This window comes from Paracoccus seriniphilus (assembly GCF_028553745.1).
Lineage (GTDB): Bacteria > Pseudomonadota > Alphaproteobacteria > Rhodobacterales > Rhodobacteraceae > Paracoccus > Paracoccus seriniphilus.
In genome coordinates this window covers 2,167,159-2,615,559 of record NZ_CP067129.1, presented here as the reverse complement: position 1 = coordinate 2,615,559, position 448,401 = coordinate 2,167,159, and the positions used below count along the sequence as shown (strand labels likewise).

Here is a 448,401-nt window from a genome sequence, read left to right as displayed (position 1 = left end):
TTCGTGCCAAAGCCCGCAAAGCCGAAAGGTATCGGTTTCAGGGGCGCGATACGTATCTGGCGGCTGTCGGTATCGAACCAGGGAAAGCCGATTCCGGGAAGGATGGCGGGCTCGCCCGTATGGGGGCGCATTTGCCATTCCCATTCAACCCGCGCCACCGGCCCGTCTTCGGTCAGCACCGTCTCGCGTATTTCGGGCTTGGTATAGCTGATCATCCAGGGCTGGCGGATATCGGGGCGGGGCGGCAGGTAATGTGCCAGCGTTCCAAGCGCCTCGATGGTGACGCGACGGGTCAGAACCTCGTCCTTCTTCAGCGCGCCGGGCCGGGCAGAGAGTTCATCCGTCAAGGTCAGATCACGCGCCGACAGCGCGGGGTGATCGGCCGGAAATGGCTGCACGTTCAGGGTGATTTCTGGGGCCGTGACGGTGGTGTTCTCGCGCCCGCCTCCGGCGGTGACATAGGTCAGATCGTGGCTCAGCGGGCCGACGGTAACCGGACCTGGCTGGCGGGGAAAGACAGCCACCTGACGTTCGAAAATCTGCAACAGGCGTCCGTTCACGCGTTCCTTGTGCCAGTCATCGCGGGCAATCTGGATCCAGTCATAAGCAGACGAATTCGGGAACTGCATGTCCTCCAGCGATATCGTCAGATCATATTCGCCACGGATCCGCAGCCGGACCATTTCGGATTGCACCGGGTTGCCGTGGTCATGCAGGATCATCAGGCGCGCCTCTTGCGACATGGCAGGCGCGGGCATCAGCAACGCCAGACATATCAGCAGCAGTCTTACCATGGGTCGCTCTCGGCGGGGCGGATCAGGCCCAGCCGCGCGCGCCGGTCATATTCGGCGCGCAGCCGCAGCCGCAGGAATTCGCCCGGATCGTCGCTGATGGTTTCCAGCCATGAGTCGCTGGCGGCAATGCCCTTGCTGTCCAGCTTGCGTTCCCATTCCGGCCCCGAGGCATTGGCCAGCAGGTCGGCAATCACCGGCTTGTCCGACTCGATTCCGCCACCCCCCGCGATACGCCCCGGCACGACGGTCTGGCCGCGCACGGGCGGATACATGGTGGCGACGATCTCGCGGTTGTGGCGGGCCTGTTCGTCAGCGGGATCGGCAAAGAGCATGGCGTCGAAATAGGCTACCGACAGCGGGTAGTCGCCCATGGCCGCAAGACTGAGGCCGCGATTATAGGTCTGCGAGCGTCCGGCCATGGCGAAACCGGCGTCGGCGTCGGCATATTGGCCCTGCCGGTATTGCGCAACGCCACGTGCCGCGGGATCACTCAGCAAAGCTGCCGCGGCGCCATTCCATTCTGCGCGCAACGCCAAACGACCAAGGGCATCCGGTCCGGCAAGCCCCAGCAGCATCAGCGCGGCTGTCGCGATCAGCAGCGGGAACCTCATGCGCGCCTCCGCAACATGACCATCAACGGCAGCAGGGCCAGTGCGGCGAGAAAAGGCCCCAGATCGCGATATTGCAGCGTGGTGAGATCAGGGTCGCGCCGCGACGAATGTCCGCGCGACAGCATGTCGGCCAGTTCGGGGGCCTTGTCAGCAGGCATGATCGCGCCCTTGTTGCGCAGCAGCTTGCCCAGTTCCTCTGGCGCAGCAGGCGTGGCATCGGGGGCGGGATTGTCGAGTGTCAGGGCCGACAGCCGCGCTGCCTGGGCGGCCAGTCTGTCGGCAGCGGCCAGCGTGGTGGCATCGATGCCGCCGCCATCGCTGATCAGGATGACATCGCCATGGGGCACATCGGCCAGCAGCGTGGCCGCCATTCCCAACGCGGCTGATGGCTGGCTGCCACGGCCCGGCATGGTGTCGGCCTCCAGCACCGCGACCAGAGTTTCCAGCGTGGCGGGGTCGGCGGTGGGGGCGGCGGCAAGATAGGCCTCACCCGCGTAAAGGATCAGCCCGACCGGACGGCCGGCCAGCCCCTGCAGCAGCCCGGCGGCGGCCAGTTGCGCCTGTTGCAGATCCGGCCCGGTAGCGACAGAGCGCGACATGTCGATGGCAATGATCGCCGCATCGTCCTGCGCCAGAACCGGCGTGTCGGCGCGTGGAATGGCGGGACCGGACATGCCGCACAGCAGCGCCAGCAGGGCCAGCGGCGCAAGGGATCGCTGCCAGCCGGTTTCGCGCCCGCTCAGCACACCCAGGGTGGTCATGGTGCGTAACATGTCGCGGGACATGACGCGTTCCCAGCCCCCTGCATCAGCTTGCCGACGATGCTGCCAGAAGGCGATCATGGCCAATGGCACCAGCCCCAACAGCCACATCGGGCGCAACAGGATCAACCCGTCCATGCGCGCCTCCTGACGGCGAGAAGGGTCAGGCAGACCAGTGCCAGCGTGGCGGGCCAGACCCAATAGGAACGCCAGTAACGCATCGGTGGGCGGGCCGAGGGGTTCGGCTCCAGACGGTCCAGCGCCGTGGCGACCTGCCGCAAGTCACCGGTGCTGCGGACGCGAAAGCTGTCTCCATCGGCTTCGCGAGCAATCGCGCGCAGCGTTGCCACATCGACGGCATCGCGCGAGCGTGGCTGATTTTCCAGATCCTCGGGGCCAAGGGCAATGGTATGGACACGGATGCCATGGGTCGCGGCCAGCCGCGCGGCCTCGACAGCGGGAACATTGCCCGAAGTGTCCACGCCATCGGACAGCAGGATGATCACTCGCGTCGGCGCGTTGCTGTCGCCGAGACGTCTCATGGCCAGCCCCAGCCCGTCCGAAATCGCCGTGCCACGCCCGGAAATGCCGATCTGGGCTTCGTCGATCGCGCGTGCCACGGCATCCACATCAAAGGTCAGCGGCGAGGCGAAATAGGCGCGTTCCCCGAAAATGACCAACCCGATCCGGTCGCCCTTGCGCGAGGTCACAAAGGCCGAAGCGGTCTGCTTGACGGCCTCCAGCCGCGTGACCGGCAGACCGTTCAACTGGAAGTCTTCCTTCATCATGCTGCCCGACAGATCCAGTGCCAGCACGATGTCGCGACCCGAGGCAGGAATCATGTCGGTGACAGTCTCGGTTCGCGGACCGGCCAGCGCCACCAGCAGGGCCACCCATGCCAACCCGGCCAGCCATCTGCCCCCGCCCGCGCCGCTGTTTTCGATGCTGATGGCACCCCGCCAAAGGTGGTCGGGCAGGCGCAGGGCCGGTGGCGAAATGGCGCTGGCGGGCAGCCATTTGCGCAGCAAAAGCGGCAAGGGCAGCAAGATCAACAGCCATGGGGCGGCGAAACTCATCTGGGCTTGCGCGATGTCTTGATGATCCGTTCGATCTGATCATCAGGTGGAACAGGTTCTGCGCCATAGGCGGCGGGGCGCAGGCGGGCAGGCAGATAGCCCAGAATCCTTGCAATCGCCAATAACCGTTCTTGCGGGGCCAGACCTCGGGTGGCGCGGATCCGGCCAAGGCGAGAGGGACGCGGGCGAAGGAAGGGCAGGGCAATGAGATGGGCCATTACCGCCAGCAACATGCCAAGGGCGATCAGGGCGACAATCTCGTGCCAGTCCGGCGATGCCATTGTTGCCGGAAGCCGTGCGGGTTTCAGCGCAGCCAGCATCTCTTCATGTGTCACGGCAACACCTCCTGCACCCGGACACCCAGTGCGGTCAGTCGCGCGCTTTCTGCCGACAGCTCTGGCGGGGTCAGCCGGGCGAAATGGCTGGTCGTACCATTGCTGATGGCGAAGACCCCCTTGGGCGGGGCGGTTTCGGATTCATCCAGGATCAGCGCGACCGTCACCCTGCGCTTTCTTGCCAGCCGCGCAAGCCCGGCCTCGGCGCTGCGCCAGCCGCCCGGACAGGTGGCCAGAGTCACCCGCCCGCCCGCAGGCACCAGCCGCGCGGCAAGTGCCAGTGCCTCGCCCAGATCGGGCATCGCGCTTTCGGTCAGTGCCCGATCATGCTGATGCGCCAGCAATTCTGCAATATCGGCCATCTGCCGATCGCCCGTTGCCGGTGCAAGATGGGCCACACCGGCGGCGGAGACGGTGACAGCGGAAGTGCTGCCGCCGCGTCTGGCGGCCTGCCAGCCCGCGCGGGCCAGAAACCGTGCGGCCCGGACCGAGCGCAGATCCGTCGCGGTGCCCCAGATCATTGCGGCCCGGTAATCGGCCAGCAACAGGGTGATGTCGTCGCGATCCTCATGCAGGCTGCGGATATGGGGATGACCGGTGCGCGCGGTGGCGGCCGGGTCCAGACGGCGGGGATCATCGCCGGGCACATAGGCGCGGATCTCGCGCAGGTCCATGCCGCTGCCCTGATTGCGCCCTGCCACTGCGCCGGGTCTGCGTGTCGCCGGACGCATGCGCCCGCCTGTGTCGGGATCGTCGCGCAAGGCCAGCAGTTCCGCGCGGCTGATCCGGATTCCGGGTCCATCGGGCAGGCTGGCCAATGTCACCAAGGACGCACCTCGCGCAGGATCTGATCGACCAGGGCGCGAGAATCGCGGCCCTCGGTCTCGGCCTGCCATGCGGGAACCAGTCGGTGCGACAGCGCATCAGCGGCCAGGGCCTCGGCATCTTCCGGCAGGCCGTGATCGCGTCCATGCAGCCAGGCCCGCGCCCGCACCCCCGCCGCCAGTGCCAAGGTGCCGCGCGGCGAGACCGGATGTTCAACCCATTGCGCCACCGCGCCGCCGCTGCGGGTCGCCATGACAAGACGGACGATGAAATCCTTGAGTGCGGGGGACAGGAATACCTTGGCTGCCTCGGCGCGGGCCTGTTTCAACTGATCGGGTGTGACGGCCGTGCTGGCGGGCGGCGGGGTGGTGCCTTCGGCCTCGATCAGGTCCAGAATGGCGCGCTCATTCGTCGCGTCAGGCAGTTCCAGACGCAGATGCAGCAGGAAGCGGTCAAGCTGGGCCTCGGGCAGGGGGAATGTACCCTCATGCTCTATGGGGTTCTGTGTGGCCACCACCATGAACGGGTCGGGCAGGGGACGTGTGACGCCGCCGGTGGTGACCTGCCGTTCGGCCATCGCTTCCAGCAAGGCGGATTGAACCTTGGGCGGTGCGCGGTTGATCTCGTCCACCAGAACAAGGCTGTGAAAGATCGGTCCGGCGATAAAGTCGAACTGGCCGGTTTCGGGGCGATATACCTGTGTCCCGGTCAGATCCGAAGGCAGAAGATCGGGCGTGCATTGAATCCGCGCATCGCTGCCGGGCAGATGCGCGGCCAGCTGGTTCACCGCGCGGGTCTTGGCAATTCCCGGCGGCCCTTCGATCAGGACATGCCCCCCCGCCAACAGGGCGATCAGCAAGCGTTCGACCAGAACTTCATGGCCGATCAGGGCGGCGCCGACCTCGGCCCCCAGTCGGGCCACGGCATGGCTGCTTGTCGTCATGTCGTTCATTGCTTCCTCCCGTCGCGACGGGCGAAGCTGTGGCACCCGTCACCGGATCAGATTACGCGACTGAACGAAAAAAGCGCCTCCGACTTTGGTTTGGAATTTCACGATGCGCATATTTGCGAAAACGGCTGTTGTCGGGGGCCGCTTTCAAATGAAAACGCGGCCCCGCAAAGGGGGCCGCGCTGGATTTTCTGGCCAAGATTCGGGCTTATTCTGCCGGAACCGCGCTGCTTTCCTCGACCGGCATGATCGGATGGCTGAGATTGGGCAGCATTTCCTTGGGGCAGACCTGCAGGAAATTGGCTTTTTCCTCATCCCAATCCTGAAGGATCTGTTCGGCCTTGCGGGACATGGTTTCCTTGTAATGCCGCTCGATCAGGGATTTCAGCTCGTTTTCCCAATGCTCTTGCGTGACCGGGCAGAGGACCAGGGTTTCGGCGTTGATGTAATCGCGCGCCAGACCCTTGGGGTCATACAGATAGGCCATGCCCCCGGTCATGCCGGCCCCGAAGTTCGCCCCGATGGAGCCAAGGATGACGGCTGTCCCTCCGGTCATGTATTCGCAACCATTGGTGCCGCAGCCCTCGATGACGACCTTGGCACCACTGTTGCGCACGCCGAAACGTTCGCCCGCGCGGCCCGCCGCGAAGAGATAGCCATCCGTGGCACCATAAAGCACCGTGTTGCCGATGATGGTGTTGTCGGCAGCGGTCAGGGGGCTGGCCATGGGCGGGCGCACGACGATGGTGCCGCCCGACAGGCCCTTGCCGACATAGTCATTGGCGTCGCCGGAAACCTCAAGCTTCAGACCCGGCGCTGCAAATGCCCCCAGCGACTGTCCGGCGCTGCCGGTCAGACGGACGGTCAGGTGATCGGGCTGCAGGGTGTTGCGCATCCCGAAGCGCTGCACGATCATGCTGGAGGTGCGGGTGCCGATGGTGCGCAGGGTGTTGCGCACGGCATAGGACAGTTGCATCTTCTCGCCATCGGCAAAGAAGCGTTCAGCGTCGCGGATGATCTCTGCGTCCAGCGTATCGGGCACCGCGTTGCGCGGCTTGGTGCGGTCATAGACGATCTTGTCCCAGCCATCGACGGTGATCAGCAGCGGGTTCAGGTCCAGATCGTCCAGATGCGCGGCGCCACGGCTGACCTGCGTCAGCAGATCAGCGCGACCGATGACCTCATCAAGGCTGCGGGCCCCGATGCTGGCCAGGATCTCGCGCACTTCCTGCGCATAGAAGGTGATCAGGTTGACGACCTTGTCGGCGCTGCCGGTGAACATGGCGCGCAGCTTTTCATCCTGCGTGCAGACCCCGACGGGGCAGGTGTTCGACTGGCACTGACGCACCATGATGCAGCCCATCGCGATCAGCGCGGCGGTGCCGATGCCATATTCCTCGGCCCCCATCATGGCCGCCATGACGATGTCGCGGCCTGTGCGCAGACCGCCATCGGTGCGCAGGGTGACGCGTTCGCGCAGCCGGTTCATGGCCAGAACCTGATGCGCCTCGGTCAGACCCATTTCCCACGGCAGGCCGGCGAATTTGACGCTGGTCGCGGGCGATGCGCCGGTGCCGCCATTGTGGCCCGAGATCAGGATCACATCGGCCTTGGCCTTGGCGACGCCTGCGGCGATGGTGCCGACGCCGCTGGACGCCACCAGCTTGACGGTGATCTTGGCGCGCGGGTTGATCTGTTTCAGGTCATAGATCAGCTGCGCCAGGTCCTCGATCGAATAGATATCGTGATGCGGCGGCGGCGAGATCAGCGTCACGCCCTGAGTCGAGTGACGCAGGCGAGCGATCAGCTTGGTGACCTTCATGCCGGGCAGCTGGCCGCCCTCGCCGGGCTTGGCACCCTGCGCGACCTTGATTTCCAGCTCTTCACAGGCATTCAGATATTCGGCGGTGACGCCGAAACGGCCCGAGGCAACCTGCTTGATCTTGGCGCAGGGGTTGTCGCCATTGGACAGCGGCTGGCTGTGCGCCGGATCCTCTCCGCCTTCGCCGCTGTCGGATTTCGCACCGATGCGGTTCATGGCGATGTTCAGCGTCATATGCGCCTCGGGCGACAGCGCACCCAGCGACATGCCCGGAGTCACGAAGCGTTTGCGGATCGAGGTGATGCTTTCGACTTCCTCGATCGGGACCGGCTTGCCAAGCGGCTTGATGTCCAGCAGGTCGCGGATATGGATCGGCGGATTGGCCCGCATCGTGGCGCTGAACTGTTTCCAGATGTCATAGCTGGCCTTGTCGCAGGCCATCTGCAACAGCTTCATGGTGTTGGCTTCCCAGGCGTGTTTTTCGCCCGAGCGCCGCAGCTTGTAGAAGCCGCCAACCGGCAGAAGATCGGCATTCTCGCCGGCAAAGGCCTTGCGGTGCGTTTCCACCAGCTTGCTTTGCAGGCCATGCAGGCCGATGCCGCTGATGCGGCTGTGCATGCCGGGGAAATATTCCGCGACCATGGCACGGGACAGGCCGACGGCCTCGAAGTTCAGCCCGCCGCGATAGGACGAGATGACCGAGATGCCCATTTTCGCCATGATCTTCAGCAGGCCGGCGTCAATGGCATCGCGATAGCGACGCATATTGTCGATCAGCGTGCCGCCCAGCAATCCGCGTTCGATCCGGTCGTTGATCGAATCCTGCGCCAGATAGGGGTTCACCGTGGTCGCACCGCAGCCGATCAGCACCGCGAAGTAATGCGGATCGATGCATTCGGCCGAACGCACATTGATGGAGCAGAAGGTCCGCAGCCCCTTGCGGGTCAGCCAGGAATGCACGGCGCTTGTGGCGAGAATCATCGGCATCGCGATGCGGTTCTCGTTCTGGTGCTCGTCGGTCAGGACCAGATGTCCGGCGCCCGAACGCACAGCGTCCTCGGCCTCGGCCCGGATGCGTGCAAGGTTTTCACCCAGAGCTTCGGAGCCGCCGTCGCTTGCGAAGGTGCAGTCGATATGGGTGACACTGTCCCCGAACAGCTTGCACATCTCGTCGAATTCGCCATTGGCGATGAAGGGGCTTTCCAGCGTCAGGATCTCGGTCTGCGCGCTGGATTCGTCCAGAACGTTCTTGAGGTTGCCAAAGCGCGTTTTCAGCGACATCACCCGCGTTTCACGCAGGCTGTCGATCGGCGGGTTGGTCACCTGGCTGAAGTTCTGGCGGAAGAAATGGCTCATGGGCCGATACTGGTTGGACAGAACCGCGGGTGGCGTGTCATCGCCCATCGAGGCGATGGCCTCTTTGCCATCCTCGGCCATGGGCGAGAGGATATGTTCCAGTTCTTCCATGGTGTAGCCGGCGGCGGTCTGCCGGCGGCGCAGTTCTTCGCCCGCGAAACGGGTTTGTTCGGGCAGATCGCGCATGATGTGGTTCAGGTCGACGACCTTTTCGATCCACTCGCCAAAGGGTTGGCTGCCGGCCAGACGGTCCTTGATCTGGGTGTCGTGGTAGAGTTTGCCCTCCCACATGTCGACGGCAATCATCTGGCCCGGCCCAAGCGCGCCCTTTTCACGGACATTGGCTTCATTGATCGGCACCATGCCGACCTCGGAGCCCGCGATCAGCAGATTGTCACCAGTGACGACATAGCGCATCGGGCGCAGCCCGTTGCGGTCCAGGCCACCGCAGACCCAGCGGCCATCGGTCATCGCCAGCGCCGCCGGCCCGTCCCATGGTTCCATCACCGAGTTGCAATAGGCATACATGTCGGCCCATGGCTTGGGCATGTCGGTCGTGGCCTTGGACCAGCTTTCGGGCACCAGCATGGTCTTGGTCATCGGGGCGCTTCGGCCCGACCGCACCAGAACCTCGAACACCGAATCCAGCGCCGCACTGTCAGATGAACCGGCCGGGACAATCGGCTTGATGTCTTCGGCCATGTCACCGAAGGCGCTGCTGGCCATGCGGATTTCATGGCTTTTCAGCCAGTTCAGGTTGCCCTTCAGGGTGTTGATTTCGCCGTTATGGGCCAGCATCCGGAAGGGCTGGGCCAGCCACCATTGCGGGAAGGTGTTGGTCGAATAACGCTGGTGATACAGCGCGAAGCTGGATTCGAAGCGCTCGTCCTTGAGGTCGGGATAGAATTCCGCGACCTGCTCGGCCAGCATCATGCCCTTGTAGATGATCGAGCGGCAGGACAACGAGCAGAAATACAGTTGCGTGACCTGTGCTGCGACGGCCGCCTTCTCGATCCGCCGCCGGATGATATAGAGTTCACGCTCGAACTGGATATGGTCGATGTCCTTTTCGCAGCGGATCAGGATCTGTTCGATCTCGGGGCGGGTGGCATTGGCCTTTTCGCCCAGAACTGCGGTGTTTACCGGGACATGACGCCAGCCATAGATGTTGTGACCCATGCGCAGGACTTCGGATTCCACGATCGTGCGGCAGGTTTCCTGCTGGGCGAAATTGGTGCGCGGCAGGAATACCTGGCCCACGGCGATCAGCTTGTTCTTGTCAGGCTCATGCCCGGTGCGGCGGATCTGGTCGTAGAAAAAGGGCACCGGGATCTGCACATGGATGCCGGCACCGTCGCCGGTCTTGCCATCGGCATCCACGGCACCGCGGTGCCAGATCGCCTTCAGTGCATCAATGCCGTTCTGCACGACCTGGCGGCTGGGTTTGCCCCCCAGATCCACGACAAAGCCGACGCCGCAGGACGAATGTTCGTCCTCGGACCGATACAGGCTGTTTTCGGCCATCCAGTCGCGGCGGGCCTGTTCTTCTTGCTGCCAATCCTTGCTCATAGCTGGGCCCTTTCGTGCAGAAGCTGCGTCATCAACTGATCGCAGTCGAATTGAGGTGTGGTGTCGCCAAAACCAGGCTCTCCGGGAAAACTGAACAGCACCGGGCTGTCATTCGTTTCGCGGCGCTCGCCGGTCCAGTCGCGTTGGGTTTCGATGCCGCCGAAAAAGCGGCGCATGGCGCGATTGATGAATTGCTGCCCCTCGCGGGTGATCAGAACCTCGCCATTGGCATCGCTTGTGGTCAGGCGAAAGCGGGTCTTTTCCAGCTCGACCCCGTCAATGGTGACGGTCTCGCCGGTCAGGATGTCCTCGCCGACGTGATGCAGGCGTTCGCCGGTGCCCGAAACGGTCCAGAAATCGAAATCATCGCGCCCGGTCTCGATCAGCGTGGTGAAGCTGGCATGATCGCGGGATTCCTCGACCAGCATGTCCTCAAGGCCGGTATCGGGGTCCGAGCTTTCGATCCAGCGGGTTTCGGCGTCGATACGCGACAGATGCGTCAGCCCGTCCTGCCCGAACAGCGCGCTGCGCTGATGGCCTTCGGGGTCGGCCGAGCAGCGGTAATACTGTCCGACCGAGCAGCCGCGGTTCTGGACCGTGACTTCCAGCTTGCATCCCTGTGGCACGGTAAAGGTCGCGGCCTCAATCGGCATCGCGCCGATCGCCCACAGCAGGGGCAGCAAGGCCCCGGCCAGGGCACTGCGCTGCACCTGATGGGAAAAACTTGCGGTGACTGCCATGGCCACCGCCTTACTCGGCCGCGACGCGGGCATCGCCAGTCAGGAAATCGGCGATGGACTCGGCAGCCTCGCGCCCGTCACGGATGGCCCAGACCACAAGGCTGGCTCCGCGCACGATGTCGCCCACGGCATAGACGCCGGGAATCGAGGTGCGATGGGTCTGGAAATCGGCCTTGATGGTGCCCCAGCGGGTCACTTCCAGACCGTCCGCACCCCATAGGCGCGGCAGTTCTTCGGGTTCGAAACCCAGCGCCTTGATGACCAGATCGGCGGGTTCGTCGTAATCGGCACCCTCGATCAGCTCGGGCGACTGGCGGCCGGTCACGTCAGGCTGGCCCAGGCGCATCTTCTGGATGCGGACGCTGGCAATCTGATCGACGCCGTCGACATCGCGTTCCTGCGAGGTGGCGGCTTCGCCGGTAACATGGCCGCTGAAGGCGCCGGGGGCGGAAAGCCAGACGAATTCGACGCCTTCTTCCTCGGCATTTTGCACTTCGCGCTGCGATCCTGGCATATTGGCGCGGTCGCGGCGATAGAGGCATTTGACGGATTCCGCGCCCTGACGGATGGCGGTGCGCACGCAGTCCATGGCGGTGTCGCCGCCGCCGATGACGACCACGCGCTTGCCATTGGCGTTCAGCTCGCCGTCTTCATAATCGGGCACGTCATCGCCGAAATCGACCTTGTTGCTGGCGGTCAGATAGTCGATGGCGCGAACGACGCCACGGGCATCGGCATTGTCGATATCCAGATCGCGGGTCTTGTAGACGCCGGTCGCGATCAGCACGGCATCATGTTTGCCGCGGATGGCGTCAAAGCTGATGTCTTCGCCAACATTGCAGTTCAGCACGAATTCCACGCCGCTGTCTTCCAGCAGCTTGTTGCGCCGCATCACGATGTCTTTTTCAAGCTTGAAGCCCGGAATGCCATAGGTCAGCAGACCACCTGCACGGTCGTGGCGGTCATAGATTGTGACCTGAAAGCCCTGACGGCGCAGCATGTCCGCCGCCGCCAGACCGCCCGGCCCGGCACCGATGATGCCGACCGATTCCGCCCGTTCCTGCGCTGGGGTGGCGGCCGTGACCCAGCCTTCTTCCCATGCGGTGTCGGTGATGTATTTCTCGACCGCGCCGATGGTGACGGTGCCATGACCGGACTGCTCGATGACGCAATTGCCTTCGCACAGGCGATCCTGGGGGCAGATGCGGCCACAGATTTCGGGGAAGGTGTTGGTGGCCTGGCTGACCCGATAGGCCTCTTCCAGACGTCCTTCAGCCGTCAGGCGCAGCCAGTCGGGGATATTGTTGTGCAGCGGGCAGTGGCTTTGGCAATAGGGCACGCCGCATTGACTGCAACGGCTGGCCTGCTCGGCCGCCTTCTGGGCTGCGAACTCGCGATAAATCTCGTGGAAGTCTTCGCTGCGTTCGGAGGCCGAACGTTTCTCCGGCATTTCGCGCGGAGTTGAGACGAATTTGAGCATTTTCTGCGTGGCCATAGCTGCGCAACCTTCCAACTGTCGGGAACTTCCGCAGTCCGCATAAACCATGCCACCCGTAATGAAAAGTCAGCAATGCTGACCTATATGTGGAATTTTTGCACCCGCCCCGCAGTTTCTTTTCGGGACGGGGTCATTTTAGGTCAGCATTGCTGACTAACCTATCAGGAGCGCCAGCAAGGCAACGCTTCCGATGATGATCCGCCACCATGCAAACAAGGCGTATCCGTTCTGAGACACATATCCCAACAGCCAGCGTACGACGACAACCGCGCTGAAAAAGGCGCAGATGAAACCGATGACGATATTGCCCATCGCCGCCGCGTCCAGCACGTCGCGATTCTTGTAGAGGTCATAGACAAAGGCCCCCAGCATCGTCGGCATCGAAAGAAAGAACGAAAATTCGGCCGCCGAGCGTTTGTCCGCGCCAAGCGCCAGCGCGCCGACAATGGTCGCGCCGGAACGAGAGACGCCGGGAATCATTGCAAGGCATTGGATGACGCCGATCTTGAAGGCCATCGGCAAGGGGAAATCCTCGGCCCGGGAATAGCGCGGGTTCTGTGCCCAACGGTCGACCAGCAGCAGGACGATCCCGCCCAGGATCAGCATGGTTGCAATCAGGACCGGGGTTTCGAACAGTATCGTCTTGATGATGTCATGCGCCATGACGCCGATCACGACGGCCGGCATGAAGGCCAGCAGCACTGCCGCGATGAAGCGGCGCGAGGCGGCGTCATGCGCTGCGGTCGAGAAAATGGCCCAGAGACGCGTCGAATAGACGCCCAGGATCGCCAGCACCGCACCAAGTTGAATCACGACCTCGAAGGCGCGGCCCGGCGAGTCAAATCCCAGAAAGCGCCCGGCCAGAAGGACATGGCCGGTTGACGACACGGGGATGAACTCGGTCAGGCCCTCGAGAATGCCGAGAACCGCTGCAACAATGGTATTGGGTTCCATCAGAACTCGCGAAGATTCTTGGCCGAGTCCTTGATTGCGTCATATTGTCCCGAGGGACGGAAGCGCCACAGGTAGTCCTCGATGACAGCCTCGGCCGCGATCGGCTGCAGACCCAGATCGGCGAATCCCCTGGCATCCGGGCTGACCACATTGTCATTGCGCAGCAAGGGAAGCTGGTCGCGCGAAAGGAACTTGTTCGAGAACAGCCCGAACGAGGCAAATTGCACGCCATCCAGAACGGTTGCCCCGATCCGGGCCAGCCAGAAGGGCATGTTCAGCACCAGCCGACGACGGTGAGTGACCTTGAGAACCTGGGCGATCACCTCGCGCATCGTCAGGACGTCAGGTCCGCCCAACTCGTAGATGCCGGTTTCGGCTTCGCCGGTCGCGCCCATCACGGCGGCCAGTGCCACGTCCTCGACATAGACGGGCTGCAGCCTGGTCCGTCCGCCGATGATCGGCGTGATCGGGCCCAGCCGTGCAAGGCTGGCAAAGCGGTTGTAGAAATGGTCGTCGGGACCGAAGATGACCGAGGGTCGCAGGATGACCGCATCGGGGCGGTGCTTCAGCACGGCGGCTTCGCCCCGCGCTTTCGAGGCGATATAACGGCTGGCCGATTTGGGATCGACACCAATGCCCGAGAGATGCACGATTCGGGCGACGCCCATCTCGGCAGACAGGCGCGCGATATGTTCGGCGCCCTGTTCAAAGACATTGGTGAAATTGCTCTTGCCTTCGGGGCGTTCGATGTTGACGCAGTTTACCACCGCATCTGCATCCGACATCGCCGCGCGAACCGACATTTCGTCGCGAATGTTGCACAGCACGGGCACAACCTGTCCGACGGCGCCATAGGTGCGCGTGAACAATGCCTCGTCCGGGCGACGCACGGCGACCCGCACCCGCCATCCGCGTTTGGCCATCAGTCGCACAACATGCCGACCGACAAAGCCCGACCCACCAAAGATCGTGACCAGTTTCGCCATTGGCTTTTCGCCTCCTTCGTGCAGCATACCAGCGTTCAATACCCAAGCAGAGCTGGCGCGACAAGCCACGTGGTTACCGTGCCCGCAGTTCCTTGATCAATGTATCGGCCACGCGATAGGCATTTGCCGCGATCGTCAGGCTGGGATTGCACCCGTTCGAGGTCGGCATGAAGCTGGAATCCGCCACCGTCAGATTGTCGATGCCGTGAACGCGACAGTTCCGGTCCAGCACGCTGCTGCGGGGATTGTCACCAAAGCGCAGCGTGCCGCAGGGGTGGGCAAAGTTCAGCGTCGGCATATGGTTGAAGAAAATCCGCCGGTGCTGGCGAAAGGCCTGTTTCATGGCGCGCCGGAAAGCCATGCGGCGATCTTTCAACTCGTCGTGAATGCTGTATTCAAAGCGCAGCCGGTCCGGCTGCGCGGGATCGGCAAGCACACGGTTTTCGCTGTAGGGCAAGTCTTCCAGTACGCCGACAAAGATCTTGGCAGGCCCCAGCAGCGGCAGGATCCCATGGGGCAACAGGCGCAGAAAATGGCGCAGCGGGCGGATCTTGCGCAGGAACGAGCGGTCGAACATTTCGTTCAGCGCATAAAGAACCTCACCATAGCCGGCGTCGATTCCCATCGACTGGATCAACCCGAAGCGCTGACCATCCATATGATAAAGGTCGCGCAGGCTGATGGCGCGGCTGGGCGCATCGGATTTGCTGCCATGTCCGGGCCAGATTGCCAGCATTTCGCTGAGATGGAACATCAGGTTGCGGCCCACGAGGTCATTGTTGTTCCCAAGCCCGTCGGGCCATGCCTCGCTGCGCGATTGCAGCATCAGCGTGGGCGAGCCAAGCCCGCCGGCCGACAGGACATAATGTCTGGCGTGAAGGCTGAAGTTCTGGCCGTCTCGGCTGCAGTTGATCCTGCTGACCCTGTCGCCTGCCTCGATGCCGGTCACATTGCAGCGATCCAGCAGTTTCGCATGGCCGGTCGCCAGCGCGGGCAGAACGCCTGCCGAGCGGCCATCCATCTTGCAGGGGCGCGGGCAGCGGCGTCCGAAACATTGCTGGCAGTCAGGCGGGAATTCGGCGGCGATATGGGTCTGATAAGGATTGAGCCCCGCTTTGCTGAACGCGGCGCGCAGCGTTGCGTCCACCTCTGTCACCCTGCGCGCGGGGCGCAGTTCGGGCGCATCGATACCGCCCAGAGGGTCAATCTCGCCGCTGATGCGAAAGTTCTTTTCGGCAAGGTCGAAATAGGGGCGCATCTCGGCATAGCTGACGGGCCAGCCGCCCGTCGGGTGGGGGCGTTCGGTTGAATCGTCCAGATCATGGGGTTCGGGGCGTTCCAGGGTTGCCGCGTAAAAGGTCGAGGTGCCGCCCACGCAGGCACCGACCATTCCGAACAACTGGGAATCGCGCCCGTCGATTCGCGCTTCCAGCGGGTAGGGCCAGATCCCTTCCTCCAGCCGGGCCGTCGGATCGGTGACGCCTGTTTCGACCTCGGTGCCCGTGCTGCCGTCCAGGTCGGGGCCTTTTTCGACCATCAGGACCGAAAGTCCCGCCTCGGCCAGCCGGCGGGCGATACTGCCCCCGCCAATCCCGGTGCCGATCACGATGACATCCCATTGCGTATTCAGGTACTCGTCCAACATTCACTCGGTCCCATTTGCGCCGCTGACGGTCTTGTCGGCGCCGCGCCAGATACATGCTCTGCAATATGTCCGGAAAACACCGGTATTTATATCTGTCATTTGAGCCAGTTTCGTCGATTTGCGGGGCGCGGCAAATTTTTTTCGCCTTCCGGAAGAAAAAAGTAAAACAGGCCATTGACGACCCCGATCACTGGCTTTAGAGACCCGCCTACACCACCTGCCCAGGTGGCGGAATTGGTAGACGCGCACGGTTCAGGTCCGTGTGCCGCAAGGCGTGGAGGTTCGAGTCCTCTCCTGGGCACCAAAAAAATCCCGTGGCTCGTCAGAGCTGCGGGATTTTTTGTTTCCGGGTCTGTCGCACCTGCCCTGTATCGGGCAATGACGCCACAGCATCGGGCCGTTTTGCGGATTTTGGTGGAACGTAGCGGCGGTTTCTGTTCAGAGAGGCCCGAGCCAGCCAGAAGCGGACGAAGCGATGAGTATTCATCTTTACCAGAATGACCTTCCCGACGATCTCGACCTTGGCGCGATCGTCGCAATCGACACCGAGACGATGGGACTTGATCCAAGGCGTGACCGGCTCTGCCTTGTGCAGATGTCGTCTGGCGACGGAGATGCGCATCTGGTTCAGATCGAGCGGGGCCAGACCGAGGCCCCCAATCTTTGCCGGATGCTGACCGATCCCAAGGTGGTCAAGCTGTTCCATTTTGGTCGTTTTGACATCGCGGCACTGGAAAATGCCTTTGGCGTCGTGACCTCGCCGGTCTGGTGCACCAAGATCGCTTCGAAGATGGTGCGCACCTTTACCGACCGTCACGGGCTGAAATATCTGCTCAGCGAGCTGGTTGGCGTGGATATCAGCAAGCAGCAGCAGAGCAGCGACTGGGGCGCGGATGATCTGACCGACGCCCAGCTTGAATATGCGGCATCGGATGTTCTGCATCTGCACAAGCTGAAAGAGGCGCTGGAAGAGCGGCTGCGCCGCGAGAACCGACTGGGACTGGCACAGGCCTGTTTCGATTTTCTTCCGGCCCGGGCCCATCTGGATCTGCTGGGCTGGGGGGATGAAAAAGACATATTCCATCATTAGGTAACTTCCATGACGACATACTTAGAAACCGCTGCCCGTGTGATCAGGACCGAGGCGGAGGCGCTTCAGTTGCTGGCCGGTTCGCTTGGCCCGGAATTCCAGAAGGCGATCGACCTGGTTCTGGGCGCGCAGGGGCGCGTGATCCTGTCGGGCATGGGAAAATCGGGTCACATCGCCCGCAAGATCGCGGCGACGCTGGCCTCGACCGGAACGCCCGCGCAATTCGTCCACCCTGCCGAGGCCAGTCATGGCGATCTGGGCATGGTGACGCAGTCGGACGTGGCGCTGGTCCTGTCAAACAGCGGCGAAACGCCGGAACTGGCCGATCTGATCGCCCATACCCGGCGTTTCCAGATTCCGCTGATCGGCGTGGCCTCGCGGGCCAATTCGACGTTGCTGCGGCAATCGGATGTGGCGCTGTTGCTGCCCCCGGCCGAGGAAGCCTGTGGCAACGGGATCGTGCCGACCACCTCGACCACGATGACGTTGGCCCTGGGTGATGCCCTGGCGATTGCGCTGATGGAACATCGCCGCTTTACGCCCGAACATTTCCGTACTTTCCATCCCGGTGGCAAGCTGGGTGCGCTGCTGGCCACCGTGGGCGACCTGATGCATGACGACCTGCCATTGGTGCGTGAAGACACGCCGATGACCGAGGCGCTTCTGGTGATCAGCCAGAAGGGCTATGGCGTGGCCGGGGTTGCCGATGCGGATGGCCGGCTGACGGGCATCATCACCGATGGCGACCTGCGGCGCCACATGGACGGCCTGCTGAACCATACGGCGGGCGAGGTCATGACCCATGGCCCCAGCGTCATTGCGCCCGACGCGCTGGCCGAGGCTGCCCTGGCAGAGATGCAGTCGCGCAAGATCACCTGCCTGTTCGCGGTTCAGGACGGCACGCCGCGCGGGATCCTGCATATCCATGACTGCCTGCGCGCCGGCATGGTCTGATCCCATGACCCGCACCCGCATCGTCAGATGGTTGCGCGTGCTGTTGCCGCTTGTCGCATTGGCGATCCTGTCGACCATGTTCCTGTTTTCGCGCCAGCCGGACGGGGATGCCAGCATTCCCTATGCCGAGGTGGATGCCGAGCAGATGGCACGTGAGCCGCGTATCGTCGCGCCCGAATATGCGGGCGTGACCGGTGACGGCGCCGAGGTGACCCTGCGTGCGCTTGATGCGACGCCGGCCACCGATGAACGGGATGCGACCCTGCAGCAGGTGGCGCTGGAGTGGGTCCGGCCCGATGGGTTGTCGGCACATCTGACTGCACCGGATGCGGGGGTCGGGCAGGATCTGATCGCACTCAGCGGCGGGGTGGACATCTCGCTGTCTTCGGGCTGGACACTATCCGCGCCCGAGGTCGAGGCCGCCACCGACCGTTCGCATCTGGGTGCCAGCAATGGCGTGGTGGCGACCGGACCCTTCGGCAGGATCACCTCGGACGACATGGAACTTCAGCCCAAGGTCGCGCCCTCTGATGCGACCGAAGACGAAAATCCTGCGGTCTTGAGCTTTTCCGGCAGCGTTCGTCTGCTATACCAACCCTGATCTAGCAAAGGACCGTCATATGTTGCGCCCCCTGATGATCGCCCTGCTTCTTGCATCGGGCCCTGCCTTCGCGCAAAGCGTCGCCTTCGGCGGCATGCAAGCGGACAGTTCGGCCCCGGTCGAGGTTGCGGCGGACCGGCTGGAGGTCGATCAGGCGGATGGCAATGCGGTGTTCACCGGCAATGTGGTGATCGGGCAGGGAGAGATGCGCCTGTCCGCCGATCGCGTGACGGTTGAATATGCCAATGAGGAGCAATCGCGCATCCGTTCGATGCATGCGGTGGGCAATGTGGTTCTGGTCTCGGGCGGAGATGCGGCCGAGGCGCGCGAGGCGGTCTATCAGGTTGAAACCGGCGGCGTGACGCTGACCGGCGATGTCGTTCTGGCGCAGGGCGAGAGCGTGCTGACTGGTGACAAGATGATCGTGGATCTGGTCAATGGCACCGCCCGGGTTGACGGGCGGGTGCGCTCGATCCTGCAGCAGGGCGGCAATTGATGCAGGTTCCGGCTGCGCAGATGGATGGCGACGGGTTGCAGGTGCATGGGCTGCGCAAATCCTATCGCAAGCGTCCGGTGATTCACGATGTGTCGGTCTCGCTCAAGCGTGGCGAGGTCGTGGCGCTCCTGGGGCCCAATGGCTCGGGCAAGACGACATGTTTCTATTGCATTGCCGGGCTGGTGCCCCCCGATGCCGGGCAGGTCCTGATCGACGGTCAGGACGCGACGCGCCTGCCGATGTTTCGGCGCGCGCGCATGGGCATCGGCTATCTGCCGCAGGAAATGTCGATCTTTCGCGGGCTTTCGGTCGAGCAGAACATCATGGCGGTGCTGGAGGTGACGCTGCGGGACCCGCGCCATCGCCGTGACCGGCTGGAGGAATTGCTGGGCGATTTCTCGATCACGCATCTGCGCGGTGCCCCGGCCATGGCGCTGTCGGGCGGGGAAAGGCGCCGGGTCGAGATCGCGCGCTGTCTGGCCTCGGATCCCAGCTTCCTGCTGCTGGATGAACCCTTTGCCGGTGTCGATCCGATTGCAGTCGGAGAGATTCGCGAGTTGGTTCATGCCTTGAAATCCCGCGGGATCGGGGTTCTGATCACCGATCACAATGTGCGCGAGACATTGGCCATCGTCGATCGTGCCTATATCCTGCATGACGGGCATGTGCTGATGTCCGGCACCACCTCGGAGATCGTCGCCGATTCCAAGGTGCGCGAAGTCTATCTGGGTGAAAGTTTCCATCTGGGATGATTCTTCTGGGGAAAAATGTCACTGTGGCGTGTGTTGCCGTTGACAGATCCGTTTTGCTGTCACCAAATTGAGACATGCGGGTGCGGTATCACGCCGTGCCCCGCCACCCCCGTTTTCCGCCGCGCGCCGGCAACTCGAACGGGTCGGCGCATGCGGAGACGGGCAACCGAAGAGGAAACACGATGCGCTATACCATCAGCGGAAAACACATTGATGTTGGCGATGCCCTCAGCACGCATGTCGAGACAGAGCTTGGGGAAACGATTACCAAATACTCCCAACGTCCGACCGACGCGGCGGTAACATTTTCCCGTGATGCGCATCAGTTCGTCTGCGATACCGTCGTGCATCTGTCCACCGGTCTGACGGTGCAGGCGCGCGGAATCGCCAACGAAGTCTATGATGCATTCGAAGCCTGCCGTGAAAAGATGGACAAGCAGCTGCGCCGCTACAAACGGCGTCTGAAAGACCATCACAAGGACCGGTCCGAGCCTGTTGAATTCGGTGAGGCGGGAATGTATGTGCTTTCGTCTGATGAGAGCAATTGGGAAACCGGGGCCGATGGTCTGGAACCAATCATCATCGCCGAAATGGAATCCCGCGTGCCCACGCTGTCGGTTGGTGACGCGGTCATGCAGATGGAACTGGCAGGGACGCCGCTTCTGGTGTTCCGCAACGAGAAACATGGCGGCGTGAATGTTGTCCATCGCCGTGAAGACGGCAATGTCGGATGGATCGACCCGCGCGGGAACGGCTGACGCCGAAACCGCCACGCCACACAGAATGCACCGCCCCCGGATGATACCGTCCGGGGGCGGATAGCTTAGGAAAGACGTGTCGCGATGCAACTCAGCGAAATTCTCAAGCCCGGAGCCGTCCGTTCCCTTGGACAGGTGACATCCAAGAAACGCCTGTTTCAGGAACTGTCCGAACTGGCCAATGCCGAATACCGGCTGCCTCAATCCGAGGTTCTGGATGCGCTGCAAGAGCGCGAGAGCCTGGGGCCGACCGGCGTCGGGCAGGGGGTGGCACTGCCACATGCGCGGCTGCATGGGCTGGACAAGGTCGTCGGCCTGTTCCTGCGGCTGGAAAAGCCGCTGGATTTCGATGCGGTGGACCGTCAGCCCGTCGATCTGGTCTTTGCGCTGCTTGCGCCGGAAACCAGCGGTGTCGATCACCTCAAGGCACTGGCCCTGGTGTCTCGAACGCTGCGCGATGGCGATCTGCGCAACAAGCTGCGTGCCAATGACAATCAGGCGGCGCTTTACGCCGTTTTGTCCGCCGCCCAGGGCATAAGGGCCGCATGACGGTTTTATTTGGTCCGATTCGGCCCTATAATCATGCCTCATGGGTCTTGAGGAGGGTTCATCATGACCAAGCATATCAGTGACCAACCACGTCATCACGGCGGCCAGAGGCTGCGTGAATACACCCGTCGGGAACGTTTTTCCGGGCTTCACCCGGTCGTTGCCAAACTGAGGTCGCGGCCGAAGTCACGTGGCGATGAAGGTCGCCGGACAGCCGAATATCTGCGAATCGAGCGCGGCCATCTGGTCTGAGCGATCGCAGGGGCTGTCCCCGATGGCAGCGACCTGCAATGGAAATAAGGCCCCGCAATGGAAAAAGGCCACCGGATCTCTTTCCGGTGGCCTTTCTCGGTTTGCTGTCCTGATTACCCGGGCAGGGCCTTGTTCAGGCGCGCACCAGTTTTTCGTAATCTTCGGCAATGGCGCGGGTGGTTTCTCCGACCTGAAAGTTCCAGTCGCCGATCTGGGCAACCGGGGTGACCTCGGCGGCGGTACCGGTCAGGAAGCATTCCTGGAAGCCGTCCAGTTCTTCGGGTTTGATCCGGCGCTCATGCACGGTCAGCCCCTTCTCCTTCATCATCTCGATGACGGTGCGGCGGGTGATTCCGTTCAGAAAGCGGTCGGCCAGCGGCGTGTGGACTTCACCGTCCTTCAGGAAGAAGATATTCGCGCCGGTCGCCTCGGCCACATAGCCTTCCCAGTCCATGAACAGCGCGTCCGAGAAGCCTTTTTCCTCGGCGGCATGTTTGGACATGGTGCAGATCATGTACAGACCGGCAGCCTTGGCGGCAGTGGGGATGGTTTCCGGGCTGGGGCGTTTCCACTTGGCGACGTCCAGCTTGGCACCCTGCCATTTTGCATCACCGTAGTAGCTGCCCCATTCCCAGGCGCAGACGGCCATGCGGACGGGGTTGCGCTTGGCCGAGACACCCATGTCCAGACCTGACCCCCGCCATGCGACGACGCGCACATAGGCGTTCTCGAAGCCGTTGGCCTTCAGGACTTCCTCTTTCGCCGCATCGATTTCATCTGCCGAATAGGGAATCGGCATGTCCAGCAGCCGTCCCGATTCGATCAGGCGCAGCGAATGTTCATGTCCCTTGAAAATCTTGCCGTCATAGCAGCGCTCGCCTTCGAAAACCGAACTGGCGTAATGCAGTGCGTGGGTGAGCACATGCACCTTTGCGTCGCGCCAGTCGACCAGTTCACCGTCCATCCAGATCTTGCCGTCGCGATCGTCATATGCCGCCGTCATCTTATTCTCCATCAGGGTCGGGTTTTGCATATCTTGCGCAAGACCGCCCGATTCCGGCCTTTTTGTTGCGCGAAGCACTTGACGGCTAGCAATCGAATCTTGGAAAGTCAACAACGCTGCCCTATCACGTCAACAACCACGGAAGGATGACGAATGCAGAACAAGGCGCGCATGCAGACAATGGTCGGCGAGGATCTGCTGTTCCTGACCGATGACCAGCTGCGCCGTGGCATCGAGGCGATGTTTTTCGCCTATCGCGCCTTTACCGCGGATCCCGACCTGATTCTGGCAGAGATGGATTACGGGCGCGCCCACCACCGGGCCCTGCATTTCATCCATCGCAGTCCCGGTCTGACCGTCACCGCGCTGCTGGCCGTGCTGGGGGTGACCAAGCAATCCCTGAACCGGGTGCTGCGCACCCTGATCGAGGACGGGCTGGTCGAAAGCCGCGTCGGGCGGCGTGACCGGCGCGAAAGATTGCTGTATCTGACCGAGGCGGGCACCGCGCTGGAGCGCAGGCTGTCCGCGGCGCAGCGGGCGCGGATGCGCACGGCCTATCGCAATGCCGGCCCGCAGGCGGTGGCGGGTTTCCGGCAGGTGCTGGAAGCGATGATGGACCCCGAGACCCGGGCACAGTATCAGGCAATGAAGGATCTGCCCGAGGAAGATTGAGGCCCAACCATGAACAGCCCGGATGCCCATATCCTGATCGTTGACGACGATGAACGTATCCGTGCCTTGCTGGGGCGGTTTCTGCGCAAGAATGCTTTCATGGTGACCATGGCGCGTGATGCCGCGCAGGCCAGGCGGCTGTTGAGCGGGCTGGAATTCGACCTGATCGTTCTGGACGTGATGATGCCCGGCGAGGATGGCTTTGCCCTGACCCGTGCGCTGCGCCAGAAAATTCAGACGCCGATCCTGTTGCTGACGGCGCGGGGCGATATCGAGGACCGTATTACCGGGCTTGAAAGTGGCGCGGATGACTATCTGCCCAAACCCTTCGAGCCGCGCGAATTGCTGTTGCGGATCGAGGCCATCCTGCGTCGCATCCCGGCGGCCGAGACGGCGCAGCCGAAATTCCTGTCGCTGGGTCAGCTGCGCTATGACACCGAAAAGGGAGAGTTGTGGCAGGGCGAGTCGATCATGCGCCTGACCGGCACCGAGCAGGCCCTGCTGCGCAAGCTGGCCGCAAGTCTTGGCGAACCGGTCAGTCGCGCGGAACTGATCGAGGACCTGGGCCGGGGCGGCAGCGAGGATGGCGACAATTCCGAACGCGCCATCGATGTGCAGATCACCCGCCTGCGTCGCAAGATCGAGGCCGACCCGAAAGAGCCGCGATTCCTGCAGACCGTGCGCGGCACCGGCTACATGCTGATGGCCGACTGATCTTGTTCGCCGCTGCGAAGCGGCCTAGCTTGGCAACGCATGGATTCTCTTCCGACATATCAGGGCATCGCGATTGACGCCGACACCGCCTTGGCGCTGCTGGAATGGCAGGTCGAGATGGGCGCGGATGAAGCCATGCTGGATGCGCCGGTAGACCGTTTCGAACTGGCCCCGCGATCACGCGCGGCTGACACTCCGGTGATGCCGCCCTTGCAGATGCAGGCCCCGGCCGTGGCGAGCCCGCAACCCTCGGTCCAGGACGATCTGCAGGCCAGAGTCGCCGAGGCCGAATCCCTTGCCGCACGGGCCCAGAGCCTTGAGGCCTTGGCGGCTGCCCAGGCGGGTTTTGACGGGATCGAGTTGAAGAAGGGCGCGCGGAATTTCTGCTTTGCCGATGGCAATCCCAAGGCGCGGGTGCTGATTCTGGGTGAGGCACCGGGCGATGAGGAGGACCGGCAGGGCCGCCCCTTTGTGGGGCAGGCGGGGCAGTTGCTGGATCGCATGTTCGAGGCGATCGGCCTGTCGCGACAGGAAGTCGACGCCGAGAAGGCGCTGTATATCACCAATGTGCTGGCATGGCGTCCGCCGGGGAATCGTGACCCCAGCAATGACGAGATTTCCCTCAGCATGCCTTTCGTTCGACGGCATGTCGAGCTGGTTTCGCCGGATCTGGTGGTGCTGATGGGCAATGTGCCCTGCCAGGCTGCAATCGGGCGGCGCGGCATCCTGCGTTTGCGCGGCCAATGGACGCAGGCTTTCGAACGCCCGGCCCTGCCCATGACCCATCCCGCCTATCTGCTGCGCACTCCGGTCGCCAAGCGCGAGGCCTGGGCGGATCTGCTGTCACTGTCGGCGCGGATGGAATCGCTTTCCGTTTAGGAAATGTTTCCCCATCATGTGGTAACCCTGAACATGAAGGGACCGACATATTCGCATGCGCTTTTTGTTTCGCAGCCTTATGGGGCTGTTCCTGACATTTCTGACGCTTGGCCTGCTGTTCCTGGCGGGGGTCCACCTCTGGCGGCTGAGCACGGCGCCGGACGGGCCGGGGCGTCCGGGCGATGGTCGGGCAGAACAGGTTTACACGGCGCGATTGCTGACAGTGAAGCCGCAGCCGGTCACGCCGCGGATGAAGGTCTATGGGACGGTCGAGGCCCGACGCAGGCTGGAACTGCGCGCAGGGGCCAGCGGGCAGATCGTCTTTCTTGATCCGCAGATGCTGGAAGGTGGCACCGTGACGGCGGGCCAGTTGCTGGTGCGCATTGATCCGGCGGCGGCGCAGGCGGCGCTGGACAATCAGATTGCTGCCCGCGACGATGCCGAGGCGACGCTACGCGATGCGCAACGCAATGTGCTGGTGGCTGCCGATGACCTGGCCGCCGCCGAACGTCAGGCAGAACTGCGCCATGCCGCCGTCTCACGTCAGGAATCCCTGGCAGAGCGGGGGCTGGGCACCAGCGCCGAGCGCGAGGCCTCGCAGCTTGCGGCATCCGCGGCCGAGCAGGCGGTCATTGCCGGACGATCCGCCCTTGCAGCGGCGGAATCTGCGGTGACGGCAGCCAGAAACGCCCTGCGCCGCGCCGAGATCGACCTGTCCGAGGCAAGACGCGCGCTGGCCGATACCGAGATCCGCGCCGATTTCTCGGGGCGGGTGACTGATGTGACGGCAGTTCAGGGCGGTCTGGTCAGCCTGAATGAACAATTGGCCGAAATCATCGACCCCAAGGTTCTGGAGGTCAAAGCCCCCCTGTCTCTGGATCAGTTTTCCCGTCTTTCCGGGCCGGATGGCGGCTTCGAGGGGCGGCCTGCGACCGTGGTGCTGGATGGCTCGGCAGGGCGTCTGACGGCGACGGCGCGGCTGGATCGCGCCGCCGCCTCGGTTGCCGAGGGCACGACCGGGCGGGTCATCTATGCCAGCATCACAAGTGGCGGCGAAACAATGCGGCCCGGAGATTTCGTCAGTCTCGAGATCCCCGAACCGGTTCTGGAAAACGCCGCCATCCTGCCCGCGACGGCCATCGGGGCAGATGGTTCGGTGCTGGTCATGGGGCCGGAGGGACGGCTGATCGCTCATTCCGTCACGGTTCTGAGGCGACAGGGAGACGATGTGATCATCGAGGTCACGGCCGATCTGCATGACGCGCGAGTCGTGGCCGAACGCGCCCCACAGCTTGGTGCGGGCATCCGGGTGCGCGATGCGGCCGCGCCGGTGCCGCCTGCCGATCATCAGGCCGGCAAGGAACAAAGGCAGGGCAATGGCTGAACCACGGGGGCTGCTGTCGCTTTTTGTTCGCCACGCCACGCTGGCGAATCTGGTGATGGCAGTCATGGTGGTCGGGGGGCTTTACGGCGCACCAAAGCTGCGCGCGCAATATTTTCCCGATACGGTCATCCAGGAGGTCGATGTCCGGGTGCAATGGGATGGTGCCGGTCCCGAGGATGTGGACAGCGCCATCGTCGCGGTTCTGGAGCCCGCGCTGATGGGGATAGAAGGTGCCACGATGACCTCGTCCCGTGCGGTTCAGGGCGCGGCGCGGATCGAGATCGAGTTCGAGCCGGGCTGGGACATGTCACGTGCCACGGCTGACGTGGAAAGCGCGATATCCGGTGCCGGAGACCTGCCGGAGGGGGCGGAAGATCCTGAAATAACCCGCAACTCCTGGCGCGACAGGGTGGCCGATGTGATCATCTCGGGGCCGGTCGGGCTGGATCAGCTGGGGCGGATCGCGGATGATTTCGTCAACCGGCTCTATGCGCGGGGGATTACCCGGCTGACCATCACGGGGCTTGCCGCGCCGGAAACCCTGATCGAGCTGCGTATCGGCGACATGCTGCGCCATGATGTCACCATGGACCAGATTGCCCAGGTGGTGGCTGCCGCTGCAACGGTCAGCCCTGCGGGGGATGTGGCCTCGGGGGCGTCGCGGGTGCGTACCGGTGCGGAAGCCCGCGATCCTGCAGCAGTGGCGGCCCTGTCGCTGGCCGCGCGCCCCGATGGCACGCAGTTGACCATTGGCGATGTCGCCGATGTCCGACAGGCAGGGATGGATCGCAACACCGCCTATTACGTCGATGGCGAGCCGGCAGTCATGGTACGGGTCCAGCGCAGCGCCTCGGGCGATGCCATCGAAATGCAGCGCCTTGTCGAGACCGTGGCGTCCGAGATGCGCCCCTTTCTGCCTGCTTCGGTGGATATCGAACTGGTGCGTGCGCGGGCCGAACGGATCGCGGCGCGGCTGGAACTGTTGCTGGACAATGCCGCCATCGGGCTGGTGCTGGTCGTGTCGCTGCTGTTCCTGTTCCTGAATGCCCGCACCGCCCTGTGGGTTGCAATGGGAATCCCGGCTTCGCTGCTGGCTGCGGCGGGGCTGATGTATGCCACGGGCATGACGCTGAACATGATTTCATTGTTCGCGCTGATCCTGACGTTGGGGATCATCGTCGATGATGCCATCGTGGTTGGAGAGCATGCCGACTATCGGGCGCGCAAGCTGGGCGAAGCCGCTGCCATCGCGGCAGAGCGCGCGGCGCGGCGCATGGCGGCCCCGGTGATTTCATCCTCGCTGACGACGATCATCGCCTTTGCCGGGCTGGTCGTGATCGGCGGACGTTTCGGCAATCTGATTGCCGATATCCCGCTGACGGTGATCATCGTGCTGATCGCCTCGCTGATCGAGTGCTTTCTGGTTCTGCCCAATCACATGTCCCATGCGCTGACGCGGGCGGCGCGGCGTCACTGGTATGACCGGCCCTCGAAACTGGTGAACAGCGGTCTCGACTGGCTGGTCCTGCATTTGCTGCGCCCGCTGACCGAATGGGTGCTGAAGCTGCGCTATCCGGTGCTGGCGCTGACGATTGCCATGCTGGCCTGGGCGGTCGGGTCGCTGATGTCGGGGCAGGTGCCGTGGCGGTTCTTCAATGCGCCCGAACAGGGCAGCGTCGCGGGAAATTTCGCGATGCTGCCGGGAGCGACGCGTCAGGATACCCTGCGGGTCATGGGGCTGGTGCAGGGGGCGGTGGACAGCGTGACCGCGCAATATGAGGAAGAATACGGCGTCAATCCCGTCACCCATGCCATGACCATGGTGGGCAGCAATTCGGGGCGACCCTTGCCGGGAGCGGACACCAAGGACAGCGACCTGTTGGGCGCGGTGCAGCTTGAGCTGATCGACCCCGATTTCCGGCCCTATTCCAGCTTTGATTTCGTCGCCTCGCTGCAGCGCGCCATGCCACAGGATCCCTGGCTGGAGACCATCAGCTTTCGCGGGTTCCTGTCCGGACCGGGGGGCGACTCGATCTCGGTGCGCATGACCGGTGCCGGGGCGCAAAGGCTGAAGGATGCGGCCGAGGCGCTGAAGGCAAGGTTGGCCGCATTCCCCGAGGTATCGGCGCTGGAAGACAGCATGTCCTATGACAAGGACGAACTGGCGCTGCAACTGACCCCGCAGGGCAAGGCCCTGGGCTTTACGACCGAAGGTCTGGCCCGCGATCTGCGTCAGCGTCTGGGCGGGATCGAGGCGGCCACATTCCCGGTCGGCACGCGCACCGGGGCGATTCGTGTCGAACTTCCCGAAAGCGAACGTCGCGGGGACTTTCTGGAACGGATGCGGATGCGGACCGCGAATGGGCAATGGGTGCCGCTGATCGATATTGTCACGGTGGACAGTGATGTCGGATTTTCCGTCGTGCGGCGGGAAAATGGTGAGAGGATGATTTCCGTTACCGGCGATATCTCCGAGGATGATCCTGCCCGCGCGGCGCAGATTTCGGACCTATTGGAGACCCGTATTCTGCCCGAGATCGCCGCCGAATATGGCATCAACTTCGAAACGACCGGGCTGGCCGAGCAGGAACGCGATTTCCTGAATGACGCCATGACCGGATTCGGGCTGGCGCTGAGCGGTATCTACATGGTGCTGGCCTTCATCTTTGCCAGCTGGAGCCGCCCGATCGTGGTGATGTCGGTCATTCCCTTCGGTCTGATCGGCGCGGTCTGGGGGCATCATCTGTGGAACCTGCCGATGTCGATGTTTTCGGTCGTCGGCCTGATCGGCATGTCCGGCATCGTCATCAATGATTCCATCGTGCTGATTTCCACGGTTGACGAATACGCCCGAGATCGCGGTTTGCGCCCGGCCATCGTGGATGCGGTCTGCAACCGTTTTCGACCTGTTCTGCTGACGACGGCAACAACGGTTCTGGGGCTGGCTCCGCTGTTGTATGAGCGGTCCTCTCAGGCGCTGTTTCTTAAGCCGACCGTCGTGACGCTGGCCTATGGGCTGGGCTTTGGCATGCTGGTCGTGCTGGTGGTGGTGCCGGCGGTGATGGGCATCGGGGCCGATATCGCATCGCTGCGCAAGGGATTTCGGCGCAGCCTGCGCAGTCCGGCCCTGGCGCGGCCCACGCGCATCGGCGTCGTGCTGGCGCTGGCCGTATTCACGGTGACGCTGGTGCCCGTGGCGCTGTTTCCTGATGGCGCTGGCCTGCCGCAGTGGTGGCCCACGGCGCCCTCGATCGCCATGGCGCTGCTCTCTTATGCGCTGGGATTGCTGGGCGTGCTGGCCATCGTGGCCGTGCTCAGCCTGCGGTCGAACAGCCCTGCATCTCGATCGCACCGGCGTCATCGATCAGCGTGATCAGCAAATCTTCCGTGTCCAGATCGAAGGGGCTGGCGGACGGAGGCACCAGTTCGACGGTGGCCGAGGTGCCCTGTGTTCCGGAATGCAGGGCCGGTGTCGAGACCCAGATATCGGGCTGACCGATCACCTCCATGGCGGCGACATCGACGTTGCTTTGGGGCAGTTCGACCACAAGACGCAGACCGTCCTCGATCGGGGTCATGTGACAGCCTGGAACGACATCCGAAGGCACCGGCACGCGCTTCAGTGCCGTCAGGATCTGCGGGTCGGGTCGGACGTCGGGCTGATCGGCCCGCATCACCACATGGGCCGGAACACAGATCTTCTCGCAGACGCCGAAATCCATGGCGAGCTGCAGTTCCGATCCTGCCTCGGCCATCTGCGGACTGGCGGTAAATGGCAGCACCAGCCGGTCGTGATATCCGAGGGTCAGCTCATCTCCCGACCATATCGCCTCGGGTGCGGGCCAATGCAGGGTGACGCTTTCGAGATTGGTCGAACCCTGCCAGTCGAAACTGGGCGGAAACCCTGAATCACCCGGCTGGCGCCAGTAGGTTTTCCAGCCCGGTTCCAATTGCAACTCGATTGCGGACATGCGGTTTCCGGCCTGGTCTACCCAGCCCGGCAGCAGCCGCGCAGAGACAACTCCGGGTGGCAGATCGGACGCCAGGGCCGATAGGGCAGACAGGCCCAGGAAGAGGGTCGAAGGGATCAGGAATTTCATGACCAATCCTTAACCCGCCGACCGCCTGCGCAGAAGTCACATTCACGCGGGGGCTTGCATCACGGTCGTGGAAAGCCAATCTTGAGGGAAAAGGAGGCACGATGAGCAGCCCCGATCAAAAGGACGAAACACAGAATCTGACCGGCAAGGTCCTGATCGCCATGCCGGGCATGGCCGATCCGCGATTTCAACGGTCCGTTGTGCTGATATGCGCCCATTCGGAAGAGGGGGCGATGGGGCTGGTGCTGAATCATCCGTTGCCCGAGATCAAGTTCACGGAATTGCTGGAACAGCTGGGGATCGATGTCGAGGATACCGCCCGCCATATCGAGGTACGATTCGGGGGGCCGGTCGAACCGGCGCGCGGTTTCGTCCTGCACAGCGTGCCCGAACATGGCGATGATCCCGAGGGCCGACTGCGCATTGGCTCGGCCCTGGCGATGACATCGACCCGGGACATCCTTGAGGATCTGGCGCGCGGGCAGGGCCCCGAGGACGCGGTTCTGGCACTGGGCTATGCCGGCTGGGGGCCGGGGCAGATCGAGGCGGAAATGCTGCAGAACGGCTGGCTGACCGGTGATGGCGTCGAGGAACTGATCTTCGGGGCCGCGCATGAGGAGAAATGGCAGCTTGCCTTGCGTGCGCAGGGCATTGACCCGTCGCTCTTGTCAGCCGCTGCAGGCCGCGCCTGACCTCCGTCACCCCGTCACCCGGAACCTGGCGGCGCGTCCGGGCCGGTGGCCCGTCCGCAAGAGATAGCGGTCAGGGGCATGGCCCCTGACAGGGGCTTCTAGCCAAAGACGGTCATGAACTTGTCCGAGGGCGTGAAGATCTCAAAGCCATCTGCGGTGACGCCGATGGAATGTTCGAATTGCGCCGAGAGGGATTTGTCACGGGTCACGGCGGTCCAGTCATCGGCCAGCACCTTGGTTTCCGGGCGGCCCAGATTGATCATCGGCTCGATTGTAAAGAACATGCCCTCTTCGAGCACGGGGCCTTTGCCCGGACGACCGAAATGCAGGACATTGGGCGGGGCATGGAAGACCTGGCCAAGGCCGTGACCGCAGAAATCGCGAACCACGGACATCCGGTGTTTCTCGGCGTATTGCTGGATGGCATGGCCGATATCGCCGAAGGTTGCGCCGGGGCGCACAGCCTCGATCCCCTTCATCAGGCAATCATGCGTGACCTGGATCAGCCGTTGCGACTTGATCGACGCCTTGCCCGCCACATACATGCGGCTGGTATCTCCGAACCAGCCATCGACGATGACGGTCACGTCGATATTCAGGATGTCGCCGTTCTGAAGCAGCTTGCTGCCGGGAATGCCATGGCAGACGACATGGTTGACGCTGATGCAGCTGGCGTGCTGATAGCCGCGATAGCCGATCGTCGCCGAGGTTGCGCCGAGTTCCTCGACCCTGCGGGTTATGAAGGCATCAAGGTCCCCCGTGCTGATACCCGGTTCGACCATCGGGCCGACCTCGTCCAGTATCTGCGCGGCCACTGCTCCAGCAGTTCGCATGCCCGCATAATCCTGCGGGTTATGGATCCGGATACCTTCCTTGGTTATGCGGCTTTCATCGTCCATGGCTGATCCTTTCATCTGGTCGCATAGATAGACCCGACCGGCCCCTTGTTCCAGTGCCACGCGACAGCATAGAAGAAACTGATATGATCGGGGGCCGAAAATGATGCAATCAGACAATCCCACTGCCGCGATTCTGGTAATCGGCGACGAGATCCTGTCGGGGCGTACCCGCGAGGGAAACGCCCATCATCTGGCGCAGGTTCTGACCGCCAGCGGGATCAATCTGTGCGAGATCAGGGTGGTCCGCGACGAGCAGGACGATATCGTCGAGGCCATTCGTGCCCTGGATTCCAGCCTTGGCGGCAAATATGACCTGCTGTTCACCTCGGGCGGTATCGGTCCCACGCATGACGACATCACCGCCGATGCGGTGGCCGTGGCGCATGGCACGACGGTCGTGGTGAATGACGTGGCCCGTGCCATCCTGCAGGCGCGGTGCGACCGGATGGGGACCGAATTGACACCAGGCCGGTTGCGGATGGCACGGATTCCGATCGGGGCAAGCCTGATCGAAAATGCCGTATCCGGCGCGCCGGGGTTCTCGATCGGCAATACCCATGTCATGGCAGGCGTTCCCGAAGTATTTCGCGCCATGGTCGCCTGGTTGCTTCCACGATTGCAGGCAGGACGGCCCGTGCAGTCGAGGTCCATCGAGGTTCGGCGCGGCGAAAGCGAAGTTGCCGAAGACCTGAAGCAACTGGCGGCTGAATTCCCCGATCTGTCGCTGGGGTCCTATCCGTTTCACGATGAAACGGGCTGGGGCACCAATCTGGTCGTTCGCGGATTGGACGAGGCCCGCGTTGATGAGGCCGTGGCGGCGTTGAAACAACGCCTTGATCTGTGATGGATCCGGCGCTGGCGGCGGCATTTCACGCGACATGGCCGGCGGAATCGGTGCGTGAAGTCGGCGGATTTCACGTGGCGCATGGCCATGGCGGGGGCGATCGGGTCAATTCGGCCTATGTGGTCGGGGGCTGGCGTGACGCCGATATCGCCGGGGTCATCGGATTGCAGCGCGACTGGCAGCAGCCCTCCCGCTTTCTGGTTCTCGACGAGGATGAGCCGCTGGCCGCGACCCTGACCGCGCTGGGGTTCCAGCCCGCGCGCGCGACTGCGATCCTGCAGATCGAGACTGCGCGGCTGACCGGACTGGAGATTCCACCGGTCACGGCCTTTGACCTCTGGCCTGCCCTGGCGATCCAGAAGGATATCTGGCAGGCGGGCGGAATCGGAGCTGACCGGCTGGCGGTGATGGAACGTGCGGCCCGCCCCAGAACCTCGATCCTGGGGCGGGTGGATGATCGGGCTGCCGGTGCCGCCTTTGTCGCCATCCATGGCGGGGTCGCCATGGTTCATGCGGTCGAGGTTCAGGCAGAATTGCGCCGCAAGGGGCTGGCGGGCTGGATGATGCGGCGGGCGGCCCTTTGGGCGGCAGAGAACGGTGCCAGTCGCCTGGCATTGGCGGTTCTGCGTTCGAACAAACCGGCGCTGAGCCTTTACCAGACCATGGGTTTTGCCGAAGCCTCGGGCTATCGATATTTCACCCAGCCGTCCGCCTAGCCGGCGTCGGGCGGCGGCAGGAAGTCAACCTCGTGCTCGGCCGAGATTCGGGCCAGTTCCGCCGGATCGGTCACGCGATCAAGTGCCCCGAACAGGGCGAAGATCTTGCGCGACGGGGCAACGCCGAACACGCAGGTCGCGGTTTGTCCCGAACGGTTGAAGATGCCATGCACGATGCCACGCGGCATGCGGACGGTGTCACCGGGCCCGGCCTTGTGCAGTTCACCGTCGATTTCGACTTCGAGGTTGCCCTCCAGCATGACGATCCATTCGTCCTGGGTGGGGTGGATATGGGGCGGCACAAAGGTGTCCGCGGGGATCACCGCATGCCAGATCATGGCATTTTCGGTGTGCAGCTTGGGCGTATAGGTATGTCCGACGACATTCCACGATGTGCCACCATAGGCCTGATCGCTGAGGGTGATGCCGGGGTCGGGCTGGGTCATGGTTGTCTCCTTGGTTACAGTTCGGTTCGCATTTCCCAAAGGTCGGGGAACAGCACGACCTCCAGCATCCGGCGCAGATAGCTGACGCCAGAGGTGCCGCCTGATCCACGCTTGAACCCGATGACACGTTCCACGGTGGTCACGTGGTTGAAACGCCAGCGGCGGAAATAGTCTTCGAAATCGACCAGCTTTTCGGCCAGTTCATACAACTCCCAATAGCGTTCGGGCTCGCGATAGACGCTGGCCCATGCGGCACTGGCCTTGGGGTCAGGCTGATGCGGCTGGTCCAGCTGGCTGCGGGCGGGCACGTCGAAACCGGCATTGCGCAGCCGTGTCAGGACCACGTCATACAGCGACGGTCGGGTCAGTTCGGCCCGCAGCATCTCGACCAGATCGGGGCGATGCTCATGCGGGCCCAGCATCGCGGTGTTGCGGTTGCCGGCGACGAATTCGATCATCCGATACTGATAGGACTGAAAGCCGCTGCTTTCGCCCAGAGCTTCGCGGAACTGGGTATATTCGCTGGGGGTCATGGTGCGCAGGACATCCCAGGCAGAATTCAGTTGTTCCATGATCCGCGCCACGCGGCTCAGCATCTTGAAGGCCGGTTGCAGTCGGCCCGCTGCAATGGCGTCGCGTGCTGCCGACATTTCATGCAGGGCAAGCTTCATCCACAGTTCGGCGGTCTGATGCTGAATGATGAACAGCATCTCATCATGGGCATCCGATTTCGGATGCTGAGCGCCGAGGATCTTGTCCAGCCCCAGATAGTCGCCATAGGACATCCGGCCCGCAAAGGACATGCGTGCGCCTTCTGTCGAGGGGTCATATGCTTTTGACATCTCTTACCCGGTCTTCTGTCGATGTTGAAAATTCATTCGCGATCCTGATCAAGGCGGCAATCACTCCTTCAGCCGGAACCGCTGGATCTTGCCGGTCTGGGTTTTTGGCAATTCGGTGCAGAAAATGACCTGGCGAGGATATTTATAGGGCGCGATCAGCGATTTGACGTGGTTTTGCAGTCGTTCGATCATGACCTGATCGGCCTCGACCTCGGCAGCCAGAACGACATGTGCCTGAACGATTTGCCCGCGCGCTTCGTCCGGCACACCAATGACGGCGCATTCGATCACATCGGGATGGGCCAGCAGGGCAGCCTCGACATCCGGTCCGGCGATATTATAGCCTGCGGACAGGATGATGTCGTCCGATCGCGCGGCGAAGTGAAAGCGGTCATCTTCGTCCTGCCAGAAGGTATCGCCAGTCAGGTTCCAGCCATCGCGGACATATTCAGCCTGGCGCGGATCGCTCAGATAGCGACAGCCGGTTGGCCCGATCACCGCCAGATGACCCAATTCGCCCCGGGGCAGTTCATCGCCATTCTCATCGACAATGCGGGTGCGATAGCCGGACACCGGGCGGCCGGTGCAGGCCGGCAGGCTGTCATTCAGGCGGTTGGATATGAAGATATGCAGCATTTCCGTCGCGCCGATACCGTCCAGCAGCGGCTTGCCGGTCTTGTCGCGCCATTCCTCCCAGACCGGGCCGGGCAGGGTCTCTCCGGCACTGACAGCGGCGCGCAGGCTGGACAGGTCGGCGCCCTCGTCCATGGCGCGCAGCATGACCCGATAGGCAGTGGGCGCGGTAAAGCAGATTGTGGCGCGGTGGCGCTGGATGATCTCGATCATGTTCGGCGGAGAGGCATTCTCCAGCAGCACGGCCGAGGCCCCGAAACGCAGCGGAAACACCGCCAACCCGCCCAGGCCAAAGGTAAAGGCCAGCGGCGGGCTGCCAACAAAGATGTCATCGGGCGTCACGCCCAGCACCTCTTTGGCATAGCCATCGGCGATGATCAGCAGGTCGCGATGAAAATGCATCGTGGCCTTGGGCATGCCGGTGCTGCCGCTGGTGAAACCCAACAGGGCAACATCATCCCGCCCGGTCCTTGCCGCCTGAAATGTCACCGATTTGGTCAGCGCGGCGCGGTCCAGTTCGGCATCGTGATTGGCGGTGCCGTCAAAGCTGACCACGGTTTTCAGATGGGCGGATTCCTTGGCTGTCGTGACAAGTTCATCCATCAGTCGTGAATCGCACAGGGCATGGGTGATTTCGGCCTTGTCGACGATCTGCGCCAGTTCCTTGACCCGCAGCATGGGCATCGAGTTGACGACAACGGCCCCGGCCTTGGTCGCCGCCAGCCAGCAGGCAACCATCGCCGGATTGTTGGCCGAACGGATCAGGATACGGTTGCCCGGCCTGATCCCGTAATCCTCGACCAGCGCATGGGCCAGCCGGTTGGTCCAGTCGGACAGTTCCTTGTAGGTGCGTGCCCGCCCGTTGCCGACCAGCGCGATCCGGTCGCCAAGGCCGCGTTCAACCATGCGGTCGGTCAGTTCGACCCCGACATTCAGCCATTCGGGATAGTCGAATCCTGTCAGATCCATTTCGGGCCATTCCTGAACCGGGGGCAGATGATCCCGGGTAAAGCTGTCAATGTGCCCGCTTGGTCCCAATTGAATCATCTTGTCCTCCTGTTGCTGAATTCAGTCCGGAACGACTGCTGTTGCTTCGATCTCGACCTTGGCGCGGTCCTCGACCAGTCCGGCGACCTGGACCAGGGCCATCGCCGGGAAATTGCGTCCGATCACATCGCGATAGGCTGCGCCGACATCGCGCAGGGCCGCCAGATATTCCTGCTTGTCGGTCACATACCAGGTCAGCCGGACCAGATGTTCCGGTCCGGCGCCTCCCTCGGCCAGAACGTCGACGATGTTTTCCAGAACCTGCCGGACCTGCCCGGCAAAATCATCGGTCCGGAACTGCTGATCCGCGTCCCAGCCGACCAGACCGCCGGTAAAGATCATCCGCCCGCGGGCCGAGATCCCGTTGGCATAGCCGATGGCGCGCTTCCAGTTTGACGGGTGAAGTTGCTCATGCATGATGGGCCTCCAGCGTATTGCGGATTTGGTCGGGCCATGGGGCGGGGGCGAAGTTCCTGTCGATCCAGACCACCGTCACGGATGCCTCGACCCGGTCCTGCGCGGTCAGATGGAAACCTGCGCTTGTGCGACCCAGACCGGCGACGCGCAGGATCCACTCCAGCCGTTCCCCAAGGCGCGAGGGCTTGTGGAAATCCACCTCCAGCCGGACGGTCGGAATGCCGAAACCATCGGCCATGATCCGGGCAAAGGAATAGCGCACCTCGTCGAGGAAGAAATTCTCGACCATCGAGTTTACCATCTCGGCATAGCGCGGATAAAAGACGATCCCCGCCGGGTCGCAATGGGCAAATTCGATCGGAATGACCCGGTGATAGCTCATGAGGCCTCCAATACGCTGCGGGCGATGATCAGCTTCTGCACGTCGCTTGCGCCTTCATAGATCCGCAGGGCGCGTATCTCGCGATACAGGCTCTCGACCATCGTGCCGCTGCGCACGCCATCACCGCCCCAAAGTTGCACGGCCTGATCAATGACCTGCTGCGCGGCTTCTGTCGCATAGAGCTTGGCCATCGCGGCTTCGCGGGTGATGCGGGCCGCCCCCATGTCCTTGGTCCAGGCCGCCCGATAGACCAGCAAGGCCGCCGCATCGATCTTCAGCGCCATATCCGCAATATGCCCCTGAACTATCTGCAATTCCGCCATGGGTGCGCCAAACAGCTGCCTGTCGCGCACGCGGCTGACACCTTCCTGCAGCGCGCGACGCGCAAATCCCAGCGCCGCGGCACCGACCGTCGGACGGAAATGATCCAATACCGTCATGGCAATGCGAAAGCCCGAACCTGCCGTCCCGATCAGCGCGGCTTCGGGCAACCGAACCCCCTCAAGCCGCAGATGCGCCAGGGGATGAGGCGCGATCACCTCGATCCGTTCGACGACGCTCAATCCGGGCGTGTCAGCGGGCAACAGAAAGGCCGACAGCCCTTTTGCTCCGGGGGCTTCGCCGGTGCGGGCAAAGATCACATAGATATCCGCGATTCCGCCGTTGGAAATATAGGTCTTTTCGCCGTCCAGAACCCAGTGGTCTCCCTCGCGCCGCGCAGATGTCGCGGTGCGCGCCACATCCGATCCCGATCCGGGTTCGGTCAGGGCAAAGGCCGAAATGGCCTCTCCCGCCCGCGTCCTGTCCAGCCACGACCGCTGTTCCGGGCTTCCGAACAGGGTCACGGCTCCCATGCCCAGCCCCTGCATGGCAAAGGCGAAATCGGCCAGACCATCATGGCGCGCCAAGGTTTCCCGGATCAGGCAAAGGCTGCGGATATCCAGCGAGTCTCCGCCCGAATGGCGCAGCCAGCCGCCCTTGCCCAGATCACGAACCAGATCGCGACAGGCCGCATCCACATCACCGTGATCCGCTGGCAGCGCCGTGGCTACCCATTCGTCCAGCGCGCCCGCCAATTCGCGATGTCGCTCTTCGAAGAACGGCCAATCCAGGAAACTTCGATCCGTCATCTTCTTCTTCGCCCAAATACCCACATAGCCGTCAGTTGCCTTCAAAGACCGGCTGCTCTTTCGCGACAAAGGCCCGATAGGCCCGTTCGAAATCGCGGGTCTGCATGCAGATCGCCTGCGCCTGCGCCTCGGATTCGATGGCCTGGTCCAGACCCATGTTCCATTCCTGATCCAGCTGCGTCTTGGTGATGCCATGGGCCCAGACGGGACCGGCGGCGATCTGGCGCGCCATCTCCATCGCGGCGGCCTCGACATCCTCATGCAGGCTGTTCCAAAAGCCCCAGCTTTCGCCCTGTTCGGCGCGCAATACGCGGCCCGTGTACAGCAGCTCGGCCGCGCGACCCTGTCCGACAATGCGTGGCAACATCGCGCAGGCCCCCATGTCGCAACCGGCAAGTCCGACGCGTGTGAACAGGAAGGCTGCCTTGGCTGAAGGCGCAGCCAGCCGCATGTCGCTGGCCATGGCCATGATCGCCCCGGCTCCGACACAGATTCCCTCGACCGCTGCAATGATCGGCTTGTTGCAGTGGATCATGGCCTTGACCAACTCGCCGGTCATGCGGGTAAAGGCCAGCAGTTCCGGCATGTCCATTCCGACCAGCGGCCCGATGATTTCATGCACATCGCCGCCCGAACAGAAATTGCCGCCATTGCTTGCCAGAACCACCACATCAACATCTTCGGCATGGGCCAGGTCGCGAAAGGTCCGGCCTAGTTCGGCATAGCTTTCAAAGGTCAGCGGGTTCTTGCGCTCGGGGCGGTTCAGGCGAATGACCGCGATACGGTCGATGACCTGCCATTGAAAATGTTCGGGCGTCAGATTCGCCATCCGGATCGGCTTCATTCGTGTCTCCCTGCGCGCGCCAGAATGTCGCGCATCATGTCCAGATCGGTTTCGGTCAGGTTTCCAAAGATCGAATCGACCGCGGCTTCATGGCCTTCGGCCATGGATTCAAAGGCGGTCAATCCTTCGGGAGTCAGGCGCACACGGATGCGGCGGCGATCGCCATCCTCGGCCTCGCGCCGGACCAGCCCGTCCTTTTCCAGTCGGTCCACGACCGCAGTTGCGTTCCCGTTCGAGACCAGCAGCATCCGAGACAGTTCCGACATGGTCACGCCATCGCGGCGCCGCCACAAGGCCGCCATCACATCGAAGCGCGGCAGGGTGGTGGCATGTTCGCGCCGCAGATAGTCACGCAACCGGTTCTCGGCCGCCCGCGTCACGCCCAGCAGGCGGACCCATGTCTTCAGTCTGCGTTTGGACAGGTCGCTCATGCGCTTTCCCCCCCGTCCAGCATGATGGCCTGACCGTTGACGCTGGCCGCCGCGGATGAGGCCAGCCATTGCGCCGCGGCCGTCACTTCCGATGGCGCGACAAGCCGACCCTGCGGGTTCCTTGCCGTCAATGAGGCCAATGCCTCCGCCTTGCTCCGACCGGTCTTTTCCATGATATTGGCGACGCTGCGCCGGGTCATCTCGGTGTCCAGAAAGCCGGGACAGATCGCATTCACGGTGATTCCCTTGCCTGCGACCTCATGCGCCAGTGAGCGGACCAGCCCCATCACCCCATGTTTGCTGGCGGCATAGGGCGCGGCATAGGCCGCACCGCGCAATCCGGCAATCGAGGAAATGGCAATCAGTCGCCCGCCATCCTGCATCTGTGCCAGGCCCTGCTGGAAGGTCAGGAAGGTGCCGGTCAGATTGGTCGCGATCATGCGCTGCCAGTGATCCAGATCAACCTTGCCGAAAGGGGCCGCATCGGCCACTCCGGCATTGGCGATCACGATCTGGCAGGGACCGGCGCGTTCAAACATGGCGCGCACCTGATCGGGGTCGCTGACATCACCCGCCACGGCGCTGATCCTGTCGCCCTGCAGCCGGGACAGCTTGTCCAGACTGCGTCCGGTGATGACCACCTCATGTCCTGCCGAGGCAAAGGCGCGGGCCATATCGGCGCCCGTGCCGCTGCCGCCACCGGTGATCAGAACGCGGGTCATGCCCGGATTTCCTCGGTCTGGCGTTCGGCCAGCCTGCGGGCCTGATCGCGACCTGCCAGATAGGGCAGGGGCCATTCAGTCGCCTGATCCCCCAGTGCCACCGCTGCATGCAGGGTCCAGTAGGGATCGGCCAGATGCGGCCGTGCCAGACAGACCAGATCGGCGCGACCCGCCATCAGGATCGAGTTCACATGGTCAGGTTCATAGATATTGCCGACGGCCATGGTGGCGATGCCGGCTTCGTTGCGGATCCGGTCGGAGAAGGGCGTCTGGAACATCCGGCCATAGACGGGGCGGGCCTCGGGTGTCGTCTGCCCGGCCGAGACATCGATGATATCTGCGCCGGTTTCGCGGAACAGACGGGCGATCTGCACAGCTTCCTGCGGGGTCACGCCGTCATCGCCGACCCAGTCATTGGCGCTGATCCGCACCGAAAGCGGCTTGCCTTCGGGCCAGGCTGCGCGCATCGCGGCCAGCACTTCCAGAGGCCAGCGCATCCGGTTTTCCAGACTGCCGCCATAATCATCCTGACGCTGGTTCGAGACCGGAGAGATGAAGCTGCTGATCAGATAGCCATGGGCTGCATGCAGTTCGACCATGTCAAAGCCAGCACGCTCGGCCATTTCGGTCGCGGCGACGAATTCTGCGGTCACCTCGTCCATCTGTGCCCGGGTCATTTCCCCAGGCACGGCGTTCTTCGCGGACCACGGGATCGCCGAGGCCGAGATCAGCGGCCAATTGCCTTCATCCAGGGGCTGGTCCATGCCTTCCCAGCCGATCTTCGTGCTGCCCTTGCGGCCGGAATGACCGATCTGGCAGCAGATCTTGGCGTCGGTTTCCTGATGCACGAAATCGGTGATCTCGCGCCAGGCGGCTTCATGTTCGGGCGCATAGAGGCCGGGACAGCCCGGCGTGATCCGCCCTTCGGGAGAAACGCAGGTCATTTCGGTATAGACCAGTGCGGCGCCACCCTTGGCCCGTTCGCCGTAATGCACCAGATGCCAGTTTGTCGGGCATCCATCCACGGCCTTGTATTGCGCCATGGGCGACACGACGATGCGGTTTTTCAGTTCCATGTCGCGCAGGCGATAGGGCGCGAACATCGGTGCACGGCCCGGCTGACCGCCGGCCTGTTCCTGAAACCAGTTTTCGGCTCGGGCCACCCAGTCGGGGTCGCGCAGGCGCAGGTTTTCATGGCTGATGCGCTGGCTGCGGGTCAGCAGCGAATAGGTGAACTGGATCGGGTGCAGGTCGAAATAGCGTTCGACCTCTTCGAACCATTCCAGGCTGTTGCGGGCGGCCGATTGCAGGCGCAGGACCTCCAGCCGCCTTTCTTCCTGATAACGTTCGAAGGCGCCTTCCAGCGTCGGCTCGGCATGCAGGTAATCGGCCAGCGCAATGGCGCTGTCGATGGCCAGCCGCGTGCCCGAGCCGATGGAAAAATGCCCCGTGGCCGCGGCGTCCCCCATCAGCACGACATTGCCGTTGTACCAGCGGTCGCAGATCACGCGCGGGAAATTCATCCAGACTGCCGAACCGCGCAGATGGGCGGCATTCGACATCAGTTCATGGCCATCAAGATGATCGGCAAAAGCAGCGCGGCAGGTCTCGACGATCTCTTCCTTGGTCATGCCCTCGAAGCCGAAGCTGTCCCAGGTCTCTTGCGAGCATTCCACGATGAATGTCGCGGTGTCATCGTCGAACTGATAGACATGCGCCCACAACCAGCCATGTTCGGTCTTTTCGAAGATGAAGGTGAAGGCGTCGTTGAACTTCTGATGCGTTCCCAACCAGATGAACTTGCACAGGCGGGTGTCGATATCGGGCTTGAAAACATCGCTGTATTCGCTGCGGACCCTGCTGTTCAGCCCGTCCGACGCCACGACAAGGTCGTAATCGCCGCAATAGCTTTCCGCACTGGCGAATTCGGTTTCGAACTGCATGTCGACGCCCAGCTCGCGGGCACGATCCTGCAGCAGGGTCAGCATCTTCTTGCGACCGATGCCGGCGAAACCGTGACCGCCCGAAACATCGCGCCGGCCTTCGCGGACAACCGCGATGTCGTCCCAATAGATGAAATTGTCCCGAATGGCCTGCGTGGATTGCGGATCATTCTTCTGCATGCGCTCCAGTGCATCATCGGAGAGAACGACGCCCCAGCCGAAGGTGTCATTGGCGCGGTTGCGTTCGATCACCGTCACCTGATGGGACGGATCGCGCAACTTCATGGAAATCGCGAAATACAGACCTGCGGGACCGCCGCCGAGGCATAGAACCTTCATGTCGTGTCACCTCCTGTTCCGAAAGAAGCTGGCACGGGTCGATTATTATTTCAAGTTTAAAAGTTCTCTGCGGATCGCGGCCGCGATCAGGGGCGGAACTTCGGGTGCCAGTCCGATCGGGTCAAGTCGGGGGCCGGTGAATCCAGCCTTGTCCAGCGCCTGCGGCAGATCCAGCAGCACATGTTCGGCTGCCAGCGCAAACAACGGCAGGCTGACGGCCTGTGTCAGGTCGCGCGCGGCCGTGGCGATAAAGGGTTCCTGTTCGACAAAGCCGGTGACGACGCGGGCGAAATGCGGCGCGATCCTGTTCGCCAGCGCGGTGGTGATCTCGAAACTGGCCTGCGAACGTTGCGAGCCATGGGCGCCCAGAAGCAGGGTCGTGTCGCGCGGGGCCCAGCCCTGTCCGATGGCGGCGGCACTTGCCTTGGTGGTGATCAACGCGGGCAGCGCCGGATCAGTGCCAAAGGGGCGCATGATCCGCGCCTTGGCAGCCCCTGCCTCGGCCAGTCTTCCTGGCAATTGCTTGCCGGTGAACCAGCCTTCGGCCATGAACATCGGATAGATCAGGCTGTCATCGTCGCAGGCGGCGGCCAATGCGCCGGGCATCGCCAATGTCGCGCCCAGAACCTCACAGCCCGGATCATGGGCGGCAACCCGCGCGGCCAGTGCGCGGATCGCCTGTTCCTGCGGGGCGGGATCGCCCGGCTGACCATGCGAGACGATGACGGCCCGCATCAGGCCGGATCGCGGAAGTATTGCGCGAAATGCGCGGGCATGTCGAATTCGGCCAGGGCCTTGGCGCGACCCTCGGCCGACATCTTGCGCGCGGTCTTTTCGATGATGCGCGGCATTTTCTCGTCCGGTTGCTCGGCCATGAAATCACCCAGATACCAGCGGATGAAGGTAAAGCAGATCACATCCTCGAGTGCCTGAACCTCGGGGTCACGTTTCAACCCCTGTTTGGTCAGCATCTTGCGGGCGCGGTCGATCTCTTCGCCGTCATATCCGGCTTCTTCCATGATTCCGGCAATGCGATTGGCGTGGCGGCGCCCCTGTTCCTGGCGCCACTGTAGATATCCGGCGCGATCCATGGGAAAACTGTCGCGCGGCAGAAGCCAGCGTTCGACATGCTGTCCGCGACAGGCGATTCGCAGCGGATCGCTGGCATCGGGGAACAGGCGCTGCTGTTCGGCGGTCATGCGTTGGCCATAGAGCAAGTTCGCAGGCTGGCCGTCTTCCTGTCGGGGGTCCTTGGCATTTGCCGCATCTATGGCGGCGAAGGCGGTGTCTAGGCGGGTGGTCATGCGCGTTCTCCGGGTTTTGTCACAGTGTCACCTGTTGGCATGTCCGCCCGCAAGCGGGTATCGCAGGGGAATGATGGCGTGGTTCACATATCTTCTGGCATGGCTGTGCTTTCTGGGCGCACATATCCTGCCCATGCGTCCTGCGATGCGGGGCTGGCTGATCGCGCGGCTGGGCCGGCGCGGCTATATCGCCGGTTTCAGCCTGCTGTCCCTGCTGCTGCTGTTCTGGCTGATTCGGGCCGCCGGAGCGGTGGATTACCTGCCGCTGTGGGATTTTGGCGATGCGGGGCGCTGGCTGGTCAATCTGGCCATGCCGTTGGCGATTCTGCTGGCTGCGGTCGCGGCGGGCCTGTCGGGGTTGGTCGCTGCTTTCGCCATCTGGGCCAGTGCCCATCTGATCGCCAATGGCGATGTCGCGCATGTGCTGCTGTTCGGCGGCATGCTGGTCTTTGCCCTTGGCGGATTGGCCCGCGCCGGCTTGCCAAGGCACCTGCAGTTCACTGCGCGGCGCCTGTTTCTGGCGATCGGGACATGGGCGGGGCTGATCCTGCTGCATCCGTTGGTGACCGGTTTTTCGCCGCTGCCATAGGCGTGTGATCAGGTCAGCCGGAATGCCTCGGGGATCTGGTCGCGCCCCTGCAGGATCAGATCGGCCATGATGATCGCGATCTTGGGGGCCATGCCAAAGCCGATCTTGAAACCGCCATTGGCGATGAAGTGATCCGGCTTGTCTGGCCAGTGACCCAGAAGCGGCGCACGGGATTTCGCGCGCGGGCGCAGCCCGGCCCAACGGTCGATCACGCGCGCCTCTTGCAGTTGCGGACAGATTTCGACCGCGCGGGCAATGATGTCGTCCAGCTGCGAATCGGGCTGATCATGCTCAAAGCTGTTTTCCGATGTCGAACCGATTGCCGTCGTGCCATCGGCATGGGGCACGATGTGCAGGCTGTCGGCAAAGACCTGAGGTGCGTCGGGGGCGGCAAAATCCAGCAAGGCGGACTGCCCCTTGATGCCCTTGCCTAGCGGGCGCTCCAGCCGGGCGCTCAGATCGTCCAGCCCGGCCGATCCGGTCGCCCATATCGTGAGTCCGGTCACATCTTCGGGCCGGACGGGGCTGTTCTCGACGATCTCGCCGCCCTTTCGGCTGATGGCCTCGGCCAGGGCGCGCAGGGCCGGGCGCGGAGCGATGCGGGCGGTCAAGCCATCCTGCAGCCAAAGGCCCGATGGGCTGAGCGGTCGCAGCGCCGTCGCCGGTGCATCCGTCACATGCATGCCCATGCTTGCAGGCCAGCGGGTCTTGGCGGCCTGTATGCGGTCCTGCAACCTGTCGGCAGCAGCCTGATCGGGCAGGGGCTGCAGCCGTCCGGTTCGTGCATAGCCCGAGGGCAGGCCCGAGGCTTCCTCGATCTGTTGCCAGAATTCGGGTGCCATCAGCAGGCTGTCCAGCTGAAAGGCTTTCTTGGGGTTCCAGTTGTCGGGCACATGCGGGGCCAGCGCACCGACATGTCCGCCTGATGAACCGGCACCGACATGTCTTGCCTCGATGACGCGGACCCTGTGGCCGCGCCGCGCGATTTCCCATGCGCAGGTCAATCCGAAGATGCCTGCGCCGATGATGGTTACACTTGCCAAGCAGGATGCCTTTCCCATAGCAGAACCGAATGGGCGATCTAACCGATATCACGCAGGCGGACCAGCCGCAGCTGACATGGCGCGACGGCGGCGTGCCGGTGTCGGTCCGTTTTGACGATCCGTATTTCAGCCTGGCGGGGGGATTGGCGGAAACGCGGCATGTCTTCCTGCAGGGCAATGACCTGCCTGCTCGTCTGCGCCCCGGTTTCCACGTGGCGGAACTGGGCTTTGGCACCGGGCTGAACTGTCTTGCACTTGCGGCTGTCGCGGAAATGCCGGTGATCATGACAAGCTTCGAGGCCTTTCCCATGGATCCGGCACAACTGGCGCAGGCGCATGAGGCCTTTCCCCAGCTTGCGCCGCTGGCGACGCAGCTGCAGCAGGGCTGGGGTGGCTCGGTCATTCAGGTGGGGCAGGTTGAACTGCACCTGCAGATCGGCGATGTGCGCCAGACCTTGCCAGCCTGGGACGGGCGCGCCGATGCGTGGTTTCTGGACGGGTTTTCGCCTGCCAAGAACCCCGAGATGTGGGCGCCCGAGGTCATGGCGCAGGTCGGCGCCCATAGTGCGCCACAGGCCACATTCGCCACCTATACCGCGGCAGGCCATGTCCGTCGTGCCTTGGCCGATGCCGGATTCCAGGTCGAGCGCAGGCCCGGTTTCGGCTCCAAACGGCATATGTCGGTGGGGCGTTTCGAACCTCTCGGCTCGCCTAGCGCCTGACGCGAGGAATGCGCGTGGGGGCATAGGTCGCGGCGGCATGGGGCGGATGTCCGTGGGTCACGGCCCAGAAATGCGTGCCGCCCCGCTTCAGGAACAACGGCAGGCACAGCAGTGCTCCGGCAAGGAAGCCCCCGGCATGGGCCCAATATGCGACACCACCTTCCGATCCGGTCATGCTGAATCCGCCAAATAGCTGCAGCGCCAGCCACAGCCCCAGCGTAAGCCATGCGGGCAGGGAAAAAACCTTGAAGAATACAAGGAAGATCGCCACCACATCGACCCGCGCACGGGGAAACATCAGAAGATAGCCCCCCATCACCCCGGCAATTGCGCCCGAGGCCCCGACCATCGGGACCGATGACATGGGCGCGGTCGCGATCTGTGCGGCGGCGGCCAGCAACCCGGCCAGCAGATAGAAGACCAGAAAGCCGCCATGCCCCATCTGGTCTTCCAGGTTGTCGCCGAAAATCCACAGGAACAGCATGTTGCCGCCCAGATGCAGCAAACCGGCGTGCAGGAACATATGGCTGACAAGACCCCACAGATATTCCCCATGCATGATCGCCACCGGGTAAAGCGCCAGATGGGCCCAGAGGGTCTGCCCGCCCCCGGTGTCGGGCAGGGTCAAGAGATACATGACGATATTGGCGGCGATCAGCAGCCATGTCACATATGGCTTGCGCAGCGAGGGATTGTGATCGCGAATGGGAAACATATCGGCCTGTATCTGCGAAAACGGGGCAAGGAGCCTGTCTCGCAAGGATACACGGACAGAGTCCTTGGTCCTAGGGGGCTGCACAAGGCTGTGAAACAACGATTTGCAAAGCATGTGCGGCTTTCATGGCAAAGCTCTGGCAAAGTGGCTATATGGCTGCCTTGGCGCGAGGGTGACTGGTGTCGGTTCCTGATCGGGGTAGCTGTCCGGGATGGAATATGAGGCGTGATTAAGGGAATGCTGGTGGCGTTCCGTGACGATGGGCAAGGATGTTTGCATGACGCAGGGAAATCGGATCGTGGTGATCCTGGGTTCGATCCGCGAAGGCCGGATCAATGATCGCGTGGCGGCCTGGGTGTCCGCGCAGCTGTCGGATCACGGCTTCGCGCCCGAAATCCTCGATCCGGCCGATCCCGAAATCCTGCCGGTCCAGATCGGCGACAAACAGGCCATAAAGCGCCTGCAGGAACGCATGAAGGGGGCCGATGGCTTCGTCATCGTGACACCGGAATACAATCATGCCGAACCGGGACATCTGAAGACGCTGATCGATTCCGTCACCGCCGAATGGTGGGCGCGCCCCGTGGGGCTGATCGGCTATGGCGGCATCTCGGGCGGGCTGCGCGCGATCGAGGCCCTGCGGGTCATCCTGGCCGAACTGCATACGGTGACGATCCGCGACACGCTGAGTTTCGCATCTCCCTGGCGACGCTTTGACGAATTGGGCCGGATTCTGGACGCCGATGACCGCGCCGCGGCCGAGGCTGCCATGGCGGTCTTTGCCCACCGGCTGCGCTGGTGGACCGACTCCCTTGCCGATGCGCGCATTGCGCGCCCCTATGACCGACCCGAGGCCGGGGACTTCGAGGTCTGAGAGTTCGCTGCCCGCGGCGGGACCTTTGCAGGAAACGGGCCGTGTTCACCTCGCGCGCGTCTTTTTTCAGGATCTGCATCTTTCACCTCTGGCATCTTGGCGATTGCTTTCCCATCTGGGGTAATTGTGCGCGTTCGGTGTCGGGCAATGGCCCTTGGGCTGCTTGGCTCTCTGCTGGCCGTCACATTGCGGCAACGACCGAAATCCACGAATAATCCGCTGCATGCCACGAAGCGTCCGGCGCATCAGGAATGAAACGAGGAACCGGAAACATGGCCGGAATCATCGAAATCGACAATCTGTCGAAACAATATGGCAGTGGCACGAAGGCCCTGAACAATGTCAGCATGTCCATCGAAGAGGGCGAGATCATTGCCCTTCTGGGGCCCAACGGCGCGGGCAAGACAACGCTGATTTCCATCATCTGCGGGCTGGTCGAAGCCAGCAGCGGCTCGGTCAAGGTGGGCGGGCATGACCTGCGCACCGACTGGCGCGCCGCGCGCAAGATGATCGGGCTGGTGCCCCAGGAAATCGCGCTGGAACCCTTTGAAAAGGTCATCAACTGCGTCCGCTTTACCCGTGGCCTTTATGGCGAAGGGCCTGACGAGGCCTATATCGAGAAGGTTTTGCGCAGTCTGGCGCTGTGGGACAAGCGCAACGCGGCGACGCGCGAATTGTCGGGGGGCATGAAGCGGCGGGTGCTGATTGCCAAGGCACTTTCGCATCGGCCCAAGGTTCTGTTCCTTGACGAACCGACCGCCGGGGTCGATGTCGCGCTGCGTCGTGAAATGTGGGAGGTCGTCGAACAGCTGCGTCGCGATGGCGTCACCATCATTCTGACGACCCATTATCTGGAAGAGGCCGAGGAAATGGCCGACCGTATCGGCGTGATCAATCACGGACAGCTGCTGTTGGTGAAGTCCAAGGATGAACTGATGGGCGAGTTCGGCAAGAAGACCCTGACCATAGAGGTCGATACGCCCCTGCAGGAAATCCCGGAAGATCTGGCCGGTCGCGGCCTGGAACTGGCCAGGGACGGAAGCTGCATCAGTTATGAATATGACACGCGCGCCGAGCGCACCGGTATCGCCCGACTGCTGGGTGATCTGGCCGAACAGGGCATCACCGTCAGGGACGTTTCGACCCGGCAGTCCAGTCTGGAAGAGGTGTTCATTTCGTTGCTTGAGAACGACAAATCGGAGAACAGGGCATGAATGCGTCGATCAACTGGCCCGGTGTCTGGGCCATCTTTCATCATGAAATGATGCGGTTCTTCCGCACCATCTGGCAGTCGATGGCCTCTCCGGTGGTTTCCACGGTGCTGTATTTCGTCGTCTTCGGCGCGGCGATCGGCGGGCGGATCCAGTCCGTGGACGGGGTGCCCTATGGGGCCTTTATCGTGCCAGGCCTGATGATGCTGACTGTGCTGCAGCAATCGGTCAGCAATGCCAGCTTCGGGATCTATTTCCCGAAATTCAGCGGCACGATCTATGAATATCTGGTTTCGCCCGTTGGCTGGGTCGAGGTGACGATGGGTTTTGTCGGTGCTGCTGCCGCCAAGGCCATGCTGATCGCACTGATCATTCTGGGGACCAGCTTCTTCTTTGTCGGGGTGCATATCCTGCATCCGTTCTGGATGCTGGCCTTCCTGTTCCTGACCGCGATCGGCTTCAGCCTGCTGGGCTTCATCATCGGCCTGTGGGCCAAATCCTTTGAGCAACTGCAGATTATTCCGATGATGGTCATCACGCCGCTGGTCTTTCTGGGCGGGGCTTTCTATTCGGCAAGCATGCTGCCCCCCTTCTGGGAGGCCGTGGCCAAGCTGAACCCGGTTCTCTACCTGATCTCGGGCTTCCGCTGGTCGTTTTTCGGTCTGGCCGATGTGCCGGTCGGCGTGTCCCTGCTGGCCGTGGCGCTGATGGTTGCCGTCTGCTTCGCAATCATCCGCTGGATATTCGCCACTGGCTGGCGTCTGCGGGAATAACCCTGACCAGCTTACTTTTTCTTGCCCCCCAGGCTGGAACAAATGCGGGTCTGGGGGTCAAGTCTGACATAATCGCGGGCCGAGATGACCGTCATCTCCAGTGACCGGTTCCAGCCGCCGAACCAGCGTTCGCGGATGCCGTTGCGATAAAAGTTTCCCATGATCTGATCCACCATCGGCGGAATGATATTCGTGTTCGGCAGGCGCGGGGCGTGAAAGCCGATGCGTGCCTTGGGGCCGATGCAGGCATTGGGCAGCGTGACCAGCATGGTGCAGGCCGAGCGGCAATAGCCCCGGATCCGCACCTGCTTGCCCGAGCGCGCCAGTTGGCCCCGCCGTTGCGCCATGGCCATGACATTGCCCCCCTTGTCGTTGATGATGTCGATATATGGCCCGTGTGCGCGTATCTCTGCATTTGCCGCAGATGCGGCAAGGGTCAGGACAAGCATGGCGATCACGGACAGGAGCGGGCGCAGGCAATTGGTCATTCGGTCAATCTGCAATAGCCGGACCTGCCATGAAAGCCACGGCTGCGTGATCAGGCCTCGCCGCATTTTTGTGACAGGGCGGCGCCAAAAGAAACCATCGGTAAAGTTTTTTTCGCCAGATTCGGCACCATATGCGATCATCGCGGCGGATTGTCAGGCAGGAGTTGCACCGATGAACAGCAGATTTCTTTGGGTCGCCCTGGGAGGGCTGTCGATCATTGCCGGAATCTTCGCGTTGATGAACCCGCTGGCTGCAACACTGACGGTTGAACAGCTGACCGGCTGGTCCTTCTTGTTCCTTGGCGTGTTGCTGCTCTGGGCCGCCTTTCGTGCGCCGGGTTGGGACGGCCGGGCCTGGGTGATGATGCTGGGGCTGGCATTCGCAGTGCTGGGCGTGTGGCTGTTGGCCAGACCCATGGCGGGGATCATATCGCTGACGTTGATGGTGGCCCTTGTTTTTCTTGTCTCGGGCCTGTTCAAGATATTGATATCATTTGCCCTGCGCGGCACGGTCGCCTTCTGGCTGTTGCTGATCAGCGGGGCTGTTTCGGTCTTGCTGGCGGTGATGATCCTTGGCAATTTTCCCGCTGCGGCGGCCACGATCCTGGGGCTGTTGCTGGCGGTAGAGCTGATTTCCAGTGGCGTGTCGATGATCGCCCTGGCGGGCACGCGCGCCGCAGCGGATTGAACCGTGCCGGGATGACAATGCCTGTCGCAAGCATCGTGACGATGCGACAGGTCGCAAGAATATGTGCACTGCGTGCTTTTCCCACGCAACGGAATGGATTATCTGCAGCGGATGCAAACGAACCCGCCCGATCTGCGCCCCGACCTCGCCCGCGCCCGCATCCCCCAGGAGCGGCGCGATGGACAGCCGACCATCGGCATGGTCAGCCTTGGCTGCCCCAAGGCGCTGGTGGATAGCGAACGCATCCTGACGCGCCTGCGCGCCGAGGGCTATGCCATCAGCCCCGAATATCAGGGTGCGGATGCGGTGATCGTGAACACCTGCGGTTTTCTGGACAGCGCCAAGGCGGAAAGCCTTGAAGCCATTGGTGAGGCGCTGCAGGAAAACGGGCGGGTGATCGTGACCGGCTGCCTGGGTGCCGAACCCGAATATATCACCGGCACGCACCCCAAGGTGCTGGCGGTGACCGGCCCCCATCAATATGAGGATGTGCTGGATGCCGTGCATGGCGCGGTGCCGCCCCGTCCCGATCCCTATATCGATCTGCTGCCGGCCTCGGGTGTCAGCCTGACTCCGCGCCATTACAGCTATCTGAAGATTTCAGAGGGCTGTAACCACAAATGCAAATTCTGCATCATCCCCGACATGCGCGGCAAGCTGGTCAGCCGCCCGGCCCATGCCATCATGCGTGAGGCCGAAAAGCTGGTCGAGGCCGGGGTCAGGGAGTTGCTGGTCATCAGCCAGGATACCTCGGCCTATGGCGTGGACCGCAAGTTTGCCGAGGAGCGCGGTCATCGAGCCCATATCACCGATCTCGCCCGTGATCTGGGCAGCCTGGGTGCCTGGCTGCGGCTGCACTATGTCTATCCCTATCCGCATGTGCGCGACCTCATCCCGCTGATGGCCGAGGGGCTGGTTCTGCCCTATCTGGACATCCCCTTCCAGCATGCCCATCCGGATACGCTCAGGCGCATGGCGCGTCCGGCCGCGGCGGCCAGGACTCTGGATGAAATCGCCGCTTGGCGCAGCATTTGCCCCGAGATCACCCTGCGCTCGACCTTTATCGTCGGCTATCCGGGCGAAACCGAACAGGAGTTCCAGACCCTGCTGGACTGGCTGGACGAGGCGCAGCTGGATCGTGTCGGGGCGTTCCAATATGAGAACGTGGCCGGGGCACGAGCCAATGATCTGCCCGACCACGTCCCCGATGAAATCAAGCAGGAACGCTTCGAACGCTTCATGCAGAAGGCTCAGGCGATCAGCGAGGCGAAACTGGCCGACAAGGTCGGAACGGTGGTCGAGGTCATCGTGGATGCCGTCGATGATGAAGGCGCGACCTGCCGCACCAAGGCCGATGCCCCCGAAATCGATGGCAATCTGTTCATCGATGAGGGCTTCGAATCACTCAAGCCCGGCGATATCGTCAGCGTGACAGTGGATGAGGCAGGCGAATATGATCTGTGGGGACGGCTATGAATGATGCGGTGTCGCGCTGGGATCCGGAAGGCAAGCCGCGCAAGCCGCGCATTGTCGGGATTGGCGCGCAGAAGGCCGGCACCAGCTGGCTGAGCACCATTCTGGCCCAGCACCCGAAGATCTGGACCCCGCCCTTCAAGGAAGTGCAGTTCTTCAATCACCGCTTCGTGCCTGAACATCGCGAATGGCTGCCCTGGCATTTCCGGCGCAGCAAGGAAAACATCGTCAAGCGGCATCTGGATCGCGGCGTTCCGCTGTCGCCCGAAAAGGCCACCTATCTGTCCGAGGTGACCAGCGGCAAGATGTTCACCGAACGCTGGTATCGCAGCATCTTCGCCCCTGCGCCGGCGGGGACGCGCCCCATCGACATCACGCCGGAATATTCGACGCTGCCCGATGAAGGCGTGGATTACATTCGTGATTTCCTGCCCCATGCAAAGTTCATCTATATCATCCGCCATCCCGTTGATCGCGCGATCTCGCAACTGAAGATGAACCTGCGGCGCAAGAAACGCACACCGGCCTCGCTGGAGGACTGGCTGGCCGAAATCGAAGACCCGGTTCTGATGGACCGTGGCGATTACGCCGCCTATCTGCCGCGCTGGCAGGCGCGTTTTCCCCCGGACCGGCTGCTGGTTCTGCCCTTTGGCCGGATCGCGCGCGATCCCGCAGGGCTGATCCGCGAGGTCGAGGAATTCCTGGGCCTGCCTGCCGCAAATTACAGCGGATTGCACAAGAAGGTCTTCGCGGCACCGGGCGATATTTCCGTCCCCGACGAGGCTCGCGCCGCCCTGCGCGCCAAACTGGAACCGCAATTCGAGTTTCTGGAACACCATATGTCTGCCGATTTCAACGCGGACATACGCTGACCTTTTCCCTGCCGCCGCTTTCGCCTACATAGCGCCAAAGCTTTGCAGGAGATTCCGATGGCGTCCTATCAGTTTGTCTATCACATGGACGGCGTGTCCAAGACCTATCCCGGCGGCAAGAAGGTCTTTGAAAATATCCGTCTGAACTTTCTTCCCGGCGTGAAGATCGGTGTCGTTGGGGTCAACGGCGCCGGTAAATCCACGCTGCTGCGGGTCATGGCCGGTCTGGACAAGGATTTCACCGGCGAAGCCTGGGCCGCCAAGGGCGCGACCGTGGGCTATCTGCCGCAGGAACCGCAGCTGGACAGCTCGTTGAACGTGCGTGAGAACGTCATGCTGGGTGTCGCCGCGAAAAAGGCCAAGCTGGAGCGCTATAACGAACTGGCGATGAACTATTCCGACGAGACCGCCGATGAAATGGCGGCCCTGCAGGACGAGATCGACGCCGAGAACCTTTGGGATCTGGACAGCCAGATCGACGTCGCGATGGAGGCCCTGCGCTGCCCGCCCGATGACGCCGATGTGGACACATTGTCAGGCGGTGAACGTCGCCGGGTGGCGCTGTGCAAGCTGTTGCTGGAAGCGCCCGACATGCTGCTGCTGGACGAACCGACCAACCACCTGGACGCGGAAACCATCGCCTGGCTGCAAAAGCACCTGATCGAATACAAGGGCACGATCCTCTGCGTGACCCACGACCGTTATTTCCTCGACGATATCACCAGCTGGATCCTCGAACTGGATCGCGGTCGGGGAATTCCCTATGAGGGCAATTATTCGGCTTGGCTGGAACAAAAGGCCAAGCGTCTTGCGCAGGAAGCGCGCGAAGACAAATCCAAGCAGAAAACGCTGGAGCGCGAATTGGAATGGATCCGCGCCGGCGCCAAGGCACGTCAGGCCAAATCCAAGGCCCGGATCAACGCCTATAACGAAATGGCCGGCCAGTCCGAGCGTGAAAAGCTGTCGCGCGCCCAGATCATCATCCCCAATGGCGAACGCCTGGGCAGCAAGGTGATCGAAGTCAACGGTCTGAAGAAGGCCATGGGCGACAAGCTGTTGATCGAAGATCTGGATTTCAGCCTGCCTCCCGGTGGCATCGTTGGCGTGATCGGCCCCAACGGCGCGGGTAAATCGACGTTGTTCCGCATGTTGACCGGCCAGGAGCAGCCCGACGAGGGCGAGATTTCCTATGGCGACACGGTGCATCTGTCCTATGTGGACCAGTCACGCGACGCGCTGGATCCCAATGCGACCGTCTGGGAGGAAGTCAGCGGTGGTGCCGAGCAGATCGTGCTTGGCGACGCGCAGATGAACAGCCGCGCCTATTGCAGCGCCTTCAATTTCAAGGGCGGCGATCAGCAGAAGAAGGTCGGCCAGCTTTCGGGCGGGGAACGCAATCGCGTCCATATGGCCAAGCTGTTGAAATCTGGCGGCAATGTTCTGCTTCTGGACGAACCGACCAACGATCTGGATGTCGAAACCCTGCAGGCGCTGGAAGCGGCGCTGGAAGATTTCGCGGGCTGCGCGGTGATCATCTCGCACGATCGCTTCTTCCTTGACCGTCTCTGCACGCATATTCTGGCCTTCGAGGGCGATGCCCATGTCGAATGGTTCGAAGGCAACTTCGAGGCCTACGAGGAAGACAAGGTCCGCCGCCTGGGTGCAGATTCCATCGAGCCCAAACGTGTGAAATACAAGAAATTCTCGCGGTAAGGGACGCTATGGCCCCGAGGTCGGCGTCCCGCCGGCCGCATAGTTGAACCTGCGGTTTCCCAAATGAAAAAGCGGCCCCTCGGGGCCGCTTTTGCGTTCATGCCCTGAAGGGCGGAATGATCAGAAGCGGAACGAAGCGCGCATCTGCACCATGTCGGTGTCCAGATCCAGGCCGTCCACATCCGCGACGTCGCTGAAGTCCTGCTTGGTGTATTCTGCGCCGACGGTGAATTGCTCGGTAACCTTGTATTCGGCACCGATACCATAGGTCACGTCGGTTTCCGAAATATCGCCACCGGGGATGTCCTGCGACAGATGCGCGGCGCCAAGGGTGACATAGGGCATGAATTTGCCCATGTCATAGCCGGCACGGGCGCGCAGGCGGGTCATGTCGCCCTTGTCGTCCAGATCATCGGCATCGACCTTGTTGTAGTCCAGTTCACCACCGACGACCCAGTTGCCCAGGTCATAGTTGTAACCGGCATGCACACCATAGGCGTCTGCGTCACTGTCGCCCAAGCCGTTGTTGAAATCGGCGCTGCCCTGACCGTATTGCGCACCCGCATAGAAACCGGTCCAGTTCGACACGTCGTTGACGACGGGCGAGACCGTGATGGGCTCGGGCGAAGGTTCAACGACGGGGGCAGTATAGCCGCCGGCATAGGCCGAACCTGCAATCAGGGAACTGGTAACTGCTGCGATAACAAGTTTCATGATGACCTCCTGGTCCTTTGTTGTTCGGCTGAATTAGGCCCGGAGGCGGAGGGAATGAAGCGCTGTCACCGCCTGCAGAGGTTGGATTGTGCCTTTTGTGCAACCACGTATCATTGAATATCCGTGAGGGGTTGACACGATATTCTGCCATTGAGCCCGGGAGGCGTTCAGGCATTGTTGGTCGGGCGCATGGTGATCTGCTCACAGACCGTTCACGAAGGCTCTCGAATGGCGAGGAGATGGCCGGATTGGGGCGAAAATGCGGAAATTTTCCCACCTTCGGAATTTGCACAGCTGCGCCTGAATGCCTAGCGGCCGGCGGTCCTGCACAGCTGTGGGGCGACGCGGTCCGGGACATGGTCGATGCCCACGTGATCGTGCAGGATCAGGGCTGTATCGCGGGGCTGGAATATGAAATCCTTGTCTGAACCCAGACAGCGGAAGGACGCGTCATGACCACTCGTCGTCATCTCTTGATCAGCGCCACGGCATTTGGTGCCTCTGCTGCGCTGCCCGCATTCTCGCAATCGGCCGACAGGCCCAACCCGATGCCGCCGGAACTGCGCAAGGTGCTGGAGCGCAGCCCGAATGCGCCGGTGCTGGGCAATCCGCAGGGTGATGTCACGCTGACCGAATTCTTTGATTATAACTGCCGGTTCTGTCGCAAGATGCTGGGCACGATACAGGCGCTGGTGACAAGCGATCCGCAGTTGCGCGTGGTCTATCGCGAATGGCCGGTTTTCGGCGAGGGATCGGAATTTGCCAGCCGCGCCTCGCTGGCTTCGCTGGAGCAGGGCAGCTATTGGCAGTTCCACGCGGCGCTGTTGGGAATGAAGGGGCAGGCGGTCGAGGCCACGGTGATGCGGATCGCCCGCGAGGTCGGGCTGGATGAAGACAAGCTGCGCAAGGATATGGAGGCCCCCCATATCGAGGAACATATCGCGACATCCTTTGCGCTGGCCGATCACATGGGGCTGATGGGCACACCGACCTTTATCGCGGGCGACGAAGGCGTCTTCGGGGAAATGAGCCTGACGGAGACACGGGAACTTGTCGCGCGGGCGCGCGCGACACTGGGCTGACCGCAGCGTCGCGCGGCGGGAGGGGGCCTGTCAGGCCCATTCCCAGGGGCGGGTGAATTCGCCCAGCCTCTTGCAGACGGCCTCTTCGTCCAGACCCTCGCCCCGTTCCAGCCGCGCGACCAGCCCACGTTTCTTGTCATCAACGACTTCCACCACGCGCGCGCCGGTGCCTTCCAGCGCGGCGTTGTAGACGCGGGTGATCGCCAGACGGCGCAGATCGGGTTTGAAGATCTTGCCTACTGCCGTCTTGGGCAACTCGGGCAGAATTTCCAGATGCTTGGGGATCGCGGCCCGTTCGTGGATATGGTTGCGGGCGTGCTCCATCAACTCCTTGACCGTGGCCTTGGCATCATCGACCAACTCGACATAGACGCAGGGCAATTCACCGGCAAAGCTGTCGGGCTGACCGATTGCGCCGGCGAAGGCGACGGCCGGATGGCCCAGCAGGGCGTCTTCGATCTCGGCGGGGTCGATATTGTGGCCACCGCGAATGATCAGATCCTTGGCGCGCCCCGTGATCCAGAGATAGCCATCCTCGTCGATACGCCCCAGATCGCCAGTGCGCAGGTAGATGTCCTCGGCAAAGAGATTGTGGTTCTTGTCGGCCTCGGTATAGGTCGAGCCGGGAAAGACGCCGGGGTTGGCGACGCAGATCTCTCCGATTTCATCGGTGTCGCAGGCATGGATCCGGCCCGCATCATCGTGACGCAGAATCCGGACATGGGTATAGGGCAGGGGGATGCCGACCGAGCCGACCTTCTTGACGCCGTCGATGGGATTGCAGCTGACAAGGCAGGTGGCCTCGGTCAGGCCGTAGCCTTCGGCGATCTCGACACCGGTGGCAGATTTGAAGCGGTTGTACAGTTCGACCGGCAGCGGGGCCGAGCCGGAAATCGCCGTGCGCAGCGAGGATACATCGGCATCGACGGGCCGCTGCATCAGCGCGGCAATCGCCGTCGGCACCGTGATCAGGAAGGTGCATTGCCAGCGTTCGATCAGTTTCCAGAAATTCTCGAAGACCCCGTCGCCGCGATAGCCTGCAGGGGTCGGCATGACGACATGTGCCCCCGAAGCCAGACAGGACATGAGGATCGGATAGGCCGCAAAGACGTGGAACATCGGCAGCGGGCACATCAGCACATCGGTCTCGTCAAACAGCAGCGTGCCCCCCAGCCAGCCGTTGTAGATCATCCCCGAATATTTGTGCTGCGCGACCTTGGGGGTGCCGGTGGTGCCACCGGTATGGAAATAAGTGGCAACGCGGTCCTGCTGCGGGTCGTCGAAATCGAGCCGCGTGTGTTTCTGGCTGCTGGTCGCCGCCTCGAAATCCATGACGCGCGCATGATGGCGGGTCTTGACCTTGGGGCGCAGCAGGGGCACCAGCAGCTTCTTGAAACCGCGCAGATGCCGGTTGAGGTCGATTTCCAGAACATGGGTGACATTCGGTGCCAGCGAAACCGCCTTGGCGGCCTTTTGGGCGACATCCGTCTTGGGAAAGGATTTCAGCGTGACCAGAACCTTGGCATTGGTTTCGCGCAGGATGCCGGCGATATGTTCGGGGTCCAGCAGCGGGTTGATCGGATTGACGATGCCCGCCGTGGCCCCGGCCAGCAGAACCACCGGTGTCTCGATGCTGTTGGGCAGCAGATAGGCCACTGTATCAGAGGGGCCGACGCCAAGACTGCGGAACAGATTGGCCGTTTCCGTGACCCTTTCGCGCAGCTCATTCCAGGTCAGCGTCGTCGCCGGATCCTTGGGGCCGGACAGAAGCTGAAAGCTGATGGCCGGGCGATCCCCGAAGCGATCCGCCGTGCGCGACAGCATGGCATAGATGGTTTTCGGCAGGTCGCGGTCTTCATAAGGACCTTCGGCTTCGATGTCGTCACGGTCCTGATAATGTCGGAAATTTCCCATTCTTCCTCCCCGGGCATCTCTACGCGATGCCTTCTCCCCCGGCCGTCACAATGCGGTAAAGCAAAGAATTGGAGCAAGGGGCGATGCCGCCGCCTGCCCCGAAACGCAGCGTCAGATCCCGGACTTAGCCCTCCTGGGGAATCCGCAGCGTCTGGCCCGGATAGATCTTGTCAGGGTCGCTGAGCATGGGACGGTTCGCCTCGAAGATCACCGGGTATTTGTTTGCGCTGCCCAGGTATTTGCTGGCAATGGCCGACAGGGTTTCACCCTTCTGGACGGTGTGGAAAACCGGCGTCACCGCATCGGGCATTTCGGCCTCGACCTTGGCGATGCCGTCGATATTGCCGACGGCCAGCACCAGTTTTTCCATGGTTTCGCGATCGGCGCCGCGGGATTCAACCTTGACCGTATCGCCCCTGAGGGTCAGGTGCACATCGCTGGAATCCAGATCAAGCGCCCGCAATTCGTTCTTGAGCGCCTCGACCTTGCGGGCGCTGTCCTCGGCAGCCGTGGGCTGGGCGGGCGTTGCGGCCTCGGCCTTTCCAAAAATCGATTTTCCTGCGTTCTTCGCAAAGTCCCAGATAGCCATATCGGTATTCCTTTCGGCTGAACATGCTTCATAGGGACACAAATGCGCGGCCCGAGGTCAAGCCTCAATCCGGCGTCTTGCCGCCGATCATTAAAATGTGCGGTAAACGGCGCTTGCCGGAATCGCGCCGGGTTCTTAACTGTCCAGTTCAGTTCAACGATAGGTTGCAGATGGCGCGCATGATCGATTTCGGGCAATGGACAGGCATTCTGGCGACGGCAGTTCTGGTGACGGCCTGCGCATCCGCCCCGGCTCAAAAGGGCGCTCGCGATCCCCATGATGTTCAGGCGGCTCCTCCGGGGCGCGCGGCCTGTGCCAGCCCCAGCGCTGCCGAGGTGCAGGCTGCGGCACAGGCGACCAATGCGTCACGGCTGAGCCGGGGATTGCCCCCGGTCCGTGCCAACATGCTGTTGGCCGAGGTGGCGGCTCAACATGCCTGTGACATGGCGCGCCGGGGGCTGATGAGCCATCGGGGCAGCAGGACAAGCGGTCCGGGGGCGAGGGTCAAGGCCAGAGGATACGCCCCCAGGCTGACGGCCGAGAACATCGCGGCGGGGCCATTCGACCTGCAGCGCGTGCTGCATGAATGGAATGTCTCGTCGGGGCATCTGGACAATATCACCATCCCGCAGGTGCGTGATTTCGGGATCGGCCATGCCGTCGGCTCGGATGGGCGGACCCGGTTCTGGGCCGCGATCTACGCGGCACCAGGATAGGCCGGCTCAACCCGTCGCGACTTCGGTCTGTTTGGCAGGTTGTTCGGACAGGGTGCCGTCGGTGAATTGCATCCGGGCCAGACGCGCATACAGGCCGCCCTCGGCAACCAGCGTGGCGTGATTGCCCTGCGCGACGATGCGGCCATGATCGAAGACCACGATCCTGTCGGCCTTTTTCACCGTCGCCAGACGGTGGGCGATGACGATGGTGGTGCGGCCCTCGGACAGCCGGTTGACGGCGGCCTGAACCAATGCCTCGGACTCGGCATCCAGGGCGCTGGTGGCCTCGTCCAGCAACAGCACCGGGGCATCGCGCAGGATCGCGCGGGCTATGGCGATCCGCTGGCGTTGTCCGCCTGACAGCATGACGCCGCGTTCGCCCAGCTGGGTGTCATAACCCATGGGAAGCGCCTGAATGAAGTCATCAGCATGGGCCGCGCGTGCCGCCGCCTGCACTTCGGCATCCGAAGCATCTGGCCGGCCAAGGCGGATATTGTCGCTGGCGCTTTCGGCAAAGATAACCGGGTCCTGCGAGACCAGCGCAGTTGCCTGTCGGAAATCATCGCGCCGCATGTCGCGCAGATCGATCCCGTCCAGCGTCACGCGGCCCGAATTCGGGTCCCAGAAACGCTGGATCATCTGGATGACGGTGGTCTTGCCCGCGCCCGAGGGGCCGACCAGCGCAATCGTTTCACCGGGTTGAATATGCAGCGTCACGCCCTCAAGTGCCGAAGTGTCTGGCCGACTGGGATAGTGGAAGCTGACATCTTCCAGCGCGATTTCGCCACGCACGGGCCGGGGCAGCACGACCGGGTTTTCCGGGTCGCGGAGATCGTCGCGTGCGCTCAGCAACTCGGCCAGACGCTCTGTCGCTCCGGCGGCGCGTTGCAGTTCGCCCCAGATTTCGGACAAGGCCCCGGTCGAGCCGGCGACAAGGATGGCATAGATGACGAATTGCACCAATTGGCCCGGCGTCATGAGGCCCGCGCTGACATCACGCGCACCGATCCACAGGACGCCGATGACGCCCGCGAAGATCAGGAAAATGACGATGGCGGTCATCACCGCGCGGGTCGTGATGCGGGTGCGCGCCACCTCGTAGGATTGCTCGGTGACCTTGTCGAACTGCGCGATGCTGCGATGTTCATACGTATAGGCCTGCACGGTTTGCGCCGACAGCAAATCCTCGGATGCCTTGCCCGAGGATGTCGCGATCCATTCCTGATTTTGGCGCGACAGTTTGCGCAGGCGGCGTCCCAGCACGATGATCGGAACCAGAATTGCCGGCACGATCAGCAGCACCAGCCCCGTCAGCTTGACCGAGGTATAGGCCAGCATTGCCATGCCGCCCGCAAGAATGATCATGTTGCGCAGCGCGATGGACAGTGACGAGCCGATCACCGATTGGATCAGCGTTGTGTCGGTGGTGATGCGTGACAGGATCTCGCCCGTCATGACGCGTTCGAAAAAGCCGGGGCTCAGCGTGATGACGCGGGCAAACACGGCCTTGCGGATGTCGGCGACGACACGCTCTCCCAGACGGGTGATCAGGAAGTAGCGCATCGCGGTGCCGATCGCCAATGCGGCCACGATGACCAGCGCTGCCGTGAAATATTTGTCCAGAAGGCCCGCGCCATCATCGAAATTGTCAATGACGCGCCGCACGGCCAGCGGCAGGATCAGGCTGATCCCCGAGGTCAGGGTCAATGCGATCAGCGCCAGGATGGCCTGTCCACGATAGGGGCGCATGAATGGTCCCAGCGCTCGCAATGCGCCGACCTTCTTGCTGCGGGGTCGGTCTTCGAGGGTGGTTGTGCCGCGTGCCATTTTCGCCTGTGCCTGTCTGGTTTCGCGCTGTCGGGTTTAGGCACTTGCTGCGGCAAGAACAAGCATGGGGCCTAGATTGGCAGGCTGCCGTCCTCCATCGCCGCATTCAGCCGGTCCAGCGCCTGCGCAAGCCGTTCATCGATGACATGCAGATATTCGGTCCAGTCCGACATGCCGCGCAGCTCGGTCTTGCCATCCGAAATGCCGCGCAGGCCGATCAGTTCGGTGCCGAAATGCTGACAGACTCGCAGATGGGAAAATGTTTCCATATCGACCATGTCTTCGGCGATATCCGCATAGGCGGCACCGCTGACGATATTGGCGCCGGTGGACAGCGTGGCCTGCGCGATGCCGGGAATGCGATGGGGCAGGGGGACCCGTGCGGGCAGGTCCAGCAATGGCGTGCAGCCCCGTTCAAAGCCAAGCGCCGAGGCATCCATGTCGCGATAGGCGACAGCTGTGGCCTGATAGACCTGCGCATGTTCCAGTCGATTCGACCCAGCAGAACCCAGCGACACCACCAGATCCGGTGACTTTGGCAGGGCGGTCAGTGCGGCTGTCAGCTTGATTGCGGCCTCGACGGGGCCGATGCCGGTCATCACGGGCTTGATGCGCGATTGCAGGGCGGGGCCGTATTCCGGCTTGGCGGCCATGACGAACAGTACGGTCCGTCCTGCGATCTGTTCGATTTGGGGGGCTGAGATCATCTTGTCCTGTCATGGAAAGGAAGGCATCGACCGTTGGCTACTATGTTTTCAGGACAGGCGCCAATGCCTCTTGCTGTTGGTCGCCGGTCTGTGGCACTTGCGAAACATGGGCAAGGTCAGTGAATTATATCGCCAGCGCGCCGAGGAAGGCCGCATCAAACCCGATCCGGCGCAGCAATCGGTGCTGCCGGAACTGGACCGGGTTCTGGCCGATATGGAGGCCGCGCCTGCACCCGCCGCAACCAAGCCGCGATCGGCGTGGCGCGCGCTGCTGGGTGTGGGCAATCCGGCACCGGAGCCCGCGCCACCGGTCAAGGGGTTGTATCTTTGGGGTGGTGTCGGTCGCGGGAAATCCATGCTGATGGACCTGATGGCCGATGCAGCACCGGATCAGAGCAGCCGCCGCGTGCATTTCCACGAGTTCATGCAGGAAATCCAGGCCGGGCTGGAACAGGCCCGCAAGCGTGGCGATCAGGATGCCGTGCGGCCCGTCGCGATGGAGGTCGCCCGCACCACCCGATTGCTGTGTTTTGACGAGATGCAGATCACCGATATCGCTGATGCGATGATTGTCGGTCGTCTGTTTCAGGTCCTGTTCGAACAGGGCGTGGTGATCGTGACCACCTCGAACCGCGTTCCCGAAGACCTCTACAAGCACGGGCTGAACCGGCAGCTGTTCCTGCCCTTCATTGATCTGATCCGCCAGCGGATGCAGGTCGTCTGTCTGGACAGCGAAGTCGATCACCGGCAGGGGCGTCAGGGTGGTGGACAGGTCTGGTTTTCTCCTGCCAATGCCGATGCACGCGCGTCAATGGATGCGATCTGGTCCGAGCTGACACAGGGCAGCGAGGTTCAGCCGCTGGAACTGACGGTCAAGGGGCGCAAGGTCGAAATTCCGGCCTTTGCGGGCAGGATCGGGCGCGCCGGCTTCTGGGATCTGTGCGGCAAGCCGTTGGGTCCGGCGGATTATCTGGCGCTGGCCCAGGCCGTCGACGTCCTGCTGATCGACGGCATCCCGCGGCTGTCCATGACGAATTACAACGAGGCCAAGCGTTTCGTGACGCTGATCGATGCTCTCTACGAGGCGGAGGTGCGCCTGATTGCCTCGGCGGCAGATGAGCCTGAACAGTTGTACAACGAAGGCGAGGGCAGTTTTGAATTCGAACGCACCGCCAGCCGCTTGCGCGAGATGCAGGACGCCACATGGGGCGCGGCCTGAGTTCAGGCCGGAACGCGGATCAGCCGTTGTCGCGCAGGATCTGACCGGCCAGATAGAGCGAGCCGCAAATCATGATCCGGGCGCGCGGTTCCTCGGAAACCAGTTTCCTGACCGCGTCGAGGACGTCATCCGCGACCGAGGCCTTCATGCCGACCGAGGCGGCAAGTTCGGCGGTTTCCGCGGCGGGCAGCGTATTGGCCTCACCCGGAATGCTGACGGCGGTCAGGCTTTCGCCGACAGGTCGCAGCAGGTCCAGATAGCCTTTGACATCCTTGGTGTTCAGCATCCCGCAGATCAGATGCGTCGGACGCTCAGGCAGATCGGCCAATGTGGCCGCCAGTGCGGCGGCGCCGGCGGGATTGTGGCCGCCGTCCAGCCATAGTTCGGCCTGCGGACCTGCGGTCTCGGCCAGCGGACCATGTGTCAGGCGCTGCATCCGCGCGGGCCATTCGGCGCGGGTCACGGCCGCGCGCGCCTGGGCATGGCTTGCCCCCAACTGGCGCAGGGCGGCCAGCGCGGTGCCGGCATTGCGGATCTGATGCGCGCCGGCAAGAACCGGACGGGGCAGATCCCAGACGCCATGATCGTCCTGGAACAGGATGCCGTCACGTTCCTGCGCGACATGCCAATGCTGTCCGCTGATCGATAGCGGGGCGGTCAGACCTGCCGCGCGTGCTTCGATCACGCGCAGCGCGCCATCCTGCTGGTCGGCAACGACGCAGGGCACGCGGGGCTTGATGATGCCGGCCTTTTCGCCGGCAATCTGTTCCAGCGTGTCGCCCAGAAACTGTGTATGGTCGATGCTGACCGGGGTGATCACCGTCAGGGCCGGGTCGGATATCACATTCGTCGCGTCCAGACGTCCGCCCAGTCCGACCTCCAGCAGCGTGTAATCAGCCGGAACGCGTGAAAAGGCCAGCAAGGCCGCGGCGGTGGTGATCTCGAAATAGGTGATCGGCGCGCCGTCATTGGCGGCTTCGCATTCTTCCAGTGTCGCGGCCAGATCGGCCTCGGGGATCAACTCTCCCGCAAGGCGGATCCTTTCATGAAACCGCGCCAGATGCGGCGAGGTATAGGCGTGAACGCGCGCTCCGCCAGCCTCGAGCCCGGCACGGATCATCGCCTGAGTCGAGCCCTTGCCATTGGTTCCCGCGATATGGATGACCGCTGGCAGCCTGTCCTGCGGATTGTCCAGCGCCGCCAGAATGCGGTGCATCCTGTCCAGTGACAGGTCGATGACCTTCGGGTGCAGCGCCATCAGGCGAGCCAGTATCGCGTCGGAATGGGTCATGGAAGCTGACTACGCCTTGATGGCTGGATGGATGTGATGTGGGGCGGATTACTTGTCCGTCTTGCCCTTGGTGGCCGGCTCGGCCGTTTCGACCTGTGCCGGTGCTTCGGCCGAGGGCTCGATCCGGGCGGGTGCCGGGGCTGGCAGATCGCCCTTGGTCGGTGCCGGCATGCCGCCCAGCATGCGCAGGATCGAGACCAGTTCGTCGCGCAAATCCTTGCGATGGGTCACACGATCGAGCATCCCGTGTTCCAGCAGATATTCGGCGCGCTGGAAACCTTCGGGCAGTTTCTCGCGAATGGTCTGTTCGATCACACGCGGCCCTGCAAAGCAGATCAGCGCATTGGGTTCGGCAATCTGCACATCGCCCAGCATGGCATAGCTGGCGGTGACGCCACCGGTGGTCGGATGGGTCAGGACAACGATATAGGGCAGTCCGGCCTCGCGCAGCATTTCCACCGCAACGGTGGTGCGGGGCATCTGCATCAGCGACAGGATGCCTTCCTGCATGCGTGCGCCGCCAGCGGCCGAGAACAGCACCAGCGGGCGCTTCAGCTTTACCGCGCGTTCGGCGGCGGCAATGATGGCATTGCCGACATACATGCCCATCGATCCGCCCATGAAGCTGAAATCCTGCGCGGCAGCGACAATCGGCGTGCGCAGGATCTCGCCTTCGGCCACCAGCATGGCGTCGCGTTCGCCAGTGGCTTTCTGCGCCGCCTTCATGCGGTCGGGGTATTTCTTCTGATCGCGGAACTGCAGCGGGTCGGCGACCGGCTCGGGCACCTTGACCTCGACGAATACGCCGCCATCGAACAGGGCGCGAAAGCGTTCACGCGGCGTGATCGCCAGATGATGATCGCAGTTCGTGCAGACATTCAGATTGTCTGCCAGTTCCCGATGGAACAGCATGGTTCCGCATTCGGGGCATTTGGTCCACAGGTTCTCGGGCATCTCTCGCCGCGAGAACAGCGAATTGATGCGCGGGCGGACATAGTTGGTGATCCAGTTCATCGCGGGCGACCTTGGCTGTTTCAGGGCATCAGATAGGCCGGACGCGAAGGAATTGCAATTGCCCGAACCACAAGGGAAGATGCCAGCATGTGGGCCTCTATTAGCGTTTTCATTCACACCTTCATAGGCTGGGCGCTGATTGTCCGGATTTTGCTGCGTCCGCGGCTGGACCCTTCTACCCGATTTGCATGGATCATGGTCATCGAGGCTGTCCCGGTTCTGGGCATCCTGGCCTATCTGCTGATTGGTGAAGTGCGGATGAACCAGGCCGATGTGCTGCGCATGGCCGATGTGCGCGACCGGCTGACCGGGCTGCGCATTCCCAGCCCGGATATTCTATGGGAGCCACCCAATTTCGCGCGCCCGGTCATCGCGGCCAATGAGGCCGTGGGGGGGATGCCGGTTCTGACGGGCAATCGCATCAACCTGCTGGAGGAATCGGATGGTGCCATCGACCGGCTGGTCGAGGCCATCGACGGCGCAGAGGATCATGTCCATATCCTGTTCTATATCTGGCTGTCCGACGCCAGCGGGCTGAAGGTCAAGGAAGCGGTGATTCGGGCTGCGCTGCGTGGCGTCTCATGCCGGGTGATCGTTGATGCCCTCGGCTCGCGCAGCATGGTGCGATCGCAACATTGGCAGGACATGAAACGGTCCGGCGTGGAATGCGTGACGGCCTTTCCGCTGGGGGTGCCCCTTTTCAGCATGCTGTTCCGGCGTCTGGATCTGCGCAATCACCGCAAGATCCTGATCGTGGACAACCGGATCGCCTTTACTGGCAGCCGCAATTGCGCGGATATGGCCTTTGCGATCAAGCCACGCTACGCGCCATGGGTGGATGTGCTGTTCAGCGTCGAAGGCCCTGCCATCCGGCAGTTGCAATCGGTCTTTCTGGGCGACTGGATGAGCTATACCGGCGAGGATCTGGGCGGGATGTTGCAACTGGTCAACGTCGTCGACACCCCCGGCTGTGCGGCCCAGGTGGTCGCGACCGGTCCCGATCTGCGTGCAGGCAGCATCGCCGATTGCATGATGGGCATGCTCTATGCCGCACGGGAGCATGTGCTGATCACGACGCCCTATTACGTGCCTGACGCCTCGCTGGATGCAGCGGTCCGGGCCGCTGCGCGCCGTGGTGTCGATGTGACGATGATTTTGCCCGAACGGAATGATTCGCTGGTGGTCGGCGCGACCAGTCAGGGCTTTTATGCCGATCTTCTGTCGGCGGGCGTGAAGCTGCATCTGTTCAGGGATGGTCTGTTGCATTCCAAGATCATGACGGTGGACGGGCGCATGGCCCTGATCGGCAGCGCGAATCTGGACCGGCGCAGTTTCGAACTCAACTACGAGGTCAATATGGCCCTGTTCGGCGACGAACTGATCGCAGGGATTGACGCGCGCCAGGCCAGTTATCTTGAGCGTTCCGACGAGCTGACCCTTGAGGACGTGCAGAACTGGGGCGCATTGCGCCGGTTGCGCAACAACCTTCTGGCACTGGCGTCACCGCTGCTATAGCGGCAGTGCGGTGGTGAACTTGGTCTGGCGCAGCACGAAATTCGTCACCGTCGAGCGCACGATTCCCAATGCCAGCATGCGCCGCATGATGAAATGCTCCAGCCCCTCGGGGTCGCGCGCCACGATCTTGAGCTGGTAATCGGATGTGCCGGTGATCGTCGCGCATTCCAGGATCTGGTCCTCGGTCTGCACGAAACGGTCAAAGCGCATCAGGGATTCTTCGCGATGATCCAGCAGCGAGACCTGCACATAGGCCATGGCGTGCCAACCGGCCCGGCTGCGCGAGACCAGCGCGACCTGCTTTTCGATAATCCCTTCCTCCGTCATCCGCTTGACCCTGCGCCAGGCCGGCGAGGTGGACAGGCCGGACCGTTCGGCCAGCGCCTGAGTCGACAGCGTGGCATCTGCCTGCATCAGGCGCAAAAGGCGAAGATCTGCGTCTTCAAGTTCAGGCATGAGATTCCTCTATCATGAAATTTCGCGAATTATGATTTCTGATTTAGGGCGTTGGTGACGGCTATAGGCAAGAATTTTTCGTCTTTCGGGGTATAATTACATCGAGGAGGAATTGATCATGCCAAAATCGACGGAATACGAAGCCAAGGTTGCCGATGCCGAGGGCCATATTTCATATGACGCCGAGGAAGACGCGGTTTGGCGCGATCTGATTGCGCGGCAGATGCCCGCGGTGCGCCAACATATGGCACGCCCCTATCTGCAAGGGCTGGATCTGCTGGACATGCCGCGGGATCGCGTGCCGCAATGTCCGGAAATCTCGCAGAAGCTGGGCAGCTTGACGGGGTGGCGGGTCGAGCCGGTGCCCGCGCTGATCGGCTTCGGGCGCTTTTTCGGGATGCTGGCCGACCGGACATTCCCCGCAGCCAGCTTCATCCGCAAGCGCAAGCATTTCGACTATATCGAAGAGCCGGATATCTTTCACGAGATTTTCGGCCATACGCCCCTGTTGACCGATCCGGCCTTTGCGGCATTTTCGCAGGCCATCGGCGAGGCCGGGACAAGATGCGACAAGGCGGACTACAGCTGGCTGATTAGACTTTACTGGTTTTCCATCGAGTTCGGACTGATGCGCGAGGACGGGCAGTTGAAGGCTCTGGGCTCGGGGCTGGCCAGTTCGGTGACGGAATTGCCCTGGTCGATTTCCGACCGCCCCGAACATCGCGCCTTCGATGTCCTGGATATCCTGCGCACCCCCTATCGGATCGACATTCATCAGCCGGTCTATTTCGTGATCGACCACCTGGACGACCTGTTCGCCGCAGCCGAACGTGACCTGTTGTCCGATGTGGCCGAGGCGCGCAAACTGGGGCTGCATGCGCCGAAATATCCGCCCAAACATGCCGCATGAGGAGAAGATGATGAGCAGTTGCGATCTTGCCAGCAAGGAATGCGAACCCTGCAAGGGCGGCATTGCCCCCATGACGCCCGAGGAAATCGACTTGATGATGCCGCGCCTTCAGGGCTGGACCCTGTCTGACGACAAGACCAGCCTGAGACGGCGCTTTGCATTCAAGGGCTTTCTCAAGGCGGTCGAAATGGCGAATCTGGCCGCCTGGCTGGGCAACAAGCAGGGCCATCATCCCGATATCGCCTTTGGCTGGGGATATTGCGAGGTGACTTTCACGACCCATGAGGCCGGTGGCCTGACGGAAAACGACTTCATTTGTGCCGCAAGACTGGACGCATTGGTCGCCTGATGCTTGTTCCCGCGCGGCCAGCGGTTTATCGGGTGAGAGATGACCGCTTTCCGGGGACGACATGATGACGCATGATCCTGAAAAGTTGCGGCCTTCCGGATTGCTTTGGGGGGCTGCGTAGCACATGGCCGAACTTGGATTGAAACGTCTCTCGCAGATGGTTCGCGACCGTGCGGCAACCGAGTGGGCCAGGCAGACCGAGAAGCTGAGCAGGTCGCAGCGCAGGCCTGCCCCCGAACTGATGGATGAGGCGGCCGATTTGCATCGGACCCTGAGCCGGTTCCTGCAGCTGTCCGATTCCCGCGTTTCGCGTGCGGGCAGCCGGGCCGATCTGCTGGATCTGCCTTCGGGCACCGACTGGCACTGGCGACCGCTTTGCCTGCGCGGGCGCTTGACCCCGACGGCCCTGGCCGCGCCGAAAACGGCGCGGCGGCTGGGTGACGAGCTGGCCATCTATCACGACTGCAGTCATCGCGCCCTGATCCTGCGGCAGATTCGCAACCGGCGCGCGACCGATGTTGCCGCCTATGGGCTGGCGCTGGAGGTGATGGGCTTTTCGGGCAGCTATCTGTCCCTGTCGCTGGATCTGCCTTCGGAGGTCGGGCAGGGATTGGGCAAACACAACGTTCTGCGTCTGGACGCGCAACTGGGGGCCGAGCGCGACATTACCGTCTATGGTCGACTGAACATCGCCCAGGGCCCCAATACCGAAACCGTGCTGAGACAATTGGGTGAGCCGATTTCGGGCCAGAACTGTCAGCGCGTTGCGGAATTCGATCTGGGCTATGTCGATCTGAACCGACGGCCCGTGGACAAGGTTTGGCTGGACCTGATCTTCGAGGCTCCCTACATGAATGCCGTCACCCTGTCAGATGCGCTGCTGTCGCGCCATGTCCGCGCCGAGATGTAAGGATTTTCGATGCTCGAGTTCGAAGACTACGGAATTCATGAAGGGGTCTGGTCGGGCCATCTGCGCGGGGCCGAGCGTCCGGGACGCGTTTGTGCCGTATGTCACGGCGATATCGTGGCCGAGGCGGTGCTGGGCGAACGGGAAGAGGACGGCTGGAGCCTGCGGATCGAGGTTCCGGGATCGGTCCTGTGCGATGGTGTCACCAGCCTGATCCTGGTTGCCTGTGACAGCGACGCCTTTCCCGATGACGCGTCCTTTCATCTGGGGCGGCTGAACCTGGTTGCGGGCAAGGCGTTGGATCACGACATCGCGGCCGAGATCGCCGAGATCCGGGCCGAACTTGAATTGCTGAAGCGAGAGTTCCGGCGCTGCTGCGCGCGCGACTGAGATGTCATTTCGGTTTCATCTTGCTGTTACGCTTTCTTGCGAAAAGCGGCCCATTCGCCTATACCCAGCCATTAACTTTTTCGCCGCAGGACAGCCATGACCCAGCTTCAGACGCCCTATTATCTGATCGACAAGGCCAGGCTGCGGGGCAATATGGAAAAGATTGCCCGCCTGCGCGAGCGGTCGGGGGCCAGGGCGCTGTTGGCGCTCAAATGTTTTGCGACATGGTCGGTCTTTGACTTCATGCGCGACTTCATGGATGGAACGACCTCGTCATCCCTGTATGAATTGCGTCTGGGCCGCGAGGAATTCGGCAAGGAAACCCATGCCTATTCGGTCGCCTGGGCCGATCATGAAATCGACGAGGCGATTTCCTATGCCGACAAGATCATCTTCAACAGCCTGGGGCAGCTGGACCGCTTTGCCGACAAGGCCAGCGGCATCCAGATCGGCCTGCGGCTGAATCCGCGCTTTTCGACCAGCGGCTTCGATCTGGCCGATCCCGCGCGGCCTTTCAGCCGCCTGGGCGAATGGGATCTGTCGCGCCTGGAAGCGGCGATGGATCGCATCAGCGGCGTGATGATCCATTACAACTGCGAAAACGATGATTTCGAGCTGTTCGACCAGCAGTTGACGCGGATCGAATCCGAATTCGGCGAGATCCTGCACCGGCTTGACTGGGTCAGCCTGGGGGGCGGCATCCATTTTACCGGCGATGACTATCCGCTGGACCGTCTGGCCGACCGTCTGGCCGCATTCAGCCGCAAGTTCAGCGTGCAGGTCTATCTTGAACCGGGCGAGGCCAGCATCACCGGATCGACCATGCTTGAGGTCTCGGTTCTGGATGTGATCGACAATGGCAAGAAGATCGCCATCGTTGATTCCAGCATCGAGGCGCATATGCTGGACCTGCTGATCTATCGCGAAACGGCCAAGCTGCCGCAGCAGGGTGCGCATGAATACCAGATCGCGGGCAAGACCTGTCTGGCCGGCGATATCTTTGGTGACGGGCGGTTCGAAGCGCCGCTGAATATCGGTGACCGCATCAGCATCACCGATGCGGCGGGCTATACCATGGTCAAGAAGAACTGGTTCAACGGCGTGGCCATGCCGGCCATCGCCATCCGCGAGGAAGACGGCGCCATCCGCATGGTGCGCAGCTTCGGTTACGACGATTACAAAGACAGCCTTTCCTAAGGCTCTCCAACCTCTGCCACCCCGAAAGGAGACAGACTTGGCCAAACAGAACGTCCTCATCATTGGTGCCGGCGGTGTCGCGCAAGTATCCGCACATAAGGTCGCGCAACGGGCCGCGGAATTTGGCGATCTGCATATCGCCAACCGCACCCAGGCCAAGGCCGATGCGATCATTGCTTCGCTGCGCGACAAGGGCCACAAGATGCCCTTTACCAGCCATGCGCTGGACGCGATGGACCCTGATGCGGTCGAGGCTTTGATCCGCAAGATCGACGCGAAGATCGTCATCAATGTCGGCACCGCCTTCATCAACATGACGGTTCTGGAAGGCTGTATCCGTGCCGGTGCCGCCTATATCGACACGGCCATTCACGAAGATCCCACCAAGATCTGCGAAACGCCGCCCTGGTACGCAAACTATGAATGGAAGCGTCGCGAAGACGTGAAAAAGGCCGGGATCACGGCGATTCTGGGGGCCGGCTTCGACCCCGGGGTTGTGAACGCCTATGCCCGTTTTGCCGAGGATGAGTATTTCGACAAGATCGACAGCATCGATATCGTCGACATCAATGCCGGCAGCCATGGTCGCTGGTTCGCCACCAATTTCGACCCCGAGATCAACTTCCGTGAATTCACCGGCACTGTCTATTCCTGGCAGGGCGGTGAATGGAAAACCAACAAGATGTTCGAGGTTGGCCGCGAATGGGATCTGCCCGTTGTCGGCAAGCGAACCGCCTATTTGTCCGGACATGACGAGGTGCACAGCCTCTCGGCCCGCTACAAGGACAGCGATGTCCGTTTCTGGATGGGCTTTGGTGATCACTACATCAATGTCTTCACCGTGCTGCAGAACCTCGGGCTGCTGTCGGAACAGCCCGTCAAGACTGCCGAAGGTCTGGAGGTCGTGCCCCTCAAGGTCGTCAAGGCCGTGTTGCCCGATCCGGCCAGCCTTGCGCCCGATTACGAGGGCAAGACCTGCATCGGTGATCTGGTCAAGGGCAGCATCAATGGCAAGGAAGGCGAGGTCTTCGTCTACAATGTCGCCGATCACAAGGAAGCCTATGAAGAGGTCGGCAGTCAGGGCATCAGCTATACCGCCGGTGTGCCGCCTGTCGCTGCGGCCGTGCTGATCGCGCGTGGCATCTGGGACGTCAAGAAAATGGTCAATGTCGAGGAACTTCCTGCACGGCCTTTCCTTGAACTGCTGGGCGAAATGGGCCTGCCGACCCGCGTCATCGACGCGAATGGCGATCATCCGATCTAGCTGGCTGGCCCGGATGGGCCGGACAGGACAACTGCAATGGGGCGGGCCGGAACGTTCGGTCCGCCTTTTGCGTTGATTGCACGCGGGGAATGCAGCCGCATTGACGGGGGGCAATCATGGCAAGACCGGGCGGGCATCACTTTCCCCGAACGCTTCAAGGCAGCGACATGTCGGCGCGCATGGCCAATTGGGCCATCATCGGCATTTTCGTGATCATGGGTTTTTCTGCCATCGCCGCAGGTCGTGACTTTCTGATGCCGGTCACAATGTCCCTGCTGCTGTTCTTTGTCTTTACACCGCTGCGTCGTTTCGCGCGTCGTCGCGGTATCGCCGATGTGGTGACGGCAGCCATCGTGACCACGGGCATCCTGATCATGGTTGCCGTGATCGCCTATGCTGCCAGCGGGCCGATCAATCGCGCGGCGGAAAACATTCCCACCATATCGACGCAGCTGGAGCAGAAATTCCAGCGCGTGCAGGCCTCGTTGCATGATTTCCGACAGGCTGCGCAAAAGATCGACGATGCGCAAGAGGTGGATGTCGATGAAGGTGAAAGCCCGGCCGCGACCATCAAGGTCGAAGAAAACGAACAATCCACCTTTGAAACGGTCATCAAGCTGACGCCCCAGCTTCTGGGACAGGTGGTGTTCACGCTGATCCTGATGTTCTTCATGATGGCCTCGGGCGATCTTCTTTATCTGAAGATCGTTCAGAGCTTTGACACCATGCGAGACAAGCGCGCGGCCTATCTGGCACTGCGTGAGATCGAGGATTCGCTTGGCAGCTATTTCGGCGCCATCACCGTCATCAATGCCTGCCTTGGGGTGACGGTAGGTGTGGCCATGTGGGCATGGGGGATGCCGGGGCCGCTGCTGTTCGGTCTTGGGGCTTTCCTGCTGAATTTCATTCCCTATCTGGGCGCGATAGCGGGCGTCTGCATCGCGTCGATCGTGGCGCTGGTGGTCATGCCGGGGCTGTTCTGGCCGGCCATGGTGGCGCTGACCTATCTGGGGCTGACCTCGCTTGAGGGGCAGTTGATCACACCCTACTTCGTGTCACGCCGGCTACAGATGAATGCTGTCGTGGTGTTCCTGGCCGTGGCCCTGTGGGCCTGGCTGTGGTCGGTGATCGGCATGGTCATCGCGGTGCCGGTCCTGGTGGTGATCAGCGTCCTGACCGAGCATGTTCCCGGCTGGGAGAAATTCGGCAACTTCCTTGGTGGAGAGGATCCTCCACGGCTTGAGGACGAAGATGAATCCGATGCCCGCGATATCGTGCAGGCGGGTGCATTCGCCGAGGACGAAGATGCGGCGCGGATGGCGACGGCGCCAATGGTCGATGACGATGAGGAGCCACCCCGCCACGCGTGACCTGCAAGGGGCGACGTCACGCGCCGCCCCGATCCGTTCACACGGATTGCCCGGGTCAGCCTGCGGGCAACTGCTTGGCAACCTCATTGACCGCGGATTCGATCTGCTTGCATTGATCCTGGATCGAAATGCCATCACGTTCCGAGGCATCCTTCAGCGAAATTTCCGCCCCCGCAATGGATACGGTGCCGTTTGCGCCTTTTTCCTCGGCCGCCATGCCCTTGCTTTCGTCGCCCTGGGGCAGCATCGACACCATCTTCTCCTGAGCCGCGACGGCTTCGCCGCCGGAATGGCCCTGTGCCTGGCAATATTTCAGGATGCCCAGCTGGTTGCGTGCCGCCTCATAGGTCTGGGCTGCATCCAGACGGTTGGGTGCCGGGGCAGGGGCGTCGGATTGCTGAGCGACCGAAGCGGTTGCGACAAGGCCGAGACCCAGGGCAAATGCGGTTTGGCGAAACATGTGGTTCTCCTATTTCTTTCGCAGTCGGGCGCGGTCTTCTGCAGCGCCCGGAGAGCAACCGTTCATTTGCACTGCGGTTCACCGTGAAACAGACCGGGGCGGAACGGCGCGGATACCCGCCGAGATCGGCATTTTTTCTGCTGCGGGATCGGCAGACACATGCCGTCCAGATGAAAGCCGAAGAAGAATGTTCATCATGTCGTGAGGTCGCGCCGTGAGGATCACCGATGCCACTTTCCTTGGATATTGCCCGTGAACGCGAATGGACAGCTGAACGGATTCGGGCATTCATCAAGCTTTTTTGATGAAATCATGAGCATAAATCAGGAAATCTGCCCTTTTTCGTGCAATCATCAGAGGCAGGGCGCACCGCTGCAGCGGCCAGCTTGTATGGTTCGGGGGGAGGCGTAGTCTTGAGGTCATGAACGAAAAACCGTCCTTCTACAGCGAAATGTATGACGCCGGGACAGCACGCCCGCCCTATAAGACCTATGATGAATGGTTTTCCGGGCAGAACAACGCACGTCTCGCCAAGAAATCGCAAGAGGCCGAGGCCTTCTTCCGCCGCACCGGTATTACCTTCAATGTCTATGGTCAGACGGATGCCGAAGAGCGCCTGATCCCCTTTGACCTGGTGCCCCGTATCCTCAGTTCGCGGGAATGGACGAGATTGTCCAAGGGCATCGAGCAGCGCGTCTATGCCATCAATGCCTTTCTGCATGATATCTATAATCGGCAGGAAATCCTGCGCGCGGGCGTCATTCCGGTGGATCTGATTGCCCGCAATGATGCCTTTCTGCCGCAGATGATGGGGTTCAGCCCGCCCGGAGATGTCTACACGCATATTGTCGGCACCGATATCGTCCGCACCGGCGAGGATGATTTCTTCGTGCTGGAGGACAATGCGCGCACGCCCTCAGGTGTCAGCTACATGCTGGAAAACCGCGAGACGATGCTGCAGATGTTCCCCGAGCTGTTCAGCGCGATCAAGGTGCAGCCCGTCAGCGACTATCCCAAGAACCTGCGTCGCTCGCTGGAGGCCAGCGCCCCCTCCTCCTGTTCGGGGCGGCCATGCGTTGTCATCCTGACACCCGGGATCCACAATTCGGCCTATTTCGAACACAGCTTCCTGGCCGACCAGATGGGCGTCGAACTGGTCGAAGGCCACGATCTGAAGGTCGTGGATGGCCGAATCGCGATGCGCACCACCAAGGGCTACAAGACCATCGATGTGATCTATCGGCGGGTCGACGATGAATATCTTGACCCCCTGACCTTCAATCCGGTTTCCATGCTGGGCATTCCGGGAATCATGGACGTCTATCGGGCAGGTAATATCACCATTGCCAACGCCCCCGGAACGGGTGTGGCCGATGACAAGGCTGTCTATAGCTATCTGCCGGATATCGTGCGGTTCTATACGGGCGAACCTGCGATCTTGAAGAACGTCGAAACCTATCGTTGCTCCGAGGCGGACAGCCTGAAATACGTGCTGGACAACCTTTCGGAACTGGTCGTGAAAGAGGTGCATGGCTCGGGGGGATACGGGATGCTTGTCGGGCCCACGGCCAGCAAGCAGGAATTGGCGGATTTCGCGGCCAAGCTGCGTGCCCGACCCGCGAATTACATCGCGCAGCCGACATTGGCGCTGTCTACCGTGCCGATCTTTACAGAAAGCGGTCTGGCGCCGCGACATGTGGATCTTCGGCCCTTCGCGCTGGTTTCGCCGAAAGGGATCAATATCACGCCGGGCGGGCTGACGCGCGTTGCCCTGCAGGAGGGGTCGCTGGTGGTGAATTCAAGCCAGGGCGGCGGCACCAAGGACACATGGGTGCTGGAAGACTGATATGCTGGGAAAAACTGCAGGTGGTCTTTACTGGATGTTTCGCTCGCTTGAGCGCGCCGAAAATACGGCACGCCTGATCGAGGCAGGGTTCCGCATTGCCCTGACCCGTTCGACGAATGCCGAAACGGAATGGCGCTCGGTGATCGCAACATTGGCGGCGCAGTCCGCCTATGAGGCGTCACACTCCGGCTATGACAGCAGACAGGTGGTCGATTTTCTCTTGCGCGACGGGACGAATCCCAGCTCGGTGCTGTCGATCATCAAATCTGCCCGTGACAATGCACGCATGGTGCGCACCGCATTGACCACCGAGGTCTGGCTGGCCGTGAACGAGACCTGGATGCTCTTCACCGAGCTGCTGAAGGAGCCGGTTTCCGAGACCGAGCTGCCCTCTGTTCTGGCCACCATCCGCCAGCAGTCGGGGCTGGTGCGCGGGGCGCTTCACGGCACCATGTTGCGCAATGACACCTATGACTTCTGCCGCCTGGGCACTTTTATCGAGCGGATGGACAACACGGCCCGCATCATCGACGTCAAATATTATTCGCTGCTGCCTTCGCCCTCTTTTGTCGGTAGCCGGTTGGACAATATCCAGTGGGAGACGATCCTGCGTTCGGTCTCGGCCCATCGGTCCTTCCGTTGGGCGGTCGAAGATGATTTCACCGCGCCGGCCATTGCGGAATTCCTGATCCTCGATCGCCGGATGCCGCGATCACTGGCGTTTTGCGCCGAGCAGATCGTGCGTAGCCTGGCGAATCTGGTCGAGGATTGCGGAACTCAGGGGAAGGGATATCAGATGGCGAAAACGCTTTGCGCACAACTGATGGACCGCGACATCAACTCGATCTTCGACGAAGGCCTGCATGAGTTCGTCAACTCCGTGCTGGACAGCACGGCGCAGATCGCCCGTCAGGTGGAACTCGATTACAGGTTTACCAGCTAGATGAAACTCAGCATCAGCCATACAACCGAATACGCCTATAGCGCGCCCGTGGATTATGCGTTGCAGAAGGTCCGTCTCAGGCCGATGAACTCGCCGGTCCAGACGGTGCATGACTGGTCCGTCGAGGTGAGTGGCGGCAAGGTCGAGACAAGCTATACCGATCAATATGGCAATCATGTTGATCTGGTCAGCATCACGCCCGGTGCCCAGGTGTTGCGCATTCATGCCGGCGGACATGTGACGACCCTGAACGACACGGGTGTTCTGGGAACGGTGAACGGCCGCACGCCATTGTGGCTGTTCTGTCAGGAAACCCCGCTGACTGCCGCAGGAGAGGCCATCAGGGCGCTGCCGCGGGTATCCGACAATCCCGAGACGCAGCTTGCCGGGCTGCATGACCTGTCCGCTGCAATCCTTGATGCGCTGCCCTATCAATCCGGTGGCACCGCCGTCGATACGCCTGCGGAAACGGCCATGCAGGGCGATCACGGCGTCTGTCAGGATCACGCGCAGATCTTCATTTCTGCGGCCCGCCTGTCCGGGCTGCCGGCGCGCTATGTCAGCGGATACCTGATGATCAATGACCAGATTGCACAGGATGCGACCCATGCCTGGGCCGAGGTTCATCTTGCCGGTTTGGGCTGGGTTGGCTTTGATGTTTCGAACGGCGTTTCGCCGGACAGGAAATATGTCCGCATCGCCGTGGGGCGCGATGCCCGCGATGCGGCACCCATCGAAGGGCTGCGCATGGGCAGTGCCGATGAAACGCTCATGGTATCTTTGCAGGTCCAGCAGTAGAACACTGTGGTGATTCCTTTCGGGTAAAATGACATGACCTATTGCGTTGGTATGCGACTTGACCGGGGACTGGTGTTCATGTCCGACACGCGCACCAGCGCGGGCGTGGACAATTTTGCCGTCAGCAAGAAGATGTTTACCTGGCAGGTCGAGGGCGAACGCAGCATCACGATCCTGACCGCCGGGAATCTGGCCACGACGCAATCGCTGATCAGCCTTCTGGACGAACGTTCGGTTTCGGGTGAGGAACGCGACCCCAGCATCCTCCATCAACCCACCATGTTCCAGGTGGCGCGACTGGTCGGGGCGACGCTGCGCGAAATCATCATCGGAGCCTCTGAAACAGGGCAGACCTCTGCCGACCAGTTCGGCGCTTCCATCATCGTGGGGGGGCAGATCAAGGGCGGAAAACCGACGGTCTTTCTGGTCTATCCCGAGGGCAATTTCATCGAGATCACGGAAGATACGCCCTATTTCCAGATTGGTGAGACCAAATACGGCAAGCCCATCATCGTGCGTGCCTATGATCCCAAGATGGATTTCGCCGATGCCATCAAGCTGTTGCTGGTTTCCTTCGATTCAACGGTGAAATCGAACCTGTCCGTTGGTCTGCCCTTTGACCTTCAGATCTATGAGACCGATTCCTTCACCTCGGATCGCAGCAAGCGCATCCAGGCGGACGATCCCATTTATCAGGCCATCGCCACGGGCTGGGGGGATGCATTGCGGGACGCTTTCCAGAAACTGCCCAGCTACAAGGTCTAGCAGGTTGCTGAATTAGCCCTACCTCTACAGCGGATTGAGAACATGATGAGCCCTCGGCGCGGTAAAGGCGAGAAGCGCTCGAATGCCACTCATGTCTCGCGCATTGATCCCGCCGCGCAGCTTTACGAGAAATCTCCCGACACCGGGGCCATGCCGTGTTTCATCGGCCATGCGCTGATGGAGAACCGCAACGGCTTGATCGTGCAGGGCGACCTGACCCAGGCCGACGGTCATGCGGAAAGGCGCGCGGCATTGGACATGGTGCATCGCCATGCCCCAGGATCGACCCGGCGACTGACGTCTGGAGCAGAGTTGCTATTGAGAGCGCCATTGGTCTGAGCGACAATGGCGACGGCCATGACGCGGGCGGGTTCGTGTCCGAGCTGCGCAGGGCCTGTGTCACGCCACATGTCGCCCGGAAATCGCGATAGAACCGCCCGACATGAAGGCTTTATCTTGTCCCAGAAGCACCGAAAGAAGATCGAAAAGGCATTCGGCCGGGCCAAAACCGTCGGCGGTATGGCGCAAGCCGTCTATCGCGGTGTCGAACGGGTGCGATCCCGCTTTATTCTGACGATGGCCGCCAATAACCTGGCCCGACTGCCCAGATTGCTGCGAGCATGAGGCGCAAGCACGCCGCCGGCTGCGCGCCACCGACCCGTCGACAGCTGTGAAGATCGCCCGAACCGGCACCGGTGAAGGGACAGCGTTCCGGATCAGCGACCAATTCAGAAACCTGATAGGGTATTCCCCGAGAATGTCGGACAGGCGGTTTCTCTCACGCAGGCATCAGGAAGATGCTGGTGACCCCGAGTGGATTCGAACCACTAACCTGCCCCTTAGGAGGGGGCTGCTCTATCCAGTTGAGCCACGGGGCCGCCTGCTTCACCTTTTGCCGTCATCGGGCCGATTTGGCAAGCTTGTCGTGCCGGTTGCTGTCCGCTAACATTCAGCAGGTCGTTCTTATATTTGGCATCACATGACAATTCCTCGCCCCCGCCGCCCCCTCACCCTGCGTGACGTTTCCGAGGCTTCGGGGGTGTCGGAAATGACGGTCAGCCGGGTCTTGCGCAACCGCGGCGATGTTTCTGCCGCCACGCGCGAAAAGGTACTGACCGCGGCGAAGACACTTGGCTATGTGCCCAACAAGATCGCCGGCGGGCTGGCCAGCCAGCGGGTCAATCTGGTCGCCGTGGTGATTCCCTCGCTGTCGAATCTGGTTTTCCCCGATGTGCTCAGCGGGGTGTCGGCCGAACTTGACGATACCGGGTTGCAGCCCGTGATCGGCGTTACCCATTATTCGCCCGCGCGCGAAGAGATGGTGCTCTATGACATGCTGTCATGGCGGCCCTCGGGCGTCATCCTGGCCGGAGTCGAACACAGCAATGCCTCGCGTGCGATGCTGGCGAATGCCGGGATCCCGGTGGTCGAGATCATGGATACGGATGGCGAGGGCATTGATACGCTTGTCGGCATTTCGCATATGCGCGCCGGTCGCGAAATGGCGGCGCGGATCGTGGCGGCCGGATATCGCCGCATCGGATTTGTGGGCACGCATATGCCCGAAGACCATCGCGCCCGCAAAAGGCTGGTCGGCTTTGAAGAGGGGCTGGCCGAATCCGGCGTTCAACTGGAAGCGCGGGAATATTATCAGGGCGGTTCGTCCCTGCTGAAGGGGCGAGAGCTGACCGAACGGATTCTGACACGCGCGCCTGATCTGGATTTCCTGTATTATTCCAATGACATGATTGGTGCAGGGGGGCTGCTCTACTGTCTCGACAAGGGCTATGACATTCCCAACCGGATCGGTTTGGCGGGTTTCAATGGTGTCGATCTTCTGGACGGGCTGCCCGTGCGTCTGACGACCACGGATGCCCGCCGTGTCGATATCGGTCGCCGCGCTGCGCGGCTGGTCGCAGGCAAGGATGCAACGCCCGAGGACCGGATTATCGCCCTGACGCCGACATTCATGCCGGGCGATACGATCCGGGCGGTCTCCTCGTGACTTCTGCGCCTTGTGACGGGGTGGTTGCGCCACTATCTCTGGCGGTATGAAAATTCCATTTGTTCAGCGGCTCCTGCGGCGCGGCCCGCGGGTTTCCGTCATTCGGCTGAGTGGCGCAATCGGTATGTCGGGGCGCGGTGGCGGCCTGAGTGATGTGGCGCTTGCCTCGATGATCGAACGCGCCTTCCGGCGTGGCAAACCGGTCGCCGTGGCGCTGGCCATCAATTCCCCGGGTGGATCCCCCGTCCAGTCATCGCTGATTGCCGCAAGGATCCGGCGGCTGGCGGATGAAACCGGCGTGCCCGTGCATGCCTTCGTCGAGGATGTCGCCGCATCGGGGGGCTATTGGCTGGCCTGTGCCGCAGATGACATCTGGGCGGATGACAGTTCGGTTCTGGGTTCGATCGGCGTGATCTCTGCCGGTTTCGGCTTTCAGGATCTGATCGCGCGCTGGGGGATCGAGCGGCGCGTTCATACGGCGGGCCGGTCCAAATCCACGCTGGACCCATTCCGACCTGAAAACCCCGAGGATGTAGAAAGGCTGCGAAACGTGCTTGAACCTATTCACGAGGCGTTCAAACGACATGTCAGCACGCGCCGGGGCAACCGTCTGGCCTCAGAGCGCGATCTGTTCACCGGAGAGTTCTGGGCTGGTCGCGAAGCCGTGCGCCTGGGATTGGCGGACGGGATCGGACATCTGGTCCCCGAAATGAAGCGCCGCTATGGCGACAAGGTCCGTTTCATGACGCATAGCCCGCGCCAGTCCCTGTTTCGCCGCCTGGGCCTGTCGGCCGATGCCGTGCTGGACAATGCACAGGAGCGGGTGGCCTTTGCCCGTTTCGGTGCCGGATCGTGAGCGTTCGTTTCGTCATCCTGTTTCTGTTGGTCATGGTCGCGATTGCCCTGTTCAGCGGTCCGGGCGTTCGGAAGTTCATGCTGAAACTGCTGGGGTTGTCGCGACGTGATCGTTGATCTTGTGCTGGTTCTGGCGGGGCTTGCCCTGCTGGTCTTTGGTGGGGACCTGCTGGTCAAGGGCGCGGTAAACCTGTCCCTGCGTATCGGGTTGTCGCCTTTGGTGGTCGGATTGACCGTGGTTGCCTTTGGCACATCGGCACCCGAGCTTATGGTGTCGCTGTCGGCGGCATTGAAGGGATCATCCGATATTGCCATCGGCAATGTGGTCGGATCGAATATTGCCAATGTCCTGTTGATCGTCGGCACCACCGCAATAGTGGCGGTCATCCCTACAAAGGGCCATGACCTGCGCGAAAGCTGGACCATGATGATCGCGGCCACGGCGCTGGTGATCCTGCTGGGCTTCATGGGGGTGATCGGGCGCGTTCAGGGCGTGGTGCTGCTGGTGGCACTGTTCGTCGTGCTGTGGCGGCAATTGACCTCTGGCGAGGATGATGCCGGAGCCGAAGACCTGGAAGCCGTTGTGCTGGGAGCAAGATGGCTGAAGATCATGTTCTGGTTGGCGGGCGGGCTGATCGGGCTGCCGCTTGGCGCCAATCTGCTGGTCAGTGGCGCGTCGGATATCGCAAGGCTCTTTGGAATCAGCGAAGCTGTCATCGGGCTGACCCTGGTGGCGATCGGCACATCCCTGCCGGAAATGGCGGCCTCGATTGCCTCGGCCCTGCGGGGCAGGGCCGATATGGCTCTGGGGAATGTCGTCGGCTCGAATCTGTTCAATCTGCTGGCGATCCTGGGGGGGACCGCGCTGGTCCAGCCGTTGCCGGTGCCGGAACAGATGCTGAGGCTGGATATGTGGGTGATGCTGGGCAGCTCGCTGCTGCTGGCGCCCTTTCTGTTTCGCGGAATTGCGGTCTCGCGAGCTGTCGGAGCGGTTTTTCTGGCGCTTTATGGCGCTTATCTCTGGGCCTTGTTCTAGACGAATCACCTGTCAGCCGTCGCACCCCTTGCCTAGGCATATCGATCAATATTGAGAGGGTGGATGCAGCCATGCCACACCATCTGTCCACCCCGGCAGGCCGACCTTCCTAACCGGACTGAATCGTAACGTTTTTTTGGCGATGGCGTTCTGAAAAATAAAAAAAGCCTTTGTTTTCAGTGCCCTGAATTGCTGCCTAAAATTGAGGCAAAGTCATGAAACTGTAACGATTGCTGGACTGGAAACGCTTGCCTCACAGGAGACCCACAGAGTTATCCACAGGAGCGGTGGACATGTTCAATCTTGCGCTCGACGCCGGGAACTTGCAGCCGGGTGAAGGAATCACTTTCTTGACGTCATGACCCAGAAAACAGGCCACGCACTTATTCAGGACTATGTCCGGACGCTGGATACCAGCCCGGGGGTTTACCGTATGCTGGATGCACAGGGGGCGGTGCTTTACGTCGGCAAGGCGCGCGAACTGCGGGTGCGGGTGTCCAATTATGCCCGACCGCTGGGGCATACGGCGCGGATCGCCCGGATGATCCGCGAGACCGCCTCGATGATGTTCCTGACCACGCGGACCGAGACCGAAGCGCTGCTGCTGGAACAGAACCTGATCAAGCAGCTCAAGCCGCGCTACAACGTGCTGCTGCGCGATGACAAATCCTTTCCCAATATTCTGGTCGCCAAGTCCCACGAGTTTCCGCAGATCAAGAAGCATCGCGGCGCGAAATCGGAAAAGGGTGACTACTATGGTCCTTTTGCCAGTGCCGGGGCGGTCAACAGGACCCTGACACAGTTGCAGCGGGTCTTTCTGCTGCGCAACTGCACCGATTCCGTATTCGAAAGCCGGACGCGGCCCTGTCTGCTGTATCAGATCAAGCGGTGCAGCGCCCCCTGCGTTGGGCGGATCTCGCAGTCCGACTATGCCAAGCTGGTCAGCGATGCCGAACGCTTCCTGCAGGGCAAGACCACCTCGATCCAGGCCTCGCTGGCGCAAGAGATGGCCGAGGCGTCCGAGGCAATGGAATATGAACGCGCTGCCGCCCTGCGCGACCGGATCAAGGCGCTGACCGCAGTGCAATCGGTGCAGGCCATCAATCCGCGTGGCGTGTCCGAGGCGGATATTGTTGCCCTGCATATGGAACATGGGCAGGCCTGCGTGCAGGTCTTCTTCATTCGCGGCAATCAGGTATGGGGAAACCGTGATTTCTATCCGCGCCTGGGTGGGGCGGAATCCCCCGACGAGGTGATGCAGGCCTTTCTGCTGCAATTCTATGACGGCAAGCCGCCGCCGCGTCAGATCCTGTTGTCCCATGGTCTGGAAGATCCTGAACTGGCGGCCGATGTCATGTCTGAACGCGCGGGCCGCAAGGTTGAAATCCTGGTCCCCCAGCGTGGCGAGAAATTCGAGCTTGTGACCAATGCGTTGCGCAATGCCCGCGAAAGCCTGGCCCGGCGGATGTCGGAAAGCGCCGCGCAGGCGAAATTGCTGCAAGGGCTAGCCGATGCCTTCGATCTGCCGGCACCGCCGCGCCGGATCGAGGTTTATGACAACAGCCATATCATGGGCACCAATGCCGTTGGCGGCATGATCGTGGCCGGTCCCGAAGGTTTCATCAAGAACCAGTATCGCAAGTTCAACATCAAGGGCACCGAGATCACGCCCGGCGATGACTTCGGGATGATGAAAGAGGTGCTGACCCGCCGGTTTCAGCGCTTGCTGAAGGATGACCCCGACCGGCAGACCGAGGCATGGCCCGATCTGTTGCTGATCGATGGTGGGGCAGGGCAGGTCTCGGCCGTGCATGAGATCATGGCTGATCTGGGGGTCGAGGATATTCCCATGATCGGTGTCGCCAAGGGGGTGGATCGTGATCAGGGCAAGGAGGAGTTCCACCGGATCGGCAGGCGTCCCTTTGCGCTGCGAATGAATGATCCGGTGCTGTATTTCGTGCAGCGCCTGCGCGACGAGGCGCACAGATGGGCCATTGGCACGCATCGCGCCAAGCGGGCGAAATCGGTCATGGCCAATCCTCTGGACGAGATCGCCGGCATCGGCGCGGCGCGCAAACGTGCCCTGCTGGCCCATTTCGGCAGCGCCAAGGCCGCCAGCCGTGCCGGACTGGCGGATCTGCAAGCAGTGGAGGGGATTTCGGCGGCCATGGCGCAGAAGATCTATGACCACTTCCACAGCAAGGGGTGAGCCTCTGCGGTTCGCCGCCGAACCTTACGTTAGGTAAGGTGCTACCGCGCGAAACGGGCAGAATCGCGTTATGGTTGTGACCTGCTCGCAACATGGAGGAGGAGGCTGCCATGCCCCGTTTCGCCAATACCGGCCTGTTCGCATATCGCGGACCGGTCTTTGCCCGCGACGACGTGATCTCTGGCGATCATTGGGCGGAATACGAATCTGACGTGACCCGGCTGGAGGCCGTGATCACCGATATCTACATCACCGGAACCGACCCCACGCTGCAGGTGCGGGCCGAAGATGGCATCAACTGGACGGTCGAACTGGCCGGACATGTCCGCAATCGCGAGGTCGGATTGGAGGATTCCGGCGCGTGTCTTGGGGATGCGGTGATCATCTGGGGTCGTCAGTCGCATCATTTCGGGGAAACCCGCATCAAGGCGCTGAAAATCGGACATGGGGATCGGATCTTCGACCTGTTTCCCGATCAGCCTGTCCCCGCCTAGAGACCGGCCAGCATGACAACTTGGTGATAAACGGGCATGGCGTGCCCGTTTTTTGCCTTTGATCTGCAAGAACTCTTTCCAAGCGCGCATACAGGGACTAGCTTGCCCCCATGCGCTGGACCATTCCCAATATCCTGACCCTGATACGGCTGATCGCGGCCCCTGCCGTGCCGTTGATGTTCCTTTATTTTCAAAGACCTTGGGCTGACTGGGCGGCGCTGGCGCTGTTCATGCTGGCGGCCATCACCGACTGGTTCGATGGATATCTTGCCCGCGCGTGGCAGCAGGAAAGCAAATTCGGTGCCGCCATGGATCCCATTGCCGACAAGGCGATGGTGGTGATCGCGCTGGTTGTGATCACCGGCTATTCGGGAATGAACCCCTGGCTGATCCTGCCGGTTTCGGTGATTCTGTTTCGCGAAGTCTTCGTGTCGGGCCTGCGTGAATTCCTGGGATCGAATGCCAAGCTGCTGAAGGTCACCAAGCTGGCCAAGTGGAAAACGACCTTTCAGATGGTCGCCATCGCCACGCTGTTTCTGGGGACGGGGCTGGCCTTTGTCGAACATGGCAAGGCGCCGCTGGTCGGTGAGGCGCGCCTGCCCTGGTCTGACAGCTGGTCGGATCTGGCCAATCAGATCGGTCTGGCGCTGATCTGGATCGCGGCGGCGCTGACAGGCTGGACCGGATGGGATTACTTTGTGAAGGCATTGCCCTATTTGAAAGAGCCGAAGAATGAGCTTTGACGTCCTGTATTTTGCCTGGCTGCGCGAACGTATCGGCCAGCCCTCGGAACGGATCGAAAGTTCGGCGCGCACGGTTGGCGAACTTGTCACCGAGCTTGCGGCCAAGGATGACTGGCATGCGGCGGCCTTTGCGGACATGTCAGCAGTGCGCTGCGCGGTAGACCAGCAACTTGCCGAGATGGAGACCCCGATCGAAGGCGCCCGCGAGATTGCCTTTTTCCCTCCGATGACCGGTGGCTGATCATGTCGGCACGGGTCCAGTCCGAACCTTTTGACGCCGAAGACATCCTGCGTGGCTTTGGTCCGGGGGCAGGGGCGTTGGTCACTTTCACCGGCATCGTGCGCGACGATGGCGGAGAACTGGACGCACTCGAAATCGAGCATTATCCCGCGATGACGCAATCGGCGCTGATGGCCTATGGACAACAGGCGGCGGAACGCTTCGAATTGCTGGATTGGTGCATCGTGCACCGCTACGGGCGTCTGAAAGTCGGCGAGCAGATCATGATGGTCGCCACTGCCGCGCGTCACCGCAAGGCGGCCTTTCAGGGGGCCGAATACCTGATGGACTGGCTGAAATCGCGTGCACCCTTCTGGAAACGTGAAATCGGCACGGATGGCTCGGCCCGCTGGGTAGAGGCCAAGAGCAGCGATGAAGATTCCCTTTCCCGTTGGTGACGGCCGGCTGCGGACTGATGCCGGATCCGGCATATGGCCGGGGGCGAAATGATTCGTGAACCCGTGCGCCAACTGCTGTCGCGCTGGGGCGAAGCCATTGCCGCTGCCTGCGTCACCCTTGGCGGGCTCTGGCTGATCTGGCTGGGCGGCTGGTTCTTTCTGGCATTGGGCGGCATGGTGGCGATGGTCGGGCTGGTCCTGCTGATCGGGGCCTGGCGGCGCATTCCCTTTCGTCGCCAGATCGCCGCGCCGGGCGTGGTCGAGGTCGTCGAAGGCGCCGTGCGCTATTTCGGTGCGAATGAACTGGGCGGAGAGATCGCGCTGCGCGATCTGGTGGAAATCCGCCTGATCCGGCTGAACGGTCAGGGACATTGGCGTTTGCGCAGCATTGGCGGCGAGGCCCTGCTGATTCCCGTGGATGCCGCGGGCGCGGACATGCTGGCCCATGCCTTCACGGCCTTGCCGGGGTTGCAGATGGGCGCAGTCTCTTCTGCGCTGGCTCATGTGGCCGAACAGAGTGATGCGATACACACCGTTTGGCGCAGAGATGCCTGAGGCGGGTTGACTTGCGCCGCGACCATTGCCACCTGTGAGCGACCGGAAACCCAGAAAGGCCCCGTCGCATGTCCATTCCTCAACAGGGCGGTGGCCCGATTGAAAGCCGCGATCAACTGGCAGCCTATCTTGCCGAGGGCGAAAAGCCCCGCGAGGCATGGCGGATCGGGACCGAGCACGAGAAATTCGGATATTGCAAATCTCGCAATCTGCCGCTGCCCTATGAGGGCGATTGTTCGATCAAGGCGATGCTGACCGGCATGCAGCAGCGTTTTGGTTGGACGCCTGTGCTGGAGCAGGACAATATCATCGGGCTCGAGCGCGACGGCGCAAACATCAGCCTTGAACCGGGCGGACAGCTGGAACTGTCGGGCGCGCCGCTGGAGACCATTCACCAGACCTGCGACGAGGTGAACCAGCATCTGGCCGAGGTGAAGACCGTCGCCGACGAGATCGGCGCGGGGTTCATTGGTCTGGGGGCGGCGCCGATCTGGTCGCAGGATCAGATGCCGATGATGCCCAAGGGCCGTTACCGACTGATGACCGACTATATGGACGACGTCGGCACCCTTGGAAAACAGATGATGTATCGCACCTGCACGGTACAGGTGAACCTGGATTTCTCCAGCGAAGCCGACATGGTGCAGAAACTGCGCGTCGCGCTGGCCCTGCAGCCGGTGGCGACGGCGCTTTTCGCCAATTCACCGTTTCTGGACGGCAAGCCCAACGGCATGAAAAGCTGGCGTGCCCATATCTGGCAGAACCTCGATGATGCCCGCACCGGCATGCTGCCCTTCGTGTTCGAGGATGGCTTCGGCTATGAGGCCTGGGTTGACTACGTTCTGGATGTGCCGATGTATTTCGTCTATCGCGACGGCAAATACATCAATGCGCTGGGGCAATCCTTCCGCGACTTCCTCAAGGGGCAACTGCCCGCGCTGCCCGGGGAAATTCCTACCCTGTCGGATTGGGCCGATCACCTGACAACGGTTTTCCCCGAAGCCCGGGTCAAGAAATTCATTGAAATGCGCGGTGCCGATGGCGGCCCGTGGCGTCGTCTCTGCGCGCTGCCGGCGCTCTGGGTGGGGCTGACCTACGATCAGGAGGCGCTGGATGCTGCCTGGGATCTGGTCAAGGGCTGGGACCACGAGACCCGCGAGGGGCTGCGCCGCGCTGCGGGTCGTTCGGCCCTGCAGGGCGAGGCTGGCGGCGTGAAGCTGCATGATCTGGCGCGGGAGGTGCTGGCGATTGCGGATCAGGGCCTGAAAAACCGTGCTCGCGCCGGTGCTGGCGGTCTGGTTCCCGACGAGACGCATTTCCTCAATGCGCTGAAGGAAAGCGTCGATTCCGGCAAGGTGCCCGCCGATGAACTGCTGGAAGCCTATCACGGAGAATGGCAGGGCGATCTGTCGCGGATCTATGCCGAATATTCTTATTGATTGATTTGTCTGCCTCGTAGCATCAAGACGCTATCATTGCAGTTCGGTCGTGGAGCAAGTGGCTCATCATGCGTGATTTCTTCATTCGCTGGATGGAGCGACTGATCAATGTCGCTGTCATCCTGGGTGCGATCGGGGTTTTTCTTGCGGGCGGCACCGTCTTTCTGGAAGCTCCCGGAGGGGAAGGACTTCTGATGGCGCTTGTGGTCTGGTTGGTGGGCGCGTTGTATCTGTTCCTGGTGGCCGGGCTGATCTATCTGGGTCTGGGAATCTACAATAATACCCGCAGGACCGCTGAAGCTGTCGAGCAACTGGTCGCCAGAAGCTGACCCGTTGCACGACAAGGTGAGGGGAAATCACCGCTCGGTGCTTGAAAAGACCCGGCCACAATGGCACCGGAAAGAAAAACTGTGAGGTGCAAGCGATGCGGGCGGAACCGATGAAATGGGTGCAGCGGCTGGTCGGTCTGGTCTTTCTGATGGGGCTGGTTGCCTTGGGAGCAGCGGTTGTCTCGGTCACATATCAGGCCGAGGGGATCCCGCCCCTGCCGGTTTTTCTGGGGCTGCTTGGGCTTGTGGTTCTGCTTTTGCTGACCGGTGCCTGCATGGCGCTGATCTCGCTTGCACTGACGGCCGCGCGCAGCGCCGATGTCCTGCAAGAGATCGCCGCGCAGGGCGGCAAGGCTGTCTCCCCTGTCGCGCCGGTCAGGCCGTTCTCGTCACCGCCGTTTCGCGATCTGGTCCAGAAGGCGGCCGTGCAGCCAGCTGCGGCGGGTTCAAGCCTGCCGCCCCGGCCGACGGGGCGCAAGCTGGTGGCCGAGCGATAGCATCTTGATCCGAGCGGCCCTCAATCCTTGCGGCCGATGCGCGGTTCGGACCCGTCCAGAAGGCGGGAGATATTGGCCTTGTGGCGCAGCAGGATCAGCGCCACCATGAACAGGCATGCAAGGATCAGGTCATTGCGTCCCATTCCCCATGCCAGAAGCGGTGAGGCAATGGCTGCCAGCAAAGCCGAAAGACTGCTGATCCGGCTGATCACCGCGGTCAGCAGCCAGACGGCGCAGGCCGCCAGACCCAGTGGCCAGTGAAAGGCGATCAGTGTGCCCAGAAAGGTCGCCACGCCCTTGCCGCCGCGAAAGCCCAGCCAGACGGGAAAGCAATGCCCCAGAAAGGCGGCGCAACCGGCAAGGATTGCCGCGCTTTCCCCCGCGAAATGGCGCGCCAGCAGAACCGCGATGGCACCCTTGCCGGAATCCAGCAGCAATGTGGCCAGGGCGGCGGGCTTGTTGCCGGTGCGCAGCACATTGGTCGCGCCGATATTGCCCGACCCGATCTGGCGCAGATCGCCCAGCCCCAGCAGGCGGGTGATGGCAATGCCGAAGGGGATGGAACCCAGCAGATAGCCCAGAATGCTCCAGAGGATCATGCTCATGCCGGATCTCCGTAAACGCGCGCTCCGCCCACCCAGGTGCCCAGCACGCGACCCTGCATGCGGGCCCCGTCAAATGGGGTGTTCTTGGATTTCGACAGCAGCTTGAAGCGATCCAGAACGAAGGGGGTATCCGGGTCGAACAGCACCAGATCGGCAGGGGCACCCCGCGACAGACGGCCTGCCTCAAGGCCCAGCCGGCGCGCCGGATTGAGCGACAGCGCCCGCCACAATTGCGGCAGGCTCAGCCCGCCCTGATGATACAGGCGCAGAGACGCCGGCAACAGCGTCTGCAGCCCGACAGCACCCGGCGCGGCTTCTTCAAAGGGCAGGCGTTTTGATTCTTCGTCCTGCGGGGTGTGGAAACTGGCAAGCACGTCGATCACCCCGTCGGCCACCGCCTGCACCATTGCCTGACGGTCCTCTTCGGTGCGCAGTGGCGGAGTAAAGCGGAAGAATGTGCGATAGTCGCCGACGTCAAATTCATTCAGAGTCAGGTGATGGATCGAGATGCCTGCCGTCACATCCAGCCCGGCCTCGCGGGCGCGGATCAGCGCGGGCAATGCGGCGGCGGTGGTGATCTGGTCTGCATGCCAGCGGCAGCGAGTCATCGCCACCAGCGCCAGATCGCGGTCCAGCCCCATGACTTCGGCCATGGGCGAAACCGCAGGGATACCATAAAGCGACGAGAATTTGCCGCTGGTCGCCGCTGCGCCGCGCGACAGCCCGGCATCCTGCGGATGACCGACGATCAGCGCATTCAGCCCCCGCGCATAGGTCATGCAACGCGACAGAACCTTTGTGTCGGTGATCACGCGCACGCCATCGGTAAAGGCCACGGCCCCCAGATCGTTCAGGAACCCGATCTCGACCATCTCGCGGCCCTCGCGCGCCTTGGTCAGCGCGGCCATATGGCGGATGTTCACCGGTGCATCCAGCGCGCGGCGGGTGACGAATTCCAGCGACTCGGGCGTGTCGATCGGGGGAAGCGTATCGGGGCGGGCGATCACCGTGGTCACGCCCCCGGCGCAGGCCGCCAGTCCGGCACTGCGAAAGCTTTCCTTGTGACGCTCGCCCGGCTCGCCGATCTTGACGCCCCAGTCGACCAGACCGGGGGCCAGCGCGCGGCCTTGGCAATCAATGACACTGGCGCCTTCGGGCGGGGTTTCATCGGCGGCCCCACGATCGAGGATGGAGCCGTCGCGGACCAGCAGGCTGCCGATCTCGTCGCTTTGTGCCTCGGGGTCGATCAGGCGGGCATTGGTGAAAACGGTCGTATTCATGTTCATGCCATCACCCCTGCCGCGGCGCGTCCACGTTCGGCACGCAGGTTCCGTGCCAGCAGGTCCAGCGCCGCCATGCGCACGGCAACGCCCATCTCGACCTGATCCTGAATGACGCTGCGATTGATGTCGTCTGCAATGGTGCCGTCAATCTCCACGCCGCGATTCATCGGGCCGGGATGCATGACGATGGCGTCATCCGCAGCCAGCGCCAGCTTGTCCGCATCCAGTCCCCAGCGGTGGTAATATTCGCGCTCGGAGGGGATGAAGCCACCGTCCATGCGCTCTTTCTGAAGCCGCAGCATCATCACGACATCGGCGCCTTTCAGTCCTTCGGCCATGTCCTCATACAGCTCGACCCCCATTTCCGAGACGCCCGAGGGCATCAGGGTCGCGGGACCGATCAGCCGGATCCGGTTTTCCATCTTGCCCAGCAGGATCAGGTTCGAACGCGCGACCCGGCTGTGCGAGATATCGCCACAAATGGCGATGGTCAGCCGCTGCAGACGCCCCTTGGCGCGGCGGATCGTCAGCGCGTCCAGCAGGGCCTGGGTCGGATGTTCATGGCGGCCGTCACCAGCATTGATGACGGCGCAATTGACCTTTTCTGCCAACAGATTGACCGCACCGGAATTCTGGTGACGCACCACCAGCAGGTCGGGCTGCATGGCGTTCAGCGTCAAGGCGGTGTCGATCAGCGTCTCGCCCTTTTTCACGCTGGACTGCGCAACGGCCATGTTCATGACATCGGCACCCAGGCGTTTGCCCGCAAGCTCAAAGCTGGCCTGCGTGCGGGTCGAGTTTTCAAAGAACATGTTGATCTGGGTCATGCCGGCCAGCGCATCGGAATGTTTCACCGTGCGCCGGTTCAGGGCCACGTATTCCTCGGCCAGATTCAGCAATGCGGTGATGTCCGAGGGCGCGAGATGGTCGATGCCCAGAAGATGTCGGGCGCGAAAAGTCATGAGCGGCCTCTGGCTGATATGGGAACGGCTCTTCTATCGCAGATGGTGTGCCATGCGGCAAGCACCGAGGAGGGGTATGCGGTCCTTCGGACGTGCCCGGAATTTCAGCATTTGGTGAATCTGATGATTGCCCAATTTGCAAGGCAAGGATAGGGCAGACTGATGTTCTGGACCCGCTATCACCCTCATGTCGTGGCGACGCTGTCGCTTGGTCTGCCGCTGATCGGCAGCCATCTTGCCCGCATGATCATCGGTGTCAGCGATACGGTAATGATCGGATGGTATGGGGTCGAGCCCCTGGCCGCGCTGGTCATTGCGACGTCCTTCCTGATCATCCTGTTCTTTCTGGGGATGGGATTCGGCACCGGGGTCATGGGGCTGATTGCCACCTCGATCGCGCGCGGGGATGAAACCGAGGTTCGCCGGGGCACCCGCATGGCGCTGTGGCTGTCGGGATTCTATGCGCTGCTTGTCATGCCGCTGATGTGGTATGCTGAACCGATCCTGCTGGCACTGGGGCAGACCGCGGTGACGGCGGAACTGTCGCAGGACTATCTGCGGATCGCCGGTTGGGGGCTGTTGCCGATGCTGGCCGGGCTGACTCTGAATTCCTATCTGGCGGCGCTGGAGCGCACGCAGGTGGTGATGTGGGTGACCCTGGCCGGGCTGCCGCTGAACGTCGCGCTGAACTGGGTCTTCATCTTCGGCAATCTGGGCGCGCCCGAACTGGGCGTGCGCGGTGCGGCCATTGCCAGCCTTTCGGTGCAGGTGACCCAGCTGGTCATGCTGGTCGCCTATGCGGGCTGGCTGCCGATGGCGCGAAAATACAGCCTGTTCCAGCGCTTCTGGAAGCCGGACTGGCAGGCATTCGGGGCGATTTTCACGCTGGGTCTGCCGATCGGCGTGACGATGCTGGCCGAGGGCGGGCTGTTCGTGGCTTCGAACGTGATGATGGGCTGGATCGGCACGCAAGAGCTGGCGGCCCATGGGATCGCGCTGCAGATCACCTCGATCACCTTCATGGCGCATCTTGGCCTGTCCAATGCCGCCACGATCAGGATCGGTCAGGCCAAGGGCAGGGGGGATTCGCTGTGGATGCGCGATGCCGCGGTGACGGTGATCAGCATGTCTCTGGGGTTCGCGGTATGCGCCATGGCGCTGTATCTGCTGATTCCCCAGCCATTGGTCAGGCTGTATCTGGACCCCCTGGACCCCGAGACGCCCGCCATTGTCGCCATCGGTGCCCATCTGCTGTTCTTTGCCGCGCTGTTCCAGCTGACCGATGCATTGCAGGTCGTGGCGCTGGGGTTGTTGCGCGGCGTGCATGACACGCGCGTGCCGATGTGGATCGCGGGTTTCAGCTATTGGGTGGTCGGCATGCCGGTCGCCTATGGGCTGGCTTTCGTGCTGGATGTCGGTCCGGCAGGCCTCTGGCTGGGACTGGTGGTCGGGCTGACCCTTGCCGCAGTGCTGCTGATGATGCGCTTCTGGCGTGGTCATGCCCGGGGGGACTGGACCCGCCCGCAGGTCGCGGTCTAACCTGCCGGCAAAACCGTTCAGCAAGAGGTCTGGGATGCGCGCCGTCTTTGTTCAGTTCCGTTGCGAGCCCGGCAAGACCTATCAGGTTGCCGAGGCCATCTATGACCGCGAAGTGGTCAGCGAGTTGTTCTCGACCTCGGGAGATTTCGATCTGATCGCCAAGATCTATATCCCCGAGGACGAGGATGTCGGGCGTTTCCTGTCCGAGAAACTTTTCGACATTCCCCATATCAGCCGCACGCTGACCACCATGACCTTCCGGGCATTCTGACTCTTTTCATCGTGTTTTCTGTGTGAGACAGGCTGTCGCAGCGACAGCCTGCCACGTGCGAAACTATTGGGTCTGCGGCAGATCTTGCGTAAGCTGACGATGTAAGTCCACGCTTGCATCATCAAGGAGCGCACCCATGGATATTGGTGTCGTCGAACTGTCACGGCTGCAATTTGCCATGACAGCATTGTATCACTTTCTGTTCGTTCCCCTGACGCTTGGCCTGTCGGTTCTGGTCGCGATCATGGAGACGGTCTATGTCATGACCAACCGTCCGATCTGGCGGCAGATGACCAAGTTCTGGGGGCTGCTGTTCGGCATAAATTTCGCCATGGGTGTGGCGACCGGGGTGGTCATGGAATTCCAGTTCGGCATGAACTGGTCCTATTACAGCCATTATGTCGGCGATATTTTCGGTGCACCGCTGGCCATCGAAGGGCTGATGGCCTTCTTCCTCGAGGCGACCTTTGTCGGGCTGTGGTTCTTTGGCTGGGATCGCCTGTCCAAACGGGGGCATCTGATGGTCGCCTGGCTGGTGGCGATCGGGTCGAATTTTTCGGCCCTGTGGATCCTGATCGCCAATGCGTGGATGCAGAACCCCGTCGGGTCCGAGTTCAATCCGATGACCATGCGGATGGAGCTGACCAGCTTTTTCGAGGTGATGTTCAACAGCGTCGCACAGGCGAAATTCGTGCATACGGTCAGCGCGGGCTATGTCACCGCCTCGATCTTCGTTCTTGGTGTTTCAGCCTGGTATATGCTGAAGGGGCGTCATATTGCGCTGGCGCGCCGCTCGATTGCCGTGGCCTCCAGCTTTGGTCTGGCCTCGGCCCTGTCGGTCGTCGTTCTGGGGGATGAATCCGGCTATGACACCGGCATGAACCAGAAGATGAAGCTGGCCGCGATCGAGGCGATGTGGGAAACCGAGCCTGCTCCGGCCTCCTTCACGCTGTTCGGCCTGCCCGACCAGGAAGCGCGCGAAACCAAATGGGCGCTGCATGTGCCCTATGTCATGGGGCTGATCGGCACGCGCTCGCTGAACGAGGTGATTCCGGGCATCGACCAACTGGAGGAAGAGGCCGAGGAACGTGTCCGCTCGGGGCTGATCGCCTATGACGCGCTGATGACCATCCGCGAAGACCGCGAAGCCACCGACCCTGTGATTACCCAGCAGTTCGAGGCGCATTCGGACGATCTGGGCTATGCGATGCTGTTGCGCCGCTATCTGGATGACCCGCGAGACGCCAGCGACGCGCAGATCGCGCAGGCGGCCCAGGACACTATACCCCATGTCTGGCCGATCTTCTGGGCGTTCCGCCTGATGGTCGGGCTGGGGTTCCTCTTTGTCGCGGTCATGGGGTATTTCTTCTATCGCTCCTCTTTCCGTGGCGGAGTTTACCCGCGATGGGCGCTTGGGGCGGCGGTTATCCTGATCCCCGCGCCATGGATCGCCGTGGAACTGGGCTGGATTGTCGCCGAATACGGGCGTCAGCCCTGGACCGTGGACGGCATCCTGCCGACGGCCATGTCGGTCAGCGCGCTCAGCGTGACCGAGCTGTTGCTGACGATTGCCGGCTTCGCGCTTTTCTACACGGTGCTGTTCCTCATCGAGATCAAGCTCTTGCTGAAATATATCCGCAAGGGCCCGCATGAGGATGTGCAAATGACCGATGACTGGCAGGCGAACCATCGCGCCCGTCTGACCCCGGCGGAGTAAAGCCATGATCCTGCATGAACTGATTTCATTCGAAAACCTTCGCCTGATCTGGTGGCTGCTTCTGGGCCTGCTGCTGATCGGCTTTGCCCTGACCGACGGTTTCGACATGGGCGTGGGCATGTTGTTGCCCTTCGTCGCGAAATCCGATGTCGAACGGCGCGTCGTCATCAATACCGTCGGCCCCGTCTGGGAGGGCAACCAGGTCTGGTTCATCCTTGGTGGCGGGGCGATCTTTGCGGCTTTTCCGCCGCTCTATGCGGTCAGCTTCTCGGGCTTTTATCTGGCAATGTTCGCGATCCTGTCGGCGCTGATCATTCGCCCGGTAGCCTTCAAGTTCCGCAGCAAGCGCGAAGATCCCACATGGCGCAACCGTTGGGACAAGGCCTTGTTCTTCAGTGGCGTGGCACCGGCACTGCTGTTTGGCGTGGCGGTCGGAAATGTCCTGCTGGGCGTGCCGTTCCACCTGACGCCTGATCTGCACGCCATCTATGAGGGCAGTGCTCTGGGCAAGCTGTTCGGCCTGCTGCGGCCCTTCGCGTTGCTCTGTGGCATCGTGTCGGTGGCGATGCTGGTCATGCATGGCGCGGGCTGGCTGGTGCTGAAGACCGAAGGTGCCGTTGCCGAGCGGGCGAGAGTCCTGGGCAGCCGTGCGGCGCTGGTCGTGCTGGCCGGCTATGCGCTGGCCGGGCTCTGGCTGGCTGTTGGGGTTGATGGCTATGCCCTGGTCGGGCAGGTGGCCCATGATGGCCCCTCCAACCCGCTGGCGTCAGAGGTGCTGCATGACCACAGCTGGCTTCGTGCCTATGCCGATCGACCATGGATCGCAATTGCGCCGCTCATGGGTTTTGGGGGCACATTCATGGCATGGCGCGCCCTGCAAAACGGTGGACAGCTTTCCCCGCTTGGCTGGTCCAAAATGGCGATCTTCGGCATGATCTCTTCAGTCGGGCTGACGCTCTTCCCCTTCCTGCTGCCGTCCAACACCAATCCTGACAGCTCGTTGACCATCTGGGATGCCTCTTCCTCGCATCTGACATTGTTCGTGATGTTGATGGCGACGGTGATCTTCCTTCCGCTGATCCTGGTCTATACCGCCTGGGTCTATCGGGTTCTGTGGGGCAAGGTGACCGAAGACGATGTGACCGATCCCGATCATCACGCATACTGAAAAGGACGAAATCATGTGGTATTTTGCATGGATGCTGGGCCTGCCTCTGGCCGCATTGTTCGCCGTGGTGAACGCGATGTGGCTGGAATTGCAGGAAGATCGTGACATGCTGGAAGGCCGGTCCAGGTCTGGTTCAGACTGACGCTTGCGAAGGAATCGGAAATAGGCGAAGGCTGTGCACATGAAATTGCCCGACTTCGCCCCGATCCCCGCTTCCCTGCCGAACACGGTTCCCTTCGTCGGTCCCGAGACATTGCAACGACAGATCGGGCGACCCTTCGTCGCCCGGCTCGGTGCCAATGAAAACGGCTTCGGCCCCAGCCCCAAGGCGCTGTCCGCCATGCGCGACGCCATCGCGCAAGTCTGGCAATATGGCGATTCGACCAGCCATGACCTCCTGCAGGCCCTGTCAGCGCATTGTGCTGTGCCGGTTGAATCGCTGATCGTCGGTGAGGGAATCGATGGTTTGCTGGGGCTGCTGGTCCGGCTGATGCTGGCACCGGGAGAGGCCGTCGTGACCTCCGAAGGTGCATATCCGACCTTCAACTTCCATGTTGCCGGTTTTGGAGGGGTGTTGCACAGGGTGCCCTATCGGGAGGATGCCGAAGATCCCGAGGCCTTGCTTGCCAAGGCGCATCAGACCGGCGCCAAGCTGATCTATCTGGCCAACCCGGACAATCCCATGGGTAGCTGGCATTCGGGCCGCACTATTGAGGCCATGCTGGACAGGATGCCCGACGGCACACTGCTGATTCTGGACGAGGCCTATGTGGAATTTGCTCCTGAGGGTGCCGTGCCGCAGATCGCGGCTGATGATCCTCGTGTCATTCGTATGCGAACCTTTTCCAAGGCCTATGGTCTGGCTGGCGCGCGCATCGGCTATGCGATCGGGCATCCGACACTGATTTCCGGCTTCGAACGGATCAGGAACCACTTTGGAGTCAATCGTATCGCCCAACATGGGGCGCTGGCGGCCCTGCAGGATCAGGATTGGTTGCGCTTCACCTGTAGCGAAGTCGCCACCGCGCGGGAGCGCATCACGCAAATCGGCAAGGAAAACGGTCTTCTTCCACTATCCTCGGCGACCAATTTCGTCACGTTGGATACGGGGCGCGACGGGAGATTCGCAAGAGCCCTGGTCAGGGTTCTCGAGGAGAATGGGGTGTTCATCAGAATGCCGGGCACGCCACCGCTGGATCGCTGTATTCGGGTCAGCTGCGCTCCCGAGGCTGAACTTGCCGTTTTCGAAAGGGCGCTGCCTGCTGCCTTGGCGCGCTTGCGATAGCGCGCCACGACAGTCAGATTCAATATTCGGGTATTTGTGCGAAGAAGAAGGCTCTGCGTCTTCTCTTTTGATTAAATACCCCCGCCGGAGGCACCTGCCGATTGTCACGGGCGCCTCCGATGCAGTTTCTGTCAGAAGGTGGCAAGCTGGGTCAGCGCGGCTTTCAGCCGGTCGATGTCGTCCGTGAGAGCAGCAAGCTTGTTGCGGGTTTCTTCGATGACTTCGGGGTCTGCGTTGGCTGCAAACTTCGGATTCTCCAGCCGCTTCGTCAGGCCAGCATGGTCCTTCTCGGCTTTCGAGAGGGATTTGGTCAGACGGGCTGTCTCGGCTGCGGCATCAATGACATCGCCAATCGGCAATGCAAAGCTGGCACCTTGATTGGAGACCGAGATCATGCCCTTGGCCATGCTGCCTTCGCGCGGTGTGTTGACGCGGGCCAGTCGCTCGATCAAGGGTGCATTGGCTGCCAGTGCGTCTTTCGCGGCCTGATCAGCCTCGGTCACGATCAGATCGAGCCGTGCTCCGGCGGGAACGCCCATTTGTGCGCGGGCCGAGCGCACGGCTTCAATGAGCGAGATTACCCAGTTCATCTGGCGGTCGGCTTCCGCGTCGATCAGCTCGGCACCATAGCTTGGCCATTCGCCATGAACCAGCATCTTGCTGCGATCACCGGTCAGGGCCCAGAGTTCTTCGGTGACAAAGGGCATGATCGGATGAAGCATCAGATAGCACTGCTCCAGAACCCAGCCCATCGTTGCGCGTGTTTCTTCGGCATCTTCGCCATCAAACAGCGGCTTGGCGAATTCGACATACCAATCGCAGACCTTGCCCCAGACAAAGGCATAGAGCCCGGTTGCCGCATCGTTGAAACGATAGGTTTCCAGGGCTGCATCGATCGATTGACGGATGCGGGCGACCTCGCCGATGATCCAGCGGTTGACCGTATGGCTCGGGTCGGGCCGCTGGCCACCACCGCGCACGCCGTTCATTTCGGCAAATCGGGTGGCGTTCCAGATCTTGGTGACGAAATTGCGGTTGGCTTCGACATGTTTCGGACCCAGCTTCGGGTCGCGTCCCATGGCTGCCATGCTGGTCAGCGTGAAGCGCATGGCGTCAGCGCCATATTCGTCGATCAGCGTCAGCGGGTCGATGACATTGCCTTTCGACTTGGACATTTTCGCGCCTTTTTCGTCACGCACCAGGCCATGAACATAGACGGTGTGGAAGGGGACCTCGCCGACGACCTCAAGCTGCATCATCATCATCCGGGCGACCCAGAAGAAGATGATGTCAAAGCCGGTGACCAGAACATCCGTCGGGAAATATTTTTCCATTTCGGGCGTCGGCTCGGGCCAGCCCAATGTCCCGATGGGCCACAGACCGCTGCTGAACCAGGTGTCCAGAACATCCGGGTCGCGCCAGACAGGATAGATCAGATGGGTCGGGTCCTGGCTGACATTGTAATCGGCCAGCGCCTTGGCCAATGCCTCGATGGCCGCGTGGCGGTCGGCGACCTCTACGACGCGGCTGGCTTCCAGCGGTACGGGAAGGCCGGCAATGTCATCGCGGAACTTGGCACGCACATCGTCGAAACTTGCCGCGCAATGCTGTTTCTGACCTGCATGGACCAGCCCGTCGGCCAGCAGCCCGAACAGCTCGACCTCGTCCAGCGCGCCGTCGTTCTCATCGTCGGTAAAGTTCTCGACGGCCAGATCAAGCCCGTACCAGACCGGGATCTGGTGGCCCCACCACAGCTGGCGCGAGATGGTCCAGGGTTCGATATTCTCCAGCCAGTTGAAGTAAACCTTCTTGTGCTGCTCTGGCAGAATCTCGGTGCGGCCCGAGCGCACGGCCTCGAGCGCAGGCCCGACGATGCGCTGGGTATCGACGAACCACTGGTCGGTCAGCATCGGTTCGATCACCACCCCCGAGCGGTCGCCAAATGGCTGCATGATCGGCTTGTTGTCGACAACCGGGCGGCGTTCCAGATGTTCGGCGCCGGTTTCCTTGTCGATTTCCTTGTGCAGATAGGTCACGGCCAGCTTCTCGGCGTTGATCTGGTCGATCACCCGCTGACGTGCCTCATAGCGGTCCAGCCCGCGCAGATCCTCGGGAACAAGGTTCACATTGCTGACATCGCCGACATCTTCACCCCGCGCGGCGCGCGAGGCGATTTCCGCGCTTTCGGCGTAGGACAGCCCGTCACTGCGCATTGCGCCCTTGGTGTCCATCAGCGCGTAAAGCGGGATGTTGTTGCGGGTTGCGACGCCGTAATCGTTGAAGTCATGCGCGCCGGTGATCTTGACCGCGCCGCTACCGAAATCGGGGTCGGGGTATTCATCGGTGATGATCGGGATCAGGCGGCGGTGTTCCTTGGGGCCGACCGGGATTTCGCACAGTTTGCCGACGATGGGCGCATAGCGCGCGTCGTCGGGATGGACCGCGACGGCCCCGTCGCCCAGCATGGTTTCCGGGCGGGTCGTGGCAATGCTGATATAGTCGCGGGTTTCGCGCAGGGTGACATTGCCGTCCTCGTCGCGCTCGACATATTCATATGTTTCGCCACCGGCCAGCGGATATTTGAAATGCCACATATGGCCGGGAACTTCGCGGTTTTCGACCTCGAGATCGCTGATCGCGGTTTCGAAATGCGGGTCCCAGTTTACCAGCCGCTTGCCGCGATAGATGATGCCCTTGTCATAGAGATCGACAAAGACGCGGATCACCGCATCGTGGAAATTTCCCTCTTCACCCGCGGGCGCGCCGGGAGCGCCGGACATGGTGAAAGCGTTGCGCGACCAGTCGCAGGAGGCACCCAGCCGCTTGAGCTGGTTGATGATCGTATCGCCGGATTCGCGCTTCCAGTTCCAGATCTTCTCGACAAAGGCCTCGCGCCCGATCTCGCGCCGGTTCGGTTCGCCACGCTGTGCCATCTGGCGTTCGACGACCATCTGGGTGGCGATGCCGGCATGGTCCTGTCCCGGTTGCCACAGCGTGTCAAAGCCGCGCATCCGGTGCCAGCGGACCAGAATATCCTGCAAGGTGTTGTTGAAGGCGTGGCCGATATGCAGGCTGCCCGTGACATTGGGCGGCGGGATCATCACGGTAAAGGTTTCGTCGCGCGTGGCATTGGCCCCGGCTGCAAATGCGTTGGTCTTTTCCCATTCTGCGCTGATGCGGGCCTCGGCGGCCTTGGCGTCAAAACTCTTTTCCATGCTCATTTTGGCAAATCCCCTTGCTTGCCCCCGGATTACCGAAGCAATGCGGAAAGGCCAAGGGATAGCGCGCGCTTCCCGGTCGACGCGGGGCCATTGAGCGGAAGAAATTCGCGATAGGGGCCTATTCGATGAGGCTTTCCGGCCCGACGATTGCAAACATGGCACCTTGCGGGTCAAGGGCGATGGCGATGAACCCGCCACCGGGAACTTCTTGCGGTCCGTGAATCACCGTGCCGTCCAATGCCGAGATGCGATCAACCGCGTTCCGGACGCTGTTCACGCCAAAATATGTCAACCACATCGGGTGCGACGCATGGGCCATGCCCTGCATGCCGCCAATATCCTGCCCGTCCTGCGAGAACAGATGGTAGATCCCTTCGCTGCCCATCGGCACTTCGATTGATTTCGACCAGCCCAGCAGATCACCATAAAAGGTCAGCGCGGCCTGTGGGTCCGAGGTCATCAGCTCGTGCCAGTGGCCATGACCGGGCTTGTCCTGATCAAAGGCTGTGCCTGCCGGTTCATCCTTCATCTCCTCGGGTTGCAGAATGCCAAAGGCGGCACCTTGAGGATCGACCAGAATGGCGAAACGGCCGGTGCCGGGAATATCGGCCGGGGCACGGTGCAGGCTTGCCCCTGCCTTTATGGCCACCGACGCTGCGACATCGGCATTCTCGACCGCGAAATAGGTCATCCAGAACGGGGGCATGTCGCCAGCTTCTGCGGGCATGTCCATCATGCCTGCAACCATATCGCCTTTCAATCGCGCCAGCCGGTAGGAAAATCCTTCCATGCCAGAGTCCTGCACCTCCCAGCCCAGCAATTGCGAATAGAAATCTTCGATCTGTTTGCGTTGGGCGGGCGTGCCCGCCAGCTCATACCAGATCGGCCTTCCGTGCATCTTGCTCATCGCGGGCCTCAACTGACATCCAGAATCGGGGCAAAGCCGCCCCAGAACATGCGTTTGCCGTCAAAGGGCATGTCGCCCATTTCCTGCATGTCAGGATCGTTCATCATGTCTTGCCATGCGGCGTCGCAGGTGGCGCGATCGGGCCATTCGATCCATGAGAAGACCGGGGTTTCATCCTCTGAGGCCTTGGTGGCACGATGAAAATCGGTCTCGCTTCCATGGGGCACGTCCTCGCCCCAGCATTCGACCATGCGCAGGGCGCCACGTTTCTTGAACATCGGCCAGGATTTCCGGGCGTGGTCCAGATAGGCCTGTTTGTTGGCGTTGGGAACGGCGGCGATGAAGCCGGAGTAATAGGTCATTCTTCTGTCCTCCCAGGACGGAAATTCAGTCTGACCAGATCAGGCTGAACCTTGAAGTATCAAAAAGCAACCAATAGTATCAAAAAATGACCAAGATCGGCGGAGATACGCAAATTCGGTATGATGAAGGCTGTCTGGCGGCCCATGCTCTGAACGTCATTGGTGATCGCTGGGCGCTTCTTGTGGTGCGCGAATTGATCTTTGTGCCCAAGCGGTTTCAGGCCATTCGTGCCGGCCTGCCCGGAATTACGGCCAGCGTGCTGACGCGGCGGATTGCCCAACTTGTCGAGAGTGGCGTGGTTCGGCGGATGCCCCATAGCACCAGCTATGCGTTGACGGATTCGGGCCGGGGGTTGTTGCCGGTTTTGCAAGCCATGTGTCGATGGGGGGCGCAGCATCCCGGCCATGATCCGTGCCGGTTCATCAGCCCGACTGCCCTGATGATTTCGATGGCCGCGATGGCGCAACCTGTCAGGCAAGGTGTTTGCGTCGATGCGGGCTTTGATTTCGGTGAAGAGCGTTTTCTGTTTCGGCTGCGATCATCCGGGGCGCCGGAGGTCGAGGCTGTCGAAACGCCTGATGCGCCCTTTGTCCTTTCGGGTAGCGGAAATGCGCTGGCCCATGCCGTCTATGGCCCTTTCGCCCTGACCGATCATGTCAGTCAAGGCCGAATCTCTCTGTCAGGAGATGTCGCGGCGGCACAGGACTTTGTCGATATGTTCCAGTTGCGCCGGACTTGATCACCGGACCCAGTCACAGGGCCCGATCCAGTTTGGTGGACAGATGGATCAGGCTCTCCGAGCTTCGCACGCCCTCCAACGCACCAATCCGGTCCAGCGTCTCGTCCAGTTCGGCGGTCGAACTGGTTGCCAATTGCAGCAACAGGTCGACGCGACCGCTTGTGGTGTGGATCCGCTCGACCTGCGGCATTTGCTTCAATCGACCCAGGATCGCGGGCAGGCTGCGTGGTTCGATGGCCACCATGACGGTGGCGCGAATATGGGCCAGCCGGGCGTTTCCACCCAGTCGCAGCGTATAGCCGGCGATGGCTCCGGTCTTTTCCAGGCGTTCAAGACGGGCCTGCACGGTCGAACGCGCGACCTTCATGCGTCGTGCCAGCAATGTCACCGACATGCGCGCATCCTGTGACAGCAGCATCAGAATCTTCTGGTCCAGGTCGTCCAAGGGCTGTCGACTCCGCATGTTTCGTGAAATTGATACATTTTTCGTCATATTAACGGAGCGATGCGGCAAATCTATCCTTTTCATCGGTGAAACCGCGCCACAAAAGCGCCATTCTGTTGTGCAAGCGCCTTGGCCCCGCCCCGGGCCCACAAATCCGCGAAAGGATCCTCTATGGGACAACAAAAGACCGTTTGGGATAATCCGGCCGAACTGATCCGTCAGCTGCAGCCTGAAAATCCTGTTCTGGCCTTTGCGCCGACCGTGCTGCAGGAAAAGGCACGTCGGTTTATTGCCGGTTTTCCGGGGCTGGTCACCTATGCGGTCAAATCCAATCCGGATGAAGCCGTGATACAGAACCTGGTGACGGCCGGGCTGACCGGCTTTGACGTGGCTTCACCCCATGAAATCGACCTCGTTGGCAGGATGGCGCCACGGGCTGCGCGCCATTACCACAATCCGGTGCGTTCCACCGCCGAGATCGCGCAAGCGGTCGATGCCGGGATCACCTCATGGTCGGTGGACAGCCAGAGCGAGTTGGACAAGCTGTTTGCGCAGGTGCCCGTTTCCATCGGTGATCGAAGGGTCGAGATCTCGCCGCGCTTCAAGCTGCCGGTGATGGGGGCGGTCTATGATTTTGGCTCGAAATTCGGGGCGACACCCGAACTGGCGGCAGAACTGTTGGCCAAGGTCGCTGCGCGGGGCTATGTGCCGTCGCTGACCTTTCATCCGGGCACGCAATGTGTCGATCCGATCGCCTGGGAAAGCTATATCAGCGTTGCGCGGGAAATCTGTGATGCCGCGGGTGTGCGGGCAAGGCGGCTGAATGTCGGCGGCGGCTTTCCCTCGCATCGGGTCAGCGGGGTCGAGCCCGACCTGACCTCGATCTTTACCGAGATCGCAGACACCGTGAACGAGGTTTTCGCCGATGAGGCCCCGGCATTGGTATGCGAGCCCGGCCGGGCGCTTTGTGCGGATGCGTTTTCCCTGATCGCACGGGTCAAGGGCGTGCGCGACGGCGGGGATGTCTTTCTGAATGACGGCGTCTATGGCGGGTTGGCCGAACTGCCGATCGTCGGCAATCTTGATCGCATCGATGTGCTGACGCCGCAGGGTATCGCGCGCAGCGGAGAACTGACCGGTCGCGTCGTCTTTGGTCCGACCTGTGATTCGGTAGACCGCCTGCCCGGCGAACTGAGCCTGCCGTCCGACATTGCGGAAGGGGATTATGTCGTCTTCCACGGTGCGGGGGCCTATTCGACCGTGACCAATACGCGCTTCAACGGTTTCGGATTGCTGACAAATGCGACAGTGATGGCTTTCGATTAACCACATCGAAGGAATGGCGTGCTAGCGTCGGGTGATGAATGGGAATCGCCCGACGACATATCACGTGGTGCTGATGGACGGCACATTTGCCTCGCTGGCCGAAGGGCGGCGCAGTTCCATAGGCCGCATTCATTCATTGCTCAGCGGCAAGGAAGGCCTGCCGACCCTGCCTGCCGGGCAGATCCGCCTGTATTATGGCGTCGGCCAGCAATGGAACCGCTGGCAGACCTTGCCGGATCTGGCCATGGGTCGGGTGCTGGAGCGGCGGATTGTCAATGCCTATGGCTGGCTGGCATCACGCTATCGTCCCGGCGACCAGATCTTCCTGATCGGCTATTCACGCGGGGCCTTTGCGGTGCGCAGTCTGGCAGGCATGATCGGCCGCGTCGGCCTGTTGCGGGCCGAGGCCGCGACCGAGCGCAATATCCGGCTGGCCTGGCATTACTATCGCAATGGTGGCTCGGACCGACATCGCGAGATGTTTCGCAATCGCCGTTCGCATCCCGGTGTCACGATCCGCATGGTCGGCTGTTTCGACACCGTCATGGCGCTGGGGCTGCGACTGCCGTTGCTGTGGATGTTGACCGAGCCGCTGTTCCGCTTTCACGACGCCCATCTTGTGCCCGAGGTCGAACATGGGTTTCAGGCGCTGGCGCTGGATGAAACGCGGGCCGCATTTGCGCCGATCCTGTGGGATGACACCAAATGCAAGGGACGTATCCAGCAGATGTGGTTCCGAGGTGTGCATCCCGATGTCGGCGGCCAGTTGAGTGGTCGCGAGTTCGCCCGGCCGCTGGCCAATATTCCGCTGGTCTGGATGCTTGAGCGCGCCGAAGCGGTCGGCCTGCCGCTGCCGCAGAACTGGCGCAATCTGTTCCCCTGTGATCCGGCGGCTCCTTCGGTGGGCAGCTGGCGCGGCTGGGGCAAGGCCTTTCTGGCCCGTGCGCCACGCACCGCAGGACATTATCAATGCGAGGAACTGCATTCCTCGATCGATCCTGACAGCTATGATGGGCCGGCCTTGCTGGTGAACAGGTTTGCCCCGGCAAATGCGCCCAGATCGAGGCGGCCCAGGCGGAGGCCGTCATCGCCACCGCAAGACAAGGGCGTAACCACGCCGCAGGATCAGGGGGCGGTTGTCCCGCGTGACACAGCGTCCGCCGGACCCCCGGCTCCGCCGGGTGGCGGCGAAGCTCAGGCGACGGCTTCCAGTTCGCGGGCGGGGTGAAGACCCAAAGCGGCACAAACGTCGCGGGTCATCTCGGGCCGGTTCAGCGTGTAGAAATGCAGCCGGTCAACACCGCCATCCAGCAATTTGTCGCAAAGCTCGGCGCAGATCGCGGTCGCCAGCAGCTTTTCGCGGTCGCCGCCGTCGCGGATCGCAGCCTCGAATGCCTCTTCCGCCCATTGCGGGATCGAGGTGCCGCAGCTTTGGGCGAATCGTCTGGCGCCCGCCCAACCCTGGATCGGCAGGATGCCGGGAATGATCGGCGCGTCGATGCCCGCCGCGGCGCATCTGTCGCGGAAACGGAAAAAAGTTTCAGCCTCGAAGAAGAACTGCGTGATTGCGCTGCTGGCCCCGGCGTCGATCTTGCGCTTGAGCCAGGTCACATCGGCATCAGTCCCGTTGCTGTCGGGATGGGGCTCGGGATAGGCGCCGACACGGATGGTCATGTCGCCCCGTGCGGCAATCGCCTCGATCAATTCGACGGAATGGGCAAAGCCCTCGGGGTGCGGGATGAAGTGATCCTGACCCTTGGGGGCATCGCCGCGCAGGGCGACGATTTCGCGAATCCCGGCATCGGCGTAATCCTGAACGATCTTCAGTGTTTCTTCGCGCGTGGCCTCGACGCAGGTCAGATGCGCGGCGACATTCAGGCCGTAATGGCGGTTGATCGTCGTCACGGCCTCATGGGTCAGCTGCCGGGTGGTGCCGCCCGCGCCATAGGTCACCGAGACGAAATCCGGGGACAGAGGCGCCAGCGCCCGCACCGTGTCCCACAGCCGGAACGAGGCATCCAGCGTCTTCGGGGGGAAGAACTCGAAGCTGATTTTCGGCGTGGCACGGGACATTGGGTTTCCTTTCAGTTGCCGCCCTTGTGTCATGCTATTGGCTGTGAGACAAATTCATAATCTTCAAGATAAAGTTGAGCCTGTTTCATATGCATCTGGAATTGCGACATCTGCGGACCGTGCGCGCCATTCACGAACAGGGCGGTCTGGCCCGCGCGGCCGAGACGCTGAACATCACGCAATCGGCCCTGTCCCACCAGGTCAAGGCGCTGGAAGAGCAGGCTGGGGTCGAGCTTTTCGTGCGTCGCGCCAAGCCGATGCGCCTGTCCGCGGCGGGAATGCGGCTGCTGCGGCTGGCCGAGCAGGTCCTGCCATTGGTGGCGGCCACCGAGGCTGAATTCAAGGGCGTCGAGGCAGGTCGGGTCGGGCGGCTGCACATTGCGATGGAATGTCACGCCTGTTTTGACTGGTTGTTGCCGGTTCTGGATATCTTTCGTCGCGCATGGCCCGATGTCGATGTCGACATCCGGCAAAGGCTGGCCTTTGGCGCCCTGCCTGCGCTGGCCCGCGAAGAGGTCGATCTGGTCATCTCTTCGGATCCCGAGGATGTACCGGGCGTGACCTATCAGCCGCTATTCGATTACGCGCCCACCCTGGTTGTGCCTGCCGGACATCCGCTGGTCGCCAAGGGATTTGCCGAGCCGCAGGATCTGGCCGGAGAGACCCTGATCACCTATCCGATGGAGCGCGGCCGACTGGATGTGTTCAGCCAGTTCCTGACCCCGGCAGGTGTCGAACCAGCGCATCACCGGCAGGTGGAACTGACCGCCGTGACCCTGATGCTGGTGGCTTCGGGGCGGGGCGTGGCGGTCATGCCCGACTGGGTCTTGCGGCGCGAGGTCGCCAATGACGAGCTGGCGATGTTGCCGCTGGGGCGCGGGGGAATCCTGCGGCGACTGTTCGCTGCGGTGCGCGAAGACGACCTGTCGCAGCCCTATATGGCCCATGTCCTGAGGCTTTCGCGCACCGAGCCCTTGCGAATGCTGCGCGGATCCGTCGCCTGACGCCGCCTTGTGCTTCACATTTGCGCCGCTTCGCCCTATGAGGCACCAACCTTACCCGGAGCATGTGATGGCAAGCGCCAATCTGAACATCATGATCAAGGCCGCCCGCAAGGCCGGGCGCGCCCTTGTCAAAGACTTCCGCGAAGTCGAAAACCTGCAGGTCAGCGTCAAGGGCGCGGGCGATTTCGTCAGCAAGGCCGATCAGGAAGCCGAGCGGATCATCAAGGAAGAACTGCGCGGTGCGCGCCCGACCTATGGCTGGTTGGGCGAGGAAACCGGCGAGGCCGCCGGCGAGGATCCGACCCGGCGCTGGATCGTCGATCCGCTGGACGGCACGACGAACTTTCTGCACGGCCTGCCGCATTGGGCCATCAGCATCGCGCTGGAGCACAAGAAGGAAATCGTCGCGGCGGTCATCTTTGACGCCGCCAAGGACGAGATGTTCGTGGCCGAAAAAGGCTCGGGCGCCTTCATGAACGACCAGCGGATGCGGGTTTCGGGCCGTCGCCAGTTGACCGATTCGCTGTTCGCAACGGGCATTCCCTTCGCCGGACGCGGTCCGCTGCCTGCGGCGCTGAAGGATCTGGCGCGGCTGATGCCGCTGACCTCGGGCGTGCGTCGTCTTGGGGCGGCCTCGCTGGATTTGGCCTATGTCGCCTCGGGGCGCTATGACGGCTATTGGGAACGGGGCAACAAGCCCTGGGACGTTGCCGCCGGTATCCTGATGGTGCGTGAAGCCGGTGGTTTTGTCGAAGGTATCCGCGAAGGAGACGACCCGCTTGAATCCGGACGCATGATCGCCGCGAATCCGCAGGTCTTCGAAGCCTTTTCCAAGGTCATCCGCACCCGGGACTGATCCGCATCCCGCCGCCATCCTTTGCGGCGGGATCTGCCTTCCTGCATGGCTTGACCTTGCGTCCCGATGGGCGCAAGGGCGGGTCCGAGCAAGGAGGTTCCGATGCCTGACAATCGCAGCACCCAGACCTATGCCGCATCAGCGGCCTCGGCGCCGCCGGTGGTGGCCCCGCGCAAGCCGCCGGCCGGGCCTCAGCGCACCGGGTTGGGCATTCTGCTGATTTGCGCCACCTGTCTGATCTTTGCCATACAGGATGGATTCTCGCGCGTGCTTGGCGCGGAATATCCGCCGATCTTCGTGGTGATGCTGCGCTATTGGGCCTTCATGATCTTCGTTCTGGCGCTGGTGTCGCGCCAGCCTGGCGGATTGCGCCGTGCCATGCGGACGACGCGACCAAAGACACAGGTTCTGCGGGGAATCGTGCTGGTCGTCGAAGTAGTCTTCATGGTCGAGGCCTTCGTGCGGCTGGGGCTGGTGGAAACGCATGCCGTCTTTGCCGCCTGTCCGATGCTGGTTGCCGCATTGTCGGGGCCGGTTCTGGGAGAAAAGGTCGGCTGGCGGCGCTGGATGGCCGTGGGTGTCGGCTTTGCCGGGATCCTGATCATCCTGCAGCCGGGGGGCGGTGTCATGCAGATCGAATCGCTCTTGCCCTTTGCGGCGGCGCTGATGTTTGCGCTCTATGGTCTGTTGACGCGCCATGTGTCGCGCGACGATCCGGCCATGGTCAGCTTTTTCTGGACGGCGATGTCGGGTGGCGTGGCCATTACCCTGATCGGCATCTGGGATTGGCAATGGCTGGCGCCGGTTGACTGGATCTGGATGGCGGGGCTGTGCCTCTGCGCCACGGCCGGCCATTACCTGATGATCCGTGCCTATGAGGTCGCCGAGGCATCCGCCCTGCAGCCCTTCGCCTATACCCAGCTTGTCTGGGTGACCATCATCGGGGTGGTGGCCTTTGGCGAGCATCTGCGCCCCAATGTGGTCCTCGGTGCCGTGATCGTTGTCGCAGCGGGCATATTCACTCTGTGGCGGGCACAGGTGAAATCGGCCTGACCCAGCCTTCGGGCAATTGCGGGCCGATCAGCGGCTTGACCGGCGGGCGCGATGACAGCGCCAGCGTCAGGCGCAGGGGCGGCGGCGGCATCAATCCGCCTCCGGTCAGATCCCAGGTCGGCACGATGGGGGCAGGTTTGCCCTGGATGCGGGCGCGATAGATCGGCATCGCCTCGGTGACGCGCATGACATAATTGCGGGTTTCATCAAAGGGAATCAGTTCGACCCAATCCACCGGATCGAAATCGCGGCGCAGATCGCCAAAATCTTTCAACCACCTGGCGGGCCGCCCCGGTCCGGCATTATAGCCCGAAGCGGTCAAGGCGGTCGATGTGCCGAACCTGTCGCGCAACCCTGCCAGATAGGCGCTGCCCAGCCGGGCGTTGTAGGCGGGGTCGGTGGTCAGGCGTTCGGGCTGATAGGGTTCGCCCAATTTGCGGGCCATCTGTTTGGCGGTGCCCGGCATCAACTGCATCAGGCCCTGTGCGCCGACATGGCTGCTGACGGTATGGTTGAATTCCGATTCCTGCCGGGCGATCGACAGGACCAGTTCCGGCGGCAGGCCCAGATCGGCCTTTTCCAGCCCGGTCAGAGGGAAATGCGCGGCGGGATAGATCACGCCCTGATCCGCGGCGCGTTTGGACAGGCGCAGCCCGTGCCATGGCGCGCCGGCCTCGATCATCAGCCGTGCCATGCGGGCGATATCCTCGGGCGCGGCCGTTTCCGACAGATGCAGGAAGAATCGCTGCGCGTCATTCAGGCGGCCCGTCGCCAGCAGCCACAGCCCCGCTTCGAAAACGCTGTTCTCGCTCAGCGTGCTGCCACGCCAGTCGGGGAGGGTGGTTTCCCCGCGACCGGTGATCGCGAATTCCGGCGGCATGACGCCACGCAGCTTTTCCATGGCAAGCTGACCATAATAGACGCCCGGATGGGCGGCGGCCCTGCGCCAGGCTTGCTCGGCGGCCTTGAGATTGCCCTGCGCTTCCAGCGCACGCCCCTGCCAATACAGTGCCCGCGCCGTGCTGATGGCGCTGCCCACCACGGTTTCCAGATGCTCGAAATGGGCCAGAGCGCGATCCGGGGCGGCCTGTTTCAGCGCGGCAAAGCCCGCCAGCCATTCAAGGTCGGAATAATGCCGGTTGTCTTCGGGCAGGAAATGCGCGGCGGCCAGCTGTTCGGCCAGCGCCCAGTCGCCCTGGCGCATGGCAAGCCGGGCGTAATCGACACGCATCTGCGCCCAGATTTCCGGCACGCGCAAGGCCTCGGCACTGGTCGAGGCCTGCAGCATCAGTTCGCGCGCGCCATCATGTTGCCTGGCCCGTACGCGCCAGCTGAAGCGGTCCATGGTCAGGCCGGGATCGGCGCGTTCATCCTCGGACAGGGCCAGAATAAGATCGTCGACACCTGTACGCCGGGCCTGCAGGGCGATTCGCGCCGCAATCAGCGGGCGCTCCGTTTCCGGCAGTTGGGGAAGCAGGCGCTCGGCCTGTTGCCATTCACGCTGATCCAGCATTGCCACGGCGCGCGCTGTCAGCAGAGGCGTCAGCTCGGCCGCATGATCTGCCAGAAAGGCGCTTTCCTCGGTCGCGGTCAGAGGCGTGCTCAGCCAGAATCGCGCGCGCTCGGCCACGGCCTGTTCCGCGCTCAGCGTTGTCAGATAGGCAGTTTCCGCCTGCATCCGTTCGGGCAGTCGGCTGCCGAACCATTCGCGTATATCCGCGGCGGGCAGATCGGGGCGCAGTTTCTGATCGCCTTTCTGACGCAGCAGCGCCAGTCCCGGCCAATCGGGATGGGCACGAACAAAGCCCAGATAATCCTCGATTTTTCCGAAACCCGCCCGCAGCGCCTGCCATCCGACCAGGGTTTCTGCCATCGGGCCGGACCGCCGCGCGGCATCGCGCGCGGTTTTCCAGTCATGAACATCCGCCGCTGACAGCGCCAGTGCCATCGCACCCCTGTCCTCGGCCGCGGCGGGCGTGGCAAGGTGCAATGTGGCCAGAAGGCCAAGGGTGAACATGTCGCGCAGAAGTCGCATCGGGCACCTGTGTGTCTGTCTTGCAGCACATAGGCAATTCACATCCTTGGCAAGACCGTTGGGCGAGGATAGTTAAACGGTCACAACATTGAAACATCGAGGAGCGTGTCATGTTCAAAGGGTCTCTGCCTGCCCTGGTCACGCCGTTCACAGCGGACGGCGATCTGGATCTGGACACGCTGAAGAAGCTGGTCGAATGGCATATCGATCAGGGAAGCCACGGGCTGGTTCCGGTCGGCACGACAGGCGAAAGCCCGACGCTGACGCATGAAGAGCATCGCCAGGTCATCGAAGAGGTCGTGCAACTGGCCGCAGGCCGTGTTCCGGTCATTGCCGGGGCCGGGTCCAATGCGACCCGCGAGGGTATCGGGCTGATCCGCCATGCGCAGGATGTCGGGGCGGATGCGGCGCTGGTCGTCACGCCCTATTACAACAAGCCCACGCAGGCCGGCCTGATCGCCCATTACACGGCGCTGGCCGAGGCGGTGGACCTGCCGATCGTCATCTACAACATCCCGGGCCGCTCGGTCATCGACATGCTGCCCGAGACGATGGGCGTCCTGTCGCGTCTGCCACAGATCGTCGGGGTCAAGGATGCCACCGGCAAACTGGAGCGTGTCAGCCAGCAGCGCATCACCTGCGGCACGGATTTCATCCAGTTGTCGGGCGAGGATGCAACGGCACTGGGCTTCAACGCGCATGGCGGGGTTGGCTGTATCAGCGTGACCGCCAATGTCGCGCCGAAACTCTGCGCCCAGTTCCAGGAGGCGACCCTGCGCGGAGATTACGCCGCTGCGCTGGAAATCCAGGACAAGCTGATGCCGCTGCACAATGCCATTTTCGTCGAACCGGGCGTGGCGGGGGCGAAATATGCCATGTCGCGGCTGGGGCTGTGCAATGAACGCGTGCGCCTGCCGCTGACGCCGCTGACGGATCCGACTCGTCGCCTGATCGATGCGGCGCTGGAACATGCCGGCCTGATCTGATTCTTCGCGACCTCGCGCTGGAGTCCGGGAGCCTTGGCCCCCGGCGAAACCCGACCCTCTCGATGGGGGGCGGGTTTCGCTTTTCCTTTGCCTTGATATCAGTCGCGCGCCCGGTCCAGACCCAGAATCCGATCCAGTGACCAGGCGCCGGGTCCGCGTGACAGCAGCACGAGGAAACAGGCCGCCCACAGCCCATGCGTCTGCCAGGCCGAGGGATAGACGAAGATCTGGATCACCGCCGTCATGCCCAGCAGGGCCAGTGCGGACAGTCGCGTGAACAGGCCCAGCACCAGCAGGACCGGAAAGACATGTTCGGCCGTGGTGGCCAGGCGGGCGGCGATCTCGGGCGGGATCAGGGGCAGGCCATATTCGTGTTCGAACAGATAGAAGGTCGAGGATTTCAGCGTCAGCCCGTCAAGCTTTGTCTGTCCGCTGGTCCAGAATACTGCGGCCGGAAAGATTCGCGCCGCCAGCCCGGCAATCGCATAGGGCAGATGTCCGGCGATTCCGTTCAGCTTGTGCAGCAAGGAGATTCCCCGTGCGGCCATGGATGACGTGGTCATTGGGTGGTCTCCTTCTTGCAGATCAAGCCGTCGCGCAACAGCAGCGTCAGCATGGGAACGGGATCCCTGTCACTTGCGGCAAGACCCAATGTCTTGCCCTGCAACAGCCCCGTGATGAAATCAGCATCCTGCGGCGACAGCCGTTCAACCGGCACGTCAAAATCCGCTTTGCGCCAGATCAGCGCGATTTCTGCGCCACCGGCCCGCAGCCTGCCGTCCTGGCCGCTTTGATTGGCCTGCCAGATGCTGACGACGGGATATGAGGACCGCAGGATCTTAACCGAAGGATGCAGATGCAGGGGCTGGTCGTCCCGCAACTGCTCTGCAGGCAAGGGCAGCAGATCGGCGGCATGATAGGCGCGCCCTCGGGCCCATTCGACGCGGGCGACATCGGGTAGATAGGGCAAGCCGGAAACCGGCGGGAACAGGCCCAGAAAACCGGCAAAATCTCCGCCCCATTCCTGCAGAACGGGGGATCCGGGCGGGTGGGCGGCGATGAATTCTCCGGCCATGGCGTCAAAAAACTCGGCGCCGACCAGGCGACGAATGACTGGAAAACGGCGGGCAAGCGCCTCGCGCAGGCTGTGGGCGACATTGTTGCGATAGACCGCAAATCGCTGTGCGGCCTCATCTGGATCGGTCGCGGTGACGAAATCGGGGATATCGCCACCGGACAGGGCCTGACGGAAAGTTTGGGTAAAATCACTGTGCGGCGGCATGGCGGCTCTGATCTCTGATCATGGTTTCAGCACGCTGTGCCTCGGCCAGCAGAACCTGCCAGTCGGGAACGTCGTTGTCCCATTCGACCAGGCTGGGCAATGTGCCCGCGCGTGACAGCACTTCGCCATAAAGCGCCCAGACCGGATCGGCGACTTCGCTGCCATGCGAGTCAATCAACAACGGCCCCGAGGGCAGCTCTTCCTCGTCATGGCCACCCAGATGGATTTCACCGACGCGATGCAGGGGAAAGGCATTCAGATAGGCCAGCGGGTCCATACGGTGATTGACGCAACTGACAAAAACATTGTTTACATCCAGCAGAAGGCCGCAGCCGGTCCGCTGAGCGATCTGATCCATGAATTCGGTCTCGGGAATCTCGCTCTGTGCGAAAATCACATAGGTCGACGGGTTTTCCAGCAGCAATCGCCGGCCCATGACCTCTTGGACATGATCCACATGATCGCAGATCTGCTGCAATGTCTGCGCCGTATAGGGCAGGGGCAGCAGATCGTTCAGATATTCCGCCCCATGGCTGGACCATGCCAGATGTTCGGAAAAGCTGTCGGGTTCATATCTGTCGCACAGGGCCTTGACCCGTGCCAGATGGGCCTCGTCCAGGCTGGGGCCGCCGATCGACAATCCAACCCCGTGAATCGAGATGGCGTAATCCCGCCGCAGGGCGGTCAGCATTGCATGAGGTGCGCCGCCCTCGCCAAGATAGTTTTCGGCATGAACCTCGAAAAAACCCAATCGAGGCTGTGTGTCGCGGATCGCGGGGAAATGCTGTGCCTTGAAACCAAGGCCGGCGGATCGAGGCAGGGCCATCACTTGTCCTTTCCGAGGGGCGTCACGCAGGGGGAAACGGGAATGGAAATGGGCGGACCAACCGGCCCGCCCAGGTCGAGATCACATTTCGATGGCTTCAAGCGAACCGTTGTGCCCGGCTGGGGTCTCCATGGATTCACAGGTTCCGGCCGGAACCAGTTTCCATGCGTTGCCCTGATAATCCTTGGTCGAAGTGCCGGCACAGGTGGTGCCGGGGCCGGCCGCGCAGTCATTCTCGCCAGCAAGGGCGACACCATAGCATTTTTCCATGGCGCCATCTTTCTTCATGTCGTCCGCATGGGCGGCGACACCGGCAAGGCTGACGGCGGTGGCAATGGCTGCTGCTAGTTTCGGGCTCATCTTCTATCTCCTTTGTTGAAGGGCGGCGGCGCCGTCCTGCAGTGCCATTCGCGCCAAAGGGGGCAGATGTTACAGGCTACACGAATTCGTGATGTGCAGACTTTGAGCGGGCGATGCTGTAACGAATGAAGGTCGCAATGCGTAAGGACGGTCACAGATGAAGAATGGCGGAAAAGCCGGTCAGGATTGGTCGCATCTGATGCGTCTCGCAATTGCGGGCGATCAGCGTGCCTATCAGGAATTGCTGACGGCCATGACGCCGGTCCTGCGCGGGCTGATCAGGGCGCGTGCAGGTGGAATGGACATGAGTTGGTGTGAGGATGTAGTGCAGGAAACCTTGCTGGCGATCCACTTGAAACGGGCGACATGGGACAGCGATCAACCGCTGCGCCCCTGGGTCTATGCCATCGCCCGTCACAAGCTGGTCGATGCATTCCGTCGGCGGGGCCGCTCGGTTCACGTGCCGGTCGAGGATTTCGCCGAGACGCTTCAGGCCGAGCCCGAACCGGACAGCTTCGAGAAGCGCGATGCGGATGTCCTGATTGCCAGGCTGCCCGAGCGAGACAGTGCCTTGCTGCGCTGTCTGGCCGTGGAAGAGCGAGGCAATGAGGAATGCGGCGCGCGGCTGGGCCTGAGTGCCGGTGCCCTGCGGGTCGCCCTGCATCGCGCCTTACAAAGACTTGCCCGTTTGCGGCAGGAGGGTGAATTATGAAAACCGATCAACTGATCGCGATCCTGTCTCAGGATGACACGCCGCCAAGACCGATAGCCCCCCGCGTGATGCTGCGCGCCGGGCTGGCCCTGGCTGTCGTCGGCACTGCCCTGCTTGCGGCGCTGGGGATTCGGCCCGATCTGGGACAGGCGTTGACCAATCCTGTGACGCTGATGAAATGGGTGCTGCCGCTGACTGTCGGGCTTCTGGCAATGCGTGCCTGTATGCGTTTGTCGCGGCCCGAAGTAACGCGGGTTCCGGCACAGACCGTGCTGGCCTTTGTCGGCGGTGCCGCCCTGCTGTGGCTGGTCAGCGCGATGATCTCGGCCAGAGAGGGGAATATGTGGGTGCAGATGCAGGGCAATACGCTTGCCATCTGTCTGACCTCGATCACATTGCTGTCGATGATTCCGATGGCAGTGGGCATGATGGTGCTGAAAGATGGAGCCAGTCCTTCGCCTTTGCGCAGCGGCCTGTTCCTGGGTCTTGCCGTCGGCGGATTCAGCGCCGCGCTTTATGCCCTGCACTGCAATGAGGATGCGCCGCTGTTCTTCCTGTCATGGTATGGGCTGGCGATCCTGATCACCGGCGCGCTTGGGGCACTGATCGGGCGCGTTCAACTGCGCTGGTAGTGCGAATCGCATGATCGCGAGACTGTGAAAACCGGCCTTGCCCTGAGCCAAGGCCGGAAATGCCGTGGAATCGCAGAGAATTTACGTTACGGCACATGCTGGCCGCAGGCTGAATTTTGCCAGCATTCACAAGATGGTCTTTCCAACCGGCCAATGGGCACCCATATTGGTCATAAGGAGGCCTTGTCGTCATGCCGCTAACGCATTTTCTATTGCTGGTTCTTGCTGTCATCGTTGCAGCCGTTCTGACCCTTTGGGTTTCCTTCACGGCAGGCGTGCCCGAGGTGGCGTTGGCATTGGTGGTTCTGACCGCGGCGGCCGTGATCCATCTGGGACATCGCAACAGGCATGACCACGAAGGCTAGCCCTGCGCCGCCTTCCGGCCTGATGCTGGCCTGCGGTGCCTTGGCGCGCGAGTTGATGGCCATTCGCGACATGAACGGCTGGCGGCATCTGGATCTTCATTGTCTGCCCGCCGATCTGCACCTGCGCCCCGAGAAAATCCCCGATGCGGTCGAGGCTGCGGTGCGGCGTTTCCAGCAGAAATATGACAGGATCATTGTCGTCTACGCCGATTGCGGCACTGGCGGCTTGTTGCAGGCGCGTTGCGCGGAACTGGGCGTCGAGATGATCCCCGGCCCGCATTGCTATGCATTTTTCGACGGTATCGCGGCCCATGCCGCCCGCGCCGAACAGGAATTCACATCCTTTTATCTGACCGATTTCCTGGTGCGGCAGTTCGACGCCTTTGTCTGGCGCGCCATGGGGCTGGATCGGCATCCGCAATTGCGGGACATGTATTTCGAGCACTATGAGCGGCTGATCTACCTGGCGCAGACCGATGATCCCGAACTGGATGAACGCGCAAGGGTCGCCGCCGCGCGACTGGGTCTGGCCTATGAAAGGCGCCTGACCGGATATGGCGATCTGCCGGATATTCTGGCTCAGCTGTCCAGTTCGGCGTCCCAGTAAAGGAAATCCATCCAGCTTTCATGCAGGTGGTTGGGCGGAAAGCGCCGGCCGATGGCGTGCATCTCTTCGGGGCTTGGGCGTCGGGGCTTGCGGCGCAGGGTCAGCCCGCAATGGCGCAGGCTGCGATTGGCCTTTTTCAGATTGCAGGGGCTGCAGGCCGCCACGACATTTTCCCAGCTGGTGACGCCGCCACGAGAGCGGGGGACCACATGGTCAAAAGTCAGATCGCCCTTGGCGCCGCAATACTGGCAGCTGAATTCATCCCTCAAGAAAAGATTAAAGCGCGTGAAGGCCACGCGCTTTTGAGGTTTCACATAATCTTTCAGGACGACAACCGAGGGGATCCGGTAGGCCTGCCTTTGACTTCGCACGACCTCGTCATATTCGGCGATGATCGAGACCCGATCCAGAAACACCGCCTTGATCGCCTCTTGCCAGGGCCAAAGCGACAGAGGGTAGTAACTGAGAGGTCGATAATCGGCATTCAGAACAAGTGCCGGGTGATGTCTCAGGCCTGCAGGCTCGCGTACGAACTGCGTTCTGAATTCCGTCTGATGATGCTTGTCCAGCATGCTGCTTTCCCGCTTGCCCCCGTGCGAAATGCCTGAAGGCCCGTCAGATCCATGATTTCGACTATATATCGCGTCGTGCGTCTGACAAGTCCCCGCATGTATTCGATATGGGGATGAAATACCCCTCCGGGATGACAAGCTCGTGACAGATTGCCCTGATCGGGCCCCGATGGCATCATGACGGCCATGACCAAGACGTCGCCGCCAGTTCTGGGAGTGATGGAATCCGCGCTATATGCTGCGGATCTGACGGCTGCGCGTGACTTCTGGCAGGGCGTCATGGGGCTGGAGGCATTTCAAAGCGTCCCGGGACGGCATGTCTTCTTTCGTGTGCAGGACAGGCCGCGCCCGCAGGTCCTGCTGGTCTTTTGCCCCGATGCGACGGAAAAGCCGCCCTCATCCACCGCCCGCCTGCCGGTGCCGCCCCATGGCGCACGCGGGCCGGGGCATTTCTGCATGGCGGTCGCGGCCGATCAGATGGATCGCTGGCGACAACATCTGATCGCCCATGGAATCGCGATCGAGGCGGATTTCCAATGGCCCAATGGTGCCAGATCGCTGTATTTCCGCGATCCGGCGGGGAATTCCATCGAACTGGCCGAGCCGCATCTGTGGAGCTGAATGCCCCTGGCGCCTATTTCCCCAGCCGGTCCTTCAGGAAACCCAGTGCAACGGACAGGCCGTCCGGAGAGATGCCATGGGCGGTGCCCTTCATGACATGGCCATAGACGGTGAAGCCCGCCTGTTCCAATGCCGTGCCCGCAAGCCCCATGTCCTCGAAGGGAACGACGGGATCCTGATCGCCATGCAACAGCAGGACCGGCGGTTTCACCCGCGCTTCGGCCTGCAGGGTCTCGGGGTTCAGCAGGCGCCCGGAAAATCCGATGATCCCGGCCACCGCCTTGTCGCGACGGGGCAGCACATGCAGCGCCATCATCGTGCCCTGCGAGAAACCGATGACGACCATGCGGTCGGGTGTCAGGCCCTCATCAGCCAGTATCTTGTCCAGATAGACGTTCAATGCCTCGATCGAGCGGCCCATGGCGGCGCTGGCCTCGGCCTCGTCAGAGCCGTCGAGCCAGGGGATCGGGAACCATTGATATCCAAAGGGATTGTTCACGCTCTTTTCCGGGGCATCGGGGGCATGGAATGCCGTGCCCGGCAGATGCGGGGCCAAGGGATCGGCCAGCCCCAGAAGATCGGCACCATCCGCACCATAGCCGTGAAGAAAGACCACGACCGCATCGGCCTTTTCTGGACCCTTGCGGGCGGATTTCAGCGTTGTCATCGAATTCCCTCACGTCCTTTTGCCTGCCGGTAATAGGCCCAGAGTCCCCGCGCCGCAACCGCGCGCCATGGGCTCCAGGCCTTGGCCATGTCACGCAATTGCGCCGCCGTCGGGCGCGCCTCAAGCCCGTACATCATGCGCGCGCCCTCTTGCAGGGCCAGGTCGCCGGCGGCCAGCACATCGGCCCGCCCCATCGCGAATTTAAGATAGATCTCGGCGGTCCAGACCCCGATTCCCGGCAGGGCGACCAATTGCTTCTGGGCCTCGTCATCGGGCATCTCGCGCAGCGCCTGCCAATCGGGTTGCGCCTTGGCGATGGCCTGCAGGTAGCGAGCCTTGGGGCGCGACAGGCCGGCGGCACGCAGATCGTCCTCGCTTGCGCTGGCCATGGTCTGCGGATCGGTCAGACCGGCGGCTTCCATCCGGCTCCAGATGGCGGCAGCGGCGGCAATGGAAATCTGCTGGCCGACAATGGCGCTGGCGATGGCTTCGAAACCGTCGCTGCGCCTGCGCAGGGGCAGGGGGCCAAGCTGGGGCAGGACCTGCGCCCAGACCGGGCAGATCGCGCTCAGATAGGCAGCGCCTTCGGCCAGATCCTCGGGTGTTTCGATCAGCCGCATCGGGCTCAGCCGGGGTCCGTCATGCGTGCGGCGCGCCCGCCGCGCCGTCGCGCGGTAGAGCTGTGGGCCTGCGCGCCCTCGATCAGCACCGTGACCATCGGATGGCTCTGATCCTGCGAAGATGCCTTGGGCGCGTAGTGATTCAGAAGAAAGCGGATCGACAGGATCTGGTCCTGACCGTCCGGCAGGGACAGCGCCCAGTCCAGGAAGATCGACCGACATTCCCCGATGCCGATCCCCTCGATGGCAAAGCTCTCGCGGATCAGGTTCTTGGGATCGGCTTCGGCAAGGGTGGTGGGGGCACGTTCAGCCATGATCGTTATTGGCCTCGAGCTTGAGCCGCGTTTCCCATGCCATCGAGATATGCTGGCGCAGGGCGGCATCGGCGGCATCGCCATCCCCTGCGGCAATGGCATCGACGATATTCTTGTGTTCGGACAGCGCCATTTCGCTGCGCCCTTCGGCAGCCAGCGAGGTCTTTGCCATCAGCGCCATGGTCCGGTGAACCAGATCGAGCTGCTGCACCAGATAGCGGTTGTGCGAGGCCAGATGCAGCTGGTGATGGAACCGCCGGTTGGCACGGGCCAGAAATTCGGGATCGCCGATGGCTTTCTGATCCTCGGCCACCATCTGCGCCAGTACGCGCACCTCTTCGGGCGTGGCGTGGCGTGCCGCCAGCCGCGCTGCCAGCGCCTCCAGTTCGGCGCGCACCACGTAAAGTTCGGCCAGCTGGTTGTGATCCAGCGACCCCACGATCAGGCTGCGTCCATCGCGCACCAGCATGGCCTGGGTTTCAAGACGCTGCAACGCCTCGCGCACCGGGGTGCGGGACACGCCAAAACGTTCGGCCAGTTCGGATTCAACCAGCCGGTCTCCGGGCCGATAGGTGCCGGCTTCGATCGCGGCAAGGATCAGGGAATAGGCATCATCTTTCATGGCGACACGATTGGCCGGTCGCGCGCCAATTGCAAGCCAGAGACACGCAGGCTATCGGTAAAGACATGGATTTTTCAAATATCGATGCCTGGATCTTCGATCTGGACAATACGCTCTATCCGCCCGAAATGGCGCTGTTTCCCCAGATCGAGGCCCGCATGACCCGCTATGTGATGCGTCTGCTGCGGGTCGAGCCCCAGGACGCGGACCGGCTGAGAAGGGATTACTGGCGCCAGCACGGCACGACGCTGGCCGGGCTGATGGCGGAACATGCCATTGATCCCGTGGCCTATCTGGACGAGGTGCATGACATCGATTTCACCCCGCTGGTGCCGGCCCCGGAACTGGCGGCGGTCATTTCGGCATTGCCCGGACGCAAATTGATCCACACGAATGGCGATTCGCGCTATGCCCGCAAGGTTCTGGCCGCGCGCGGGCTGGATCTGTTCGAAGAAATCTATGGCGTCGAGGAAACCGGCTTTCATCCCAAGCCTGATGAGCGGGCCTATGCAGCCGTGCTGCGCCAGTCCGGCGTCGATCCCGGGCGCGCCGCCATGTTCGAGGACGACCCGCGCAATCTGATCGTGCCCCATGCGCTGGGGATGCGCACTGTGCTGATAGGTCGCGGCCATAGCGGACCCGATGTAACCGGGGATGGAAATGCCCAGCCAGAGCAGGACCTTGCGCATGTGATGTACCGCAGCGATGATCTCTTCGCCTTTCTGTCAGCGATTGCCCTTGAAGGCTGAAGCAGGCTAAATGGCCGTGGAACGCGCCGACCCACCAAGGATTTCTGTCCATGACCAATGATCCCACTTCGGCTGACAATCGCCTTGCCTATCGAATCTTTGCCATCCTCCTGCTTGTCATCGTGGTCGTCGCGGCGCTTGTCGCGATGTTCGGGCTGCCAGTGCTGGGAATCGTCGGCCTGGTGCTGACGCTGGCCGTCTTCGTGGTCATGCTGACCTTCACGGCCGGGAACTGATCCGATCCCGATGTGCGGCACAGTGCCTGACAGGCAGAAGGCGACAGGATGACGGCGGATATCGAACAGGTTGACGTCCTGGTTTCAGGCGGCGGTATCGCGGGGCTGATGACGGCCGCGGCCTTCGGTGCCGAGGGGCTGACGACCGTTTGTGTCGATCCCGCCCCCCCTGTCACCAGCGAGGATCAGGCTGGCGCAGATTTGCGCACGACCGCATTCCTGACCCCCTCCGTTGATCTGCTGGACCGGATTGGCCTCTGGCAGCGACTTGACCCCCATGCGACCCCGCTTCAGATCATGCGTATCGTCGATGCGGGCGGGCGCAGCGCGACACCGCGCCTGACGCGCGAATTCGATGCCGCCGAGATCGGCGACAAGCCCTTTGGCTGGAACCTGCCCAACTGGCTGCTGCGTCGTGAAATCCTGGATCGTCTGCAACAGCTGCAATCGGTCAGCTTTCTGCCGGGAACCGGAACCCAGGATGTGATCGCGCGCGACGAGGGTGCCCTGGTCACGCTCAGCAACGGGCGAAAACTGCGCGCGCGACTGCTGATCGGGGCAGACGGGCGCAACTCGCCGGTGCGCCAGGCACTGGGGATCGGTGTCCGGACATTTCGCTATGGGCAGAAGGCCCTGGCATTTGCGGTCACCCATGAACTGCCGCATGAAAATGTTTCGACCGAAGTGCATCGCTCGGGCGGACCCTTCACGCTGGTGCCGCTGCCGGACCGTGATGGGAAACCCTGTTCGGCTGTGGTCTGGATGGAAAACGGGCGGGAAATCGCCCGCCTTGCGGCCCTGTCTGATGATGAATTCAATCAGCAGCTCAACATTCGCTCGGCCGGAGTCCTTGGGCTGCTGACGCGGGTGACCCCGCTGACGCAATGGCCGATCATCAGCCAGATTGCGGATCGCTTCGTTGCGACAAGGACAGCCCTCATCGCCGAGGCCGCCCATGTCGTGCCCCCCATTGGCGCGCAGGGCCTGAACATGAGCCTGGCCGATCTCTCGACTCTGGTTGATCTGTCCCGCTCCGATCCGGGCAGCGCCGAGAGCCTGCGCAGCTATGAACGTGCCCGCCGGCCCGAAGCCTATGCCCGCCTTATCGGGATCGACGCCCTGAACCGTGCCAGTCAGGCCGGCATCCGCCCGCTGCGCGATATTCGCGCAGCGACCCTTGGCGGGCTTTACGGCATTGCGCCCCTGCGCCGGCTCATGATGCGCGCGGGCCTGGGGTTGCGCTGAACGCGTCCTTCTTCTTCGTCCAAATACCCATGAACCCATCACATCCGCCGCTGTCGGCTTCTTGACCCGGTCAAGGGTGATCTCTATCTCACGCTACAAGAGGACGACCTCCCCAGAATGGGAAGAATCGCCGGGACGGCCCGGCCCCGAGACCAAAGGTTACCATGCCCTGGCTCATGCTCTTTGTCGCCGGACTGCTCGAAGTCGTCTGGGCGACCGCAATGAAACAATCTGCAGGATTCAGCCGGCCCTGGCCGACCGCTGTCATGGTCATCGGCATGATCGGCTCTTTCTGGTTGCTGGCTGCGGCCATGCGCCAACTGCCCCTTGGCACGGCCTATATGGTCTGGACCGGGATCGGCGCGATCGGTAGCTTCATCCTTGGTGTCGTCATGTTCGGTGATGCGCTGACACCGGCAAGGATGGCTGCGGCCGGGCTGATCGTGTCAGGAATCCTGGTCATGAAAATTGCCGGCTGAGGTTCTGGCGATGCATTCGGGACAGATTGCACCGCCTGACAGATGCTTTCGGCAATTTCCTTCCGCTTCAAGCAGTGATAAAGACATGCGCCGAGCCAAAGGAGATTAGCCATGCCCGCCTATCGTTCCCGCACCACCACACACGGCCGCAATATGGCGGGCGCACGCGGTCTATGGCGCGCGACCGGCGTGAAGGACAGCGATTTCGGCAAACCGATCATCGCCATCGTGAACAGCTTCACGCAATTCGTGCCCGGCCATGTCCACCTGAAGGATCTGGGCCAGCTGGTCGCGCGCGAGGTCGAGGCTGCGGGCGGTATTGCCAAGGAATTCAACACCATCGCGGTGGATGACGGCATTGCAATGGGGCATGATGGCATGCTGTATTCGCTGCCCTCGCGAGAGGTCATCGCGGATTCGGTCGAATATATGGTCAATGCGCATTGCGCCGACGCCATGGTCTGCATCAGCAATTGCGACAAGATCACACCGGGCATGTTGATGGCCTCGCTGCGGCTGAACATTCCCACGGTCTTTGTCTCGGGTGGTCCGATGGAGGCCGGCAAGGTCATTCTGGAAGATGGCAAGGTCAAGGCGCTCGATCTGGTCGATGCCATGGTCGCGGCAGCCGATGACAATGTGTCGGATGCGGATGTCGCGGCGATCGAACGCTCGGCCTGCCCGACTTGCGGCTCCTGCTCGGGCATGTTCACTGCCAATTCGATGAACTGCCTGACCGAGGCGCTGGGTCTGTCGCTGCCGGGCAATGGTTCGGCGCTGGCCACCCATGCCGACCGCAAGCGTCTGTTCGTCGAAGCAGGGCATCTGATCGTCGATCTGGCGCGCCGCTACTATGAAGGCGATGATGCCTCGGTCCTGCCACGCAATGTTGCCAGCCTGAACGCCTTCAAGAATGCCATGACGCTGGATATCGCCATGGGCGGCTCCACGAATACGGTCCTGCATCTGCTGGCCGCCGCCCATGAGGGCCAGGTGGAATTCACCATGTCGGATATCGACAAGCTGTCGCGCAATGTGCCGGTTCTGTGCAAGGTCGCCCCGGCCAAGGCGGATGTGCATATGGAAGATGTTCACCGCGCCGGTGGCATCATGGCCATTCTGGGCGAACTCGATCGCGCAGGGCTGCTGGATACATCGGTGAACAACGTGCATGCGGGAACGCTTGGGCAGGCTCTGGACCGGTGGGATGTCATGCGCACCCAGGCCGACAGCGTGCATGAATTCTATCGTGCCGCGCCGGGTGGCGTGCCGACACAGACGGCCTTCTCGCAGGATCGCCGCTATGATTCGGTCGATCTCAACCGAGAGACGGGCGTGATCCGGGATGCCGAACATGCCTTCTCGAAGGATGGCGGCCTGGCGGTTCTGTATGGCAATCTTGCCGAAGACGGCTGCATCGTGAAAACCGCCGGGGTTGATGAATCGATCCTGACCTTCACCGGCCCGGCCCATATCTTCGAAAGCCAGGACGATGCGGTCAGCGGCATCCTGACCGGCAAGGTCAAGGAAGGCGAGGTCGTGCTGATCCGCTATGAAGGGCCGCGCGGCGGACCCGGCATGCAGGAAATGCTGTATCCGACCAGCTATCTGAAATCCAAGGGGCTGGGCAAAGCCTGTGCCTTGGTCACCGATGGCCGCTTCTCGGGTGGGTCCTCGGGGCTGTCCATCGGTCATGTATCCCCCGAGGCAGCCGAGGGAGGCACCATTGGTCTGGTCGAGCAGGGCGATACGATCCGCATCGACATTCCCAATCGTGAAATCGAGCTGGTGGTGGATGAGGCCACCCTGGCCGAGCGTCGCAAGGCCCGCGATGCCGAAGGCTGGAAGCCTGCCAAGCCGCGCCAGCGCAAGGTCTCGACCGCTCTGCGCGCCTATGCGGCCATGACCACCAGCGCCGCCAAGGGTGCGGTGCGGATAATTCCGGAATAAGCCGTCAGGTTTCTGTCGAATATTGCAATGGCCGCGCCTTTTGCGCGGCCATTTCCATTCAGTCCATGGCCGACAGAGGTCCTGGCCTGCGTTCCTCGGACAGCATGACATTGGCCTCGACCTGACCGACGCCGGGCAGGGTCATGATGCGCCGACGCAGGATGCGCTCGAAATCGCTGATGTCGCGGGCGGTGATCCGCAGCCGATAGTCGAACTGGCCCAGAACATGCTGAACCACCTGCACCTCGGGAATTGCGGTGACGGCACGTTCAAAGTCATCCAGGCTGATGCGGCCCTTGGCGGCCAGTTTGATCCCCAGAAAGACCGTTACCCCGAATCCCAGTGCCGCGGCATCCAGAACCACCCGTCGACCCGAGATGACACCCTGATCCGTCAGCCGCCGGATGCGCCGCCATGCGGCTGGCTGGCCGATGCCGACGGCCCGGCCGATATCGGCCGCACTGCGGGTCGCGTCATCGGCCAGCAGGCGCAGGATCGCCAGATCGGTGCTGTCCAGCTCGGTCATAGCGCCAATTCTCCGCTATCCTTGATGGTCGAGATCAGCATCAGTGCATCCAGTTCTGCCAGATGTGGCAGGGTCAGGATCCTGTCGCGATAGATCTGCTGCCAATGCGCCATGTCCCGCGCGATGACCGTGGCCCGCCAGTCGACGCTGCCCAGAAAGCTTTGGATTTCGGTGATTTCGGGCACCTCGCGCAGCGCGGCAATGAAATCGTCAAAGGCGCGGGGATCGGTCTTGTCCAGAGTGAAGCGCATGCTGACCTCAACTTCCCACCCCAGCGCACGCCAGTTGATCCGGGCCTGCACACCCCCCAGAATTCCGGCCTCGCGCAGGCGCTCCAGCCTGCGCCACAGGCTGGCCGAGGTGACGCCGCAGCGTTCGGCCAGTTGAGCGTTTGATGCCGAGGGATCGGCAAGCATCTGACGCAATATGCGTCGATCAGTCGGATCAGGCATGAATTTCATGTGATCTTATTTATCACGGCATGATTTATTCGGCTATGGTCGAATTTTCGTGACGATTGCAGATTTCTTTCGCGGGCAAAGCCGCTAGAACAGCCGCATCGGAACGAAAGGAATTCCACATGCGCGTTTACTATGACCGCGATTGCGACGTGAACCTGATCAAGGACAAGAAAGTCGCCATTCTGGGCTATGGCAGCCAGGGCCATGCCCATGCGCTGAACCTGCGTGATTCGGGCGCCAAGAACGTCGTCGTTGCCCTGCGTGAAGGCAGCGCCTCGGCTGCCAAGGCTGAAGGCGAAGGCCTGAAGGTCATGGGCATCGCCGAAGCCGCCGCCTGGTGCGACCTGATCATGTTCACCATGCCCGATGAACTGCAGGCCGACACCTACAAGAAATATGTGCATGACAATCTGCGCGAAGGCGCGGCGATCGCATTCGCCCATGGCCTGAACGTGCATTTCGGCCTGATCGAGCCCAAGCCCGGCGTCGATGTCATCATGATGGCCCCCAAGGGCCCCGGCCACACCGTGCGTGGCGAATATGTCAAGGGCGGCGGCGTGCCCTGTCTGGTGGCCGTGCATCAGGATGCGACCGGCAAGGCGATGGATCTGGGTCTGTCCTATTGCTCGGCCATCGGTGGCGGTCGTTCGGGCATCATCGAAACCAATTTCCGCGAAGAATGCGAAACCGACCTGTTCGGTGAACAAGCCGTTCTCTGCGGCGGTCTGGTTGAACTGATCCGCATGGGCTTTGAAACGCTGGTCGAAGCCGGATACGAGCCTGAAATGGCCTATTTCGAGTGCCTGCACGAAGTGAAGCTGATCGTCGACCTGATCTATGAAGGCGGCATCGCCAACATGAACTATTCGATCAGCAACACTGCGGAATATGGCGAATATGTCAGCGGTCCGCGGATTCTGCCCTATGAAGAAACCAAGAAACGCATGAAAGCGGTTCTGACCGATATTCAGACCGGTAAATTCGTGCGCGACTTCATGGTGGAAAACGCTGTCGGTCAGCCGTCCTTCAAGGCGACCCGTCGCATCAACGACGAACACCAGATCGAGCAGGTCGGTGCGAAGCTGCGCGAAATGATGCCCTGGATCAGCAAGGGCAAAATGGTCGACAAGAGCCGCAACTGATTGCGATGAAATTGGAAAGCCCGGCTTGCGCCGGGCTTTTTCATGTCAGGACTGGGGTTCCAGCTTGTCTTGCGTGCGGGTGTCGAAATCCGATGCGTCATGACGTTCCCACAATTGTTCGGACGGATCGCCCGAAGTCCTGTTGACCATGACGCCGCGCTGCACGGCAGGGCGTTCTGCGATTTCTGCCTGCCATCTCAGCACATTCTTGTAGCTTTGGGCGTCGATGAAGGTTGCCGCATCGCCATAGGCACCGCCCGTGACCAGACGCCCATACCAGGGCCAGATCGCCATATCCGCGATGGAATATTCATCGCCCGCCATGAAGCGGTTGTCAGCCAGATGCTTGTCCAGAACGTCCAGCTGGCGTTTGACCTCCATCGTGAAGCGGTCGATGGCATATTCGATCTTGACCGGTGCATAGGCGTAGAAATGGCCAAAGCCACCGCCCAGATAGGGTGCCGCGCCCATCTGCCAGAACAGCCAGTTCATGGCCTCGGTCCGCGCGGCGGGATCTCTGGGCAGGAAGGCACCGAATTTTTCGGCCAGATAGAGCAGGATCGAACCGGATTCAAAGACCCGTCGTGCCGGTGACGCCGAATGGTCCATCAGTGCCGGAATTTTCGAGTTCGGGTTGGCGCTGACAAAGCCGCTGGAGAACTGGTCGCCATCGCCGATCCTGATCAGCCAGGCATCATATTCCGCGCCGGAATGTCCCTGCGCCAGCAGTTCCTCCAGCATGATTGTGACCTTCTGACCGTTGGGCGTCGCCAGCGAGTAGAGCTGCAGGGGATGTTTGCCGACCGGCAGTTCCTTGTCATGGGTCGCGCCAGAGACCGGCCTGTTGATGCTGGCAAAGGTGCCACCGTTTTCCTTGTTCCAGGTCCAGACTTTGGGCGGCGTATATTCTTCGGTCATGGCATATCCTGCGTTCTGCTGTGCTTGCCACCTGACAATTGTGCCTGCGGCCGCCCGATTTCAACGCCCTGAATCTGCAATCCCGGAATTCTACCCCGCCCTGCCGGGTCAATGTGCCGAAATCTGGTTGTGCCGACGCAACATGAAGTCCTTGGCGGTTTCCACGGCGACCGCGGCGTCGCGGCAATAGGCATCTGCGCCAATCGCCTGACCGAATTCCTCGTTCAGGGGCGCACCGCCGACCAGAATGATGAAGTCGTCGCGGATTCCCTGTTCCTTCATCGTGTCGATCACGATCTTCATGTAGGGCATGGTGGTGGTCAGCAGGGCGGACATGCCGATGATATCCGCCTCTTCGCGCTGCGCGGCTTCGATATAGTTTTCGACCGGATTGTTGATGCCCAGATCGACGACCTCGAAGCCGGCACCTTCCATCATCATCGAGACAAGATTCTTGCCGATGTCATGGATGTCGCCCTTGACCGTTCCGATCACCATCTTGCCCATCCGGGGCGCGCCGGTTTCCGCCAGCAACGGCTTCAGGATCGCCATGCCGCCCTTCATCGCATTGGCGGCCAGAAGGACCTCGGGCACGAAGAGGATGCCATCACGGAAGTCATGGCCGACAATGGTCATGCCTGCGACCAAGGCCTTGGTCAGCACATCATAGGGTGCCCAGCCGCGATCCAGCAGAATCTGCACGGCTTCCTCGATCTCTTCGCGCATGCCGTCATAAAGATCATCCATCATCTGCAGGACAAGATCTTCGTCATTCAATTCGGACAGGATGATTTCGTCGTTCTCTTCGGTCATCTCGGGACTCCTGCTGGCGTGATTCCAGCGTTGCCCCCAGTGCAGGGAAAACGGGTGATGCAAAACGACCTCCCATCGCCCTGACGCGACCTTTCGCAGGAATCTCTGGCATGTGTTCCGTTTATGTTCTAGTATCTCGCCATGCTTCCACCAGGTGATCCGACAGAAAGACGAAGGGCGCGCGGCAGCGCCAGCCGCCCTGCGGGACGGTTCGAAAATCTGGTCCGCGAGCATGAATCCGACGGCTGGGATCTGGTCGAGGAAACGCAACTGCTGCGCACCGAGGTCGTGACCGAGCGTCCGCGCAGCATCATCACGCGCAATAGCTCGCCCGATATCTCCTTTGACCGTTCGATCAATCCCTATCGCGGCTGCGAACATGGCTGCATCTATTGCTATGCCCGGCCCAGCCACGCCTATCTGGGCCTGTCTCCGGGGCTGGATTTCGAAACCCGGATCACCGCCAAGCCCGATGCCGCTGAATTGCTGCAGCGGGAGCTGGCGCGCCCGTCCTACAAGGTTGCGCCGATTGCCCTGGGCACCAATACCGACCCATATCAGCCGGTCGAGGCGCGTCTGGCGATCATGCCCGATATCCTGCGCGTCCTGCGCGACTGGAACCATCCGGTGACATTGGTGACGCGCGGCAGGACGGTGCTGCGGGATCTGGATCTCTGGGCGGAACTGGCGGCGCGCAATCAGGCGCTGATCGGCATCAGCATCACCACGCTGGATGCGGCGCTGGCCCGTGCGCTGGAGCCGCGCGCGCCCACGCCCGAGGTCAGGCTGCGGATGATCCGCGAATTGTCGCGTGCCGGTGTGCCCGTGCGGGTGATGGTCGCCCCGGTGATCCCGGTGCTGACCGAGCCCGAGATCGAGTCGATCCTGACCGCTGCGCGCGAAGCCGGGGCAAGCACTGCCAGCATGATTGCCCTGCGTTTGCCCCATGAGGTCGCGCCGCTGTTTCGTGACTGGTTGCAGCGACACAAGCCGGATATGGCCGCGCATGTGATGAACCGGGTTCAGGCCATGCGCGGCGGGCGCGACAATGATTCCCGCTTTGGCCATCGTTTCAAGGGTGAAGGGACCGAGGCACAGTTGGCGCGTCAGCGGTTCCGGCTGGCGCGGCGCCGGCTGGGCTATCACGAAGGCATGCCGGCACTGGACTGCACGCGCTTTGGCCCCCCGCCGCGGACGGGGGATCAGTTGTCGCTGTTCTAGATCGGGTTATCCGCGACGGCGGCCGCGACGTTCGCGGGTCGGGCCGGAATCATCCGTGCCGTCGCTGCTGGAGCTGAAGCCGCCCAGACGTTCGGCAATCAGTTCCAGCGAGGGGCGCGGGCCTGCGGGCCGGGTTTCCAGCGCCTCGCGCATCGCGCGCAGATGTTCGGGCATGGTGCCGCAGCATCCGCCGATGATCCGCACGCCCAGATCACGTGCCAGGCAGGCGTAATCGGCCATCAGTTCGGGCGTGCCGTTGTAATGGATATGCCCCGCCTCGAAACGCGGAATGCCGGCATTGCCCTTGGCGATCAGCGGGCGTTCATTGCCCGAGGCCAGAAAACCGGTGACCGTGCGCAGCAGATCAGATGCGCCGACACCGCAATTCGCGCCATAGGCAACCGGCGGATTGGGCAGCTTCTCGACCAGCGCCGAAAGCTGCGCCGAGGTCAGCCCCATCATCGTGCGGCCTGCGGTGTCAAAGCTCATGGTGCCGCACCAGGGCATCCCGACCAGACGCGCGGCTTCCGCCGCGGCGCGGAATTCCTCGGCGGCGCTGATGGTTTCCACCCACAGGACATCCACGCCGCCATCCTTCAGGGCTTCGGCCTGCTCATGGAACATTTCGACGGCGCCTTCATGGGTCAGTGCACCCATCGGGGCCATGATTTCTCCGGTCGGGCCCATGCTGCCCGCAACGATGACCTTGCGACCGGCGCTGTCGGCCACCTCACGCGCCAGTTCGGCGGCCACGCGGTTCAATTCGCCCACGCGCGAATCGGCCTTGTGCAGGCGCAGGCGGCTGGCGTTGCCACCAAAGCTGTTGGTCAGGAACAGATCCGAGCCGGCATCCACCGCGCCGCGATACAGCGCGCGAATCCTGTCGGGGTGATCTGTGTTCCACAATTCCGGCGGTTCTCCGGATTCCAGCCCCATGTTGAACAGGTTGGTTCCGGTCGCCCCATCTGCCAGCAGCCAGTCGCGCTCCGTCAGTAGGCGGGTCAGGGGATCGGTCATCTGCATATCCTCGGATCTATCACGTCAAGGTTGCGCGCCTGTGTCACAACCCAGGCCGGTGGTCAAATCCTAACATGAACCCTGTCAGGGAGTGCAAATCATCGGCAAAAGAAAATCGCCGCGCCGGTGGTCCGGCGCGGCGTCGATCGTGGTCCTGATCACGGGGATCAGATGGATGCCTCAGGCGTCGTCGCCTTCGTCTTCGGAAGCGCCACCGATGTCGTCAAACAGTTCGGCGATCTCGAATTCTGCTTCCGCGTCGGCTTCGGCAGCCAGATCCTGGATCGACTTGCCTTGTGCCTGCAGTTCGGCTTCTTCGTTCGAACGGGCAACGTTCAGCGTGATCGTTGCCTCGACCTCGGGGTGCAGCACGACGGTGACGTCATGCAGGCCCAGGTCCTTGATCGGCGTTTTCAGAACGATCTGCTTGCGATCGACGGTGAAGCCGGCCTCGGTCGAGGAATCGGCGGCGTCGCGCGTGGTGACCGAACCGTAAAGAGCGCCCGAATCGGATGCCGACCGGATGATGACGAAGGTCTGGCCGTCCAGTTTGTCGGCGACCTTCTGTGCTTCGGCCTTGGTTTCGGCGTTGCGTGCTTCAAGCTGCACCTTGCGCTCTTCAAAAGCGGCGATATTGGCGTCCGATGCGCGCAGGGCTTTGCCCTGGGGCAGCAGGAAGTTGCGGGCATAGCCCTCTTTCACCTTCACCACTTCGCCCATCTGGCCCAGTTTGGCCACGCGTTCCAAAAGGATGACTTGCATGATCAGGTCTCCTTATTTCACGACATAGGGCAGCAGGGCGAGGAAGCGGGCGCGTTTGATGGCACGGGCCAGTTCACGCTGCTTCTTTGCCGAGACTGCGGTGATGCGCGAAGGCACAATCTTGCCGCGCTCGCTGATGTAGCGCTGCAGCAGACGGGTGTCCTTATAGTCGATCTTCGGCGCATTATCACCCGAGAACGGGCAGACCTTGCGACGGCGGAAGAACGGTTTGTTCGCCATGGTTCAGATCTCCTCAGTTCCGGTCGCGACGTTCGCGGCGATCGCCACGTTCTTCGCGTTTTTGCATCTGCACCGAAGGACCTTCTTCGTGCTCGTCAACGCGGATGGTCATCACGCGCATCACGTCGTCATGCAGACGGGCAAGACGCTCCATCTCCTGCACGGCTGCCGAAGGGGCATCGGTGCGCAGGAAGGCGTAATGGCCCTTGCGGTTCTTGTTGATCTTGTAGGCGAGGGTGCGGACACCCCAGTATTCGTTGTCGATGACCTTGCCGCCATTGTCGGCGAGAACGGTCGAAAAATGTTCGATCAGCCCTTCGGCCTGCGTGTTAGACAGGTCCTGACGGGCGATCAGCACATGCTCATACAGAGGCATGGCGATCCTTTCATCAATGGCCACTTCATAGGCGGGCTTCAGCCTTCCGCACCCGCCACGAGAGGTTGCCGGTTGCACAAATCTCGGCGGAAGGATGGGGCCTTATAGCGGGCGATCTTGAAGATGCAAGGCAAATCCCCGCATGAGGGGGCGGCCAGGGCAGATAGGCGCTTTACGGGGGGCGTGCGGGGCTATAAATCCGCACATCATGCTTCCCGAAGACCGCCTTCACCAGATCACCCAGCGTTTCGAGTTTCTCGAAGCGCAGCTCAATGCCGGCGCGGCGCCCGACCAGATCGCGCGGATCAGCCGCGAATATGCCGAGCTGAAACCCGTGGTCGAGCAGATCGCCCATTGGCGCGAGGCGCGCGATGGCATGGCCGAGGCGCGTGCGATGCTGGCCGATCCCGAGATGCGTGAACTGGCCGAGGACGAATTGTCACGCCTGCAGGACGAGCTTCCCCGGATCGAACAGGAGTTGCGGCTGGCGCTGTTGCCCAAGGATGCCGCGGATGCGCGCCCGGCCATCATCGAGATCCGCCCCGGAACCGGTGGTGACGAAGCCGCGCTGTTCGCTGGTGACCTGCTGTCGATGTATCGCCGCTATGCGGAATCGCAGGGCTGGAGCTTTCAGGTGCTGGAACTGGCGGAAACCGAACTGGGCGGCGTCAAGGAGGCCATGGTCCGCGTCGCAGGCGAGGGGGTCTTTGCCCGGCTGAAATATGAATCGGGCGTGCATCGCGTCCAGCGGGTGCCCGAGACGGAATCCGGAGGGCGCATCCATACCAGCGCCGCCACCGTTGCGGTTCTGCCCGAGGCTGCCGATGATGTGGAAATCGACATTCCTGCAGGCGATATCCGCATCGACACGATGCGCGCCAGCGGCGCGGGTGGGCAGCATGTGAACACCACCGACTCGGCGGTGCGGATCACCCATATCCCGACCGGCATCGTGGTGACCTCGTCCGAGAAATCCCAGCACCAGAACCGCGCCAATGCCATGGCCGTCTTGCGTGCGCGGCTATATGACATGCAGCGCCAGCAGGCCGATGCCGAACGTGCCGCAGACCGCAAGTCCCAGGTCGGCAGCGGCGATCGCAGCGAGCGCATTCGGACCTACAACTTTCCCCAGGGGCGGATGACCGATCACCGTATCAATCTGACGCTCTATTCGCTGGACCGGGTCATGGCCGGGGATCTGGGCGATATCATCGACGCACTGACCTCGCATGATCAGGCGGCGCGTCTGGCTGCGCAGGAATGACCATCGACGAGGCGCGGCGGGTGGCGGCCGCACGGCTGGGCGCGGCCGGAATCGTCGGCGCTGCACGCGATGGCGACCGTATCCTGGCCGCCATACTGGATGTCGAGCCGGGCCGCTTGCGGATCATGGACAATCGCGCCCTGACCGAATCCGAGACAACGCGCCTGACCGCGGCGATTTCCGCCCGCGCGGCGCATCAGCCGGTGGCGCAGATCGTCGGCTATCGCGATTTCTATGCCCATCGCTTCCGGGTCACATCCGACACGCTGGACCCGCGCCCGGAAACCGAAACCCTGATCGATGCGGCGCTGCAGTTGACGTGGAGCTCGGTGCTGGACATGGGCACGGGAACCGGCGCCATCCTGATTTCGCTTCTGGCCGCGCGGCCCGGCGCAAGGGGGCAGGGCACGGATATCTCTCTGCAGGCCCTTGAGGTCGCAAGGGACAATGCCCGCCGGATCGGCGTGGCGGCGGATTTCGCGCAGGCCGACTGGTATCAGGGCATCGATGCAGGCTTTGATCTGATCGTCTCGAATCCGCCCTATATTGCCGCGGAAGAGATGTCTGGCCTGTCTCCCGACGTTCTGAACTGGGAACCGCATCTGGCCCTGACAGATGGTGCAGACGGGCTGACCGCCTATCGGACCATCGCAGCGGGGGCACAGGCGCATCTGAACCCCGGCGGCCATGTCCTGGTCGAGATCGGGCACCGGCAGGGGCAGGCGGTCTCGGCGCTGTTTCAGGCCGCGGGCGCACGAACCCGTGTGATCGCCGATCTTGACGGAAGGGATCGTGTCGTTCAGGCTTGGTTTCACGGATGAATCCCGAAAATTGCGGCGAATTTCACCAAAATGACAACTTTTTCCTTGTAACGCCGCTGACTGCATGATTAGTCAGCTGCGTGTCGGGGGCCCTAGCCGCCACACGGGTCAGCCTGACAATTGCCATGATCGACCGGGTGCGCACAGCGCCTTGCTAGGCAAGAACTGGGCTTGAATGGCAGGTTGCGAGTAAATTCCGCCGACGCCGCCCGAAACGCAGACCGGACCGCTCCGGCCACCCAGACTACCCTGGAACCATAACAGACAGACTGATGAGATCATCGAAATCCCGTTCGCGTAACAAGTCGAATCGCCAGCGCTCGCTGGGGAATATAGTCAACCGCGTGTTTGACAGCTCGGGTCCTGAAGGAAAGGTCCGGGGCACGCCTCAGCAGATCATCGACAAATATCTGACGCTGGCGCGGGACGCGCAGCTTTCCAATGACCGCGTGGCCGAGCAGAGCTTTTTCCAGCATGCCGAGCATTACACGCGCATGCTGGGCGAAGCGCAGCGCGAAATGGCCGAGCGTCAGGCGCAGCAACAGCAGCATCACAATCAGCGCCAGAATGGCGATGATGACCGCGATGGGCATGGCCAGCAGAATGGCCAGCGTGGCGACAATGGTCACCGCGACCACCGCAACCGCGATCATAACAACGGTCAGCGTGATACGGCGCAGGGTGATCGCAATCAGCAGGATCGCGGCCAGCAAGAGCGCAATCAGCAAGAGCGTGCGCAGACTGCCAGCAGTGATGAGCAGCCTGTCGTCAAGGAAGAGGCGGCCCCGGCGTCCGTAGCCGAGTCCAAGCCTGCGCCCCAGCGTCGCAGCTCTTCACGCCGCAGCGCCTCGACCAAGTCGGAAACTGCAGCAAAGCCCGAGCCCGAAGCCCAGGCAGAGCCCGCAACCAGCGCCGAAACTGAAGCCGAGGTGCAGCCGCAATTGGGTCTGCCCGATGCCGTGGCGCCGCAGGGCGAAGCCGGACCGGTCGAGACCCCCGAGGCTGCACCGGCCAAGAAGACGCGTGCGAAAACCACCCGCGCGCCCCGCGCTCCGCGCAGCACCACCAGCCGCAGCAAGCGCAAGGCCAGCGATGGCGAGACCGCGCCCGCAGAAGCCGAGGCGACCCCGGCGCCGGATGCTGCGCCGGAAAACGGTGCCGAACAGGGCTGAGACGAGATCCATCACCAGACTGACAGGGCCGCTTTTGCGGCCCTTTCTTTTGTGTCATGTCTACAAGGTGCCGTGAACGTCAGCCCGCCTTGCGCGCTTCCTTCAGCGCCCGAGCCAGGGCGCAGAAACGTTCGAGGTCGATTTCCTCGGCGCGTGCGGTGGGGGCGATATCCACCTGCTCCAGCAGGCCTTCGATCTGCGGATGCAGGCCGCGCAGGCTGGCCCGCAGCATCTTGCGCCGTTGGTTGAAACCCGCCGCGGTGATCTGTGACAGAACCGCCGGGTCGGCGGGAAAGCGAGGTTCCGGCAGCGCCGTCAGATGCACCACCGCCGAATGGATCGAGGGCGCTGGCACAAAGGCTTCGGGCGGCAGGGTCATGACGATCCGCGCATCGCTGCGCCATTGCGCCAGCAGGGCCAGCCGTCCATAGGCCTTGCTGCCCGGCCTTGCGACGATGCGTTCGGCCACTTCCTTCTGGAACATCAGCGTCAGCGATTGCCAGAAGGGCGGCCATTGCGGCGGTGTCAGCCAGCGGATCAGCAGTTCCGTGCCGATATTATATGGCAGATTGGCGGCAACACGGATCGGCGGGGTCAGATGCTCCAGCGGGTCGATGGCCAGCGCATCGCCGTTGATGACCTGCAGGCGACCCGGATAGGCCTGTGCAATCTCTTCCAGAGCCGGAAGGGCACGGGCATCCTTTTCAATCGCCAGAACGCGCCGCGCGCCTTCGGCCAGCAGACCACGGGTCAGCCCGCCGGGGCCGGGACCGATTTCCAGAATGTCGCATTGCGACAGATCCCCGGCCTGACGCGCGATCTTCGAGGTCAGGTTCAGGTCCAACAGGAAATTCTGGCCAAGCTGCTTCTTCGCGCGCAATTCATGGCGCGCGATCACCTCGCGCAGGGGGGGCAGATTGTCGATGCTGCTCATCCGCGCGACCTTGCCATGTCCTGCGCCATCCGCAGCGCCGCGATGGTCGAGGTGGCATCGGCCACGCCCTGTCCGGCGATGTCGAAGGCGGTGCCGTGATCTGGCGAGGTCCGCACGAAGGGCAGGCCAAGCGTGACATTCACGCCGCCCGCGAAATCCAGGGTCTTGATCGGGATCAGCGCCTGATCGTGATAGGCGCAGATGGCGGCATCATAACGCGACCTTGCATTGGCATGGAACATCGTATCGGCGGGCAGGGGGCCGGCGATATCCATGCCTTCGCCGCGAAGCCGTGCCAGCAGCGGGCGGATGAAGCTGTTCTCTTCGCTGCCCATGGCACCACCTTCGCCGGCATGCGGATTCAGGCCGGCCACGGCCAGGCGCGGGGCGACAATGCCGAAATCCCGGATCAATGCCGCATGCGTGATGCGGATGGCCTGCTCCAGCCGGTCGACCGTCAGCGCGGCGGGAACCGAGGCCAGCGGGATATGGATGGTGGCTGGCACGACGCGGCAAGGCGGCTGCACCGATGTCGAGGCCAGCATCATTGCCACCGGGACATCCCCGGCAAGATCGGCCAGATACTCGGTATGCCCGGGAAAGGCGAATGCCGCGCCTTCTTTCAGAACCTGCTTGTTGATGGGCAGGGTGGTGATGGCCTGCGCTTCGCCACGCATGACCAGTTCAACGGCACGGGCAATGACCTCGATCACGCCCTGCGCGTTGGCGGGATCGGGCCGCCCCGGTGTCACGGGAGCGACAAAATCGTGGCGCAGGACGGGCAGCTGGCCGGCAGGCACCGGGTCCGAGGGGGCGACGATCTCGCAATAGGCTGTGCCTTGGGGCAAATGCCGGGGGTCGCCGATCCAGGCGAAATCGACCCCGGACTCCATGGCGGGAACCACCAGTTCGGGGCCAATGCCGGCGGGTTCGCCGCAGGTCAGCAGGATACGGCTGATCATGGCTTACGGACGCCGGATAATCGCATCGGCGCGCAACTCGGCCAGATAGGCATCGGCGGCGGCATTCGCCTTGCGGCTATAGATGTCCTCGCGCAGGACCTCGCGGTTGGGGATGCCCTGCGTGTCGGGCAGTGCCGCCTCGACGCCGTCATCGGGCAGTGCGGTGGTCGGAACGTCCTGTTGCGCCCGGGCCAGCAGGGCCGGCTGACGAGAACAGAGGACGACGACATCGGCGGCATTGCCGTAATTCACGATGCCGGCTTCATCGTCATCCATCGAGGCCAGACGGGTCGCGATCAGGGCGGGAATGGCATTCTGCGACTGGGTCTGACGGTTGACCATCGGCGCGGCATCGCTGCCGGCCTGCACATAGAGATCGTCGCAGTTGCGCACCCGTGCCGCCAACTGCGTGGCCTCGGCGGCCGAAGGCATCCGCAGTGTCATGTATTCCAGCACCTGCTCCTTGGCACCGGGGCGCAGATTGCCCTGCTTGTCGCGCAGGTAGAACAGCACCACCGCTCCGGGCACCGTCAGGGGCTGGGTGATCTGGCCGGTGGACAGATTGGTCAGCACCGGGCGCAGCGCCGGGGGCAGGTTGTCCAGCCCGATCCAGTTCAGACGCCCACCCGATGAGGCAGTGCCAGCCGCCGAGTATTTGCGCGCGGCGGCGGCGAATTGCGCTTCGTTCGGTTGAGATGCCGCAATCGCGCGGGCGCGGTTCATCGCGGCCTCTTCCTGACCTTCCGGGGCGGGAATGATCAGTTCCGACAACAGCACGCGCGAAATGATCGGCGTCTCGATCTGGCGCTTCATCTCCTGATCGACCTCGGCGTCGGACACGCTGATCTGCGACAGCAGGCGCTGACGGATGACGCCGCGCCAGGCAACGCCAGCCTTGACGAAATCACGATAGGCCTGAGGTTCGACACCTGATTTTTCCAGTGCCGCAGTGAATTCGGCGGCGGACATGCGGGCGCGACTGGCAAATTCCTCCAGCCCGGCCTGCAGCCCCTGCTCCGTGACTTCGATTCCCAGTTGTTGGGCGGCGTAGATGCGCAGCCGGTCGTTGATCAACGCATCCTCGGCCTCGGCCTGATCTGCGGGCGAGCCAAGGATCTGCATGAACTTCATGCGCTGCTCGACCTCGTAGCGGGTCACGGCCTTGTCATTGATATAGATGACGGGCGCGAATGGATTCTGCGCGACAGTCGGTCCGGCCGCGCCAAAGATCAAGGTCGCCGCAATGGCAACGCTGGAAAGAATATGCCGCATCTGCAGGCCCCCAAATCACTTGTCGCGGCGAGACTAGCGCATGCAACTGCGACGCGCCACCGTGCCGCTACTGTCTTTCTGACTGCCGAAACCGCCCAGCCGAACCGACAGATCGAAGCTGGTTTCCGGACTGACACTGTAGCTTTCCGTGAAGCGACGCGACAGACCCATTTCCAGCGTCAGGCATTCGTTCTGATAGGCCACGTCAAAGGTCGCCTTCTGCGCCTTGTCGGCCGCGAAATCATAGCGGGTTTCGGCATTGATCCACCAGCCATCGAAAATCTGCCAGCCGACGGTTGCGGTCAGCTCATTCGCGTCGCTGTCGCGCCCTTCATCCTCATCGCTGTTGATCCACAGATATCCGGCCGACACCTCGAGCCCCTGGCGCTGCCAGCCCAGCCGCAGCTCATTTCGGGAGAAATCGAAGGAATCGTCAAACAGCGCCCGGTTGGACAGGGCCAATCCCTTGCCGCTGTCATAATGCGCCGCAAGCAGCCAGTCTGACCGTTTGCCCGCTGGGGGGGAATCGGTCGGGAAATCGTCATCTTCATGTGCGCGCAGCACCCGTCCGCCGGTAAGCCCCAATGACCAGCCATCGGGGTCGATTCTTGTCCAGCTGACCCCGATATTGGCACGCAGCCCGGTCTCGCGCGCGTCCCATCCGGAAAAGCGGTCGTCCGAAAACAGATTGCCTTCGTCGAACTCGATCAACTGGCTGTCTTCATTGGGAATGTCGTCATTGCTGCCGCGCGGTGACCAGAACAGTTGGACGACGGGTTCGACGATATGCGTGGCGCCTCCCGTGCTTGTCATCAAGGGCCAGCGCAATTCGGTGCCCAGGACCGGGTCCACGCGGGTCACGTAATCGTCATAGCGGTCATCCTGTGCGATACGGTACAGGTCTGCATCCAGCCCCGCGATGACGGTTCCGACAAGGCCCCCCGGCAGGATCTCGCTGCGGCGCCAGTCCACGCCGACCGACCCTCGGGCGACGTCGCGACCAACGATGTTTTCATCCGACGGGCGGCGATGGGCATGGAACGACCATTCCATCACCCCTTGACCACCGATAAGCGCGGGGGTGAAGCGACGCTGCGACAGGATATCGGCGACCTGATTGGGCGAGGTCGAATTGTCCTCGTCATCACGCAGTGATTCGTAGTTCCCCACGCGACCGAAGACCAGCCGGTCGCGGGTGATGCGCTCGAGCGTAAAGCCGCTCCACAGACGGTCGGCGTCCGAGATGTCATAATCCAGCAGATAGGCGCGGTCCGATGCGACCTGGACCTGAACGCCCAGACGATAGCCACGCGGCAGCTCATAGGTGGCATTGCCGAACAGATAGCCCCGGGTCTCGCCGGGCTCGATGTCGTCGCGGGTGATCGCGCCTTCCCATTCGGCCTCGCCGCTCGTCCAGGCCTGACGGTAGCGGAACTCCAGAGTCCGGGTCTGGCTGGCCGAGACATAGGGCGTCAGCGTGATGTCGGCGCTGTCTCCAAGCGTCTGGAAATATGGCAGTTTCACGCCGAAGCCCAGGCTGGATGTGGTGCGGAATTCGGGGCGCAGAAAGCCGGAGCGACGCTCGACCGTCGGGTCAGGCGCCGTGATCGTGAAGGGAACGGCCGCAATGGGCACCCCGAAGGCGCGCAATTGCGGATGGTCGAGGGTCAGCAGGCTGGTCTCTGCGTCGTGGGTGATGCTGCGTGCGCGGATTTCCCACAGGGGGGTCGGGTTGCTGGCGCAGACCTGGCAGCTGGAGGCCACGACATGGGTCAGGCTGGTCATGCGCCCGTTGGCGCTGCGGGTCAGTTCGTCGGCGGCCAGTTGCAATTCGCGCGCGATCACCAGCCTTGCGCCGCGGATGATCCCATCCTGCAGTTCACGGTCCAGCTGTGCGGAATCGGCGATCAGGATGGATTCGCTGTCGGGGTCGCTTGCACCGGGTCGGGACAGATGGATCGGGCCTTCGATGGTCAGATCGCCGCTGGCGCCATCCACGATCAGGCGCGATGCGACCAGTCGTGTCCCCTGATACCAGACCACCACGCCGCCGGCCGCGATCAATGTCCGGTCGCCCTGCAGGACCATGTTGTCGGCCAGAACTGTCGCCGCATCGTCGCTGTCGTTCAGTTCCGGACGATCGCCGGACAATGTGACATCGGCGGTGCGCTCGACGACCTTGAGTTCTGCCCGGTCCGGCGTCCCATCGCCCAGCAGATCGTCATCCAGTGCAGGCGCGGTCGGGGCCAATGCCGAACTGCCGGTTGTGCTGGACAGCGGGGCAGCCCCCAGTTGCGACTCGGAGCTTGTCGCATCATCAAACAATGACTGTGCCAGCGCAGATTGTGGCAGACACTGCCAGACCGCGACGCTGGCGAACAGGCTTGTGGCCGTGGTCAGTCGCTTCAGCATCATCCGTCCTCTCGCTGCAAGATGACCCCAAGGGCCAGTAATCCTCCCACCAGAGGTGGAAACCAGGCCGCCATGACCGGCGTGATCTGGCCATTGTCGCCCAGCACCTGCGCCAGGTTGCGCAGGAAGAACAGGCAGATTCCAGCGGCAAAGGCGATGAGAACCGCGACGCCGGTATTGCGCCCGCGCACATGCTGCATGGTAAAGGCCGCCGCAATCAGGATCATCGTTCCCATCAGGAACGGCCGCGCCAGCTCCATCTGGAACCAGACGCGATGTCGCGCGGCGGTGAAACCGGCGCGCTCAAGCCCGGCGATGAAGCCTGGCAATTGCCAGACCGGCACGGCCTCGGGGCGACCGAAACCTTCGCGGATGCGCTGCGCGGTCAGATCCGACGCCAGTGACAGCGTTTCGCGCGCTTCGGCCTGGGCCTCGGGGTTGGGGCGGTCCAGCGCATAGTCGCGCACATCGATCAGATCCCATTTTCCCGGCGAAAGTCGCGCCTCGCGGGCTTCGATACGGCGCACCGGGCCATTGTTCTGGTCGAACACCAGGAACGAAGCATCATAAAGTGTCGTGGCATCGGGGCTGGCACGTCGGGCGCGAATGACGATCTGCCCGGCCTCCCGCCCGCGCTCGATCACCGCCTGACGAAGCCACATGGCGCTGTCGCTGATGGAAACCGTCTGGCTGCCCTGTCTTTCGATATTTGCGACCTCGTCATCGAACCTCTTGCCGGTGACGGCGACCATCGGGTTCACCAGGGCGACCGTGATCGCGCCCAGCATGATGGCGGCGATCGAGGGGGCCGCGACAACCTTCAGCGCCGAGCGTCCCGAGGCCCGGATGGCGACCATTTCCGAACTGCGCGCCAACCCCAGAAACAGGGCAATCCCGGCCAGGACCGTGATCAGCGGCAAGATGGAATAGAAGCTGCCGGCGATATTCAGCGCCGCCAGTTTCGCCGCCCCTGACACTCCGATACCGCGCTCGGAAAACCGGCGGATCATCTCGATCATGTCGATCAGCAACAGGATCATCAGGAAGACGCCCGCGATCAGCAGGAAGCTGCGCAGGAAACGCCGCCCGATATAGCGCGCAAGGATCATGGCGCGCTCCTTTTGGCTGCCGGGCGAGTAGCCAGTGCCACGCGCGGGCAGATGCGGCGGGGCCGCGCAGCCAGCCAAAGCAGCATGACACACAGCAATCCCCCCATGGCGGCGGGCAGATACAGCATCGGCCACAGGTCTGGATTGCGCCCGACCTGATTGGCTGCGGCATTGGTCAGGAACTGCACGGCGATCAGGCCGACAATCGCCCAGATCACTTGTCGCCAGACACCAAAGCGCGAATAGCTGCCGATCAGCAGGGTCGCGAAGCCGATCATCGCGGCGATAGGCGACAGCAGGGGCTGCGCGATGCGCTCGTGGGCCTCGCGGCGCGCCGCTCCGGCATCGGCACCTGTGGCGTCGAGCAGTTCCTGATCGGGAAACAACAAGGCCAGGGTGCCGAATTCGCGCAGATCGCGCTTCTTGCCGCTTCTCGGGGTCAGCATCGCCCCAAGGTCATAGCTGAGCTGTTCAAACCGGGTCACCGACAGATTTCGCTTGTCGTCGTCATAGCGCAGATTCTGCGTCATGCCGTTCAGCAATATCAGCACAGGCCCCGAATCATTGCGCGCCACCAGGGCCTCTTCCGAGGTATAGGTGGTCTGGTTCTCTGGATCGCGTGCATCTTCGATGAACAGATCCAGCAGGCGCCCGTCACTGGCAATGTCGCGAATGAACAGGGTGATACCATCAGTCGGATATTGGAATGTGCCCGCCCGCAGGAACTGTGCAGTGATGTTTTCGGCGATTTCGCTTTGCCGTTCAGCCAGCTTGGCGCGCGCCATTGGAACCAGCCCATGCACCAGGATGGCGACCAGCAGGCCGACAAACAGGCCAAAGACCAGAACCGGGCGTGCCAACCGCCAGGGTGACAGCCCGGCGGCCTGCATGGCGACCAGTTCGGATTCCCCCGAAAGCCGGTTGGTGCCATAGGCCGCGGCAGCAAATGCCGCCACCGGCAGAACCACGGAAATCACCAGCGGCAGGGTCAGCACGGTGAACTCCAGCACGACCAGTGCCGACTGTCCGTCGTTCAACAGGTCGTCAAACAGGCTTACGGCGCGGTTGATCCAATAGACCGACACCAGCACCAGCGCAAAGAAGCCGAACAGGGTCAGCAACAGTCCAAGAAGATAGCGATCGATCCGGGGCATGGTGTGCAAGGGCTTTCTGCGCGGGCGTTGCGCCCTGATTAGCCCGAAGGGAGGCTCTGGAAAAGGGTTGGCAGTGTGTCTAGGTTCTCGGGTAACAACCTTTGAGGACAAGAAATGACCCAACCCGTCGAAATCGCCTTCACTGAAACCGACGTCGAGCAGGTCTCCGCGCATGATGGACGGGTGGTCCTGCTCATGACGCCCGAGGCCAGGCTGCCCCGCGGTCTGCCGCGTCATGCCCGGAGTGCCGTCCAGCGCGCAACCCAGTCTCAGGCCTGGGAGGCGCTGAAACCCGGCGAAGCACTGGAACTGGCTTTCCCCGCCGGAATGTCTGCCGAAGCGATCCAGCTGGTGATGCTGTCCAACAGGGCCAGTGTCGTCGAGGCGCGCAAGGCCGGTGCAACCATCGGCGAAAAGCTGGGCAAGTCCCATACGCTTGTCCTGGCCGGCAATCACAGACGTGCCGATGAAGTCGCCCTGGGCATTGCCTTGCGCGGATACAAGTTTGACGTCTATCAGTCGAAATCCGCTCAGGACGAAGGTGACAGCGCCCAGAAAGCGCCGCGCGTGACCTTCATGGCCCAGGAACCCGAGGCATTGGCCAAGACCGCCGGTGCGGCTGCTGCCGTGGCCGAGGGCGTGTTCTTTACCCGTGATCTGGTCAATGAACCGGCCAATGTCCTGACCACGACCGATTTCGCCGACCGACTCAAGGCGATGGAGGAAATTGGCCTGACCGTCGAGGTTCTGGACGAAGAGCAACTGGCCGAACTGGGCATGCGCGCCCTCCTGGCCGTGGGCCAGGGCAGCGAAAGCCCCTCGAAAGTCGTGGTGATGCGCTGGAATGGCGGCGGCGACGAGGCCCCGCTTGCGCTGGTCGGAAAGGGCGTCGTCTTTGATACGGGCGGCATTTCGATCAAGCCGGCAGCCGGCATGGAAGAGATGACCATGGATATGGGCGGCGCCGGAGTGGTCGCCGGAGTGATGCGCACGCTGGCCCTGCGCCGCGCCAAGGCGAATGTCGTCGGTCTGGTCGGGCTGGTCGAGAACATGCCTGACGGCAAGGCGCAACGTCCGGGCGATATCGTGAAGTCCATGAAGGGCGACACGATCGAGGTCATCAATACCGATGCCGAAGGCCGCCTGGTGCTGGCCGATGTGCTTTGGTATGCGCAAACCCGCTTCCAGCCTGCCGCAGTGATCGATCTGGCAACGCTGACCGGCGCGGTCATCATCGCGCTGGGCCACGACAACGCCGGTGTCTTTGCCAATGACGACAAACTGGCGGAAAACATCCTCAAGGCTGCTACTTCGGAAGGCGAGGGCGCCTGGCGTCTGCCGCTGTCCCCGGCCTATGACAAGCTGATCAAGTCCCGCCTGGCCGATATGAAGAACACCGGTGGCCGTGCGGCAGGATCGATCACGGCCGCGCAGTTCCTGCAACGCTTCATTCGCGAGGATCAGCCCTGGGCGCATATCGACATCGCCGGGGTCGCGCTGCCGCCTTCGGCCACCGATCTGGCCCCCAAGGGCGCGACCGGCTGGGGTGTGATGACTCTGGACCGTCTGGTTCGCGATCAGTTCGAATCGGAATGATGGATCGCCGCCGGGACGGCATGGTGCTGGTCCCGGTGGCACTGAACGGGGCAAACCATGGGCAATGCGCTTTTCTACCATCTCACCCGCCAGCCCGCCGAAACGCTGCTGCCGGTGCTGATCGGCAAATCGCTTCAGCAGGGATGGCGGGTCGAATTGCGCGGCACTGATCCCGACCGCATGGACCGGCTTGACCGTCATCTGTGGCAGGGCAATGGCTTCCTTCCACATGGGCTGGCAGGCGGTCCCCATGATGCGCGCCAGCCTGTCCTGCTGACCATCGCCGGGCAGGCATCACCCAATCGACCTGCCTGCCTGATGGCGCTGGACGGTGCCGAAGTCGCCGCGGATGAATGCGAGCCCTTGCAAAGATGCTGCATCATCTTCGATGGCGCCGACGCTCAGGCCGTGGCACGTGCACGTGACCAGTGGAAGGCCCTGACCGCGGCGGGCGTCACCGCTGAATACTGGTCCGAGGAATCCGGCCGCTGGGAGCGCAAGCGCTAGCCTTCTTCTTCGTCCAAATACCCGAACGGAAACTCACGCCGCCGCATGTGCCGCCAGGCGAGCGTGCAGATCCTCGCGCCGCAATTCCGCCTTGGCCCCCTGGGCCACCGCGCGGCCACGTTCCAGCACCAGGAATTCATCCCCCAGATCCCAGGCAAAATCGAAGAATTGCTCGACCAGAACGATGGCCATGTCGCCGCGATCGCGCAGATCGGCGATCACCCGGCCGATCTGCGCGATGATATTGGGCTGGATCCCCTCGGTCGGCTCGTCCAGCAACAGGACACGTGGCTTGGTAATCAGCGCCCGCGCGATGGCCAGCTGTTGCTGTTGCCCGCCTGACAGATCACCCCCGCGCCGATGGGCCATTTCGGCCAGAACCGGAAAGCTCTCGAAAATCTCGTCCGGGATCACGCGTGCGCCGCGTGGCAAACAGGCAAAGCCGGTTTCCATGTTCTCGCGCACCGTCAGCATGGGAAAGATGGCGCGGCCTTGCGGAACATAGCCAACTCCCATTCGTGCAAGGCCCTGGGCGGTGACGCGACCCAGTTCCCTGCCGGCGAAACGCAAGCTGCCGCCGGATCGCGGATGGCGGCCCGCCAGCAGGTTCATCAACGAGGTCTTGCCCACGCCGTTGTTGCCCATGACGCAGGTGACGGCACCGGGCCGGGCGGCAATGTCTATGCCATGCAGGATCTGGCTGCCACCATAGTGAAGGGTCAGTTTTCTTGCTTCCAGCATATCAGCGCCCCAGATAGACTTCGATCACGTCGGGATTGCGGGTGACATGGTCCAGCGAGCCTTCGGCCAGAACTGCGCCCTGATGCAGCACGGTAACCTTGCAATCCAGCCGGCGCACGAAATCCATGTCATGTTCCACGACCACCACGGCCCGCGTTTCGGCCAGCCGTTTCAGCAGGGTGGTGGTTTGTTCGCGCTCGGCCAGAGTCATCCCTGCCGCCGGTTCGTCGACCAACAGCAGGCGCGGTTCCTGCGCCAGCAACATGCCGATTTCCAGCCATTGCTTCTGGCCGTGGCTCAATTCTCCAGCCTTGCGCGCGGTCTGTCCGGCCAGGCCGACCTCTTCGGCCAGTTCGGCCACGCGCGCCCGGGATTGCGGCGAGGGCTTCCAGAACAGCACCGGGAAGGGGCTTCGATTGGCCTTCAGCGCCATGGTCAGATTGTCGGCGACCGATTGATCCTCGAAGACGGTGGGGCGCTGGAACTTGCGCCCGACCCCCGCACGGGCAATCTGGGCCTCGTTCAGCTTCAGCAGCGAAACCGAGCTTTCGCCCCACAGCACCCGGCCCTCATCCGGGCGGGTCTTGCCGGTGACGATATCCATGAAGGTCGTCTTGCCGGCGCCATTGGGGCCGATCACCGCGCGCAGCTCGGCCGGACCGATGCTGAAGGACAGACCGTTGATCGCCTTGAACCCGTCGAAACTGACCGAGATACCGTCTACTTCCAGAAGCGCACTCATGCCTTGGCCTCCTTTTCCTGCAGGGCCCCCTGATCGGGGCCAAGGTCACGGCCATGTCGGCGCGGTGGCAGCACGCCGCCCAGCCAGTCGACGATTCCGGCAATGCCGCGTGGCGCGAACAGCGTGACCAGAACGAAACTCAATCCCAGCAGCACCTGCCACCAATCGACCCAGTTGACCGTGTAGAAAGGCAGCTCGATGGCCGGGGCGCGGCCACCGGTGAACCAGCTGGACAGCAGGGACACGACCACCGCCCCGACAATCGCGCCATACAGCCGCCCGCGCCCGCCAATGGCCACCCAGACCGCCAGATAGATCGATGCGATGGGGGCCATTTCCGCCGGATTGATGATGCCGGCCTGCGGATAATACAGCGCCCCGGCGATGGCCGTAATCATCGCGGCAAGGGTAAAGACGGCCAGTTTGAAGCCCTCGACCGGATAGCCCAGAAACCGCACGCGGGTTTCATCGTCGCGGATGGCGCGCACGACGCTGCCGAACTTGCCGCTGACCACCCATGCCGCCAGCAGATAGACCAGCCCCAGCATCGCGGCCGAGGCCCAGAGGAACCAGACCGACAGGCGCGCCTGACCGACATCTTCCAGCCCCGGAATGTTCTGCAGGCCGGACAGGCCGTTATTGCCGCGAAAACCGCTGTCGTTCTGAAACAGCCACAGCGCAAGGGCCAGGGTCATGGCCTGCGTCAGGATCGACAGATAGACGCCGTTGACGCGGCTGCGAAAGGCCAGCCAGCCAAAGACCAGCGCCAGAAGCCCCGGCACCAGCACGACCAGCGCAAGCTGGGCAGACAGGGAGTGGGCGAAACTCCAGACCAGCGGCAGATCGGCAGAGCCGACCACGCCGAATATCTGATTTGCCACGCCCTCCTGCAATTCCAGCGGGGTGGGGGGAATCGGGCTTTGCGCCATCGAGGTCGCGACGATGGCCTCGGTGCGGGCATACATCAGCCACTGGCCGATCATGTAGCCTCCCAGCCCGAAGAATGCCATCTGGCCAAGCGACAGGATGCCCAGATAGCCCCAGACCAGATCCATGGCGACGGCGGCCAGCGCAAGGCACAGGGTCTTGCCCAGAACCTTGACCATCGAGGTCGGAATCGCCCCGGTGCCATAGGCCTGGCTGAGCAGGGTGACGGTCGCCGTAAAGACCGCCAGCACTGCCAGCACGACAAGAATCGAAGGGTTGCGCAGGATAAGGGGTTTGCGGCTCATGTCATGCCTCCGCGGCGCGGCCACGCTGCGGAATGATCCCGCGCGGCCGGAACTGGATGAAGATCACGATGAACAGGATCATGAAGGTCTGCGCCGCCAGCGTGTTCGACGGGTTGAAGGATTCAATCACTTTTGACAGCACGCCGATCAGGCCGGCACCGGCCAGGGTGCCCCAGATATTGCCGACTCCGCCGACGACCACGGTCATGAAGCTCTGGACGATATATTGCTGGCCCAGCTCGGATGTGACCTGAGCGAACAGGCCGATGGCCACGCCCGCAATCCCCGCGATGCCCGAACCAAGGCCAAAGGTCATCATCGCGATGCGGTCGGGATTGATGCCCATCGAAGCGGCCATGCCGGGGTTCTGGGTGACGGCGCGCACCTCCAGCCCGAGGCGCGTGCGTTTCATGATGAACAGGAACAGGCCCAGAAACAGCAACGCCAGCACGAAGATCGCCACACGGATGGTGCTGATCGAGATGACGTCATTGATGGTGATGGCGCCCTCCAGCCATCCCGGCGCAGTCAGCGGTCGGGCCTGCGTGCCAAAGATGTTCTTGGCCAACTGCTGCAGCGCGATCGAGACGCCAAATGTCGCCAGCAGGGTCTCCAGCGGGCGTTTCGCCAGATGCCGGATGACCAGCCGATAAAGGATCACTCCGGCAACAAAGGTCACGGCGAAGGCCGCGGGCAGCGCCACGATCAGTGACATGGTGCGGTCGCTGATCAACCCTTGCACGACATAGCCGGTATAGGCACCCATCATGATGAACTCGCCATGGGCCATATTGATCACGCCCATCACGCCAAAGGTGATCGCCAGCCCGATGGCCGCGAGGAAATAGATCGAGGCCAGCGACAGCGCGTCCAGCCCCAGATCAATGCCCTTCATGGTGACAAGGCGGGTCTGCGCGGCGCGCTGTGCGGCTGCTGCGGCATCGGTGACGCTGGAATCGGCCTCGGCATAGATTTCGAAATAGCGATAGGCGTCGATGGCGGATTGAACCTCGGCCTCGGTTGCGGCAGGGGGAACGCCGCCCTCGGCCTCCAGCGCCATATAGGCGCGGTCCCGGGCCTGTGGGTCGTTCAGATTTGCCAGAGCGACGCCGCCAACCTTGCCATCGACGATATGGGCGGCCAGCGCCTCGCGCTGAGCCGTCGGGGTCAGGCGCGGCTCGGCCACGCCATCGGCCTTCAGCAGATCATAGGCGGCTTCGCGCGGCAGCTCGTCGCTGCCCGGTTCCAGCTCGCGGGCGATATTGACGCCGGTGGGTTCCCCGGTCGCGGCGATCAGGCGGGTTGCCAGCAGCGGGTTCAGAACGGCACGGAAATCCAGCGAGATGTCGCCGCTGAGTTCCTCTATGGCAGCGACGCGAAGGGCCGGATCATCGCCATATTGAATGGTCAGCAGGGTTTGCAGCCGGTCGCGGCGGGCCTGCAATTGCGCATCCGGGTCGGGTGGGGCCTCGGTCAGGGCGATCAGATGTTCGGCGCTGCCCGATCGCGCAATGCTGTCCAGCGCGGCGGCGCGAATGGCGGGGTCGGGGGCGGAAATCTGGCTGGCGACCAGCGCCGATTCGATCAGCCCGCGCACGCCGGAATTGGGCCTCAGCATCTTCGGGTCGGCATCGGCAGCCACCACGCCGGTGATCGCATCGGTCATGTCCTCATCGTGAAGGATCAGCAGACGCCCGTCTTCGGTGACGCCCAGCCGTCGGTCCGCCCATGCGGTCAGCAGCGAGATACCCTCGGGGCCGGTATCGGCGATCTGCTCGATCAGCGGGCCGACCGTGCGGCGCGAAGGCTTCTTGATCTGCGCGATATTGTCCGTCACGACCGCCTGCAGCGCGTCATTCGCCCGGACCGGTAGTGCGGGGATCAGCAGCAGACATGCCAGCAGGGTCACAATCAGCCTGTGGGAGCATTTGGTCATGGCGCTGTCTTTCCTGAAATCCGAAGGAGGGAAGGGGCGAGGACGCCCCTTCGGGTCTTGTGGATCAGTAGTTCGACTGAACCTGAACGCAGGTGTCGGTTTCGGTGTTGAACATGCCGCAGTCCTTGCCCGGCCAATCCGCATCCAGAACGGCGGATTCAGGCAGGAAGTCGGTCCAGGCATCACCGGGGACCGGATCGGTCTGGCTGACGATGTCGAACTGGCCATCCTCGCGGATTTCACCGATCAGCACCGGCTTGGTCAGATGGTGGTTGGGCAGAACCTGCGCCGTGCTGCCGGTCAGATTGGGCACCTCGACACCGACAATGGCATCCAGCACCGGGTCGACATCGGTGGTGCCGGCCTTTTCGACCGCCGCGACCCATGCGTTGAAGCCGATCATCGTCGCCTCCATCGGGTCATTGGTGACACGGCTGTCATCGGTGAACTTGTGCCATTCTTCGATGAAGGCGGCGTTTTCATCCGATTCAGCGGTCTGGAAATAGTTCCAGGCGGCCAGATGACCGACGAGATTGGCGGTATCCAGACCCGACAGTTCCTCTTCGCCGACCGAGAAGGCCATGACCGGAATATCATCGGCGCTGACGCCCGCTGCGGCCAGTTCCTTGTAGAAACCGACATTGGCATCGCCATTGATGGTCGAAACCACGCCGACCTTCTTGCCATCGGCCCCAAGGGCGACGACATCCGAGACGATCTTGGACCAGTCCGAATGGCCGAAGGGCGTGTAATTGACGAAGATATCATCCTCGGCCACGCCCTGTTCCTGAAGATAGCTTTCCAGGATATTGTTGGTAGTGCGCGGATAGACGTAATCGGTGCCCAGAAGCGCCCATTTCTCGACGCCCAGTTCCTCGGTCATGTATTCGACAGCCGGAATGGCCTGCTGGTTGGGGGCGGCACCGGTATAGATGACGTTCTTCGAGGATTCCTCGCCCTCATATTGCACCGGATAGAACAGCAGCCCGTTCAGTTCTTCGATCACCGGCAGGACGGATTTGCGGCTGACGCTGGTCCAGCAGCCAAAGATCGCATCCACCTCGCTGACGGTCAGCAGTTCGCGCGCCTTTTCGGCGAACAGCGGCCAGTCCGACGCCGGATCGACCACCACGGCCTCGATCGGGCGCCCCAGCAGGCCGCCCTTGGCGTTTTGCTGTTCGACCATCATCAGGACCGTGTCCTTCAGCGTGGTCTCCGAAATCGCCATCGTGCCGGAAAGCGAATGCAGCACGCCGATCTTGATGGGTTCGCCGTCCTGCGCATGGGCCGCATGGGCCAGCGCCATGGCGCTGGTCATCATCAGAACTTTTGTCAGTTTGTTCATTATCACCCTTTCCACCCGGCGCGTTGGCCGGGATCCCTGTTGTGATTTTCTGAAAAGCCGAGGCTTTTGCAGGAATAGCCAAGGATGAAACGGAATGGCTGAACAGTATTCAGGCAGCTTTGAAGCGGGTCACGCCGGGCTTGCCGCCGTCAATGGCACAGGCGGCGCGGGTTGCCTGAAGGTTGGGCAGAGTCAGGCCGTGGCGAGACACAATCCGCCTTCGTGAATCAGGAAATCCACGATCTGCTCGATACCCCTGCCATGGCGCAGAGACGCCATGATCACCGGACGGGCACCGCGCGAATGGCGCGCATCGTTTTCAAGCAGAACGGGGTCGACCCCGACATGGGGGGCCAGATCGGTCTTGTTGACGATCAGCAGATCCGAGCGCGTCAGCCCCGGGCCGCGTTTGCGCGGAATGTCCTGTCCGGCGGCGGTGTCGATCACATAGATGGTCAGATCGGCCAGTTCCGGGCTGAAGGTTGCGGCCAGATTGTCTCCCCCGGATTCGATCAGCACCAGTTCCAGATCGGGGAAGGTCGTGGTCAGATCGGCAATGGCGGCCAGATTGATGCTGGCGTCCTCGCGAATGGCGGTATGGGGGCAGCCGCCCGTTTCGACGCCCCGGATCCGTTCGGCGGGCAGAACCTGCGCGCGCATCAGCGCCTCGGCATCTTCGCGGGTGTAGATGTCATTGGTGACAACAGCCATCGACAGGCGTGGGGCCAGGGCGCGGGCCAGATTTTCGGTCAGGGTCGTCTTGCCCGCACCGACGGGGCCGCCAATGCCGACGCGCAGGGGTCCGTTCAGGCTCATGATCTGAAGATCCTCGTGGTCATGGTTTCATGGCGCATGGCGGCAATATCGGCCGCCCATGTGGCGCTGTGCAGATCGGCCGCCGTGGCAGGGGCGGCACGGGTGGCGGTGGCCAGTATCGCGGGTTGCAGATGGGCCAGCATGATCTGCCCCTGCACCGGGCCAAGCGGAAGAAAGCGGACGGCGGCGCTGATCAGGGCGGCGGTCTGCGCCTGAAGATAGGCGGCGATGATCTCGGGCGCGGGCAGGGGCATCTCGGCGCAGGCACGCCCAAAGGCCACCGGCAGGGCGGCTGCAGGCATGTCGCGTCCGGTCAGCGCCGCGACATTGGAAGCAAAGGCCGCGCCCTGTTCGACGGTTTCGGTCAGCCGTTGCGAAGATGGACATGCGGCGCGGGCCAAATCATCGGTCTCGCGGTCATCCGCGCGCAATGCCAGGGCCACCAGCACCGCGTCACTCCAGCCGGCGCCATGATCCAGCCAGTCAGCCAGCCAGAGTGGCAGAGTGGCACGCGACACCGCGCCCTGATCCATCGCGTATTCCAGTCCTTGCGACCAGGCAAAACCGCCCACCGGAAAGGCGGGCGACAGATATTGGGCCAGGCGCAGACGCGCGGCTTCAGGCGTGTTCATGGTCATGGTTGTGCCCGTGGTCGTGCCTCTGTTCGTGACTGTGTCCGTGTTCATGCCCGAAGGTGCGGCCATGGCCATAGGCGCCGCCTTCGGGGGTGAAGGGCAGAAGGGCCGGTTCGACCATCGCGCCCAGCTGGCGCAGCATGGCCTCGAGCACATGATCCTGGCGGATGATCAGGCGGTTCGGTTCGATCCGGCAGGGGGTGTGGCGGTTGCCGATATGCCACGCCAGACGCGGCAGGTCGCCGCTGATGATCAGCACCGGTTCGGGGGCGGCGCGCATGACGATCAGGCGGCCATCGGACAGCGCGAAAGCATCGCCATCCTCGATGCTGGTCACCTCGGGCAGATCCAGAAGGAAGTCTCCGCCGTCAAGGCTCAGCCGTTTGCGGCGCAGCAGCCGGGCGTCGTAATCCAGCGAAATGCTGCCTGCAAAGGGGCCGGTTGCGGCGCGAATGATCTGGTGGCAATGCAATGTCATCGAAACCTCAGAACAGGAAATAACGCTGCGCCATCGGCAGCTCGGTCGCGGGTTCGCAGGTCAGAAGCTGACCGTCGGCACGGACCTCATAGCTTTCGGGGTCAACCTCGATCTGCGGCATGGCGTCGTTCAGAGCCATGTCCGCCTTGCCGATGTCACGGGTGTTTTCCACGGCGATCAGGGTCTTGGACAACCCATCGCCGGCACCGGCGTCAAGCCCGGCCTGACTGACGAAAAGTGCCGAGGCGCGCCCGGTATGGCCCCACATCGGACGGGTGAAGACCGGCTGCACCGGAATCGAGCCATTGGGATCGCCCATCTGTGCCACGCTGATCTGCCCACCGACCAGTACCATTTCGGGTTTGACTCCGAAAAAGGCCGGTGACCACAGGACCAGATCCGCGCGTTTGCCGGGACTGATGCTGCCGATATGGGCGCCGACCCCATGGGCGATGGCCGGGTTGATCGTGTATTTCGCGATATAGCGCCGCGCGCGCAGATTGTCGTTTTCGCCCTGTTCTTCGGGCCGGCGCCCGCGCTGGCGGCGCATCTTGTCGGCGGTCTGCCATGTGCGGATGATCACCTCGCCCACGCGGCCCATCGCCTGGCTGTCCGAGGAAATGACCGAGAAGGCACCCAGGTCATGCAGGATATCCTCGGCGGCGATGGTCTCGCGCCGGATGCGGGATTCGGCGAATGCCACATCCTCGGGCACGCGCCGGTCCAGATGGTGGCAGACCATCAGCATGTCCAGATGCTCTTCGATGGTGTTGCCCGTATAGGGTCGCGTCGGATTGGTCGAGGAGGGCAGCACATTCGACATGCCGACCATGCGGATGATGTCGGGGGCATGGCCACCGCCTGCGCCCTCGGTGTGATAGGCATGTATCGTGCGCCCGGCGATGGCGGCCATCGTATCTTCGACAAAGCCCGATTCATTCAGCGTGTCGGTATGGATCATCACCTGCACATCCATGTCATCGGCAACCGTCAGGCAATTGTCGATGGCAGCAGGAGTGGTGCCCCAGTCCTCGTGCAGTTTCAGCGCGCAGGCCCCGGCGCGGACCTGTTCCTCCAGCGGCGCGGGAAGCGAGGCATTGCCCTTGCCCGCGATGCCGATATTCACCGGCAGTTCGGCGCAGGCCTCCATCATCCGGGCGATATGCCAGGGTCCGGGCGTGCAGGTGGTGGCCAGGGTGCCATGCGCCGGACCGGTGCCGCCGCCCAGCATGGTGGTGATGCCCGAGTGAATCGCATGTTCGACCTGCTGCGGGCAGATGAAATGGATATGGCAGTCGAAGCCGCCGGGGGTCAGGATGCGCCCCTCGCCAGCGATGATTTCCGTGCCGGGGCCAATGACCAGCGTGACGCCGGGCTGGGTGTCGGGATTGCCGGCCTTGCCGATCCCGGCGATGCGCCCGTCCTTCAGCCCGACATCGGCCTTGGTGATGCCCTGATGGTCGAAGACGACAACGCCGGTGATGACCGTATCCATCGCACCGCCTTCGCGCGTGACCTGAGATTGCCCCATGCCATCGCGCACGACCTTGCCACCGCCGAATTTGACCTCTTCGCCGGGGATTGTCAGATCGCGTTCGACCTCGATCAGCAATTCGGTGTCGGCCAGCCGGATACGATCACCCGCGGTCGGGCCGTAAAGCGCCACGTAATCGGCGCGGGACAGGGTTCGGGCCATCTACAGCGCCCCCATGATGTCTTGGCGAAAGCCCTGCACGACGCGGTCCCCGGCAAAGGGGATCAGCCGGATCTCGCGGGACTGGCCGGGTTCGAAGCGCACGGCAGTGCCCGCAGGGATCGACAGGCGCATGCCGCGCGCGGCCTTGCGATCGAAATGCAGGGCAGGGTTGGTTTCGGCGAAATGATAATGGCTGCCGACCTGAATGGGGCGGTCACCGCGATTGGCGACCATCAGGGTGATCTCGTCACGCCCTGCGTTCAGGGTGATCAGCCCGCTTGCGGTCAGAACCTCGCCCGGAATCATGACCGGCCCCGCCGCCACAGCCATGCGCCCAGGGCGATGACGATCACCACGCCGATGACACCCAGGTGATCGGGTTCGGTCAGCAAATGGGTTGCGGCCACATGGCTGTGATCGCCGACATGGGCGAAAGCGGCAGAGGGGATCAGGGCAAGAGCCGTGAAAAATCTTTTCATTCAGGCCTCCTCTCGGATGGGGTGATGGACGGTGACCAGCTTGGTGCCGTCGGGGAATGTTGCCTCGACCTGCACGGACTCGATCATTTCGGGAACGCCGGGCATGCATTGGCTGGCCGTGATGACATGCGCGCCGGCCTGCATCAGATCGGCGACGCTGCGCCCGTCGCGGGCACCCTCGACGACGAAATCGGTGATCAGGGCGATGGCTTCGGGGTGGTTCAGCTTGACGCCGCGCGACAGCCGGTTGCGCGCCACCATGGCGGCGACCGAGACCAACAGCTTTTCGCGTTCGCGAGGGGTAAGATTCATGTCAGATCTGCCAGATACGAGGAAGGGGATCGGGGCGCAGCCTGTCCAACAAACGATTGAGTTGCCGCCGCAGCGGCCAGTCGTCACGGGCCAGAAGGCGCAGCACCAGTCGGCCGGGCGGGGCGCTTGCCGCCCCGATGACCCCGGGTTCATTCAGTTCGGCGCGGGCGCTATGCAGAAGGTCGGGGGCATGGGGGGCGATGATTGCCAGCGTTGCCATGACCCGCGCCTCGCCCAGCAGGGCCGGATTTGCCCTGCGTTCCAGAACGCCGTCATCCAGCGCCAGTGCGTCATGGTGAATGACCTGCCCGTCGCGGCGGACCTCGCGCCGGTCGCGCAGATGCAGGTGGCGCAGTTGTTCGCCGCACGCCAGACGTCCCAGCATCACGGTTTCCAGGATCATGCAGCCTGCGTCGCCCTGCAGGTCGACCCGCGTGTGACGCTCCAGCCGCGCGCCGTCAAACAGGATGGTTTCCTGAGGCAGCCAGTCCAGCCAGCCGCCGGTTCCGACCGTCACTGACACCTCGGCATGGGCAGGGCTGCCCTTGGCGCGATAGGCGCGTTCAGCGGTCTGCGTGGTCGCCTGCGCACGGGTGCCCGCGCGCAGATCCAGAGAGAAGCCCAGACGGTCGCCCGAGGCCAGACCGCCCGAGGTGTTCAGAAAGACGACCTCGGGCAAGCCCGAGGTGACGCGCGGCAGCATCGCCTTGGCCGAACCGGATTGTGCCAGATCGATCAGGCCACGCGGCCCCATGATCACCGCGGCGTGACCGCGGCTGCGCTGCATGGCTTGGGCAAGGGCGTCACTGTCAAACATATGGGCAGAGGGCGCCGCGCAGGCTTCCGGGTCAACGAGAGCGCTTCATTTGTCTGCATGTCAGGCAGGCAGGGCGTGCCGTTCTGCCTGAATTTATCGCTGAGTGCCGATAAATCGGGCGGATCGAAGCCGGTCGCGTTTCAGCCGGCCACGGCCCGCATCAGGCGACGACGCCCGGGGGGAATCGCACGGATTTCGACGCCGGTAAAGACATGCATGGTGCGCAGGGCGGGATCGACCACGGCATGATCGCTGACCCAGCCGCCCATCGCCAGATAGCTGCGCAGCAAGGGCGGCATGGCGGCCATGGCGCGTTTCGGGTCGGGTTTGCGCAAGCGCAGGGCGCGGGCAAAGCGAAAGACCTTGGGGGCCTTGACGCGGGGCAGCCAGCGGCGCGGTGCAAGGTGACGTTCCTTCAGCATCGCAAAGGCTTCGGCATGGTCCTCGGGTTCGGTCCCGACGAAACTGGAACAGCCGAACAGCATCTCGATTCCGGCATCATCGACAAAGCGGGTCATGGCCGCCCAGGCGGTGCGGATCACATCGGGGTCGCGGATATCGGGGTGGATGCAGAAGCGACCCATTTCGACCATCGGGCCCTCAAAGCTCTCCAGAGCGGCAAGATTGTAGAACTGCGCGGAATAGCTGCGGGCGATTTCGGCTCCGCCCGACAGCGGCAGAAAGCGGAAGCATCCGATGAGCCGCTTGCTGGCGATCTCTTCGATCAGCATGTGCTGGCATTGTGCGTCCAGCGCGTCGCAATCAATCTGGCTGCCGTCGTCTTCGTCGCCGTTTCGAGCGACAAAGCACAGCCAGCGCAGCCGTTGCGCGGCAAGGATGTCGTCGGCGGTCCCGGCCAATCGGGCCTGATATCGGCCACGGATGAATGGCTGCATGATGGCAACCCCTCTGCTGTCATGTCCCGGACATTAGCACCATCATGTATCGGATTTGCGAAAGATCAATCGCCAAGGCGTGTCACCGGGATGCAATGCCACGTTGCGTGGCAGCAGTGCCGCGCTGCCCTGCCAAGGGCGGCTTTTCCCTGTCGGGAGAACGCCGGTTTTCCTGCGATTCAGCCTCATAGGCTGCCGCCTCGACGCGCGCTTGTTCTTGCCGCCAGCGGGCAAGCCTGATAACGGGACGCGGATTTCAGAACTGGCGGGGCTGCCCGCCACAGTCAGACAAGGTAGACCCATGGCCACCGAACGTACCCTCTCGATCATCAAGCCCGATGCCACCAAGCGCAACCTGACCGGCAAGATCAACGCCAAGTTCGAAGATGCGGGCCTGCGCATCGTTGCGCAAAAGCGCATCAAGCTGTCGTCCGAGCAGGCCGGCAAGTTCTACGAAGTGCACAAGGATCGCCCCTTCTATGGCGAACTGGTCGAATTCATGGCCTCCGAGCCGGTCGTCGTTCAGGTTCTGGAAGGCGAAGGCGCCATTGCCAAGAACCGCGAAGTGATGGGCGCGACCAATCCGGCCGATGCTGCTGAAGGCACCATCCGCAAGGAATTCGCCCTGTCGGTTGGCGAGAACTCGGTCCACGGTTCGGATGCCCCGGAAACCGCAAAAGAAGAAATCGCCTTCTTCTTCTCGGGTCTGGAACTGGTCGGCTGATCGCGGCAGACATTGCATCGATCAGAGTTTCGATCGGAAAAGGGGTCTTTCGGGACCCCTTTTTCATGGCCGGATGACGGGTTCAGTTGCGGCGAGGCCGCCTGCGCGATATGGGCAGATGCAAGGGAAACCAGATCAGGAGGCCGCGATGCGGGCATTCGTCTTTCCGGGACAGGGGGCGCAAACCATCGGTATGGGGCGCGAATTGGCCGAGGCTTATCCGGCGGCGCGCGAGGTATTCGATCAGGTCGATGATGCCCTGGGAGAGAAATTGTCCGATCTGATCTGGAACGGCGATATCGAGACCCTGACGCTGACCCAGAATGCCCAACCCGCGCTGATGGCGACATCGATGGCGGCATTCCGGGCGCTGGAGGCCGAAGGGTTCGGGATTCACGATGCCGAATATGTCGCGGGACACTCGCTTGGTGAATATTCGGCGCTTTGTGCCGCCGGGGCGCTGACGCTTGAGGATACGGCGCGTCTGCTGCGCCTGCGCGGGCAGGCCATGCAAGAGGCCGTTCCGGTCGGCAAGGGCGCGATGGCCGCGATTCTGGGACTGGATTACGACACCGTCGACCGCATCGCCCGCGATATCGCCGGTGACGAGGTGGTTCAGGCGGCAAATGACAATGATCCCGCCCAGGTGGTGATCTCGGGCCACAAGGACGCCGTGGAACGCGCCGCTGCCGCCATGAAAGAGGCCGGAGCCCGTCGCGCCCTGATGCTGCCGGTGTCCGCACCCTTCCATTCGGTGCTGATGCAGCCTGCTGCCGCCGTCATGGCCGATGCCCTGGCCGGGGTGGATATTCATGCCCCTGCCGTGCCGCTGATCGCCAATGTCCGCGCTGAAGCGGTAAGCGAACCCGGCGCGATCCGCCGCCTGCTGGTCGAGCAGGTGACCGGCACCGTGCGCTGGCGCGAATCAATGGCCAATCTGGTCGAGGCAGGCGTCACGGAATTCTGGGAAATCGGTGCCGGCAAGGCCTTGTCGGGGATGATCAAGCGAATCGCCAAGGATGCCAGGCTGCGCAATATCGGTGCGCCTGCCGATATTGCTGCGCTGAAAGGCTGAACCGGCTATGACTGGGATGACACAATCAAAGAGGCAGACATGTTTGATCTGACGGGCAAGAATGCGCTGGTCACCGGGGCTTCCGGCGGAATCGGCGGCGCGATCGCCAGAGCGTTGCACGGGGCGGGGGCCTCGGTGGCACTGTCAGGCACGCGTGAGGCGCCACTGCAGGAACTGGCCGCCGAACTGGGCGAACGCGCATATGTCGTGCCGGCCAATCTGTCGGATGCCGATGCCGTCGCCACGCTGCCGAAAGCCGCTGCCGAGGCGATGGGCTCGGTCGATGTGCTGGTCAATAATGCCGGGATCACCCGCGACAATCTGTTCATGCGGATGTCGGACGAGGAATGGCAGCAGGTTCTGGATGTGAATCTGACCAGCGTTTTCCGCCTGTCGCGCGGGGTTCTGCGCGGCATGATGAAGGCGCGCTGGGGCCGGATCATCAATATCACCTCGGTTGTCGGAACGACCGGCAATCCGGGGCAGGGCAATTATGCCGCCGCCAAGGCAGGTCTGGTCGGCATGTCGAAATCGCTGGCCTATGAGGTTGCCAGTCGCGGGATCACGGTCAACTGCGTTGCGCCGGGCTTCATCGCGACCGCCATGACCGAGAAGTTGACCGATGACCAGAAAGCCAAGATCCTGACCCAGATTCCGGCGGGTGCCATGGGCGCGCCCGATGACATCGCTGCGGCGGTGACCTATCTGGCAAGCCCGGCTGCCGGATATGTGACGGGGGCGACTTTGCACGTGAATGGCGGCATGGCGATGGTCTGAGCGGAATCTGCCGTGCTGCATTGCGGCACGAGAATCCGTTGAAAACTGGTTGCATGAGGGTTCGTGGGTGCTATATCCCCGCCTTTAGCTGCAGGGGAACCGCCCTGTGCTGAACCGGGCACTGTGCCCGCGCAAATCTTGGGCGGATGCCCGTGAGAATGAGGATGTGACATGAGCGATATCGCTGATCGCGTGAAGAAAATCGTTGTCGAGCATCTGGGCGTCGACGAGGACAAGGTGGTTGAGGCCGCTTCGTTCATCGACGATCTGGGCGCAGACAGCCTCGACACTGTCGAACTGGTCATGGCTTTCGAGGAAGAATTCGGGATCGAGATCCCCGATGACGCCGCCGAAACCATTCAGACCGTCGGTGATGCGGTGAGCTTCATCAAAGGGGCGGTCTGACCTGACCATCAGGTTGATCGACTGCTTTTGAAACGGCGCTTTCCTGATCGGAAGGCGCCGTTTTTCCATGTCCGATGGTGTCATTGGCGGCCATGGAACCCATCGGTCCGGCACGTGTTGGTCCTGCGAATGTAGGAAAGGAGCCGACAATGGCCGTGAAGATCCAAGGATTGAAAGACAACGCCCGGAAAACCGCCGTGTCCGAACTGAACGCACGTCTTGCCGACAGTCTGGCCCTGAGCATGGCGATCAAGCAGGCCCACTGGAACGTCAAAGGCCCCGGTTTCATCGCCGTGCATGAGCTGCTGGACAGCGTCTACGCCAATCTGCAAGAGCATATCGATGTGATGGCCGAACGCGTCCAGATCCTGGATGGCGTTGCGCAGGGCACGGCCGAGGTCGTGGCGAAGAACACGACACTCAAGGAATACCCGACCGATCTGACCTCGACGGCGGATCACCTGAAGGCCATCTGCGAGCGGATGCGTGATCACGGTGGCAAACTGCGCGCGGCAATCGACACGACGGATGAGGCAGGGGATGCCAATACGGCGGATATCTTTACCGCCGCCTCGCGCACTGCCGACAAGGACCTGTGGTTCCTTGAAAGCCATCTTGAGTGATCGGGATCATCATCCGGCAAAAGGGGCGCAGCCATAAGGTTGCGCCCCTTCCTTGTCAGCGGCCCAGTTTCGCGTGGACCTCGTCCAGATCGACCTCGCCGGTCGGCAGCTTGTTGTCCGGATCGTCGAAATCATAGCGGAACAGCTGGAAATCGCTCTTGTAGATTTCCCAGACCAGATGGCGTGACAGGTCGTCGAAATATTCGCTGACCTTATGCGCGCGTTTGGGGCCGTGACCTTCGGATTCATTGAAACGCGGCACCGATTCCAGATCGACGGCAAAGGGCGTTTCGCAGGCATCCAGAACCTTTTGCATGCCCTCGTTGAATTTCTCGGTAAAGAAGATCTGATCGTAGCGTCCGCCATTCACGATGAATGTCGAGATATGGCCCGACATCGCGGACCAGTGGATGTCAGGCTCCATCGGACGGCGAAAGCGGATCGTGTCGCGCGCGAACAGCAGAAAGCGACGAAAGCTGGCGATCTGGTCGAATTCGAAACCATTCTCGGGGCTGCCGACATCCACGCCGTAGCGCTGGATCAGCTGCGGTACCAGATTGCCCCGATAGCGGCGGCCATTGCGCTGGATACCGGCAATCTTGTCGAAAAACGACGACAGGATGCGGTTATAGGGGTTGCGCACGCAGGTATAGGTCAGCGCCTTGTGGGCGCGCACGGCCTTGTCTATCAGCGGCTGGCTGTCGCCTTGCGACCATTTGTGCAGGCCGGTGGTCGAGTCGTGGATGTCTCCATCGAAAAAACGGCCATGGTCCGAATAGAACATGATCTGGCCAATGGTCGAGCAGGCGCATTTGGGCACCACGCGATAAACCATGCTTTCGCTTTCAGTCATCCAGACACCCGGAAAGCCCATGTTTTCGATACTCCTATATGCGATTCGCAGTGCCGAGGCTGGCTGACAGGTACCGTTCGGCTTGTTCGCGCGCTGAAAATGGTTAGAGACAGAAAGCAAATGCCGGAAGGATTATCAACGCCTTCTGAAAATTTGATCCGAAATGACAGGAAAAACTGCCCGTCATGGCACGCATTGCGTTCATTCTATTGACCCACAAGGACCCGCAAGGGGTTATTGATCAGGCGCGGCGGCTGACGGCCACGGGCGATTTTGTCTCGATCCATTATGACAAGAGCGCACCCGCAGAAGATTTCCAGATGATCCATGAGGCGCTGGCCGACAACCCTTCGGTCGTGTTCGCCAATCGCCGGCTTCGCTGCGGCTGGGGCGAATGGTCACTGGTTGCCGCGACGCTGGAGGCGTTGCGCACGGCCGAACGGGCATTTCAGCATGCGACGCATTTCTACATGCTGTCCGGGGATTGCATGCCGATCAAATCGGCCGAATATGCCCATGACTTTCTGGATGCCGATGATTGCGACTATATCGAAAGCTTCGATTTCTTTGACAGCGACTGGATCAAGACCGGCATCAAGGAAGAGCGGCTGATCTATCGGCACTGGTTCAACGAACGCACCCAAAAGAAGTTGTTTTACGCCAGCATGGACTGGCAAAAGCGGCTGGGCCTGGCGCGCAAGACCCCCGAGGGATTGCAGATCATGATCGGGTCGCAATGGTGGTGCCTGCGTCGTCAGACCGTCGAGGCGATCCTGAAACTGATCGAGGAATGGCCCGCCTTGCTGCGGTTCTTTCGTACCACCTGGATTCCGGATGAAACCTTTTTCCAGACTCTGGTGGCGCATCTGGTTCCCAAGACCCAGATGCGCACCCGGACTCTGACCTTCCTGCTGTTCACCGATTACGGCATGCCCGTCACCTTCCATGACGATCATTTTGATCTGCTGCTGCGCCAGGATTTCCTGTTTGCGCGCAAGATCAGTGCCGAGGCCCTGGAGTTGCGGCGCAGGCTGGGATTCACATGGCAGGAAACCGGGCGGGACTTTCCGATCTCGGCGGAAGGTCCGCGACTCTACCATTTTCTGACCGGCCGGGGACGAATCGGCAGGCGTTTCGCGCCACGCTTCTGGGAGACGGATGGCAGTCTGGGCCGATCCCGTGTCGTGCATCTGATCGTGTGCAAGAAATGGCATGTCGCCAAGCGACTGACCGAGCGGATTCGCAGCCTGACAGCAATTCCTGCGGTTGATTTCGTGTTCAACGAACTGGATGCGGCAATGCCGGATCTGGGCGGGGTCGCTTCAAGTCTGGCCAAGCGGGAACGGCATCGCCGGGCGCTGATCAAGCTGTTGTTCGAGCAATATGACACAGCGAATCTGGTCCTGTGCCTGGACACTTCGGCATTGGGCATGATCAGCGATTTCGCCGCAGATCGCGCCGAGACGCGGATTCTCTTTGTCGAGACAGAGTTCGACGACGATTACCTGCGTGGTCATATTCGGCGAATCGGGTTGGCCAATGACACCACGGCGCCGGATCTTTACGCGCAATTGATTCCCGTGGTGAGGGGCGACCTGGAACATGAGGCCGAGCTTCTGAAGGACATGGGACTCGACCATTTCGAAACCATTGCGGCGGATCGGACCATCGAGAGAAACGCCGAGGCGCTGAAGCGCTTTCTGGACCTGTCGCCCGAGATGGCGCAGAATCTGGCCGCGACACCCAATCTGTTCGACTGACAAGGACCCTGCGTGCCCATGGCTTATGACTACGACGACAACAATATTTTCGCCAAGATCCTGCGCGGAGAGATTCCCAATGACACCGTGGCGGAAAATGACCATGCGCTGGCCTTCCGCGATATCGCCCCCAAGGCACCCAGCCATGTGCTGGTGATTCCCAAGGGTCGCTATGTCAGCTTTGACGATTTCGCGGCCAATGCCTCGGAGGCCGAGATGGTTGGCTTCATGAGGCTTTGCGCCGAGGTCTGCGAAAGCGAAGGCATTTCCCTTGGCAGCGGAAACCAGGGCTTTCGCGCCATTGCCAATTCCGGACCTCATGGCGTGCAGGAAGTCCCGCATTTCCATCTGCACATCATGGGCGGACGCATGATGGGGCCGATGATCAGCCTGAACGACTGATCCCGGACAGCGCTTAGCGGTCGCGGGTCATCTCGACAAAGACATCCTCGAGATCGGGCTGTTCCGTGGCCACATCGACGATCGGCACCCCGCCGGCGCGCAGCGCATCCAGCAGCGCGTCGGCACGGATCGTCGAGGGCGGATAGGTGATCGCCAACCGTCCATCGGCGCGCCAGTCGGCGCGTGCGCCCTCGGGCAGCGACGGGACATCGACCCTGCCGCCGGTATCCAGAACCAGCGTCTTGCCATCGGTGCGGGCCAGCAGGTCGCGCGTGCCCTGGCGCACGACCAGTTCGCCGTGATTGATGATGGCGATCTCGTCACACATTTCCTCGGCCTCTTCGAGGTAATGGGTTGTCAGGATGATCGTCATCCCGGCCTCGTTCAGCTTGCGGACATTGTTCCACAGCATCTCGCGCAGGGTGATGTCGACACCGGCAGTCGGCTCGTCCAGCACAAGGATATGCGGGCGGTGAACCAGTGCCTTGGCCAGCAGCAGCCGGCGGCGCATCCCGCCCGACAGGTTGCGCGCATAGGCGTTGGCCTGATCGGTCAAACCGACCAGTTCAAGCAGTTCATCCGTCCAGCGGTCGGCCTTGGCAACGCCATAGAGCCCCGCCTGCACCTCGAGGCTGGCGCGCGGCGTGAAGAACGGGTCCATGTTCAGTTCCTGGGGCATGATCCCGATCGCGGCGCGCGACTGGCGCGGGTTTACATCCTGGTCAAAGCCCCAGATCTCGACCTTTCCGGCGGTCTTGTTGACCAGCCCGGCAAGGATGTTGATCATGGTCGACTTGCCAGCGCCATTCGGTCCCAGCAGGCCGAAGATGCTGCCGGCCGGGATTGCCAGGTCGACGCCTTTCAGCGCCTCTTTGGCCGGAGCGTTCCCTTGGGCGGCATAAACCTTGCGCAGACCCGAAATTTCTATGGCGTTTGTCATTGGTTATCCTTGCAGAGCTTGCGAAGGCAGGCGGCGCTGCGGTAATGGGTTTAGAGCAGATGATGCACGTCGCGACAAGAAGGCCAGACATGACCGAATATGTGATGCCAGAAAACCCGCTTTCAACCGGTCAGGAAGCCGAGGCACTGAAATTGCCCGCGCCGGAAGAAGTAATCGTCACCAGCCGCAAGGTGGCCTGTGACGGCAATGATGCCGCAGGTCTGGGTCATCCCCGGGTCTGGCTGGCGATTTCGCCGGACACCGGATTCGTCGATTGCGGCTATTGTGACAAGCGCTTCGTGCTGGATCCCAACCACGTGGATGCCGATCACTGATCTTGACGTTGCGCCGGCTCCGTCCCGGCGCGGCAAAGCCTTGACGGCCCCCATCGAGGGGGACCGGCAAGGCTGGGGCTGACGCCCCGTCGCACCCCATATCTGTCGCTGCCCCTTTGCGCCCGCCGGTGGATTCTGTCAGAACGGTCGGCGACATCGCGAAAGGACCGCTTCATGACCTCGGACGCGCCTGCCTTCGGCAAGGGTTGCCATCTGCATCTGATCGATGGCTCGGCCTTTATTTTCCGTGCCTATCACGCGCTGCCTGCATTGACGCGCAAATCCGATGGCTTGCCCGTTGGCGCTGTCGCCGGTTTCTGCAACATGCTGTGGAAATATGTGACGGATGAACATGGCAGCAATGCACCCACGCATGCGGCGGTGATCTTTGACCATTCCTCCAAGACCTTTCGCAACGAGATCTATGACCTCTACAAGGCCAATCGTCCCGCGCCGCCCGAGGATCTGCGGCCGCAGTTTCCGCTGACCCGCGAGGCTACCCGCGCCTTCAATATCTCTTGTATCGAGCTGGAGGGCTATGAGGCCGATGACATCATCGCGGCGCTGGCCTGCCGGGCGCGGGAAGCCGGCGGGTCGGCCACCATCATCAGCAGCGACAAGGACCTGATGCAGTTGGTGGGCGATGGGGTCGACATGCTGGACCCGATCAAGGGCAAGATGATCGGTGTTGACGAGGTTCAGGCGAAATTCGGCGTCGGCCCCGAGAAGGTCGTGGATGTGCAGGCACTGGCCGGTGATTCGGTCGACAATGTGCCCGGCGCACCGGGGATCGGCATCAAGACCGCCGCGCAGCTGATCAATGAATATGGCGACCTCGAGACACTGCTTGCCCGCGCGGGCGAGATCAAGCAGCCCAAGCGGCGCCAGACCCTGATCGACCATGCCGAGCAGATCCGCATTTCGAAGCAACTGGTGCAGCTGGATTGTGCCACGCCACTGGACTTCACGCTGCAAAGCCTGGAGGTGCGCGACCCCGATGCCGAGGCCCTGCTGGGCTTCCTGACCGAAATGGAATTCAGCACCCTGACCAAGCGCGTGGCCGGTAAACTGGGTGCCGAGGCTCCGGTGATCAGCGCCGCGCCGGCCAACTCTGCCGCCCCAGCGGCGCCCGAGACGCCCGGTTTCGATCCCGCTGGCTATGAATGTGTCACCGATATGGATGCGCTGCAGGGCTGGCTTGCCGATATCCGCGATGCCGGGCATGTCGCCATCGACACGGAAACCACCTCGCTGGATGAAATGCAGGCGGATCTGGTCGGTCTGTCGCTTTGCGTCCGCGCGGGGCGGGCCTGCTATATCCCTGTCGGCCATGTCGAGGGCGGAGACGATCTGTTCGGGGCCGCGGCGCTGGTGGCGGGTCAGCTTGCCAAGGACGAGGTTCTGGCCGCGCTGAAGCCGATTCTGGAAGATCCGGCGATTCTGAAGATCGGCCAGAACATCAAATATGACTGGAAGATCCTGGCGCGTTCGGGGATTCGCATGACACCGGTCGCCGATACCATGCTGATGTCCTATGCGCTGAATGCAGGCACCCATAACCACGGTATGGACGAACTGGCCGAGCGCTATCTGGACCACAAGTGCATTCCGATCAAGGAACTGATCGGCTCGGGGAAATCGCAGATCGGCTTTGGTCAGGTCGCCATCGACAAGGCCACGCCTTACGCCGCCGAGGATGCCGATGTCACCCTGCGACTGTGGCAGCATTTTGCTCCGCTCTTGCCGGTAGAGAAGGTGACGACGGTCTATGAGACGCTGGAGCGGCCGATGGTGCCGGTTCTGGCGGATATGGAAATGGCCGGGATTCGCGTGGATGGCGATACGCTGAAGCGGATGTCCAATGCCTTCGCCCAGAAGATGGCGCAGCTTGAGGACGAGATTCACGAGCTTGCGGGCGAACGGTTCAATGTCGGGTCGCCCAAGCAATTGGGCGAAATCCTGTTTGACAAGATGGGGCTGGCCGGTGGCAAGCAGGGCAAGACCGGCGCCTATTCCACCAGTGCCGATGTGCTGGAGGATCTGGCTGCCGAGGGCACCGATCTGGCGGCGCGGGTGCTGGACTGGCGCCAGATCAGCAAGCTGAAATCGACCTATACCGATGCGTTGCAGACCTATGTGAATCCGGAAACGGGCAGGGTGCATACCAGCTATTCCATCGCAGGGGCGCAGACAGGGCGGCTGGCCTCCAGCGATCCGAACTTGCAGAACATCCCGGTGCGCAGTGATGAAGGCAGGCGCATCCGCGAGGCATTCGTGGCCACCGAGGGGCATCGTCTGGTCAGCCTGGACTATAGCCAGATCGAACTGCGCATCCTGGCCCATGTCGCCGATATCCCGGCGTTGAAGCAGGCGTTCAGGGAAGGTGTGGATATTCACGCCATGACCGCCAGCCAGATGTTCGGCGTGCCGGTCGAGGGCATGGACCCGATGATTCGACGTCAGGCCAAGGCGATCAATTTCGGCGTCATCTACGGGATTTCGGGCTTTGGTCTGTCGCGCAATCTGCGCATTCCCCGCGCCGAGGCGCAGGAGTTCATCAACACCTATTTCGAACGTTTCCCCGAGATTCGCGCCTATATGGACAAGACGGTGGCCGACGCCAAGCAGGACGGTTTTGTCAAAACCCTGTTCGGGCGGCGGATCAACACCCCGGCGATCAACCAGTCCGGCCCGGCGGCGGGCGGGGCGCGTCGCGCGGCAATCAATGCGCCGATTCAGGGCGCGGCGGCCGATATCATCCGGCGTGCGATGATCCGTATGCCCGCAGCGATTCGCGATCTGCCCGCGACCATGCTGTTGCAGGTGCATGACGAATTGATCTTCGAGGTGGAAGAGAATGCCGTGGACGACCTGATCGCCGTGGCGCGACAGGTCATGGAATCGGCTGCCGAGCCGGTGGCCAAGCTGACGGTGCCCCTGGTCGTCGATGCGGGCAGCGGCATGAACTGGGCCGAGGCACATTAGGCCTCGGCTTGCTGTTCAGACTGCCTGCGAATGACTGTTCGGCCCCGAGGCATAGGCGTCGAATTGCTGCGCGATGATTCGCGTCAGGGGACGTCCTTCCTGCGTGATGTGAAAGGCGTGGGGCGTGACCCTGACCAGATTGCGGAACTTCGCCCGGATCGGCCCGTAAAGATGCGTCAGCTGGCTGGGCGAGATGCCGTAATCGCGCACCATTTCCGCGGTTTCTATGTGGAAATGGCACATCAGTGATTCGATCATCCGACCGCGCCAGCGATCCTCGGCGCTGAAAACATGCCCGCGCGTGCTGGGCAGCCTGCCGGCGCGGACCAGCGCGGTATAGGCACCGGTGGCCGGGGCGTTCTGTGCATAGCCCTGAGGGAAGCGTGAAATGGACGAGGCTCCCAGTCCCAGCAGGATCTGGCTGCGATCATCTGTATAGCCCTGGAAATTGCGCCGCAGCCGACCAAGATTGCGTGCCCGTGCCAGGCTGTCATTGGGGCGGGCGAAATGGTCGATGCCGATTTCCGAAAAACCGTCGGCGAGGAACAGCTGGCGCGCGGTCTGGAACAATGTCAGTCGGCTGCGCGGGTCGGGCAGATGCTGTTCCGGGATCATGACCTGCCGTTTGGACATCCAGGGAACATGGGCATAGCCGTAAAGCGCCACCCGGTCGGGTGACAATGCCATCAGCTTTTGCACGGTTTCGGCCATGCGCATGTTGTCCTGATGGGGCAGGCCATAAAGAATATCGGCATTCAGACTTTCAATGCCGTGATCGCGGATCATCGAGACGGCTTGGGCTGTGACCTGAAAGCTTTGCGGGCGGCCAATCGCGGCCTGAATGTCGGGGTTGAAATCCTGCACCCCGATAGAGGCACGGTTCATCCCCGCCGCGGCCAGTGCTGCCATGCGCGGCGCATCTATCTCCGTGGGGTCGATCTCGACCGAGAATTCACCCTGTTCCGACAGCGGGAATGTATCGAAAATCGCCCCGGCCAGCTGCATGATCAGATCGGGTGGCAACAGGGTTGGCGTGCCACCCCCCCAGTGCAGGCGCGACAGGCGCACGCCTTCGGGCATTCGTGCGCGCAATTGCCGCAATTCACTCAGCAGCGTTTCCACGTAAATGCGCACCGGATCCAGGGACTGTGTTCCCTGCGTCCGGCAGGCACAGAACCAGCAAAGTCGGCGGCAGAATGGCACATGCACGTATAGGGAAATCTCGCAACCGGCTGGTATCGCGGCGATCCAGTCCTGCGCGAGGTCGGAAATGCCTTCTGCGGCAAAGTGATTTGCAGGCGGATAGCTGGTGTAGCGCGGCACGCGCGCGTCAAACAGACCATATTCCTGCAGTTGCGAAACCTGTTTCATGCACATACAATCCATGACCATGAGCGCGCAGTCATTGACCCAGATCAAAAGGAACGAAGCTGGGAACCTGTTCTCGGGCATCGAGGGCTGCGACAGCTGCCCGATCCGGCATCGCGCCGTTTGTTCGCTCTGCGTGGGCGATGAGCTGGCCGCGCTGGAGAGAATCAAGTTCTACCGCAGTTTCGAACCCGGCCAGCCGATCGTCTGGGGCGGGGATCGCATGGATTTCGTTGCCTCGGTTGTCAGCGGGGTGGCATGCCTGTCGCAGCGGCTGGAAGATGGACGCACGCAGATGGTCGGCCTGTTGCTGCCCAGTGATTTCATGGGGCGGCCGGGTCGCGATGTCGTTGCCTATGACGCGGTTGCGACGACCAAGGTGAAACTGTGCTGTTTCCGCCGTCAGCCCTTTGAAGAGATGATTCGCAAGGTGCCGCATCTGTCCCAACGTCTGCTTGAGATGACGATGGACGAACTGGATGCCGCCCGCGAATGGATGCTGCTTCTGGGGCGCAAGACCGCGCGTGAAAAGATCGCCTCCTTCATTGCCATCATCGCGCGGCGTCAGGCCGCAATCGATGCGGGGCCACTGAATGGACGAATCACGCTTGAACTGCCTTTGACGCGCGAGGCGATGGCCGATTACCTGGGGCTGACGCTGGAAACCGTCAGCCGCCAGATCAACGCCCTGAAGCGCGAGGGCATTCTCGAGTTGTCGGGCAAGCGCCATGTGGTCCTGCCCGAATTCGCCCGCCTCTTGCAGGAAGCGGGCGATGATTCGGATGGCGGCTGGATCAGCTGACTGACGGCGTCTAATGCGCCATCAACACCGGCAATGCTGTCTTTTTCAGCATGTTGCGGGTTGCCCCGCCCAGGATCGCTTCGCGGAAACGCGAATGGCCATAGGCGCCCATCACGATCATATCGGCCCCGATTTCAGCGGCTCGGCGTATCAGTTCATCGCTGATCGCGGGCTCCATCCGTGCCAGAACGGCGATTTCAGCGCGCACGCCATGACGTGACAGCATTTGGGTCAGGGCACCGCCCGGATCGGAACGCTCGGGGCCGCTGGGGCTGGGATCGACAAGCGTGACCTCGACCGTTTCGGCCTGTTTCAACAGCGGCAGGGCGCGGCGCGTTGCGGTCATCGCCTCGGCAGACTGGTTCCAGGCGATCATGATATGACGCGGAGGTTCCGCCGGCAGGCCCGTTTCGGGCACCACCAGCACCGGGCATCCGCCCTGGAACAGGGCAGCTTCGATCACCACCTCAAGGTCTCCGCCCGCGCCTTCGCCATAGGGGCGGCCCAGAACCGTCAGATCCGAGAACCGCGCCTGCATGGCGACCAGAGAGGAAATGCTGCCGGTCTGGGCCACCGCCGATTCCACCGACCAGCGAATATCGCTTGTCCCGGACATATGGTTGCGCACCATTTCTTCCAGATCCTTGGCGCGTTTCGTCGCATCATCGATCGCGCTCTGATAGACATATGGCGCGGCACCGGGGAAATAATAGCCGGCGTTGCTGTGGTCGGCACCGATGCACAGAACGTCCAGATGCGCGTCCTCGCGGGCCGCCAGGACAGTGGCCGCTTCCAGATGCGAGATGTGATCTTCCGCGGTCAGCACCGTCAATATCGTTTTGTATGCCATCATTCCCTCCTGAGCCTTCTGCCCTCAGGATGCCGGCAAATGGCACCCCCGTCATTGATCCGTGTCAAACTGCGTCAAAGCGCGTTCTTGACCCAGATCAATGTTTTTTGCGTGATGATCCCGTAATCGTGAACCATGCGAGCAGCATGGTCGGCCGCGCCTGATTCGTGCGGCTCATGGAAATTGGAACGGGACGCGGAGAATCATGGGGAATTACGTCAAGCTGATCCTGCTTGGGGTTGTCGCCTTGGCGGCGGCGATCGGAGCGAATCTGGCGCATGATCCGGCCTATATGGTCAATGCGCTGACGGTAATGGTTGTGGCAGCAGCGCTGTTCGTCTGGGTGCTGCGTCAGATTGACGAGCCCGTAATGCGGCCCAATCTGAATGAATATATGGATGGCGTCGTGCGCGCCGGTGTGATCGCCACGGTGTTCTGGGGCGTTGTCGGCTTTCTGGTCGGGGTGGTCATTGCCTTTCAGCTGGCATTTCCGGCGCTGAACCTGAGCGACACCTTTCAGGGCTATACAAATTTCGGCAAGCTGAGACCGCTGCATACCAGCGCCGTCATCTTTGCCTTTGGCGGCAATGCGCTGATCGCCACCTCTTTCTATGTCGTGCAGCGGACCTCCGCGGCGCGGCTTTGGGGTGGCAACATGGCCTGGTTCGTCTTTTGGGGCTATCAGCTGTTCATCGTTCTGGCGGCGACGGGCTATATCGCCGGTGCGACCCAGTCCAAGGAATATGCCGAGCCTGAATGGTATGTGGACTGGTGGCTGACGGTTGTCTGGCTGGCCTATCTGGCGGTTTTCCTTGGCACCATCGTCAAGCGGAAAGAGCCCCATATCTATGTTGCGAACTGGTTCTATCTGGCCTTTATCGTGACGATCGCCATGCTGCATGTGGTCAACAATCTGTCCGTCCCGGTCAGCATTTTCGGCAGCAAATCCGTGCAGGTCTTCAGCGGCGTGCAAGATGCCATGGTGCAATGGTGGTATGGCCATAACGCGGTGGGCTTTTTCCTGACCGCAGGCTTTCTGGGGATGATGTATTACTTCATTCCCAAACAGGCCGAACGTCCCGTCTATAGCTACAAGCTGTCGATCATCCACTTCTGGGCGCTGATCTTCCTGTATATCTGGGCCGGACCGCACCACCTGCACTATACGGCCCTGCCGGATTGGGCCTCGACGCTGGGAATGGTCTTCTCGATCATGCTCTGGATGCCCAGCTGGGGCGGCATGATCAACGGTCTGATGACCCTGTCGGGGGCCTGGGACAAGCTGCGCACCGATCCCATCATCCGGATGATGGTCGTGGCCGTGGGCTTTTACGGCATGGCGACCTTTGAAGGTCCGATGATGTCGATCAAGGCGGTGAACAGCCTGTCGCATTACACCGACTGGACCATCGGTCATGTGCATTCGGGTGCGCTTGGCTGGAACGGCATGATCACCTTTGGCGCCCTGTACTACCTGACGCCGCGTCTCTGGGGCCGCGAGCGGCTGTACAGCCTCAGCCTTGTCAGCTGGCACTTCTGGCTGGCGACGATCGGTCTGGTTCTCTACGCCTCCTCGATGTGGGTGTCGGGCATCATGGAAGGGCTGATGTGGCGCGAAGTCGACAGCCAGGGTTTCCTTGTCAACGCATTCGCCGACACCGTGAAGGCCAAATTCGCGATGAATGTGGTCCGTGCGCTGGGTGGTGTGCTGTATCTGACCGGCGGGCTGATCATGGCCTGGAACCTGTGGGCCACCGTCAACCGGCAGCCCAAGGCGCATAGCACGGCCATTGCCGTGCCGGCCGAATAAGGGGATCTGAACATGTCTATTCTGTCCAAACACAAGATCCTCGAAAAGAACGCCTCGTTGCTGCTGGTGTTTTCCTTTCTGGTCGTGACCATTGGCGGCATCGTCGAGATCGTGCCGCTGTTCTACCTGCAGAACACCATCGAAAAGGTCGAAGGTGTGCGTCCCTACACCCCGCTGGAACTGACCGGGCGCGATGTCTATGTGCGCGAGGGCTGCTATGTCTGTCACAGCCAGATGATCCGTCCGATGCGTGATGAGGTCGAACGCTACGGACATTACAGCCTGGCCGCGGAATCGATGTATGATCACCCGTTCCAGTGGGGGTCGAAACGAACCGGGCCGGATCTGGCCCGGGTGGGTGGCCGCTATTCCGATGAATGGCATATCGACCACCTGAAGGATCCCCGCGCGGTGGTGCCGGAATCGATCATGCCGAAATACGCCTTCCTCATGGATCGGGTCATCCGCCCCGAGCATATCGAGCAACGGTTGAAGACCGATGCCCTGCTGGGTGTGCCCTATGACGATGACATGATCGCCGCGGCAGCCGAGGATTTCCGCGCGCAGGCCGATATCGATGCCGATGCCTCTGGCCTTGAGGAACGCTATCCGGGGGCACAGCAGCGCAATTTTGACCGCCAGCCGCAGCTGACCGAGATGGATGCCCTGATCGCCTATCTTCAGGTTCTGGGAACGATGGTCGACTTCTCGACCTTCGAACCCGACGCCGTGCGCTGAGGAGGTCGAGATGGAAACCTATAGCTTCCTGCGTGCAGTTGCCGACAGCTGGGTCTTGCTGGCGCTGACGCTGTTCTTTGTCGGAATGATCCTCTTCGTGTTCCGGCCCGGATCGCGCGCCCTGCAAAAAGAGGCAGCCGAAAGCATCTTTCGACATGAAAGTCGTCCCGCCGAGGCGGAACAGAAGGAGGACCGTTGATGGCCGGTGAAAAGGATCAGAATCCGGGCAAGGATGAACGGATCGGCCTGGAACGTCAGGCCGCGGACAGCGAACATGCCGCGAAGATCGCCGGCGATATTCCTTCGCGTGACGCGCCTGACAAACCTGCAGCGCCGAAGAAACGTCGCAAGGGGCGCCATGGCGTTGCCATGAACGAGGTCCCCTCCACAGGTCACGAATGGGACGGCATCACCGAGTTCGACAACCCGATGCCGCGCTGGTGGTTGTGGACCTTCTATGCAACCATCGTCTGGGCGATCGGCTATGTGATTGTCTATCCGGCGTTTCCGCTGATCAGCGGCACGACCAGCGGCCTGTTGCAGACCAGCACCCGCAAGCAGGTCGCCGAGGAGATCGAGCGTTTCGATCAGGCCAATTCGGCGATTCAGACCCGGCTGGCCTCGGTCGAACTGGACGAGATCCCGACGGATCCGGAACTGTCCAGCTATGCAGCCAACGCCGGGGGCGCGGTGTTCCGCACCTGGTGCGCGCAATGCCATGGCTCGGGCGCCGCGGGGGCCAAGGGATATCCCAACCTGCTGGACAATGACTGGTTGTGGGGCGGCTCGCTGGAAGAAATCTATACGACCGTTCAGCATGGTATCCGCGATCCGCTGGATGATGACGCCCGCTATTCCGAGATGCCGCGTTTCGGCACCGATGAATTGCTGGACCGCGCTCAGATCGATCAGGTCGTGAACTATGTCCTGTCCCTGTCCGAATTGCCCCATGACGGCGGCAAGGCAGCGGCCGGTGCCGAGATCTTTGCTGACAATTGCGCGGTCTGTCACATGGAGGACGGAACCGGTGATCGCTCGCAGGGGGCGCCCAATCTGGCGGATGCGGTCTGGCTGTATGGCAATGACCGCGAGACCCTGACGCGGATCGTCAGCGAAGGCCCTTTCGGCGTCATGCCGTCATGGTCCTCGCGGCTGAGCGAAGCCGATATTCGTGCTGTTGCCGCCTATGTTCACGGATTGGGTGGCGGAGAATAGTCATCGTGATCCTCGGTTCACCCTGTGAGCAACGGGGTGGAACGGCCGCTCCCAGTCCTGTTCGCGCGTTCCAATGGGGGCGGCCAATTATTCATGATCCCGATATCGCCAGATGCGAGATGTCGATGTGATCAAACGCCTTCGCGCCGCCTCGCTGGCGTGAAAGATGCCGGTCCCCTCCTGTTCGCGCGTTCCAAGGGGACCGGCAACTTTTCCCTTCGGCCCTTGAGTTCCCGGGCCGAAACGGGAAAAGTCAGGCATTCGCAGGCGAGGAAACAATCTTTCCGTGCAGCGAATTCGACGCGCTTTCCACGATCTGGACCTGCAGCAGGTCGCCGATCTCGGCCTCGGTCGTATCGACAAAGACCGAATGAAGATAGTCGGATTTGCCGATCATCTGCCCTGGCTGACGGCCCTGCTTTTCCAGCAGGACGCCAACCGTGCGGCCGACCATCGCCTCTTGCGTGGCCTTTTGCTGACGGGTCAGCAGGGCCTGCAGTTCCTGCAGGCGGGCATCCGCCACGGCGCCGTCAACCTCGGGGCGGTCATAGGCCGGAGTGCCGGGGCGCGGCGAGTATTTGAAGCTGAAGGCCGTGCCAAATCCGACCTCTTCGATCAGGCGCAGGGTGTCCTGATGATCCTGATCCGTCTCGCCGGGAAAGCCGACGATGAAATCGCTGGTCAGCAGAATGTCGGGGCGGGCGGCGCGAATGCGGTCGATCAGGCGCAGGTATTGCTCGGCGGTATGCTTGCGGTTCATCGCCTTCAGGATCCGGTCGCTGCCCGATTGCACCGGCAGGTGCAGATAGGGCATCAGCTGCGGCACGTCGCGATGTGCCTCGATCAGATCATCGGCCATGTCGTTGGGATGGCTGGTCGTATAGCGGATGCGGTCCAGCCCGTCCAATTCGCCCAATGCGCGGATCAGGCGGCCAAAGCCCCATTCGCGCCCGTCCTCGCCCAAGCCATGCCAGCCATTGACGTTCTGGCCCAGCAAGGTGATCTCGCGCACGCCGCGCGCCACCAGATCGCGGGCTTCGCGCATGATGCGTTCGACGGGGCGGCTGACCTCGGCCCCGCGCGTGTAGGGCACAACGCAGAAGGCACAGAATTTGTCGCAGCCTTCCTGAACCGTCAGAAAGGCGGCCGGCGCGCGACGAGTGGCGCGCCGCTCGGGCAGGTGGTCGAATTTGTCCTCTTCAGGGAAATCGGTGAGGATATTGGGGGCCTCGCCGCGTGCCATGGCGGGCAGGCGGTGATAGGTCTGCGGTCCGACGACCAGATCGACGACGGGCATGCGGCGCACGATTTCTTCGCCCTCGGCCTGCGCGACACAGCCGGCCACGCCGATTTTCAGATCGGGTCTTGCGGCCTTCAGCGGCTTCAGCCGGCCCAGATCGGAATACAGTTTCTCGGCGGCTTTTTCGCGGATATGACAGGTATTCAGCAGGACCATATCGGCCTCGGACTGGTCCTCGGTCAGGACATATCCTTCGCTGCCCATGGCTTCTGCCATGCGCTGACTGTCATAAACATTCATCTGGCAGCCATAAGTCTTGATGAAAAGCTTCTTGGCCGCCGGGGCGGTGGTGTCGTGATCACTCATGCCATGCTGTCCTTGAGGTTGCGGGGCTGATACAGGAAAGCAGGCGATTTGGGAAGGTCGGGATGGACAGCGATCTGGTCACAATCAAGCATATCGGACCCTCGACGGCCAGGGCGCTGATCGCGGCGGGGGTGCCAGATGCCGCGACATTGCGCAGGCTGGGCGCGCATGAGGCCTATCGCGCCCTGTTGCTGGCGGGGGAAAAACCGCATTTCGTCTGGTATTACGTGATGCATATGGCCCTGCAAGGGCGGCCCTGGAATGACTGCCGTGGTCCCGAGAAAGAGGCCTTGCGGTTGCGTTTCGACGCTCTGGTGGCAGAAACGCGTCAACCCTCGCTCAGCGGGCTGGAGGCGGCTCTGGACGAAATCGGCCTGCGCAAGCCCTGAATGGGGCCTGATTCAGGGCGACATTTCCAAGGGCTGATCCACGGTCGATGGCACCGGCATCGAATCGCGGAAATCGATGGCGACCGCCCCGGTGTCTCGCAGGCGCTTCGGGTCCAGTGTCAGACAGGGCGCGGTCCGGGGCAGGTCCTTGATGGCTTCGGTGGAGACAAGAATGGTTCTGGGGCCGCATTTCCGCGCCGCGCGTTCGCCCGACCCCTTGCCGGTCAGATGCCAGACCTGCCAGCCGGCAGGCAATCTGGCATGGCGGTCGCGCTTGTCGCCCGTCCAGGCGGGGCGCTGTGCAGCATCTGCCTGCCGGGCCGTGTCGCCATCCTCCAGCAGCCATGACTTGACGACGAAGGCGCCGCCTGACGGTTTGGAGATTGCGCGGCCCCGACCGGTCATGAGTCCGACAGCCTCGCCTTGGGGGGCGATCAGCAGCAGGGGGCGTTGCACCGTCAGCCAGAGCATCGCCCCCGCCGCCAGCATTGCCCCCCCACTGATGAAACCGGCCAACAGTGCGGGCGTCCGCCCGGTCAGCAGCTGGGGCCGCCAGCACAGAACGCAAAGCGTAGCGCCGAATCCCATCAAGGGGATCACTGTGGCCTGGGGTTGGGCGATGGCGGTGACGGCACCGCCCAGCCCGGCGACAAATGCGGCGACCTTCAGCATCCATGCGGTGCCAAGGCCCATCACCCAAAGCGCCGGATCTGCAAGTCCCAAAGGGGCCAGCAGCGCGGCAACGACCCCGGCAGGCATGACGAAGGTGCCCATCACCGGCACGGCCAGAAGATTGGCCAGCAACCCGTATTGCGCCATCCGGTTGAAATGCGCGGCGGCAATCGGAGAGGTCGCCAGACCAGCCACCAGTGAAGATATCAGCAACATCGCCACAGGTCGCAGCAATGCCGGGACATGCGGGGCAAGGCGTGACCAGGGACCATAGGAAAGGATAAGCGCGACGGTCGCCGCAAAGCTCATCTGGAAACCCGGCGAGGCCAGCGATTCGGGGCTGAAGATCAGGATGATCGTGGCCGCCAGGGCGACGGTGCGCAGCGATATGGCGCGCCGGTCCGCCAGTATGGCGCCCAGCATCACCGCGACCATGACGAAGGCGCGCTCGGTCGCGACGCCGCCACCCGACAGCCACAGGTAACCGGCCGATGCCAGCAGGGCGCAAAACGCTGCCAACTTGTGCGCGGGGAGGGCGGCCAGCAGGCCCGTTGCCTGCAGCGCCGCCGTCGCAATGCGCAGGGTGGCATATACGAAACCGGCCAGCATGCTCATGTGCAGGCCGGAAATCGAGATGATGTGATACAGGTTCGAGGCCCGCATGACGGCATTGGTGCTCTCATGAATGCCCGAGCGGTCGCCGGTCATCAGGGCGGCCGCCACCGCGCCCTCTTGCCCGCCAATACCCGCACGAATGGCAGCAGCGAGGTCAAGACGTGCGCGCTGTATCCGCCATATGCCGCCCTCGGGCGGTGCCATCGTCAGCACCGGGTTGCGGGTATAGCCGACGGCGCCCAGTCTTGCGAACCAGGCATGCTGGCGAAAATCAAAACTGCCGGGCGCGGCAGGTCCGGGGGGCGGTCCGAGATGGCCGGTCATCATCACGCGCTGACCCAGAGCCGGAAGATCCCTGTCGTCGACCCCGATCAGGGACAGGCGCACGCGGTGCGGAGTCAGCTGCTGCGGCAGATCACGCAGTCGAAGCTGATCCAGCGTCAGGCGAATTCGGTCCCGTGCCGAACGGTCGATCGCGACCAGCCGGCCCTCGATGGGGCCGTAATAGCGCCATTCCAGAACAGGTGCGGCCACCATGGCCGAACGGAAGGCCGCTATCCCCGTGCCCGCGGCAATCAAGGCAATGGCCATTCCACCAAGGCGCAGCCGGTCCGCCAAGATACCCGCCGTTCCGCCGCTTTCGGCCCAGAACTTCGCGCCAAGGGACAGGAGGACGCCCGTCAGCATCGGCAATGACAGTAATGGCCACAGGATTGCGGGTTCCGGCATGGGGCAGCCAAACCAGATCACGATTCCGGCCGAGAGGCATAGCGGCACCCAGGCAAACAGCCCCGCCTTTCCCGCTGAGGGAGGGCGGGGCCCTGCGTCCATCCCGTGATCGGCGGCCCCGGAACCGGTCGGAGCAGAACCGGAACCCGGTGCGGATGCGGGCGGCGACAGCTTTCCAGGGCCGGTCCTGTATGGCAGGCCGGTCTGGATGGTCATTCTTGTCCTTTCCACGGCGGTTAATTATGTCATGCCCTGAAAGATGACATGGGCTGCTTACCAAAGCGTTAATGGGCGCATGTCTTGCAGTGACAATCCACTCATGAAGGCCTCCATGTCCGAAAACACCCAGATCGTTACCCGCTTTGCCCCGTCTCCGACCGGCTATCTGCATATTGGCGGCGCCAGAACGGCTCTGTTCAACTGGCTGTATGCGCGCGGACGCGGCGGCAAGTTCCTGTTGCGGATCGAAGACACCGACCGCGCGCGCTCGACCCCCGAGGCAACTGCCGCCATTCTGCAGGGGCTGACCTGGCTGGGTCTGGACTGGGACGGCGAACCGTTCAGCCAGTTTGCTGCCAAGGACCGTCATACCGAGGTCGCGCAAGAAATGCTGGAGGCGGGCAATGCCTACAAGTGCTATTCGACGCCCGAAGAGATCGCCGCATGGCGCGAAGCCAATCCCCGGCAACCGTTCCAGAGCCCCTGGCGCGATGCCAGGGAAACCCCCGATGCGCCCTTTGCCATCCGGCTGAAGGCTCCGCGCGAGGGTGAGACGATCATCTCTGACGCCGTGCAGGGCGATGTACGCGTCGCCAATGATCAGCTGGACGACATGATCCTGTTGCGCAGCGATGGTACACCGACCTACATGCTGGCTGTCGTTGTGGACGATCATGATATGGGCGTGACGCATGTCATCAGGGGTGACGACCATTTGACCAATACCGCGCGCCAGATCCAGATCTATGACGCCATGGGCTGGAAACGTCCGGTCTTTGCCCATATCCCGCTGATCCATGGCGAGGATGGCAAGAAGCTGTCCAAGCGTCACGGGGCGGTCGGTCTGCATGAATTCGCACAGCTGGGCTATCCGCCCGCCGCGATGCGCAATTATCTGGCGCGTCTGGGCTGGAGCCATGGCGATGACGAATTGTTCGATGATGCACAGGCGCGCGAATGGTTCGATCTGGACGGAATCGGCAAGGCCCCCGCGCGGCTGGATTTCAAGAAGCTGGAACATGTCAGCAGCCATCACCTGAAAACCATGCCAGAGGCAGATCTGCTGGCGGCTCTGGAAAATTTCCTGTCCGATACCGATCAGCCGGCACTGACCGCACAGCAGAAGGAGCGGCTGGTTTCTGCGCTGCCGGCGCTGCGCGAAAAGGCGAAAACCCTGCCGCAAATGCTGGATCAGGGACGCTTTGCGCTGACCTCGCGCCCGATCGAGATCGAACCCAAGGCTGCCAAGGCGCTGGATACGGTATCCCGTGGTATGCTGAAATCATTGACTGCCGTATTGCAGCATGCTAGCTGGACGCGAGACGAGCTGGAGCAGGCCGCCAAACAGGTTGCTGAAGAGAACGGCGTCGGGTTGGGCAAGATTGCGGGGCCCCTTCGCGCTGCCTTGGCCGGCCGAACTGCGACACCCAGCGTATTTGACATGATGACGGCGCTTGGCCGCGAGGAATCGTTGGCCCGGCTTCAGGATCAGACAGAACTGGCAGGCTGAAGCCTGCTCTCACTTGCCAGGGTCGGACCATGCGATTTCGCTTTGGACGACCCGGCTTAGCCGGAAAGGACGTTTTGGATGGCCGATACGAAGACCGCCAAACTATTGCTTAATGATTCCGAATACGAGCTGCCGATCCTCAGCCCGACAAAGGGGCCTGACGTTCTGGATATCCGCAAGCTCTACGGGCAGGCGGATGTGTTCACCTATGACCCGGGGTTTACCTCGACGGCCAGCTGTGATTCGACCATCACCTTCATCGATGGTGACAAGGGTGAGCTGTGGTATCGCGGTTATCCGATCGAGCAACTGGCCGGAAAATCGCATTATCTCGAAGTCTGCTATCTGCTTCTTTACGGTGAGCTGCCGACCGCAGAGCAGATGTTCGACTTTGAGAACCGTGTGACCCGTCACACCATGGTGCATGAGCAAATGCACAACTTCTTCCGTGGATTCCGCCGGGATGCACATCCGATGGCGACCATGGTTGCCGTGGTTGGTGCGATGTCGGCCTTCTATCACGATTCCACCGATATCAACGATCCGTGGCAGCGTGAGGTGGCTTCGATCCGTCTGATCGCGAAACTGCCGACGATTGCCGCAATGGCCTATAAGTATTCGATCGGCCAGCCCTTCGTCTATCCGCAGAACGAACTGGATTACGCATCGAACTTCCTGAACATGTGCTTCTCGGTTCCGGCCGAGAAATACAACGTGAACCCGGCCCTTGCCCGCGCGATGGACCGCATCTTCACGTTGCATGCCGATCACGAACAGAACGCCTCGACCTCGACCGTGCGTCTGGCAGGTTCTTCGGGCGCCAATCCCTTTGCCTGTATCGCTGCGGGTATCGCTTGCCTGTGGGGTCCGGCTCATGGCGGTGCCAACCAGGCTTGCCTTGAAATGCTGCGTGAAATCGGCAGCGTCGAGCGCATTCCCGAATTCATCAAGCGCGCCAAGGACAAGGACGATCCCTTCCGCCTGATGGGCTTTGGCCACCGCGTCTACAAGAACTTCGACCCGCGTGCGAAGGTCATGAAGGAATCGGCGGACGAGGTCCTGGACCTGCTGGGCATCCACGACAACCCGACGCTGCAGGTTGCCAAGGAACTGGAAAAGATCGCGCTCGAGGACGATTATTTCGTGTCCAAGAAGCTCTATCCGAATGTCGACTTCTATTCGGGCATCATTCTGGAAGCGATGGGTTTCCCGACCTCGATGTTCACGCCGATCTTTGCCCTGTCGCGCACGGTCGGCTGGATCGCGCAGTGGAAGGAAATGATCGGCGATCCGCAGAACAAGATCGGTCGTCCGCGTCAGCTGTATGTGGGTTCGGGCAAACGCGACTATATCGACGTCGCGAACCGCTGATCGTGACGAAAACAGAAACGGAATCGGGGCCTCTTCGGGGGCCCCTTTTCCTTGGGCATCTTGCATGGTTGCGATGCCGGTGGCATGGGGTGTTGCATGAGTGACAAGACAGAAAAACTGGCGCTGGTGACCGGCGCATCGCGAGGTCTGGGCGCAGCATTGGCCGAAGGGCTGGCGGCGCGGGGCTATCATGTTCTTGCCGTTGCGCGCACCGTGGGCGCCTTGGAAGAGCTGGATGACCGGATCAGGGTGGCGGGTGGCTCGGCCACGCTGGCACCGATGGATGTCGGCGAGGCCCCCGCCATGCAGCAGCTGGCGCAGGCCGTGCAGGATCGTTGGGGTGGGCTGGATTTCTGGGCGCATTGTGCCGTGCATGCGGCGCCATTGTCGCCCGTGCCCCATATCGACGGCAAGGACTGGTCCAAGTCGATGCTGATCAATGTCGAGGCGGTGCGCGGGATGATCGCGCTGCTCGAGCCATCGTTGCGCGCGCGTTCGGGCACAGCGATGTTCTTTGACGACAATCGGGCGGGGCAGAAGTTCTTTGGGGCCTATGGGGCCACCAAGGCGGCACAGATCGCATTGGCGCGCAGTTGGCAGGCCGAAACCCGGACCATCGTGCCGCGCGTCGTCATTGCCGAACCTGCGCCCATGCCCACGGCCGTGCGGGCGCGCTTTTTCCCCGGCGAAGATCGCGCCGGGCTGACCAATTGCAGGGATGAGGCCGAAAGGATCCTTGCGGCGACGCTCTGACCGTATCGCAATGACCGTGCCGCAATGCAAACAGCGCAGGCCGAATGTGACCTGCGCTGTTCATGGCTTGGCAAGGGCGGGTCAGATGCCCAGAGGCCGGGTCGCCTGATCAAGCCAGTCGCAGGTGCTGTCATCCAGATGCGGGGTCAGGGCCTCACGAACGCGCTGATGATAGCCGTTCAGCCAGTCGATCTCATCACGGGCCATGGCCGACAAATCTACGCAGCGCGTGTCTATCGGGCAGAGGGTCAGGGTCTCGAACCCCAACATCCTGCGGCCTGCCTCGGCCTCGACCTCGGTCACGACCACGAGGTTTTCGATCCGGATGCCGAAACTGCCTTCGCGATAATATCCCGGTTCGTTCGACAGGATCATGCCCGTCTGCAGGGGCAGATCGCTGGTCCGGCTGATGCGGATCGGTCCCTCATGGACGCAGAGCGCCGCACCGACGCCATGGCCCGTGCCATGGTCGTAATCCTGTCCGTGATGCCACAGATACTGACGCGCCAGCGCGTCCAGATGGCCACCCGAGACCCCCACCGGAAAGCGTGCCCGGCTCAACGAGATCATGCCGCGCAGCACCGCCGTATAGGGTGCGACGGCCTCGGGCGGCGGGGCGCCCATGGGCAGGCTGCGGGTGATATCGGTTGTGCCATTGGGATATTGGCCACCGGAGTCGATCAGCAGCATCTCTCCATCGCCAATCCTGCGATTGGTCGCCTGGGTGACGCGGTAATGCACGATGGCCCCGTTCGGACCAGCGCCGCAGATCGTGTCGAAGCTGATGTCATAGATCCCGGCCTCGCTGCGGAATGCCTCGAGTTTCCGGACCACGTCGATTTCGGTCAGAGAGCCGGCGGGCTGCTGGTCCAGCCATGACAACAGCCGCACCATGGCGACCCCGTCAGCAAGATGGGCTTCGCGCATGCCACGCAGCTCGGCGGAGTTCTTGCGGGATTTCGGCAGAATCGCCGGATCGGGGGCTGGCGCGATATGTGTCGATGCCTGTTCCAGCAGCCTGAAGGCGGCTTCGGGCGCGGTTGCGGGATCAATCCGCACCGGTCCGGGCAGATCCAGCAGGGCGGGCGTCAGCCCTTCGGGGTGCAGGATCGATACGTCATTGCCCAGGAAACGCCGCAGGTCATCGTCAAATTTCGCCGGATCGCTGAACAGGGTGACATGACCGTCATCCGCCAGCACGGCAAAGCCCTGCACGACCGGATTCTTGGGCAGATCGCTGCCGCGGATATTCAACAGCCATGAAATCGAATCGGGCAGCGACAGAAAGGCAGCGGCATGGCCGTCACGCTTCAACTCGGCAGCCAACCTTGCGCGTTTGTCCGCAGATGTTTCGCCCGCCAGTTCGATGTCATGGGCCCTTGCGCGACCGACAGGCGGGGCAGGGCGGTCGGGCCAGATCGCATCGACCAGGTTTTCCTCGGTCGCGATCAGACCCAGGCCGCTGCCCTCCAGCCCGCTGTCCATCGCCTCGATTTCCTTGCGGCTGTGCAGCCATGGGTCAAAGCCGATGCGCCCCCCGGCGGGCAAAGCCTCGCGCAGCCAATGAGACGGGCGGGTTTCCGGCCAGGGCACTGGGGTGAAATGCGCCAGATCGACCTGATCCTTGACCTGCACGCGATAGCGGCCGTCGATAAAGACGCCCGCCTGCCGCTGGGTGACGATGGCAAAGCCGGCGCTGCCGGTAAAGCCGGTCAGCCAGGCCAGCCTTGCATCGGCTTCGGCGACATATTCGCCCTGATGGGCGTCAGCACGCGGAATGATGAAGGCATCCAGCCCTTCTTGCCGCATCCGGTTGCGCAGATCGGCCAGCCTTGTGGCGTGATGGCCCTGCTGGGCCGCGTCGTCAAAGCTCTGATAGGTCAAAGTTCAAGCGCCTTCATGACCTCAGGCTCGATGACATCGACCTCCGGAAGCGCCTTCTGCAACTCGGCCGCGGATTGTTCCAGCAGCGGGAAGGTGCGGTAATGGCAGGGGATGATGGTCTTGAAATCGAAATATTTTTTCGCGGCAAAGGCGGCGCGTTTCATGTCCATGGTGAAATAGCCTCCGGCGCTGAGAATGCCGATGTCGGGCTGGTGGTATTCGCCCATCCACTGCATGTCGGCCATGATGTCGGTGTCGCCGCTGACATAGATGGTGTGCCCTTCCCCGGCGATCATGTAGCCCGATTCATGACCGGCATAGATCGGACCATCCGCACCTTCCAGCGAACTGGAATGCGAGGCATTGACCATCGTCACCTGGGCGCCGCCCAGATCGATCGTTCCGCCCTTGTTGAAGCCGATTCCGGTGATGCCCTGATGTTGGGCCCAGCTGTTGATCAGATCATAGATGCCGGCCACAGGTATCTTCAGTTCGCGTGCGATCGAAAGCGTGTCTCCGGTATGGTCGCCATGGCCGTGCGTCAGCAGGATATGGGTTGCCCCCCTTATGGCATTGTCGCGCTGATCCTCGGGAAAGACCGGATTGCCCGAGAGCCAGGGGTCGATCAGAATTACCGCATTCTCGATTTCCAGACGAAAGCCGGAATGTCCAAGCCAGGTCAGTTTCATGTCTGCCTCCTAAAGCAAGTTTGAAGGCAGGTTAGCGGCGAGTTTGACGACAGGCCAGCACCCGATGCGGGAAAGGCTGGCAGGTGGCATTCACGCGGCGAGGGCGGCGTCATCCAGACGCAGGCGCAGACGTTCGCGTCCGCCCCAAGTGGACAGCTCCAGCTTGCCCGCCAGATGGAACCGGCGGCCCTTGGCGCCGATCAGCGCCGGTCCCAGCGGCCCGTTCATGGCGCCCCATGCCACGGCTTCCATCCTGGCCGATCCCGAACTGCGGAAATTCAGACGCAGGTGGCTTTCGCCCATGGTGCTGGCGCTGTCGATCAACTGATTGGCAAAGACGAATCGCGGCGCGGGGGCGGCCTGCCCATAGGGTCCGGCATCCTCCAGCTGGCGGAACATGGCCGGGGTCGCACCCGTCGGTTCCAGCAGGCCCGAGACGCGCATTTCGCCGGTGCTGCTGCGATTTTCCAGATCACGGGCCAGCAATTCGGCAAGGCGCTCCATCGCGGGGGCGATCTGATCTTCCCTGACGGTCAGCCCGGCCGCCATCTCATGTCCGCCGCCTTTCAGCAGCAGGCCTTCGCGCGCAAGGCGCTGGATCGCGCGGCCCAGATCGACGCCGGGCACGGATCGCGCCGAACCCTTGCCGATTCCATGTTCGATACCGATCACGACCGAGGGGCGGTCCGTTGCCTCTTTGATGCGAGCGGCGACAATGCCAACCACGCCGGGATGCCAGCCTTCGCCCGCGGCCCATGACAGCGGCGCTTCGCCGCGTGCCTCGACCTGAGCCAACGCCTCGTTGCGCACAGCGGCCTCGATGGCACGGCGATCCCGGTTCAACTCGTCCAGCTGTGCGGCCAGTTTCACGGCCTCTTCGGGGGTTCGGGCCGACAGGCAGAGTGCGCCCAGATCGGCGCGTCCGACACGCCCCCCGGCATTGATGCGCGGGCCCAGAAGAAAGCCCAGATGAAAGGCGTTCGGTGGTCCGTCAAGCCGGGCGATATCGGACAGGGCGACAAGACCCGGGCGCTGCCTGCGGGCCATGATTGTCAGGCCCTGACGCACAAAGGCACGGTTGACGCCAACCAGAGGGGCGACATCGGCCACTGTTGCCAGGGCCACCAGATCCAGCATTGCCATCAGGTCAGGCTCGGCGCGCTGCATGCCGCGCAACACACGCCCGGCCTGAACCAACGTCAGGAACACGACGCCCGCAGCACAAAGATGCCCCAGCGCGCCGTCTTCATCGGCGCGGTTCGGGTTCACGACGGCCAGGGCGGGGGGCAGGGTTTCGCCGCCAAGATGGTGGTCAAGAACCAACACATCAGCACCTTTGGCAGCGGCCAGCGCATCATGGCTGAGCGTGCCGCAATCGACGCAGATGATCAGGTCATGGCTGGCGGCCAGCTGTGCCATGGCTGGTTCATTGGGGCCATAGCCCTCATCGATCCGGTCGGGGATATACAGGGTCGCATCACGTCCCTGACCGCGCAGCCAATCCAGCAACAGTGCCGCCGAACTGCCGCCATCGACATCGTAGTCAGCAAAAATCGCGATGCGTTCCTTCGCGACGGTCGCCTGAACCAGACGCTCGGCAGCGGTCTTCATGTCACGCAGCGAAAGCGGGTCAGGCAGCAGGTCACGCAGTTTCGGTGTCAGGAAACCGGCGCTTGCCTCGGCATCAACGCCGCGTTCGGCCAGAACCCGGGCAACAGCCAGCGGCAGGCCGGTTTGCTGTGCCAGCCCTTCGGCCAGGCGTTCCAGCGCGGCGTCGGGGCCAACCCAGCACCGACCGGTCAGCGATTGCTCGATGCCCAGAAATGCCAAGATGCCTCTTTTCAGTCAGGGTTCTGCCGCAGGCAGAGGGGATGGGCGGGGATGGATGACCCCGCCCTGAAATCAGCGAACCGGGTTGCGATAGATCATGCGCCGGACCGAGCCGGTTTTCGAACGCATCAGGATCGTTTCGGTCTGCAGGAAGCCCGGCTCGCGCTTGACCCCGGCCACGATCGAACCATTGGTCACGCCGGTTGCCGCAAAGATGACATCGGCCGTCACCAGTTCGTCTCGCGAATAGACCCGGTCCAGATCGGTGATGCCGGCCTTGCGGGCGCGGCCTCTTTCGTCATCATTGCGGAACAGCAGGCGGCCCCACATCTGACCCCCCATGCATTTCAGCGCCGAAGCGGCCAGCACGCCCTCGGGTGCGCCGCCCGAACCCATATACATGTCGATGCCGGTCAGAGCGGCCTCGGCAGTGTGGATAACCCCGGCGACATCGCCATCGGTGATCAGGCGGATCGCCGCGCCGGTTTCGCGGACCTGAGCAATCATGTCCTCGTGGCGGGGGCGCTCCAGAATACAGACGGTGATGTCGCTGTCCTTGCAGCCGCGTGCCTTGGCCAGCGCGCGCACGCGCTCGGCCGGAGACATGTCGAGGCTGACGACATCCTTGTCATAGCCCGGACCGATGGCCAGCTTGTCCATATAGACGTCGGGTGCATGCAGCAGGGTGCCGCGCGGCGCCATGGCAATGACGGTCAGCGCGTTGGGCATGTCCTTGGCGGTCAGCGTCGTGCCTTCCAGCGGGTCCAGCGCGATATCCACCTCGGGACCGTTGCCGGTTCCGACCTCTTCCCCGATATACAGCATCGGGGCCTCGTCGCGCTCGCCTTCGCCGATGACGACGACGCCCTTGATGTCCAGCATGTTCAGCTGGTCACGCATGGCGTTGACGGCGGCCTGATCTGCGGCCTTTTCATCGCCACGACCGATAAGTTGGGCCGATGCGTGGGCTGCGGCCTCGCTGACGCGGGCCAGCCCCAAGGACAGCATGCGATCATTGAAATCCTTGGGCGCGGTCATGTTCGTTTTCCTCTCGACGGCAAGTTCCGTGGGGTTCTACGCTTCCACTGTGACGCGGGCAAGACTGGGGGCGCTAACTGATCAGTTTTCTGTCAGATCCAGCGCCAGCGCATGGATGCGCGGGACGATATCCCCCAGGGTCTTGTGCACCAGCCGGTGGCGCGCCACCCGCGACAGCCCCGCAAGGGCCGGGCTGGCCATGCGGATACGGAAATGGCTTTCACCACCTTCGCGAAAACCGGCGTGACCGCGATGGCTCTCGCTTTCATCAATGATTTCCAGCTGCGTGGGATTCAGAACGGCCAGTCTTTGGCGCATTTCATCGGCAATCATCCGAATATTCCTTGTTTCAAGACCTTTCATGTCCCTCGAAATAGACTAAACTGCTGCCTCCGAGTCGCAAAGGTCCCTTAGAATGAGCAGTAACGACCCGTTTGGTTTCGACATTTCCGCGGCCAAAGACAAGAAGCGCCGGTCCAAGGGCCGCCGCGGCATGTCTGGTGCGTTCGAGACTTCGACCCGTATATGTGACAAGGCGGGTTGCAATGAGCCTGCCCAATATCGCGCGCCGAAGAACCCGCGCAATCTGGACGACTATTTCTGGTTCTGCAAAGAACATGTTCGCGAATACAACGCGAACTGGAACTATTTCCAGGGGCAAAGCGAAGAAGAGTTTCAGGACTTTCTGGACAATGCCACCGTATGGGAGCGCCCGACCAAGCCCTTCAGCCGCGGCGCGAAGGAACAGGCCTGGGCCCGCCATGGTGTCAATGATCCGCTGGAAATCCTGGGCGCCAACGGGACTTCGGTCGAGGCGCGCGCCAAGATCAGCCGCAAGCTGCCCCCTGCCGAGCGCAAGGCGATCGAGATCCTCGAGGCCAAGGACAACTGGACCCGTGCCGAGATTCGCAAGCAATACAAGGCGCTGGTCAAGGTTCTGCATCCCGACATGAATGGCGGCGATCGTTCCGACGAAGAGCGTCTTGCCGAGGTGGTCTGGGCCTGGGATCAGGTCAAGGAAAGCCGCTACATCCGCGACTGAGGCCCGTTCAGCCCCGGCGATCTGTGCCGCGCTGGACAGGACGCGGCGCAGCGAAGGCCAGTCCCAGCGCCAGCAGCGCGATCAGCACCACCGGCCATGGGCCCAGACGCAGCCATAATGTCGGGGCCATGGCGCCGGGCAGTTGTGCGTCGATCTTGCCCGTCTTGCCCAGGGCCAGTGTCTGGCGCAGCTGACCATGTGCGTCGATGACGGCGCTGATGCCGGTATTGGCGGCGCGAATCAACGGCAGGCCGCTTTCGATGGCGCGCAGCCGTGCCTGCGCAAGATGCTGATAAGGGCCCGAGAATGTGCCGAACCAGCCGTCATTGGTGATCTGCAGGACCCATTGCGGGCGTTCGTCCAGTCCGCGCAGATGTTGCGGGAAAATCGCTTCATAGCAGATCAGAGGCTGAAAACCGGGCAAGCCGGGCAGGGACAGGACGCGTGGGCCGGCCCCGGCAGAATAGCCGTTGCCCGTTTGCGCGGCAAAGGCCGTGATTCCGATTCGGGCCAGCGCGTCGCCCCATGGCATGTATTCGCCAAAGGGAACCAGGTGAAACTTGTCATAGACGGTCTGTATCCCGCCGTCCCGGGACAGCAGCGCAAGGCTGTTGTAAAAGCGCATGCCATCACGCCGCTGGATGCCCAGGGCCAATGGCGCGCCGGCACTGGCCGTCATGCGGGGCAGCAGGTCAGGCGCATCGTCCAGCAGGAAATTCACCGCCGTTTCCGGCCAGATCACCAGATCGCGCCGTCCGGGTTCCGAGGACAGATCCATCAGCCTGCGGAAAAACACTGCCGACCATTCCGGATCCCATTTCAGATGTTGTTCGGCATCGGGCTGAACGATTCGCAGGACGATATCGTGATCGGGCGGCAAAGGCGCGCTCAGTCGTGCCAGTCCGGCGGCCCAGCCCATGCCCAGCAGCAGGATCGAGGCCAGAATGCCCGGCAGCACCCCAAGAACGACAGGGGTCATGCGCCGCCACAGCAATCCCGGCAGCAGGGCCATGGAAATCGTGATCAGGCTCAGCCCGATAGCGCCGCCCCATGCTGCAAGCTGTGCCACCGGCGTGTCGGCCCATATATGTCCGGTCAGCGACCAGGGCAGCCCGGTGAATATCCATCCTCGCAGCCAGTCCGACAACAGCAGGGCCGCCGCAGCAGCCACCATCCGGTTGCGCCAGCCGACGGTAAGCCTGCTGGCCATCCAGACCGGCACGGCCCAGAACAGCGCGCCTCCGACCGCCATCAGGACCAGCGCAAAGGGCGCCATCCAGCCATAGATTTCCGGCTCTACCAGGAAAGGTTCGACGATCCAGCTCATCGACAGACCGAACCAGCCGAACCCGGCGGCCAAGGCATGCCAGAAGGTCGCACTGCGCGAGGCACGACCCAGACGCCAGAGCAGGATCGCAAGCGCGGCAATGGTGGCACCCCAGACCCCGAATGGCGCCAGACCAAGCGCAGCAATGATGCCCAGCAGCAGGTCTGCCAGCAGTTGCGCGAATGCGGGGCGATGCCCCCGCGTCAGGCGCGGAGGATCAAGCAGGCTTCTGTGCAACGCGCGCACGGCAGGGATCAGGCGTCGGCCTGATCCGCGCCCTCGCCCTGAGCCTTGGTGGGCTCTTCGGCGGCAGGCTCGGCCTTTTTGCGACGCGTGCGTTTCGGCGCGGGCTTGGGCTCGGAGGCAGTCTCTGCCTCGGCTTCCGCGGCGGGTTCAGCGGCTTTCTTGCGCCGGGTCCGCTTGGGCTTGGGCTTTTCTTCCGCCGCCGGTTCCGCCACGGGGCTGGCCGCTTCTTCGGTCGCGGCGGGTGCCGCTGTCTCGGCTGCGGGCTCGCTCTTGGGTTTGCGGGCGCGCGGCTTGCGGGGTTTCGGCGCGGGTTTGGCCTTCTCTTCGACAGGCGCGGCTTCGGCTGCGGCCGTTTCTGTGCTTGTCTCGGCTGCGGCCTCCGTCACGGGTTCCGTTGTCGCGGTCTCGGTCGTTGCCGCAGCGGCGGTTTCGCTTTTCCGCCGACGTGTCCGCTTGGGTTTGACGGGGGCTTGCGCGACTGGTGCTTCGGCGGCAGGGGCTTCGGCCGTGGTGGTTTCGGCTGCGCCGGTCTCGGCCGGGGGCGGGGCGGAAGCGGCCTCTGCCTCGGAAGCTGCCGGTGCTTCGGCCTTGTTTTCCGTGCTTTCGGTTGCTGTCACATCCTCGGCGGGCTTCGTGCGGCGACGGCTGCGACTGCGGCGCGCGGGCTTTTCGGCCTGGGCAGGGGCGGGCGCTTCCGCCGTGGTCACGACGGTGGCCTTGTCCTCGCCGTCATCCGACGCATCGGAGCCCGAGGTCAGCGAGGCGGGACGCAATTCGACCAGCATGAACTGCGGCACATGATCGCCCATGCCCATGACTGCCGGGCCACGATGGTCATCGTGCCGCCCGCGGCCACGCCGACGATCATCGCGATTCTGTTCGCGTTTTTCGGGACGAGGCTGTTCCTCGCGGCGGGGGCTGGGGACGGTGGCTTCTTTTTTCACGGGCTCTTCGCTGCGTGTTTGCTGAGGCTCGGGTTGAGCCGTGGTCTTGGGCTGTTCGTCGTCATTGCGGCTGCCACGACGGCGATCGCGGCTGGAACCGCGCCGTTCATTGCGATCCGGGCGATCCGAACGCGAGGAGGGGCGGGCATTTGCCGAAACGGCAAAGCCTTCCGGCTCCTTGCTGCGCGGCAGGGTCTGTTTCACCAGATTCTCGATGGCCGACAGATATTTCTCATCTGCGGGCGAGGCGATGCTGATGGCGGTTCCCAAGCGACCGGCACGACCGGTCCGGCCGATCCGATGAACATAATCCTCGGCATGGCTGGGAAGATCAAAGTTGAAGACATGGCTGACGGCCGGAATGTCCAGACCGCGCGCCGCCACGTCGGAGGCGATCAGCAGCTTCAGATTGCCATCGCGGAAACCTTCCAGCGTCTTGGTGCGGTGGCTTTGATCCAGATCGCCATGCAGCGGAGCGGCATCATAGCCATGCTTTTTCAGCGACTTCGCAACGATATCGACATCTGTCTTGCGGTTGCAGAACACGATGGCATTGGTCAGCTTCTCGCCTTCGGCATCGATCAGCGCGCGCAGCAGGTCGCGTTTGTGCTTGGCGGTCTGGTCGCGGCGCGCGGGGGCGATTTCGATCAGCCGCTGGGTGATCGTCTCGCTGGCGGTGGCCTGACGCGCAATCTCGATTCGCTCGGGGGCGTGCAGGAAGGTGTTGGTGATGCGCTCGATCTCTGGGGCCATGGTGGCGCTGAAGAACAGCGTCTGGCGCGTGAAGGGCGTCAGCTGGAAGATCCGTTCGATGTCGGGAATGAAGCCCATGTCCAGCATCCGGTCGGCTTCGTCCACGACCATGATCTGCACGCCGGTCAGCAGCAGCTTGCCGCGTTCGAAATGGTCCAGCAGGCGGCCGGGAGTGGCAATCAGCACGTCAACGCCGCGGTCGATCAGCTTGTCCTGTTCGCCAAAGCTGACACCGCCGATCAGCAGCGCCTTGGTCAGACGGGTGTTCTTGGCATAGGTGTCAAAGTTCTCGGCGACCTGCGCGGCTAGTTCCCGTGTCGGGCACAGAACCAGCGAGCGCGGCATCCGCGCGCGCGCGCGTCCACGACCCAGCAGGGTGATCATCGGCAAGGTGAAGCTTGCAGTCTTGCCGGTTCCCGTCTGAGCAATGCCCAGAACATCGCGGCCTTCCAGAGCGGGCGGAATGGCGCCAGCCTGGATCGGGGTCGGATGTTCATATCCGGCATCGACAACTGCCTGCAGGACCTTGGGGTCAAGTTTCAGATCGGTAAATTTCGTCATTCGGGGCTTTCCAAGCTCTCGCGCCAGATGCGCGTCGCGTTCCATGCCGCCGGGCATAAATGCAGTCGTGCGGCCTTTGTGGGACGCAATTCCGCACGCCCCTTCGGTTGGCACGCCGGATGCGCGCCATGTTTCGCCTAGACCAAAGCAGCTATAACGTCAATGATTTCACCAGAAACCCTGCTGAAAGGGCAGGTCGGGCGGAACTATCCCCTTTGGGGCGTGTTCGCCTGTATCATCAGGGGCAGGGGCGCGTATGGCAACGGAACTGACAGGCGGGCTGAGTGCAATGCAGGCCTTTGCTGTGGTCGGAATCGCAGGGGTCGGCGCGCAATGGCTGGCATGGCGGTTCAGATTGCCGGCAATCGTGCTGATGCTGGCGGCGGGGCTGTTCCTGGGTCCGGTGACAGAGATATTCGTTCCCTCGCGTGACATCGGGGATGTGATTCCGCCGATGATCGCGCTGGCCGTGGCGGTCATCCTGTTCGAGGGCGGGCTGACGCTGAGCTTCAAGAAACTGGCCGATGCGCGCCCCGGCGTGCGACGGCTTGTCTATATCGGTGCGCCGCTGGGATGGCTGATGTCATCGCTGGCGCTGGTCTTCGTGGCCGGGCTGGGCTGGGAATCGGCGATTGTCTTCGGCGGCATCATGATCGTGACCGGACCCACCGTGATCGCACCGCTGTTGCGACAGGCCAAGCTGACCTCGCGCCCAGCACAGATCCTGCAATGGGAGGGTATCGTCAACGACCCGATCGGTGCGCTGGTCGCTGTGTTCGCGCTTGAGATCGTGCTGGTCCGCAATACCGGGGTGACCTGGGGTGAGGCCCTGGCGCAACTGGTGCTGGGCATCGGCTTTGCGGCGGTGATCGGGGTTCTGGCCGGTTACATGGTGGTTCAGGCCTTCCGGCGCGGCTGGGTGCCCGAATACATGAAGGTGCCCCTGCTGTTCGTGACGGTGCTGGGGGTCTTCGCGGGTGCCGACAGCCTGTTGCATGAAAGCGGATTGCTGGCGGTGACGGTCATGGGCCTGGTCATCGCGAATGCCGATCTGCCCAGCTATCATGAACTGCACCGTTTCAAGGAACATGCCACGATCCTGCTGGTGTCAGGTGTTTTCATCCTGTTGGCGGCCAGCATCCGCTTTGAAACCCTGGCCCAGTTGAACTGGTGGCGGGCAGGGCTGTTCGTCGCCTCGGTGGTGTTGATCGCGCGGCCGGTGACGGTGATGCTGTCACTGATCGGGACCAATCTGCCTATCAAGGAACGCCTGCTGATTGCCCTGACCGGGCCGCGCGGGGTGGTTCTGGTCGCGGTCTCAGGGATTTTCGCCGAAAGGCTGGTCAATGAAGGGATCGAGGATGGTGCGCTGATCGCTCCGCTGGCCTTCGTGCTGGTGCTGGTGACGGTGGTGCTGCACGGCTTCACGCTGGCGCCTTTGGCGCGACGCATGGGGCTGACTTCGGGCGACCGTCCGGGTCTGTTGATCGTGGGGGGATCGCTGTTCGCAACCGGTTTGGCCAAGGCGCTGGAAAAGGCCGATGTGAATGTGCTGATCACCGATACCAACCGTGACCACCTGCGCACCGCGCGCGCCGTCGGCGTGCAGACTTTCTATGGCGACATTCTGGGGGATGCTGCCGAACATAATGTCGAGTTCATCGCTTATGGCGCGATTCTGGCCGCATCTGACAATGATGCCTATAACACCTTGGTGGCCACGGATCTGGCACCTGAATTCGGACGTGATTCGATCTGGCAGTTGGCGCGCCACAAGGAAGACCGTGCACGCCATGCCTTGCCGACGCAACTGGGCGGGCAGACGATCGAGGGCAATCGCACCTTGGCACAATATCTTGAACTGCTTGGCGAGGGCTGGATCTTTCGCACGACACGGCTGACCGAGGAATACCGTCTGGAGGCATGGCGCGAGGCGCGTCCCGGCGCCATTCCCCTGGCCGTGGTGCAGAACGGGCAGCTGTGGCTGGTCAACAGCGAGGATGATCTGGTCGACAAGCCCGACATATATATCGTGTCGATGCTGCCCCCCGATGTCGCCCAGCAGATCGAGCAGGAAAACGAGGCACAGACAGCGCCCAAGGATAGCGCCCGAGAGGTCGCCCGCGCCGAGGCCGAGGCCGTCCGCCGCGGCGAGGGAAGTGGCAGCGTGCCGGGCGGCGAAAATGCTACTGCGGCTGACCGGCTGCGTGATCAATCGAAGGATGACCCCGATCTGATGGAATCGCAGGGCGATGTCTCGGACGGGGATAGAACCCCGCGCGAACCGCCGCAAAAGGACCCAGACGCGGATTTGCCCAAGGACTGATCCGTCGGGGAACAGGCCTTCATGCTGTTGACCTTTGCCGCATGCAGGCGTTAACCCCCGATGGTCAGTCAGGAAGCAGATCATGAACCTTTTCACCGATCTTCGCGGCGTCGTTGTCGAGGCGCTGGATCAGATGTCGCTTGCGGGCGAATTGCCCGCAGGGCTTGATTATCGCAATGTCGCCGTGGAACCCCCGCGCGATCCCGCACATGGCGATATGGCCACCAATGCCGCCATGGTGCTGGCCAAACCCGCCGGCATGAAGCCGCGCGAGATTGCCGACAAGCTGGCCGCCCGCCTGACCGATCCGCGGATCGCCAGTGCCGAAGTGGCGGGGCCGGGTTTTCTGAACCTGCGGTTGTCGCCTGCGGTCTGGCAGGGGGTGATCACCACTGCCATTCGCGAAGGCAAGGCATTCGGCCGGTCCGACATCGGCCGCAACCAGAAGGTCAATGTCGAATTCGTCAGCGCCAACCCGACCGGGCCGATGCATGTCGGCCATGTGCGCGGCGCGGTATTCGGTGATGCGCTGGCCAATCTGCTGGATTTCTCGGGCCATGATGTCACCCGCGAATACTACATCAATGACGGCGGCGCACAGGTCGATGTGCTGGCGCGTTCGGCCTATGAGCGTTATCGCGAGGCCAACGGGCTGGAACCCGAGATTCGTGAAGGGCTGTATCCGGGCGATTATCTGATCCCCGTCGGCGAGGCGCTCAAGGAAAAATACGGCGAATCGCTGCTGGACAAACCGGAGAGCGAATGGCTGGTCGAACTGCGTGAATTCGCGACTCAGGCGATGATGGAAATGATCCGGCAGGATCTGGCCGCGCTCGGTGTGCGCATGGATGTCTATTCCAGCGAAAAGGCACTTTATGGCACAGGCAAGATCGAGGCGGCGATCGAACGGCTGAACAGCCTTGGCCTGATCTATCGCGGCGTGCTGGAACCGCCCAAGGGCAAACTGCCCGAGGATTGGGAAGCGCGCGAACAACTGTTGTTCAAATCCAGCGCCCATGGCGATGACGTGGATCGCCCGATCCAGAAATCGGATGGCGCATGGACCTATTTCGCACCCGATATCGCCTATCACTGGGACAAGATCGACCGTGGCTTTGACCAGTTGATCGACGTCTTCGGGGCCGATCACGGCGGCTATGTCAAACGCATGACCGCTGCGGTGAAAGCACTGTCGGACGGGCGTGTGCCGCTGGACGTCAAGCTGATCCAGCTGGTCAAGCTGTACAAGAATGGCGAGCCCTTCAAGATGTCCAAGCGCGCGGGCACATTCGTGACCCTGCGCGATGTGGTCGAGGAAGCGGGGGCCGATGTGACCCGTTTCATCATGCTGAACCGCAAGAACGACGCGCCGCTTGATTTCGATTTCGCCAAGGTTCTGGAACAGTCCAAGGACAACCCGGTCTGGTATGTGCAATATGCCAGCGCAAGGGTGCATTCGGTGCTGCGCCGCGCCAGGGATTCGGGAATTGATGTGTCCGATCAGGCGCTGATCGGCGCCGATCTTGGTGCAATTTCCCATCCCGCCGAGCTTGACTTGGCCCGGAAAGTTGCCGAATGGCCACGCCTGATCGAACATGCGGCCCGCGCGCATGAGCCTCATCGCGTCGCATTTTTCCTCTATGAGATCGCCTCGGACCTGCATTCCCTTTGGAATCGGGGCAATGACGACACCAGTCTGCGCTTTGTGCAGGATGGCGATTCGGCAACGACACAAGCAAAAATCGCGTTGGTTCGGGCCGTTGGCGTTGTCATTTCAAGTGGTCTCGCTATCCTTGGGGTCACTCCGGCGGAAGAAATGCGCTGAACAAACGGCGCCGCCTCGGGATGTGATGAGCAGTCAACGGTAAAGTCGGGTTAACCGGCAGACAGGCAGGCTATGGCAGTGATGGATTTCCGCGAAGGCGGCTATGTGTTTTCGCGCCACAAGGTGCGGCGCGAGTTCTCCTATGATCAGCATGGTTCTGATGACGGTCAGTCCAACCATGATCACAGCCGTTTTGTCGCCGACCCGGATGGCACCGACAGCTTCTCGTCCCGTATCGGGCGGTTGACCCATTACCTTGGGGCTTTGGCCTCGGTGGCGTTGATGGTCGGCCTGATGGCCTGGGGCTGGCAACTGGTCTCGCGCGATGTTTCGGGTGTTCCGGTGATCCGCGCGGTTGCCGGCGATGCACGGACCGCGCCGGAAGATCCCGGCGGAGAACTGTCCAGCTATACCGGCTATGCCGTCAACAGCGTCGCGGAAGGCGCACCAGAGCAGCCGGTGCAGCAGGTCGCGATCGTTCCTGACGGGGGTGAACTGACCGATGAGGATGTTCCCATGGGGGCCTTCGGCATTGCCGCCCATGAACCGACCAATCCCAAGGATGCGCCACTGAATTTCGATGGGGCGCCTGTCGTGCCGCTGTCTGACAGCGAAGCGCGGGCCCTGGCCGAGGCACGGGCGGCTGCAGAAGCCGAGCGTCTGGCCCTTGCTGCGGCAGATGTCGAAAAAGCCGCCATCATCGATGCTCCGGCCAGTGAAGGCCCGGTGAATGAGGTCATCACGGATGAGAACGGCCAGCCGGCCCAGACCGATGCGATTGCCGCCGCGCTGGCCGAGGCGCAGGCCGCCGCGAATCCGGGGATCCTGCGGGCTTCCTCGCGTCCGGCGCCGCGCCCGCGTCACATGCGCGTGGCTTCTGCGGGCACCACCGCGACCGATGCCCGCCCTGCCGCGCCTCCGGCGGCCCCGGTTCCCGCAGCGGCGGCAAGTGGTCCACTGGTGCAGATCGGCGCATTTGACAGCAATGCCATTGCCTCGGGCGAATGGAACCGGTTGACCGGCAAGTTCGGCTCTCTGTTTTCGGGCAAGGGGCAGGTAATCCAGAAGCACCAATCCAATGGCCGGACCTTCTGGCGGCTGCGGGTTGCCGGATTCGGTTCGATCAGCGAGGCACGTCAATTCTGTGCAGCCCTGAAATCGGGTGGCACCGACTGCCTTGCGCTGGCCCGTTGAGCCGAAGCGGGATGGCACATGGCGCGACCATTCTGGGCGGCATCGCCGGGACCGAACTGTCCCCCGAGGAACGTGACTTCTTCCGTGCCGCCGATCCCTGGGGCTTCATTCTTTTCGCCCGCAATGTCGAATCGCCCGAGCAACTGCGTCGTCTGACGGGGCAGTTGCGCGATTCCGTCGGCCGTGATGCGGTCATCACCGTCGATCAGGAGGGCGGCAGGGTGCAGCGCCTGCGCGCACCGCATTGGGCAGAATGGCCTGCGCCACTGGATCAGGCCGAGGCAGGCGCGCGCGCCATGTGGTTGCGCTACTATCTGATTGGCCGTGAATTGCATGACGTCGGGATCGATTCCGATTGTGCGCCGACACTGGATGTCGCGCAGGCCGACACGCATCCGTTCCTGCGCAATCGCTGTCTGGGCAGCGACCCGGATCAGGTTGCCACGTTGGGACGCGCGGTGGCAGAGGGGCTGTTGGCGGCGGGTGTGCTGCCGGTCATGAAACATATGCCGGGTCACGGGCGTGCAGTGGCCGACAGCCATCACGACCTGCCCCGCGTCAGCTCCAGCCTGCAGGAACTGGATGCGCTGGACTTCGCGCCTTTCCGGGCGCTGGCAGATCTGCCGATGGGGATGACGGCACATATCTGCCTTGATGCGGTGGATGATGCGCCAGCGACGGCCTCGGCCCCGGCGGTGCAGCTGATTCGGCAGCAGATCGGCTTTGACGGGCTGCTGATGACCGATGACATCACCATGCAGGCGCTGTCGGGAACCGAGGCGGAACGGGCGCAGGCCTCGATTGCCGCCGGATGCGATCTGGTTCTGCATTGCAATGGCAGCGTTGCCAGCATGGAGCCGGTGGTCGCCGCAGCGGGGCAGATGACCCCGCAGGCACAACGCCGCGCCGATGCGGCCCTGCAGATGCGTCAGGCGCCGCAGGATCTGGATCGCCACGCATTGCAGGCCGAATGGCAGGCCTTGGTCGCGGGACTGGCCCTGACTTGACTTGCGACGTTGCTGGCCCGACTCTGTCTGCCTGATTGATTGGAGGTCGCGTGACCCGTTCCGGCAGCGAAGTGCCCTATCTGAAGCCCGTTCCGACGTCGCCCGCCGAGGGCGGTGACGATGCGATAACGGTCGCTCAGCGGCGCGCGGAAGAGGCGCTGATCGTCGATGTCGACGGCTATGAGGGGCCGCTGGATCTGTTGCTGACACTGGCGCGCACACAGAAGGTCGATCTGATGAAGGTCTCGGTGCTGCATCTGGCCGAGCAATATCTGACCTTTGTGGAGCAGGCGCGCAAATTGCGCATCGAGCTGGCGGCCGACTATCTGGTCATGGCAGCCTGGCTGGCCTTCCTGAAGTCACGCCTGCTCTTGCCGCCAGATCCCGAGGCCGAAGGCCCTTCGGCCGAAGACATGGCCGCGCATCTGGCCTTTCAGCTGGAACGGCTGGACGCGATGCGGCAGGCAGCGGCCCAGTTGATGGCGCGTGACCGGCTGGGGATCGATCGTTTCAAACGCGGGGCCCCTGAAACCGTTGCGCGCAAGCGGCGCACCGAATGGCAGGCCGGCTTGCTGGACCTGATGCGCGCCTATGCACGACTGCGCACCAAGGATGAATTCCGCCCCTATGCCTTTGACCGGCAGGACATCTATACCATGGAGCAGGCGTTGGAACGCCTGCGCCGCATGATCGGCTATGTGGGGGACTGGACCGAGCTTTCCGATTTCCTGCCCGAGGGATGGGGCGGGCCGGGCGCAAGGGTCCGTTCAGCGACCGCCGCGACCTTTGCTGCCTCGCTGGAGCTTGCGCGACAGGGTCGGTTGGAGATACGCCAGAGCGAAACCTTCGCACCGATCAGCTTTCGGCGCAGACCCATATCCGATCAGAACTGACGTGACCGAGCCAAATCATACCCAAGACCAGATTTCCGCCGACAGGGTGCGGGCAGGTGATGTGACGCCTCCGCCCATGTCCGAACAGATGCGGATGGTTGAGGCCGTGCTGTTCGCTGCCGCCCAGCCGATCAGCCTCAATGAACTGAAGAACCGCTTGCCGGCTGGAAGCGACCCGGCCGAAGCCTTGGCGCTGTTGCGCATCCAATATGAAGGGCGCGGTGTCGTGATCGAGCGCATTGGCGACGGCTATGCCTTTCGCACGGCCGCAGATCTGGGCTTTCTGATGCAGGCCGAGGCCGTCGAGCAGCGTCGCCTGTCGCGCGCCGCAGTCGAGACCCTGGCCATCATCGCCTATCATCAGCCCGTGACCCGTGCCGAGATCGAGGAAATCCGCGGTGTCAGCGTCAGTCGCGGCACGCTGGACCAGTTGATCGAGATGGAATGGGTCCGCATGGGGCGTCGGCGGATGACCCCCGGACGCCCCGCCACCTTTGTCGTGACCGAGGCTTTTCTGGACCATTTCGGGCTGGAATCGGCGCGCGACCTGCCGGGTCTGTCGGAATTGCGCGCAGCCGGTCTGCTGGAGTCCCGCCCGGCCGAGGATGGGCTGGCGCTGCCGGGGACGGGTCAGGATGACGAAGCCGAGGAAGATCCCGCCGACCCGGCGGATGATTTCTTCGAGGAAGAATAGGAAGAAGACATGGGCCAGATCATCAACATGATTCTTCGCCAGATTCTTCGGCAGGCCATGCAGTGGGGCATTCGCAAGGGCGTCAACAGGATGGGGCAGAACCCGGGCAAGACCGGGTCCAGGGCATCGCCACAAACCGCCCGGAACCAGCAGCAGACCGTAAAACGCATTCGGCAGGCGATGCGCGTAATCCGGAGAATTGGTCGCTAAGCCTCGCCATTGGGGCGTCCAGCGGCTAAGGCGGATGCATGAGCAATGAAGATTTCGAGATTTTCCTGGTGGCGACGCCAGGGCTGGAACAGCCCTTGGCATCGGAAGCACGGGAATTGGGCTGGCAGCCGGTCGTGCAGCCGGGCGGTGTGGCCATTCGCGGTGGCTGGCCTGATGTCTGGCGCGCGAATCTGTGGCTGCGCGGGGCGACGCGAGTGCTGGCGCGGGTTGGCAGTTTTCGGGCGATGCATCTGGCGCAGCTGGACAAGCGCTCGCGCAAGTTTCCCTGGGCCGAGGTGTTGCGCAAGGACGTTGCGGTGCGCGTCGAGGCCACTTGCAAGGCCAGCCGGATCTATCACGCCAAGGCCGCCACGCAACGGATCGAACGGGCCATCCAGGAAGAACTGGGCGCGACGATCGCGCCCGATGCGCAGGTGGTCGTCAAGGTCCGGATCGAAGACGACCTGGTCACCATCAGTCTGGATACGACAGGCGAATCGCTGCACAAGCGCGGTCACAAGGAAGCGGTGGCCAAGGCTCCGATGCGGGAAACCATGGCAGCCATGTTCCTGCGCGAAATGGGTTATGACGGATCTCAGGCGGTGCTGGACCCGATGTGCGGATCAGGCACATTCCCGATCGAGGCCGCCGAAATGGCCGCCGGAATGGCGCCGGGGCGCTCGCGCAGCTTTGCCTTTGAAACGCTGGCGAGTTTCCGTCCCAGAATCTGGCAGGATCTGTGCGCTGAATCACCGAACCGCCCCCCTGCGGCGCGCTTCTATGGCAGCGACCGTGATGCCGGGGCAATTCGCATGAGCGTGGCGAATGCCATGCGCGCAGGTGTGGCAGAGGCGATCAGCTTTGAATGCCGTCAGATCGCTGATCTGCAACCCCCCGATTGCGATCCGGGGCTGGTGATCCTGAACCCGCCCTATGGCACGCGGATCGGCAACAAGGGCCCATTATATGGGCTGCATGCCGCCATGGGCGAGGTGTTTCGCGAGCGTTTCAAGGGCTGGAAAATCGGCATCATCACCAGCGAGGCCGGCTTGGCCAAGGCGACCGGGCTGAAATTCCTGCCCGCCGGACCCATCGTGGCCCATGGCGGGCTGAAGATCCGGCTGTGGCAGACCGCGCCTCTGGGTTGACCCTCAGACGAACTGCTTAGCCAGCTTCAGGCCCTGCCCCTGATAGTTCGACTTGATCCCGGCGCCGTAAAGACGGTCGGGGCGGGCTGCCATGCGTTCATAGACCAGCCGTCCGACGACCTGCCCGTGTTCCAGCACGAAGGGGGCCTCGTGGCAGCGCACTTCCAGAACGCCGCGTGACCCGGCGCCGGAACTGCCAATGCCGAAACCGGGATCGAAAAAGCCCGCGTAATGCACGCGAAACTCTCCGACCATGGCAAGATAGGGCGCCATTTCGGCGGCGCAATCAGCGGGGATGGCCACGGATTCGCGGCTGACCAGAATATAGAAGGCTCCGGGATCAAGGATCAGCCGGCCCTCGGTCGTGTGCAATTCGTCCCAGAAATCCGCCGCGGGATATTGCGCGATGCGGTCCAGATCGATCACGCCGCTGTGGGGGCGGGCGCGATAGCCGACCAGATCGCCCCGGGCAGGGCGCAGATCGACCGAAAAGCCCAGCCCGTGGTCAATCAGGGCCTCGCCCTCGACCAGTGGTTCACGGGCGTTGAGATCACGCAGTTCCTGATCGCTGAGCACGGCCTGTCCGCGACGCAGGCGCAACTGGTTCAGGCGCATGCCGGGACGAACCAGCACCGAAAAGCTGCGCGGGCAGATTTCCGCATAGAGCGGGCCGCTATAGCCATCGGGCAGGCGGTCGAATTCGGTGCCGTCATCGGTCACAAGCCGCGTCAGCAGGTCCAGTCGTCCGGTCGAGGATTTGGCATTGGCGACGGCGGTCAATCCCGGCGGCAGGCTGAGACGTTCGTTCAGCGGGACCAGATAGACACAGCCGCGCTCCAGCACTGCACCGCCGCCGAGATCCATTTCATGCATCTGGAAATCGTTCAGCCGATCTTCGATTCGCTGCCCGCGTCCGGCCAGAAAGCTGGCGCGCAGGCGATAGGCCTTGTGGCCCAGCCGCAGGTCCAGGCTGGCAGGTTGGATCTGTTCGGGGATGATCTCGGTCTGGGCGGAAATCGCACCTTGATGGATCAGGTCGCGGATCTCGCTGTCAGGCAGAACGCCGTTCATCACTCTTCCCCCGGTAAACTGGCTGGCAGAAACGGAAACGCCCACCCCCGCGAAGGAGTGGGCGTTTTCGAAGTGGTCGGGCCGGCGAGATTCGAACTCGCGGCCTTCCGTCCCCCAGACGGACGCGCTAACCAGGCTGCGCCACGGCCCGACGCCGGCCATATAGATCGAAGCGGCAGGGATGCACAAGGCCCAGGACGCGGAAATTTGTGATCAGGGGCCATCAATCAGTAATAATTTGCGCCGATGTTCTGGCTCAGCGCGGAAATCGTCGTGCGCGCGGCGGGCAGACGCGGGTCATCGGCCGTGATGCGCCGCAGGATCGCGGCTGTCGAAACCAATCGCGCCAGCCAGTTCGCCCCGGCATCGTCGCGTGACGGTTCCTGCTGCAGGGGCAGTTCGGGCGGCTCGGCGGGGCGAACTGGCTGGCCAAGAGGCCGGTCGGGGGCTGCGGTCTCTGCCCCATTGCCGATGACAGCATCTGGCGCGTCCGGCGCAGCATCATGGCGGGTGATCCGCTCTGTTGAGCCGGTTTGGCCCTGTGAATCGGTTTCGCCCTGCGGAGCGGGTTCCAGCATGCGCAGACGTTCCGCCCCGCGCTGGCGGACCGCTTCTCCGCGATCCTGTGCCATCAGCTTCTTGGCTCCGCGAATGGTCAGCCCATCCTCGCGCAGGACTTCGCACAATCCGGCTGCAAGGCGCAGATCATCCGGGCGGTAATAGCGCCGCCCGTCGGGGCGCTTCATGGGGCGCAGCAGTGTGAACTGTGTCTCCCAATAGCGCAGGACATGCGGCGCAACACCGATCAGTTTGGCGACCTCACCGATCGAGCGGAATGCATCTGCTCCCTTGTTCATTTTTGGAAATGCGCCCTATCGCTTGTTACCGGCGGCCACCCGCTCCTTCATCAGATGGGAAGGACGGAAGGACAGCACCCGGCGCGGCGTTATCGGAACCTCTTCACCGGTTTTGGGATTTCGGCCAATCCGCTCGTTCTTGTCACGAACGCTGAATGTGCCAAAGGAAGAAATCTTGACCTGTTCGCCACGCACCAACGCGTCCGAGACATGCTCCAGAACGCTTTCGACCAGCTGCGCGGACTCGTGACGCGACAGGCCCACGTCGCGGAACACAGCTTCAGCCAAGTCCATACGGGTCAGCGTTTTTTCGCCCATGATTGATCCTCTTTTGCGTTAACAGGATGAGGCCGAAAGGGCCTACTGTCAACGTGAAGGGCGGGGAATCGTTCCCCGCCCGACACTTGCGCGACAAAATCTGCGGATTACTGCGCACAGCTTTCGATTTTGGCGAGATCGGGCCCGTTCGGAGTCCTCCCCAGGTTGAAGGGCGCCGAGGCGTCACGCCAGATTGCATAGTCCTGCAGATAGCCGACCTGGCTGGCATAGACCTTGGCCGACAGCGGGTTTTCACAGGCGACTTCCTCGATGGTCTCATTGGCCATCTTCTGGATCTCTTCCAGCGCCGCATCGTCAAGGCGGTTGATCTCGGTGCCGGCTTCCTGGAACTTGGCAAAGGCTTCGGTCGCACGCTTTTCGGTGAAGGCCAGGCTCCACAGCATCGTGGCATCGGCCGCAGTCTTCAGACGTGCCTGGGTTTCCTCGTCCAATGCATCCCATGCGGCCTTGTTGATCATCACCCCAAAGACCGAGGAGGACTGGTGCCAGCCCGGCGTCGACCAATATTTGGTGACCTGCTGGAAGCCACCCGAGAAATCGACATTCGGGGTCGAGAACTCGGCACCGTCGATCACGCCGCGTTCCAGCGACTGATAGATCTCGCCGCCGGCCATGCTGACCTGATTGCCGCCCAGCTTTTCAAGAAGCTTGCCCTGTTCCAGACCGGACAGGCGCAGCCGCAGCCCCTTGAGATCCTCGACCGTCTTGATCGGCTTGTCGACGGTGCGGAAGCCGGATTCATTGTTGGTGACGCCATAGGGCAGATAGACCATGCCGAATTTGCCATAGACCTCGTTATAGAGATCCGCGCCGCCCCATTCCTGAATCCAGTTCACATAATCGACGGCGTTGAACAGGCTTGCCGTGGTGGCAAGGGGCGAGAATGCGCTGTCACGGCCCGCCCAATAGCCCGGCCAGTCTCCACCCGCCTGAATGGTGCCCGATTCAACGGCCCCAAAGACTTCGCCGGCGGGAACCAGACTGCCGCCTTCGTAGAATTCGATGGTCAGTTTGTCATCGTCGATCAGGTCGTTTGCCAGCTGCGCCCAGTGCTTGTCGATCTCGATAAGCTCAAGGCTCGACGGCCAGGTGGTGGTCATGGTCCAGTTTTCGGCCAGGGCCGGTGCCGCCACGGACAGGGCCAGAACGGTGGTCGTGAGCAGTGTTTTCATTCGTTATACCTCCTCAGTAATGTTGAAATGCCTGATCGCGTCAGCCGCCGTAGAGCCGTGTCGGCAGCCATGTGACCAGACCGGGAAACAGGATGATCAGCGCACACATCACCACGATGAGGGCAATGAAGGGCAGCACGCCGCGGATGATATCCGTGGTCGAAACCTCGGATGGTGCAATTGCGCGCATGTAGAACAACGCATAGCCGAAGGGCGGTGACAGAAAGCTGGTCTGCAGGACCACTGCCATCAGCACCACGAACCACAGCGGTTCGATGCCCATTTCGCTGACCAGCGGCAGAAAGATCGGAAAGGACAGCAGCACGATGCCGGTCCAGTCAAGGAACATGCCAAGGATGAAGACGACGATCAGCATGACCGCGATCAGCGTATAGGGATCATCCGCCAGCCCTCGAATCAGGTCCTGGCTGGCGCGCAGGCCGCCGGTGATGTTGAAGACACCGGTAAATGCGGTTGCGCCGACGACGATGAACAGGATCATCGCAGAGGTGCGACCGGTCTCCAGCAGCGCGGAATAGAAGGTCTTCCATTCAAAGCGACCGCGGAAGATGACGATCAGCAGGGCCAGAACGGCACCGATCGCGCTGGCTTCGGTTGCGGTGGCGATACCGGCCAGAAGCGACCCCAGAATGCCGAGAATCAGGACCAGGGGCGGCACGGCCTCGGCGATCAGCATGCGCCACAGGGCGCTGCGACTGATCTGCTCGTCATCGCGGATGGGCGGTGCCCAGTCGGGTCGCATCCAGGCGATTGCCGCCACGTAAAGCGCATACATGACGCCCAGAACCATGCCGGGAATCATCGCCCCTGCGAACAGCTGCCCGACCGACAGCCCCGGTGCATAGGAGGCCATCAGGATCAGCATGATCGACGGCGGGATCAGAATGCCAAGACAGCCCGAGGCCGCAATCAGCCCCGTGGCCAGGCGTTTGTCATAGCCATATTGCAGCATGGGTTTCAGCGCCATCATGCCCATGACCGTGATCGAGGCCCCGATGATGCCGGTGGTCGCCGCCAGCAGGATCGAGATGAACACCACCGCCAGGCCCAGTCCGCCGGTGACGCGCGCCATCAGGTGGCGCAGCGCCTCGAACATCCTGTCGGTCACGCCGCTGTCGGAAAGAAAGCGTGCCATCAGCACGAAGAGGGGAATGGCGATCAGCACGTAATTGTCCAGCACATCGCCGAAAATCCGGTTGATCACGATGCCCAGCACCATCGGCTTGCCGGCGATGATCGCGCCAAGGACCGCCGTGCCACCCAGCACGAAGGCCAGCGGATGCCCCATGAACAGGCCCAGCAGCAGCAGGCCCGACATAATCAGTGCAATCGATTCACCGGACATCCATAGGCTCCATCGGTTCAACATGTCCGGTCTTGCTCAAGACCAGTTTCAACACTTCGCTGAGGCCCTGAATCAGCAGCAGCACGGCGGCAAGGAACATTGCGATTTTCAGCGGGTAAACCGGAAGCTGCACCGCCCCATAGGTCAGTTCACCCTGCTTGTAGGATGTCATCGCGAAATCGAAGCTGCGCCGGGCAAAGACCCATGAAAAGGGAAAGAAGAAGATCAGGTATCCGGCAACCTCGACCCAGCGTCTGGCCTGGGTGCCAAGGCGTTCGGTCACAAGGTCGACCCGGACATGGGCCTGATGGCGCAGCGCATAGCCCCCCAGCATGATGAAGTAGAATCCGTAAAGCTGCTTGGTCAGATCGAAGGCCCATCGTGTGGGCTCGCCAAGGAAATAACGCATGAAAACGTCATAGATAATGATACCGGCGAAGACGATCGCTACGATCGACACGATCCGGCCGACGACTTCGTTGATGCCGTCGATCACACGAATAATCGGCAAACTATGGACCCTCCCAAGGTCAGAGGCTTGAGGTTCACGCGCCTCTTTGAAGACAGTGTTTCTTCTGGTGGCGAGGCTGTCAACCGATTGAACGTAATCGGTGAAAATTTGAATTTGATGACCGGACTGCCTATCTTGGGGCTTTACAGGAGGGTGAGCCATGGCAGGTGGATGGGCCCGCGACGATGCGGTCAATGAACAGATCGAGATCAGCACGGCCGAGGCGATAGCGCGGGCGCGATTGCGCAGTGCGGCGCCGGCGCGTCCGTCGGCCGAGTTCTGCCGCGAATGCGATGAACCGATTCCCGAACCGCGACGGATTGCAATGCCGGGGGTGCAGCTTTGCGTCGAGTGTCAGTCTGGCCATGACAGGGCAGGGCGGAAGACAGGCGGCCTCAACCGGCGCGCCAGCAAGGATTCACTGCTGAAATGATCCGCAACTGCGCTTTGCGGCTTACCAGCGCAGGACGACCGATCCCCAGCTGAGGCCGCCACCGATGGCCTCGGTGACCAGGACATCGCCGGGTTTGAAGCGGTTTTCGCCATTGGCGATCGACAGGGCCAGCGGGATCGAGGCCGCCGATGTATTGCCGTGATCGGCCACCGTCAGCACGACCTTTTCCATCGGCAGGCCCATTTTTTGGGCGGTGCCGCTGATGATGCGCTTGTTGGCCTGATGGGGCACCAGCCAGTTCACGTCCGAGGTTTCCAGCCCGGCCTTGTCCAGCGCGGCATGGGCGGTCTTGGTCAGCTTTTCGACCGCGTGGCGAAACACCAGATTGCCCTGCATGCGCAGTTGTCCCGCGGTGCCCGTGGTCGATACGCCGCCATCGACATAGAGCAGATCGCGATAGGTGCCGTCACTATGCAGGTCGGAGGACAGGATGCCACGATCATCCGAGGTTCCGGCACTGTCGCGTGCCTCCAGAATCACGGCCCCGGCCCCGTCCCCGAACAGCACGCAGGTGCTGCGGTCGGTCCAGTCCATGATGCGTGAAAAGGTCTCGGCGCCGATCACCAGAAGACGATTGGCCATTCCGGCGCGCAGCATGGCGTCGGCATTGGCCAGCGCAAAGACAAAGCCTGCGCAAACAGCCTGCACGTCATAGGCAAAGCCACGTGTCATCCCCAGTCCCGATTGAACCATGGTGGCGACTGCGGGAAAGGTGAAATCCGGGGTCGATGTGGCCAGAACGATGCCGTCGATTTCATCGGCGGTCAGCCCGGCATTTTCCAGCGCCGCCTTTGCGGCGCGGATGGCCAGATCGCTGGTGGTCTGGCCATCTGCCGCGAAATGACGCCGCTCGATCCCTGAGCGAGAGCGGATCCATTCGTCGTTGGTGTCCAGCCGTTCTTCGAACCAGCTGTTTTCCACAACACGTTCGGGAAGGTAGTGCCCGGTGCCGACGACGATGGATCTGCGAATCATGATGTTACCTCGGTCTCGTCGGTATCGCCCGGGTTTGCCACGACGCTTTGGGCGACCCGGGCGGCGAGCCGGTCCTGAAAGCCGGATTGAGTCAATGTGAAGGCCAGCTTGATCGCCGCCGCAACGCTTGTTGCATCCGCGGACCCATGCGATTTGACCACGGTTCCGTTCAACCCCAGGAAGATGCCGCCGTTCACGCGACGCGGGTCGATGCGCTTGCGCAGCCGCCGCAGCGACGTCATGGCAAGAAGGGCTGCGAATTTGGACATGAACGAATTGGCGAAGGCTTCCTTGAGAAAATCTCCGACCAGCTTGGCTGTGCCTTCGCCGGTCTTCAAGGCGACATTCCCGGTAAAACCGTCGGTCACGATCACATCTACGCGTCCCGAGGGCAGATCGCCGCCTTCGACAAAGCCGACATATTCGAAATTGCCGCTTTCGGCAGTTGCGGCGATCAGGTCGTTGGCCTGTTTCAGCTCGGCCCGGCCCTTGTGTTCTTCGGTGCCGACATTCAGCAGCCCGATTCGCGGGCAGGTGACCCCAAGGCCATTGCGGGCATAGGACGCCCCCATCATCGCATATTGCAACAGATCATGGGCATCGGCGCGGATGTCTGCGCCGCAATCCAGCATGATGTTGAAACCCTGCGGGCTTTTCGAGGGCCACAGGCAGGCGATCGCGGGCCTGTTCACGCCGGGCAGCTTGCGCAGCCGCAGCATCGACATGGCCATCAGCGCGCCGGTGTTCCCGCAGGAAATCGCGGCCCCGGCCTCGCCTTTCTTGACGGAATCGATGGCGGACCACATCGAGGTTCCCGTGCCCTTGCGCACGATCTGGCTGGGCTTGTCCTCCATGGTCACCACATCATCGCAGTGGCGGATGTCGCAGCGTCCGGCAAGGTCCTTGCGACGACCGATCAGGCGGCGAAGCTGGGCTTCGTCACCATGAACGATGAATCGGATGTCGGGATTCTTGCGCGCGCTTTCAGCCATGCCGGCGACGATGACCGAGGGGCCTCGGTCGCCACCCATCGCATCAATCGAAATGACCACGCTGCCCCCGGTTTCGGGGGCGCGCGGATCTGAATTGGTCGCGGAATCGACGGTCATTTAATTGGCGCGGGCGGGCCCGGATCAGGCCGCGTCGTCGTCCAGGTCGATCTCGTTTGCCTGCGCGACAACTTCACGGTCGGCATAGTGGCCGCAGGACGGGCAGACGTGATGCGGGCGCTTCAGTTCGCCGCAGTTCGGGCATTCATTCGGGTTACCCGCAACCAGCGAATCATGCGCGCGGCGCATGTTGCGTTTCGAGCGGGTTACGCGGTTCTGGGGGACAGCCATGTCACGACCTCGTTTCGGGGTGCGGCGATCAAACGCCTTCGCACCGTGTGTATGGAATTCGAAAATGAACCGCGCAGATACGCGATGAAATGCCGGCCCGCAAGCCCTTGCAGCAGGCGGCCCGCCCTAATTGCACCGAATGGCCGCCGAAAAACCAGCCCCGCGTTCATTTCCAGGGCATCGAACACCCCGGTTGTGGTCTTGCTGCAACGCTGCAGGGGCCGGGCGGCAGGCTGCATCAATCTTCTCCGCCCGGCCCCGACAGGCCGCCCAGCAGCTTGTCCAGCCCGGCAAAGGGTTTTTTCGTGTCCGGCGTATCATCCTCGATCGCCGAATCCCCCAGTGCGGCATCCTTGGCCCGCGGATACTGGGGCAGGGCCAGCGCCAGGGCTTCGATCATCACGGCCGACAGGTCGATGAATTGCCCCAGCGGTTCCAGGGTTTCATCCGGCATTTCGACCTCTTCTTCCTCGGGCGGGCGCAGATGGGGCGAAAACACCCGCTCGACCGGTTCGTCGATGCCGGTCCGGACTGGCTTCAACGTGATCACGCAGGGTTGAACAACCCTTGCGCGCAGCTGGCCGGTCAGCGCCCAGGCATCACCACCACGCGCGCGAATCTCGCCTTGAAACGAAAGTTTCGGCAGGTCCGAAATCTGCAGTTCTTCGGCAATGGCCTTGCGGGTGCTTTCATCCGGGGTCAATAAGAACGGCGTGGCCGCGCGCGGGTTCAGATGCGCGACGCGCAGGCGTTGCGTATTCGGGGTCGGGGCGGGCATTCTGGGGTCTCCGGGGTTCATGAGGCGGATATGATGACGACAAGCTGCCGACAAGCCCCCGCCGTGAATGGATATTCTTGAGCGCGGTGCCCGAGTTTGCTAAGGCAGGCAGGCCGCGTCAACCGTCCGAGCAGAGGAAACACGATATATGGCTACCATCAGGAACCTGTTGATCCTGGCTTTCGTAGCCGCATTTGGCCTTGCGGCCTGCTCGGCGGTCTATCGCAATCACGGATTTGTGCCCCCCGACGAGGATCTGGAACAGGTTGTCGTCGGCCAGACCACCATGGGCGAACTGGAAGGCCTGATCGGACGTCCCTCGGCGCAGGGGCTGCTGACCGGATCGGGGTGGTATTACGTCGGCTCACGCTGGCGCCACTATGGCCCCTATGAGCCCGAGGAGGTCAGCCGCGAGGTGGTGGCCGTATCCTTCTCGCCTTCGGGCACGGTCAGCAATGTCGAGCGTTTCGGGCTTGAACGCGGTCGAGTTGTCGTTCTGTCGCGCCGGGTCACCGAGGGCAGCATCACCGAGATCTCGCTTATCGGGCAGCTGCTTGGCAACCTTGGCAACTTCCAGGCCGGTGACTTCATAAATTGAGTGCGCTGGACGATCTTGCCGTGGAGCCTTTCCACGATGCCGGCGAGGCGCAGCGGGCACGGATGCTGTCGCGGCTTGCCGATACGCAGCTTTCGGTGGCGCTGGTCGGTGAGCCGGTCGGCGATCAGATCGAACTGCGGATGTTCCCGCTGGAACACGGGCCGGTTGCGCTGGCCTGCGATTCCGAGGACCGGCTGGCCGATTTCTTCGGGGAAGCGGTTGCCTATGCGGCGATGCCGGGCCGGGTGCTGGCCGGATTGTTGCGCGATGAAGGGGCAGGGCTTCTGATCAATCCGGGCCACCCGTCGGAAATGATGCTGGATGCGGCCATTCTGGATTGGCTGGCGGGCGCCCTGGCGGCCCGGCCCGAAGCTGCGCAGGCACGCCTGCGTCTGCTGGCCCCGGCCCCCGGCGTCGTGGCAGATCTGGCATTGCCGCTGGCTGAGCGGCTGGCCGATATGCGCGAGCTTGTTTCGGGTGCGGCGCTGGCCGGTGTCGGTCGCGATGGCTCATCCGAAGAGCTTGCCGGCCATGTTGTCGTGATCGCGGGCGCTGACGAGGGACATCAGGACGCCATTGCCAAGGCCCTGTCCGAGGCATTGGCCTTTCTGCCCCCGCAAGACGGCGGCGTCGATATCACCTTCCGCGATGGGCCGCTGCCCCCTGCCGCGCTGCAATTTGACCTGTCGCCGCCCGAGCCGGCCCGGCCCAGGCGCCGCGACGGACCACCGATCCTGCGTTGACACGGGTATTGGTTGCGTCACGGATCGCAACCTGACAGAACGTGCAAATGCAAATTCGTTACAAGGCCTTGCTCGTTCATCTTCTGACCGCCACCGGCGCGGTCCTTTCCATGCTGGCGATGCTGGCCGCGGTGCATGGGCAATGGTCGCTGATGTTCCTCTGGCTGGTCTTTGCCTTTGTGGTGGATGGTGTCGATGGCCCCCTGGCCCGGCGCTATCACGTCAAGAAGAACTGGCCGGAGTATGACGGCGTCCTGATGGACCTGATCATCGACTATCTGACCTATGTGTTCATTCCGGCCTTTGCGCTGTTCGAATCGGGGCTGCTGTCCGGCTGGGCGGGCTGGCTCGCGATCATCCTGATCGTCTATGGCAGCGTCGTCTATTTCGCGGATTCGCGCATGAAGACCACCGACAACTCCTTTGCCGGATTTCCCGGCTGCTGGAACATGGTGGTGATCGTGCTGTTCGCGACCAAGCCGCATGGGATCGTCATTCTTGCGATCGTGGTGGCGCTGACGGCCGCGATGTTCACGAACATCAAGTTCATCCACCCGGTGCGGACCGAACGCTGGCGCAGCATTTCCCTGCCCGTCGCGGTGGCCTGGGTGGTCTTTGCGGCATGGGCTGCCTGGGTGGATTTCCATCCCGCAAGCTGGGCGATCTGGGGGCTGGTGGGCACTTCTGTCTGGTTGCTTCTGGCTGGGGCCGCGCAACAGATCTGGCCTGCAAGGCGCTGATCCGGCGGGGTTGCCTGTTACGCCGTTCCGACCGATGATCCCTTCCGACAGGGATCCGGAGAACGGCTTATGTGGGACATTCTGAAATCTTCCGTGGCGGCAGTTGCGCTGTTGACGGGCGCGGCCTGGGGGCAGGACAGCATCACGATCGGCATGGTGCTGGAGCCGCCCAATCTCGACCCGACCGGTGTTGCGGCTGCGGCGACAGACGAGGTCGTCTATGCCAATCTGTTCGAGGGGCTGACGCGTTTCGGACCGGATGGCTCGGTCAGGCCCGCCCTGGCGGCCAGTTGGGATGTCGAGGACGATGGGCGCAGCTATCTGTTCCACCTGCGCGAGGGTGTCACCTTTCATGACGGCACTGCCTTTGATGCCGAGGATGTGCGCTTCAGCCTTGATCGCGCGCGCGCCGCGGATTCGACAAATGCCCAGAAGCAGCTTTTTGCCGGGATCGAAGCGGTCGAGATCGTGGACCCGCTGACGGTCCGGGTCAGGCTGACACGGCCCGACGGAAACTTCCCCTTCAAGATGGCCTGGGGCGATGCCGTCATGGTGTCGCAGGACAGCATCGCCGATATCGCCACCGCTCCGGTCGGGACGGGACCGTTCCGATTCGAGCGCTGGGTTCAGGGCGATCGAGTCGAGTTGTCGGCCTATGACGGCTATTGGGGCGAGAAACCCGCGCTGACCCGCGCGACATTCCGTTTCATCAGCGATCCGACGGCGGCTTTCGCGGCAATGATGGCCGAGGATGTGGATGCCTTTCCGAATTTCCCCGCGCCGGAAACCTTGCCGCAACTGCAGGCCGATCCGCGATTCGAGGTGATCGTCGGCACGACCGAGGGCGAGACCATTCTGGCGATGAACAACAGCCAGCCGCCTCTGGACGATATCCGGGTCCGGCAAGCTATTGCGCATGCGATCAATCGTGCGGATATCATCAATGGCGCGATGTTTGGCTATGGCACGCCGATCGGCAGCCATTTCGCGCCGCATCACCCCGATTACGTCGATTTGGCGGGGCTGTCGGCCTATGATCCCGAACTGTCCAGAACTCTGCTGGCGGAACTGGACGAGGCACCACGCCCGTTGCGTCTGGCGCTGCCGCCGCCCTCTTATGCGCGGCGCGGCGGCGAGATTGTGGCCTCGCAACTGCGCGAGGTCGGAATCGAAACCGAGATCACCAACATGGAATGGGCGCAATGGCTGGAAACGGTCTTCAAGGGTGGGGACTTCGACCTGACCATCGTCAGCCATACCGAGCCGCTGGATATCGATATCTATGCCCGGCCCGATTACTATTTCCATTACGACGGCGCGCGGCTGGCCGAGGTCATGGCACAGCTTCAAACCGCGGTCGATCCGCAGGAACGCAGTGCGCTGTATCAGCAGGCGCAACGGCTTATTGCCGAGGATTATGTCAATGGCTTCCTGTTCCAGCTGGCCAAGACCGGGGTGGCCAACGCGCGTCTGGAAGGCCTGTGGGAGAATGCGCCGACACAGGCGAATGACCTGACCGGGGTGCGCTGGGTCGATTGAAGCCGCAAGTGACGTGGAATTGAAACGGGCGCCCTCGGGCGCCCGTTCCGGTTTTCACGCTGTGCGTCAGGGTCAGACGAACTTGCGAATCTCGCCCGAACGCAGCCGCGCCACATAGCTGTGCATCTCGTCCTTCACCAGCGGCATCAGGAAATACAGGGCAAAGACATTGACCACGGCCATGGCAAAGATCGCCGCATCCGAGAAGTCGATAACCGGACCAAGATTGGCCGCAGCACCGATCACGATAAAGATGCAGAACATGATCTTGTAGGTGATCTCCTTGGTCCGGCCCTCGCCAAACAGGAAGGTCCAGGCTTTCAGGCCATAATAGCTCCACGAGATCATCGTCGAGAAGGCGAAGAGGATCACGGCGATGGCCAGAACATAGCGGAACCAGCTGAAGGCGCTGCTGAATGCGGCCGAAGTCAGTTCCACACCGCTGTTGCCGCCAAGGGTCTGGATCGTGCCGGCCTCGTTCAGAACCAGCAAGCCGGTCTCGGGGTCGGTCATCAGCTGCCCGGTGATGATGATCACCAGCGCGGTCATGGTGCAGATCACCACCGTGTCGATGAAGGGCTCCAGCAGCGAGACATAGCCTTCGGTGATCGGTTCCTTGGTCCGAACGGCCGAGTGGGCGATGGCTGCGGAACCGACGCCTGCTTCATTCGAGAAGGCGGCGCGCTTGAAACCCTGGATCAGCGCTCCGACCATGCCGCCTGCGACGCCAAGCCCGGTAAAGGCACCTTCAAAGATCTGACCGAAGGCCGCGCCGATATGCTGGAAGTTCATCAGCAGAATGATCAGCGCAGTGCCGACATAGATCACGCCCATGAGCGGCACGATCTTTTCGGTCACGCTGGCAATGGATTTCAGGCCGCCGATGATCACCGCAAAGACGATGGCTGCAAAGATGATTCCGGTGATCCAGCCCGGATAATCGCCCAGCACATTGGTAATCTGGGCATGTGCCTGATTGGCCTGGAACATGTTGCCGCCACCCAGCGACCCCAGGATGCAGAAGATCGAGAACATGATCGCAAGAAACTTGCCGCCGGGCAGATTGCGCTCGGTAAAGCCCTTGGTCATGTAATACATCGGGCCGCCCGAGACGGTGCCATCGGCATATTCGTTGCGGTATTTGACCCCCAGCGTACATTCCGTGAATTTCGATGCCATGCCCATCAGGCCGGCAAGAATCATCCAGAATGTCGCCCCCGGCCCGCCGATGCCGACAGCGACGGCAACCCCGGCGATATTGCCCAGCCCGACCGTGCCCGACAGTGCCGTTGCAAGTGCCTGGAAATGGCTGACCTCGCCTGCGTCATCGGGATCGGAATAGTCACCCTTCACCAGCGAGATCGAATGGGGAAAGGCGCGGAACTGGACAAAGCCGAAATAGAGCGTGAAGACCGTCGCGGCGATCACCAGCCATGCGACGATCCAGGGGAATGTGGTGCCGGGAAAATTTGCAAAGATGAGGCTGACGAACCAGCCGGTCGAACTGGCGAAAATGGCATTCACCTTTTCGTCCAGGGTTTGCGCCGCGACCGGTGCTGCTGCCATCAGGCCCGAGAGCAATGCGGCCGGGAATAGACGTTGTGCGAATGTGCTCATGTCGAGTCTCCTATTGCCGATGCTCAGGGAACGATTGTCACGGGAACGGGCGCGATTTGTGCCAGTGTTCCGGCAACAGAACCGAAGATGCGCGTCGACAATCCCGAATTGCCCATCCGCCCGATAATGATCAGTGCGGCATCTTCGGTCTTGGCAATCTTGCAGATGGTGTCGGCGATATGTCCATATTTCATCACTGCGCTGACTTGGACACCCTGGGCCTCGATTTCCTTGAGCACGGGCGTGATGATGGCATTTTCCGCGCGTTCCAGTTCCTCCTTGCGGCGGCGGTGACGCTCTTCGATTTCATTGGGTGTAAGGAAGCTGTAGGGCGACCACTCAAGAATATGGACGATAAGAATGCTGTCACCCTGCAGCTTGGCGCGGCTGACCGCGAAATCAAGCGCACGGCGTGAAGCTTCACTGCCGTCGAAACCGACGACGATCTTGCGTGACATGTTACCCCCTGTGGTTGGTTTTATTGTTCACGTCAGTGTTCAAATGATAGGCACGACAGGGCCGGTGAGACTAGAGAAAATTTGACACCAATGTGAACTCTTCGGGAAAACGGCGCAATCCCGTCATGTCTGCGCGCTGAAAGGGCTGGGTTGCGGCGGAATGTGAGGCAATTGATCAGAGCCGTCGATTTTTCTCTTTTCAAAGCCGATTCAGGGCGGCATATTCCCCCCATGACTCGGATGCGCCATATCGCCACTGCCTCGACCGCACCTTCCGGTGCGCTTCTGGCCGTGAACCTCCGTGGTCTGCTGCTTCTTACGCTGCGCTGAGCGGGTCTTCCGGGCCGCCGCTCAGTCTGGTCAGGGCCCGGGTTTCCGGAACACAGCAGCGTAAGAAAGATCAAATCATGACTGACAAGAACCGCGTATTCATTTTCGATACGACCCTGCGCGATGGCGAGCAATCGCCCGGCGCCACGATGTCCCACGCCGAAAAACTGGAAATCGCCTCGATGCTGGACGACATGAATGTCGATATCATCGAAGCCGGCTTCCCGATCGCATCGGAAGGTGATTTCGCCGCCGTCTCCGAAATTGCCAAGCAAAGCCGCAACAGCGTGATCTGTGGGCTGGCGCGTGCCCAGCTGCCCGACATCGACCGTTGCTGGGAGGCGGTGAAACACGCCAAACGCCCGCGCATCCACACCTTTATCGGTACATCCCCGCTGCATCGCGCGATTCCCAATCTGGATATGGATCAGATGGCCGAGCGGATCGAACAGACTGTCACCCACGCCCGCAACCTGTGCGACGATGTGCAATGGTCGCCGATGGATGCGACACGCACCGAACATGACTATCTGTGCCGCGTGGTGGAAATCGCCATCAAATGTGGCGCGACGACGATCAATATTCCCGACACCGTGGGCTATACCGCGCCGCGTGAAAGCGCCGATCTGATCCGGATGCTGCTGGAACGCGTGCCTGGTGCCGATGAAATCATCTTTGCGACCCATTGCCATAACGATCTGGGCATGGCGACCGCGAACAGCCTGGCGGCTGTCGAGGCGGGTGCCCGCCAGATCGAATGCACGATCAACGGGCTGGGCGAACGCGCGGGCAACACTGCGCTTGAAGAGGTGGTGATGGCCCTGCGCGTGCGTCACGACATCATGCCCTTCGATACCGAAATCGACACCACCAAGATCATGAACCTGTCGCGTCGCGTGGCGCAGGTCTCGGGTTTCCCGGTGCAGTTCAACAAGGCCATCGTCGGCAAGAACGCCTTCCTGCATGAATCGGGTATCCATCAGGATGGCGTGCTGAAGAATGTCGAAACCTTCGAGATCATGCGTCCCGCCGATATCGGCCTGAATGATACCAATATTGCCATGGGCAAGCATTCCGGCCGCGCCGCGCTGCGCGCCAAGCTGAAGGATCTGGGTTACGAGGTGGCCGACAACCAGCTGAAGGACATCTTTGTGCGGTTCAAGGCGCTCGCCGATCGCAAGAAAGAGGTCTATGACGAAGACATCATCGCGCTGGTTCAGGATGCTTCGGCCAATACCGGCGACGATCACCTGCAGGTCAAGCATCTGCGTGTCGTCTGTGGCAGCGACGGCCAATCTGCCGATCTGACCATGATTGTCGATGGCGAGGAAAAGACCGTGCATGCCACCGGCGACGGTCCTGTCGATGCCTGCTTCAATGCCGTGAAGCAGATTTTCCCGCATGACGCGCGGCTGCAGCTGTATCAGGTTCACGCCGTGACCGAAGGCACCGACGCGCAGGCGACCGTCAGCGTTCGGATGGAAGAGGACGGACGCATCGTCAACGGGCAGTCGTCGGATACCGATACCATCCTTGCCAGCGTCAAGGCCTATGTCGGTGCGCTGAACCACCTGATCATGCGTCGCGCCCAGATCGGCCGCGATGACAAGCAGATCAGCATGTATTCGCACTGAAACATTCGGCGCCGCGGCCCTCGCGGCGCCACTTTCGTGACGGCATGACATCGCGCATAGGCGCGTGACAGGGCTTTCCCCGTTGCATTTACCCATTTATATGGAAGAACGCCGTGAGGTGTGCCGGCGACGCAATGACGGCGCGACCCAGGTGCAAAGAAACGGGCAGGCCGGGCAAACCGGCGCGAAAAGGATTACAGGCATGGCATTCGGCGGTTTGTTTTCGACCGACATCGCAATCGACCTCGGAACGGCGAACACGCTGATCTATGTGAAGGGCAAGGGCATCATCCTCAACGAACCTTCGGTGGTCGCCTATCACGTCAAGGACGGCAAACGACAGGTTCTGGCCGTGGGTGAGGATGCCAAGCTGATGTTGGGACGCACGCCCGGCAGCATCGAGGCGATTCGTCCGATGCGCGAAGGCGTCATCGCCGATTTCGACAGCGCCGAAGAAATGATCAAGCATTTCATCAAGAAAGTGTTCCGGCGCACGACCTTTTCCAAGCCCAAGATCATCGTCTGCGTTCCCCATGGCGCGACCCCGGTTGAAAAGCGCGCCATCCGTCAATCGGTCCTGTCCGCCGGTGCGCGCAAGGCTGGCCTGATCGCCGAACCGATTGCCGCCGCCATCGGGGCAGGGATGCCGATTACCGAACCGACCGGCAGCATGGTTGTCGATATCGGCGGTGGTACGACCGAGGTCGCCGTGCTGTCGCTGGGGGATGTCGTCTATGCGCGCTCGGTGCGGATCGGCGGCGACCGCATGGATGAGGCGATCATCAACTATCTGCGCCGCAACCAGAATCTGCTGATCGGTGATTCCACGGCCGAGCGGATCAAGACAAGCATCGGCACCGCGCGGATGCCCGATGACGGGCGCGGCGCGACGATCATGGTGCGTGGTCGCGATTTGTTGAACGGCATTCCCAAGGAAATCGAAATCAGTCAGGCCATGGTTGCCGAAGCCCTTGCCGAGCCCGTGCAGGCCATCTGTGAGGCCGTGATGGTCGCGCTGGAGGCCACGCCGCCGGATCTGGCTGCCGATATCGTCGATCGCGGCGTGATGCTGACGGGGGGCGGAGCGATGTTGGGTGAGCTGGATCTGGCGCTGCGCGAGCAGACCGGCCTGTCGATCAGCCTTGCCGACCAGCCCATGAGTTGTGTCGCATTGGGGACCGGCAAGGCGCTGGAATTCGAAAAGCAGTTGCGGCACGTCATCGATTACGACAGTTGATCTTGTCCGCGCGGAGGCCCTGAATGGCGCGCAAGGGACCAGATTTTGCCAGTCCGATCCGGCGCGTATTGATCGCGCTGATGATGATCGTGCTGATCGCGCTGTTCCTGTTCTGGCGCATCGACAGCCCGCGCGCCGAACGGATGCGGATGGTGCTGATCGACCGCTTCGTGCCCAGCTTTGAATGGGCGCTGGCGCCCGTGACCAAGGCCAGCCAGATGGTCGCGGGCTTTCAGTCCTATGTGCGGATCTACGAGCAGAACCAGGAACTGCGCCGCGAGTTGCAGAAAATGCAGGCCTGGAAAGAGGCCGCTGTGCAGCTGGAGCAGGAAAACTCGAAACTTCTGGCCCAGAACAATGTCCGCATCGATCCGGCGCTGACCAGCGTGACAGGCGTGGTGATGGTCGATAGCGGTTCGGCCTTTCGCCAGTCGGTTCTGGTCAATGTCGGCGCACAGGACGGCATCGTCGATGGTTGGGCCACGATGGATGGCCTTGGACTGGTCGGGCGGATATCGGGCGTCGGCCAGCGCACCAGCCGGGTAATCCTGCTGACCGACCCCTCGTCGCGCATTCCCGTCACCGTGCAGCCCTCGGGTGATCGCGCCTTGCTGACTGGCGACAACACGGCGCTGCCCGTTCTGGATTTCATCGAAAGCATGGACAATGTCCGCCCCGGAGACCGGGTGGTGACCTCGGGTGATGGCGGGGTCTTTCCGCCGGGGCTGCTGGTCGGACAGGTGGTGCAGGGCAGCGACGGGCGGATGCGCCTGCGCATGGCGGCCGATTACGGGCGTCTGAAGTTCCTGCGGGTCCTGCGTGCCCATCCCGCCGAACAGGTTCTTGATTCCGGGGCCATCATCACCCCCGGCGATCAGGGGCTGATTGGGCCGCAACTGCCATCCGGGGTCAGGCTTGATGATTGAGGGACCGGGCCGGCAGGCGCTGATCGGATCCGCGGTCTTCGCGCTGTGCATGGCGCTGTTGCTGTTCCTGCGCCTGCTGCCACTGTCTTCTGGCATGGTCGGCTGGCCGGGGCCGGATATTGCGGTCTGCCTGGTCTTTGCCTGGGTGCTGCGCCGCCCGGACCAGCTTGCGGCGCCGGTCATCGTGGCGGCCTTTCTGGTCGAGGATATCTTTCTGCTGCGCCCGCTTGGGCTGTGGACCGCGCTGGTGCTGATCGCGACCGAGGCTGCACGCTTGCGTGAACACCGTTGGCGCGAGCAGGCGTTCATGATTGAATGGCTGCGGGTCGCGATCCTGATTGGGGTAATGATGCTGGCCTATCGCGCGGTGATGTTCCTGTTCCTTCTGTCGCCTCCGGCCCTGGGACAGGTGCTCCTGCAATATCTTGCGACGCTTGCCGCCTATCCCGTGGTCGTGTTCGTTGCCCGGTGGACAGTGGGGCTGCGCCGGATCAGCGCGTCCGACGCCGAAATGATGAGATACAGGTGATGAAGAAATCACAGCGTGAGGCGCAGGACGGAACACGCGGCATTGGACGGCGCGGGCTGATGCTGGGGGCGATCCAACTGGGGGTCGTGGGCACGTTGGCCCTGCGGCTGCGGTCCATGCAGTTGGAACATGCCGAGGAATACCGGCTGCTGGCCGACGGCAATTCGATCAAGATCCGCCTGTTGCCGCCGGCGCGCGGGCTGATCCATGATCGCAATGGCCTGCTGATTGCCGGAAATGAACAGAATTACCGCGTCACCCTGACCCGGGAAGAGGCCGGGGGCGATGTCGAACCGGTGCTGCGGCAGCTGTCCAGGCTGATTCCGATCAGCGATCAGCGCATGGCCGAGCTTTTGGAAGAATTTTCCAAACGCAGTGCGATCACGACCATCGTCCTGGCGGACCGCCTGACCTGGGAGCAATTCGGCTCGATTGCGGTCAATGCGCCCGCGCTGCGGGGCGTCACGCCCGAGGCGGGGCTGTCGCGTGTCTATCCGCGCGCCGGTGATTTCGCCCATGTCATGGGCTATGTCGGGCCGGTGTCCGATTATGACCTGTCCAAGATCGAAAACCCCGATCCGGTGCTGATGCTGCCCGAGTTCCAGCTGGGCAAGGTCGGGCTGGAAGCAAAGCTGGAGCCGATCCTGCGCGGCAAGGCCGGCGCCCGCCGGGTCGAGGTGAACAGCGCGGGTCGCGAAATGCGCGAGTTGAGCCGGCAAGAGGGTGAGCAGGGCGCGACTGTCCAGATGACCATCGATGCCAGCCTGCAGAACTATGCCGCCCAACGCCTGGGGGTGGAAAGTGCCGCTGCTGTAGTCATGGACACCCAGACCGGTGATCTGCTGAGCATCTGTTCCTCGCCGACGTTCGATCCCAACAAGTTCGTGCGCGGGATTTCTTCGGCCGATTACCGGGCGCTGACCAGTCACGATCACCGGCCATTGGCGGACAAGACCGTGCAGGGGCTTTATCCTCCCGGTTCGACCTTCAAGCTGGTGACACTGCTGGCCGGGCTCGATTCCGGGGTCATCAATGGCGGGACACGGTTCTATTGCCCCGGTCATGTCGAGGTGGGCGGCCGGCGCTTCCATTGCTGGCGGCGGGGCGGACATGGTTCCCTCGATGCCGTGCAGAGCCTGCAACAAAGTTGTGACGTCTATTATTACGAACTGGCACAGCGCGTCGGCATCGATCGGATCGCGGCAATGGCGCGTCGGCTTGGCATAGGTGTGCATCATGATCTGCCGATGTCTGCGGTGGCCACCGGTCTGGCACCGGATCGCGACTGGAAGCGCAGGCGCTATGATCAGGACTGGCAGATCGGCGACAGTCTGAATGCCTCGATCGGGCAGGGTTTCGTGCTGGCCTCGCCGCTGCAACTGGCGGTGATGACGGCGCGAGTGGCCTCGGGGATGGCCGTGAAGCCGCGGCTGGTGCGGGCGATCGACGGCGTGCCCGAACCTCTGCCCGAACCCGAATCGCTGGGACTGGACGAATCGAGCCTGCGTCTGGCCCGCGCCGGAATGGATGCGGTGATGAACAGCCCGCGCGGCACCGCACGCCGTGCCCGTATCCTGCCGGAGGAATGGCGTATGGCCGGCAAGACCGGCACCAGTCAGGTCCGGAACATCACTGCGGCCGAACGTGCGCGCGGCGTGATTTCCAACGACCAGTTGCCCTGGAACCGTCGCGACCACGGGCTGTTCGTCTGTTATGCGCCCTTTGACGCGCCGCGCTATGCGGTCTCGGTCGTGGTGGAACATGGCGGCGGCGGTTCGACGGCTGCCGCCCCGATCGCCCGGGACATCATGCTGTTCGCGCTGGCTGGAGGCCTGCCGCCGCTGGATGCCGTGCCATCGGATCAACGCGGAGCCATGGAGGCGCGGCACAACGCCATGCATCTGTATACGCCCGATCCCCCCAAGCCGGGACGGACACGGGCATGATCGCAAGCGGAGCCCGGCATGTCCTATCTTGATTACAATGTTGCCCCCGCGCCAACAGGGTTTCGCAAGGCGCTGTTTCTGAACTGGCCCCTGGTACTGCTGATCAGCGCGGTTGCCTGCATCGGCTTTCTGATGCTGTATTCCGTCGCGGGGGGCGATGCCGAAACCTGGGCCAAGCCGCAGATGTATCGTTTCGCCATCGGAATGACGGCGATGTTCGCCCTGGCCTTCGTGCCGATGTGGTTCTGGCGCGGAGTCTCGACCATTTCCTATGTGATCTGTCTGCTGTTGCTGGTCGCGGTGGAACTGATCGGGGATATCGGCATGGGCGCGCAGCGCTGGATCGATTTCGGGCCATTCCGTTTGCAGCCCTCGGAATTGATGAAGATCGCGCTGGTTCTGGTTCTGGCTGCCTACTACGACTGGTTGCCGCTGCAACGGGTGTCTCGACCGCTGTGGGTGCTGATCCCGGTGGCGCTGATCCTGCTGCCCACGGCCCTGGTCCTGAAGCAGCCTGACCTGGGAACCTCGCTCATGCTGATGGCCGGTGGCGGGATTGTCATGTTCGCGGCAGGGGTCTCGCTATGGTATTTCGGCGCGGTGATTGGCGTTGTCGTGGGGATGGTTGTCGCCGTGCTGGAAAGCCGGGGAACCGATTGGCAGTTGCTGAAGGATTACCAGTATCGCCGCATCGACACCTTTCTGGATCCCTCGGTCGATCCATTGGGGGCGGGCTACAATATCACCCAGGCACAGATTGCATTGGGTTCGGGCGGCTGGTCGGGCCGGGGCTTCATGCAGGGCACGCAGTCGCGGCTGAACTTTCTGCCCGAGAAGCACACCGATTTCATCTTTACGGTTCTGGCCGAGGAATTCGGCTTTGTCGGGGCGATTTCCTTGCTGGCGCTCTATACGCTGATCATCGGTTTCTGCCTCTATTCGGCCCTGAGCAATCGCGACCGTTTCGGTTCCTTGCTAACCATCGGAATCAGTGGGACATTCTTTGTTTACTTCGCCATCAATATGGGCATGGTCATGGGGTTGTTGCCGGTGGTTGGCTCGCCCCTGCCGCTGGTCAGCTATGGCGGCACCGCCATGATGATTCTGCTGATGGGGTTTGGCATGGTGCAATCCGCACATGTCCACCGAATGAGGTAAGTTGATGAAGGTTCTGTTCGCCGCTCCAGACGACATAAGGGCCGAGTGGCACGCGCCGCTGACCGCTGCCTGTCCCGAGATGGAGCTTCTGGAAGAGGGCGATCCGGCACAGTTCGATGCCATCATCTATTCTGCGGGCGGCGAGATCGAGGATCTGTCGCCCTATGTGAATGCCCGACTGGTGCAAAGTCTCTGGGCCGGGGTCGAGCGGATCATTTCCAATCCCACACTGACACAGCCTCTGGCCCGAATGGTCGATCCGGGGTTGGCGCAGGGCATGGCCGAATTCTGCACCGGCTGGACCATGCGCGCCCATCTGCAGATGGATCGCTATCGACAGGACGGTGTCTGGCGTTCAACCGAGATGCCGCCGTTGGCCAGTTCACGGGCGGTGACGATTCTGGGCATGGGTGCGCTGGGGCAGGCCGTGGCCGCGATGCTGAAGCCGATCGGCTTCGATCTGAACGGTTACAGCGCCTCGGGGCGTGCTGTCGAGGGTGTCAGGATGTTTGGCCGCGACGAGCTGGCGCAGGCCCTGGCTCGGGCCGAAATCCTGATCTGCCTGTTGCCCGATACGCCGGAAACACGCGACCTGCTGGATGCAGAACATCTGGCCATGCTGCCGCAGGGGGCATGGATCATCAATGCCGGGCGCGGGACATTGATTGACGAGGTTGCATTGTGCGAGGCATTGGCGCGTGGGCATTTGGGCCATGCGGTGCTGGATGTGTTCCGGGCCGAACCTCTGGACCCCGCCGATCCGCTGTGGGCAGCGCCCGGCGTGACCGTGACGCCTCATATCGCCGCGGCAACCCGATCGGAATCGGCTGCTGCTGTGGTGGCCGAGAACCTGCGCCGGGCGATGTCGGGGCGGCCGATCCTGCATCTGGTTGATCGCGAAAAAGGTTACTGAGTTCCACGCCCCTTGTCCGACGATCCGGGCGCAGAGGGGGAATCGGATGGCGGCGCGGGGGGCCTTGGCTGCATGTTGCCCACCCGTGCGATCCGCTCGGCCATGATCTTGGTGCGGCGGCGATGATAGGCGCGGATGACCGGAACGGTCAGGTAATGGGCCGCCACGCTGGCCACAAGCCCGCTGATCACGCCGCCGACGACATAGGGCCAATAGATCTGCGTGAAAAACTCTGCCAGTTGCCCCCAATGGGCGCGTTCAGGCCCAAATATCGACCGGATGTTGTGCCCGATCTCGGCGCCGGCATGTCCGAATTCGCCAAGGATGCGATGCGGAGAAAGGTCCCCCTTCAATCCAAGGATATATCGTCCGATGCTTACGGCCAGCATGGCGATGAAGGGAAAGGTGATCGGATTGCCGATGAAGGTTGCCAGCAGTGCCGCCAGCAGATTGCCACCGATGATCCAGGCGCATCCGGCGGCAGAGAGGAAATGCAGCCCGAACAGCGGCGTGAACGACACGAAGACGCCCGCTGCCACGCCGCGCCCGATGCGATGGGGGTGATCGGGAAGACGGCGCAGCCGATGCAGGACATAGGTGCCCGCCCGCCGCCATCCGCCACGCGGATAGATCATGTCGCTGGCCAACTGGCCGTAACTGCGAGGCTTTCGGCGCTTGAACAAGACTTCACCCGATATTGAGCGACCAGTGCCGGGTCGCGGCGACCTTAAGGCTTCAGCGCCGGGTCCCGGATCCTTGCGATCTGCGCGACATCGCTGTCCGCCTCCAGCGCGGTCAGCAGATTGTGCAGATGTTCATGGTCCCGCAACTCGACCTCGATCTCGATCCGGTAGAAATCCGGCTTTCGATCAATGAATTCCAGGTTCGAGATATTCGCACCCTGCGTTCCGATCAACCCACAGATGCGCCCAAGGACACCGGCATCATGTCGGATCGTCAGACTGAGCAGGGTCGAATAGGCGGCCGGATGACGCCCCTCGCGCCAGTGCAGATCGACCCAGCGGTCCGGGCTGTCCTCGAATTCGGCCAGAACCGGGCAGTCGATGGCGTGAATGACCACGCCGCGCCCGCGATAGGTGATGCCGACGATCCGCTCGCCCGGCAGCGGATTGCAGCAGGGCGCGCGCTGGAATTCGGCATCGGCAGCCAACCCGGCAAAGGGGCGGTCGCTGTCGACCTCATCCTGATGATCGGCCAGTTCGGGATACAGCGCGGCCAGAACCTCCTTGGCGGAGTTCTCGGCGCTGCCGATGCGGGCCAGCAGCTCGTCCGCGCTGGTCAGCCCCATCTGCTTGGCCGCCGTGCGCAGCGCCGTGTCGGTGGGTTTGCGCCCGACATGTTCAAAGCTGACGCGCACCAACTCGCGGCCCAGACGGATGAAGCGGTCGCGGTCTTCCTCGCGCAGCGACCTGCGGATCGCGGCCTTGGCGCGTCCGGTCACGACGATATCCAGCCATGTCGCCTGCGGGCGCTGCCCCGAGGCCGAGATGACCTCGACCGATTGCCCGTTCTTCAGGCGGGTCCACAGCGGCACACGGATGCCGTCGACCTTGGCGCCCACGCAGCTGTTTCCCAGCCTTGTATGAATCGCATAGGCGAAATCGATCGGGGTCGCGCCCTTGGGCAATTGCATCACATCGCCCTTGGGCGTGAAGCAGAAGACCTGATCCTGATACATCTCGAGTTTGACATGCTCGAGGAATTCATTGTGATCCTCGCCCTCGAAGCGCGAGGCCAGCGTGTCGATCCAATTGGCCGGGTCTACGGCAAAGGGGTTCGCGGCACGCACGCCATCGCGATAGGCCCAATGGGCGGCAACGCCGGCCTCGGCGACCTCATGCATCTGGCGGGTGCGGATCTGCACCTCGACCCGTTTTCCGTCCCGCCCTGAAACCGTGGTGTGAATCGAGCGATAGCCATTCGATTTCGGTTGGCTGATATAATCCTTGAATCGCCCCGGCACAGCGCGCCAGCGATGGTGAATCACCCCCAGCGCCCGATAGCAATCCATTTCGCTGCGGGTGATAATCCGGAAACCATAAATGTCGGACAGTCTCGAAAATGCCAGCTGCTTTTCCTGCATTTTCCGCCACACGGAAAAAGGCTTCTTGGCGCGACCGAAAACATCGGCGTCAATGTTTTCCTTTTCAAGTTCGACCCGGATATCGGCGGTAATCTGGCCGATGATATCGCCGGAATCCTTTTGCAGGCTGACAAAACGACGGATAATCGAATTGCGCGCTTCGGGATTGATGACCTTGAAGGCCAGATCCTCCAGCTCCTCGCGCATCCATTGCATCCCCATGCGCCCGGCAAGGGGGGCATAGATGTCCATGGTCTCGCGAGCCTTCTTGACCTGTTTGTCAGGCCGCATCGAGCGGATCGTGCGCATGTTGTGCAGGCGGTCGGCCAGCTTGACCAGGATGACCCGCAGATCACGCGACATGGCCATGAACAGCTTGCGGAAGTTCTCGGCCTGTTTGGACTGGGTGGAAGACAGTTCCAGATTGGTCAGCTTGGTGACGCCATCGACCAGATCGGCAATTTCGGCCCCGAAACGTGCCCCGACGTCTTCCTTGGTCGAGCGCGTGTCCTCGACCGTGTCATGCAGCAATGCGGTGACGATGGTCGCATCATCCAGCCGCATTTCGGTCAGAATGGCGGCAACGGCGATCGGATGGGTGAAATAGGGTTCGCCGGAATGGCGGAACTGCCCCTCATGCATCTGCATGCCATAGGCATAGGCATCGCGTATCAGCCCGGCGTCGCAGTGGGGGTTATAGTTGCGAATAAGCGCAATGAGGTCTTCGACGTCGATCATATTCTGCCGAAAACCTCTTTGTCTGTCTCTGCTTAGCGCTGGCTGGCTTCCAGCATCATGCGCAGCATACGCTCCTCCGACTCTTCGTCGGCGGGTTTCGGGCGGTCGTTCTCTGCACCCAACAGCAATGCCATTGCGTCTTCTTCGGGTTCATCGACCTCGATCTGGGTCTGGCTGGATTCGATCATCCGTTCGCGCAGATCGTCGACCGGCTGGGTTTCGTCAGCGATTTCGCGCAGCGCGACAACCGGGTTCTTGTCATTGTCGCGATCCACCGTAGGCGCGCTGCCAGCGGTGATCTCTCTGGCGCGATGCGAGGCCAGCATCACCAGATCAAAGCGGTTGGGAACCTTGTCGACGCAGTCTTCAACCGTTACGCGGGCCATATCTCACCTGTGCAGTTGCGAATCGGAAATCCGGGGCGAAATCGGATTACTGATCGCATGCGCGGCAATTGTCAAGGAAAAGCACGGATATTGTGGCCGGACATCGGCGTCATGCCGGTCAATGCATCCGGTCCCAGCGCCGCCAACATCTGTGCCACGCTTTGCCTCAACAGCGGATGGCGCCAGTTCGGGGCGATTTCAGCCCAGGGTGCCAGCACGAAAGCGCGGTCCTGAATGCGCGGATGCGGCAAGAGAAGTTCGTCGGGGGTCTCGACACGCTGGCGATCCGGTGCAAGCTCGCGCCAGTGCTGCTGAAGGTCGGGGTCGGGCAGCACCAGGTCATCCATTGCCAGCAGGTCCAGATCCAGCACCCGTGCCGACCAGCGTCCGGTGCTGCGGTCCCGGCCGAAATCTGCCTCTATCTTGTGCAATCTGTCCAGCAGGGTCTCGGGCGGAAGATTTGTCTGCAGTTTTGCAACCGCATTTGCGAAATCCGGGCCCGAGCCGGCAGGAAAAGCCGGAGTTCTCCAAAGCCTGCTGAAGGCAACGATTGAAATATCCGGTTCAGCGTGCACAATGCCTGCTGCCGTGATCAGCGCCTCACTCGCGCTGCCCTCGGCGGATGGCAGATTTGCACCCAGGCCGATAAATGCGAAAGTAAAACTGCTCATAGGTGCCTGCTCATTGCGCCATCCTGAAATTCGCGTAACGAAAGTGAATTGCCAAGACCCTCACTTTGGCCCGCTGCCGTGCCCGACAATAAAAAGTCTGAATGAAGGCAACATTGATGTTTTACAAGGACGACAGACTGGCGATGTTCATAGACGGCGCCAATCTTTATGCCGCTGCGAAATCGTTGGGGTTTGACATAGATTACAAGTTGCTGCGCAAGGAGTTCGAGCGCAGGGGAAAGCTTTTGCGTGCTTACTATTATACGGCACTGATGGATGGCGAGGAATATTCGCCCATCCGTCCGCTGGTCGATTGGTTGCACTACAATGGCTATTGTGTCGTGACCAAACAGGCCAAGGAATATACCGACTCGATGGGCCGCCGTAAGGTCAAGGGCAATATGGATATCGAGTTGACGGTGACGGCCATGGAACTGGCGCCAAGGCTGGATCATGCGGTGCTGTTCTCGGGTGACGGTGATTTCCGACCCCTCATCGAATCACTTCAGCGCGCGGGGGTCCGGGTGTCGGTGGTCTCGACCATTCGCAGCCAGCCGCCCATGATCGCCGATGAATTGCGTCGTCAGGCTGACAATTTCATAGAGCTCGAGGCGCTGCGCGACATTATCGGTCGCCCGCCGCGTGACGCGCCCAACGAAGCATGAGACCGGGTTCCCCATGACCGTGCCCCCCGCGATCGCGGGGCAATGGACGGCCCTGGCGCTGATATGCGCCGGGGTGATCGGCGCGATGACCTGCTGGTTCTCGGCGACGGCGATCATGCCTGAACTGATCCGTGACTGGTCGCTGACCGCGGCGCAGGCCGGGTGGCTGACCAATGCCGTACAGATCGGCTTTGTCCTGGGAGCGCTGGCGGCATCATTGGTCAATCTGCCCGATATCATGCGGCTGACGCGACTGATCACCATTTCCGCGCTTCTGGCGGCAGCGGCCAATGCCGTTTTGCTGCTGCAGCCGGGGTTTCCGGGCGCGGTGGCCGCGCGTTTCGTGACGGGAGTCGCGCTGGCGGGAATGTATCCGCCGGCGATGAAGCTGATGGCGACATGGTTCCTGCGCGGTCGCGGACTGGCCATGGGGCTGCTGATCGGCGGGCTGACGCTGGGATCCTCGATGCCGCATCTGTTCCGCGCCCTGGGCAGCGGGCTGGACTGGCAGGTGGTGGTCATTGCCTCGACCTTGGCGACGATCACTTCGGCACTGATCTTCGGCCTTCTGGTGCAAGAGGGGCCCAATGCCTTTGGTCGCGCCACGTTCAACCCGCGCGAGGTGGTGGCCCTGCTGAGAAACCGGCCCGTTTTCCTGGCGAATATGGGGTATTTCGGCCATATGTGGGAGCTTTATGCCATGTGGGCATGGTTCCTGGCTTTTGCCAGCGCTGCGGATCAGGCCGGGACATCCCCCTTTGGCTCGCCCTCGATGTTCGCCTTCGTGGTGGTGTCCTCTGGCGTGGCGGGCTGCGTGATCGGTGGTTTGCTGAGCGACCGCATCGGGCGATGTCTGACAACGGCGGGCATGATGGCCCTATCGGGGGGCTGTGCGCTGCTGATCGGATTTGCCTTTGACGGGCCGGTCTGGTTGCTGGCGCTGATCGCGATCGTCTGGGGCATCTCGATCATCGGGGACAGTGCCCAATTCTCGGCGGCGGTGACCGAACTGGCCGATTCACGTTTCGTCGGAACCGCGCTGACCCTGCAGGTCAGTATCGGTTTTGCGCTGACCGTATTCGCGATCTGGCTGATGCCCCATGTCGCGGTTCTGCTGGGCGGATGGCAATGGGCGTTTCTTGCCTTGCTGCCCGGACCGGTGGTCGGCGCCTGGGCCATGCTGACCCTGCGACGCATGCCCGAAGCCAGCCGCCTTGCTCACGGACGGCGATAGGGCCTGAGCGGAAACGGGCTTTTCATGTTAACATATCCGTCTTTCTGAGGGGAGGCGGCGATGCATATCGAAAGAAGAGAGGTTCTGCTGGGCGTGTCGGGCGCGGCGCTTGCAGTCGGAATGTCAGGCGGATCCGCCGAGGCGCAATTATCGGAAATCAAACAGGAATTCTCTGATTTCTTCCATGATGCGGTGATGCAGCTGGAATACGCGATTGATGCCTTGACCGGCATATTGGATGCGGATGGCAGGCCCGAGGCCGACGCCGCCGAAAGCGGTATTCGCGATGCGATCCAACAGATATCCAAGGTCCAATCCTCCGACGAAATGCGGGAACTGGCGCGGACTGAATATGCCGTTTTGGCGGATCAGATCGCCGAGATGGAAGCGTTCACTCCGCCTGATCCGAAAGTTCTCGAGACCGTCCTGGCGGCGGCAGATACGGGGGAAGCCCAGGACAATTGGTCTTTGGCAATCAAGGATATCTTGCTGGAAGCGATGGGCTTCAACAGTGACGAGCGCGCCACTTTGATGGAGAAACTGCCCTTCGCTGATCTGGTCGAAGAACTCGATCAGCTACGTTCTGCCTTGGCGAATGGCGAGTGGGTCAAGGCCAGACGTATCGTCGAGCGCATCATTCGCAAGGTGTTCTCGCGCGCGGTCATCGCAGAGGTGATTGAAACCGTTGACGGGCAACTTGCACAAAAGCTGTTGCGTTCGCTGGCGGCACGGGCGGTGCCATTCCTGGGATGGGCCTGGTTCGCGGCGGCGGTATGCTTGTCGATTTTCCGCAACCGCGAACGTCTGTTGGAACTGGCCCAGTAACCTTCTGCGTCAGACCAGCCGGCCTTCCTCCATTGCCGCGCGGACGAATCCGGCAAAGAGCGGCGCCGGGGCGAAGGGTTTGGATTTCAGTTCCGGGTGGGACTGAACGCCGATGAACCAGGGATGGTCGGGATATTCGATGACTTCGGGCAATTTGCCGTCAGGTGACATGCCCGAGAAATGCAGCCCGGCCTCTTCCAGCTTCTTGCGATAGGTGGCATCGACCTCATAGCGGTGCCGGTGCCGGTCTTCCATCTCCAGCGCGCCGCCGTAGATCTTGCTGATTTTCGAATCAGGTGAGAGGACGGCGGTATAGGCGCCCAGACGCATGGTGCCGCCCTTGTTATCCGCAACATTGCGCTGGATGGTGTAATTTCCCTGCACCCATTCCTTGAGATGATAGACGACCGGCGTAAAGCGGGTCTTGCCGGCCTCGTGGTCGAACTCTTCGGACCCGGCATCAGGCATATTGGCCAGATTGCGTGCCGCCTCGATCACGGCCATCTGCATGCCCAGGCAGATTCCAAGATAGGGCACCTTCTTTTCGCGCGCATAGCGGGCGGCGGTGACCATGCCCTCGGTGCCGCGTTCGCCAAAGCCACCCGGCACGATGATGCCATGATAGCCATCCAGCAGATGTTCGCCTTCGCCTTCCAGCTTTTCGCTGTCGACCCAATTCGCGCGAACCCGGACACGGTTGGCCATGCCGCCATGGGTCAATGCCTCGGCGATGGATTTATAGGCGTCTTCCAACTGGGTGTATTTGCCGACAACGGCGATGCGAACCTCGCCCTCGGCATGTTCCAGGCGGTCCATCACGTCTTCCCAGCGCGACAGATCGGGGCGCGGGGCGGGGCTGATCTGGAAGGCGTCCAGAACCGCGCGGTCCAGACCGGCCCGGTGATAGGCCAGCGGAGCCTCGTAGATCGTCTTCAGGTCATAGGCCGGGATGACCGCATCGGGGCGCACATTGCAGAACAGCGCGATCTTGGCGCGTTCCTTTTCCGGGATCGGTTGCTCCGAACGGCAGACAAGAACGTCAGGCGCCAGACCGATGGATTGCAATTCCTTGACGCTGTGCTGGGTCGGTTTGGTCTTCAGCTCGCCGCTGGCAGCCAGATAGGGCAGCAGCGTCAGATGCATCAGGATGCATTCGCCGCGCGGGCGTTCATGAGTGAACTGGCGGATCGCCTCGAAGAAGGGCAGGCCCTCGATATCGCCGACAGTGCCGCCGATCTCGCAGAGCATGAAATCGACCTCGTCATCGCCAACGGCAAGGAAGTCCTTGATTTCATTGGTGACATGAGGAATGACCTGGATCGTCTTGCCCAGATATTCGCCGCGGCGTTCCTTTTCCAGCACGTTGGAATAGATCCGGCCCGAAGAGACGCTATCGGTGCGCCGGGCGCTGACGCCGGTAAAGCGTTCGTAATGGCCCAGATCCAGATCGGTTTCGGCGCCGTCATCGGTGACGAAGACCTCGCCATGTTCAAAGGGCGACATCGTGCCTGGATCGACGTTCAGATAGGGGTCCAGCTTGCGCAATCGCACGGTGAAACCCCGCGCTTGCAACAGCGCCCCCAGCGCCGCGGATGCCAGCCCCTTGCCAAGGGACGAAACCACCCCGCCGGTGATGAAGATATAACGCGCCATTATGGACCCCGTGAGATGCAAAGATTCTGTGATCTGCGGGCCGCCGAACGACCTGTGCCACGGGACTCGAGCTATAGGCGATTCGCCCCGTGGTCGCAACGGACCGCAAGTTCATGTGGGGCAGAATAACACTGCCCCCGGTTATTCGTGTGACTTAGTCGGTTGTTTCTGCCGCTGGTGCCGTTTCCGCCGCGGGCGGGGTAACCGCATCGCCCTCGGGCACAACGGCCTCGGCTGCCGGAGCCGCAGGTGCGGTGGCACCGGTCGCGGGCGCATCGGGTGCGGGCGGGGTCAGCGGGTCACCGCCGGTCGAGGGCGGAGGTGTATAGGCCGGCAGGCTCGGCAGGCTGGAATCGGTGTCCTGCTGCTGCTCGGGCACGCCAAGCTGATCCATGATCGAGCTGTTCGCGGTCTGCCGGGCTGCAATGATCGTCAGCGCAATCGAGGTGCAGAAAATCGCAATGCCGAAGAACCAGGTCAGGCGCGTCAGCGCGTTCGCGGCCTGGCGTCCGGACATGACGCCGCCACCGCTGCCGCCGCCCACGCCAAGGCCGCCGCCTTCGGAACGTTGCAGCAGAACAGCCCCGGTCAGCAGCACCGCCAGGATCAGATGTATGGTCAGCACGACGTTTTCCACGGAATTCGGCCTTTCATTTGCGGACGGGCCTATCTAGTCACCGATACGGATGATGGCAAGCAGAGTGTCCCCCATGCCGGCACTAATGATTCAGGGAACGGGCTCGAATGTTGGCAAATCGCTGCTGGTTGCAGGTTTGTGCCGGGTCGCGCGACGTCGCGGCATCTCGGTCGCGCCTTTCAAGCCGCAGAATATGTCCAATAATGCCGCTGTCACCGCCGATGGCGGCGAAATCGGCCGCGCCCAGGCCCTGCAGGCGCGCGCCTGTGGGCTGCAGCCCCATACCGACATGAATCCGGTCCTGTTGAAGCCGGAAACCGATACCGGCGCGCAGGTGGTGGTGCAGGGGCGTGCCGTCGCAAGGGCGCAGGCGCGCGACTACGGCGATCTGAAACCGAAATTGCTGCAGGCCGTTCTGGACAGCTATGGCCGCCTTTCTGCAGCTCATGAGCTGATCGTGATCGAAGGGGCGGGCAGCCCGGCCGAAGTGAACCTGCGTCCGCGCGACATTGCCAATATGGGCTTTGCCCGCGCCGCGCAGGTGCCGGTCGTGCTGGCCGGAGATATCGATCGTGGCGGTGTCATCGCCCAGATCGTCGGCACGCAAAGCGTGATCGATCCGCAGGATGCGGCGCTGATTCGCGGCTTTCTGATCAACAAGTTCCGTGGCGATCCGAGCCTGTTCGATGATGGTTATGGATTCATCCGGCAGCGCACCGGCTGGACGGGCTTTGGCGTGGTTCCATGGTTCGCGGGCGCCCATCGCCTGCCCGCCGAGGATGCGGTGGACCTGCGCACATCGGGCGGGGGCGGGAAGCATGTCGTCTGTCTGACCCTGTCGCGCATTGCGAATTTCGATGATCTCGACCCGCTGGCGGCCGAGCCCGGCATTCGCCTGACCATGCTGGGGCCGGGACGTCCCATTCCCGGGGATGCCGATCTGGTGGTGATTCCGGGCACGAAATCGACGATCGGCGATCTGGAGTTCCTGCGACGGCAAGGTTGGGACATCGATCTGGCGGCGCATCATCGCCGCGGCGGGCATGTGCTGGGAATCTGTGGCGGATATCAGATGCTGGGCCAACTGATCCGCGATCCGCATGGCACCGATGGCCCTGCGGGGCAGGTGGCCGGACTGGGATTGCTGCAGGTCGAGACCGACATGGCGGCCGACAAGCGGCTGGAGCGCATTCAGGGGCAGGCGTTGGATTGCCCGATATCGGGCTATGAAATCCATATGGGGCGCAGTCAGGGGCCGGATTGCGCACGCCCCTTTGCCCATATTCCCCAGCCTGACGGCGCGATCAGTGCAGATGGGCGGGTCGTGGGCACCTATCTGCACGGGCTGTTTGCCGATGATGCCTTCCGCGCTGCCTATCTGCAAAGGTTGGGTGTGACATCGCAGCCGGGATATGAGGCAGGCGTGGATCAGGCGCTGGACGATCTGGCCGATCATCTCGAGCGATATCTGGATATCGACGCATTGCTGGCTGTGGCGGGCCAGAAACAATCGTGACCCTGCTTTCTCTGGACGAGAGGGGCCTGTCGCGCTAACTCAGCCGGATGGAACATAGCAAGCCGCCCCTGACCCTCTACCTTGCTGCACCGCGTGGTTTCTGCGCCGGTGTGGATCGTGCCATCAAGATCGTCGAACTGGCGCTGCAGAAATGGGGGGCTCCGGTCTATGTCCGTCACGAGATCGTCCACAACAAATATGTGGTCGATACGCTGCGCGAAAAAGGCGCGGTCTTCGTCGAGGAACTGGATGAATGCCCCGATGACCGCCCGGTGATCTTTTCGGCCCATGGCGTGCCCAAGGCGGTTCCGGCCGAGGCCCGCCGTCGCGAGATGGTCTTTGTCGATGCGACATGCCCGCTGGTCTCGAAGGTTCACGTCGAGGCCGAGCGCCACCATGCCAACGGGTTGCAGATGGTGATGATCGGACATGAGGGTCATCCCGAAGTTCTGGGCACCATGGGCCAACTGCCCGAAGGCGAGGTGATCCTGGTCGAAACCGCCGAGGATGTCGCCCATATCGCGCCGCGCGATCCCGAACGGCTGGCCTTCATCACCCAGACGACACTCTCGGTCGATGACACGGCGGGAATCGTCGCGGCGCTGCAGGCCCGCTTTCCGGCGATCATCGGTCCGGCCAAGGAAGATATCTGCTATGCCACGACAAACCGGCAGGCGGCGGTCAAGGCGGTTGCACCGCTGATCGATGCGCTGCTGGTGATCGGTGCGCCCAATTCCAGCAACTCGAAGCGTCTGGTCGAAGTCGGCCGCGCCGAGGGATGCAACTATTCGCAACTGGTGATGCGGGCCGAGCATATCGATTGGCGTGCCATCGAGGGCGCGCGTGCCGTTGGCGTTACCGCCGGGGCCAGCGCGCCGGAAATTCTGGTCGATGAGGTGATCGAGGCTTTCCGCGCCCGCTATGATCTGACGGTCGAGATCGTCGAGACGGCGCAGGAGAATGTCGAATTCAAGGTGCCTCGGGTTCTGCGCGAACCGGCCTGAGGGCAGGGGCTCCGGTCGCCGGGACAGCCCCGCAGTGAAATTGGATGACAGGCAGCAAATGACCAAGATTTTTGCGTGGACCGACGGCGCATGCAGCGGCAATCCCGGCCCCGGCGGCTGGGGTGTGCTGATGCGCGCGATCAAGGATGACGAGATCCTGAAAGAGCGCGAACTGCAGGGCGGCGAGGCCGAGACCACCAACAACCGGATGGAGCTGATGGCGGCGATCTCGGCGCTGGAGACCCTGAAGCGTCCCAGCCAGATCGTGATCACCACCGACAGCGCCTATGTGAAGAATGGCGTGACCCAGTGGATCCACGGCTGGAAGCGCAATGGCTGGCGCACGGCATCGAAAAAGCCGGTGAAGAATGTCGAGCTGTGGCAGCGTCTGGACGAGGCGCAACGCACCCATGATGTCGAATGGCGCTGGATCAAGGGTCATGCCGGGCACGAAGAGAATGAAAGGGCCGACGAACTGGCGCGTGCGGGCATGGCGCCGTTCAAATGACGCCCGAGGCTTTTGTCGCCGGACTGGACTATGGCTCGGTGCTGATCTTTGCCCTGACCGGCGCTTTGGTGGCCAGCCGCGCCCAGCTTGATCCGGTCGGTTTCATCTTCATGGCCACATTGACCGCCGTGGGCGGGGGGACGCTGCGCGATCTGTTGCTGGGGCGTGACACGGTTTTCTGGGTTTCCAAACCCTCGTATGTGCTGGTCGCTGCCGGTGCGGCCCTGCTGGTCTTCTGGACCGCGCATCTGTTCGAAAGCCGTTACCGCGTCATCATCTGGCTGGACAGCGTGGCTCTGGCCGTGGCGGTGGCCGCCGGTGTCGGGGTTGCCTCTGAAAGTGGTTTCGGACCGGTCGTGGTGATCATCATGGGCTTCGTGACCGGAACCTTTGGCGGTCTGATGCGCGACGTGGTCGGAAATGAGGTGCCGCTGATCCTGAAGCAGGGCGAACTTTACCTGACGGCTGCATTCTGTGGGGCAATGGCCGCGGTTCTGCTGGGCTGGCTGGGGTTCGAGCGCAGTCAGGCGCTGATCGCCTGTGCCGTGGTCGTCTGGATCCTGCGCGCGGGCAGCCTTGTCTGGGGTTGGCGCCTGCCCACATATAAACCGCGCCCGCCCCGGATGCGCGGCTAACGCAGCACGGGCGGCCCGCTGACCGGATTGCGCAGATCCTCGACCCCCATGCGCAGCCCGCGCCCGATGCGATGGGCCAGCGCCGACCAGCCGGCAGCGGCTTCGGCAGGCAGGCTGCGGCGCAGGGTCTCGTCGAACAATGCCAGCCAGATGGCGAAATGCTCGGCCCGGACATCGCCCGCTGCCATATGCACCTGCATCGGATTGCCGTCATAGCCGGGCTGGTGAAGGATCGCCTTCTTCCAGAACCGCGCGATCTTGTCTTCGTGCTGCGGCCAGTCGGTGACATGGGCGGCAAAGACCGGTCCCAGAACCTCATGACGACGCACGGCACCGTAAAATACGGCCACGACTCGGTCGATCTGTTCGGCGGTTATGGCGAAACGCGGTGGCAACATGGGGACAATCTGGTGCTGTCTCCTGGCCAAGGCAAGGCGTTCACGGGAAAAGGCTGAAACTTTCGCGGGCTGCGCTTGCAGCGCTGCCATCGCCTTTCTATAGAGGTCAGCATGGAATTTCCGGCGTTTGGACATCGAATTAGCAGCCCGGTGGCGTAAGGTCTTACGCCGCCGGGTTACATCTGTCCGAATGCATGACGAAGGATTACCCCGATGAGCGCCGCAAGCACGTCCGACGCCCCTGACTACCGCGACACCGTTTTTCTGCCCCAGACCGATTTCCCGATGCGCGCGGGTCTGCCCCAGCGCGAGCCGGAATGGCTGGACCGCTGGGAGCGGATCGGCATCTATGACCGGCTGCGCGAGCGTGCCGAAGGCCGCCGTCCGTTCATCCTGCATGATGGTCCTCCCTATGCGAACGGGCATCTGCATATCGGCCACGCGCTGAACAAGACGATCAAGGACATCATCGTGCGCAGCCACCAGATGATGGGCTGTGATGCGCGCTATGTGCCGGGCTGGGACTGTCACGGCCTGCCGATCGAATGGAAGATCGAGGAAAAATACCGCAAGGCCGGCAAGGACAAGGATGCCGTCGATGTGGTCGAATTCCGTCAGGAGTGCCGCCGCTTTGCCGATGACTGGGTCTCTATCCAGCGCGACGAGTTCAAGCGTCTGGGCGTCACCGGAAAATGGGATGATCCCTATCTGACCATGGATTTTCATGCCGAGTCGGTGATTGCGGCTGAATTCATGAAGCTGTTGATGAATGGCACCCTGTATCAGGGCTCCAAGCCCGTCATGTGGTCGCCGGTCGAAAAGACCGCGCTGGCCGAGGCCGAGGTCGAATATCACGATCACACCAGCCACACGATCTGGGTGCGTTTCCGGGTCGTGCAGGCAGCGGACGAGGTCTTTACCAAGACGCCGACCGATGTGGTGATCTGGACCACCACGCCCTGGACGATTCCGCAGAACCGTGCCGTCGCATTCGGGCCCGAGATCACCTATGGCCTGTATGAGATCATCGGCCGACCCGAGGATGCCAAGGCCGACATCGGGGACCGCCTGATTCTTGCCGACGCTCTGGCCGAGTCGGTTCTGGCCCAGGCCAAGCTGTCGGGCGAGGATTGCGTGCGCCGCCTGTGTGATGTGTCGCATGAGGATCTGGCGGCGATGGTAATGGCCCACCCGCTGCGCGGCGTCGAAGGTGCGCAGGGTGAATGGGATTACGATGTTCCAATGCTGCCGGGCGATCACGTCACCGATGATGCCGGTACCGGTTTCGTGCATACCGCGCCCAGCCACGGTGATGACGACTATCAGCTTGGTCTGAAATTCAAGCTGCCCATGACCTATAACGTCGAACCTGACGGCAGTTATCGCGCCGATCTGCCGCTGTTCGGGGGCGAAACCATCGTGGCCCCGGATGGCAAGGACGGCCCGGCCAATGTCAGCGTCATCAAGCAGCTGGCATGGGCGGGCAAGTTGCTGGCCAAGGGCAAGATCAAGCACAGCTATCCCCATAGCTGGCGCTCCAAGGCACCGCTGATCTATCGCAATACTCCGCAATGGTTCGCCGCCATCGACGAGAAGCTGGAAGACGGCATGGGCGAATATGGCGACACCATTCGTTCTCGCGCGCTGACCAGCATCGACAAACTGGTCAAATGGTGGCCCCAGACCGGGCGCAACCGCATTCACGCAATGGTCGAAAGCCGTCCTGACTGGGTGCTGTCGCGCCAGCGGGCATGGGGCGTGCCTCTGACCTGCTTCGTGCGCAAGGGGGCAAGACCGACCGATCCCGACTTCCTGCTGCGTGATTCGCGCGTCAATGATCGCATCATCGAAGCCTTCGAGGCCGAGGGTGCCGATGTCTGGTATCACGATGGCTTCAAGGCCCGCGTGCTGGACGGCATCGTTGATCCCGATGCCTATGAACAGGTCATGGATGTGCTGGATGTCTGGTTCGACAGTGGCTCGACCCATGCGTTTGTCTTGCGCGACCGCAAGGATGGGGCCAGCGACGGCATCGCGGATGTCTATCTGGAAGGCACCGACCAGCATCGCGGCTGGTTCCAGTCCTCCTTGTTGCAAGCCAGTGCGACCAAGGGGCGTGCGCCCTATCGCAACGTCGTGACCCATGGTTTCACGCTGGATGAAAAGGGCATGAAAATGTCCAAGTCGCTGGGCAATACCGTCGTGCCCGCCGAAATCATCAAGCAATATGGCGCGGATATCCTGCGGCTCTGGGTGGCGCAGGCCGATTACACCGCCGATCAGCGCATCGGCAAGGAAATCCTCAAAGGTACGGCGGACAGCTATCGCCGGTTGCGCAATACGCTGCGCTTCATGCTGGGGGCCCTGGCCGGTTTCGATGAGGCTGAACGGCTGGATCCGGCACAGATGCCCGAACTGGAGCAATGGGTTCTGCACCGTCTGGCGCAACTGGATCACACGGTGCGCAGCGGATACGAGCAGTTCGATTTCCAGGGCGTCTTCCAGGTCCTGTTCCAGTTCTGCACGGTCGATCTGTCGGCCTTCTATTTCGACATTCGCAAGGACACGCTGTATTGCGATGCGCCCGACAGCGAACGTCGCCGTGCGGCGCGCACGGTTCTGGATATCGTTTATCACCGACTGGTGACATGGCTGGCGCCGATCCTGCCCTTCACGATGGAGGACGTCTGGCTGTCGCGCCATCCGTCCGAGGATGACAGCGTGCATCTGCATGACTTCCCGCTGACCCCTGCGGATTGGCTGAATGAGCCTCTGGCCACGAAGTGGGATCATGTCCGTCGCGCCCGCCGCGTGGTGACCGCCGCGCTGGAGGTCAAGCGGAGCGACAAGACCATCGGTGCCAGCCTCGAGGCCGCGCCGGTCGTTCATGTCGAGGATGGCGATATGCTCGAGGCGCTGAAATCGGTGAACTTCGCCGATATCTGCATTGTCTCGGATCTGTCGCTGAGCGGCGATCCGATCCCGAACGAGGCCTTCCGCATGACCGAGGCTCCCGGTCTGGGCGTGGTCTTCGAACTGGCCGAAGGCCAGAAGTGCCAGCGCTGCTGGAAAATCCTTCCCGATGTGGGAACACATGACCATCCGGGCGTCTGTGCCCGCTGTGACGAGGTTCTGAGCCATGGTTGAAGAGCTGCGCTATCAACCGGCGGGTGACCGCTACGACCGTATGAGCTATCGCCGCTGTGGCCGGTCGGGGCTGAAACTGCCCGCGATCAGCCTGGGGCTGTGGCATAATTTCGGGCATGACACCCCCCATCAGACCAAGCGCGAGATCTGCCGGACGGCCTTTGATCTGGGCATCACCCATTTCGATCTGGCCAATAACTATGGGCCGCCTCCGGGCAGCGCCGAAGAGGCCTTTGGCGAGATATTGCGCAATGATTTCGCAGGCTATCGCGACCAGCTTCTGATCAGCAGCAAGGCCGGATACGACATGTGGGTGGGGCCCTATGGCGAATGGGGCAGCCGCAAATACCTGATTGCAAGCTGTGACCAGTCGCTCAGGCGGATGGGCGTCGATTACGTCGATATCTTCTATTCGCATCGTTTCGACCCGGACACACCGCTGGAAGAAACCATGGGTGCGCTGGATCACATCGTGCGGTCGGGGCGGGCGCTTTACGCCGGGATCAGCAGCTATAACAGCGAACGCACCGCCGAGGCCGTGGCGATCCTCAAGGATCTGGGCACCCCCTGCGTGATCCATCAGCCCAGCTACAACATGCTGAACCGCTGGATCGAGAATGACGGCCTGCTGGATACGCTGGACGATCTGGGCGTGGGCAGCATCGTCTTCACGCCCCTGGCGCAGGGCATGCTGACCGGAAAATATCTGAACGGCGTGCCGCAGGACAGTCGCGCGGCGCAGGGGAAATCGCTGTCACCCGACTGGCTGAGCGACGACATGATCGCGCGGCTGAACGGGCTGAACGATCTTGCCGCCGAACGCGGGCAGACGCTGGCACAAATGGCTGTGGCATGGACGCTGCGCGGCGGACGCGTGACCAGTGCCCTGATCGGGGCATCGCGCCCTTCGCAGGTCGAGGATTGCGTCGGCGCGCTGAACAACACTGAATTCACGCAGGCCGAACTGGACCGGATCGACGAATTGTCGGCTTCGGGCGATGTGAACCTTTGGGCGCGGTCTTCGGAAAGCGCGGGCGAGGGCTGATCGTCAGACCAGCCACCAGCCCTTCTTGCGCAACTGGTTCCGAATGGGCTGTTCGCGCGCAGGCAGGGCATCACGATCGAACATGGGGCGCACCTTGCTGCGCCCTTTGCCTTGATAGATCAGCTTGCGGGCGGGTTCCCATTCACGCAGGCATTTCTTGATCTTGTTGGGCGCGACCGCCTGTTCAAGGACATCCAGCACCTCATCGGGTTGCGTGGCGTAAAGCAGCGGCAACTTGCGATAGTGGCAGGTCGTTGCCCCATCCAGACCGGCCAGTGCTTCATCGGGGCGACCGCCACCGAGGGAATGGATGACCAGCGGCAGGACCACCTGATCCAGCCAGGGGTCCAGACTCTGGCAGGCCAGTTCATCGCCGGGTTCGGCGCGCACAGCCAGCGCCCATTCCAGAAACCTGCGCCCGAATTCGGCCGGATCGGCGCCGAAGAACCAGCCGGCGTTGAAATACAGATAGCGTTCCCAATGCTCATCCGGCTGCGAGAGGTCCAGAGAACTGTCGAAATCCAGTCCGAAGCGATCATAGAGCGACTTCCAGATGGCCCCATACCCGGGGCCATAGAGCGGCGGCACCGGCCATGTTCCTTCGCGCCGCATCGAGGCCGAAGGCCGGTCGAAATCAAATTCAAGCCTGTCCAGTGACCCGGTGATCAATGTGTCGCTGTCCAGAAACAGGAAGGGCTCCTCTTCGGGCAGGACGGACAGCGCCTCGATCTTGTTGCCATAGGGATAGGCGGCTCCAAAATGCTGCGCGGTGAAGGGGCGTATCTCGGCATCCAGATGCTGCAGCGCCCCGCGCACCGGCTCGGAAATCAGTGTTTCATGCCCCAGCCATGCGCCTTCGGGCCGGGGCTCGGCGACGATCAGCTTGCCCTTCCAGCCCGGTGAGGAATGCCGCAGGCTGGCAGCGAGAATCAGCGCCTCGTATTCCAGACGTCCGGCCTGCGCCACGATCAGCAGATTGGGTTGTGTCGCGATATCGCGGACAGGGCGGATGTTCAGAGGCTTTGCGGGCATTTTGTCTGTTCCATTGATTTGCGCGGACAATAGGTTGCAATCATGTCAGGGGAAAGTCACTGCATCCCTGTCGTCGCTGTTTTCCTATGGCTCCTGCTGCGCCAGGCTGGACGAGATCCACTGCCGGAAGGCGCGCAGCGGCCCGAAGTCATCCTTGGCCTGAGGCCAGACCAGCCAATAGGCTCCGGGTCCGGGGACCGCCTCGCGCAACACCGGGTGCAGACGGCCCTGTGCGATCTCGATCCGGGCCAGATAATCGGGCAGCAGTGCAACGCCGATGCCGGAAATCGCGGCCTGGATCATCATGGAAAACTGATCCATCAGCATGGCGTTGGACACCGGCGGGGGCGGGGCGGACTGTCCCTTGAACCAGGCGTTCCATGCCGTCGGGCGGGTCTCCAGCTGCAACAGCAGGCAATCATGCAGATCCTCGGCGTGGTGGATCGGGTGGCGTTGCAGAAAATCCGCAGAAACACAGGCTGTCATCTTTTCGTCGAACAGCTTCATGTGGCTGGCTTCGGGCCAGTCGTCCTGCCCAAAGCACATCATCGCGTCAAACGGCTCGGTGTCGAAATTGAACCGCGTGAAACGGGTCGAAAGATTGATCGAGATGCCGGGATTGGCCGACATGAAGTCGGGCAGGCGCGGTGCCAACCACCGGGTGCCGAATGTCGGCAGGACCGCCAGCGACAGCGCGCCGCCATCGGGATTGGCAATGACCGACATGCTGGCCCGCTGCACGATATCCAGCGCATTCGAGATTTCACGGAAATAGCGTTGGGCAGCCTCGGTCGGGATCAGCCGCTTGCGGTGGCGGGTGAACAGAACCTGACCCAATTGGGCCTCCAGCGTCTGGATCAGGCGGCTGACCGTGCTTTGGGTCAGTGACAGGTCATGGGCGGCTGCCGTGACCGACCCGTTGCGCATCACCGCATCGAAAGCCAGCAGCAGGCTGAGATTGGGCAGAAAGCGTCTTTGGCGCATGATCATTCATTCCATGCATGAACTGATGTGCATTATGCGTTTTGTGCGACGGTTGCAAAAGGTTAAGACTGGGCGGCAGAAAGCTTTGGGTCCGTTTAGGAGGAAATTGATGTCCACGAAATCGCACAAGGGCGCCGCCTTCACCTGGGACGACCCGTTCCTGCTGAGCGACCAGCTGACCGAAGAAGAGCGCATGATCCGCGACAGCGCGGCGGCCTTTGCGGCTGAAAGCCTCGCGCCGCGGGTGCAGGACGCCTATATGGATGAACACACCGACCCCGAGATCTTCCGTGAAATGGGCGCTGCGGGCATGCTGGGCGTGACCGTGGCCGAGGAATATGGTGGCGTCGGGGCCTCTTATGTGTCCTATGGCCTTGTTGCGCGCGAAATCGAGCGGATCGACAGCGGCTATCGCAGCATGGCCTCGGTCCAGTCCTCGCTGGTGATGTTCCCGATCGAAGCCTATGGCAGCGAAGAGCAGAAGCAGAAATATCTGCCCAGGCTGGCCTCGGGCGAGTTCATCGGCTGCTTTGGCCTGACCGAGCCCGATGCCGGATCCGATCCCGGCGGCATGAAGACCCGCGCCAGGAAGACCGAGGGCGGCTATGTGCTGAACGGTTCGAAGATGTGGATTTCGAATGCACCCATCGCGGATGTCTTCGTGGTCTGGGCCAAGTCCGAAGCCCATGGCGGCAAGGTGCGCGGCTTCGTGCTGGAAAAGGGCATGAAGGGTCTGTCCGCGCCCAAGATCGGCGGCAAGCTGTCGCTGCGTGCCTCGATCACCGGCGAGATCGTGATGGAGGATGTCGAGGTCGGCGAAGACGCGCTGTTGCCCAATATCGAAGGCATGGGCGGGCCCTTCGGCTGTCTGAACCGCGCGCGCTATGGCATCAGCTGGGGCGTGATGGGGGCGGCCGAGGACTGTTGGTTCCGCGCCCGGCAATACGGTCTGGACCGCCATCAGTTCAACAAGCCGCTGGCCGCCACACAGTTGTTCCAGAAAAAGCTGGCCGACATGCAGACCGAGATCGCGCTTGGCCTGCAGGCCTCTCTGCGTGTGGGGCGGCTGTTTGACGAAGGCCGTTTCGCGCCCGAGATGATTTCCATCGTCAAGCGGAACAATTGCGGCAAGGCGCTGGATATCGCCCGCATGGCCCGCGACATGCACGGCGGCAATGGCATTCAGGTCGAATATCATGTCATGCGCCACGCCCAGAACCTCGAGACGGTGAACACCTACGAGGGCACGCATGATGTTCACGCGCTGATCCTTGGTCGCGCTCAGACGGGGTTGCAGGCTTTTGGCTGAGGCTCCGCTGAAAGGACTGAAGGTCGTCGAACTGGCGCGCATTCTGGCCGGTCCCTGGATCGGTCAGACATTGGCCGATCTGGGCGCCGAGGTCATCAAGATCGAGGCTCCCGAAGGTGACGACACCCGCCGCTGGGGGCCACCTTTCATCGAACGCCCCTGCGCAGATGGCAGTACCGAAACCGTGGCCGCCTATTTCCACGCGGCCAATCGCGGCAAACGCTCGGTCACCTGCGATTTCAGGGACAAGGCCGATCTGGATCGGCTGATCGGGCTGATCGATCAGGCCGATGTGGTGATCGAGAATTTCAAGCTGGGCGGGTTGAAGCGATACGGGCTGGACTATGACAGCCTGTCTGCGCGCAATCCCGGCCTGGTCTATGCCTCGATCACCGGCTTTGGTCAGGATGGCCCGCGTGCGGCGCAGCCGGGCTATGATTTCCTGATTCAGGGCATGACGGGAATCATGGATCTGACCGGCGATCCCGAGGGCGAGCCCCAGAAGGTCGGCGTGGCCTGGATCGACATCTTCACCGGACTGTATGGCGTTGTCGCCGTGCAGGCAGCGTTGGCCGAAAGGGCGCGATCGGGCATGGGGCAGCATCTCGACCTGTCGCTGATGGATTGTGGCGTTGCCGTGCTGGCCAATCAGGCAACCAACTACCTGCTGGGCGGCAAGGTGCCCCATCGGCTGGGCAATGCACATCCCAATATCGTGCCCTATCAGCTGTTCCCGGCCAGCGACGGTCAAATGATCATCGCCTGTGGCAATGACCGTCAGTTCGCGATGCTCTGCGCGGCGCTGGGGCTGGATGACCTTGCAAGCGATGCCGACTATGCGACCAACCCCGCGCGTGTCGCCAATCGCGAACGGCTGATCCCGATTCTGGCCGATGCCACCCGGCGCAGCAGTCGCGCCGAACTGATCGCCGCGCTGGAAAAGGCCGGGGTTCCGGCGGGGCCGGTGAATGACGTGGCCGAGGCGTTGGCCGACCCCCAGGTTGCGGCACGCGGTATGCGGATCGCGCCCGAAGGCATTGCCGGGCTGCGAACCCCGATCCGCTTTTCGCGCAGCCCGCTGACGGTGGAACGCGCCGCCCCCGCATTGGGTGGCGGAAGCTGGAGTTTCGAGGCCGACTGAACGTCTTGCAGGCAGTTCCGGACCGGGGCTGCGGTTCGGAACCGCGCCCCTTGCCAGCGCAGGCGCCTTGCGCCAACCTGCATTCCATGCAGCCCCGGTCCCGCCGGGAGCCAACAAGACGACGGGGAACCAAATCATGAAACATCTTCTGACACCGCGCGCGCTGTTGCTGGCCTCGGCGATTGCGCTTGCTCCGGCCGCCTATGCTGAAACGCCCGCCGATACGCTGGTCGTGGCTGCCGCCATTGACGACATCATCAGCCTTGATCCGGCGCAGACCTTTGAATTCTCGGGCAATGACGTCAACAACAACACCTATGACCGGCTGGTCGATTTCGATCCGCTGGATATGGACAAGGGCTTTCAACCCTCGCTGGCAGAAAGCTGGGAGGTGTCCGAGGATGGCCTGTCGATCACCTTCACCATCCGCGATGGCGTAACCTTCCACTCGGGCAATCCGGTGCGGGCCGAGGATGCGGCATGGTCGCTGCAACGCGTCGTCAAGCTGAACAAGACACCGGCCTTCATCCTGACGCAATTCGGCTTTACCCCCGAGAACGTCGAGGAAAAGATCACCTTTGACGGCAACAAGCTGACGCTGACGCTGGATCAGCCCTATGCGCCGACCTTCGTGCTGAACTGCCTGACCGCCGATGTCGCCAGCGTCATCGACAAGGAAACGGTGATGAGCCATGCCGAAGGCGATGATCTGGGCAATACCTGGCTGAACACCAATGAGGCCGGTTCGGGTGCCTTTACCCTGGCGGCGTGGCAACCCAATCAGGCGGTGCAACTGGCCGCCTATGAGGATTACTGGCAGGGTGCCCCGGCGATGAAACGCATCGTCGTGCGCAATGTCGCGGAATCCAGTGCGCAACGCCTGCTGCTGGAAAAAGGCGATATCGATGCGGCGCGCAACCTGACGCCCACCGATGTCGAATCCTTGTCCAGCACCGATGGCGTGAAAATTCAGGACGAGCCGCGCGGTCGGATTCTGTATATGGGTCTGAACCAGAAGGATGAGCTTCTGTCCAACCCCGCCGTGATCGAGGCGATGAAATATCTGGTCGATTACGAGGGCATCACCAACAGCTTCCTGAAGGGCATGTTCATGACCCATCAGTCCTTCCTGCCCAAGGGATATCTGGGTGCGCTGGAGGAACAGCCCTGGACCTATGATGTCGAAAAGGCCAAGCAGATCCTTGCAGATGCCGGGATCGAGGGCGGCACCATCACGACCAAGGTTCGTGATCTGCGCGAATATGTGGATGTGGCGCAGGCCTTGCAGGCATCGATGGCACAGGCCGGGCTGACGCTGAATATCGAACAGATGACCGGCGCGCAGGTGCTGGATGCCTATCGTGCTCGCGAAGTGCCCATCTTCCTTGGCGAATGGGGGCCGGATTATTCGGATCCCAACACCAATGCAGCGACCTTTGCCTATAATCCCGACAACAGCGACGAGGCCCGCGCGACCGGCCTGCTGGCATGGCGCAACGCCTATGCCGTGCCCGAGGAAATGAACGAGGCCACCGTTGCCGCGACTCTGGAACAGGATGGCGAGAAACGCGCCCAGATGTATATGGACATCCAGCGCCAGTATCAGGCCGAGGCCCCGATCGTGCCGCTGTTCCAGCGTATCGAGAATACCGGCCTGCAGGAAAACGTGCAGAACTGGAACTCGGGCGGAGCCGTGGCCTCGGTGATCTATCGTCAGGTTACCAAGGGCGAATAGGCTTTGGCACATACCGACTCAGGCGGGCGGGGCCAGACTCCGCCGCTTTCCTCTGCCGACCGGCGTGCCGCACGCGGCCGCCGTTTCCGCAGTATTGCCGGAACAGTGCTTTCTCTTGTGCTGACTTTGCTGGGGCTGCTGCTGGTCACCTTCATCATCGGGCGGGTCATGCCGATCGACCCGGTGCTGAAGGTGGTGGGCGACCGTGCCAGCCAGGCACAATACGACGCGGCCTATCAGGCGATGGGCCTGGACAAGCCGCTCTACATCCAGTTCATCGGATATATCGGCGATGTCCTTGGCGGAGATTTCGGACGCTCGATCTCGACGGGGCAGTTGGTGATCGATGACATCAAGCGCGTGTTTCCCGCGACATTGGAACTGGCCGCGCTAGGCACGCTGATAGGTGTCTGTGCCGGTGTGCCTCTTGGGGTGATCGCCGCCGCGCGTCGTGGCGGCATCATCGATCAGGTCGCCCGCGTCGTGGCACTGGTCGGATATTCCATGCCGATCTTCTGGCTGGGGCTGATGGGGCTGCTGTTGTTTTACGGCATCCTTGGCTGGGTTGGCGGACCGGGGCGTCAGGGCATCATCTATGACGGGATGCTGCCATCGGTGACCGGTCTGGTGCTTGTCGATTCCCTGCTGGCCCGAGACTGGGCCGCCTTCAAGGATGCCTTCAGCCATATCATTCTGCCCGCCAGCCTTCTTGGCTATTTCAGCCTGGCCTATATCAGCCGGATGACCCGCAGCTTCATGCTGGAACAGCTGAGCGCGGAATATATCACCACCGCCCGCGTCAAGGGCCTGTCGGAAACCGCGGTGATCTGGCGTCACGCCTTTCGCAATATTGCGATTCCGCTGGTTACGGTGATCGCGCTGTCCTTTGGTTCTCTGCTGGAAGGATCAGTGCTGACCGAGATCATCTTCAGCTGGCCCGGACTGGGACAATATATCACCAAATCCCTGCTGGCCGGAGATATGAATGCCGTTCTTGGGGGCACGGTGGTGGTGGGCACCTGCTTTATCGCCCTGAATCTTCTCAGCGATCTGCTCTATCGCGTTCTGGACCCGAGGTCGAAATGAATGAAGCCCGCCAGATGACCAGACGCCAATGGCTGCTGTCGGACGCCCCGCAAACGCGCAGGCAGGCCCGGCTCGGGGCGCTCTATCAGGGGTGGCTGACCTTTCGCGCCAACAAGCTGGCGATGCTGGGCCTGATCATCCTGATCATCCTGATCACCATGGCGCTATTCGCCCCATGGCTGGCACCGCAGGATCCCTATGCCCAGGATCTTGCCGGGCGCCTGCAGCCACCTTCGCGCGCGCATTGGCTTGGCACGGACGCATTGGGGCGCGATATCTTGTCGCGCCTGATCCACGGCTCGCGCATCACCCTGTTCATCGTCGGCACGGTGGCACTGATCGCACCCATCATCGGCCTGTTCATCGGCACCGTCGCGGGGTTTTCCGGCGGCTGGGTCGACCAGGTCCTGATGCGGATCACCGATATCTTTCTGGCCTTCCCCAAGCTGATCCTCGCGCTGGCCTTCGTGGCCGCGCTTGGTGCCAGCATCGGCAACGCCGTGCTGGCGCTGGCACTGACAGCATGGCCCCCCTATGCCCGCCTTGCCCGGGCCGAGACCCTGACCATCCGCAATGCCGATTACATCTCGGCCGCCCGCTTGCAGGGGGCTGGTCCCATGCGGCTGCTGATCCGCCATATCTGGCCGCTTTGCGTCAGTTCGCTGATCGTGCGGGTGGCCCTGGACATGGCCGGGATCATCCTTTCGGCAGCGGGGCTGGGCTTTCTGGGGCTGGGGGCGCAGCCGCCGATGCCTGAATGGGGGGCCATGATCTCGGACGGGCGCACATATATCCTCGATTTCTGGTGGGTGGCGGCCATGCCGGGGCTGGCCATCTTCATCGTCAGCCTTGCCTTCAACCTGCTGGGGGACGGGCTGCGCGATGTTCTTGATCCGAAAGGAGCCAGGGAATGACCGATCCCCTGCTGTCTGTTCGAAACCTGTGCGTGACATTCCCGACCCGCCAAGGGGTATTCGAGGCCGTGCGCGGGGTCAGCTTCGATCTTGGTCGCGAAAGGTTGGGCGTGGTGGGCGAATCCGGTTCGGGAAAATCCATGACGGGGCGCTCCCTTCTGGGTCTGGTCCGCCCGCCCGGACAGGTGCAGGCCGACCGGATGGAGTTTCACGGCCGCGCGATCCTCAATCTTCCCGAACGGCAGATGCGCAAGATCCGCGGCAGCCGTATCAGCATGGTGATGCAGGATCCGAAATTCAGCCTCAACCCGGTGATGAAGATCGGCAACCAGATCATGGAAGCCTATCGCCTGCATGCCGGCGGCGGCAAGGATGCGGCACGGCAAAAGGCGCTGGAAATGCTCGAGGCCGTGCAGATCCGCGATCCCGAACGCGTCATGGAGACCTACCCGCATGAGGTTTCAGGCGGCATGGGACAGCGTATCATGATCGCCATGATGCTGGCGCCGGACCCGGAAATCCTGATCGCCGATGAACCGACCTCGGCCCTTGACGTCTCGGTGCGCACCGAGGTGCTGAACATCATGGACAGGCTGGTGCGCGATCGCGGCATGGGGCTGATCTTCATCAGCCATGACCTCAATCTGGTCGCGCAGTTCTGCGACCGTGTGCTGATCATGTATGCGGGTCGTATCGTCGAAACCCTGGCGGCACAGGATCTGCATGAGGCCCGCCACCCCTATACGCGCGGTCTGCTGAACAGCCTGCCACGCCTTGACGCACCGGTGGATCGCCTGCCTGTCCTGACACGACAGGACAACTGGCGCGACGGTGACCCGCTGACGGATAGCCTTGAAACCGAATTTCCCGGAGGCTTGTGAGCCATGCCGCTTCTTCTTCGTGAAAATACCCCGATGACTCCGGTGCGCCCATGCTGAACGTCAGGGATCTCGACGTCTGGTTCGGCTTCCCGCCCGACCGGGTCGATGCCGTCAAACAGGCTTCCTTTGATGTCGCGCAGGGAGAAAGCTTCGGTCTCGTCGGGGAATCCGGATCGGGAAAATCCACGATCCTGCGCGCCATCGCCGGGCTGATCGACACGTGGTCCGGCCAGATCACCGTCGCGGGTCAGCAGGTCATCGGCCGCAGGCGCGACCGTGGCTTCTACAAAACCGTGCAGATGGTCTTTCAGGATCCTTATGCCAGCCTGCATCCGCGCCATTCTGTCGATTCTGTGCTCAGTGAGGCCCTGAAGCTGCAAGGCATGCAGGATATCGACCGGCGCATCGTGCAACTTCTGGACGATGTCGGGCTGGGGCGCGGTTTTCGCTTCCGCTATCCGCATCAACTGTCAGGCGGGCAGCGCCAGCGGGTGGCGATCGCGCGCGCTCTGGCGGCAGAGCCCCGGCTGCTTTTGCTGGATGAACCGACAAGCGCGCTGGACGTCAGCGTACAGGCCGAGATCCTCAATCTGCTGGCCGATCTGCGCGCCGAACATGATCTGACCTATGTGATGGTCAGCCATGACCTCGCGGTGGTGGCGCATATGTGCGACCGGCTGGCCGTCATGCAGCATGGCCGGATCGTCGAGATCATGTCGGGCGATGCCCTGCGTCGTGGCGAGGGCAAGCAGGATTATACCAGGCATCTGATCAAGGCCTCGGCGGGATATTCCCGGGCCTGACGCAAGGGGTGGTGCCAGGGCAAGGGTTGCGCCCAACGGTGTTATCGCTAGCTTGCGCGCCGGAACGCAAGGAATGGCAAAGATGAAAATGAAGCGCGTAAGGCTGGGTGGCAGCGATGTCGAGGTCAGCGAAATCTGCCTTGGAACGATGACCTTCGGCAATCAGACGGCCGAACCGGATGCCCATGCGCAGATGGACCGGGCTGTCGAAATTGGCCTGAGTTTTTTCGACTGCGCCGAGATGTATCCGGTCAACCCGGTCCGCAGGGAAACCTTTGGCGGGTCCGAAGAGGTCATTGGCCGCTGGCTGGCCAGGGGCGGGTCGCGCGACCGCGTGCAGATCGCCACCAAGATCACCGGGCCGACCCAGTTGATCCGTGATGGCGCGCCCTTTGATGGCAAGACGGTGCTGGACTGCATCGATAGGTCCCTGTCGCGGCTGCAAAGTGATTATATCGACCTGTATCAGCTGCATTGGCCGGTCCGGGGCTCCTATGCCTTCCGGCAGAACTGGACCTATGATCCCTCGGCGCAATCCCGGCAGGAAACGCTGGATCATATGGCCGATGTGCTGGAAGCCCTGAAAACGGCGCGCAAGGCGGGCAAGATCAGGGCCGCCGGTCTGTCGAATGAAAGCGCTTGGGGGCTGACCAAGTGGTGCGATGTAGCGACGGCGCTGGATGCGCCGCGCATGGCCGCGATCCAGAACGAATATTCGCTGCTCTATCGCGCCTATGACACCGATCTTGCCGAGGTGGCGGTCAACGAAGATGTCACCCTGCTGTCCTATTCGCCCCTGGCGGCGGGTATCCTGACCGGCAAATATGCCAATGGGAACATTCCTGACAAAAGCCGCGTGGCGGTGGATAAATCCGTGGGTGGCATGGGCAATCTGGGTGGTCGCCTGACCGCCCGGGCCCTGACTGCTGCCGATGCCTATGCCGATCTGGCCGGGCAGCATGGCTGGGATCCGGTGCATATGGCCATCGCCTGGCAGCTGACCCGTCCCTTCAAGGTCGTGCCGATCGTCGGAGCTACCGATACTGCCCAGTTGCAGCATCTGATTGACGGTTTCGGCAGGGAACTGCCGGATGAACTGCTTCGCGGCATCAACAAGCTGCACCGGCAACATCCCATGCCCTATTGATGTAATGCCCCCGCTGCCTATGTTTCTGATATGAAAGACAGGAAGCGGGGATATGACATGGCAGGTGATCCGTATGCGGCGTTGGGGCTGACGAAATCGGCCACCGACGCCGAGATCAAGAAAGCCTATCGAAAGATTGCCAAGGAAGACCACCCGGATCTCAACCCGGATCCGGCGGCGAACGAACGCTTCAAGGCTGCTGCCTCGGCCTATGACCTGTTGAAGGATCCCGAGCAGCGCCGCCGCTATGATGCGGGCGAAATCGACAGTCAGGGTCAGGAGAACCAGCAGCGGCGCTACTATCGCGAACATGCCGAGGCCGCCGGGAATCCCTATGCGCAAAGCTATGGATTCGAAGGCGATCCCGACCTGTCGGATGTCTTTGCCGATCTCTTCGGACGTCGTGGCGGTGCCGGTGCCGGATTCGGTGCGCGGGCGGGCGGCTATGACATGCGCGGGCAGGATTACCGCTTCAATCTTGAAATCGATTTCCTGACCGCGGCCAAGGGCGGCAAGACGCGCATCACCCTGCCCGAGGGTGGTACGCTGGAGGTGGCTATTCCCGAAGGCGTGCGCGACGGCCAGACGATCCGGCTGCGCGGCAAGGGCGGCAAGGGCATGGGCAAGGGCGCAGCCGGTGATGCCTATCTGACCGTCTCGGTGGCGCCGCATCCGCAGTTCGGGCGGGACGGAAACGACATCCTGGTGACCCTGCCGATCTCGATTGACGAGGCTGTGCTGGGCGGAAAGGTTCCCGTGCCCACGATCGACGGTCCGGTCAACCTGTCGATCCCGAAAGGGGCAACGACGGGGCAAAAACTGCGCCTGCGCGGTCGCGGGATCAAGGGCGGCGATCAGCATGTCGAACTGAAGATCGTCATGCCGCCCAAGATCGACGATGCGCTGGCCGAGTTCATGGCGAACTGGCGCAAGGACCACGCCTATGATCCGCGCAAGGGGGCATAGATATGACGCGCTACTGTTCCCAGACCGAAGTGGTCACACTGATCGATGATCTGACCGAGCCTCGCTTGCAGGTCTTTGTTCAGGAGCGCATCGTCAGCCCGGTGCAGACCGGCGATGGGCCGGCCTTTCGCGAGGCCGATGTCGCCCGGCTGCAATTGCTGTGCGATCTTTGTGAAGGCTATGAGTTGCAAAGCGACGCGATGCATCTCGTGATGTCGCTGATCGACCAGTTGAACACCGCTCGGGGGGACATGCGCGCGCTCATGCATGCGGTCGCGCAACAACCCGACGAGGTTCGTCAGCAGATTCATGAGATCGTGCATCGCATGCGCAGCTAGCGCGCGGCATAAGTCGGGAACGGGCGCGACGGTTGGTGCCGCCGCGCCCGATTGTTGTCAGGTCAGACCAGATCGAAACGATCGGCGTCCATCACTTTGGCCCATGCGCGGGCGAAATCGGCCATGAACTTGGACTGGTTGCCATCGCATGCATAGACCTCGGCCAGGGCCCGCAATTGCGAGTTCGAGCCAAAGACCAGATCGACACGGGTGCCGGTCCATTTGACCTCGCCCGTGGCGCGGTCGCGACCTTCGTACAGATCGGTGGCACCTTCGACGGCTTTCCATTCCGTGCCCATATCCACCAGATTGACAAAGAAATCATTGGTCAACTGTCCGGGGCGGTCGGTAAAGACACCATGGCTGCTTTGGCCGTGATTGTTGCCCAGCACCCGCAGCCCGCCGATCAGAACCGTCATCTCGGGCGCGGTCAGCGTCAGCAGTTGCGCGCGGTCGATCAGCAGCTTCTCGGTCGGGACGCTGTAATCGGCCTTCACATAGTTGCGGAACCCGTCGGCTTCCGGCTCAAGGAACTGCATCCCGTCGATATCGGTCTGTTCCTGGCTGGCATCCACGCGGCCCGGCGTGAAGGGCACCTCGATCGCGCCATTCGCGGCATGTTCGATTGCGGCACAACCGCCCAGCACGATCAGATCGGCCAGTGAAACCTGCTTGCCATCGGTCGCCGAGGCGTTGAACTCCGACTGCACCGCCTCAAGCTGTGCCAGAACCCGCGCCAGTTGCTCGGGCTGGTTGACGTCCCAATCCTTTTGCGGGGCCAGACGGATACGCGCACCATTCGCACCACCACGCTTGTCCGACCCGCGGAAGGTCGCGGCGCTGGCCCATGCGGTCTGCACCAGTTCTGCCACGCTCAGCCCGGTGGCCATGATCTGTGCCTTGAGGTTCTGAATGTCCTGCGCGTCGATCAGCGCATGGTCACGCCGGGGCAGCGGATCCTGCCAGAGCAGATCCTCTTCAGGGACATCGGGGCCCAGATAGCGCGATTTCGGTCCCATGTCGCGGTGGGTCAGCTTGAACCAGGCCCGCGCGAAAGCCTCTTTCAGCAATTCGGGGTTCTCGTGGAATCGCCGCGAGATCGGTTCATAGATCGGGTCCATGCGCATCGCCATGTCGGCGGTGGTCATGATCGTCTTGACCTTCCTGTTCGGATCATCCGCTGCGGGGGCCATGTGGTCCTCGCCAACGCCGACAGCCGTCCATTGATATGCGCCGGCGGGGCTTTTGGTCAGTTCCCAGTCATAGCCGAACAGCATGTCGAAATAGCCGTTGTCCCATTGCGTCGGATTGGGCGTCCATGCGCCTTCGATGCCCGAGGTGATCGTGTGAATGCCCTTGCCGCTTTCGTATTTGCTGAGCCAGCCAAGCCCCATCGCGGTGATGTCAGCGGCTTCGGGTTCAGGCCCCAGCAGGGCGGCATCCCCGGCGCCATGGCATTTCCCGAAGGTATGGCCGCCTGCGGTCAGGGCAACGGTTTCCTCGTCATTCATGCCCATACGGGCAAAGGTCTCGCGGATGTCACGGCCCGAGGCAACCGGGTCCGGCACGCCGTCAGGGCCTTCGGGGTTCACGTAGATCAGACCCATCTGGACAGCGGCAAGCGGGTTTTCCAGCGAGCGATCACCCGTATAACGGCTGCCCGGCTTGTCGCTGGTCGCCAGCCATTCTTCCTCGGCGCCCCAATAGATGTCCTCTTCGGGTTCCCAGATGTCTTCGCGACCGCCCCCAAAGCCGAATATCTTGCCACCCATCGATTCGATGGCGCAATTGCCGGCAAGGATGAACAGATCAGCCCATGACAGCGCATTGCCGTATTTCTTCTTGATCGGCCACAGCAGGCGGCGCGCCTTGTCCAGGTTGCCGTTGTCAGGCCAGCTGTTCAGCGGTGCAAATCGCTGCGATCCCGAGGAAGCCCCGCCGCGTCCATCGCCCGAGCGATAGGTTCCGGCACTGTGCCAGGCCATGCGGATGAAGAAGGGGCCGTAATGGCCATAATCGGCCGGCCACCAGTCCTGGCTGTCGGTCATCAGTGCGAACAGGTCCTGTTTGACTGCTTCCATATCCAGTTTCTGGAATTCCTTGCGATAGTCAAAGTCCTCTCCCATCGGATCGGACAGTGGCGTGTTCTGGTGCAGGATTTTCAGGTTCAGCTGGTTGGGCCACCAGTCGCGATTCGAACGCCCGTCAAAGCTGACGTGGCGTGCGCTGCCGTGCATCACCGGGCATTTGCCGGTGGGTACATCATTTCCGTCCATCTTCATCTCCCTAGCGGCGGTTGTGACGGGGCAGGTGTTGTCCCGATCGGATGAAATCACGCTAGCAGAGGAATGCGATAGGAATAAATTTTAGTTTCTGATCTCTACCATAACTATATCTGATGACGCGCGGCCCAATGCGGTGACGATGGGGCTGGCACCCTCTGCCGAAACCTTACGCAGGCAGTCGCAATGCCCATGCAGTTCCTGTTGCGCGTCATGCAGGTGCTGGTTCCCATGGATTTCCTGCGATAATCGGGCGATAACCGCGACATACCAACAAGGAGATCGTCATGACCCTCAGGACCACATTGACAGGCGCGCTGTTCGGGCTTGTCGCTTCGGGGTTGGCCGTGCCTGCGATGGCCGACCAATTGGCCGACATCAAGGCGGCGGGCAAGATCGTCACCGCGACCGACATGCATTACGCGCCCTTCGACATGCTGACCAACGGCACCTATGAGGGCATGACCAAGGATCTGTTCGACGAAGTCAGCAAGGAACTGGGCGTCGAGCCTGTCTATCAGGACATTCCCTGGCCGGCGGAACTGCCCGGTCTGGAGGTCGGCAAGTTCGACATCATCATCGCCCCGGTCACCATCACCCCCGAGCGGCAAGAGCGTTACACCTTCACGCCGCCGATTGCCGATGCCACGGTGTCGCTGGTCAAGGCTGCGGGAAATGACGACCTGCAGAAACCCGAGGATATTGCCGGCAAGACCATCGGCGTTCAGCAGGGCACCGCGCAGTTTCGTCAGCTTGAAGCCTTTGGCGAGACCCTGGGCGGGATCTCGATCAAGGAATATGGCACCACCGATGAAGCCTATGCCGATCTGGCGGTCGGTCGTCTGGACGCGGTTGCCGGTTCGTTGCCGAACCTGACCTATCTGGTGAAGAACCGTCCCGAGACCTTTGCGCTGTTCGAACCGGCCCAGTTCGGCGAACCGACCTATTTCGGTTGGGCGCTGCGCAAGGAAGAGGCCAGCGAGAGCTTTGCCAAGGCCATTGCGGATGCCATCGCCAAGATGACCGAGGATGGCCGGATCAAGGCGATTCAGGAAAAATGGCTGGGTGTCTATACCGAGCTGCCGCTGACCGTCCCGGCGCAGTGATTTTGGCGCGGGCAGGGGCTTGACCCTGCCCGCTGCTTCGATCAATCGGAATGCCGATGTTCAGTATCCCGACCTTCATTGACAGTTTCGGCCCGCTGGCCTGGGCGGCGCGATACACCTTGCTTGTATCGGGCCTTGGTATCGCGCTGGGGCTGGTGATCGGCGCGCTGGTCTGTGCGGCGGCGCTTTCGCCCAGCAAGGCGCTGCGCCGGGTGGCGGCCATCTGGGTCAGCTTTCTGCGCGGTGTCCCGCTCTTGGTGCAATTGCTGCTGATGTATTATCTGCTGCCGGTCGTCGGGATCAATGTTCCGGCCGTTGCCGCCGCGGTCATCAGCGTCGGCATATGCGCCAGCGCCTATATAAGCGAGATCTGGCGCGGGGCGATCTCGGCCCTGCCTCGCGGACAATCCGAGGCCGCCGTCGCGATCGGCATGTCTGCGCGCACGATCTGGGGGCGGATCATCCTGCCGCAGGCGGTGGTGATGTCGCTGCCCGCGCTGATCAATGAACTGATCCTGCTGGTCAAGGCCTCGTCCCTGGTCTCGGTCGTGGGGATTCTGGAAATCACCCGTGCCAGCCAGGCGCAGGCGGCGACGACATTCCGCCCGCTGGAGGTCTATCTGGCCGCAGCCTGCATCTATCTGGCCATCAATCTTTGCCTGGCGGGGATCGGGCGCTGGCTGGAACACAGGACGGCCGTCTGATGGATATGGATGTCTTGCAACAATATGCGCCGATGCTGTTGCGCGGCTTTGGCATCACCATCTTCTGCTGGCTGGTGGGCACCGTGCTTGGCATGGCCCTGGGCCTGCTGATCGCGCTGGCGCAGCGCTATGGCAGCAAACCGGTCCGCTGGCTGCTGCAGATCTACATCGAGATCATTCGCGGCACGCCCTTTCTGGTGCAGCTGTTCGTCCTCTATTATGGCGGTCCGCTGATTGGCCTGCGTCTGGACGCGCTGCCTGCCGGTCTGCTGGGGCTGACCATCTATGGCAGCCCCTATTTCGCCGAGATTTTCCGGTCGGGCTTCAATGCTGTGCCCATCGGCCAGATCGAGGCCGCACGCGCCATCGGCATGACCGAGCCGGTGATCATCCGGCGCCTGCTGTTGCCGCTGGGGCTGGTCTCGGCCCTGCCGGCATTGGTGAATTTCTCGATCATCCTGACCAAGGAAACCGTGATTCTGTCGATCATCACCGTGCCCGAGCTGATGTATCAGGTCAGCCGCATGTCGACCGAAACCTTCCGCTATCTTGAGGCCAATCTGGTGCTGGCGCTGTTCTTCTGGGGGTTGGTCGAGGCGATTTCGCGCCTGGGGCGCAGGGTGGAAACCCGCATCACGAAACATCTGATCGAAAGGGTCTGAGATGGTTCAGGCATCCGCTGTCGAGATCCGCAAGGTCAACAAGTTCTATGGCCCGTTTCAGGCGCTGAAGAATATTGATCTGACCATTCCGCCGGGCAAGGTGACCTGCCTGATCGGCCCCTCGGGTTCGGGGAAATCGACCCTGCTGCGCTGCATCAATTTTCTGGAACCCTATGACTCGGGCGAGATCCGCATTGATGGCCAGATGATTGGCTATGATGCCCCCGGCAAGCTGATGTCGGGTCGCAAGCTGCGGGAAATGCGCCGTTCGATCGGCATGGTGTTCCAGCAGTTCAACCTGTGGCCGCATATGACGGCCCAGCAGAACGTCGCCGAAGGGCTGGTCCGGGTGCGCGGTCTGCGCAAGGACGAGGCCGATGAACGCGCCGCCGAAGCCCTGCGCAAGGTGGGCATGGCTGACAAGATGGCCAATCATCCCGCCCGCCTGTCGGGCGGTCAGCAACAGCGCGTGGCCATTGCGCGGGCGATCGCCATGGAGCCGCAGCTGATGCTGTTTGACGAACCGACCAGCGCGCTGGATCCGGAACTGGTGGGCGAGGTGCTGAGCGTGATGAAAACGCTGGCGCAGGAGGGCATGACCATGGCCGTCGTCACCCATGAAATGGGCTTTGCGGCCCATGTCGCCGATCAGGTCGCCTTTCTGGAAAGCGGCGAACTGGTCGCGGTGGATACGCCTTCGACCCTTCTGCATCATCCGCAGGACCCGCGCATTCAGGGCTTTTTGCGCACCTATCACGAACGCAACGCCTTCTAGGCCTGCAGCGGGCGCGGATCCCGGCGGGTGCTGTCGCAATACTGGCATCAGGCCATGGCACTGCTTATCTATGGGAATATAGCGGGCGGGGGCCGGGATGACAGAGAGTGCGGACATGCTGATCGCGCGGCGCAAGGCCGTGGATGAATTCGTATCCCGCCGTTTCGGGCCCGGTGGTACCTTGCGGCTGCATCGCGCCGCGCTGGGGCTGGATTTGTTGCGTGCGCCGATCAATGTTGCCCTGTCGCCGGTGTTCCTGCTGACCCGTCTGGGCGCAGCCTTGTCCGGGCTGGTCCGGCTGAAGGCGCTGTCGCGCTGGCTGGGGGCGCGGCGGATCTTTCTGCCCTCGGATATCGGGCGGCAGATTGACGCGGATCTGATCTCTTTCCTGGACGAGATGCATCAACGCGGGCTGCTGGCGCAGGATGACCCGCAACTGATCCGCAAGGCGGTGGACGGCTATACCGAAACCCGCAATGCCGTCGCAGAGATCACCACCTCGACCATTGTTCTGGCCCTGGGCAGCTTTGCCTTTCACAGGCCCACGCCGGGGGTAATATCCCTGGCGGGCCCGATTGCCGAGCTTCGCGCGCGCTCCCGCGCCATCGAGGAATTTGCCCTTGGTTCGGGTCTGGGAAGGATCTGGCAAGGCCTGTTTCCAGCCGAGCCATCTGCCGCCCAGATTCTTGCGACCGGGGTGGCTCTGGCGGTAGCGGCCTCGGTCATCACGACATTCGCGGGACTGCTGGCCGATCCGGTGCAGACATGGCTGGGCACGCATCGGCGGCGATTGATGCGGATGCTGGACCGGCTGGACAAGCAGGCAGATATCCCGGCGCTGGAGCGCGAACATCTGCTGGCCCGTGCCGGAGATCTGCTGGATGCCTTGCTGGTCACCTGGCGCAGCCTGCGCTGACCGTGGCACCCGAACAGATCATGGCGATCAGGACTGCGGCCGCCCGCGTTTCCCGCCGCGCCGTTTCTTCAGCAGCGGTTTGCGCTCTGGCAGTTGCGCCATGATCTGCTGGCGCGCGTCAGGGGACAGGGATGCCCAGTTGGCAATCTCTTCAAGGCTGCGCAGGCAGCCCACGCACAGACCTTCATGCGGATGAATGACGCAGATATTCACGCAGGGGCTTTGCGGTTCGTCCCGCGACCAGATTGGCTCGGCAGTGTTCATGCGAAGCATTCCTAAAAGGCGGTACGACGATGCGCAAGAATCATGATCGGGCGGGGTTTCAGGCCAGGTGGCGCAACCGGTCCAGTGCGCCCTGCAGGATGTAACCGGCGGCGACCTGATCGATCACCTCGGCCCGTCTGCGCCGCGAGGTATCTGCCTCAAGCAAGGCGCGTTCGGCGGCGACCGTCGACAGGCGCTCATCCCAGAACGAGATCGGCAGCGCGGTCAGCCCCGACAGGTTGCGCGCGAAGGCACGGGTCGATTGCGCACGTGGCCCTTCGCTGCCGTCCATGTTGCGCGGCAGCCCCAGCACGATACCAGCCAGATTTCGTTCGGCGACAATCTTCAGCAACTCGGCGGCGTCCAGCGTGAACTTCTTGCGCCGGATCACGGTGATTGGCGAGGCGACCTGACGCATATTGTCGCTGATCGCGACGCCGATGGTCTTGGTCCCCAGGTCCAGCCCGGCCACGGCACCGAAGTCGGGCAGTTCGGTCGCAAAGCTTACAAGGTCTTCATGGATCATTCGATCAGTCCTGCATTCTGCGCGGCGGCGCGTATGGGGGCGAGCGCCTCGGCCGAGGCCGCGAAACGCAGCTGGGCTTCGCCCCAGATGTCGCGTGCATGGTCCTGTTGCCCCAGAATCACCAGCGAGGAAATCAGCCGCGCCCATTCCTCGGGCGTTCCGCCTTCTTCGGCCAGCCGGGTTTCAAGCTGGCTTACCATGCCCTGGATCATCTCCTGACGCTCGGCTGGGGTCATGTCCTGCGCGGCGGCGACACTGTCCTGATCGGGGCCGGGCAGGGCGGGCATGGCGCTGGCCGCGCGTGGTGGCACATAGTCGGGATGTCCGGCCAGCCATGCCAGGTCCAGGATGCTGTTGCGGATCGGAGCGATCCATGGCGCGTCATCAGGGCCTTGTTCCAGCAGTTCGCGCCAGATCGGGAAGGCGCGGTCGGGACGTCCGTTCTGCAATTGCAGAAGGCCCAGCAGATAGCGGGACTGAGGCTGGCGCGGGTTCTTTTGCAGTGCGCGGGCCAGAACCTCTTCGCCCTCGGGGGTGATCAGGCCACCCGCCGCTTCCATCATCAGCGCGGCCAGTTGCATCAACTCCTGCGCGCTGGCCTCGTTGCCGCGCAGGGCGACCAGTCGCTGCTGGGCCTCGCGCGCGGCGATGATATTGCCCAGCCGCATTTCGCTGTTGGCCAGGAGCGTCAGCCCCTGCGGGTCTTCCGGGTTCTTGGCCACGGCCTCACGCAGCCGTTCGACCAGCGCAAGATATTCGGCATCTGCTTGGGGCTGCTGCGGACGGGCGGGGGCCTCTGCCTCGGCAGTGGTTTGGTCCGGGCGGTCTTCATAGGCGCTCTGGGCCATGGCGATGCGCTTGCCGATGGGCAGATCGGGCATGCCCGGTGCGCCCTCGCGCATGTAGAGGGCGACGGCACCGCCGAAGAACACCGCGATTGCCAACATTGCCGCAATGGCCGCGCCGCCGCGACGAATCGCGGGCGCGGTCGTCATCCTGCGATCGGCGTCCAGAATCTTGCGGCCGATCTCGACCCGCAGGCGTTCGGCATCATCCTGCTGGATCACCCCACGTTCCAGATCGCGTTCAACCTCGCGCATCTGGTCGCGATAGACCTGCATGTCGAATGAGGCGGCAGGCACGGTCGCATCGGCATTGCCGCGCTGACGCCAGACGGGGGCAAGGATCGCCACAGCCACAATCACCAGCAGCGCAAGGCAGATAATCCAGAACATCGCATTCCTCCAGTTGCCCCACCTGTAATCTGCTTCGCGCCGCTCTGAAAGCGGTGCCTTGCCGCAGCCCGGCGGGTTTGCGCGTGTCCGGGGGCTGTTCACGGCTTTGTCATGGGCGACACGGGGGCGGCACGGGACGAAGGCAATCATGATCCCTCCGGGGGCAGTTGGTGGCAATCAAACGCGTCGATGTCGCATTTTGATTTGATGTGCCGCATCATGTCTTGAGCCGTGCCGAAGCTGCGGCCATTGTAGCTGGTGATTCAGCCAGGGGGATTGTCCATGCCGACTGCGCCGCGCTCAGGCCGCTATTCCGTTTTCGCCATTGCGCGCGAGGCGTTGCGTCAACATCAGGGGTGGAACCGCGCCTGGGCCAACCCTCAGCCCCGCGACCGCTACAAGGTGGTGATCGTGGGGGCTGGCGGACATGGTCTGGCCACCGCCTATTATCTGGGCAAGAACTTCGGCATCACCGATGTCGCGGTGATCGAGAAGGGCTGGCTGGGCGGTGGCAACACCGGACGCAACACCACGATCATCCGCTCTAACTATCTGCAGGATCCCTCGGCGGCGATCTATGACAAGGCGCTGAAACTGTATGAAAACCTGTCTCAGGAGCTGAACTATAACGTCATGTTCAGTCCGCGCGGGGTGATCATGCTGGCCCAGACCGAACATGAGGTCCGCGGCTACAAGCGCACGGTCTATGCCAACAACCTGCAGGGCGTCAGCACCGAATGGATCGAGCCAGCGCGCGTCAAGGAACTGGTGCCGATCATCAATCTTGACGGGCCGCGCTATCCGGTTCTGGGCGGGTTGTATCAGGCCCGTGGGGGCACGGCGCGCCATGATGCGGTGGCCTGGGGCTATGCGCGGGCGTGTTCGGACATGGGCATGCATATCATCCAGAACTGCGAGGTGACCGGGGTCGAGACCGAAGGCGGCCAGGTGCGAGCGATCAATACCTCCAAGGGGCGGATCGGTTGTGAGAAACTGGCCATGGTCGTGGCCGGTCATTCCAGCCAGTTGGCGGAAATGGCGGGCTTCCGGCTGCCGATCGAAAGCGTCGCGCTGCAGGCGCTGGTCAGCGAGCCGGTGAAGCCCTGCATGGATGTGGTGGTCATGGCCAACACCGTGCATGGCTATCTGTCGCAATCGGACAAGGGCGAGATGGTCATCGGTGGCGGCACCGACGGTTTCAACAATTTCACCCAGCGCGGCAGCTGGCACCATGTCGAGGAAACCGTTCGCGCGCTTGTCGAGACCTTCCCGATGATTTCCCGCCTCAAGATGCTGCGGCAATGGGGCGGTATCGTGGATATGACCGGGGACCGTTCGCCGATCCTGTCCACGACCCCGGTGAAGAACATTTTCGTCAACTGCGGCTGGGGCACCGGCGGCTTCAAGGCGATTCCCGGCTCGGGCTGGGCGATGGCCGAACTGGTGGCGAATGGCCAGCCCGGCCCGCTGGCCGCCGATTTCGGTCTGAACCGGTTCCGCGAAGGGCGCTTCATCGACGAATCGGTGGCCGCCGGCGTGGCCCATTAGGCGGAGTGTCGCGTATGCCAGATATCGCCGGAAACCCTTTGCGGTCGGAAGGATTGGGTTTGCATCACCCCTCTGACCGAAAGGATGTCCCATGGCCGAAGGCAAGAACAACGGAATGTATTTCATCGTCGGGGCGGTCGTCGTCGTTGCGGCGCTGCTGTTCTTCTTCATGGCGGCCGACCAGGGCGAGATGTCGCCTGACGGTGGCGCGCCTGTCGCCGAAAGCACAGCACCCGAACCACCGGTCACGCCCGAAGGGAACTGATCGCCCTGACCGAGCACCTGCGGCCTGTCGCAGGCCGTCAGCGAGCCTGTCTCCGGGGGCATCTGGTCCCCGGTCTTTTCATGTCCGCATGACCACCGAATTTCTTTCTCAACCGCGCAAGGATCATTGAATGCTGGCCCTGACCTGTCCCTGTTGCGGCATCACTGCCGAAGAGTCCGAGTTCCACCCCGGAGGCGAGGCGCATCTGAAGCGCGTCGGGCCGGGTGGCGCGGATGAAGAATTCGAAGCCTATCTTTTCGCGCGCAAGAACCCCAAGGGCGTCCATCTGGAACGTTGGCGCCATTCCTATGGTTGTGGAAAATGGTTCCATGTCGCGCGGGACACCGCGACGCTGCAGGTCTTCGGCTCATATCCCGCCCAGACCCATGAGCCGCCAGAAGCCATCGTGACAACCATCCGCCAGACCTATCCTGACTGGACCTTTGATCGGAACGCTGCCGAATGAAACACACGCCTCCTTTCCGCCTGCCCAAGGGTGGCCGCCTGATCGATCGCGCGTTTCAGATTCCCTTCCAGTTCGACGGACGGTCGTTGCGCGGCCTGCAAGGGGACACGCTGGCCTCGGCATTGCTGTCCAACGGCCAGATGATGATGGGCCGGTCGTTCAAATATCACCGCCCGCGCGGCCCTGTCGCCAGTGGTGCCGAGGAACCCAACGCCCTGTTCGGGCTGGGGCAGGGCGGACGGTTCGAACCCAACCAGCGGGCTACCACGACCTCGCTGGTGCCGGGAATGACCCTGCGCAGCCAGAATTGCTGGCCTTCGCTGGACGCTGATATCGGCGCTGTGAACAACTGGCTGTCGCCCCTGCTGCCGGCGGGCTTCTATTACAAGACCTTCATTCATCCGCGGCCCTTCTGGAAACATGTGTTCGAACCGATCATCCGCCACAGCGCGGGGCTGGGCGCGGCACCGACCGATCCCGATCCCGATCTCTACGAACAGGCCTATGGTCATGCCGATCTGGTCGTCGTGGGTGGCGGAATCGCGGGCCTCGAGGCTGCCAGAGCGGCAGCAGACAAGGGGCAGCAGGTCATCGTGCTGGAACAGAACCCCGTCTGGGGTGGGCGTACGCCGGTCGATCACCATGACGGTCAGGCCCTGATCGATGAATTGCTGGCCGATCTCCAAGCGCGTGACAATGTCACCCTGCGCCGCAACACCATGGCGACCGGGCTCTACGATCACGGCTATCTGCTGGCGCGCGAGGCACTGGCCGATCACGATCCTGACCAGGGCATTCCACGCCAGCGTCTGTGGCGGATCCGCACGGCACATGTTGTCGTGGCGACCGGGGCGCTGGAACGGCCGATCAGCTTTGCCTGCAACGATGTGCCCGGTGTGATGCTGGCCTCGGCCGTGCGGGACTTCATCACTGATTACGGCGTGGCGCCGGGCCAGCGTATCGTGGTGGTCACCAACAATGACGACGCCTATCGGACCGCGTTGACAGCGCAGGCTGCGGGACTGGATGTTGCCGCCATTGTCGATGCCCGCTTCGCCGCCGATGGTGATCTGCCACAGGCCGCCCGGGCGCAGAATATCCCGGTTCTGACCGGCACCGCCATTGCCAAGGTCAAGGGCAGCCGCCATGTCGAGGGCGTGGTGCTGTGCGATCAGTCCGGGGCAGGCAAGCCGACCGGCGCGATAGATTGCGATGTTGTTGCCATGTCGGGCGGCTGGTCTCCGGTTGTCCATCTGTGGAGCCATTGCGGCGGCAAGCTGATCTGGGATGAGGCGCAGGCGATGTTCCGGCCCAATCCTGAACGTCCGCCTCTGGGCGCGAATGGCCAGGGCAATGCCAGCGCGGTCGGGGCCGCGAATGGCGACCTGCGCTGCGCAGGCACGCTGGAACGGCGTGAAGGCCCGACGATGCCCGTCTGGTGCATGCCGCAAGAGGCTCCCTACAAGCTGCGCGCCAAGATGTGGCTGGATTACCAGAATGATGTGAAGGTCAGCGACGTCGAACTGGCCGCCCGTGAAGGCTATGCCAGCGTCGAACATACCAAGCGCTATACGACACTGGGGATGGCGACGGATCAGGGCAAGGTCAGCAATATCAACGGGCTTGCGGTTCTGTCCAAGGCGCTCGGGCAGAAAATTCCCGCGACCGGCACCACGACCTTCCGCCCGCCCTATACGCCGCTGACCCTTGCCACGATTGCAGGTGATGCGCGGGGCGAGGCGTTCCAGCCTCTGCGCAAGACCCCGATGCATGACTGGCATGAGGGACATGGTGCCTCATGGGAGCCCGTAGGTCAGTGGCGTCGGCCCTATTGCTATCCCGCAGCGGGCGAGGATCGCCATGCTGCCGTTCAGCGCGAAATTCTGGCGGTTCGTCGCAGCGTGGGAACGCTGGACGCCTCGACCCTTGGCAAGATCATCGTCAAGGGGCCGGATGCCGGGCGTTTCATGGACATGATGTATACCAACATGATGTCCAGTCTGCCGGTCGGGCGCTGCCGCTATGGGCTGATGTGCAATGAAAACGGCTTCCTGATGGATGATGGTGTCGTTGCGCGCCTGTCCGAGGACACATGGTTGTGTCACACCACCACTGGTGGCGCTGAACATATCCACGCGCATATGGAAGACTGGCTGCAATGCGAATGGTGGGACTGGCAGGTCTATACCGCCAATGTCACCGAGCAATGGGCGCAGATCGCCGTTGCCGGACCGAAATCGCGCGAACTGCTGATGCGGCTGGCGGATGACGGTTTTGATCTCTCGCAAGAGGCGCTGCGCTTCATGTCATGGGCGTCGGGCCAGATTGCCGGCATTCCGGCGCGCGTCTATCGGATCAGTTTCTCGGGCGAGCTCAGCTATGAAATCTCGGTTCCGGCCGGGCGCGGGCTGGAGTTGTGGGAAAAGCTGCATGAGGTCGGACGCGATCTGGGCGTGACGCCCTATGGCACCGAGGCCATGCATGTGATGCGTGCCGAAAAAGGCTTCATCATGATCGGCGACGAGACCGACGGCACGATCATCCCGCAGGACCTGGGGCTTGGCTGGGCGATCTCGAAGAAAAAGTCGGATTATATCGGCAAACGGGCGCAGGCGCGCAGCCATATGACCGACCGCTCGCGTTGGCAGCTGGTCGGTCTGGAAAGTCTGGACGGGCGTGTGATTCCCGATGGTGCCTATGCCGTGGATGAGGGCGTAAACGCCAATGGGCAGCGCAAGATGCAGGGCCGCGTGACCTCCAGCTATCACTCGCCGACGCTGGACCGGCCGATCGCCATGGCACTGGTGCGCCACGGACCCGAACGCATGGGGCAGGTGCTGGAATTCCCATTGCCCTCGGGCGAGGTGTTGAAAGGGCGGATCGTCGATCCGGTCTTCTATGACAAGGAAGGGAGCCGTCTGAATGGCTGAGGCTTTGGCAACCGTCAGCCGTGTTGACGGCATTGGCATGATTTCGCTGCGCGCAGACCCGGAACAGGCGGGCCCGGTCCTGTCTGATGTCATGGGATTTGCCGCCCCTGAAGCGCGACAGATCACCGGAAGCGGAGATCGCCGGATCGGCTGGATGTCCCCGGACGAGTTCCTCTGCCTGATGCCCAGGGGAGAGGTTGCACAGGTGCTGCAGGCTCTGGAGCAGGGGCTGTCACAACAGCATGCGCTGGCCGTCGACATGTCGGATGCGCGGGTCATCTATGATGTCACCGGTCCCAATGCCGATGACGTTCTGGCCAAGCTGAGCCCGGCCAATCTGGGTGCATTGGGGCCGCATGAACTGCGCCGCAGCCGGGCGGCACAGACGGCGGCGGCATTCTGGCGGATTGACGGCGGTTTCCGGATCATCGGCTTCCGTTCCTCTGCCGACTATCTGGGTCTGCTCTTGAAAAACGCAGCCTTGCCGGGCAGTTATCTGGCGCCGCGATGACCTGCCCAGGGCGCATCAGCGGTTGCGGGGATGTCCCTGATGGGTGCCTCGGAACCGCTCTGCCCCCCTTGCGTTGAACCGGCGAATGCGGGACTGTGCGCCCGGATATACAGAGCGAACCTTTCAGAAAGGAGAGGACCATGGCTTTTACCCTTCCCGATCTTCCTTATGCACATGATGCGCTGGCTGCCGGCGGCATGTCCAAGGAGACGCTGGAATTCCACCATGACATTCACCACAAGGCCTATGTCGACAATGGCAACAAGCTGATTGCCGGGACCGAGTGGGAAGGCAAGTCTCTGGAAGAGATCATCAAGGGCACCTACCAGGCCGGCGCCGTGGCGCAGAATGGCATCTTCAACAATGCCAGCCAGCATTGGAACCACACCCAGTTCTGGGAAATGATGGGCCCCAATCCCGGTCCGATGCCGGGCGAGCTGGAAAAGGCGCTGACCGAATCTTTTGGCTCGGTTGACAAGTTCAAGGAAGAATTCGCCGCTGCCGGTGCAGGCCAATTCGGCTCCGGCTGGTGCTGGCTGGTCAAGGACGCCGATGGCAGCCTGAAGGTGACCAAGACCGAAAACGGCGTGAACCCGCTGTGCTTTGGTCAGACCGCGCTGCTGGGCTGCGACGTGTGGGAACATTCCTATTACATCGACTTCCGCAACAAGCGTCCGGCCTATCTGACCAACTTCCTTGAAAAGCTGGTCAACTGGGAAAATGTCGCCTCGCGCATGTAAGCGATCTGACGTCCGGATATCATCGCGCCCGCTGGTCTCATCACCGGCGGGCGTTCTCATTTTTACGATGGCGTGCCGGAAATCTGCAGATCTTCTTGCCGTGCCCAAGTGATTCGCAGCGCGGCACCGAGCAGAACAATTGCGGGAAGACTTGGGCGAGGCGCCCGACCCTGAACCAGGCTGAATCGCACGTTCCGTGAAGGCTTTGGCCCTTCAGGACCAGCATCACCATCCGGGAACCTGTTTCAGGTAATCATCTGAAAAGAGGGGGAATGGTGGGCGACCCTGGAATCGAACCAGGCATGGGTCTCCCCGGCGGAGTTACAGTCCGCTGCCGCACCTTGCAGCACGTCGCCCGCCGATCGCCGTCGGCGTGGGGCGTGATTAACTGCAGTGAAAGGAGGCGTCAAGCGGATTTCTGGGACTTGCGCGAAAGCTTTTGGACGCGCAGAGAGAGATGGCGAGATAAGGATGGCAATATGGCTGAAAATTCGGGCAGGAACAGAAAACCCACATGGGTCATCGACAAGGAGCGCGCGCGCAGGGCTGCGGCGGCAGAGACTGTCTGGCTGTTCGGCCTGCATGCTGTTCGTGACGCCTTGCAGAATCCCTCGCGCGAGAAACTGCGGCTTGTGGTGACGCGCAACGCGGTGGACCGTCTGGGTGATCTGCATGGCATGACGCCGGAAATTACCGATCCCCGCGTGTTCGGGAAAACAGTTCCGCTTGCGCCCGACAGCGTCCATCAGGGGGCGGCACTTGAGGTGCGGCCGCTGAAATGGGGCAGCCTGAGCGAGGTGGCGCTGCGCGAAGCCCCCGGAGAGCAGCGGCCGCTGCTTGTCGCGCTGGACCGTGTGACCGACCCGCATAACATCGGTGCGGTGTTGCGCTCGGCCGAGGTCTTCGGGGCCCGGGCCGTGATTGCACCTTCGCGTCATTCCGCGCCCGAAACCGGGGCCCTGGCAAAAACCGCTTCCGGTGCGCTGGAACGGCAGCCCTATCTGCGCGTGCCCAATCTGGCCGAGGCGCTGAACCAGCTCAAGAACATGGGCTTCATCCTCATCGGGCTGGACGGGCAGGCAGAGCAGACCTTGCCGCAGGTTCTGAGTGATCTCTCGGGCCGGGCGATCTGTCTGGTGATGGGCGCCGAGGGGCCGGGCATGCGCGAATTGACGACAAAGAGCTGTGATCATCTGGCGCGCATTCCCTTCGCGGCGGATTTCGGGTCGCTGAATGTTTCCAATGCAGCAGCGGTGGCTCTCTATGCTGCGGCGAACGGCTAAGTTCACTTCCCTGCGATCCACCATCTGATTCGTTGAGAATCAGTGCAAAGGCTGGCATTGAGAGATCTTGGTTTTTCCGAGATTCGATGAAACATTTCGCCTTTCCCCTGTTGTTCTGTCTGGCTGCCGCATGTCCCGCGGCGGCCGAGAACTGGGCGGTTGGTGGCTATGATGTGGTGGCCTATTCGGACCGTGGCCATCCCGTGGCAGGCCGAAGCGACATCGCGACCCTGTGGAATGGCAAGCTGTGGTATTTTTCCAGCGAGGAGAACCGCGCCCGCTTCGAGGCGGATCCGCGCGGCTATGCTCCGGCTTTTGATGGCCTGTGTCCCGTTGGTCTTTCGGAGGGGCGTCAGGAGGCGGGCGACCCCGATCATTTCATGGTCATTGGCGACCGGCTCTACCTGATGCGGTCAAGGAATGCCGAACATCGGATCAGGACCAGGCCGCGCTCAATCCTGTCCAGGGCGCGGAAGAACTGGTCAGGGAAACGCTGATTCGACGATACCGATGTTCCTGTTTCGTTATCACAAAAACGCGATCCCTCTGGAACTTTTTCCGTGTGATGCACATTTACTACTTAGAGCATGACCATCGGAACGGTCATGTTCGGATCACTGTCCCTCGTTCCGCGACTTGCGCCCGGCCAGAATTCTGGACCGGGCGCCTTTTCTATGTCAGGTTGCATGCAACTTATGGCTGAGGAGGGGAGACCCGCCATGAATCTCGAACTTGATGAAGACACGGACATTGCCAATATCGCCAGGACCGTGAAGGTCATCGCGATGGTCGGGGCGTCACCCAAAGAGGCGCGCCCCAGCTGGGGCGTGGCCCGATTCCTGCAGGCACAAGGCTATCGTGTCATCCCGGTCAATCCCGGTCATGCAGGCTCGACCATCCTCGGAGAGAAGGTCCATGGCCATCTGTCCGAAATTCCCCCCGAGGCCGGGGTTCAGATGGTTGATATCTTCCGTCGGTCGGAAGCTGTTGCAGGGATCGTCGAAGAGGCGCTGGACTGCCTGCCCGACCTCAAGGTGATCTGGACGCAACTGGGCGTGCGTGATGATGAGGCGGCAGAGCAGGCCAGAGCGCGCGGCATCACGGTCATTCAGAACCGCTGTCCAAAGATCGAGTTCCCCAGATATCTGTAAGTGTGTGAACCGCTGTGGGCCGCAAGGCCTCGGCGATCATCTGTCCATCACCTGAAAAGAGATCGGCCGGGGCAGTGCCATGATACGACCTCGACAGATGACATATGCGTTCTGCAGGATTTCCAGTTTGTCGTAATCTGCATCGCGGCTTGAGCGACACATTCATCGCGTCCCGAGCGGATGGCTGAAGGTCGTATGGTCACTCTGCCCAAAGGCCTTGGGCCTGTTGTTTGCAGTTGCTGTCCTTTCCTGCGTTTCAAGCAAGCGGCTGGCCTTGTCGCTGCCTTCTTTCCTTTGCCGTCGAAGGCAGGGATGTTTGCATGTAGGGCGGATCCATGCGATGTGCGGCTGCGATGTCGGGCCAGCTTTTGAAACGGGATTTCGCTGGACTGCCTCGGGAAGCAGAACTGGCAACATCTTGATAACGTTAATATTCGAGGACTTCTATGGCAACGATGGTAGGTAGCGGATTCCACCTGAACGCAGCGTTAGGTGTTGGAGGAACTGCCGCTGAAGGTACCGTGCTGACCGCCAGCAACCTTGGCCAGTTCATCGATATCCAGACGGATGGCACCATTCAGCCGAATAACGGATCAATTGATATCGGGGACAGTTTTGTCGTTGATACCGACCGTGACGGCGATTTCTCGGACGAAGCCGCAACCACGCAGGTAGACAATGACCGTTATGTCAGCTCGACATTCACCTATGCCGACGGTTCCACGTCGACTGGAACCCTGGAACTGATCACCCTGTCGGATGGCTCGCAGGCCATCTTGGTAAACGAAGATGCGGCTGCAGGTATCAATGCAGCATCTGACCAAATCCAATCCATCACGCTTGGCCGATTCAGCACCGGATTTGATAACTTCTACAATCAACGACAATACATGAACGAGATCACGAACTCGGTCGTGTGCTTTTGCGAAAAAACACTGGTCAAAACGCCGACCGGCGAACGACAGATCAGTTCTTTGGTTGCGGGCGATGATGTCGTGACAGTCCGAGACGGCGTGCAAAAGATCGTCTGGATTGGCAGGCGCAAGCTGTCGACTGCTGAACTTGTGGCCTCACCGCATCTGAGACCGATTCGCATCAGTGCTGGCGCATTGGGAGAGGGCGTCCCGCATTCCGACCTCCTGGTTTCGCCGCAGCATCGCATTCTAATCGCGTCAAGGATAGCCGAGCGGATGTTCGGGCAACGAGAGATCTTTGTCCCGGCAATCAAGCTGGTCGAAGCAGAGGGTATCGAGCAAGTGGCTTCATTCGCCCCTGTCACCTATGTTCACATGCTGTTTGAGGCGCATCAGATCGTCTTCGCTAATGGCGCGCCGGCCGAAAGCCTTTACACCGGCGTTCAGGCGCTGAAGGCGCTGCCCGAAATGGCGCGCAGGGAGATTTTCGAGATTTTTCCCGAACTGGAAACCGCGGGTCAGGGCGCATCTCCTGCACATCTCACGATTCGGAAACAGGCGCAGGTGAGCAAGCTTTTGGCCAGGCATAAGCGGAACCACAAACAACTGGTTCTCTTGGAGAGTTAGGTCGATTCGGCCAGAACGCGATTGGTCGGATGTCAGGGCCGGGAATGTGGCTTCTGGTGTGGGTCGGATTGATGCGACGGAAAAAGACGGCCCCGGTTCTGCCGCATCCATAACATCTGACGGGGCCGAGACAAAACAGAGACCTGCCTTCCAGATTCTGGCGCACCAACCTTGGGAAGCAGGGCAATGGTCGGAAAACTGCTCGCGCAGAACGATCGAAGCTTCGGGGGCGGACCAGTCAAAGCCTCGCCTCGAGACCGGATCGGTCCAAGGATCGGGGGGCAGCATAGGCAGCATTATCCCCTCGGCTGTCTTGTATATCTGGCAGGTGGTCTTGTCGGCCGGGCGCGACAGTCTGACAAGAATAGAAAGCAGGTTCACGGTTCGACTGAGGCCCGTGGCGCAGGAGGGGGCGCTGCAGGCATCTTCCCTTTCCGAATCCGGGTCGCCGCCTGTATCGCGCGATCAAAGCCGTTGTGAGTTTGTCTTTGGTGTAGCTCGCACCCTGACGGATGATGAATTGGGCCATGTCCATGGCGCGGCCCCTGACTTTGGATGGCGGCGCCGTGATGGACAATGGTCCAGATTGGCTGTCCGTCTTCGATAAGACGATCCAGATCAACGACTTGGAGGATATTGGCTGGGGCGGTAGGATTCGAACCTACGATACACGGTACCAAAAACCGATGCCTTACCGCTTGGCTACGCCCCAACTGTGGAGCGGGAAATATCCAATGCTGACGGAGGGTGCAAGTCGAAAATTCAAAGAATCTTGTTTGTTTTCCTTCAGGCCGCTATGGCCGCCCCATGGAACATGTTGATCTCGCAATTCTTGGGGCCGGAGCAGCCGGATTATTCTGTGCAGGCTCGGCTCTGGCACAGGGGCGACGGGTTCTGGTCCTCGACCATGCAGGCAAACCGGCCGAAAAGATTCGGATTTCTGGAGGTGGGCGTTGCAACTTTACGAATCTGGCCACCGAGCCCGGACGCTTTGTTTCGGCCAATCCCCGTTTCAGTGCCAGCGCGCTTGCTCGCTTTCGCCCGGCACAATTCGTTGAACTGGTCGACAGGGCGGGAATCGCCTGGCACGAAAAGACGCAGGGACAATTGTTCTGTGACGGCAAGGCGACGCAGATCACCCATATGCTGCTGCGCCGGATGGAAGGCGCGGAACTGCGGCTGAATTGTGCGGTGACCGGGGTCCGCCACGGCGGCGACCGGTTTCTTGTGGACACAGCCACAGGGCCTGTCAGCGCGGCTTGCGTTGTTGTGGCCACCGGCGGGAAATCGATCCCGAAAATGGGTGCGTCGGGAATTGGTTATGATATTGCACGCGATTTCGATCTGCGATGTCAGGAAACCTTGCCGGGGCTGGTGCCAATGACATTTGCCGAACAGGATCTGGCGCTGTGTCGGCCCTTGGCCGGGGTGTCTGTCGAGGCGCGAATCCGCCATGGTGGCGCAACCTTCAAGGATGCATTGCTGTTTACGCATCGGGGCCTCAGCGGGCCGGTGATCCTGCAGATATCCAGCTTTTGGCGGCCCGGAGAGACATTGACAGTCGATCTGGCTCCGGATGTCGATATTGCCGGGCATTTGAAACGTCAGCGCGGCGAAGCCGGACGCATTGCCGTCGCCACGGCCTTGTCTCGGATGCTGCCCGAGCGGCTGGCGCAGGCAATCGCGGCAGAGCTTGGGCTGGCTTCGGCGCGCCTTGCCGATCAGCCCAACAAGATGCTGGAAAAACTGGCTGCGCGGATCAATCGCTGGCAGTTGCGTCCCGTCGGGACCGAGGGCTATCGCACTGCCGAAGTGACCCTGGGTGGCGTGGACACCCGCGAACTGGACGCGAAGACGATGCAGGTGCGCAAGGTTCCCGGCCTGCATTTCATTGGTGAATGTGTGGATGTGACCGGCTGGCTGGGTGGATATAATTTCCAGTGGGCCTGGGCGTCGGCCGATGCGGCAGGGCGTGCGGCCCTGACAGGCTGAGGGCCATGGCCGGCGCCGCTTGTGCCGAAAGGCGCAGGCGGTCGGGACATGGCCCCCGGCAGGGATCAGATGGTGATCGGCTCGGCCTTGGCCAGGGCGTCAAAGCGCATCAGCGTCGCGATCAGTGCCGGCATTTCATGCAGCGGGATCATGTTCGGCCCGTCCGAGGGCGAATTGTCGGGATCCTGATGGGTTTCAATGAAGACACCCGCCACGCCAAGCGAAACTGCGGCGCGGGCCATGACCGGTGCGAATTCACGCTGCCCGCCAGAAGAGCCACCCTGTCCGCCCGGCTGTTGCACGGAATGGGTGGCATCCATGATGACCGGATAGCCGGTCTTTGCCATGGTCGGCAGCGAGCGCATGTCGGCCACCAGCGTGTTATAGCCAAAGCTGGCACCGCGTTCGGTCAGCAGGATGTTCTCATTCCCGGTCGAGGCGACCTTGTCGGCGACATTGGGCATGTCCCATGGGGCCAGGAACTGGCCTTTCTTGATGTTGATGACTGCGCCGGTCTTGCCAGCCGCCAGCAACAGATCGGTTTGACGGCACAGGAAGGCCGGGATCTGGATGACATCGACATGTTTCGCGGCCAGGACAGCCTGTTCGGCATCATGCACATCGGTCAGCACCGGGCAGCCCAGACGCTCACGCACAGTGGCCAGCATGTCGAGACCTTCCTGCACGCCGACGCCGCGACGACCTTTCAGCGAGGTGCGATTGGCCTTGTCATAGCTGGCCTTGAAAATGTAGCTGGCCCCGGCCTTGGCACAGGCCTCGGCCATCTTCTCGCCGATCATCAACGCGTGATCCAGCGTTTCCAGCTGGCAGGGGCCGGCGATCACGGTCAGCGGCAGGTCGTTGCCACATTCCAGATTGCCGATGCGAATGTGTTTTGCTTTGGTCATGTGGATACCTGTTCACGCAAGATTGAGGCTGTCAGCGACAGCATGAGGTAGATACCGGAAAATATCAGGAATGCCACCAGCGTATTCTGGAAGGCTTTGGGATAGGTGGCTTCATCCGGTGCCACCGGTTTCACGGATAGCGACAGGTAACGGACCTGCTTGTTGGCCTCGATACGCGCCGATTCCATCTGGGCTGCGGCAGCGGCCAGCAATTCCTGACGCGTCGCCAGTTCGCTTTCGGCGATTCTCAACTCGCCCGATACCGCCGCCAGTGAACTGCGGGTCTCATTGCCCTCGGTCAGCTGCGAGCGCGTGATGTCGATCAACTCGCGCAGGCGCTTGATATCACCCTGAACGGCTGCCACGCGGCTTTGCAGCGGGCGCGGGTTGGCCTGCAACTGGCCCAGCTCTAGCTGCTTCTGGTTCAATTGCCCTTCAAGCGTGGCAATCTGGTTCATGACCACGGTGCCTTCGGCCACGGGGTCAAGGACGCCCAGTTTCTGCTGCAATTCCTGAACACGGCGTTGGGCGGCCAGCACCTTTTCCTCGGCGTCGTGATAGGTTTCTATGGCACCCGCCATCTGGTCATCGCGCAGGCGTTCGGTCATGCGATCGACCTGTTCTTCGGCATAGGCGATCAGCGCGACCGAAAATTCTTTGCTGAGCTGCGGGTCAGGGGCGATCACCTCCATGTCCAGCACGCCTTCGGTCGGGTCATATCCGATCTTCACCGATTTCAGATAGACTTCATAGGCGGCCTCATTGGTCGCATCAGGCGGCAGGCGCTTGATCGGGTCCAGATCCGGATCCTGAAAAGCCTGCTTGAAACCCTTGTCCGCGTCCAGTCGCAACATGGCATCGCGCGAGGTCAGATAGCTTTGAACCGCGACGGAGTCGGGGTTGGTCGCCAGTTGTGAGCCGCTGAGCAAGCTGCCCAGCCCCGAGGAGCCGCTGCTTTCGGCGCTCTGGATCTGGAATTGCGAATAGGTGGCGTAAAGCGGCGAGGCGATGCGGAAGTAATACAACCCCGTCAGCAGCGTCGGCAGCGCGATGAAGAACAGCAATCGCAGCGCCAGCATCATCAGGCGCCGACGGCGGCGGCGGGCGATGTCGCGCTGGATGCGATAGATTTCGGCAGCGCGGCGTTCCTCGGTCAGGGCTTCGCGCGACGGCAGGGGCGGGCGTGCCGGTCCCAGGCCCGTGCCGGGCGCAGAGGGGGGCTGCGCCTGCGGGACCAGGGCGGGGGTGTTGCGGCCCGGGGCGGTGCTTGCCTGCGTGCCCGCGGCCGAGAGCAGCTTGCCAAGTGCCGCCCGCTGCGAGGGATCGATTCCGCGCTCGCGCAGGCGCAGCACGGCTTCTTCGTCGGATTGAACCTCTATCTGGTGCAGGGTTGCGATCCGGCGGGCAATTCGCAACTGGCGCTCGGTCAGTTTCTCGTCGCGAATGGCCTGCAGTTTCTTCTCGAGATCCGGGTCCACGGCCTTGGGGGCGGGGCTTTCGTCGGGATCCATGCCGGCAAAGCCGTCCTGCGGTGGATCGGTGCGCATGAATCTTTCGCGGCGGGCCTGTTCGGATTCGCTGTCACCCTGAGGCCGAGGCTGATCGCCCGTCGCATTGGATTCGCTGCGCCTTTGCACTTCGATCCGAACGCCATCCTCCTGTTTTCCGGGGTTGATCGAATCGGACGGCGATGTGTGAAAACCACGGGCCTTAGGCGGTGTAGTCATAATACTGCTTGGCCTCTTCAAGGGACTCGAACATATACAATTTTCCGTCGCGCAGGATTGCCGCACTCTGGCAGAATTTCTCGATTGTCTGGGGCATATGCGACACGATGACCACGGTCGAGTTGCGCAGACGGTCGAACAATACCGAACCGGCCTTGCGATTGAATTCGACATCGGTGGTTTGGGGCATGCCCTCGTCGATCAGGTAGATGTCAAATTCCAGCGCAAGCAGCAGGGAAAAGGTGAATCGCTGGCGCATGCCCGCCGAATAGGTTCCCACGGGCATGTCGAAATATTCGTTGATATCGGTCAGCCAGCGCGTGAAGGCCGACACGTAATCGGGATCCAGTCCATAGATGCGGGCGATATAGCGGGCGTTTTCATTGGCCGAATGCTTGTTCACCACGCCGCCCATGAAGCCGAGCGGGAACGATATCCTGCATTCGCGCCGGATCACGCCCTCGTCGGGTTTTTCCAGCCCGCACATCATGTTGACCAGCGTCGTCTTGCCGGTGCCATTGGGCGCAAGGATGCCAAGGGAATGCCCCAGTTCGACCCGGAATGAGGCCTGGTCAAGGATGACTTTGCGCTGCGTCCCGGTCCAGAACGACTTCGAGACATTATCGAATTCCAGCATGGCGATTTGCTACCATCCGTGATTTTGGGCCGGTTGCCATGCCGGGGGGGTGCCGGACAACCGCCCGGACCATAGGCGCGTCAACGCAAGCTGTCCAGTTTCCACCCTGATGCCCCATAAGTTGTATTCTGTCACCCTTCTTTCCCGCTACATTTTCACTAGTATCAGGTCCATGTCGCTTTCGCACCGCATCAGCTCCTGCAGGATTTGTGTCGCGCGCTTCGCGGAAACGGCGACGGCCCATGCCCCGCGGCCGGTGGTCTGGTTCCGGCCAAGGGCGCGCTTGTTGATCGCAGGGCAGGCGCCGGGCATGCGGGTGCATGAAAGCGGACGCCCCTTCGATGACAGATCGGGCCAGAGATTGCGCGACTGGATGGGCATTGACGAGGCGCAGTTCTACGACCGTGACCGCATTTCCATTGTGCCGATGGCCTTCTGCTTTCCCGGCTATGATGCGAAGGGCGCGGATCTGCCGCCTCCGCCCATATGTGCCAGAACCTGGCGCGACGAGGTGATGGCGCTGTTGCAGCCGCGCCTGACATTGCTGATCGGCGGACATGCGATGCGCTGGCATCTGGGCGCGCGGCAGGTGAGCGAAACCGTGCGCGACTGGCGCAGATATGCGCCATCGGTCTTTCCGTTGCCTCATCCGTCATGGCGCAACACGGGCTGGCTTCGCCGCAATCCCTGGTTCGAAACCGATCTGCTGCCGGCATTGCGCGCGGCGGTCGCGGCAGAGCTTTCTCAGGGGGCGGGGTCGGCCTGAAGCCGGGTGGCAACGTCATCATCGACGGGAACGTCAAAGCTGTTCACGATGAAGCCCAGCACGGAATAGAATCCGACCGTTGCCATCAGGTCGAACATCCCTGCCTTGCCGATGGCGGCCGTGACCGCCTCTTGCGTGTCGGGGCCAAGGCGGGCATTGGCGAAAAGCTCATCCACCGCTGCGGCCAGCACCCGGTCGTCTTCGTCGATCCCCTCCAGCGGACCGGCCAATGCAGCGATACGCGCGTCATCCATGCCGACGGCCCGGCCGCGGGTGACGTGATGCGCCCATTCATATGCAGAGCCGAGGTTGTGCCCCGTCCGCAAGATGACCACCTCGCTTTGCTGGTCGGTCATGGCGCGATCGCGCACGACATGCTGGCGCAGCGGAGCCCATGCAGCCAGCAGTCCGGGATGATGGGCCATGGTCCGATAGACATTCAGCTTGCCCGCAAAGCCCCCGTTCAGCGCCGCGATCTCAGCGGGCCAATCACTGTCTGACAGGGGTTCAATTTTCTTGCTCATCAGAGCATCCTCACGTGACTCTCGACTCAGGAACAAATGTCATGTCGCATGTTTTCCCCCGTCACTGCCACGCCCAATTGCCGACCGCTGTCGGGGGTGAGGGCATCTGGCTTATCGATTCCGAAGGCCGGCGCTATCTGGATGGCTCGGGCGGGGCGGCGGTCAGCTGCCTGGGGCATGGTGACGCCGAAGTTACCGAGGCGATCAAGGCGCAGCTGGACAAGCTGGCTTTTGCCCATACTGGGTTCCTCACCTCGGAACCTGCCGAGGCTTTGGCCGATTTGCTGATTGCCCATGCTCCGGGAGAGCTGGACCGGGTGTATTTCGTTTCCGGCGGGTCAGAGGCGACCGAGGCCGCCATCAAGCTGGCCCGGCAGTATTGGGTCGAAAAGGGTCAGCCAGAACGCTCGCGCCTGATTGCACGGCGTCAAAGCTATCACGGCAACACCATTGGCGCCCTGTCTGCCGGCGGCAATGAATGGCGCCGCCAGCAGTTCGGACCGCTGTTGCTGGATGTCAGCCATATCGATCCCTGTTACGAATATCGTGACCGGCAAGAGGGCGAAACACCCGAGGAATACGGTCTGCGCGCGGCCGAGGCGCTGCGCGAGGAAATCGAGCGCGTCGGTCCTGAAACGGTCATGGCCTTCATGGCCGAGCCGGTCGTGGGTGCGACGGCGGGCGCACTGGCACCTGCTCCGGGCTATTTCAAGCGAATCCGTGAGATCTGCGATGAATATGGCATCCTGCTGATCCTTGACGAGGTAATGTGCGGCATGGGGCGCACCGGCACATTGTTCGCCTGCGAGCAGGACGATGTTGCGCCCGACATCCTGTGTATCGCCAAAGGGCTGGGCGCGGGCTACCAGCCCATCGGTGCCATGCTGTGCAGTGCCGGCATCTATGACGCGATTGCCAAGGGGAGCGGATTCTTCCAGCACGGGCACACCTATATCGGGCATCCGGTCGCTACGGCTGCGGGGCTGGCTGTGCTGCGGGCGATCCTGGACCGGAACCTGCTGCCTCAGGTGCAAAGCCGTGGTGCGACATTGCAAAAGGCGCTGGAATCCCGCTTTGGTCAGCACCCCAATGTCGGAGATATCCGGGGCAGGGGGCTGTTTCGTGGAATTGAGCTTGTGGCCGACAGAGGGACCAAGGAACCCTTTGATCCCTCGCGTAAAATCGCGGCGAGACTGAAGAAGGCCGCCTTCGCGCATGGGCTGATCTGTTATCCGATGTCGGGCACCATCGACGGGCGGCGGGGTGATCACGTGCTGCTGGCACCGCCTTTCATCATTTCGGACGAGGAAATCACTCTGCTGGTCGACCGGCTTGATGCAGCGATGCAAGAGGTGCTTGGGCAGGGTTGATCCTCTGGGTTGAACCGGCGAATCCCGCCAGTCACCTGCGTTGCACGGGATTGCGTCGGCGCAGGTTGATTGTTCCTAAACCTCTGACATATAGGCAACATTACGAATTGATTGGTTTAGGGATTGCCAAACAAGGCTATCGCGTTACCGTGAGGTATAACCCGCGCATGAGCTGCGGGAAAAATTGTGATGCCAATTCCTGAATATCAATTCGTGAATGACATGGGAGAAACCTGCATGAGTAAGCTCAAACCGATCCTGCTGACGACGGCCTTTGCCCTTGGGGCCACCGCCGCCGCCGCGCAGGAAGAACGCTTCATTACCATCGGAACGGGCGGCCAGACCGGCGTTTATTATGTTGTCGGTCAGTCGATCTGCAGCCTGGTCAACCGCAAGACTTCGGAAACGGGAATCAAGTGCACCGCTCCGTCGACCGGCGGATCGATCGCCAATATCAACGCCATTCAGGCAGGTGACATGACGATGGGCGTTGCCCAGTCGGACTGGCAGTATCATGCCTATGAAGGCGATGTGCCGGAATTCGAGGGCGACAAGCATTTCGAAGACCTGCGCGCGGTATTCTCGGTGCATCCCGAGCCCTTTACCGTGGTTGCGCGGGCCGACGCCGGAATCAGCAGCTTCGAGGATCTCAAGGGCAAGCGCGTCAATGTCGGAAACCCCGGTTCGGGTCAGCGCGGCACGATGGAGGTCGTTCTGGACGCTCTGGGCTGGACCATGGACGACTTCTCGCTGGCCTCCGAGTTGAAGCCGGCGGAACAGTCCGCGGCATTGGGCGACAACAAGGTTGATGCGATCATCTATACCGTCGGTCACCCGAACGGTTCGATCCAGGAAGCGACCTCGACGGTCGATGCCCGGCTGGTCCCCGTCACCGGCGAAGCCATCGACAAGCTGGTTGACGACAATCCCTATTACGCCAAGGCGACCATTCCCGGTGGCATGTATTCCGGCAATGACGAGGATGTCGAAACTTTCGGCGTGAAGGCAACCTTCGTGACATCGGCGGATGTGGATGAGGACACCGTCTATCAGGTCGTGAAGACCGTGTTCGACAATTTCGACCGCTTCAAGGGTCTGCACCCGGCCTTTGCCAATCTTGATCCCCAGTCGATGGTGACCGAGGGCAACAGCGCGCCGCTGCATCCCGGCGCCGCGAAATACTACAAGGAACAAGGCTGGATCGAATAATCCGGTCGGTCATGGGGGCGGTCCGCAGGGCCGCCCTTCACCCGTAGAGCAACAAAGATAATGCCCATTCATGGGGGGTGACGTGATGAGTGAAGAAGACAAGAAGCACCAGAGCGGCAAGGATCAGTTTGAAGCCAGCGCCGTCGAGATGGGCGGGGCCGGACATGGCAACCTGTCTCAGTCCGAACTGGACGAACTGGTCGCATCTTCTGATACCGGAGCACGCACCCCGCCGGGCGCAGTCGGCAAGATCATCCTGATCGTGGCGCTGTGCTGGTCACTGTTCCAGCTTTGGATCGCTTCTCCGATTCCCTTCATGGTCGGTTTCGGGGTTCTGAACGATACCGAGACCCGCTCGATCCATCTCGCCTTTGCGCTGTTCCTGGCCTATATGGCCTATCCCGCCGAACGTTCGCCCTTTCAGATCGGGCTGAGCGTGGCGGTTCCGGTTCTCATGACCGTCATGTTCATGATGGGGGCCAAGACCGGCGTTCCAGTCTGGTGGGTGCCGCTGATCGGTGTCGTCGTCGTGGCCGCAATCCTGATGGGCAGTCCGAAAAACTGGGTGCCGCCATGGGAATGGGGGCTGGCGCTGGTCGCGGCGGCTTCGGCGCTCTATATCTACATCTTCTATGATTCAATCGGAACGCGCGTGGGCGCGCCGATCATGCAGGACTATGTGGTCTCGGTCATCGGGATCATGCTGCTGCTGGAAGCCACCCGTCGCAGCCTGGGGCCGGCGTTGATGATCGTCGCCAGCATCTTTCTGGTCTATACCTTCCTTGGCCCCTACATGCCGGACATCATTTCCCACAAGGGCAATTCACTGGCCGAGGTGGTGAATCACCAGTGGATCACCACCGAGGGCGTCTTCGGCATTGCCCTGGGCGTTTCGACCAGTTTCGTCTTTCTGTTCGTGCTGTTCGGCGCGCTTTTGGACAAGGCCGGGGCCGGGAACTACTTTATTCAGGTCGCCTTCTCGCTGATGGGCCACATGCGTGGCGGACCGGCGAAGGCGGCTGTTGTCAGCTCGGCCATGACCGGGCTGATTTCCGGCTCCTCGATTGCCAATGTGGTGACGACCGGGACCTTTACCATTCCGCTGATGAAGAAGGTCGGTTTCAGTTCCGAAAAGGCGGGCGCGGTAGAGGTTGCCAGTTCGGTCAACGGGCAGATCATGCCGCCGGTGATGGGGGCGGCCGCCTTCCTGATGGTCGAATATGTGGGCATCCCCTATTTCGACGTGGTCAAACATGCCTTCGTGCCTGCCACGATCAGCTATATCGCGCTGGTCTATATCGTCCATCTCGAGGCGATGAAGGCCAATATGCAGGGGCTGCCGCGTGCTTATGAGCCCGGACCGCTGATGCGCCGCATGATCGGTTTCCTGTTCGGTATCGTGATGGTCGGGGTACTGGCCTTCCTGCTGAAATTCACCATGGGCTGGATACGTCCCACCTTTGGCGCGTCGTCGATCTATGTCGTCTTTGCGCTTCTGACCGCAGCCTATGTCGGTCTGCTTTGGGTGGCATCGCGTGAAGAGCCGCTGGAGCTGGACGATCCGAACGAACCCGTCACCGCCTTGCCCCTGCCGGGACCGACGGTCCGCTCGGGGCTGCATTTCCTGCTGCCGGTGATCGTGCTGGTCTGGGCGCTGATGGTGGATCGGCTGTCGCCGGGGCTGTCGGCCTTCTGGGCGACCGCCTACATGATCTTTATCCTGCTGACGCAGCGGCCATTGATGGTCATGTTGCGGGGCGCGGACCGGACCGGAAATGACAATATTGGCGCGGCAATGCGCGCCGGTCTGGATGATCTGGTGGACGGGCTGATTTCCGGCGCGCGCAACATGATCGGCATCGGCATCGCCACGGCGACCGCAGGGATCATCGTCGGCGCGGTCAGTCAGACGGGCGTCGGCTCGGCCCTGGCCGATGTGGTCGAGGTCCTGTCGGGTGGCAACCTGATGGCGATCCTGTTGCTGACGGCTGTGCTGTCGCTGATTCTGGGGATGGGGCTGCCGACCACGGCGAACTATATCGTTGTCTCGGCCCTGCTTGCGCCTGTGATCGTCACCCTGGGTCAGCAGAACGGGCTGATCGTGCCGCTGATTGCCGTGCATCTGTTCGTCTTCTACTTCGGGATCATGGCGGATGTGACGCCCCCGGTCGGTCTGGCCTCCTTTGCCGCGGCCGCCGTGTCCGGCGGTGATCCGATCCGCACCGGTGTCGTGGCCTTCTTCTACAGCCTGCGCACCGCCGCCCTGCCGTTCCTGTTCATCTTCAACACGGATTTGTTGCTGATCAATGTGGACTGGATTCACGGGATATTCGTCTTCGTGACTGCCACCCTTGCGATGCTGCTTTTCGCGGCGGCGACACAGGGCTGGTTCATCGTGCGCAACAAGGTCTGGGAAAGCGTGCTTCTGCTGGGTGTGGCCTTTGCCATCTTCCGTCCCGGGTTCTTCATGGACATGGTCTATCCGCCCTATACCGATCTGCCGCCGGCACAATTCGCTCAGGCACTCGAGGATTCCGAGCCGGGTTCCCCGCTGCGTCTGCGCATTGCCGGCCTGAACGAGCTGGGTGATCCGATCGAATTCTCGGCCCTGCTGGAGGTGCCCGAGGGCGAGACCGGTGCCGATCGTCTGGCGGCATTGGGGATCGATACCATTCAGAATGGCGATGAGGTCATTATTGACAATGTTGCCTTTGACAGCCCGGCAAAGGCCGCTGGTCTGGATTGGGATCAGAAGGTGCTGCTGGTGCGTGCTCCGGCACCCGCTCCGTCAAAATATCTGATCTATATTCCCGCCATGCTGGTTCTGGCGTTCGTCATCTGGATGCAGCGGCGGCGTGCCGGACCCGGTGAGGGTTCGGCTCCCAAGACCAAGGAAGGGCTGAGCCATGCTTGACAGTGTTCTGCTACCCATCGACCTGCAACATGAAGAAAGCTGGAACAAGGCGCTGCCTCAGGCGCGTGATCTGCTGAAACCGGGCGGCACCTTGCATCTGCTGGGGATCGTGCCCGATATCGGCAGCTCGCTTGTCGCGACATTCCTGCCCAAGGGGTTCGAGGTCAAGGCGTTGCAGGACATGAAAGAGGCTCTTGCGGTTTTCGTAGACCGCGAGTTTCCGGCTGATGCCAGGGTCGAGATCCACGTCGGACATGGCCATGTCTCTGAAACGATCCTCAAGCAGGCTGCCGATCTGGGGGTGGACGCCATCGTCATGGCCAGCCACAAGCCGGACGAACTGCGCAGCCTGCTGGTCAGCAGTCACGCCCATTCGGTCGCGCGGCATTCGCCGGTATCAGTCATGATCGTGCGGTAAAGAAACTTCGCGCGGTGCTGCCATGGCCTCACCGCGCCCATTTGACGAAGGCCGCATGACCTCCGATATCCAGATTGCCCGTCAGGCACGGAAGAAGCCCATTCTTGAAGTCGCCGAGGGGCTGGGCCTGTCAGGCGAAGATATTCTGCCCTACGGGCATGACAAGGCCAAGATATCGCATGCGGCCGTGACGCGCGTCGGACAGCAGCCTTCGGGCCATCTGATCCTTGTGACTGCCATCAGTCCGACTCCTGCAGGAGAGGGCAAGACCACGACCACGGTCGGATTGGGCGATGCGCTGAACAGGATCGGCAAGCGCGCCACGATCTGTATCCGTGAAGCAAGTCTTGGCCCGAATTTCGGCATGAAAGGTGGTGCCGCCGGTGGCGGGCGGGCGCAGATCGTGCCGATGGAGGAAATGAATCTTCATTTCACCGGCGATTTCCATGCGATCACCTCGGCCCATAACCTTCTGGCGGCGATGATCGACAACCACATCTATTGGGGCAACCAGCTTGGGATCGATACACGCCGCATCAGCTGGCGCCGCGTCATGGACATGAATGACCGCGCCCTGCGCGACATGGTTGTCGGGCTGGGGGGCAGCACGAACGGTTTCCCGCGTCAAACCGGATTCGACATCACCGTGGCCTCGGAAGTGATGGCGATCCTGTGCCTTTCGCGCGATCTGGGCGATCTGCAAGACAGGTTGGGGCGGATCGTGATTGGCTATGACATGGAACGCCGGCCTGTGACTGCCGCCGATTTGCAGGCCGATGGTGCCATGACGGTGCTGCTGAAGGATGCCTTGCAGCCCAATCTGGTGCAGACGCTTGAAAACAATCCGGCGCTGGTGCACGGCGGGCCCTTTGCGAATATCGCGCATGGCTGCAACAGCGTCATCGCGACGCGCACGGCACTGGCGATGTCGGACTATGTGGTGACCGAAGCGGGCTTCGGCGCGGATCTGGGGGCCGAGAAATTCCTCGATATCAAATGCCGCCTGGCTGGTTTGACACCCTCGGCCGTTGTTCTGGTAGCCACAATCCGGGCGCTGAAGATGAACGGCGGTGTCGCCAAAGCCGATCTGGCACAGGAAGATGCGGCGTCCGTCAGGCGGGGCTGCGCCAATCTGGGCCGGCATATCGAAAACCTGCGCGCCTTCGGACTGCCGGTGGTGGTGGCGCTGAACCATTTTGATGCCGATCAGGAGTCCGAACTGTCGGAAGTTTCGCGTTTCTGCGCGATGCAGGGCGTCAAGATGATTGTCGCGCGCCACTGGGCCGAGGGCGGGGCAGGGGCCACCGATCTGGCGCGCGAGGTGGTGAATCTGGTCGAGCGAGGCGAGACCGGCTTTCAGACGCTTTATGGCGACGAGATCCCGCTATGGGACAAGATCGAAACGATTTGTCGACGGATCTATCGCGCCTCTGGCGTGGAACCGGCCCCGGGCGTTCAGGCACAACTGGAGGCATGGGAGAGAGCAGGTCACGGTCACATGCCGGTCTGCATCGCCAAGACCCAGTATTCCTTTTCCACCGATCCCGCGCGGCTGGGTGCGCCTGAAGATCATGTCGTGCCGGTTCGCGAGGTGCGGCTGAATGCCGGTGCGGGCTTTGTTGTCGCCATTTGCGGGGACATCATGACCATGCCGGGGCTGCCCCGAACTCCAGCAGCGGAAAACATCGGGCTGGATGGCAAGGGGCAGGTCGAAGGCCTGTTCTGACGGTCTCCGCCGGAAGGGGATCAGGCTGCGGCAGACAGAAGCGGTGCGGATTCGAAAATCTGCACCAGACGATTGAGCCGTTCCAAGTGCAGCACGGCATCGTCCGGTTCGGGGTCGCCGTCCTGTTCCAGCAACATCAGCGCCTGCCACGCCTGACGAAGCCCTTCGGTTTTCAGGGCCGAATCTGGTGGTTCTTGTGCGATTGCGGCCAGATTGCGACATTGAACATCGAAATCGACAGGCTCCTCCGAAGGTTGTTGGGGCGAGTTGAGTTGATAGGACAACTCGACCGGAGCCCCGCGCAGCCAACGCAGCATGTCCGCATACTCGCCTGTTTCCATTTCCGAGGGCCAGTTTCGGGCAAGGTTCAGTGTATGGCGCGCGTCACGCGCCGCATAGATGTCGCCGTAAAGTTCGCCCGCCAGGGACAGCACCTGGCGGCGATTCGGGGTGAATCCACGCAAGCCCAGTTGCGCAAACCAGTTTTCTCCGGTTGCACGGCTCAACCCGCAGGCCAGCTTCAATCTCAGGCCGCTGTTGGCCTTGTTCGCCCATGCCTTGCCATATCCTGCAATAGCCGCCGCATAGCTGGCCCGGCTGGTCGTGAAGGGCCGAATGGCGGAAAGATCTGGACGCGGCCCGCGCCACTTGCGCCAGGCCGTGAAATTCAGCACCGTCAACGCCATGAGGGTGGGCCATGTGCCCGCTTCAAGACCTTGATCCCGTGTCGAATATCCCGCCTTGCGCGGGAAGGATCCATCCGGACGCTGATGGGCAATGACATCGGCCAGCAGGTCGGAAATATCGTGATCCGGGTCGATGAGCCGCAAGCAATAGGCGATCTGGCACATGGCGCTCAGCCGCGAGTTTCGTGTCGCCCATTCCTTGAATTGGGTGAGCTTGGAAAAAAGTTCTCCGTAAACACGAGGGTGTGAGAACTTTGGTCGCGAGGCGCCAAACTGATAAACCTGCATGATCTGAAAAGCGAAGCGATCGACTATACTTTCGGTCAGGATTTCTGTCGGAACTGGCCGGCATAAATCGATCTCTATTTCCTTCAAAAGATCGCCACTTGCCTCGGCCCCTGCTGCCAGGCGGTCGACCGGCGCAACTCCGCGATCGCTGGCAATAGCGTGGACTGCCAATTGCCATACTGGCTCGTCACCGGCAATAATCCGCCCACCGATAATACAACCAATAGTTGTGTAATTGAAATTGCCTGCCAGATAGCGCTTTGCAGCATGCCGCACGATATCGCGCGAGAGGCGCCGCGAAACGATGTCCTCAAGAGGCGAAACATGGCCGCGCAGACCAGAAAGGACTGGGGCGATCCGCGCGATAAAGGACAAATGGGGGACAGCCGGATGGTCCGCGGGCAAGGGATCCGGGAGTTCAAGAACCTGTTTGCGCAACCATTCCAGCCCCCGCGTTGCCAGCAAGCGCATCAGTTGTTCATAAGAGGCGTCATATGGCATCAATACTCGTTCATTTTGGGGGCGCTGGGGCACAACGGAGATAGTGGGGGAAGTTCTGCCTCGCCGTGATTAAACTGTAATTTCGATAATCGCGTCTTTTCCGGGGAAATCAACTGTAAGCGGTGGAAAAATATTCCCAATTTTAGTTTGTCGATAGATTTTTAATATTTGTGCAGTTTTAATATCGGCCTTCACGACCTGCAACCCGACATCTGGGGACGGTTGGGCAATTGCGCAAGCAGCGCCGTCGCGCTACATCGCGGCAATGAGCAACCGTCCTGATCTTCCGCCCGAAATCGCCCGCCGCCGGACCTTTGCGATCATTTCGCATCCCGATGCCGGCAAGACGACACTGACCGAAAAATTCCTGCTGTATGGCGGGGCGATCCAGATGGCCGGACAGGTGAGGGCCAAGGGCGAGGCACGCCGCACGCGATCGGACTTCATGAAGATGGAGCAGGATCGCGGGATCTCGGTCTCGGCTTCGGCCATGTCCTTTGACTATGACGGGCATCGCTTCAATCTGGTCGATACGCCGGGCCACAGCGATTTTTCCGAAGACACCTATCGCACGCTGACCGCAGTGGATGCCGCCATCATGGTGATTGACGGTGCCAAGGGGGTGGAAAGCCAGACGCGCAAGCTGTTCGAGGTTTGCCGCCTGCGGGATTTGCCCATCCTGACCTTCTGTAACAAGATGGATCGGGAAAGCCGCGAAACTTTCGAGATCATCGATGAAATTCAGGAGAACCTGGCCATCGACGTGGCGCCGGCCAGCTGGCCCATCGGGGTCGGTCGTGATTTCATCGGCTGCTATGACATGCTGAACGACCGGCTGGAACTGATGGATCGCGCAGACCGCAACAAGGTGGCCGAGTCGATCCAGATCGAAGGTCTGGATGATCCAAAGCTGGCTGAACATGTGCCCGAGCATCTGCTGGAGAAGCTTTGCGAAGAAGTCGAGATGGCGCGCGAACTGTTGCCGACCTTCGACCGCCAGTCCTTCCTTGAAGGTCACCTGACCCCGATCTGGTTCGGCAGCGCGATCAACAGCTTTGGCGTGCGCGAACTGATGAACGGAATCCGCAACTATGGCCCACCGCCGCAGCCGCAGAACACCGCCAGCCGTGAAATCGCGCCCGAAGAAAAGCCGGTGACGGGTTTCGTCTTCAAGGTTCAGGCCAACATGGACCCCAAGCACCGCGACAGGGTTGCCTTCATGCGTCTGGCCAGCGGTCATTTCGCGCGCGGGATGAAGCTGACGCATGTGCGGACGAAAAAGCCCATGGCGGTCAGCAATCCCGTGCTGTTCCTTGCCGCGGACCGGGAACTGGCCGAAGAGGCCTGGGCTGGCGACATCATCGGCATCCCCAACCACGGACAGCTTCGTATCGGTGATGCGCTGACCGAGGGTGAGGCGCTGCGCTTTACCGGCATTCCGTCGTTTGCGCCGGAATTGCTGCAATCCGTGCGTGCCACGGACCCGATGAAGGCCAAGCATCTGGAAAAGGCGCTGATGCAATTTGCCGAAGAAGGCGCGGCCAAGGTCTTCAAGCCGTTGATCGGTTCGGGCTTTATCGTCGGGGTGGTCGGTGCCCTGCAGTTCGAGGTGCTGGCCAGCCGGATCGAGATGGAATACGGCATCCCGGTGCGCTTCGAGGGGTCACAGTTCACCAGCGCCAGATGGGTGACCGGGCCCAAGGATGATGTCGATGCCTTTGCCAATGCCAACAAGGGCCACATGGCGCAGGACCATGACGGGGATGTCGTCTATCTGACCCGGCTGCAATGGGATATCGATCGCATCGAACGCGATCACCCCAGCCTGAAACTGACGGCGACCAAGGAAATGATGATCTGACGGTTGGCTTCTCCCTCGGGATGATCCCGAGGGAGAAGGTCTTACGCGATCTCGGCGTCCATGGTGACTTCTGCATTCAGCAGTTTCGAGATCGGACATCCGGCCTTGGCCTTTGCCGCGATGTCGAGGATTTTCTTCTCGTCGCCCTCAGCGCTGATGCGGGTGACAAGATGCGCGGTCTTGATGGTGAAGCCGCCGTCCTCCTGATCCAGGGCAATGCGGGATTTCGTGTCGATGCTGACGCCCGTGATGCCTTCATGTTCAAGCATCATGGCCAGTGCCATCGAGAAACAAGAGGCATGCGCCGCGCCGACCAGTTCCTCGGGATTGGTGCCGGGTGTGTCTTCGAAACGGGTGTTGAACCCATAGGGCAGATCTTCCAGCGCGCCGGATTGGGTTGCAACCGTTCCGCCGCCATCCTTCAGGCCGCCATTCCATTTCGCCATGCCGGTGCGGGTGCGGGTGATCATGATGGCTCTCCTTTGCTTGTCCAGCCCGTCAACGCAGATCCGGACCCGAGAGTTCGCCGGCACGGCAAAAAGATATCAGCGCGGGAACAGGCGATGTTCCTCGGAAATCGCATAGCGGTCGGTCATCCCGGCAACGTAGTCCAGAACGACACGCGCACGCTGGGTTTCATCCGCGGCCTGTTCGGCGGCTATGCGCCAGCCATCGGGCAGTTGCGTCGGATCGTTCAGGAACAGGGGGAACATCCGGTTCAGGATATCAGTGACGCGAACGCGCTCATCCACCACGGAGGGGGCGCGATACATCCGCGTGAACAGGAAGGATTTGATCGCCTTGATGTTCTGATACAGCGGCTTGGAAAACCGGATGATCGGCCCGTCCATATCACGGATCTCCTGCGCTGATTGCGGCTGCAGTCCGGCCAGCCGGTTCTGGGCGACGGCGATGACATCTTCGACCATGACGCCAAAGACACGCCGCAGCGCCTCGTGGCGTCGCCGCATCGGGGCCAGGCCGGGGTGCAGCTTGTCCACCTCGGCAAAGGCCGTGCCGATCACCGGCAGTTCGGAAAGCTCTTCTTCGGTGAACAATTCGGCGCGCAGCCCGTCATGCAGGTCATGGTGGTTATAGGCCACGTCGTCGGCCACGGCGGCAACCTGGGCCTCGGCGCTGGCATTGGTATGCAGCTCGAGATCCCATGCGGCGTTCACCTCGGCCAGGGCATAGGGCAATTCGCCGGTGACGGGGCCATTATGCTTGGCAATGCCTTCCAGGGCTTCCCATGTCAGGTTGAGCCCGTCGAAATCGGCGTAATGGCGTTCAAGCCGGGTCACGATCCGCAACGCCTGTGCATTGTGGTCAAAGCCGCCATAGGGTGCCATCAGCGCCGCCAGCGCGTCCTCGCCGGTATGGCCAAAGGGGGGATGGCCCAGATCATGGGCCAGCGCCACGGTCTCGGCCAGATCGGTGTTCAGCCCCAGCGCCCCGGCGATGGTCCGGGCGACCTGCGCGACCTCGATCGTATGCGTCAGGCGGGTGCGGAAATAATCGCCGCGATAGGCATCGCCGTCATGTTCGACGAAGACCTGTGTCTTGTGCTTGAGGCGGCGAAAGGCAGATGAATGGATGATCCGATCCCGGTCACGTTGCCAGGGCGATCTGAAGGTGGACATCCGTTCGGGCCACAGACGGCCGCGGCTGTCTTCGGGGTGGCAGGCATAGGGCGCGGTGGACACGATGCGGGGCCTTCCTTGCGAGTGATGCCTGTGAACCCTATATTCTGGGTCAACGGACGAAAACGGGAACGCCCCATGAACTTGCCACCGAAAGTCACTGATCGCGCCTTTGCGCGTCTGGCCGAAATCAATGAAAATGGCGCCGGCCGCCCTCTGCGGGTTGCCGTGGCTGGCGGCGGATGCTCCGGATTCCAATATGAGATCCGGCTGGATGATGTCGCCGAGGATGACCTTGTGCTGGAAAGCGGCGGCCAGAAGGTCGTCGTCGATCCGGTCTCGCTGCCCTATCTGGCGGGCGCGGTGATCGATTTTACCGATGAGTTGATTGGCGCGCGCTTTGTGATCGACAATCCGAATGCATCCTCAAGTTGTGGTTGCGGAACGTCATTCTCGATGTAGTCGAACAAGGCTGCGGATTTGGCGATACTGCTGACAGAACAGGTTCCCGGAATCGAAAAAGCTGCTAGGTTTCAAACCTTGAGTGTCAGTTTTTCGGTTTCATCACATGTCGATATCGTCAATCCTACGTCAGAAGTCTTCGTCAACTGCGCGGCCCCCGCCCCTGACAGGTGACCTTGAACTTTTGACCACGATCCGCTTCTTCGCGGCCTTGTGGGTGTTTTCCTTCCATTTCTGGAGTTGGCTGGGCCTGCCCGACACGGGGTTGTGGCGGGCGGCCGGATCGGGCGCCCGAGGCGTCGACCTTTTCTTCGTGCTGTCTGGATTCGTGATCTTTCACGTCTATGGTCAGAGCGGGACCGGGCGCGATTTCAATTTCGCCAAGTTCATGTGGCGGCGCTTTGCGCGGGTCTACCCCCTTCATTTCGTCCTGTTGCTGGTCTGGCTGGTCTTTCTGGTCGGCCTTGCGCGTATCGGAGTCCAGTTGGAAAGATCGGTGACGCTCTGGGATCTGGTGGCCTCTGTGCTGTTGATCCAGTCATGGCATGTGACCGACGGGTTGCTGCTGAACGGTGTGGCATGGTCGGTTTCGGCAGAAATGACCGCCTATCTGTCCTTTGGCCTGCTGATGAGCGTCTCGCGCGTTCCGCCGGGTTGGAAATTCTGGTCCGTCGCGCTGGCCACGACCGCCATCGTCGCGCATCTGGTCGCGCGCAGTGAGGGTTATCCCGGCTTCATGCATCCCACATGGGATTTTGGCGCGCTGCGCATCCTGCCCAGTTTCGCCCTTGGGGTTCTGACGCGAATGGTGGCCGATCATGTCGGAACGCGCGGCGCGTCGATCGTGGGCGGCATTGCACTGATAGGACTGTTTTTCGTCGTGCAGAACCCGGATGCGGGCTATGTGCTGTTGCCGCTTTTCGCCGGGCTTATCCTGGCGGCGGCGCGGCTGTCGCACCATCTGGGCCGCATGCCCGGGGTCAATTTGTTTGTCTATCTGGGCGAGATTTCCTATTCGACCTATATGGTCCATACGCTGATCCTGCTGATCTATTCCAATGCCGGTCCGCGCATTTTCGGGTTCTGGGACAGGGTGCCAATGACCTTGCACGCGATCATCGTCTTCCTGATCATTCTGGCCGCATCCTCGGTGAGCTACCATCTGATTGAAAAACCCGCGCGGAACTGGTTGAACCGCAGATGGTCCCGCCGCGAAACCGCGAGGGCTGCAAGCGAGGGGACGATATGAAGATTGCCAGCTTCAACATCAATGGAATCAAGGCCCGGATCGAGGCGCTGACAAACTGGCTGGCCGGGGCCGATGTCGATGTCGTCGTGCTGCAGGAAATCAAATCCGTGGACGAAGGTTTCCCGCGCGAGCATTTCTCGGACCTGGGCTGGAATGTCGAGACCCATGGACAAAAGGGCTTCAACGGCGTCGCGATCCTGTCGCGCCTGCCGCTGGAGGATGTCTCGCGTGGTCTGCCCGGCGACGACAGCGATGAACAGGCCCGCTATATCGAGGCCACCGTGGTCGGTGATCAGGCCGTGCGGCTTGCCGGGCTGTATCTGCCCAATGGCAACCCGGTGCCGGGCCCGAAATATGATTACAAGCTGGCCTGGATGGAGCGTTTGCGCCACCGGGCAGCCGAGCTTCTGGCGCTGGAAATGCCCGTGGTGATGCTGGGCGACTACAATGTCATTCCCGAGGCGCGCGATGCCGCCAAGCCAGAGAAATGGGTCGATGACGCCTTGTTCCTGCCGCAAAGCAGGGCGGCGCTGCGGGCGATTCAATGGCAGGGCTGGACCGATGCAATCCGGATTCGCGATCCCTGGGCGCAGCGCGGTCCCTTTACCTTCTGGGATTATCAGGCCGGGGCATGGAACCGCGATGACGGCATCCGCATCGACCATCTGCTGCTGTCGCCGCAGGCTGCGGACCTGATGGTTGAAACCGGCATCGACCGAGAGGCCCGCGCCGGCGAGAAACCCAGCGATCACGTGCCGGTCTGGGTGCGACTGGCAGCCTGACCCCTGCGGCTGACGGTCTCGTGACAGGGCGTGAGGCCGTTGATGATCGACCCCGGGCCAAATCTTTGCGACAAGCGGGACATGATATTCTTGCGAACCCTTGTCCTGTGGGCTGCGATGGCCCTGATTCTGCCTTGGGGGGCCTTTGCGGGCGGCCACGGGGCTGACGGGTTCGCAGCGCGCTCTATGGCGGTCGTCCAGCAGTCCAGCGCATCCACCGGTGATCAGGCAGTGCCTGCCCCGGAACTGCGTGCGAAACGCGGCTGTCATGGTCCTGCGATGGTGGGGTCGCCCTGTCAGCCGGACAGCGTCTTGCTGCCGATCTCGGTTGGGCTGACGGATCTGCCCACGGGCCTGCGCCTCTGGCCGGCAGAAGCAATTCGGCGCGACGGCCGGGCGGTGCTGGCGATACTTGATCCTCCCAAGCCTGTCTGACGACCGAGACCCGACCGCCCCGCGCGGTCATTCCCCACAGTCAGACCATCCAGGATTTCCAATATGAAAAGACGAGTATTCCTGACCGCTGCGTCAGCCGCCGCCTTGGCCGCATGTGCCAAGCCCCAGCCCGAACCGCAACCGTTGGAAGGACATGAGATTCCGCTCTTGCCGGCGCGATATGGGGCGATCACCGACGAGCCCTATCCGGTCCCCGCGGTCCCTGAAGGCGTGGTTCCGCCGGAATTGCTGCGCCAGGAGGTCGATAATCCCTTCCCCAGCTATGAAGCGGGCACCGTGGTGGTCGATCCCGATCGGGCATTGCTGCATCTGATTCTGGAAGAGGGCCGTGCCCTGCGCTATGGCGTCGGAGTGGGTGCGGCAGGCTTTGGCTGGGACGGTGACGCCGTCATGCAATACAAGCGCAAATGGCCGCGCTGGACGCCTCCGGATGAAATGGTTGCGCGCCGTCCCGACCTGGAACCCTATTCGATTGCCAATGGCGGCATGGACCCCGGTCCGGGCAACCCTCTGGGGGCAAGGGCGCTGTATCTGTTCCAGAATGGCGAGGACACTCTGTATCGGATTCACGGTGCCTGCGAACCTCAATATCTGGGGCAGGCCGTATCCTCGGGCTGTATCCGCCTGCTGGATCAGGACGCCATCGATCTTTACGACCGTGTCGAACATGGCGCGCGGGTCGTGGTGCTGAAATCGCTGTGGAAAAACGGCGCGCGCGGTCTGTTCTGACCTGCGGCACAGGGTCGGGGCGCGCGGTGGCGCGCCCTAGATCACCAGAACGCCTGAATGTTCGGTCATATGGTCCGGCTCGACATGGATGGTGATCTCGGCATCTGGGAGTATGGCCAGGATCGAATGCTCGATCCGGTCGCAGATCGCATGGGCGGCATTGACCGTCGTCTCGCCATCCACGACCAGATGAAACTCGATGAAGGACACCTTGCCGGCGTGTCGGGTGCGCAGGTCATGAACCTCGATGGCACCGAATGCCTGATCCGTGATGATGGCGCGAATCTGCGCCAGCTCGGCTTCGGGGACGGCTTCATCCATCAGGCTGCTCAGCGAGGCTGCGGTCACCTTCCAGCCTGACCACAGGATATGCAGGCCCACGATCGCGGCCAGCAAGGGGTCCAGGACTGCCCAGCCGGTCACAATGGCCAGGCAGACCCCGGCAAGAACGCCAAGCGATGAAAACACGTCGGTCAGCAGATGTTTGCCATCCGCCACCAGCGCGGGCGAGGCAAGCTGGCGTCCCCGCGAAATCAGGACCCAGCACCAGAGACCGTTGATCAGCCCCGCCAGTGCATTGACCGCCAGGCCGGGAAAGGGCGCGTTCAGGGCCGGGGGGGCGAAAAATCCCTTCCAGGCCTCGTGCATGATCAGCAGCGCGGCGAGAATGATCATCACGCCCTCAAGCACGGCACTGAAGAATTCGGCCTTGTGATGGCCGTAGGGGTGGCCCTCATCCGCGGGGCGGGCGGCGACCCGAATGGCGATCAGCGCAGCAATCGCCGTGGCAACATTCACGGTGCTTTCCAGCGCATCGGACAGCAGGGCAACGGAATCAGTCAGCCGCCACGCGGCAAGCTTCAGCAGCAGAACCACCACTCCGACAGCGATACTGCCGGATGCAATTTTCAAAGTGCTGTTCATCTGCCGCACCGCCATGGCGCCGCCCGGTCTGGCGACAGGGCGGATGTGCCAGATCGCGTGCCCTGTCTCAACCCGCTTGTGCCGGACAGGACGTACATCGGCGCCTAGTGGCGCCTCAGCGGCGGATCATTCGTCATCCGAATCATTGCCGTCATCGCCGAAGCGCGCGTCATCGTCATATTCGTCCTCGCCCTCGTTCACATATTTGGAACTGAGCGCGATGGAATGATTGTCGTGGATCGGGTCCATGACGATATCTGCGGGAATTTCTCCGGTCAGCCATTCACGCAATTCATCGCGGATCTCGACGGGCTCCTGTCCGGTCGCTTCGGCCAGATAGGCGATAAAGGCCTTCTGGTCGCCGTCGATCTCGTCCAGTTCCGCCTCATCGGCCTCGGGCCATTTCTCCTGGATGGCCTCATAGAAGGCCGACCAGTTCTCCTGTACGTGATGCCATTTCATTTAGTACCCTCCGGGAAGCCCCTGCTGGAACCATTGGGCTGTGCCGGTGATATCCTCGCCGACGCCGGCGATGGTATTGCATCCAGCAAGCAACGCACAGGCTAGCATGATTTTTGCGACTGCTCTCATTCTTTCGCCTCCTGCCACCAGACCTCGGGCATGAATCCGGGCCAGTCACCATAAATTGGAGTCTGTTCAGGATATTCAAGCCAGGTCGAATGAGCCAGCCTTGAGACTGGCGAGAAATTGACCGGAATCACATAGCGCCCCGCTGTCAGCACCCGGTCCAGCGCCCTGGTCGCGGCATTGAACTGTTCGGGAGATTTCGCCTCCAGCATTTCGGCAATCATCGCCTCGGCCACCGGATCGTTCATCCCCATCCAGTTCCGGCTGCCCGGCAGGGTCACGCCATCATGGCCCCAATACAGCAATTGCTCGTTCCCGGGCGACAGCGACAGCGCGCGTTCATACCAGGTCATGCCGAAATCGTAATTGTTGGTGCGCTGCACATATTGTGCCGAATCCAGCAATGTGACCGTCGGTGTAATGCCAAGATTTTTCAGCGCCTCCAGATAGATGTCGACGATCTGCTGAGTCTCGGACGCGCTGCGCATCGAGGAACCGGACTGGTTCAGCAGGATCTCGAAGCTGAAATCGCGTCCATCGGCATTCTTCAGCGCGCCGTCCTGTACGGTCCAGCCGGCCTCTTCCAGCAGTTTCAGCGCGCGGCGCAGGCCCTGACGATCAAAGGGGCGGTCACTGCCCTCGGGCAGGGTATAGCCCTCCAGCGTGCCCGGCAGCAGATCCGCGGCAAAGGGTTCCAGCAGGTCGCGCACCCGCCCCTCGGCCGGGCCGGGATGCATGGCCAGGACCGAGTTGGAGAAATAGGATGTGATGCGCGGGTCCAGTCCACCGTTCAGCGTCTTGTTGATGAACTGGAAATTGAAGGCTTCGATCATCGCCTGACGGACGCGCCAGTCGCGAAACACAGGATTTCGCGTGTTCATGACCAGCCCCATGATGCCCGAGGGGCGTTCGTTCCTGATTTCCGATTTCGTGACTTCGCCCTGCGTCATCAGCGGGAAATCATATTCGGAGGCCCATTTCTGGGCGGAAAGCTCGCGCCAGACATTGACCTCGCCGGCCTTGAAGGCCTCGAACATGGCATTCGCATCACCGAAATAGTCATATCGGATCTCGTCGAAATTGTTCAGCCCGCGATTGATCGGCAGGTCACGCCCCCAATAGGCCGGATTGCGACGAAAGGTGATCGAGCGGCCGGGATCGACCTTGTCGATCACATAGGGCCCCGAGCCGATCGGCGGTTCCAGCCCCGACTGCGCAAAGTCCTGTCCCTCCCATTGGGCCTTTTTCAGGATCGGGCGCATCCCCATCAGCATCGCCAGTTCTCGATCCTGTTCCTTGAAGGTAAAGCGGACGCTGCGATCCGAGGTCTTTTCCATCTTGGCAACCTTTGACCATACGGCCAGATAGCGGGGGTGCCCGACAGTTCCCAGGGTCTTGTAGGACCACATGACGTCTTCGATCGTCACCGGCGAGCCATCGGAAAAACGGGCCTCGGGACGCAACGTAAATTCGACCCATGTCCTGTCGGGATCGGTTTCGACCGACTCGGCCAGCAGACCATAGAGCGTGAAGGGTTCGTCGATGGACCGGAACATCAGCGATTCGACGACATGCACCCCCACGCCCCATGCCGCGTTTCCCTTGAGGATCCATGGTTTCAGCGAATCGAATCCCCCGGGTTCGGCAAGGCGAATCGTGCCGCCTTTCGGAGCATCGGGATTGGCATAGGGGAGATGTGTGAAACCTGCAGGAAGCGCTGGTTTTCCATACATTGCAATACCATGCGCAGGCTCTGCAAGGCTTGCCAGAGGCATTGATGCAACACTGCCGGACAGCGCCAGGAAAAGGATCAGGGCGTATCTGGTCGCGTATTTGTTAATAATTGTTAAGAATCGCATCACAGCTCGCCTCGACTTTTCTTGTTTGATCGCGATTTCAACAGGCTTGCCCGTCAAGCGTCAATGCGACGGTGAACTTCATTGTTGGACTCGGGCGTCGAGTCGCGTATAAATAACTCACTGCTCGATAGGTTTCTTGCCTGTATGAAACCTGCCTCATAACTTGCGCCCGCCTTGTGCGGGCGTTTTTTTTTGGGGTTATGCCGATCAAGTCTTCGCTATCTGCAGGGCGCATCCCGCACAATTTCCCGGCATTGCTGAAAATCCCGGCCTTTCGCGCTGGAACTTGGTTTCCCTCTGGCTAGGCTACGGGAGAACATGAACCATGAGTGGGGGACCCGATGTTCGAGAAGTTTCTGACAGGCAAGACGGCGATTGTGACCGGTTCCAATTCCGGGATCGGTCTGGGCGTGGCGCATCAGCTGGCGCGCGCGGGCGCCGATATCGTGCTCAACAGCTTTACCGACCGTGACGAGGACCATGCCCTGGCGCAGCAGATGGCGGATCAGCATGGCGTGACGGTGCGCTATATCAAGGCCGATATGTCCAAGGGCGAGGAATGCCGCGCCCTGATCGAGAAGGCCGGGGCCTGCGATGTGCTGGTCAACAATGCAGGGATCCAGTTTGTCGCGCCGATTCCGGAGTTCCCGACCGAGAAATGGGATGCGATCATCGCGATCAACATGTCCTCGGCCTTTCACACCACCGCCGCGGCCCTGCCGATGATGCGCAAGGCGGGATGGGGGCGGATCGTCAATATTGCCTCGGCCCATGGGCTGACCGCCAGCCCGTTCAAATCGGCCTATGTGGCCGCCAAGCACGGCGTGGTGGGGCTGACCAAGGTGACGGCGCTGGAGACCGCGCAGGAAAAGATCACCTGCAACGCCATTTGTCCGGGCTATGTCCTGACCCCGCTGGTCGAGGCGCAGATCCCCGACACGATGAAGGAATACAACATGAGCCGCGACGAGGTGATCAAGAAGGTGATGCTGGAACGTCAGCCGTCCAAGGAATTCGCCACGGTCGAGGAAATCGGCGATACGGCGGCATTCCTGTGCAGCAACGCTGCGGCGCAGATTACCGGCACCACGATCAGCGTGGACGGTGGCTGGACCGCGCTGTAATCCGCGCGGCCCGTGGAAGCCGAAACAGGGGGCTCTGGGCCCCCTTTTTCATGTGCAGCCCTGGCAAAACGCCTTGATACGTGCGACAGCCTCGGTCAGTTGCGCATCGCTGGTCGCATAAGAGATACGGAAATGCGGGCTCAGGCCAAAGGCCGCGCCAAAGACCACGGCAACACCCTTTTCATCCAGCAGGGCGTTGGCAAAGGCCTCATCACTGTCGATCAGCGTGCCATCGGGTGAGGTCTTTCCGATCAGCTCGCGGATCGAGGGATAGACATAGAAGGCCCCCTGCGGGGTCGGGCATTCGATCCCCGGGCATTCGTTCAGCCCGGCCACCACCAGATCACGGCGGCGCTGAAAGGCGCGGCGGCTGTCGCGGATGTAATCCTGCGGGCCGGTCAGGGCCGCCTCGGCGGCGTATTGGCTGATCGAGCAGGGATTCGAGGTCGATTGCGACTGCAGCTTGCCCATCGCCTTGATCAGATGTTCGGGGCCGGCCCCATAGCCTATGCGCCACCCGGTCATCGCATAGGCCTTGCTGACGCCATTCATGGTCAGCACGCGATCCTTCAGGCGCGGCTCGACCTGTGCAGGGGTCACGAACTGGAAGTCGTCGAAGACCAGATGTTCATAGATGTCGTCGGCCAGAATCCAGACCTGCGGATGACGCAGCAGGACATCGGTCAGTGCCCGCATCTGATCACGGCCATAGCCCGCCCCCGAAGGGTTCGAGGGCGAATTCAGGATGATCCATTTGGTGCGCGGGGTGATCGCGGCTTCCAGCTTTTCGGCGGTCAGGCGAAAGCCGCTCTCGATCCCGCATTCCACGACGACCGGCTGCCCGCCGGCCAGCAACACCATATCGGGATAGCTGACCCAATAGGGTGAAGGGATGATCACTTCATCGCCTTCGTCCAGCGTGGCCATCAGGGCGTTGAACAGGATCTGCTTGCCGCCGGTTCCGACGGTGATCTGCGAAACTGCATAGTCCAGCCCGTTCTCGCGCTGGAACTTCTGGCTGATGGCTTGTTTCAACGAAGGGGTGCCATCCACGGGCGTATAGCGCGTATGGCCCGCATCAATCGCCTGTTTGGCGGCCTCGCGGATATGTTCGGGCGTGTCGAAATCAGGTTCGCCCGCAGACAGGCCGATGATGTCACGCCCTTCCTGCCGCAACTGGCCCGCGCGGGTCGTCATGGCAATCGTGGGCGATGGCTTGATCCGCTGCAGGCGGTTGGCAAGAAAGCTCATGGAAGCCTCGGTGGTTTGAACTGTGTGCCTGCATGGCTTACGCTGACCCCATTGCCGCGACAAGCGAGGGTGTGATGGATCAGGATGAATATGGCGAGGGTCAGGCTACTTTGGGTGACCGCCTTACAGCGGCGCGTGAGGGAGCGGGGCTTGATCTGGGCGCCCTGGCCGAGCGCCTTGGGGTGCGGATCGAAACGCTTGAGGGCTGGGAGGCCGATCAGGCCGAGCCTCGGGCCGCCTTTCTGGGGCGTCTGTCGGGCATGCTGGGGGTTTCCCTGGTCTGGCTGATGACCGGTGAAGGCGAGGGGCCGCAGGATGGCGACGGTTTGCGGCAGATGCTAAGAAGTGAATTGCGTGACCTGCAAAGAACGCTGGAAGAAAGCGCACAGCGCATCGAAAGATTGGAGCGATTGCTTGGACAAGAATGACGCCACAGAGCCCCGCGACATCCGTTTGCGGCGCCTGACCATGCGCAGTTGGCGCCGTGGCATGAAAGAGATGGACCTGATCCTGGGGCGTTTCGCCGACGAATGCCTGGCCGATCTGTCCGAGGCGGAACTGGCCAGCTATGAACTGCTGTTGTCCGAAAACGATCAGGATCTGTATCTGTGGGTGACGCGTCGTGTGACCGGCACCGATTCCGCTGATCGCGGACCGCAGGAACTGTCGGCAATTCTGGACCGGATCGCCACGCATGCCGGGCAAAGCAGCCCGGCCTGACATCCGCAAGGGACGTTAACCGAAGATTCGGTCTTTTGTGACTAGGATGACGGCAAGGAAGTTCTTACAGGAACCCAAGCCGTCATGCTGAGTTACATGCAACAATATCAACAAGATCGCCGCAAGGCCCCGGCTATTGACGAGGTCGCGGACCAGACCGAGGCCTATTTCGAATCGCTGCAACTGCTGGAGCGGATGCATCGCCTGATGCTGGATCTGGTCAAGGATGAATTCGAACGTCTCGGCCGCCATGACCTGACCCCCGTGCAGGCCCTCATCATCTATAATCTGGGCGAAGCCGAGGTCACGGCCGGGGAATTGCGGTCGCGCGGCATGTATCAGGGATCGAATGTCAGCTACAATCTGAAGAAGCTGGTGTCGATGGGCTATATCCATCACGAACGCTGTGATCTGGATCGACGCTCGGTGCGGGTCAGGCTGACCGAAAGCGGGCAGGACGTGCGCAGGACCGTGCATGACCTGTTCCAGCGCCATGCCGAGGGTCTGGCCGTATCGGGTATCCTGGACGATCCGCCGCTGGATCAGGTGAACATGCAAAGCAGGCGTATCGAACGTTTCTGGACGGAGCAGATCAGATATATCTACTGAACAGGACGCATTGCCTTTCCGTTCGCAAAGGCAATGCGTCCCGTCGACTGGCCTGATCTTGCCAATGGCCCTGTCTTACCAGTGGCCGGTATTTTCCATGCTGGCCCAGGGTTCTTGCGGGGGCAGATGTTCCCCCTCTTGCAGCAGCTCGATCGAGATGTTGTCCGGGCTGCGCACAAAGGCCATATGCCCGTCGCGCGGGGGGCGGTTGATGGTCACGCCCGCATCCTGCAGCTTCTGGCAGATGTCGTAGATATTCTCGACGCGATAGGCCAGGTGGCCGAAATGGCGGCTGTCCGAAGGCAGCCCTTCGTCACCGTCCCAGTTGTAGGTCAGTTCGACCGGGCATTCCTCCTGCCCCGGAGGGGCCATGAACACCAGTGTAAAGCGGCCTTTGTCGTTCTCGATGCGACGGGTTTCCTCGAGTCCCAGCAGTTTGAAGAAGCGGATCGTCGCATCCAGATCCTTGACCCGAACCATCGTGTGCAGATAGCGAATATTCATCTCGACCTCATATGACATGGCGGGCCCTGCAGCCCGATGTTACCGCCGGACCATGACATAAGGTTTCGGTGGTGACAAATTGCCTCGCAGGCCTGCCGCTTGCGGCGGAATCATCATCCGGGATCAATTGCCGTCAAGCAGTTCCGTCGCAATGCTGCGCACGATCGGCGTTGCCTCGGCTGCGGTCATGCCCGGGCGCAGGCGCGGATCGTAAAGGATCTGCAGCAAAAGCTCGTCATGGCGGGTCAGCAGCGCGAACTCTTCGTCGTCATTGAAAATCGACGGTCTTGCCGAGGGGCTGTCATTGGCCAGACCCAGTCCCTGGGCCAGTTCTTCATGGATGCAGGAACTGCGCAGCAAGGAGGGAAGCTCGGCTCGCATGATTGCGACTGCGCGAACGTAATACTGCTGGTCACCGCGCGAATAGGCAAAGACCGTGCAGAGATTGTCCCGATCCAACTGACTGAGGGTCGCGACATCCGCAGCGGGCAGGTCGGGGACGGTCGTGGCGAGATAGCTGGAAATATCGCGACGTTCCGCCTCGCTCAGGACCAGGATGTGAAAGTTCCCCTTGCTGGCGGTCAGGCTGACCGGATGTCCCGTGGCCTGCTGCAGCCGCGTCGAAAAGGCGGCGACCTGACCGCGATAGATACGTTGCAGCGCCTGATCCGCCGAGTCACCAAAGCTCAGTTGCAGGCGGACCGGATCCTTCCAGCGCCGCAGGGGAGCCGAGGGCGAATCTGCGACCAGCCTTTCGCCGCTGCGGCTGTATTCGTCATGCAGGGCGATCTGGATGAAATCACGGGTCAGGCTGTCCACATCGATGGGGGCGTCCTGCGGGACGCGATCGCGCCGCAGCCGGCCATGCGACAGCAGGCTTGCCTCCATGCCCTGATAATAGCGGCGCAGTTCTTCATCGGGCGCGCTTGCCGCGCGATGCGCGGCGTCATTTGCGGCGCGGTTGCGTTCAGCCCGCGCCATGCGGATATCAGCCTGACTGGGCTGTTCTTCGGGCTCCTCGGGCTGGCTGGGACGGGGCAGGGGGGGAACAGCCGTAATGGACGGCTGTGTTGCACAGGCCGCAAGCAGCAGCAGGCAAAGGCCTGCAGGTCGAACTGCCGCCCAAAGGGTCATGCTTGCGTCACCTTTCCTGTCGTGTCGGGCTGGCGGCTGGCCGAAGCTGCACCAAGCGCGTCGCGCAGCTCGCCCTCCATGCGGGTCAGATCCTCTTCGGCGGCGGCGCGGCGTGCCCGGCCTTCATCCGCAATGCGCAGGCTGTCCTCGATAGTGGCGATCAGTTCGGCATTGGCTGTGCGCACAGCGTCGATGTCAAAAACGCCACGTTCGGTCTCGGTACGGATCTGCGCATTTGCCTGACGCAGGTTTTCCGCATTGCGGGTCAGCAGGTCATTGGTCAGATCGCTGGCCGCGCGCACCGCCTGCGCAGCTTCGGCGCTGCGCTGGATCGTGACGGCCTGCGCCAGCTGGGTTTCCCACAGCGGCACGGTGTTCACCAGGGTCGAATTGATCTTGGTTACCAGCGATTTGTCGTTTTCCTGCACAAGACGGATCGAGGGCAGCGACTGCATGGTCACCTGGCGAGTCAGCTTCAGATCATGGACACGCCGTTCCAGATCATCGCGGGCGGTGCGCAGATCGCGCAATTCCTGCGCACGCATGACCTGCTCGGCCTCCTGACCCTCTTCAACCCTCGCCTCCAGAGCCGGAATGTCGTTGGAATCCAATTGCTTCAGCTTGGCCTCGCCTGCCGAAATATAGAGCGCAAGTTCATCATAGAACTTCAGCGTGCGGTCATACAGCAGATCAAGTGCCTTGATATCCTTGAGCAAACGCTGCTCATGGCTTTCAAGATCGGCGGTCACGCGGTCAAGCTGGGTCTGGACCTCTTCGTAATTGGCGACGAATTTCGCAAAGGGCGCCGATTTCCCGATCAGTTTTTCCCACCAGCTGCGTTCGCGCCGCATGTCCAGTTCCGCGGTCGAAAAGCCTCGGATCGTGGTGACGATCTCGCGCAGGCTTTCACCGGCGGGGCCGACATCCTTGTTCTTGACATCGGCCAGCATGCGCTGGCTGATTTCCTGCAGTTCGGCCTGTGCACGGGTGCCAAAGCGAACGATGGAACCGCTGTCGGACATGTCCAGTTCGTCCATGCGACGACGGATTTCCTCGCTGGTTTGGGGATCGGCCGCGTCAAGCAAAACCGGGGGCTGGCCCGGTTCGGGCAGCACCACCGATGTCACGTCCTCGATGTCCTTCTGAGCTGCCTCGGCACGACGGCGGGTGTCTTCGGTCATCCAGGCTATCCTTTTGTCGATTGCAACTGCGGCATCTACATGCACCGCAGCATATGCTGATTCGCGGGACGTTCAACGGGGACGGGGGGCGAATTATCCGCCCCCCGTGCAGTCCTGCAACGGCCCTGTTTATTTGCTGCTTCAGGCGGCAGTCTTGGCTGCACCAAAGCGGTCATAGAAGCTGGTGCCCTTTTCCGCCATGTCGCGCAGCAGGGCAGGGCTGGCAAAACGATCGCCGTATTTTGCTGTCAGCCCGTCGCAGATCTCGACGGCGCGGGCCGCGCCCATCATGTCCAGCCAGCCAAAGGGCCCCCCTGACCACGGGGCAAAGCCCCAGCCCAGAATCGCGCCGACATCGCCTTCGCGGATATCTTCCAGAACACCGGATTCCAACGCCCGCACCGCCTCCAGCGCCTGCGCGAACATCAGCCGGTGCTGGACATCGGTCAGTTCGGGCTGATCCGTTGCACGCGGATAGCGGCTGTCCAGCCCCGACCACAGGCCCTGGCGCTTGCCCTTGTCGTCATAGTCGTAGAAACCGGCATTGGTCTTGCGACCCAGACGACCCTCATCTGCCATGGCGAAGATCACCTGATCGACAGCGTCATCGGGATAGGCATCGCCCATGGCCGCGCGGGTGGCCTTGGCGATCTTGACGCCCAGATCGATGCTGGTTTCATCCACCAGTTGCAGCGGTCCCAGCGGCATGCCCATCATCTTGGCCGCATTCTCGACAAGAACCGGGTTCACGCCTTCGCCCACCATCCGGATGCCCTCGTTGATATAGGGGATGATGCAGCGGTTGGCGTAGAAGAAGCGCTCGTCATTGACGACGATCGGGGTCTTGCGGATCTGACGCACGAAATCCAGCGCCTTGGCCACGGCACGGGGGCCGGTGGCCTTGCCCTTGATGATCTCGACCAGCAGCATCTTGTCGACCGGGCTGAAGAAATGGATGCCGATGAACTGTTCGGGCCGGGCACTGGCACGGGCCAGATCGCTGATCGGCAGGGTCGAGGTATTGGTGGCGAAGATTGCATCCTCGGGGATGACTGCCTCGGCGCGCTGGGTGACCTCGGCCTTGACGGCAGGGTCCTCGAACACGGCCTCGACGATCAGATCGCAACCCTTAAGCGCGTCATAATCGGTCGTGGCGGTGATGCGGGCCAGAAGCTCGGTCTTTTTCGCTTCGGTCGATTTCTTGCGGCTGATTGCCTTGTCCAGCAGGGCTTCGGAATAGGCCTTCCCCTTGTCCGCAGCCTCTTGCCTGGCGTCGATCAGCACCACCTCGATCCCGGCCCTGGCGCTGACATAGGCGATGCCTGCACCCATCATGCCAGCCCCAAGGATACCGATCTTTTTCACGCTCTGATCGGGGGCTTCGGGGCGATTCGCGCCTTTTTCAAGGGCTTCCTTGTTGATGAACAGGCTGCGGATCATTGCGCTGCTGGAGGGGTTCATCAGCACATTGGTGAACCAGCGCGCCTCGATCTTCAGGGCTTGATCGAATGTCACCATCGCACCTTCATAGACAGCCGAAAGCAGGGCCTTGGCCGCCGGATAGACGCCCATGGTCTTGCCATGGACCATGGCCGACGCTCCTACGAAGGTCATGAAGCCCGCCGGATGGAACGGTCCGCCCCCCGGCATCTTGTAGCCCTTGGCATCCCAGGGTTTGACCAGATCGGCCTCGCTGGCATTCAGCACCCATTCCCTTGCCGCGGCCAGAGGGTCGTCGGACACTTCGTCGATCAGACCGGCGGCCTTGGCCTTTTTCGGGTCCGACAGCTTGCCCTCCAGCAGGAAAGGCGCGGCCATCATCGCACCCAGCTTGCGTGACAGGCGGGTGGTGCCGCCCGCGCCGGGAAAGATGCCGACCATGATTTCGGGCAGGCCGATCTTGGCCTTGGGGTTGTCGGCGGCGAAGATGCGATGTGTCGCTAGCGGCAACTCCAGTCCGATGCCAAGCGCCGTGCCCGGAAGGACGCTGGCAATCGGCTTGCCGCCCTTTTTCGTCTTGAGGTCCATGCCGGCCAGTTCGATCTTGCGCAGCAGGTGATGCAGGCTCATGACACCATCGAAAACGCCCTGAGCGCCGCCATTGTCGCGCATGCCGGCGATGACATTCAGGTCCATCCCGGCGGCGAAATCCTTCTTGCCGCTGGTGATGATGATGCCCTTGACCCCGTCATCGGCCAGCGCGTCATCGATCAGATCGCTCAGCGTTGCCGCGCCGTCCATGGACAGCACATTCATTGATTTTCCGGGCACGTCCCAGGTGATCGTCGCGAGACCCTCGGAGCTCTTTTCCATCGTGAAATCGGTCATGTCTTCGATCTCCTCCTATACGCGCTCGATGATTGTTGCCGCGCCCATGCCGGACGCAATGCACAGGGTCGCCAGTCCCACATTCTTGTCCTGCCGTTCCAACTCATCCAGCAAGGTGCCGATGATGATTGCCCCGGTTGCACCCAGGGGGTGACCCATGGCGATGGCGCCGCCATTCACGTTGACCTTGTCATGATCGACCTGGAAGGCCTGCATGAAGCGCAGCACCACGGCGGAAAAGGCTTCGTTGACCTCGAAGAGGTCGATGTCGCTGATCGACATGCCGCTTTCTCTCAGGATCTTTTCCGTGACCGGCACGGGACCGGTCAACATGATGGTGGGGTCCGTTCCGATCTTGGCCGTCGCGCGGATGCGGGCACGCGGTTTCAGGCCATGGGCCTTGCCGAATTCCGCATTGCCGATCAGCACGGCAGCGGCCCCATCGACGATCCCTGAAGAATTGCCCGCATGGTGGATGTGGTTGATACTGGCCAGATGCGGGTATTTGAGCATGGCCACCTTGTCGAAACCGGGCATGGACTCGCCCATATCCTTGAAGCTGGGGCGCAGCTTGCCCAGATCCTCGGCGGTGGTGCCGGGGCGCATATGTTCGTCACGATCAAGGATGATCAGCCCGTTCTGGTCGCGAACCGGAACGATCGATTTGGCAAAGCGGTTTTCCTGCCAGGCGATCGCGGCGCGGCGCTGGCTTTCCGCGGCCAAGGCATCGGCCTCCTCGCGCGTGAACCCGTATTCCGTGGCGATGATATCGGCACTGATCCCTTGCGGGACAAAGTAGGATTTCATCGCAAGGCTGGGATCGACGGCGATAGCGGCGCCATCACTGCCCATGGGGACGCGTCCCATCATTTCCACGCCACCGGCGATATAGGCCTGCCCCGCGCCACCCTTGATCTGATTGGCAGCCAGATTGACGGCCTCCATGGCGCTTGCGCAAAAGCGGTTGATCGAAAGGCCGGGAATGGATTCATCCAGATCCGAGGCCAGCACTGCCGAACGGGCAAGGCAGCCGCCCTGTTCCTTGACCTGCGTGACATTGCCCCAGATCACGTCCTCGACCGCGTGACCCCGGAGATTGTTGCGCTCCTTGACGGCATTCAGCAGCCGTGCGGACAGGGCAAGCGATGTCACCTCATGCAGGCTGCCATCAGTGCGTCCCTTCCCGCGCGGCGTGCGGGCGGCATCATAGATATATGCGTCGGTCATATGTCCTCCTTCACTGCCCGGTCGGACGGGTTTCCGGGCATCAGATCATAGGGGTGTTTCCAGCCGGGCAGAGCGGTGATGCCGTTCAGCCAACGGTCAATATTGGGCCATTCCTTGCGGTCGAAACCGAAGGGCTCTTCGTAGAAAAGATATCCGCAACATGCGAAATCGGCGATTGTCGGCTCGTCATCGGCAACCCAATTGCGTCCCTCAAGCCGGTTGTTCAGCACCTGCAGTGCTGCTTGGACCCGGCCATGCAGATAGTCGATTGCCCCTTGCGCGCGTTTCCGGGGCGGCAGAAAGTTCATCATGAAACGCAGGGCTCCGGCTTGACCAGACATCTTGTGATTGTCGAACATCAACCAACGCAGAGTTTCATTGCTGTCTTTCCCCAGGAACCGGCCGCTGCGATTTGCAATGTGAAGCTGGATCACTGCAGATTGTGTCAGAATCAGATCATCTTCACGGAAAACTGGAACCTCGCCCATTTCATTCATGGCACGAAATTCCGGGCTGCGTGTCGCACCGGAAAAGAAATCGACATAGACAGGCGCCCAATCATAACCGACCATCTCGAGGGTCAGTGCTGCCTTGTAAGCATTGCCGGATTCGCCGAAACACCAGAGTTTTGCAGTCATGTTTGCTCCTCGCAGCCGGGGGCTTTGCGCCCTCGGGACCCCGCAGGGTATTTGGGCAAAGAAGAAGGCGCGTTAACCTTTTTTCAACTTCGCCATGCCAGACAATTCGGGCGGTACAGGCTGGGGAGCCGATGACCGTCGAAGGAGAAGCCGCCCCGGCCTGCGGGCCGAATACGCCGTACCCGTGCTTGTCCACGGGCGAGGTCGGGGCGCATTTCGTTTCTTCTTCGTCCAAATACCCATGCGCCCTTTCGGTCAGAAACCGCGATCAGAAGGCATCTGCAGGCAGAGCCATTACATGCCTGGAACCGGATTGGATGCGCGCCAGATGTGTTGCGGTCATCGGCAGCGCCCGGCTCATGTAATATCGACCGGTTGCAAGTTTGGTCTGATAGAATTCGGTGTCCCCGGTGCCGTTTTCAAGCGCGTGATGCGCCGTCAGGCAGATGCGCGACCAGATGTACCCCAATGTCACATGACCGAACAAATGCAGAAAATCATGCGATCCGGCCAAAGCGTCATTCGGGTTCTTCATGCCGCGTTCCATGAAGTACATGGCTGCGGTCTGAAGATCCTTGGACGCGGCCTTCAGTGGGGCGATGAAGTCCTCGGCCATCGCGTCGTTGTCACCATGCTTCTTGCAGAATGCCTTGATCCTCTCGAAAAAGGCCATCATCTGGCGTCCGCCGTCCTGGGGCAGCTTTCGTGCGACCAGATCCAGCGCCTGCACGCCGTTGGCGCCTTCGTAGATCATGGCGATCCGGGCATCGCGGACATATTGGCTCATGCCATGTTCCTCGATGTATCCATGCCCGCCGAACACCTGCTGCGCCATCACGGTGGATTCGAATCCCTTGTCGGTGAGGAACCCCTTGGCCACCGGGGTCAGAAGCGAAATCAGTCCATCGGCATCTTCATCGCCGGCATGACTGCGATCCATCAGATGCGCCCCCCACATGACCAAGGCACGTCCGCCCTCGATAAAGGCTTTCTGGTCCATGAGGCTGCGGCGGATGTCGGGGTGGACGATCAGGGGATCAGCCGCGCCTGCCGGATTGACCACGCCTGTGGCCGCGCGACCCTGCAACCGGTCCTTGGCGTAGATGACCGCATTCTGATATGCGGCATCGGCGCAGGCATAGCCCTGCATGGCGACACCGAGACGAGCTTCGTTCATCATCGTGAACATGGCCCGCATGCCCTTGTGCAGATCGCCCAGAAGCCATCCCCTGGCGCCGTCGTAATTCATTACACAGGTTGCGTTGCCGTGGATGCCCATCTTCTCTTCGAGGCTGCCAACGCTGACCGCGTTACGTTCGCCAAGAGAGCCGTCTTCATTGACCAGAAACTTGGGAACGATGAACAGCGATATGCCCTTGGTGCCCTCTCCGCCGCCGGGGGCCTTGGCAAGAACCAGGTGGATGACATTCTCGGCCAGATCATGATCGCCCGAAGATATGAAGATCTTCTGTCCGGTCAAAAGATAGCTGCCGTCGTCCTGGGGTTCGGCCCTGGTGCGCAGCAGGCCAAGATCGGTCCCGCAATGTGGCTCCGTCAGGTTCATCGTGCCGGTCCAGTCGCAGCTGACCATTTTCGGCAGATAGGTTTTTTTCTGCTCGGGGGTGCCATGGGTGTGGATGGCTGAATAGGCGCCATGGGTGAGGCCCTGATACATGGAAAAAGCCATGTTGGCGGCCGTGAATATCTCGTTGGTGGCAATGGCCAGCAGATAAGGGATACCCTGGCCGCCATATTCGGGGTCGGCATCCAATGCGGTCCAGCCGCCTGCCTTCATGGCGTCGAAGGCTTCCTTGAAGCCGTCTGGCGTGTGAACGACACCGTCTTTCAGGGTGCAGCCCTGTTCGTCACCCACCTTGTTCAGCGGGACCAGCATGTCAGAGGCCAGCTTGTCGGCGGCTTCAAGCACGGCGGCAGTGAATTCGCGGTCCAGATCCGCATAGCCCGGCAAGTTCTGGTTTTGCAGTTTCAGGACATCATGCATCAGAAACTGGAAATCGCGTATCGGTGCGCTGTAAGTCGGCATGGGATCAATCCTCGTGCGTGTCGCGTGTCATGGCGGCAAGGCGGGCCGTCGCCTCGGCGATCTGGGCTTTCAGATCGTGGATGGCCTCACCGAGTTCCGCATATTGGCGTTCCATATCGGCCAGTCGATCGCGCCCGACCTTCAATGTCGCGGCGATCTGGGTCACGTTGCTTCCCCCCGGCTCGTAGAATTCCAGAAGCTGTCGTATCTGTTCGAGGCTGAAGCCAAAGCGCTTGCCCCGCAGAATGAGGGTCAGACGGGCCCGGTCGCGGCGGTCATAGAGCCGTCGCTGGCCCCTGCGTTCAGGAAAGATCAATTCGCGGGATTCGTAAAAACGCAAGGTGCGCGGCGTAACGTCAAACGCATCGCACATCTCGCGAATTGTCATCAGTTCCTCTTGCATGGATGCGTTTCCTCTCTCAGTCAGCGACTGCCCTCGAAACCGGTATATGCACAGGTTGACGTGAACGTAAGGAAGACGCCACGTCACAAGTTGTCCTGCCGTCGTGTCGGCTCATGTCATGTCTTGCATTTCCTTCTTGCTGATGTCGCGCAGGGATTCGAGATCTGCACGCGCTGCCTGAAGCTCGGCGATCTGCTCATCCAGAACCTTCAGTTGCCGTTCGGCCAGGGCCAGCCAGCTTTCATATTGCTGCCGGCTGCCCTTTTCCTCGTAGAGCGACAGCCATTGCCGGATCTCTTCCAGCGAAAAGCCAAAGCGCCGTCCACGCAGAATCAATGTCATGCGTGCGACTTCGCGCGGGCCGTAAAACCGGCTGCGGCCCTCACGCTTGGGGCTGAGCAGTTCAATGTATTCATAATAGCGCAGGGTGCGAGGTGTGACATCGAAACGCGCGCACATATCCTTGAAGCTGATCGTTTGCTCGTCCGGCAATTGCTGGTCCTCCGACTTTTGCCACAATGGCACGCTAGCTGTTCCACCAGCAGTTCTCAACCATAAGGCGCGTTGCTGCGACAGGGGTTGAGGAAATACACGCACAGGCGCTAAGCCTTGGCAATCAGATGATCGGAGAAGCGCATGACTGTCGGAGCCGATGACGCCAAACGGGAAGATCGGGCCCGGATCGCCCGACAATTCATCGAAGCGATTCCCCATGCGCGTGCCCTTGGGATGCATGTCGAGGATATCGGCGACGGCAAGGCGACGATCAGCATGCCCTGGGCCCCGCATCTGGTCGGCGATCCGCGTCGCAATGTCGTCCACGGCGGGGTGGTCTCGGCATTGATGGACACCTCTTGCGGCGCGGCGGTCATGGCCCATCCCGAGCGGCCAAGATCGACGGCAACGATTGACCTGCGCATCGACTACATGCGCGCAGCCCGGGCGGGGCAGCGGATCACGGCCAAGGCGGAATGCTATCATATCACGCGCAGCGTGGCCTTTCTGCGGGCCGTGGCGATGGATGAGGACGGGGACGGTCCGGTTGCCGCCGCGACCGGAACCTTCACCGTGGAACGGTAGGGGGGCGTCATGGACCGGAAAGAGCCATTGGATCAGGTGAAGAACCGGCGCGATTCGGCCTTGCGAGCATTGGTGTCGGGCGTGCCCTACATGAACTGGCTGGGTGTGCAGTTCGACCGGCGCGGGGACGAGTTGACAGCCGTTCTGCCCTTTGACGAAAAGCTGATCGGCAACCCCGCGTTGCCAGCGATTCACGGCGGGGTCACGGCAGCCTTTCTGGAGATGACCGCCATCATCGAACTGTCGTGGTCCACCATGTGGGAAGATCTTGAATCCGGGCGCATCGCGCCGGATGCCGATGTGCCCGACAGCCTGCCCCGATTGCCCAAGACCATTGATTTCACCATCGACTATCTGCGCAGCGGCCTGCCGCGCGATGTCTATGCGCGTGGTCGCGTGGTGCGCGCGGGGCGGCGCTATGCGTCGGTGCAGATCGAGGCCTGGCAGGACAATCGCGCCAAGCTGATCGCGCAGGCGACGGCGCATTTCCTGATGCCACGGGGCTGAGGCCGCATGTCCGATCCCGTTCAGTCGCTGACCCATCGGCGCGTGCTGAATATTGCCCTGCCGATCGTGCTGTCCAATGCAACCGTTCCGCTGCTGGGGCTGGTAGATACCGGAGTCGTGGGACAACTGGGCAGGGCCGAGCCGATCGGCGCGGTCGGGATCGGGGCTGTCATCCTGACCTCGATCTATTGGGTATTCGGTTTTCTGCGGATGGGAACATCCGGGCTGGTCGCGCAAAGTCATGGAGCGGGTGACGGTCCGCAGGTCGGGGCACATCTGCTGCGGGCGCTGACCGTTGCGGGCGGGGCGGGTCTGACCTTGATCGTGCTGCAGGTGCCGTTGTTCTGGGCGGCCTTCCAACTGGCGCCAGCCTCGGCTGAAGTCGAATCGCTGGCGCGTGGCTATCTGGCGGTGCGCATCTGGGGTGCCCCGGCCACCATCGGCTTGTATGCCATCACCGGCTGGTTGATCGCCATAGAGCGAACCCGCGCGGTGCTGGCCCTGCAGGTCTTGCAGAACGGTCTGAATGTCCTGCTGGATCTGTGGTTCGTGCTGGCGCTGGGCTGGGGCGTTGCCGGCGTGGCATGGGCCAGCCTGATCGCCGAAAGCGCGGGTCTGGCGCTGGGTCTGTTCATGGCGCGACATGCCTTGGCGGCGGCAGTGGGGGCGGCGCGCAACATGGCGACCCTGTTTGCGCGTGACAAGCTGGACCGGCTGTTGCGCGTGAATACCGATATCATGATCCGCTCGGTGCTGCTGCAGGCCTGCTTTACGTCATTCCTGTTCCTGGGGGCGGCGCAGGGCGATGTGACCCTGGCGGCCAATCAGGTGCTGGTACAGTTCCTGTCGATCACCGCCTTTGCGCTGGATGGCTTTGCCTTTGCCGCCGAATCGCTGGTCGGGCAGGCGGTCGGGGCGCGGCGTCCGGCGCAGGTGCGTCGGGCGGCGATACTGACCTCGCAATGGGGGCTGGGCGGTGCCGTGCTGCTGGGGCTGGTCTTCTGGTTCGCCGGCGGGGCGATCATCGACCTGCTGACCACCGCACCCGAGGTTCGGGCCGAGGCCCGACAGTATCTGGTCTGGATGGGCTTTGCGCCGATCATCGGCATCGCCAGCTGGATGCTGGACGGCATTTTCATCGGCGCGACGCTGACGCGCGAAATGCGTGTCGCGATGATACAGGCCGTTGCGCTGTATGTGGTGATGGTGCTTGTGCTGCCGCCACTTTGGGGAAATCACGGCCTGTGGGCCGCGCTGATGGTGCTGAATGTCGCGCGCGGGCTGACCATGGCGCGGCTGTATTCCCGGGCCGAATCTGCCGCCCGGCCAATATCTGGCTGAAACGAAAATGAAAAAGGGGGGGCGAATGCCCCCCGAATTCCTGTTCCGTCATCGGTGGGTCAGTCCAGTTCCTCGATGATCTGGCGGCGTGCTTCGGCCATCATTTCGGCCATCTTGGCGCGGATGGTTTCGGCATCGGCGCGACCTTCAAGATCGCCTGCCAGCTTGCGATAGACGTCTTCGTCGCCCGGTTCTTCGAAATCGGAGCTCACGACACTCATTGCATAGGTCCGCACATCCTCGCCGGATTTGCCAAGCAGTTCCGCAGCCCATTCGCCCAGCAGGCGGTTGCGGCGGGCTTCTGCCTTGAAGCGCAGATCGGCATCATGTGCGAATTTCGCCTCATAGGCGCGTTCGCGGTCGTCAAAGGTGGTCATGTACGGCCTCCTGTTGCAGTTATATCAGGTATGCCCATTGCTGGCCTTTGCCGCAAGCCTGTATTGCCCCTTGCCCCTGTTCTGGGCTATGGCGCAGGTCAGTCAGATGCAAAAGGACGGACTGCCCATGGCTCCGCGGCGTAAGAAAATCTATGAAGGCAAGGCAAAGATCCTTTACGAAGGCACCGAGCCGGGAACTTTGGTCCAGTATTTCAAGGACGACGCGACGGCGTTCAACGCCCAAAAGAAGGCGGTGATCGAAGGCAAGGGCGTGCTGAACAACCGCCTGTCCGAATTCTTCATGAACGGGCTGACCAATATCGGCGTGCCCAATCACTTCATCCGTCGCATCAACATGCGCGAACAGCTGATCCGTCAGGTCGAGATCGTTCCGCTTGAGGTGATCGTGCGCAATTTCGCCGCCGGATCGCTGTCCAAGCGTCTGGGCCTGGAAGAGGGCACGCTGCTGCCGCGCCCGATCGTGGAATACAGCTTCAAGAATGACGAACTTGGCGACCCGATGGTTTCCGAGGAATATATCATCGCCTTTGGCTGGGCCACGCAGCAGGATCTGGACGACATCGTGTCGCTGGCATTGCGCGTCAACGACTTTCTGTCGGGTGTGTTCTTCGGAGTCGGCATCAAGCTGATCGATTTCAAGATCGAGATCGGTCGGGTCTGGGACAACGATTTCATGCGCCTGATCGTGGCCGATGAAATCAGCCCGGACAGCTGCCGCCTGTGGGATATGAAGACAGGGCAGAAACTGGACAAGGACGTGTTCCGCCGTGACCTGGGCGATCTGACCGATGCCTATACCGAGGTCGCGCGCCGTCTGGGCCTGATGCCCGCCAACACCACCAGCCTCAAACCGACTGCGATCAATTGAAGGATGCGCCGATGAAAGCCCGCGTCACCATCATGCTGAAAGACGGTGTTCTGGACCCTCAGGGCGAGGCGATCCGCCACGCTCTGGGCGGGCTGGGGCACAAGAATGTGTCCGGCGTTCGTCAGGGAAAACTGATCGAACTGGATCTGGACGCCACCGACCCCGAAGCCGCGCGCGCCGAAGTCGAACAGATGTGCAAGGGTCTGCTTGCCAATACCGTGATTGAAAAATACTCGGTTGAAATCGCCTGACGCAGGGTCACGGGCGCCCGTTTCGCGACGGGATGCGTGAAATCGTTGCAATCGGGACTGATTTGTCGCCCAATACCCTGATGAATAGCCAAGACAACACCGTTTCCACCAATGCGCCCCCTGTCATCGAGATCAGGGGGCTGCATAAGGCCTATGGCCCTCTGGAAGTCCTCAAGGGGGTGTCGCTGACCGCACCGCGCGGTCATGTCATCAGCCTGATCGGCTCTTCCGGGTCAGGGAAATCGACCCTGCTGCGTTGCTGCAACCTGCTGGAGGACAGCCAGCAGGGCGATATCCTGTTCGACGGAGAGGCCGTGCGCTGGCGTGGGCAGGGGCTTGATCGCCATCCCGCCGATCGCGCCCAGGTGACGCGATTCCGAACCAATCTGTCGATGGTGTTTCAGCAATTCAACCTGTGGTCGCATATGACCATTCTGCAGAATGTCACCGAATGCCCGGTCACCGTGCTGGGCGAGAACCGTGCCGAGGTCGAGGCCCGTGGCCGCATGCTGCTGGACAAGGTCGGCATCGGTGACAAATGCGATGCCTGGCCGGCCCAGCTGTCGGGTGGCCAGCAACAGCGCGCCGCAATTGCGCGGGCGCTGTGCATGAACCCCAAGGCGCTGCTGTTCGATGAACCGACCAGCGCGCTGGACCCTGAACTGCAACAAGAAGTCGTGAAGGTCATCAAGGATCTGGCCAGCGAACATCGCACCATGATCATCGTGACCCATGACATGCGTCTGGCCGCCGATGTCAGCGATCACGTCGTGTTCCTGCATCAGGGTGTGATTTGCGAGGAAGGCCCGCCGGACCAACTGTTTGGCGCACCGCAGACGGATCGGCTGCGCCAGTTTCTCAGCGCCACGATGGCTGCCTGATTTCTACCAACGGGAGAATACAACAAAATGAAAAAACTGATGTTTGCCGCCGCCGCTCTGGCCATGACTGCCAGCTTGGGGACTGCTCAGACCATCCGCATGGGAACCGAGGGTGCTTACCCTCCGTATAATTTCGTCAATGATTCCGGCGAGGTAGACGGTTTCGAGCGCGATCTGGGCGATGAATTGTGCAAACGCGCGGAACTGGATTGCACCTGGGTCAAGAATGACTGGGATTCGATCATTCCCAACCTCGTGTCCTCGAACTATGACACGATCATGGCCGGGATGAACATCAACGAGGAACGCAAGAAGGTCATCGACTTCACCCAACCCTATACGCCTGCCATGCCTTCGGCCTATGCGGCGCTGTCGGGTGACGCCGATATCATGGGTGGCGTGGTCGCGGCACAGACCAACACCATTCAGGCCGGACATGTGGCCGAATCGGGTGCGACACTGCTGGAATATGCAACTCCCGACGAGACCGTCGCCGCCGTTCGCAATGGCGAGGCCGATGCGGTCTTTGCCGACAAGGACTTTCTTGTGCCGATCGTCGAGGAATCGGGCGGAGAACTGGTCTGGGTCGATGGCTATGACACCGTGCCTCTGGGCGAGGGAATCGGCATGGGGCTGCGCCAGTCCGATACCGAGCTGAAGGCAAAATTCGACGCCGCCATCACCGAAATGAAGGAAGATGGCAGCCTGAACGAGCTGATCAAGAAATGGTTTGGCGAGGACGCGCTGATCTTCGAATGATCTGAAACATGCCGCCGCCGGATCCGCTTTCGGCGGCGGCAAGCAGGTGTCCCGATGTTTGCACAATGCGCCGACCCCGCCCAGTTGGAGGGCTTTGCCTGGCTGATGTGTTATCTCACATCGGGCAAGAACATGTTGTTTTACGCCAGCTTCGGCACGGTTCTGCTGTTGTTGGCCGTGACGGCGCCGGTCGCGCTGTTCTTCGGGTTCTGCGGGGCGATGGCCTCGCGCTCGCGGCTGCGGCTGCTGCGCTGGGGGGGCAAGCTGTATACCTCGATGGTGCGCGGCGTGCCCGATATCATCTTTTTCCTGTTCGTGCCGATCGCGCTGGATCAGGGCTTTGAATGGATGCGCCATCAGGTGCTGTGCGATACCGATGAACCGGTCCGGCAGGGCAATGACTTTGTGGTTTGCGCAGCGGCCAAGCTGCCGCTGTCCTCGGCCGCGCCCTGGGTGCATGAAGCCTATGGGCTGTTTCTGGCGGTGCTGGCTTTTTCGGTGGTATTCGGCGCCTTCGCCTCGAATGTTCTCTACGGGGCGATGCAGGCTGTGCCGCGCGCCCAGCTGGAAACGGCCGAGGCCTATGGCATGAGCCCGCGTCAGGTGACCCGCCGGGTGCTGATTCCGCAGATGTGGAGCTATGCCATTCCCGGTCTGTCCAATCTGTGGATGATCCTGCTGAAAGCCACACCGCTGCTGTTCCTGCTGGGGGTCGAGGACATCGTCTATTGGGCGCGTGAACTGGGCGGGGCCAAGACCAGTGCCTTTGCCTATCCGCACCCCGATTGGCGGCTGTATTACTTCCTTGGCATTCTGGTGTTCTACCTGCTGATGACCTGGATATCCGAACGGCTGATCGCCAGACTGACACGCCGGCTGTCTTCGGGGCAGGCAACGATGGGCGGCGAAGCGCTGCGCAAGGGGGCCGCATGAGCTGCACGCAGACGATCGCCGATTATGCGCTGCGGTCCATCGGGATAGGCGAACGCTTGTTGCCGCGCAGTGATTTCACACTGTGTCAGCAATTCACGCTGATCGGCTCGGGGCTGATCTGGAACCTCTATTTCGCCATTCTTGCGCTGTTCATCGGCTTTTTCCTTGCCAATGCGCTGGCCATTGCCAAGGCCAGTCGCAACCCCTGGTTACGCAAGCCCGCCGATGCCTTCATCTTCCTGTTCCGTGGCAGCCCGTTGTTCATCCAGTTCTTTCTGGCCTATGAGGCGCTGGTCATGCTGCCCCGTGCCGGGATCGAGATCTTCGGCTTCACCGTCGCCACCAGTTGGCTGACCAAGGCCTGGGCGGGGGCGCTGATCGTGCTGGTGCTGAACACCTCTGCCTATTCGGCGCAGATCTTCCATGGTGCCCTGATGTCGGTGCCCAAGGGCGATATCGAGGCCGCAGATGCCTATGGGCTGACCGGCTGGAAGAAATTTCGCAAGGTCATCTGGCCAACGATGATGCGGCTGGCATGGCCATCCTATACCAATGAGGCGATCTTCCTGTTTCATGCCACGGCGCTGGTCTATTTCTCGGGCTTTCCGGCATTTCAGCAGCGCGGCGACAGCCTGTATTACGCCAGCTATTTCGCTGACAAGACCTTCAATCCATTTGTCGCCTATCCGATCGTCGCGGGTTATTTCATCCTGTTCACGCTGCTGCTGATTTCCCTGTTTGGCCTGGTGAACCGACGCCTGAACCGGCATCTGCCCGGCGCGCGCCAGCGGCTGAAATATCGTCCGCAGGTGATTCGCTGACCATGTCGCGAATGGGATAAAACAGTTCGTTTCGGTATCTTGGACAGAATCGAATCCCGTGCTATCGAAATGATGTTCTCAGGGCGGGGTGTGATTCCCCACCGGCGGTGATAGCCCGCGAGCGCCTTCCATTCGGGAAGGGTCAGCAGATCCGGTGAAATTCCGGGGCCGACGGTATAGTCCGGATGGAAGAGAACCGTGATCGTGCCTGCCCAAGGCCGGTTATGGCTCGTGCTCTGGGACCTGACGCAAGTAACGGAAGGTTCCGAAATGAAGACCAATACCACCACTCCCCGTATCGCTTTCATCAAGGCACGCTGGCACGCGGATATCGTCGACCGCGCCCATGACGGTTTTACCGCCGAGGCAAAGTCGCTGCTGCCCAATGCCGTGATCGATGCCTTTGATGTGCCCGGCGCCTTTGAAATGCCGCTGCTGGCCAAGAAACTGGCCAAGACCGGAAAATATGACGCCATCGTCGCGGCTGCCTTCGTGGTGGATGGCGGGATCTACCGGCATGATTTCGTCGCGGGCGCGGTCGTGACGGGCCTGATGAATGTCGGGCTGGAAACCGAAGTGCCCTGTTTCTCGGTCTCTCTGACGCCCCACAACTATCAAGAGGTTGACGCGCTGACGGGCTTTTATCGCGAGCATTTCATCAAGAAAGGTGCCGAAGCTGCCGAAGCCGTGCGTCAGGTGCTGGAACTTGATGCCGCGCTGGCAGCCGAGGATCGCGCCGCCGTTGCATGATGACACCAAACGGTCGCGCCGTCATGGCGTGGCCGTTTGACCGCGGCGGTCGCAATTGCGATAGGGCAGGTGCAGCCAACTGAACAGGATGACGCCCATGACCACCGCATTTTCTTTTGCCACCGCCACGGAAATCCTGTTCGGGCGCGGTCAGGCCGATGGCGCTGCTGCGCGGATTCATGCCCTGGGGCAGAAGCTGCTGCTGGTGCGCGGTCGGGGTGAAGGCCGCAGCCGCAATCTGGTGCAAGAGCTGGTCGCACTTGGCTGCGAGATCGTCGAATTTCCGGTGCCCGGCGAGCCTGAAATGTCCTTGATCGAACAAGGCGTCCGGCAGGCCCGTCAGGCCGGGGTTCAGGCTGTCGTTGCCCTGGGAGGTGGTGCGGCCATTGATGCAGGCAAGGCGATTGCCGCGCTGGTGCCTGCGACCCGGCCTCTGATGGATCATCTTGAGGTCGTCGGGCTGGGCCTGCCGCTGGATTGCCCGCCGCTTCCCTTTGTTGCCATGCCTTCGACCGCCGGAACCGGGGCCGAGGTCACGCGCAACGCCGTCATTGGTGTTCCCCGGCACAGGCGCAAGGTCAGCTTGCGCGACCCGAGCATGTTGCCGCGTCTGGCGATTGTGGATCCTGCCTTGACCGATGGCTGCCCGCGCGACGTGACGCTGGCCTCGGGACTGGATGCGATCACCCAGGTGATCGAACCCTATGTCTGCACCCGCGCCAATCCTATGACCGACGCATTGTGCCGTGACGCGATTCCACGTGGCCTGGCTGCGATCCAGCGGTTGATGCAGGGCGAAGATGCTGCCGCACGGGACGAGATGGCATGGGTCAGCCTGTGTGGCGGGCTGGCGCTGGCCAATTCCGGTCTGGGGGCGGTGCATGGGCTGGCCGGTCCCCTGGGCGGGCTGACCAAAGCGCCGCATGGCGCGATCTGCGGCGTGCTGCTGCCTCATGTGCTGCGCGCCAATCGGCGTGCCGCAGGCGATCCGGCCCTGATCGCGCGGCTGGATCAGGTCGCCGGCTGGATCAATGCTGGATTCGGCGGGCAGGGGGGGGACATGGAAGCCGCAGTCACAAGGCTGATCCAGTTCTCGCAGGATTCGGGGCTGTTGTCGCTTGGCGCATTGGGCGTCGATGAAGAGGCGATCGAGGGCGCAGCACGGGCCGCCGCCAGCTCATCCTCCATGAAGGCCAATCCGGCCATGTTGTCGGCGGATGATCTGCGCGACATCATGCGTGCCGCCGGCTAGCGGTTCCGTTCAGACAAGCCCCATCTGCGCCAGTGCGGCGGCAATCTCGGCCGGCAGGGGGTCTTCGGATTCGCGGCCCTTGGGCAGATCGGGCGGTGCGTCCTCTCCGGCCAGATAGCGCCAGCCCTGAAAGGGGCGGCGCGGCACGGCCGAGACACGGTGCAACTCGCGGTCCAGAACCAGCGCACAGCGGCGAATGCCATCCTCGCCAAAGCTTTCATCCAGCCGCAGGATCTTCTGCCGTGCCAGAAGAACACCCTTGAATACCCAATAGATCGAACCGCCATCCAGCAGCTCTGCCTCGCGCTTGGGCCACATCCGGGTGACATGAACGGCCGGGCCGTCCCCGAACCGCATATCTTGCCAGCGTTCCAGATCCTCGGGGCCTTCGGCGCCGACGCAGAGTTTTATCAGGTTCAATGGGGCGGTCATGCTTTTGCAAATATGCTCGGTGGGCCATGCATGCAAGAGCAGCCCAGCCCGAAGGGCATCGCGTCACCCCATAAAGAAAAAGCCGCGGCAGATGCCACGGCTTTCCCGATCACAATGTGACGCAGATCAGATCTCGTCCAGAGCTTCGATTGCTTTTTCCAGCTCTTCCTTGGTCACCTTCTTTTCTTCGACGGTCGCCTGTTCAGCGATATGGTCAACGACCTTGTCCTCAAAGAGAGGTGCGCGCAGCTGTTGCTGTGCAGCCTGGTTCTGCTGGATGAATTCGAAGAATGCGCGTTCCTGACCCGGATACTGACGTGCGGCCTGCATGACGGCCTGTGTCATTTCCTGATCGGTCACGGTGACTTCGGCTTTCTGACCGATTTCGGCCAGCAGCAGGCCCAGACGGACCCGGCGCTCGGCCAGTTTCTTGTGCTCATCACTCGGCTCGATGGCGTCGTGATTGTGGCCTTCGACCTCGGGATGCTCTTCATGCCACAGCTGATGCGCGATCTGCTGCGCTTCGGCTTCGACCAGCGATTCGGGCAGTTCGAACTTGACCTGCTCGTCCAGCTGATCCAGCAGGCCGCGCTTCATGATCGCACGTGCTGCACCGGCATATTCGGCTTCCAGACGCTCGGTGATCTGTTTTTTCAGACCGTCCAGATCTTCCGCACCGAATTTCTTGGCCAGTTCGTCATCGATCTCGGCAGGCTTGGGGGCCTTGACCGCCTTGATCTTGCATTCGAACACGGCGTCCTTGCCGGCCAGATGTTCGGCGCCATATTCCTCGGGGAATTTGACTTCGACCTTGATCTCTTCGTCGAACTTGGCGCCGACAAGCTGCGCTTCAAAGCCCGGAATGAAGCTGTTGGAGCCCAGCACCAGCGGATAGTCCTCGGCTTCGCCACCTTCGAAAGCTTCGCCATCGACAAAGCCCTTGAAGTCGATCACGACCTGATCGCCATCCTTGGCTTTGCTGCCCTTGCGGCGGTCCTCGAAGTTCTGAGCCGATTTCGCAAGGTTTTCCAGCGCTTCGGTCACCGCAGCTTCTTCGGCGGGAACGGTCAGACGCTCAAGCGACAGCTTGCTCAGATCGACTTCGGGGATTTCCGGCAGAGCTTCGTAGGAAACATTGACGACGACATCGTCGCCTTCTTTCCAGTTCTCGCCATCTTCCATTTCGACTTTGGGCTGGGCGGCCGGGCGGTCGCCCGATTCTTCCAGATGCTTGCGCAGAGCGCCATCAATGGCCTCTTGCATGGCATCGCCCATGACGCGCGGGCCGAATTGCTTTTTCAGCATCGCCATCGGGACTTTGCCCTTGCGGAAGCCCTTCATTTCGATTTCGGGCTGCGCCTCTTTCAGCTTGGCGTCGACCGTCGCGGCCAGGTCGGCGGCTGGCAGGGTAAGTTGATAGCCCCGCTTCAGACCTTCGTTCTGGGTTTCCTTGACCTGCATCATCGTCCTCATAGCAAGAAGGGCCACCGAGCACGGCGGCCTGAAAATTTGGGCACTTCTAGTCGTCACGACGCTGCACTGCAAGCGGATTGCGGGCGGCAGAAGATTTTGCGACCCGATGCGGGGGGGGATGAGAAGCCGCTGCCTTGGGCGTGAAACCGCGGGCCGGTCGAACAGGGCAGTGGAAATTGGTCACCGCAAGGTGGTAGAGGGCGGCGTCTGTGCTACATGCTGTAGCGTTTATGCCGAAGGCGGCAAAAAATCAGGTGGAAACCGGAGAAAGCGCGCGAGATGACGGAGCCGAAGAACCACATGGAACCGGGGTTTGCCGAAATCCGCAGTGCTGCCCGCCTTTCGGTTGCCCCGATGATGGACTGGACCTACCCTGAAAAAATCATTCAAAATCGGCTGCTTGCCGTGGCTCTGGATCGCTCGTAGCAGTTTCGTAGCACGTTGTCACGCAAGCTGCAGATGCGCTGGCCAGCCGATTGGCTGGCATCGTCTTAGGTTACGCCGAGGGCATTTGATTTCTGTTCGTTGGAACATGGTGTAGGATAGTCGGGTCGAGGCAAAGCTGGGAAATCCGCACGCCGGTGGTCGTGCACCATTTCCCGCAAGGCCGCAGGCTCCAAGACTTCTACCTGGTTGCCCCGCATGTAAAGATGCCAAGCCATTTCTAAGTGCCCGGAGGCCTCAAATCGAACGATTAGAGAGCCGTCTGGCTCTTCGGTTATCGATTGGTCGGGATGAAAGACAAACTGCCGAGCCGTTGCTGTCGCCTCCGGGGAGAAACGCCAAGTAACGGGGCCGTATTCGTCATCACCGTAATAGGACCCGAAGGCGCGGGAGGCATATGCGGCGAGATCGAAGTCGAGATCGCGGCGGAAGTTCTCTGCCGTGATCTCGGCGGTCTCGATCCGATCGAGGCGGTAGCGGAGCATGATGCCATCACCGACCGCGGGGCGCGCCACAAGATAGCGGCGGGTTCCCAATAGCGGCGGGTTCCCAGAAGAAGGCCGTAGGGCTCGACGAGCCGTTCCCTCGGCCGGTCGTCCCGTGCACCGCGGTATGAGACCCTGAGCCTCCAAGGCGCGCGCAGCGCCTCGGTCAACACGCCGAGCAAGTGCGTGTCCGTCACGACGCGGGGCCCCGGGCGGGAGGCGAACCCCTGCGCTTCGAGCAATGCCTCGGCGTCGGCCTCGGTCCGGCGTGCCAGAGAGGATGGCATGGCGGCGAGCAAACGGTCCCGAAGAGCGCAGAGGCGCTTGGGGCATCGTCAGACGCGCCATCGCGCTCGGCGCGCAGGGCCGCCATGTCGAGCGCGGCAAGTTCGCTGTCGCGCAGCCCTCGGGCCTGGAGCCAGCGCGGGTCGGAACGGGGAAGGCGCCAGCGTCGCCGGCGTTCCGCATCTTCGTTCACTTCGATCTGTGGAAACGCGGCTTCGAAGGCGCGTGTTACCCGCTGTGCCGTGCGATGGTCGCACCCGAATTCCTCGGCGATCTCTTGCAGGGAAACACCTTCGAAACGCGCGTGTGGCCATGTCCGCGAGGCGAAGCAGGTCGGTGGCCTTGCTGTAGGACATTTGCGGCTCCTGGCGAGTGACAGGTTTCGACATCCTCTTTCGTTTCAATGACCCTGTCAACGAATCGTTGGGGCGTCGCGAATAGACGGAACTGATAGTCATGCGGAGAGTGCCCCGCTGCATGTCGGAGCCGCAAAACGAAAGGATCAAGTCATGAAGTTCCTGCACGTGGCGGACCTCCATCTCGACTCCCCGCTCAGGACCCAGGCGGCGCGCGACAGCGCGATGGGCGAAACCGCCCGCCGGATCGAGGAGACCCGCAAGACGCGCGAAAAGTTCGAGGCGGAGCGCGAGAGCCAGGCCCGCTCGGCGCAGCGGGCCTCCGAAGAGATCGCTACCGTCTTCCGGGGCCAGAAGATCGCTCCCGGGGACGACCCGCTGAGCGCCCTGCGCCGCTGTCTGGACCGGGACGGGCTACGAACCGAGATCGCGGAACTGAATGCAGAGCGCGCCAGGGCCGCCGAAGGGTTCGATGCCGACGCGCTATCCGCCGAGGAGGCCGAAATTGACCCGTGCCGCACCGACACTTTGCGCGAGGCCGTGGAGGATACGGAGACGGACCGGGAGGAGGCCATCGGCAGACGGGGCGAGGCGCGGCAGGCGCTGAACGCCGCGCTCGGCACCGCCGGCGGCGTGGACCTGGGGCAGGCGCGGGCCGCCCTTCTGGAAGAGCTGCGCGAGGCCGCGCGCCGTGCCGCCGAAACCTGGATCGGGCTGATGGCGGCCTCGGGCGCGCTTCGCCGTCTGCGTGAGAACCGTCGTGGCCCGATGCTCGAGTCCGCCCAACGCGCCTTCACGCGCATGATCGGTGGGGAATGGCCGCAGCTGGAGGCGCAGCCGACGGGGGCGGGCGAGCGGCTCGTCGGCATCCGCGACGGCCAGCCGGTCGCCGCCGACGCCATGTCCACCGGCACGCGTGGCCGGCTCTACCTGGCACTGCGGGTGGCCGGCCATGCCGATTTCACCGCCCGCTACGGGGCGCTCCCGTTTTTGACCGACGACATCCTCGAAACTTTCGACGACACCCGCGCGGCCGCGGCTCTGTCACTGACCGCCGAGATGGGGCAGACCGGACAGGCGATCATGTTTACTCATCACCGGCACCTCGTCGACCTGGGGCGCGAGGTGATCCCTGACGTGCATGTCGTGGAACTCGAATGATGTGGTCTCCGAGAAACAAGGGGTGCTCGAGGTGGAGTTTGCAACGCGTACGTCCCGGTTATTGAGGCCTCCGCTCGCGTCCGGATCGGGCGAGTTCAGCGTGGGAGTTGATTCACGCGAAGAAGACAACACCGGACTTTTCATTGTCGAGAAAACTGACCAAACTTGCCTCAATTACAGGAGAGTAGAATTGCTATGACCGCTTCACCACAGGTTCTCAAGTTCGAAAAGGAAATCCGAGATCGCAAGTCGAACTACGACAACTTGGAACAGGTTGCAGCGGCAGTAAGAGAGAACCTCGAGAGCTGGGGCATGAGTTTCACCGAGCAGATGATCTCGGACCTCGACGAGGCAGTGGAGAGGGTGCGAGCAACGGAGCAGGATGTCGTAATCCTCCGGAAGAACTCCATAATCGCGGATCGGGAGAAGTGGTATGACGGTCCTCGAGGCAACGATCGTCATTGGCCCGCACTTCACGCCTATCTGCTGAACACGAAAGGCTGGGCCGAAGAGACGATCCGGTCGCTGGATGAAGCGTCCAATGAAGTGGTTTCACTTCTCGACAACCCCGCGAAGGAGCAGTTCCGATGCCGTGGACTCGTGGTCGGTTATGTCCAATCTGGCAAGACGGCCAACATGACGGCTGTGATGGCGAAGGCTGTTGATGCTGGCTACAATCTGATCATCGTGCTGGGCGGGGTGACAAACAAGCTCAGGAAGCAGACCCAAGATCGCTTTGCCAAGGACGTGGTCGGACGACATAGGCACCTGTGGGAGCTGTATACCACCAGCGATGAAACTGGAGACTTCAGCCACCCGGCGAATGGCGCCTTTACCATGCCGCATGAAGGTCACGCACAGCTCATCGTGATGAAGAAGGAGGTCAGTCGCCTTAGCGCCCTTTGCAAGACGATCAGCAAGACGCCGAAAATCGTCATGGACAGATTGAAGGTTCTGCTGATTGATGACGAATGTGACCAAGCATCCGTCAACTCATCGCGGGGAGACTTCGACATGACCCGGATCAATGAAGCGATCCGGCAGGTCTTGGCTGTGCTGCCGGCGGTTTCATATGTCGGATATACTGCGACCCCGTTCGCGAATGTTTTCATCGACCCGTTTCCCTACAATCAGGACGAACTGGACGACCTTTATCCTGCCGACTTCATCACCGCGCTCGAAAAGCCGATCGGTTATTTCGGGGCAGAAGAGGTTTTCGGAAGCGACTCGGCCGAGGAGGAGAACGAGGGGCGCGACATGGTGCGGCTTCTCGACAAGGACGACCCGGACTTGATCAGACCAACCAGAAACGACGAGAAAGAGAGTTTCCGACCGGCCATGACGCAAAGCCTCCAGAACGCGATCATGTGGTTCCTCGCAAGCTGCGCCATCCGCCGATCACGGGGTGATCAGGACAAGCATATGTCCATGCTGGTTCATTCGTCGCAATACGTGGCCCAGCACGATTACATGTCCGCCCTGATCAGTGACTGGATCGAAAGGCACGGTCCGGAGATCGTCTCGGGTACAGGGGAAATCGGATCGAGGTTCGACAAGCTGTATCTTGATGAGGTGGAGCGGACAGCTCCCTCCGGCAAGGAGCGCATTCCTGAAAGCCTGGAGACGGTTCGAAGGTATCTGCCAGATGTGCTCGAGGCACTGACTTTTCCGGTCGAGAACGGGAAAAGCGTTCGGCGTCTCGACTACGAGAACGGTCCTGTCACCTGTATCGTTGTCGGCGGCACGGTTCTTGCGCGTGGCTTGACGCTGGAGGGGCTATCGGTTTCCTATTTTCTTAGGACGTCGAAGCAATACGATACACTCCTTCAGATGGGGCGCTGGTTCGGATACCGACCTGGCTATGACGACCTCCCCAGATTGTGGACAACCGCAGACCTGATCGCGAACTTCCGGGCGTTGGCAAGAATCGAGGAGGAAATCAGGGAAAACATCGCTGAATACAAACGCCGCAATCTGACCCCGATGCAGTTTGCCGTGAAGGTGCGGGCGATACCTGGCATGGCCATAACATCAGCGGCGAAGATGAAGCACGTGCATCGAACGAGCATGAGCTACGATGGTCAGCATGTTCAGACGATCCGTTTCGATCACCTGAAAGCGGATGTTCTGAGAGGCAACTGGCGCGCGGCGGCTAATCTCGTCGACGCCTGCTTCGAGGAAGCTGCGGACAGGTCGGACGAAAAGGGCCACGTTCTATTCCGGCAGGTGCCTTTCGAAACCGTCCGGTGCTTCTTCGTGGCAACCGAAATCTGTGCCGAGCACATGGACTTGAAGAAACCTCACCTTCTCGGCTACCTCGATGAGGTGGAAGAGATTCTCGGACCATGGAACGTTGCCATCATGCAGCCCCGGAGCGACACGGTGTCGACCAAAGAACTCGGTAAACTGGGGCAAGTCCGCACGATACGGCGTTCGCGACTGGCTGCATCGCCTGATCACTATGCGGACATCAAGGCGCTCATGTCCAAGCGGGACATTCTTGTGGATGCGGAGCTTGGGCGCATCGCGGACTTCGACGGCAAGGAAGACTGGACGAACTTCAAGAACCTTCGGCCCAAAGTGCCACTACTCCTGCTCTACCCGATCAATGCCAAATCTCCTCCGAAGGGTTCATCGAAGACGCGTGTAGCCCTCGATGCGGTCGAGGATGTGATGGGTTTTGGTATCGTTTTCCCGGGACAAAAGGATCGCTCAGGCGGGTACTTCGCCGTCGAATTGGATGCGCCGGCCACGGATCAATTTGAAGAGGACGAACTCGAAGAAATCGGCGAACCACTGGAGTCGGGAGATGCCTGACGGTGCGCGGAAAATCTGGAGCCGTTTGAGGTCCAGCGAGGGCGGCGACGGAAAGCTCGAGGTGCCAAGTCTGAGCACCCGGGTCGAAACGGGATTCGGTCCGGCACTCTATGCCATTGGTCCATCTGGCGAACCCCGTTTGCTTGTGCCATTTGGAAAAATCACTCCGCCGAAGGATCTGGGATCGGGGCCGAACCTCTTCGCTGGCGTCAGCACATTCAAGATGGATAGCCGCTCGGTATCCTTTATTGACTTGATGGTTACCGACCGGAAGCTCGACAATGTATTTGTAGAGCTGGCAGGTGAAATCCTCAAAAGACTGCGCGAAGGCCAGGCTCCAACTAAGGCCGTGTCGGGAACGATATCGGATTTCCGGGCACTGCTGATGGGCCGGGGCCGGAAGGACCCGTCGTCGGCAGAGGTCATGGGGTTGGTCGGCGAGTTGCTGATCCTGAAACGGATTGTGGATCTGAAGCCTGGCGCCATTTCATCGTGGACGGGGCCCTTCGGCCAGCGACACGACTTCCGGAGCGGTGCTCGTGCGATCGAGGTGAAGACGTCGGGACGTGCGGATGCCGGGCATCTGGGCATCAACGGGATACTGCAACTCGATCCGCCGGAAGGGGGCACACTTCTTCTGACGCACGTTCGCTTGGAAAGGGCGGAGGAGGGTACACTGTCTGTATCCGGTCTATGCAAGTCGATCATCGAGGCCGGTGCTGATTCTCACCGTCTGACCGAGGCTCTGGGCAAGTTGGGGTGCGACGCGCCTGATGACGACAGGTGGAACCGCACGCGTTTCTCTTTCGAAGGCTTGGACATCTATCGCGTAGAGCCGGGGTTTCCGCGACTGACGCCCGATGATTTCTTGGCCGGTGTCTTGCCGGCAGGTGTCGCAAAGCTTTCTTATGAAATTGATCTTTCGCATGCTCGCGACTTCCTTGTTCCCCACGAAGATATGGAAAAGTTGCTAAAAGGATTTCCGGAATGAAGTCTATGGAGCTTTACAGCGAACCTTTCGCCACGACGGGAAATATTACCGGCGAGGGCTTCAGACGGCTTCTCGGGCGGCCGACGCTCGGGCTTCTGCAGACGGTCATCCGCGAAGCGTTGCAGAATTCGATGGACGCCACGCTGCCGGGCCAGGGACCGAAGGTTATGCTGCGAAGCCGCGTTCTTCGGGGCGAGGAATTCGCTGCGCTCCGCAGGCACGTATTTGCGGAAATTCCGAAGGACGCCGACGCTGCTCTTCTTCAGGAGGAGTTGATGGGGGAAAGCCTCGAGGTCTTCGAGATCGCTGATTTCGGGACAAGCGGGCTTTCGGGACCAACCCGAGCGGACCTTGTGGCGGATGGGCCGGAAGATCCGGATTTCGTGAATTTCATGCGGAATGTCGGCGCCGCGCGTGACACCCATCAGGGCGGGGGAACATATGGTTACGGCAAGACGTCGCTTTATGCGTTGAGCCGACACTCGACAATTCTCGTCGACAGCCAGACGACCTGCGACGGCCTTCCTGTTCGCAGGCTGATGGCATGCCGCCTTGGCGGAACCTTCGCGGCGATTGAAGGTGACGTCCGGAAGCGATTTACCGGGCGACACTGGTGGGGAAGTCTCGACGGTACCAGCGGAGTGGAGCCGTTCTCCGGGGATGAGGCAATCCGTCTGGCAGGCTTGCTCGGTCTGCCCGAACGAAGCGCCGAAGCGACAGGGACGACGATCATGATCGTCTCGCCCCGCCTCGATGAGGACGACGACGAGGATGAGCGGCTCCCGGTCGGTCCGCATTTGCTCGAAACCGTCCTTTGGAATTTCTGGCCGAGGATGTGTAGGGACACGCCGCATCATCGGAAGCTCTCGGTGTCCATCGACGTGGACGGACAGAATATCCACGTTCCCGATCCGGAAGACTATCCGCCACTCGATCATTTCGCCCGGGCGCTCTCGGAGATCAGGTTAGGTGGCGGCCAGATCGTCCTCAGCCAGCGTCCGGCTATGGATCTGGGCCGGATTGCCATGGTCAAGGGGTTGCGCTCCGATCGGAATCCGGCCGCGCTGCGTGCCCATAGCCCGTTCCCGAAACAGGCCAGCCATATCGCGCTGATGCGGCCGGTCGAACTGGTCGTCAAGTATGTCGAAGGCGAGGCGTTCTCGGATGCCCGGTTCGAATGGGGGGGCGTTTTCGTCTGCTCAGATGACGACGAGGTCGAAGCGGCATTCGCCGACGCCGAACCACCAGCACATGACGACTGGATCCCCGACAACCTTCCCAAAGGACGCTCGAAGACCTTCGTGAATGTCGGACTGAAGCGGATCAACGAGGCCGCGCGCACCTTCGCCAATCCGCTATCCGCTTCAGGACAGTCGGAAGAAAAGGGACAGTCCCTCGCGGCCACGGCGACGCTCATGGGTCGGTTGTTGGAGGGGGGATCGGCCAAGGGCCCCGGTCGCCGATCCGGAGGCGGCGGAAGTGGAACGACGAAACGGACAAGAGTATCTTCGCCTCGCTTCACACATCTGGAAATTGATGCCGGGCGGAAGATTGCCGTCTTCGAAGCGGAACTGTCGAACGACGGACGATCAACGGACCTTGTCCTGAGGGCCGTGCCGCACCTGGTCATGGACGGGGGTATTGCATCTCCGGATGATGTGGACCTCGGCTTTACTGGGCAGGTCCTCGACCTCACCGTCGCGGATGCGACTGAGCCGGGCGAGAGCATGGCAATCGGCACCATGGCGGGCAAGGTCGTCTGCAGGGTGCCCGTGCCAGACGAGGCGGCCATCGGGCTGCGGCTGTCGCTTGAGGAGGCGAACGCATGAGCCAGCGTGTTGCATTTCCATTCAGCCGTCTCGACGCGGCCTCGATCGGGTTCGCGGGGTGGCGGATCGGCGATCCGGGAGAACCTCTGGTGCCGGCCACCGACATCTTTGAAGGCTGGGATTATGAACGGGACCTGGAGGTGGGTGCCCGTTTCGAGATCGATTTCGACCGGGCGGCGGCGCAGCTCGGCATTCCGCTCGATCAGCTTTCGATGGCCCTTGTCCTGAAAGCCGGAACCGGCTCAGGGAAGATCCCCAGAAGAATGGACCGGATCCAGACGCGAAAGCTTGTGCCTTCCGCGCCCGAATTCGAGGTCCGTGCTGTCGTGACGGGATCGCGCTTGTCCGGGCGCCTTCTGCTGGAGGCCGGGATCGTGCTGGATGCAGAGCCTGCCAGTCCCGGTGCGCTTTCGCCGGCAATGCCGGGTGCAAGGCTCTGGACAGACCGCAAGGACATTCTGCTCGAGGATGGCGGAACGGCACGCTTCCCGCTCGAGACCATCAGTTTCGCGTCGGCATTCGCCGGCCAGCCGCATGCCTCGGCACCTTGGTACGTTCATTGGCGCAGCGGCTTGCTCGACGCCGACTTCGGAGGTGCCGTGCGGGTTTACGTGAACGCCGACTACACCGAACTCTGCGAACGCTTCGTTGCGGGTGATCCGGCGACGGTCCAGGCGGTGCTGGGAGATGTGATGTCCCAAATGATTGAGAATGTTGTTTCCATGCCCGATTGCGACGATGCGCTCGAGGACTGTGTTGCGGGCTCGGTCGGGGATCAGGTCAGGAACTGGCTGGACATGGCGTTCCCTGGGCAGTCCCTCAACAAGATCAGAGCGGAGATGACCGGCGCTCCGGGACGTTTCCGCGCAACAATCATGGCTGCTGCACAGGTCGGAGAAGGCGAATGACACGGGTCCTGCTGTTGCCTCGCCTGAACGAGCTGGGCGTGATGAGGATCATCGACGACGTCGGAAGCGAGATGCCGACCGTGAAAGAGGTGCTCGACATTCTCGACGAGCATTCCTCCTTCCTCTGGTTCGCCCCCAGCGGGGGATCGGTCAGTGCCGAATCCGCTGTCGATATTGCCCGCGACATCAGGCAGATCGCGCAAAGGCACGGGTTTCCGGAAAGCTCGGACCAGAAGTCGCGCTCTGCATTCGACGCGGAGGTGAGCACTTGGCTCGGCGATCAGGAGATCCTTTCGACGGGCGAGGCCTTGAGGGACGACGTCTGGGCGTTCCTGTCGTCGGCGCTTCTGGCCGATGTCGTCTCGTGGCGGTTCCCTGATCGCAATCTGGAGCGCTTCCAGGGCGGTGTGCGCAATGCGTTCCAGAGACTCTGGATCCGTGGGGTCACCCTCGATCTTGGCCCCGACGCGGCCGACAGGTGGCAGTTGGTTCACGGCCTGAGTGAAGACGCGATGGTTCAGATCTTCGAGCGCGCATCGCTTGCCGGGGACCGCAAGCTGGCCCGAACCATTGCATCCGCCTGGATGGTGACATCCGGGCGGATCGGCCGCGGGCGCATGGAGGAGGTGATGCGCGCCGCGACGAAGATGGTCAGGCTGCGCAACGAGATCATCGATCTCGGCGAGCTGGAGCAGTCGGTGCTGACACGGGAGATCGAGAAGATCTTCTTTCGCGTGGCAGGCGTGACGGACGACCTTCCCGCGTCGCTCCCGTTGGCAACGGCGGACAGCTGAGTCGCAACCTAAAGCGTAACACCGGGTTCAACCGACGAGCCGCAGGACGGCCTTCGCGATCTGATAGGCGAGATAGGGGGGGACAGCGTTTCCAACCTGATGATACTGCATGGTCCGCGGACCGCAGAAGAAGTAGTTGTCTGGAAAGGTCTGAAGCCGAGCAGCCTCTCGCACGGTGAGAGAGCGGCATTGGCCAGGGTCAGGATGGATGAAATAGTGTCCGTCCTTGGATATATGACTCGTCACTGTCGTCGATGGACGCGTCGCGACCTGGGTCCGGAAGCGGTCCGCGAAGTCTCCCGAGCTGCGGTTTCGATGCTCGGGCTGCAGGAATTCCGGAAACTGCGAGAGCTTCGGCGCCCGGTCGTGGACACGGGAATACGCCGCCGAGAACAGATATCGGCCCAAATCTGCGGGGATGTGCCCCCGGGTCTCGTGGTGAAGCGTCACGGCGAGCGTGTCGTCCAGTAGCCAGTCGCGAAGGTGGTTCGGAAGGAATTCGCCGTTACCTCTCGTGCGCGCTGTCCGAAACTCGGGCCGGGAGTCGGCATTTGCGACATCACGCGCGATGTGGCGGATATCGGTTTCTATGGCCTTGTCGCGCGCGATCCGCTCTGCTTGTTCGTGCACGGCGTCGTGCCAAGCCGACGCGCTGTCCTTGCGACTCAGGCCGCTGCGAAGGCGCAAAAGATCATCGATGGCTTCGGAAACAGTGACGGGGACCTGTGGTTCGCCGAGCAGCGGAACATCGATTGTGGGGATCGGAATATCATTGCGGATCCCAAGCACGATCACGCGATGCCGAGCCTGCGGGACGCCGTGTTCCTCTGCCCGGATTAGGAAATCGCGGCCATCCGCTCTTTCACCGTTAGCAGGCGGCGTCGTTGCAAGAGGCAGAAGGCGATACCCATGTTCGCCGGCGGCTTCGAGGTCATCGAGCACGCGACTGAAGATGCCGCCGCCATCGACCCTCGAGGACAGCATCCCCTTCACGTTCTCCATGATGAACACGCTTGGTTCGAGGCGGTTCAGAATCCGCACGTATTCGCGATAGAGATAGTGCCGGTCATCATCCTCCGGGATGTAACCCTGCTTGCCCTTGTTTCTGGAACGCCCGGCAAGGGAATAAGCTTGGCATGGGGGGCCTCCGATCAGGATCGTATCGCCGTGATAGGTCTCGCGCGCTCTGTCCAACTCGACGGCAAGCTCCTCGAAAACGCCCTCTTGGCCGAGCACCCGTTGTCTCACCTCAGCGTTGGCTTGCTCCCAGTTTGACGGATACAGTTCTTTCCAGTCTGGCAGACCATGGCCTGCATTGAGCGCATCATGATACTCTCGAGGGACAGTCTCGAAACTGCGAAGGAACGACCGAAGGCGCAACGTCTGAACCGCATGGGGCTCCATCTCGATCGACAAGTGGATGCGCGCTTTCGCCTCGGCTTCCTGACCAGCACGCGAAAAGCCTTCTCCGAGCCCTCCAGGCCCAGCAAAAAGATCGATGATTGCATATTTCTTCGCCAAACCACACCTCCGGAGTCGAGGTGTTTTACCAGGTTTGCCGTCAGGAGCCAGGTCGAAAATCTACCATCTGGAGCCATATCACTGTCATGACAGACATCGTAGACAAGAAGACGCGCTCGCGGATGATGGCTGGCATCCGTGGCAAGAACACCAAGCCCGAGATGCTTCTCAGGACGGCGCTCCATGCCGCCGGATATCGCTATCGTGTGAACGTTCGATCGTTGCCGGGGTCTCCCGATATAGTTCTTCGCAAGTGGAATGTCGCAGTTCAGGTACATGGATGCTATTGGCATCGACATGCAGGGTGCCCCAAAGCCACGATGCCTTCCAGCAATGTAGAGTTTTGGAGCGGGAAGTTCTCCGCGAATGTGGCTCGTGACTCTCGTGCCTTGGAGGAGCTTCACCAATTGGGCTGGCGAACTGCGATTGTCTGGGAATGCGCTATCGGAAAGCAAGCGGACCAAGCATTGATCGAAGAAGTCATCGATTTCATTCGAAGTGGCAGGCGGCATCGCGAGTTCGGTTGAGAGGCATTCAACGGTGCTCGCCATGGAATGATAGCGCACGCACCCGCGCACGGTTATTTCTGCTAATCGGGCTAACTTGCACCGGATTTCGCAAAATTAGCAGATTTTTTCTTGCCGCTACCCGCTGCATTTTCGCCGAGCCTCCAAAAAAGATCGCGTCCGCGTTTTGGTGCCTCTCCGCCGGGGCGTAGGTCCCTCTTGTAGAAAAGAGGAGACCAAGATGTCCGAAGATAAGAAGCAGGCTTCCGAAGATGAAAATTACGACGAATACCTGACAACAGCAGACGTCGCCAAGAAACTGCGACGCCATCCGCGGACGATCCGCGACTGGATCGTGAAAGGGACCGTGACTGAACGCGGCAGGGTTTTCCTGGACGGGACAAAACTTGGCAAGAGCTGGCTCGTTCACCCTGACTGGCTGGCGCTTTTCGAGCATCGGATCCGCCCCGTACGGAGGGCGGATCTCGATCTCGAGTGAGCGCCGAGCCGAGCACGGGAGTGATGACATGACGGTTCAAGATCAAATTCGGGACTATCTCGACGAAACCGGAGTGACCAAGCACGCGCTGGCCTTGCAGGCCGGTCTGAATCCGAAGGCCGTGAAAAATATTCTCGAGATACCCGGAATTCGATCGGACAGGAAAACTCTCGATGCGCTCGGCGAGGTCATGGGGATCCACTTGCCGACGCCGGCGGGTCAGATGACCTATTCGCGCCTGATGAGCGACCTGGCCCGCCCGACAGGGGATGAGAAATCCGACAGCCGCAACCGTGTGCTCATCTCCCGCCTCAAGGCATTTCTGAAGGCCGCGGGCTGGGTGGCCGAGATCGAAATCGTGGATCGCCGGCGCGCGATCGAGAAATTGTCGAGCTGGTCAGCTGCAACCCTCGATCTTACGGAAAACAGCTTCGCCACCTACAAATCCGACATCCTGGCGGCTATTCACTCTCATGGCGGTCGAAACCGGCCGAACGGAATTCGCGACGTGAGAGGCATCTATCGCGAAATCCACGATGTGCTGTCGGAGTCCGATTGCCCAAATGACCTGAAGCTGATCTCGGGAACATTCTTCCATTTCCTCTATCAGCGGAAAATTTCACCTGATGAAATCTCCACAGAGGTTCTCCATGAATACTATCTGCACCGGCTCGCGGTCAGCCCGAAGGGCGAAGCGACTTGCAAGAAGCACGTGCAGCGCATCTCGGCGCTCTGCACACGCCTCGCGACCGATGCAGACTTCAGCTCCTATGGGTTCAACGTGGTGGAGCACCCGTTCCCGGACGGGAGGAACAAGTATGGCGTCGATGCCTCGGTCTTTTCCGAGCTGCTCTCCGAGTTCGACGGGCCTGTCAGCCGGTGGCTGAGGGGCGAGGCGTCTCGTGATGGGCTGTCGGAAGAAGCGTTCCTCGCGCAGTTGGACGCCGCGGAGACCTCGGGCCCGGTAAACTCGAAGAAAGCCCTTCTGAAAAAGAAGAACGGGGGCCGCAAGCGCACCGAGGAGGATCGGCAGTCGGCTGGTTTCCTCTTGCCCGGACAGACATGGAGCAAGAGGACGCTTGAAAACCGCCGTTACCAGCTTATCGCAGGGGCCAAGGCGCTTTTCGCCGCAACGGGGTATCTGATCGAGAATCTGACCGAGTATACAGATCCGGATGTCATCGAAAGCGCCCTCGACGTTCTGAGCTCCGGGAATTCCGACGACGAATTCCCGAGCAGCTATGCCGAGTCAGTCGGGAAGACGCTGAAGAAGCTGGCGCGGGACTACATCGGTCGAAGCGCCGACGATGTGAATGCCATCGCCGCGCATATCAAGGAACATGCGATTGGCGAGACAGGCATCTCGCGTCGTAACAAGGCCCGGCTGCGGCAGATCATCGGTGACCGCCAGCAGCGGCTGATCGATCTGAGCGACATCCTGACCGACGAGGTCAACTCGATCATCGACAAACGGAAACGGAAGTCCCGCGGCAAGACCAGGATGGATCTGCTCGGCCCTGAAGAGGCACGGGACATCATGTGTGCGATCGCCAGTGACATTCTCTTGGCGCGGGCACCACGGCGGGCCAATATCACCGGCATCCGTCTGTCATGGATTTCCTGGGCGGGTGGAACGGCGCGCATCATTATTCCGAATGTGCAGGTGAAGGGGCGCAACAGCGATGATCCGGATCTTCATATACCGCTCGATGAGCACGCTTCGGCCAGGTTGAAATCGTTCATCGAGAAGGTCCGGCCGAAGGCTCTGCGAGCAGGAGACGACGAAAATCCATTCCTTTTCCCGTCACAGGGGGAAAGGGGCGATCTGGGGCAACCCTATGCCGGTTTGCTCGAGCGTCTCGTCCGGCACACGAAACGGATCGTGGGGTTCAAGATGAATCCCCACCTCTATCGGCACTTTCTGGGCTGGCTCTGGCTCAGGGAAGATCCGGATCGGCTGCCTGATGTCCAGCGTCTCCTCGGACACAAGCGGCTCGAGACGACCCTCGCTCACTATGCCGAGATAGACGAGGATCTCGCTCTCGACCGGTGGAGCAAATACCTCGCCGATCAAAAATCCCGGCAGCCCGAAAAAACCAAGAAGAAAAGGAAAACAGGATGAAGACCCCACTCCAGAGGCGCGCGGACGAACAATTACTTCGCACCCGCATGGCCGCAACGAACGACCGGAATTCCCGTCTCGTCGTCGACGCTGAATCGGGCCCCGGGTGCGCCTGCCCGAACCTCCAGCCCGCTCGATCTGACCGGCCGGCTGATGCAACAAGGCGGGAGATCTTCTGATGCGGGCCACGAAACCTCAGTCCGGGCGGGCCGCACCGTGCTCACCTGAGGACTTCCGCGAGGCCTTCGCCCGGGATCGACCAGGCGTCGATCCCGGGCCCGTACTTCGCTCTGTGCTTGGCTTTTCGCAATGGCGCTGCGACATGGGCTGGCCCATGCCCATGCCCATGCCCGTGCCGGACCGGACGGAAATATCCGGCTATCTCGACGCGCTCTCGGCGCGCCTCGGGAAAGAATATGCTGCTTCTGAGCTCGCATACGTACAACTTGGTGCGCCCGTCCTGTGGGGTGTCCCGGTCGCGGGCATGATCGGCAAGGTCCTGCGGCAGAGCCGGTGTGGTCCGAAGGTCGCGGCGAAGTCGATGGACGAGCGGGCCCGGTTCGCCATCTCCTCACTCCCTGAAAAGTGGCAAGGGAAGCTCGTCACGAAACTGGTCAGTGAACCCGGGCCTCACTCCGAGAAGTGGAGCGCGAACCATGTTCAGTCTGTGGCGCATGCCTTGGCGCGATGGTGTCGCGCGTCCGCCGTTCTCGGTCGAGAGCTGCGGCCAACAGGTACCTCGTTCCATGTCTACGCGACCGACCTGAGGGCTGACGGTGTCTCGGATCGGAGCGTTGCCGACTATCTATCGCGCATCCTCTCCGGCTTTCGCGTCGTGGCGGATCCCGGCTTCCATAGCACGGGATGCGAGCATGTCATCGCGCGGCATGATGCCCTCGCCAAGGTCGCCGGCCGACCGACGAAGACCGGCGCGCAGATCGTCGGCGCATCGACGATTTTCGATCTCGGCGTCGATCTCATGGGCGCTGCACGGGAGAATGGCCCTCGAGGTCTGCATTGTGAACCGGCGTGCAATTTTGACCCCGTAGAGGGGTGATCGGCGTCCAAAAATGACCCCCTTACACTGATGTGGATGATGCCCCCGAGGTCATCGGGGAGCACAGTGTGGGATGTTGGTCGTGGAGACGATAGCGAAGATCCGGCGGGCGTATTTTCAGGACAAGAAGTCGATCAAGCAGATCTGCCGTGAACTGCGGGTGTCGCGGAACACGGTGCGCAAGGTGATCCGATCAGGTGCAACGGAGCTCACCTACGAGCGAACCATTCAGCCGTTGCCGAAGATCGGACCTTGGAAAGACTTGCTCGACGAGATGCTGTCGGTGAACGCGCGGAAGCCCAAGCGCGAGCGACTGACCCGCATCCGCATCTTCGAGGAACTCCGGGCCCGAGGATATGATGGCGGCTATGATGCGGTCCGGCGATACGCGGCAACCTGGTCCAAGGAGGAGGTGGTGGCATCCGCCGCGGCCTATGTGCCGCTGAGCTTCGATCCGGGGGAAGCCTACCAGTTCGACTGGAGCCATGAGATCGTAGTGATCGATGGCGCGACGACCACAGTGAAGGTGGCACATGTCCGCCTGTGTCACAGCCGGATGCTGTTCGTGCGTGCCTATCCCCGCGAGACGCAGGAGATGGTCTTCGACGCCCATGACAAGGCGTTCGCCTTCTTCGGGGGCACCTGCACACGGGGCATCTACGACAACATGAAGACCGCGGTCGACACGATCTTCGTCGGCCGCGACCGCGCCTACAACCGCCGGTTCCAGCAGATGTGCAGCCATTACCTCGTCGATCCCGTCGCTTGCACCCCGGCATCCGGCTGGGAGAAGGGACAGGTCGAGAACCAGGTCGGCGTTGTCCGGCGGCGGTTCTTCGTGCCTCGGCCGAAGTTCAAGAGCTACGCCGAACTCAACGCCTGGCTCGAGGATCGCTGTGTTGCCTGGGCCAAAGCCAACCCGCACCAGGAGCTTCGGGATCGAACGATCTGGGAGGTATTCCAGGACGAGCGCACGAGTCTTGTCCCCTACGTCGGTCCGTTCGACGGCTTCCATGCCGTGCCAGCCTCGGTCTCGAAGACCTGTCTCGTCCGGTTCGACAAGAACCGCTACTCCGTGAACGGCCGGGCCGTTGGCCGACCTGTCGAGATCCGTGCCTATGCCGAGCGGGTCGAGTTCTGGCAGGACGGCAAGATCGTGGGGCAGCACGCCCGAGCCTTCGGGCGCGACAAGGCCATCTACGACCCGTTGCACTACATTCCGGTTCTGGCTCGCAAGCCCGGCGCCCTCCGGAATGGGGCCCCCTTCAAGGGCTGGGACCTGCCGCCGGCGATCAGGCGCGTGCAGCGCAAGCTTGGCAAGGTGCCGAACGGCGACCGGCAGATGGTCCAGATCCTGAGCATGATCCCGATCGATGGGCTGGATGCGGTGGATGCTGCCTGTGCCGAGGCCCTGAGCGAAGGGGTCCCTGCGGCCTCGGTCGTCATCAACATCCTTGCACGGCATCGGGAGCCGCCACCGCCACTGACCATCGATACGCCGGCCGCGTTGCGACTGACCTGCGAGCCCGTCGCCGATTGCAAACGCTACGACAGTCTCAGGAGACCCAACCATGGAAAGATCACAAGTGCTGGACGCGATGAGCCAGCTGAAGCTTTACGGCATGAAGGCCGCCTACGATGAGATCATCACCACGGCGGTGAAGCGCCAGCACGAGCCGCAACAGATCGTCGGCGACCTGCTGAATGCCGAGATCAGCGAGAAGCAGGCGCGCTCGATCAAATATCAGATGACGATCGCCAAGTTGCCGCTGGCGAAAGAGGTCGACGAGTTCAGCTTCGAGGAAACGCCGGTCAACGAGACGCTGGTACGCGATCTGGCCGCCGGAGAGTTCCTCGAACAGCAGCGCAATGTCGTCCTCATCGGCGGCACCGGGACTGGTAAATCGCACCTGGCCGTCAGCATCGCCCGGGCCTGCATCCGGCGCGGCAAGCGGGGGCGCTTCTTCAATGTCGTAGACCTGGTAAACAAGCTCGATGCCGAAGCCCGTGCCGATCGACAGGGGCGCACGGCAGACCTGCTCTGCCGCCTCGACTTCCTGATCCTCGATGAGCTCGGCTATCTCCCCTTCGCGCAGACCGGCGGCCAGCTACTGTTCCATCTCATCAGCCGCCTCTACGAACGCACCTCGATCATCGTGACGACCAATCTCGACTTCGGGGAATGGCCTTCGGTCTTTGGCGACGCGAAGATGACCACGGCGCTGCTCGACCGGCTGACCCATCACTGCGACATCGTCGAAACCGGCAACGAGAGCTGGCGCTTCAAGACCCGAGAATGACCGACGGCCACGCTGGCCCGATACGGCTGCGCTGTATGGGGGCTACACCGCATCGGGCCAGCTACCCGTGCGCTCCATGGGGGTCATTTTTGAACGCCGATAGGGGGTCAAGATTGCCTGCCGATTGACAGTCTGCATGTCGCACGCGACTTCCGCAACGGCCTGCTGTTGTCCTTTGCCGCCGCCCTGCCGCAGCGGGCTCGGGCCCTTTCGCACCTCGCCTTCGGCACGACCGTCGTGCTCCTCGAGAAACCCTACGTTCATGTCGTGCTACCCGGGCGCGTTCTGAAAATGCGTGAGGCGAAGAAGCGGTTCGCGGGCTATGACAAGTTCTTGTGCAACCCGGTGCTATGGACGGCTCTCGACGACTACCAGCAGCGTTTCCGGCCACTGTTCGATGAGGGACCGGCGCTCTTTCCGAGCATGATCGATATGGGTGCGGCCATCACCTCGGCGCAACTCGGCCGTCTGGTCGGCGATCTGACCTGCAAGCATCTCGGTGTGCGCGTGAGCATCCATCGAGTCAGGGACAATGCCGCGACCGAAGCCTCAGAGGAGATTCAGAGCGGGGGATACCTGGCGCCAGCCCTCATCGGTAACAAGAGCGCCGCCACAACCATGGACAGCTACGATCACGCGCAAGGGATGAGAGCCGCACGAGAGCATGGCGCACGCATTGCCGGCCTGAGGTCGTCCCCCACGCCCTTGCGCGTGTAGCCTCAGAGACGGCTTCCCTGTCCCGGGGCCGGTCTGGCTATCGAGACGCCGAAAGTGCCCCGCGAAGGAGAGTCCGGCATGGACCTCGAAAGGGACGGCGTGCGTTGCCGGCCCCTTTCCGGGGCCCTGTTGCCGGGAACCAGGCATGAACGATCAGGAAGGAACCCATGCACGACTACCCTCGCAGGTCTTCCGAAACTCTTGCTGTCATGGAAAGGACCTGGGCGGCGGCCAGGCAGCTGGAGGCGGACGCCCGCGACGTTGCCACCTGGCTCGCGGCCCGGGCGCCCGGCATTCTCGTCCGTCTCGACATCGAGCGGCATCATGGTTGCGAAGACCACGAGATCGCGTGTCGTGCCCCATGTGACGGAGCGGGAGACACGTCGAACACTGCGGGCGACAGCCGAGATAGCGTTGCAGGCGTTGGGGCGGACGCTGAAGCCGGAGGGGCGAGACGTCTGGTCGATATTCGCTCAGGGTGAAGGGCGCACGCTGTCCGCCCACCAGCGCATCGCGGCAATCTCGAGGGTCGGGAACGCCATGAATGCGGCTTGGGTCGGGGGTGCCCAGTGGTCATCGTCGAGCAGACATGACGGTGCCTGAGCCTGACCGAAGGGTTTTGATGGGCCCGCCGCCCACCGCCACAAAACACCGTAATATCTGCATTTTTCCGGTTCAATTGAAGAAGGGTCCTTTTCACCCGCATGGGGTAGGAAGGGCACATTCTCAATTTTTTCCGTCCTCCGCCGCAACCTGCCGCAACATCCGGACCGAGATTGCGAATTCTTCAATTCCACGTCCGGAACCGCTCAGCCCTCGGAAGAAGAGAAGGGATGGACGCCGTTATTCCTTTGCCGCGCTCCTCATGACGAGAGCGCGGCAAACGGAAACGCGGCGCCCCGAGATCAAAGACGTCAACCACGCCGGCGAAGACTGCTCCTGCTGCGAAGGAAGCGCCGGCAAAACACCCCCGATACGGAAAAGGAGATTTCTCGGGGCCTTGACTGCCACGAACGGCGTCGACTTCCATAGGAGACCTACTCATGTTCAACTACGCGACCAATTCTGTCATTGCGGGGCGCGATCCCGCACTCGTCGCAACCAGGACCTTTTTCGATGAGCATGCGACAGCGATGCTCAATGCCGCTGCGCTGCTCGGCGGCCCGACTGCGCACCGTCGCTGCCTTCGGCTTCTGTCGGGAGTTTCCGAGAGCTCCTCGCTCACGCGGGCGCTGCGGCACGAGTTGGTCTGGCTGCATCGGCTTGTGTGCCTCGATCTCGTCGGGGATCCGGAGACCGAGGAAACAGCCCGCTTCGCGATGATTGACCTACTGGATCCGCGGGTCGAGGAGATCTGCATTGAGGCCGACAGTCTCTATGATCTTCTCGTCACGATCTCGGATCTGGATCCCGGGTGCGATGTCATCCTGAGAGAGCTGTTCGACCTCTCGGCTGCATGACGCAATCGGCCCGCAAGGGCCGGCAGCTTGAAGGCGCGGCAATCCCGTCGTGACCGACTCTTCTGGAGAAAGACATGCAGACGTATTACCAAATGCCTCTCGATGAACTGTGTTCCCTGCTGATCGGGATGACCCGGGCGTTCATCGACCATTTCCCTGGCAACGAGGTTGCCGCCGACGCGCTCGAGCGTGGATCGTTGCGACGCACTTTGGAGGCGATGCGCGCCTGTGCCGGTCTGTCGCGTCGCGACAACACGGACATCAACCTTCTATCGGCGGTCCTGGAACGGGAGCGCGAGCGCGAAATCCTGGGCACGTTCACGGTATTCGATGGCCGGAACGAACCCGATATCGGAGCCGTCGGAGAGGTGCGGGAGATGCTGGACCTGACAGACAGAGGACAGGCGATCGACGCATGCGTCAGGTCCCTGAGGCGCATCGCGCATATCCGCTCCATCTGCCGGGCCCGGATCGATGCCGAGAAGGTGCTGCTGGGACGGTGAGTCCACCTTTCAAAGGCGTCCCGGTGGCCGGCAGGAATGCCGGCCACCACTCCGGGTCATGCCTCGGGACTGAGCCGGAAGGCCTTGCGCCGCTTCTTGCCATCGATCTTCGTGCCTGCGGGAAGCTCGTGGACCCATCCGTATTGCATCAGGACGGTCAGCTGCCGATCGAGAGCCTTCGACCGCCGGGCGGCAACCGGCCCGTACTGCAAGATCCGATCGGTCGCGAACCCGTCACCGGGTTGCAGGTTTTTCAGAAGCCAATCCAGAAGTGTCTGGGCCTGTGCCATTTCGGTTTCGTTCGTCGCGGCGATGCACAGAAACTTGTATTGGCCCAGGTAGTATTTGACCAACTCGCATGCTGCTTTCATGACGTCGCCGGAGACAGTCTCGGCGTCGCGGTCTTCGAAGAGCGTCATGATCGCGGCGAGCCGGCATGCGTGTTCCGGCGCCTTGGCCGCGAACCCTGAGATGTCCGCGGCCCAGCCGCCGCGGCCGAGTTCGGTTTCGATCTTGTCGTGAAACTCGATGCAGATGGCCAGGGCGTCCTCCGAAAGCGCGAGAAGCCTCTCGGTGGTGTCCTCCAGCGTGTTTATCAGCGCGGCCTCCACCTCGTCGTGGAAGAGATCCGCGGCAGCCTCGTCCTCGGCCGTCGGACGCCGATATTTGCGGTTGCCCATGTTGCTGACGGGCCAGCACGGCAACATCCTTGCCAGGATTCCCTGACCGATCAGGAATTCGTCGCCGTAGGTGTCACGGATCAGCGTCGGTTGGAACATGAGGTTGATCGTGGTTGAAGTGGGAGGGACATAGCCGTCGCCCTCCCGACCGGCACGCGGACGGAAAAAGTAATCCCCATCCCAGAATTTCGACACGATGCCGCTCGTTTTCGCACGCTGGTCCTTGGACATGGAATGGCCGCCCCAAAACGATGCGGCTTCGTCCGTGAACCAGCCCAGAAACCCGCATCCGGACGCGATTGCTTTGAAGGCACCCTCGACCGTGGGTTCTGTCACCAGGAAGCTTGGACATACCGGAGCCGCAGGTCTTTCTTCTCCCCGCCCGGCGCTTGAAATCTCCGACTTGTGCCGCGCCATGGCGATCTCGTGTTCCTTCCGGAGACGCAAGATCACCCGGTCGATACCGGTTTTCGCGATCTTGTCCGTCGCACTCTTCCGCTCGCCCGACAATGCGATCGTGACGAAGGCTGCGGTCGCGTTCGAGGGCGATCCGAGGGTTTGGACCTTGGCCCGGCTTCCTGAGACCAGCGAGGCCACCGACAGAACGGATTGCGCGGCAAGGGCGGCCGGCCCCTGTGTCTTCCTGACGATTGCCTCGGCCGCGCTACGTAGCTTCGGCGTCAGGCAGTCGAGGGGGAAGGCGCCGGCGGGCGGTTCCGCATGGGGCAGTGGCGTGGGCTCTCGTGGCGGAGGGGCCGTTTCCCCTGACGGGATTAAATAGTTCGGCTTCGACGCATTGGCGTTATTCCTGCCGACGAGGGACTTGATGCGGGCAAGCATTCCTGATCTCCGTTTCTGCTCGGTGTGATCAGGAAATCGGTCGATCGGTTTTCCGGCGGAAACGGCAGGGAGCGGAATCTTGCGGCGGAGGTCGAAATTCCTGCGAGGGTTAGGACAGATGGAGAAATCTGGGCGGGACTGAGGGTCTCGTGTTCAAGGTTGTAAGTATGAAGGGGCTGTAGTTTTCCTTCATTCCTGAGGATGATGGTCTGGGGGAGCGCGCATGCCTCGAATGACAGCATCCGCCCGGCTAAAGGCAATTGACAAGAAAGTCAGCTCCAAAGTTTCTGGAATTCGTTCTCTGCGTCTGACGCCCGTTGATCCAGGATCTTCGCAACGGTTTCGAGGCGGACGAGCTTGACTGACTTCTGCTTTCCGTCAGGGGTAAAATAGGGAAGGCGAATATCGCCGGCGTCGATCTTCTCCTTCATCGTCTTTTCTGTGTGCCCCCATAGGGTTCCTGCCTCTTCAAGAGGAATGAAAGGCAGGAAGTTGAAGTGTTTTAGGAGCAGTTCCAAGGTATCCATCTGAGCCTCCGTTTTCAGGATGCTCAGGAAGTGGGTTCATCCTGTTCAGGCGAGGAATCAGAAATTTCCCGTGTCATCAGACAACTTTTCCTACACCCTCCTCAGCTGCCCACTGACTCCAAGGCCATCCAGCGAACTTGTCGCCTTCTTCTTCGACATGCTCGTAGCGATAGAGGCATCCGCCGTTTTTGTGTCCTGAATGCTTGGCAACGAAGGCTGCAGGCATTCCCATCTCGAAGAGCCTGGTGATACCTTCATGCCGAAGGTCGTGGAACCGGAGATCTTGGATCTTGAGCCGGTCGCGATGGCGACGCCAAGCGGTTCCGACGGACGACGATTTGAACGGGAAGATGAACTCTCCTTCCCGGGGCATTGAGAGGATAATGGCAAGCGCTTCGTCGGTCAAATTGCACCATACATTATTGCCTTTCTTCTTCCTCGGGTGCTTCATGTCACGGACAAGGATCTTCTTCTGCTCGATACGCAGGTCTTCCCACCGGAGGCGGCATATTTCTCCGAGACGCCGGCAACTGAAAATCGCGAAGACGATTATCTTTGCAAGAGGAATTTTCTGACGCTTGTTATCTACCGCAGCCCCGAGAATTCTGTCCAACTCGTCTATAGCGGGCCGACGATCTCGCTCCTCTGAGCGAGCAAGTATCTCGTCTTCCCACATATGTTCCATCGCCTCTTTAAGGGCGGCAACAGGAATGATGAAATTGCGCCGGGACGCCCAGTGCAGCGTGTTCACGAGAATTGCAAGGTACCCGGCTACCGTCTGAGGTTGCCGCTCTTCCGCCAGCATGTCGTCTGCGAGGTCGGTCAGGCTCTCTAACGACAGCTCGGTCAACTTCTTTTTTCCGAAGTCACTATTCTTCAGCCAGTCGAGTTGCTGCCTCGCCGAACGGCCCAAGTGCTTGTGCTTTGCGAGGCGAGCTGTGATCGCAGCCGCTACCGTATCACCTTTTTTCGAAACTGTTTGAACGCCATCGATTTCGATTTCGGCAAGCTTCCGCTTTTTCCATTTCCTCGCCATGGCAAGCTTGGAGAAGGTCTTGGTGAAGCTGACGCTTTCCCCCTGAACTGACTTGCGGATCTGGACGCGATAGGAGCATCCGCCATTCTCGCCAGGAATCTCTTGAATGTTGGGTTCGACACTGCGAGATTTAGGGTTATGCATTCGGCGACCATCTGATCGCGCGTTCGAAGCCCTCCTCGGCAGATTCCTCGTCGGTGCACTGTCATCACGCACGTTTTCAGTTTGAGGAGCGGGGAGCTGTGCGGCCACTCGGTTGGCGGGAAACTGGATGATGTTTGCGGTCATGGTTGGACTTCCTTGGTCGATTGTAGTCAGAAGGTTGGTCCGAGGTCAGAACCCCGGAAATCGGGACGCTCTGACGGCTTGGGAGGGCCTCTCGACCGCTTGGACGGGTGGCGTCGTGAGTTGCTACGCCGTAGCAACACGGCTCGCGAAACCCGGCGAAATAAGGCATAACCCGCCGGAATGGAGTAGTTTTGAAGCTGAGTAGCCGAGGGGTGAAGTATGATTAGTGAAGCAAAATCAGATTCTTGCGGTTCTTTTCGGCTTTCCGTGGCACCCATGATGGACTGGACCGACCGCAATTGTCGCGTCTTTCACCGGATGATGTCGCGCCGCGCGCTGCTGTATACCGAGATGGTGACCGCGCCGGCGGTCATTCATGGTGACCGGTCACGTCTGCTTGATTATGACGCCGCAGAACATCCGGTGGCGCTGCAGCTTGGTGGTTCGGACCCCGCCGAATTGCGCGAGGCGACACGCATCGCGGCAGACTGGGGCTATGACGAGATCAATCTGAATGTCGGCTGCCCCAGCGACCGCGTGCAATCGGGCTGCTTCGGGGCGGTCTTGATGAAATCTCCGGATCTGGTCGCCGAATGTGTGCAGGCCATGATGGAGGTCAGCAACGCCGAGGTGACTGTCAAATGTCGCATTGGCGTCGACGATCAGGAACCGTCCGAGGTGCTGCCCGATTTCCTGGCGCGAATGCAGCAGGCCGGAATCCGGCGCATGACAATCCACGCACGCAAGGCGTGGTTGCAGGGGCTGAGCCCGCGCGAGAACCGCGAGGTTCCGCCACTGGACTATCCGCTGGTCCTTGCCATGAAACAGGCGTTTCCCGAGATGCATCTGTCGGTCAATGGCGGCATTGCGACCATGGATCAGCTGGATGAGCATCTGCAACATATGGACGGCGTCATGATCGGGCGTGCGGCCTATCATCAGCCCTGGCAAATTCTGGGGGCTGCGGACCGGCTGTGGGATGCGACGCCGCCGTTCACGGACCCCTGCGAGGTTGCCGTCGCCATGCGTCCGGTGATCGAGTCACATCTGCAAGGTGGCGGACGTCTGCATCAGTTCACGCGCCATATGCTGGGCCTGTTTCACGGCCGGGCGGGCGCAAGGGGATGGAAGCGCACCCTCTCCGAAGGTGCGTCCAAAGGCGGGATCGAGGTCTATGACGCGGCCCTTGACCAGGTGATGCAAGCGGCGGCGTGATCGCAATTCATACTGGTGCGCGATTGCATGCTGCGCTAACCCGCGACCCATGAGTGAATTTATCATACCGGTTCTGATTCTGCTGGCCACCGGCGCATTCGCGGGAATTCTGGCAGGCTTGCTCGGGGTGGGCGGAGGCATCATTCTGGTGCCCGCCTTTCTGCTGGTCTTCACGCAGGCGGGCTATGGCAGCCCGGATGTCATGCAGATCTGTCTGGCCACCTCGCTGTCGACAATCATCGTGACTTCGCTGCGTTCGGTTCTGGCCCATCACCGCCGTGGCGCGGTCGATTGGCAGATCCTGCGGGCCTATGCACCGGGAATTGCCATCGGGGCTGTGTCGGGTGTGCTGACGGTTCAGGCGCTGCGCACCCAGACGCTGCAGCTGGTCTTTGCCGTGCTGGTGGTGGTCATCGCGACATATATGGCGATCTCGCGTCCACATTGGCGCCTGGGGGACCGGATGCCGCAGGGATGGAAACAGGCAGTGATTTCGCTGTGCACGGGTTTCGTTTCGGTTCTGCTGGGCATTGGCGGCGGCAGCATCGGTGTGCCGCTGATGACGCTGCACGGGATTCCCATTCACCGGGCGGTGGCGACGGCCGCAGGCTTTGGCATTCTGATCGCGGCACCTTCCGTGGCGACCTTCCTGTTCGTGCCGGCGCAGAATGCACCGCCCTTCACGGTCGGATCGGTGAATGTCGCGGCCTTCCTGGTGACCATCGCCATGACGATGATCACTGCCCCGCTGGGGGCGGCACTGGCGCATCGCACCGATGCCGCGAGGCTGAAACGTTACTTCGCGATCTTCCTGTTCCTTGTCGCCCTGAACATGGCGCGCAAGGTGCTGATGGGCTAACCCGCTGCCTTTTCCGCCAGCTTGGCCTGATCCCACAGCCGGTCCATTTCGGCAAGATCGCTGTCTTCGGGTCGCCGGCCCTCGTCGGCAAGCGCGGCCTCGATGGCCTGGAAGCGGCGCGTGAACTTGGCATTGGCGCGGCGCAGCGCCAGTTCCGGGTCCAGCTTCAGATGGCGGCCCAGATTGGCGATCACGAAAAGCAGATCGCCGAATTCTTCCTCCAGCGCATCATGGTCCAGTTCATCGCGGGCCTCGACCAGTTCGGCGGCTTCTTCGGTGATCTTGTCCAGAACATTTGACGCATCGGGCCAGTCAAATCCCACCCGCGCGGCCCGATTCTGCAGCTTGAGCGCACGGGTCAGGGCCGGCAGCCCCATGGCCACGCCGTCCAGGGTACCCCGCTCGGCCTTGTTGGCGCGTTCCACGGCCTTGATGGCCTCCCAGTCCTTGATCTGCTGTTCGGCGGATTTGTCGCGGCTTTCGTCGCCAAAGACATGGGGATGACGGAACACCAGCTTGTCCGATATGGCCGCCGCGCAATCGGCGAAGTCGAACATGCCCGCCTCGGAGGCCATCTGCGCGTGAAACACCACCTGCAACAGCAGATCGCCCAATTCGCCGGGCAATTCGTCCCAAGCCTTGCGTTCGATGGCATCGGCGACCTCATGGGCCTCTTCGATTGTATAGGGGGCGATCGAGGCGAAATCCTGTTCGATATCCCAGGGGCAGCCCTTGTCGGGATCGCGCAGCTGGGCCATGATCTCGATCAGGCGCGTGATCTCGGCAGAGATGTCACGCTTGGCGGGGCTGGAGTCGGCCATTGCAATTCACCTTGTCGCTGGTCCGGAACAGCCCTTCGACTGCCACAGCAGATGGCCCGAGTCCACAGGTCTGTCCGCGAAGACATGGCGCAGTTCGGCAATGCGGATACATCCGTTTGCGTATCTTCACAGCCTTGTCGAAACCGTCTTCACGAAGCTGTTTTCACTCTTGCGCCGGGCGGTGTCCGCGCTTTCTTGCCAAGGGCGGGTACCGCAGATAGGTTGCGCGCCAAATAAACGGGACCGGGCGACCCGGTCTGCCAGCCGAGAGGAATATTCATGTTCGCAACTCCCGCTTTCGCACAGGCCGCCGGATCCGGTGGTTCGACTGCCGCTTTCGCGCAGTTCATCCCGCTGATCCTGATCTTTGCGATCATGTACTTCCTGATGATCCGCCCACAGCAAAAGCGTGCCAAGCAGCATCGCGAAATGGTTGCATCGCTGAAAAAAGGCGATCAGGTCATCACGCAGGGCGGGGTGATCGGTAAGGTTTCCACCGTCCGCGACGATGAAATCGAGGTCGAGATCGCGCAGGGCGTGAAAGTCCGCATCGTGCGCGCCACGGTGGCGCAGGTTCTGAACAAGACCCAGCCCGTCGCAGCGAACAGCTGAGCCGACCATAACAAGAGGGCGTAAGCCAACATGCTTCAGATCGACCGGTGGAAGCGCATCCTGATCATCGGGATCTGCCTTCTGGGACTGGCCTATGCCATGCCCAACCTGTTCTACAAACGTGTCGAGGCCCATAACGATGCCGTCGCCACGATCGAGAAAACAGGCGTGACAACGCCCGAGCTGGAGGCCGCCCGCGACGGCTGGCCGGGCTGGTTGCCCAATGGGCTGGTCAATCTGGGGCTGGATCTGCGCGGCGGCGCGCATCTGCTTGGCGAGGTCAAGGTCGAGCAGGTCTACAAGTCGCGCATGGATTCGCTGTGGCCGGAACTGCGCAGTGCCCTTGCCGCCGAGCGCGCCACGGTGGGGGCCATTCGCCGTGTTCCCGCCGAGGACGGCGTTCTGAAGATCGAGATCGGCAATCCCGAACAACTGGCCCGTGCCGTGGAAATCGTGCGCGGGTTTTCCGAACCGGTGACGACCCTCAGCGGTGCCGGACAGACCAGCCTTGCGATCAGTGCTGCGGGCAATACGATCACCATTCAGCTTTCGGATGCCGAAAAGGCCGTGACGGATGATCGCACCATTCAGCAAAGCCTCGAGATCATCCGCCGCCGTGTCGACGAGGTCGGCACGCGTGAGCCGACGATCATGCGTCAGGGCGAGGATCGCGTGTTGATCCAGGTGCCGGGCATCGGTTCGGCGGCCGAACTCAAGGCGCTGATCGGCACCACGGCAAAGCTGACCTTCAATCCCGTCGTCGGAACCGGAGGCGACCCCGATGCGCGGGTCGGCATTGGCCAGGTGGTGCTGCCCTCGGCCGATCAGGACGGAATTTACTATACGATCGAGGAAACGCCGGTCGTGACCGGCGAGGAACTGACAGATGCGCTGCCCTCGACGGATCAGAACGGTCTGCCTGCGGTCGATTTCCGTTTCAATCCGACCGGAGCGCGAAAATTCGGGGCCTATACCTCGGCCAATGTCGGCCAGCCCTTCGCGATCGTGCTGGATGATCAGGTGATCTCGGCGCCGGTGATCCGGCAGGCCATCACCACTGGTTCGGGGCAGATTTCGGGCTCGATGGATTATGAAGAGGCCAATCGCCTTGCCGTGCTGCTGCGCGCGGGTGCTCTGCCCGCCGAGTTGAACTTTCTGGAAGAACGCACCGTCGGACCCGAACTGGGCCAGGACAGCGTTGATGCCGGACGGATCGCATCGGCTGTCGGCTTTGCCGCCGTCATCGTGCTGATGGTGCTCTCCTACGGGATGTTCGGGGTGTTTGCCGCCGTTGCCCTGGGCGTGAACATGGTTCTGGTCTTTGCCATCCTGTCGATCATTGGCGCAACGCTGACATTGCCGGGGATCGCCGGGATCGTGCTGACCATCGGCATGGCGGTGGACGCAAATGTGCTGGTCTTCGAACGGATCCGTGAAGAGCTGCGCACGGCGCGCGGCCCTGCGCGGGCCATCGAACTGGGCTATGAACGGGCCATGTCGGCGATTGTCGACGCCAATATCACCACCTTGATCATTGCCGCGATCCTCTTCGTTCTGGGGTCGGGGCCGGTCAAGGGCTTTGCGGTGACGCTCAGCATCGGGATCGTGACCTCGGTCTTTACGGCGCTGTTCGTGACGCGGCTGATCACTGTATTCTGGTTCGAACGTGCGCGCCCGCGCCACATTGAGGTGTAAGATGGCATTCCGTTTGAGACTGGTTCCCGCGCAGACCAATATCGACTTCTTCCGTTGGCAGTTCCTGACCTTCGGGTTCTCGACCATTCTTGCGGTGCTGTCGGTGGTATTCCTGCTGATCTTCGGTTTGAATTTCGGCATCGATTTCCGCGGTGGCACGACGATCCGCACGGAATCGACCCAGGCCATCGATGTCGGGGTCTATCGCGAGGCGCTGCAGCCGCTTGGCCTTGGGGATGTGGCGATTTCCGAAGTTTTCGATCCCACCTTCCGCGACGATCAATTCGTCTCGCAGGTGCGCATCAGCGCACAGGATGGGGTGGAATCGGTTACGCCCGAAACCATCAGCGCGGTCGAGGCGGCATTGAAAGCTGTTGATCCCGCGATCACCTTCCCCTCGGTGGAATCGGTCGGCCCAAAAGTGTCTGGCGAGTTGATCAAGACCGCGATCTATGCGGTCCTTGCCTCGCTGGTGGCGATTTCCTTCTATATCTGGGTGCGCTTTGAATGGCAGTTTGCCATTGGTGCCATCGTCTCGCTGGTTCATGACGTGCTGATCACCATGGGCATTTTCAGCCTGTTCCAGATCAAGTTCGACCTGACCACCATCGCTGCGCTGCTGACGATTGTTGGCTATTCCATCAATGACACCGTGGTTGTCTTCGACCGGCTGCGTGAAAATCTGATGAAATACAAGAAGCGCCCGCTGCGTGATCTGATGAACCTGTCGGTCAATGAAACACTGTCGCGGACCCTGATGACCTCGGGAACGACCCTGGTGGCCCTGATTGCGCTGCTGGTTCTGGGCGGTGACGTGATCCGCAGCTTCGTCTTTGCCATCACCTTCGGCATCCTGATCGGCACCTATTCCTCGGTCTATGTGGCCAAGAACGTGGTGCTGTGGCTGGGCGTCAAACGGGATTGGTCCAAGAAGGATCCCAAAGAGGTCGGTTCGCCGTTTTCCGGCGCCGAGGTTGACTGATGGCGATGAAGCCCACCGATTTCGGCGGCGCCGTTGCGGTTGACGGCTATGGGCCGGGGTTCTTCCGCGTCGGCGGTACCGTCATTCGCGGGCCGGTTCTGGTGACGGGAACGCGCGCCGATGCCTGGGGCGGCCTGTCGGACCGGGCGGCGCTGCTGGCCCTGGCGGGGCAGATCGACGTGCTGTTCCTGGGAATGGGCGAACATATTGCCCATCCGCCCAAGGATCTGGTCGAGGCGCTGGACGAGGTTGGCGTCATGGTCGAGGCGATGGCCTCGCCGACGGCTGCGCGGACCTATAATGTGACCCTCTCCGAGGGCCGGCGGGTCGCCTGCGCCCTTGTCCCCCTGTGACGCTGCTGAGCGTCACGGATCTGGCGGTCGCCCGTGGCGGAATGCGGGTCGTGGAAGGCGTTTCCTTTTCGCTGCATCCCGGCGCGGCACTGATCCTGCGCGGGCCGAATGGCATCGGCAAGACCAGCCTGCTGCGCACGCTTGCCGGGTTGCAGCCCGCGGTCAGCGGCAGCATTGAACATGACGAGGATGCCATTGCCTATGCCGCCCATGCAGATGGGCTGAAACCTGCGCTGACGGCGGCGGAAAACCTGCGCTTCTGGGCAGATGTTTTCGGCGGTTTCCCGATCGAGGCAGCGCTGGAGGCCATGGAACTGACCGCATTGGCAGATCGCCCGGCAGGCGCGCTGTCTGCGGGGCAGAAACGGCGGCTGGGTCTGGCGCGGCTGCTGGTGACGGGGCGGCCGGTCTGGATGCTGGATGAGCCGACCGTTTCGCTGGATGCACAATCGGTCGAGCGCTTTGCGAGGGTCATTGGCCAACATCTCGAGGCAGGCGGCGCGGCAATTCTGGCCACGCATATCGATCTGGGCCTGACCGGGGCCGACGTGCTTGACCTGACGCCCTTCCGCGCGCGACCGGGGCAGGGCGCGAGACCTGCCGGTTTCAACGAGGCCTTCGCATGAGCGCGCATGAGCTTTCGCCCTGCAGGGCAACGATGGAGCAGGGGGCGTCATGCTGGCCCTGCTGAAACGCGATCTGGTTCTGGCAACCCGTGCGGGTGGCGGTTTCGGGCTGGCCGTCGCTTTTTTCCTGATACTTTGCGCATTGGTGCCCTTTGGTGTCGGACCGCAGACCGAGGCCTTGCGCCCCATTGCGCCGGGAATCCTGTGGGTCGGGGCACTGTTGTCCTGCTTGTTGTCGCTGGACCGCATCTTTGCGCTGGATCACGAGGATGGCAGCCTTGATCTGCTGGCGACGGCCCCCTTGCCGCTGGAAGGTGTGGTGGCCATCAAGGCGCTGGCGCATTGGCTGACCACCAGCCTGCCGCTGATCGTGGCCGCGCCGGTCTTTGGCCTGCTGCTGCATCTGCCGGGAAATGCCGTGCCCTGGCTGGTCGTTTCGCTGTTCATCGGCACGCCGGCGCTGTCGGTTCTGGGGGCCTTTGGGGCGGCGATTACCGTCGGTCTGCGCCGCGGGGGGCTGTTGTTGTCCCTGCTGGTGCTGCCGCTGTACATTCCGACCTTGATTTTCGGGACCGAGATCGTCAGGCGGGGTGCGCAGGATGCCGATCCGGTGACACCGATCCTGTTCCTCGGCGGAATTAGCGCCGCCGTTGTTGCGTTGGTGCCATTTGCCGCTGCGGCGGCGCTGCGCGTCAACTTGCGCTGATGTGACTTGAGCCGCACCAAAGGGGGCGATAGGGGATACGACATGTCGATCTGGGAATATGCAAACCCTGTCAAGTTCATGCGCAGCAGTGGCGCAATCCTGCCCTGGGTGGTTGCGGGGGCGGCTGTCTGCACCATTGGCGGCGTGCTGTGGGGCTTTCTGACGCCGCAGGATTACAAGCAGGGCGCGACCGTCAAGATCGTCTTTCTGCATGTGCCCGCTGCCATGATGGCGATCAATATCTGGGTCATGATGCTGGTGACCTCGCTGATCTGGCTGATCCGGCGGCATCATGTCAGCGCGCTGGCGGCCAAGGCCGCCGCGCCGATCGGGGCGGTGATGACGCTGATTGCGCTGATGACCGGTGCAATCTGGGGCCAGCCGATGTGGGGTTCATGGTGGGAATGGGATCCGCGGCTGACCAGCTTCCTGATCCTGTTTCTGTTCTATATCGGCTATATCGCGCTTTGGGCGGCGGTCGAGGATCCCGACAGCGCCGCCGATCTGACCGGGGTGCTTTGTCTGGTCGGTTCGGTCTTTGCGCTGCTCAGCCGCTATGCGGTGTTGTTCTGGAACCAGGGGTTGCACCAGGGGGCCTCGCTGTCCGTTGCTCCGGGCGAACGGATGAGTGCGGTCTACCGCTACCCGCTATATCTTTCGATGCTGGGCTTCCTGCTGCTGTTCCTGGCGCTGGTCCTGATTCGGACACGCACCGAGATCCGCAAGCGGCGTCTGGTCGCATTGCAGGCCAGAGAGGCGCGGGCATGATTGATCTGGGTAAATATGCAGGCACCGTTCTGGCCGCCTATGGCGTATCCGCGGTGCTGTTGATCGGCCTGATCTGGCAGAGCGTGGCGGCCAATGCCCGCGCCAGGCGGGCCTTGGAAAAGCAGGAAGAGAATGGCTAGGATTTCACCGCTTGTTGCGCTGCCGCCGCTGGCCTTTGCGGCCCTTGCGGGAATGTTCCTGTGGGGCATGGGGCGCGATGATCCCGACGCATTGCCTTCGACCATGGTCGGGCGCCCTGCACCGGCCGTGTCCGAGACGACCTTGCCGGGCAAGACGCAACTGACGCATGAGATGTTGCAGCAACCGGGCGTCAAGCTGGTCAACTTCTGGGCCAGCTGGTGCCCGCCGTGCCGCGCCGAGCACCCGACACTGACCGAATTGAGCAAGCAACTGCCGGTCTATGGCATCGACCTGAAGGACCCCGAGGCCAACGCGATGTCCTTTCTGACGCAGGACGGCGATCCCTTCCACGCGCTGGCGACCGACCCCAAGGGGCGCACGGCCATTGAATGGGGTGTGACTGCCCCGCCAGAGACCTTCATCATCGATGGAGAGGGCAACGTGCTGTTCCGTTTTGCCGGGCCGATGGTGCGCGAGGATTACACCAACCGCTTTCTTCCACAGCTGGAAAAGGCGCTGGCCGAAGAAGAGTGAACAGCCGTCTTGCGCCCGTCGGGCGCGCGGACCAGACTGCACCCATCTGTAGATGATGGGGAGGTCAGACATGACACGTTTCAGTCTTGTCACTGCGCTGCTGATGGGCACGGTCTGGGCATTGCCCGGCGCGGCGCAGCAGGCAACCGATGCAATTTCACCCGAAAGCGGCAGCGCCGCGGCCGAGGCTGCCGATTTCGCAGGTCTGTCCGAGGCCGGTCTTGCGGCGCTGGAAAGCAAGGCGCAAGGCAAACCCGTCACTGCCGAAAACTGGATGGTCGCGGCAGCCAATCCGCTGGCTGTTCAAGCCGGAGCCGAGGTGCTGCGACAGGGTGGCAGTGCAGCCGATGCCATGGTGGCGGTGCAAACCGTGCTGGGGCTGGTCGAGCCGCAAAGCTCGGGGCTTGGGGGCGGTGCGTTCCTGGTCTGGTATGACGCCGCGACGGGCGAATTGACCACGCTGGATGCGCGCGAAACCGCGCCGCTGGCCGCCACGCCGACCTATTTTCAGGATGAAAATGGCGAGCCGCTGGCATTCTATGATGCAGTGGTTGGTGGCCGCTCGGTCGGCACGCCCGGCACCCCGGCCTTGCTGGAGGCCGCGCATCGTCGCTGGGGCAAGTCCAACTGGGCCAGCCTTTTTGAACCGGCGATAGAACTGGCCGAGAACGGCTTTACCGTCTCTTCGCGTCTTGCCGGGGCGGTGGCCGATGATGTCGAGCGTCTGGGCCGCTTTCCGGCCACGCGGGATTATTTCCTGCCTGGCGGCGCCCCGCTTGCTGCGGGCGATACGGTCGTGAATGCCGATTACGCCCATGTGCTGAAACGTCTGGCCGTCGAGGGCAGCAAGGCTTTCTATCATGGCGAAATCGCTGAAGGCATCGTGGATACCGTGCGCAATGCCGAGGGCAACCCTGGGCTGTTGGCCCTCGAGGATCTGGCCCGCTACCGGGTCATCGAACGGCCGGCCGTCTGCGCCGAATACCGCGATCACGATATCTGCGGCATGGGGCCGCCCTCTTCGGGTGCGCTGACCGTCGGGCAGATTCTGGGAATGCTGGGCAATTACGATCTGGCCAGTCTTGGTGCCGACAATCCCGAGAGTTGGCGTCTGATCGGAGATGCGTCGCGCCTGGCCTTTGCCGATCGCGGGCGCTACATGGCCGACAGCGACTTCGTGCCGGTGCCTACCAGCGGGCTTGTCGATCCCGGCTATCTGGCCGAGCGGGCCAAATTGCTGGCCGGGGACGATGCCCTGCCCGAAGTCAGCGCCGGTTCGCCGGGCTGGACCCACGCCATGCTGTGGGGGCAGGACAACGCGATCGAGTTCCCCTCAACCTCACATATCGCGATTGTCGATTCCTATGGCAATGCGCTGTCCATGACGACAACGATCGAGAACGGCTTTGGCTCGCGCCTGTTCACGCAGGGCTTTCTGCTGAACAATGAAATGACCGATTTCTCGTTCTCGACCCATGACGAGGCGGGCTATCCCATCGCCAACCGTCTGGAGCCGGGGAAGCGCCCGCGATCCTCGATGGCCCCCAGCATCGTGATGAAGGACGACAAGCCGGTTCTGGTCATTGGCTCTCCGGGCGGCAGCCGGATCATCGGCTATGTCGCCAAGGCGATCATCGGCAATCTTGACTGGGGGCTGGACATCCAGCAGGCCATTTCGCTGCCCAATATCGTCAACCGTTTCGGCACCATGGATGTCGAGGCCGGCAGCGCGGCGGTTGATCTGGCGCAGCCTCTGGCGGATCTGGGTTACGAGGTGAACGAACGTGATCTGAATTCGGGCTTGCACGGCATCGCAATCACGCCGGACGGGCTGCAGGGCGGGGCCGATCCGCGCCGTGAAGGCATTGCCATCGGCGGGTGATCGACCCGGAAAGCAACGCATCAAAAAACCCCCGGCGTTGCCGGGGGTTTTCCGTTTCCGGCAAGGCAGGGATCAGGCCGTGGCCAGATTGCGCAGCACATAGTGCAGCACACCGCCATTGCGCAGGTAGTCGATCTCGACCTCGGTATCGACACGTGCGCGCAGGGTGATCTCTGTCCTGCGGCCATCGGCATAGGTGATGGTGCAGGGCACCAGCGACAGCGGTTTGAAATCGCCCTCCAGCCCGCTGATCGAAATCTCTTCGTCGCCGGTCAGATTCAGTGTCTTGCGGGTATCGCCTTCGGTGAATTCGAAGGGGATCACCCCCATGCCGACCAGGTTAGAGCGGTGGATGCGTTCGAATGACTCGGCGATCACCGCCTTGACGCCCAGAAGATTGGTGCCCTTGGCGGCCCAGTCGCGCGAGGAACCGGCACCATATTCCTTGCCGCCGATCACCACCATGGGCGTGCCGTTTTCGGCATAGGCCATGGCGGCATCATAGATCGCCGCCTGCTGACCATCGGGGCCCTTGGTATAGCCGCCTTCGACGCCGTCCAGCATCTCGTTGCGGATGCGGATATTGGCAAAGGTGCCACGCATCATCACTTCGTGGTTGCCCCGACGCGACCCATAGCTGTTGAAGTCACGCGGCGAAACGCCATGCTCGGTCAGATATTGTCCCGCCGGTGTGGTGGGTTTGAACGAGCCCGCGGGCGAAATATGGTCGGTCGTCACCATGTCGCCCAGCAATGCCAGCACACGGGCACCGCTGATATTGCTGATGGTGCCGGGATCTTTGCCCATGCCCTGGAAATAGGGCGGGTTCTGGATGTAGGTCGAACTGGGCGGCCAATCATAGGTTTCGGTGTCCGTCACCTCGACCGCCTGCCAGCGTTCATCGCCCTTGAAGACATCGGCGTATTTTTCGCGGAACATCTCGCGCGTGACCAGCGTATCGACCAGTTCCGCGATCTCTTTCGAGTTCGGCCAGATATCCTTCAGATAGACGGGATTGCCCTTCTGATCAAAGCCCAGGGGCTCGCTGGTCAGGTCGATATTCATGTCGCCGGCAATCGCATAGGCCACGACCAGCGGCGGCGAGGCCAGATAATTGGCGCGCACATCAGGCGAGATACGGCCCTCGAAGTTGCGGTTGCCCGACAGGACCGAGACCGCGACCAGATCGTTGTCATTGATTGACTTCGAGATCTCGGGCTGAAGCGGGCCCGAGTTGCCGATACAGGTCGTGCAGCCAAAGCCGACCAGGTTGAACCCCAGCGCGTCCAGATCTTCCTGAAGATTGGCCGCCTCGAGATATTCGGCGACAACCTGTGACCCCGGTGCCAGCGACGTCTTGACCCAGGGCTTTCTGGTCAGGCCAAGCGCACGTGCCTTGCGCGCTACCAGACCGGCGGCCATCATCACATAGGGGTTCGAAGTATTGGTGCAGGAGGTGATCGCCGCGATGACGATCGAACCGTCGTGCAGCTTGTAATCCTCGCCATCGACACTGCCGGACTTATAGCCTTCGTGATGGCCCGGCAGGTCATGAGGCGCAGGCGCTCCGCCTTCCGAACTCCATGCACGGGTGCCATCGCGGGTCGGTTCCGCCAGCTTGCGGGTGTTGGCGATATATTTGCGGAATTCAAAGGCCGACTCGGTCAGCGGAACATTGTCCTGCGGACGTTTCGGACCCGAAATCGCCGGGACGACCTGACTTTGGTCCAGTTCCAGCGTCGAGGTGTAGACCGGTTCGTAATCTGCCGAACGCCAGAAGCCGTTTTCCTTGGCGTAGGCTTCGACCAGAGCGATGCGATCCTCCTCGCGGCCGGTCTGGCGCAGGTAGCGCAGGGTTTCGTTGTCGATCGGGAAGAAACCGCAGGTGGCGCCATATTCCGGGGCCATATTGGCAATGGTTGCGCGGTCGGCCAGCGGCATGTGATCCAGTCCGTCGCCGTAGAATTCGACGAATTTTCCGACCACGCCATGTTCGCGCAGCATTTGCACGACCTTCAGCACAAGGTCGGTGGCGGTCACGCCCTCGGTCAAGGCACCGGTGATCTTGAAGCCCACGACTTCGGGGATCAGCATCGAGATCGGCTGACCCAGCATCGCCGCCTCGGCCTCGATGCCGCCGACACCCCAGCCCAGAACGGCCAAGCCGTTGACCATGGTGGTGTGGCTGTCAGTGCCGACCAGGGTATCGGGATAGGCGACCAGCTTGCCGTTCTGATCGGTATCGCTCCAGACGGTCTGGGACAGATATTCAAGGTTCACCTGGTGGCAGATGCCGGTGCCGGGCGGAACGACGCGGAAATTCCTGAAGGCCTTCTGGCCCCATTTCAGAAACTGATAGCGTTCGATGTTGCGCTCATACTCGCGGTCGACATTGACCTGAAAGGCGCGCGGAGTGCCGAATTCGTCGATCATCACCGAGTGGTCGATGACCAGATCCACGGGGTTCAGCGGGTTGATCTTTTGTGCATCGCCGCCAAGTGCCTTGATGCCGTCGCGCATGGCGGCAAGGTCGACAACCGCAGGAACGCCGGTGAAATCCTGCATCAGCACGCGAGCGGGGCGATAGGCGATCTCGCGCGGGCTCTTGCCGCCATCCTGTGCCCATTTCGCGAAGGCCTTGATGTCATCCACACTGACCGTATGGCCGCCATCCTCGAAGCGCAGCATGTTTTCCAGGACCACCTTCAGCGATGCGGGCAGTCTGGAGAAATCCCCAAGTCCTGCCTCGGAGGCGGCGTTGATCGAAAAATAATCCACCGACTGTTCGCCCACGCGCAACGTGCGGCGCGTATTGGCGGTGTCGGTTCCGGTGGTGATGGGCATAAGGGCCTCCCTGTCTGGTAACTGGATGGGGTCGGGCGTTCTTCATATATGCTGCGCCCCAAGGCGCAGTTCAAGCGGGGGGCGGCAAGAATTGTATGCAACGGTATGCCGTTTGGCTCCTGTTGCTCAAGTGGCACGGTCACCTGTCTTCACGCATTGGCTAACAAAGCGTTGATTTGTTCCGGTGCACAAGGTGCCGCTATGCATGTCGGTATGTTCATCAAGTGCAAGATCGATATGGCTCATGGCGGAATCCCCCGGCAGATAATCAACGTCTGCGCCGGCCTTTTGGTTGCACTGTCGCTGACGGCGCTTGCGGGCGGCGCGCAGGCGCAGGATCTCGACGGTATCGCGGTGATCACCGCCCCGGATGATCCGGGGCGCGCGGCGCCGGGGGCGATGAATTTTGCCGCGCCTGTCCGCCCGACCCTCAACAGTTTCGCGCCGGTCGGAATGCCCCCATCCGCGGAACGGATGCCCATTGCTGCGCTGCCCGTCGTGGTCGAACTGTTTACCTCGCAGGGTTGTTCCTCTTGCCCTCCGGCTGATGCGATGATCGCGCGTCTTTCAGAGCGCCGCGACATCCTGCCGCTGTCCTTCCACGTCGATTACTGGGACTATCTGGGCTGGACCGACAGCTTTGCACGGCCCGAATTCACCGACCGCCAGGAAGGATATGCCCGCGCCTCGGGCGAGCGCGCTCTTTATACACCGCAGTTGATCATTGATGGCCGCGATACCGCCGTTGCCCCCGGTCCGGCGCAATTGATGAGCCTGATCGAAGGACATCGCATCGCCCCGGCCATGCTGAGCGTCCAGCGTGAAAGCACGGATGACGGCGAGGTGATCGAGATGAGTCCACTGTCCGAACTGGGCGCCCCCATGGCCATCCTGTTGGTGCGTTTTGCCCCGCAGCGCGAGATTCAGGTGACCTCGGGCGAAAATCGCGGTCGTACGATCACCTATGCGAATGTCGTGCTGGGGCTGGATGAACTGGCCAGATGGAATGGCGAACAGCCGCTGCGCCTGACCGTGCGCCCTGATGAGGCCAATGGCGAGGATTTCCCGCCGGATACGCGCCATGCCCTGCTGGTTCAGCAGGAGCTGGGCGATGCCAGCTTGCCCGGCCCGATCCTTGCTGCGGTTCCGCTGGATTGAACGAAGCCGTGATGGGGCTTTGTCATCCGGGTCGGGCCATCCTATGTTGCCTTCGACATGACAAGATCCGGGCGCAGTCCCAATGAAAAGGTAAACGGCAGATGAAAGATCAGAAACCATGGGTGAAACCGGCACTGGAGCTGGGACCAGTGATGCTGTTCTTTCTGGTCTTTGTCCTGAAGCGCGGTGAAACGGTCAGCCTCTGGGGTCAGGAATATGGCGGTTTCATCCTTGCGACGCTGGTATTCATTCCCGCGCTTGCCCTTGCGACGCTGATCCAATGGCGTCTCAGCGGTCGCCTTGCCCCCATGCAGATCGCGACCCTTGTTCTGGTGGTCGTGTTCGGTGGCCTGTCCGTCTGGCTGAATGACCCACGCTTTTTCAAGATGAAGCCGACCATGATCTATCTGCTGTTTGCCGGGCTGCTGGGGTTCAGTCTGATTGCGCGCAAGAACTGGCTGCAGGCGGTCCTGTCCGAGGCACTGCCGATGAATGCCGATGGCTGGCGCAAGCTGACCCTGCGCATGACGATCCTCTTTCTTGCACTTGCCATGGCCAATGAACTGGTCTGGCGCACCATGTCGGAAAGCACCTGGGTCTATTTCAAGACTTTCGGGTTGCCGTTGGTCCTGTTCGCTTTCCTGATCGCCAATGCCGGCCTGTTCAAGGCCCATGCGTTGCCGCAGGGTGATGGCGAGGGCAAGGGCTAGGGCGGCAGGTTCAGATCCGCAGGGCGCCAATGGTTGAAGGTGTTGCCAGCAGGCGTGACCAGCGCGGTTCGATCCGGCCCGGCAGGCGAGCGTGCAGCATCCCCAAAGGCAAGGCCCAGGGCTGGCAGAGCGCGGTGCGATAGAATTCGAACAGACCGCGCCGCAGATAAGGTGTCCAGTGTGACAGGCGCAAGGGTCTGCGTTCTGTCGGAAAGCCCAGATCCTCGAGCGCGGCCAGAGTTTCGCCCTGATCGATCTGCACATCGACCCAGTTGCGGGCGGGCTTGTCCAGCCCGAACCCCAGCGCCTGACGGCGGCCCCGCGCCAGCCATTGTTCCAAGGCGAAGTCGAACAGGTCATTCTCGCGCGAGGTGATATTGATGATCTCGGCCTGTTGCCCGGCAGGAGAGACGAGTGCCCGTGCGGCATTGTCGCGGAATTCGGCGCCGGTCAACAGGATGACGCGGCCGATGCTGTGGGGTTGCGCTGCGTTCAGCGCCTGAAGCGCGACTCGCGCCCCCAGCGAATGGCCGATGATCGCGACCGGACGCCCGGTCTGATCCGCCAGCCGGGAAACGATCCCCGCCAGCGTCTTGCCTGCCTCGCCTGCGCGGCGATACGCGCCTCCAAGGCTGCCGCGTGCTTCCCATCCATAGGCCAGCGCAAGGCCTTGCTGGGTGTCGTCATCCGAGAAACCCAGGGCGCGGGGCCACGAGGTTGAACGGCGGCAACGTTGATCGGGATCGAGGGACAGAATGTGGCGGTGCGGGTCATGGGCGGGCTCCGAAGGTGAATAGCGGTATCCGTGGACCATCACGATGATGGGCGCGCCTTCGGGCAGCGTATCGGCGGTCTGCCATAACCGCTGCGGCGGTGATTGATCGGCATTGACCTTGACGACCGGCATTCCGGACCTCCTGAACAGCCACTTTCGGGCGATGTGATAGGTCGATGATGCGACAGCCGCGTGAAAGAACTGTTAAGACTGCGTGAAGCCGGCTGCGGCGGTTTCCGATCCGGTAAGAATAACTTTTTCAATTGATTGTGCGGCAAGGGCTGCGTGCGATGCCTGTCAGTTTCCGCCCGGTCCCGACAGCAATCAAACTTGCCGTAACGTCAGTTGTCGGGTGCCGCAGGCCGGTTGTGCCGATGCCGCCGCGCCGAGGATCCGGGCCGGATCAGGCCGGCCGTTCCGTGCCGAGAGCGCCGCGTAATTGCGCCTTGGGGCGTTTTGGCATTGAATTTTCCCACCTTTCACCTCTATGTTGAAGGAATGCGCAGTGCGCCCACAACTTTGGGTTGCCATGCGCCAAAAGTTTCGCAGCGCGGCACCTCTGGTTTCAGCCAGACTGGCAGGCGATGTGCCACGCGGAAAACCCGCTTCAGGACGTGATTTTGCGACCGAAGCGACATCAGACAGTGGCCCGGTCAGCTTTGGTTGACGGGTCTTCGTAAGGAACAGACGCGATGACGCGCGCATTGGACGGACAGGATCCCAGAGGGCAGGCCACAGGCCGGGCCGGACTGATCCCCGCAGCTATTGCCGCTTCCGCGTCCCAATCATCCAGCAACATCCGCCATGCGGGCCAGTTGGCTCCGCCGGGCAGAATGTTGCGTGAAAGAAAAAACAATGGCAAAAAAGATGCTGATCGATGCCACCCATGCCGAGGAAACTCGGGTGGTTGTGGTCGACGGAACAAAAGTCGAAGAATTTGATTTCGAGACACTCAACAAGCGGCAGATTTCGGGGAACATATATCTGGCAAAGGTGACGCGGGTCGAACCCTCGTTGCAGGCCGCTTTCGTGGATTACGGCGGAAATCGCCACGGATTTCTGGCATTCGCGGAAATTCACCCCGACTATTACCAGATCCCGGCGGCTGATCGCGAAGCGCTGATGGCCGAAGAGCAGGCCTATGCCGATGCGCTTGAGGCAGAGGAAAGCGCACGCCCGAAGAAAGGTCGCCGCAGCCGTGCCGCCAAGGCGGAAAACACCGATGAGACGGTTTCTGCCGAGCTGACCGATGCCGATGCTGAGGCAAAGCCTGATCAGGCCGGCGAAGCCACGGACAATCAGACCCAGGCCAGCGATGGCAATGCAGAAGCTGCGGGGGAAGATGCCGCAGGGCATGAAGCCCCGGAAGATCAGGGCGCGACCGAAGCCGCCGAAGCCGAAGCGAATGAGGCCGAAGCGACCTCGGGTGACGATGCGACCGAGAAGGATGATTCCATCGAGTCGGTTGCCGATGAGGATGTCACCGAGGAAATCCGCGTGCCCAGAAAGCCGCGGCCGCGGCGCTACAAGATCCAGGAAGTCATCAAGGTCCGCCAGATCATGCTGGTGCAGGTGGTCAAGGAAGAGCGTGGCAACAAGGGCGCTGCGCTGACCACCTATCTGTCGCTGGCCGGTCGTTACTGCGTCCTGATGCCCAATACCGCCCGTGGCGGTGGCATCAGCCGCAAGATCACCAATGCTGCCGACCGCAAGAAGCTGAAGGATATCGCGGGCGAACTGGATGTGCCCAAGGGTGCCGGACTTATCATCCGCACCGCCGGCAGCCAGCGCACGCGCACCGAAATTCGTCGCGATTACGAATATCTGTTGCGTCTGTGGGAGCAGATCCGCGATCTGACCTTCAGATCGGTGGCCCCGGCCGCGATCTACGAAGAGGGCGATCTGGTCAAACGGACCATCCGTGATCTTTATTCCAAAGAGATCGACGAGGTTCTGGTCGAGGGCGAGCGCGGATATCGCACCGCCAAGGACTTCATGAAGATGATCATGCCGTCCCACGCCAAGAACGTGAAGCATTACACCGACCAGATGCCGCTTTTCGCGCGCTATCAGGTGGAAAGCTATCTGGCCGGAATGTTCAACCCGGTCGTACAGCTGAAATCGGGCGGATATATCGTCATCGGCATCACCGAGGCGCTGGTGGCCATCGACGTGAACTCCGGTCGTGCCACCAAGGAAGGCTCGATCGAGGATACCGCGCTCAAGACCAATCTCGAGGCCGCCGATGAGGTGGCACGTCAACTGCGTCTGCGTGACCTTGCCGGTCTGATCGTCATCGACTTCATCGACATGGAAGAGCGCAAGAACAACGCCGCTGTCGAAAAGCGCATGAAGGACCGGTTGAAGTCGGATCGTGCGCGCATTCAGGTGGGGCGTATCTCGGGCTTTGGCCTGATGGAAATGTCGCGCCAGCGTCTGCGTCCGGGCATGCTGGAATCCACGACCCAGCCCTGTGCGCATTGCCATGGCACCGGCCTGATCCGCAGTGATGACAGCCTTGCGCTGACCATCCTGCGTGCCATCGAGGAAGAGGGGACCCGCAAGCGGTCCCGCGAAGTTCTGGTCAAGGCACCTGTTGCCGTTGCCAATTTCCTGATCAATGCCAAGCGCGAGCATGTCGCCGGGATCGAGCAGCGCTATGGCATGGCCGTGCGTATCGAGGCGGATCCCCAGCTGATTTCCCCGGATTTCGCCATCGAGAAATTCAAGACGGCAACCCGCTTCGTGCCCGAAGTGTCCAATGCCGTACTGTCGGTTGACGCAGAACTGATGGCGCAGATCGATGATGAGGATGATCTGCCCGATGCAGAGGTCGAGGCGGAAGCCGTTGCCGAACCGGCAGTCGACCGGTCTGAGGAACCTCGCAACGAAACTTCCGAGGATGAAGGCGGCGAGAATGGTCGCGGTCGTCGTCGTCGGCGGCGGCGGCGGCGGAAGTCGGGCGAGCGCAGCGATGAGCAGGCGGATGGAAATTCGTCGAATGCAGAAACGACAGATTCCGGTTCTGCCGAGGAAACAACCGCCACAGCCGAGGCGCAGGTCACCGAGACAGCCGTCGTGGTCGCTGAAGAGCCTGCCTCTGCATCGCAAGATGCCGGCAAGGATGAGCAGCCCGCAGAAAAGGCCGAAACAACGCCCAAGCCCAGGTCCCGCAGCCGTGGTCGCGGGCGCAGTGTCAAGGCCGACAAGCAGGAGGTGGCTTCGCCCCTGCCCGAGGTGGTTGATCTGCATGATGCGACCGAAGACACCATTGCCGAAAGCCTGCCGGGCGTAAATCAGCACTATTCCAGCGCCCCCGCACAGGCCGAGGCCGAACCGGCTGAACCGGTATCTGTTCCGGAAGTGACGGTTGCGGAAAATGCCGCGCAGGATGCGGCGGCCCAGAGTGCGGTGGAAAGCGGCGCTGCGGATGTGAGCCCTGCTCAGGCCGAGGTCGAGACCGAGGTCAAGGCGGACGGAGGGGATGTCTCCGAGGTTGAAGCTGCGGCCCAGCCCGAACCGGAAACGACCGCGGAGGAACCGGTTGTGGAGGAACCGGTTGTGGAGATCGAAGCCGCTGCCCAACCCGTTCAGGAAAGCGCCAACGACAGCCGCGAGCCTGAAATGGCCGAGGCCAAGGAGGTCAAGCCCAAACGCCGTGGATGGTGGTCGGCAGGACGCTGAGCCAGCCGGATCGCTACGGAAATGAAAGAGCGCGGCAAAAGCTGCGCTCTTTTTTTTGCCTGCCCACGCAAGCGTGAGGTCAACGGCCCTGTCGTCTGCCGCCATAACGGGTAATCTGCGCCACATGTTTGGAATCGAACTTGCCACCGCCGCATTCCTGCCTGCAGCATTCATCGCGATGCTGGCGGGCCTTCTGTCATTCCTGTCGCCCTGCGTGCTGCCCATCGTGCCGCCCTATCTGGCCTATATGACCGGGGTGGGGGTGAACGGCCTGAAAACCGGGGAACGCAGCGCCGTTCTGCCGGCATTGTTCTTTGTGCTGGGCCTGTCCACGGTCTTCTTGATCATGGGATTTGCGGCCTCGGCATTCGGACGCGCTTTCCTGCAGTATCAGGACCTGCTGTCAAAGGGCGCAGGGGTCGTGGTGATGATCATGGGGCTGCATTTCCTGCATGTCTTCCGCATCCCGATCCTGGACCAGGAGGCGCGGCTGGATACCGGTCAGCAGGGCGGAGGTGCATTGGGGGCCTATGTGCTGGGTCTGGCCTTTGCGTTTGGCTGGACGCCCTGCATCGGGCCGCAACTGGGAATGATCCTGTCACTTGCGGCGGCCGGGGGCGAATTGTCGCGGGGCACGGCATTGCTGGCGGTCTATGCGCTTGGACTGGGTATTCCCTTTCTGCTGGCAGCAATCTTCATCAAGCATGCGGTCGGGGTGATGAATCGCGTCAAGCCCTATCTGAAGACCATCGAGCGGATCATGGGGCTGTTGTTGCTGGTCGTCGGGCTGATGCTGCTGACCGGTGCCTTCTCGGCATTTTCCTATTGGCTGCTTGAAACTTTCCCGGCGCTGGCCACGCTTGGCTAGGGATGGCGCGCCCCTGCGTTGCATGGGGGGCGTATCGGGGGCATGAATAGACGGTAGCGCGACGGTGAAAATCGCGCTATCGTGGAGATCAGACCCGGATAACCGGGCAGAGCAGAGGCAGTGACGGCGGTATTCCCATGACCGAGATGGTCTTTGGCGCCACGCCCGTACGGGCGGGTGACCCGATTCTTCCACGTTGGTGGAGAACTATTGACAAATGGTCGCTGGCTTGCGTGCTGCTTCTGTTTGCGACCGGGTTGCTTCTGGGGCTGGCTGCGTCGGTGCCGTTGGCCGAGAAGAACCATCTTCCGCGTTTCTACTATGTCCAGCGTCAGGCGGTCTTTGGCGGGATGGCGATCTGCGTGATGCTGGTCCTGTCGATGCTGTCACCGCGGCAGATCCGGCGGATCGGCGTGATGGGCTTTCTTGCAGCATTTGCGTTGATCATTGCCTTGCCCTTCATCGGCACGGATTTCGGCAAGGGCGCAACACGCTGGCTCAGCCTGGGCTTCGTGTCGTTGCAGCCGTCCGAATTTCTCAAGCCGGGTTTCGTTGCGCTGTGCGCCTGGTTCATGGCCGCCAGCCAGGAGGTCGGAGGACCGCCGGGCAAGGCCTATTCCTTCGTTGCCCTGTTCACGGTGGTCATCCTTCTGGCGCTGCAACCCGATTTCGGGCAGGCCTCGCTGGTGCTGTTTGCCTGGCTGGTGATGTATTTCGTTGCCGGGGCGCCGATGATCCTGCTGTTCGGCGTGGCCGGCATGGCATTGGCCGGTGGTTTCTTTGCCTATGGCGCGTCAGAACATTTCGCACGCCGCATCAATGGCTTTCTGTCTCCCGACGTGGATCCGCGCACGCAGATCGGATATGCGACCAATGCCATTCAGGAAGGCGGTTTCTTCGGGGTCGGCGTCGGCGAGGGCACGGTGAAATGGTCCCTGCCTGACGCGCATACCGATTTCATCATTGCCGTGGCGGCCGAGGAATATGGCCTGATCATGGTCCTGGTCATCATCACGCTGTATTGCACGATCGTCGTGCGCTCTCTGTTGCGGCTGATGAAGGAACGCGATCCCTTCGTGCGCATTGCGGGCACCGGACTGGCCTGTGCCTTTGGCGTTCAGGCGCTGATCAACATGGGTGTTGCGGTGCGGTTGTTGCCCGCCAAGGGCATGACGCTGCCTTTCGTCAGCTATGGCGGGTCTTCGGTCATTGCCTCGGGGATCGCACTGGGAATGCTGCTGGCGCTGACGCGCACACGTCCACAGGGCGAAATGGCCGAAATCCTGCGACGGAGACGGTGATGAACGAACCTCTTGCCCTGATTGCTGCCGGTGGTACCGGAGGACATATGTTCCCCGCACAGGCCCTGGCTGAAATGCTGCTGGCCGAAGGTTGGCGGGTCAAGCTGTCAACCGATGATCGCGGCGCGCGCTATGCGGGCGGATTCCCCGATCAGGTGACGCGCAGCATCGTGAAATCGGCCACGACTGCCCGCGGTGGTCTGACAGGCAAGCTGATGGCGCCCCTCAAGATTGCTGCCGGAGTTTCTGCCGCGCGGGCCGAGTTTCGCAAGGACCGCCCTTCGGTCGTGATCGGCTTTGGTGGCTATCCGACCATCCCGGCGCTCGCGGCTGCGCTGACCATGGGCGTTCCGCGGATGATTCATGAACAGAACGGGGTGATGGGCCGCGTCAACCGCCTGTTCGCGCGTCGCGTTCAGCGCGTGGCCTGCGGCACATGGCCCACGGAACTGCCAGCGGGCGTGCAGGGCATCCATACCGGCAATCCGGTGCGCGCGGCGGTTCTGGACTTTGCGGCCAGTCCCTATCAGGCGGCCTCGGAAGGTGAAGAGGTTCACCTGCTGGTGATCGGGGGCAGCCAGGGTGCGCGCGTCCTGTCCGATGTCGTGCCCGCCGCGATCGCGGCGCTGCCCGATGATCTGCGCGGTCGCCTGCGTGTCAGCCATCAGGCCCGTGCCGAAGATGGTCAGCGGGTGACGGATGCCTATCGCGACGCCGGTGTGTCTGCCGATGTGCAGCCGTTTTTCACCGATGTGCCCGAACGTCTGGCGCGGGCGCAGCTGGTGATCAGCCGGTCGGGGGCCTCGTCCATTGCCGATATCTGCGTGATCGGTCGACCCGCCTTGCTGATCCCCTATGCCGCAGCGACCGGGGACCATCAGACCGCGAATGCCCGCGCGATGGAAACCGCGGGGGCCGCGCATATCCACCCCGAGGTCGGGCTTGATCCGGCGGCCCTGTCACAGGACATCCGCGACATCATGTCCGATCCTGCACAGGCAACGGAAATGGCCGCTGCCGCCTTGACACTTGGCCGGCCCGATGCGGCGCGGCGTCTTTATGATCTAGTCACGGAGATAATGTGATGAATGCCGCGACCAAGCTGCCCCACGAACTGGGCCCGATCCATTTCATCGGCATCGGCGGAATCGGCATGTCCGGCATTGCCGAGGTTCTGCTGACACTGGGGTATCAGGTGCAGGGCAGTGACCTGAAAAGCTCGAAGATCACCGAGCGGCTGGCCGGGCTGGGCGCAACCGTTTTCGAGGGGCAGCGCGCCGAAAATATCGGTTCTGCCGGTGTCGTGGTCATCTCGACCGCGATCAAGAAAGGCAATCCCGAGCTGGAAGAGGCGCGTCGCCGTGGTCTGCCCGTGGTCCGGCGCGCAGAGATGCTGGCCGAACTGATGCGGCTGAAATCCAACATTGCCATCGCCGGCACCCATGGCAAGACCACGACCACGACGATGGTCGCGACCTTGCTGGATGCAGGTGGCATCGATCCGACCGTGATCAATGGCGGCGTCATTCACGCCTATGGGTCGAACGCGCGGGCGGGCGAGGGTGAATGGATGGTGGTCGAGGCCGATGAATCCGACGGCAGTTTCAACCGGCTTCCTGCGGATATCGCGATCATCACCAATATCGACCCCGAGCATATGGAGCATTGGGGCAATTTCGATGCGTTGCGGCAGGGGTTCTACAACTTTGCCTCGGGCGTGCCCTTCTATGGGCTGGCCGTCTGCTGCACAGATCATCCCGAGGTTCAGGCCCTTGTCGGAAAGCTGACCGACCGCCGCGTGGTGACATTTGGCTTCAACGCACAGGCCGACGTGCGCGCGGTCAATCTGCGCTATGCAAAGGGCGTGGCGCATTTCGATGTGGCACTGCAGGGCGAAAGCGATGCTGAACATGCCGAGGTGATCAAGGGCTGCACCCTGCCGATGCCGGGAGACCACAATGTTTCGAACTGTCTGGCAGCCATCGCTGTCGCGCGGCATCTGGGCATGAAAAAGGCAGAGATCCGTGACGCCTTGGCGAAATTCGGTGGCGTGGGTCGTCGTTTCACGCGGGTCGGAGAGGTCGATGGCGTCACCATCATTGATGATTACGGACATCATCCGGTGGAAATCGCGGCTGTGCTGAAGGCGGCGCGGCAATCGACTGAAGGGCGCGTGATCGCGGTGCATCAGCCCCATCGCTTCTCGCGGCTGGCTTCGCTGTTCGACGATTTCTGCACATGTTTCAATGAAGCCGATGTCGTGGGCATTGCCGATGTCTATGGCGCCGGTGAAGACCCGATTCCGGGTGCCGGACGTGACGACCTGGTTGCCGGGCTGATCGCACATGGCCATCGCCATGCCCGCGAGATCCTGTCCGAGGATGATCTGGTGCGTCTGGTTCGTGAACAGGCGCGGCCCGGTGACATGGTTGTCTGCCTCGGGGCAGGAACCATATCTTCCTGGGCCAATGCTCTGCCAGCGCGCCTTCAGGGTCAGGCGGCGTGACCACGGTTCAGATCATGACCTTGGTCTTGTCCGGGGGTTGGCTGTTGCTGGGCTTCCTGTTGCCCCGCCTGCGCGGGATTCATGCGCTCCGCTGCTTCTGGGCGCTGATCGCCCTGGGCGTCCCGGCGCTGGGTCTGCTGACCCTGAGCTGGGGCCCGATGGCCGGTGCCGGAGGATTCGCGCTGGGGATGGCAATCCTGTTGTGCCAGCATGGATGGAAACGACAGAACGACAGCGTCACACCTCTGGATTAGCGGCTGGCGTGCCAGCCGCAGTTGACGGCCATTTGAACATATTGACGCAGAATTACCTGCTGGATACCTGCATTTCATGACACAACAGCTTCCCACCCCGCGCGGCGCCCTGACCGAAAACCGTCCTCTGGACAGTCTGACGTGGTTGCGGGTCGGCGGGCCGGCCGATTGGCTGTTCCAGCCAGCAGATATCGAGGATCTGGCCGATTTCCTGCGGGCGCTGGACCCCGCAATGCCGGTTTTCCCGATGGGCGTCGGCAGCAACCTGATCGTGCGCGATGGTGGTATCCGCGGGATCGTGCTGCGCCTCGGGCGCGGCTTCAACAACATCGAGATCAAAGATGATATCGTGACAGCGGGGGCCGCCGCGCTGGATGCACATGTGGCGCGCAGGGCGGCGGATGCCGGGCTGGACCTGACGTTCCTGCGCACGATTCCGGGCAGTATTGGCGGTGCCGTGCGGATGAATGCGGGATGCTATGGCACCTATGTGGCCGATCACCTTCTGTCGGCGCAGGCGGTATCGCGCGATGGGCGTGTGGTCACCCTTTCGCCTGACGATCTGGAATTCGGCTATCGCCATTCGACCCTGCCCGAAGGCTGGGTGCTGACGCAGGCGAGTTTCCGCGCTGATCGCGCTGATCCCGAAACGCTGCACGCCCGCATGGTGCAGCAACTCGCCAGGCGGGACGAGACCCAACCCACCAAAGAGCGCAGCGCGGGTTCGACCTTTCGCAATCCGGCCGGGTTCAGCTCGACGGGGCGGGCGGATGACACCCATGACCTCAAGGCATGGTCTCTGATCGACCGTGCCGGATTGCGCGGATACCGGCTGGGCGGGGCGCAAATGTCCGAGAAACATCCCAATTTCCTGCTGAATGCAGACCATGCCACGGCAGCAGATCTCGAGGCCCTGGGAGAGCTTGTTCGCAGGCGAGTCAAGGAAAGCAGCGGTCATGAATTGCAGTGGGAAGTCATCCGTATCGGTGACGCGCTTTCCCCCAAAGGTCGATAAATCGCGCAAGCCGGAAAATTGTTCTTTTGTGATCCAAGCTTTAGGGCTATCTTTTGACCATAAGCCGCAGGATCGGGACTAACCCGACCGCGTGATATGGAAAGAAGCCCGGGCAAACCGGGCACGAAAGGCACAGAAGTGGCGGGCAGGTCGAGCAGGACAGCCCACACCGTTGCAGTTCTGATGGGTGGCCCCTCAGCCGAACGTGAGGTGTCGCTGTCATCGGGGCGCGAATGCGCGAATGCGCTGCGGGTGGCGGGATATCAGGTGACCGAGATCGAACTCGGGCAGAAACGCGGCGATGATATCGTTGCGCGTCTGACTGAGGTTGCGCCTGATGTGGTATTCAATGCCCTGCATGGCCGTTGGGGCGAGGATGGCTGCGTTCAGGGCATTCTGGAATGGATGGGACTGCCCTATACCCATTCCGGCGTTCTGGCCTCGGCCATGGCAATGGACAAGACCGTTGCCAAACAGGCGTTTCGCGAGGCCGGTCTGCCGGTTGTCGAAAGCGTCATCGCAGATTCTGCCGAAGTTTCGCGCCGTCATGTGCTGCCCCCACCCTATGTGGTCAAACCCAATGACGAGGGGTCCTCGGTCGGTGTCTACATCGTGCATGACGGGGCCAATCAGCCGCCGCAGCTGTCTGACTCCATGCCCGAACGGGTGATGGTGGAAAGCTATGCACCGGGGCGCGAACTGACCACTGCCGTGATGGGGAATCATGCGCTTGGCGTGACCGAGATCCTGACGGAGGGCTGGTATGACTATGACGCTAAATACACCGTCGGCGGATCGCGCCATGTGATTCCCGCCGAGATCCCCGAGCCGATTCGTCAGGCATGTCTGGACTATGCATTGCGTGCGCATGAGGCATTGGGATGTCGCGGCCTGTCGCGCACCGATTTTCGCTGGGACGAGAGCCGGGGGATCGACGGGCTGATCCTGCTGGAGGTGAATACCCAGCCCGGCATGACGCCGACCTCTCTGGCACCTGAACAGGCGGCACATGCGGGGATCGATTTCCCCAGCCTGATGCGCTGGATGGTCGAGGACGCGCTATGCAGGACGTGATCGACCACCGCCCGCCGCGTCGGCTTGACGGTGCCGCGCAACAGCCGCGCGTCAAGCGTGATCCGGCGCCGTCGCGGCTGAAATACCGTCTGGAACGGATGTGGCTGACGCCGCTGTATCGCCGTATCGTCAGGATCGGCGTGCCGGTTTTTCTAGTCGTCACGACGGCGGGAATCTGGCTGTCGGACGAGGATCGTCGCACCGCGCTGACGGACAGTGTCATCGGGCTGATCGACAAGGTCCAAAGCCGTGAAGAATTCCAGGTCCGCATGATGTCGGTCGAGGGCGCCAGCCCGGTCGTCGAAAAGGCGCTGCGCACCATGCTGCCGGTGGATCTGCCGGCCTCCAGCTTTGACATCGACCTGCCGGCGCTGCGCCTGCAGGTGATGCAGCTGGACGCCATCGAAAGCATCGATTTGCGGATCAAGCCGGGCGGAATCCTTTCGGCGGTGGTGAAAGAGCGTCAGCCCGCGCTGTTGTGGCGTCATCGCCGCGGGATCGAGATTCTGGATGCGAACGGCCATCGTGTGGCCAGCGTCACCTCGCGGGATGTGCGTCCGGATCTGCCGCTGATCGCGGGGGAGGGGGCCGATCTGGTCACGGATGAGGCGCTGGAGCTGCTGGATGCGGCTGGCCCGATATTGCCACGTGTGCGTGGTCTGGTGCGACGGGGCGAGCGGCGCTGGGATCTGGTTCTGGACCATGATCAGCGGATCATGCTGCCGGCCGAAGGGGCCGTGATCGCGCTGGAGGCGGCGATGGCGTTGAACAGCGCCGAAGATATGCTGGGACGTGATGTGAAGGTGGTGGACCTGCGCGATCCGTCGCGCCCGGTGCTGCGCTTGGGACTGGACGCGCGCAATACCATCCGCCTGGCGCGCGGGCTGCCAGAGCTTGGGCCGGACGGGAATGTCATCGAGGACGGGAAGAAGGGGGGCTGAGGCAGGATGACCGAATTGTATCAGACACAACGAGCCATGCGGAATATCCGGCGTGCGGCGCTGCAACGTGGTGTGATCGGGATTCTTGACATCGGCACCTCGAAAATTGCCTGCATGGTGCTGCGCTTCGACGGCACGGGCACCTTTCGCGAAACCGATGGTGTGGGGCCGATGGCCGGACAGGCGAATTTCCGGGTGATCGGCGCTGCCTCGACCCGGTCGCGTGGGGTCCGCTATGGCGAAATCGAGACCATGGCCGAAACCGAACGCGCCATCCGAACGGTCGTGGCCGCGGCACAAAAGCTTGCCGGGGTGCGCGTCGATCACGTGATCGCCTGTCTTTCGGGGGGGCGGCCGGCCTCTTACGGTCTGGCCGGAGAGATCGTGCTGGAATCGGGCAAGGTGTCCGAACATGACGTGGCCTCGGTCCTTGCGGCCTGTGATGTCCCCGATTTTGGCCGCGGTCGCGAGGTGCTGCATGCGCATCCGGTCAATTTCGCCGTCGACAACCGCAGCGGACTGGGCGACCCGCGCGACCATCTGGGCAACAAGCTGGCCTGCGACATGCATGTTCTGACGGTCGATGGCGATGTCATCGGCAATGTCGTGCAATGTATCCGTCGTTGCGACCTTGAACTGGCCGGGGTGGCATCGGCTTCATATGCCTCGGCGCGGGCAAGCCTGGTCGAGGACGAGCAGGAGCTTGGCGCCGCCTGTATCGATTTCGGCGGTGGTGGCACCGGCGTTTCGATCTTTGTCAAGAAACACATGATCTTCTCGGACACCGTCCGCATCGGCGGCAATCTGATCACCCAGGATATCGCGCAGGGCCTGCGGGTTCCCCTGGCCATGGCAGAGCGGCTCAAGACCCTGAATGGCGGGGTCGAGGCCACCGGCTGGGATGATCGCGAGATGATCGAGGTGGGCGGCGAGACGGGAGATTGGGAATCCGACCGGCGCACGGTCAGCCGGGCCGATGTGATCGGCGTCATGCGTCCGCGGGTCGAGGAAATCCTGGAAAATGTCCGTCAGGTTCTGGACGCGGCAGGATTCGATTACATGCCCAGTCAGCAGATCGTCCTGACCGGGGGGGGCAGCCAGATTCCGGGCCTGGACGGGTTGGCGGCGCGGATTCTTGGCCCCAACATTCGCTGCGGACGTCCGCTGCGGATTGACGGTCTGGCTCATCAGTTGACCGATCCCAGCTTCTCCAGTGCGGTGGGGCTTGCCCTCTTTGCGGCTCATCCGCAGGACGAGTGGTGGGATTTCGAAATGCCGGCAGAGGCCTATCCGGCCCGCAGCCTGCGACGTGCGTATCGCTGGTTCAAGAATAACTGGTGATCGAAACCTGACGGGATATGGGGCGGCTGCACTGCGGCCACCATATTCTGCACGACTGGCAAGATGCCGCCTATTTTGCAGCGTCGATGACCCATATTTTGCGGCGTAAAACCGTTTTAATGGTGACGTGACAGCTGCTAGGCGTTACGATTGACGGGAATACCCGGGGGATTCGAACGGGCGGCACGGCTCGGCGAGAACAGCGATAAACAGGCGGAAACCATGAACCTCAATCTGATGATGAATGACGAAGACGAGCTGAAACCCCGCATCACCGTGTTCGGTGTTGGCGGTGCGGGCGGCAACGCGGTCAACAACATGATCGAGAAGAAACTCGACGGGGTCGAGTTCGTGGTTGCCAATACCGACGCCCAGGCCCTGGCACAATCGCATGCCTCCAGCCGTGTCCAGATGGGCCCGAAAGTCACCGAGGGGCTGGGCGCCGGTGCCAAGCCTTCGATCGGAGCCAAGGCGGCCGAAGAAACCATCGAGGATATCGTCGATCACCTGATGGGCGCGCATATGTGCTTTATCACGGCCGGCATGGGCGGGGGCACCGGAACCGGTGCCGCGCCGATCATCGCGCAGGCCGCGCGGGAAATGGGGATCCTGACCGTCGGTGTCGTGACCAAGCCGTTCCAGTTCGAAGGCACCAAACGGATGCGTCAGGCTGAGGAAGGCGTAGAAGCCCTGCAGAAGGTTGTCGACACGCTGATCATCATTCCCAACCAGAACCTGTTCCGGCTGGCGAATGAGAAGACCACATTCACCGAGGCCTTCGCCATGGCCGATGACGTGCTGTATCAAGGCGTCAAGGGTGTGACCGACCTGATGGTCCGTCCGGGGCTGATCAACCTGGACTTCGCCGATGTTCGCGCCGTGATGGACGAGATGGGCAAGGCCATGATGGGCACCGGCGAGGCTTCGGGCGAGAACCGCTCGCAAGAGGCAGCCGAACGCGCCATCGCCAACCCGCTGCTGGATGAAATCAGCCTGAACGGCGCACGCGGCGTGCTGATCAATATCACCGGCGGCTATGACATGACGCTGTTCGAACTGGACGAAGCCGCAAATGTCATTCGCGACAAGGTCGACAGCGATGCCAATATCATCGTCGGTTCGACGCTGGACCCCGATATGGATGGCAATATTCGCGTTTCGGTCGTTGCGACCGGCATCGACGCATCGGTCAGCGTGGCGGATGTGCCGGCTCCGCGTCGCAGCATTGCCGAGCCCCTGACGCAGAATCCTTCGGCCACCCAAAAGGCCGAGCCTGCGCCCGCGCAGCAGGAAGAGCCGCAACGCCGGACCGCGGCGTCGGAGGACACACAGCAGGCCGAGCAGGGCGCCAAGGACGACATGCCCGCCCCGGCCTATCAGCCCGCCAAGGAAGCGACGCGTTCCAATGCCGTGCGGATCGAGGATGATCTGACCGATTTCGTTGCACCGCGCGCGCCCGAAGGAACGCGCGGCCAGCCGACACCGCAGGTCATGGATCGTCTGCGTCGTGCAGTTGAAAACCACGAGGGTCAGCGTTCTCAGGCGGCTGCCTCTCCGGCGCGTCCGGCTGCGCCGCAGCCCCAGCAAGGCGATGTCAATCGCACGCATAACCGCATGAGCGGCCTGGGCCGGATGCTGGAGCGTATGGCCGGTCACAACAGCGAAGCCGGTGCCGGCGGACAGCGTCCTGCAGGTGCCTCGATCGCAGAGCGCGTCAATGACCGTGTCGCGGCCCGTGCACGTCAGCAGGAAACCGATTTCGACGATCTGGCCAATCCCGATCACGGTCAGGACAATGTCGAGATCCCGGCATTCCTGCGCCGGCAGGCCAACTGACAGGATCATCAACCTGTCACATCTGAAATCCTGAAAAGGTCGCCTTGGGCGGCCTTTTCTGTTTTTATTTCAAGATGATGTTCCGAGCGCTCTGCGATTTCTCGCTCTATTCGTCACGAATGTTTCATGTGGTTACAATTCGTTAATTGAAGGAATGCGCCGGGGGGCATAGCTGGATATGCAGCGGGTCGTTCCATGTCCCGAAACAGCATTCGAAGGCAGTCACGTCATGCAGGCAACATTGAAAAAGATGGTCAGCTTCACCGGAGTGGGTTTGCATTCGGGTGCTCAGACTAGACTGGATATCTTGCCTGCGCCCGCCGGTCATGGCATCGTCTTTCGCCGGACGGATCTGACACCTTCGGTCGATATTGCCGCGCGCTGGCACAATGTGACCCCGTCGAAATTGTGCACGCTGCTGGACAATGGCGATGGCGTGACCCTGTCCACGGTCGAACATGTGATGGCGGCTTTGGCCGGAACGGGTATTCACAATGCCATGATCACCGTGGATGGCCCCGAAGTGCCGATCCTTGACGGTTCGGCCGCCCCCTTCGTCGAGGCGATCTTGCAGGCCGGTATTCGGACACAGGCGGCCCGGCTTCGGGCGATTCGCGTGCTGCGGCCTGTCGAGGTCCGCGATGGTGAAGCCTTTGCCCGCCTGACGCCCGCCGATCATCTCGAGATCGATTTTCAGATCGACTTTGTCGATGCCGCGATCGGCCATCAGGAAAAACGCCTGGACATGGCCAATGGTGCCTTCCTGCGTGAACTGGCCGACAGCCGGACGTTCTGTCGCCGTGCTGATGTCGAGATGATGCGCAAGAACGGTCTGGCGCTTGGCGGCACCTATATGAATGCGGTGGTCGTTGATGGCGCCAAGGTTCTGTCGCCGGGCGGTTTGCGCCACCGCGACGAGGCCGTGCGCCACAAGATGCTCGACGCCATGGGCGATCTTGCCCTGGCCGGGTCGCCGCTGCTTGCCCGTTATACCGGGCATCGCGCCGGACATGCGATGACCAACCGGCTGCTGCGCGCCCTGTTCGCCGATCCGACGGCCTGGGAATGGGAAGTCTGCTCGGACGCGCTGGAAACCCGTCTGCCCGGTGCAGGCGTGGCCGGCTATGCCCGGCCGGCACAGTCATTTCAGGTGGCCGTCTGATCCTCAAGAGACCACGTGATCACGGCGGTTCGCGGCTTGGGCGGCGGGTCGCAGAAGATATGCTTTCCTTTTCGCGTGAAATTCAACAGATTGCCATTTTGCGCCCCCCGATGTTCTATGCTAGGACGTGCCGGCAGCCCGGCCTCAAGCGGGCCGACGCAGGGCAGAATCGTAGGGCAGGGTGAATATGGCGCGCTCGAAAATATCGGCTTCCTTGGTGGCTGTGTTGCTGGCGGGGATGACACTGACGGGTTGTTCCTCGGGCAAGGATGGCGACGCTGACAGGAAGAATCTTGATCGTTTCACGGCGGAAGAGATCTATAAACGCGGCGAGTTCGAGCTGGAAAACAGCGCGAAGCCCAAGGACGCGGTATTCTATTTCAGTGAAGTCGAACGGCTCTATCCCTATTCGGAATGGGCAAAGCGCGCGCTGATCATGGAGGCTTATGCAAGCCATCGCGCCAAGGAATACGAAGATGCGCGCTCGGCCGCGCAACGTTTCATTGATACCTATCCGGGCGATGAAGACGCCGCATATGCGCAATATCTGCTGGCGCTGTCCTATTACGATCAGATTGATGAGGTCGGCCGCGATCAGGGCCTGACCTTCCAGGCGCTGCAATCGCTGCGTGAAGTCATCGAACGCTATCCCGACAGCGAATATGCGCGCAGCGCGATCCTGAAATTCGATCTGGCCTTCGACCATCTTGCCGCGAAGGAAATGGAGATCGGCCGCTATTACCTCAAGCGAGGGCATTACACGGCGGCGATCAACCGGTTCCGCGTCGTGGTTGAGGAGTTCCAGACCACGACCCAGACGCCCGAGGCCCTGATGCGTCTGGTCGAGGCCTATCTGGCGCTTGGCCTTTATCCCGAGGCGCAGACCGCCGGCGCGATTCTGGGCCATAACTTCCAGAGTTCGCCTTTCTATCGCGATGCCTATCAGCAATTGCGCGGTCAGGGCTTGTCGGCGGACGCGACCGGTGACAACTGGCTGACGAAAGTCTATCGCCAGATGATTCAAGGAGAATGGCTGTGACGCCAGCCCGATCGGGCTAGCGTGGCCATTTGCGCCCACATGCTGCGATCACTGGATATTCGGGACATGCTGCTGATCGACCGGCTCGAGCTTGGGTTCGGGCCGGGATTGAACGTTCTGACCGGGGAAACCGGCGCGGGAAAATCCATTCTTCTTGATTGCCTGGGATTTGTGCTGGGGTGGCGTGGTCGCGCGGACCTGGTACGGCAGGGGGCCACACAGGGCGAGGTGACCGCCGTCTTCGATTTGCCCCCCAATCATCCCTCGAGAGCCGTGCTGGCCGATGCGGGGATCGAGGTCGAGGATGATCAGCTTATCCTGCGTCGGATCAACGGCGGGGACGGGCGCAAGACCGGCTTTGTCAATGACCGGCGCGTTTCGGGCGAGGTTCTGCGGCGCTTGTCGGAAACGCTGGTTGAATTGCATGGTCAGCATGATGATCGCGGATTGCTGAACCCGCGCGGGCACCGTGCCTTGCTGGATGCCTATGGCGGCGTGGATCTGAGCGCGATTCGCAAGGCATGGAGCACCCGCAAAGAGGCCGGACGTTTGCTTGAAGAGGCCCTGGCGGCCCAGGCGGCGGCGCGCGAGGAAGAGGAATTCCTGCGCCACGCGGTGAAGGAGTTGGAGGATCTGGCCCCCGAGGCGGGCGAGGAAGCGACGCTGGACAGCAGCCGGCGCAACATGCAGGCCGCCGAACGCATCCGCGAGGATGTGCAGCGTGCACTGGCATTGCTGGGGGCCGAGGGCGCGGAATCTGCCATGGTCGAGGCAAGCCGTTGGCTGGAAGGCGCGGCGGACAAGGCCGAAGGACGGTTGGACGCGCCGATTTCAGCCCTGTCGCGTGCCCTGATCGAATTGGGCGAAGCCTATCAGGGTGTCGAGGATGCGCTGTCGGGGATGGATTTCGATCCCTATGCGCTGGAAGCGGTGGAAGAACGCCTTTTCGCGCTGAGGGCTCTGGCGCGGAAGCACTCGGTTCTAGCCGATGATCTCGCCGGACTGGCCGCGCAACTGCGCGACCGTCTGGACCGTCTGGATGCCGGGGATCAGCGGATTGCAGAATTGCGCCAGTCCGCGGCTGCAGCAGATGCGGAATATGACCGGCTGGCCACCGAACTGACCGAAAGGCGACGGCGGGCGGCGGCTGATCTGGACAAGGCAGTGTCCGCCGAACTGGCTCCGCTGAAGATGGAGCGGGCTGTCTTTACCACCGGCATCAGCCCCGGTGAGGCCGGGCCCGAGGGGCGTGACATCGTCGCATTTACCGTGGCCACCAATCCCGGAGCGCCTGCCGGGGCCCTGGACAAGATTGCCTCGGGCGGCGAACTGTCGCGCTTTCTGCTGGCGCTGAAGGTCTGCCTGGCCAAGGGCAATGACGCGCTGGTGCTGATATTCGATGAAATCGATCGGGGGGTTGGCGGGGCGACCGCCGATGCCGTCGGACGTCGTCTCAAACGTCTGGCCGAGGATGCACAGGTTCTGGTCGTCACCCATTCCCCGCAGGTCGCGGCGCAGGGGGCCAATCATTTCCGGGTATCGAAATCGGTTCACGACGGCATGACCACCTCGACCGTGACTCCGCTTGAACGTGATGACCGCATAGATGAAATCGCGCGGATGCTGTCGGGCGACAGGATCACCCAGGCGGCATCGGATGCAGCCATCTCCTTGCTGGAGGGCTGAGGCGCCGCTGCGGCGCTAGTCGGTCAGTCTGACCACGTCGCGCAGGATCGACTGGATCTTTCCGCTGTCGGGGTCGATGCGCATCAGCTGGTTCCCTGCAAGAGCGAATACGCTGCCCGTAGGCGGTGTGCCCAGCCCATAGCGTCCGGGGCGCTGGACCAGATCGATGCTGTCCATATCCACGGTTTCGCCGACTCGAAGCGCGGCGGCGGGCGCAGCAGAAGAATGCTGTGCCAGAAAGCCATTCTGCTGCGACATGTCTTGTGCCGTCATCGGCATGGAGGACAGAGCCAGCATCAAGCCCGGTGAAGCCACCAGCGCCAGAATGTGCAGTCGCATGATGAGATTCCTTTTCAGTCGGGAACCGAACAAGGAATTTGTGCTTCAGGTTCCCCGATCAGCCAGGCAACCCCATCACCTTGTGGTGATGGGGTCCGGCAATCAAGGGTCGAGGGTTCAGCTTTCGCCAGAGTGACGGCTGCGCGCCGCGAATCGGGGCAGCATGGCCGAGAAATCGCGACCATTGCCGTCTTCATCCTCGACAAAGGTCTTGTATTGCTCGGTGGCCAGGGCACCCATCGGGGTGTCGGCATCCACATCCTCGGCCGCGGCCTGGGCCAGACGCAGATCCTTCAGCATCAGTTCCGCCGCGAACCCCGGCTTGTAATCATTGTCTGCCGGGGATTGCGGTCCCACACCGGGTGCCGGGCAATAGCTGTTGATCGACCAGCTGGCCCCCGAACTGGTCGAGACCACGTCGAACATCTTCTGGCGGTCCAGGCCCAGCTTGTCGGCCAGCGCAAAGGCTTCGCAGGTGGCCAGCATGGTGACGCCAAGGATCATGTTGTTGCAGATCTTTGCGGATTGTCCGGCACCGGCCTCGCCGCAGAGCACGGCTTTCTGGCCCATGATGTCCAGCAGCGGCGCGACGATATCGAAATCCTGCTGCCGCCCGCCGACCATGAAGGTCAGGGTTCCGGCCTGTGCGCCGCCAATGCCGCCTGACACCGGCGCATCCAGCGCGCCCAAGCCCGCAGCCAACGCCTGTTCGGCCACCGTGCGCGCGCTGGCAACATCGACGGTCGAGCAATCGCAGAACACCGCACCTTCGCGCATCGCCGGGATCACCTGATCGGCCACGGCCCGCAGGATCTGGCCGTTGGGCAGCATCGAGATGACGACATCGGCATCTGCTGCGGCCCCGGCGGCGCTATCGACGGCCCGAACGCCATCGGGCGCGGGGGCGGCGGTATCGAATCCTGCGACCTCATGGCCTGCCTTGGCCAGGTTGGCGGCCATGGGGGCGCCCATATTGCCAAGCCCGATAAATCCGATCTTCATTTTCCTGTCTCCCATTTCATTTCATGCTCTCCCAGGGGCGCCAGCATCCTGTCCAGATTCTCGGGGGACGGATCGGCCTGCCAGTTCGGGTTGCGGTCCTTGTCGATGATCTGGGCGCGCACGCCTTCCAGGAAATCCGCGAATTCGGTGGCGCGATAGGTAAAGCGGAATTCGCGCGCCAATGATTCGCGAATGCTGGGGTCACGTCGCGCCTCGCGCACCATGCGCAGCCCCGCCGCCATGGACAGCGGCGAGTTGCGCCGGATGGCTTTGAGCGAGGATTCATCGCCCGCCTCTTCCAGAGCCGCAGTGATCGACTTGAGATCGGGCTGGCCAAAGGGCGACAGATCGCGGGTTGCCAGCGGCGATTCGGGCGGGGTTTCGCCCTTGATCCGGTTGAAATCTCCGGTCTGTTCCAGTGTCCGGATCAGTTCCGGCCATCTTGCCTCGGGCAGATAGACATCGGCAAAGCCGGCATGAATGGCGTCCCCGGCCCCCATGCGTCCGCCGGTCAGCGCCAGATATTCGCCAATTCGTCCGGGTGCATGGGCCAGAAGCCATGTCCCACCGACATCGGGAATCAGGCCGATTCCGGATTCAGGCATGGCAATCTGGCTGCTGTCGCCAACGATGCGCTGTTGTGCATGGCCGCCGATGCCGACGCCGCCGCCCATGATGAAACCCTGCATGAAGGCGACGATGGGCTTGGGATACTCTGCGATCGTGGCATTCAGCAGGTATTCGTCGCGAAAGAAGGCCCGTCCGACACTGTGATCACCGGATATTCCGGCGCGATAGACCGCGGCGATATCGCCTCCGGCGCAGAACGCCCGGTCGCCCTCGGCATCGATCACCACAAGGCTGACTGCCGGATCGTCGCACCATGCGTCCAGCGCCGCCTGTATTTCCAGCGCCATGTCGTGGCTGAGCGCATTCAGCGCCTTGGGACGGGTAAAGGTGATGCGCCCGGCCTTGCCCGAGATGCGGATGTTCAGATCTTGCACGCGTTACCCCCGTTCTGCCAATAGGCTGCGACCAATGATCAGCCGCATGATTTCATTCGTGCCTTCCAGAATCTGGTGAACGCGCAGGTCGCGCACGATCTTCTCGATCCCGTAATCGGCCAGATAGCCATAGCCGCCATGCAGCTGCAGGCATTGGTTTGCCACATCGAATGCGCGATCCGTGACATAAAGCTTGGCCATGGCGCAGAATTTCGAGGCATCCGGCGCGCCTTGATCCAGTTTCCATGCTGCCTGACGCAGGAATATCCGCGCCGATTGCAGGGCGGTTTCCATCTCGGCCAGCCGGAATTGCAGCGCCTGGAACTGGTCGAGGGATTTTCCAAAGGCCTTGCGTTCGCCCATATAGGTCAGCGTCTGGTCCAAGGCAGCCTGAGCGCCACCCAGGGCACTGGCAGCGATATTCAGGCGTCCGCCATCGAGACCGGCCATGGCATAGCTGAAGCCCTTGCCTTCTTCGCCCAGCAGATTGCTTGCCGGGATCATGCAGTCGTCGAACTGGACCTGTGCGGTGGGTTGCGCGCGCCAGCCCATCTTGTCTTCAAGCCCGCCAAAGGACAGGCCCTCGGTTCCGGTTTCGACAAGCACGGTGCTGATGCCCCTGGGGCCCTCGGCACCGGTGCGCACCATCACGACATAGAGATCCGAATAGCTGCCGCCCGAGATGAAGGCCTTGACGCCATTCAGCTTGTAACCCTGATCGCTGGCCTCGGCACGGGTGCGCAGCGCGGCCGCGTCCGATCCGCTGCCCGGTTCGGTCAGGCAATAGCTGGCCAGCTTTTCCATGCTGCACAGGCCGGGAAGCCAGGTCGCGCGGGCTTCATCGCTGCCGAACTTGTCGACCATTCCGGCGCACATATTGTGGATCGAAAGGAATGAGGCAACGGAAGGGCAGGCCATCGACAGTGCTTCGAAGACCAGCGTCGCATCCAGTCGCGACAGGCCAGATCCGCCGTTTTCCTCGCGCACATACAGCCCGCCAAATCCCAGCTGTGCGGTTTCTGTCCAGAGGCTGCGCGGGATGGTGCCCTGCGCTTCCCATTCGCGGGCGTGTGGGGCAATGCGGGACTGGCCAAAATCCCTGGCCATGTCAAAGATTGCCTGCTGCTCTTCACTGAGCGCGAAATCCATCTGATGTCTCCCCCCATCCTCTCATGAATTAAACGATTGTTTAATTGTCGGCGTTGATATCCGTTTCTGCAAGTGGCCCTTGATCATGCCCGGCAGGCGGCAAGACGGCACCGCGCGGATGTATCGAAAGAGTGCAGGCGTCAGGGGCAGCCGATCGGAGTTTCGCAAGGGCCGAATGTCCGGCGGACAGATCGGCAAGCTGCCGATTGACGGCGGCCCTGGGAATGAACATGGGCTGTGCGGTCACGATCCTGCCCTTTCTGATCCGCCGAGACCGGGACGCGAATCGAAGACGCGCGTCCCTTGATCGTCGTCTTGTGACGACCCGGGATATCCCCGGATCGTCCGAGCGCATAGGCTTGTGAGCCAGGGTTTAGTCCATGGCCTTGAAGTTGAACTCGCCACCGTCCTTGATGCCCGAGGGCCAGCGGGCGGTGACTGTCTTGGTCCGTGTATAGAAGCGGAACGCATCGGGACCATGCTGGTTCAGGTCGCCAAAGCCCGATTTTTTCCAGCCACCAAAGGTGTGATAGGCCAGCGGAACCGGGATCGGAACGTTCACCCCGACCATGCCGATATTGATGCGGCTGGCGAAATCGCGCGCGGCATCGCCATCGCGGGTAAAGATCGCGGTGCCATTGCCATATTCATGGTCCATGGCCAGTTTGATCGCTTCTTCATAGCTGCCGGCGCGGACAGTCGACAGGACCGGACCGAAGATCTCGGTCTTGTAGATGTCCATGTCGGGGGTGACGCGGTCGAACAGATGCGGACCGACGAAGAAGCCTTCTTCATAGCCCTGCAGGCTGAAGTCACGACCATCCACGACAAGTTCCGCACCCTGATCGATGCCTGTCTGCACCAGACGCAGGATGTTTTCCTTGGCAGCCTTGGTGACCACGGGGCCGTAATCGACATCATCGCCAGCGGTATAGGGGCCGACTTTCAGCTTTTCGATCCGCGGGATCAGCTTTTCGATCAGCGCATCGGCGGTTTTCTCGCCCACGGGAACCGCAACCGAAATCGCCATGCAACGTTCGCCCGCAGCGCCGAAACCGGCACCCACCAGCGCATCTGCTGCCTGATCCATATCGGCATCGGGCATGATGATCATGTGGTTCTTCGCACCGCCGAAGCACTGGGCACGTTTGCCCGTCGCCGCTGCGCGTTCATAGATATATTGCGCGATCGGGGTCGAGCCGACAAAGCCCACGGCCTGGATGATCTCGCTGTCCAGAATGGCGTCGACACTGTCCTTGTCGCCATTGATGACCTGCAGCACGCCGTCGGGAAGGCCGGCTTCCTGCAGCAGTTGCGCCAGCATCAGCGGCACCGAGGGGTCGCGTTCCGAGGGTTTCAGGATCATCGCGTTGCCGGCAGCCAGCGCCGGACCCATTTTCCACAGCGGGATCATGGCCGGGAAGTTGAAGGGCGTGATGCCTGCAACGACACCCAGGGGCTGACGCATCGAATACATGTCGATGCCGGTCCCGGCGTTGTCGGTATATTCACCTTTCAGCAGATGCGGTGCGCCAATGCAGAATTCGATCACTTCCAGACCGCGCTGCACGTCGCCCTTGGCATCGGGGAAGGTCTTGCCATGTTCCGAGGACAGCGCCTCGGCCAGCTTGTCCATGTCGCGATTGATTAGACGGACGAATTCCATCATGACGCGTGCGCGTCGCTGCGGGTTGGTGGCACCCCATTTGACCTGAGCGCGGGCGGCGCTTTCGACGGCGGCATCAAGCTCGGCCTTGGTGGCCAGGCTGACCTTGGCCTGCACTTCGCCGGTGGCAGGGTTGTAGACATCCGAGAAACGTCCCGAAGTGCCCTTGTATTCCTTGCCGTCAACCCAGTGATGGATCTCTTTCATTGCATCCTCCATATCGCATTGGCGAAAGGATAGCCTTGCGGAAATGCCGGTAAAAGAGGCATGTTAACAAAAACGTTTTGCGTTTTTGCAAAGGATGACGCTGTGGATTGGGATGATCTTCGCATTTTTCTGGCTGTGGCGAGGTCGGAAAGCCTTTCCGGGGCAGGGCGGCGCCTTGCCATGGATGCCTCGACCGTGGGGCGGCGCATTGCGCGGCTGGAACATGACATCGGGGCGACGCTGTTTGCCAAGACTCCGCAAGGCTACAGGCTGACGGCGGAAGGCGGTCGGCTGGTTGCGCCGGCCGAGGCGGCCGAAAAGGCGGCCAAGGCCGCCAATGAAGCCACCCGGCAAGAGGCGGGTATCAGCGGCGTCCTGCGGATCGGTGCGCCTGACGGCTGTGCGAACTACCTGTTGCCGCAGGTCGCCCATAAGCTGTGCGAGGCGCATCCGGGGCTCGAGGTGCAGATCGTTGCCTTGCCCCGTGTGGTGAACCTGTCCAAGCGCGAGGCCGATATGGCCATTGCCGTCTCGCCCCCCGATACGGGGCGGCTGACCGTGCAGCGGCTGACCGACTATCACCTGCATCTGGCCGCCCATCGCGACTATCTTCAACGCCATCCGGACATTCGCGATCTGCCGGATCTTCGCCGTCACCGGATGGTCGGCTATATTCCCGACATGATCTTTGATCGCGAGCTGGACTATCTGTCCGAAACCGGGGTTCAGACTGCCCAGATCACCTCGAATTCGGTCTCGGTGCAGATGCAGGCGATCCGCGCGGCGGCGGGGCTGGGCATCGTTCATGACTTTGCCATTCCCTTCGCCCCTGATCTGCAGGTCATCCTGCCGGATCGAATCGCGCTCAAGCGCAGCTTCTGGCTGCTGCGCCATGCGGATGATCGCGGGTCACGTCGAATGAACCTGCTGGCCGAGGCCCTGACCCATAATCTGCGGGCAGAGACAGCGCGTCTGGAGGGCCTGGTGCGGGCAGGCATGACGCGAGACACTTGACGCGGGACGAATAGGGGAAAAGGATAAACCTGATACTACGCTGAAGGGAGTACAGGTCGATGCTGGTCAAACAGTTGCTATCCATGAAGGAAACATCCGGCAAGCCGGGGATTGCGGCAGCGACGATTGTCACGATCCGTCCCGATGCGACCTTAGCCGAGGCTGCCAGGGTGCTGTGCGAACAGCGTATTGGTGCCATCGTGGTCTCCGAAGACGGCAAGACCCCGGCCGGGATCCTTTCCGAGCGGGACATCGTGAAGCAGCTTGGCCTGAAGGGGCCCGAGGTGCTTTCAACCACGATCAACGAGGTGATGACCCGCGAAGTGCAGACCTGCGTGACGGGCGATGATGCCATGTCCGTGCTGGAACGCATGACCGAAGGGCGGTTTCGCCATATGCCGGTGGTCGATGAGAACGGGCATATGCTGGGGCTGGTCTCTATCGGGGATGCGGTCAGCGGGCGGCTGAAGGAACTGTCGGCCGAGAAAGAGGCCCTGACCGGGATGATCATGGGCAGCTAGGCGCGTTTTTCGCGGTGCCGTTGCATTCAGGGCTGGAATCGGGTTTTCCTGTCGGGATCAAGGACGAGGATGACTGCCCATGCGTATTGGCCTTTACCCCGGCACGTTTGACCCGATCACGCTTGGGCATGTCGATATCATCGAACGCGCCATGGCTCTGGTGGACCGGCTGGTGATCGGCGTTGCGATCAACCGTGACAAGAAGCCATTGTTTGACCTGGACGAGCGGGTCAAGATGGTGCGCGCGGAATGCGACAAGATCGCGGCAAGAACCGGAGGGGAGATCCTTGTTCACCCCTTTGAAAACCTGCTGATCGATTGCGCGCGCGACGTCGGCGCGGGGGTGATCGTGCGGGGGCTGCGGGCCGTGGCCGATTTCGAATATGAATTCCAGATGGTGGGCATGAACCGTGCCCTCGATTCCAGTATCGAGACGGTCTTCCTGATGGCCGATGCGCGCCGACAGGCGATTGCCTCGAAGCTGGTCAAGGAAATTGCCCGGCTGGGCGGTGACGTCTCGCAATTCGTCACCGAGCCGGTCAAACAGGCGCTGCACGCCCGCTTTTGCTGACGCTGTGCTTTTTATTGCGTGGTTCTGCGATCCGGCCTAACCTTTGGGGTGACTCTGCGCCATATGGAGAGCCGATATGACCCCAGAGACCGGGGATGACAGGCCGCAGCCTGTCGATCCCGTCGTTCTTCAGCCGGATATCCTGCCGCCACCGGCCCATATCTCCATGTCCGATCTGGGTACGGTGCTGGTGGCCGGATGGCGTGATTTCCGCCGCGCGCCGGCCTTTGGCCTGTTCTTCAGTGCATTCTATGTTCTGGGCGGACTGGTCCTGGCGCTGGTGGCTTTTGCTGCGGGACGGGACTGGTGGCTGATTCCCTTCGTCCTTGGCTTTCCCTTGATCGCGCCTTTTGCGGCCATTGGCCTTTACGAGGTCAGCCGACGGATCGAGATGGAAGAGCAACTGGACTGGCCGTCGGTGCTGCGCGTGGTCTTTGCGCAGAAGGACCGGCAGGTGCCTTCGATGGCAATGGTGGTGCTGTTGCTGTTCATGTTCTGGGTTTTCGTGGCCCATACGGTGTTTGCACTGTTCATGGGGGTGTCATCGCTGACCAATATCACCTCTTCTGCGGCACTGATCTTCGAAGGGCGCGGGCTGGTCATGCTGCTGGTCGGAACGGTGATCGGTGCGGGATTTGCCGCGGTGCTGTTTTCATTCACCGTGGTCGGTCTGCCGATCCTGCTGGAACGTGAGGTCGATTTCATTACCGCCATCATCACCTCGGTTCAGGCAGTCACGGCCAATCCATTGGTGTTGCTGGTCTGGGCGGCCATGATTGCGGGACTGCTGTTCCTGGCGATCATCCCGTATTTCCTGGGACTGCTGGTCGTTCTGCCCGTGCTGGGTCATGCAAGCTGGCACATGTACCGCCGCCTGCTGCCGGATCCGGACTGAGATCCCATCGTTTGCATTGCCGGAGAGAGGGGATGTCTGTGGTTCCTGCGATGGCGTGGGGTCACGGCTGGGCAGGTCTTGTTTCCGGTCGGCGGCGTCAAGGGGGGCACAATGCGAAACGGCCCGCAAATGGCGGGCCGTTGGCAAGCGGATGGGATGGGCCTGCTCAGCTGGCGGTGGGGGCTGCCAGTTTCTTGGTGCCACCATTGGCAAGCGGATCTTCCTGCCGTTGCACCGAGCCTTCGAAATGGGCCCCGGATTCGATCGCGATCGTCTTGTGGATGATGTCGCCTTCGACGCGTGCGGTGGCCGTCAGGCGAACCTTCAGACCGCGGACGCGTCCGATGACACGACCGTTGACAACCACGTCGTCGCCGACAATTTCGCCCTTGATCGTGGCGCTTTCACCAATGACCAGCTGATGGGCGCGGATGTCGCCTTCGACATTGCCTTCAATCTGGATGTCGCCATCCGTGCTGATGTTGCCGCTGACCTTCAGATCCGACGACAGGACCGAGGGCGTGTTGCGCATGCGAGATGCCGCAGGCGCCGATTCTGTCGGCCGTTCCGGGGCCGGGGCCGGGGTCGCCGGTGCCGAGGTCTCGGGGGCGGAGGTCGCGGTGGATTGTTGTGAACGGGTCTCTGTCACGCGGGTCTTAGAAAACATTGCTAGCTGCCTTGATGAAGGTCATCGGGTCGACTGCCCGACCTTTCATCCGTACCTCGTAATGCAGATGCGGACCGGTCGAGCGTCCGGTATTCCCCATATCACCGATCAGATCGCCTTGCGACACCCTTTGCCCCTTCTTGACGCGGATTCGCGACAGGTGACCAAAACGCGTTTCCACGCCCAGTTCATGCTGGATCTTGATCAGGTTGCCGTAACCGTTCTGGCGGCCCGCAAAGGTGACCACGCCATCGCCGGTGGCATAGATCGGCGTGCCCACCGGAGCGGCCATGTCGATGCCCTCATGCATCCGGCCCCAGCGGCGACCAAACCCCGATGAATAGCGAAAGTTGGATTTGACCGGCATGGCCAGAGGCAGTTTCTCAATGGCGATGCGATAGGTGTTCATCTGGTCCAGCGTGACGATGATCTGCTTCGCCTTGGTTTCTTCCTTCGACAGGGCAGCATTGCCACGTGTGGATTGCGACAGGGGGGTCAGAGGGCCGCCTTGACCAGAAAACCCGCTGCGAATGGTGCGCAGCACTTCGTCGGGGTTCATGCCGACGGAACGGAACACCTTGTCCAGCGGTTTCACCGAAACGGTGACCGCGTTTTCAAGCTGGTTGAGGATTTCGTCGTTGCGGGCAATGATTTCATCCCGCTGCTCTTCGACATCCGCAAGAGTCGAGCGGGCCGTTTCCGCCTCGTGCAGGGCCTCGACGCGCTCTGCCGCAGCCGTGCGCAGTTCTTCGGACAGCACGTCCAGCGTGACCGACAGTTCGTCATCGACGCTGCCGTGGTTGCTGGAAGGATCCTTGTCGCCAGCTGCCGCGGCAAGCCGCTGCGCGTCATCGCGTTCGTTCATGGCTTCGCGCAAGGTCTGCTGAACCACCTGAAGCCCGGTTTCCAACTCGCGGCGGCGCTCGTCCATGGCCAGCAGCTTGGACTGCATTTGCGAAACCTGGTCCAGGGCCACGGTAAAACGTTGCTGCGCCGCGACTGCTTCGGCTGCGCGGGCGTCGCGTTCGGCCGAAAGCTCATCCAGACGTTCTTCGAAGGCATCCTGTGCCCGCAGCGCCTGATCACGGTGAGAACCGGAGCTGATCGTGTCGATGACCAGGATGGAACTGGCAATCAGGGTCCAGCCCAGAACTGCCACTACCCCGCCCAGCCCCAGCAATTGGGTCAACGGGCGCAGCCTGACGAAACGCGTGGCCCCGTCCGAGCGCAGGAAAAGGCGCTGTTCGGGCAGGATGCGTTCCAACGAGCTGTTCAGGCGGTTCACGAAGTTCAGTGACAAGATATGTCCCCCGGCGACACACCCCTGTTCAGTCCGGGGCACTCTGGTTCCAGTCCTATGGCGGTAAACAGGAGCCGTGCCTTCATGGCAACACGTCCGGTCCGCCATGGCGGAGAAATGGGCGAATACACGCCCGAGCGGCGAATTTCCGCCGAAGAATTCGGCCATTCACGAGAATATCAGGTGATTTCATAGGGCAGTGGCCCGCTGCGGTCTGCCGGGATGCGCAGGGGGCGGTCGATTGGGGGGACCGATCTCTGGTGGCAATCTGGCCGCGGACAGATGCGACAGGAAATGCCGATCGGCTCGAAGGCCTGTGGCTGGTTCAGATCCAGCCCGTCGGCATAGACCATGCCTTCGGCATGGGCGATTTCGCAGCCCAGGCCGATGGCGAAGCGGCGCACCGGCGCATTGAAGACCCCGGCCTGTTTCGAGACTTCGCGCGACAGCAGCAAATAGCGGACTCCATCCGGCGTCTCGGCAAGCTGGCGCAGAAAGCGCCCCGGTTGTTCGAAGGCCCGATGGACATTCCACAGCGGACAGGCACCGCCAAAGCGGGCAAACTGCAACCGGGTGGCAGAATGACGCTTGGTGATGGTTCCGGCCTGATCAACGCGCACGAAGAAGAACGGCACGCCCTTGGCGCCGGGCCGTTGCAGGGTGGACAGCCGGTGCGCGACCTGTTCAAGGGATGCATTGAACAGATGCGACAGACGTTCAAGGTCATGCCGCTCGGTCTGGGCCGCAGCCAGAAAATCGCGATAGGGCATCAATGCGGCACCGGCAAAGTAATTCGCAAGGCCAAGCCGGGCGATCTCGCGCGCGGTCGGATTGCGAAAACGCGCCAGATCCAGCGTTGCCTCAAGCAGGTCCGACTGACGTTCCAGCGCGACCAGATGCAACAGCTGGAACAGTCGCGTCGCCGCCTCGGCCGAGGCATTGACCGCGATGACATTGCCTTCGCGGCGAAAGACCGCATTCGCGGGCAGTTCGACCAGCGACACGGTGATATTGTTCTGAGCCAGGGCCGAGACGGCTGCCTGCCACAGGTCTATCCTTTGGCCTTGAGGGCAGGCGAAACGTTCCGCCGCGCGGTCCACTGCGTCAATATAGTTGTCGCAATAATGGAAGAAGTCGCGCACTTCCTCCCAGGGCGTCGACAAGGCATTCTGTCCGGCGGCACCGATGGCTTCGTCCAGAGCGGCCAGGCGTTCCTGGCCCTGCCGATGCGCCCGGTAGAGATCCAGGAATGCCCGCGCCAGAACCGGAGCATTGGTGGCCGCTAGCCGAAGATCGGCAAGGGGCGGGGTGGTATCAAACAGCGGATCGGCCAGTGCCTCCTGCATGTCGATCACCATGCGTTCGGCATCGCCCGCCGCCAGGGTGGTCAGATCTATGCCGAATTCCTGGGCAAGGCGCAGCAGAACCCCGGCCGAGATGGGGCGATGATTGTTCTCCATCTGCGACAGATAGGGCAGAGAGACCCCCAGCCGTTCAGCAAAGCGTTTCTGGGTCAATCCGCCCCGGGCGCGGGTTTCGCGCAGGGCCGTGCCGGCGTAAATCTTTTGGGTGGCCATTCTTGCCTCCGTTCTTTGCAAATAAGGCTGTAGCCTTTGCAAAGTCCTTCGGGCAAGCCCCTTGCTGCCGGTGGGCAGCGGCGGGTCATCTGCGCGACGGATCGGGACGGGGATGCTTGGTGCCATGGGACAACGATGGCAGCCAAAGATTAAGATCGGGTTTCCCGCAGATATCTACCCCATGCGGGCCAGTTGCCTTTCGCGTCTGAAGACCCAGAGGATTGCCAGCAAGGATCCCAGTGCCGAGGCGCACATGATGACCAGCAGCGGTGCCGCCCCCGATCCGGGGGTCAGCAGAGCGCCTGCCACGGCGGAAAGCGCCGCGCCACCCGCCACGGCCAGGGCGCCGCCCAGACCGCTGGCCGTGCCGGCAAGTTCGGGGCGGACGTTCATCATGCCGGCGTTGGTATTGGGCATGACCAGCCCGTTGCCCAGGCCCATGATGCCAATGGAGCCAAAGAAGATCAGCGGGCTGACCACGCCAGCAAGGGTCGAGATCAGCGACAGGGACAGGGCCGCAAAGCAGATCGACGCTCCGGCCAGCACCATCCGGTTCAACCCGATGCGCGCGGTATAGCGCCCCGACAGGAAGTTCCCGGTCAGATAACCGATCGAAGGAGAGGCGAAGAAATAGCCGACCTGAGCGGTCGTCAGGCCAAAGACCTGCTCTCCGACAAAGGGGGCGCCGCCCAGATAGGCGAAGAAACAGCCCGAAGAGAGCGTTGCCGCAAGGCAATAGCCACAGAAACGATGCGACCGTGCCAGAACCGGATAGTTGGCGATCTGCTGGCGCATGGTGATGCCGCCGCCACGGACGGTTTCGCCCATGTCGCGCCAGACGACGATCAGCACAACCATTGCCAGCAGGCCCATCATGGCGAAATTCGCCCGCCACCCAAAGGCTTCGTCCATGATCCCTCCGATCACCGGGGCGATCATGGGGACCACGGCCATGCCCATTGTGACATAGCCGATCATCGAGGCTGCCTTGTCGCCCTCGAACATGTCGCGCACGGTGGCGCGAGACAGCAGCATGCAGACCGAGATGACCGCCTGGATCATCCGAAAGAACAGAAAGCTCGATGCCGTGGGCGCGATCAAAGTCCCCACCGTTGCCAGCAGGAACAGGACAAGCCCCGTCAGCGCCACCGGCCTGCGCCCGAAACGGTCGCTGATCGGGCCGCCCAGCAACTGCAGCAGGGCGCTGGCCCCGATATAGGCCGACACGGACAGTTGCATCAGCGCGTAATCGACGCCGAAATCCCGTGCCATGCCCGGAAGAGAGGGCAGAAACACGTTCATCGACAATGCGGACACACCGGATAGCGCGACCAGGGTCACGGGATGGGGTGGCGTTCGGGCTGCGCTCATCCGTGGAGCGACAGGTCTGATCGGAAAGTTGTCATCCTGGTCGCGCCTAATCCCATTGCGACTGGCGGTCGCGCGCGAGATTGCCGAAACGGGTGAATTGCCCCTCGAAGGACAGTTCGACGGTGCCGATCGGGCCGTGACGCTGCTTGCCAAGGATGACCTCGGCCTTGCCGTGCACCTGCTCCATGATCTGCTGCCATTTGGCCATGGCATCCAGATCCGCATCCGAGGGCTTTTCGCGCTCGCGGTAATATTCCTCGCGGAAGACGAACATCACGATATCGGCATCCTGCTCGATACTGCCCGATTCACGCAGATCGGACAGCTGAGGCCGCTTGTCATCGCGGTTTTCGACCTGGCGTGACAACTGCGACAGGGCAATCACCGGGATGTTCAGTTCCTTGGCGATGGCCTTCAGGCCCTGGGTGATCTCGCTGACCTCGTTCACACGACTGTCCTTGGCGCTGGCGGCCTTGAGCAGTTGAAGATAGTCGACCATCAGCACGTCCAGACCATGGGTCCGCTTCAGCTTGCGCGCGCGGGCGGCCAGCTGGTTGATCGGCAGGGCAGGTGTGTCGTCGATATAGAGCGGGCAGTTCTGAAGGGCATGGGCGGCCTCGACAAAGCGGCGGAACTCGCCCTCGTCCATGTTCCCGCTGCGGATACGCTCCGAAGGCACCTCGGCTGCCTCTGACAGGATCCGCGCAGCAAGCTGTTCGGCCGACATCTCAAGGCTGAAGAAACCGACAACACCGCCTTCGACCGTGCCGATCGAGCCATCGGGGCGTTCGCCGGTCTTGTGTGCCTTGGCAATATTGAAGGCAATATTGGTTGCCAGCGAGGTTTTCCCCATCGACGGACGTCCGGCCAGAATGATCAGGTCGGAATTGTTCAGCCCGCCCATCTTGCTGTCCAGATCGACCAGGCCGGTCGAAATGCCCGACAGTTTCCCGTCGCGCTGATAGGCGGCATTGGCGGCCTGAACGGCTCCGGTCACGGCTTTCAGAAAACTTTGAAATCCGCGTTCGGCCACGCCCTGTTCGCCCAGCTTGTAAAGGGTTTGCTCGGCTGCCTTGATCTGTTCCTCGGCGTCGTCGCCGACCTCGACACTGGCGGCGCGGGCGGAAATGTCCTGTCCCAGTCCGATCAATTCGCGCCGCAGTGCGAATTCGCGGATCATCTGGGCATAGTCACGCGCCGCATAGGCCGAGATCGCCGAGGCGGCCAGCCGCGCAAGATAGGGTGCGCCGCCCAGTTCCTTCAGCCCGTCGTCATTTTCAAGGAAGGCCTTGATGGTGACCGGGCTTGCCAGCGCATTCTTGCGGATGCGTTCGGCACAGATTTCAAAGATGCGCGCGTGAACCGGATGATAGAAATGCTCGGGCTTGATGACCTGGCTGACACGGTCGAAGACGTCATTATTGGTCAGCAAGGCTCCCAGCAACTGCTGTTCCGCCTCAAGCGAATAGGGGATCGCAGCCTTGTCTTCGCCGTCGGTTTCCTGACCCGGAATGATGACCCGCAACCCGCTCATGTTCGATGCCCCCGTCGATTCTTGTCGTTGGCCATTTATGTCACATCGCGCCGGTTGGGGCCATCTGCATCTGGGTGAGGTCAGCCGTTCGCTGCCTGCCAGGCGCGGGGATTGGTCAGGAAGGTGCGCACCTCGTCCAGCGTCTTCTGGTCAAAGGCTTCCTGCTTGCGGGCCTCTTCCAGAACGTCCCACCAGGTGCACAGGTGGTGCAGCTGGACACCGTGATCGGCAAGGCGCTGGGTCGTTTCGGAAAAGATGCCGTAATAGAAAATCACGGCAGTATGGGCACAGCTTGCCCCGGTTTCACGGATTGCATCCACGAAGGACAGCTTGCTGCCGCCATCGGTGGTCAGATCCTCGACCAGCAGCACGCGCTGCCCCTCGGTCATCACGCCCTCGATCCGGGCATTGCGGCCGTAACCCTTGGGCTTCTTGCGCACATAGGTCATCGGCAGGGCCAGGCGTTCGGCCATCATCGCGGCAAAGGGAATGCCCGCGGTTTCGCCGCCTGCGACATTGTCGAAGGCCTCGAACCCGGCATCGCGCATCACCGTGGCGGCCAGGAAATCCATCAATGTCTGGCGCACGCGGGGAAAGCTGATGATGCGGCGGCAATCGACATAGGTCGGCCCCTTGAGGCCAGAGGCATAGGTGAATGGCTGTTCGGCGTTGAAATCCACCGCCTTGATTTCCAGCAGCATGCGCGCTGTCAGACGGGCGATTTCCTCGCGGGTGGGATAGGGCAGGCTCATGCGTCCTCCAGATGCCAGTAAAGCGGGAAACCCGCATCGAACAAGGTTACGGTTTCGTCTCCGGTGGAAACGGTCTCGGGATAGCTGGCGGGCTGATCGCGTCTGGTCAGGCGGATGCGATCCTCGTTGGGGGCCATGCCGTAGAACGCTGCCCCATTGAGGCTGGTGAAAGCCTCCAGCTTGTCCAGCTTGCCTTCCTGTTCGAAGACATGGGCCAGAATGGACATCGTGTTGGGCGCGGTAAAGCACCCGGCGCAGCCGCAGGGTTGCAGCTTGGCGCTGTCGGGATGGGGCGCGCTGTCGGTGCCAAGGAAAAACCGGGCCTCGCCGCTGGTTGCCGCCTCGCGCAATGCCAGACGATGGCTTTCGCGTTTGGCCACCGGCAGGCAGTAGTAATGCGGGCGGATGCCTCCTGCCAGGATGGCATTGCGGTTGATGACCAGATGATGCGTGGTGATCGTTGCGCCCAGGTTCTCGCCGCCGGAACGGGCATAGGCGACGCCATCCGCGGTGGTGATATGTTCCATCACCACCCGCAGATCCGGGGTGGCGCGGCGCAGCGGGTCCAGAATGCGGTCGATGAAGACGGCCTCGCGGTCGAAAATATCCACTTCGGAATCGGTAACTTCACCATGCACGCACAGGGGGATGCCGGCCTCTGCCATGGCGTCCAGAACGGGGCGCACGCGGTCGAAATCGGTCACGCCGCTGGCGGAATTGGTGGTTGCCCCGGCGGGATACAGCTTGACTGCGCGGATGATACCGTCGCGATGCGCGGCAACCACGTCGGCGGGATCGGTGCCATCGGTCAGGTAGAGCGTCATTTGCGGTTGCAGCGGCGCGCCTTCGGGCAGGGCGGCAAGAATCCGGTCGCGATAGGCGGCGGCTTGCTGGCCGGTCACGACGGGCGGCACAAGGTTGGGCATGATGATCGCGCGGCCGAAACCGGCAGAGAGCGGGGCCACGGCCGACAGCATTGCGCCATCGCGCAAATGCAGGTGCCAGTCGTCTGGGCGGCGAAGGGTGATGCTTTCGGTCATGGGATGCCTCTATACACGCCGCGCAGGGCTTGCCAAGATTGCCGATGAGCGATTGACAATATTGTAACACGGTCATTTTTGAAAACTGTGATACATTGTCTGCCATATGGCGCGTCGGAATTTTCTGACCGCCCAAGGAATTTGAAAGATACAATGACAGAATTGAAGAATTTGATGGGCGCTGCCATCGTGCCTGCCCGGGTCTGGGCACAGATGGCACGGATCGCTGTTGATTCCCAAATGGTGATCACCATGCGCATGGCAGGAATGATCGGGCTGACCCCGCAATCCCCGGGCGAGCCGTTCCGGATGGTGGCCGAAAAACATGCTGCCGCCTCGGAGTCGCTGTTCGCGATGACCGAGGCGGCAAGCCGTGGCGCAAGTCTCGAACGAGTCATGACCGCCGCGCTGCGCCCCTATAGCAAACGCACGCGTGCAAATTCGCGCCGTCTGACCCGGCAGGGCTGATCTGCGGATCAGAGGCCGGGGAAACTCAGCGGAACATCAGCACCGGCACCTTGCAGCTGCGGACCATTTCCGTGGTGGTCGAGCCGATCACCAGGCTGCGGATGCGGCTGTGACCATAGGCGCCCATCACCAGCATGTCGAAGCCTTCGCCTTCGATCAGCGCGCTCAGCGCTGAATCGGGGTGGCCGTCGACCTGGCGCGTCGCGACCTGCAACCCTGCTGCGCGCAGCTTGTCTGCGGCCAGTTTCAGTTTGCTTTGCGTCTGAGCATCGGCATTTCCAACCGTGACAAGTGTCAGCTCCAGCCCTTGATACAGCGGGCTTTGTGCCATGTAATCAACGGCTTTCTGTGCCGAAGCGCCGCCATCATAGGCGACAAGGATCTTGTTGACCGGACGGAACGCGCGCGAGGCGACCAGGACGGGTTTCTGGCTGACACGCACGATACGTTCCAGATTCGACCCCAGGTGCCCCTTGGCGAAATCGGCAGCCTCGCCACGTTTTCCGATCAGGACAACGCGGGTTTCCGACTGCAATTCGGCCACGGTTTCAACCAGATCGCCCTGCAGAAGCCGGGTGGTGACCTCGGTCGCGCCGGCCTTTTCCACCAGGGCGCGGGCATCATCCAGGATGGCCCGGCCGTGCTCATTGGCAACCCGTGCCCGCTGTTCATCCAGCGTGGCCAGTTCTTCCAGCAGGCGCTTGCGTGCTCCCAGCCGGATCGAACCGGACAGATCCTGCTGGTCCGCGCCCTGACGGCGCCCCATGATATGCAGCAATTCCACCGCCGCACCGGTGCGCCCGGAAATCCAGGCTGCATGTTCGCAGACCGAGGCCGCATAGATCGACCCGTCCACCAAAGCGATAATCTTCTCGGCCATTACGATGCCCTCCTCAATGCGCCGCAAGCTTGTCCATCGCGCCCGGCTTGTCGTGAATCGCCAGCCGGTCAACGATGGTTTCAGAGGCTTCGTTCAAGCCTACCAGTTCAACCTCGGCCCCGTCGCGGCGGAATTTCAGAATCGCCATGTCCAGTGCCTGAACCGAGCTGATATCCCAGATATGTGCGCCGCTGACGTCGATGATCACCTTGTCCAGAGCCTCGCGGAAGTCGAAGGCGGCCATGAAATCCTCGACCGAGCCATAGAAGAGCTGGCCTTGGACGACATAGCGCCGTTCGCGCCCGTCCGGGGAAATCGTCGAGCTGACACTGAACAGCTGTGCGATCTTGGCGGCAAAGAAGATGCCCGACAGCAGCACGCCGACCAGAACGCCGATCGCCAGATTGTGCGTGTAGACCACGGTTGCCACGGTCGCGAGCATCACCACCGAGGATGAACGGGGATGGGTGCGCAGGTTCTGGATCGAGGACCAGCTGAACGTGCCGATCGACACCATGATCATGATCGCGACCAGTGCTGCCATGGGGATCTGGCTGACCAGATCGCCCAGACCCACGACGAGAATCAGCAGGAAGACCCCGGCGACGAAAGAGGACAGACGTCCTCGCCCGCCGGATTTCACGTTGATCATCGACTGGCCGATCATCGCGCAACCCGCCATGCCGCCGATGAAGCCGGTGGCGGTATTGGCCAGGCCCTGACCGATGCATTCCTGATTGCGGTTCGAGCGCGTGTCGGTCAGCTCGTCCACAAGGTTCTGCGTCATCAGGCTTTCCAGCAGGCCGACGACAGCGACGGCCAGTGAATAGGGCAGGATGATCTGCAGCGTTTCCAGATTCAGCGGAATATCGGGGATCAGGAACACGGGCAGCGTGTCGGGCAGTTCACCCATGTCGCCGACGGTGCGCACGTCCCAGCCCATCAACATGCTCAGCGAGGTCAGGACGATGATCGTGACCAGCGGTGAGGGGATGGCCTTGGTGATGCGCGGGAACAGATAGATGATCGCCAGTGCCGCGGCCACCAGCGGGTAGGTCAGGAATGGCACCCTGCTTGGGTCAAGCTCGGGCAGTTGTGCCATGAAGATCAGGATCGCCAGCGCATTCACGAAGCCGGTCATCACCGATTTCGACACATAGCGCATGACGAAGCCCAGCTTCAACAAGCCGCAGCAGATCTGTATCAGCCCGGCCAGAACTGTGGCGGCCAGCAGGTATTGCAGGCCGTGATCGCGCACCAATGTGACCATCAGCACGGCGGTCGCCGCCGTTGCGGCCGAGATCATCCCCGGTCGCCCGCCGGTGATCGCGGTGATCACCGCAATCGAAAAGCTGGCATAAAGCCCGACCTTCGGGTCGACGCCGGCAATGATTGAAAAGGCGATTGCCTCGGGGATCAGCGCCAGAGCCACAACCAGGCCCGACAGAAGGTCAGGCCGGATATTCCCGGTCCATTGGCGTTTGTAGGTATCGAATGAAAACATGAACAATCCGTTCCCGACCGGTGCGACCTATGCGGGTCACGTCGGCATTGCTGTATAAGGTTCGGTTTATCCGGCGGATCAGCGGCCGGAAGAGCCACCCGGAATCTCACCGGGTCCATGCGCGTATTGGGGGCTGATAGGCGCAAACATCGCCGGATCGCAACCCCAGCCTGCGGCTTTTTCGCGCAGCTGTGGCCAAACTGAAATGCCGCCGCAAGGGGGCGGCGGCATTCTCATGTCATGAAGGGCGCCGTCAGGGACGCGTCCGCAGCAGCCCCATGATGTCCTTGGTGCGCTCCAGAATCGGGGAGGCGATCTCATCGGCGCGTATCGCGCCCTGACCCAGAATCCGGTCGATCTCGGCCGGGTCGTCCATGAATTCACCCATTTTCCTGGTGATCGGGGCCAATGTGGCAACGGCAACCTCGGCCAGGGCGGGCTTGAAGGCGCCAAAGCCCTGACCTTCGAAACGCGCCAGGACCTGATCGGGGGTCTCATCTGCCAATGCGGCATAAATATTGATCAGGTTGCGCGCCTCGGGCCGGTCTTTCAGACCTTCCATGTTTCCGGGCAGCGGATCGGCATCAGTGCGTGCCTTGCGGATCTTCTGGGCGATGGCATCGGCATTGTCGGTCAGATTGATGCGGCTGGCATCCGAAGGATCCGATTTCGACATCTTCTTGGAACCGTCGCGCAGGGACATGACGCGGGTGGCCGCCCCTTCGATCAAGGGTTCGGTGATCGGGAAATGATTGACGCCGTAATCATGGTTGAACTTGGCCGCGACATCACGGGTCAGTTCCAGATGCTGCTTCTGATCTTCGCCCACAGGGACGGCGGTGGCCTGATAGGTCAGGATGTCGGCCGCCATCAACGCCGGATAGGCCAGCAGGCCAAGGCTGACATTTTCGCTGTTCTTGCCGGCCTTGTCCTTGAACTGGGTCATCCGGTACATCCAGCCGACACGGGCGACCGTGTTGAACAACCATGCCATTTCGGCATGGGCGCTGACCTGGCTCTGGTTGAACAGGATGGATTTCACGGGATCGACGCCTGATGCCATGAAGGCGGCGGCGGCCTCGCGGGTGCGGTTGCGCAGCGCCTCGGGGTCCTGCCAGACGGTCATCGCATGCAGATCCACGATGCAATAGACCGTTTCGGCCTGATCGCCCTGAAGGGCGGCAAAGCGTTTCAGCGCCCCCAGATAGTTACCAAGGGTCAACCCGCCCGACGGCTGGATGCCCGAAAAAATGCGGGGGGTGAAACCCGGATTGCTCGTCTCGCTCATGTCTGGCCTGCTTGGATTTTCCGTTGCGCTGGCTTAGCTGTTGGTCGCAGCGTTCGCAACCTTGAAGGAAACCAGATGCGCGATGGCCTGAACCAGTCCCCCCTGAACCCGTTGCCCGCCGCGGTCTGGCTGCTGGCCCTGCCGGTGATCGCCGCCGAGGTCGTCTTTGCGCTTGGGCGGGCCGGTTTTGTCGGTGGCGCCGAGGGCGTGGGCCTGCGCCTGTCGGCCATGCAGATCACGGCCTTTGCCCCCGAGATGATCCAGCGGATGTGGTCGCTGGGGGTGATCGACTGGGATCAGCTGTACCGGCTGGTGACCTATAGCTTCGTGAATGGTTCATTGACCCATGCGTTGTTCGTATTGGCCTTTACGCTGGCACTGGGAAATCTTGTGGGGCGCGAGTTCCGCCCATGGGCCGTGATCGTATTGTATCTGGGATCGGCAGCGGGCGGCGCGCTTGTCTATACGGCAGCCATGTCGCTGCTGTCGGGGCGCCCCGCGCCGCTGATTGGCGGCTATCCGGCGGTCTACGGGCTGGTGGGTGCCTTTACCTTCCTGTTGTGGGCGCGGCTGGCGGCCACTCATGCCAACCGGTTGCGCGCATTTACCCTGATCGGAATGCTGTTGCTGTTCCAACTGGTTTTCGGCGTGATCTTCGGAAATGCCGGATACGGCTGGATTGCCGAAATCGCCGGATTCGCGATTGGCTTTGGGCTCAGCTTTCTGCTGGTCGATGGCGGAGTGGCGCGCGCCCTGCGCCACATCCGCCAGCGATGAACCGGGTGATCAGCGCGAGCGTTTGACCGCGGATTTCAGCTCGGAAAGGCGGTAGGCGCCGGTCGCGAAGCTGAGCCCGAAATAAAGCGCCGCGCCGCCAAAGACCAGAATCGCCAGCGCGGGGATGCGCCCCATATCCGTCGAGGCAAGCCAGCCCTTGGTGAACCACAGGGCAACCGCCATCAGCGCCGAGGCCAGCAGAATGCGGGGCGCGGCGCGCAGCAGCCGCGCGTCCGCGCGGGCTGCCTGTCCCATGGTGCGGGTTCCCAGCCAGAGCTGACCCACCATGACCCATGCGGCAATGGTCGTGCCAAGGGCGGCGGCCAGAAAACCGACAAGCGGCATCAGGCCAAAGGCGACGACGGCATTCACCACCATCGACATCAAGGCAAAGCGGAAGGGGGCCTTGGTGTTCTCGCGCGCGAAATACAGTGGCTGCAGGATCTTTTGCAGGACGAAGGCGGGCAGGCCCAGGGCATAGACGATCAGCGCACTGGCGGTCTGGGCGGTGTCATGGGCGGTGAACTGGCCGCGCTGGAACAGGGTGGCCACCATCGGTTCGGCGATCACGGCGATGGCAAAGGCCGCCGGCAGGGTCAGGAACAGCCCGAATTCGGTGGCGCGCGAATAGGCGGCCTGACCTCCGGCGTGATCCTCGGCCCGCAAGCGGCGCGCCAGTTCGGGCAGCAGGACCACGGCAACCGCCGCGCCGACCACACCAAGTGGCAATTGATACAGCCGGTCGGAATAGGAAAGCCAGCCGATGGCGCCTTCGAAACGTGACCCGACCTGACGTCCGATCAGCAGGTTCAACTGCACCACGCCCCCCGCGAAGGCCGCCGGCAGGGCGACCGCCAGCAAACGGCGCATATCGGGCGACAGACGCGGCCGGCGGGGCACAAAGGTCCAGCCCGTGCGCCGCGCATCCCACCAGACCAGCGCAAGCTGTGAAATCCCGGTGACCGGCGTGGCCCATGCCAGGGTCAGTCCCAGATCCCATCCTTGCCAGCGTCCCAGTGCCATTGCCACGATGAACAGCAGGTTCAGCAGCACCGGAGCCGCCGCCGCCGCCGTGAATCGGCCATTGGCATTCAGCACCCCGGATATCATCGAGGCCATGGAGATCAGCAGGATATAGGGAAAGGTGATCCGCCCGTATTCGACGGACAGTCCGAAACGTTCATCGCCCTGAAAGCCCGAGGCCATCAGCCAGACCAGCACCGGCATGAAGATCATGGCGATGGCCGACAGGCACAGCACGGTGACGAACAGTCCCGAAAATGCCTCATTCGCGAAGCGTTGGGCATCCTCGCGGTCTTGCAGCTTTTTCGAGAAGATCGGCACGAAAGCGGTGTTGAAGGCACCTTCCGCGAAGAACCGGCGGAACATGTTGGGCAGCGACAGCGCGATCAGAAAAGCCTCGGCAACCGGTCCGGTGCCCAACCATGCCGCCATCAGGATGTCGCGCACAAAGCCCGACACGCGCGATACGAAGGTCCAGATTCCCACTGACAGGAACCCGCGCACCAATCCGGATTTCATCTCGACTACGCCTCTGCCCGTTTTGCTCCGTCGGCGATCGCCGCGCGCAGTTTTTTCTCCAGCGCGTCACGTTTGGACTCGCTGTGCATTTTCAACCCGAACATGTCCTTGACGTAAAAGCTGTCAACGACCTGCGCCCCGAAGGTGGCAATGACGGCGCTGACGATCTGGATATGGTTCGCGGCCAGAGTCCGCGTCAGATCATACAAGAGCCCGGGGCGGTCGCGGGTATCCACCTCGATGATCGTATAGATGTCGCTGCCCTCATTGTCGAAGGTGATATGGGTCGGAAAGCGGAATTCGCGGTTGCGTTTCTTGGGCTTGTCGCGACTGGCAAAGGCCTCGCGCGCGACGATTTCCCCCGATAATGTCCGCAGTATCGTCTGGCGCAGGCGCGGCAGACGTTCTTCGGAAAAAGGATGGCCCTCGGAATCCTGAATCCAGAATACGGCCGTCGCATAGCCGTCACGCGTCGTATAGGTGCGTGCATCCACGACATTGGCGCCCATCAGTGTCAGCGCCCCGGCCAGTCGCGAAAAGATGCCGGGATGATCGGCCAGCACGAAGGCCGCGCGGGTCGCATCGCGCTCATGGTCGGCGCGCAGGTCGATGCGAATGTCATCGGCACCGATCCCGTGCAGCAGTTCCGCGAAGCTTGCCTGGGTTTCCGTCGGCAGGCCCGGCCAGTAATTGTCGTAGTGTCGGCCCAGTTCGGTGCGGATCTGGCGGGCTTCCCAGCCCTTGGCAATCAGCATGTGGCGCAGGGACCGCTTGGCCTCGTTCTGGCGGCGGTCGCGGTTCAGTTCTTCCAGACCGTTTTCAAGCACCAGCGCGGTTTCTTCATGCAGCTTGCGCAGCAGCGCCGCCTTCCAGTTGTTCCATGTTCCCGGCCCGACGCCGCGAATGTCGCAGACGGTCAGCACCAGCAGCATGTCCAGCCGCTTGCGGGTCTTCACGGCCTTGGCAAAGTCGCGCAGGGTCCGCGGGTCCGAGATGTCGCGTTTCTGGGCGACATCGGACATCAACAGATGGTTGCGCACCAGCCATTCCACGGTTTCGACATCATCCTGCTGAAAGCGGAAACGGGTTGCGATGCGTCGCGCAATGCGTGCCCCCAGGATGGAATGATCTTCGGGGCGGCCCTTGCCGATGTCATGCAGCAAGGTCGCCAGATACAGCACGCGCCGGTTGATGCCGTCGCGCATGATCTCGCTGGAGAGGGGCAGATCCGAGGGATGTTCACCGCGTTCGATCTCGGCCAGGGCAGCGACACATTGGATCGAATGTTCGTCCACCGTATAGTGATGATAGACGTTGAACTGCATCATCGCCACGACCGGCTCGAATTCCGGGATGAAGGCGGCCAGAACCCCCAGCTCATTCATCCGGCGCAGCGAGCGTTCGGGATTGCCATGTTTCAGCAGCAGGTCCATGAAGATCCGGATCGCCTCGGGGTCGTTGCGCATCCGGTCGTCGATCAGTTTCAGGTTCGCCGAGACAAGGCGCATGGCGTCGGGGTGGATCAGGATTCCGGTGCGCAGGGCTTCTTCGAACAGCCGCAGGATATTCAGCGGGTTGGACAGGAATTCCGTCTCATCGGCAATGGACAACCGCCCGTGCAGGTCGACAAAGCCCGCCTTCAGCTTGCGGCGGCGGCGGAACAGGCGGCCCAGAATCGGGGCGTTTCGGACGTGTTGGGCCTCGAGCGAGGTCAGGAACACGCGGGTCAGTTCTCCTACGCGGGTGGCGTGACGGAAATAGTCCTGCATGAAATATTCGACGCCGCGCCGGGCAGAGGTGTCGCGATAGCCCATGCGCCGGGCGACCTCGACCTGCATGTCGAAGGACAGCACGTCAGCGGGACGCCCCGCGATCAGATGCAGATGGCAGCGCACGGCCCAAAGGAAATCCTCTGCCTGCCAGAAGGCCAGATGCTCGTCGCGGGTAAAGACGCCCAGATCAACCAGTTCGACCGCGCGATCGACGCGGTGGATATATTTGGCAATCCAGTACAGCGTCTGCAGGTCGCGCAGCCCGCCCTTGCCCTCTTTGACATTGGGCTCGAGAACATAGCGCTGGCCACCCTGGCGCTGATGCCGGGTATCGCGTTCCTCCAGCTTGGCCTCGACGAATTCGGGAATGGTCTTGGCAAAGAGTTCGTTCCACAGCCGGTCGCGCAATTCCTGCGTCAACGGCGCATGGCCTGTGACCAGACGGTGTTCGACCAGCGAGGTGCGGATCGTCATGTCGCTGGCACCCAGCCGCAGACAGTCATCCACGCTGCGGATCGAATGGCCGATCTTCAGCTTCAGATCCCACATCATGTAGAGCATGGATTCGACCACGCTTTCGGCCCATGCGGTGATCTTGTAGGGGGTCAGGAACAGCAGATCGACGTCCGAGGACGGGGCCATCTCGGCCCGGCCATAGCCGCCGACGGCCAGCACGGCCAGTTTTTCGCCCTCGGAGGCGCTGTGCAGCGGATGCAGGCGCGTCGTCGCAACATGATGGATGACCGTCACGATGCCATCCGTCAGGCTGGCAATGGCGCGCACCGTCTCGCGCGCGGCGCGCGGATGGCTGGCGAATCCGGCCTCGATATCGGCCATGGCGGCGGCGCGGGCTTCGGTCAGAATTTCGACCGTGGCCTTGCGGATTTCGCGCGCTTCGCTGAGATCGGCAAGGCGCTGGTCAAGTGCCTCGATGAAACTGTCGGGGGCAAACAGTTCATTCGCCCCGGGCAAGGCCGGGGCGCTTTGTGTTTGGGGCGTGGCTTCCGGCATGCTCAAGGTCAGAAGCCGTAACCGCCAAAGCTGCGCGGTGCCGGATCAAGGATCAGGACCTGATTGCCGCGAATCGTTGCCACGGCCAGACCGCGCTGCGCGGTTCCGTCGGGGCGCAGGCGGAAAATGCCGCCAACCCCGGCAAAGCCCGAAGTCTGGGTCAGACCTGCAGTGGTCACCGCGTTCTTCTTGCCTGCCCGCACCAGCGAGGCGACGGCAGCCACGCCATCATATCCCAGCGAGGCAAGCTCGTGGGGCTGTTCACCATAGGCGGCCTTGTAGCGGGATTCGAATTGCGACTGCAGGCTCTGGTCGGGAATCGCGAACCAGCCGTTCTGAAGCTGCGGCAGGGAAACGCGCGATCCCGGCTGGTCCCAACGGGTCAGCCCCATGAGCTGCGTGACCTGCGAGGTGACGCCTGCGGCGGCAAGTTTCTCGGTCAGATAGGGCAGAACCGCCTGATTGTTCGCGGTCATGAACACGGAATCGACCTGACCCGAGCGAGCCGCCGCAACGATTTGCGGTGTGGCGGCGTCGATGCCGCTGACCGAGACAGGGTGATTGGTGCGCCCGGCCAGTCTGGCACCGTTGCGCGCAATGGCCGTCTCAATCGCTCTACCGCCGATCTGACCGGCAATGTCGTCTTCGGCAACGACATAGATGTTGCGCTTGTCGTTCTTCACCGCATAGCTGACCAGCCGGTCCGCGACATTCTCGAAACTGTTGCCCAGAACGAACACATTGCCGCCGGCGATCTCGGCATTGTTCGAGAACGACAGCACGTTGATGTTGCGCGGACGCATTGCGTGACCCACGGCATTGGCCGCTTCGGCGAACAGCGGGCCGATGATGATCTGCGCGCCCGCATCGGCAGCGGCATTGGCCTGGGCGACCGCACGGCCGGCATCTCCGCCAGTGTCATAGATCTGCAGGTCGATCACCGCGCCCTGGGCATCCGCGGCGGCCATGCGCGCCGAGTTCTTGAGGCTGCGCGCCAGCCATTCCAGATTGTCCGATCCACTGCCGCCGGGTGCCAGCAGGGCGATGCGCACCGGCTGGCTGGGGTCGATCTGCTGGCCGATGCTGGGACCGGTGGCCTGTTCACTGAAGCCAGAGGGATCACAGGCGGCAAGGAAAAATGCGGAAATGACGGCCCCGGCGCGCGTAATTGCGCGGCGCAGGCCAAGGCCGGGCCGGGTTGTGGCAGATGCGAACATGTGAAACTTCCCTGAAAAATGAACTTGTGCCGGTCAGGCTGATCGCAGCCTATTGGGAACGGCCCTGATTGGCAATTGTCGGGAGGCTCCGACGCGGCAAGGAACAAGGTGATGAGCGAAAAAAACCAGATCGAACCCGCACGACGGCTGCAGGCCCACATCCAGAGCGACCGGCTGGAGGCGGGATTGTATCTGGTTGCCACTCCCATCGGCGCGGCGCGCGACATTACCCTGCGCGCGCTGGATGTGCTGAACTGTGCCGATATGCTGGCCGCCGAAGATACGCGGGTGATGCGTCACCTGATGGACATTCATGGCGTGCCGTTGCGGGGACGACGGATCCTGTCCTATCACGACCACAATGCGGACCGCGCCCGTCCCGCATTGATGCAGGCCCTGAAGGAAGGGGCCAGCGTCGCCTATGCCTCGGACGCAGGCACGCCGCTGGTGGCAGATCCGGGCTATCGGCTGGCGCGCGACGCGGCGGAAGAGGGCGCGCGCGTGCATGTCGTGCCGGGGCCCTCGGCCGCGTTGGCCGCGCTCAGCCTGTCGGGGCTGCCTAGCGACCGCTTTCTGTTCGCGGGGTTCCCGCCGGCCACCAAGGGCGCGCGCACGACATGGCTGCGGCAATGGGCGTCTCTGGACGCGACGGTGATCCTGTTCGAAAGCCCGCGCCGCGTTAACCAGACGTTGAAACAATTATGTGAGATTGATCCCGACCGCGTGACCGTGGTGGCGCGCGAACTGACCAAGAAATTCGAGGAGGTGATCCGGGGAACAGCCCGCGAACTGGCCGATGACCCGCGCATGGCCTCGCTGAAGGGCGAGGTGGTGATGTTGCTGGACCGCGGCACGACCGCCGAGGTGAAGCCCGTCGATCTGAACGAGGCACTGACGTCACGGCTGGGCCGGATGACGGTCAAGGACGCCGCGCGTGAGGTGGCGAACGAACTGGGGCTGGCCCGTCGTGATGTCTATCAGACCGCGCTGGAACTGGCCAGGGAAGCGCAGGACAGGGACGAATAGCGGCGGCATTCGCCGCTGCAAGGGGGCGATTGATGTCAAGGACGAGCGACCCGTCGCCGCGGCAGAGGCGGGGCAGGCTGGCCAATCTGTCGGGTGCCATGGCCGAGGATCTGGTGGCAGACAGATTGCAGGCGCAGGGTATGGAACTGCTGCATCGACGATGGCGTGGCGCCAGCGGAGAGGTGGATCTGATTGCCCGCGACGGGGCCTGCATGGTCTTTGTCGAGGTCAAGCAGGCGCGCAGCCATGATGTCGCCGCGCAACGCCTGAACCGCGCGCAGATGGACCGGATATGCAATGCCGCGATCGAATATTGTGCGGCCTTGCCCTCTGGCATGGACAGCGAGATGCGTTTCGATGCCGCGCTGGTCGATGCCATGGGGCGGGTCGAGATCATCCGAAATGCCTTTGCCAGCGGCTGAGCGGGCCTCTTGCATCCGAAATGTCATCAGGCGACAAGGCGTGCGTCGCATATCAGGAGCGCGCCATGAGTCTTTACGTAGCCTTGCAGATGGATCCCCTAGAGGATGTCGTGATTGACGCGGACAGCACGTTCCGCATCGGGTTGGAGGCCGAGGCGCGTGGTCACCGGCTGTTTCAATATACCGTGGACCAGCTGCGCTATGACGAGGGCCGCGTCATTGCCCGCGGGCGTCCCGTCACTCTGCGGCGCAAGCAGGGCGATCATGTCGTCTTTGGTGACTGGGCCGAGGTGGAGTTGACCGAGTTCGACGTCATCTGGCTGCGTCAGGATCCCCCCTTCGACATGGCCTATGTGACCTCGACGCATTTGCTGGACCGTGTGCATCCCGGGACCCTGGTGGTGAATGATCCGTTCTGGGTGCGGAACTGCCCGGAAAAGCTGATGGTTCTGGATTTCCCGGATCTGACCCCGCCGACCATGATTGCGCGCGATCCGGCGGCCTTCCGCGCCTTCCGTGAACGTCACGGAGAGATCATCGTCAAGCCGCTTTATGGCAATGGCGGTGCCGGTGTCTTCCATCTGCGTCCCGGTGATCCGAACCTCTCGGCACTGCTGGAAACCTTTGCAGACATCAATCGCGAACCGATGATCGCGCAGAAATATCTGCCCGCGGTGGTCAAGGGCGACAAGCGGATCATCCTTGTCGATGGAGAGCCTGTCGGGGCCATAAACCGTGTTCCCCAGGAAGGCGAGGCGCGCTCGAACATGCATGTCGGTGGCCGCGCCGAAAAGATCGGTCTGACCGAGCGCGAGCATGAAATCTGCAAACGCATCGCCCCTGTCCTGCGCGAAAAGGGCCTGCTGTTCACCGGAATCGACGTGATCGACGGCTGGTTGACCGAGATCAATGTGACTTCGCCCACCGGTCTGCAGGAACTGGAACGTTTCGATGGCATCAATGCCACCGCCGCGATCTGGGAGGCCATCGAGCGCAAGGTGGCAAAAGCCTAGCCGCCGCTGACAAAGGGCAGACGATAGCTGATGGCCTCGGCCAGATGCGGACCAAGCACCTTGTCCGAACCCTCCAGGTCAGCGATCGTTCGGGCGGTGCGCAGGATACGGTGATAGCCGCGCGCGGTCAGCCCCAGCTTCTCTGACGCCTTGAGGATCAGAGCGCGTCCGGCACTGTCGGGCGCGGCGATTTCATCCAGAATCGCTCCCGATGCATCGGCATTGGCCCGCAATCGGGGCAGGTCGCGAAATCTGGCCCGCTGGATCTCGCGCGCTGCGGTGACACGGGCGGCGACCGCTGTGCTGGGCTCTCCACCGGCTGGCAGTTCCAGTTCCAGAAAGCTGACCGCCGGAACTTCCAGCCGTATGTCAAAGCGGTCCATCAACGGCCCTGATATCTTGCCAAGATAATCTTCTCCGCAGCCTGGCGCGCGTGCGCAGGCCCGCGACGCATCGGCCAGATGTCCGCAGCGACAGGGATTCGCCGCCGCCACCAGCAGGAACCGGCAGGGATAGCGCACATGCCGGTTGGCGCGGGCAATGACGACTTCGCCGGTCTCGATGGGTTGGCGCAGCGTCTCCAGAACCTGTCGCGAAAATTCGGGCAGTTCGTCCATGAACAGGACGCCGTTATGTGCCAGGCTGATCTGGCCCGGCTGCGCGCTGCGTCCGCCGCCGACAATCGCCGCCATCGATGCGCTGTGATGGGGGTCACAATAGGGCGCGTGGCGCGAAATGCCTCCGTCGCGCAATGTCCCCGCCAGAGAATGTATCATGGAGGTTTCCAGCGCTTCAGCGGGTGTCAGCGGCGGCATCAATCCGACCAGACGCGAGGCCAGCATGGATTTTCCGGCTCCGGGCGGGCCGACCATCAACAGATGGTGCCGCCCGGCGGCTGCGATCTCCAGTGCCCGTTTGGCGCGTTCCTGACCCTTGATGTCGGACAGGCAGCCCGCAGGCGCATCGCGCGAAATGACACCGGGCGCGGCCGGGGCAATCGGCTTGCGCTCGGTCAGGTGATCGACAACGGTGCGTAGCGACCCTGCGGCGATGACCGGGACGGATCTGACCCAGGCGGCCTCGGGACCGGCAGAGGCCGGGCAGATCAGTGCGCGCTCCTCCTCGGCGGCGGCCATTGCGGCGGGCAGGGCACCCGCAACACCGACCAGCCGGCCATCAAGCGCCAGCTCGCCCATGCAGACGCAGCGCGACAACTCCTCGTGCGGGATGATGTCCAGTGCCGCCAGCACCGCCAGTGCGATGGGCAGATCGAAATGGGAGCCCTCCTTGGGAAGATCGGCAGGGGAGAGGTTCACGGTCAGCTTCTTGTTGGGCATGGCGATCGACAATGCCCCGAAGGCGGCGCGGACCCGTTCCCTTGCTTCGCTGACGGTCTTGTCGGGCAGGCCGACAATCGCAAAGCCGGGCAGGCCGGGCGAGGCCGAACATTGCACCTCGACCAGCCTTGCCTCGATCCCTTCGAACGCTACCGAATAGGCGATGGCGACCATCCTGCCCCCTTTCGAATATTGCGAAACGGTTAACCGGCGAGGTTTAACGAGTGGTTAACGCCCGGGCTTCCTTGCGGCATGGCGCGGACCGCACTATCTGTCGCCTAGAATTTCGGGGGCGATATGGACGGCAAACGGATCCTGTTGATCATCGGTGGCGGAATCGCTGCCTACAAGGTGCCTCAGCTGATCAGGTTGATCAGGGCAGAGGGCATGGCCGTGACGCCGGTCCTGACCTCGGCAGCGGCGCAATTCACCACACCGATGACCGTATCGGTGCTGGCGGGCGAGGCCGTGCATGACGGTCTGTTCGATATCTCGACCGAGGCCGAGATCGGGCATATTCAGCTTTCGCGAAACGCCGATCTGGTGGTGGTGGCTCCGGCCACGGCGGATCTGATGGCCAAAATGGCCAATGGTCTGGCCGATGATCTGGCCTCGACCCTGCTGCTGGCGACGGACAAGCAGGTGCTGATCGCCCCGGCGATGAATGTGCGGATGTGGAACCACCCGGCGACGCAACGTAATCTGCAGATGCTGCGTCAGGACGGGATTCAGGTGATCGGCCCGGACGAGGGCGACATGGCCTGCGGAGAATTCGGGGCCGGGCGCATGTCCGAACCCGAGGACATTCTGGAGGCGATCCGTTCTGCGCTGATTCCCGTGTCGCAACCGCTGAAGCTGTTGCCGGAAACCAAGGTTCAGGGCGGGCCGCTGGCGGGGCGCCATGCGGTGGTGACCTCGGGGCCGACCCATGAGCCGATCGATCCGGTGCGCTATATCGCCAACCGTTCCTCGGGGGCGCAGGGACGCGCGATTGCCGAGGCGCTGCGCGATCTGGGCGCGCGGGTGACCTTCGTGACCGGACCGGCCAGTGTCGCGCCGCCCGACGGGGTGAAGGTGGTGCAGGTCGAGACCGCGCGCGAGATGCGCGATGCCGTGGATTCGGCCCTGCCTGCCGATATTGCGGTCATGGCCGCGGCGGTGGCCGATTGGCGCGTGACCAATGCAGCGGATCACAAGATGAAGAAGGATGGCTCGGGCCAGCCGCCCGCGCTGGAAATGACCGAGAATCCCGATATTCTGGCATGGGTCAGCCGTCTGGGGCTGAAGCGGCCGGAACTGGTGGTCGGTTTTGCCGCCGAGACGGATGACGTTGTCGAGAATGCGACCGCCAAGCGTCGCCGCAAGGGCTGTGACTGGATCGTGGCGAATGATGTCAGCCCCGACAGTGGAGTCATGGGCGGCCAGCACAATGCCGTGACCGTCATCCGTGACAGCGGTGCCCAGATGTGGCCGCGCATGCCCAAGGGCGATGTTGCCCGCCGTCTGGCGCAGGAGATTTCCGAGGCGCTGCAATGAGCCGGCTGTATCTGGACTGGAATGCAACCACGCCGTTGCGCCCCGAGGCGCGCGCGGCAATGGTCGAGGCCATGGACATGACCGGCAATCCCTCATCGGTTCATGCCGAGGGTCGCGCCGCGAAGATGGCGATGGAGCGCGCCCGCGAAAGCATCGCCCATGCCATTGGCGCGGATGGGGCGGATGTGGTCTTTACCTCGGGCGCGACCGAGGCAGCAGCAATGGTGCTGGCCCATCGCGACCTGGATTGCGCTGCTGTCGAACATGATGCGGTCAAGGCATGGTGCAACGCGGTTCTGCCGGTCGATTCGCATGGAATCGTGACCGTTGCCGATCCGGCGCGCTCGACGCTGCAGCTGGCCAACAGCGAAACCGGCGTCTTGCAGGCGCTGCCTTCGGGGCTGGCCGTCAGCGATCTGACCCAGGCTTTCGGCAAGATCCCCCTGGCCTTCAACTGGCTGGGGATCGAGGCCGGCTTCGTCAGCGCGCACAAGCTGGGCGGCCCGAAGGGGATCGGGGCACTGATCCTGAAGAAGGGCACCGATCTGGCCGCAATGATCCGGGGCGGCGGGCAAGAGCAGGGCCGTCGCGCGGGCACCGAGAACCTGATCGGCATAGCCGGCTTTGCCGCGGCGGCAGAGGCCGCGCAGCGCGATCTGGAGGCCGGTTTGTGGGACGAGGTTGCCCAAAGGCGTGATGCGCTTGAGGCGCGGCTGATCTCTGCCCATCCCGATATTCGAATCGCAGGAAAACAGGCCCGCCGCTTGCCGAACACCTCTTGCATTCTTACATCGGCGTGGAAGGGAGAAACGCAGGTCATGCAGATGGACCTGGCGGGCTTTGCCGTTTCGGCGGGTTCGGCATGTTCATCGGGTAAGGTCAGGGCCAGCGGTGTTCTTCAGGCAATGGGATTTGATGATAAGCAAGCGCAATCCGCGATCAGGATATCCATAAGCCCGGCTTTGGGTGATGATCAGATGAACCGATTTGCGGATGCGTGGGAAACCGCGTATTCACGCTGGCGCGACAGGAATGGCTAGGCGGGATGCCGGGCCTCAGGAAGGACACGAGATGACCGACACCACCGATCTTGATGTGCGTGAAGGTGTCGACCGCGAAACGGTCGAGACCGTGCAGAACATGGGCAGCTACAAATATGGCTGGAATACCGAGATCGAGATGGAATACGCCCCCAAGGGCGTGAATGAAGATATCGTCCGTCTGATCTCGGAAAAGAATGGCGAACCGGAATGGATGACGGACTGGCGGCTGGAAGCCTATCGCCGCTGGGTCACCATGACCGAACCGAAATGGGCGATGCTGAACTATCCCGAAATCGATTTTCAGGATCAGTATTACTATGCGCGCCCCAAGAGCATGGAAGAAAAGCCCAAATCGCTGGACGAGGTTGATCCCAAGCTGTTGGCGACCTATGAAAAGCTGGGTATCCCGCTGAAAGAACAGATGATTCTGGCCGGGGTCGAAGGCGCAGATGCCGCCCCCGCAGAGGGTCGCAAGGTCGCCGTGGACGCGGTGTTCGACAGCGTCAGCGTCGGCACGACCTTCAAGGACGAGCTGGCCAAGGCCGGTGTCATCTTCTGCTCGATCAGCGAAGCCATCCGCGAACATCCGGAACTGGTCAAGAAATATCTGGGCAGCGTTGTGCCGCAGTCGGACAACTTCTTCGCCACGTTGAACAGCGCGGTATTCTCGGACGGTTCCTTCGTCTATGTGCCGCCGGGCGTGCGCTGCCCGATGGAGTTGTCGACCTATTTCCGTATTAACGCGGAGAACACCGGCCAGTTCGAGCGGACCCTGATCATCGCCGACAAGGGTTCCTATGTCAGCTATCTCGAAGGCTGCACGGCTCCCAAGCGCGACACGAATCAATTGCACGCAGCGGTCGTGGAAATCGTGATTCTGGAAGATGCCGAGGTCAAATATTCGACCGTGCAGAACTGGTTCCCCGGTGATGAAGACGGCAAGGGCGGGATCTATAACTTCGTGACCAAGCGCGCCGATTGCCGCGAGGATCGCGCCAAGGTCATGTGGACTCAGGTCGAGACCGGTTCCGCGATCACCTGGAAATATCCCTCGTGCATTCTGCGGGGCAATGAATCGCAGGGCGAATTCTATTCCATCGCCATCGCGAACAACTGGCAGCAGGCCGATACCGGCACCAAGATGGTCCATCTGGGCAAGAACACGCGCTCGCGCATCGTGTCCAAGGGCATCTCGGCGGGGCAGGCGCAGAACACCTATCGCGGGTTGGTCAGCATGCATCCCCGCGCCAGCGACAGCCGCAACTATACTCAATGCGACAGCCTGCTGATCGGCGACAAATGCGGGGCGCATACGGTGCCCTATATCGAGGTCAAGAACACCAGCAGCCGGGTCGAGCACGAAGCCACGACCAGCAAGGTCGATGACGACCAGCTGTTCTATTGCCGCTCGCGCGGGATGGACGAGGAAGAGGCCGTCGCGCTGGTCGTGAACGGTTTCTGCCGCGATGTCCTGCAGGCGCTGCCGATGGAATTTGCCATGGAAGCCCAGGCGCTTGTGGCGATTTCCCTTGAAGGCTCGGTTGGTTAACTCGCCCGTTTCAGGGTGCATGACGAAATGATGATGGTGCCGGAGGAACGGCACCGCCGCCACCATCTGATGAGGTAAAAATGCTTAAGATCGACAACTTGCACGTCAAGCTTGAAGAAGAAGACAAACAGATCCTGAAGGGGTTGAGCCTCGAGGTTCCGAACGGTCAGGTTCATGCCATCATGGGCCCGAATGGTTCAGGCAAATCGACCCTTTCCTATGTCCTGTCGGGCCGTGACGGCTATGAGGTGACCGAAGGCAGCGCGACGCTGGAAGGCGCGGATCTGCTGGACATGGACCCCGAAGAACGCGCAGCGGCCGGGCTGTTCCTGGCATTCCAGTATCCGGTCGAAATTCCCGGTGTCGGCAATATGACCTTCCTGCGCACCGCCGTGAACGCGCAGCGCAAGGCACGCGGCGAGGAAGAAATGTCCTCGGGCGAATTCCTCAAGGTCGTGCGCGCCAAGGCGAAGGATCTGAAGATCGACGCCGACATGCTGAAGCGCCCGGTCAATGTCGGTTTCTCCGGCGGCGAGAAAAAGCGCAACGAGATCCTGCAGATGGCCATGCTGGAGCCGCGGATGTGCATCATGGACGAAACCGATTCCGGTCTTGATGTCGATGCGATGCGTCTGGTTTCGGACGGTGTGAATGCCCTGCGCAACGAGAACCGCAGCTTTCTGGTCATCACCCACTATCAACGCCTGCTGAATCACATTCAGCCCGATGTCGTCCACATCATGTCCAATGGCCGCATCGTCAAATCCGGCGGCCCCGAGCTGGCGCTGCAGGTTGAAGAAGAAGGCTATGGCGATCTGTTGGCGGAGGCTGGCTGATGTCGGAAACTGCTGTCAAACCAAAGGAAGTGACGCCGCAGGCTCGCACCGCATCCAAGGCATCCGATGCCCTGGATGCGCGCCTTGCCGCGCTGTCGCTGCCGACAGGCGGGTTCACTGCCGCTGCGCGCCGAGAGGCTTTGACGCGCCTGCGTGACATGGGGCTGCCCGGCCCGCGCGACGAATACTGGCGCTATACCGACCCGCGCCCCTTCAACGCCGTGTCGCCCAAAACGCTGGAGTTCGATCCCGAGGCTGCCGATTCGCCGCTGTTCACCGATCTGGACCGTCTGACGCTGGTTTTCGTGGATGGTGTCTTTGATGCTGCCTCCTCGGATGATCTGGCGCTGGACGGCATTACCATCGAGACTCTGGCCAATGCCGATGCAAACGCAGAGCATTGGGCCGCTGATCTTTATGGCAGCCTCGAGGCGGCCGGTCAGTCGCCGGTCAGACGACCCTTTGCCGCGCTGAACACGGTTGCCGCACGCGACGGCGTGCTGATCCATGTGACCGGCAAGCCCGGAAAGCCCGTGCATATCATCCATCGTCGCGCTGACGAGGCGGCCGATGTGCATTGGCATCACGTCATTCGCGTCGAGACAGGTGCTGAACTGACCCTGCTGGAAACCGGCATGACGGGCGCACGTGCGAACGGCGTGGTCGAAGCCGATCTGGCCAGGGGCGCGAAACTGCATCTGATCAGCTCGAAGCGCGCCGATCATCAGGCGGTGGGGCTGTCCCATATCTTTGCCCGCGTCGATGCCGAGGCCCAATTCAAATCCTTTGCGCTGTCGGTCAATGGCACGGTGATGCGAAATGAAGGCATCATTGATATCATCGGTGACGATGCCGTAGCCCATATCGCCGCTGCGGCGCTGGGTGACGGCCATGTCGGGGCCTTCCATCACGACGACACGGTTTTCGTGACCCATCGGGCCGAACGCTGCGAAAGCCGTCAGGTCTTCAAGAAGGTGCTGAAGAACGGTGCGACCGGCGTGTTCCAGGGCAAGATTCTGGTCAAGCCGGGGGCGCAGAAAACCGATGGCTACCAGATCAGCCAGGCTCTTCTTCTGGACGAGGCCAGCCAGTTCCTTGCCAAGCCCGAGCTGGAAATCTATGCCGATGACGTGAAATGTTCTCATGGTTCCACGACCGGGGCCATTGACGAAACGGCCCTGTTCTACCTGCGCTCGCGCGGGGTGCCCTATGAACGCGCCATCGTGTTCCTTGTGCTGTCCTTCCTGGCCGATGCGCTGGAAGAGATCGAGGACGAGGTTCTGCGTGAACAGATCAATGATCGGTTGGAAGCTTGGCTGACCCTGCGCGCCAAACAGTGACACGCGGCGGCATGTTGCCGCGTATCATGGCAAGCTGGTGGGCCCCGCGCCGGGTGGTGCGGGGCCTGTCGGCCATGCCCGAACGGGTCAAGCTGGTCGTGCTGATGGTCGCAATGCTGATCTTTCTGATCGCTCAGGCGCCGTTGCGCGCACGCGAGGCCCAGCTGGACCCCTCGGTTCCCTTCGAGGCCCGCATGAGCGGGGCCTTGCTGGCGGTGCTGTTCCTGATGCCGCTGCTGGCCTATGCTCTGGCTTCCTTGCTGTCCTTCGTGCTGCGGCTGACACCTTGGCGTCTGTCTGCCGAGGATTCGCGGCTGGCGCTGTTCTGGGCCTTGCTGGCGGTGTCACCGGCCATGCTGCTGTGGGGGCTTGTGGGCGGCATGATCGGTCCGGGGCCGGCGCTGACTTTGGTGCAGATTGTTGCCGGGCTGGGTTTCCTGGGCATCTGGTGTGGCGGAATATCTGCTCTGGCGAGGCAAAAATGAGCTTTGGTGACATGAAAGCCCTGTTGGGGCTGACCTTTCGCAACCCCGAGGCGGCCGCACGCATGCTGATGGGCGCAGGTCTGCCCATGCAGGTGCGCTGGATGGGGCTGTTTCTGGCCGTTGCCTTGTCGGCGATACTGGCATGGCTGTCGTCTCAGATGTTCCCCTTGCCTGATGGCGAGGTCATGGTCCTGTCGCTGACCGCGCAGCCGCTGGCCATGGCGGTCATGCAGCTTTGCGCGATTGTTCTGGCCGCCGGTCTGATGGCGGCGGTGGGCCGGCTTTGTGGCGGGCATGGCAATTTCGCCGATGCGCTGCTGCTGACCGTCTGGATCGAGGTGGTGCTGCTGGTCGTGCAGGTGGTGCAGGTCGTTGCTTCGGTCATCCTGCCGCCCTTTGCCGGCATCCTTGGCATCATGGCGATTGCGCTGTTCCTGTGGCTGACCGTGCATTTCACCAAGGCGCTGCATGGTTTCCGCAGCAGCCCTAAAGTATTCCTGGGCCTTGTCGCGACGGCCTTTCTTGCTGGCTTTGCGCTATCGGTGCTGGCCGCGGCATTCGGCCTGTTTCCGGAGATAGCGCAATGAGCTTTGACGTCCAGAAGATCCGTTCGGATTTCCCGATCCTGTCGCGTGAGGTCAACGGCAAGCCGCTGATCTATCTGGACAGCGGCGCAAGTGCGCAAAAGCCCCGACAGGTGATCGACGCCATCACCACCGCCTATTCAGGCGAATATGCCAATGTGCATCGCGGGCTGCATTACCTGTCCAATCTGGCGACGGACAATTACGAAAGCGTGCGCGCCACGATTGCCCGCTTTCTGTCGGCCCCGCGCGAGGATGAGGTCATCTTCACCTCGGGCGCGACTGAAGGGATCAATCTGGTCAGCTATGGCTGGGCCGCCCCCCGGCTTGAGGCCGGCGATGAAATCGTGCTGTCGGTTCTGGAACATCACGCCAATATCGTCCCCTGGCATTTCCTGCGCGAGCGACAGGGCGTGGTTCTGAAATGGGTCGAACCCGAAGCCGATGGCAGCCTGCCGGCGGAAAAGGTGCTGGCCGCTATCGGGCCGCGCACCAGGCTGGTCGCCGTCACGCATATGTCGAATGTGACCGGCACGGTGGTCGATGTCGCTGCGATCGCGCAGGGCACGGATGTGCCGGTGCTGGTCGACGGGTCTCAGGCCTCGGTTCACATGAAGGTGGATGTCGGCGCGATCGGCTGCGATTTCTACTGCATCACGGGGCACAAGCTCTATGGTCCCTCGGGGTCGGGTGCGATCTGGATCCGTGCCGAACGGCAGGCCGAGATGCGCCCCTTTCTTGGCGGTGGCGACATGATCCGCACCGTCACCCGCGACGCCATCGATTATGCCGATCCGCCGCTGCGTTTCGAGGCCGGAACGCCGGGCATCGTCAATCAGATCGGGCTGGGCGCGGCATTGGAATACCTGATGCAGATCGGCATGGACAACATCGCCGCACATGAACGCGTGCTGCGCGATCACGCCCGTGCCAGCCTGCGCAAGCTGAACTGGCTGAACATCCAGGGCGATGCGGCCAACAAGGGCGCGATCTTTTCGATGACCATGCAGGGTGCCCACGCCCATGATCTGTCGACGATCCTGGACAAGAAGGGCATCGCGATCCGCGCCGGCAGCCATTGCGCCATGCCGTTGATGGATTTCTATGGAATCAATGCCAGCGCGCGGGCCTCTTTTGCGATGTATAATACGACGGCAGAAGTGGACGCTCTTGTCGAAGCTTTGACCTTCTGTCGCGAGCTTTTCGCCTGAATCTTGCAAAGTTTTCGACGACTGTCGAAGATTGCGCGAAAATTCTTGCCGTAGGATGGCGGAATCTGCATCCCTCGTCAGAAGTTTGGCAAGGAGGCAGTCATGTCCGAGGTTCTGGTTCTTGGTGCAGGAATGGTCGGGGTCACAACCGCGTTGTCGCTTCAGGCGCGCGGGCATGACGTGACGATCATCGATCGCAACGCGCCGGGTCGTGAAACCAGCTATGGCAATGCCGGATTGATCCAGACCGAAGCGGTCGAGCCCTATGCCATGCCGCTGGCGCCGGGCAGCCTGCTGCAGATCGCGCTGGGTCGCGGCTATGACGTGAAATGGAACATCCCCGGCCTGCTGTCTCAGGCCGGTGCGGTGCTGACCTATGCCCGAAACTCTCTTCCGGCGGCGCATCGGCGGGCCTCGAAGACCTGGGGCAAGCTGATCCGCCAGTCCACCGAACGTCATGAGCCGTTGGTGGCGGCATCGGGCGCGGACAATATCATTCGCCGCAACGGCTATATCGAATTGCACCGCACACAGGCCAAGCTGGACAAGGCGCGCGGTGTGGTCGAGCGTTTCAAGACCGAGTTCGGCGTCGAATCCACTCTGTTGGACAGTGCCCAGCTGCGCGCGCTGGAGCCGTCGATCAAGGTCGATATTGCCGGGGCAACCCATTGGTCGGACGCCTGGAACTGTTCCGATCCGGGCGCATTGGTGGCGGCCTATGCAGCGCTGTTCCAGAAGAATGGCGGGCGTATCCTGAACGGCGATGCAGGCGATCTGCATCGCAAGGGGGCCGCCTGGGTTGCGGATGAGGCACAGGCCGAACATGCCGTCGTGGCGCTGGGACCGTGGTCGCCAATGCTGCTGGGCCGTTTCGGCTTGAAGGTGCCGATGGTCTACAAGCGCGGCTATCATCGCCATTATCACATGGATGTGCCGCCCCAGCATCCGATCGCCGATTTCGGCAACTCGGTTGTCCTGTCACCCATGCGGCGCGGGCTTCGGATCGCCACCGCAGCCGAACTGACACGCAACCCGCGGCTGACGCCCCCGCAACTGCGCCATGGTGAAGAAGCCGCGAAAGAACTGTTCGATATCGGAGCCCCGGTCGAGGCGGAACCCTGGACCGGCCGTCGTCCCTGCATGCCGGACATGTTGCCGGTGGTGGGCCGTGTGCCAGATCAACCCAATCTCTGGGCGCATTTCGGGCATGGGCATCAGGGCTTTACACTGGGGCCGGTGACATCGGAAATTCTTGCCGATGAGCTGGATGGCGGGCAGGGCTGGGCCGAGCTTGCGCCGGGACGCCTGAAACGCTGATCATCGGTTGCGCCGCGCAAGGTTGACTTTTGCGGCGCAAGACACAGGTTGAGGGTTCCTGCGACAATAGGGCTGCCTCATGGGTCACAACAATACCAACGCGCCCGTCGCGCGTTTTCCCGAAGTCTCTCGCCCCAAGCTGGAAGGCGGGAAACGTTTTGTCATGAATTCCGAGTTCCAGCCGGCCGGCGATCAGCCGACTGCGATTGCCGAACTGACCCGTGGCATTCTGGACGGGGAACGCGATCAGGTCCTGCTGGGTGCGACGGGCACCGGCAAGACCTATACCATGGCCAAGGTGATCGAAGAGACCCAGCGCCCGGCGATCATTCTGGCCCCGAACAAGACCCTGGCGGCCCAGCTTTACGGCGAGTTCAAGGGCTTTTTCCCTGACAACTCGGTCGAATATTTCGTCAGCTTTTACGACTATTACCAGCCAGAAGCCTATGTGGCCCGCAGCGATACCTATATCGAGAAGGAATCGCAGATCAACGAGGCCATCGACCGGATGCGTCACTCGGCCACCCGGGCGCTGCTGGAACGCGATGACGTGATCATCGTCGCCTCGGTCAGCTGCATTTACGGCATCGGCTCGGTCGAAACCTATTCGGCCATGACTCAGGATATGGTGGTCGGGGAAAGCTACGACCAGCGAGAGTTCCTGGGGCAACTGGTCGCCCAGCAATACAAGCGGCTGGATACCTCGTTCCAGCGCGGCGGTTTCCGGGTGCGCGGTGATGTGGTCGAGGTCTGGCCGGCCCACCTTGAGGACCGCGCCTGGCGTTTCGACTTCTTTGGCAATGAGCTGGAGGCGATTGTCGAGTTCGACCCGCTGACCGGGGTGAAGACCGATAACTTCAAGCAGATCCGGATTTACGCCAACAGCCACTATGTGACGCCGCGCCCGACCATGCAGCAGGCGATCAAGGGCATCCGCAAGGAACTGGTCGAACGGCTGAAGCAGTTTCAGGCCGAGGGCAAGCTGCTGGAGGCGCAGCGGCTGGAGCAGCGCACGAATTTCGATCTCGAGATGCTGGAGGCCACTGGCGTCTGCAACGGGATCGAGAACTATTCCCGCTATCTGACCGGGCGGGCACCGGGTGAACCGCCCCCCACCTTGTTCGAGTTCATCCCCGACAATGCCATTGTTTTCGCCGATGAAAGCCATGTCAGCGTGCCCCAGATCGGCGGCATGTATCGCGGCGACTTCCGGCGCAAGCTGACGCTGGCCGAGCATGGCTTCCGCCTGCCGTCCTGCATGGACAACCGGCCGCTGAAATTCGAGGAATGGGACGCCATGCGCCCGCAATCGGTCTTTGTCAGCGCAACTCCGGCACGATGGGAGATGGATCAGACAGGCGGCGTCTTTACCGAGCAGGTCATCCGTCCGACCGGGTTGATCGACCCCGAGATCGAGATCCGCCCGGTCGAGATGCAGGTCGATGATCTGCTGGACGAGGTGCGCCGTGTCACTGCCGCAGGCTATCGCACATTGGTCACGACGCTGACCAAACGCATGGCCGAGGATCTGACCGAATATCTGCATGAGCAGGGCATCCGCATCCGCTATATGCACAGCGATATCGACACCATCGAGCGGATCGAGATCCTGCGCGATTTGCGGCTGGGTGCCTTTGATGTTCTGGTCGGGATCAACCTGCTGCGCGAGGGGCTGGACATTCCCGAATGCGGACTTGTGGCAATTCTTGATGCCGACAAGGAGGGCTTCCTGCGCAGCGAAACCTCGTTGATCCAGACCATCGGGCGGGCCGCGCGGAACGCCGAGGGACGGGTGATCATGTATGCTGACCGCGTGACCGGCAGCATGGAACGCGCCATCGCCGAAACCGAGCGTCGCCGCGAAAAGCAGATTGCCTATAACGAGAAACACGGCATCACCCCGACCACCATCCGCAAGAATATCGATGACGTCCTGTCGGGATTGTGGCAGGGCGACACCGATCAGTCGCGCGTCACCACCAAGGTCGACAAACCACTGGTCGGGGCCAATCTGCAGGCGCATCTGGAGGCGCTGCGGGTGCAGATGCGCAAGGCCGCCGAGGATCTGGAGTTCGAGGAGGCTGCGCGATTGCGTGATGAGGTCAAGCGTCTGGAGGCGGTCGATCTGGTCGTCTCGGACGACCCGCTGTCGCGTCAATCCGCCGTGCGCGAGGCGGTCGAGGCCGCTGTCGGCAGTTCGGGGCGTTCGACGGCGGGTCGCGCAGGGCAGCGCGGGGGTAACAAACGTTCCAAGCGCCGCCGCTAAGGGATCAGCCGCAGCCGGCGTCGATGATCCAGCCCTTGTCATCGACATGGATGTTCAGCCGCGCGGGGTCTTCGACCGGTCCGGGAATGGCACCGGGGATGATGATTCGCCGCCGCAGGGCATCGGGCAGGGTGACCTCGCCGATATTCTTGCCGACCAACTGGTGATGGAACTGCTCCGAACAGCGAAGAGGTTGCGGGGGAGCGGTTTCGGTGCAGGCGGCCATCAGGGCAAGACCGGCAAATGCCGGAAACAGGGCAGAGGGTTTCACGTCACATCCTTCCCGAACGGGCAGACGGCCCCGATGATAGTGTCCTGTCGGCCCCTGACAAGCATTCCCCCGGGCGAAGCTTGCCTTTTTGTGACCGGGCAAGGGGACGGGGGGCTTGAACCGGCCTGCCGCATTGGCGATAAGATGCACGGTCCAAGCCAGAGGAAGCCAGCCATGCGTGTCCGCATTTATCAGCCCGCCCGCAACGCCATGCAATCCGGCACTGCGCGCAGCAAGGGATGGTTGCTTGAGTTCCCCGCCGCCGATCCGCGCGAGATCGATCCGCTGATGGGCTGGACCAGCAGCGACGACACCCAAAGCCAGGTGCGGCTGCGTTTCGACACCCGCAAGCAGGCCGAGGATTATGCCCGCGACCACGGGCTGGAATTCGAGGTTCTGGAACCTCACAAACGCCGCGCGAATGTGCGCATGCGCGGTTATGGCGAGAATTTCGCAACCGACCGCCGTATGCCCTGGACGCATTGATCGCGACGAATTTCTGCAGGTTTCGGGCCGGATCATGGATATGTCCGGTTCGGGGATTGGGCTTTCGGGCCTTTGCTTCCATGACGACCGCCTTCGGGCGGTCATTTCTTTTTCGGGACTGACCATGAGCATTGCCTATCTTGTTACCCATTCCGGCGGTTTCCATGCCGACGAACTTCTGTCCTCGGTCATCCTGACCCGGCTTTATCCGCAGGCGCGGATCGTGCGGTCCCGTGATGCGGAATGGATCACCCCGGCCCCGGATCGGGTGATCTATGATGTCGGGCGCGACCATGATCCGGCCCGCCTGATCTTTGACCATCACCAGAAGAACCCGCCCCTGCGCGACGACGGCCAGCCCTACAGCTCTTTCGGATTGATCTGGCGGCAGTTCGGTATGGATTACCTGCGCGCGTCGGGTCTGCCCGAGGATGATCTGGCGCCGGTTCATGCCTCCTTTGACGCCGATTTCGTATTGCCCGTCGATCTGGTGGACAATGGCGCGCTGTCGCCCTCGGGTCCGCTGGGGGATCTGTCCCTGCCGGTGCTTCTGGAAAGCCTGAAGCCGGTCTTTGACCAGCGCGGTGACGAGGCCGAAAACCGCGCCTTTGACGGTGCCCTGACCATTGCCCGCGCCTTTGTCGAGGCCGCCATAGCCCGCAAGGCCGCCAAGCTGCGTGCCGAGGCGGTCGTCATGCAGGCGATCGCGGCGGCAGGTGACAGTCCGATCCTTGAGTTGCCCATGGGCATGCCCTTCCGCTCGGCCATCGACAAGGCCGGGGCAGATCACATGCTGTTCGTGGTTCACCCGCGCGAGACCGACTGGATGCTGGCCGGTATTCGCCGCGACCCCGAGGGGTTTGCCCTGCGTGCCGACCTGCCTGCCTCATGGGCCGGGCTGACGGATGCCGCGTTGGAGGCCGCCTCGGGCGTTCCCGGCGCGAAATTCTGCCACAATGCGCGTTTCATCGCTGTGGCCGCAGATCGCAGTGCGGCCTTGGAACTGGCGCGGCTGGCCGTTGCGGAAGCTGATGCGCAGGCGGAGGCCTAGCCGGAATCATCCGGGCGTAGCGCCCCTTCGAGCCTCCTGAGGCTCATGTTGCAAGGGGCGCGCGACCGGCCCGCAAAGCTGCGGCGGACCGACGCAGCCTGGACCACGCTCCGGGGCGTCTTTGAAGACCTCGGCAGGGGCATATCGCGCCTGTCGGCAGCGGAATGGAACCTGCCGGTCCGTTTTCCCGTTACCCTTCGGCAGTTGGCGCGCATGTGACGCGCGTGCATGAGGGGGCAAAGGCGGCGCAGATGCAGGAACAGTTGTTGTCCGAGGGACAGAATTGCTGGCGCATCGAAGATGCCGGTCGGTTTGCGGTGATCGTGGATGCCGATGCCTATTTCAACGCGGCGCGTCAGGCGATGTTGGCGGCGCGGCAAAGCATCCTGTTGATCGGCTGGGATTTCGATGCGCGCATTCCGATTGGTTCGGGCGATGATGATGGGCCGGAACATCTGGGCGATTTCATCCTCTGGCTGGCCAAGCGTCGCCCGGAGCTGGAAATCAGGCTGTTGCGCTGGGACAAGGGCGCGCTCAAGACCCTGTTTCGTGGCCGGACCCTGCTTACTGTTCTGCGCTGGAAGGCGCATCCACGCATCACCCTGCAGCTGGACAGCAAACATCCTCTGGCCAGCTCGCATCACCAGAAAATTGTTGCCATTGATGACAATGTCGCCTTCTGCGGCGGGATAGACATGACCACGGGGCGCTGGGACAGGCGCGAGCATCTGGACGACGATCCCGGCCGCATTGGTCCCGATGGCGCAGCCCATCCGCCATGGCATGATGCGACCAGCGCCTTTGACGGCGCGGCGGCGCGTGCCTGCGGCGATCTGGCCCGTGAACGCTGGCGGATTGCCACGGGCGAAAGCCTGCCCCCGCCGCAGAGCGAAGATGACTGCTGGCCGCAGCTTTTGCAGCCCAATTTCCGTGATGTGAAACTGGGGATCTGTCGGACCCATCCGGAACATGACAAGGTCGAGGGCATTCATGAGATCGAACAGGTCTATCTGGATCTGATCGCACGGGCGCGTCACTGCATCTATGCCGAAAGCCAGTATTTCGCTTCGCGCCTGATCGCGCGGGCCATGGCACAACGGCTGGCCGAAGCCGACGGTCCCGAGATTGTCATCGTCAATCCGGTGCATGCGGAAGGCTGGCTGAAAAGCGAGGCCATGGACAGTGCCCGGGCCTGTCTGATCGAGGCTCTGCGCCGGCATGACACATATGGCCGGCTGCGCGTGCTGCATGCCCTGACCGCAGCAGGAAAGGAAATCTATATCCACGCCAAGGTGATGATCGTGGACGACAGCTATCTGCGGATCGGCTCGTCCAATTTCAACAATCGCTCGCTGCGGCTGGATACCGAATGCGATGTGGTGCTTGGCGCGGATGTGCCCGGCAATGAGGGCGTGCGACGGGGGATCACCGCGATTCGCAACGATCTGCTGGCCGAGCATCTGGACTGCAGCGTGGAAGAGGTCTCCTGCAGCCTTGAGGAAAGGGGGTCCGTGATTGCGACCATCGAGGCGCTGCGTTCACCGGTGGGGCAGGGGCGCAGCTTGGCCGATTATGAATTGCCTGATCTGAACGGGGTCGAGGAATGGTTGGCCGAGAATGAGATCATGGACCCCGAAGGCCCCGAGATGGTTTTCAAGCCTGTCGCCTCGCGCGGGTTGTTCCGGGGCTGGGGGCGTTTCGGGAACTGGCTGTCCCGACGCCGCTCCTAGCCAATGGCCATCAGGGCAAAACTCCCCTCACGCAGGTCGGCCAGCCTCTCGGCCGCATGCCATGCGCGCAAACCTGATTTGCAGCACAGCACCGTTCTGGCCCCGGGGCTGGGGGTCGGAAGGTCGGCGTCAATTCTGTCCGGGGCAATGCGTCGCGCATTGGCAGTGGCCAGCGGGCCTTCCTCGGGTGCGCGCAGGTCGATGACCAGATCCTGTGCTGTCAGATCGGAAGGGGCAATGAATGGCACGGCATGCACGGGTTCGGGCGCATTCAGGAATCCAAAGCCGCCAAAACGATAGGTCTTTGCATCAAAGCTGACGATGCGGCCAAGGGGCGAGTCACCCGTCTGGGCCAAAACCGCCAGCGCCATCTGCGCCTGAATCGCGCCGATGATCCCGACCACCGGCCCCAGAACGCCCTCGCTGGCACAGGTTCCCGCGCGTCGGGGCAGCGACGGAAAGACCGCGCGCAGGGAGGGAGCGCCGGCGCAGAACCCTCCGGCATAACCCTGCTGGCCAATGACCGAGGCCGAGATCAATGGCATGTCATGGCGCCATGCGTGATCGGACAGGATATAGCTGCTGGCAAAGCTGTCGGCGCAATCGAGGATCAGATCCACGCCCTGCGCCAGACCGGCGACATTGGCCGGATCAAGGGCGGCAATGACCGGCTCGATCCGGCAATCCGGGTTCAGCCCGGCCAGAGTCGCAGCAGCGACCCTTGCCTTGGGCTGACCGATATCGCCCATGCGGAACAATGTCTGGCGGTGCAGATTTCCCTCTTCGACATGATCGGGGTCGACCAGTCGAATGTGACCGATTCCGGCACCGGCCAGATATTGCAGAACCGGCGCACCCAGACCTCCGGCACCAATGACAAGGACGCGGGCTGCAGCCAGCCTTGCCTGTGCATCGGGTCCGAATTCGGGCAGCATGATCTGTCGTGCATAGCGGTTCATCGCGTTGCCTCCAGCCATTGAACGATGCGCCGTGACGGTGTCGGGTGCAGGGTGATGTCGGTCACGGCAGAAACGATATCGGCCCCTGCGGCAAAGGCCTCGGGCGCGCGTTGTACTGACAGGCCGCCGATTGCGACCAGAGGCGTCTTCCCGCAGAGCTGCCGCCACAGGGCCAGGCGGTCCACTCCCTGTTCGTGCCATTTCATTTTTTTCAGGATCGTCGGCCAGACCGGACCAAGGGCGATGTAATCGGCCTTCAGCGACAGGGCGCGGCCCAGTTCTGTGCGGTCATGGGTGGAAATTCCCACACGAATTCCACGGCTGCGGATGGCGGGCAGATCGGCGCTGTCCAGATCCTCCTGTCCCAGATGGACCCATTCACAGCCAAGGTCGATGGCCTGCTGCCAATGGTCATTGATGACCATGGTGGCCCCGGCTGCACGGCACAGATCAAGACTTCGGGCCAGCAGTGCACGGGTTTCATCCGCCGACAGATCCTTGATGCGCATCTGCACCAGTCGCACACCCAGAGGCAGCGCCAGTTCCAGCCAGTCGGGATGATCGAAGATCGGATAGAAACGGTCCAGGGTCATGCCAGTTCCGCCATGCCGATCAGCGGGGTCGAGGGCGCGGCCATGTCGCGCGGCTCGATCGGGTCGGCCTCGAAGGCCAGTCGACCAGCTTCGATGGCGCGGGCAAAGCCCTCGGCCATGGCCGCCGGATCACCGGCCTTGGCAACGGCCGTGTTCAGCAGGACCGCGTCAAATCCCATTTCCATGGCGCTGGCCGCATGGCTGGGCAGGCCAAGACCGGCGTCGATCACCATGGGGATATCGGGGTATTGTGCGCGCAGCATCCGCAGCCCATAGACATTGTTCAGACCCAGCCCGGTCCCGATGGGCGCCCCCCAGGGCATCAGGACGCGGCACCCGGCATCCAGCAGGCGACCTGCCAGCACGCCGTCTTCGGTGGTATAGGGAAAGACCTTGAAGCCGTCTTCGGTCAGGATGCGCGCAGCCTCGACCAGCCCGAAAGGGTCGGGTTGCAGGCTGTCGGGATGACCGATCACTTCCAGCTTGATCCAGTCGGTCTGAAAGACCTCGCGCGCCATATGGGCGGTGGTGACAGCCTCGCGGACGCTGTGGCAGCCGGCAGTATTTGGCAGCAGGCGCACGTTGAGATTGCGGACCAGTTGCCAGAAGGGCGCGGCGCCCTTGTCGCTGCCCTCGCGGCGCAGCGAGACAGTTGCAATCCCCGCACCCGAGCGGCGAAAAGCCTCGGCCAATACGGCCGGAGAGGGATATTGCGCCGTGCCCAGCATCAGGCGCGAAGGCAGATCGCAGTCATAGAATTGCACCATCCTAGCCCCCTTGCATCGGCGACAGGATTTCCAGCCGGTCGCCGGCCTCCAGTCGCTGATCGCCCCGCCGGTCGGCTGGAACGAAGGATTCATTCACGGCCGTGGCAAAGCGGGCATCGGTAAACCCAAGCTCGGTCAAGGCCTCGTCCAATGTTGTTGCGGCGACCTCATGCGGGGTGCCATTCACCATGATCTTCATCCATCACCTCGGGGATTTTGCCTTCAAGAACCAGATCGGCCACCATCCGCGCCATGGCGGGGGCAAGCAGGAAGCCGTGGCGGAACAGGCCGTTCACGAAGATCCTGTCTTCATGACGGCGGATGCGGGGCAGGTTGTCGGGGAATGCCGGGCGCGCATCGGCGCCCAGTTCCAGCACGGCGGCTTCGGCAAAGGCCGGGTCCAGGCTGTAGGCCGTGTTCAGCAGTTCCACGACCGAGCGCAGCGTCGCCGGGCCGCGATTCTCGCTTTCCAGCTGAGTCGCGCCCAGCATGTAGACGCCATCGCCGCGCGGCACGATGTAAATCGGGTGGCGCGGATGCAGCAATCTGACGGGGCGCGATATCTGGACCTCGGGCGCGCGCAACACCGCCATTTCCCCGCGCACGCCGCGCAGGTCGGTCAGGCGGTCCCCGGCGGCCAGCCCACGACAGTCAATGATCTGCCCGCGCGGTGCATCCGCCTGAACGGGCACCCCTTGGCTGGCCAGACTGCGGGTCAGGATGTCCAGCGCGTCACGCGGGCAGATATGTGATTCAGCCGAGAAATGCAGCGCGCGGGAAAAGCGCGGGGCAAGGGCGGGTTCGGCCCGACCCAACTCGTCGCGATCCAGCCAGCGATGGTTTTCGGTGCGCCGCGCAAAGCGGTCCAGCTCGGCCCGGTCGCGCCCCGGTGCCAGCACCAGTGATCCGCGGCGGGTGACGGGAACGCCTGCCGCCTGCCACCAGCCCTCGGCCTCGCGGCCCAGCCGGACGACGGGTTCCTCGGCGGTTTCGCCTTCGCAATCGGGGGCCAGCATGCCGCCGGCCCACCATGAACAGGCATGCTGTCCCGCCGGACCGGCGGGATCGACCAGTTGCACGGCGGCGCCGCGCCGGGTCAGTTCGGTTGCCACACAGAGGCCCGCGACCCCTGCGCCCAGAACGGTGAAAAGATTTTTCATGCCCAGACCTCGTGGAAATGATGCACCGGGCCATGGCCCTTGCCGATCTGCAGCCCGTCGGCCTGCGCAATTGCACGATGCAGCCAGTGATGGGCGTCATGCACGGCCTCGCCAAGCGATGCGCCCTTGCTCAGGCCCGCAGCGATCGCAGAAGACAGCGAACAGCCCGTGCCATGGGTGTTGGATGTGGCCAGCCGGGGCGAGGTGAAATGCTGCGGCGGTTCATCGCTGATCAGCCAGTCGGTACAATCCGCATCTGGGGAATGTCCGCCCTTCATCAGAACCGCACGCGCCCCCAGCCGCTTCAGCGCGGCACCCTGTTCGCAGATCTGGTTGGCCGATCTGGCCGATGGCTGGTCCAGCAGTTGCGCGGCCTCGGGCAGATTGGGGGTCAACAGGGTGGCGCGGGGCAGCAACTGGCCGATCAGCGCGCAGATGGCGTCGGATTCCAGCAACCTGTCGCCCGATTTTGCGACCATGACCGGGTCCAGCACCACGGGGCCGTCGAAATCGCGCAGTTCGGTCGCCACGGTCTGCACGATCCGGGCCGACCCCAGCATGCCGATTTTGACCGCATCCGCGCCAATGTCATCCAGAACCGAGCGAATCTGCCGGGCAACCATCTCGGGTGAGACCGCCTGCGCCGCCTGCACGCCCTGGGTGTTCTGGGCGGTGATGGCCGTGATCGCGGTCGCCGCATAGACCCCCAGTGCCGAAGCTGTCTTGATATCGGCCTGAATCCCGGCGCCTCCGCCGCTGTCGGATCCCGCGATGATCAGTAACCTTGCCGAGCCCTTCATGCCGTCCTCCGTTTTCGGGATGCGGCATGGGACAAAGAGATGTGGCGCGATCTGGGGCCACTCTGTCTCCGTTCCCTACGCCGGCATTGCCCGGATCAGGTTCGATGGGTTGGCACGCGGCCTCTCAGCCCCGACAAGCAGGGCACCCCAACGGAATGGCGCGACGATAGGACAGGGCGATGCGCCTGGCAAGAGCCTCAGCGCTGCAGAATCAGCAGATCGCTTTCAAAGCTGACGCGGGCGAATGTCCGCAGATAGGACATGCCCAGCAAGGAGCCGTCGAGATCACCATCGATGACCCAGGCCCGGACATTGCGGTCGAGGATATCGCCGATGGCCAGCTCGTCGATGGTCACGGGCGCGGTCTTGACCTGACCGTTGGCGGTCATGGCGGTGCCGATATAGGCCAGATCTCCGGTGTCGATACCGATGCGTCGCGCGTCTTCCGGGCCAAGGGCGATGGATGAGGCACCGGTATCGACGATGAATCGGACCGGGACGCCATTCAGCTGCGCGGTCAGGTGAAAATGCCCGTCCCGCGAGGCGGGGATCTCGATGCGCCCGCCACTGGTGACCATCTGTCGCTGACCGGACAGGCCGCCATTCATCCACAGTTCCGAGGCAAAGAACGCGCCGGCAAAGATCACGACCCACAGGCCCAACTGCCGCAACGCCTTGCTGCCGCGACCAGACAGTTCGAACAGCACTGCGCCGCCGATCACCACCAGAAGCACGATGTAATAGGCCAGCCGCATGCCGTCATCGGTCGCCATCAGAACAGCCCCGATCCCTTCAATCCGTCAAAGACGAACTGGACGGAAAGCGCGGCCAGCAACATGCCCAGCAGACGGGTGACGACCATGACACCGGTGCGCCCCAGAACCCGTGCCAGCGGGGTGGACAGGTGAAACAGCACCATCGCGATCAGCAGCACTGCCAGCATCACCAGATTGATCAGCAACAGATGCAGCCAGCCGCTGTCCTGTCCGCCCAGCAGAATCATCGTGGCCAATGCGCCCGGTCCGGCCAGCAGCGGCATGGCCAGCGGAAAGACCGAAGGGTCCTGCGCCTCGGGATCGGCGCTGCCCTGACCCTCGCGACGTTCGGTGCGCCTTTCGAACAGCATGTCGAGGGCGGTCAGGAACAGCAGCATGCCGCCTGCGACACGAAAGGCCGAGATCGAAATGCCGACGGCAGACAGGATCGCTTCGCCCGCAACACCGAACAGCATCAGAAGCACGGCGGCAATGACCACGGCGCGAAAGCCGATATGGCGGCGCTGCGCGGCATTCATTCCGGGGGTCAGCGCAATGAAGATCGGGGTCAGCCCGATCGGGTCGATGACCACGAACAGCGTGACGAATGCGGTGATGTAAAGCGACAGGTCCATGCCACCTTATCGCCCGCGTCGGATGCTCTGCCAAGCGCAGGAACCGAAAATAGAATGCGCCCGAACTCAATCGTGACCGATTCGGGCTTTGCAATCCTGCCTGCAAGGCCCTAAATCTGACCCGCGGGCGGAGGATCCGTCCGACAAGGGAGTTTCGTATGCTGAACAATATCGGCCTTCCCGGCCTTCTTCTGATCGCGGTTGTCGTGCTGGTCCTGTTCGGACGTGGCAAGATTTCGTCCCTCATGGGAGAAGTGGGCAAGGGTATCACGGCCTTCAAGAAAGGCGTCAAGGACGGCTCGGAAGAGATCGAAAAAGCCGTCGAGGACACCACGGATACGCCCGGTGAACAGGCGCGCGACGTGACGCCGAACAACACCGACCGCAGCTGATTCGGACGGGGCGCGGCACATCATGTTCGATATCGGCTGGACCGAGCTTTTGGTGATTGGCGTTGTGGCGCTGATCGTGGTCGGTCCCAAGGATCTGCCGCATCTGTTCCATTCGCTGGGGCGCTTTACCGCCAAGGCGCGGGGAATGGCGCGCGAATTCACCTCGGCGATGGAAGATGCCGCCAAGGGTTCTGGGCTGGATGAGGCCGCGGGCAGCTTGCGCGACATGAAATCGCTGACTTCGAAAAAGGCATTGGGGCTGGACGCGCTGGATCGCGCCGCAGAGCGTTTCGAGAAATGGGATCCCAAGGTTCCCGGCCCGAAAGAGACGGCCAAGCCGGATCCGGGCCTCGGGACCGGACCCTCCGGGGCCAAGGCTCCGGAAGAGGGCAAGACTGGCGCTTCTGCGCCAGCACCGGCTGCCCCTGCCACATCCGAAGCGACCCAGCCTGCGGGGGCGCGGCAGCTTCATGCCGTGCGGCGCAGTGACATGAAAGACGACTGACGTGACGGCAAAAACCGAACAGGACGATGATCTGGACGACAGCTCGGCCCCGCTGATCGAGCATCTGGCCGAACTGCGCACGCGCATCATCTGGTCGATGATCGCCTTCATGGTGGCAATGGTCCTGTGCTATACGGTCTGGAACCCGATCTACAATTTCCTGACACAGCCGATCTGTCACGCGCTTGAGGCGCGGGAACAGGAATGTGGCCTTATCCTTTTGAAATTGCAGGAAGGTTTCTTTGTCGCCATCCGCATTTCGCTGTTGGGCGGTTTCGCGCTGGCCTTTCCGGTCATCGCTTATCAGATGTGGCGCTTCGTTGCGCCGGGCCTGTATCGCAATGAGAAACAGGCATTCCTGCCGTTCCTTCTGGCCTCGCCGATCATGTTCTTTCTGGGCGCGGCATTTGCCTATTACATCATCCTGCCCATGGCCTATGATTTCTTCCTGGGCTTTCAGCAGGGGCCGCTGACACTGCCGGATGACGGCACGGCGGGCGCTGCCGGCGACAACCCGATGGCGGCCATCGTCTTTCAGGGTTCGGTCGATGAATATCTGTCGCTGACCACCAAGTTCATCCTGGCCTTCGGACTCAGCTTTCAGCTGCCGGTCCTGCTGACCTTGATGGGCAAGGCCGGTCTGGTGTCTGCCGAAGGGCTTGCCTCGGTGCGTCGTTATGCCGTCGTGGCGATTCTCGTGCTGGCCGCCTTTGCGACGCCGCCCGATGTGATTTCGCAGGTGGTTCTGTTCGTGGTCGTCTTCGGGCTTTACGAGATTTCGATCCATCTGGTGCGCCGGATCGAGAAAAAGCGCGAAGCCGAACTGCGCGCGCAGGGGCTGTGGGACGACACTGAGGAATGAAGGACACTGGGGAATGAAGGACGGGGCCATGAAGGATACGGGGATGTCATCGGATGCGTTGACGCGGATTGCCGAGGCGCTGGAGCGACTGGCTCCGGCCCCACAGCCTGCCCCCAGCTTCACCGAGGCGACCGCCTATGTCTGGCGCGCTGACCCGGACATGCTGGTGCCGGTGGACACGGTATCACGCGTCGATCTGGTGCAATTGGTCGGCATTGAACGCGCCAAGGAAACGCTGCTGGCCAATACCCTGCAATTCGCGCGGGGGTTTGGTGCCAATAACGCCCTGCTCTGGGGCGCGCGCGGCATGGGGAAATCCTCGCTGGTCAAGGCGGTTCATGCCGAGGCTGTCTCGCAGGGCCTGCCTTTGGTGCTGGTCGAGATCGCGCGCGAGGATCTGGGTTCGGTCGGCAGGTTGCTGGCGATTCTGGGGCGTGCGACCGACAAGCGCTTTCTGCTGTTCTCCGACGACCTGTCCTTCAGCCATGACGACACGCAATACAAATCGCTGAAAGCGGTTCTGGATGGCGGCATCAGCGGCCGGCCGTCGAATGTGATTCTCTATGCGACCTCGAACCGGCGTCACCTGATGCCGCGCGACATGATCGACAATGAGCGCGCCTCGGCCATCCATCCCGGTGAAGCGGTCGAGGAAAAGGTATCCCTGTCGGACCGTTTCGGCCTGTGGCTGGGCTTCCATCCCTGCAGTCAGGACGAATATCTGGCGATGGTGCGCGGCTATTGCGATGCCTATGATCTGAAGATCGACGACGAGACGCTGCGTGCCGAGGCGATCGAATGGCAGGCCACGCGTGGCGGACGCTCGGGCCGTGTGGCCTGGCAGTTGTTCACCGATCTGGCCGGGCGCCACGGCATCGTGCTCTGATCGGGGGCGGCTGGCGCAAGCCGCTTGCCTCGGATGCGCGGCGGGGTTTCAATAGGGGCATGAAATCGCGCAGCGCCAGACATGTCCTGACGGGGACCCGCATTCGGGAAAGGCGCCTGTCGCTGTCCATGCGACAGGCCGATGTTGCCCGCGCCGCCGGGATTTCCCCCGCCTATCTGAATCTGATCGAGCACAACCACCGCCCCGCCGGTGAGGCCTTGGTTGCAAGGCTGGCTGAAGTGCTGGGCGTAGCTTCTGAAGAACTGGCCGAGGGCCGCGAAGAGGCACGTATTGCCGCCCTGCGCGAGGCGGCGGCGCGTTTGCCCCCCGGAATGGCCGAACCGTTGCCCGAACTGGATCATGCGACAGAGTTTCTGGCCCGTTTTCCCGGATGGGCCTCGGTGGTGGTGACGACATCACGACAGGCCGAGGCTCTGTCCGCGCAGTTGGTCGATCTTTCTGACCGGATGACGCAGGATCCCTATCTGCTGACGACGCTGCACGAAGTTCTGTCGGCCGTCACCTCGCTGCGTTCGACCGCGTCGATCCTGTCAGAGGGTGACGAGATACCGGATGAATGGCGGCAGCGTTTTCACGACAACCTCAATCAGGACAGCCTGCGTCTGTCCCATACGGCCCAGGCACTGGTGCGCTATCTGGACAGTTTCGAGACCGAAGGCAGCATCCATACCCCGCAGGAAGAGGTCGAGGCATGGATGATGGCGGGCTTTCCGCCGATTTCCGAATCCGACGACCTGGCCTCGGATGTCGCGCGAATGATGGCCGAACAGCATCTGGAGCGCTTTCAAGAGGATGCCGAGGCGCTGCCGGATGAGGCCCTGAGCGCCGCCGCCGCGGAAAGCGGTGACCCCGTGCAGATCGCCGCCATGCTGGGCCGACCGCTGGACTTGGTGATGCGGCGGCTGGCCATCCTGCGCCCGGCGGGGTTCGAACGTGCGGGTCTGTTGATCTGCGACGGTTCGGGCAGCCTGACCCTACGCCGTCCGACGGATGGTTTTCCCTTGCCCCGCCCGGTGGATTCCTGCCCGCTCTGGCCGCTCTATCAGGCTCTGGCCCAGCCTCATCTGGCGCTGTCGCATCATGTCCTGACGCCCGAGGGCCGACGCTTTGCCACGCTGAGCCTGGCCGTCCGCAGCCAGCCCCAAGGGGTGACCGGCCCGGTTCTGACGCAGGCGCTGATGCTGATCCTGCCCTATGATCCCGAAAGGGCACAGGCCGGTGCCGGGCCGGTGCCGATCGGGCCGGCCTGCCGGATCTGCCCGCGGCGGGAATGCGGAGCCAGACGCGAGCCGTCGATCCTTTCTACAGCCTAGGGCTGTGTTGGCGCGAACAGGAAATCCTTCTTTGACAGAACAGGATATCCGTCTCATCATTGCTGGACGTCGCAACCATGGGAGCTGCGCCACGCTGATGCCGCCTGATATCCTGATGATCGAGGACGAGCCGAATATTGCCGAAGCGCTGCGGTTCATTCTGACTCGTGACGGATGGCAGGTGCAACTGCATCCCGACGGGATTGGCGGCATCGAAAAGATCCGCGATGCGCGGCCGCGCCTGATCATTCTGGACCTGATGCTGCCCAATCGTTCGGGGGCAGAGATCCTGGCGGATCTGCGCGGCGATGACGACCCCCAGCTTGCCTCGACCCCGGTGCTGATGCTGACCGCACGCGGGCAGGGGGCCGATTCCGCGCAACAGGCCGATGTCGTGTTGGCCAAGCCCTTTGCCAATGACGAATTGCGCGCCACCGTGCGCCAGTTCCTGGACTGATGCCGGACCGCCCGCTGTTCCTTGAGCGCGCCTCGTTCCGCCGCCGCAGGCTGGGCGATGTGGCGCGGATACTGCCGGTTGTCGCGGCGCTTGCGATCTTCGTGCCGGTCTGGTGGATGCCGCGGCTGGTCAGTTTCGGCGGCGGGGCGACCTGGTTCTTCGCGTTATGGGCCTGCCTGATACTGTCCATTCGCCTGTTGCACCGGGCCTTGTTGCGTTCGGAAGCGGCGACAATGCGTGCCGAGGCTGATGCGGCAGAGCATGGCCGGGAAGCCTCATCCGAAAAAGGCGATGACAATGCCGTTTGAGGCGCTGGTCGCGGGCTGTCTGGCCTATGTGGTGCTGATGTTCGCCGTGGCATTTGCGGCAGATCGTGCTGCCGCGCGCGGACGGGTCGGCTGGCTGGACCATCCGCTGGTCTATACGCTGTCGCTTTCGGTCTATTGCTCGGCCTGGACCTTTTATGGCGCGGTGGGCTATGCGACCCGATCCGGGCTGGAATTCGCGACCATCTACCTGGGGCCGACCATCATCTGCGCGGGGGCCTGGTGGGGGCTGCGCCGGCTGGTGCGGGTTGCAAAGATGCATCATGTCACCTCGATCGCGGATCTGATCTCGGCGCGATTCGGCAAATCGAACCCGCTGGCGGCGCTGATCACCCTGATCGCGGTCATTGCCGCCACGCCCTATATCGCCCTGCAGTTGCAATCGGTGCGCCTTTCCTTCGAGGTCTTTGCCACCGACACCCCGCATGGGACGCCGCTTTCGGGCGCGCTCGGGGGCGGGATAGGCCTTTGGGTCGCGGCGGGGCTGGCCGTGTTCACGATTCTGTTCGGCACCCGAAATCTGGCCGCGGACGAGCGCCATCACGGCGTGGTCACGGCCATCGCGCTGGAGGCCATTGTCAAATTGCTGGCCTTCCTGGCACTGGGTGTTTTCGTGGTCTGGGGGCTGGCGGACGGTCCGGTCGACATGTTCGGGCGCATCACCGAGGCGAGCCGCGACCCCGAATTCGCACAGGGCTGGTTGCTGAAGCCGGGGCGCTGGACGGCGCTGATCGTGGTTTCGGCCGCTGCCCTGATCACCCTGCCGCGGATGTTCCAGGTGATGGTGGTCGAGGCCGCGGATGAGGAACGTCTGCATGTCGCCGGATGGGCCTTTCCTGCCTATCTGTTCGCCATGTCGCTCTTCGTCCTGCCGATTGCGGTCATGGGGCGGCAACTGTTGCCTGCCGGTGCCAACCCTGATCTGTTCGTGCTGACCCTGCCGGTGGCGGCGGATCGGGACCTGCTGGCCTTTCTGGTGTTTCTGGGCGGGTTCTCGGCGGCGACATCCATGGTGGTGGTCAGCGCCATTGCCCTGTCGACGATGATTTCCAACCATTGGATCGTGCCGGGCTGGCTTGCCCTGCGTCGGCGTGCCGAGGGTGACGAACGTCAGGATGACGAGGCCCAGGACGTCAGGGGATTCGTTCTGAATGCCCGTCGGGTTGCCATCGTCGCCGTCGTCGGAGCCGGTTGGGTCTATCACGAGGCTTCGGGCGGTTCCGCGGCGCTGGCGGCGATGGGGCTGGTGGCATTCACCGGGATGGCACAGGTGCTGCCCGCGATGCTGGGCGGCCTGCTGTGGCGGGGGGCGAACCGGAGGGGAGCCTATGCCGGGGTCGGCACGGGTTTCGTGCTGTGGATGGTGATGATCTTTCTGCCTTCGGTGGGTATTGGCACCATGCCCCGTCTGCCGCCTGACGTGGACCCGCTGGCCTTCAGCATCTTCCTGTCGCTGTCGCTGAACACGCTGGCCTTCGTGGGATGTTCGCTTGTCGGTTTTCCCGATCCGGTCGAGCGGCTGCAGGGCCTGTCCTTTGTCAGTTCGGTCGAGCCGATCCGCCACAGCAGGATGATGCGCGGCGAGGATCGCGCCGAACCCTTGCTGGCCATGAGCCGTCGCGTCTGGGGGGCCGATGCCGCTCTGCGATTCTTTCAGTCCGAGGCCGTGGCACAGGGCAAGTCCGGCTATCTTCCCGATCTGACGCCGCGCTTTCTGACCCGGCTGGAGCGCAAGCTTTCCGGCACGATCGGCGCGGCCACCGCCCACGCCATGATCGACCGGGTCGGAGGAGGCGCGGCGCTGACGGTTTCGGATCTGTTGCAGGTGGCGGATGAGGCGCAGCGCGCCAAGGAGGAAACCCAGAGGCTGGAATCCGCGACCGCCGAACTGGCCCGGACCGCGACCCAATTGCGCGAGGCGAACGAGAAATTGACCGCGCTCTCGGTCCAGAAGGACGCATTTCTGGGCCAGATCAGCCACGAACTGCGCACGCCCATGACCTCGGTCCGGGCCTTTTCCGAGATCCTGATGACCCCGGATCTGTCCGAGGCCGAGCGCACCCGCTTTGCCGAGATCATCCACGAGGAAGCCGGACGGCTGACGCGCTTGCTGGATGATCTGCTGGATCTGTCGGTTCTGGAAAGTGGCCGTGCCCGCATGTCCTTTGGGGTGGTGAACCTGCATGACCTGATCACGCGGGCGCTTTCTTCGGCCTCGGCCACATGTCCTGATCGGGTCTTCACCATCGACCGGGATATTCCTGATGAACAGTTGGTTGTCATCACCGACAGTGACCGCCTGTTGCAGGTGCTGATCAATGTGATCACCAATTCCCGGAAATACTGCGATGCCGAAAGGCCGGTGCTGAAAATCAGGGTGCGGCGCGACAATGGTGCGGGCGCACAGATCGACATCGTTGACAACGGATCGGGGATCGATGGAACGCGCCAATCGCTGATCTTTGAAAAATTCGCCCGTCTCAATGACCCCGCCCGCGCGGGCGGTGCGGGGCTGGGGCTGGCGATCTGCCGGGAAATCATGCTCGCTTTGGGGGGAGATATTTCCTATCTGCCGGGCCTGGGCGGCGCGGCCTTCAGGATCAGATTGCCGATCAAGCCACCCTCGATCGGGCGGGCGGAGCCCGAGGCGTAAAGCTTTTGGAAACCGGTCCGTGCCAGTCTGCAGCCAGACAAGGCAATGATTCGGGTGACAGATGTCGGGTGAGGCAGGCAAAAGCGCTGCGGGGATCACATCGTCGCGTGGCGGGATTCTGCGGCACATGCTGGCAGCGCGCAACCGGGCGACAATCGACGAGGGGCGCGTGCCGCAATTGCCGGTGCCAGCCCCCGCAACGCCCGCCCGCGGGGCCGCGACGGCGGTGGGTCGGGCGGCGGACCGGCTGTATCGTCTGGCTTTGCAGCCCTTGTCGGTGGTGCCGGGCGCGGTGACGCTGGCCGAACTGCCCGAGGTGGTGCCCCTGCCTTCCTTGCTGATGGTGCTGCAGGGTAAAAACGATCTGATCGGGATGATTGCGCTATGTCCGGAAACGGTGACCGCGTTGATCGAAATTCAGACCCTGGGCCGTATCACCGGCCGCAGTATCGAACCCCGCCGCCCGACGCGCAGCGATGCGCTGATCTGTTCCGATTTCGTCAATGCGCTTCTTGAGGAGTTGGCGCGCGAGCTGATTCAGGTTGAAGGATTCGCGGATGTTTCGGGCTATCGCTATGCATCCTTTCTGGATGACCTGAGGCCGCTGACATTGATGCTGGAGGACCGGCCCTATCGCAGTCTAATGTTCGAACTGCAGTTCGGCAGCAGTGCGATCCGGCAGGGAAAGATATTTCTGGCGGTGCCTCAGAGTGACAAACATGCTCTGCCACCGGAAAATTCCGCGCGCGCCGAGGCGCAGGCTGCGCGTGACCCGCTGCCGGCCGCAGATTCCGTCCCACCGCCGGTCGGACTGGCGAGCGCAGTCGGAGAGGCGCCGGTCGAGATCCACGGAGTGCTGTGCCGTCGCCATATGACGCTTGCGGAACTGCGTGGGCTGACGGCGGGCAAATTGCTGCCGCTGCCTCGTGTCAGCCTGTCCGAGGCGCGATTGGAAACCGCCAGCGGGCAACTCCTGGGAAGCGGCAAATTCGGAGAGGCCGAGGGCTGTCACGCCATTCGGCTGCATGGCCGCGCGGGGACGCACAGGACCGAGGCTTTTCCGGTGCAGGATTCGCTTGGGGACGATATGGCGGGCGATGTCACCCCGGCCGGTTCGACGGTCGAGCCGCCGATTGAGGATATTGGCCAGCCGGACCCGTTTCGCGAAAAAGCCATTGGCGAGGGGCAGGATTTGGCCGATTCCGACCTTGAAAGTAACAAAAGCCACACTAAAATCGGAAGCAACGGCTGAATGCGCGATTTTCTCTTGAAATCGGCGCTGGTTGGACGCATCTAACGTCCGTCCCGAATCCTGCGGGGCGTCTATGACGGAGTGACCATGGCCAAGGAAGAAATGCTCGAATTTCCCGGCGTCGTGAAGGAACTCCTGCCAAATGCGACGTTCAGAGTCGAGCTGGAAAACGGCCATGAAATCATCGCGCATATGGCAGGAAAGATGCGGAAGAATCGCATCCGAGTTCTGGCTGGCGACAAAGTTCAAGTCGAGATGAACACCTACGATCTGACCAAAGGGCGTATCAATTATCGCTTCAAGTAATCCGGTGCCGATGGCACTGGCAGAAACCGGTTCCGGGCGACCCGGGCTGGTGCTTGGATCGGCAAGCCCGCGTCGTCTCGATCTGCTTGCACAGATCGGGATCAAGCCGGCTGCGCTGCGCCCGGCGGATATTGATGAGACCCCGCTCAAGGCCGAGCTGCCGCGCGATTACGTGACGCGCATGGCTCTGGAAAAGGCCAATGCCATCGAGGCAGATGCCGATGAGGCCGTGCTGACCGCAGATACAACCGTATCGGTCGGGCGGCGCATTCT

442 protein-coding genes, 5 tRNA genes, 3 pseudogenes, 2 riboswitches and 1 other annotated feature (2 of these 453 cut by a window edge) are annotated in these 448,401 nt (G+C 62.1%); of the genes and pseudogenes, 262 read left to right on the top strand and 188 right to left on the bottom strand.

Annotated elements, in window-relative coordinates; translation table 11 throughout:
- The 13 genes from JHW44_RS12830 to JHW44_RS12770 all read right to left on the bottom strand — a co-directional run.
- Positions 1-794: the 5' portion of a BatD family protein gene (locus tag JHW44_RS12830; RefSeq protein ID WP_089342526.1), read on the bottom strand. 442 nt of this gene lie to the left of the window's left edge; 794 of the gene's 1,236 nt are visible here — the first part of the coding sequence; the start codon lies at positions 792-794; its stop codon lies beyond the left edge, outside the window.
- Positions 788-1,405, bottom strand: coding sequence for a tetratricopeptide repeat protein (locus JHW44_RS12825; RefSeq protein WP_089342527.1), 618 nt, complete (start codon positions 1,403-1,405; stop codon positions 788-790). The genes JHW44_RS12830 and JHW44_RS12825 overlap by 7 nt, the downstream gene beginning before the upstream one ends.
- Entirely contained in the window at positions 1,402-2,304 is a 903-nt protein-coding gene (locus JHW44_RS12820; protein ID WP_089342528.1) for a VWA domain-containing protein, read from the bottom strand. The genes JHW44_RS12825 and JHW44_RS12820 overlap by 4 nt, the downstream gene beginning before the upstream one ends.
- The gene (locus JHW44_RS12815) at positions 2,292-3,242 is read right to left on the bottom strand and encodes a VWA domain-containing protein (protein ID WP_089342529.1); all 951 of its coding nucleotides are present in this window, start codon (positions 3,240-3,242) and stop codon (positions 2,292-2,294) included. Before JHW44_RS12815 ends, JHW44_RS12820 begins: the two co-directional genes overlap by 13 nt.
- A complete protein-coding gene (locus tag JHW44_RS12810; protein ID WP_089342530.1) occupies positions 3,239-3,577 on the bottom strand; it encodes a hypothetical protein in 339 nt (112 codons plus the stop codon). The genes JHW44_RS12815 and JHW44_RS12810 overlap by 4 nt, the downstream gene beginning before the upstream one ends.
- Entirely contained in the window at positions 3,574-4,401 is an 828-nt protein-coding gene (locus tag JHW44_RS12805) for a DUF58 domain-containing protein (RefSeq protein WP_218822527.1), read from the bottom strand. The genes JHW44_RS12810 and JHW44_RS12805 overlap by 4 nt, the downstream gene beginning before the upstream one ends.
- A complete protein-coding gene (locus JHW44_RS12800; protein ID WP_089342532.1) occupies positions 4,398-5,354 on the bottom strand; it encodes an AAA family ATPase in 957 nt (318 codons plus the stop codon). Before JHW44_RS12800 ends, JHW44_RS12805 begins: the two co-directional genes overlap by 4 nt.
- Positions 5,355-5,559: 205 nt before the next feature.
- Entirely contained in the window at positions 5,560-10,098 is a 4,539-nt protein-coding gene (gene gltB / locus JHW44_RS12795; RefSeq protein ID WP_089342533.1) for a glutamate synthase large subunit, read from the bottom strand.
- Positions 10,095-10,838 carry a hypothetical protein gene (locus tag JHW44_RS12790; protein ID WP_089342534.1) on the bottom strand — a complete coding sequence of 248 codons (744 nt, stop codon included), beginning with the start codon at positions 10,836-10,838 and terminating at the stop codon, positions 10,095-10,097. Before JHW44_RS12790 ends, gltB begins: the two co-directional genes overlap by 4 nt.
- Positions 10,839-10,848: 10 nt before the next feature.
- Positions 10,849-12,333 carry an NAD(P)-dependent oxidoreductase gene (locus tag JHW44_RS12785; protein WP_089342535.1) on the bottom strand — a complete coding sequence of 495 codons (1,485 nt, stop codon included), beginning with the start codon at positions 12,331-12,333 and terminating at the stop codon, positions 10,849-10,851.
- 156 nt (positions 12,334-12,489) lie between these two features.
- Entirely contained in the window at positions 12,490-13,293 is an 804-nt protein-coding gene (locus tag JHW44_RS12780; RefSeq protein ID WP_179217616.1) for an undecaprenyl-diphosphate phosphatase, read from the bottom strand.
- Positions 13,290-14,276 carry a complex I NDUFA9 subunit family protein gene (locus tag JHW44_RS12775; RefSeq protein WP_089342537.1) on the bottom strand — a complete coding sequence of 329 codons (987 nt, stop codon included), beginning with the start codon at positions 14,274-14,276 and terminating at the stop codon, positions 13,290-13,292. The genes JHW44_RS12780 and JHW44_RS12775 overlap by 4 nt, the downstream gene beginning before the upstream one ends.
- Before the next feature lie 73 nt (positions 14,277-14,349).
- Positions 14,350-15,921, bottom strand: a complete 1,572-nt coding sequence (locus JHW44_RS12770) for an FAD-dependent oxidoreductase (RefSeq protein ID WP_089342538.1) — start codon at positions 15,919-15,921, stop codon at positions 14,350-14,352.
- A gap of 219 nt (positions 15,922-16,140) precedes the next feature.
- On the opposite strand from JHW44_RS12770, the gene JHW44_RS12765 reads away from it, so the two are divergent.
- The 9 genes from JHW44_RS12765 to JHW44_RS12725 all read left to right on the top strand — a co-directional run bounded on the left by JHW44_RS12765 (position 16,141) and on the right by JHW44_RS12725 (position 21,373).
- Positions 16,141-16,225, top strand: a tRNA-Leu gene (locus JHW44_RS12765).
- A gap of 171 nt (positions 16,226-16,396) precedes the next feature.
- Positions 16,397-17,011, top strand: a complete 615-nt coding sequence (locus JHW44_RS12760; RefSeq protein ID WP_089342539.1) for a ribonuclease D — start codon at positions 16,397-16,399, stop codon at positions 17,009-17,011.
- A gap of 9 nt (positions 17,012-17,020) precedes the next feature.
- Positions 17,021-17,965 carry a KpsF/GutQ family sugar-phosphate isomerase gene (locus JHW44_RS12755; protein WP_089342540.1) on the top strand — a complete coding sequence of 315 codons (945 nt, stop codon included), beginning with the start codon at positions 17,021-17,023 and terminating at the stop codon, positions 17,963-17,965.
- 4 nt (positions 17,966-17,969) lie between these two features.
- Positions 17,970-18,566 (top strand): hypothetical protein, encoded by a 597-nt coding sequence (locus tag JHW44_RS12750; protein ID WP_143811423.1) that lies wholly within the window; start codon positions 17,970-17,972, stop codon positions 18,564-18,566.
- 19 nt (positions 18,567-18,585) lie between these two features.
- Entirely contained in the window at positions 18,586-19,062 is a 477-nt protein-coding gene (gene lptA, locus JHW44_RS12745; RefSeq protein ID WP_089342542.1) for a lipopolysaccharide transport periplasmic protein LptA, read from the top strand.
- Positions 19,062-19,814, top strand: coding sequence for an LPS export ABC transporter ATP-binding protein (gene lptB / locus JHW44_RS12740; RefSeq protein ID WP_089342543.1), 753 nt, complete (start codon positions 19,062-19,064; stop codon positions 19,812-19,814). The genes lptA and lptB overlap by 1 nt, the downstream gene beginning before the upstream one ends.
- Positions 19,815-19,996: 182 nt before the next feature.
- Positions 19,997-20,572, top strand: a complete 576-nt coding sequence (gene hpf / locus JHW44_RS12735; protein WP_089342544.1) for a ribosome hibernation-promoting factor, HPF/YfiA family — start codon at positions 19,997-19,999, stop codon at positions 20,570-20,572.
- Positions 20,573-20,656: 84 nt separating this feature from the next.
- On the top strand, positions 20,657-21,121 hold the full coding sequence (locus JHW44_RS12730) for a PTS sugar transporter subunit IIA (RefSeq protein WP_089342545.1): 465 nt from the start codon (positions 20,657-20,659) through the stop codon (positions 21,119-21,121).
- Between the two features lie 63 nt (positions 21,122-21,184).
- Positions 21,185-21,373, top strand: a complete 189-nt coding sequence (locus JHW44_RS12725; protein ID WP_089342546.1) for a hypothetical protein — start codon at positions 21,185-21,187, stop codon at positions 21,371-21,373.
- A gap of 133 nt (positions 21,374-21,506) precedes the next feature.
- Here JHW44_RS12725 and JHW44_RS12720 read toward each other — a convergent pair whose 3' ends face one another.
- A complete protein-coding gene (locus tag JHW44_RS12720; protein WP_089342851.1) occupies positions 21,507-22,376 on the bottom strand; it encodes a branched-chain amino acid aminotransferase in 870 nt (289 codons plus the stop codon).
- A gap of 153 nt (positions 22,377-22,529) precedes the next feature.
- Here JHW44_RS12720 and JHW44_RS12715 point away from each other — a divergent pair, with 153 nt between their 5' ends.
- Genes JHW44_RS12715 through JHW44_RS12695 form a run of 5 tightly spaced genes read left to right on the top strand, consistent with a single transcriptional unit; the run spans position 22,530 to position 29,398 of the window.
- On the top strand, positions 22,530-23,048 hold the full coding sequence (locus tag JHW44_RS12715; RefSeq protein WP_245846719.1) for a MarR family winged helix-turn-helix transcriptional regulator: 519 nt from the start codon (positions 22,530-22,532) through the stop codon (positions 23,046-23,048).
- Between the two features lie 9 nt (positions 23,049-23,057).
- On the top strand, positions 23,058-23,762 hold the full coding sequence (locus JHW44_RS12710) for a response regulator (RefSeq protein ID WP_089342547.1): 705 nt from the start codon (positions 23,058-23,060) through the stop codon (positions 23,760-23,762).
- Positions 23,763-23,801: 39 nt separating this feature from the next.
- Positions 23,802-24,641 carry a uracil-DNA glycosylase gene (locus tag JHW44_RS12705; RefSeq protein WP_089342548.1) on the top strand — a complete coding sequence of 280 codons (840 nt, stop codon included), beginning with the start codon at positions 23,802-23,804 and terminating at the stop codon, positions 24,639-24,641.
- 55 nt (positions 24,642-24,696) lie between these two features.
- Complete coding sequence (locus JHW44_RS12700; RefSeq protein ID WP_089342549.1) at positions 24,697-26,025, top strand: efflux RND transporter periplasmic adaptor subunit; 1,329 nt, start codon at positions 24,697-24,699, stop codon at positions 26,023-26,025.
- Positions 26,018-29,398: an efflux RND transporter permease subunit gene (locus JHW44_RS12695; RefSeq protein ID WP_089342550.1), complete on the top strand. Its 3,381-nt coding sequence runs from the start codon at positions 26,018-26,020 to the stop codon at positions 29,396-29,398. Before JHW44_RS12700 ends, JHW44_RS12695 begins: the two co-directional genes overlap by 8 nt.
- On the opposite strand, the gene JHW44_RS12690 is transcribed toward JHW44_RS12695, so the two are convergent.
- Positions 29,340-30,125, bottom strand: a complete 786-nt coding sequence (locus JHW44_RS12690; protein ID WP_089342551.1) for a protein-disulfide reductase DsbD domain-containing protein — start codon at positions 30,123-30,125, stop codon at positions 29,340-29,342. The two genes, JHW44_RS12695 and JHW44_RS12690, sit on opposite strands and share 59 nt — an antisense overlap.
- A gap of 101 nt (positions 30,126-30,226) precedes the next feature.
- On the opposite strand from JHW44_RS12690, the gene JHW44_RS12685 reads away from it, so the two are divergent.
- The gene (locus tag JHW44_RS12685) at positions 30,227-30,817 is read left to right on the top strand and encodes a YqgE/AlgH family protein (protein ID WP_089342552.1); all 591 of its coding nucleotides are present in this window, start codon (positions 30,227-30,229) and stop codon (positions 30,815-30,817) included.
- A 98-nt stretch (positions 30,818-30,915) separates the two neighbouring features.
- Here JHW44_RS12685 and map read toward each other — a convergent pair whose 3' ends face one another.
- Positions 30,916-31,716, bottom strand: coding sequence for a type I methionyl aminopeptidase (gene map / locus JHW44_RS12680; protein WP_089342553.1), 801 nt, complete (start codon positions 31,714-31,716; stop codon positions 30,916-30,918).
- A gap of 103 nt (positions 31,717-31,819) precedes the next feature.
- On the opposite strand from map, the gene JHW44_RS12675 reads away from it, so the two are divergent.
- Together JHW44_RS12675 and JHW44_RS12670 are read left to right on the top strand one after the other, a co-directional pair.
- Positions 31,820-32,560, top strand: coding sequence for a competence/damage-inducible protein A (locus tag JHW44_RS12675; RefSeq protein WP_089342853.1), 741 nt, complete (start codon positions 31,820-31,822; stop codon positions 32,558-32,560).
- Complete coding sequence (locus JHW44_RS12670) at positions 32,560-33,276, top strand: GNAT family N-acetyltransferase (RefSeq protein WP_089342554.1); 717 nt, start codon at positions 32,560-32,562, stop codon at positions 33,274-33,276. The genes JHW44_RS12675 and JHW44_RS12670 overlap by 1 nt, the downstream gene beginning before the upstream one ends.
- Here the strand turns inward: JHW44_RS12670 and JHW44_RS12665 are convergent.
- From JHW44_RS12665 to JHW44_RS12610, 12 genes are read right to left on the bottom strand one after another with little or no spacing between them, the layout of a single operon-like run.
- Entirely contained in the window at positions 33,273-33,722 is a 450-nt protein-coding gene (locus JHW44_RS12665) for a cupin domain-containing protein (RefSeq protein WP_089342555.1), read from the bottom strand. The genes JHW44_RS12670 and JHW44_RS12665 overlap by 4 nt on opposite strands.
- Before the next feature lie 14 nt (positions 33,723-33,736).
- On the bottom strand, positions 33,737-34,564 hold the full coding sequence (gene kynA, locus JHW44_RS12660; RefSeq protein ID WP_089342556.1) for a tryptophan 2,3-dioxygenase: 828 nt from the start codon (positions 34,562-34,564) through the stop codon (positions 33,737-33,739).
- Positions 34,565-34,624: 60 nt separating this feature from the next.
- Positions 34,625-36,244 (bottom strand): AMP-binding protein, encoded by a 1,620-nt coding sequence (locus JHW44_RS12655; protein WP_089342557.1) that lies wholly within the window; start codon positions 36,242-36,244, stop codon positions 34,625-34,627.
- Positions 36,245-36,265: 21 nt separating this feature from the next.
- Positions 36,266-36,661, bottom strand: a complete 396-nt coding sequence (locus JHW44_RS12650) for a RidA family protein (RefSeq protein WP_089342558.1) — start codon at positions 36,659-36,661, stop codon at positions 36,266-36,268.
- The gene (locus JHW44_RS12645; RefSeq protein WP_089342559.1) at positions 36,654-37,043 is read right to left on the bottom strand and encodes an acyl-CoA thioesterase; all 390 of its coding nucleotides are present in this window, start codon (positions 37,041-37,043) and stop codon (positions 36,654-36,656) included. The genes JHW44_RS12650 and JHW44_RS12645 overlap by 8 nt, the downstream gene beginning before the upstream one ends.
- On the bottom strand, positions 37,040-38,173 hold the full coding sequence (locus JHW44_RS12640) for an acyl-CoA dehydrogenase family protein (protein WP_089342854.1): 1,134 nt from the start codon (positions 38,171-38,173) through the stop codon (positions 37,040-37,042). The genes JHW44_RS12645 and JHW44_RS12640 overlap by 4 nt, the downstream gene beginning before the upstream one ends.
- 31 nt (positions 38,174-38,204) lie before the next feature.
- Positions 38,205-39,017, bottom strand: coding sequence for an enoyl-CoA hydratase family protein (locus JHW44_RS12635; protein ID WP_089342560.1), 813 nt, complete (start codon positions 39,015-39,017; stop codon positions 38,205-38,207).
- Positions 39,014-39,448 (bottom strand): MarR family winged helix-turn-helix transcriptional regulator, encoded by a 435-nt coding sequence (locus tag JHW44_RS12630; protein WP_089342561.1) that lies wholly within the window; start codon positions 39,446-39,448, stop codon positions 39,014-39,016. Before JHW44_RS12630 ends, JHW44_RS12635 begins: the two co-directional genes overlap by 4 nt.
- Complete coding sequence (locus tag JHW44_RS12625; RefSeq protein WP_089342562.1) at positions 39,445-40,170, bottom strand: SDR family NAD(P)-dependent oxidoreductase; 726 nt, start codon at positions 40,168-40,170, stop codon at positions 39,445-39,447. Before JHW44_RS12625 ends, JHW44_RS12630 begins: the two co-directional genes overlap by 4 nt.
- Positions 40,167-42,452, bottom strand: coding sequence for a bifunctional salicylyl-CoA 5-hydroxylase/oxidoreductase (locus JHW44_RS12620; RefSeq protein ID WP_089342563.1), 2,286 nt, complete (start codon positions 42,450-42,452; stop codon positions 40,167-40,169). Before JHW44_RS12620 ends, JHW44_RS12625 begins: the two co-directional genes overlap by 4 nt.
- A gap of 45 nt (positions 42,453-42,497) precedes the next feature.
- Positions 42,498-43,187 (bottom strand): sirohydrochlorin chelatase, encoded by a 690-nt coding sequence (locus JHW44_RS12615; RefSeq protein ID WP_245846720.1) that lies wholly within the window; start codon positions 43,185-43,187, stop codon positions 42,498-42,500.
- Positions 43,187-43,756: a DUF4202 domain-containing protein gene (locus JHW44_RS12610; RefSeq protein WP_089342565.1), complete on the bottom strand. Its 570-nt coding sequence runs from the start codon at positions 43,754-43,756 to the stop codon at positions 43,187-43,189. The genes JHW44_RS12615 and JHW44_RS12610 overlap by 1 nt, the downstream gene beginning before the upstream one ends.
- Before the next feature lie 70 nt (positions 43,757-43,826).
- Between JHW44_RS12610 and JHW44_RS12605 the strand changes: the two genes are divergently transcribed.
- Positions 43,827-44,345 (top strand): NnrU family protein, encoded by a 519-nt coding sequence (locus JHW44_RS12605; RefSeq protein WP_245846721.1) that lies wholly within the window; start codon positions 43,827-43,829, stop codon positions 44,343-44,345.
- An 8-nt stretch (positions 44,346-44,353) separates the two neighbouring features.
- On the opposite strand, the gene JHW44_RS12600 is transcribed toward JHW44_RS12605, so the two are convergent.
- A complete protein-coding gene (locus tag JHW44_RS12600) occupies positions 44,354-45,388 on the bottom strand; it encodes an NAD(P)/FAD-dependent oxidoreductase (RefSeq protein WP_245846722.1) in 1,035 nt (344 codons plus the stop codon).
- Between the two features lie 29 nt (positions 45,389-45,417).
- Here JHW44_RS12600 and mnmC2 point away from each other — a divergent pair, with 29 nt between their 5' ends.
- The gene (gene mnmC2 / locus JHW44_RS12595; protein ID WP_089342567.1) at positions 45,418-46,110 is read left to right on the top strand and encodes a tRNA (5-methylaminomethyl-2-thiouridine)(34)-methyltransferase MnmC2; all 693 of its coding nucleotides are present in this window, start codon (positions 45,418-45,420) and stop codon (positions 46,108-46,110) included.
- On the opposite strand, the gene JHW44_RS12590 is transcribed toward mnmC2, so the two are convergent.
- The gene (locus JHW44_RS12590) at positions 46,100-46,825 is read right to left on the bottom strand and encodes a rhomboid family intramembrane serine protease (protein WP_089342568.1); all 726 of its coding nucleotides are present in this window, start codon (positions 46,823-46,825) and stop codon (positions 46,100-46,102) included. The two genes, mnmC2 and JHW44_RS12590, sit on opposite strands and share 11 nt — an antisense overlap.
- Before the next feature lie 277 nt (positions 46,826-47,102).
- Here JHW44_RS12590 and JHW44_RS12585 point away from each other — a divergent pair, with 277 nt between their 5' ends.
- The 3 genes from JHW44_RS12585 (at position 47,103) to JHW44_RS12575 (ending at position 49,683) form a co-directional block, all read left to right on the top strand.
- On the top strand, positions 47,103-47,699 hold the full coding sequence (locus JHW44_RS12585) for an NADPH-dependent FMN reductase (RefSeq protein WP_089342569.1): 597 nt from the start codon (positions 47,103-47,105) through the stop codon (positions 47,697-47,699).
- 272 nt (positions 47,700-47,971) lie between these two features.
- Complete coding sequence (locus tag JHW44_RS12580) at positions 47,972-48,913, top strand: ABC transporter ATP-binding protein (RefSeq protein WP_089342570.1); 942 nt, start codon at positions 47,972-47,974, stop codon at positions 48,911-48,913.
- Positions 48,910-49,683 carry an ABC transporter permease gene (locus JHW44_RS12575; protein ID WP_089342571.1) on the top strand — a complete coding sequence of 258 codons (774 nt, stop codon included), beginning with the start codon at positions 48,910-48,912 and terminating at the stop codon, positions 49,681-49,683. Before JHW44_RS12580 ends, JHW44_RS12575 begins: the two co-directional genes overlap by 4 nt.
- 11 nt (positions 49,684-49,694) lie before the next feature.
- Here the strand turns inward: JHW44_RS12575 and JHW44_RS12570 are convergent, their stop codons facing one another.
- The gene (locus JHW44_RS12570; RefSeq protein WP_089342856.1) at positions 49,695-50,171 is read right to left on the bottom strand and encodes a hypothetical protein; all 477 of its coding nucleotides are present in this window, start codon (positions 50,169-50,171) and stop codon (positions 49,695-49,697) included.
- Between the two features lie 172 nt (positions 50,172-50,343).
- Here JHW44_RS12570 and JHW44_RS12565 point away from each other — a divergent pair, with 172 nt between their 5' ends.
- The 4 genes from JHW44_RS12565 (at position 50,344) to ettA (ending at position 54,917) form a co-directional block, all read left to right on the top strand.
- Entirely contained in the window at positions 50,344-50,859 is a 516-nt protein-coding gene (locus JHW44_RS12565; protein ID WP_179217600.1) for an HdeD family acid-resistance protein, read from the top strand.
- 111 nt (positions 50,860-50,970) lie between these two features.
- Positions 50,971-52,335 (top strand): 30S ribosomal protein S12 methylthiotransferase RimO, encoded by a 1,365-nt coding sequence (gene rimO, locus JHW44_RS12560; RefSeq protein ID WP_089342858.1) that lies wholly within the window; start codon positions 50,971-50,973, stop codon positions 52,333-52,335.
- Positions 52,332-53,204 (top strand): sulfotransferase family protein, encoded by an 873-nt coding sequence (locus JHW44_RS12555; RefSeq protein ID WP_089342572.1) that lies wholly within the window; start codon positions 52,332-52,334, stop codon positions 53,202-53,204. The genes rimO and JHW44_RS12555 overlap by 4 nt, the downstream gene beginning before the upstream one ends.
- A 57-nt stretch (positions 53,205-53,261) precedes the next feature.
- Entirely contained in the window at positions 53,262-54,917 is a 1,656-nt protein-coding gene (gene ettA, locus JHW44_RS12550) for an energy-dependent translational throttle protein EttA (protein ID WP_089342573.1), read from the top strand.
- 120 nt (positions 54,918-55,037) lie between these two features.
- Here ettA and JHW44_RS12545 read toward each other — a convergent pair whose 3' ends face one another.
- Positions 55,038-55,631 (bottom strand): outer membrane protein, encoded by a 594-nt coding sequence (locus tag JHW44_RS12545; protein ID WP_089342574.1) that lies wholly within the window; start codon positions 55,629-55,631, stop codon positions 55,038-55,040.
- Between the two features lie 452 nt (positions 55,632-56,083).
- Between JHW44_RS12545 and JHW44_RS12540 the strand changes: the two genes are divergently transcribed.
- The gene (locus JHW44_RS12540) at positions 56,084-56,713 is read left to right on the top strand and encodes a DsbA family protein (protein ID WP_089342576.1); all 630 of its coding nucleotides are present in this window, start codon (positions 56,084-56,086) and stop codon (positions 56,711-56,713) included.
- A gap of 30 nt (positions 56,714-56,743) precedes the next feature.
- Here JHW44_RS12540 and JHW44_RS12535 read toward each other — a convergent pair whose 3' ends face one another.
- Both JHW44_RS12535 and lysM read right to left on the bottom strand, forming a co-directional pair.
- On the bottom strand, positions 56,744-58,627 hold the full coding sequence (locus JHW44_RS12535) for an acyl-CoA synthetase (RefSeq protein ID WP_089342577.1): 1,884 nt from the start codon (positions 58,625-58,627) through the stop codon (positions 56,744-56,746).
- Positions 58,628-58,751: 124 nt separating this feature from the next.
- On the bottom strand, positions 58,752-59,216 hold the full coding sequence (gene lysM, locus JHW44_RS12530) for a peptidoglycan-binding protein LysM (protein WP_089342578.1): 465 nt from the start codon (positions 59,214-59,216) through the stop codon (positions 58,752-58,754).
- A 170-nt stretch (positions 59,217-59,386) separates the two neighbouring features.
- Between lysM and JHW44_RS12525 the strand changes: the two genes are divergently transcribed.
- Positions 59,387-59,932, top strand: coding sequence for a CAP domain-containing protein (locus tag JHW44_RS12525; protein ID WP_245846723.1), 546 nt, complete (start codon positions 59,387-59,389; stop codon positions 59,930-59,932).
- A gap of 6 nt (positions 59,933-59,938) precedes the next feature.
- Here the strand turns inward: JHW44_RS12525 and JHW44_RS12520 are convergent, their stop codons facing one another.
- Both JHW44_RS12520 and JHW44_RS12515 read right to left on the bottom strand, forming a co-directional pair.
- Complete coding sequence (locus JHW44_RS12520; protein WP_089342580.1) at positions 59,939-61,759, bottom strand: ABC transporter transmembrane domain-containing protein; 1,821 nt, start codon at positions 61,757-61,759, stop codon at positions 59,939-59,941.
- Positions 61,760-61,830: 71 nt separating this feature from the next.
- A complete protein-coding gene (locus JHW44_RS12515) occupies positions 61,831-62,466 on the bottom strand; it encodes a 5'-methylthioadenosine/S-adenosylhomocysteine nucleosidase (RefSeq protein WP_089342581.1) in 636 nt (211 codons plus the stop codon).
- A gap of 106 nt (positions 62,467-62,572) precedes the next feature.
- Between JHW44_RS12515 and zapE the strand changes: the two genes are divergently transcribed.
- Entirely contained in the window at positions 62,573-63,685 is a 1,113-nt protein-coding gene (zapE, locus tag JHW44_RS12510; RefSeq protein WP_089342859.1) for a cell division protein ZapE, read from the top strand.
- Positions 63,686-63,704: 19 nt separating this feature from the next.
- Here zapE and JHW44_RS12505 read toward each other — a convergent pair whose 3' ends face one another.
- The gene (locus JHW44_RS12505; RefSeq protein WP_089342582.1) at positions 63,705-64,976 is read right to left on the bottom strand and encodes a bifunctional folylpolyglutamate synthase/dihydrofolate synthase; all 1,272 of its coding nucleotides are present in this window, start codon (positions 64,974-64,976) and stop codon (positions 63,705-63,707) included.
- A gap of 48 nt (positions 64,977-65,024) precedes the next feature.
- Entirely contained in the window at positions 65,025-65,990 is a 966-nt protein-coding gene (accD, locus tag JHW44_RS12500) for an acetyl-CoA carboxylase, carboxyltransferase subunit beta (protein ID WP_089342583.1), read from the bottom strand.
- 87 nt (positions 65,991-66,077) lie between these two features.
- Between accD and cls the strand changes: the two genes are divergently transcribed.
- On the top strand, positions 66,078-67,505 hold the full coding sequence (gene cls / locus JHW44_RS12495) for a cardiolipin synthase (RefSeq protein ID WP_089342584.1): 1,428 nt from the start codon (positions 66,078-66,080) through the stop codon (positions 67,503-67,505).
- Here the strand turns inward: cls and JHW44_RS12490 are convergent.
- Positions 67,500-67,961: an Lrp/AsnC family transcriptional regulator gene (locus JHW44_RS12490; RefSeq protein ID WP_089342585.1), complete on the bottom strand. Its 462-nt coding sequence runs from the start codon at positions 67,959-67,961 to the stop codon at positions 67,500-67,502. The two genes, cls and JHW44_RS12490, sit on opposite strands and share 6 nt — an antisense overlap.
- Before the next feature lie 118 nt (positions 67,962-68,079).
- Between JHW44_RS12490 and phhA the strand changes: the two genes are divergently transcribed.
- From phhA to JHW44_RS12455, 7 genes are all read left to right on the top strand, one after another.
- Positions 68,080-68,871: a phenylalanine 4-monooxygenase gene (phhA, locus tag JHW44_RS12485; RefSeq protein ID WP_089342586.1), complete on the top strand. Its 792-nt coding sequence runs from the start codon at positions 68,080-68,082 to the stop codon at positions 68,869-68,871.
- A 7-nt stretch (positions 68,872-68,878) separates the two neighbouring features.
- The gene (locus JHW44_RS12480) at positions 68,879-69,220 is read left to right on the top strand and encodes a 4a-hydroxytetrahydrobiopterin dehydratase (RefSeq protein WP_272850277.1); all 342 of its coding nucleotides are present in this window, start codon (positions 68,879-68,881) and stop codon (positions 69,218-69,220) included.
- A gap of 124 nt (positions 69,221-69,344) precedes the next feature.
- Positions 69,345-70,130, top strand: coding sequence for a DUF6478 family protein (locus JHW44_RS12475; protein ID WP_089342587.1), 786 nt, complete (start codon positions 69,345-69,347; stop codon positions 70,128-70,130).
- 9 nt (positions 70,131-70,139) lie between these two features.
- On the top strand, positions 70,140-70,517 hold the full coding sequence (locus JHW44_RS12470; protein WP_089342588.1) for a hypothetical protein: 378 nt from the start codon (positions 70,140-70,142) through the stop codon (positions 70,515-70,517).
- A 96-nt stretch (positions 70,518-70,613) separates the two neighbouring features.
- On the top strand, positions 70,614-71,714 hold the full coding sequence (locus JHW44_RS12465) for a carboxynorspermidine decarboxylase (protein ID WP_089342589.1): 1,101 nt from the start codon (positions 70,614-70,616) through the stop codon (positions 71,712-71,714).
- Between the two features lie 37 nt (positions 71,715-71,751).
- Positions 71,752-72,978, top strand: a complete 1,227-nt coding sequence (locus tag JHW44_RS12460) for a saccharopine dehydrogenase family protein (RefSeq protein ID WP_089342590.1) — start codon at positions 71,752-71,754, stop codon at positions 72,976-72,978.
- A 167-nt stretch (positions 72,979-73,145) separates the two neighbouring features.
- Positions 73,146-74,348, top strand: coding sequence for an AI-2E family transporter (locus JHW44_RS12455; protein WP_272850276.1), 1,203 nt, complete (start codon positions 73,146-73,148; stop codon positions 74,346-74,348).
- A gap of 55 nt (positions 74,349-74,403) precedes the next feature.
- On the opposite strand, the gene JHW44_RS12450 is transcribed toward JHW44_RS12455, so the two are convergent.
- Positions 74,404-74,808 carry a pore-forming ESAT-6 family protein gene (locus JHW44_RS12450; RefSeq protein ID WP_089342592.1) on the bottom strand — a complete coding sequence of 135 codons (405 nt, stop codon included), beginning with the start codon at positions 74,806-74,808 and terminating at the stop codon, positions 74,404-74,406.
- Between the two features lie 421 nt (positions 74,809-75,229).
- Here JHW44_RS12450 and JHW44_RS12445 point away from each other — a divergent pair, with 421 nt between their 5' ends.
- From JHW44_RS12445 to JHW44_RS12425, 5 genes and pseudogenes are all read left to right on the top strand, one after another.
- Positions 75,230-76,654: a circularly permuted type 2 ATP-grasp protein gene (locus JHW44_RS12445; RefSeq protein ID WP_089342594.1), complete on the top strand. Its 1,425-nt coding sequence runs from the start codon at positions 75,230-75,232 to the stop codon at positions 76,652-76,654.
- 1 nt (position 76,655) lies between these two features.
- The gene (locus JHW44_RS12440) at positions 76,656-77,597 is read left to right on the top strand and encodes an alpha-E domain-containing protein (protein WP_089342595.1); all 942 of its coding nucleotides are present in this window, start codon (positions 76,656-76,658) and stop codon (positions 77,595-77,597) included.
- A complete protein-coding gene (locus tag JHW44_RS12435) occupies positions 77,598-78,395 on the top strand; it encodes a transglutaminase family protein (protein ID WP_089342596.1) in 798 nt (265 codons plus the stop codon).
- A 33-nt stretch (positions 78,396-78,428) separates the two neighbouring features.
- Complete coding sequence (locus JHW44_RS12430) at positions 78,429-79,160, top strand: proteasome-type protease (protein ID WP_089342597.1); 732 nt, start codon at positions 78,429-78,431, stop codon at positions 79,158-79,160.
- Positions 79,161-79,223: 63 nt separating this feature from the next.
- Positions 79,224-79,784, top strand: a pseudogene (locus JHW44_RS12425) (transposase); the annotation flags it as partial.
- 177 nt (positions 79,785-79,961) lie between these two features.
- On the opposite strand, the gene JHW44_RS12420 reads toward JHW44_RS12425, so the two are convergent.
- A tRNA-Arg gene (locus tag JHW44_RS12420) sits at positions 79,962-80,038 on the bottom strand.
- 101 nt (positions 80,039-80,139) lie between these two features.
- On the opposite strand from JHW44_RS12420, the gene JHW44_RS12415 reads away from it, so the two are divergent.
- The 12 genes from JHW44_RS12415 (at position 80,140) to JHW44_RS12360 (ending at position 90,000) form a co-directional block, all read left to right on the top strand.
- The gene (locus JHW44_RS12415; protein ID WP_089342598.1) at positions 80,140-81,165 is read left to right on the top strand and encodes a LacI family DNA-binding transcriptional regulator; all 1,026 of its coding nucleotides are present in this window, start codon (positions 80,140-80,142) and stop codon (positions 81,163-81,165) included.
- Between the two features lie 46 nt (positions 81,166-81,211).
- The gene (locus JHW44_RS12410) at positions 81,212-82,021 is read left to right on the top strand and encodes a S49 family peptidase (protein WP_089342599.1); all 810 of its coding nucleotides are present in this window, start codon (positions 81,212-81,214) and stop codon (positions 82,019-82,021) included.
- A 105-nt stretch (positions 82,022-82,126) separates the two neighbouring features.
- Positions 82,127-83,056, top strand: coding sequence for a calcium/sodium antiporter (locus JHW44_RS12405; RefSeq protein WP_089342600.1), 930 nt, complete (start codon positions 82,127-82,129; stop codon positions 83,054-83,056).
- Between the two features lie 358 nt (positions 83,057-83,414).
- Positions 83,415-85,265 (top strand): excinuclease ABC subunit UvrC, encoded by a 1,851-nt coding sequence (gene uvrC / locus JHW44_RS12400; protein ID WP_089342601.1) that lies wholly within the window; start codon positions 83,415-83,417, stop codon positions 85,263-85,265.
- A 110-nt stretch (positions 85,266-85,375) separates the two neighbouring features.
- Entirely contained in the window at positions 85,376-85,759 is a 384-nt protein-coding gene (locus JHW44_RS12395; RefSeq protein ID WP_089342602.1) for a hypothetical protein, read from the top strand.
- A gap of 110 nt (positions 85,760-85,869) precedes the next feature.
- Positions 85,870-86,502 (top strand): CDP-diacylglycerol--glycerol-3-phosphate 3-phosphatidyltransferase, encoded by a 633-nt coding sequence (gene pgsA, locus JHW44_RS12390; RefSeq protein WP_089342603.1) that lies wholly within the window; start codon positions 85,870-85,872, stop codon positions 86,500-86,502.
- A complete protein-coding gene (gene moaD / locus JHW44_RS12385) occupies positions 86,492-86,743 on the top strand; it encodes a molybdopterin converting factor subunit 1 (RefSeq protein ID WP_089342604.1) in 252 nt (83 codons plus the stop codon). Before pgsA ends, moaD begins: the two co-directional genes overlap by 11 nt.
- A 2-nt stretch (positions 86,744-86,745) precedes the next feature.
- Positions 86,746-87,180 carry a molybdenum cofactor biosynthesis protein MoaE gene (locus JHW44_RS12380; RefSeq protein WP_089342605.1) on the top strand — a complete coding sequence of 145 codons (435 nt, stop codon included), beginning with the start codon at positions 86,746-86,748 and terminating at the stop codon, positions 87,178-87,180.
- A gap of 48 nt (positions 87,181-87,228) precedes the next feature.
- Positions 87,229-87,735, top strand: a complete 507-nt coding sequence (locus JHW44_RS12375; RefSeq protein WP_089342861.1) for a hypothetical protein — start codon at positions 87,229-87,231, stop codon at positions 87,733-87,735.
- A 68-nt stretch (positions 87,736-87,803) separates the two neighbouring features.
- Positions 87,804-89,174, top strand: coding sequence for a glutamate--cysteine ligase (locus JHW44_RS12370; RefSeq protein WP_089342606.1), 1,371 nt, complete (start codon positions 87,804-87,806; stop codon positions 89,172-89,174).
- A gap of 68 nt (positions 89,175-89,242) precedes the next feature.
- Positions 89,243-89,503 carry a hypothetical protein gene (locus JHW44_RS12365; RefSeq protein WP_089342607.1) on the top strand — a complete coding sequence of 87 codons (261 nt, stop codon included), beginning with the start codon at positions 89,243-89,245 and terminating at the stop codon, positions 89,501-89,503.
- Positions 89,504-89,598: 95 nt separating this feature from the next.
- Positions 89,599-90,000 (top strand): hypothetical protein, encoded by a 402-nt coding sequence (locus JHW44_RS12360; protein ID WP_089342608.1) that lies wholly within the window; start codon positions 89,599-89,601, stop codon positions 89,998-90,000.
- 20 nt (positions 90,001-90,020) lie between these two features.
- Here the strand turns inward: JHW44_RS12360 and plsY are convergent, their stop codons facing one another.
- The 3 genes from plsY to JHW44_RS12345 are packed head-to-tail and all read right to left on the bottom strand — an operon-like array spanning position 90,021 to position 92,850.
- Entirely contained in the window at positions 90,021-90,605 is a 585-nt protein-coding gene (gene plsY, locus JHW44_RS12355; protein ID WP_089342609.1) for a glycerol-3-phosphate 1-O-acyltransferase PlsY, read from the bottom strand.
- Positions 90,602-91,885, bottom strand: coding sequence for a dihydroorotase (gene pyrC / locus JHW44_RS12350; protein WP_089342862.1), 1,284 nt, complete (start codon positions 91,883-91,885; stop codon positions 90,602-90,604). Before pyrC (JHW44_RS12350) ends, plsY begins: the two co-directional genes overlap by 4 nt.
- 2 nt (positions 91,886-91,887) lie before the next feature.
- Positions 91,888-92,850, bottom strand: a complete 963-nt coding sequence (locus JHW44_RS12345; protein ID WP_089342610.1) for an aspartate carbamoyltransferase catalytic subunit — start codon at positions 92,848-92,850, stop codon at positions 91,888-91,890.
- A 162-nt stretch (positions 92,851-93,012) separates the two neighbouring features.
- On the opposite strand from JHW44_RS12345, the gene JHW44_RS12340 reads away from it, so the two are divergent.
- The 6 genes from JHW44_RS12340 to JHW44_RS12315 all read left to right on the top strand — a co-directional run bounded on the left by JHW44_RS12340 (position 93,013) and on the right by JHW44_RS12315 (position 98,830).
- Positions 93,013-94,389, top strand: a complete 1,377-nt coding sequence (locus JHW44_RS12340) for an MATE family efflux transporter (RefSeq protein WP_089342611.1) — start codon at positions 93,013-93,015, stop codon at positions 94,387-94,389.
- 34 nt (positions 94,390-94,423) lie between these two features.
- Positions 94,424-94,660 carry an Lrp/AsnC ligand binding domain-containing protein gene (locus JHW44_RS12335; RefSeq protein WP_089342612.1) on the top strand — a complete coding sequence of 79 codons (237 nt, stop codon included), beginning with the start codon at positions 94,424-94,426 and terminating at the stop codon, positions 94,658-94,660.
- Between the two features lie 136 nt (positions 94,661-94,796).
- Positions 94,797-96,377 (top strand): cytochrome ubiquinol oxidase subunit I, encoded by a 1,581-nt coding sequence (locus JHW44_RS12330; protein ID WP_089342613.1) that lies wholly within the window; start codon positions 94,797-94,799, stop codon positions 96,375-96,377.
- A gap of 4 nt (positions 96,378-96,381) precedes the next feature.
- The gene (gene cydB / locus JHW44_RS12325; protein ID WP_089342614.1) at positions 96,382-97,545 is read left to right on the top strand and encodes a cytochrome d ubiquinol oxidase subunit II; all 1,164 of its coding nucleotides are present in this window, start codon (positions 96,382-96,384) and stop codon (positions 97,543-97,545) included.
- A 13-nt stretch (positions 97,546-97,558) separates the two neighbouring features.
- Positions 97,559-97,687: a cytochrome bd-I oxidase subunit CydX gene (gene cydX, locus JHW44_RS12320; protein WP_089342615.1), complete on the top strand. Its 129-nt coding sequence runs from the start codon at positions 97,559-97,561 to the stop codon at positions 97,685-97,687.
- A gap of 39 nt (positions 97,688-97,726) precedes the next feature.
- Positions 97,727-98,830 (top strand): pyridoxal phosphate-dependent aminotransferase, encoded by a 1,104-nt coding sequence (locus JHW44_RS12315; RefSeq protein WP_089342616.1) that lies wholly within the window; start codon positions 97,727-97,729, stop codon positions 98,828-98,830.
- Between the two features lie 131 nt (positions 98,831-98,961).
- Here JHW44_RS12315 and JHW44_RS12310 read toward each other — a convergent pair whose 3' ends face one another.
- From JHW44_RS12310 to JHW44_RS12300, 3 genes are all read right to left on the bottom strand, one after another.
- Entirely contained in the window at positions 98,962-102,051 is a 3,090-nt protein-coding gene (locus JHW44_RS12310; protein ID WP_089342617.1) for a valine--tRNA ligase, read from the bottom strand.
- Between the two features lie 118 nt (positions 102,052-102,169).
- A complete protein-coding gene (locus tag JHW44_RS12305; protein ID WP_245846724.1) occupies positions 102,170-102,958 on the bottom strand; it encodes a VOC family protein in 789 nt (262 codons plus the stop codon).
- 8 nt (positions 102,959-102,966) lie between these two features.
- Positions 102,967-103,320 carry a DUF1428 domain-containing protein gene (locus JHW44_RS12300; RefSeq protein ID WP_089342618.1) on the bottom strand — a complete coding sequence of 118 codons (354 nt, stop codon included), beginning with the start codon at positions 103,318-103,320 and terminating at the stop codon, positions 102,967-102,969.
- Between the two features lie 86 nt (positions 103,321-103,406).
- Between JHW44_RS12300 and JHW44_RS12295 the strand changes: the two genes are divergently transcribed.
- A complete protein-coding gene (locus JHW44_RS12295; protein ID WP_089342619.1) occupies positions 103,407-104,060 on the top strand; it encodes a winged helix-turn-helix transcriptional regulator in 654 nt (217 codons plus the stop codon).
- 13 nt (positions 104,061-104,073) lie between these two features.
- On the opposite strand, the gene JHW44_RS12290 is transcribed toward JHW44_RS12295, so the two are convergent.
- Positions 104,074-104,505 carry an Lrp/AsnC family transcriptional regulator gene (locus JHW44_RS12290; RefSeq protein WP_089342620.1) on the bottom strand — a complete coding sequence of 144 codons (432 nt, stop codon included), beginning with the start codon at positions 104,503-104,505 and terminating at the stop codon, positions 104,074-104,076.
- A 171-nt stretch (positions 104,506-104,676) separates the two neighbouring features.
- Here JHW44_RS12290 and JHW44_RS12285 point away from each other — a divergent pair, with 171 nt between their 5' ends.
- Positions 104,677-105,831: a type III PLP-dependent enzyme gene (locus JHW44_RS12285; protein ID WP_089342621.1), complete on the top strand. Its 1,155-nt coding sequence runs from the start codon at positions 104,677-104,679 to the stop codon at positions 105,829-105,831.
- Positions 105,832-105,865: 34 nt separating this feature from the next.
- Entirely contained in the window at positions 105,866-107,059 is a 1,194-nt protein-coding gene (locus JHW44_RS12280) for a DUF2235 domain-containing protein (RefSeq protein ID WP_245846725.1), read from the top strand.
- On the opposite strand, the gene metF is transcribed toward JHW44_RS12280, so the two are convergent.
- A complete protein-coding gene (gene metF / locus JHW44_RS12275; RefSeq protein WP_089342622.1) occupies positions 107,026-107,904 on the bottom strand; it encodes a methylenetetrahydrofolate reductase [NAD(P)H] in 879 nt (292 codons plus the stop codon). The two genes, JHW44_RS12280 and metF, sit on opposite strands and share 34 nt — an antisense overlap.
- 89 nt (positions 107,905-107,993) lie before the next feature.
- Between metF and JHW44_RS12270 the strand changes: the two genes are divergently transcribed.
- From JHW44_RS12270 to JHW44_RS12260, 3 genes are all read left to right on the top strand, one after another.
- Entirely contained in the window at positions 107,994-108,908 is a 915-nt protein-coding gene (locus JHW44_RS12270; RefSeq protein ID WP_089342865.1) for a LysR family transcriptional regulator, read from the top strand.
- A 64-nt stretch (positions 108,909-108,972) separates the two neighbouring features.
- Positions 108,973-109,764, top strand: a complete 792-nt coding sequence (locus tag JHW44_RS12265; RefSeq protein WP_179217601.1) for an inositol monophosphatase family protein — start codon at positions 108,973-108,975, stop codon at positions 109,762-109,764.
- Positions 109,765-109,866: 102 nt separating this feature from the next.
- Positions 109,867-110,817, top strand: coding sequence for a DMT family transporter (locus JHW44_RS12260; RefSeq protein WP_089342624.1), 951 nt, complete (start codon positions 109,867-109,869; stop codon positions 110,815-110,817).
- On the opposite strand, the gene JHW44_RS12255 is transcribed toward JHW44_RS12260, so the two are convergent.
- Positions 110,783-112,852, bottom strand: a complete 2,070-nt coding sequence (locus tag JHW44_RS12255) for a lytic transglycosylase domain-containing protein (protein WP_089342625.1) — start codon at positions 112,850-112,852, stop codon at positions 110,783-110,785. The genes JHW44_RS12260 and JHW44_RS12255 overlap by 35 nt on opposite strands.
- 110 nt (positions 112,853-112,962) lie before the next feature.
- Between JHW44_RS12255 and dapA the strand changes: the two genes are divergently transcribed.
- On the top strand, positions 112,963-113,838 hold the full coding sequence (gene dapA, locus JHW44_RS12250) for a 4-hydroxy-tetrahydrodipicolinate synthase (protein ID WP_089342626.1): 876 nt from the start codon (positions 112,963-112,965) through the stop codon (positions 113,836-113,838).
- A gap of 98 nt (positions 113,839-113,936) precedes the next feature.
- On the opposite strand, the gene JHW44_RS12245 is transcribed toward dapA, so the two are convergent.
- The 4 genes from JHW44_RS12245 to JHW44_RS12230 all read right to left on the bottom strand — a co-directional run bounded on the left by JHW44_RS12245 (position 113,937) and on the right by JHW44_RS12230 (position 116,306).
- Positions 113,937-114,401 carry a DoxX family protein gene (locus JHW44_RS12245; RefSeq protein WP_089342627.1) on the bottom strand — a complete coding sequence of 155 codons (465 nt, stop codon included), beginning with the start codon at positions 114,399-114,401 and terminating at the stop codon, positions 113,937-113,939.
- Positions 114,398-115,120 (bottom strand): HvfC/BufC N-terminal domain-containing protein, encoded by a 723-nt coding sequence (locus JHW44_RS12240; RefSeq protein ID WP_089342628.1) that lies wholly within the window; start codon positions 115,118-115,120, stop codon positions 114,398-114,400. Before JHW44_RS12240 ends, JHW44_RS12245 begins: the two co-directional genes overlap by 4 nt.
- Positions 115,104-115,946 carry an MNIO family bufferin maturase gene (gene bufB, locus JHW44_RS12235; protein ID WP_089342629.1) on the bottom strand — a complete coding sequence of 281 codons (843 nt, stop codon included), beginning with the start codon at positions 115,944-115,946 and terminating at the stop codon, positions 115,104-115,106. The genes JHW44_RS12240 and bufB overlap by 17 nt, the downstream gene beginning before the upstream one ends.
- Positions 115,947-116,027: 81 nt before the next feature.
- A complete protein-coding gene (locus tag JHW44_RS12230) occupies positions 116,028-116,306 on the bottom strand; it encodes a BufA1 family periplasmic bufferin-type metallophore (RefSeq protein ID WP_089342630.1) in 279 nt (92 codons plus the stop codon).
- A gap of 157 nt (positions 116,307-116,463) precedes the next feature.
- Here JHW44_RS12230 and JHW44_RS12225 point away from each other — a divergent pair, with 157 nt between their 5' ends.
- From JHW44_RS12225 to JHW44_RS12210, 4 genes are all read left to right on the top strand, one after another.
- The gene (locus JHW44_RS12225) at positions 116,464-117,018 is read left to right on the top strand and encodes a sigma-70 family RNA polymerase sigma factor (RefSeq protein WP_089342631.1); all 555 of its coding nucleotides are present in this window, start codon (positions 116,464-116,466) and stop codon (positions 117,016-117,018) included.
- Positions 117,015-117,650 (top strand): NrsF family protein, encoded by a 636-nt coding sequence (locus JHW44_RS12220; RefSeq protein WP_089342632.1) that lies wholly within the window; start codon positions 117,015-117,017, stop codon positions 117,648-117,650. Before JHW44_RS12225 ends, JHW44_RS12220 begins: the two co-directional genes overlap by 4 nt.
- Positions 117,651-117,841: 191 nt before the next feature.
- A complete protein-coding gene (locus JHW44_RS12215) occupies positions 117,842-118,015 on the top strand; it encodes a hypothetical protein (RefSeq protein ID WP_179217602.1) in 174 nt (57 codons plus the stop codon).
- Entirely contained in the window at positions 117,999-118,622 is a 624-nt protein-coding gene (locus tag JHW44_RS12210; RefSeq protein WP_089342633.1) for a DUF1638 domain-containing protein, read from the top strand. Before JHW44_RS12215 ends, JHW44_RS12210 begins: the two co-directional genes overlap by 17 nt.
- Here the strand turns inward: JHW44_RS12210 and JHW44_RS12205 are convergent.
- Positions 118,595-119,194, bottom strand: coding sequence for an HNH endonuclease (locus JHW44_RS12205; RefSeq protein ID WP_089342634.1), 600 nt, complete (start codon positions 119,192-119,194; stop codon positions 118,595-118,597). The genes JHW44_RS12210 and JHW44_RS12205 overlap by 28 nt on opposite strands.
- 186 nt (positions 119,195-119,380) lie before the next feature.
- Here JHW44_RS12205 and JHW44_RS12200 point away from each other — a divergent pair, with 186 nt between their 5' ends.
- On the top strand, positions 119,381-119,815 hold the full coding sequence (locus tag JHW44_RS12200; RefSeq protein ID WP_089342635.1) for a VOC family protein: 435 nt from the start codon (positions 119,381-119,383) through the stop codon (positions 119,813-119,815).
- Between the two features lie 13 nt (positions 119,816-119,828).
- Here the strand turns inward: JHW44_RS12200 and JHW44_RS12195 are convergent, their stop codons facing one another.
- Genes JHW44_RS12195 through JHW44_RS12180 form a run of 4 tightly spaced genes read right to left on the bottom strand, consistent with a single transcriptional unit; the run spans position 119,829 to position 122,038 of the window.
- The gene (locus tag JHW44_RS12195; protein WP_089342636.1) at positions 119,829-120,482 is read right to left on the bottom strand and encodes an alpha/beta hydrolase; all 654 of its coding nucleotides are present in this window, start codon (positions 120,480-120,482) and stop codon (positions 119,829-119,831) included.
- The gene (locus tag JHW44_RS12190; RefSeq protein WP_089342637.1) at positions 120,479-121,102 is read right to left on the bottom strand and encodes a DNA-3-methyladenine glycosylase family protein; all 624 of its coding nucleotides are present in this window, start codon (positions 121,100-121,102) and stop codon (positions 120,479-120,481) included. Before JHW44_RS12190 ends, JHW44_RS12195 begins: the two co-directional genes overlap by 4 nt.
- Before the next feature lie 5 nt (positions 121,103-121,107).
- A complete protein-coding gene (locus JHW44_RS12185) occupies positions 121,108-121,416 on the bottom strand; it encodes a hypothetical protein (protein WP_089342638.1) in 309 nt (102 codons plus the stop codon).
- On the bottom strand, positions 121,409-122,038 hold the full coding sequence (locus tag JHW44_RS12180; protein ID WP_089342639.1) for a GntR family transcriptional regulator: 630 nt from the start codon (positions 122,036-122,038) through the stop codon (positions 121,409-121,411). The genes JHW44_RS12185 and JHW44_RS12180 overlap by 8 nt, the downstream gene beginning before the upstream one ends.
- Before the next feature lie 65 nt (positions 122,039-122,103).
- On the opposite strand from JHW44_RS12180, the gene JHW44_RS12175 reads away from it, so the two are divergent.
- The 5 genes from JHW44_RS12175 (at position 122,104) to ilvD (ending at position 126,697) form a co-directional block, all read left to right on the top strand.
- On the top strand, positions 122,104-122,787 hold the full coding sequence (locus JHW44_RS12175) for a pyrimidine 5'-nucleotidase (RefSeq protein WP_089342640.1): 684 nt from the start codon (positions 122,104-122,106) through the stop codon (positions 122,785-122,787).
- Between the two features lie 50 nt (positions 122,788-122,837).
- Complete coding sequence (locus tag JHW44_RS12170; protein WP_089342641.1) at positions 122,838-123,023, top strand: hypothetical protein; 186 nt, start codon at positions 122,838-122,840, stop codon at positions 123,021-123,023.
- Positions 123,024-123,071: 48 nt separating this feature from the next.
- Positions 123,072-124,268 carry a UbiH/UbiF family hydroxylase gene (locus tag JHW44_RS12165; protein ID WP_089342642.1) on the top strand — a complete coding sequence of 399 codons (1,197 nt, stop codon included), beginning with the start codon at positions 123,072-123,074 and terminating at the stop codon, positions 124,266-124,268.
- Positions 124,269-124,432: 164 nt separating this feature from the next.
- Positions 124,433-124,747 (top strand): DMT family transporter, encoded by a 315-nt coding sequence (locus JHW44_RS12160; RefSeq protein ID WP_089342643.1) that lies wholly within the window; start codon positions 124,433-124,435, stop codon positions 124,745-124,747.
- Positions 124,748-124,858: 111 nt separating this feature from the next.
- Entirely contained in the window at positions 124,859-126,697 is a 1,839-nt protein-coding gene (gene ilvD / locus JHW44_RS12155; RefSeq protein ID WP_089342644.1) for a dihydroxy-acid dehydratase, read from the top strand.
- A 58-nt stretch (positions 126,698-126,755) separates the two neighbouring features.
- On the opposite strand, the gene JHW44_RS12150 is transcribed toward ilvD, so the two are convergent.
- Both JHW44_RS12150 and JHW44_RS12145 read right to left on the bottom strand, forming a co-directional pair.
- Entirely contained in the window at positions 126,756-127,223 is a 468-nt protein-coding gene (locus tag JHW44_RS12150) for an Lrp/AsnC family transcriptional regulator (RefSeq protein ID WP_089342645.1), read from the bottom strand.
- Positions 127,220-127,675: an Lrp/AsnC family transcriptional regulator gene (locus tag JHW44_RS12145; RefSeq protein ID WP_089342866.1), complete on the bottom strand. Its 456-nt coding sequence runs from the start codon at positions 127,673-127,675 to the stop codon at positions 127,220-127,222. Before JHW44_RS12145 ends, JHW44_RS12150 begins: the two co-directional genes overlap by 4 nt.
- A gap of 71 nt (positions 127,676-127,746) precedes the next feature.
- Here JHW44_RS12145 and ilvC point away from each other — a divergent pair, with 71 nt between their 5' ends.
- On the top strand, positions 127,747-128,826 hold the full coding sequence (gene ilvC, locus JHW44_RS12140; RefSeq protein ID WP_338065698.1) for a ketol-acid reductoisomerase: 1,080 nt from the start codon (positions 127,747-127,749) through the stop codon (positions 128,824-128,826).
- A 45-nt stretch (positions 128,827-128,871) separates the two neighbouring features.
- Here ilvC and yghU read toward each other — a convergent pair whose 3' ends face one another.
- Both yghU and JHW44_RS12130 read right to left on the bottom strand, forming a co-directional pair.
- Positions 128,872-129,744 (bottom strand): glutathione-dependent disulfide-bond oxidoreductase, encoded by an 873-nt coding sequence (yghU, locus tag JHW44_RS12135; protein WP_089342647.1) that lies wholly within the window; start codon positions 129,742-129,744, stop codon positions 128,872-128,874.
- Positions 129,745-129,852: 108 nt separating this feature from the next.
- Complete coding sequence (locus JHW44_RS12130; RefSeq protein ID WP_089342648.1) at positions 129,853-130,557, bottom strand: corrinoid protein; 705 nt, start codon at positions 130,555-130,557, stop codon at positions 129,853-129,855.
- Positions 130,558-130,698: 141 nt separating this feature from the next.
- Here JHW44_RS12130 and JHW44_RS12125 point away from each other — a divergent pair, with 141 nt between their 5' ends.
- Complete coding sequence (locus tag JHW44_RS12125) at positions 130,699-131,778, top strand: PA0069 family radical SAM protein (protein ID WP_089342649.1); 1,080 nt, start codon at positions 130,699-130,701, stop codon at positions 131,776-131,778.
- 6 nt (positions 131,779-131,784) lie between these two features.
- Here JHW44_RS12125 and bmt read toward each other — a convergent pair whose 3' ends face one another.
- From bmt to rpsF, 4 genes are all read right to left on the bottom strand, one after another.
- Positions 131,785-132,795 carry a betaine--homocysteine S-methyltransferase gene (bmt, locus tag JHW44_RS12120; RefSeq protein ID WP_089342867.1) on the bottom strand — a complete coding sequence of 337 codons (1,011 nt, stop codon included), beginning with the start codon at positions 132,793-132,795 and terminating at the stop codon, positions 131,785-131,787.
- A 180-nt stretch (positions 132,796-132,975) separates the two neighbouring features.
- Positions 132,976-133,557: a 50S ribosomal protein L9 gene (gene rplI, locus JHW44_RS12115; RefSeq protein WP_089342650.1), complete on the bottom strand. Its 582-nt coding sequence runs from the start codon at positions 133,555-133,557 to the stop codon at positions 132,976-132,978.
- A gap of 12 nt (positions 133,558-133,569) precedes the next feature.
- Positions 133,570-133,797 carry a 30S ribosomal protein S18 gene (gene rpsR / locus JHW44_RS12110; protein ID WP_089342651.1) on the bottom strand — a complete coding sequence of 76 codons (228 nt, stop codon included), beginning with the start codon at positions 133,795-133,797 and terminating at the stop codon, positions 133,570-133,572.
- A 13-nt stretch (positions 133,798-133,810) separates the two neighbouring features.
- Positions 133,811-134,173: a 30S ribosomal protein S6 gene (rpsF, locus tag JHW44_RS12105; RefSeq protein ID WP_089342652.1), complete on the bottom strand. Its 363-nt coding sequence runs from the start codon at positions 134,171-134,173 to the stop codon at positions 133,811-133,813.
- A 208-nt stretch (positions 134,174-134,381) separates the two neighbouring features.
- Between rpsF and prfA the strand changes: the two genes are divergently transcribed.
- From prfA to JHW44_RS12090, 3 genes are all read left to right on the top strand, one after another.
- Positions 134,382-135,437, top strand: a complete 1,056-nt coding sequence (gene prfA, locus JHW44_RS12100) for a peptide chain release factor 1 (protein WP_089342653.1) — start codon at positions 134,382-134,384, stop codon at positions 135,435-135,437.
- Positions 135,434-136,258 carry a peptide chain release factor N(5)-glutamine methyltransferase gene (gene prmC / locus JHW44_RS12095; RefSeq protein WP_089342654.1) on the top strand — a complete coding sequence of 275 codons (825 nt, stop codon included), beginning with the start codon at positions 135,434-135,436 and terminating at the stop codon, positions 136,256-136,258. Before prfA ends, prmC begins: the two co-directional genes overlap by 4 nt.
- A gap of 272 nt (positions 136,259-136,530) precedes the next feature.
- Entirely contained in the window at positions 136,531-137,430 is a 900-nt protein-coding gene (locus tag JHW44_RS12090) for a DUF4167 domain-containing protein (RefSeq protein WP_089342655.1), read from the top strand.
- A 79-nt stretch (positions 137,431-137,509) separates the two neighbouring features.
- On the opposite strand, the gene rsmA is transcribed toward JHW44_RS12090, so the two are convergent.
- From rsmA to lptF, 6 genes are read right to left on the bottom strand one after another with little or no spacing between them, the layout of a single operon-like run.
- Positions 137,510-138,364, bottom strand: coding sequence for a 16S rRNA (adenine(1518)-N(6)/adenine(1519)-N(6))-dimethyltransferase RsmA (rsmA, locus tag JHW44_RS12085; protein WP_089342656.1), 855 nt, complete (start codon positions 138,362-138,364; stop codon positions 137,510-137,512).
- Complete coding sequence (gene pdxA, locus JHW44_RS12080; RefSeq protein WP_089342657.1) at positions 138,361-139,326, bottom strand: 4-hydroxythreonine-4-phosphate dehydrogenase PdxA; 966 nt, start codon at positions 139,324-139,326, stop codon at positions 138,361-138,363. Before pdxA ends, rsmA begins: the two co-directional genes overlap by 4 nt.
- A 3-nt stretch (positions 139,327-139,329) precedes the next feature.
- Positions 139,330-140,598, bottom strand: coding sequence for a peptidylprolyl isomerase (locus JHW44_RS12075; RefSeq protein WP_089342658.1), 1,269 nt, complete (start codon positions 140,596-140,598; stop codon positions 139,330-139,332).
- Between the two features lie 33 nt (positions 140,599-140,631).
- Positions 140,632-143,013, bottom strand: coding sequence for an LPS-assembly protein LptD (locus tag JHW44_RS12070; RefSeq protein ID WP_272850275.1), 2,382 nt, complete (start codon positions 143,011-143,013; stop codon positions 140,632-140,634).
- The gene (lptG, locus tag JHW44_RS12065) at positions 143,010-144,119 is read right to left on the bottom strand and encodes an LPS export ABC transporter permease LptG (protein WP_089342660.1); all 1,110 of its coding nucleotides are present in this window, start codon (positions 144,117-144,119) and stop codon (positions 143,010-143,012) included. The genes JHW44_RS12070 and lptG overlap by 4 nt, the downstream gene beginning before the upstream one ends.
- Positions 144,116-145,273: an LPS export ABC transporter permease LptF gene (lptF, locus tag JHW44_RS12060; RefSeq protein WP_089342661.1), complete on the bottom strand. Its 1,158-nt coding sequence runs from the start codon at positions 145,271-145,273 to the stop codon at positions 144,116-144,118. The genes lptG and lptF overlap by 4 nt, the downstream gene beginning before the upstream one ends.
- 114 nt (positions 145,274-145,387) lie before the next feature.
- On the opposite strand from lptF, the gene JHW44_RS12055 reads away from it, so the two are divergent.
- Both JHW44_RS12055 and JHW44_RS12050 read left to right on the top strand, forming a co-directional pair.
- Positions 145,388-146,869: a leucyl aminopeptidase gene (locus JHW44_RS12055; protein ID WP_089342662.1), complete on the top strand. Its 1,482-nt coding sequence runs from the start codon at positions 145,388-145,390 to the stop codon at positions 146,867-146,869.
- Positions 146,870-146,926: 57 nt separating this feature from the next.
- Complete coding sequence (locus tag JHW44_RS12050) at positions 146,927-147,376, top strand: DNA polymerase III subunit chi (protein ID WP_089342663.1); 450 nt, start codon at positions 146,927-146,929, stop codon at positions 147,374-147,376.
- Positions 147,377-147,409: 33 nt separating this feature from the next.
- Here JHW44_RS12050 and urtE read toward each other — a convergent pair whose 3' ends face one another.
- The 14 genes from urtE to JHW44_RS11980 all read right to left on the bottom strand — a co-directional run bounded on the left by urtE (position 147,410) and on the right by JHW44_RS11980 (position 159,501).
- On the bottom strand, positions 147,410-148,117 hold the full coding sequence (urtE, locus tag JHW44_RS12045) for an urea ABC transporter ATP-binding subunit UrtE (RefSeq protein WP_089342664.1): 708 nt from the start codon (positions 148,115-148,117) through the stop codon (positions 147,410-147,412).
- A gap of 1 nt (position 148,118) precedes the next feature.
- Positions 148,119-148,859, bottom strand: a complete 741-nt coding sequence (gene urtD, locus JHW44_RS12040) for an urea ABC transporter ATP-binding protein UrtD (protein WP_089342665.1) — start codon at positions 148,857-148,859, stop codon at positions 148,119-148,121.
- Positions 148,856-150,091 carry an urea ABC transporter permease subunit UrtC gene (urtC, locus tag JHW44_RS12035; RefSeq protein WP_089342666.1) on the bottom strand — a complete coding sequence of 412 codons (1,236 nt, stop codon included), beginning with the start codon at positions 150,089-150,091 and terminating at the stop codon, positions 148,856-148,858. The genes urtD and urtC overlap by 4 nt, the downstream gene beginning before the upstream one ends.
- Position 150,092: 1 nt before the next feature.
- Positions 150,093-152,027 carry an urea ABC transporter permease subunit UrtB gene (gene urtB, locus JHW44_RS12030; RefSeq protein WP_089342667.1) on the bottom strand — a complete coding sequence of 645 codons (1,935 nt, stop codon included), beginning with the start codon at positions 152,025-152,027 and terminating at the stop codon, positions 150,093-150,095.
- A 64-nt stretch (positions 152,028-152,091) separates the two neighbouring features.
- Positions 152,092-153,372, bottom strand: coding sequence for an urea ABC transporter substrate-binding protein (gene urtA / locus JHW44_RS12025; RefSeq protein WP_089342668.1), 1,281 nt, complete (start codon positions 153,370-153,372; stop codon positions 152,092-152,094).
- Between the two features lie 192 nt (positions 153,373-153,564).
- Positions 153,565-154,188 carry an urease accessory protein UreG gene (gene ureG / locus JHW44_RS12020; RefSeq protein ID WP_089342669.1) on the bottom strand — a complete coding sequence of 208 codons (624 nt, stop codon included), beginning with the start codon at positions 154,186-154,188 and terminating at the stop codon, positions 153,565-153,567.
- Positions 154,185-154,826 (bottom strand): urease accessory protein UreF, encoded by a 642-nt coding sequence (locus tag JHW44_RS12015; RefSeq protein WP_245846727.1) that lies wholly within the window; start codon positions 154,824-154,826, stop codon positions 154,185-154,187. The genes ureG and JHW44_RS12015 overlap by 4 nt, the downstream gene beginning before the upstream one ends.
- Positions 154,807-155,301 (bottom strand): urease accessory protein UreE, encoded by a 495-nt coding sequence (locus JHW44_RS12010; RefSeq protein WP_089342671.1) that lies wholly within the window; start codon positions 155,299-155,301, stop codon positions 154,807-154,809. The genes JHW44_RS12015 and JHW44_RS12010 overlap by 20 nt, the downstream gene beginning before the upstream one ends.
- A gap of 7 nt (positions 155,302-155,308) precedes the next feature.
- Positions 155,309-156,997, bottom strand: coding sequence for an urease subunit alpha (gene ureC, locus JHW44_RS12005; protein ID WP_089342672.1), 1,689 nt, complete (start codon positions 156,995-156,997; stop codon positions 155,309-155,311).
- Positions 156,998-157,303: an urease subunit beta gene (locus JHW44_RS12000; protein WP_089342673.1), complete on the bottom strand. Its 306-nt coding sequence runs from the start codon at positions 157,301-157,303 to the stop codon at positions 156,998-157,000.
- Positions 157,300-157,476, bottom strand: a complete 177-nt coding sequence (locus tag JHW44_RS11995; protein ID WP_179217603.1) for a hypothetical protein — start codon at positions 157,474-157,476, stop codon at positions 157,300-157,302. Before JHW44_RS11995 ends, JHW44_RS12000 begins: the two co-directional genes overlap by 4 nt.
- Positions 157,477-157,788, bottom strand: coding sequence for an urease subunit gamma (locus tag JHW44_RS11990; RefSeq protein ID WP_089342674.1), 312 nt, complete (start codon positions 157,786-157,788; stop codon positions 157,477-157,479).
- 1 nt (position 157,789) lies between these two features.
- Complete coding sequence (locus JHW44_RS11985) at positions 157,790-158,605, bottom strand: urease accessory protein UreD (RefSeq protein WP_089342675.1); 816 nt, start codon at positions 158,603-158,605, stop codon at positions 157,790-157,792.
- A 140-nt stretch (positions 158,606-158,745) separates the two neighbouring features.
- Positions 158,746-159,501 carry a GNAT family N-acetyltransferase gene (locus JHW44_RS11980; RefSeq protein WP_089342676.1) on the bottom strand — a complete coding sequence of 252 codons (756 nt, stop codon included), beginning with the start codon at positions 159,499-159,501 and terminating at the stop codon, positions 158,746-158,748.
- A gap of 301 nt (positions 159,502-159,802) precedes the next feature.
- On the opposite strand from JHW44_RS11980, the gene ndk reads away from it, so the two are divergent.
- From ndk to dps, 5 genes are all read left to right on the top strand, one after another.
- Positions 159,803-160,225, top strand: a complete 423-nt coding sequence (gene ndk / locus JHW44_RS11975; RefSeq protein ID WP_089342677.1) for a nucleoside-diphosphate kinase — start codon at positions 159,803-159,805, stop codon at positions 160,223-160,225.
- Between the two features lie 148 nt (positions 160,226-160,373).
- Positions 160,374-161,300: an ACP S-malonyltransferase gene (fabD, locus tag JHW44_RS11970; RefSeq protein WP_089342678.1), complete on the top strand. Its 927-nt coding sequence runs from the start codon at positions 160,374-160,376 to the stop codon at positions 161,298-161,300.
- A gap of 39 nt (positions 161,301-161,339) precedes the next feature.
- Positions 161,340-162,077 (top strand): 3-oxoacyl-ACP reductase FabG, encoded by a 738-nt coding sequence (fabG, locus tag JHW44_RS11965; RefSeq protein ID WP_089342679.1) that lies wholly within the window; start codon positions 161,340-161,342, stop codon positions 162,075-162,077.
- A 171-nt stretch (positions 162,078-162,248) separates the two neighbouring features.
- A complete protein-coding gene (locus tag JHW44_RS11960) occupies positions 162,249-162,482 on the top strand; it encodes an acyl carrier protein (RefSeq protein WP_089342680.1) in 234 nt (77 codons plus the stop codon).
- Positions 162,483-162,631: 149 nt separating this feature from the next.
- A complete protein-coding gene (dps, locus tag JHW44_RS11955; RefSeq protein WP_089342681.1) occupies positions 162,632-163,105 on the top strand; it encodes a DNA starvation/stationary phase protection protein Dps in 474 nt (157 codons plus the stop codon).
- 55 nt (positions 163,106-163,160) lie between these two features.
- Here dps and JHW44_RS11950 read toward each other — a convergent pair whose 3' ends face one another.
- Positions 163,161-163,979, bottom strand: coding sequence for a sulfotransferase family protein (locus tag JHW44_RS11950; RefSeq protein WP_089342682.1), 819 nt, complete (start codon positions 163,977-163,979; stop codon positions 163,161-163,163).
- 164 nt (positions 163,980-164,143) lie between these two features.
- Between JHW44_RS11950 and JHW44_RS11945 the strand changes: the two genes are divergently transcribed.
- Positions 164,144-165,718, top strand: coding sequence for a DUF5928 domain-containing protein (locus JHW44_RS11945; RefSeq protein WP_089342683.1), 1,575 nt, complete (start codon positions 164,144-164,146; stop codon positions 165,716-165,718).
- 18 nt (positions 165,719-165,736) lie between these two features.
- A complete protein-coding gene (locus JHW44_RS11940) occupies positions 165,737-166,120 on the top strand; it encodes an HIT domain-containing protein (protein ID WP_089342684.1) in 384 nt (127 codons plus the stop codon).
- A gap of 13 nt (positions 166,121-166,133) precedes the next feature.
- Here JHW44_RS11940 and JHW44_RS11935 read toward each other — a convergent pair whose 3' ends face one another.
- Entirely contained in the window at positions 166,134-167,060 is a 927-nt protein-coding gene (locus tag JHW44_RS11935) for an ABC transporter ATP-binding protein (protein ID WP_089342685.1), read from the bottom strand.
- Between the two features lie 146 nt (positions 167,061-167,206).
- On the opposite strand from JHW44_RS11935, the gene JHW44_RS11930 reads away from it, so the two are divergent.
- Both JHW44_RS11930 and polA read left to right on the top strand, forming a co-directional pair.
- Positions 167,207-167,395, top strand: coding sequence for a zinc-finger domain-containing protein (locus tag JHW44_RS11930; RefSeq protein ID WP_089342868.1), 189 nt, complete (start codon positions 167,207-167,209; stop codon positions 167,393-167,395).
- Between the two features lie 174 nt (positions 167,396-167,569).
- Positions 167,570-170,380, top strand: a complete 2,811-nt coding sequence (gene polA / locus JHW44_RS11925) for a DNA polymerase I (protein WP_089342686.1) — start codon at positions 167,570-167,572, stop codon at positions 170,378-170,380.
- A 15-nt stretch (positions 170,381-170,395) separates the two neighbouring features.
- Here the strand turns inward: polA and hemN are convergent, their stop codons facing one another.
- Positions 170,396-171,751, bottom strand: coding sequence for an oxygen-independent coproporphyrinogen III oxidase (hemN, locus tag JHW44_RS11920; RefSeq protein WP_089342869.1), 1,356 nt, complete (start codon positions 171,749-171,751; stop codon positions 170,396-170,398).
- Positions 171,752-171,818: 67 nt separating this feature from the next.
- Here hemN and fnrL point away from each other — a divergent pair, with 67 nt between their 5' ends.
- Positions 171,819-172,550: a transcriptional regulator FnrL gene (gene fnrL, locus JHW44_RS11915; RefSeq protein ID WP_245846762.1), complete on the top strand. Its 732-nt coding sequence runs from the start codon at positions 171,819-171,821 to the stop codon at positions 172,548-172,550.
- A gap of 10 nt (positions 172,551-172,560) precedes the next feature.
- Here the strand turns inward: fnrL and JHW44_RS11910 are convergent, their stop codons facing one another.
- Complete coding sequence (locus JHW44_RS11910; protein WP_089342688.1) at positions 172,561-173,400, bottom strand: universal stress protein; 840 nt, start codon at positions 173,398-173,400, stop codon at positions 172,561-172,563.
- 205 nt (positions 173,401-173,605) lie between these two features.
- Between JHW44_RS11910 and ccoN the strand changes: the two genes are divergently transcribed.
- The 4 genes from ccoN (at position 173,606) to ccoP (ending at position 177,163) form a co-directional block, all read left to right on the top strand.
- A complete protein-coding gene (gene ccoN / locus JHW44_RS11905) occupies positions 173,606-175,210 on the top strand; it encodes a cytochrome-c oxidase, cbb3-type subunit I (RefSeq protein ID WP_089342689.1) in 1,605 nt (534 codons plus the stop codon).
- 12 nt (positions 175,211-175,222) lie between these two features.
- A complete protein-coding gene (gene ccoO / locus JHW44_RS11900) occupies positions 175,223-175,948 on the top strand; it encodes a cytochrome-c oxidase, cbb3-type subunit II (protein ID WP_089342690.1) in 726 nt (241 codons plus the stop codon).
- A 10-nt stretch (positions 175,949-175,958) separates the two neighbouring features.
- Entirely contained in the window at positions 175,959-176,147 is a 189-nt protein-coding gene (locus JHW44_RS11895) for a cbb3-type cytochrome c oxidase subunit 3 (protein ID WP_089342691.1), read from the top strand.
- A gap of 170 nt (positions 176,148-176,317) precedes the next feature.
- Complete coding sequence (gene ccoP, locus JHW44_RS11890; RefSeq protein WP_245846764.1) at positions 176,318-177,163, top strand: cytochrome-c oxidase, cbb3-type subunit III; 846 nt, start codon at positions 176,318-176,320, stop codon at positions 177,161-177,163.
- A gap of 253 nt (positions 177,164-177,416) precedes the next feature.
- On the opposite strand, the gene miaB is transcribed toward ccoP, so the two are convergent.
- The gene (gene miaB, locus JHW44_RS11885; protein ID WP_089342693.1) at positions 177,417-178,769 is read right to left on the bottom strand and encodes a tRNA (N6-isopentenyl adenosine(37)-C2)-methylthiotransferase MiaB; all 1,353 of its coding nucleotides are present in this window, start codon (positions 178,767-178,769) and stop codon (positions 177,417-177,419) included.
- Positions 178,770-178,831: 62 nt separating this feature from the next.
- On the opposite strand from miaB, the gene JHW44_RS11880 reads away from it, so the two are divergent.
- On the top strand, positions 178,832-179,158 hold the full coding sequence (locus JHW44_RS11880) for a TfoX/Sxy family DNA transformation protein (protein ID WP_089342694.1): 327 nt from the start codon (positions 178,832-178,834) through the stop codon (positions 179,156-179,158).
- 12 nt (positions 179,159-179,170) lie between these two features.
- Here JHW44_RS11880 and JHW44_RS11875 read toward each other — a convergent pair whose 3' ends face one another.
- Positions 179,171-181,390, bottom strand: coding sequence for a ComEC/Rec2 family competence protein (locus JHW44_RS11875; RefSeq protein ID WP_089342695.1), 2,220 nt, complete (start codon positions 181,388-181,390; stop codon positions 179,171-179,173).
- Between the two features lie 115 nt (positions 181,391-181,505).
- Here JHW44_RS11875 and gltX point away from each other — a divergent pair, with 115 nt between their 5' ends.
- The 3 genes from gltX (at position 181,506) to JHW44_RS11860 (ending at position 185,027) form a co-directional block, all read left to right on the top strand.
- The gene (gene gltX, locus JHW44_RS11870) at positions 181,506-182,903 is read left to right on the top strand and encodes a glutamate--tRNA ligase (protein ID WP_089342696.1); all 1,398 of its coding nucleotides are present in this window, start codon (positions 181,506-181,508) and stop codon (positions 182,901-182,903) included.
- Between the two features lie 78 nt (positions 182,904-182,981).
- Positions 182,982-184,274, top strand: coding sequence for a citrate synthase (gene gltA, locus JHW44_RS11865; RefSeq protein WP_089342697.1), 1,293 nt, complete (start codon positions 182,982-182,984; stop codon positions 184,272-184,274).
- Positions 184,275-184,370: 96 nt separating this feature from the next.
- A complete protein-coding gene (locus tag JHW44_RS11860) occupies positions 184,371-185,027 on the top strand; it encodes an SDR family NAD(P)-dependent oxidoreductase (RefSeq protein WP_089342698.1) in 657 nt (218 codons plus the stop codon).
- 81 nt (positions 185,028-185,108) lie between these two features.
- On the opposite strand, the gene JHW44_RS11855 is transcribed toward JHW44_RS11860, so the two are convergent.
- The 5 genes from JHW44_RS11855 to JHW44_RS11835 all read right to left on the bottom strand — a co-directional run bounded on the left by JHW44_RS11855 (position 185,109) and on the right by JHW44_RS11835 (position 190,801).
- A complete protein-coding gene (locus JHW44_RS11855; protein WP_245846728.1) occupies positions 185,109-186,911 on the bottom strand; it encodes an aminopeptidase P family protein in 1,803 nt (600 codons plus the stop codon).
- The gene (locus JHW44_RS11850; protein ID WP_089342699.1) at positions 186,908-187,600 is read right to left on the bottom strand and encodes a metal-dependent hydrolase; all 693 of its coding nucleotides are present in this window, start codon (positions 187,598-187,600) and stop codon (positions 186,908-186,910) included. Before JHW44_RS11850 ends, JHW44_RS11855 begins: the two co-directional genes overlap by 4 nt.
- 90 nt (positions 187,601-187,690) lie before the next feature.
- Positions 187,691-189,433 (bottom strand): single-stranded-DNA-specific exonuclease RecJ, encoded by a 1,743-nt coding sequence (recJ, locus tag JHW44_RS11845; RefSeq protein WP_089342700.1) that lies wholly within the window; start codon positions 189,431-189,433, stop codon positions 187,691-187,693.
- Positions 189,434-189,502: 69 nt separating this feature from the next.
- Complete coding sequence (glpX, locus tag JHW44_RS11840; protein WP_089342701.1) at positions 189,503-190,468, bottom strand: class II fructose-bisphosphatase; 966 nt, start codon at positions 190,466-190,468, stop codon at positions 189,503-189,505.
- An 81-nt stretch (positions 190,469-190,549) separates the two neighbouring features.
- Entirely contained in the window at positions 190,550-190,801 is a 252-nt protein-coding gene (locus JHW44_RS11835) for a BolA family protein (protein ID WP_089342702.1), read from the bottom strand.
- Between the two features lie 82 nt (positions 190,802-190,883).
- Between JHW44_RS11835 and JHW44_RS11830 the strand changes: the two genes are divergently transcribed.
- On the top strand, positions 190,884-191,510 hold the full coding sequence (locus JHW44_RS11830; protein ID WP_089342703.1) for a J domain-containing protein: 627 nt from the start codon (positions 190,884-190,886) through the stop codon (positions 191,508-191,510).
- A 7-nt stretch (positions 191,511-191,517) separates the two neighbouring features.
- On the opposite strand, the gene lnt is transcribed toward JHW44_RS11830, so the two are convergent.
- Both lnt and JHW44_RS11820 read right to left on the bottom strand, forming a co-directional pair.
- Positions 191,518-193,083 (bottom strand): apolipoprotein N-acyltransferase, encoded by a 1,566-nt coding sequence (lnt, locus tag JHW44_RS11825; RefSeq protein WP_245846729.1) that lies wholly within the window; start codon positions 193,081-193,083, stop codon positions 191,518-191,520.
- 722 nt (positions 193,084-193,805) lie between these two features.
- A pseudogene (locus tag JHW44_RS11820) lies at positions 193,806-195,341 on the bottom strand (DEAD/DEAH box helicase); the annotation flags it as partial.
- Positions 195,342-195,597: 256 nt separating this feature from the next.
- Between JHW44_RS11820 and JHW44_RS11815 the strand changes: the two are divergent.
- The 8 genes from JHW44_RS11815 to JHW44_RS11780 all read left to right on the top strand — a co-directional run bounded on the left by JHW44_RS11815 (position 195,598) and on the right by JHW44_RS11780 (position 204,638).
- Positions 195,598-197,667, top strand: coding sequence for a cation:proton antiporter (locus JHW44_RS11815; RefSeq protein WP_089342704.1), 2,070 nt, complete (start codon positions 195,598-195,600; stop codon positions 197,665-197,667).
- 82 nt (positions 197,668-197,749) lie between these two features.
- Positions 197,750-199,492, top strand: coding sequence for an arginine--tRNA ligase (argS, locus tag JHW44_RS11810; protein WP_089342705.1), 1,743 nt, complete (start codon positions 197,750-197,752; stop codon positions 199,490-199,492).
- A gap of 72 nt (positions 199,493-199,564) precedes the next feature.
- Complete coding sequence (locus tag JHW44_RS11805; RefSeq protein ID WP_089342706.1) at positions 199,565-200,686, top strand: SPOR domain-containing protein; 1,122 nt, start codon at positions 199,565-199,567, stop codon at positions 200,684-200,686.
- A gap of 11 nt (positions 200,687-200,697) precedes the next feature.
- Positions 200,698-201,693, top strand: coding sequence for a beta-N-acetylhexosaminidase (gene nagZ / locus JHW44_RS11800; RefSeq protein WP_089342707.1), 996 nt, complete (start codon positions 200,698-200,700; stop codon positions 201,691-201,693).
- Between the two features lie 80 nt (positions 201,694-201,773).
- On the top strand, positions 201,774-202,586 hold the full coding sequence (locus tag JHW44_RS11795) for a segregation and condensation protein A (RefSeq protein WP_179217618.1): 813 nt from the start codon (positions 201,774-201,776) through the stop codon (positions 202,584-202,586).
- 76 nt (positions 202,587-202,662) lie between these two features.
- On the top strand, positions 202,663-203,280 hold the full coding sequence (gene scpB, locus JHW44_RS11790; protein WP_089342709.1) for an SMC-Scp complex subunit ScpB: 618 nt from the start codon (positions 202,663-202,665) through the stop codon (positions 203,278-203,280).
- 9 nt (positions 203,281-203,289) lie between these two features.
- Positions 203,290-203,490 carry a hypothetical protein gene (locus JHW44_RS11785; RefSeq protein ID WP_089342710.1) on the top strand — a complete coding sequence of 67 codons (201 nt, stop codon included), beginning with the start codon at positions 203,290-203,292 and terminating at the stop codon, positions 203,488-203,490.
- Positions 203,491-203,528: 38 nt separating this feature from the next.
- Positions 203,529-204,638: a THUMP domain-containing class I SAM-dependent RNA methyltransferase gene (locus JHW44_RS11780; RefSeq protein WP_089342711.1), complete on the top strand. Its 1,110-nt coding sequence runs from the start codon at positions 203,529-203,531 to the stop codon at positions 204,636-204,638.
- 3 nt (positions 204,639-204,641) lie between these two features.
- On the opposite strand, the gene JHW44_RS11775 is transcribed toward JHW44_RS11780, so the two are convergent.
- The 7 genes from JHW44_RS11775 to JHW44_RS11745 form a co-directional block, all read right to left on the bottom strand.
- Complete coding sequence (locus JHW44_RS11775) at positions 204,642-205,709, bottom strand: 2'-deoxycytidine 5'-triphosphate deaminase (protein ID WP_089342712.1); 1,068 nt, start codon at positions 205,707-205,709, stop codon at positions 204,642-204,644.
- A gap of 73 nt (positions 205,710-205,782) precedes the next feature.
- Positions 205,783-205,860, bottom strand: a tRNA-Pro gene (locus JHW44_RS11770).
- Between the two features lie 76 nt (positions 205,861-205,936).
- On the bottom strand, positions 205,937-206,566 hold the full coding sequence (locus tag JHW44_RS11765; protein ID WP_089342713.1) for a MerR family transcriptional regulator: 630 nt from the start codon (positions 206,564-206,566) through the stop codon (positions 205,937-205,939).
- A 15-nt stretch (positions 206,567-206,581) separates the two neighbouring features.
- A complete protein-coding gene (ihfA, locus tag JHW44_RS11760) occupies positions 206,582-206,884 on the bottom strand; it encodes an integration host factor subunit alpha (RefSeq protein ID WP_089342714.1) in 303 nt (100 codons plus the stop codon).
- A 107-nt stretch (positions 206,885-206,991) separates the two neighbouring features.
- Positions 206,992-208,077: a TRAP transporter substrate-binding protein DctP gene (dctP, locus tag JHW44_RS11755; RefSeq protein ID WP_089342715.1), complete on the bottom strand. Its 1,086-nt coding sequence runs from the start codon at positions 208,075-208,077 to the stop codon at positions 206,992-206,994.
- Positions 208,078-208,117: 40 nt separating this feature from the next.
- Positions 208,118-209,443 (bottom strand): TRAP transporter large permease, encoded by a 1,326-nt coding sequence (locus JHW44_RS11750; RefSeq protein WP_179217605.1) that lies wholly within the window; start codon positions 209,441-209,443, stop codon positions 208,118-208,120.
- Positions 209,433-209,954 (bottom strand): TRAP transporter small permease subunit, encoded by a 522-nt coding sequence (locus tag JHW44_RS11745; RefSeq protein ID WP_245846731.1) that lies wholly within the window; start codon positions 209,952-209,954, stop codon positions 209,433-209,435. Before JHW44_RS11745 ends, JHW44_RS11750 begins: the two co-directional genes overlap by 11 nt.
- Before the next feature lie 160 nt (positions 209,955-210,114).
- Between JHW44_RS11745 and JHW44_RS11740 the strand changes: the two genes are divergently transcribed.
- Positions 210,115-210,387: a DksA/TraR family C4-type zinc finger protein gene (locus JHW44_RS11740; RefSeq protein ID WP_089342717.1), complete on the top strand. Its 273-nt coding sequence runs from the start codon at positions 210,115-210,117 to the stop codon at positions 210,385-210,387.
- A 21-nt stretch (positions 210,388-210,408) separates the two neighbouring features.
- On the opposite strand, the gene JHW44_RS11735 is transcribed toward JHW44_RS11740, so the two are convergent.
- The 4 genes from JHW44_RS11735 to JHW44_RS11720 all read right to left on the bottom strand — a co-directional run bounded on the left by JHW44_RS11735 (position 210,409) and on the right by JHW44_RS11720 (position 213,501).
- Positions 210,409-211,383 (bottom strand): beta-ketoacyl-ACP synthase III, encoded by a 975-nt coding sequence (locus JHW44_RS11735; protein WP_179217606.1) that lies wholly within the window; start codon positions 211,381-211,383, stop codon positions 210,409-210,411.
- Positions 211,380-212,492: a phosphate acyltransferase PlsX gene (gene plsX, locus JHW44_RS11730; protein ID WP_089342718.1), complete on the bottom strand. Its 1,113-nt coding sequence runs from the start codon at positions 212,490-212,492 to the stop codon at positions 211,380-211,382. Before plsX ends, JHW44_RS11735 begins: the two co-directional genes overlap by 4 nt.
- Positions 212,493-212,516: 24 nt before the next feature.
- Positions 212,517-212,723 carry a 50S ribosomal protein L32 gene (gene rpmF, locus JHW44_RS11725; RefSeq protein ID WP_089342719.1) on the bottom strand — a complete coding sequence of 69 codons (207 nt, stop codon included), beginning with the start codon at positions 212,721-212,723 and terminating at the stop codon, positions 212,517-212,519.
- Between the two features lie 238 nt (positions 212,724-212,961).
- Entirely contained in the window at positions 212,962-213,501 is a 540-nt protein-coding gene (locus tag JHW44_RS11720; protein WP_089342721.1) for a YceD family protein, read from the bottom strand.
- 148 nt (positions 213,502-213,649) lie between these two features.
- Between JHW44_RS11720 and JHW44_RS11715 the strand changes: the two genes are divergently transcribed.
- The 4 genes from JHW44_RS11715 (at position 213,650) to JHW44_RS11700 (ending at position 217,121) form a co-directional block, all read left to right on the top strand.
- Positions 213,650-214,099, top strand: a complete 450-nt coding sequence (locus tag JHW44_RS11715; protein WP_089342722.1) for an outer membrane protein assembly factor BamE — start codon at positions 213,650-213,652, stop codon at positions 214,097-214,099.
- Positions 214,096-214,842, top strand: a complete 747-nt coding sequence (locus tag JHW44_RS11710; RefSeq protein ID WP_089342723.1) for an SseB family protein — start codon at positions 214,096-214,098, stop codon at positions 214,840-214,842. The genes JHW44_RS11715 and JHW44_RS11710 overlap by 4 nt, the downstream gene beginning before the upstream one ends.
- Positions 214,843-214,889: 47 nt before the next feature.
- The gene (locus JHW44_RS11705; RefSeq protein ID WP_089342724.1) at positions 214,890-215,582 is read left to right on the top strand and encodes a CDP-alcohol phosphatidyltransferase family protein; all 693 of its coding nucleotides are present in this window, start codon (positions 214,890-214,892) and stop codon (positions 215,580-215,582) included.
- Between the two features lie 69 nt (positions 215,583-215,651).
- Positions 215,652-217,121, top strand: coding sequence for an ABC transporter substrate-binding protein (locus JHW44_RS11700; protein ID WP_089342725.1), 1,470 nt, complete (start codon positions 215,652-215,654; stop codon positions 217,119-217,121).
- A gap of 72 nt (positions 217,122-217,193) precedes the next feature.
- Here JHW44_RS11700 and JHW44_RS11695 read toward each other — a convergent pair whose 3' ends face one another.
- The gene (locus JHW44_RS11695; protein WP_089342726.1) at positions 217,194-218,738 is read right to left on the bottom strand and encodes an alanine/glycine:cation symporter family protein; all 1,545 of its coding nucleotides are present in this window, start codon (positions 218,736-218,738) and stop codon (positions 217,194-217,196) included.
- A 23-nt stretch (positions 218,739-218,761) separates the two neighbouring features.
- A complete protein-coding gene (locus JHW44_RS11690; RefSeq protein ID WP_089342727.1) occupies positions 218,762-219,196 on the bottom strand; it encodes a universal stress protein in 435 nt (144 codons plus the stop codon).
- A 407-nt stretch (positions 219,197-219,603) separates the two neighbouring features.
- Here JHW44_RS11690 and JHW44_RS11685 point away from each other — a divergent pair, with 407 nt between their 5' ends.
- The 7 genes from JHW44_RS11685 (at position 219,604) to JHW44_RS11655 (ending at position 227,869) form a co-directional block, all read left to right on the top strand.
- Positions 219,604-221,160 carry a 2-isopropylmalate synthase gene (locus JHW44_RS11685; protein ID WP_089342728.1) on the top strand — a complete coding sequence of 519 codons (1,557 nt, stop codon included), beginning with the start codon at positions 219,604-219,606 and terminating at the stop codon, positions 221,158-221,160.
- A 202-nt stretch (positions 221,161-221,362) separates the two neighbouring features.
- Positions 221,363-222,397: a rod shape-determining protein gene (locus tag JHW44_RS11680; protein ID WP_089342729.1), complete on the top strand. Its 1,035-nt coding sequence runs from the start codon at positions 221,363-221,365 to the stop codon at positions 222,395-222,397.
- Positions 222,398-222,420: 23 nt separating this feature from the next.
- Complete coding sequence (gene mreC, locus JHW44_RS11675; RefSeq protein ID WP_089342730.1) at positions 222,421-223,323, top strand: rod shape-determining protein MreC; 903 nt, start codon at positions 222,421-222,423, stop codon at positions 223,321-223,323.
- Positions 223,316-223,852: a rod shape-determining protein MreD gene (locus tag JHW44_RS11670; protein WP_089342731.1), complete on the top strand. Its 537-nt coding sequence runs from the start codon at positions 223,316-223,318 to the stop codon at positions 223,850-223,852. Before mreC ends, JHW44_RS11670 begins: the two co-directional genes overlap by 8 nt.
- Positions 223,852-225,798, top strand: coding sequence for a penicillin-binding protein 2 (gene mrdA / locus JHW44_RS11665; RefSeq protein ID WP_089342732.1), 1,947 nt, complete (start codon positions 223,852-223,854; stop codon positions 225,796-225,798). Before JHW44_RS11670 ends, mrdA begins: the two co-directional genes overlap by 1 nt.
- A gap of 18 nt (positions 225,799-225,816) precedes the next feature.
- Positions 225,817-226,956 (top strand): rod shape-determining protein RodA, encoded by a 1,140-nt coding sequence (gene rodA, locus JHW44_RS11660; RefSeq protein WP_089342733.1) that lies wholly within the window; start codon positions 225,817-225,819, stop codon positions 226,954-226,956.
- Positions 226,957-226,960: 4 nt separating this feature from the next.
- Positions 226,961-227,869 (top strand): 2-hydroxyacid dehydrogenase, encoded by a 909-nt coding sequence (locus JHW44_RS11655; protein WP_089342734.1) that lies wholly within the window; start codon positions 226,961-226,963, stop codon positions 227,867-227,869.
- Here JHW44_RS11655 and JHW44_RS11650 read toward each other — a convergent pair.
- From JHW44_RS11650 to folK, 4 genes are all read right to left on the bottom strand, one after another.
- The gene (locus JHW44_RS11650; RefSeq protein WP_089342735.1) at positions 227,863-228,552 is read right to left on the bottom strand and encodes a DUF2062 domain-containing protein; all 690 of its coding nucleotides are present in this window, start codon (positions 228,550-228,552) and stop codon (positions 227,863-227,865) included. The two genes, JHW44_RS11655 and JHW44_RS11650, sit on opposite strands and share 7 nt — an antisense overlap.
- Positions 228,553-228,596: 44 nt before the next feature.
- A complete protein-coding gene (locus JHW44_RS11645) occupies positions 228,597-230,711 on the bottom strand; it encodes a RelA/SpoT family protein (protein WP_089342736.1) in 2,115 nt (704 codons plus the stop codon).
- Positions 230,712-230,743: 32 nt separating this feature from the next.
- Complete coding sequence (gene rpoZ / locus JHW44_RS11640; protein ID WP_089342737.1) at positions 230,744-231,097, bottom strand: DNA-directed RNA polymerase subunit omega; 354 nt, start codon at positions 231,095-231,097, stop codon at positions 230,744-230,746.
- A 71-nt stretch (positions 231,098-231,168) separates the two neighbouring features.
- Positions 231,169-231,768, bottom strand: a complete 600-nt coding sequence (folK, locus tag JHW44_RS11635) for a 2-amino-4-hydroxy-6-hydroxymethyldihydropteridine diphosphokinase (RefSeq protein ID WP_089342738.1) — start codon at positions 231,766-231,768, stop codon at positions 231,169-231,171.
- 116 nt (positions 231,769-231,884) lie between these two features.
- On the opposite strand from folK, the gene JHW44_RS11630 reads away from it, so the two are divergent.
- The 3 genes from JHW44_RS11630 to JHW44_RS11620 are packed head-to-tail and all read left to right on the top strand — an operon-like array spanning position 231,885 to position 234,492.
- Positions 231,885-232,433: a LabA-like NYN domain-containing protein gene (locus JHW44_RS11630; protein WP_089342739.1), complete on the top strand. Its 549-nt coding sequence runs from the start codon at positions 231,885-231,887 to the stop codon at positions 232,431-232,433.
- A 13-nt stretch (positions 232,434-232,446) separates the two neighbouring features.
- Positions 232,447-233,667 carry an MFS transporter gene (locus tag JHW44_RS11625; RefSeq protein WP_089342740.1) on the top strand — a complete coding sequence of 407 codons (1,221 nt, stop codon included), beginning with the start codon at positions 232,447-232,449 and terminating at the stop codon, positions 233,665-233,667.
- A gap of 60 nt (positions 233,668-233,727) precedes the next feature.
- Positions 233,728-234,492 (top strand): hypothetical protein, encoded by a 765-nt coding sequence (locus JHW44_RS11620; RefSeq protein WP_089342741.1) that lies wholly within the window; start codon positions 233,728-233,730, stop codon positions 234,490-234,492.
- 9 nt (positions 234,493-234,501) lie between these two features.
- Here JHW44_RS11620 and JHW44_RS11615 read toward each other — a convergent pair whose 3' ends face one another.
- Together JHW44_RS11615 and secG are read right to left on the bottom strand one after the other, a co-directional pair.
- Positions 234,502-236,145: a CTP synthase gene (locus JHW44_RS11615; RefSeq protein ID WP_089342742.1), complete on the bottom strand. Its 1,644-nt coding sequence runs from the start codon at positions 236,143-236,145 to the stop codon at positions 234,502-234,504.
- A 154-nt stretch (positions 236,146-236,299) separates the two neighbouring features.
- Entirely contained in the window at positions 236,300-236,782 is a 483-nt protein-coding gene (secG, locus tag JHW44_RS11610; protein ID WP_089342743.1) for a preprotein translocase subunit SecG, read from the bottom strand.
- A gap of 73 nt (positions 236,783-236,855) precedes the next feature.
- Between secG and JHW44_RS11605 the strand changes: the two genes are divergently transcribed.
- From JHW44_RS11605 to JHW44_RS11590, 4 genes are read left to right on the top strand one after another with little or no spacing between them, the layout of a single operon-like run.
- Positions 236,856-238,298 carry a cobyric acid synthase gene (locus JHW44_RS11605; RefSeq protein ID WP_089342744.1) on the top strand — a complete coding sequence of 481 codons (1,443 nt, stop codon included), beginning with the start codon at positions 236,856-236,858 and terminating at the stop codon, positions 238,296-238,298.
- A gap of 47 nt (positions 238,299-238,345) precedes the next feature.
- A complete protein-coding gene (ispH, locus tag JHW44_RS11600; RefSeq protein ID WP_089342745.1) occupies positions 238,346-239,302 on the top strand; it encodes a 4-hydroxy-3-methylbut-2-enyl diphosphate reductase in 957 nt (318 codons plus the stop codon).
- A gap of 58 nt (positions 239,303-239,360) precedes the next feature.
- Positions 239,361-239,810: a ribonuclease HI gene (gene rnhA / locus JHW44_RS11595; protein ID WP_089342746.1), complete on the top strand. Its 450-nt coding sequence runs from the start codon at positions 239,361-239,363 to the stop codon at positions 239,808-239,810.
- Positions 239,807-240,445: a trimeric intracellular cation channel family protein gene (locus JHW44_RS11590; RefSeq protein ID WP_089342747.1), complete on the top strand. Its 639-nt coding sequence runs from the start codon at positions 239,807-239,809 to the stop codon at positions 240,443-240,445. Before rnhA ends, JHW44_RS11590 begins: the two co-directional genes overlap by 4 nt.
- Here JHW44_RS11590 and JHW44_RS11585 read toward each other — a convergent pair.
- Positions 240,442-240,843 carry a group III truncated hemoglobin gene (locus JHW44_RS11585; protein WP_089342748.1) on the bottom strand — a complete coding sequence of 134 codons (402 nt, stop codon included), beginning with the start codon at positions 240,841-240,843 and terminating at the stop codon, positions 240,442-240,444. The genes JHW44_RS11590 and JHW44_RS11585 overlap by 4 nt on opposite strands.
- Positions 240,844-241,056: 213 nt before the next feature.
- Here JHW44_RS11585 and ileS point away from each other — a divergent pair, with 213 nt between their 5' ends.
- Together ileS and mgrA are read left to right on the top strand one after the other, a co-directional pair.
- Positions 241,057-243,990: an isoleucine--tRNA ligase gene (ileS, locus tag JHW44_RS11580; RefSeq protein WP_089342749.1), complete on the top strand. Its 2,934-nt coding sequence runs from the start codon at positions 241,057-241,059 to the stop codon at positions 243,988-243,990.
- Positions 243,983-245,035 (top strand): L-glyceraldehyde 3-phosphate reductase, encoded by a 1,053-nt coding sequence (gene mgrA, locus JHW44_RS11575; protein WP_179217607.1) that lies wholly within the window; start codon positions 243,983-243,985, stop codon positions 245,033-245,035. Before ileS ends, mgrA begins: the two co-directional genes overlap by 8 nt.
- Positions 245,036-245,038: 3 nt before the next feature.
- On the opposite strand, the gene JHW44_RS11570 is transcribed toward mgrA, so the two are convergent.
- Together JHW44_RS11570 and JHW44_RS11565 are read right to left on the bottom strand one after the other, a co-directional pair.
- Entirely contained in the window at positions 245,039-246,067 is a 1,029-nt protein-coding gene (locus JHW44_RS11570) for a hypothetical protein (protein WP_179217608.1), read from the bottom strand.
- Between the two features lie 84 nt (positions 246,068-246,151).
- Positions 246,152-247,051, bottom strand: coding sequence for a LysR family transcriptional regulator (locus tag JHW44_RS11565; RefSeq protein WP_089342877.1), 900 nt, complete (start codon positions 247,049-247,051; stop codon positions 246,152-246,154).
- Positions 247,052-247,160: 109 nt separating this feature from the next.
- Here JHW44_RS11565 and JHW44_RS11560 point away from each other — a divergent pair, with 109 nt between their 5' ends.
- The 10 genes from JHW44_RS11560 (at position 247,161) to JHW44_RS11515 (ending at position 257,371) form a co-directional block, all read left to right on the top strand.
- Positions 247,161-248,360: an acyl-CoA dehydrogenase gene (locus JHW44_RS11560; protein ID WP_089342750.1), complete on the top strand. Its 1,200-nt coding sequence runs from the start codon at positions 247,161-247,163 to the stop codon at positions 248,358-248,360.
- Positions 248,353-249,501: a CaiB/BaiF CoA transferase family protein gene (locus tag JHW44_RS11555; RefSeq protein WP_089342751.1), complete on the top strand. Its 1,149-nt coding sequence runs from the start codon at positions 248,353-248,355 to the stop codon at positions 249,499-249,501. Before JHW44_RS11560 ends, JHW44_RS11555 begins: the two co-directional genes overlap by 8 nt.
- 136 nt (positions 249,502-249,637) lie before the next feature.
- On the top strand, positions 249,638-251,236 hold the full coding sequence (locus JHW44_RS11550; protein WP_089342752.1) for an ABC transporter substrate-binding protein: 1,599 nt from the start codon (positions 249,638-249,640) through the stop codon (positions 251,234-251,236).
- Between the two features lie 93 nt (positions 251,237-251,329).
- A complete protein-coding gene (locus tag JHW44_RS11545) occupies positions 251,330-252,322 on the top strand; it encodes an ABC transporter permease (protein WP_179217619.1) in 993 nt (330 codons plus the stop codon).
- Positions 252,323-252,336: 14 nt separating this feature from the next.
- Positions 252,337-253,236 (top strand): nickel transporter permease, encoded by a 900-nt coding sequence (nikC, locus tag JHW44_RS11540; RefSeq protein ID WP_245846740.1) that lies wholly within the window; start codon positions 252,337-252,339, stop codon positions 253,234-253,236.
- Positions 253,233-254,117: an ABC transporter ATP-binding protein gene (locus JHW44_RS11535; RefSeq protein WP_089342755.1), complete on the top strand. Its 885-nt coding sequence runs from the start codon at positions 253,233-253,235 to the stop codon at positions 254,115-254,117. Before nikC ends, JHW44_RS11535 begins: the two co-directional genes overlap by 4 nt.
- 50 nt (positions 254,118-254,167) lie before the next feature.
- Complete coding sequence (locus JHW44_RS11530) at positions 254,168-254,920, top strand: ABC transporter ATP-binding protein (RefSeq protein WP_089342756.1); 753 nt, start codon at positions 254,168-254,170, stop codon at positions 254,918-254,920.
- 88 nt (positions 254,921-255,008) lie between these two features.
- Positions 255,009-256,067, top strand: a complete 1,059-nt coding sequence (locus tag JHW44_RS11525; RefSeq protein ID WP_089342878.1) for an aldo/keto reductase — start codon at positions 255,009-255,011, stop codon at positions 256,065-256,067.
- Between the two features lie 57 nt (positions 256,068-256,124).
- The gene (locus JHW44_RS11520; protein WP_089342757.1) at positions 256,125-257,033 is read left to right on the top strand and encodes a DnaJ C-terminal domain-containing protein; all 909 of its coding nucleotides are present in this window, start codon (positions 256,125-256,127) and stop codon (positions 257,031-257,033) included.
- 2 nt (positions 257,034-257,035) lie between these two features.
- Positions 257,036-257,371: a hypothetical protein gene (locus tag JHW44_RS11515; RefSeq protein ID WP_089342758.1), complete on the top strand. Its 336-nt coding sequence runs from the start codon at positions 257,036-257,038 to the stop codon at positions 257,369-257,371.
- Between the two features lie 62 nt (positions 257,372-257,433).
- On the opposite strand, the gene katG is transcribed toward JHW44_RS11515, so the two are convergent.
- Complete coding sequence (gene katG, locus JHW44_RS11510; protein ID WP_089342759.1) at positions 257,434-259,647, bottom strand: catalase/peroxidase HPI; 2,214 nt, start codon at positions 259,645-259,647, stop codon at positions 257,434-257,436.
- A gap of 293 nt (positions 259,648-259,940) precedes the next feature.
- On the opposite strand from katG, the gene JHW44_RS11505 reads away from it, so the two are divergent.
- The 5 genes from JHW44_RS11505 to JHW44_RS11485 all read left to right on the top strand — a co-directional run bounded on the left by JHW44_RS11505 (position 259,941) and on the right by JHW44_RS11485 (position 263,816).
- On the top strand, positions 259,941-260,759 hold the full coding sequence (locus JHW44_RS11505; RefSeq protein ID WP_089342760.1) for a transporter substrate-binding domain-containing protein: 819 nt from the start codon (positions 259,941-259,943) through the stop codon (positions 260,757-260,759).
- 56 nt (positions 260,760-260,815) lie between these two features.
- Positions 260,816-261,463: an amino acid ABC transporter permease gene (locus JHW44_RS11500; protein ID WP_089342879.1), complete on the top strand. Its 648-nt coding sequence runs from the start codon at positions 260,816-260,818 to the stop codon at positions 261,461-261,463.
- Complete coding sequence (locus JHW44_RS11495) at positions 261,463-262,125, top strand: amino acid ABC transporter permease (RefSeq protein WP_089342761.1); 663 nt, start codon at positions 261,463-261,465, stop codon at positions 262,123-262,125. The genes JHW44_RS11500 and JHW44_RS11495 overlap by 1 nt, the downstream gene beginning before the upstream one ends.
- Before the next feature lies 1 nt (position 262,126).
- Positions 262,127-262,900: an amino acid ABC transporter ATP-binding protein gene (locus tag JHW44_RS11490; RefSeq protein WP_089342762.1), complete on the top strand. Its 774-nt coding sequence runs from the start codon at positions 262,127-262,129 to the stop codon at positions 262,898-262,900.
- Between the two features lie 97 nt (positions 262,901-262,997).
- Complete coding sequence (locus JHW44_RS11485) at positions 262,998-263,816, top strand: DUF6635 family protein (protein ID WP_089342763.1); 819 nt, start codon at positions 262,998-263,000, stop codon at positions 263,814-263,816.
- A 27-nt stretch (positions 263,817-263,843) separates the two neighbouring features.
- Here JHW44_RS11485 and JHW44_RS11480 read toward each other — a convergent pair whose 3' ends face one another.
- From JHW44_RS11480 to ccmI, 3 genes are read right to left on the bottom strand one after another with little or no spacing between them, the layout of a single operon-like run.
- The gene (locus tag JHW44_RS11480) at positions 263,844-264,080 is read right to left on the bottom strand and encodes a DUF1289 domain-containing protein (protein WP_089342880.1); all 237 of its coding nucleotides are present in this window, start codon (positions 264,078-264,080) and stop codon (positions 263,844-263,846) included.
- Positions 264,081-264,138: 58 nt separating this feature from the next.
- Positions 264,139-264,606, bottom strand: coding sequence for a Holliday junction resolvase RuvX (ruvX, locus tag JHW44_RS11475; RefSeq protein WP_089342764.1), 468 nt, complete (start codon positions 264,604-264,606; stop codon positions 264,139-264,141).
- Positions 264,603-265,841, bottom strand: a complete 1,239-nt coding sequence (ccmI, locus tag JHW44_RS11470) for a c-type cytochrome biogenesis protein CcmI (RefSeq protein WP_089342765.1) — start codon at positions 265,839-265,841, stop codon at positions 264,603-264,605. Before ccmI ends, ruvX begins: the two co-directional genes overlap by 4 nt.
- Positions 265,842-266,123: 282 nt before the next feature.
- On the opposite strand from ccmI, the gene JHW44_RS11465 reads away from it, so the two are divergent.
- From JHW44_RS11465 to JHW44_RS11440, 6 genes are all read left to right on the top strand, one after another.
- On the top strand, positions 266,124-267,389 hold the full coding sequence (locus JHW44_RS11465) for a sarcosine oxidase subunit beta family protein (RefSeq protein WP_089342766.1): 1,266 nt from the start codon (positions 266,124-266,126) through the stop codon (positions 267,387-267,389).
- A gap of 91 nt (positions 267,390-267,480) precedes the next feature.
- A complete protein-coding gene (locus JHW44_RS11460) occupies positions 267,481-267,654 on the top strand; it encodes a hypothetical protein (RefSeq protein WP_179217609.1) in 174 nt (57 codons plus the stop codon).
- A 130-nt stretch (positions 267,655-267,784) separates the two neighbouring features.
- The gene (locus JHW44_RS11455; RefSeq protein WP_089342767.1) at positions 267,785-268,120 is read left to right on the top strand and encodes a sarcosine oxidase subunit delta; all 336 of its coding nucleotides are present in this window, start codon (positions 267,785-267,787) and stop codon (positions 268,118-268,120) included.
- On the top strand, positions 268,117-271,050 hold the full coding sequence (locus JHW44_RS11450) for a sarcosine oxidase subunit alpha family protein (protein WP_089342768.1): 2,934 nt from the start codon (positions 268,117-268,119) through the stop codon (positions 271,048-271,050). Before JHW44_RS11455 ends, JHW44_RS11450 begins: the two co-directional genes overlap by 4 nt.
- Positions 271,043-271,561 (top strand): sarcosine oxidase subunit gamma, encoded by a 519-nt coding sequence (locus JHW44_RS11445; protein ID WP_089342769.1) that lies wholly within the window; start codon positions 271,043-271,045, stop codon positions 271,559-271,561. The genes JHW44_RS11450 and JHW44_RS11445 overlap by 8 nt, the downstream gene beginning before the upstream one ends.
- Before the next feature lie 140 nt (positions 271,562-271,701).
- Positions 271,702-272,301, top strand: coding sequence for a superoxide dismutase (locus JHW44_RS11440; protein WP_089342770.1), 600 nt, complete (start codon positions 271,702-271,704; stop codon positions 272,299-272,301).
- A 273-nt stretch (positions 272,302-272,574) separates the two neighbouring features.
- Here the strand turns inward: JHW44_RS11440 and JHW44_RS11435 are convergent.
- A tRNA-Tyr gene (locus tag JHW44_RS11435) sits at positions 272,575-272,658 on the bottom strand.
- A gap of 122 nt (positions 272,659-272,780) precedes the next feature.
- On the opposite strand from JHW44_RS11435, the gene rlmB reads away from it, so the two are divergent.
- From rlmB to JHW44_RS11415, 4 genes are all read left to right on the top strand, one after another.
- Entirely contained in the window at positions 272,781-273,584 is an 804-nt protein-coding gene (gene rlmB / locus JHW44_RS11430; protein WP_089342771.1) for a 23S rRNA (guanosine(2251)-2'-O)-methyltransferase RlmB, read from the top strand.
- A gap of 86 nt (positions 273,585-273,670) precedes the next feature.
- Complete coding sequence (locus tag JHW44_RS11425) at positions 273,671-274,081, top strand: YHS domain-containing (seleno)protein (protein WP_089342772.1); 411 nt, start codon at positions 273,671-273,673, stop codon at positions 274,079-274,081.
- A gap of 222 nt (positions 274,082-274,303) precedes the next feature.
- Positions 274,304-274,735, top strand: a complete 432-nt coding sequence (locus JHW44_RS11420) for a CoA-binding protein (RefSeq protein ID WP_089342773.1) — start codon at positions 274,304-274,306, stop codon at positions 274,733-274,735.
- Positions 274,736-275,181: 446 nt separating this feature from the next.
- The gene (locus JHW44_RS11415; RefSeq protein WP_089342774.1) at positions 275,182-276,276 is read left to right on the top strand and encodes a Hint domain-containing protein; all 1,095 of its coding nucleotides are present in this window, start codon (positions 275,182-275,184) and stop codon (positions 276,274-276,276) included.
- Positions 276,277-276,913: 637 nt separating this feature from the next.
- Here JHW44_RS11415 and JHW44_RS11410 read toward each other — a convergent pair.
- Positions 276,914-276,988: transfer RNA gene (locus JHW44_RS11410), tRNA-Gln, on the bottom strand.
- 95 nt (positions 276,989-277,083) lie between these two features.
- On the opposite strand from JHW44_RS11410, the gene JHW44_RS11405 reads away from it, so the two are divergent.
- Complete coding sequence (locus tag JHW44_RS11405) at positions 277,084-278,268, top strand: BaiN/RdsA family NAD(P)/FAD-dependent oxidoreductase (RefSeq protein WP_089342775.1); 1,185 nt, start codon at positions 277,084-277,086, stop codon at positions 278,266-278,268.
- Positions 278,269-278,333: 65 nt separating this feature from the next.
- Here the strand turns inward: JHW44_RS11405 and kdsA are convergent, their stop codons facing one another.
- Genes kdsA through JHW44_RS11390 form a run of 3 tightly spaced genes read right to left on the bottom strand, consistent with a single transcriptional unit; the run spans position 278,334 to position 281,540 of the window.
- Positions 278,334-279,176, bottom strand: coding sequence for a 3-deoxy-8-phosphooctulonate synthase (gene kdsA / locus JHW44_RS11400; RefSeq protein WP_089342776.1), 843 nt, complete (start codon positions 279,174-279,176; stop codon positions 278,334-278,336).
- Positions 279,173-280,903 carry a KpsE/RkpR family capsule polysaccharide export protein gene (locus tag JHW44_RS11395; RefSeq protein WP_089342777.1) on the bottom strand — a complete coding sequence of 577 codons (1,731 nt, stop codon included), beginning with the start codon at positions 280,901-280,903 and terminating at the stop codon, positions 279,173-279,175. Before JHW44_RS11395 ends, kdsA begins: the two co-directional genes overlap by 4 nt.
- Positions 280,887-281,540 carry an ABC transporter ATP-binding protein gene (locus tag JHW44_RS11390; RefSeq protein WP_089342778.1) on the bottom strand — a complete coding sequence of 218 codons (654 nt, stop codon included), beginning with the start codon at positions 281,538-281,540 and terminating at the stop codon, positions 280,887-280,889. Before JHW44_RS11390 ends, JHW44_RS11395 begins: the two co-directional genes overlap by 17 nt.
- A gap of 172 nt (positions 281,541-281,712) precedes the next feature.
- Between JHW44_RS11390 and JHW44_RS11385 the strand changes: the two genes are divergently transcribed.
- The gene (locus JHW44_RS11385) at positions 281,713-282,306 is read left to right on the top strand and encodes a uracil-DNA glycosylase family protein (RefSeq protein ID WP_089342779.1); all 594 of its coding nucleotides are present in this window, start codon (positions 281,713-281,715) and stop codon (positions 282,304-282,306) included.
- Here JHW44_RS11385 and JHW44_RS11380 read toward each other — a convergent pair.
- Entirely contained in the window at positions 282,285-282,830 is a 546-nt protein-coding gene (locus JHW44_RS11380; protein ID WP_089342780.1) for a carboxymuconolactone decarboxylase family protein, read from the bottom strand. The genes JHW44_RS11385 and JHW44_RS11380 overlap by 22 nt on opposite strands.
- Before the next feature lie 41 nt (positions 282,831-282,871).
- On the opposite strand from JHW44_RS11380, the gene JHW44_RS11375 reads away from it, so the two are divergent.
- The 5 genes from JHW44_RS11375 to JHW44_RS11355 all read left to right on the top strand — a co-directional run bounded on the left by JHW44_RS11375 (position 282,872) and on the right by JHW44_RS11355 (position 290,467).
- Positions 282,872-284,200 (top strand): aspartate aminotransferase family protein, encoded by a 1,329-nt coding sequence (locus JHW44_RS11375; protein WP_089342781.1) that lies wholly within the window; start codon positions 282,872-282,874, stop codon positions 284,198-284,200.
- Between the two features lie 237 nt (positions 284,201-284,437).
- Positions 284,438-285,409: a TAXI family TRAP transporter solute-binding subunit gene (locus JHW44_RS11370; protein ID WP_089342881.1), complete on the top strand. Its 972-nt coding sequence runs from the start codon at positions 284,438-284,440 to the stop codon at positions 285,407-285,409.
- Positions 285,410-285,494: 85 nt separating this feature from the next.
- Positions 285,495-288,323, top strand: coding sequence for a TRAP transporter permease (locus tag JHW44_RS11365; RefSeq protein WP_218822528.1), 2,829 nt, complete (start codon positions 285,495-285,497; stop codon positions 288,321-288,323).
- Positions 288,316-288,741, top strand: coding sequence for a universal stress protein (locus JHW44_RS11360; protein ID WP_089342782.1), 426 nt, complete (start codon positions 288,316-288,318; stop codon positions 288,739-288,741). The genes JHW44_RS11365 and JHW44_RS11360 overlap by 8 nt, the downstream gene beginning before the upstream one ends.
- Positions 288,742-288,796: 55 nt before the next feature.
- Positions 288,797-290,467 carry a formate--tetrahydrofolate ligase gene (locus JHW44_RS11355; RefSeq protein ID WP_089342883.1) on the top strand — a complete coding sequence of 557 codons (1,671 nt, stop codon included), beginning with the start codon at positions 288,797-288,799 and terminating at the stop codon, positions 290,465-290,467.
- A gap of 20 nt (positions 290,468-290,487) precedes the next feature.
- Here JHW44_RS11355 and JHW44_RS11350 read toward each other — a convergent pair whose 3' ends face one another.
- Positions 290,488-291,942, bottom strand: coding sequence for a hypothetical protein (locus tag JHW44_RS11350; RefSeq protein ID WP_089342783.1), 1,455 nt, complete (start codon positions 291,940-291,942; stop codon positions 290,488-290,490).
- Between the two features lie 265 nt (positions 291,943-292,207).
- Here JHW44_RS11350 and JHW44_RS11345 point away from each other — a divergent pair, with 265 nt between their 5' ends.
- Positions 292,208-293,803 (top strand): peptide chain release factor 3, encoded by a 1,596-nt coding sequence (locus JHW44_RS11345; RefSeq protein ID WP_179217610.1) that lies wholly within the window; start codon positions 292,208-292,210, stop codon positions 293,801-293,803.
- A gap of 41 nt (positions 293,804-293,844) precedes the next feature.
- On the opposite strand, the gene JHW44_RS11340 is transcribed toward JHW44_RS11345, so the two are convergent.
- Together JHW44_RS11340 and JHW44_RS11335 are read right to left on the bottom strand one after the other, a co-directional pair.
- Positions 293,845-294,273, bottom strand: coding sequence for an OsmC family protein (locus JHW44_RS11340; RefSeq protein ID WP_089342785.1), 429 nt, complete (start codon positions 294,271-294,273; stop codon positions 293,845-293,847).
- A 75-nt stretch (positions 294,274-294,348) separates the two neighbouring features.
- Positions 294,349-295,506: a deoxyguanosinetriphosphate triphosphohydrolase gene (locus tag JHW44_RS11335; RefSeq protein WP_089342786.1), complete on the bottom strand. Its 1,158-nt coding sequence runs from the start codon at positions 295,504-295,506 to the stop codon at positions 294,349-294,351.
- Between the two features lie 75 nt (positions 295,507-295,581).
- Here JHW44_RS11335 and JHW44_RS11330 point away from each other — a divergent pair, with 75 nt between their 5' ends.
- The 5 genes from JHW44_RS11330 (at position 295,582) to JHW44_RS11310 (ending at position 299,121) form a co-directional block, all read left to right on the top strand.
- On the top strand, positions 295,582-295,905 hold the full coding sequence (locus JHW44_RS11330; RefSeq protein ID WP_089342787.1) for a HesB/IscA family protein: 324 nt from the start codon (positions 295,582-295,584) through the stop codon (positions 295,903-295,905).
- Between the two features lie 184 nt (positions 295,906-296,089).
- Positions 296,090-297,154: an acyltransferase family protein gene (locus JHW44_RS11325; protein WP_179217611.1), complete on the top strand. Its 1,065-nt coding sequence runs from the start codon at positions 296,090-296,092 to the stop codon at positions 297,152-297,154.
- Positions 297,151-297,936, top strand: a complete 786-nt coding sequence (xth, locus tag JHW44_RS11320) for an exodeoxyribonuclease III (protein WP_089342789.1) — start codon at positions 297,151-297,153, stop codon at positions 297,934-297,936. Before JHW44_RS11325 ends, xth begins: the two co-directional genes overlap by 4 nt.
- Before the next feature lie 117 nt (positions 297,937-298,053).
- Positions 298,054-298,371, top strand: a complete 318-nt coding sequence (locus JHW44_RS11315; RefSeq protein ID WP_143811424.1) for a hypothetical protein — start codon at positions 298,054-298,056, stop codon at positions 298,369-298,371.
- Positions 298,372-298,434: 63 nt separating this feature from the next.
- The gene (locus tag JHW44_RS11310) at positions 298,435-299,121 is read left to right on the top strand and encodes a L,D-transpeptidase (protein ID WP_089342791.1); all 687 of its coding nucleotides are present in this window, start codon (positions 298,435-298,437) and stop codon (positions 299,119-299,121) included.
- 36 nt (positions 299,122-299,157) lie between these two features.
- Here JHW44_RS11310 and JHW44_RS11305 read toward each other — a convergent pair whose 3' ends face one another.
- The 3 genes from JHW44_RS11305 to JHW44_RS11295 all read right to left on the bottom strand — a co-directional run bounded on the left by JHW44_RS11305 (position 299,158) and on the right by JHW44_RS11295 (position 302,492).
- Complete coding sequence (locus JHW44_RS11305) at positions 299,158-300,045, bottom strand: cation diffusion facilitator family transporter (protein ID WP_089342884.1); 888 nt, start codon at positions 300,043-300,045, stop codon at positions 299,158-299,160.
- Positions 300,046-300,171: 126 nt separating this feature from the next.
- Positions 300,172-300,507: a hypothetical protein gene (locus tag JHW44_RS11300; protein ID WP_089342792.1), complete on the bottom strand. Its 336-nt coding sequence runs from the start codon at positions 300,505-300,507 to the stop codon at positions 300,172-300,174.
- Positions 300,508-300,632: 125 nt separating this feature from the next.
- The gene (locus JHW44_RS11295; protein ID WP_089342793.1) at positions 300,633-302,492 is read right to left on the bottom strand and encodes an extracellular solute-binding protein; all 1,860 of its coding nucleotides are present in this window, start codon (positions 302,490-302,492) and stop codon (positions 300,633-300,635) included.
- A gap of 341 nt (positions 302,493-302,833) precedes the next feature.
- Between JHW44_RS11295 and JHW44_RS11290 the strand changes: the two genes are divergently transcribed.
- On the top strand, positions 302,834-303,616 hold the full coding sequence (locus JHW44_RS11290; protein ID WP_089342794.1) for a 3-hydroxybutyrate dehydrogenase: 783 nt from the start codon (positions 302,834-302,836) through the stop codon (positions 303,614-303,616).
- Positions 303,617-303,664: 48 nt separating this feature from the next.
- On the opposite strand, the gene JHW44_RS11285 is transcribed toward JHW44_RS11290, so the two are convergent.
- Entirely contained in the window at positions 303,665-304,867 is a 1,203-nt protein-coding gene (locus JHW44_RS11285; RefSeq protein WP_089342795.1) for a pyridoxal phosphate-dependent aminotransferase, read from the bottom strand.
- A gap of 32 nt (positions 304,868-304,899) precedes the next feature.
- Here JHW44_RS11285 and JHW44_RS11280 point away from each other — a divergent pair, with 32 nt between their 5' ends.
- The 3 genes from JHW44_RS11280 (at position 304,900) to JHW44_RS11270 (ending at position 306,196) form a co-directional block, all read left to right on the top strand.
- Complete coding sequence (locus tag JHW44_RS11280) at positions 304,900-305,295, top strand: helix-turn-helix domain-containing protein (protein WP_089342796.1); 396 nt, start codon at positions 304,900-304,902, stop codon at positions 305,293-305,295.
- Positions 305,282-305,587 (top strand): FAD assembly factor SdhE, encoded by a 306-nt coding sequence (locus JHW44_RS11275; RefSeq protein ID WP_336385704.1) that lies wholly within the window; start codon positions 305,282-305,284, stop codon positions 305,585-305,587. The genes JHW44_RS11280 and JHW44_RS11275 overlap by 14 nt, the downstream gene beginning before the upstream one ends.
- 96 nt (positions 305,588-305,683) lie before the next feature.
- Positions 305,684-306,196: a MarR family winged helix-turn-helix transcriptional regulator gene (locus JHW44_RS11270; RefSeq protein ID WP_419182519.1), complete on the top strand. Its 513-nt coding sequence runs from the start codon at positions 305,684-305,686 to the stop codon at positions 306,194-306,196.
- A gap of 75 nt (positions 306,197-306,271) precedes the next feature.
- Here JHW44_RS11270 and JHW44_RS11265 read toward each other — a convergent pair whose 3' ends face one another.
- From JHW44_RS11265 to JHW44_RS11225, 9 genes are all read right to left on the bottom strand, one after another.
- Entirely contained in the window at positions 306,272-306,700 is a 429-nt protein-coding gene (locus tag JHW44_RS11265) for a VOC family protein (RefSeq protein ID WP_089342886.1), read from the bottom strand.
- Between the two features lie 123 nt (positions 306,701-306,823).
- Positions 306,824-307,834, bottom strand: coding sequence for a DUF2927 domain-containing protein (locus tag JHW44_RS11260; RefSeq protein WP_089342798.1), 1,011 nt, complete (start codon positions 307,832-307,834; stop codon positions 306,824-306,826).
- Positions 307,831-309,015 (bottom strand): toxic anion resistance protein, encoded by a 1,185-nt coding sequence (locus JHW44_RS11255; protein WP_089342799.1) that lies wholly within the window; start codon positions 309,013-309,015, stop codon positions 307,831-307,833. Before JHW44_RS11255 ends, JHW44_RS11260 begins: the two co-directional genes overlap by 4 nt.
- A gap of 141 nt (positions 309,016-309,156) precedes the next feature.
- A complete protein-coding gene (locus JHW44_RS11250; protein WP_089342800.1) occupies positions 309,157-311,343 on the bottom strand; it encodes a 3-hydroxyacyl-CoA dehydrogenase NAD-binding domain-containing protein in 2,187 nt (728 codons plus the stop codon).
- A gap of 15 nt (positions 311,344-311,358) precedes the next feature.
- Positions 311,359-312,570 carry an acetyl-CoA C-acetyltransferase gene (locus JHW44_RS11245; protein WP_089342801.1) on the bottom strand — a complete coding sequence of 404 codons (1,212 nt, stop codon included), beginning with the start codon at positions 312,568-312,570 and terminating at the stop codon, positions 311,359-311,361.
- The gene (locus tag JHW44_RS11240; protein WP_089342802.1) at positions 312,567-313,208 is read right to left on the bottom strand and encodes a glutathione S-transferase family protein; all 642 of its coding nucleotides are present in this window, start codon (positions 313,206-313,208) and stop codon (positions 312,567-312,569) included. The genes JHW44_RS11245 and JHW44_RS11240 overlap by 4 nt, the downstream gene beginning before the upstream one ends.
- A gap of 268 nt (positions 313,209-313,476) precedes the next feature.
- On the bottom strand, positions 313,477-315,252 hold the full coding sequence (locus tag JHW44_RS11235; RefSeq protein ID WP_089342803.1) for an acyl-CoA dehydrogenase C-terminal domain-containing protein: 1,776 nt from the start codon (positions 315,250-315,252) through the stop codon (positions 313,477-313,479).
- Positions 315,253-315,256: 4 nt separating this feature from the next.
- Positions 315,257-315,655: a MerR family transcriptional regulator gene (locus JHW44_RS11230; protein ID WP_089342804.1), complete on the bottom strand. Its 399-nt coding sequence runs from the start codon at positions 315,653-315,655 to the stop codon at positions 315,257-315,259.
- A 111-nt stretch (positions 315,656-315,766) separates the two neighbouring features.
- A complete protein-coding gene (locus tag JHW44_RS11225) occupies positions 315,767-316,114 on the bottom strand; it encodes a MerR family transcriptional regulator (RefSeq protein WP_089342887.1) in 348 nt (115 codons plus the stop codon).
- A 177-nt stretch (positions 316,115-316,291) separates the two neighbouring features.
- Between JHW44_RS11225 and JHW44_RS11220 the strand changes: the two genes are divergently transcribed.
- From JHW44_RS11220 to JHW44_RS11210, 3 genes are read left to right on the top strand one after another with little or no spacing between them, the layout of a single operon-like run.
- On the top strand, positions 316,292-316,735 hold the full coding sequence (locus JHW44_RS11220; RefSeq protein ID WP_089342805.1) for a PaaI family thioesterase: 444 nt from the start codon (positions 316,292-316,294) through the stop codon (positions 316,733-316,735).
- Between the two features lie 9 nt (positions 316,736-316,744).
- On the top strand, positions 316,745-317,242 hold the full coding sequence (locus JHW44_RS11215) for a PaaI family thioesterase (RefSeq protein ID WP_089342806.1): 498 nt from the start codon (positions 316,745-316,747) through the stop codon (positions 317,240-317,242).
- Between the two features lie 6 nt (positions 317,243-317,248).
- The gene (locus JHW44_RS11210; protein WP_089342807.1) at positions 317,249-318,583 is read left to right on the top strand and encodes an MATE family efflux transporter; all 1,335 of its coding nucleotides are present in this window, start codon (positions 317,249-317,251) and stop codon (positions 318,581-318,583) included.
- Positions 318,584-318,642: 59 nt separating this feature from the next.
- On the opposite strand, the gene JHW44_RS11205 is transcribed toward JHW44_RS11210, so the two are convergent.
- A complete protein-coding gene (locus JHW44_RS11205) occupies positions 318,643-318,960 on the bottom strand; it encodes a DUF1476 domain-containing protein (RefSeq protein ID WP_089342808.1) in 318 nt (105 codons plus the stop codon).
- 127 nt (positions 318,961-319,087) lie between these two features.
- Here JHW44_RS11205 and purC point away from each other — a divergent pair, with 127 nt between their 5' ends.
- From purC to JHW44_RS11165, 8 genes are all read left to right on the top strand, one after another.
- The gene (gene purC / locus JHW44_RS11200; protein ID WP_089342888.1) at positions 319,088-319,849 is read left to right on the top strand and encodes a phosphoribosylaminoimidazolesuccinocarboxamide synthase; all 762 of its coding nucleotides are present in this window, start codon (positions 319,088-319,090) and stop codon (positions 319,847-319,849) included.
- 11 nt (positions 319,850-319,860) lie between these two features.
- Positions 319,861-320,100, top strand: a complete 240-nt coding sequence (purS, locus tag JHW44_RS11195; RefSeq protein ID WP_089342809.1) for a phosphoribosylformylglycinamidine synthase subunit PurS — start codon at positions 319,861-319,863, stop codon at positions 320,098-320,100.
- An 80-nt stretch (positions 320,101-320,180) separates the two neighbouring features.
- Complete coding sequence (locus JHW44_RS11190) at positions 320,181-320,981, top strand: ABC transporter ATP-binding protein (protein ID WP_089342889.1); 801 nt, start codon at positions 320,181-320,183, stop codon at positions 320,979-320,981.
- A gap of 27 nt (positions 320,982-321,008) precedes the next feature.
- Entirely contained in the window at positions 321,009-321,740 is a 732-nt protein-coding gene (locus JHW44_RS11185) for a transporter substrate-binding domain-containing protein (protein ID WP_089342810.1), read from the top strand.
- A gap of 54 nt (positions 321,741-321,794) precedes the next feature.
- Entirely contained in the window at positions 321,795-322,673 is an 879-nt protein-coding gene (locus tag JHW44_RS11180) for an ABC transporter permease (RefSeq protein ID WP_089342811.1), read from the top strand.
- On the top strand, positions 322,670-323,494 hold the full coding sequence (locus JHW44_RS11175) for an ABC transporter permease (RefSeq protein ID WP_089342812.1): 825 nt from the start codon (positions 322,670-322,672) through the stop codon (positions 323,492-323,494). The genes JHW44_RS11180 and JHW44_RS11175 overlap by 4 nt, the downstream gene beginning before the upstream one ends.
- A 70-nt stretch (positions 323,495-323,564) precedes the next feature.
- A riboswitch (FMN riboswitch) is annotated at positions 323,565-323,695 on the top strand.
- 69 nt (positions 323,696-323,764) lie between these two features.
- Positions 323,765-324,244, top strand: coding sequence for a 6,7-dimethyl-8-ribityllumazine synthase (locus JHW44_RS11170; protein ID WP_089342813.1), 480 nt, complete (start codon positions 323,765-323,767; stop codon positions 324,242-324,244).
- A 97-nt stretch (positions 324,245-324,341) separates the two neighbouring features.
- On the top strand, positions 324,342-325,496 hold the full coding sequence (locus JHW44_RS11165) for an iron-containing alcohol dehydrogenase (RefSeq protein ID WP_089342814.1): 1,155 nt from the start codon (positions 324,342-324,344) through the stop codon (positions 325,494-325,496).
- A 9-nt stretch (positions 325,497-325,505) separates the two neighbouring features.
- Here JHW44_RS11165 and JHW44_RS11160 read toward each other — a convergent pair whose 3' ends face one another.
- Both JHW44_RS11160 and tig read right to left on the bottom strand, forming a co-directional pair.
- Positions 325,506-325,928: a DUF1489 family protein gene (locus JHW44_RS11160; RefSeq protein ID WP_089342815.1), complete on the bottom strand. Its 423-nt coding sequence runs from the start codon at positions 325,926-325,928 to the stop codon at positions 325,506-325,508.
- Between the two features lie 126 nt (positions 325,929-326,054).
- Positions 326,055-327,389 carry a trigger factor gene (gene tig / locus JHW44_RS11155; protein WP_089342890.1) on the bottom strand — a complete coding sequence of 445 codons (1,335 nt, stop codon included), beginning with the start codon at positions 327,387-327,389 and terminating at the stop codon, positions 326,055-326,057.
- A gap of 291 nt (positions 327,390-327,680) precedes the next feature.
- Here tig and JHW44_RS11150 point away from each other — a divergent pair, with 291 nt between their 5' ends.
- Entirely contained in the window at positions 327,681-327,827 is a 147-nt protein-coding gene (locus tag JHW44_RS11150) for a hypothetical protein (protein ID WP_179217612.1), read from the top strand.
- A gap of 65 nt (positions 327,828-327,892) precedes the next feature.
- On the opposite strand, the gene JHW44_RS20525 is transcribed toward JHW44_RS11150, so the two are convergent.
- Both JHW44_RS20525 and JHW44_RS20520 read right to left on the bottom strand, forming a co-directional pair.
- Positions 327,893-328,330 carry a helix-turn-helix transcriptional regulator gene (locus JHW44_RS20525; protein WP_245846744.1) on the bottom strand — a complete coding sequence of 146 codons (438 nt, stop codon included), beginning with the start codon at positions 328,328-328,330 and terminating at the stop codon, positions 327,893-327,895.
- A 65-nt stretch (positions 328,331-328,395) separates the two neighbouring features.
- A pseudogene (locus JHW44_RS20520) lies at positions 328,396-328,617 on the bottom strand (WYL domain-containing protein); the annotation flags it as partial.
- Between the two features lie 507 nt (positions 328,618-329,124).
- Between JHW44_RS20520 and JHW44_RS11140 the strand changes: the two are divergent.
- From JHW44_RS11140 to JHW44_RS11115, 6 genes are all read left to right on the top strand, one after another.
- Complete coding sequence (locus JHW44_RS11140; protein ID WP_089342816.1) at positions 329,125-330,132, top strand: ATP-binding protein; 1,008 nt, start codon at positions 329,125-329,127, stop codon at positions 330,130-330,132.
- Between the two features lie 195 nt (positions 330,133-330,327).
- Positions 330,328-332,949, top strand: a complete 2,622-nt coding sequence (locus tag JHW44_RS11135; protein ID WP_089342817.1) for a Z1 domain-containing protein — start codon at positions 330,328-330,330, stop codon at positions 332,947-332,949.
- Positions 332,942-333,940: a PD-(D/E)XK motif protein gene (locus JHW44_RS11130; protein ID WP_179217613.1), complete on the top strand. Its 999-nt coding sequence runs from the start codon at positions 332,942-332,944 to the stop codon at positions 333,938-333,940. Before JHW44_RS11135 ends, JHW44_RS11130 begins: the two co-directional genes overlap by 8 nt.
- Positions 333,937-335,769 carry a hypothetical protein gene (locus JHW44_RS11125; RefSeq protein WP_089342819.1) on the top strand — a complete coding sequence of 611 codons (1,833 nt, stop codon included), beginning with the start codon at positions 333,937-333,939 and terminating at the stop codon, positions 335,767-335,769. The genes JHW44_RS11130 and JHW44_RS11125 overlap by 4 nt, the downstream gene beginning before the upstream one ends.
- Positions 335,770-335,858: 89 nt before the next feature.
- Complete coding sequence (locus tag JHW44_RS11120) at positions 335,859-336,677, top strand: hypothetical protein (RefSeq protein ID WP_143811425.1); 819 nt, start codon at positions 335,859-335,861, stop codon at positions 336,675-336,677.
- Positions 336,674-337,471, top strand: coding sequence for a DUF6339 family protein (locus JHW44_RS11115; RefSeq protein ID WP_089342821.1), 798 nt, complete (start codon positions 336,674-336,676; stop codon positions 337,469-337,471). The genes JHW44_RS11120 and JHW44_RS11115 overlap by 4 nt, the downstream gene beginning before the upstream one ends.
- Positions 337,472-337,498: 27 nt before the next feature.
- On the opposite strand, the gene JHW44_RS11110 is transcribed toward JHW44_RS11115, so the two are convergent.
- The gene (locus JHW44_RS11110) at positions 337,499-338,992 is read right to left on the bottom strand and encodes a DNA cytosine methyltransferase (protein ID WP_089342822.1); all 1,494 of its coding nucleotides are present in this window, start codon (positions 338,990-338,992) and stop codon (positions 337,499-337,501) included.
- Positions 338,993-339,078: 86 nt separating this feature from the next.
- On the opposite strand from JHW44_RS11110, the gene JHW44_RS11105 reads away from it, so the two are divergent.
- The 9 genes from JHW44_RS11105 to JHW44_RS11065 all read left to right on the top strand — a co-directional run bounded on the left by JHW44_RS11105 (position 339,079) and on the right by JHW44_RS11065 (position 348,156).
- Positions 339,079-339,519 (top strand): very short patch repair endonuclease, encoded by a 441-nt coding sequence (locus tag JHW44_RS11105; protein WP_089342823.1) that lies wholly within the window; start codon positions 339,079-339,081, stop codon positions 339,517-339,519.
- Positions 339,520-339,739: 220 nt separating this feature from the next.
- Entirely contained in the window at positions 339,740-339,997 is a 258-nt protein-coding gene (locus tag JHW44_RS11100; RefSeq protein WP_245846746.1) for a helix-turn-helix domain-containing protein, read from the top strand.
- A 28-nt stretch (positions 339,998-340,025) separates the two neighbouring features.
- Entirely contained in the window at positions 340,026-342,119 is a 2,094-nt protein-coding gene (locus JHW44_RS11095; RefSeq protein WP_089342824.1) for a tyrosine-type recombinase/integrase, read from the top strand.
- A 322-nt stretch (positions 342,120-342,441) separates the two neighbouring features.
- Positions 342,442-343,176, top strand: a complete 735-nt coding sequence (locus JHW44_RS11090; RefSeq protein WP_272850274.1) for a hypothetical protein — start codon at positions 342,442-342,444, stop codon at positions 343,174-343,176.
- Between the two features lie 73 nt (positions 343,177-343,249).
- Positions 343,250-344,818 (top strand): IS21 family transposase, encoded by a 1,569-nt coding sequence (istA, locus tag JHW44_RS11085; protein ID WP_089346207.1) that lies wholly within the window; start codon positions 343,250-343,252, stop codon positions 344,816-344,818.
- A complete protein-coding gene (gene istB / locus JHW44_RS11080; RefSeq protein ID WP_028031292.1) occupies positions 344,748-345,476 on the top strand; it encodes an IS21-like element ISPkr1 family helper ATPase IstB in 729 nt (242 codons plus the stop codon). The genes istA and istB overlap by 71 nt, the downstream gene beginning before the upstream one ends.
- 168 nt (positions 345,477-345,644) lie before the next feature.
- Positions 345,645-346,193, top strand: coding sequence for a hypothetical protein (locus JHW44_RS11075; protein ID WP_089344430.1), 549 nt, complete (start codon positions 345,645-345,647; stop codon positions 346,191-346,193).
- A gap of 1,043 nt (positions 346,194-347,236) precedes the next feature.
- The gene (locus JHW44_RS11070; RefSeq protein ID WP_089344432.1) at positions 347,237-347,653 is read left to right on the top strand and encodes a hypothetical protein; all 417 of its coding nucleotides are present in this window, start codon (positions 347,237-347,239) and stop codon (positions 347,651-347,653) included.
- 128 nt (positions 347,654-347,781) lie between these two features.
- Positions 347,782-348,156: a hypothetical protein gene (locus JHW44_RS11065; protein WP_143811458.1), complete on the top strand. Its 375-nt coding sequence runs from the start codon at positions 347,782-347,784 to the stop codon at positions 348,154-348,156.
- 56 nt (positions 348,157-348,212) lie between these two features.
- Here JHW44_RS11065 and JHW44_RS11060 read toward each other — a convergent pair whose 3' ends face one another.
- The 3 genes from JHW44_RS11060 to JHW44_RS11050 form a co-directional block, all read right to left on the bottom strand.
- The gene (locus tag JHW44_RS11060; protein WP_089344434.1) at positions 348,213-349,676 is read right to left on the bottom strand and encodes a DUF3987 domain-containing protein; all 1,464 of its coding nucleotides are present in this window, start codon (positions 349,674-349,676) and stop codon (positions 348,213-348,215) included.
- 272 nt (positions 349,677-349,948) lie between these two features.
- Positions 349,949-350,203 (bottom strand): pyocin activator PrtN family protein, encoded by a 255-nt coding sequence (locus tag JHW44_RS11055; RefSeq protein ID WP_089344435.1) that lies wholly within the window; start codon positions 350,201-350,203, stop codon positions 349,949-349,951.
- A gap of 76 nt (positions 350,204-350,279) precedes the next feature.
- Entirely contained in the window at positions 350,280-351,527 is a 1,248-nt protein-coding gene (locus JHW44_RS11050; protein WP_245847113.1) for a tyrosine-type recombinase/integrase, read from the bottom strand.
- 219 nt (positions 351,528-351,746) lie between these two features.
- On the opposite strand from JHW44_RS11050, the gene dusA reads away from it, so the two are divergent.
- Both dusA and JHW44_RS11040 read left to right on the top strand, forming a co-directional pair.
- Entirely contained in the window at positions 351,747-352,742 is a 996-nt protein-coding gene (gene dusA / locus JHW44_RS11045; RefSeq protein ID WP_179217723.1) for a tRNA dihydrouridine(20/20a) synthase DusA, read from the top strand.
- Positions 352,743-352,791: 49 nt separating this feature from the next.
- Complete coding sequence (locus JHW44_RS11040) at positions 352,792-353,601, top strand: sulfite exporter TauE/SafE family protein (RefSeq protein WP_089344437.1); 810 nt, start codon at positions 352,792-352,794, stop codon at positions 353,599-353,601.
- On the opposite strand, the gene mazG is transcribed toward JHW44_RS11040, so the two are convergent.
- Positions 353,598-354,422, bottom strand: coding sequence for a nucleoside triphosphate pyrophosphohydrolase (mazG, locus tag JHW44_RS11035; RefSeq protein WP_089344438.1), 825 nt, complete (start codon positions 354,420-354,422; stop codon positions 353,598-353,600). The two genes, JHW44_RS11040 and mazG, sit on opposite strands and share 4 nt — an antisense overlap.
- A gap of 279 nt (positions 354,423-354,701) precedes the next feature.
- Between mazG and yajC the strand changes: the two genes are divergently transcribed.
- The 10 genes from yajC to ggt all read left to right on the top strand — a co-directional run bounded on the left by yajC (position 354,702) and on the right by ggt (position 362,721).
- Complete coding sequence (yajC, locus tag JHW44_RS11030) at positions 354,702-355,034, top strand: preprotein translocase subunit YajC (protein WP_089344439.1); 333 nt, start codon at positions 354,702-354,704, stop codon at positions 355,032-355,034.
- Between the two features lie 30 nt (positions 355,035-355,064).
- The gene (gene secD / locus JHW44_RS11025) at positions 355,065-356,729 is read left to right on the top strand and encodes a protein translocase subunit SecD (protein ID WP_089344440.1); all 1,665 of its coding nucleotides are present in this window, start codon (positions 355,065-355,067) and stop codon (positions 356,727-356,729) included.
- A 1-nt stretch (position 356,730) separates the two neighbouring features.
- Positions 356,731-357,711, top strand: a complete 981-nt coding sequence (gene secF / locus JHW44_RS11020; protein ID WP_089344441.1) for a protein translocase subunit SecF — start codon at positions 356,731-356,733, stop codon at positions 357,709-357,711.
- A complete protein-coding gene (locus JHW44_RS11015; RefSeq protein ID WP_089344442.1) occupies positions 357,711-358,064 on the top strand; it encodes an Mth938-like domain-containing protein in 354 nt (117 codons plus the stop codon). The genes secF and JHW44_RS11015 overlap by 1 nt, the downstream gene beginning before the upstream one ends.
- Positions 358,061-358,690: a heme ABC exporter ATP-binding protein CcmA gene (ccmA, locus tag JHW44_RS11010; RefSeq protein ID WP_089344443.1), complete on the top strand. Its 630-nt coding sequence runs from the start codon at positions 358,061-358,063 to the stop codon at positions 358,688-358,690. The genes JHW44_RS11015 and ccmA overlap by 4 nt, the downstream gene beginning before the upstream one ends.
- Before the next feature lie 49 nt (positions 358,691-358,739).
- The gene (gene ccmB / locus JHW44_RS11005) at positions 358,740-359,396 is read left to right on the top strand and encodes a heme exporter protein CcmB (RefSeq protein ID WP_089344444.1); all 657 of its coding nucleotides are present in this window, start codon (positions 358,740-358,742) and stop codon (positions 359,394-359,396) included.
- Between the two features lie 42 nt (positions 359,397-359,438).
- Positions 359,439-360,164 (top strand): heme ABC transporter permease, encoded by a 726-nt coding sequence (locus JHW44_RS11000; protein ID WP_089344445.1) that lies wholly within the window; start codon positions 359,439-359,441, stop codon positions 360,162-360,164.
- The gene (gene ccmD, locus JHW44_RS10995) at positions 360,161-360,304 is read left to right on the top strand and encodes a heme exporter protein CcmD (RefSeq protein WP_089344446.1); all 144 of its coding nucleotides are present in this window, start codon (positions 360,161-360,163) and stop codon (positions 360,302-360,304) included. Before JHW44_RS11000 ends, ccmD begins: the two co-directional genes overlap by 4 nt.
- Positions 360,297-360,839 carry a DsbE family thiol:disulfide interchange protein gene (locus JHW44_RS10990; protein WP_089344447.1) on the top strand — a complete coding sequence of 181 codons (543 nt, stop codon included), beginning with the start codon at positions 360,297-360,299 and terminating at the stop codon, positions 360,837-360,839. Before ccmD ends, JHW44_RS10990 begins: the two co-directional genes overlap by 8 nt.
- Positions 360,840-360,909: 70 nt before the next feature.
- Positions 360,910-362,721, top strand: a complete 1,812-nt coding sequence (ggt, locus tag JHW44_RS10985) for a gamma-glutamyltransferase (protein ID WP_089344448.1) — start codon at positions 360,910-360,912, stop codon at positions 362,719-362,721.
- Positions 362,722-362,793: 72 nt separating this feature from the next.
- Here ggt and acnA read toward each other — a convergent pair whose 3' ends face one another.
- Positions 362,794-365,565 (bottom strand): aconitate hydratase AcnA, encoded by a 2,772-nt coding sequence (gene acnA / locus JHW44_RS10980; RefSeq protein WP_089344449.1) that lies wholly within the window; start codon positions 365,563-365,565, stop codon positions 362,794-362,796.
- 201 nt (positions 365,566-365,766) lie between these two features.
- Here acnA and JHW44_RS10975 point away from each other — a divergent pair, with 201 nt between their 5' ends.
- Positions 365,767-366,723 carry a DUF1223 domain-containing protein gene (locus JHW44_RS10975; RefSeq protein ID WP_179217724.1) on the top strand — a complete coding sequence of 319 codons (957 nt, stop codon included), beginning with the start codon at positions 365,767-365,769 and terminating at the stop codon, positions 366,721-366,723.
- A 101-nt stretch (positions 366,724-366,824) separates the two neighbouring features.
- Positions 366,825-367,433: an inner membrane-spanning protein YciB gene (locus JHW44_RS10970; RefSeq protein WP_089344451.1), complete on the top strand. Its 609-nt coding sequence runs from the start codon at positions 366,825-366,827 to the stop codon at positions 367,431-367,433.
- Between the two features lie 10 nt (positions 367,434-367,443).
- On the opposite strand, the gene JHW44_RS10965 is transcribed toward JHW44_RS10970, so the two are convergent.
- Positions 367,444-368,340, bottom strand: a complete 897-nt coding sequence (locus JHW44_RS10965; protein WP_089344452.1) for a DUF726 domain-containing protein — start codon at positions 368,338-368,340, stop codon at positions 367,444-367,446.
- Positions 368,341-369,063: 723 nt separating this feature from the next.
- Here JHW44_RS10965 and JHW44_RS10960 point away from each other — a divergent pair.
- The 14 genes from JHW44_RS10960 to recN all read left to right on the top strand — a co-directional run bounded on the left by JHW44_RS10960 (position 369,064) and on the right by recN (position 386,915).
- On the top strand, positions 369,064-371,892 hold the full coding sequence (locus JHW44_RS10960) for an Rne/Rng family ribonuclease (RefSeq protein ID WP_089344453.1): 2,829 nt from the start codon (positions 369,064-369,066) through the stop codon (positions 371,890-371,892).
- Between the two features lie 124 nt (positions 371,893-372,016).
- The gene (locus JHW44_RS10955) at positions 372,017-372,760 is read left to right on the top strand and encodes a cytochrome c biogenesis CcdA family protein (protein ID WP_089344454.1); all 744 of its coding nucleotides are present in this window, start codon (positions 372,017-372,019) and stop codon (positions 372,758-372,760) included.
- A gap of 137 nt (positions 372,761-372,897) precedes the next feature.
- On the top strand, positions 372,898-374,061 hold the full coding sequence (gene ftsW, locus JHW44_RS10950; protein ID WP_089344455.1) for a putative lipid II flippase FtsW: 1,164 nt from the start codon (positions 372,898-372,900) through the stop codon (positions 374,059-374,061).
- Positions 374,061-375,146, top strand: a complete 1,086-nt coding sequence (locus tag JHW44_RS10945; RefSeq protein WP_089344456.1) for a UDP-N-acetylglucosamine--N-acetylmuramyl-(pentapeptide) pyrophosphoryl-undecaprenol N-acetylglucosamine transferase — start codon at positions 374,061-374,063, stop codon at positions 375,144-375,146. Before ftsW ends, JHW44_RS10945 begins: the two co-directional genes overlap by 1 nt.
- A complete protein-coding gene (murC, locus tag JHW44_RS10940) occupies positions 375,146-376,567 on the top strand; it encodes a UDP-N-acetylmuramate--L-alanine ligase (RefSeq protein WP_089344457.1) in 1,422 nt (473 codons plus the stop codon). The genes JHW44_RS10945 and murC overlap by 1 nt, the downstream gene beginning before the upstream one ends.
- Before the next feature lie 14 nt (positions 376,568-376,581).
- Positions 376,582-376,821: a DUF2484 family protein gene (locus JHW44_RS10935; protein ID WP_179217725.1), complete on the top strand. Its 240-nt coding sequence runs from the start codon at positions 376,582-376,584 to the stop codon at positions 376,819-376,821.
- A 76-nt stretch (positions 376,822-376,897) separates the two neighbouring features.
- Positions 376,898-377,836 (top strand): UDP-N-acetylmuramate dehydrogenase, encoded by a 939-nt coding sequence (gene murB / locus JHW44_RS10930; RefSeq protein WP_089344459.1) that lies wholly within the window; start codon positions 376,898-376,900, stop codon positions 377,834-377,836.
- Between the two features lie 183 nt (positions 377,837-378,019).
- Positions 378,020-378,910, top strand: coding sequence for a D-alanine--D-alanine ligase (locus JHW44_RS10925; RefSeq protein WP_245847118.1), 891 nt, complete (start codon positions 378,020-378,022; stop codon positions 378,908-378,910).
- Positions 378,898-379,851, top strand: coding sequence for a cell division protein FtsQ/DivIB (locus tag JHW44_RS10920; protein WP_089344461.1), 954 nt, complete (start codon positions 378,898-378,900; stop codon positions 379,849-379,851). Before JHW44_RS10925 ends, JHW44_RS10920 begins: the two co-directional genes overlap by 13 nt.
- A 6-nt stretch (positions 379,852-379,857) precedes the next feature.
- Positions 379,858-381,192: a cell division protein FtsA gene (gene ftsA / locus JHW44_RS10915; RefSeq protein ID WP_089344462.1), complete on the top strand. Its 1,335-nt coding sequence runs from the start codon at positions 379,858-379,860 to the stop codon at positions 381,190-381,192.
- A gap of 222 nt (positions 381,193-381,414) precedes the next feature.
- Positions 381,415-383,028: a cell division protein FtsZ gene (gene ftsZ, locus JHW44_RS10910; RefSeq protein ID WP_089344463.1), complete on the top strand. Its 1,614-nt coding sequence runs from the start codon at positions 381,415-381,417 to the stop codon at positions 383,026-383,028.
- Between the two features lie 229 nt (positions 383,029-383,257).
- Entirely contained in the window at positions 383,258-384,190 is a 933-nt protein-coding gene (lpxC, locus tag JHW44_RS10905) for a UDP-3-O-acyl-N-acetylglucosamine deacetylase (RefSeq protein ID WP_089344591.1), read from the top strand.
- 187 nt (positions 384,191-384,377) lie between these two features.
- Complete coding sequence (locus JHW44_RS10900; RefSeq protein WP_089344464.1) at positions 384,378-385,229, top strand: outer membrane protein assembly factor BamD; 852 nt, start codon at positions 384,378-384,380, stop codon at positions 385,227-385,229.
- A 39-nt stretch (positions 385,230-385,268) separates the two neighbouring features.
- Entirely contained in the window at positions 385,269-386,915 is a 1,647-nt protein-coding gene (recN, locus tag JHW44_RS10895) for a DNA repair protein RecN (RefSeq protein ID WP_089344592.1), read from the top strand.
- 15 nt (positions 386,916-386,930) lie between these two features.
- Here the strand turns inward: recN and JHW44_RS10890 are convergent, their stop codons facing one another.
- The 5 genes from JHW44_RS10890 to JHW44_RS10870 all read right to left on the bottom strand — a co-directional run bounded on the left by JHW44_RS10890 (position 386,931) and on the right by JHW44_RS10870 (position 392,282).
- Positions 386,931-387,254: a hypothetical protein gene (locus JHW44_RS10890; RefSeq protein WP_089344465.1), complete on the bottom strand. Its 324-nt coding sequence runs from the start codon at positions 387,252-387,254 to the stop codon at positions 386,931-386,933.
- A 117-nt stretch (positions 387,255-387,371) separates the two neighbouring features.
- The gene (gene mmsB / locus JHW44_RS10885) at positions 387,372-388,256 is read right to left on the bottom strand and encodes a 3-hydroxyisobutyrate dehydrogenase (protein WP_089344466.1); all 885 of its coding nucleotides are present in this window, start codon (positions 388,254-388,256) and stop codon (positions 387,372-387,374) included.
- Positions 388,253-389,260: an enoyl-CoA hydratase/isomerase family protein gene (locus tag JHW44_RS10880; RefSeq protein WP_089344467.1), complete on the bottom strand. Its 1,008-nt coding sequence runs from the start codon at positions 389,258-389,260 to the stop codon at positions 388,253-388,255. The genes mmsB and JHW44_RS10880 overlap by 4 nt, the downstream gene beginning before the upstream one ends.
- 3 nt (positions 389,261-389,263) lie before the next feature.
- Entirely contained in the window at positions 389,264-390,409 is a 1,146-nt protein-coding gene (locus JHW44_RS10875; RefSeq protein ID WP_089344468.1) for an acyl-CoA dehydrogenase family protein, read from the bottom strand.
- A 373-nt stretch (positions 390,410-390,782) separates the two neighbouring features.
- Entirely contained in the window at positions 390,783-392,282 is a 1,500-nt protein-coding gene (locus JHW44_RS10870) for a CoA-acylating methylmalonate-semialdehyde dehydrogenase (protein WP_089344593.1), read from the bottom strand.
- A gap of 102 nt (positions 392,283-392,384) precedes the next feature.
- On the opposite strand from JHW44_RS10870, the gene JHW44_RS10865 reads away from it, so the two are divergent.
- From JHW44_RS10865 to JHW44_RS10850, 4 genes are all read left to right on the top strand, one after another.
- A complete protein-coding gene (locus JHW44_RS10865; RefSeq protein ID WP_089344470.1) occupies positions 392,385-393,296 on the top strand; it encodes a LysR family transcriptional regulator in 912 nt (303 codons plus the stop codon).
- A gap of 59 nt (positions 393,297-393,355) precedes the next feature.
- Complete coding sequence (locus tag JHW44_RS10860) at positions 393,356-393,817, top strand: CBS domain-containing protein (RefSeq protein WP_089344471.1); 462 nt, start codon at positions 393,356-393,358, stop codon at positions 393,815-393,817.
- Positions 393,818-393,896: 79 nt separating this feature from the next.
- On the top strand, positions 393,897-394,388 hold the full coding sequence (coaD, locus tag JHW44_RS10855; protein ID WP_089344472.1) for a pantetheine-phosphate adenylyltransferase: 492 nt from the start codon (positions 393,897-393,899) through the stop codon (positions 394,386-394,388).
- A gap of 76 nt (positions 394,389-394,464) precedes the next feature.
- A complete protein-coding gene (locus JHW44_RS10850; protein WP_089344473.1) occupies positions 394,465-395,283 on the top strand; it encodes a DUF2189 domain-containing protein in 819 nt (272 codons plus the stop codon).
- Positions 395,284-395,449: 166 nt separating this feature from the next.
- Here JHW44_RS10850 and JHW44_RS10845 read toward each other — a convergent pair whose 3' ends face one another.
- From JHW44_RS10845 to pyrC (JHW44_RS10815), 7 genes are all read right to left on the bottom strand, one after another.
- A complete protein-coding gene (locus tag JHW44_RS10845; RefSeq protein WP_089344474.1) occupies positions 395,450-395,950 on the bottom strand; it encodes a bactofilin family protein in 501 nt (166 codons plus the stop codon).
- Positions 395,940-397,250, bottom strand: coding sequence for a DUF5930 domain-containing protein (locus tag JHW44_RS10840; RefSeq protein WP_473093030.1), 1,311 nt, complete (start codon positions 397,248-397,250; stop codon positions 395,940-395,942). The genes JHW44_RS10845 and JHW44_RS10840 overlap by 11 nt, the downstream gene beginning before the upstream one ends.
- 179 nt (positions 397,251-397,429) lie before the next feature.
- Positions 397,430-398,827 (bottom strand): helix-turn-helix domain-containing protein, encoded by a 1,398-nt coding sequence (locus tag JHW44_RS10835; RefSeq protein ID WP_089344475.1) that lies wholly within the window; start codon positions 398,825-398,827, stop codon positions 397,430-397,432.
- 174 nt (positions 398,828-399,001) lie between these two features.
- Positions 399,002-400,198: a multidrug effflux MFS transporter gene (locus JHW44_RS10830; RefSeq protein WP_089344476.1), complete on the bottom strand. Its 1,197-nt coding sequence runs from the start codon at positions 400,196-400,198 to the stop codon at positions 399,002-399,004.
- Between the two features lie 46 nt (positions 400,199-400,244).
- Positions 400,245-401,732 carry a replicative DNA helicase gene (locus tag JHW44_RS10825; RefSeq protein WP_089344477.1) on the bottom strand — a complete coding sequence of 496 codons (1,488 nt, stop codon included), beginning with the start codon at positions 401,730-401,732 and terminating at the stop codon, positions 400,245-400,247.
- Between the two features lie 80 nt (positions 401,733-401,812).
- Positions 401,813-402,484 carry an orotate phosphoribosyltransferase gene (locus tag JHW44_RS10820; RefSeq protein WP_089344478.1) on the bottom strand — a complete coding sequence of 224 codons (672 nt, stop codon included), beginning with the start codon at positions 402,482-402,484 and terminating at the stop codon, positions 401,813-401,815.
- Positions 402,481-403,524, bottom strand: coding sequence for a dihydroorotase (gene pyrC / locus JHW44_RS10815; protein ID WP_089344479.1), 1,044 nt, complete (start codon positions 403,522-403,524; stop codon positions 402,481-402,483). The genes JHW44_RS10820 and pyrC (JHW44_RS10815) overlap by 4 nt, the downstream gene beginning before the upstream one ends.
- Positions 403,525-403,677: 153 nt before the next feature.
- Between pyrC (JHW44_RS10815) and JHW44_RS10810 the strand changes: the two genes are divergently transcribed.
- Entirely contained in the window at positions 403,678-403,992 is a 315-nt protein-coding gene (locus tag JHW44_RS10810; RefSeq protein ID WP_089344480.1) for a hypothetical protein, read from the top strand.
- Between the two features lie 25 nt (positions 403,993-404,017).
- Here the strand turns inward: JHW44_RS10810 and JHW44_RS10805 are convergent, their stop codons facing one another.
- The 3 genes from JHW44_RS10805 to trpS form a co-directional block, all read right to left on the bottom strand.
- Complete coding sequence (locus JHW44_RS10805; protein WP_179217726.1) at positions 404,018-404,872, bottom strand: universal stress protein; 855 nt, start codon at positions 404,870-404,872, stop codon at positions 404,018-404,020.
- Between the two features lie 13 nt (positions 404,873-404,885).
- Positions 404,886-406,376, bottom strand: coding sequence for a SulP family inorganic anion transporter (locus tag JHW44_RS10800; protein WP_089344481.1), 1,491 nt, complete (start codon positions 406,374-406,376; stop codon positions 404,886-404,888).
- Positions 406,377-406,440: 64 nt separating this feature from the next.
- Positions 406,441-406,496: a sequence feature (sul1 is cis-regulatory element that is thought to sense ions involved in sulfur or methionine metabolism; They are found in Alphaproteobacteria), on the bottom strand.
- A gap of 133 nt (positions 406,497-406,629) precedes the next feature.
- Entirely contained in the window at positions 406,630-407,664 is a 1,035-nt protein-coding gene (gene trpS / locus JHW44_RS10795) for a tryptophan--tRNA ligase (RefSeq protein WP_089344482.1), read from the bottom strand.
- Positions 407,665-407,739: 75 nt separating this feature from the next.
- Between trpS and JHW44_RS10790 the strand changes: the two genes are divergently transcribed.
- On the top strand, positions 407,740-408,441 hold the full coding sequence (locus JHW44_RS10790) for a rhomboid family intramembrane serine protease (protein ID WP_089344483.1): 702 nt from the start codon (positions 407,740-407,742) through the stop codon (positions 408,439-408,441).
- A gap of 9 nt (positions 408,442-408,450) precedes the next feature.
- On the opposite strand, the gene murJ is transcribed toward JHW44_RS10790, so the two are convergent.
- Genes murJ through JHW44_RS10775 form a run of 3 tightly spaced genes read right to left on the bottom strand, consistent with a single transcriptional unit; the run spans position 408,451 to position 413,983 of the window.
- Positions 408,451-409,983: a murein biosynthesis integral membrane protein MurJ gene (gene murJ / locus JHW44_RS10785; RefSeq protein ID WP_089344484.1), complete on the bottom strand. Its 1,533-nt coding sequence runs from the start codon at positions 409,981-409,983 to the stop codon at positions 408,451-408,453.
- Between the two features lie 5 nt (positions 409,984-409,988).
- Positions 409,989-412,766: a [protein-PII] uridylyltransferase gene (locus tag JHW44_RS10780; RefSeq protein WP_089344596.1), complete on the bottom strand. Its 2,778-nt coding sequence runs from the start codon at positions 412,764-412,766 to the stop codon at positions 409,989-409,991.
- A gap of 8 nt (positions 412,767-412,774) precedes the next feature.
- Complete coding sequence (locus JHW44_RS10775; RefSeq protein ID WP_089344485.1) at positions 412,775-413,983, bottom strand: penicillin-binding protein activator; 1,209 nt, start codon at positions 413,981-413,983, stop codon at positions 412,775-412,777.
- Positions 413,984-414,094: 111 nt separating this feature from the next.
- Here JHW44_RS10775 and rsmI point away from each other — a divergent pair, with 111 nt between their 5' ends.
- From rsmI to gshB, 3 genes are all read left to right on the top strand, one after another.
- Complete coding sequence (gene rsmI, locus JHW44_RS10770) at positions 414,095-415,009, top strand: 16S rRNA (cytidine(1402)-2'-O)-methyltransferase (RefSeq protein WP_089344486.1); 915 nt, start codon at positions 414,095-414,097, stop codon at positions 415,007-415,009.
- A gap of 32 nt (positions 415,010-415,041) precedes the next feature.
- Positions 415,042-415,431, top strand: a complete 390-nt coding sequence (locus JHW44_RS10765) for a YraN family protein (protein ID WP_089344487.1) — start codon at positions 415,042-415,044, stop codon at positions 415,429-415,431.
- Between the two features lie 65 nt (positions 415,432-415,496).
- On the top strand, positions 415,497-416,444 hold the full coding sequence (gene gshB / locus JHW44_RS10760; protein ID WP_089344488.1) for a glutathione synthase: 948 nt from the start codon (positions 415,497-415,499) through the stop codon (positions 416,442-416,444).
- Here gshB and JHW44_RS10755 read toward each other — a convergent pair.
- Complete coding sequence (locus tag JHW44_RS10755; protein ID WP_089344489.1) at positions 416,441-417,955, bottom strand: YifB family Mg chelatase-like AAA ATPase; 1,515 nt, start codon at positions 417,953-417,955, stop codon at positions 416,441-416,443. The two genes, gshB and JHW44_RS10755, sit on opposite strands and share 4 nt — an antisense overlap.
- A 123-nt stretch (positions 417,956-418,078) precedes the next feature.
- On the opposite strand from JHW44_RS10755, the gene coaBC reads away from it, so the two are divergent.
- From coaBC to uvrB, 10 genes are all read left to right on the top strand, one after another.
- Positions 418,079-419,317, top strand: a complete 1,239-nt coding sequence (gene coaBC / locus JHW44_RS10750; protein WP_089344490.1) for a bifunctional phosphopantothenoylcysteine decarboxylase/phosphopantothenate--cysteine ligase CoaBC — start codon at positions 418,079-418,081, stop codon at positions 419,315-419,317.
- Positions 419,314-420,357, top strand: coding sequence for a cysteine desulfurase family protein (locus JHW44_RS10745; RefSeq protein ID WP_089344491.1), 1,044 nt, complete (start codon positions 419,314-419,316; stop codon positions 420,355-420,357). Before coaBC ends, JHW44_RS10745 begins: the two co-directional genes overlap by 4 nt.
- A 31-nt stretch (positions 420,358-420,388) precedes the next feature.
- Positions 420,389-421,909: a Fe-S cluster assembly protein SufB gene (gene sufB, locus JHW44_RS10740; RefSeq protein WP_089344492.1), complete on the top strand. Its 1,521-nt coding sequence runs from the start codon at positions 420,389-420,391 to the stop codon at positions 421,907-421,909.
- Positions 421,910-421,989: 80 nt separating this feature from the next.
- Positions 421,990-422,745 carry a Fe-S cluster assembly ATPase SufC gene (gene sufC, locus JHW44_RS10735; protein WP_089344493.1) on the top strand — a complete coding sequence of 252 codons (756 nt, stop codon included), beginning with the start codon at positions 421,990-421,992 and terminating at the stop codon, positions 422,743-422,745.
- On the top strand, positions 422,745-424,085 hold the full coding sequence (locus JHW44_RS10730; RefSeq protein ID WP_089344494.1) for a SufB/SufD family protein: 1,341 nt from the start codon (positions 422,745-422,747) through the stop codon (positions 424,083-424,085). The genes sufC and JHW44_RS10730 overlap by 1 nt, the downstream gene beginning before the upstream one ends.
- Before the next feature lie 11 nt (positions 424,086-424,096).
- A complete protein-coding gene (locus JHW44_RS10725; RefSeq protein ID WP_245847121.1) occupies positions 424,097-424,570 on the top strand; it encodes a hypothetical protein in 474 nt (157 codons plus the stop codon).
- The gene (locus JHW44_RS10720; RefSeq protein ID WP_089344496.1) at positions 424,567-425,157 is read left to right on the top strand and encodes a YIP1 family protein; all 591 of its coding nucleotides are present in this window, start codon (positions 424,567-424,569) and stop codon (positions 425,155-425,157) included. The genes JHW44_RS10725 and JHW44_RS10720 overlap by 4 nt, the downstream gene beginning before the upstream one ends.
- The gene (locus tag JHW44_RS10715) at positions 425,154-426,365 is read left to right on the top strand and encodes an aminotransferase class V-fold PLP-dependent enzyme (protein WP_089344497.1); all 1,212 of its coding nucleotides are present in this window, start codon (positions 425,154-425,156) and stop codon (positions 426,363-426,365) included. The genes JHW44_RS10720 and JHW44_RS10715 overlap by 4 nt, the downstream gene beginning before the upstream one ends.
- 102 nt (positions 426,366-426,467) lie before the next feature.
- Complete coding sequence (locus tag JHW44_RS10710; protein WP_089344498.1) at positions 426,468-427,682, top strand: NAD(P)/FAD-dependent oxidoreductase; 1,215 nt, start codon at positions 426,468-426,470, stop codon at positions 427,680-427,682.
- Between the two features lie 79 nt (positions 427,683-427,761).
- The gene (gene uvrB, locus JHW44_RS10705; protein WP_089344499.1) at positions 427,762-429,948 is read left to right on the top strand and encodes an excinuclease ABC subunit UvrB; all 2,187 of its coding nucleotides are present in this window, start codon (positions 427,762-427,764) and stop codon (positions 429,946-429,948) included.
- Between the two features lie 4 nt (positions 429,949-429,952).
- Here uvrB and JHW44_RS10700 read toward each other — a convergent pair whose 3' ends face one another.
- On the bottom strand, positions 429,953-430,219 hold the full coding sequence (locus JHW44_RS10700; protein ID WP_089344500.1) for a hypothetical protein: 267 nt from the start codon (positions 430,217-430,219) through the stop codon (positions 429,953-429,955).
- 174 nt (positions 430,220-430,393) lie between these two features.
- On the opposite strand from JHW44_RS10700, the gene JHW44_RS10695 reads away from it, so the two are divergent.
- From JHW44_RS10695 to JHW44_RS10685, 3 genes are all read left to right on the top strand, one after another.
- Positions 430,394-430,705 carry an ETC complex I subunit gene (locus JHW44_RS10695; RefSeq protein ID WP_089344501.1) on the top strand — a complete coding sequence of 104 codons (312 nt, stop codon included), beginning with the start codon at positions 430,394-430,396 and terminating at the stop codon, positions 430,703-430,705.
- A 124-nt stretch (positions 430,706-430,829) separates the two neighbouring features.
- Entirely contained in the window at positions 430,830-431,756 is a 927-nt protein-coding gene (locus JHW44_RS10690; protein WP_089344597.1) for an MYG1 family protein, read from the top strand.
- A gap of 251 nt (positions 431,757-432,007) precedes the next feature.
- Positions 432,008-433,486 carry a phospholipase D-like domain-containing protein gene (locus tag JHW44_RS10685; protein WP_089344598.1) on the top strand — a complete coding sequence of 493 codons (1,479 nt, stop codon included), beginning with the start codon at positions 432,008-432,010 and terminating at the stop codon, positions 433,484-433,486.
- Here JHW44_RS10685 and JHW44_RS10680 read toward each other — a convergent pair.
- From JHW44_RS10680 to JHW44_RS10645, 8 genes are all read right to left on the bottom strand, one after another.
- Positions 433,483-434,445 carry a HesA/MoeB/ThiF family protein gene (locus tag JHW44_RS10680; protein WP_089344502.1) on the bottom strand — a complete coding sequence of 321 codons (963 nt, stop codon included), beginning with the start codon at positions 434,443-434,445 and terminating at the stop codon, positions 433,483-433,485. The two genes, JHW44_RS10685 and JHW44_RS10680, sit on opposite strands and share 4 nt — an antisense overlap.
- Complete coding sequence (locus tag JHW44_RS10675; RefSeq protein WP_089344503.1) at positions 434,442-435,038, bottom strand: thiamine phosphate synthase; 597 nt, start codon at positions 435,036-435,038, stop codon at positions 434,442-434,444. The genes JHW44_RS10680 and JHW44_RS10675 overlap by 4 nt, the downstream gene beginning before the upstream one ends.
- Entirely contained in the window at positions 435,035-435,805 is a 771-nt protein-coding gene (locus JHW44_RS10670; protein WP_089344504.1) for a thiazole synthase, read from the bottom strand. The genes JHW44_RS10675 and JHW44_RS10670 overlap by 4 nt, the downstream gene beginning before the upstream one ends.
- A 1-nt stretch (position 435,806) precedes the next feature.
- The gene (gene thiS, locus JHW44_RS10665; RefSeq protein WP_419182503.1) at positions 435,807-435,995 is read right to left on the bottom strand and encodes a sulfur carrier protein ThiS; all 189 of its coding nucleotides are present in this window, start codon (positions 435,993-435,995) and stop codon (positions 435,807-435,809) included.
- The gene (locus JHW44_RS10660) at positions 435,973-436,965 is read right to left on the bottom strand and encodes an FAD-dependent oxidoreductase (protein ID WP_089344506.1); all 993 of its coding nucleotides are present in this window, start codon (positions 436,963-436,965) and stop codon (positions 435,973-435,975) included. Before JHW44_RS10660 ends, thiS begins: the two co-directional genes overlap by 23 nt.
- Positions 436,962-437,765 (bottom strand): bifunctional hydroxymethylpyrimidine kinase/phosphomethylpyrimidine kinase, encoded by an 804-nt coding sequence (gene thiD / locus JHW44_RS10655; protein WP_089344507.1) that lies wholly within the window; start codon positions 437,763-437,765, stop codon positions 436,962-436,964. Before thiD ends, JHW44_RS10660 begins: the two co-directional genes overlap by 4 nt.
- Before the next feature lie 55 nt (positions 437,766-437,820).
- A riboswitch (TPP riboswitch) is annotated at positions 437,821-437,925 on the bottom strand.
- Positions 437,926-437,962: 37 nt separating this feature from the next.
- The gene (locus JHW44_RS10650; protein WP_089344508.1) at positions 437,963-438,538 is read right to left on the bottom strand and encodes a retropepsin-like aspartic protease family protein; all 576 of its coding nucleotides are present in this window, start codon (positions 438,536-438,538) and stop codon (positions 437,963-437,965) included.
- Positions 438,538-439,155, bottom strand: a complete 618-nt coding sequence (locus JHW44_RS10645; protein ID WP_089344509.1) for a MarC family protein — start codon at positions 439,153-439,155, stop codon at positions 438,538-438,540. The genes JHW44_RS10650 and JHW44_RS10645 overlap by 1 nt, the downstream gene beginning before the upstream one ends.
- 158 nt (positions 439,156-439,313) lie before the next feature.
- On the opposite strand from JHW44_RS10645, the gene JHW44_RS10640 reads away from it, so the two are divergent.
- The 11 genes from JHW44_RS10640 to JHW44_RS10590 all read left to right on the top strand — a co-directional run.
- Positions 439,314-439,547: a twin-arginine translocase TatA/TatE family subunit gene (locus tag JHW44_RS10640; RefSeq protein ID WP_089344510.1), complete on the top strand. Its 234-nt coding sequence runs from the start codon at positions 439,314-439,316 to the stop codon at positions 439,545-439,547.
- 22 nt (positions 439,548-439,569) lie between these two features.
- Positions 439,570-440,052 carry a Sec-independent protein translocase protein TatB gene (gene tatB, locus JHW44_RS10635; RefSeq protein WP_089344511.1) on the top strand — a complete coding sequence of 161 codons (483 nt, stop codon included), beginning with the start codon at positions 439,570-439,572 and terminating at the stop codon, positions 440,050-440,052.
- Position 440,053: 1 nt separating this feature from the next.
- The gene (tatC, locus tag JHW44_RS10630) at positions 440,054-440,914 is read left to right on the top strand and encodes a twin-arginine translocase subunit TatC (protein ID WP_089344512.1); all 861 of its coding nucleotides are present in this window, start codon (positions 440,054-440,056) and stop codon (positions 440,912-440,914) included.
- Between the two features lie 43 nt (positions 440,915-440,957).
- Positions 440,958-441,800: an ATP-binding protein gene (locus JHW44_RS10625; RefSeq protein WP_089344599.1), complete on the top strand. Its 843-nt coding sequence runs from the start codon at positions 440,958-440,960 to the stop codon at positions 441,798-441,800.
- A 59-nt stretch (positions 441,801-441,859) separates the two neighbouring features.
- Entirely contained in the window at positions 441,860-443,134 is a 1,275-nt protein-coding gene (locus JHW44_RS10620; protein WP_089344513.1) for a short-chain fatty acyl-CoA regulator family protein, read from the top strand.
- Between the two features lie 97 nt (positions 443,135-443,231).
- Complete coding sequence (locus JHW44_RS10615) at positions 443,232-443,591, top strand: response regulator transcription factor (RefSeq protein WP_089344600.1); 360 nt, start codon at positions 443,232-443,234, stop codon at positions 443,589-443,591.
- Positions 443,591-443,899 carry a hypothetical protein gene (locus JHW44_RS10610; RefSeq protein WP_089344514.1) on the top strand — a complete coding sequence of 103 codons (309 nt, stop codon included), beginning with the start codon at positions 443,591-443,593 and terminating at the stop codon, positions 443,897-443,899. The genes JHW44_RS10615 and JHW44_RS10610 overlap by 1 nt, the downstream gene beginning before the upstream one ends.
- Positions 443,889-446,570 carry an ATP-binding protein gene (locus JHW44_RS10605; RefSeq protein WP_089344515.1) on the top strand — a complete coding sequence of 894 codons (2,682 nt, stop codon included), beginning with the start codon at positions 443,889-443,891 and terminating at the stop codon, positions 446,568-446,570. The genes JHW44_RS10610 and JHW44_RS10605 overlap by 11 nt, the downstream gene beginning before the upstream one ends.
- Before the next feature lie 61 nt (positions 446,571-446,631).
- Positions 446,632-447,822 carry a FliM/FliN family flagellar motor switch protein gene (locus JHW44_RS10600; protein WP_089344516.1) on the top strand — a complete coding sequence of 397 codons (1,191 nt, stop codon included), beginning with the start codon at positions 446,632-446,634 and terminating at the stop codon, positions 447,820-447,822.
- An 87-nt stretch (positions 447,823-447,909) separates the two neighbouring features.
- Positions 447,910-448,128, top strand: a complete 219-nt coding sequence (gene infA / locus JHW44_RS10595; protein ID WP_010397442.1) for a translation initiation factor IF-1 — start codon at positions 447,910-447,912, stop codon at positions 448,126-448,128.
- A gap of 10 nt (positions 448,129-448,138) precedes the next feature.
- Positions 448,139-448,401, top strand: partial view of a Maf family protein gene (locus JHW44_RS10590; RefSeq protein WP_089344517.1) — the 5' end (the start) only. Its footprint extends 352 nt past the window's final position; only the first 263 of its 615 coding nucleotides appear in the window; its start codon is at positions 448,139-448,141; its stop codon lies beyond the right edge, outside the window.

Excerpts from the sequence above, each read along its gene's own strand:
- JHW44_RS12825 (WP_089342527.1), bottom strand. The coding sequence starts at position 1,405 with ATGAGGTTCCCGCTGCTGATCGCGACAGCCGCGCTGATGCTGCTGGGG.
- JHW44_RS12820 (WP_089342528.1), bottom strand. The coding sequence starts at position 2,304 with ATGGACGGGTTGATCCTGTTGCGCCCGATGTGGCTGTTGGGGCTGGTG.
- JHW44_RS12815 (WP_089342529.1), bottom strand. The coding sequence starts at position 3,242 with ATGAGTTTCGCCGCCCCATGGCTGTTGATCTTGCTGCCCTTGCCGCTT.
- JHW44_RS12800 (WP_089342532.1), bottom strand. The coding sequence starts at position 5,354 with ATGAACGACATGACGACAAGCAGCCATGCCGTGGCCCGACTGGGGGCC.
- gltB (WP_089342533.1), bottom strand. The coding sequence starts at position 10,098 with ATGAGCAAGGATTGGCAGCAAGAAGAACAGGCCCGCCGCGACTGGATG.
- JHW44_RS12790 (WP_089342534.1), bottom strand. The coding sequence starts at position 10,838 with ATGGCAGTCACCGCAAGTTTTTCCCATCAGGTGCAGCGCAGTGCCCTG.
- JHW44_RS12785 (WP_089342535.1), bottom strand. The coding sequence starts at position 12,333 with ATGGCCACGCAGAAAATGCTCAAATTCGTCTCAACTCCGCGCGAAATG.
- JHW44_RS12775 (WP_089342537.1), bottom strand. The coding sequence starts at position 14,276 with ATGGCGAAACTGGTCACGATCTTTGGTGGGTCGGGCTTTGTCGGTCGG.
- JHW44_RS12770 (WP_089342538.1), bottom strand. The coding sequence starts at position 15,921 with ATGTTGGACGAGTACCTGAATACGCAATGGGATGTCATCGTGATCGGC.
- JHW44_RS12760 (WP_089342539.1), top strand. The coding sequence starts at position 16,397 with ATGAGTATTCATCTTTACCAGAATGACCTTCCCGACGATCTCGACCTT.
- JHW44_RS12755 (WP_089342540.1), top strand. The coding sequence starts at position 17,021 with ATGACGACATACTTAGAAACCGCTGCCCGTGTGATCAGGACCGAGGCG.
- JHW44_RS12750 (WP_143811423.1), top strand. The coding sequence starts at position 17,970 with ATGACCCGCACCCGCATCGTCAGATGGTTGCGCGTGCTGTTGCCGCTT.
- lptA (WP_089342542.1), top strand. The coding sequence starts at position 18,586 with ATGTTGCGCCCCCTGATGATCGCCCTGCTTCTTGCATCGGGCCCTGCC.
- lptB (WP_089342543.1), top strand. The coding sequence starts at position 19,062 with ATGCAGGTTCCGGCTGCGCAGATGGATGGCGACGGGTTGCAGGTGCAT.
- hpf (WP_089342544.1), top strand. The coding sequence starts at position 19,997 with ATGCGCTATACCATCAGCGGAAAACACATTGATGTTGGCGATGCCCTC.
- JHW44_RS12730 (WP_089342545.1), top strand. The coding sequence starts at position 20,657 with ATGCAACTCAGCGAAATTCTCAAGCCCGGAGCCGTCCGTTCCCTTGGA.
- JHW44_RS12725 (WP_089342546.1), top strand. The coding sequence starts at position 21,185 with ATGACCAAGCATATCAGTGACCAACCACGTCATCACGGCGGCCAGAGG.
- JHW44_RS12720 (WP_089342851.1), bottom strand. The coding sequence starts at position 22,376 with ATGACGGCGGCATATGACGATCGCGACGGCAAGATCTGGATGGACGGT.
- JHW44_RS12715 (WP_245846719.1), top strand. The coding sequence starts at position 22,530 with ATGCAGAACAAGGCGCGCATGCAGACAATGGTCGGCGAGGATCTGCTG.
- JHW44_RS12710 (WP_089342547.1), top strand. The coding sequence starts at position 23,058 with ATGAACAGCCCGGATGCCCATATCCTGATCGTTGACGACGATGAACGT.
- JHW44_RS12705 (WP_089342548.1), top strand. The coding sequence starts at position 23,802 with ATGGATTCTCTTCCGACATATCAGGGCATCGCGATTGACGCCGACACC.
- JHW44_RS12700 (WP_089342549.1), top strand. The coding sequence starts at position 24,697 with ATGCGCTTTTTGTTTCGCAGCCTTATGGGGCTGTTCCTGACATTTCTG.
- JHW44_RS12695 (WP_089342550.1), top strand. The coding sequence starts at position 26,018 with ATGGCTGAACCACGGGGGCTGCTGTCGCTTTTTGTTCGCCACGCCACG.
- JHW44_RS12690 (WP_089342551.1), bottom strand. The coding sequence starts at position 30,125 with ATGAAATTCCTGATCCCTTCGACCCTCTTCCTGGGCCTGTCTGCCCTA.
- JHW44_RS12685 (WP_089342552.1), top strand. The coding sequence starts at position 30,227 with ATGAGCAGCCCCGATCAAAAGGACGAAACACAGAATCTGACCGGCAAG.
- map (WP_089342553.1), bottom strand. The coding sequence starts at position 31,716 with ATGGACGATGAAAGCCGCATAACCAAGGAAGGTATCCGGATCCATAAC.
- JHW44_RS12675 (WP_089342853.1), top strand. The coding sequence starts at position 31,820 with ATGCAATCAGACAATCCCACTGCCGCGATTCTGGTAATCGGCGACGAG.
- JHW44_RS12670 (WP_089342554.1), top strand. The coding sequence starts at position 32,560 with ATGGATCCGGCGCTGGCGGCGGCATTTCACGCGACATGGCCGGCGGAA.
- JHW44_RS12665 (WP_089342555.1), bottom strand. The coding sequence starts at position 33,722 with ATGACCCAGCCCGACCCCGGCATCACCCTCAGCGATCAGGCCTATGGT.
- kynA (WP_089342556.1), bottom strand. The coding sequence starts at position 34,564 with ATGTCAAAAGCATATGACCCCTCGACAGAAGGCGCACGCATGTCCTTT.
- JHW44_RS12655 (WP_089342557.1), bottom strand. The coding sequence starts at position 36,244 with ATGATTCAATTGGGACCAAGCGGGCACATTGACAGCTTTACCCGGGAT.
- JHW44_RS12650 (WP_089342558.1), bottom strand. The coding sequence starts at position 36,661 with ATGCATGAGCAACTTCACCCGTCAAACTGGAAGCGCGCCATCGGCTAT.
- JHW44_RS12645 (WP_089342559.1), bottom strand. The coding sequence starts at position 37,043 with ATGAGCTATCACCGGGTCATTCCGATCGAATTTGCCCATTGCGACCCG.
- JHW44_RS12640 (WP_089342854.1), bottom strand. The coding sequence starts at position 38,173 with ATGACGGATCGAAGTTTCCTGGATTGGCCGTTCTTCGAAGAGCGACAT.
- JHW44_RS12635 (WP_089342560.1), bottom strand. The coding sequence starts at position 39,017 with ATGAAGCCGATCCGGATGGCGAATCTGACGCCCGAACATTTTCAATGG.
- JHW44_RS12630 (WP_089342561.1), bottom strand. The coding sequence starts at position 39,448 with ATGAGCGACCTGTCCAAACGCAGACTGAAGACATGGGTCCGCCTGCTG.
- JHW44_RS12625 (WP_089342562.1), bottom strand. The coding sequence starts at position 40,170 with ATGACCCGCGTTCTGATCACCGGTGGCGGCAGCGGCACGGGCGCCGAT.
- JHW44_RS12620 (WP_089342563.1), bottom strand. The coding sequence starts at position 42,452 with ATGAAGGTTCTATGCCTCGGCGGCGGTCCCGCAGGTCTGTATTTCGCG.
- JHW44_RS12615 (WP_245846720.1), bottom strand. The coding sequence starts at position 43,187 with ATGCGGGCCGTCATCGTCTCGCATGGTCAGCCGGGCGATCCCGCCCCG.
- JHW44_RS12610 (WP_089342565.1), bottom strand. The coding sequence starts at position 43,756 with ATGACCACCCGCCTAGACACCGCCTTCGCCGCCATAGATGCGGCAAAT.
- JHW44_RS12605 (WP_245846721.1), top strand. The coding sequence starts at position 43,827 with ATGATGGCGTGGTTCACATATCTTCTGGCATGGCTGTGCTTTCTGGGC.
- mnmC2 (WP_089342567.1), top strand. The coding sequence starts at position 45,418 with ATGGGCGATCTAACCGATATCACGCAGGCGGACCAGCCGCAGCTGACA.
- JHW44_RS12590 (WP_089342568.1), bottom strand. The coding sequence starts at position 46,825 with ATGTTTCCCATTCGCGATCACAATCCCTCGCTGCGCAAGCCATATGTG.
- JHW44_RS12585 (WP_089342569.1), top strand. The coding sequence starts at position 47,103 with ATGACGCAGGGAAATCGGATCGTGGTGATCCTGGGTTCGATCCGCGAA.
- JHW44_RS12580 (WP_089342570.1), top strand. The coding sequence starts at position 47,972 with ATGGCCGGAATCATCGAAATCGACAATCTGTCGAAACAATATGGCAGT.
- JHW44_RS12575 (WP_089342571.1), top strand. The coding sequence starts at position 48,910 with ATGAATGCGTCGATCAACTGGCCCGGTGTCTGGGCCATCTTTCATCAT.
- JHW44_RS12570 (WP_089342856.1), bottom strand. The coding sequence starts at position 50,171 with ATGACCAATTGCCTGCGCCCGCTCCTGTCCGTGATCGCCATGCTTGTC.
- JHW44_RS12565 (WP_179217600.1), top strand. The coding sequence starts at position 50,344 with ATGAACAGCAGATTTCTTTGGGTCGCCCTGGGAGGGCTGTCGATCATT.
- rimO (WP_089342858.1), top strand. The coding sequence starts at position 50,971 with ATGCAAACGAACCCGCCCGATCTGCGCCCCGACCTCGCCCGCGCCCGC.
- JHW44_RS12555 (WP_089342572.1), top strand. The coding sequence starts at position 52,332 with ATGAATGATGCGGTGTCGCGCTGGGATCCGGAAGGCAAGCCGCGCAAG.
- ettA (WP_089342573.1), top strand. The coding sequence starts at position 53,262 with ATGGCGTCCTATCAGTTTGTCTATCACATGGACGGCGTGTCCAAGACC.
- JHW44_RS12545 (WP_089342574.1), bottom strand. The coding sequence starts at position 55,631 with ATGAAACTTGTTATCGCAGCAGTTACCAGTTCCCTGATTGCAGGTTCG.
- JHW44_RS12540 (WP_089342576.1), top strand. The coding sequence starts at position 56,084 with ATGACCACTCGTCGTCATCTCTTGATCAGCGCCACGGCATTTGGTGCC.
- JHW44_RS12535 (WP_089342577.1), bottom strand. The coding sequence starts at position 58,627 with ATGGGAAATTTCCGACATTATCAGGACCGTGACGACATCGAAGCCGAA.
- lysM (WP_089342578.1), bottom strand. The coding sequence starts at position 59,216 with ATGGCTATCTGGGACTTTGCGAAGAACGCAGGAAAATCGATTTTTGGA.
- JHW44_RS12525 (WP_245846723.1), top strand. The coding sequence starts at position 59,387 with ATGGCGCGCATGATCGATTTCGGGCAATGGACAGGCATTCTGGCGACG.
- JHW44_RS12520 (WP_089342580.1), bottom strand. The coding sequence starts at position 61,759 with ATGGCACGCGGCACAACCACCCTCGAAGACCGACCCCGCAGCAAGAAG.
- JHW44_RS12515 (WP_089342581.1), bottom strand. The coding sequence starts at position 62,466 with ATGATCTCAGCCCCCCAAATCGAACAGATCGCAGGACGGACCGTACTG.
- zapE (WP_089342859.1), top strand. The coding sequence starts at position 62,573 with ATGGGCAAGGTCAGTGAATTATATCGCCAGCGCGCCGAGGAAGGCCGC.
- JHW44_RS12505 (WP_089342582.1), bottom strand. The coding sequence starts at position 64,976 with ATGACCCATTCCGACGCGATACTGGCTCGCCTGATGGCGCTGCACCCG.
- accD (WP_089342583.1), bottom strand. The coding sequence starts at position 65,990 with ATGAACTGGATCACCAACTATGTCCGCCCGCGCATCAATTCGCTGTTC.
- cls (WP_089342584.1), top strand. The coding sequence starts at position 66,078 with ATGTGGGCCTCTATTAGCGTTTTCATTCACACCTTCATAGGCTGGGCG.
- JHW44_RS12490 (WP_089342585.1), bottom strand. The coding sequence starts at position 67,961 with ATGCCTGAACTTGAAGACGCAGATCTTCGCCTTTTGCGCCTGATGCAG.
- phhA (WP_089342586.1), top strand. The coding sequence starts at position 68,080 with ATGCCAAAATCGACGGAATACGAAGCCAAGGTTGCCGATGCCGAGGGC.
- JHW44_RS12480 (WP_272850277.1), top strand. The coding sequence starts at position 68,879 with ATGATGAGCAGTTGCGATCTTGCCAGCAAGGAATGCGAACCCTGCAAG.
- JHW44_RS12475 (WP_089342587.1), top strand. The coding sequence starts at position 69,345 with ATGGCCGAACTTGGATTGAAACGTCTCTCGCAGATGGTTCGCGACCGT.
- JHW44_RS12470 (WP_089342588.1), top strand. The coding sequence starts at position 70,140 with ATGCTCGAGTTCGAAGACTACGGAATTCATGAAGGGGTCTGGTCGGGC.
- JHW44_RS12465 (WP_089342589.1), top strand. The coding sequence starts at position 70,614 with ATGACCCAGCTTCAGACGCCCTATTATCTGATCGACAAGGCCAGGCTG.
- JHW44_RS12455 (WP_272850276.1), top strand. The coding sequence starts at position 73,146 with ATGTCGGCGCGCATGGCCAATTGGGCCATCATCGGCATTTTCGTGATC.
- JHW44_RS12450 (WP_089342592.1), bottom strand. The coding sequence starts at position 74,808 with ATGTTTCGCCAAACCGCATTTGCCCTGGGTCTCGGCCTTGTCGCAACC.
- JHW44_RS12445 (WP_089342594.1), top strand. The coding sequence starts at position 75,230 with ATGAACGAAAAACCGTCCTTCTACAGCGAAATGTATGACGCCGGGACA.
- JHW44_RS12440 (WP_089342595.1), top strand. The coding sequence starts at position 76,656 with ATGCTGGGAAAAACTGCAGGTGGTCTTTACTGGATGTTTCGCTCGCTT.
- JHW44_RS12435 (WP_089342596.1), top strand. The coding sequence starts at position 77,598 with ATGAAACTCAGCATCAGCCATACAACCGAATACGCCTATAGCGCGCCC.
- JHW44_RS12430 (WP_089342597.1), top strand. The coding sequence starts at position 78,429 with ATGACCTATTGCGTTGGTATGCGACTTGACCGGGGACTGGTGTTCATG.
- JHW44_RS12415 (WP_089342598.1), top strand. The coding sequence starts at position 80,140 with ATGACAATTCCTCGCCCCCGCCGCCCCCTCACCCTGCGTGACGTTTCC.
- JHW44_RS12410 (WP_089342599.1), top strand. The coding sequence starts at position 81,212 with ATGAAAATTCCATTTGTTCAGCGGCTCCTGCGGCGCGGCCCGCGGGTT.
- uvrC (WP_089342601.1), top strand. The coding sequence starts at position 83,415 with ATGACCCAGAAAACAGGCCACGCACTTATTCAGGACTATGTCCGGACG.
- JHW44_RS12395 (WP_089342602.1), top strand. The coding sequence starts at position 85,376 with ATGCCCCGTTTCGCCAATACCGGCCTGTTCGCATATCGCGGACCGGTC.
- pgsA (WP_089342603.1), top strand. The coding sequence starts at position 85,870 with ATGCGCTGGACCATTCCCAATATCCTGACCCTGATACGGCTGATCGCG.
- moaD (WP_089342604.1), top strand. The coding sequence starts at position 86,492 with ATGAGCTTTGACGTCCTGTATTTTGCCTGGCTGCGCGAACGTATCGGC.
- JHW44_RS12380 (WP_089342605.1), top strand. The coding sequence starts at position 86,746 with ATGTCGGCACGGGTCCAGTCCGAACCTTTTGACGCCGAAGACATCCTG.
- JHW44_RS12375 (WP_089342861.1), top strand. The coding sequence starts at position 87,229 with ATGATTCGTGAACCCGTGCGCCAACTGCTGTCGCGCTGGGGCGAAGCC.
- JHW44_RS12370 (WP_089342606.1), top strand. The coding sequence starts at position 87,804 with ATGTCCATTCCTCAACAGGGCGGTGGCCCGATTGAAAGCCGCGATCAA.
- JHW44_RS12365 (WP_089342607.1), top strand. The coding sequence starts at position 89,243 with ATGCGTGATTTCTTCATTCGCTGGATGGAGCGACTGATCAATGTCGCT.
- JHW44_RS12360 (WP_089342608.1), top strand. The coding sequence starts at position 89,599 with ATGCGGGCGGAACCGATGAAATGGGTGCAGCGGCTGGTCGGTCTGGTC.
- plsY (WP_089342609.1), bottom strand. The coding sequence starts at position 90,605 with ATGAGCATGATCCTCTGGAGCATTCTGGGCTATCTGCTGGGTTCCATC.
- pyrC (WP_089342862.1), bottom strand. The coding sequence starts at position 91,885 with ATGAATACGACCGTTTTCACCAATGCCCGCCTGATCGACCCCGAGGCA.
- JHW44_RS12345 (WP_089342610.1), bottom strand. The coding sequence starts at position 92,850 with ATGACTTTTCGCGCCCGACATCTTCTGGGCATCGACCATCTCGCGCCC.
- JHW44_RS12340 (WP_089342611.1), top strand. The coding sequence starts at position 93,013 with ATGTTCTGGACCCGCTATCACCCTCATGTCGTGGCGACGCTGTCGCTT.
- JHW44_RS12335 (WP_089342612.1), top strand. The coding sequence starts at position 94,424 with ATGCGCGCCGTCTTTGTTCAGTTCCGTTGCGAGCCCGGCAAGACCTAT.
- JHW44_RS12330 (WP_089342613.1), top strand. The coding sequence starts at position 94,797 with ATGGATATTGGTGTCGTCGAACTGTCACGGCTGCAATTTGCCATGACA.
- cydB (WP_089342614.1), top strand. The coding sequence starts at position 96,382 with ATGATCCTGCATGAACTGATTTCATTCGAAAACCTTCGCCTGATCTGG.
- cydX (WP_089342615.1), top strand. The coding sequence starts at position 97,559 with ATGTGGTATTTTGCATGGATGCTGGGCCTGCCTCTGGCCGCATTGTTC.
- JHW44_RS12315 (WP_089342616.1), top strand. The coding sequence starts at position 97,727 with ATGAAATTGCCCGACTTCGCCCCGATCCCCGCTTCCCTGCCGAACACG.
- JHW44_RS12310 (WP_089342617.1), bottom strand. The coding sequence starts at position 102,051 with ATGAGCATGGAAAAGAGTTTTGACGCCAAGGCCGCCGAGGCCCGCATC.
- JHW44_RS12305 (WP_245846724.1), bottom strand. The coding sequence starts at position 102,958 with ATGAGCAAGATGCACGGAAGGCCGATCTGGTATGAGCTGGCGGGCACG.
- JHW44_RS12300 (WP_089342618.1), bottom strand. The coding sequence starts at position 103,320 with ATGACCTATTACTCCGGCTTCATCGCCGCCGTTCCCAACGCCAACAAA.
- JHW44_RS12295 (WP_089342619.1), top strand. The coding sequence starts at position 103,407 with ATGACCAAGATCGGCGGAGATACGCAAATTCGGTATGATGAAGGCTGT.
- JHW44_RS12285 (WP_089342621.1), top strand. The coding sequence starts at position 104,677 with ATGGGACAACAAAAGACCGTTTGGGATAATCCGGCCGAACTGATCCGT.
- JHW44_RS12280 (WP_245846725.1), top strand. The coding sequence starts at position 105,866 with ATGAATGGGAATCGCCCGACGACATATCACGTGGTGCTGATGGACGGC.
- metF (WP_089342622.1), bottom strand. The coding sequence starts at position 107,904 with ATGTCCCGTGCCACGCCGAAAATCAGCTTCGAGTTCTTCCCCCCGAAG.
- JHW44_RS12270 (WP_089342865.1), top strand. The coding sequence starts at position 107,994 with ATGCATCTGGAATTGCGACATCTGCGGACCGTGCGCGCCATTCACGAA.
- JHW44_RS12260 (WP_089342624.1), top strand. The coding sequence starts at position 109,867 with ATGCCTGACAATCGCAGCACCCAGACCTATGCCGCATCAGCGGCCTCG.
- JHW44_RS12255 (WP_089342625.1), bottom strand. The coding sequence starts at position 112,852 with ATGCGACTTCTGCGCGACATGTTCACCCTTGGCCTTCTGGCCACATTG.
- dapA (WP_089342626.1), top strand. The coding sequence starts at position 112,963 with ATGTTCAAAGGGTCTCTGCCTGCCCTGGTCACGCCGTTCACAGCGGAC.
- JHW44_RS12245 (WP_089342627.1), bottom strand. The coding sequence starts at position 114,401 with ATGACCACGTCATCCATGGCCGCACGGGGAATCTCCTTGCTGCACAAG.
- JHW44_RS12240 (WP_089342628.1), bottom strand. The coding sequence starts at position 115,120 with ATGCCGCCGCACAGTGATTTTACCCAAACTTTCCGTCAGGCCCTGTCC.
- bufB (WP_089342629.1), bottom strand. The coding sequence starts at position 115,946 with ATGGCCCTGCCTCGATCCGCCGGCCTTGGTTTCAAGGCACAGCATTTC.
- JHW44_RS12230 (WP_089342630.1), bottom strand. The coding sequence starts at position 116,306 with ATGAGCCCGAAACTAGCAGCAGCCATTGCCACCGCCGTCAGCCTTGCC.
- JHW44_RS12225 (WP_089342631.1), top strand. The coding sequence starts at position 116,464 with ATGAAGAATGGCGGAAAAGCCGGTCAGGATTGGTCGCATCTGATGCGT.
- JHW44_RS12220 (WP_089342632.1), top strand. The coding sequence starts at position 117,015 with ATGAAAACCGATCAACTGATCGCGATCCTGTCTCAGGATGACACGCCG.
- JHW44_RS12215 (WP_179217602.1), top strand. The coding sequence starts at position 117,842 with ATGCCGCTAACGCATTTTCTATTGCTGGTTCTTGCTGTCATCGTTGCA.
- JHW44_RS12210 (WP_089342633.1), top strand. The coding sequence starts at position 117,999 with ATGACCACGAAGGCTAGCCCTGCGCCGCCTTCCGGCCTGATGCTGGCC.
- JHW44_RS12205 (WP_089342634.1), bottom strand. The coding sequence starts at position 119,194 with ATGCTGGACAAGCATCATCAGACGGAATTCAGAACGCAGTTCGTACGC.
- JHW44_RS12200 (WP_089342635.1), top strand. The coding sequence starts at position 119,381 with ATGACCAAGACGTCGCCGCCAGTTCTGGGAGTGATGGAATCCGCGCTA.
- JHW44_RS12195 (WP_089342636.1), bottom strand. The coding sequence starts at position 120,482 with ATGACAACGCTGAAATCCGCCCGCAAGGGTCCAGAAAAGGCCGATGCG.
- JHW44_RS12190 (WP_089342637.1), bottom strand. The coding sequence starts at position 121,102 with ATGCGGCTGATCGAAACACCCGAGGATCTGGCCGAAGGCGCTGCCTAT.
- JHW44_RS12185 (WP_089342638.1), bottom strand. The coding sequence starts at position 121,416 with ATGGCTGAACGTGCCCCCACCACCCTTGCCGAAGCCGATCCCAAGAAC.
- JHW44_RS12180 (WP_089342639.1), bottom strand. The coding sequence starts at position 122,038 with ATGAAAGATGATGCCTATTCCCTGATCCTTGCCGCGATCGAAGCCGGC.
- JHW44_RS12175 (WP_089342640.1), top strand. The coding sequence starts at position 122,104 with ATGGATTTTTCAAATATCGATGCCTGGATCTTCGATCTGGACAATACG.
- JHW44_RS12170 (WP_089342641.1), top strand. The coding sequence starts at position 122,838 with ATGACCAATGATCCCACTTCGGCTGACAATCGCCTTGCCTATCGAATC.
- JHW44_RS12165 (WP_089342642.1), top strand. The coding sequence starts at position 123,072 with ATGACGGCGGATATCGAACAGGTTGACGTCCTGGTTTCAGGCGGCGGT.
- JHW44_RS12160 (WP_089342643.1), top strand. The coding sequence starts at position 124,433 with ATGCCCTGGCTCATGCTCTTTGTCGCCGGACTGCTCGAAGTCGTCTGG.
- ilvD (WP_089342644.1), top strand. The coding sequence starts at position 124,859 with ATGCCCGCCTATCGTTCCCGCACCACCACACACGGCCGCAATATGGCG.
- JHW44_RS12150 (WP_089342645.1), bottom strand. The coding sequence starts at position 127,223 with ATGACCGAGCTGGACAGCACCGATCTGGCGATCCTGCGCCTGCTGGCC.
- JHW44_RS12145 (WP_089342866.1), bottom strand. The coding sequence starts at position 127,675 with ATGCCTGATCCGACTGATCGACGCATATTGCGTCAGATGCTTGCCGAT.
- yghU (WP_089342647.1), bottom strand. The coding sequence starts at position 129,744 with ATGACCGAAGAATATACGCCGCCCAAAGTCTGGACCTGGAACAAGGAA.
- JHW44_RS12130 (WP_089342648.1), bottom strand. The coding sequence starts at position 130,557 with ATGACCGAAGAGAACGACGAAATCATCCTGTCCGAATTGAATGACGAA.
- JHW44_RS12125 (WP_089342649.1), top strand. The coding sequence starts at position 130,699 with ATGCTTCCACCAGGTGATCCGACAGAAAGACGAAGGGCGCGCGGCAGC.
- bmt (WP_089342867.1), bottom strand. The coding sequence starts at position 132,795 with ATGACCGATCCCCTGACCCGCCTACTGACGGAGCGCGACTGGCTGCTG.
- rplI (WP_089342650.1), bottom strand. The coding sequence starts at position 133,557 with ATGCAAGTCATCCTTTTGGAACGCGTGGCCAAACTGGGCCAGATGGGC.
- rpsR (WP_089342651.1), bottom strand. The coding sequence starts at position 133,797 with ATGGCGAACAAACCGTTCTTCCGCCGTCGCAAGGTCTGCCCGTTCTCG.
- rpsF (WP_089342652.1), bottom strand. The coding sequence starts at position 134,173 with ATGCCTCTGTATGAGCATGTGCTGATCGCCCGTCAGGACCTGTCTAAC.
- prfA (WP_089342653.1), top strand. The coding sequence starts at position 134,382 with ATGCTTCCCGAAGACCGCCTTCACCAGATCACCCAGCGTTTCGAGTTT.
- prmC (WP_089342654.1), top strand. The coding sequence starts at position 135,434 with ATGACCATCGACGAGGCGCGGCGGGTGGCGGCCGCACGGCTGGGCGCG.
- JHW44_RS12090 (WP_089342655.1), top strand. The coding sequence starts at position 136,531 with ATGAGATCATCGAAATCCCGTTCGCGTAACAAGTCGAATCGCCAGCGC.
- rsmA (WP_089342656.1), bottom strand. The coding sequence starts at position 138,364 with ATGAGCAGCATCGACAATCTGCCCCCCCTGCGCGAGGTGATCGCGCGC.
- pdxA (WP_089342657.1), bottom strand. The coding sequence starts at position 139,326 with ATGATCAGCCGTATCCTGCTGACCTGCGGCGAACCCGCCGGCATTGGC.
- JHW44_RS12075 (WP_089342658.1), bottom strand. The coding sequence starts at position 140,598 with ATGCGGCATATTCTTTCCAGCGTTGCCATTGCGGCGACCTTGATCTTT.
- JHW44_RS12070 (WP_272850275.1), bottom strand. The coding sequence starts at position 143,013 with ATGATGCTGAAGCGACTGACCACGGCCACAAGCCTGTTCGCCAGCGTC.
- lptG (WP_089342660.1), bottom strand. The coding sequence starts at position 144,119 with ATGATCCTTGCGCGCTATATCGGGCGGCGTTTCCTGCGCAGCTTCCTG.
- lptF (WP_089342661.1), bottom strand. The coding sequence starts at position 145,273 with ATGCCCCGGATCGATCGCTATCTTCTTGGACTGTTGCTGACCCTGTTC.
- JHW44_RS12055 (WP_089342662.1), top strand. The coding sequence starts at position 145,388 with ATGACCCAACCCGTCGAAATCGCCTTCACTGAAACCGACGTCGAGCAG.
- JHW44_RS12050 (WP_089342663.1), top strand. The coding sequence starts at position 146,927 with ATGGGCAATGCGCTTTTCTACCATCTCACCCGCCAGCCCGCCGAAACG.
- urtE (WP_089342664.1), bottom strand. The coding sequence starts at position 148,117 with ATGCTGGAAGCAAGAAAACTGACCCTTCACTATGGTGGCAGCCAGATC.
- urtD (WP_089342665.1), bottom strand. The coding sequence starts at position 148,859 with ATGAGTGCGCTTCTGGAAGTAGACGGTATCTCGGTCAGTTTCGACGGG.
- urtC (WP_089342666.1), bottom strand. The coding sequence starts at position 150,091 with ATGAGCCGCAAACCCCTTATCCTGCGCAACCCTTCGATTCTTGTCGTG.
- urtB (WP_089342667.1), bottom strand. The coding sequence starts at position 152,027 with ATGACCAAATGCTCCCACAGGCTGATTGTGACCCTGCTGGCATGTCTG.
- urtA (WP_089342668.1), bottom strand. The coding sequence starts at position 153,372 with ATGAACAAACTGACAAAAGTTCTGATGATGACCAGCGCCATGGCGCTG.
- ureG (WP_089342669.1), bottom strand. The coding sequence starts at position 154,188 with ATGAGCCTGAACGGACCCCTGCGCGTCGGCATTGGCGGCCCCGTCGGT.
- JHW44_RS12015 (WP_245846727.1), bottom strand. The coding sequence starts at position 154,826 with ATGACCATGAACACGCCTGAAGCCGCGCGTCTGCGCCTGGCCCAATAT.
- JHW44_RS12010 (WP_089342671.1), bottom strand. The coding sequence starts at position 155,301 with ATGACATTGCATTGCCACCAGATCATTCGCGCCGCAACCGGCCCCTTT.
- ureC (WP_089342672.1), bottom strand. The coding sequence starts at position 156,997 with ATGGCCCGAACCCTGTCCCGCGCCGATTACGTGGCGCTTTACGGCCCG.
- JHW44_RS12000 (WP_089342673.1), bottom strand. The coding sequence starts at position 157,303 with ATGATTCCGGGCGAGGTTCTGACCGCAAGCGGGCTGATCACCCTGAAC.
- JHW44_RS11995 (WP_179217603.1), bottom strand. The coding sequence starts at position 157,476 with ATGAAAAGATTTTTCACGGCTCTTGCCCTGATCCCCTCTGCCGCTTTC.
- JHW44_RS11990 (WP_089342674.1), bottom strand. The coding sequence starts at position 157,788 with ATGAATCTTACCCCTCGCGAACGCGAAAAGCTGTTGGTCTCGGTCGCC.
- JHW44_RS11985 (WP_089342675.1), bottom strand. The coding sequence starts at position 158,605 with ATGTTTGACAGTGACGCCCTTGCCCAAGCCATGCAGCGCAGCCGCGGT.
- JHW44_RS11980 (WP_089342676.1), bottom strand. The coding sequence starts at position 159,501 with ATGCAGCCATTCATCCGTGGCCGATATCAGGCCCGATTGGCCGGGACC.
- ndk (WP_089342677.1), top strand. The coding sequence starts at position 159,803 with ATGGCCACCGAACGTACCCTCTCGATCATCAAGCCCGATGCCACCAAG.
- fabD (WP_089342678.1), top strand. The coding sequence starts at position 160,374 with ATGCGGGCATTCGTCTTTCCGGGACAGGGGGCGCAAACCATCGGTATG.
- fabG (WP_089342679.1), top strand. The coding sequence starts at position 161,340 with ATGTTTGATCTGACGGGCAAGAATGCGCTGGTCACCGGGGCTTCCGGC.
- JHW44_RS11960 (WP_089342680.1), top strand. The coding sequence starts at position 162,249 with ATGAGCGATATCGCTGATCGCGTGAAGAAAATCGTTGTCGAGCATCTG.
- dps (WP_089342681.1), top strand. The coding sequence starts at position 162,632 with ATGGCCGTGAAGATCCAAGGATTGAAAGACAACGCCCGGAAAACCGCC.
- JHW44_RS11950 (WP_089342682.1), bottom strand. The coding sequence starts at position 163,979 with ATGGGCTTTCCGGGTGTCTGGATGACTGAAAGCGAAAGCATGGTTTAT.
- JHW44_RS11945 (WP_089342683.1), top strand. The coding sequence starts at position 164,144 with ATGGCACGCATTGCGTTCATTCTATTGACCCACAAGGACCCGCAAGGG.
- JHW44_RS11940 (WP_089342684.1), top strand. The coding sequence starts at position 165,737 with ATGGCTTATGACTACGACGACAACAATATTTTCGCCAAGATCCTGCGC.
- JHW44_RS11935 (WP_089342685.1), bottom strand. The coding sequence starts at position 167,060 with ATGACAAACGCCATAGAAATTTCGGGTCTGCGCAAGGTTTATGCCGCC.
- polA (WP_089342686.1), top strand. The coding sequence starts at position 167,570 with ATGACCTCGGACGCGCCTGCCTTCGGCAAGGGTTGCCATCTGCATCTG.
- hemN (WP_089342869.1), bottom strand. The coding sequence starts at position 171,751 with ATGAAACAGGTTTCGCAACTGCAGGAATATGGTCTGTTTGACGCGCGC.
- JHW44_RS11910 (WP_089342688.1), bottom strand. The coding sequence starts at position 173,400 with ATGGCATACAAAACGATATTGACGGTGCTGACCGCGGAAGATCACATC.
- ccoN (WP_089342689.1), top strand. The coding sequence starts at position 173,606 with ATGGGGAATTACGTCAAGCTGATCCTGCTTGGGGTTGTCGCCTTGGCG.
- ccoO (WP_089342690.1), top strand. The coding sequence starts at position 175,223 with ATGTCTATTCTGTCCAAACACAAGATCCTCGAAAAGAACGCCTCGTTG.
- JHW44_RS11895 (WP_089342691.1), top strand. The coding sequence starts at position 175,959 with ATGGAAACCTATAGCTTCCTGCGTGCAGTTGCCGACAGCTGGGTCTTG.
- ccoP (WP_245846764.1), top strand. The coding sequence starts at position 176,318 with ATGAACGAGGTCCCCTCCACAGGTCACGAATGGGACGGCATCACCGAG.
- miaB (WP_089342693.1), bottom strand. The coding sequence starts at position 178,769 with ATGAGTGATCACGACACCACCGCCCCGGCGGCCAAGAAGCTTTTCATC.
- JHW44_RS11880 (WP_089342694.1), top strand. The coding sequence starts at position 178,832 with ATGGACAGCGATCTGGTCACAATCAAGCATATCGGACCCTCGACGGCC.
- JHW44_RS11875 (WP_089342695.1), bottom strand. The coding sequence starts at position 181,390 with ATGACCATCCAGACCGGCCTGCCATACAGGACCGGCCCTGGAAAGCTG.
- gltX (WP_089342696.1), top strand. The coding sequence starts at position 181,506 with ATGTCCGAAAACACCCAGATCGTTACCCGCTTTGCCCCGTCTCCGACC.
- gltA (WP_089342697.1), top strand. The coding sequence starts at position 182,982 with ATGGCCGATACGAAGACCGCCAAACTATTGCTTAATGATTCCGAATAC.
- JHW44_RS11860 (WP_089342698.1), top strand. The coding sequence starts at position 184,371 with ATGAGTGACAAGACAGAAAAACTGGCGCTGGTGACCGGCGCATCGCGA.
- JHW44_RS11850 (WP_089342699.1), bottom strand. The coding sequence starts at position 187,600 with ATGAAACTGACCTGGCTTGGACATTCCGGCTTTCGTCTGGAAATCGAG.
- glpX (WP_089342701.1), bottom strand. The coding sequence starts at position 190,468 with ATGACCGCGCCCAAGGATTTCAATGATCGCATGCTGTCCTTGGGGCTG.
- JHW44_RS11835 (WP_089342702.1), bottom strand. The coding sequence starts at position 190,801 with ATGATTGCCGATGAAATGCGCCAAAGACTGGCCGTTCTGAATCCCACG.
- JHW44_RS11830 (WP_089342703.1), top strand. The coding sequence starts at position 190,884 with ATGAGCAGTAACGACCCGTTTGGTTTCGACATTTCCGCGGCCAAAGAC.
- JHW44_RS11815 (WP_089342704.1), top strand. The coding sequence starts at position 195,598 with ATGGCAACGGAACTGACAGGCGGGCTGAGTGCAATGCAGGCCTTTGCT.
- argS (WP_089342705.1), top strand. The coding sequence starts at position 197,750 with ATGAACCTTTTCACCGATCTTCGCGGCGTCGTTGTCGAGGCGCTGGAT.
- JHW44_RS11805 (WP_089342706.1), top strand. The coding sequence starts at position 199,565 with ATGGCAGTGATGGATTTCCGCGAAGGCGGCTATGTGTTTTCGCGCCAC.
- nagZ (WP_089342707.1), top strand. The coding sequence starts at position 200,698 with ATGGCACATGGCGCGACCATTCTGGGCGGCATCGCCGGGACCGAACTG.
- scpB (WP_089342709.1), top strand. The coding sequence starts at position 202,663 with ATGTCCGAACAGATGCGGATGGTTGAGGCCGTGCTGTTCGCTGCCGCC.
- JHW44_RS11785 (WP_089342710.1), top strand. The coding sequence starts at position 203,290 with ATGGGCCAGATCATCAACATGATTCTTCGCCAGATTCTTCGGCAGGCC.
- JHW44_RS11780 (WP_089342711.1), top strand. The coding sequence starts at position 203,529 with ATGAGCAATGAAGATTTCGAGATTTTCCTGGTGGCGACGCCAGGGCTG.
- JHW44_RS11775 (WP_089342712.1), bottom strand. The coding sequence starts at position 205,709 with ATGAACGGCGTTCTGCCTGACAGCGAGATCCGCGACCTGATCCATCAA.
- JHW44_RS11765 (WP_089342713.1), bottom strand. The coding sequence starts at position 206,566 with ATGAACAAGGGAGCAGATGCATTCCGCTCGATCGGTGAGGTCGCCAAA.
- ihfA (WP_089342714.1), bottom strand. The coding sequence starts at position 206,884 with ATGGGCGAAAAAACGCTGACCCGTATGGACTTGGCTGAAGCTGTGTTC.
- dctP (WP_089342715.1), bottom strand. The coding sequence starts at position 208,077 with ATGAAAACACTGCTCACGACCACCGTTCTGGCCCTGTCCGTGGCGGCA.
- JHW44_RS11750 (WP_179217605.1), bottom strand. The coding sequence starts at position 209,443 with ATGTCCGGTGAATCGATTGCACTGATTATGTCGGGCCTGCTGCTGCTG.
- JHW44_RS11740 (WP_089342717.1), top strand. The coding sequence starts at position 210,115 with ATGGCAGGTGGATGGGCCCGCGACGATGCGGTCAATGAACAGATCGAG.
- JHW44_RS11735 (WP_179217606.1), bottom strand. The coding sequence starts at position 211,383 with ATGATTCGCAGATCCATCGTCGTCGGCACCGGGCACTACCTTCCCGAA.
- plsX (WP_089342718.1), bottom strand. The coding sequence starts at position 212,492 with ATGACCGTCGATTCCGCGACCAATTCAGATCCGCGCGCCCCCGAAACC.
- rpmF (WP_089342719.1), bottom strand. The coding sequence starts at position 212,723 with ATGGCTGTCCCCCAGAACCGCGTAACCCGCTCGAAACGCAACATGCGC.
- JHW44_RS11720 (WP_089342721.1), bottom strand. The coding sequence starts at position 213,501 with ATGCCCGCCCCGACCCCGAATACGCAACGCCTGCGCGTCGCGCATCTG.
- JHW44_RS11715 (WP_089342722.1), top strand. The coding sequence starts at position 213,650 with ATGGCTACCATCAGGAACCTGTTGATCCTGGCTTTCGTAGCCGCATTT.
- JHW44_RS11705 (WP_089342724.1), top strand. The coding sequence starts at position 214,890 with ATGCAAATTCGTTACAAGGCCTTGCTCGTTCATCTTCTGACCGCCACC.
- JHW44_RS11700 (WP_089342725.1), top strand. The coding sequence starts at position 215,652 with ATGTGGGACATTCTGAAATCTTCCGTGGCGGCAGTTGCGCTGTTGACG.
- JHW44_RS11695 (WP_089342726.1), bottom strand. The coding sequence starts at position 218,738 with ATGAGCACATTCGCACAACGTCTATTCCCGGCCGCATTGCTCTCGGGC.
- JHW44_RS11690 (WP_089342727.1), bottom strand. The coding sequence starts at position 219,196 with ATGTCACGCAAGATCGTCGTCGGTTTCGACGGCAGTGAAGCTTCACGC.
- JHW44_RS11685 (WP_089342728.1), top strand. The coding sequence starts at position 219,604 with ATGACTGACAAGAACCGCGTATTCATTTTCGATACGACCCTGCGCGAT.
- JHW44_RS11680 (WP_089342729.1), top strand. The coding sequence starts at position 221,363 with ATGGCATTCGGCGGTTTGTTTTCGACCGACATCGCAATCGACCTCGGA.
- mreC (WP_089342730.1), top strand. The coding sequence starts at position 222,421 with ATGGCGCGCAAGGGACCAGATTTTGCCAGTCCGATCCGGCGCGTATTG.
- JHW44_RS11670 (WP_089342731.1), top strand. The coding sequence starts at position 223,316 with ATGATTGAGGGACCGGGCCGGCAGGCGCTGATCGGATCCGCGGTCTTC.
- mrdA (WP_089342732.1), top strand. The coding sequence starts at position 223,852 with ATGAAGAAATCACAGCGTGAGGCGCAGGACGGAACACGCGGCATTGGA.
- rodA (WP_089342733.1), top strand. The coding sequence starts at position 225,817 with ATGTCCTATCTTGATTACAATGTTGCCCCCGCGCCAACAGGGTTTCGC.
- JHW44_RS11655 (WP_089342734.1), top strand. The coding sequence starts at position 226,961 with ATGAAGGTTCTGTTCGCCGCTCCAGACGACATAAGGGCCGAGTGGCAC.
- JHW44_RS11645 (WP_089342736.1), bottom strand. The coding sequence starts at position 230,711 with ATGATCGACGTCGAAGACCTCATTGCGCTTATTCGCAACTATAACCCC.
- rpoZ (WP_089342737.1), bottom strand. The coding sequence starts at position 231,097 with ATGGCCCGCGTAACGGTTGAAGACTGCGTCGACAAGGTTCCCAACCGC.
- folK (WP_089342738.1), bottom strand. The coding sequence starts at position 231,768 with ATGAGCAGTTTTACTTTCGCATTTATCGGCCTGGGTGCAAATCTGCCA.
- JHW44_RS11630 (WP_089342739.1), top strand. The coding sequence starts at position 231,885 with ATGTTTTACAAGGACGACAGACTGGCGATGTTCATAGACGGCGCCAAT.
- JHW44_RS11625 (WP_089342740.1), top strand. The coding sequence starts at position 232,447 with ATGACCGTGCCCCCCGCGATCGCGGGGCAATGGACGGCCCTGGCGCTG.
- JHW44_RS11620 (WP_089342741.1), top strand. The coding sequence starts at position 233,728 with ATGCATATCGAAAGAAGAGAGGTTCTGCTGGGCGTGTCGGGCGCGGCG.
- JHW44_RS11615 (WP_089342742.1), bottom strand. The coding sequence starts at position 236,145 with ATGGCGCGTTATATCTTCATCACCGGCGGGGTGGTTTCGTCCCTTGGC.
- JHW44_RS11605 (WP_089342744.1), top strand. The coding sequence starts at position 236,856 with ATGCCGGCACTAATGATTCAGGGAACGGGCTCGAATGTTGGCAAATCG.
- ispH (WP_089342745.1), top strand. The coding sequence starts at position 238,346 with ATGGAACATAGCAAGCCGCCCCTGACCCTCTACCTTGCTGCACCGCGT.
- rnhA (WP_089342746.1), top strand. The coding sequence starts at position 239,361 with ATGACCAAGATTTTTGCGTGGACCGACGGCGCATGCAGCGGCAATCCC.
- JHW44_RS11590 (WP_089342747.1), top strand. The coding sequence starts at position 239,807 with ATGACGCCCGAGGCTTTTGTCGCCGGACTGGACTATGGCTCGGTGCTG.
- JHW44_RS11585 (WP_089342748.1), bottom strand. The coding sequence starts at position 240,843 with ATGTTGCCACCGCGTTTCGCCATAACCGCCGAACAGATCGACCGAGTC.
- ileS (WP_089342749.1), top strand. The coding sequence starts at position 241,057 with ATGAGCGCCGCAAGCACGTCCGACGCCCCTGACTACCGCGACACCGTT.
- mgrA (WP_179217607.1), top strand. The coding sequence starts at position 243,983 with ATGGTTGAAGAGCTGCGCTATCAACCGGCGGGTGACCGCTACGACCGT.
- JHW44_RS11570 (WP_179217608.1), bottom strand. The coding sequence starts at position 246,067 with ATGCCCGCAAAGCCTCTGAACATCCGCCCTGTCCGCGATATCGCGACA.
- JHW44_RS11565 (WP_089342877.1), bottom strand. The coding sequence starts at position 247,051 with ATGCGCCAAAGACGCTTTCTGCCCAATCTCAGCCTGCTGCTGGCTTTC.
- JHW44_RS11560 (WP_089342750.1), top strand. The coding sequence starts at position 247,161 with ATGTCCACGAAATCGCACAAGGGCGCCGCCTTCACCTGGGACGACCCG.
- JHW44_RS11550 (WP_089342752.1), top strand. The coding sequence starts at position 249,638 with ATGAAACATCTTCTGACACCGCGCGCGCTGTTGCTGGCCTCGGCGATT.
- nikC (WP_245846740.1), top strand. The coding sequence starts at position 252,337 with ATGACCAGACGCCAATGGCTGCTGTCGGACGCCCCGCAAACGCGCAGG.
- JHW44_RS11535 (WP_089342755.1), top strand. The coding sequence starts at position 253,233 with ATGACCGATCCCCTGCTGTCTGTTCGAAACCTGTGCGTGACATTCCCG.
- JHW44_RS11530 (WP_089342756.1), top strand. The coding sequence starts at position 254,168 with ATGCTGAACGTCAGGGATCTCGACGTCTGGTTCGGCTTCCCGCCCGAC.
- JHW44_RS11525 (WP_089342878.1), top strand. The coding sequence starts at position 255,009 with ATGAAGCGCGTAAGGCTGGGTGGCAGCGATGTCGAGGTCAGCGAAATC.
- JHW44_RS11520 (WP_089342757.1), top strand. The coding sequence starts at position 256,125 with ATGGCAGGTGATCCGTATGCGGCGTTGGGGCTGACGAAATCGGCCACC.
- JHW44_RS11515 (WP_089342758.1), top strand. The coding sequence starts at position 257,036 with ATGACGCGCTACTGTTCCCAGACCGAAGTGGTCACACTGATCGATGAT.
- katG (WP_089342759.1), bottom strand. The coding sequence starts at position 259,647 with ATGGACGGAAATGATGTACCCACCGGCAAATGCCCGGTGATGCACGGC.
- JHW44_RS11505 (WP_089342760.1), top strand. The coding sequence starts at position 259,941 with ATGACCCTCAGGACCACATTGACAGGCGCGCTGTTCGGGCTTGTCGCT.
- JHW44_RS11500 (WP_089342879.1), top strand. The coding sequence starts at position 260,816 with ATGTTCAGTATCCCGACCTTCATTGACAGTTTCGGCCCGCTGGCCTGG.
- JHW44_RS11495 (WP_089342761.1), top strand. The coding sequence starts at position 261,463 with ATGGATATGGATGTCTTGCAACAATATGCGCCGATGCTGTTGCGCGGC.
- JHW44_RS11490 (WP_089342762.1), top strand. The coding sequence starts at position 262,127 with ATGGTTCAGGCATCCGCTGTCGAGATCCGCAAGGTCAACAAGTTCTAT.
- JHW44_RS11485 (WP_089342763.1), top strand. The coding sequence starts at position 262,998 with ATGACAGAGAGTGCGGACATGCTGATCGCGCGGCGCAAGGCCGTGGAT.
- JHW44_RS11480 (WP_089342880.1), bottom strand. The coding sequence starts at position 264,080 with ATGAACACTGCCGAGCCAATCTGGTCGCGGGACGAACCGCAAAGCCCC.
- ruvX (WP_089342764.1), bottom strand. The coding sequence starts at position 264,606 with ATGATCCATGAAGACCTTGTAAGCTTTGCGACCGAACTGCCCGACTTC.
- ccmI (WP_089342765.1), bottom strand. The coding sequence starts at position 265,841 with ATGTTCTGGATTATCTGCCTTGCGCTGCTGGTGATTGTGGCTGTGGCG.
- JHW44_RS11465 (WP_089342766.1), top strand. The coding sequence starts at position 266,124 with ATGCCGACTGCGCCGCGCTCAGGCCGCTATTCCGTTTTCGCCATTGCG.
- JHW44_RS11460 (WP_179217609.1), top strand. The coding sequence starts at position 267,481 with ATGGCCGAAGGCAAGAACAACGGAATGTATTTCATCGTCGGGGCGGTC.
- JHW44_RS11455 (WP_089342767.1), top strand. The coding sequence starts at position 267,785 with ATGCTGGCCCTGACCTGTCCCTGTTGCGGCATCACTGCCGAAGAGTCC.
- JHW44_RS11450 (WP_089342768.1), top strand. The coding sequence starts at position 268,117 with ATGAAACACACGCCTCCTTTCCGCCTGCCCAAGGGTGGCCGCCTGATC.
- JHW44_RS11445 (WP_089342769.1), top strand. The coding sequence starts at position 271,043 with ATGGCTGAGGCTTTGGCAACCGTCAGCCGTGTTGACGGCATTGGCATG.
- JHW44_RS11440 (WP_089342770.1), top strand. The coding sequence starts at position 271,702 with ATGGCTTTTACCCTTCCCGATCTTCCTTATGCACATGATGCGCTGGCT.
- rlmB (WP_089342771.1), top strand. The coding sequence starts at position 272,781 with ATGGCTGAAAATTCGGGCAGGAACAGAAAACCCACATGGGTCATCGAC.
- JHW44_RS11425 (WP_089342772.1), top strand. The coding sequence starts at position 273,671 with ATGAAACATTTCGCCTTTCCCCTGTTGTTCTGTCTGGCTGCCGCATGT.
- JHW44_RS11420 (WP_089342773.1), top strand. The coding sequence starts at position 274,304 with ATGAATCTCGAACTTGATGAAGACACGGACATTGCCAATATCGCCAGG.
- JHW44_RS11415 (WP_089342774.1), top strand. The coding sequence starts at position 275,182 with ATGGCAACGATGGTAGGTAGCGGATTCCACCTGAACGCAGCGTTAGGT.
- JHW44_RS11405 (WP_089342775.1), top strand. The coding sequence starts at position 277,084 with ATGGAACATGTTGATCTCGCAATTCTTGGGGCCGGAGCAGCCGGATTA.
- kdsA (WP_089342776.1), bottom strand. The coding sequence starts at position 279,176 with ATGACCAAAGCAAAACACATTCGCATCGGCAATCTGGAATGTGGCAAC.
- JHW44_RS11395 (WP_089342777.1), bottom strand. The coding sequence starts at position 280,903 with ATGACTACACCGCCTAAGGCCCGTGGTTTTCACACATCGCCGTCCGAT.
- JHW44_RS11390 (WP_089342778.1), bottom strand. The coding sequence starts at position 281,540 with ATGCTGGAATTCGATAATGTCTCGAAGTCGTTCTGGACCGGGACGCAG.
- JHW44_RS11385 (WP_089342779.1), top strand. The coding sequence starts at position 281,713 with ATGTCGCTTTCGCACCGCATCAGCTCCTGCAGGATTTGTGTCGCGCGC.
- JHW44_RS11380 (WP_089342780.1), bottom strand. The coding sequence starts at position 282,830 with ATGAGCAAGAAAATTGAACCCCTGTCAGACAGTGATTGGCCCGCTGAG.
- JHW44_RS11375 (WP_089342781.1), top strand. The coding sequence starts at position 282,872 with ATGTCGCATGTTTTCCCCCGTCACTGCCACGCCCAATTGCCGACCGCT.
- JHW44_RS11370 (WP_089342881.1), top strand. The coding sequence starts at position 284,438 with ATGAGTAAGCTCAAACCGATCCTGCTGACGACGGCCTTTGCCCTTGGG.
- JHW44_RS11365 (WP_218822528.1), top strand. The coding sequence starts at position 285,495 with ATGAGTGAAGAAGACAAGAAGCACCAGAGCGGCAAGGATCAGTTTGAA.
- JHW44_RS11360 (WP_089342782.1), top strand. The coding sequence starts at position 288,316 with ATGCTTGACAGTGTTCTGCTACCCATCGACCTGCAACATGAAGAAAGC.
- JHW44_RS11355 (WP_089342883.1), top strand. The coding sequence starts at position 288,797 with ATGACCTCCGATATCCAGATTGCCCGTCAGGCACGGAAGAAGCCCATT.
- JHW44_RS11350 (WP_089342783.1), bottom strand. The coding sequence starts at position 291,942 with ATGCCATATGACGCCTCTTATGAACAACTGATGCGCTTGCTGGCAACG.
- JHW44_RS11345 (WP_179217610.1), top strand. The coding sequence starts at position 292,208 with ATGAGCAACCGTCCTGATCTTCCGCCCGAAATCGCCCGCCGCCGGACC.
- JHW44_RS11340 (WP_089342785.1), bottom strand. The coding sequence starts at position 294,273 with ATGATCACCCGCACCCGCACCGGCATGGCGAAATGGAATGGCGGCCTG.
- JHW44_RS11330 (WP_089342787.1), top strand. The coding sequence starts at position 295,582 with ATGAACTTGCCACCGAAAGTCACTGATCGCGCCTTTGCGCGTCTGGCC.
- xth (WP_089342789.1), top strand. The coding sequence starts at position 297,151 with ATGAAGATTGCCAGCTTCAACATCAATGGAATCAAGGCCCGGATCGAG.
- JHW44_RS11315 (WP_143811424.1), top strand. The coding sequence starts at position 298,054 with ATGGCCCTGATTCTGCCTTGGGGGGCCTTTGCGGGCGGCCACGGGGCT.
- JHW44_RS11310 (WP_089342791.1), top strand. The coding sequence starts at position 298,435 with ATGAAAAGACGAGTATTCCTGACCGCTGCGTCAGCCGCCGCCTTGGCC.
- JHW44_RS11305 (WP_089342884.1), bottom strand. The coding sequence starts at position 300,045 with ATGAACAGCACTTTGAAAATTGCATCCGGCAGTATCGCTGTCGGAGTG.
- JHW44_RS11300 (WP_089342792.1), bottom strand. The coding sequence starts at position 300,507 with ATGAAATGGCATCACGTACAGGAGAACTGGTCGGCCTTCTATGAGGCC.
- JHW44_RS11295 (WP_089342793.1), bottom strand. The coding sequence starts at position 302,492 with ATGCGATTCTTAACAATTATTAACAAATACGCGACCAGATACGCCCTG.
- JHW44_RS11290 (WP_089342794.1), top strand. The coding sequence starts at position 302,834 with ATGTTCGAGAAGTTTCTGACAGGCAAGACGGCGATTGTGACCGGTTCC.
- JHW44_RS11285 (WP_089342795.1), bottom strand. The coding sequence starts at position 304,867 with ATGAGCTTTCTTGCCAACCGCCTGCAGCGGATCAAGCCATCGCCCACG.
- JHW44_RS11280 (WP_089342796.1), top strand. The coding sequence starts at position 304,900 with ATGGCTTACGCTGACCCCATTGCCGCGACAAGCGAGGGTGTGATGGAT.
- JHW44_RS11270 (WP_419182519.1), top strand. The coding sequence starts at position 305,684 with ATGCAACAATATCAACAAGATCGCCGCAAGGCCCCGGCTATTGACGAG.
- JHW44_RS11265 (WP_089342886.1), bottom strand. The coding sequence starts at position 306,700 with ATGAATATTCGCTATCTGCACACGATGGTTCGGGTCAAGGATCTGGAT.
- JHW44_RS11260 (WP_089342798.1), bottom strand. The coding sequence starts at position 307,834 with ATGACCCTTTGGGCGGCAGTTCGACCTGCAGGCCTTTGCCTGCTGCTG.
- JHW44_RS11255 (WP_089342799.1), bottom strand. The coding sequence starts at position 309,015 with ATGACCGAAGACACCCGCCGTCGTGCCGAGGCAGCTCAGAAGGACATC.
- JHW44_RS11250 (WP_089342800.1), bottom strand. The coding sequence starts at position 311,343 with ATGACCGATTTCACGATGGAAAAGAGCTCCGAGGGTCTCGCGACGATC.
- JHW44_RS11245 (WP_089342801.1), bottom strand. The coding sequence starts at position 312,570 with ATGACCGACGCATATATCTATGATGCCGCCCGCACGCCGCGCGGGAAG.
- JHW44_RS11240 (WP_089342802.1), bottom strand. The coding sequence starts at position 313,208 with ATGACTGCAAAACTCTGGTGTTTCGGCGAATCCGGCAATGCTTACAAG.
- JHW44_RS11235 (WP_089342803.1), bottom strand. The coding sequence starts at position 315,252 with ATGCCGACTTACAGCGCACCGATACGCGATTTCCAGTTTCTGATGCAT.
- JHW44_RS11230 (WP_089342804.1), bottom strand. The coding sequence starts at position 315,655 with ATGCAAGAGGAACTGATGACAATTCGCGAGATGTGCGATGCGTTTGAC.
- JHW44_RS11225 (WP_089342887.1), bottom strand. The coding sequence starts at position 316,114 with ATGTGCGCGCGTTTCGATGTCACACCTCGCACCCTGCGCTATTATGAA.
- JHW44_RS11220 (WP_089342805.1), top strand. The coding sequence starts at position 316,292 with ATGACTGTCGGAGCCGATGACGCCAAACGGGAAGATCGGGCCCGGATC.
- JHW44_RS11215 (WP_089342806.1), top strand. The coding sequence starts at position 316,745 with ATGGACCGGAAAGAGCCATTGGATCAGGTGAAGAACCGGCGCGATTCG.
- JHW44_RS11210 (WP_089342807.1), top strand. The coding sequence starts at position 317,249 with ATGTCCGATCCCGTTCAGTCGCTGACCCATCGGCGCGTGCTGAATATT.
- JHW44_RS11205 (WP_089342808.1), bottom strand. The coding sequence starts at position 318,960 with ATGACCACCTTTGACGACCGCGAACGCGCCTATGAGGCGAAATTCGCA.
- purC (WP_089342888.1), top strand. The coding sequence starts at position 319,088 with ATGGCTCCGCGGCGTAAGAAAATCTATGAAGGCAAGGCAAAGATCCTT.
- purS (WP_089342809.1), top strand. The coding sequence starts at position 319,861 with ATGAAAGCCCGCGTCACCATCATGCTGAAAGACGGTGTTCTGGACCCT.
- JHW44_RS11190 (WP_089342889.1), top strand. The coding sequence starts at position 320,181 with ATGAATAGCCAAGACAACACCGTTTCCACCAATGCGCCCCCTGTCATC.
- JHW44_RS11185 (WP_089342810.1), top strand. The coding sequence starts at position 321,009 with ATGAAAAAACTGATGTTTGCCGCCGCCGCTCTGGCCATGACTGCCAGC.
- JHW44_RS11180 (WP_089342811.1), top strand. The coding sequence starts at position 321,795 with ATGTTTGCACAATGCGCCGACCCCGCCCAGTTGGAGGGCTTTGCCTGG.
- JHW44_RS11175 (WP_089342812.1), top strand. The coding sequence starts at position 322,670 with ATGAGCTGCACGCAGACGATCGCCGATTATGCGCTGCGGTCCATCGGG.
- JHW44_RS11170 (WP_089342813.1), top strand. The coding sequence starts at position 323,765 with ATGAAGACCAATACCACCACTCCCCGTATCGCTTTCATCAAGGCACGC.
- JHW44_RS11165 (WP_089342814.1), top strand. The coding sequence starts at position 324,342 with ATGACCACCGCATTTTCTTTTGCCACCGCCACGGAAATCCTGTTCGGG.
- JHW44_RS11160 (WP_089342815.1), bottom strand. The coding sequence starts at position 325,928 with ATGACCGCCCCATTGAACCTGATAAAACTCTGCGTCGGCGCCGAAGGC.
- tig (WP_089342890.1), bottom strand. The coding sequence starts at position 327,389 with ATGCAGGTCAAGGAAACCCAGAACGAAGGTCTGAAGCGGGGCTATCAA.
- JHW44_RS11150 (WP_179217612.1), top strand. The coding sequence starts at position 327,681 with ATGACGGAGCCGAAGAACCACATGGAACCGGGGTTTGCCGAAATCCGC.
- JHW44_RS20525 (WP_245846744.1), bottom strand. The coding sequence starts at position 328,330 with ATGCTCCGCTACCGCCTCGATCGGATCGAGACCGCCGAGATCACGGCA.
- JHW44_RS11140 (WP_089342816.1), top strand. The coding sequence starts at position 329,125 with ATGAAGTTCCTGCACGTGGCGGACCTCCATCTCGACTCCCCGCTCAGG.
- JHW44_RS11135 (WP_089342817.1), top strand. The coding sequence starts at position 330,328 with ATGACCGCTTCACCACAGGTTCTCAAGTTCGAAAAGGAAATCCGAGAT.
- JHW44_RS11130 (WP_179217613.1), top strand. The coding sequence starts at position 332,942 with ATGCCTGACGGTGCGCGGAAAATCTGGAGCCGTTTGAGGTCCAGCGAG.
- JHW44_RS11125 (WP_089342819.1), top strand. The coding sequence starts at position 333,937 with ATGAAGTCTATGGAGCTTTACAGCGAACCTTTCGCCACGACGGGAAAT.
- JHW44_RS11115 (WP_089342821.1), top strand. The coding sequence starts at position 336,674 with ATGACACGGGTCCTGCTGTTGCCTCGCCTGAACGAGCTGGGCGTGATG.
- JHW44_RS11105 (WP_089342823.1), top strand. The coding sequence starts at position 339,079 with ATGACAGACATCGTAGACAAGAAGACGCGCTCGCGGATGATGGCTGGC.
- JHW44_RS11100 (WP_245846746.1), top strand. The coding sequence starts at position 339,740 with ATGTCCGAAGATAAGAAGCAGGCTTCCGAAGATGAAAATTACGACGAA.
- JHW44_RS11095 (WP_089342824.1), top strand. The coding sequence starts at position 340,026 with ATGACGGTTCAAGATCAAATTCGGGACTATCTCGACGAAACCGGAGTG.
- JHW44_RS11090 (WP_272850274.1), top strand. The coding sequence starts at position 342,442 with ATGGGCTGGCCCATGCCCATGCCCATGCCCGTGCCGGACCGGACGGAA.
- istA (WP_089346207.1), top strand. The coding sequence starts at position 343,250 with ATGTTGGTCGTGGAGACGATAGCGAAGATCCGGCGGGCGTATTTTCAG.
- istB (WP_028031292.1), top strand. The coding sequence starts at position 344,748 with ATGGAAAGATCACAAGTGCTGGACGCGATGAGCCAGCTGAAGCTTTAC.
- JHW44_RS11070 (WP_089344432.1), top strand. The coding sequence starts at position 347,237 with ATGTTCAACTACGCGACCAATTCTGTCATTGCGGGGCGCGATCCCGCA.
- JHW44_RS11065 (WP_143811458.1), top strand. The coding sequence starts at position 347,782 with ATGACCCGGGCGTTCATCGACCATTTCCCTGGCAACGAGGTTGCCGCC.
- JHW44_RS11060 (WP_089344434.1), bottom strand. The coding sequence starts at position 349,676 with ATGCTTGCCCGCATCAAGTCCCTCGTCGGCAGGAATAACGCCAATGCG.
- JHW44_RS11055 (WP_089344435.1), bottom strand. The coding sequence starts at position 350,203 with ATGGATACCTTGGAACTGCTCCTAAAACACTTCAACTTCCTGCCTTTC.
- JHW44_RS11050 (WP_245847113.1), bottom strand. The coding sequence starts at position 351,527 with ATGACCGCAAACATCATCCAGTTTCCCGCCAACCGAGTGGCCGCACAG.
- dusA (WP_179217723.1), top strand. The coding sequence starts at position 351,747 with ATGATTAGTGAAGCAAAATCAGATTCTTGCGGTTCTTTTCGGCTTTCC.
- JHW44_RS11040 (WP_089344437.1), top strand. The coding sequence starts at position 352,792 with ATGAGTGAATTTATCATACCGGTTCTGATTCTGCTGGCCACCGGCGCA.
- mazG (WP_089344438.1), bottom strand. The coding sequence starts at position 354,422 with ATGGCCGACTCCAGCCCCGCCAAGCGTGACATCTCTGCCGAGATCACG.
- yajC (WP_089344439.1), top strand. The coding sequence starts at position 354,702 with ATGTTCGCAACTCCCGCTTTCGCACAGGCCGCCGGATCCGGTGGTTCG.
- secD (WP_089344440.1), top strand. The coding sequence starts at position 355,065 with ATGCTTCAGATCGACCGGTGGAAGCGCATCCTGATCATCGGGATCTGC.
- secF (WP_089344441.1), top strand. The coding sequence starts at position 356,731 with ATGGCATTCCGTTTGAGACTGGTTCCCGCGCAGACCAATATCGACTTC.
- JHW44_RS11015 (WP_089344442.1), top strand. The coding sequence starts at position 357,711 with ATGGCGATGAAGCCCACCGATTTCGGCGGCGCCGTTGCGGTTGACGGC.
- ccmB (WP_089344444.1), top strand. The coding sequence starts at position 358,740 with ATGCTGGCCCTGCTGAAACGCGATCTGGTTCTGGCAACCCGTGCGGGT.
- JHW44_RS11000 (WP_089344445.1), top strand. The coding sequence starts at position 359,439 with ATGTCGATCTGGGAATATGCAAACCCTGTCAAGTTCATGCGCAGCAGT.
- ccmD (WP_089344446.1), top strand. The coding sequence starts at position 360,161 with ATGATTGATCTGGGTAAATATGCAGGCACCGTTCTGGCCGCCTATGGC.
- JHW44_RS10990 (WP_089344447.1), top strand. The coding sequence starts at position 360,297 with ATGGCTAGGATTTCACCGCTTGTTGCGCTGCCGCCGCTGGCCTTTGCG.
- ggt (WP_089344448.1), top strand. The coding sequence starts at position 360,910 with ATGACACGTTTCAGTCTTGTCACTGCGCTGCTGATGGGCACGGTCTGG.
- acnA (WP_089344449.1), bottom strand. The coding sequence starts at position 365,565 with ATGCCCATCACCACCGGAACCGACACCGCCAATACGCGCCGCACGTTG.
- JHW44_RS10975 (WP_179217724.1), top strand. The coding sequence starts at position 365,767 with ATGCATGTCGGTATGTTCATCAAGTGCAAGATCGATATGGCTCATGGC.
- JHW44_RS10970 (WP_089344451.1), top strand. The coding sequence starts at position 366,825 with ATGAAAGATCAGAAACCATGGGTGAAACCGGCACTGGAGCTGGGACCA.
- JHW44_RS10965 (WP_089344452.1), bottom strand. The coding sequence starts at position 368,340 with ATGCCGGTCGTCAAGGTCAATGCCGATCAATCACCGCCGCAGCGGTTA.
- JHW44_RS10960 (WP_089344453.1), top strand. The coding sequence starts at position 369,064 with ATGGCAAAAAAGATGCTGATCGATGCCACCCATGCCGAGGAAACTCGG.
- JHW44_RS10955 (WP_089344454.1), top strand. The coding sequence starts at position 372,017 with ATGTTTGGAATCGAACTTGCCACCGCCGCATTCCTGCCTGCAGCATTC.
- ftsW (WP_089344455.1), top strand. The coding sequence starts at position 372,898 with ATGACCGAGATGGTCTTTGGCGCCACGCCCGTACGGGCGGGTGACCCG.
- JHW44_RS10945 (WP_089344456.1), top strand. The coding sequence starts at position 374,061 with ATGAACGAACCTCTTGCCCTGATTGCTGCCGGTGGTACCGGAGGACAT.
- murC (WP_089344457.1), top strand. The coding sequence starts at position 375,146 with ATGAATGCCGCGACCAAGCTGCCCCACGAACTGGGCCCGATCCATTTC.
- JHW44_RS10935 (WP_179217725.1), top strand. The coding sequence starts at position 376,582 with ATGACCTTGGTCTTGTCCGGGGGTTGGCTGTTGCTGGGCTTCCTGTTG.
- murB (WP_089344459.1), top strand. The coding sequence starts at position 376,898 with ATGACACAACAGCTTCCCACCCCGCGCGGCGCCCTGACCGAAAACCGT.
- JHW44_RS10925 (WP_245847118.1), top strand. The coding sequence starts at position 378,020 with ATGGGTGGCCCCTCAGCCGAACGTGAGGTGTCGCTGTCATCGGGGCGC.
- JHW44_RS10920 (WP_089344461.1), top strand. The coding sequence starts at position 378,898 with ATGCAGGACGTGATCGACCACCGCCCGCCGCGTCGGCTTGACGGTGCC.
- ftsA (WP_089344462.1), top strand. The coding sequence starts at position 379,858 with ATGACCGAATTGTATCAGACACAACGAGCCATGCGGAATATCCGGCGT.
- ftsZ (WP_089344463.1), top strand. The coding sequence starts at position 381,415 with ATGAACCTCAATCTGATGATGAATGACGAAGACGAGCTGAAACCCCGC.
- lpxC (WP_089344591.1), top strand. The coding sequence starts at position 383,258 with ATGCAGGCAACATTGAAAAAGATGGTCAGCTTCACCGGAGTGGGTTTG.
- JHW44_RS10900 (WP_089344464.1), top strand. The coding sequence starts at position 384,378 with ATGGCGCGCTCGAAAATATCGGCTTCCTTGGTGGCTGTGTTGCTGGCG.
- recN (WP_089344592.1), top strand. The coding sequence starts at position 385,269 with ATGCTGCGATCACTGGATATTCGGGACATGCTGCTGATCGACCGGCTC.
- JHW44_RS10890 (WP_089344465.1), bottom strand. The coding sequence starts at position 387,254 with ATGCGACTGCACATTCTGGCGCTGGTGGCTTCACCGGGCTTGATGCTG.
- mmsB (WP_089344466.1), bottom strand. The coding sequence starts at position 388,256 with ATGAAGATCGGATTTATCGGGCTTGGCAATATGGGCGCCCCCATGGCC.
- JHW44_RS10875 (WP_089344468.1), bottom strand. The coding sequence starts at position 390,409 with ATGGATTTCGCGCTCAGTGAAGAGCAGCAGGCAATCTTTGACATGGCC.
- JHW44_RS10870 (WP_089344593.1), bottom strand. The coding sequence starts at position 392,282 with ATGAAAGAGATCCATCACTGGGTTGACGGCAAGGAATACAAGGGCACT.
- JHW44_RS10860 (WP_089344471.1), top strand. The coding sequence starts at position 393,356 with ATGCTGGTCAAACAGTTGCTATCCATGAAGGAAACATCCGGCAAGCCG.
- coaD (WP_089344472.1), top strand. The coding sequence starts at position 393,897 with ATGCGTATTGGCCTTTACCCCGGCACGTTTGACCCGATCACGCTTGGG.
- JHW44_RS10850 (WP_089344473.1), top strand. The coding sequence starts at position 394,465 with ATGACCCCAGAGACCGGGGATGACAGGCCGCAGCCTGTCGATCCCGTC.
- JHW44_RS10845 (WP_089344474.1), bottom strand. The coding sequence starts at position 395,950 with ATGTTTTCTAAGACCCGCGTGACAGAGACCCGTTCACAACAATCCACC.
- JHW44_RS10835 (WP_089344475.1), bottom strand. The coding sequence starts at position 398,827 with ATGGCCACCCAAAAGATTTACGCCGGCACGGCCCTGCGCGAAACCCGC.
- JHW44_RS10830 (WP_089344476.1), bottom strand. The coding sequence starts at position 400,198 with ATGAGCGCAGCCCGAACGCCACCCCATCCCGTGACCCTGGTCGCGCTA.
- JHW44_RS10825 (WP_089344477.1), bottom strand. The coding sequence starts at position 401,732 with ATGAGCGGGTTGCGGGTCATCATTCCGGGTCAGGAAACCGACGGCGAA.
- JHW44_RS10820 (WP_089344478.1), bottom strand. The coding sequence starts at position 402,484 with ATGAGCCTGCCCTATCCCACCCGCGAGGAAATCGCCCGTCTGACAGCG.
- pyrC (WP_089344479.1), bottom strand. The coding sequence starts at position 403,524 with ATGACCGAAAGCATCACCCTTCGCCGCCCAGACGACTGGCACCTGCAT.
- JHW44_RS10810 (WP_089344480.1), top strand. The coding sequence starts at position 403,678 with ATGACAGAATTGAAGAATTTGATGGGCGCTGCCATCGTGCCTGCCCGG.
- JHW44_RS10805 (WP_179217726.1), bottom strand. The coding sequence starts at position 404,872 with ATGGCCGAGAAGATTATCGCTTTGGTGGACGGGTCGATCTATGCGGCC.
- JHW44_RS10800 (WP_089344481.1), bottom strand. The coding sequence starts at position 406,376 with ATGTTTTCATTCGATACCTACAAACGCCAATGGACCGGGAATATCCGG.
- trpS (WP_089344482.1), bottom strand. The coding sequence starts at position 407,664 with ATGAGCGAGACGAGCAATCCGGGTTTCACCCCCCGCATTTTTTCGGGC.
- JHW44_RS10790 (WP_089344483.1), top strand. The coding sequence starts at position 407,740 with ATGCGCGATGGCCTGAACCAGTCCCCCCTGAACCCGTTGCCCGCCGCG.
- murJ (WP_089344484.1), bottom strand. The coding sequence starts at position 409,983 with ATGAAATCCGGATTGGTGCGCGGGTTCCTGTCAGTGGGAATCTGGACC.
- JHW44_RS10780 (WP_089344596.1), bottom strand. The coding sequence starts at position 412,766 with ATGCCGGAAGCCACGCCCCAAACACAAAGCGCCCCGGCCTTGCCCGGG.
- JHW44_RS10775 (WP_089344485.1), bottom strand. The coding sequence starts at position 413,983 with ATGTTCGCATCTGCCACAACCCGGCCCGGCCTTGGCCTGCGCCGCGCA.
- rsmI (WP_089344486.1), top strand. The coding sequence starts at position 414,095 with ATGAGCGAAAAAAACCAGATCGAACCCGCACGACGGCTGCAGGCCCAC.
- JHW44_RS10765 (WP_089344487.1), top strand. The coding sequence starts at position 415,042 with ATGTCAAGGACGAGCGACCCGTCGCCGCGGCAGAGGCGGGGCAGGCTG.
- gshB (WP_089344488.1), top strand. The coding sequence starts at position 415,497 with ATGAGTCTTTACGTAGCCTTGCAGATGGATCCCCTAGAGGATGTCGTG.
- JHW44_RS10755 (WP_089344489.1), bottom strand. The coding sequence starts at position 417,955 with ATGGTCGCCATCGCCTATTCGGTAGCGTTCGAAGGGATCGAGGCAAGG.
- coaBC (WP_089344490.1), top strand. The coding sequence starts at position 418,079 with ATGGACGGCAAACGGATCCTGTTGATCATCGGTGGCGGAATCGCTGCC.
- JHW44_RS10745 (WP_089344491.1), top strand. The coding sequence starts at position 419,314 with ATGAGCCGGCTGTATCTGGACTGGAATGCAACCACGCCGTTGCGCCCC.
- sufB (WP_089344492.1), top strand. The coding sequence starts at position 420,389 with ATGACCGACACCACCGATCTTGATGTGCGTGAAGGTGTCGACCGCGAA.
- sufC (WP_089344493.1), top strand. The coding sequence starts at position 421,990 with ATGCTTAAGATCGACAACTTGCACGTCAAGCTTGAAGAAGAAGACAAA.
- JHW44_RS10730 (WP_089344494.1), top strand. The coding sequence starts at position 422,745 with ATGTCGGAAACTGCTGTCAAACCAAAGGAAGTGACGCCGCAGGCTCGC.
- JHW44_RS10725 (WP_245847121.1), top strand. The coding sequence starts at position 424,097 with ATGTTGCCGCGTATCATGGCAAGCTGGTGGGCCCCGCGCCGGGTGGTG.
- JHW44_RS10720 (WP_089344496.1), top strand. The coding sequence starts at position 424,567 with ATGAGCTTTGGTGACATGAAAGCCCTGTTGGGGCTGACCTTTCGCAAC.
- JHW44_RS10715 (WP_089344497.1), top strand. The coding sequence starts at position 425,154 with ATGAGCTTTGACGTCCAGAAGATCCGTTCGGATTTCCCGATCCTGTCG.
- JHW44_RS10710 (WP_089344498.1), top strand. The coding sequence starts at position 426,468 with ATGTCCGAGGTTCTGGTTCTTGGTGCAGGAATGGTCGGGGTCACAACC.
- uvrB (WP_089344499.1), top strand. The coding sequence starts at position 427,762 with ATGGGTCACAACAATACCAACGCGCCCGTCGCGCGTTTTCCCGAAGTC.
- JHW44_RS10695 (WP_089344501.1), top strand. The coding sequence starts at position 430,394 with ATGCGTGTCCGCATTTATCAGCCCGCCCGCAACGCCATGCAATCCGGC.
- JHW44_RS10690 (WP_089344597.1), top strand. The coding sequence starts at position 430,830 with ATGAGCATTGCCTATCTTGTTACCCATTCCGGCGGTTTCCATGCCGAC.
- JHW44_RS10685 (WP_089344598.1), top strand. The coding sequence starts at position 432,008 with ATGCAGGAACAGTTGTTGTCCGAGGGACAGAATTGCTGGCGCATCGAA.
- JHW44_RS10680 (WP_089344502.1), bottom strand. The coding sequence starts at position 434,445 with ATGAACCGCTATGCACGACAGATCATGCTGCCCGAATTCGGACCCGAT.
- JHW44_RS10675 (WP_089344503.1), bottom strand. The coding sequence starts at position 435,038 with ATGACCCTGGACCGTTTCTATCCGATCTTCGATCATCCCGACTGGCTG.
- JHW44_RS10670 (WP_089344504.1), bottom strand. The coding sequence starts at position 435,805 with ATGGTGCAATTCTATGACTGCGATCTGCCTTCGCGCCTGATGCTGGGC.
- thiS (WP_419182503.1), bottom strand. The coding sequence starts at position 435,995 with ATGGTGAATGGCACCCCGCATGAGGTCGCCGCAACAACATTGGACGAG.
- JHW44_RS10660 (WP_089344506.1), bottom strand. The coding sequence starts at position 436,965 with ATGAAAAATCTTTTCACCGTTCTGGGCGCAGGGGTCGCGGGCCTCTGT.
- thiD (WP_089344507.1), bottom strand. The coding sequence starts at position 437,765 with ATGAAGGGCTCGGCAAGGTTACTGATCATCGCGGGATCCGACAGCGGC.
- JHW44_RS10650 (WP_089344508.1), bottom strand. The coding sequence starts at position 438,538 with ATGGCGACCGATGACGGCATGCGGCTGGCCTATTACATCGTGCTTCTG.
- JHW44_RS10645 (WP_089344509.1), bottom strand. The coding sequence starts at position 439,155 with ATGGACCTGTCGCTTTACATCACCGCATTCGTCACGCTGTTCGTGGTC.
- JHW44_RS10640 (WP_089344510.1), top strand. The coding sequence starts at position 439,314 with ATGCTGAACAATATCGGCCTTCCCGGCCTTCTTCTGATCGCGGTTGTC.
- tatB (WP_089344511.1), top strand. The coding sequence starts at position 439,570 with ATGTTCGATATCGGCTGGACCGAGCTTTTGGTGATTGGCGTTGTGGCG.
- JHW44_RS10625 (WP_089344599.1), top strand. The coding sequence starts at position 440,958 with ATGTCATCGGATGCGTTGACGCGGATTGCCGAGGCGCTGGAGCGACTG.
- JHW44_RS10620 (WP_089344513.1), top strand. The coding sequence starts at position 441,860 with ATGAAATCGCGCAGCGCCAGACATGTCCTGACGGGGACCCGCATTCGG.
- JHW44_RS10615 (WP_089344600.1), top strand. The coding sequence starts at position 443,232 with ATGCCGCCTGATATCCTGATGATCGAGGACGAGCCGAATATTGCCGAA.
- JHW44_RS10610 (WP_089344514.1), top strand. The coding sequence starts at position 443,591 with ATGCCGGACCGCCCGCTGTTCCTTGAGCGCGCCTCGTTCCGCCGCCGC.
- JHW44_RS10605 (WP_089344515.1), top strand. The coding sequence starts at position 443,889 with ATGCCGTTTGAGGCGCTGGTCGCGGGCTGTCTGGCCTATGTGGTGCTG.
- JHW44_RS10600 (WP_089344516.1), top strand. The coding sequence starts at position 446,632 with ATGTCGGGTGAGGCAGGCAAAAGCGCTGCGGGGATCACATCGTCGCGT.
- infA (WP_010397442.1), top strand. The coding sequence starts at position 447,910 with ATGGCCAAGGAAGAAATGCTCGAATTTCCCGGCGTCGTGAAGGAACTC.